This is a genomic window from Mucilaginibacter puniceus, from assembly GCF_054783175.1.
The window spans coordinates 1,093,414-1,461,885 of record NZ_BAAGRB010000002.1 but is presented as its reverse complement, the minus strand read 5'-3'; the positions used below and the strand labels follow the sequence as shown (position 1 = coordinate 1,461,885).

334 protein-coding genes, 1 tRNA gene and 1 rRNA gene (1 of these 336 only partly in view) are annotated in these 368,472 nt (G+C 39.8%); 198 read left to right on the top strand and 138 right to left on the bottom strand.

Translation table 11 applies throughout. The features are described 5' to 3' along the window. The 4 genes from rrf to ACYVJ6_RS13585 all read left to right on the top strand — a co-directional run. Positions 1-75: ribosomal RNA gene (gene rrf, locus ACYVJ6_RS13600) — 5S ribosomal RNA — on the top strand; the annotation flags it as partial. A gap of 135 nt (positions 76-210) precedes the next feature. Next, on the top strand, positions 211-405 hold the full coding sequence (locus ACYVJ6_RS13595) for a hypothetical protein (protein WP_460694618.1): 195 nt from the start codon (positions 211-213) through the stop codon (positions 403-405). A gap of 93 nt (positions 406-498) precedes the next feature. After that, a complete protein-coding gene (locus ACYVJ6_RS13590) occupies positions 499-1,362 on the top strand; it encodes a phosphatidylinositol-specific phospholipase C/glycerophosphodiester phosphodiesterase family protein (protein ID WP_460694617.1) in 864 nt (287 codons plus the stop codon). Positions 1,363-1,456: 94 nt separating this feature from the next. Further along, complete coding sequence (locus ACYVJ6_RS13585) at positions 1,457-3,034, top strand: aldehyde dehydrogenase (NADP(+)) (RefSeq protein ID WP_460694616.1); 1,578 nt, start codon at positions 1,457-1,459, stop codon at positions 3,032-3,034. Here the strand turns inward: ACYVJ6_RS13585 and ACYVJ6_RS13580 are convergent. The 4 genes from ACYVJ6_RS13580 to ACYVJ6_RS13565 form a co-directional block, all read right to left on the bottom strand. Further along, the gene (locus tag ACYVJ6_RS13580; RefSeq protein WP_460694615.1) at positions 3,031-3,801 is read right to left on the bottom strand and encodes a GLPGLI family protein; all 771 of its coding nucleotides are present in this window, start codon (positions 3,799-3,801) and stop codon (positions 3,031-3,033) included. The two genes, ACYVJ6_RS13585 and ACYVJ6_RS13580, sit on opposite strands and share 4 nt — an antisense overlap. 4 nt (positions 3,802-3,805) lie before the next feature. Continuing rightward, positions 3,806-6,568: an outer membrane beta-barrel protein gene (locus ACYVJ6_RS13575; protein WP_460694614.1), complete on the bottom strand. Its 2,763-nt coding sequence runs from the start codon at positions 6,566-6,568 to the stop codon at positions 3,806-3,808. Positions 6,569-6,642: 74 nt separating this feature from the next. Then, complete coding sequence (locus tag ACYVJ6_RS13570; RefSeq protein ID WP_460694613.1) at positions 6,643-7,416, bottom strand: GLPGLI family protein; 774 nt, start codon at positions 7,414-7,416, stop codon at positions 6,643-6,645. Positions 7,417-7,422: 6 nt separating this feature from the next. Then, positions 7,423-10,230, bottom strand: a complete 2,808-nt coding sequence (locus ACYVJ6_RS13565; protein ID WP_460694612.1) for an outer membrane beta-barrel family protein — start codon at positions 10,228-10,230, stop codon at positions 7,423-7,425. A gap of 345 nt (positions 10,231-10,575) precedes the next feature. Here ACYVJ6_RS13565 and ACYVJ6_RS13560 point away from each other — a divergent pair, with 345 nt between their 5' ends. Beyond that, a complete protein-coding gene (locus ACYVJ6_RS13560; RefSeq protein WP_460694611.1) occupies positions 10,576-10,956 on the top strand; it encodes a VOC family protein in 381 nt (126 codons plus the stop codon). On the opposite strand, the gene ACYVJ6_RS13555 is transcribed toward ACYVJ6_RS13560, so the two are convergent. The 7 genes from ACYVJ6_RS13555 to ACYVJ6_RS13525 form a co-directional block, all read right to left on the bottom strand. Continuing rightward, complete coding sequence (locus ACYVJ6_RS13555) at positions 10,953-11,717, bottom strand: diguanylate cyclase (RefSeq protein ID WP_460694610.1); 765 nt, start codon at positions 11,715-11,717, stop codon at positions 10,953-10,955. The genes ACYVJ6_RS13560 and ACYVJ6_RS13555 overlap by 4 nt on opposite strands. Positions 11,718-11,904: 187 nt before the next feature. Beyond that, positions 11,905-13,179 carry an MFS transporter gene (locus tag ACYVJ6_RS13550; RefSeq protein ID WP_460694609.1) on the bottom strand — a complete coding sequence of 425 codons (1,275 nt, stop codon included), beginning with the start codon at positions 13,177-13,179 and terminating at the stop codon, positions 11,905-11,907. Between the two features lie 20 nt (positions 13,180-13,199). Next, positions 13,200-14,204 (bottom strand): AraD1 family protein, encoded by a 1,005-nt coding sequence (araD1, locus tag ACYVJ6_RS13545; RefSeq protein ID WP_460694608.1) that lies wholly within the window; start codon positions 14,202-14,204, stop codon positions 13,200-13,202. 7 nt (positions 14,205-14,211) lie between these two features. Beyond that, complete coding sequence (locus ACYVJ6_RS13540; protein WP_460694607.1) at positions 14,212-14,988, bottom strand: SDR family NAD(P)-dependent oxidoreductase; 777 nt, start codon at positions 14,986-14,988, stop codon at positions 14,212-14,214. A gap of 5 nt (positions 14,989-14,993) precedes the next feature. Then, positions 14,994-16,163, bottom strand: a complete 1,170-nt coding sequence (locus ACYVJ6_RS13535) for an enolase C-terminal domain-like protein (RefSeq protein ID WP_460694606.1) — start codon at positions 16,161-16,163, stop codon at positions 14,994-14,996. 211 nt (positions 16,164-16,374) lie between these two features. Further along, positions 16,375-16,764, bottom strand: a complete 390-nt coding sequence (locus ACYVJ6_RS13530) for a DoxX family protein (protein WP_460694605.1) — start codon at positions 16,762-16,764, stop codon at positions 16,375-16,377. A gap of 164 nt (positions 16,765-16,928) precedes the next feature. Further along, positions 16,929-17,837 carry a hypothetical protein gene (locus ACYVJ6_RS13525; RefSeq protein ID WP_460694604.1) on the bottom strand — a complete coding sequence of 303 codons (909 nt, stop codon included), beginning with the start codon at positions 17,835-17,837 and terminating at the stop codon, positions 16,929-16,931. A 295-nt stretch (positions 17,838-18,132) separates the two neighbouring features. On the opposite strand from ACYVJ6_RS13525, the gene ACYVJ6_RS13520 reads away from it, so the two are divergent. The 5 genes from ACYVJ6_RS13520 (at position 18,133) to ACYVJ6_RS13500 (ending at position 21,889) form a co-directional block, all read left to right on the top strand. Then, positions 18,133-19,680: a glycoside hydrolase family 10 protein gene (locus tag ACYVJ6_RS13520; protein ID WP_460694603.1), complete on the top strand. Its 1,548-nt coding sequence runs from the start codon at positions 18,133-18,135 to the stop codon at positions 19,678-19,680. 29 nt (positions 19,681-19,709) lie between these two features. Next, entirely contained in the window at positions 19,710-20,168 is a 459-nt protein-coding gene (gene dtd, locus ACYVJ6_RS13515; RefSeq protein ID WP_460694602.1) for a D-aminoacyl-tRNA deacylase, read from the top strand. Between the two features lie 4 nt (positions 20,169-20,172). Continuing rightward, positions 20,173-20,499 (top strand): nucleotide pyrophosphohydrolase, encoded by a 327-nt coding sequence (locus ACYVJ6_RS13510; RefSeq protein ID WP_460694601.1) that lies wholly within the window; start codon positions 20,173-20,175, stop codon positions 20,497-20,499. 42 nt (positions 20,500-20,541) lie between these two features. Continuing rightward, on the top strand, positions 20,542-21,426 hold the full coding sequence (locus ACYVJ6_RS13505; RefSeq protein WP_460694600.1) for a DUF4349 domain-containing protein: 885 nt from the start codon (positions 20,542-20,544) through the stop codon (positions 21,424-21,426). Between the two features lie 103 nt (positions 21,427-21,529). After that, entirely contained in the window at positions 21,530-21,889 is a 360-nt protein-coding gene (locus ACYVJ6_RS13500; RefSeq protein WP_460694599.1) for a response regulator, read from the top strand. Positions 21,890-21,896: 7 nt separating this feature from the next. On the opposite strand, the gene ACYVJ6_RS13495 is transcribed toward ACYVJ6_RS13500, so the two are convergent. The 8 genes from ACYVJ6_RS13495 to ACYVJ6_RS13460 form a co-directional block, all read right to left on the bottom strand. Continuing rightward, on the bottom strand, positions 21,897-22,610 hold the full coding sequence (locus ACYVJ6_RS13495; RefSeq protein ID WP_460694598.1) for a 2-phosphosulfolactate phosphatase: 714 nt from the start codon (positions 22,608-22,610) through the stop codon (positions 21,897-21,899). A gap of 38 nt (positions 22,611-22,648) precedes the next feature. Then, positions 22,649-23,845: a glycosyltransferase family 4 protein gene (locus ACYVJ6_RS13490; RefSeq protein ID WP_460694597.1), complete on the bottom strand. Its 1,197-nt coding sequence runs from the start codon at positions 23,843-23,845 to the stop codon at positions 22,649-22,651. Between the two features lie 108 nt (positions 23,846-23,953). After that, on the bottom strand, positions 23,954-24,559 hold the full coding sequence (locus ACYVJ6_RS13485) for a ribonuclease HII (protein WP_460694596.1): 606 nt from the start codon (positions 24,557-24,559) through the stop codon (positions 23,954-23,956). Positions 24,560-24,613: 54 nt separating this feature from the next. Beyond that, positions 24,614-25,855, bottom strand: a complete 1,242-nt coding sequence (locus ACYVJ6_RS13480; RefSeq protein ID WP_460694595.1) for a PP2C family protein-serine/threonine phosphatase — start codon at positions 25,853-25,855, stop codon at positions 24,614-24,616. 39 nt (positions 25,856-25,894) lie between these two features. Continuing rightward, the gene (locus ACYVJ6_RS13475; protein WP_460694594.1) at positions 25,895-27,091 is read right to left on the bottom strand and encodes an ABC transporter permease; all 1,197 of its coding nucleotides are present in this window, start codon (positions 27,089-27,091) and stop codon (positions 25,895-25,897) included. Positions 27,092-27,183: 92 nt separating this feature from the next. Continuing rightward, a complete protein-coding gene (locus ACYVJ6_RS13470; protein WP_460694593.1) occupies positions 27,184-28,257 on the bottom strand; it encodes a glycosyltransferase family 2 protein in 1,074 nt (357 codons plus the stop codon). Positions 28,258-28,297: 40 nt separating this feature from the next. Next, positions 28,298-29,272 (bottom strand): hypothetical protein, encoded by a 975-nt coding sequence (locus ACYVJ6_RS13465; protein ID WP_460694592.1) that lies wholly within the window; start codon positions 29,270-29,272, stop codon positions 28,298-28,300. A 126-nt stretch (positions 29,273-29,398) separates the two neighbouring features. After that, positions 29,399-31,120: a glycoside hydrolase family 3 protein gene (locus ACYVJ6_RS13460; RefSeq protein WP_460694591.1), complete on the bottom strand. Its 1,722-nt coding sequence runs from the start codon at positions 31,118-31,120 to the stop codon at positions 29,399-29,401. 128 nt (positions 31,121-31,248) lie between these two features. On the opposite strand from ACYVJ6_RS13460, the gene ACYVJ6_RS13455 reads away from it, so the two are divergent. Both ACYVJ6_RS13455 and ACYVJ6_RS13450 read left to right on the top strand, forming a co-directional pair. Next, positions 31,249-31,920: a porin family protein gene (locus ACYVJ6_RS13455; protein WP_460694590.1), complete on the top strand. Its 672-nt coding sequence runs from the start codon at positions 31,249-31,251 to the stop codon at positions 31,918-31,920. A 106-nt stretch (positions 31,921-32,026) separates the two neighbouring features. Then, positions 32,027-32,842: a class I SAM-dependent methyltransferase gene (locus ACYVJ6_RS13450; RefSeq protein ID WP_460694589.1), complete on the top strand. Its 816-nt coding sequence runs from the start codon at positions 32,027-32,029 to the stop codon at positions 32,840-32,842. Here the strand turns inward: ACYVJ6_RS13450 and ACYVJ6_RS13445 are convergent. The 7 genes from ACYVJ6_RS13445 to ACYVJ6_RS13415 form a co-directional block, all read right to left on the bottom strand. Beyond that, on the bottom strand, positions 32,839-34,677 hold the full coding sequence (locus ACYVJ6_RS13445; RefSeq protein ID WP_460694588.1) for an ABC transporter ATP-binding protein: 1,839 nt from the start codon (positions 34,675-34,677) through the stop codon (positions 32,839-32,841). The genes ACYVJ6_RS13450 and ACYVJ6_RS13445 overlap by 4 nt on opposite strands. An 87-nt stretch (positions 34,678-34,764) precedes the next feature. After that, on the bottom strand, positions 34,765-35,859 hold the full coding sequence (locus tag ACYVJ6_RS13440) for a glycosyltransferase family 4 protein (protein WP_460694587.1): 1,095 nt from the start codon (positions 35,857-35,859) through the stop codon (positions 34,765-34,767). A gap of 14 nt (positions 35,860-35,873) precedes the next feature. Then, positions 35,874-36,617: a glycosyltransferase family 2 protein gene (locus ACYVJ6_RS13435; protein WP_460694586.1), complete on the bottom strand. Its 744-nt coding sequence runs from the start codon at positions 36,615-36,617 to the stop codon at positions 35,874-35,876. Between the two features lie 38 nt (positions 36,618-36,655). Next, complete coding sequence (locus ACYVJ6_RS13430) at positions 36,656-37,597, bottom strand: glycosyltransferase family 2 protein (RefSeq protein WP_460694585.1); 942 nt, start codon at positions 37,595-37,597, stop codon at positions 36,656-36,658. Positions 37,598-37,710: 113 nt separating this feature from the next. After that, on the bottom strand, positions 37,711-38,706 hold the full coding sequence (locus ACYVJ6_RS13425) for a glycosyltransferase family 2 protein (RefSeq protein ID WP_460694584.1): 996 nt from the start codon (positions 38,704-38,706) through the stop codon (positions 37,711-37,713). After that, entirely contained in the window at positions 38,707-39,591 is an 885-nt protein-coding gene (locus ACYVJ6_RS13420) for a glycosyltransferase family protein (protein WP_460694583.1), read from the bottom strand. A gap of 76 nt (positions 39,592-39,667) precedes the next feature. Further along, positions 39,668-40,957, bottom strand: coding sequence for an aminopeptidase P family protein (locus tag ACYVJ6_RS13415; protein ID WP_460694582.1), 1,290 nt, complete (start codon positions 40,955-40,957; stop codon positions 39,668-39,670). A gap of 133 nt (positions 40,958-41,090) precedes the next feature. Between ACYVJ6_RS13415 and ACYVJ6_RS13410 the strand changes: the two genes are divergently transcribed. From ACYVJ6_RS13410 to ACYVJ6_RS13390, 5 genes are all read left to right on the top strand, one after another. Beyond that, complete coding sequence (locus tag ACYVJ6_RS13410; protein WP_460694581.1) at positions 41,091-42,485, top strand: OmpA family protein; 1,395 nt, start codon at positions 41,091-41,093, stop codon at positions 42,483-42,485. 102 nt (positions 42,486-42,587) lie between these two features. Then, a complete protein-coding gene (locus tag ACYVJ6_RS13405) occupies positions 42,588-42,731 on the top strand; it encodes a DUF6728 family protein (RefSeq protein WP_460694580.1) in 144 nt (47 codons plus the stop codon). 19 nt (positions 42,732-42,750) lie between these two features. Continuing rightward, complete coding sequence (locus ACYVJ6_RS13400; protein WP_460694579.1) at positions 42,751-43,131, top strand: RidA family protein; 381 nt, start codon at positions 42,751-42,753, stop codon at positions 43,129-43,131. A gap of 9 nt (positions 43,132-43,140) precedes the next feature. Further along, positions 43,141-45,249, top strand: a complete 2,109-nt coding sequence (gene recG / locus ACYVJ6_RS13395; protein WP_460694578.1) for an ATP-dependent DNA helicase RecG — start codon at positions 43,141-43,143, stop codon at positions 45,247-45,249. 176 nt (positions 45,250-45,425) lie between these two features. Beyond that, a complete protein-coding gene (locus ACYVJ6_RS13390; protein WP_460694577.1) occupies positions 45,426-46,724 on the top strand; it encodes an MFS transporter in 1,299 nt (432 codons plus the stop codon). Positions 46,725-46,860: 136 nt separating this feature from the next. Here ACYVJ6_RS13390 and ACYVJ6_RS13385 read toward each other — a convergent pair whose 3' ends face one another. The 7 genes from ACYVJ6_RS13385 to rplM form a co-directional block, all read right to left on the bottom strand. Next, the gene (locus ACYVJ6_RS13385; protein WP_460694576.1) at positions 46,861-48,624 is read right to left on the bottom strand and encodes an ABC transporter ATP-binding protein; all 1,764 of its coding nucleotides are present in this window, start codon (positions 48,622-48,624) and stop codon (positions 46,861-46,863) included. Between the two features lie 70 nt (positions 48,625-48,694). After that, positions 48,695-49,258, bottom strand: coding sequence for a ribosome recycling factor (gene frr / locus ACYVJ6_RS13380; RefSeq protein ID WP_460694575.1), 564 nt, complete (start codon positions 49,256-49,258; stop codon positions 48,695-48,697). A 49-nt stretch (positions 49,259-49,307) separates the two neighbouring features. After that, the gene (gene pyrH / locus ACYVJ6_RS13375; protein WP_460694574.1) at positions 49,308-50,012 is read right to left on the bottom strand and encodes a UMP kinase; all 705 of its coding nucleotides are present in this window, start codon (positions 50,010-50,012) and stop codon (positions 49,308-49,310) included. A 215-nt stretch (positions 50,013-50,227) separates the two neighbouring features. After that, on the bottom strand, positions 50,228-51,082 hold the full coding sequence (gene tsf, locus ACYVJ6_RS13370; protein ID WP_460694573.1) for a translation elongation factor Ts: 855 nt from the start codon (positions 51,080-51,082) through the stop codon (positions 50,228-50,230). A gap of 100 nt (positions 51,083-51,182) precedes the next feature. Further along, on the bottom strand, positions 51,183-52,049 hold the full coding sequence (gene rpsB / locus ACYVJ6_RS13365) for a 30S ribosomal protein S2 (RefSeq protein ID WP_460694572.1): 867 nt from the start codon (positions 52,047-52,049) through the stop codon (positions 51,183-51,185). A gap of 21 nt (positions 52,050-52,070) precedes the next feature. Further along, positions 52,071-52,457, bottom strand: a complete 387-nt coding sequence (rpsI, locus tag ACYVJ6_RS13360; RefSeq protein WP_460694571.1) for a 30S ribosomal protein S9 — start codon at positions 52,455-52,457, stop codon at positions 52,071-52,073. A 25-nt stretch (positions 52,458-52,482) separates the two neighbouring features. Further along, the gene (rplM, locus tag ACYVJ6_RS13355; RefSeq protein WP_460694570.1) at positions 52,483-52,920 is read right to left on the bottom strand and encodes a 50S ribosomal protein L13; all 438 of its coding nucleotides are present in this window, start codon (positions 52,918-52,920) and stop codon (positions 52,483-52,485) included. Between the two features lie 210 nt (positions 52,921-53,130). Between rplM and ACYVJ6_RS13350 the strand changes: the two genes are divergently transcribed. The 3 genes from ACYVJ6_RS13350 (at position 53,131) to ACYVJ6_RS13340 (ending at position 56,206) form a co-directional block, all read left to right on the top strand. Further along, positions 53,131-54,987, top strand: coding sequence for a M1 family metallopeptidase (locus tag ACYVJ6_RS13350; RefSeq protein ID WP_460694569.1), 1,857 nt, complete (start codon positions 53,131-53,133; stop codon positions 54,985-54,987). 91 nt (positions 54,988-55,078) lie between these two features. Then, positions 55,079-55,441: an iron chaperone gene (locus ACYVJ6_RS13345; RefSeq protein WP_460694568.1), complete on the top strand. Its 363-nt coding sequence runs from the start codon at positions 55,079-55,081 to the stop codon at positions 55,439-55,441. Between the two features lie 303 nt (positions 55,442-55,744). Next, positions 55,745-56,206 carry a MaoC family dehydratase gene (locus ACYVJ6_RS13340; RefSeq protein ID WP_460694567.1) on the top strand — a complete coding sequence of 154 codons (462 nt, stop codon included), beginning with the start codon at positions 55,745-55,747 and terminating at the stop codon, positions 56,204-56,206. 127 nt (positions 56,207-56,333) lie between these two features. On the opposite strand, the gene ACYVJ6_RS13335 is transcribed toward ACYVJ6_RS13340, so the two are convergent. Both ACYVJ6_RS13335 and ACYVJ6_RS13330 read right to left on the bottom strand, forming a co-directional pair. Next, entirely contained in the window at positions 56,334-56,618 is a 285-nt protein-coding gene (locus ACYVJ6_RS13335; protein WP_460694566.1) for a type II toxin-antitoxin system RelE/ParE family toxin, read from the bottom strand. Next, on the bottom strand, positions 56,615-56,875 hold the full coding sequence (locus ACYVJ6_RS13330) for a hypothetical protein (RefSeq protein ID WP_460694565.1): 261 nt from the start codon (positions 56,873-56,875) through the stop codon (positions 56,615-56,617). The genes ACYVJ6_RS13335 and ACYVJ6_RS13330 overlap by 4 nt, the downstream gene beginning before the upstream one ends. A gap of 134 nt (positions 56,876-57,009) precedes the next feature. Between ACYVJ6_RS13330 and ACYVJ6_RS13325 the strand changes: the two genes are divergently transcribed. Next, a complete protein-coding gene (locus ACYVJ6_RS13325; RefSeq protein ID WP_460694564.1) occupies positions 57,010-59,277 on the top strand; it encodes a Tex family protein in 2,268 nt (755 codons plus the stop codon). Between the two features lie 206 nt (positions 59,278-59,483). Then, the gene (locus tag ACYVJ6_RS13320) at positions 59,484-60,833 is read left to right on the top strand and encodes a M20/M25/M40 family metallo-hydrolase (RefSeq protein ID WP_460694563.1); all 1,350 of its coding nucleotides are present in this window, start codon (positions 59,484-59,486) and stop codon (positions 60,831-60,833) included. On the opposite strand, the gene ACYVJ6_RS13315 is transcribed toward ACYVJ6_RS13320, so the two are convergent. Genes ACYVJ6_RS13315 through ACYVJ6_RS13305 form a run of 3 tightly spaced genes read right to left on the bottom strand, consistent with a single transcriptional unit; the run spans position 60,834 to position 62,736 of the window. Then, positions 60,834-61,634: an ABC transporter permease gene (locus tag ACYVJ6_RS13315; RefSeq protein WP_460694562.1), complete on the bottom strand. Its 801-nt coding sequence runs from the start codon at positions 61,632-61,634 to the stop codon at positions 60,834-60,836. Then, positions 61,634-62,536: an ABC transporter ATP-binding protein gene (locus ACYVJ6_RS13310; protein WP_460694561.1), complete on the bottom strand. Its 903-nt coding sequence runs from the start codon at positions 62,534-62,536 to the stop codon at positions 61,634-61,636. The genes ACYVJ6_RS13315 and ACYVJ6_RS13310 overlap by 1 nt, the downstream gene beginning before the upstream one ends. After that, on the bottom strand, positions 62,530-62,736 hold the full coding sequence (locus ACYVJ6_RS13305; protein WP_460694560.1) for a hypothetical protein: 207 nt from the start codon (positions 62,734-62,736) through the stop codon (positions 62,530-62,532). Before ACYVJ6_RS13305 ends, ACYVJ6_RS13310 begins: the two co-directional genes overlap by 7 nt. A gap of 200 nt (positions 62,737-62,936) precedes the next feature. Here ACYVJ6_RS13305 and ACYVJ6_RS13300 point away from each other — a divergent pair, with 200 nt between their 5' ends. After that, positions 62,937-63,959 (top strand): sensor histidine kinase, encoded by a 1,023-nt coding sequence (locus ACYVJ6_RS13300; protein WP_460694559.1) that lies wholly within the window; start codon positions 62,937-62,939, stop codon positions 63,957-63,959. Between the two features lies 1 nt (position 63,960). After that, the gene (locus ACYVJ6_RS13295; RefSeq protein ID WP_460694558.1) at positions 63,961-64,707 is read left to right on the top strand and encodes a LytR/AlgR family response regulator transcription factor; all 747 of its coding nucleotides are present in this window, start codon (positions 63,961-63,963) and stop codon (positions 64,705-64,707) included. 29 nt (positions 64,708-64,736) lie between these two features. Here the strand turns inward: ACYVJ6_RS13295 and ACYVJ6_RS13290 are convergent, their stop codons facing one another. From ACYVJ6_RS13290 to metK, 4 genes are all read right to left on the bottom strand, one after another. Next, positions 64,737-65,474 carry a lysophospholipid acyltransferase family protein gene (locus tag ACYVJ6_RS13290; protein ID WP_460694557.1) on the bottom strand — a complete coding sequence of 246 codons (738 nt, stop codon included), beginning with the start codon at positions 65,472-65,474 and terminating at the stop codon, positions 64,737-64,739. Between the two features lie 38 nt (positions 65,475-65,512). Beyond that, positions 65,513-66,079 (bottom strand): NUDIX domain-containing protein, encoded by a 567-nt coding sequence (locus ACYVJ6_RS13285; RefSeq protein WP_460694556.1) that lies wholly within the window; start codon positions 66,077-66,079, stop codon positions 65,513-65,515. A gap of 1 nt (position 66,080) precedes the next feature. Beyond that, on the bottom strand, positions 66,081-66,593 hold the full coding sequence (locus ACYVJ6_RS13280) for a DUF3347 domain-containing protein (protein ID WP_460694555.1): 513 nt from the start codon (positions 66,591-66,593) through the stop codon (positions 66,081-66,083). A gap of 69 nt (positions 66,594-66,662) precedes the next feature. Further along, positions 66,663-67,913, bottom strand: a complete 1,251-nt coding sequence (gene metK, locus ACYVJ6_RS13275) for a methionine adenosyltransferase (protein WP_460694554.1) — start codon at positions 67,911-67,913, stop codon at positions 66,663-66,665. 205 nt (positions 67,914-68,118) lie between these two features. On the opposite strand from metK, the gene ACYVJ6_RS13270 reads away from it, so the two are divergent. From ACYVJ6_RS13270 to ACYVJ6_RS13135, 28 genes are all read left to right on the top strand, one after another. Further along, positions 68,119-69,009: a diacylglycerol/lipid kinase family protein gene (locus ACYVJ6_RS13270; RefSeq protein WP_460694553.1), complete on the top strand. Its 891-nt coding sequence runs from the start codon at positions 68,119-68,121 to the stop codon at positions 69,007-69,009. A 3-nt stretch (positions 69,010-69,012) separates the two neighbouring features. Further along, positions 69,013-69,357 (top strand): translation initiation factor, encoded by a 345-nt coding sequence (locus tag ACYVJ6_RS13265; RefSeq protein WP_460694552.1) that lies wholly within the window; start codon positions 69,013-69,015, stop codon positions 69,355-69,357. Between the two features lie 424 nt (positions 69,358-69,781). Further along, on the top strand, positions 69,782-70,615 hold the full coding sequence (locus ACYVJ6_RS13260) for a MotA/TolQ/ExbB proton channel family protein (RefSeq protein ID WP_460694551.1): 834 nt from the start codon (positions 69,782-69,784) through the stop codon (positions 70,613-70,615). Positions 70,616-70,700: 85 nt separating this feature from the next. Further along, positions 70,701-71,309, top strand: coding sequence for a biopolymer transporter ExbD (locus ACYVJ6_RS13255; RefSeq protein ID WP_460694550.1), 609 nt, complete (start codon positions 70,701-70,703; stop codon positions 71,307-71,309). Positions 71,310-71,321: 12 nt separating this feature from the next. Further along, complete coding sequence (locus ACYVJ6_RS13250; RefSeq protein ID WP_460694549.1) at positions 71,322-71,852, top strand: ExbD/TolR family protein; 531 nt, start codon at positions 71,322-71,324, stop codon at positions 71,850-71,852. Between the two features lie 33 nt (positions 71,853-71,885). Next, entirely contained in the window at positions 71,886-72,701 is an 816-nt protein-coding gene (locus ACYVJ6_RS13245) for an energy transducer TonB (protein ID WP_460694548.1), read from the top strand. Position 72,702: 1 nt separating this feature from the next. Next, positions 72,703-72,930, top strand: a complete 228-nt coding sequence (locus ACYVJ6_RS13240; RefSeq protein ID WP_460694547.1) for a hypothetical protein — start codon at positions 72,703-72,705, stop codon at positions 72,928-72,930. Beyond that, entirely contained in the window at positions 72,920-73,837 is a 918-nt protein-coding gene (locus tag ACYVJ6_RS13235) for a PstS family phosphate ABC transporter substrate-binding protein (protein WP_460694546.1), read from the top strand. The genes ACYVJ6_RS13240 and ACYVJ6_RS13235 overlap by 11 nt, the downstream gene beginning before the upstream one ends. A gap of 26 nt (positions 73,838-73,863) precedes the next feature. Continuing rightward, positions 73,864-75,576, top strand: a complete 1,713-nt coding sequence (locus tag ACYVJ6_RS13230) for a tetratricopeptide repeat protein (protein ID WP_460694545.1) — start codon at positions 73,864-73,866, stop codon at positions 75,574-75,576. Positions 75,577-75,652: 76 nt separating this feature from the next. Beyond that, a complete protein-coding gene (locus ACYVJ6_RS13225) occupies positions 75,653-76,024 on the top strand; it encodes an NADH-quinone oxidoreductase subunit A (RefSeq protein ID WP_460694544.1) in 372 nt (123 codons plus the stop codon). 215 nt (positions 76,025-76,239) lie between these two features. Then, positions 76,240-76,782: an NADH-quinone oxidoreductase subunit B gene (locus tag ACYVJ6_RS13220; RefSeq protein WP_460694543.1), complete on the top strand. Its 543-nt coding sequence runs from the start codon at positions 76,240-76,242 to the stop codon at positions 76,780-76,782. Next, positions 76,782-77,285, top strand: a complete 504-nt coding sequence (locus ACYVJ6_RS13215; protein ID WP_460694542.1) for an NADH-quinone oxidoreductase subunit C — start codon at positions 76,782-76,784, stop codon at positions 77,283-77,285. The genes ACYVJ6_RS13220 and ACYVJ6_RS13215 overlap by 1 nt, the downstream gene beginning before the upstream one ends. Before the next feature lie 3 nt (positions 77,286-77,288). Next, positions 77,289-78,500, top strand: coding sequence for an NADH-quinone oxidoreductase subunit D (locus ACYVJ6_RS13210; protein WP_460694541.1), 1,212 nt, complete (start codon positions 77,289-77,291; stop codon positions 78,498-78,500). Next, entirely contained in the window at positions 78,493-79,023 is a 531-nt protein-coding gene (locus tag ACYVJ6_RS13205) for an NADH-quinone oxidoreductase subunit NuoE family protein (protein WP_460694540.1), read from the top strand. Before ACYVJ6_RS13210 ends, ACYVJ6_RS13205 begins: the two co-directional genes overlap by 8 nt. Beyond that, on the top strand, positions 79,023-80,384 hold the full coding sequence (nuoF, locus tag ACYVJ6_RS13200; protein WP_460694539.1) for an NADH-quinone oxidoreductase subunit NuoF: 1,362 nt from the start codon (positions 79,023-79,025) through the stop codon (positions 80,382-80,384). Before ACYVJ6_RS13205 ends, nuoF begins: the two co-directional genes overlap by 1 nt. A 29-nt stretch (positions 80,385-80,413) precedes the next feature. Next, a complete protein-coding gene (locus ACYVJ6_RS13195) occupies positions 80,414-81,409 on the top strand; it encodes an NADH-quinone oxidoreductase subunit G (RefSeq protein ID WP_460694538.1) in 996 nt (331 codons plus the stop codon). Continuing rightward, on the top strand, positions 81,409-82,443 hold the full coding sequence (gene nuoH, locus ACYVJ6_RS13190) for an NADH-quinone oxidoreductase subunit NuoH (RefSeq protein WP_460694537.1): 1,035 nt from the start codon (positions 81,409-81,411) through the stop codon (positions 82,441-82,443). The genes ACYVJ6_RS13195 and nuoH overlap by 1 nt, the downstream gene beginning before the upstream one ends. A 1-nt stretch (position 82,444) precedes the next feature. Then, on the top strand, positions 82,445-82,942 hold the full coding sequence (locus tag ACYVJ6_RS13185) for a NuoI/complex I 23 kDa subunit family protein (RefSeq protein WP_460694536.1): 498 nt from the start codon (positions 82,445-82,447) through the stop codon (positions 82,940-82,942). Positions 82,943-83,003: 61 nt separating this feature from the next. Next, complete coding sequence (locus ACYVJ6_RS13180) at positions 83,004-83,504, top strand: NADH-quinone oxidoreductase subunit J family protein (protein ID WP_460694535.1); 501 nt, start codon at positions 83,004-83,006, stop codon at positions 83,502-83,504. Beyond that, positions 83,504-83,833 carry an NADH-quinone oxidoreductase subunit NuoK gene (gene nuoK / locus ACYVJ6_RS13175; protein WP_460694534.1) on the top strand — a complete coding sequence of 110 codons (330 nt, stop codon included), beginning with the start codon at positions 83,504-83,506 and terminating at the stop codon, positions 83,831-83,833. The genes ACYVJ6_RS13180 and nuoK overlap by 1 nt, the downstream gene beginning before the upstream one ends. Before the next feature lie 119 nt (positions 83,834-83,952). After that, positions 83,953-85,860: an NADH-quinone oxidoreductase subunit L gene (gene nuoL, locus ACYVJ6_RS13170; protein ID WP_460694533.1), complete on the top strand. Its 1,908-nt coding sequence runs from the start codon at positions 83,953-83,955 to the stop codon at positions 85,858-85,860. Further along, positions 85,860-87,353, top strand: coding sequence for a complex I subunit 4 family protein (locus ACYVJ6_RS13165; protein WP_460694532.1), 1,494 nt, complete (start codon positions 85,860-85,862; stop codon positions 87,351-87,353). Before nuoL ends, ACYVJ6_RS13165 begins: the two co-directional genes overlap by 1 nt. Positions 87,354-87,408: 55 nt before the next feature. Next, on the top strand, positions 87,409-88,788 hold the full coding sequence (locus ACYVJ6_RS13160) for an NADH-quinone oxidoreductase subunit N (RefSeq protein WP_460694531.1): 1,380 nt from the start codon (positions 87,409-87,411) through the stop codon (positions 88,786-88,788). Positions 88,789-88,846: 58 nt separating this feature from the next. Then, positions 88,847-89,488, top strand: a complete 642-nt coding sequence (locus tag ACYVJ6_RS13155) for a DedA family protein (protein ID WP_460694530.1) — start codon at positions 88,847-88,849, stop codon at positions 89,486-89,488. A 17-nt stretch (positions 89,489-89,505) separates the two neighbouring features. Beyond that, entirely contained in the window at positions 89,506-90,054 is a 549-nt protein-coding gene (locus tag ACYVJ6_RS13150) for an inorganic diphosphatase (RefSeq protein WP_460694529.1), read from the top strand. Between the two features lie 7 nt (positions 90,055-90,061). Continuing rightward, a complete protein-coding gene (locus ACYVJ6_RS13145) occupies positions 90,062-91,402 on the top strand; it encodes a hemolysin family protein (protein WP_460694528.1) in 1,341 nt (446 codons plus the stop codon). 11 nt (positions 91,403-91,413) lie between these two features. Continuing rightward, complete coding sequence (locus ACYVJ6_RS13140; RefSeq protein ID WP_460694634.1) at positions 91,414-92,121, top strand: 16S rRNA (uracil(1498)-N(3))-methyltransferase; 708 nt, start codon at positions 91,414-91,416, stop codon at positions 92,119-92,121. Positions 92,122-92,155: 34 nt separating this feature from the next. After that, positions 92,156-92,788 carry a DUF4159 domain-containing protein gene (locus ACYVJ6_RS13135; RefSeq protein ID WP_460694633.1) on the top strand — a complete coding sequence of 211 codons (633 nt, stop codon included), beginning with the start codon at positions 92,156-92,158 and terminating at the stop codon, positions 92,786-92,788. 225 nt (positions 92,789-93,013) lie between these two features. Here the strand turns inward: ACYVJ6_RS13135 and ACYVJ6_RS13130 are convergent, their stop codons facing one another. Next, on the bottom strand, positions 93,014-94,633 hold the full coding sequence (locus ACYVJ6_RS13130; RefSeq protein WP_460694527.1) for an SUMF1/EgtB/PvdO family nonheme iron enzyme: 1,620 nt from the start codon (positions 94,631-94,633) through the stop codon (positions 93,014-93,016). Positions 94,634-94,846: 213 nt separating this feature from the next. Between ACYVJ6_RS13130 and porV the strand changes: the two genes are divergently transcribed. Continuing rightward, entirely contained in the window at positions 94,847-96,019 is a 1,173-nt protein-coding gene (gene porV, locus ACYVJ6_RS13125; protein ID WP_460694526.1) for a type IX secretion system outer membrane channel protein PorV, read from the top strand. Next, entirely contained in the window at positions 96,019-96,501 is a 483-nt protein-coding gene (gene ispF / locus ACYVJ6_RS13120) for a 2-C-methyl-D-erythritol 2,4-cyclodiphosphate synthase (RefSeq protein ID WP_460694525.1), read from the top strand. The genes porV and ispF overlap by 1 nt, the downstream gene beginning before the upstream one ends. Positions 96,502-96,508: 7 nt before the next feature. Here the strand turns inward: ispF and ACYVJ6_RS13115 are convergent, their stop codons facing one another. After that, complete coding sequence (locus ACYVJ6_RS13115; RefSeq protein ID WP_460694524.1) at positions 96,509-96,676, bottom strand: FeoB-associated Cys-rich membrane protein; 168 nt, start codon at positions 96,674-96,676, stop codon at positions 96,509-96,511. A 158-nt stretch (positions 96,677-96,834) separates the two neighbouring features. On the opposite strand from ACYVJ6_RS13115, the gene typA reads away from it, so the two are divergent. The 12 genes from typA to ACYVJ6_RS13055 all read left to right on the top strand — a co-directional run bounded on the left by typA (position 96,835) and on the right by ACYVJ6_RS13055 (position 107,698). Continuing rightward, positions 96,835-98,643, top strand: a complete 1,809-nt coding sequence (gene typA / locus ACYVJ6_RS13110; protein ID WP_460694523.1) for a translational GTPase TypA — start codon at positions 96,835-96,837, stop codon at positions 98,641-98,643. Between the two features lie 150 nt (positions 98,644-98,793). Then, on the top strand, positions 98,794-99,036 hold the full coding sequence (locus ACYVJ6_RS13105) for an endonuclease domain-containing protein (protein WP_460694522.1): 243 nt from the start codon (positions 98,794-98,796) through the stop codon (positions 99,034-99,036). Then, on the top strand, positions 99,002-99,166 hold the full coding sequence (locus tag ACYVJ6_RS13100) for a DUF559 domain-containing protein (RefSeq protein ID WP_460694521.1): 165 nt from the start codon (positions 99,002-99,004) through the stop codon (positions 99,164-99,166). The genes ACYVJ6_RS13105 and ACYVJ6_RS13100 overlap by 35 nt, the downstream gene beginning before the upstream one ends. A gap of 126 nt (positions 99,167-99,292) precedes the next feature. Beyond that, positions 99,293-99,979, top strand: coding sequence for a class I SAM-dependent methyltransferase (locus tag ACYVJ6_RS13095; RefSeq protein ID WP_460694520.1), 687 nt, complete (start codon positions 99,293-99,295; stop codon positions 99,977-99,979). Between the two features lie 6 nt (positions 99,980-99,985). Next, the gene (locus ACYVJ6_RS13090) at positions 99,986-101,110 is read left to right on the top strand and encodes a glycosyltransferase (protein WP_460694519.1); all 1,125 of its coding nucleotides are present in this window, start codon (positions 99,986-99,988) and stop codon (positions 101,108-101,110) included. Position 101,111: 1 nt separating this feature from the next. Further along, positions 101,112-101,876 (top strand): TylF/MycF/NovP-related O-methyltransferase, encoded by a 765-nt coding sequence (locus ACYVJ6_RS13085; RefSeq protein ID WP_460694518.1) that lies wholly within the window; start codon positions 101,112-101,114, stop codon positions 101,874-101,876. A 6-nt stretch (positions 101,877-101,882) separates the two neighbouring features. Continuing rightward, a complete protein-coding gene (locus tag ACYVJ6_RS13080; protein ID WP_460694517.1) occupies positions 101,883-103,391 on the top strand; it encodes a lipopolysaccharide biosynthesis protein in 1,509 nt (502 codons plus the stop codon). A 32-nt stretch (positions 103,392-103,423) separates the two neighbouring features. Then, positions 103,424-104,230, top strand: coding sequence for a class I SAM-dependent methyltransferase (locus tag ACYVJ6_RS13075; protein ID WP_460694516.1), 807 nt, complete (start codon positions 103,424-103,426; stop codon positions 104,228-104,230). After that, positions 104,230-105,144, top strand: a complete 915-nt coding sequence (locus tag ACYVJ6_RS13070; protein ID WP_460694515.1) for a glycosyltransferase — start codon at positions 104,230-104,232, stop codon at positions 105,142-105,144. The genes ACYVJ6_RS13075 and ACYVJ6_RS13070 overlap by 1 nt, the downstream gene beginning before the upstream one ends. A gap of 48 nt (positions 105,145-105,192) precedes the next feature. After that, a complete protein-coding gene (locus ACYVJ6_RS13065) occupies positions 105,193-106,455 on the top strand; it encodes a glycosyltransferase family 4 protein (RefSeq protein ID WP_460694514.1) in 1,263 nt (420 codons plus the stop codon). Continuing rightward, complete coding sequence (locus ACYVJ6_RS13060; protein ID WP_460694513.1) at positions 106,452-107,210, top strand: glycosyltransferase family 2 protein; 759 nt, start codon at positions 106,452-106,454, stop codon at positions 107,208-107,210. Before ACYVJ6_RS13065 ends, ACYVJ6_RS13060 begins: the two co-directional genes overlap by 4 nt. 185 nt (positions 107,211-107,395) lie before the next feature. After that, positions 107,396-107,698 carry a GIY-YIG nuclease family protein gene (locus tag ACYVJ6_RS13055; RefSeq protein WP_460694512.1) on the top strand — a complete coding sequence of 101 codons (303 nt, stop codon included), beginning with the start codon at positions 107,396-107,398 and terminating at the stop codon, positions 107,696-107,698. 130 nt (positions 107,699-107,828) lie between these two features. On the opposite strand, the gene ACYVJ6_RS13050 is transcribed toward ACYVJ6_RS13055, so the two are convergent. From ACYVJ6_RS13050 to uvrB, 5 genes are all read right to left on the bottom strand, one after another. Next, positions 107,829-110,312 (bottom strand): YfhO family protein, encoded by a 2,484-nt coding sequence (locus ACYVJ6_RS13050; RefSeq protein ID WP_460694511.1) that lies wholly within the window; start codon positions 110,310-110,312, stop codon positions 107,829-107,831. 183 nt (positions 110,313-110,495) lie between these two features. Further along, positions 110,496-110,783 carry a hypothetical protein gene (locus ACYVJ6_RS13045; protein ID WP_460694510.1) on the bottom strand — a complete coding sequence of 96 codons (288 nt, stop codon included), beginning with the start codon at positions 110,781-110,783 and terminating at the stop codon, positions 110,496-110,498. Further along, on the bottom strand, positions 110,783-111,028 hold the full coding sequence (locus tag ACYVJ6_RS13040) for a DUF4834 domain-containing protein (RefSeq protein ID WP_460694509.1): 246 nt from the start codon (positions 111,026-111,028) through the stop codon (positions 110,783-110,785). Before ACYVJ6_RS13040 ends, ACYVJ6_RS13045 begins: the two co-directional genes overlap by 1 nt. Before the next feature lie 386 nt (positions 111,029-111,414). Then, the gene (locus tag ACYVJ6_RS13035; protein WP_460694508.1) at positions 111,415-111,717 is read right to left on the bottom strand and encodes a GIY-YIG nuclease family protein; all 303 of its coding nucleotides are present in this window, start codon (positions 111,715-111,717) and stop codon (positions 111,415-111,417) included. Between the two features lie 563 nt (positions 111,718-112,280). After that, positions 112,281-114,308 carry an excinuclease ABC subunit UvrB gene (gene uvrB, locus ACYVJ6_RS13030; RefSeq protein ID WP_460694507.1) on the bottom strand — a complete coding sequence of 676 codons (2,028 nt, stop codon included), beginning with the start codon at positions 114,306-114,308 and terminating at the stop codon, positions 112,281-112,283. A gap of 499 nt (positions 114,309-114,807) precedes the next feature. Here uvrB and upp point away from each other — a divergent pair, with 499 nt between their 5' ends. From upp to ACYVJ6_RS12940, 18 genes are all read left to right on the top strand, one after another. Then, positions 114,808-115,452 carry a uracil phosphoribosyltransferase gene (gene upp / locus ACYVJ6_RS13025; RefSeq protein WP_460694506.1) on the top strand — a complete coding sequence of 215 codons (645 nt, stop codon included), beginning with the start codon at positions 114,808-114,810 and terminating at the stop codon, positions 115,450-115,452. 90 nt (positions 115,453-115,542) lie between these two features. Further along, positions 115,543-116,268: a YjjG family noncanonical pyrimidine nucleotidase gene (locus ACYVJ6_RS13020; RefSeq protein WP_460694505.1), complete on the top strand. Its 726-nt coding sequence runs from the start codon at positions 115,543-115,545 to the stop codon at positions 116,266-116,268. A gap of 22 nt (positions 116,269-116,290) precedes the next feature. Continuing rightward, a complete protein-coding gene (locus ACYVJ6_RS13015) occupies positions 116,291-117,688 on the top strand; it encodes a hypothetical protein (RefSeq protein WP_460694504.1) in 1,398 nt (465 codons plus the stop codon). Positions 117,689-117,951: 263 nt separating this feature from the next. Then, the gene (locus tag ACYVJ6_RS13010) at positions 117,952-118,803 is read left to right on the top strand and encodes a UDP-2,3-diacylglucosamine diphosphatase (RefSeq protein WP_460694503.1); all 852 of its coding nucleotides are present in this window, start codon (positions 117,952-117,954) and stop codon (positions 118,801-118,803) included. A gap of 111 nt (positions 118,804-118,914) precedes the next feature. Continuing rightward, positions 118,915-119,544 (top strand): porin family protein, encoded by a 630-nt coding sequence (locus ACYVJ6_RS13005; RefSeq protein WP_460694502.1) that lies wholly within the window; start codon positions 118,915-118,917, stop codon positions 119,542-119,544. A gap of 34 nt (positions 119,545-119,578) precedes the next feature. Next, entirely contained in the window at positions 119,579-120,208 is a 630-nt protein-coding gene (locus ACYVJ6_RS13000; RefSeq protein WP_460694501.1) for a porin family protein, read from the top strand. Between the two features lie 58 nt (positions 120,209-120,266). Beyond that, the gene (locus ACYVJ6_RS12995) at positions 120,267-121,271 is read left to right on the top strand and encodes a glycosyltransferase family protein (RefSeq protein WP_460694500.1); all 1,005 of its coding nucleotides are present in this window, start codon (positions 120,267-120,269) and stop codon (positions 121,269-121,271) included. Positions 121,272-121,309: 38 nt separating this feature from the next. Further along, on the top strand, positions 121,310-122,296 hold the full coding sequence (locus tag ACYVJ6_RS12990; protein ID WP_460694499.1) for a DUF6427 family protein: 987 nt from the start codon (positions 121,310-121,312) through the stop codon (positions 122,294-122,296). Positions 122,297-122,341: 45 nt separating this feature from the next. Then, entirely contained in the window at positions 122,342-123,034 is a 693-nt protein-coding gene (gene purQ, locus ACYVJ6_RS12985; RefSeq protein WP_460694498.1) for a phosphoribosylformylglycinamidine synthase subunit PurQ, read from the top strand. Further along, the gene (locus tag ACYVJ6_RS12980) at positions 123,034-123,762 is read left to right on the top strand and encodes a type III pantothenate kinase (RefSeq protein ID WP_460694497.1); all 729 of its coding nucleotides are present in this window, start codon (positions 123,034-123,036) and stop codon (positions 123,760-123,762) included. The genes purQ and ACYVJ6_RS12980 overlap by 1 nt, the downstream gene beginning before the upstream one ends. A 7-nt stretch (positions 123,763-123,769) precedes the next feature. Then, a complete protein-coding gene (locus tag ACYVJ6_RS12975; protein ID WP_460694496.1) occupies positions 123,770-125,110 on the top strand; it encodes a hypothetical protein in 1,341 nt (446 codons plus the stop codon). Positions 125,111-125,117: 7 nt separating this feature from the next. Beyond that, positions 125,118-125,696: an LPS export ABC transporter periplasmic protein LptC gene (gene lptC / locus ACYVJ6_RS12970; RefSeq protein WP_460694495.1), complete on the top strand. Its 579-nt coding sequence runs from the start codon at positions 125,118-125,120 to the stop codon at positions 125,694-125,696. A 101-nt stretch (positions 125,697-125,797) separates the two neighbouring features. Then, positions 125,798-127,906: a SurA N-terminal domain-containing protein gene (locus ACYVJ6_RS12965; protein WP_460694494.1), complete on the top strand. Its 2,109-nt coding sequence runs from the start codon at positions 125,798-125,800 to the stop codon at positions 127,904-127,906. A 72-nt stretch (positions 127,907-127,978) separates the two neighbouring features. Then, positions 127,979-128,494, top strand: a complete 516-nt coding sequence (locus ACYVJ6_RS12960) for a DUF2480 family protein (protein WP_460694493.1) — start codon at positions 127,979-127,981, stop codon at positions 128,492-128,494. 28 nt (positions 128,495-128,522) lie between these two features. Continuing rightward, on the top strand, positions 128,523-129,302 hold the full coding sequence (locus ACYVJ6_RS12955) for a DUF3108 domain-containing protein (RefSeq protein ID WP_460694492.1): 780 nt from the start codon (positions 128,523-128,525) through the stop codon (positions 129,300-129,302). Positions 129,303-129,307: 5 nt separating this feature from the next. Beyond that, the gene (locus tag ACYVJ6_RS12950; protein WP_460694491.1) at positions 129,308-129,871 is read left to right on the top strand and encodes a DUF3109 family protein; all 564 of its coding nucleotides are present in this window, start codon (positions 129,308-129,310) and stop codon (positions 129,869-129,871) included. Positions 129,872-129,959: 88 nt separating this feature from the next. Continuing rightward, positions 129,960-131,096: a GDP-mannose 4,6-dehydratase gene (gene gmd / locus ACYVJ6_RS12945; RefSeq protein ID WP_460694490.1), complete on the top strand. Its 1,137-nt coding sequence runs from the start codon at positions 129,960-129,962 to the stop codon at positions 131,094-131,096. A gap of 21 nt (positions 131,097-131,117) precedes the next feature. Beyond that, entirely contained in the window at positions 131,118-132,743 is a 1,626-nt protein-coding gene (locus ACYVJ6_RS12940) for a gliding motility protein RemB (protein ID WP_460694489.1), read from the top strand. 78 nt (positions 132,744-132,821) lie between these two features. Here ACYVJ6_RS12940 and dxs read toward each other — a convergent pair whose 3' ends face one another. Then, complete coding sequence (dxs, locus tag ACYVJ6_RS12935; protein ID WP_460694488.1) at positions 132,822-134,750, bottom strand: 1-deoxy-D-xylulose-5-phosphate synthase; 1,929 nt, start codon at positions 134,748-134,750, stop codon at positions 132,822-132,824. A gap of 127 nt (positions 134,751-134,877) precedes the next feature. Between dxs and ACYVJ6_RS12930 the strand changes: the two genes are divergently transcribed. The 3 genes from ACYVJ6_RS12930 to ACYVJ6_RS12920 all read left to right on the top strand — a co-directional run bounded on the left by ACYVJ6_RS12930 (position 134,878) and on the right by ACYVJ6_RS12920 (position 137,559). Next, complete coding sequence (locus tag ACYVJ6_RS12930; protein WP_460694487.1) at positions 134,878-135,627, top strand: segregation and condensation protein A; 750 nt, start codon at positions 134,878-134,880, stop codon at positions 135,625-135,627. A 101-nt stretch (positions 135,628-135,728) separates the two neighbouring features. After that, on the top strand, positions 135,729-137,012 hold the full coding sequence (locus ACYVJ6_RS12925) for a serine hydroxymethyltransferase (protein ID WP_460694486.1): 1,284 nt from the start codon (positions 135,729-135,731) through the stop codon (positions 137,010-137,012). Positions 137,013-137,178: 166 nt separating this feature from the next. Next, entirely contained in the window at positions 137,179-137,559 is a 381-nt protein-coding gene (locus ACYVJ6_RS12920) for a response regulator (RefSeq protein WP_460694485.1), read from the top strand. Positions 137,560-137,620: 61 nt separating this feature from the next. Here the strand turns inward: ACYVJ6_RS12920 and ACYVJ6_RS12915 are convergent, their stop codons facing one another. The 8 genes from ACYVJ6_RS12915 to rlmN form a co-directional block, all read right to left on the bottom strand. Next, on the bottom strand, positions 137,621-138,319 hold the full coding sequence (locus tag ACYVJ6_RS12915) for a ComF family protein (protein ID WP_460694484.1): 699 nt from the start codon (positions 138,317-138,319) through the stop codon (positions 137,621-137,623). Between the two features lie 26 nt (positions 138,320-138,345). After that, positions 138,346-138,990, bottom strand: a complete 645-nt coding sequence (locus ACYVJ6_RS12910; RefSeq protein ID WP_460694483.1) for an SCO family protein — start codon at positions 138,988-138,990, stop codon at positions 138,346-138,348. Then, positions 138,977-139,579, bottom strand: a complete 603-nt coding sequence (locus ACYVJ6_RS12905) for a toxin-antitoxin system YwqK family antitoxin (protein ID WP_460694482.1) — start codon at positions 139,577-139,579, stop codon at positions 138,977-138,979. The genes ACYVJ6_RS12910 and ACYVJ6_RS12905 overlap by 14 nt, the downstream gene beginning before the upstream one ends. Continuing rightward, positions 139,542-140,327 carry a YHYH protein gene (locus ACYVJ6_RS12900; protein WP_460694481.1) on the bottom strand — a complete coding sequence of 262 codons (786 nt, stop codon included), beginning with the start codon at positions 140,325-140,327 and terminating at the stop codon, positions 139,542-139,544. Before ACYVJ6_RS12900 ends, ACYVJ6_RS12905 begins: the two co-directional genes overlap by 38 nt. A 61-nt stretch (positions 140,328-140,388) precedes the next feature. Then, positions 140,389-141,168, bottom strand: a complete 780-nt coding sequence (locus ACYVJ6_RS12895) for a Spy/CpxP family protein refolding chaperone (RefSeq protein ID WP_460694480.1) — start codon at positions 141,166-141,168, stop codon at positions 140,389-140,391. A 6-nt stretch (positions 141,169-141,174) separates the two neighbouring features. Beyond that, the gene (locus tag ACYVJ6_RS12890) at positions 141,175-141,489 is read right to left on the bottom strand and encodes a hypothetical protein (protein WP_460694479.1); all 315 of its coding nucleotides are present in this window, start codon (positions 141,487-141,489) and stop codon (positions 141,175-141,177) included. Further along, positions 141,486-142,055: an RNA polymerase sigma factor gene (locus tag ACYVJ6_RS12885; RefSeq protein ID WP_460694478.1), complete on the bottom strand. Its 570-nt coding sequence runs from the start codon at positions 142,053-142,055 to the stop codon at positions 141,486-141,488. The genes ACYVJ6_RS12890 and ACYVJ6_RS12885 overlap by 4 nt, the downstream gene beginning before the upstream one ends. Positions 142,056-142,308: 253 nt before the next feature. Then, entirely contained in the window at positions 142,309-143,361 is a 1,053-nt protein-coding gene (gene rlmN, locus ACYVJ6_RS12880) for a dual-specificity RNA methyltransferase RlmN (RefSeq protein WP_460694477.1), read from the bottom strand. Positions 143,362-143,498: 137 nt separating this feature from the next. Here rlmN and ACYVJ6_RS12875 point away from each other — a divergent pair, with 137 nt between their 5' ends. From ACYVJ6_RS12875 to sov, 13 genes are all read left to right on the top strand, one after another. After that, entirely contained in the window at positions 143,499-144,671 is a 1,173-nt protein-coding gene (locus ACYVJ6_RS12875) for an amidohydrolase family protein (protein ID WP_460694476.1), read from the top strand. A 51-nt stretch (positions 144,672-144,722) separates the two neighbouring features. Then, on the top strand, positions 144,723-145,007 hold the full coding sequence (locus ACYVJ6_RS12870) for an acylphosphatase (RefSeq protein ID WP_460694475.1): 285 nt from the start codon (positions 144,723-144,725) through the stop codon (positions 145,005-145,007). 24 nt (positions 145,008-145,031) lie between these two features. Further along, complete coding sequence (locus ACYVJ6_RS12865; RefSeq protein WP_460694474.1) at positions 145,032-146,534, top strand: oligosaccharide flippase family protein; 1,503 nt, start codon at positions 145,032-145,034, stop codon at positions 146,532-146,534. Between the two features lie 53 nt (positions 146,535-146,587). Next, entirely contained in the window at positions 146,588-148,312 is a 1,725-nt protein-coding gene (locus ACYVJ6_RS12860; protein ID WP_460694473.1) for a tetratricopeptide repeat protein, read from the top strand. Beyond that, positions 148,290-149,090 carry a DUF4292 domain-containing protein gene (locus tag ACYVJ6_RS12855; RefSeq protein WP_460694472.1) on the top strand — a complete coding sequence of 267 codons (801 nt, stop codon included), beginning with the start codon at positions 148,290-148,292 and terminating at the stop codon, positions 149,088-149,090. Before ACYVJ6_RS12860 ends, ACYVJ6_RS12855 begins: the two co-directional genes overlap by 23 nt. 19 nt (positions 149,091-149,109) lie before the next feature. Continuing rightward, positions 149,110-150,384, top strand: a complete 1,275-nt coding sequence (locus ACYVJ6_RS12850) for a murein hydrolase activator EnvC family protein (protein WP_460694471.1) — start codon at positions 149,110-149,112, stop codon at positions 150,382-150,384. A 48-nt stretch (positions 150,385-150,432) separates the two neighbouring features. Continuing rightward, positions 150,433-150,912 (top strand): Sec-independent protein translocase subunit TatA/TatB, encoded by a 480-nt coding sequence (locus ACYVJ6_RS12845; protein WP_460694470.1) that lies wholly within the window; start codon positions 150,433-150,435, stop codon positions 150,910-150,912. A 30-nt stretch (positions 150,913-150,942) separates the two neighbouring features. Further along, positions 150,943-151,128 (top strand): Sec-independent protein translocase subunit TatA/TatB, encoded by a 186-nt coding sequence (locus tag ACYVJ6_RS12840; RefSeq protein WP_460694469.1) that lies wholly within the window; start codon positions 150,943-150,945, stop codon positions 151,126-151,128. A 107-nt stretch (positions 151,129-151,235) separates the two neighbouring features. Next, positions 151,236-152,663: an Asp-tRNA(Asn)/Glu-tRNA(Gln) amidotransferase subunit GatA gene (gene gatA / locus ACYVJ6_RS12835; RefSeq protein WP_460694468.1), complete on the top strand. Its 1,428-nt coding sequence runs from the start codon at positions 151,236-151,238 to the stop codon at positions 152,661-152,663. A 62-nt stretch (positions 152,664-152,725) separates the two neighbouring features. Next, complete coding sequence (locus ACYVJ6_RS12830) at positions 152,726-154,108, top strand: lytic transglycosylase domain-containing protein (protein ID WP_460694467.1); 1,383 nt, start codon at positions 152,726-152,728, stop codon at positions 154,106-154,108. A gap of 97 nt (positions 154,109-154,205) precedes the next feature. Further along, positions 154,206-156,476, top strand: coding sequence for an NADP-dependent malic enzyme (locus ACYVJ6_RS12825; protein ID WP_460694466.1), 2,271 nt, complete (start codon positions 154,206-154,208; stop codon positions 156,474-156,476). Positions 156,477-156,515: 39 nt separating this feature from the next. After that, positions 156,516-157,100 (top strand): Holliday junction branch migration protein RuvA, encoded by a 585-nt coding sequence (gene ruvA, locus ACYVJ6_RS12820; RefSeq protein ID WP_460694465.1) that lies wholly within the window; start codon positions 156,516-156,518, stop codon positions 157,098-157,100. A gap of 29 nt (positions 157,101-157,129) precedes the next feature. Continuing rightward, positions 157,130-164,188, top strand: coding sequence for a T9SS outer membrane translocon Sov/SprA (gene sov, locus ACYVJ6_RS12815; RefSeq protein ID WP_460694464.1), 7,059 nt, complete (start codon positions 157,130-157,132; stop codon positions 164,186-164,188). A gap of 51 nt (positions 164,189-164,239) precedes the next feature. On the opposite strand, the gene ACYVJ6_RS12810 is transcribed toward sov, so the two are convergent. The 3 genes from ACYVJ6_RS12810 to ACYVJ6_RS12800 form a co-directional block, all read right to left on the bottom strand. Beyond that, a complete protein-coding gene (locus ACYVJ6_RS12810) occupies positions 164,240-164,998 on the bottom strand; it encodes a head GIN domain-containing protein (RefSeq protein ID WP_460694463.1) in 759 nt (252 codons plus the stop codon). An 86-nt stretch (positions 164,999-165,084) separates the two neighbouring features. Continuing rightward, positions 165,085-166,914, bottom strand: coding sequence for a hypothetical protein (locus ACYVJ6_RS12805; RefSeq protein ID WP_460694462.1), 1,830 nt, complete (start codon positions 166,912-166,914; stop codon positions 165,085-165,087). A 6-nt stretch (positions 166,915-166,920) separates the two neighbouring features. Then, complete coding sequence (locus tag ACYVJ6_RS12800) at positions 166,921-168,783, bottom strand: hypothetical protein (RefSeq protein WP_460694461.1); 1,863 nt, start codon at positions 168,781-168,783, stop codon at positions 166,921-166,923. Positions 168,784-168,886: 103 nt separating this feature from the next. Here ACYVJ6_RS12800 and miaB point away from each other — a divergent pair, with 103 nt between their 5' ends. The 8 genes from miaB (at position 168,887) to ACYVJ6_RS12760 (ending at position 177,303) form a co-directional block, all read left to right on the top strand. After that, entirely contained in the window at positions 168,887-170,308 is a 1,422-nt protein-coding gene (miaB, locus tag ACYVJ6_RS12795; RefSeq protein ID WP_460694460.1) for a tRNA (N6-isopentenyl adenosine(37)-C2)-methylthiotransferase MiaB, read from the top strand. Positions 170,309-170,385: 77 nt separating this feature from the next. Then, entirely contained in the window at positions 170,386-171,636 is a 1,251-nt protein-coding gene (locus ACYVJ6_RS12790) for a sigma-54 interaction domain-containing protein (RefSeq protein ID WP_460694459.1), read from the top strand. A 1-nt stretch (position 171,637) separates the two neighbouring features. Continuing rightward, positions 171,638-172,150, top strand: a complete 513-nt coding sequence (gene lptE / locus ACYVJ6_RS12785) for an LPS assembly lipoprotein LptE (protein WP_460694458.1) — start codon at positions 171,638-171,640, stop codon at positions 172,148-172,150. A 23-nt stretch (positions 172,151-172,173) separates the two neighbouring features. Then, positions 172,174-173,526 (top strand): hypothetical protein, encoded by a 1,353-nt coding sequence (locus tag ACYVJ6_RS12780; protein ID WP_460694457.1) that lies wholly within the window; start codon positions 172,174-172,176, stop codon positions 173,524-173,526. Between the two features lie 9 nt (positions 173,527-173,535). Continuing rightward, a complete protein-coding gene (gene secG / locus ACYVJ6_RS12775; RefSeq protein WP_460694456.1) occupies positions 173,536-173,904 on the top strand; it encodes a preprotein translocase subunit SecG in 369 nt (122 codons plus the stop codon). Positions 173,905-174,148: 244 nt separating this feature from the next. Further along, the gene (locus ACYVJ6_RS12770; protein ID WP_460694455.1) at positions 174,149-174,442 is read left to right on the top strand and encodes a co-chaperone GroES; all 294 of its coding nucleotides are present in this window, start codon (positions 174,149-174,151) and stop codon (positions 174,440-174,442) included. Positions 174,443-174,539: 97 nt separating this feature from the next. Then, positions 174,540-176,174, top strand: a complete 1,635-nt coding sequence (gene groL, locus ACYVJ6_RS12765; protein ID WP_460694454.1) for a chaperonin GroEL — start codon at positions 174,540-174,542, stop codon at positions 176,172-176,174. Between the two features lie 478 nt (positions 176,175-176,652). Next, positions 176,653-177,303: a mechanosensitive ion channel family protein gene (locus ACYVJ6_RS12760; protein ID WP_460694453.1), complete on the top strand. Its 651-nt coding sequence runs from the start codon at positions 176,653-176,655 to the stop codon at positions 177,301-177,303. 7 nt (positions 177,304-177,310) lie between these two features. Here the strand turns inward: ACYVJ6_RS12760 and lipB are convergent, their stop codons facing one another. Next, positions 177,311-178,027, bottom strand: a complete 717-nt coding sequence (gene lipB / locus ACYVJ6_RS12755) for a lipoyl(octanoyl) transferase LipB (RefSeq protein ID WP_460694452.1) — start codon at positions 178,025-178,027, stop codon at positions 177,311-177,313. Then, positions 178,024-178,668: a 4'-phosphopantetheinyl transferase family protein gene (locus ACYVJ6_RS12750; protein ID WP_460694451.1), complete on the bottom strand. Its 645-nt coding sequence runs from the start codon at positions 178,666-178,668 to the stop codon at positions 178,024-178,026. Before ACYVJ6_RS12750 ends, lipB begins: the two co-directional genes overlap by 4 nt. Before the next feature lie 77 nt (positions 178,669-178,745). Here ACYVJ6_RS12750 and dcd point away from each other — a divergent pair, with 77 nt between their 5' ends. Beyond that, entirely contained in the window at positions 178,746-179,282 is a 537-nt protein-coding gene (gene dcd / locus ACYVJ6_RS12745; protein WP_460694450.1) for a dCTP deaminase, read from the top strand. Positions 179,283-179,285: 3 nt separating this feature from the next. Here dcd and ACYVJ6_RS12740 read toward each other — a convergent pair whose 3' ends face one another. Continuing rightward, positions 179,286-180,131, bottom strand: a complete 846-nt coding sequence (locus ACYVJ6_RS12740) for a hypothetical protein (protein WP_460694449.1) — start codon at positions 180,129-180,131, stop codon at positions 179,286-179,288. Between the two features lie 98 nt (positions 180,132-180,229). Between ACYVJ6_RS12740 and ACYVJ6_RS12735 the strand changes: the two genes are divergently transcribed. Continuing rightward, entirely contained in the window at positions 180,230-180,511 is a 282-nt protein-coding gene (locus ACYVJ6_RS12735; RefSeq protein ID WP_460694448.1) for an ATP-dependent Clp protease adaptor ClpS, read from the top strand. 141 nt (positions 180,512-180,652) lie between these two features. On the opposite strand, the gene ACYVJ6_RS12730 is transcribed toward ACYVJ6_RS12735, so the two are convergent. The 6 genes from ACYVJ6_RS12730 to ACYVJ6_RS12705 form a co-directional block, all read right to left on the bottom strand. After that, entirely contained in the window at positions 180,653-181,717 is a 1,065-nt protein-coding gene (locus tag ACYVJ6_RS12730) for a branched-chain amino acid aminotransferase (protein ID WP_460694447.1), read from the bottom strand. A gap of 174 nt (positions 181,718-181,891) precedes the next feature. Then, on the bottom strand, positions 181,892-182,572 hold the full coding sequence (locus ACYVJ6_RS12725; RefSeq protein ID WP_460694446.1) for a LytR/AlgR family response regulator transcription factor: 681 nt from the start codon (positions 182,570-182,572) through the stop codon (positions 181,892-181,894). A 13-nt stretch (positions 182,573-182,585) separates the two neighbouring features. Next, positions 182,586-184,079, bottom strand: a complete 1,494-nt coding sequence (locus tag ACYVJ6_RS12720) for a TlpA family protein disulfide reductase (protein ID WP_460694445.1) — start codon at positions 184,077-184,079, stop codon at positions 182,586-182,588. 10 nt (positions 184,080-184,089) lie between these two features. Beyond that, positions 184,090-185,622 carry a TlpA family protein disulfide reductase gene (locus tag ACYVJ6_RS12715; protein WP_460694444.1) on the bottom strand — a complete coding sequence of 511 codons (1,533 nt, stop codon included), beginning with the start codon at positions 185,620-185,622 and terminating at the stop codon, positions 184,090-184,092. An 86-nt stretch (positions 185,623-185,708) separates the two neighbouring features. Then, positions 185,709-187,241, bottom strand: a complete 1,533-nt coding sequence (locus tag ACYVJ6_RS12710) for a sensor histidine kinase (RefSeq protein ID WP_460694443.1) — start codon at positions 187,239-187,241, stop codon at positions 185,709-185,711. A 90-nt stretch (positions 187,242-187,331) separates the two neighbouring features. After that, positions 187,332-188,192, bottom strand: coding sequence for a transglutaminase-like domain-containing protein (locus ACYVJ6_RS12705; RefSeq protein ID WP_460694442.1), 861 nt, complete (start codon positions 188,190-188,192; stop codon positions 187,332-187,334). A 43-nt stretch (positions 188,193-188,235) separates the two neighbouring features. Between ACYVJ6_RS12705 and ACYVJ6_RS12700 the strand changes: the two genes are divergently transcribed. Then, positions 188,236-189,021, top strand: a complete 786-nt coding sequence (locus tag ACYVJ6_RS12700) for an O-methyltransferase (protein WP_460694441.1) — start codon at positions 188,236-188,238, stop codon at positions 189,019-189,021. Between the two features lie 39 nt (positions 189,022-189,060). Here the strand turns inward: ACYVJ6_RS12700 and ACYVJ6_RS12695 are convergent, their stop codons facing one another. Next, positions 189,061-190,194, bottom strand: a complete 1,134-nt coding sequence (locus tag ACYVJ6_RS12695; protein ID WP_460694440.1) for a polymerase — start codon at positions 190,192-190,194, stop codon at positions 189,061-189,063. A 405-nt stretch (positions 190,195-190,599) separates the two neighbouring features. On the opposite strand from ACYVJ6_RS12695, the gene ACYVJ6_RS12690 reads away from it, so the two are divergent. Beyond that, complete coding sequence (locus ACYVJ6_RS12690; RefSeq protein ID WP_460694439.1) at positions 190,600-191,580, top strand: deoxyhypusine synthase family protein; 981 nt, start codon at positions 190,600-190,602, stop codon at positions 191,578-191,580. 75 nt (positions 191,581-191,655) lie between these two features. Here ACYVJ6_RS12690 and ACYVJ6_RS12685 read toward each other — a convergent pair whose 3' ends face one another. From ACYVJ6_RS12685 to ACYVJ6_RS12675, 3 genes are all read right to left on the bottom strand, one after another. Then, the gene (locus ACYVJ6_RS12685) at positions 191,656-194,454 is read right to left on the bottom strand and encodes a TonB-dependent receptor (RefSeq protein ID WP_460694438.1); all 2,799 of its coding nucleotides are present in this window, start codon (positions 194,452-194,454) and stop codon (positions 191,656-191,658) included. A 190-nt stretch (positions 194,455-194,644) separates the two neighbouring features. Continuing rightward, on the bottom strand, positions 194,645-195,529 hold the full coding sequence (locus ACYVJ6_RS12680; protein ID WP_460694437.1) for a hypothetical protein: 885 nt from the start codon (positions 195,527-195,529) through the stop codon (positions 194,645-194,647). A gap of 133 nt (positions 195,530-195,662) precedes the next feature. Beyond that, positions 195,663-196,574 carry a hypothetical protein gene (locus tag ACYVJ6_RS12675; RefSeq protein ID WP_460694436.1) on the bottom strand — a complete coding sequence of 304 codons (912 nt, stop codon included), beginning with the start codon at positions 196,572-196,574 and terminating at the stop codon, positions 195,663-195,665. 417 nt (positions 196,575-196,991) lie between these two features. Here ACYVJ6_RS12675 and ACYVJ6_RS12670 point away from each other — a divergent pair, with 417 nt between their 5' ends. From ACYVJ6_RS12670 to ACYVJ6_RS12585, 18 genes are all read left to right on the top strand, one after another. Continuing rightward, positions 196,992-198,260 carry a c-type cytochrome gene (locus tag ACYVJ6_RS12670; RefSeq protein ID WP_460694435.1) on the top strand — a complete coding sequence of 423 codons (1,269 nt, stop codon included), beginning with the start codon at positions 196,992-196,994 and terminating at the stop codon, positions 198,258-198,260. Between the two features lie 43 nt (positions 198,261-198,303). Beyond that, complete coding sequence (locus ACYVJ6_RS12665; protein ID WP_460694434.1) at positions 198,304-201,342, top strand: TAT-variant-translocated molybdopterin oxidoreductase; 3,039 nt, start codon at positions 198,304-198,306, stop codon at positions 201,340-201,342. Positions 201,343-201,370: 28 nt separating this feature from the next. Continuing rightward, the gene (nrfD, locus tag ACYVJ6_RS12660; RefSeq protein ID WP_460694433.1) at positions 201,371-202,843 is read left to right on the top strand and encodes an NrfD/PsrC family molybdoenzyme membrane anchor subunit; all 1,473 of its coding nucleotides are present in this window, start codon (positions 201,371-201,373) and stop codon (positions 202,841-202,843) included. A gap of 6 nt (positions 202,844-202,849) precedes the next feature. Beyond that, a complete protein-coding gene (locus ACYVJ6_RS12655; protein WP_460694432.1) occupies positions 202,850-203,386 on the top strand; it encodes a DUF3341 domain-containing protein in 537 nt (178 codons plus the stop codon). After that, a complete protein-coding gene (locus ACYVJ6_RS12650; protein ID WP_460694431.1) occupies positions 203,379-203,954 on the top strand; it encodes a c-type cytochrome in 576 nt (191 codons plus the stop codon). The genes ACYVJ6_RS12655 and ACYVJ6_RS12650 overlap by 8 nt, the downstream gene beginning before the upstream one ends. A gap of 13 nt (positions 203,955-203,967) precedes the next feature. Beyond that, positions 203,968-205,236, top strand: coding sequence for a quinol:cytochrome C oxidoreductase (locus tag ACYVJ6_RS12645; protein WP_460694430.1), 1,269 nt, complete (start codon positions 203,968-203,970; stop codon positions 205,234-205,236). Between the two features lie 50 nt (positions 205,237-205,286). Next, positions 205,287-206,471, top strand: a complete 1,185-nt coding sequence (locus tag ACYVJ6_RS12640; protein WP_460694429.1) for a cytochrome c oxidase subunit II — start codon at positions 205,287-205,289, stop codon at positions 206,469-206,471. 117 nt (positions 206,472-206,588) lie between these two features. Then, on the top strand, positions 206,589-208,367 hold the full coding sequence (locus ACYVJ6_RS12635; protein ID WP_460694632.1) for a cytochrome c oxidase subunit I: 1,779 nt from the start codon (positions 206,589-206,591) through the stop codon (positions 208,365-208,367). Positions 208,368-208,490: 123 nt separating this feature from the next. Further along, the gene (locus ACYVJ6_RS12630; RefSeq protein WP_460694428.1) at positions 208,491-209,552 is read left to right on the top strand and encodes a COX15/CtaA family protein; all 1,062 of its coding nucleotides are present in this window, start codon (positions 208,491-208,493) and stop codon (positions 209,550-209,552) included. Beyond that, on the top strand, positions 209,549-210,406 hold the full coding sequence (gene cyoE, locus ACYVJ6_RS12625) for a heme o synthase (RefSeq protein ID WP_460694427.1): 858 nt from the start codon (positions 209,549-209,551) through the stop codon (positions 210,404-210,406). The genes ACYVJ6_RS12630 and cyoE overlap by 4 nt, the downstream gene beginning before the upstream one ends. A gap of 4 nt (positions 210,407-210,410) precedes the next feature. Beyond that, positions 210,411-210,989 (top strand): cytochrome c oxidase subunit 3, encoded by a 579-nt coding sequence (locus ACYVJ6_RS12620; protein WP_460694426.1) that lies wholly within the window; start codon positions 210,411-210,413, stop codon positions 210,987-210,989. A gap of 22 nt (positions 210,990-211,011) precedes the next feature. After that, entirely contained in the window at positions 211,012-211,740 is a 729-nt protein-coding gene (locus tag ACYVJ6_RS12615) for a cytochrome c oxidase subunit 3 (protein ID WP_460694425.1), read from the top strand. 32 nt (positions 211,741-211,772) lie between these two features. Further along, the gene (locus ACYVJ6_RS12610) at positions 211,773-212,111 is read left to right on the top strand and encodes a cytochrome C oxidase subunit IV family protein (RefSeq protein ID WP_460694424.1); all 339 of its coding nucleotides are present in this window, start codon (positions 211,773-211,775) and stop codon (positions 212,109-212,111) included. Then, complete coding sequence (locus ACYVJ6_RS12605; RefSeq protein WP_460694423.1) at positions 212,111-212,812, top strand: SCO family protein; 702 nt, start codon at positions 212,111-212,113, stop codon at positions 212,810-212,812. Before ACYVJ6_RS12610 ends, ACYVJ6_RS12605 begins: the two co-directional genes overlap by 1 nt. A 59-nt stretch (positions 212,813-212,871) precedes the next feature. Beyond that, the gene (locus tag ACYVJ6_RS12600) at positions 212,872-213,444 is read left to right on the top strand and encodes a DUF420 domain-containing protein (protein WP_460694422.1); all 573 of its coding nucleotides are present in this window, start codon (positions 212,872-212,874) and stop codon (positions 213,442-213,444) included. A 203-nt stretch (positions 213,445-213,647) separates the two neighbouring features. Next, complete coding sequence (locus tag ACYVJ6_RS12595; RefSeq protein ID WP_460694421.1) at positions 213,648-213,926, top strand: hypothetical protein; 279 nt, start codon at positions 213,648-213,650, stop codon at positions 213,924-213,926. A gap of 44 nt (positions 213,927-213,970) precedes the next feature. Next, positions 213,971-214,633, top strand: a complete 663-nt coding sequence (locus ACYVJ6_RS12590; protein ID WP_460694420.1) for a DUF2461 domain-containing protein — start codon at positions 213,971-213,973, stop codon at positions 214,631-214,633. A 13-nt stretch (positions 214,634-214,646) separates the two neighbouring features. Next, the gene (locus ACYVJ6_RS12585) at positions 214,647-215,495 is read left to right on the top strand and encodes an OmpA/MotB family protein (RefSeq protein WP_460694419.1); all 849 of its coding nucleotides are present in this window, start codon (positions 214,647-214,649) and stop codon (positions 215,493-215,495) included. A gap of 135 nt (positions 215,496-215,630) precedes the next feature. On the opposite strand, the gene rfbC is transcribed toward ACYVJ6_RS12585, so the two are convergent. Genes rfbC through ACYVJ6_RS12570 form a run of 3 tightly spaced genes read right to left on the bottom strand, consistent with a single transcriptional unit; the run spans position 215,631 to position 218,347 of the window. Continuing rightward, positions 215,631-216,179 (bottom strand): dTDP-4-dehydrorhamnose 3,5-epimerase, encoded by a 549-nt coding sequence (rfbC, locus tag ACYVJ6_RS12580; RefSeq protein ID WP_460694418.1) that lies wholly within the window; start codon positions 216,177-216,179, stop codon positions 215,631-215,633. After that, positions 216,179-216,481 (bottom strand): DUF4286 family protein, encoded by a 303-nt coding sequence (locus ACYVJ6_RS12575; RefSeq protein WP_460694417.1) that lies wholly within the window; start codon positions 216,479-216,481, stop codon positions 216,179-216,181. The genes rfbC and ACYVJ6_RS12575 overlap by 1 nt, the downstream gene beginning before the upstream one ends. A gap of 57 nt (positions 216,482-216,538) precedes the next feature. Continuing rightward, positions 216,539-218,347, bottom strand: a complete 1,809-nt coding sequence (locus ACYVJ6_RS12570) for a tetratricopeptide repeat protein (protein WP_460694416.1) — start codon at positions 218,345-218,347, stop codon at positions 216,539-216,541. 144 nt (positions 218,348-218,491) lie between these two features. On the opposite strand from ACYVJ6_RS12570, the gene ACYVJ6_RS12565 reads away from it, so the two are divergent. Genes ACYVJ6_RS12565 through ACYVJ6_RS12555 form a run of 3 tightly spaced genes read left to right on the top strand, consistent with a single transcriptional unit; the run spans position 218,492 to position 222,745 of the window. Then, the gene (locus tag ACYVJ6_RS12565; protein ID WP_460694415.1) at positions 218,492-220,405 is read left to right on the top strand and encodes an alpha/beta hydrolase family protein; all 1,914 of its coding nucleotides are present in this window, start codon (positions 218,492-218,494) and stop codon (positions 220,403-220,405) included. A 9-nt stretch (positions 220,406-220,414) separates the two neighbouring features. Next, complete coding sequence (locus ACYVJ6_RS12560; RefSeq protein WP_460694414.1) at positions 220,415-222,055, top strand: sensor histidine kinase; 1,641 nt, start codon at positions 220,415-220,417, stop codon at positions 222,053-222,055. Positions 222,056-222,058: 3 nt separating this feature from the next. Next, positions 222,059-222,745: a response regulator transcription factor gene (locus ACYVJ6_RS12555; protein WP_460694413.1), complete on the top strand. Its 687-nt coding sequence runs from the start codon at positions 222,059-222,061 to the stop codon at positions 222,743-222,745. 108 nt (positions 222,746-222,853) lie between these two features. Here the strand turns inward: ACYVJ6_RS12555 and ACYVJ6_RS12550 are convergent, their stop codons facing one another. The 5 genes from ACYVJ6_RS12550 to ACYVJ6_RS12530 all read right to left on the bottom strand — a co-directional run bounded on the left by ACYVJ6_RS12550 (position 222,854) and on the right by ACYVJ6_RS12530 (position 228,297). Beyond that, positions 222,854-223,468: a class I SAM-dependent methyltransferase gene (locus ACYVJ6_RS12550; RefSeq protein ID WP_460694412.1), complete on the bottom strand. Its 615-nt coding sequence runs from the start codon at positions 223,466-223,468 to the stop codon at positions 222,854-222,856. Positions 223,469-223,471: 3 nt separating this feature from the next. Further along, positions 223,472-224,347, bottom strand: a complete 876-nt coding sequence (locus tag ACYVJ6_RS12545; protein WP_460694411.1) for a UbiA prenyltransferase family protein — start codon at positions 224,345-224,347, stop codon at positions 223,472-223,474. A gap of 27 nt (positions 224,348-224,374) precedes the next feature. Then, positions 224,375-225,628: a metallophosphoesterase gene (locus ACYVJ6_RS12540; protein ID WP_460694410.1), complete on the bottom strand. Its 1,254-nt coding sequence runs from the start codon at positions 225,626-225,628 to the stop codon at positions 224,375-224,377. A gap of 3 nt (positions 225,629-225,631) precedes the next feature. Continuing rightward, entirely contained in the window at positions 225,632-227,137 is a 1,506-nt protein-coding gene (locus tag ACYVJ6_RS12535) for a sigma 54-interacting transcriptional regulator (protein ID WP_460694409.1), read from the bottom strand. 62 nt (positions 227,138-227,199) lie between these two features. After that, positions 227,200-228,297: a vWA domain-containing protein gene (locus tag ACYVJ6_RS12530; RefSeq protein WP_460694408.1), complete on the bottom strand. Its 1,098-nt coding sequence runs from the start codon at positions 228,295-228,297 to the stop codon at positions 227,200-227,202. A 518-nt stretch (positions 228,298-228,815) separates the two neighbouring features. Here ACYVJ6_RS12530 and ACYVJ6_RS12525 point away from each other — a divergent pair. Next, a complete protein-coding gene (locus ACYVJ6_RS12525) occupies positions 228,816-229,097 on the top strand; it encodes a GNAT family N-acetyltransferase (protein WP_460694407.1) in 282 nt (93 codons plus the stop codon). Between the two features lie 2 nt (positions 229,098-229,099). Here ACYVJ6_RS12525 and ACYVJ6_RS12520 read toward each other — a convergent pair whose 3' ends face one another. Continuing rightward, complete coding sequence (locus tag ACYVJ6_RS12520) at positions 229,100-229,972, bottom strand: carbohydrate kinase family protein (RefSeq protein ID WP_460694406.1); 873 nt, start codon at positions 229,970-229,972, stop codon at positions 229,100-229,102. Between the two features lie 121 nt (positions 229,973-230,093). Here ACYVJ6_RS12520 and ACYVJ6_RS12515 point away from each other — a divergent pair, with 121 nt between their 5' ends. Next, complete coding sequence (locus ACYVJ6_RS12515; RefSeq protein ID WP_460694405.1) at positions 230,094-230,510, top strand: YybH family protein; 417 nt, start codon at positions 230,094-230,096, stop codon at positions 230,508-230,510. A gap of 246 nt (positions 230,511-230,756) precedes the next feature. Here ACYVJ6_RS12515 and ACYVJ6_RS12510 read toward each other — a convergent pair whose 3' ends face one another. Together ACYVJ6_RS12510 and hemW are read right to left on the bottom strand one after the other, a co-directional pair. Then, positions 230,757-231,305 carry a fasciclin domain-containing protein gene (locus tag ACYVJ6_RS12510; RefSeq protein ID WP_460694404.1) on the bottom strand — a complete coding sequence of 183 codons (549 nt, stop codon included), beginning with the start codon at positions 231,303-231,305 and terminating at the stop codon, positions 230,757-230,759. A gap of 121 nt (positions 231,306-231,426) precedes the next feature. After that, positions 231,427-232,560, bottom strand: coding sequence for a radical SAM family heme chaperone HemW (gene hemW / locus ACYVJ6_RS12505; RefSeq protein ID WP_460694403.1), 1,134 nt, complete (start codon positions 232,558-232,560; stop codon positions 231,427-231,429). An 87-nt stretch (positions 232,561-232,647) separates the two neighbouring features. Between hemW and ACYVJ6_RS12500 the strand changes: the two genes are divergently transcribed. From ACYVJ6_RS12500 to porN, 6 genes are all read left to right on the top strand, one after another. Then, positions 232,648-233,625: a DUF4271 domain-containing protein gene (locus ACYVJ6_RS12500; protein ID WP_460694402.1), complete on the top strand. Its 978-nt coding sequence runs from the start codon at positions 232,648-232,650 to the stop codon at positions 233,623-233,625. Positions 233,626-233,651: 26 nt separating this feature from the next. Then, on the top strand, positions 233,652-234,410 hold the full coding sequence (locus tag ACYVJ6_RS12495) for a uroporphyrinogen-III synthase (protein ID WP_460694401.1): 759 nt from the start codon (positions 233,652-233,654) through the stop codon (positions 234,408-234,410). Positions 234,411-234,566: 156 nt separating this feature from the next. Then, positions 234,567-235,883 (top strand): T9SS ring complex lipoprotein PorK/GldK, encoded by a 1,317-nt coding sequence (porK, locus tag ACYVJ6_RS12490; RefSeq protein WP_460694400.1) that lies wholly within the window; start codon positions 234,567-234,569, stop codon positions 235,881-235,883. 40 nt (positions 235,884-235,923) lie between these two features. Continuing rightward, positions 235,924-236,727 (top strand): type IX secretion system motor protein PorL/GldL, encoded by an 804-nt coding sequence (porL, locus tag ACYVJ6_RS12485; RefSeq protein WP_460694399.1) that lies wholly within the window; start codon positions 235,924-235,926, stop codon positions 236,725-236,727. Positions 236,728-236,763: 36 nt separating this feature from the next. Further along, positions 236,764-238,293, top strand: a complete 1,530-nt coding sequence (gene porM / locus ACYVJ6_RS12480; protein ID WP_460694398.1) for a type IX secretion system motor protein PorM/GldM — start codon at positions 236,764-236,766, stop codon at positions 238,291-238,293. A 12-nt stretch (positions 238,294-238,305) separates the two neighbouring features. Beyond that, a complete protein-coding gene (gene porN, locus ACYVJ6_RS12475; RefSeq protein ID WP_460694397.1) occupies positions 238,306-239,172 on the top strand; it encodes a type IX secretion system ring subunit PorN/GldN in 867 nt (288 codons plus the stop codon). A 102-nt stretch (positions 239,173-239,274) separates the two neighbouring features. Here porN and uvrC read toward each other — a convergent pair whose 3' ends face one another. From uvrC to porW, 3 genes are all read right to left on the bottom strand, one after another. Continuing rightward, entirely contained in the window at positions 239,275-241,086 is a 1,812-nt protein-coding gene (gene uvrC, locus ACYVJ6_RS12470; RefSeq protein ID WP_460694396.1) for an excinuclease ABC subunit UvrC, read from the bottom strand. A 97-nt stretch (positions 241,087-241,183) separates the two neighbouring features. Continuing rightward, complete coding sequence (locus ACYVJ6_RS12465; protein ID WP_460694395.1) at positions 241,184-243,439, bottom strand: transglycosylase domain-containing protein; 2,256 nt, start codon at positions 243,437-243,439, stop codon at positions 241,184-241,186. 2 nt (positions 243,440-243,441) lie between these two features. Then, the gene (porW, locus tag ACYVJ6_RS12460) at positions 243,442-246,228 is read right to left on the bottom strand and encodes a type IX secretion system periplasmic lipoprotein PorW/SprE (RefSeq protein ID WP_460694394.1); all 2,787 of its coding nucleotides are present in this window, start codon (positions 246,226-246,228) and stop codon (positions 243,442-243,444) included. 127 nt (positions 246,229-246,355) lie between these two features. On the opposite strand from porW, the gene ACYVJ6_RS12455 reads away from it, so the two are divergent. From ACYVJ6_RS12455 to ACYVJ6_RS12410, 10 genes are all read left to right on the top strand, one after another. Further along, positions 246,356-246,586 (top strand): AtpZ/AtpI family protein, encoded by a 231-nt coding sequence (locus ACYVJ6_RS12455; RefSeq protein ID WP_460694393.1) that lies wholly within the window; start codon positions 246,356-246,358, stop codon positions 246,584-246,586. Then, positions 246,583-246,969, top strand: a complete 387-nt coding sequence (locus tag ACYVJ6_RS12450; protein ID WP_460694392.1) for a hypothetical protein — start codon at positions 246,583-246,585, stop codon at positions 246,967-246,969. The genes ACYVJ6_RS12455 and ACYVJ6_RS12450 overlap by 4 nt, the downstream gene beginning before the upstream one ends. Positions 246,970-246,983: 14 nt before the next feature. Continuing rightward, positions 246,984-248,057: a F0F1 ATP synthase subunit A gene (gene atpB / locus ACYVJ6_RS12445; RefSeq protein ID WP_460694391.1), complete on the top strand. Its 1,074-nt coding sequence runs from the start codon at positions 246,984-246,986 to the stop codon at positions 248,055-248,057. A 49-nt stretch (positions 248,058-248,106) separates the two neighbouring features. Continuing rightward, entirely contained in the window at positions 248,107-248,310 is a 204-nt protein-coding gene (atpE, locus tag ACYVJ6_RS12440) for an ATP synthase F0 subunit C (RefSeq protein ID WP_460694390.1), read from the top strand. A 92-nt stretch (positions 248,311-248,402) separates the two neighbouring features. Beyond that, positions 248,403-248,894 (top strand): F0F1 ATP synthase subunit B, encoded by a 492-nt coding sequence (locus ACYVJ6_RS12435; RefSeq protein ID WP_460694389.1) that lies wholly within the window; start codon positions 248,403-248,405, stop codon positions 248,892-248,894. An 89-nt stretch (positions 248,895-248,983) separates the two neighbouring features. Further along, positions 248,984-249,532, top strand: coding sequence for an ATP synthase F1 subunit delta (gene atpH, locus ACYVJ6_RS12430; RefSeq protein ID WP_460694388.1), 549 nt, complete (start codon positions 248,984-248,986; stop codon positions 249,530-249,532). A 35-nt stretch (positions 249,533-249,567) separates the two neighbouring features. Beyond that, complete coding sequence (gene atpA / locus ACYVJ6_RS12425; protein WP_460694387.1) at positions 249,568-251,145, top strand: F0F1 ATP synthase subunit alpha; 1,578 nt, start codon at positions 249,568-249,570, stop codon at positions 251,143-251,145. A gap of 86 nt (positions 251,146-251,231) precedes the next feature. After that, a complete protein-coding gene (atpG, locus tag ACYVJ6_RS12420; protein WP_460694386.1) occupies positions 251,232-252,116 on the top strand; it encodes an ATP synthase F1 subunit gamma in 885 nt (294 codons plus the stop codon). Positions 252,117-252,448: 332 nt separating this feature from the next. Then, entirely contained in the window at positions 252,449-253,303 is an 855-nt protein-coding gene (locus ACYVJ6_RS12415; protein ID WP_460694385.1) for a DUF4349 domain-containing protein, read from the top strand. 66 nt (positions 253,304-253,369) lie between these two features. Further along, positions 253,370-253,555 (top strand): hypothetical protein, encoded by a 186-nt coding sequence (locus ACYVJ6_RS12410; RefSeq protein WP_460694384.1) that lies wholly within the window; start codon positions 253,370-253,372, stop codon positions 253,553-253,555. A 133-nt stretch (positions 253,556-253,688) separates the two neighbouring features. Here the strand turns inward: ACYVJ6_RS12410 and gldB are convergent, their stop codons facing one another. Continuing rightward, positions 253,689-254,726, bottom strand: coding sequence for a gliding motility lipoprotein GldB (gene gldB / locus ACYVJ6_RS12405; RefSeq protein ID WP_460694383.1), 1,038 nt, complete (start codon positions 254,724-254,726; stop codon positions 253,689-253,691). An 80-nt stretch (positions 254,727-254,806) separates the two neighbouring features. Here gldB and ACYVJ6_RS12400 point away from each other — a divergent pair, with 80 nt between their 5' ends. Further along, positions 254,807-256,456 carry an NAD+ synthase gene (locus ACYVJ6_RS12400; protein ID WP_460694382.1) on the top strand — a complete coding sequence of 550 codons (1,650 nt, stop codon included), beginning with the start codon at positions 254,807-254,809 and terminating at the stop codon, positions 256,454-256,456. 80 nt (positions 256,457-256,536) lie between these two features. On the opposite strand, the gene ACYVJ6_RS12395 is transcribed toward ACYVJ6_RS12400, so the two are convergent. Next, positions 256,537-257,676 (bottom strand): redoxin domain-containing protein, encoded by a 1,140-nt coding sequence (locus ACYVJ6_RS12395; protein WP_460694381.1) that lies wholly within the window; start codon positions 257,674-257,676, stop codon positions 256,537-256,539. A gap of 48 nt (positions 257,677-257,724) precedes the next feature. Continuing rightward, entirely contained in the window at positions 257,725-258,906 is a 1,182-nt protein-coding gene (locus ACYVJ6_RS12390; protein WP_460694380.1) for a formimidoylglutamase, read from the bottom strand. Between the two features lie 438 nt (positions 258,907-259,344). Between ACYVJ6_RS12390 and ACYVJ6_RS12385 the strand changes: the two genes are divergently transcribed. Both ACYVJ6_RS12385 and ACYVJ6_RS12380 read left to right on the top strand, forming a co-directional pair. After that, the gene (locus ACYVJ6_RS12385; RefSeq protein ID WP_460694379.1) at positions 259,345-260,316 is read left to right on the top strand and encodes an NAD-dependent epimerase/dehydratase family protein; all 972 of its coding nucleotides are present in this window, start codon (positions 259,345-259,347) and stop codon (positions 260,314-260,316) included. 90 nt (positions 260,317-260,406) lie between these two features. Beyond that, positions 260,407-261,714 carry an HAD-IB family phosphatase gene (locus tag ACYVJ6_RS12380; RefSeq protein WP_460694378.1) on the top strand — a complete coding sequence of 436 codons (1,308 nt, stop codon included), beginning with the start codon at positions 260,407-260,409 and terminating at the stop codon, positions 261,712-261,714. A gap of 52 nt (positions 261,715-261,766) precedes the next feature. Here ACYVJ6_RS12380 and ACYVJ6_RS12375 read toward each other — a convergent pair whose 3' ends face one another. From ACYVJ6_RS12375 to ACYVJ6_RS12360, 4 genes are all read right to left on the bottom strand, one after another. Further along, on the bottom strand, positions 261,767-262,240 hold the full coding sequence (locus ACYVJ6_RS12375) for a universal stress protein (protein ID WP_460694377.1): 474 nt from the start codon (positions 262,238-262,240) through the stop codon (positions 261,767-261,769). A 165-nt stretch (positions 262,241-262,405) separates the two neighbouring features. Continuing rightward, the gene (locus tag ACYVJ6_RS12370) at positions 262,406-263,332 is read right to left on the bottom strand and encodes an alpha/beta hydrolase (RefSeq protein WP_460694376.1); all 927 of its coding nucleotides are present in this window, start codon (positions 263,330-263,332) and stop codon (positions 262,406-262,408) included. A gap of 115 nt (positions 263,333-263,447) precedes the next feature. Continuing rightward, a protein-coding gene (gene prfB, locus ACYVJ6_RS12365) for a peptide chain release factor 2 (protein ID WP_460694375.1) occupies positions 263,448-264,540 on the bottom strand; the annotation gives its coding sequence in 2 pieces (ribosomal slippage) (positions 263,448-264,479 and positions 264,481-264,540; 1,092 coding nt in all). Between the two features lie 88 nt (positions 264,541-264,628). Next, positions 264,629-265,072 carry a hypothetical protein gene (locus ACYVJ6_RS12360; RefSeq protein WP_460694374.1) on the bottom strand — a complete coding sequence of 148 codons (444 nt, stop codon included), beginning with the start codon at positions 265,070-265,072 and terminating at the stop codon, positions 264,629-264,631. A 242-nt stretch (positions 265,073-265,314) separates the two neighbouring features. Between ACYVJ6_RS12360 and pgi the strand changes: the two genes are divergently transcribed. Continuing rightward, on the top strand, positions 265,315-266,961 hold the full coding sequence (gene pgi / locus ACYVJ6_RS12355; protein WP_460694373.1) for a glucose-6-phosphate isomerase: 1,647 nt from the start codon (positions 265,315-265,317) through the stop codon (positions 266,959-266,961). Between the two features lie 443 nt (positions 266,962-267,404). Further along, complete coding sequence (tnpA, locus tag ACYVJ6_RS12350; RefSeq protein WP_460694372.1) at positions 267,405-267,839, top strand: IS200/IS605 family transposase; 435 nt, start codon at positions 267,405-267,407, stop codon at positions 267,837-267,839. A gap of 4 nt (positions 267,840-267,843) precedes the next feature. Here tnpA and ACYVJ6_RS12345 read toward each other — a convergent pair whose 3' ends face one another. The 4 genes from ACYVJ6_RS12345 to ACYVJ6_RS12330 form a co-directional block, all read right to left on the bottom strand. Then, complete coding sequence (locus tag ACYVJ6_RS12345; protein ID WP_460694371.1) at positions 267,844-268,908, bottom strand: glutaminyl-peptide cyclotransferase; 1,065 nt, start codon at positions 268,906-268,908, stop codon at positions 267,844-267,846. 6 nt (positions 268,909-268,914) lie between these two features. Continuing rightward, positions 268,915-269,283, bottom strand: a complete 369-nt coding sequence (locus ACYVJ6_RS12340; protein WP_460694370.1) for a YraN family protein — start codon at positions 269,281-269,283, stop codon at positions 268,915-268,917. Beyond that, entirely contained in the window at positions 269,283-271,202 is a 1,920-nt protein-coding gene (gene dnaG, locus ACYVJ6_RS12335) for a DNA primase (RefSeq protein WP_460694369.1), read from the bottom strand. Before dnaG ends, ACYVJ6_RS12340 begins: the two co-directional genes overlap by 1 nt. A gap of 62 nt (positions 271,203-271,264) precedes the next feature. Then, positions 271,265-272,125, bottom strand: a complete 861-nt coding sequence (locus ACYVJ6_RS12330) for a DMT family transporter (protein WP_460694368.1) — start codon at positions 272,123-272,125, stop codon at positions 271,265-271,267. Between the two features lie 189 nt (positions 272,126-272,314). Here ACYVJ6_RS12330 and asnS point away from each other — a divergent pair, with 189 nt between their 5' ends. Beyond that, positions 272,315-273,751 (top strand): asparagine--tRNA ligase, encoded by a 1,437-nt coding sequence (gene asnS, locus ACYVJ6_RS12325; protein ID WP_460694367.1) that lies wholly within the window; start codon positions 272,315-272,317, stop codon positions 273,749-273,751. A gap of 64 nt (positions 273,752-273,815) precedes the next feature. Here asnS and ACYVJ6_RS12320 read toward each other — a convergent pair whose 3' ends face one another. The 6 genes from ACYVJ6_RS12320 to ACYVJ6_RS12295 all read right to left on the bottom strand — a co-directional run bounded on the left by ACYVJ6_RS12320 (position 273,816) and on the right by ACYVJ6_RS12295 (position 281,047). Continuing rightward, complete coding sequence (locus ACYVJ6_RS12320; RefSeq protein ID WP_460694366.1) at positions 273,816-274,736, bottom strand: hypothetical protein; 921 nt, start codon at positions 274,734-274,736, stop codon at positions 273,816-273,818. After that, on the bottom strand, positions 274,736-275,317 hold the full coding sequence (locus ACYVJ6_RS12315; RefSeq protein WP_460694365.1) for an O-methyltransferase: 582 nt from the start codon (positions 275,315-275,317) through the stop codon (positions 274,736-274,738). The genes ACYVJ6_RS12320 and ACYVJ6_RS12315 overlap by 1 nt, the downstream gene beginning before the upstream one ends. 11 nt (positions 275,318-275,328) lie before the next feature. Beyond that, a complete protein-coding gene (locus tag ACYVJ6_RS12310; protein ID WP_460694364.1) occupies positions 275,329-276,513 on the bottom strand; it encodes a M20 metallopeptidase family protein in 1,185 nt (394 codons plus the stop codon). After that, the gene (locus tag ACYVJ6_RS12305; protein ID WP_460694363.1) at positions 276,506-276,955 is read right to left on the bottom strand and encodes an SPOR domain-containing protein; all 450 of its coding nucleotides are present in this window, start codon (positions 276,953-276,955) and stop codon (positions 276,506-276,508) included. Before ACYVJ6_RS12305 ends, ACYVJ6_RS12310 begins: the two co-directional genes overlap by 8 nt. A 47-nt stretch (positions 276,956-277,002) precedes the next feature. Continuing rightward, positions 277,003-280,314 carry a preprotein translocase subunit SecA gene (secA, locus tag ACYVJ6_RS12300; protein ID WP_460694362.1) on the bottom strand — a complete coding sequence of 1,104 codons (3,312 nt, stop codon included), beginning with the start codon at positions 280,312-280,314 and terminating at the stop codon, positions 277,003-277,005. A 130-nt stretch (positions 280,315-280,444) separates the two neighbouring features. Then, on the bottom strand, positions 280,445-281,047 hold the full coding sequence (locus ACYVJ6_RS12295; protein ID WP_460694361.1) for a hypothetical protein: 603 nt from the start codon (positions 281,045-281,047) through the stop codon (positions 280,445-280,447). A 41-nt stretch (positions 281,048-281,088) separates the two neighbouring features. Between ACYVJ6_RS12295 and purD the strand changes: the two genes are divergently transcribed. Together purD and ACYVJ6_RS12285 are read left to right on the top strand one after the other, a co-directional pair. Then, complete coding sequence (purD, locus tag ACYVJ6_RS12290) at positions 281,089-282,363, top strand: phosphoribosylamine--glycine ligase (RefSeq protein WP_460694360.1); 1,275 nt, start codon at positions 281,089-281,091, stop codon at positions 282,361-282,363. 137 nt (positions 282,364-282,500) lie between these two features. Further along, on the top strand, positions 282,501-283,196 hold the full coding sequence (locus ACYVJ6_RS12285; RefSeq protein ID WP_460694359.1) for a DUF4136 domain-containing protein: 696 nt from the start codon (positions 282,501-282,503) through the stop codon (positions 283,194-283,196). Positions 283,197-283,256: 60 nt separating this feature from the next. Here the strand turns inward: ACYVJ6_RS12285 and ACYVJ6_RS12280 are convergent, their stop codons facing one another. The 5 genes from ACYVJ6_RS12280 to ACYVJ6_RS12260 form a co-directional block, all read right to left on the bottom strand. After that, positions 283,257-283,487, bottom strand: a complete 231-nt coding sequence (locus ACYVJ6_RS12280; protein WP_460694358.1) for a hypothetical protein — start codon at positions 283,485-283,487, stop codon at positions 283,257-283,259. Positions 283,488-283,505: 18 nt separating this feature from the next. Further along, a complete protein-coding gene (locus ACYVJ6_RS12275; protein ID WP_460694357.1) occupies positions 283,506-287,810 on the bottom strand; it encodes a beta strand repeat-containing protein in 4,305 nt (1,434 codons plus the stop codon). Between the two features lie 226 nt (positions 287,811-288,036). Then, positions 288,037-293,436 carry an NHL domain-containing protein gene (locus ACYVJ6_RS12270; protein WP_460694356.1) on the bottom strand — a complete coding sequence of 1,800 codons (5,400 nt, stop codon included), beginning with the start codon at positions 293,434-293,436 and terminating at the stop codon, positions 288,037-288,039. Positions 293,437-293,674: 238 nt separating this feature from the next. Next, positions 293,675-297,988, bottom strand: a complete 4,314-nt coding sequence (locus tag ACYVJ6_RS12265; protein WP_460694355.1) for a T9SS type A sorting domain-containing protein — start codon at positions 297,986-297,988, stop codon at positions 293,675-293,677. Between the two features lie 219 nt (positions 297,989-298,207). After that, positions 298,208-298,729 carry a hypothetical protein gene (locus tag ACYVJ6_RS12260; protein WP_460694354.1) on the bottom strand — a complete coding sequence of 174 codons (522 nt, stop codon included), beginning with the start codon at positions 298,727-298,729 and terminating at the stop codon, positions 298,208-298,210. A gap of 144 nt (positions 298,730-298,873) precedes the next feature. On the opposite strand from ACYVJ6_RS12260, the gene ACYVJ6_RS12255 reads away from it, so the two are divergent. From ACYVJ6_RS12255 to ACYVJ6_RS12245, 3 genes are all read left to right on the top strand, one after another. Beyond that, complete coding sequence (locus ACYVJ6_RS12255; RefSeq protein WP_460694631.1) at positions 298,874-299,323, top strand: MarR family winged helix-turn-helix transcriptional regulator; 450 nt, start codon at positions 298,874-298,876, stop codon at positions 299,321-299,323. A gap of 102 nt (positions 299,324-299,425) precedes the next feature. Further along, positions 299,426-299,944, top strand: coding sequence for an FKBP-type peptidyl-prolyl cis-trans isomerase (locus ACYVJ6_RS12250; protein WP_460694353.1), 519 nt, complete (start codon positions 299,426-299,428; stop codon positions 299,942-299,944). A 65-nt stretch (positions 299,945-300,009) separates the two neighbouring features. Next, the gene (locus ACYVJ6_RS12245; protein ID WP_460694352.1) at positions 300,010-300,936 is read left to right on the top strand and encodes an FKBP-type peptidyl-prolyl cis-trans isomerase; all 927 of its coding nucleotides are present in this window, start codon (positions 300,010-300,012) and stop codon (positions 300,934-300,936) included. 1 nt (position 300,937) lies between these two features. Here ACYVJ6_RS12245 and ACYVJ6_RS12240 read toward each other — a convergent pair whose 3' ends face one another. Then, positions 300,938-302,245, bottom strand: a complete 1,308-nt coding sequence (locus tag ACYVJ6_RS12240; RefSeq protein WP_460694351.1) for a cryptochrome/photolyase family protein — start codon at positions 302,243-302,245, stop codon at positions 300,938-300,940. 121 nt (positions 302,246-302,366) lie between these two features. Between ACYVJ6_RS12240 and ACYVJ6_RS12235 the strand changes: the two genes are divergently transcribed. Genes ACYVJ6_RS12235 through ACYVJ6_RS12225 form a run of 3 tightly spaced genes read left to right on the top strand, consistent with a single transcriptional unit; the run spans position 302,367 to position 304,664 of the window. Beyond that, complete coding sequence (locus ACYVJ6_RS12235; RefSeq protein ID WP_460694350.1) at positions 302,367-302,921, top strand: RNA polymerase sigma factor; 555 nt, start codon at positions 302,367-302,369, stop codon at positions 302,919-302,921. After that, complete coding sequence (locus ACYVJ6_RS12230) at positions 302,918-303,472, top strand: hypothetical protein (protein ID WP_460694349.1); 555 nt, start codon at positions 302,918-302,920, stop codon at positions 303,470-303,472. Before ACYVJ6_RS12235 ends, ACYVJ6_RS12230 begins: the two co-directional genes overlap by 4 nt. Next, positions 303,453-304,664: a hypothetical protein gene (locus tag ACYVJ6_RS12225; protein ID WP_460694348.1), complete on the top strand. Its 1,212-nt coding sequence runs from the start codon at positions 303,453-303,455 to the stop codon at positions 304,662-304,664. Before ACYVJ6_RS12230 ends, ACYVJ6_RS12225 begins: the two co-directional genes overlap by 20 nt. A gap of 76 nt (positions 304,665-304,740) precedes the next feature. On the opposite strand, the gene ACYVJ6_RS12220 is transcribed toward ACYVJ6_RS12225, so the two are convergent. After that, complete coding sequence (locus tag ACYVJ6_RS12220) at positions 304,741-305,928, bottom strand: class I SAM-dependent rRNA methyltransferase (protein WP_460694347.1); 1,188 nt, start codon at positions 305,926-305,928, stop codon at positions 304,741-304,743. A gap of 97 nt (positions 305,929-306,025) precedes the next feature. After that, positions 306,026-307,582, bottom strand: coding sequence for a Do family serine endopeptidase (locus ACYVJ6_RS12215; RefSeq protein WP_460694346.1), 1,557 nt, complete (start codon positions 307,580-307,582; stop codon positions 306,026-306,028). Positions 307,583-307,769: 187 nt separating this feature from the next. On the opposite strand from ACYVJ6_RS12215, the gene dapF reads away from it, so the two are divergent. From dapF to ACYVJ6_RS12200, 3 genes are all read left to right on the top strand, one after another. Next, the gene (dapF, locus tag ACYVJ6_RS12210; protein WP_460694345.1) at positions 307,770-308,573 is read left to right on the top strand and encodes a diaminopimelate epimerase; all 804 of its coding nucleotides are present in this window, start codon (positions 307,770-307,772) and stop codon (positions 308,571-308,573) included. 158 nt (positions 308,574-308,731) lie between these two features. Continuing rightward, positions 308,732-311,647 (top strand): DEAD/DEAH box helicase, encoded by a 2,916-nt coding sequence (locus ACYVJ6_RS12205; RefSeq protein WP_460694344.1) that lies wholly within the window; start codon positions 308,732-308,734, stop codon positions 311,645-311,647. 108 nt (positions 311,648-311,755) lie between these two features. Then, complete coding sequence (locus tag ACYVJ6_RS12200; protein WP_460694343.1) at positions 311,756-312,661, top strand: TIGR01777 family oxidoreductase; 906 nt, start codon at positions 311,756-311,758, stop codon at positions 312,659-312,661. Here ACYVJ6_RS12200 and ACYVJ6_RS12195 read toward each other — a convergent pair. The 6 genes from ACYVJ6_RS12195 to ACYVJ6_RS12170 form a co-directional block, all read right to left on the bottom strand. Continuing rightward, a complete protein-coding gene (locus ACYVJ6_RS12195) occupies positions 312,630-313,202 on the bottom strand; it encodes an AAA family ATPase (protein ID WP_460694342.1) in 573 nt (190 codons plus the stop codon). The two genes, ACYVJ6_RS12200 and ACYVJ6_RS12195, sit on opposite strands and share 32 nt — an antisense overlap. Positions 313,203-313,254: 52 nt before the next feature. Continuing rightward, complete coding sequence (pnuC, locus tag ACYVJ6_RS12190; RefSeq protein WP_460694341.1) at positions 313,255-313,860, bottom strand: nicotinamide riboside transporter PnuC; 606 nt, start codon at positions 313,858-313,860, stop codon at positions 313,255-313,257. A gap of 221 nt (positions 313,861-314,081) precedes the next feature. Beyond that, positions 314,082-315,629, bottom strand: a complete 1,548-nt coding sequence (locus tag ACYVJ6_RS12185; protein ID WP_460694340.1) for a DHA2 family efflux MFS transporter permease subunit — start codon at positions 315,627-315,629, stop codon at positions 314,082-314,084. Between the two features lie 6 nt (positions 315,630-315,635). Beyond that, positions 315,636-316,691 carry an HlyD family secretion protein gene (locus ACYVJ6_RS12180; protein WP_460694339.1) on the bottom strand — a complete coding sequence of 352 codons (1,056 nt, stop codon included), beginning with the start codon at positions 316,689-316,691 and terminating at the stop codon, positions 315,636-315,638. Positions 316,692-316,703: 12 nt separating this feature from the next. Continuing rightward, the gene (locus tag ACYVJ6_RS12175; RefSeq protein ID WP_460694338.1) at positions 316,704-318,053 is read right to left on the bottom strand and encodes a TolC family protein; all 1,350 of its coding nucleotides are present in this window, start codon (positions 318,051-318,053) and stop codon (positions 316,704-316,706) included. After that, positions 318,037-318,684: a TetR/AcrR family transcriptional regulator gene (locus ACYVJ6_RS12170; RefSeq protein ID WP_460694337.1), complete on the bottom strand. Its 648-nt coding sequence runs from the start codon at positions 318,682-318,684 to the stop codon at positions 318,037-318,039. The genes ACYVJ6_RS12175 and ACYVJ6_RS12170 overlap by 17 nt, the downstream gene beginning before the upstream one ends. A 197-nt stretch (positions 318,685-318,881) precedes the next feature. On the opposite strand from ACYVJ6_RS12170, the gene ACYVJ6_RS12165 reads away from it, so the two are divergent. From ACYVJ6_RS12165 to rodA, 11 genes are all read left to right on the top strand, one after another. After that, positions 318,882-321,329, top strand: a complete 2,448-nt coding sequence (locus tag ACYVJ6_RS12165; RefSeq protein ID WP_460694336.1) for a PIG-L family deacetylase — start codon at positions 318,882-318,884, stop codon at positions 321,327-321,329. A gap of 311 nt (positions 321,330-321,640) precedes the next feature. Further along, positions 321,641-322,135 (top strand): hypothetical protein, encoded by a 495-nt coding sequence (locus ACYVJ6_RS12160; RefSeq protein ID WP_460694335.1) that lies wholly within the window; start codon positions 321,641-321,643, stop codon positions 322,133-322,135. A gap of 59 nt (positions 322,136-322,194) precedes the next feature. Further along, positions 322,195-322,773: a phosphoribosylglycinamide formyltransferase gene (gene purN / locus ACYVJ6_RS12155; RefSeq protein WP_460694334.1), complete on the top strand. Its 579-nt coding sequence runs from the start codon at positions 322,195-322,197 to the stop codon at positions 322,771-322,773. Positions 322,774-322,833: 60 nt separating this feature from the next. Beyond that, positions 322,834-323,193: a four helix bundle protein gene (locus ACYVJ6_RS12150; RefSeq protein WP_460694333.1), complete on the top strand. Its 360-nt coding sequence runs from the start codon at positions 322,834-322,836 to the stop codon at positions 323,191-323,193. Positions 323,194-323,331: 138 nt separating this feature from the next. After that, on the top strand, positions 323,332-324,858 hold the full coding sequence (gene purH / locus ACYVJ6_RS12145) for a bifunctional phosphoribosylaminoimidazolecarboxamide formyltransferase/IMP cyclohydrolase (protein ID WP_460694332.1): 1,527 nt from the start codon (positions 323,332-323,334) through the stop codon (positions 324,856-324,858). Between the two features lie 105 nt (positions 324,859-324,963). After that, positions 324,964-325,986 (top strand): rod shape-determining protein, encoded by a 1,023-nt coding sequence (locus ACYVJ6_RS12140; RefSeq protein ID WP_460694331.1) that lies wholly within the window; start codon positions 324,964-324,966, stop codon positions 325,984-325,986. A 53-nt stretch (positions 325,987-326,039) separates the two neighbouring features. After that, positions 326,040-326,405: a four helix bundle protein gene (locus ACYVJ6_RS12135; protein WP_460694330.1), complete on the top strand. Its 366-nt coding sequence runs from the start codon at positions 326,040-326,042 to the stop codon at positions 326,403-326,405. Between the two features lie 31 nt (positions 326,406-326,436). Then, complete coding sequence (gene mreC, locus ACYVJ6_RS12130; protein WP_460694329.1) at positions 326,437-327,273, top strand: rod shape-determining protein MreC; 837 nt, start codon at positions 326,437-326,439, stop codon at positions 327,271-327,273. A gap of 58 nt (positions 327,274-327,331) precedes the next feature. Further along, on the top strand, positions 327,332-327,784 hold the full coding sequence (locus tag ACYVJ6_RS12125) for a rod shape-determining protein MreD (RefSeq protein WP_460694328.1): 453 nt from the start codon (positions 327,332-327,334) through the stop codon (positions 327,782-327,784). Next, a complete protein-coding gene (mrdA, locus tag ACYVJ6_RS12120; RefSeq protein ID WP_460694327.1) occupies positions 327,781-329,772 on the top strand; it encodes a penicillin-binding protein 2 in 1,992 nt (663 codons plus the stop codon). Before ACYVJ6_RS12125 ends, mrdA begins: the two co-directional genes overlap by 4 nt. Next, a complete protein-coding gene (rodA, locus tag ACYVJ6_RS12115; protein WP_460694326.1) occupies positions 329,762-331,036 on the top strand; it encodes a rod shape-determining protein RodA in 1,275 nt (424 codons plus the stop codon). The genes mrdA and rodA overlap by 11 nt, the downstream gene beginning before the upstream one ends. Position 331,037: 1 nt before the next feature. Here rodA and ACYVJ6_RS12110 read toward each other — a convergent pair whose 3' ends face one another. Beyond that, positions 331,038-331,859: a hypothetical protein gene (locus tag ACYVJ6_RS12110; RefSeq protein WP_460694325.1), complete on the bottom strand. Its 822-nt coding sequence runs from the start codon at positions 331,857-331,859 to the stop codon at positions 331,038-331,040. A gap of 75 nt (positions 331,860-331,934) precedes the next feature. Between ACYVJ6_RS12110 and ACYVJ6_RS12105 the strand changes: the two genes are divergently transcribed. After that, a complete protein-coding gene (locus tag ACYVJ6_RS12105) occupies positions 331,935-332,519 on the top strand; it encodes a thymidine kinase (protein WP_460694324.1) in 585 nt (194 codons plus the stop codon). Positions 332,520-332,622: 103 nt separating this feature from the next. Then, positions 332,623-332,997 (top strand): response regulator, encoded by a 375-nt coding sequence (locus ACYVJ6_RS12100; protein ID WP_460694323.1) that lies wholly within the window; start codon positions 332,623-332,625, stop codon positions 332,995-332,997. A 23-nt stretch (positions 332,998-333,020) separates the two neighbouring features. Here the strand turns inward: ACYVJ6_RS12100 and ACYVJ6_RS12095 are convergent, their stop codons facing one another. The 4 genes from ACYVJ6_RS12095 to ACYVJ6_RS12080 form a co-directional block, all read right to left on the bottom strand. Continuing rightward, the gene (locus ACYVJ6_RS12095) at positions 333,021-334,211 is read right to left on the bottom strand and encodes a Gfo/Idh/MocA family protein (protein ID WP_460694322.1); all 1,191 of its coding nucleotides are present in this window, start codon (positions 334,209-334,211) and stop codon (positions 333,021-333,023) included. Positions 334,212-334,300: 89 nt separating this feature from the next. Then, complete coding sequence (locus tag ACYVJ6_RS12090; protein WP_460694321.1) at positions 334,301-335,587, bottom strand: serine aminopeptidase domain-containing protein; 1,287 nt, start codon at positions 335,585-335,587, stop codon at positions 334,301-334,303. A gap of 95 nt (positions 335,588-335,682) precedes the next feature. Then, positions 335,683-335,898 carry a KTSC domain-containing protein gene (locus tag ACYVJ6_RS12085; RefSeq protein WP_460694320.1) on the bottom strand — a complete coding sequence of 72 codons (216 nt, stop codon included), beginning with the start codon at positions 335,896-335,898 and terminating at the stop codon, positions 335,683-335,685. 40 nt (positions 335,899-335,938) lie between these two features. Then, complete coding sequence (locus ACYVJ6_RS12080; RefSeq protein ID WP_460694319.1) at positions 335,939-336,391, bottom strand: DoxX family protein; 453 nt, start codon at positions 336,389-336,391, stop codon at positions 335,939-335,941. A gap of 56 nt (positions 336,392-336,447) precedes the next feature. Between ACYVJ6_RS12080 and ACYVJ6_RS12075 the strand changes: the two genes are divergently transcribed. Beyond that, a complete protein-coding gene (locus ACYVJ6_RS12075) occupies positions 336,448-338,280 on the top strand; it encodes a UbiD family decarboxylase (protein ID WP_460694318.1) in 1,833 nt (610 codons plus the stop codon). Here the strand turns inward: ACYVJ6_RS12075 and ACYVJ6_RS12070 are convergent. The 3 genes from ACYVJ6_RS12070 to ACYVJ6_RS12060 form a co-directional block, all read right to left on the bottom strand. Further along, a complete protein-coding gene (locus ACYVJ6_RS12070; RefSeq protein WP_460694317.1) occupies positions 338,277-341,027 on the bottom strand; it encodes a PAS domain-containing sensor histidine kinase in 2,751 nt (916 codons plus the stop codon). The genes ACYVJ6_RS12075 and ACYVJ6_RS12070 overlap by 4 nt on opposite strands. A 312-nt stretch (positions 341,028-341,339) precedes the next feature. Continuing rightward, entirely contained in the window at positions 341,340-343,544 is a 2,205-nt protein-coding gene (locus ACYVJ6_RS12065; RefSeq protein WP_460694316.1) for a hypothetical protein, read from the bottom strand. 59 nt (positions 343,545-343,603) lie between these two features. Beyond that, the gene (locus ACYVJ6_RS12060) at positions 343,604-344,659 is read right to left on the bottom strand and encodes a glycoside hydrolase family 130 protein (RefSeq protein WP_460694315.1); all 1,056 of its coding nucleotides are present in this window, start codon (positions 344,657-344,659) and stop codon (positions 343,604-343,606) included. A gap of 89 nt (positions 344,660-344,748) precedes the next feature. Between ACYVJ6_RS12060 and ACYVJ6_RS12055 the strand changes: the two genes are divergently transcribed. Further along, entirely contained in the window at positions 344,749-345,282 is a 534-nt protein-coding gene (locus ACYVJ6_RS12055; protein ID WP_460694314.1) for a lipocalin family protein, read from the top strand. Here the strand turns inward: ACYVJ6_RS12055 and ACYVJ6_RS12050 are convergent. Both ACYVJ6_RS12050 and ACYVJ6_RS12045 read right to left on the bottom strand, forming a co-directional pair. Then, entirely contained in the window at positions 345,279-345,572 is a 294-nt protein-coding gene (locus tag ACYVJ6_RS12050) for a YciI family protein (RefSeq protein ID WP_460694313.1), read from the bottom strand. The genes ACYVJ6_RS12055 and ACYVJ6_RS12050 overlap by 4 nt on opposite strands. A gap of 35 nt (positions 345,573-345,607) precedes the next feature. Continuing rightward, on the bottom strand, positions 345,608-346,087 hold the full coding sequence (locus tag ACYVJ6_RS12045) for an ABC transporter ATPase (RefSeq protein WP_460694312.1): 480 nt from the start codon (positions 346,085-346,087) through the stop codon (positions 345,608-345,610). A gap of 45 nt (positions 346,088-346,132) precedes the next feature. On the opposite strand from ACYVJ6_RS12045, the gene ACYVJ6_RS12040 reads away from it, so the two are divergent. Continuing rightward, on the top strand, positions 346,133-346,618 hold the full coding sequence (locus tag ACYVJ6_RS12040) for a hypothetical protein (RefSeq protein WP_460694311.1): 486 nt from the start codon (positions 346,133-346,135) through the stop codon (positions 346,616-346,618). Here ACYVJ6_RS12040 and ACYVJ6_RS12035 read toward each other — a convergent pair. The 3 genes from ACYVJ6_RS12035 to ACYVJ6_RS12025 form a co-directional block, all read right to left on the bottom strand. Further along, positions 346,613-347,374 carry a (Fe-S)-binding protein gene (locus ACYVJ6_RS12035; RefSeq protein WP_460694630.1) on the bottom strand — a complete coding sequence of 254 codons (762 nt, stop codon included), beginning with the start codon at positions 347,372-347,374 and terminating at the stop codon, positions 346,613-346,615. The two genes, ACYVJ6_RS12040 and ACYVJ6_RS12035, sit on opposite strands and share 6 nt — an antisense overlap. 102 nt (positions 347,375-347,476) lie before the next feature. After that, entirely contained in the window at positions 347,477-347,905 is a 429-nt protein-coding gene (locus ACYVJ6_RS12030; RefSeq protein WP_460694310.1) for a DUF2750 domain-containing protein, read from the bottom strand. A gap of 13 nt (positions 347,906-347,918) precedes the next feature. Continuing rightward, positions 347,919-349,223 carry a 4Fe-4S dicluster domain-containing protein gene (locus tag ACYVJ6_RS12025; protein ID WP_460694309.1) on the bottom strand — a complete coding sequence of 435 codons (1,305 nt, stop codon included), beginning with the start codon at positions 349,221-349,223 and terminating at the stop codon, positions 347,919-347,921. Between the two features lie 192 nt (positions 349,224-349,415). On the opposite strand from ACYVJ6_RS12025, the gene ACYVJ6_RS12020 reads away from it, so the two are divergent. Continuing rightward, positions 349,416-349,488 (top strand) — tRNA-Phe (locus tag ACYVJ6_RS12020). A gap of 61 nt (positions 349,489-349,549) precedes the next feature. On the opposite strand, the gene ACYVJ6_RS12015 is transcribed toward ACYVJ6_RS12020, so the two are convergent. Then, on the bottom strand, positions 349,550-349,888 hold the full coding sequence (locus ACYVJ6_RS12015) for a hypothetical protein (RefSeq protein WP_460694308.1): 339 nt from the start codon (positions 349,886-349,888) through the stop codon (positions 349,550-349,552). A 259-nt stretch (positions 349,889-350,147) separates the two neighbouring features. Next, positions 350,148-350,888 carry a hypothetical protein gene (locus ACYVJ6_RS12010; protein ID WP_460694307.1) on the bottom strand — a complete coding sequence of 247 codons (741 nt, stop codon included), beginning with the start codon at positions 350,886-350,888 and terminating at the stop codon, positions 350,148-350,150. A gap of 560 nt (positions 350,889-351,448) precedes the next feature. Between ACYVJ6_RS12010 and ACYVJ6_RS12005 the strand changes: the two genes are divergently transcribed. Both ACYVJ6_RS12005 and nhaA read left to right on the top strand, forming a co-directional pair. Next, positions 351,449-352,867 carry an ammonium transporter gene (locus ACYVJ6_RS12005; RefSeq protein ID WP_460694306.1) on the top strand — a complete coding sequence of 473 codons (1,419 nt, stop codon included), beginning with the start codon at positions 351,449-351,451 and terminating at the stop codon, positions 352,865-352,867. An 80-nt stretch (positions 352,868-352,947) separates the two neighbouring features. Then, positions 352,948-354,198 carry a Na+/H+ antiporter NhaA gene (nhaA, locus tag ACYVJ6_RS12000; RefSeq protein ID WP_460694305.1) on the top strand — a complete coding sequence of 417 codons (1,251 nt, stop codon included), beginning with the start codon at positions 352,948-352,950 and terminating at the stop codon, positions 354,196-354,198. Between the two features lie 66 nt (positions 354,199-354,264). Here the strand turns inward: nhaA and ACYVJ6_RS11995 are convergent, their stop codons facing one another. Continuing rightward, the gene (locus ACYVJ6_RS11995; RefSeq protein WP_460694304.1) at positions 354,265-355,026 is read right to left on the bottom strand and encodes a DUF6544 family protein; all 762 of its coding nucleotides are present in this window, start codon (positions 355,024-355,026) and stop codon (positions 354,265-354,267) included. Positions 355,027-355,045: 19 nt separating this feature from the next. Continuing rightward, complete coding sequence (locus tag ACYVJ6_RS11990) at positions 355,046-355,291, bottom strand: hypothetical protein (protein ID WP_460694303.1); 246 nt, start codon at positions 355,289-355,291, stop codon at positions 355,046-355,048. Positions 355,292-355,423: 132 nt separating this feature from the next. Here ACYVJ6_RS11990 and ACYVJ6_RS11985 point away from each other — a divergent pair, with 132 nt between their 5' ends. Then, entirely contained in the window at positions 355,424-356,317 is an 894-nt protein-coding gene (locus ACYVJ6_RS11985) for a universal stress protein (protein ID WP_460694302.1), read from the top strand. A gap of 73 nt (positions 356,318-356,390) precedes the next feature. Here ACYVJ6_RS11985 and ACYVJ6_RS11980 read toward each other — a convergent pair whose 3' ends face one another. Next, positions 356,391-358,181 carry a hypothetical protein gene (locus tag ACYVJ6_RS11980; RefSeq protein ID WP_460694301.1) on the bottom strand — a complete coding sequence of 597 codons (1,791 nt, stop codon included), beginning with the start codon at positions 358,179-358,181 and terminating at the stop codon, positions 356,391-356,393. A gap of 146 nt (positions 358,182-358,327) precedes the next feature. Here ACYVJ6_RS11980 and ACYVJ6_RS11975 point away from each other — a divergent pair, with 146 nt between their 5' ends. The 10 genes from ACYVJ6_RS11975 to ACYVJ6_RS11930 all read left to right on the top strand — a co-directional run bounded on the left by ACYVJ6_RS11975 (position 358,328) and on the right by ACYVJ6_RS11930 (position 367,914). After that, a complete protein-coding gene (locus ACYVJ6_RS11975) occupies positions 358,328-360,715 on the top strand; it encodes a heavy metal translocating P-type ATPase (RefSeq protein WP_460694300.1) in 2,388 nt (795 codons plus the stop codon). Beyond that, on the top strand, positions 360,712-360,870 hold the full coding sequence (gene ccoS, locus ACYVJ6_RS11970; protein WP_460694299.1) for a cbb3-type cytochrome oxidase assembly protein CcoS: 159 nt from the start codon (positions 360,712-360,714) through the stop codon (positions 360,868-360,870). The genes ACYVJ6_RS11975 and ccoS overlap by 4 nt, the downstream gene beginning before the upstream one ends. 87 nt (positions 360,871-360,957) lie before the next feature. Continuing rightward, positions 360,958-363,081 (top strand): cytochrome-c oxidase, cbb3-type subunit I, encoded by a 2,124-nt coding sequence (gene ccoN, locus ACYVJ6_RS11965; RefSeq protein WP_460694298.1) that lies wholly within the window; start codon positions 360,958-360,960, stop codon positions 363,079-363,081. An 11-nt stretch (positions 363,082-363,092) separates the two neighbouring features. Next, positions 363,093-363,284 carry a hypothetical protein gene (locus ACYVJ6_RS11960; protein ID WP_460694297.1) on the top strand — a complete coding sequence of 64 codons (192 nt, stop codon included), beginning with the start codon at positions 363,093-363,095 and terminating at the stop codon, positions 363,282-363,284. Further along, positions 363,281-364,177, top strand: coding sequence for a cbb3-type cytochrome c oxidase N-terminal domain-containing protein (locus ACYVJ6_RS11955; protein WP_460694296.1), 897 nt, complete (start codon positions 363,281-363,283; stop codon positions 364,175-364,177). Before ACYVJ6_RS11960 ends, ACYVJ6_RS11955 begins: the two co-directional genes overlap by 4 nt. Before the next feature lie 9 nt (positions 364,178-364,186). Beyond that, a complete protein-coding gene (ccoG, locus tag ACYVJ6_RS11950) occupies positions 364,187-365,560 on the top strand; it encodes a cytochrome c oxidase accessory protein CcoG (protein ID WP_460694295.1) in 1,374 nt (457 codons plus the stop codon). Between the two features lie 6 nt (positions 365,561-365,566). Further along, positions 365,567-365,992 carry a FixH family protein gene (locus ACYVJ6_RS11945; RefSeq protein WP_460694294.1) on the top strand — a complete coding sequence of 142 codons (426 nt, stop codon included), beginning with the start codon at positions 365,567-365,569 and terminating at the stop codon, positions 365,990-365,992. Continuing rightward, on the top strand, positions 365,989-366,678 hold the full coding sequence (locus tag ACYVJ6_RS11940; RefSeq protein WP_460694293.1) for a sulfite exporter TauE/SafE family protein: 690 nt from the start codon (positions 365,989-365,991) through the stop codon (positions 366,676-366,678). The genes ACYVJ6_RS11945 and ACYVJ6_RS11940 overlap by 4 nt, the downstream gene beginning before the upstream one ends. Positions 366,679-366,739: 61 nt before the next feature. After that, positions 366,740-367,471 carry a YoaK family protein gene (locus ACYVJ6_RS11935; protein ID WP_460694292.1) on the top strand — a complete coding sequence of 244 codons (732 nt, stop codon included), beginning with the start codon at positions 366,740-366,742 and terminating at the stop codon, positions 367,469-367,471. A gap of 95 nt (positions 367,472-367,566) precedes the next feature. Further along, positions 367,567-367,914 carry a hypothetical protein gene (locus ACYVJ6_RS11930; RefSeq protein WP_460694291.1) on the top strand — a complete coding sequence of 116 codons (348 nt, stop codon included), beginning with the start codon at positions 367,567-367,569 and terminating at the stop codon, positions 367,912-367,914. A gap of 82 nt (positions 367,915-367,996) precedes the next feature. On the opposite strand, the gene hemN is transcribed toward ACYVJ6_RS11930, so the two are convergent. Further along, positions 367,997-368,472, bottom strand: the final stretch of a protein-coding gene (hemN, locus tag ACYVJ6_RS11925) for an oxygen-independent coproporphyrinogen III oxidase (RefSeq protein ID WP_460694290.1). 892 nt of this gene lie beyond the right edge of the window; the window shows 476 of its 1,368 coding nt (coding positions 893-1,368); the start codon falls outside the window, past its right edge; the stop codon is at positions 367,997-367,999.

Sequence of the window (368,472 nt, the reverse complement as noted above, 5' to 3'; positions counted from 1 at the left end):
TCCGAACAGAGAAGTCAAGCCCGCCAGAGCCGATGGTACTGCGGTAATACGTGGGAGAGTAGGTCGGTGCCAAATCTTATCACCTTTAATGGTGTAACACTAAGCCTTAGTCTAACTGACTAAGGCTTTTTTTTGCCTATTATTTTCTTCCGATGTAAGTTTCCCTTTTATATTACTACTAATACTTAGTAACCATCAAAATTAATTATCATGAAAGTATTAGTATTAATTGCCTTGTTATCCGTTTCACTAATTTCCTGCGGCCCTGAATCATCTCCGGAAGGCAGAATGGGTATAAAAATGGACAAGATTCAACAATCATTTGATAGCCTAAAAGCCCAAAATGCCGCATTAACAGATAGCCTTCATCAAATAAGGTGGGAGTTATCTGCTTTGAAAAAATAGATTTCTTAATATTAACAGTAAGATTAATTGACGCGGACTTTATCTCCCACTAATATTGGTGTGTTATAATTGCAAAAACTAATCTTGCTGATTATGCATAAAATAAGTTTGGTCGCGGCTGTTATTATTGCATACTTAATTTATCACTCATGTGCTTTTGCACAACCTCTTCCTCTGCCTAATGCCTTTGCCCATAACGATTACTGGCACAAACACCCTTTATATGATGCTCTTGATAATGGATATACAAATATAGAAGCAGATGTGTTTTTAAGAGGAAAAGACTTGGTTGTTGCGCATATTAATCCCTATTTTAAAGCCCATCGTAAGCTGGAGAAGCTATATCTGATGCCTTTATTGGAACAGGTAATAAATAACAACGGCCAGGTATATACTAATTATAATGAGCCTATAACTTTGCTAATAGATATAAAGAGCGATGCTAACGAAACCTACAATGCACTTAAACCATTACTTGAAAAATATAAGAGCATACTAACAAGTTACGATAATGGCGCAATTACCGAACGGGCTGTAACCATAGTATTATCCGGTCATAAGCCTTATGATATGCTAAAGAATGAATCTAGTCGATTGGTTTTTATAGACAAAGATCTAAGAAAAATCATGCCCGATGCTACAGCTAATAATATATTTACCATGGCCAGCTGTAAATATTCCAAGCTAATCAAATGGAACGGTTATGGTTCTTTGCCTGAGGACCAAAAGCAAAAATTGGTTAACTACGTAAATGAGGCGCACAGTCGCGGCGAAAGGGTACGACTGTGGGCATCGCCAGAAAATAAAATAGTTTGGAAGGAGTTGTTAAAATGTGGTGTTGATTTAATCAATACCAATCAATTGGTCGCCTTGAAAAAATTCCTTATTTCAATATCCAAGAGTGTACATGAAGATCTGCCTGGTTTGTCACAACTCAGATATGCAGCTATAGATTAAGTAAATTTACTTAACATCAACCTTTAAATGACAGTATAGTTAAACTGTTGGGCCATATATGTTGTTAACTTTGTATAAGTTAATTCAACTAGATATGACTATCACAGGAAAACAACTAATAGGTAATACCCAATCGGGTAATGGTATTGATACTTTTAATGGACCAGTAAAAAATAAAGATGGGGTAGCTTACTCATTTCATGAAGCTACTCTTGAGGAGATTGACCTGGCTATTGAAAAAGCTAATGCTGCCGCACCTATCTATAAAAGATTATCCTACCAACAACGTGCTGATTTTTTAGATAAAATTGCCGATGAGATCATAGCTATTGGCCCGTTATTAATTGAAACTACAGTAGCAGAAACTGCCTTACCAGAGGGACGGTTATTGGCCGAACGTGACAGGACAACAAATCAATTGCGATTCTTCGCTAATATTTTGCGTGAAGGTTCATGGCTCAGGGCTATAATTGATCTGCCAAGCAAAAATAATCCGGCGAAATCTGATCTAAGACAGATGCAAATTCCATTAGGAGTTGCAGGTGTATTTGGTGCCAGTAATTTTCCTTATGCATTTTCTGTTGTAGGTGGCGATACCGCTTCGGCTTTAGCCGCAGGTTGTCCGGTAGTCCATAAGGCCCACCCCGCCCACCCGGTAACTGCCGAATTGGTTGGCCAGGCTGTAATTAAAGCAGCCCAACAAACCGGTATGCCCGAAGGCGTTTTCTCAATGGTGCAAGGCGTTACCTATCAAACAGGCTTACACATTGTGGGCCATCCTTTTGTTAAGGCTGTAGCATTTACAGGCTCGTTTCAGGGTGGTAAAGCGCTGTTTGATGCGGCTAATAAAAGGGATGAGCCGATACCCGTATATTCAGAAATGGGAAGTTTTAACCCGGTATTTATTTTGCCCGGTATTTTAGCCGAGCAGGGTACTGAATTAGCCAAAGCTTTAGCCGAGTCAAATTTATTGGGTACCGGCCAATATTGTACTAATCCGGGCGTAATGGTTTTGCCCGATTCAGAAAAGTCAGGCCAGTTTATGGATGATTTTAAATCAAAAGTAGATAATGCTTCTGGAGGTACCATGCTATCAGATAGTATATATCGCTCTTATGCTAAAGGCACAGAAAAACTGGCCGGGCATGAAGGCGTTGAAGTATATGGTAAAGGAACTGCCGACCATGATACAGCGGCAACACCATATATGTTTAAAGCAGATGCAGATGCTTTTTTTACAAACGAAGCTTTAAGCGAAGAATATTTTGGCCCTGCATCTGTACACGTAGTTACCAAAAATGACGATGAGGTATATAAAATTGCCCGTAACCTTAAAGGACAAATTACCGCTACCATTTGGGGCAACGAGCAGGACCTGAAAGATTATGCAGAGTTACGTTACATATTGGAAGAAAAAGTGGGACGTATTTTAATTAACGGCACACCTACGGGAGTTGAAGTTGCTAACGCGATGGTGCATGGCGGACCTTTCCCGGCTACAACAAACAGCGCAACTACTTCAGTTGGAGGTACGGCTATATACCGTTTTACCAGGCCGGTATGTTACCAAAACTTCCCGGATAGTAGTTTGCCCGAGGCATTGCAAAACAGCAACCCATTGGGCATATTAAGATTGGTTGATAACGATTATAACCGTAACCCTATTAGCTAAAGCGCAAACACTTTGGTTTCATAAGTGTCTACCCCATTTCCAAACTCCATATTTTTTTTAACGAGTTTGAAAAGTTCTGTTCTGCTAATTTTTTTACCCTTCTTTGGAGGTACAATAGCAGTTACCGGTACAGGGTCTATAGCAACCTTTTTGGCTGTCCAGATAACGTTTTCGTGCGGTAGCGCAACTTGTAGTATCATGCCCGGCAATCCCCAAAATGATTCGGGACCACCGCTAACACCTATTTCGTCGGTAAAAAATGCTACTACGTAAACCGAGTCTAAAATTAAACCATTGGCACGTCTGCATTTAAAACCGGCAATATCCTGTGTCTGGTCTGTCAATCGCCAGGTTATTTTACGGGTTGAATCTGTCACTAAAAACAAATCGCCATACATTTCTTTTTGCGATACATTGGTATTAGTAGCAAAATCAGTATAAACAACGTTTAACTGCTTATTCATGGGGTTATTATAAAAATCCATACCTGAAGGCAATAGTTTTTCAACCGGGGTAAACAAGCTTTTATCGGTATTAAAAGTTAAAGTGCTGGTTAACGTACCAAACTGGGCGGTGGTTCTTTTATATTTTTCGTAATCATCAAGGCTTCCCTGCCTGGGTTTATCACCCAATTCATTTTTGGCAATGGCATGTAAATTCAGCCTTTTTTCAAAAGTAATGGTACCGCTGGTAATAACCTTTACCTGGGCCAGTAAACTATTAGTAGCTAATAACAAGCAAATAATAATGATAAATGTGTTTTTCATTCTTTTAATTTGTTGATGTGCCAAACTTGGTAAAATCCCAGGTTATGTTAAGCATAAAATATCTTTGTATAGAATTGTAAGTGTTTTGTGTAAACCCGTTCGCGCTAAAATAACGTGAATTTTGGTTTTGATTAAGCAGGTTATTACCCACTATTGATAGTTTAAGGTTATCACCTTTTAAGAAAGTCTTACTCATCGTAGCCGACCACATTTTGTATATTACCGCTGGGGCACCTCTTACACCTGCCTGGTAATTATAATCAATGGTAGATGATATTTGAAATTTACCCGGTAAATATACCGTTCCACCACCATACATAGTAAAACCCGGTGCATTGTAATTGCCAGAAGTTAATAAAGTTTGTTTAACAAATTGATAACTTGATTGGGCTTGTACATAAACGCTATATTTTTTTTGTACGTTTTTATTTAAGTACAGGCTGATACTAATATCTTTTCTATCCGATCTATTTAATACACCGTTGCTAAAGCTATAATTGGTGTTGCCGCCTGCTGATACGCCAATATCGGCATCTATACCACCCCAAATTTTACGTTGATAGTCGGCATAAATGCTGTAATTGTATGGTTTTTTATCAGCAAGGTTTACATACTGTGTAACTGATTCTCCGGTAGCAGAATTAATAGTTACATTACTTAAAATAACATTTTCTGTAAAACTAAAGTTGGCGCTTATGTATTTGTAGACTGAGGTTATGCGCTGATTGGCGGTAAAACGCGTATTAAAACTATGAGTAAAAGATGGAGAAAGATTTGCGTTACCGGTAATAATATTTAATGGATTTGAGTTATCCCTCACAGGTTGTAACTGATCAATAGTAGGCTGCCTGTTGCTGCCATTATAATTTATGCTATAACTGGTTGAGGGGCTGAAATTATGCTGAAACCTTACCTGTGGCGACCAGTTTATAAAATCTCGATGAAATATATTGCTGGTGTATTGATTGATCTGTTTGTAGCCAACAAAAGATGCTTTTGTGCCAAAATTTAACACACCATCAGCATATTTATAGTTAAATATGGCCCCAACCTGGTTGGTAAGCTGGTTAAATTTATAGTTGTTACTAAACTGAGCATCTAAAGCATCGTAGTTACCGCCGGGCGACTTATTGTATGATTCACGGTTTGATGTGTTATTATTAATACCTAAACCATAGTTAAATGCCAGGGAAAGCTTTTTTGTAAGCGGTTCGGTATACACAATATTACTGTTTAGTACCGAGCTGATAAACTTTGTTGGTTTATATTGGTCGGTATGGTCGGTAGTACCATTTATAGTTTTAAATATATCTGACAGCAGGTAAGCATCAGCATGGGTCTGGTTGAAAGCTTCGCTGGCATTAAATGATATGGTACGGCCCACTTTAGGGAATTTTTTATTATAAATAAGGGTTGCGTTAAAAGTTTTTTGCTCGCCTTTATTTTTATTGTCAATAGTAGTTGTGTTTAATAAAGCCCCGGTACTATCCCTGGTATTGCTTAAACTATTTGATCTGTTCTCGGTGTTTTTTATCGAGCCATCAATACCTAATTTAAAGTTGCTACTTGCATTGGGGATATTTTGATAAACTACATCAGCTTTTTGCCTGAATGTATGCGCATATGAATTTTGATCTCTATCAGTAGTCTGCGAGTTTCCCGGTAAATTTATTTGCGACAATGTATTTTGTGTAGTGTTAAGTGATAAAGCACCTATACGATAATTTGTATTTATGGTAGATTTATCCGAATTAAACTTGGTATCATAATGCGCACCACCGGTACGTGCCGATGGAAAACCAACACGATTATAACTTGATTGATCTAACGCATCTCCACCTGATACTGAATACGAATTTCCATCATCTAAAACAACAGTAGTAAGGCTTGATGTTCCTAAGCGGTCATTGTCGGAGTATCCTAAATTATTTTTCCCATCGTTTGAGGCAGTACCGTAAACCGATAATTTATACTTGCCTTTAAATTTATTAAGCAATGCCTGCCCTTCGTAATAGCCATCTGTACCTTTGCCTACATCAACTTTACCAAACATGCCGTTTTTTTTATCTTCTTTAAGCTTTACATTAAGCGTTTTGGTTCTTACACCGTCATCAACGCCTGTAAAAGTGGCCTGGTCGCTTTTTTTATCATATACCTCCACTTTGTCAACCATGTCGGCGCGTAAGTTTTTAGTAACCAATAAAGGGTCGTCACCAAAAAACTCCTCGCCATCTACCAATACTTTTTTTACCTGTTCGCCTTGTGCCGTTATCTTACCATCTTTATCCACCTTAATACCCGGGAACTGCCTTATCAAATCCTCCACCTTATCATTGGGTTGTATTTTATAAGCTTTGGCATCATAAACCAGGGTATCACCCTTTAACTTAAGGCCTATTGCCGTGCCTTTTACTAATGCCTCTCCCAGCAATCTTGTTTTCAAATCCATATTAATATTACCCATATCGCGGGTAGTATTGGTGCCTTCAAGTGTAATGGTTTCCACGTAATCGGCACATTCAGGATAGGTAACCATAAACAGGTATTTACCGGCAGGAATGCCCGTTATGGTAAAGCTGCCATCGGCAGCACTACGGGTATATTTACGCAAAATAGAATCTTTAGCATTAAGGATGCTGATAGGAGAGTTAAGCAGTTTTACTTTTAAAACGCTATCGCCAACGGCCCCTTTAATGGTATAGGTTTGCGCCAATGAGGTTATAGCGCATAAGCAAAAGGCAAAAATTGCCGCTATTGTTATCTTCATAAAATTTGGTTAAGGCAATGGTTTCCTATTGCCTTGTTGTGATTGGGTAATGTTTAGGTTAAATAGGTTTTTTATTAAAGTAAATATAGTTTTAAATAATAAGGCGCCATGGTTGAACTGCCCAGTGCACTCTTTAACTTATCATATAGTTGTTTTTTGTTTACAACAGTGCCTTTAGCCGGTGGTGTTATAGTGGCTGATGGTACAGGTTCTGTAGTCACTTTTGTGGCTGTCCAGATAACGTTTTCATAGGGCAATGCCAATTTAAGTATCATTCCCGGCAATCCTGAAAATGATTCGGGGCCGCTGCTCATCCAAATTTTATCGGTATAAAAAGCTACTACATAAACCGAATCCTGGATCAATCCGTTAGCACGGCGGCATGTGTAGCCCGCAACATCCTGTGTTTCGTCAGTTAGCCTCCAGGTAATTTTACTTAAGCTATCGCTTATCAAAAATCTATCGCCATATACCTCTTTTAGTGTAACCGTTTTACTGTTAGCCATGTCTGTATAAACGGTATTAAATTGCTTAGCTAATGGCGTTCCTAACATATCCTTTATGGGTTGTGTTGGTGCAATAGGTGTAAACAAGCTTTTGTTATCGTTAAATACTAAGGTGCTGTTTAGTGTAGCAAATTGCGGAGCGGTTCTTTTAAACTCATCATAAGCCGTTGTATAAACTGTAGCCGAAAGCCCGGTGAGGTTACTCATCAAATTTTTTGTTGCAGCATGCATATTGATACGTTTTTCGTACTCAATTTTGCCGCTGGTTACAATTTTATTGTTTTGGGCCTGTAAACTAATGGTTAGCATCAGGCAGGTTATGGTGATTAATATCGCTTTCATAATGGTTTAGTTTTGTGCCGGGGCAGATGTTGTACCAAATTTGGTGAAATCCCAGGTTACGGTTAGCATAAAATATCTTCCTAAGTTATTACTGAATGATTGGGTAGTACCTGTACTGTTTGTATTTCTGTTGGTTTGTTGCTGGTTAAACAGGTTAGTGCCGGTTAATGAAAATTTAAGATTGTCGCCTTTTAAAAAGGTTTTACTAATAGATGCATTCAAAAGTTTATAATCTACTGAAGGTAAGTTTTGTATAGCAGCCTCGTACCTGTAGCTAATGTCTGATGCTAACTGAAATTTACCCGGTAACCATAATACGCCATCTGCAGATATATTGTAAGTAAGTGCATTATTATTTTGGCTTGGAGTAAGTGAATATCTTCTTACCACTAAACCAGGACCGCCTGAAAGATAATAGCTGTATTTTTTAGCCTCATTACCATTTATGCGTAGGCTACTACCGTAAAGATACGTTTCACTAGCGCCTAATTGCCTCACATTACTGGTGCGTTGATAATCGTAGTATTTATCGTATCTGCCGTTTAAGCCTAAGCCAAAAGTAGTATTCTTTAGTATTTTACGGCTAAATGAGCCTGATAAACTGGCACTAACCGGAGTAGCCTCTGTTAAATTTACATACTGGGTAGTGCGTATACCTGTAGTTGGGTCAAAAAATTGATCAGTTACTATAGGATTATTTCTCAAGCTGGCGCTACCGCTAAATGATAAGTATTGGTTGCTTAGGGCTTTACTTGTAGAATAGTTGGCATTGAAACTGTGAGCGAACGATGGTCGCAGATCAGCATTACCAATTGTAATGTTAAGCAGGTCGGCATTTGTCCTGATGGGCTGTATTTGTTCCATGGATGGTTGCCCCGGTTGACCGGAATAAGTTATAGAAAGATTGGATGATGTGGTTGGCCTATACCTGTAGGTTACCTGTGGTACGATATTTAAAAATTTTCGGTTAAATAGATTGCCGTTTTTAAGGTTTGTTTGCTTCAAATCAACATCTGTTGCTTTTACACCAAAGTTAAGGTTGGTTTTTTCTCCGCGATAGCTAAATGCCGCCCCTAATTGATTGATTAGCTGATTGTATTTAAAATTGTTAGCAAAAAGAGGATCTTCTACATCATAATTGCCACTGCCTGGTACCGACTCATTGAGTGCCTGGCGGTCGGATGAGTTGGTGGTCAATCCTAATCCATAGTTTAAGGTAACAGCAAGCTTAGCGGTAATAGGCTCGGTATAGGTAATATTACTGTTTAATACCGAGCTGGTAGTAAATTGTGGTCGAATTTGATTGACTTTGTTATCTTGATATTGAGTAAACGTGCTATCTGTTGGTGTAGTTATGGTTGAAAAAATATCTCTTTTACTATCTACCTTATTAAAGGCCTCGCTTACGTTCCACGATATGGTACGTTGTGGTTTTTTAAATCTTTTATTAAATAAAAAGCTGGCATTTATAATAGTATGGTCTGCACTGGTTTTTTCGCTTCTTACCTCCCTGTTTAATAATGTACCATCTTCTTTCCTGGTGCTTTGTTCCAGGTCAATGGTGTTTTCAGTAGTTTTCATGGAGCCATCCAAAGTAAATTTAAGGGTATGGTTGGCATCAAAATTATTTTGATAGATCATGTCCGCCTTTCTTCGGAAAGAAGAATTGTATGTTTTTTGTGATGATTCCCTATAAGATATATTATTATTAAAATTTAACTGTTGATCAGTGTTATTAATAGTATTAAGGGATAGATCACCAAAGCGCAAATTGGCATTGATGCTTTCCTTTATCCCGTTCCATTTAGTATCAAAATGCGCGCCGGCTGTTACAGCTTTCGGAATACCAACCCCACCATAACTGGCATTATCATAATCTTCGCCTGTGCTAATTCCAATTGCAGTGCCACCATCAAATTCAATCATAGTTGTTGATGCCGAGCCAATTTTAGAGGCATCTTCATACCCTAATCCGTTTTTACCAATGCTTGATGTAGTGCCATATACGGATAGTTTATACTTGCCTTTAAATTTGTTGAACATGGCCTGCGCATCGTACAGATCATTATTGCCAACGCCCACAAATGCTTTTCCAAAAACTCCGTTCTTTTTATCTTCTTTAAGCGTAATGTTAATGGTTTTAGTGGTTTTGCCATCATCAATACCGGTAAATTTAGCTTGGTCGCTTTTTCTATCATATATCTGCACCTTATCCACCATATCTGCGCGTATGTTACGGGTAACCAATAGCGGGTCGTTACTAAAAAACTCCTCGCCATCAACCAATACGTTAGGCACAGATTTGCCCTGGGCTGTAATTTTACCGTCTTTATCTACCTGCACATCCGGCAGTTGTTTTAAAAGGTCCTCAACCTTGTCATTGGGTTGTATTACAAAGGCTTTGGCATTATATTCGGTGGTATCCCCTTTAATTTTAATTGCCGTTACCCCGCCCTTTATTACTACTTCGCTTAATAGCCGGGCTCTATCCTGCAAATTAATATTGCCAAAGTTGTTTTCACGGTTAGTGCCACTTAAAGTAAACCAATCCTCATAAGTTGCATAGTCAGGGTAGGTAACCCATAATACATAATCGCCCGCTGGCAATCCGGATATGGAAAATGAACCATCAGCCGCGCTACGTGTATAGCCCCGCAAAATGGAATCCTTAGCATTTAGTACGGTTACCGTAGCAGTAAGTTTGGTTTTTAAGGCGGTGTCAACCGTTATCCCTTTTATGGAGTACGTGTTTTGCCCAAAAGAAGTTAGCGCGAATAAACAAAGCGCAACTATGGTAGTAATTGTGATCTTCATTATTGTGGTTTAAGTTGAAACTAATGTATAACTAATTAGTTAGTATAGCAAGCGTTTTAACAATAATTAACATAAATGTTACGAATTTATCGTAATGTGTATATAACTCACTGATTGTCTGTAAATTAATTTGAGCCAATTATTGCGATGTGAAGTTAAACTATTACGAAAGCCAATGTTAACGTAAAATAGTATTCAGCCTATATGAGTTAGTATATGGGAAAAACAGGCTTATAAATAAGTTTATGGCTTGTTTGCCCTTATAATAGTCTTGTTTAACCAACCTAATAATAAATGCAAATAACTACCTTAATGGTATGTTAAACTACTTTAATACTTATGGTTATGTTTAAAAACACATCAGCATTTACCAGCTATTCTGTAGATGATATAGCTAAAGCCAGGAAATTTTACAGCGAAATATTGGGGTTTGAAGTTAGCGACCCTATGGATCAGCTTGCCTTTAAACTATCAGGCGGGCATGATGTATTTATATATGGCAAACCCAATCATGAACCTGCAACCTACACGGTTTTAAATTTCAGGGTTGATAATGTGGAGAAGGCGGTTGATGAACTAACCGAACGTGGAGTAGTATTTGAAATTTATAACTATCCCGGGCTGAAAACAGATGGTAAAGGTATATCGCGCGACAACGGCGGCCCTGTAATTGCCTGGTTTAAAGATCCGGCAGGTAATATTTTATCGGTGCTGGAAGAAGGTTAATGGATATTATTTGTTTTTCCCTTTTCTTCAAGGTCGACAATAAATGCGGTTAGTTCTTGCGTAAATACATCCAGGTCAATGGCCGAGGTTTTCATATACCCTGTCATCTTCTTTAAAGTGGCCGGCGATCTTAAATAATGATCCAAAACATTGGCAAGTCCCAGTATATTGCTTATTGGTTGCCTCACTTTATGATGGGTCATAAATATCATTTCTTCCAGCCCCTGTATATATTGTTTTAAATAATCTTCTGCTTTTTTTATTTCGTTGTATGCTAAACTTAATTCGGTAGCCCGTTTTTCTTTTTCTAAATTCTGAAAAATTAGTTCATTGTTGGCTATAACCAGTTCGGCGGCACGTTTTTCTTTTTCTTTATTTTGATAAGCCAGTTCTATATTAGCGATGATGAGTTCTTCGGCCCGCTGACCTTTCTGCTTATTTTGATAGGCTAATTCCTTGTTGGCAATTACTAATTCGGCAGCGCGTTTTTCTTTTTCCGTGTTTTGATAGGCCAGTTCTTTATTAGCGATGATGAGTTCATCTGAGCGTAGTTCTTTCTCTGCGTTTTGGAAGGCTAATTCTTTGTTGGCTATGATCAATTCGGCGGCGCGTTTTTCTTTCTCTTCGTTCTGAAAAGCCAACTCTTTATTGGCAATAACTAATTCGGCCGCGCGCTTTTCTTTTTCAGTGTTTTGATGTGCTAACTCTTTGTTAGCCAGTATCAGCGCATCCGCATTAGTTTCTTTAATTTCTTTTTTCAAATTGGACCAGATTAGTATTCGTGAGCGCCCTTATTTATAATTGGAATTTACAAAATTTTTTGCCGACAAAACTAATTTTTCCGAATGTTTAAGATTAGTATAGCAACATTGTTATTTTCTATTAAAATAAAATTCAACCTGCAAGCAATAGGATAGGAGGGATAAGCGCAATATTTGCATCTCTATATTAGGCATTTACAATGCCATGTAAAGTTTCATCTTTTTGTATGGGCCCCATTAAAAACCATACTACCAGCATCCCCAAAACAGCTATACCGCCATACATTAAAAATAGATAGTTATAAGCGTAGGTAGTATCGTGCCCGGCTATAACACCGGTTAATACAATGCCCGATAAACCCTGGAATAACGCCCCGCCTAAGCCCGTGCCCACACAACCAATTCCCCAAACAGATGCCGAAGCACTTTTAGGCACCACATCGGCGGGGCAGGCTAATGAATTTGCCGTGTAAGAGGTATAGCCAAAACCCGCCATGCCAAAAAGCAGCAAAGCAGATAGCGGCGAGGTAACCAGGAATGGCGCAGCCAAAAACGCTGCTCCCATAATGCCTGCCGACAGGCATATAGATAATTTACGTGCCTGCGGTATGGGCATACCGCGTTTAATAATTACCTGTGTAAAATACCCGCCTATTAAATTTCCAACATCGGCTATAATGAAAGGGATCATGGCCAGCCAACCTATTTCTTTCAAAGTAAGGTGATGCACATCAACCAGGTAACGGCCAACCCAAAAGGTTACAAAGTACCACACCGGGTCAAGGAAAAATTTAGATAAGATAAACGTACGTACAAAGCGGGTTTTTAAAAGGTCCTTAACCGGTATTTGCCGGGCCTTAGTTTCTTGTACTACTTGTTTGGGTGTATAATAAACAAACCAAAACACCACAAGCCATATATAACCCAGTGCTGCCAATAAAATAAAGGTAGTTTGCCAGTTATAATTTATAGCCAGGTAAGCTACCAACGGCGGCACTATAATAGCACCTAAAGCCGACCCGCTATTAAATATACCAGACGCGGTTGAGCGTTCATGTGGCGGAAACCATTCGCCGGTAAGTTTAAGTGCCGCCGGCCAGTTCCCGGCTTCGCCAATGCCTAAAAAAAAACGTACTATTCCAAATTGTATCGGGGTTATCACAAAGGCATGAAAAAGTCCGGCGGTTGTCCAAAAAGCCATGCATAAAGCATACCCCAGGCGTGTACCCAGCCTATCAATAACAAAGCCCGAAAAAGCGTTAGATATCATATAAGCCACAAAAAATGCAGTGCCTATATAGCCAAAAGCTTCGTTAGGTATCAGTTCCCGCAGTTCTCCATCGGCGCTTAAATAGTTAAATGATAAGCGGTGAATGTAATTAAGCACGGTAGCCAAAAATGCCAGGCCAACCATTACCCATCGCATACGTGACGCTTTTATACTATCTACTATTGCTTCCATGGGTGCTTAATTAGGACAATCTAAATGGATCTGATCTCTACCGGTTTTTCTTCTTCCTGACTTATTTTTATTGGGTTTTTCAGCGCCCTGCCCATGCCATCCCATTGTACTGTCATTACGTCGTTATGCTGTAACAGCAATTTGATGCTATAGCTAAAAGCATTGGTGCCTAAATAATGCACATGTGCCTGGAAAGGCATGCGGTGACCTTCGTATTTAAATTGATGATATTCAAGATTGGCCAAACTATGAGCCATATTACTTTCGCCGGTAGTTGCTACTGATTCCCATAGCGTTTCGGTACCACGGCTAACGCTAACTTTTCCTTCCAGTGCTGTAAAATCAGCATCAATCACCAGTTCCGGGCCAATAGAACATTGCCTTAATTTGGATGGCGCCAGGTACAGGTAGTTTTTCTTTTCCATAACATGGTCAGAAAACTCGTTGCCGGTACTAAAGCCCACGCGATAAGGCTGGCCATTTTTATCAATCACATACAGCGCGGCTATTTCGGGTTCTTCACCGCCATCATTACCATAGGGTGGTACCTCAAGCGGTTCGCCATGTGCCTTAAGCATATACCCTGTACCTTTGTAAAACCACTCGGGTTGTATACCAATTTTTCCGGGTGCAGGGTTACCACCTTCTACGCCCCATTGGTATACAATAAGGCTATCAGTAGGCTTAACATCACCATCCTGGTGCATTGCCTGCCTGCTCATCGCACTGCTTTTGTGTGTAAGACCCGTACCCGAAACTATGCAATTCATTGGGTTTTCGGGGTGATCAAAAGCGGGCAGTAATTGCCATTCGCTTTGGCCGTTATATATTTTATCGTAATTCAGTTTATTGGTTGATAGATTTTGTTCTATTAACTTTTTTAAAGAGATGCCTGTATCAATAGCACTAAGCGCCATTTCATATACCGACGAAAAATTATTGATCAATACCAACTCCGGCTCGTTAACTAAAGCTACTGCCCTTTTGGTTTTATTTTTTAATTGTACTAAACGTGTGTTTGTCATTTTTATATTATTGAGTTATCCATCCTCCATCAATTGAAATACTACTGCCGGTTACAAACGCCGATGCAGGGCTTGCAAGGTATAATGCCAACCCGCCAATTTCATGTGGTTGGGCCCAGCGCCCCATAGGTATCTTATTCATAAACGCCTGGTATTTTTCAGGGTCATTTAATAAAGGTAAATTCAATTCTGTTGCAAATGGACCTGGTAGTAAGCAGTTAACGGTTATGCCATCCTTTGCTAATTCCATAGCCAGCGCACGGGTTAACTGCAAAACAGCACCTTTGCTGGTAGCATAGGCAGTACGCTCGGGTATCGCAGTTACTGATAGCATGGAACCCAGGTTAATAATGCGGCCATAACCATTTTTACGCATAACCGGAATAATGGCACGGCTTACCAGCCATGAACCGGTTACATTTACCTGCTGTACTTTATTAAAATCCTCAGGCGAAAGGTCTTCAATTTTACCGCGGATGTTTATACCTGCCGAATTAATAAGGATATCGATTTTGCCAAACTCGGCTACGGTGGTGTCCACGGCCTTTTTAACGCTTTCTTCAGATGTAATATCACAGCAATAGCTGATACAGCCAACGCCATAGGCTGAGTTAATTAACTGTGCTGCTTGTTTGTTGGCACTCTCATCTCGCGCAATGATGGCTATGTTAGCCCCAGCCTCGGCCAAAGCTTTGGCCATTGCCAAGCCAAGCCCGCGATTACCCCCGGTAATAAACGCGGTTTTGCCATTCAGTTTAAACTGATCTAAAATGCTGTTCTCCATTTAGGTTATTCTGTAATTTTAAAATGTTCCAGTCCTTCGGTTTTTAAGGTAAGACCCATGCCCGGCTTATTATCATCCAGCTGTAATTTGCCGTTTTCGGCGATAGCCTCGCCATCAAATATATACCAAAACATTTCATTCCCAACCTCAATTTCTGTTTGCGGAAAATATTCTGCCATCGGCGAAGCAAACGAACTCATTACCACGTGCAGGTTGTGCATTTGTCCGCCATGTGGTATAACTTCAACCCCATGCTGATAGGCCAGCGTACATATTTTTTGCGCCTCGGTAAAACCGCCTACGCGGTTAGTATCAAATTGAAAAATATCCAACGCATCTGCCTTTAACAGATCATAAAAACCAAAGCGGGTATATTCATGCTCGCCGCCTGATAATGGGATGTCAGTATATTGTTTCAATTTTGCAAAATTGTGTATTTCGTCAGGTAGTAAAAGTTCTTCGGCCCAGCGCAGGTTGTAAGGTTCCAGTTCCTTTAAAAACTGTTTGGCATAAGCAAAATTAAAACCCATATAGGCTTCCAGCATTATTTCTACATCATCGCCAACGGTATCGCGCACTACTTTTACCATCTCTACATTTTTACGCATTCCGGCAATGCCCTCGGTAAGAGGGTAACCGCAACGCAGTTTCATCCCGGTAAAACCTTCGGCTTTATAATGTGCGGCTTCCTGTTGCAGGCTATCCAGGTTGCGCGTGTATAAACGGCTGTAATAAGTAGGGATATACTCCTTAGTTCGTCCCCCCAATAACATAAAAACCGGCTGGTTAGTGGCTTGTCCCTTAATATCCCACAAAGCAATATCTAAGGCACTTATTGCTGCAATTACCGCCCCTTTACGTCCATAGGCAACAGATGACCGGTACATTTTTTCGTACAAATACTCAGTATTCATCGGGTTCTCCCCAATAAGTAGTGATTTAAGTTTAGAATCGATAATGAGTTTGGTAACATCAGGGCATAAGCCAGCATTGCCATAACCTATATGGCCCTCATCGGTTTCAACCTCAACCACCAACCAGCTAAAAAAGCGGTAGGCAGCTTGTGCGTCAACCTGGAAAGGCAGCAGGCTTACGGGTGTAGCAAATACGGTATCGGTAGTTTTTACCGGGCCGTTCCATTGATATAATTTTGTACGGATAGCAGTGATTTTCATTTTAGTTTTTTGTGGATAGTAACAGCAGGACAATTTTACTGGTGCTTATCATATTCAGGAGGTTAGTTTATTATAGATATTGTTAGGGTTTATAATCAAAGCTAACAAATTAATTAAATTGTTTTTTGCCCTAATAACAATGTGACAATTGTTATTAAACAAAAAAAGTTGGCTGTTTTAACAGCCAACTTTCATTATAACTAAAAGGTAGTTAAGTAATCTTTTCGCTGGTAGTTATTTTAACCATTTTATGGTAATAAACATACGCTGCAGCATCCAACGCCAGGAAGATCAGCATACTCCACCACGGCCCTTCAGGATTGGGTGTATGGTACAAAGAATAAGTAGCGCCAATCAAATCAAATGTTATACCTGCATACGCCCATTCTTTTAAGCGAGGATAGCCGGGGACTAAAATAGCTACCGAACCTAATATTTTTGCAAACCCAATAAAGGGAATAAAATACAAAGGATAACCCATAATGGTGTGCATTCCGCGAACAGCATCTTCCATTGACAAAAGATCAGGAATAGCTGAGCCAAATATTACAATGGATAATAAACCATTAAATATCCAGTACAAAGTTTTTGTGGTTTTCATGTTGTTGTAGGTTATGTGATTGATTATGACAAATATAACTTACAAAAATGATATTTGTTAAAGTGTAAAAGCAGACTTATTGGCCACTAATTTATCCATCAGCATATAGCAAAAAAATCCCGACTTATTTTATTAAGCCGGGATTTTAAATTATTATGAAGTTATTATTTTAAAGTTATACCTGTTTTGCCCATGGTATATCCGTCGGCATATAAAACAATGATATAGGAGCCTTTTTTAAACTCATTGGGGTTTACCCAATCAATAGTATAGCCGCTGCCATCATCTTTATAATCAATTGATGTTTTGTAAGTATATTGAAGTTCCTGGCCATCTACAGTAAAAGTAGTACCGTTTGCGGGGGTTATCAGGTTACCGGTAGGGTCAATAACACGTATAAAAATATCATGGCTGCTTTTTGCAGCAATAGGGTTACTGGCAATTGTAAAGTTAATTTTTAGTTTTTTTGCCGATCCTGCGCGGTTAACATCCGTCTCTTTGCCGTTATTTCTAATTCTATAAGCAACTACATTTGCCGCACCTATTTTTAATGCTGATGCTAAGGTTACTTTATTACTTAAATCCTGGTTTTGTTGTTCAAGAGTATTAGCTTTTTCGCTAACTGCTGATAGGTTAGTTTTTAAAGTATCCCTTTCTGAAGCAAGCGTAGTATTCTCTTTTTTTAGTTCTTCAATATCAGCGGTATATTTAGTAACAAAATACCTTAGCTGTTTAATATCCTCTTGCGCTTTGCTCAACTCGGCATAAGTTAGTTTACCTTTTGCCAATTCGCTTCTTAATACTTTTATTTTAGCTACAAGCGAATCGTTTTTTGCCTGCATCTCGGCAGATAATCTCGCCCTGCCGGCATTTACCTGTTCTATTTGTGCCTCTAAGCTATCCAACTCGGTTTGCAGGCGGGTTTTTTCATCATTTTGATAAACAATTTTTACGTCAGAGTCAGTCTTTTTTATGTATAAATATACATCGGTACCTAATAGCGCTATTATTACTACAATAAGGAAGTAAATAACATTTGAGTTTTTTTTAGGTTGTTCTGCTTGATTTTCCATAGACTTTGCACTTTAATTTAAAGATAATTACTACATCCGTTTGTAGATTAGATCTATAATAACTGATGGACTGTTTCAATAAGCCTACTTATGTTTTAGTAACGGCATTAATTTGCTATTTGTTAACGTAAATAAATAGAGTTTATGATAAATTGTTTGCGTAAAGTAAATTTATTATACCCTTATTATGTGCTAAAGTATATACATTATGCCGAAAACGCAATTTTTATGCACCAATAATAAACAGCAATGTATGGAGTTTATATCTTTACAAAGAAAAAATACACCAGGCTTAATGTATAAATTATACCTTTTATTACTTACCATTTTATTGCCGGTTTTAACAAAAGCGCAAGTGCCCGAAGGACAAATACCGCCTTATAAAACTGACCCTAAACGCGAATTTAGAGGCGTTTGGATGGCCACAGTTGAGAACCTGGATTGGCCAACAAACCCTACGATGCCGGCCGAAAAGCAAAAACAACAATTAGTAAGGATGTTGGACGCGCACCAACTAACTAATATAAACGCCATAATTTTCCAGGTTAGGCCCGCTGCAGACGCGTTTTACGCCAAAAGCCGCGAACCTTGGTCGAAGTGGTTAACCGGTAAACAGGGACAGGCGCCAAACCCGGTATATGATCCGTTAGAATTTGCATTGACCGAGGCGCATAAACGTGGCATGGAACTGCATGCCTGGTTTAACCCATACCGTGCCACTAAGGATAATAAGTATAGTTTATTAAGCCCAAACCATATTACTAATACTAAACCCGAGTGGTTTTTTATATATGGAGGAATGAAATTATTTAATCCGGGTTTGCCAGAGGTACGCGAGTATATTATAAGTGTGATATTGGATGTAGTTGATAATTATGATATAGACGGTGTACATATGGACGATTATTTTTATCCGTATGCTATTGCCGGGCAAAAAATTAATGATGCTGCTGCCTACCAAAAGTACGGGGGAGATTTTGACAATATTAATGACTGGCGCCGTAACAATGTTGATTTACTGATAAAGCAGCTAAGTGATAGTATACATGTGCATAAGCCACGTATGAAATTTGGTATAAGCCCGTTTGGTATATGGGCCAATAAATCGCAGAATGCCGAGGGTTCAGATACCAAAGGAGGCGATTCTTATTATGGCCAATTTGCTGATTCGCGTAAGTGGATTAAGGAAGGTTGGATAGACTATATCAACCCGCAACTATACTGGCCACGGGGCTATAATTTAGCGGCCTTTGAGAAACTGCTGGACTGGTGGAGCAATAATACTTATAATCACCATTTATACGTAGGACAAGCTCCTTATCGTATAGAAGAGAAAAAGGTAAGCAACTTTAAAAATCCTGAGGAGTTGCCTGAGCAGATCAAGCTTTTGCGCAGTAACCCGCGTGTGCAGGGTAGTGTGTATTTTAAGTCAACATCATTATTGAATAATTTAGGTGGATTTACGGATTCATTGAAAAACAACTATTATAAATACCCTTCATTGCCACCTGTTATGCTGTGGCTGGATTCGGTTGCGCCAAATGTGCCCCGTAATTTTACTGCAAAGACAATTAATGGCGAGGTGCATTTAAACTGGGAAACACCCCTTATTGCTGCAGATAAAGAACCGGTATATGGTTATGTGATATATCGTTATGAAGGTACAGAAAACATAGATACGGAAGACGCTAAAAACATATTGCACATACAATATGATACCATTACCAACTATATTGATACTACCACTATAAAAGGAAAAACCTACTCGTACCTGGTAACTGCGCTTGATAGGCTTAAAAACGAAAGTAGACGAACGCCGGCTATTGCGGTGACCGGGCCATAATGAGCTGATTTTATTATCTTGCCTTAATTATGAGAGCAGTAATACAGCGTGTAACCGAAGCTAATTGCAAGGTTGATGGAAATATTACCGGGAGTATTGGTAACGGCCTGCTGATACTACTGGGCATAGCTGCTGGCGATACGAGCGAGGACCTGCAATGGCTGGCGCAAAAAATTGCAGCTATGCGTATTTTTAGTGATGATGCCGGGCTAATGAACAAAGGCGTTACTGATATAAACGGACGTATTCTGTTGATATCTCAATTTACCCTATTTGCACAAACTAAAAAAGGTAACCGTCCATCGTTTATCCGCGCAGCCAAACCTGATATGGCCATACCTATGTACGAGCAGATGATCAAAACTTTGGGTGAGCTTACCTCAACCAAAATAGAAACCGGCATATTTGGTGCCGATATGAAAATAAGCCTGGTAAATGATGGTCCGGTTACTATTATATTAGATACTAAGGACCGAGATAATCACTAAACCCATGACCATAGCCGAAGCACAAAAACTGGTAGACGACTGGATAAAAACCACAGGCGTACGTTATTTTAATGAATTGACCAATACTGCCATGTTAATGGAAGAGGTAGGTGAGGTGGCGCGAATTATGGCAAGGCAGTATGGCGAGCAATCCTTCAAAAAATCAGACATCGAAGTAAACCTGGCTGATGAAATGGCCGATGTTTTATTTGTGCTGATATGCCTGGCCAACCAAACCGGTATTGACCTGACTGATGCTCTACAAAAAAACATGGATAAAAAAAATATCCGCGATGCCGACCGACATAAAAATAATGAGAAGTTGAAATGATAAAATAGCTATATTTATAACAACCTATAAACCTAAGCCATTATGAAACAATTCATCACCGCCATTTTATTAGTATGTGTTTTTGCTGCCTGTAGTAATAAAGCAGAGGAAACGCCACAAGTTATGAATGCTCTTTTGGAGGCACCTCCTACTGAATACGATAAATCAGAAAGTAAGGTCGCTGCTGTTAGATTTCCTCCGCCGGTTGTAAAGACTGATGCCGAAATGGCAGCGGAAGAGTCGGTAAATCCAATTAAGCCTGTAGAAAAAAAACTAATACGCGAAGGGAGCATTAGTTTTGAAACAAGCAATATTCTGGAAACTAAGAAAGCCATTAATGCTTCGTTAGCTAAACTTGGTGGTTATGTTGAGACCGAAAGTGAATCGAATGGTAGTGATAGTGAAAGAAAGGAATACAAGGTGTTTGCCCGTGTACCGGCTAAAAACTTTGAAGTCTTTTTAAATGGAGTTTCTACGGGTGCAGATAAGATAGACTCTAAAAACATCAATGTAAGGGATGTAACAGCTAATTTTATTGACATGACTACCAGGTTGGCCAATAAAAAGAAATTGGAACAACGGTATTTAGAGATATTAAAGAAGAGCAACAAAGTATCCGATTTATTAGAGGTAGAGGAGAACCTTAACCAGATACGTGAAGATATTGAATCGACCCAAAACCAGTTAAATTATTTAGTTAAGGATATTGATTACAGCACACTTGATATTACTTTTTACAGCAAGCAAACTGTAAATGATACCGGGGTAAGTTTTGGCTATAAAATTAAATCGGCGTTTGGCAATGGATGGAATACTTTGGAGAGTATATTTTTTGGCATAATTGGGTTATGGCCAATATGGCTGATTTTATTTATGCTGATCTATGCCATTAGAAAATGGAGAAAAAGCCGGAAAGCTAAAATTTGACCCAAAGTATACGTATGCATTAAACAAATGCGAAGCTGATATAATACGTCGTTAAGGCATTATATATAAAAAAGGGTATATTTAAATCTGCTTATAACAAAATATGAAGAAAACAGTGGTGGTGATAGAGAGGGACGGCGACATCCTTAATGTGGTAGAATACCTCCTGAAAGAAAGAGGATACAACGTAATATCCTTTCAGGACGAAAATAATGCATTTGAAAAAATAGTAGAAATTTTACCGGACGGCATATTATTAGATATTGTAAAGCCAAGCGATGCAGGAATAAAATTATGCCTGGCTATCAAAGAAGCCGAAAAAACAAAAAACATACCCGTTATTGCTCTATCTACACATCCAAAAGCCGTAGCTGTAAAAGGGGTATGTGCAGATGAGGTTTTAAGTAAACCTTTTGATATTGATGAACTGGTAGCAGCGGTTGATGAGCAATTTGTTTTTTAATATATCCTTATAGTTTTATCAGCATATCCCCATCCAAAACAGGTATAGCGGTAGTGGTATCCACATTCAGGCAAAAGGCAATATCACGCTCAATGCCCAGTTGTTTTAAACGTTCGCTGTGCGATGTTTTTTTAAGATAGCCGTCAAGGTCGTTTTTGGCTAAGTTATACAGGTCATTAGCCGCAATGGCAGGATCATCGGGCGAGAAGCTGCCGGTTTTTAATTGCTCAACCACCGCACCCGCAAATAGGGTATCTTCCAGGTTAAAGTTGTTTTTCCAGCCAGAGCATACCAGCAAAATATTTTCGCCCTGCTCATTTAGCCAATTGCAAATCGAGGTAAGATTTAAAAACGAACCAATAACTATTTTTTTTGCTTTACGCGATAGGTGCAAAGCGTGCGTGCCATTGGTAGTAGTTAAAACAATAGTTTTGCCTGCTACTTTGTCGGTAGTGTATGAGAATGGCGAATTGCCAAAATCAAATCCGGCAACTATTTCGCCATCACGTTCGGCGGCCAACAGGTAGGTCGGCTCTTTATCCAGATAGGCCGCGCATTCTTCAACCTGCGATACAGGTATAATGGCTTTGGCACCGTTTTCAATACCATAACAAATAGATGTAGTGGCCCTGAAAATATCTATCACTACAACAATATAATCTTCAATTTTATAAAGTGGTATTAAAGCGGGGGTAAGGCAAACCTGTAATTTTTTATTCATAATAGTGTTGGCAAAGTTAGTATTATATTAATACTTGCCTACAGTAATGACTGGTAAAAGCTTACCAAACTACTTACCACTTTATTATTATTATGTTGTTGCTCCACCAGGCTACGGGCATTTTTACCAATAGTACGGCAAAAGGCTTCATCTTTAATACAGCGTTTAATGGCTCTGTAAAATTCATCGCGGGTATTGGCTATTAATACATTTTCGCCGTTGGTAAAGTTTATACCTTCAACACCTAACGAGGTGGATATGATACATTTTTCCATAGCCATGCCCTCCACAATTTTAACCCGCATACCACCGCCCGAAAGCAAAGGCACTATCATAATGGATTTGCTGTTTACAAATTCCAGCGCGTCATCTACCTCGCCCTGTATAAATATTTTACCCATTACTTCATAATCGTCAAAACTTTCGGGGATATCGCTTCCGGCTACGTATAGTTTTACGTTGAGGTCGCCTTCTGTCAATTCAGTTAAAAAATTATCTAAAAACCATTCCATTCCCTCGCGGTTAGGCAACCACTCTAATGATCCTAAGAAAAACAAGCTGGGGAACTCTATTTTGGTAACATCAGGTTGGTAGTTTTCCAGGTCAATCCCCACAGGTAAAACTTCAACGGGTATATTTACACTATAGCTTTCCATTACAGCTTTATCCTGTTGGGTAAATACGGTAATGGCATCAAATTTATTTAATTGTTGCAGCTCGTAATTCTTTATACGTCGGGCATGCATTTGCAGGTAAGTTTTTTTAAACGGATCTGTTTTTTGTTGCGCTAACCTTGCCCATACCAGGTTTTCAATATTATGTGCCCGATAAATTAACTTGGTATTAGTAGCCTTTTGTATAACCGGCAGGTATAATGATACCAGCAACCCCTCAAATTGAATAATGTCGTATTCATTGCTTTTAATTTCCTTAAGCAACAGGGCTTCAAAAGTAGGGTCGTAATAGCGGTCAATATTAAAAGATGTTTTACTAAATAAATTAACCAGCATATCCCATATTGATATGCTGATATCAATATCATGTACTTTGTAGTTTATTTTGTCGTGCAGTTCTTTATCAACGTAGGTTTTACCGAAGCTTCTTTTAGCATTAAGGCTCATTAAAGTAACCTCATGCCCCAAACGCACCAACCCCTTAGCGGTATTACCTACCACTATTTGGTAGCCGCCATTTTGAGGAAATGGGACACGGTGTGTTATTAGCAAAACTTTCAACGGACAGATGGCTTTTTAACAAAAATAAAAAAATACGCCATACAGCAAAGCTTACAACGGCATTTTTGACACCGGCAATTGTAAAAATGACAAAAATCTGAGCGATGGCTACAATTCTTCGGCCATCTCTTCCGTCCCAATAGTTACTTTAAAAGTACGGCGATGGTAGGGCGTATGCCCCAGGCGTAAAACTGTTTTACGGTGGGTAATGGTAGGGTAGCCTTTGTTGCTGTGCCAATTATATTCGGGATGTTCATCAGCAATTTGTTTCATGTAATCGTCGCGGTAGGTTTTGGCCAATATAGATGCTGCCGCGATGCTGAAATATTTACCATCGCCTTTTACTATGCATTGGTGTGGTGTGGTTTTGTATTTATTAAAACGGTTGCCATCAATAATTAAAAACCCCGGAGTTAAATGTAATTGGTCAATGGCCCGGTGCATAGCCAGGAAAGAGGCATTCAAAATGTTGATCTCATCAATCTCTATATTATTAACTGAGGCTACGGCATAAGCAATAGCTTTTTGTTCAATTTCTGTACGCAACTCATAGCGTACATCTTCAGGTATTTGTTTCGAGTCGTTTAGCAGATGATGGTTAAAATCATGCGGTAGTATTACGGCTGCGGCAAACACAGGGCCTGCCAAACACCCCCGTCCGGCTTCGTCACATCCGGCTTCAATAAATTCGTGTTGGTACCTGGCTAATAGCATGTTTTAAATGATATTCAAATATCCGATTTTTTTGAATAATCTATCGGGATCGTTCTAAAAAATTCTCAAAGTAAGCAGTGTAATATCATCAATAGGTTTACCCTTTATGATCAGGTTTAAATAGTCCATTAAAGTTTGATTAAACCTGTCTGGTGTTAAATTGTTATGCTCATGTACAAAATCAAGCAGCATGCTTTCTGTCCAAACCTTTGTGCCAAAAGGTTCAAAATCAAGCAGGCCGTCAGTATAGTTGAATAATAAACTATCAGGCCCCACTTCAATTTCCCCCTCTTTTAAAAAGGGTAACTGTTCAAATACACCAATCATGGTTGTACCCAGTTTCAACTGTGTAGCCTCGCCATTGCTATATAGTATGGTGGGGTTATGGCCGGCATTAATATAATTAAGCTTACGTGTTTTTTGATTATACTTAGCTAAAAAAAGTGTTATAAATCTTTCGCCTTTAGTGTTATCTAAAACCTTTTGATTAAGCCGGTTAAGTATGTTGGTCAAATTATCTTCTACCGTGGCCCATGCGTGCAGGCTGGCTTGAAAATTAGCCATTAACAATGCTGCCGACATGCCCTTACCCGATACATCAGCAATGCACCATAAAAATTCATCATCGTTAAGGCGTATAAAATCGTAATAATCGCCGCCAACGTTTTGGTGCGGAAGGTATTTGGCACCAATTTCAACATGGGTTTCTTTATTATTTAACCCTAAAGGGATAAGCATATTTTGAACCTCAACGGCCAGTTCCATTTCGCGTTTAAAACGCTCTGTATCTAACCGCTCACGAAATAGCTTTTTATTTTCAAGCGCAACAACAATAATATTTATTACAGTTTGAATAAAGTTAAGGTCATTGTTAACCATCTCGGCCGAGGTATTAAAATCACCTATCAGGGCAAAAGCAAGCGGTTTGTTTTTATGGTAAATAGGTATAAAATAATCGTATTCTTTCAAAATATCATCGCTGTGTCCTTTTAACGATGTTGGCACTCTGATCTTGTTTAATTTGTTGCAAGCGTCGTTTAAAACCTCAATTGTTTCAAATTCGCCGCCATATTTTGATATACAGTTATAACTTTTGCCCTTTTCAATCAAAAAGCGAAACTTACCTACCTGTAAATAATTTTGAAGTATAACCTCCAGCATTTGAACCAGTACTGGTGTGGAGATATTCTTGTTAATAGCCCGCGTTACTTCAAGTAAGGAGTTTAATTCCGACTGCCTTTTAAGCAGTAGCCTGATCAATTCATCTTCTTCAGAATTCGGATCTATATTTTGCATCTGGAAAATAGGTAGTGACTAAATTAGAAAAATTAATGGTTAAAACCGAGTGCTTTGCGATTTTATATCAAAGGCATCTCTTAAACCCATAGTTACCAGGTTAAAAGCGTATACCATTAACATGATGGCTAAACCGGGCATAATAGCCAGGTAAGCCGAGTTCATAATGATATAACCATAGTGTTCCTTGATCATGCTGCCCCAGGTGGGCATGGGTGGTTGTGCCCCAAATCCTAAAAAGCTAAGCCCTGCCTCCAATAATATAGCCGATGCAAAATTTGAAGAGGCCAATACTAATATTGGGCCTATAATATTGGGCAGTATGTGGCGCGTTATAATACGGGTATTGTTAAAACCTAATGAACGGGCGGCTTCAATATACTCTACCTGTTTTAGGCTTAGTACCTGGCCGCGCACCAGGCGGCCAACCTCTACCCACATGGATAGGCCAACCGCTATAAATATTTGCCATAAACCCTTCCCTAAAGCAAAGGATAGAGCTATAACTAACAGCAATGCAGGCAATGCCCATAATATATTCATCACCCAACTTAGGCCTGCATCTACCCATCCGCCAAAATACCCGGCTATGGCGCCTATAGTTACACCTAACAGCATACTTATTATAACGGCCATTAAACCCACCGCTAATGATATACGCGCCCCCAATATTAACCGGCTCAGCATATCGCGTCCGTAAATATCAGACCCCAGCAAAAAAACTTTATGCTTAATTTGATGGGTAGTAATATGGTTTTGTAAACGGATGTATGCTGTTGTGGAATTATTTAACGTGGTGTTTTTTAAATAAACTTTATTTCCCCGGTAAACCGGTTTTATACCTGTAACCACCTCAAAAATATTATAGGCTTTACGCTCGGGTTTATCTTCATCGCCGATGTATTCATCTACATAAACAGAATCTTTGATAAAAAAATACCCGGTAATTGGTACATCCCGGTAAAAGGACGGTTGACCGAAAAGCATTTTTTGAATGATATTAACTGTATCAACATGTTCTGCTTTACGTATGCTAAGCATGGTATACTTAGTGCCCGGTTTTTTTATACTAAGCTGTATGGCCATATTATTGGCATGCGGAGTAGAGTCGGGCATTATTAAATACCCTAATAGCGCCAATATTAGGGTAAATGCAATAAATATAAGTCCGGCAACAGCCAATTTATTGCGTTTAAATATGCTCCAGGTACGTTGCGTAGTAGTCAGATCAGCCAAGTGATAGCGCGTTTGCTTTGGCTAAATATCGTTGTTTTGTATAGTAATAGCAAGTTGTGTGTAGTAATGGTGCTAATAAATTAAATGGGCAATTATTTAACTAGCCGGCCTTTCCACATGTATTTTTTGGTATTACCTAATAACCCAATATATACTACATATATACTGTGTATTGGTGATAGTATCGGTAGCAAAAATATTAAACCCATCCGCTTAAAAAACGAGGTTATCTGCAAAAGAAAAACAGTTTCAAATATGATTTTTAATAAAAATTGGATCAAGAACAGTTGAAGGAATTTTATATTGTAAAAACCCAAAAGTATATTTACAATTATTGACAAATTAAACAGCCATATGCTTACTGCAAGGGCAACTATTTTTTTGTCTTTATATTTGGTTGATTTGGATGCCCAGCGCCTCCGTTGCTGTAAAAACTCTTTTAAATTATGTTTGGCATGTGTATAAACTATAGCTTCACGTAATTTTAAAAAGCCAATACGTCCGGGGTAGCGAACGGCCACTTTTTGCAATAATAATTCATCATCGCCCGATGCCAGTTCATCAATACCGGTAAAGCCGCCTACTTCATAAAATACATCTTTACGATAAGCGAAATTAGCTCCATTGCATGTTGAAGCCCTGCTATGACCGATAAAAGCAGCACCCATTCCAATTAGGTATAAAAACTCAAGCGTTTGCAGCCGTTCAAATAGGGAGGCCTCCTCAAAATAAGTTACCGGCGACGATATCATTACAAGTTGTTCTATTTCGTAAAATCCTACTATAGATGATAGCCATTTGCTACCCATGCGGCAATCGGCATCGGTGGTAACCATTAGGTCGCCTGTAGAAATGCCAATGGCTTTGGCAATAGCTTTTTTCTTGTATGAGTTTAAAGGTTTTGCCTCATTTAATGTCAATAATATAACGCCCTGGGCAGCATATCTGCTAATGATAGCGGATGTGGCGTCGGATGAGTGATCATCAACAATAATGATCTCTGTTAAATGCTTAGGATAATCCTGCGCCAAAATATCCTCAATGGTATAGTGTATACGTTCAGCCTCATTGCGGGCTGCAATTAATACCGTTACTTTAGTAGTAAAGTTGGTAGCACTAATTAAAGGCCGCCTTAAGTTGGTCCATCCTTTTATAAGATAAACCATTAATAACAGGTATAACCCTGTGAGCAATAAGCATATTATATTATAAATTTCGATCAAAGAAGCTAAGTTTAAAAATGGATACCGACCCTAAAATAGCGGGAATAATTAAATTTATGAGCCAAATGGATGTGTATGCTGCAATTACCGCAGCAAGCTGATCGGTTACATAGGCAAATAAAGTAACGGCGGCTGTGCTGCGTATAGCTATATCTACCAAGTCAAGCGATGGCAGGGCCGATTGGATAAAGAATACGATGAACACTAACATCATAATGGTAAAAAAAGGCAGGTCAGGAATAAGTAAATGGATAACCAGGTAGTATTGAAACGAGAATGTACAAAAACGCGCCAGGCAAAAACCTATAACACTCAATAGTTCGGTAAGCTTATATTGGCCCATTACGTCAAAAAAGCGGTGATATTTTTTTAGGAATGAGATACGGTTTAACAACCATACCAGCCATTGAATATTAAAATAGAGTATTAAAAAAAAGGAAATAAATACTACAGCAAAAATTGATAATACAAATAGCAGCCAGGTATCCAGTTGTTTAAAAGTGAAAACAAACAACATTAATGATACGGCTCCAAACACATTGGTAATTACAAGCTGGCCAATGGTACCAACCGCCATAGCAAAAACACCATGTATGCGCTTGCTGGGTGGTAAAAACATTACCCGGCCTCCATATTCGCCTATGCGGTTTGGGGTAAATATAGCCCAGGTAAGGCCGCTAAATACCCCTTCAATTGCTATCCATAATGATATAGGTAGCAACTTCCGGGTTAAATATTGCCATTTTAATGCTTCCAATATCCAATTAACAAACATTAACAGCACAACAACTCCCATTATTATACCTACGTATATATGGTCGAGTTGAATAATAAGGTCTTTTAACTCTTTAAGATTACTGCCTTTTTTTAAATATTGGTGATATATAAATGTAAAAGCTAAAACCAGTAGGATGGCTTTAAATAAAATAGATAGTATTTTTTTTGCAGAGTTTGTCAAACGGTAAATATTTTTGCGCAATGTTACGAAAAAGACGGGCAAGCCGGTAAACCTTAACTTGAACTAATTATAGCGCTTTTTAATAACGACAAGTACAATACAATAATAAAGAATGTTTGTTTCACACTATAAAGCCAGTCCGGCCCCGGTTGTGAAAAATGTATTTATGCTTACGGGTAATTTTCCTGTTGGTTTTAATATTCCGGTTATAACTTTCACGGCCGAACGTTGCATCTCATCGCTCATTTGGTAACACACCATTAACGCATTGCAATTTTCAATGCCGGGCAAACCTGCAAGTGTATATGGGTTAGCAAAAACACTAATTACCGTATTTTTGCGCGAGGCAACAATTGAAATAAAACTTTTTATGGCATTACTATAATCCAACGTACTTTGCGGGCGCGGGCGGGTATCATTAATGCTCACAAATACCTGGTCATATTCCTTTAACATTGCTAATACCTGGTTTAAATAGGTGATGGAAGAATTTTTGTCTACCGTAAACATTTTACTATTGGCATACCATTTATTTAACTCACGTTCAAAAACAGTAAATGTATTTACACCGATACTTATAATAGCTGTTTTTTGCAGCGGATTAAGCCTAAAGGACGATTCGCTGCCTTTTAATACAGTTACCGCGGCATCGCTTAATTGCTGAACTAACTCATTCGCAGTATCCCGGTTCAAATCAGCAACTATATCCTGGGTTTGCGCATCTTTATAGTTATTTAACCCTGCCCAATATTTAGCTGCAAGCACTTTTTTAACGCGTGCATTAAACTCGCCCATGCTTATCTGCCCCTTATGTATAGCCTTTTTGATCTTTAAAATGGCTTTATCTGTATTTTCTGATAATTCAATAATATCATTACCAGCTAAAAATGCTTTTACTTCAGCTTCTCCTGCAGGGTAGTATTTGGTAACCGCTTTCATTTCCATCGCATCAGATACCACCAGGCCTTTAAAACCTAAAGAGTCTTTTAAAATACCGGTTATTATTTTGCGGGACAGCGTAGATGGCAGGTTACTACTATCTAATGCAGGTATATTCATGTGGGCTATCATAACGCCGCTTATGCCTGCATTTATAGCTTCTTTAAAAGGATATATCTCTAACGAGTCTAAGCGATTACGGGTAAATGGCAAAACAGGCAGGTCAAAGTGCGAATCAACATTGGTGTCACCATGGCCTGGGAAGTGTTTGGCTGTGGTTAAAAGGCCTGCATCCTGCATACCTTTCATATAAGCTATTCCCTTTTGTGCTACGTTATACTTATTGTCGCCAAATGAGCGGTAATTAATAACCGGGTTATTTGGGTTGTTATTTACATCCATATCCGGCCCGAAATTCATGTGCACACCCAGCCGCTTAAAATCATAAGCTACCTGTTGCCCCATTTTGTATATCAGGTTATTATCTTGTATGGCACCTAATGTCATTTGATAGGGGTAGGATATGGTCGAATCCAGCCGCATACCTAAGCCCCACTCGCCATCCATGGCTATCAGTAAAGGTACTTTTGATTCTTTTTGATATTGATTGGTCAAACTTACCTGGCGACCCGGCCCTCCCTGGAAAAAAACTAAACCACCGACATGCAGTTTTTTGATAACATTCGCCACCGAATCTTCATATCGTTTGCCTCTGTTGGTATGTGCTCGAACAAAAAATAACTGGGCTATTTTTTCTTTACGGTTTAAATGTTTAAAAACAGAATCGACCCATTGGTTTTGCCGGGATAGTAATTGAATGTAGCTTTCTTGTTGCGCCAGGGCGGGTACAGCAATTATATTCAGCAATAGTAGAGCAGTAATTTTTAAGCGTTTTTTAACGGGTAACATGAATCAAAAGTAGGTTAAAATGAATTAGTGTGTGCATTTTATTAGCGCGTAATAAATAAATGACAAAGTAAATAAACCTTTAAATGGAAATATGTTCTAAAACTTATCAAACACTAAAAATAACGACTATGAAAAAGACTACTTTTTTTATAATGGCTATAGCATTGCTGGCGATAGGTTCAGTACAAGCGCAAAGGCGGTATGGCCCGCAAAGAAATAACCAACGTAGGGTGCAATCATCTTCAACCCGGTATGATTTTTACCAGCCAAGAGTAGGTATAGTAGTAGGTGGCAATATTGCAAATACCGTAAGCGCCTACAATTCTAACTATAGTACAGATCCGCTTTTGGGTTTTAATGGCGGTTTAACTTTTGATATACCCATTATTTACCCGCTATCATTTAACCCCGAAGTTTTGTTTTCGCAAAAAGGGTATACCGCTGCAACTACCAGTGGTAATTTTACGCAGCGCACCAATTACATTGATATACCCTTACTGGCTAAATTTAAGCTGGGCCCTGTAGTTAATTTTTATGTTGGTCCGCAACTGGCGTTTTTGCTATCAACCAAAAACACTTATGATAATAGGTTTACCATTACCAGCCAGCAGTATTATGAAAACACTAATGATAAAAAGGCTATTGTTAACGGCGTACTGGGTGTAGGTTTTGAAGTAAATAAGTATGTAGAACTACGCGGACGTTATGCTATTGATATGGGCCGTACCTATGGCGATGCTTACACCCCCGATTACCGTAACCAGGTTTGGCAATTTGGTTTAGGCATAAAATTTCAATAAGATCCTGATAATTTAAGCTACGAAGGCCCCCGATTTATGGGGGCTTTTTTATTTTTGTGTTCGGATGCCTAATGAATAAAATTCAAAAAAAAATGCATCTTTAAAAATGCAAAGTAAAATAACCGGGGGCGATACTACTTTAATATTTACAGCCAGGCTGCTTAACAAGTATGATGTAAAATATTACCGCTGTAATGAAACCGGTTTTATACAAACAGAAGAACCCTATTGGCTGGATGAAGCTTACTCATCAACCATAACCAAGCTGGATATTGGTTTGCCCTATCGAAATATAAATTTGGCCGATACGCTGAGCAAGGTATTGGTAAAGCATTTTAATTATAAAGGCACTTTTTTAGATTACGCAGGGGGGTATGGGCTGTTTACCCGTTTAATGCGCGACAGGGGCTTTAACTTTTACAATACCGATAAGTATTGCCAAAATATGTTTGCCCAGTATTTTGACTTGACTGACCTGCCACCCGGTACCCAATTTGAAGCAGCAACCGCTTTTGAAGTGTTTGAGCATTTTGCAAATCCATTACCCGAAATTGAGGAGATACTTCAATTTTCTGACAGTCTGATCTTCACCACCGAGTTACAGCCCGATGATAATTTAAAGAATGTAACCGACTGGCATTATTTTTCGCCTGAAATTGGGCAGCATGTTTCTTTTTATAACACCGCATCATTAAAATACATAGCCGAAAAACTGGGGTATAATTTTTATACCGACGGCTCATTTATCCACCTATTCACCAAAAAGGTATTTAATGAAAACCCGCTGGCGGCACCCAAAGAAAGTTTTTGGTTACGCAAGGCCCGGAGGCTGGTAAAAAACCAGGACAGAAAACTAAATGGTAAACTGGAAAGTTTGCTAATGACTGATTGGCAGTATATTAAAGATAAGCTGAACGGTTAATCGGCAAAGGTTTGCATATCAATCAGCCTCTTATATAAACCGTTTTTTTGCAGTAACTCGCTATGTGTGCCCTGCTCAACTATTTTTCCGGTTTCTAACACTACAATCATATCCGCGCTTTGTATGGTACTTAAGCGGTGGGCTATAATTAACGAGGTACGGTCTTTCATCAGGTTATTTAAGGCATCCTGCACTAATTTTTCCGATTCGGTATCCAAAGCGGATGTAGCTTCATCCAGCAGCATAATAGGCGGATTGCTCAACACGGCCCGGGCTATACAAATACGCTGACGCTGCCCGCCTGAAAGTTTAGTGCCCCTGTCGCCAATATTGGTTTGGTAACCTTGCTCGGTTTCGAGGATAAATTTATGCGCGTTGGCAATGCGTGCGGCAGCTTCTACCTGCTCAGGCGTAGCATCTGTTTTACCAAAGGCGATGTTGTTGTAAATAGTATCATTAAACAGAATAGATTCCTGGTTTACCACCCCCATCAACGCCCTTAATGAATGTGTGGTAATATGGTTAATGTCTTTATCGTCAATAAAAATATGGCCCGATTTGGGTACAATAAACCTTGGTATCATATCCATTAAGGTTGATTTACCACCACCTGATGGCCCTACCAGCGCAACAGTTTTACCTTTTTGTACAGTGAAATTTATGTTAGATAAAATAGGCTTCTCATCATAGGCAAATGATACATTTTTAAAATGGATGCCTTCTTCAAAGCCGGAGATAGCAACCGCATCAGGGGCATCTTTAATGGCCGGTTTTTCATCTATTAAGGCCAAAACACGTTCGCCGGCGGCAATACCGGAATGTATTGCACTAAATGAATCGGATATAGCTTTTGCCGGGCGCATCAGTTGCGAGAATATACCGATATAAGCGATGAACTCACCGGCCGTAAATTCTGATTTTCCGTTTAATATCTGGTCGCCACCGTAAAGTACAATGAATGATATCATAGTTACAGACAACGCTTCAGAAACCGGCGAAGCTAATTGCTGCCTGCGTGCCATTGAACGGCTAATTGCCGAATATCTTTTATTTTCGTTACTAAATTTATTTTTAATAAAATCAACCGCGTTAAAAGCTTTAATTATTTTAATGCCTGATAGTGCTTCATCCAAATAGGTGATCATATTACCATATGATTGCTGGCCGGCAGTAGCCTGTGCTTTTAATCGCTTAACTATGCGCGATATAATGAATGCCGAAACCGGGATAATTAATAAGGAGAAAAAAGTAAGCTTTGCCGAGATAGAAAATAGCGCAATCATATAAGCTATCATGGTAAGTGGCTCTTTAAATATAACCTGCAAAGTACCGGTAACTGAGTATTGCACCACCTGCACATCAGAAGCCACTTTTGATAATATGTCTCCTTTGCGCTCATTATTAAAATAGCCCAAATGCAAGTCCATTACGTTGTTAAATACGGTGTTTCTCAAATTAAACAAAGTATGCACCCGTAAATTTTCCATAGTTCGTTGCGATAGGTACCTGAACAGGTTGCCCATAACTACGGCTATTATAACCACCCCGCATATGAATTTTAAAGCTCCCCAGGGTCCGCCATAATTAGCCATGTAGTATTGTATATAATACTGAAACAGATCGCTCAAGTGAAAGATAGACGGTGCAGGGCCGGTAGGGGCAGCGGTAACAGCTGCAGCGCCGCCTTCGCTTGCAAATAATGTATTTAGTAACGGGCCCAATAGCACCAACACCATAGTGCTAAAAAACACATAAAGCAAGGTGAAAAGGATATAAGGTATAGCAAATTTTTCAATTGGCTTGGCAAAAGATAATAGCCGGAAATATGTCTTCATTAAAGAATTTTAAAAAGGCAAATCTAATGGTAATTAATCAATAACGGTAAAAGCCCGTTTTATGTGATATTATGATTATAAAACTGTTTAGCCGTTAACTACTTTACGGTAAAGTGCTAAACTACGCTCGGCAACTTTTTCGCCACTAAATAATTTTACCTGTTGTTTTCCTTTGTTGATCAGGTCGGCGCGCAGGTTGTCATCAGTTAAAACAGATTTTGTGGTATTATACATGCTATCTGCATTATGCGGGTCGAAATAAGCTACCGCGTTACCGCCAATTTCAGGAAAACAGGTTGCATTAGCAGCCGCAACCGGGCAGCCTGCATGAAATGCCTCCAGCAACGGTATGCCAAATCCTTCTAAATACGATGGAAATACAAATACCTGTGCCTGTGCGTATAGTTGTTTTAATTCGTCCTCAACAGCATTTACCTGCATACATTGATTGGCAATATGTAAGGTGGTAAGCAATTGCTCTTCTTCAGCGCTAAACCTGCCGCCCCCGGTGCAAACCAGTTTAAGCTCTTTATCCTCATTTAACAATGGGGCAATGGCTTTTACAAAGGCAATAAAATTTTTATAAACTCGGCGTTCGCCAACGTATAAAATATATTTACCTATGGTATTAGCTACGTTGGCAGGCATTCCTGTAAAATCAGAACTTAAATGTATCACCTCAATTTTATCAGCAAACTGCGGATAGAATTTAATGATATCCTGTTTGGTATAATGCGAAATAGCAACAATGGCATCGGCATGTTCCATCACCGTTTTTTTCTGTGCTACTACTTTATCGTTATCTGCAAATTGGTTAGGCACCAACTCATGTATCATATCCGGAATGGTAATTACATAGGGCTTTTTCAGGCTCTCTAAAAAGTAAGGATCATAATAAGTAGGATGCAGCACATCAAAATTTCCTGAACGGATATTGAAACTGGAATAGCGCCTGTTCCATCGATAGGTTCGGTTAAAATGACCGGTAAATATCTTTTTACCTAACGCGTTATTTAAAGGGATATCTATGGCTTTTATATACTCGTTCTCTGAATATAGCGTAGCAATTTTAGAAGTCACACCCGTTATTTTGTTTAAATCATCATTTAAATTGGCAAAATAGCGCGATAAGCCGCCGTAACGTTGTATAGTAAATGTTTGATGATCAAATAATATTTTCACAATAGCCGTTTAGTTTAAAAATCGTCGTCAGTTGGTATGCGGCGCAAATATCCTTTAGGGTTGATGTTTTCTTTTAATACCCTGAATGCATAACGTAAGCCGGTACCAAAACCATGGTATTTAAATATCAGCCGTAATTTTTCGCGCTCAAAATTGCCATCAATTCTTAATGATGAAACGCCTGTATCATTAAAAAAGGCAATGGTGAGGTCAATATATTCAAACTTAAACTCGCGCCAGCACTCCATATTAAACACATGGTCGGCCGATATTTTATAGCGGGTGTTAAACCGGTGCTTAACAAAAACTTCTTTAGGGTAAATAATAGCCTGGTGGCATATGGCCCCTTTGGCATGCTGATAGGGCGTAACCTTGCCACGGTATTTGCCACGGTTGGTCATCACGTTTGAATAGTATATAACCGAATGATCTTTTAACTGGTGGCACATCGTCGAAAAATCATCCAACAGTGTATCATCCGCACCTAAAAAATAAACCCACTCGCCGGTAATATAGTCAATGCCGTTGTTCATGGCCGCGTAAATGCCGCCATCTTTTTCGCTTTTCCAGGTTATTTTATTATCGTTTGCTTTAAGGATATCGACAGTGCCATCGGTACTGGCACCATCCATTACAATAATTTCAATGTTAGGGTAGGATTGTTTGTAAATACTATCAAGGCAATTTTGCAGTACATCAGCAACATTTAGTGTTACAATAATTATGGAGACTTTAGGATGCGGGTTACTTTTAGCCATGTAATTATAAAGCACAAATATAACAATTAGGGTTATCCTTATGGTTTGCTAAATACTTTCTTGATTTTTTGTCCCCAAATGTTGCTGTAAATATAGTTAAGCATATTGAGTTTGCTTTTTTTGCGGATGTATAGTACCGTTTTACGATGCTTAAATAATAAGGCGCTTAGCCTGGTTGATACGTAGCTATTTACACGTTGGGTATAGGCTTCATAAAACTCATCAACCAAAGATTGATTTTTATTTAGGGAAAAATCTTTGCAATAGCCCAGCCATTGTTGCATACGCTCAATTTTGATAACAGACGATAATCTTTTGCTTTCCTGCTTATCCTTTAGGCGTAAAATATTGGTATCGTTTTTTGGATGTTGACGGTATTTAACCAGGCATAGCGGAATATAACCTATGGTTCCCAAATTGGTAGCTACATAAGCCAGCCACCAATCATGAAAATAATCTTTCTTTAGGGGCAGGGCGTGGTCCAGCAGTTCACGTTTCATTAATATGGCATGACCGGATACGCAGTTAAAAAACAAAAATGTTTCGGGTTGTCCACCACTGTACATATTTACAATGTCTGACATTTTTTTATTCATCGAAGATCCATCCTGTTTAATAAACTCCGAATCATGGTAAATAAAAATATTATCGTTTATAGCTTTAACCTGTAAGGCGATTTTCTCGTGGTCCCAAATATCGTCCTGATCGCACAAGGCTATGAATTGGCCGGTACACAATTTTACAGCACGCTCAAAATTTTGCACAAAACCCAGGTTATTTTCGTTTTGGTGTATCTTAAACTGCGGATATTTGGCAGCATAATTATTTAGTATCGTGTAAGTATCATCAGTTGAGCAATCATCAACCACCACTATCTCGATATTTGGATAGGTTTGGTTTACCAAAGTATCTAATTGCTGCGATAAATACGCAGCACCATTGTAGGTGCATAATGCAATTGATACTAATGGGTTTTCCATTCTTAAATATACAAATTGTCATTTCGAACGAGGAGAAATCTATACACACGCTAATCTGAATATGTATAGATTTCTCGCTATGCTCGAAATGACAAAGGGTTAATTTTTGTTTTTTATAATTTAATTTTCACTAAATTCTTATCCTTAACCGAAGCCTTAATCTTATCCACCACATTAAATATAGTGATCTGGCTATTGTTTTGAGCTAATAACTCTTTTAATCTATTCCTGTATTGATTTATTAACGCGCTGTTTTTAAAAAGCTCGGTATAGCTCTTCCATATCCAAAACTGGCCAACCAGTAGTTTGGGTATCAAGTCTATTAATGTTATTTGTATATACCATCCAAATAAAGCCAATCCATCTAAGTGCAAGGCGTGAAAATAAAAGCGGTTACGGTAATAAATGCTTTTAACCCATTGCGCGGTTTTATAGTTTTTTGTAGTGGCCGATATTTGATGGCGGCATACAGCCTCATGCTCATAGTAGCATTTCCAGTTCAGCTTCCAGGCGCGCATGCTTAGTTCCATATCCTCGCAATAAAATGGCGAAAACAGTTCATAAAATCCGCCTATCTGTTTCAGTTTGGTCGCGTCAATTAATGCATTGGCGCCCGATAGGTAAAGCGTGTATAATTGATCTTGTTTGTTATCGGTATAATAAAAATAAGCTGTTTTTAATTTTAGTCCGTTAAATTTTGGCAGGCGGGCAGCGTCCTGGATGTTGTCGCCCTCCATATCAATAATGCGGCCCATTACGCCAAACGTATCAGGCATAGTAAAATACTTCCACTGGCTGCTGAAATAATCGGGCGTTAATTTAACATCCGAGTTAAGCAGCAATATCAAATCGCAAGTAGCAGCCTCAATACCCCGGTTACAGGTGTATGAAAAACCACTGTTTATTGGATTAATAATTAATTTGACGTTGGGGTATTCGGCCTGTAAAAAAGCAACCGAGTCATCGGTAGAAGCATCATCCACCACAATAATTTCATAAGCAACACCTTGGGTTTCAATAGCCGCCAAAGTATAAGGTAGGTATTGTTTTAACAGGTGTGTGCCGTTATAATTAGGTATAACTATAGATATGCTTTTTTTATCAGCCACTTATTTTACAATTTTATAGTTACGGTACTCGCTTACGCGCCACCCTGTCCAATCCTCAATTTTTTGCAAAATTTTACGGCGCAAAGTCATGTGTTTATCTAACTCGTTTAAATCAATATTTAAATTCCAATTGGTTGAAGCTATGCGCTGCTGCATTACTGCCGGGTGCGTATCAGTAAAATGTATAAGCCTGTCGGGGTTTTTATGGGTATAATCAAATTCAAAGGTTTCGGGCAGGTTTTGCTGCATCCACGCATCATCATGATAAAAGCGGTTAAAGTTGCGCAGTTTATTGGTTAAGCCTTCGGGTGGTTTTACCCAGCCGTAATGATATATATAGGCATCGATCAGCTTAACCTGTATCTTGCGTCCACCCCACCTAAAACCCTGTGCGTCGCGGTAGGAGTGTACGGCTTTATTATTACGCACTATCCTTATCTCGCGCCTGTACCATCTGCGCGAATGGCCATAATAGCTATATGAGCCATAAAAGTGCAGGTACTTAAATAATAGCCCTTCTACTTTACTATCATTCAAATTATCTTCCATTTCTTTTTTTATTAACGGAAGATATTTTTCATGCACACATTCATCGCCCTGTATGTAAAATGCCCAGTCAGCATCCGGTGATATAGCAGCAAAAGCTTTATCGGTTTCGTCGGCAAATACCGTCCCGCCTTCGCGGATGGTTTCGTCCCAGGTAGTATATATGATCTTTATTTTAGGCGAGTTGATATTTTTGATGAGTTGCCCGGTTTCATCATCTGAATTACCCACAGCAACTACAAACTCATCGCAAATGGATAGGATAGAAGTAATTGCCTCAACAATAGGGTAATCGTTTTTTACTGCGTTCCTGATAAAAGTAAACCCGGCAACCTTCATTGAGTAGTATTTGCGTTAGGAGGCAAAGATAGTTTTAATAATAAATTCGAAATTGAAAATCCGAGATTCGAAATCATTAACTATTCATGATAGTTTCTATTTCATCCGCTTCTAACGGTATATCTGCCATCAGGTCAATATTGCCATCAGCAGTTATCAGTATGTTATTTTCTAAACGTATGCCCAGGTTTTCTTCGGGGATGTATATACCGGGCTCGCAGGTTAGCAGGTTGCCCACTTCAAATGGTTTGTATCGGCTGGCATAATCATGCACATCTAACCCTAAATGGTGCGATGTGCCATGCATAAAATACTTTTTATACAACGGCATTTTAGGGTCCTGTTTTTCAACCTCGTGTTTCTTTAATAAACCAAGGTCAATTAACTCGCCCGTCATTATTTTACCAACCTCGTCATGATAATCATTCCATACGGTGCCGGCTACTATCATTTTGGTGGCGGCCTTCATTACCCGTAGAACTGCATCATACACTTCTCGCTGGCGTTTAGTAAAACGGCCATTTACCGGTATGGAGCGGCTCATGTCTGCATTGTAATTGCCATATTCGGCGCCAAAATCAAACAATATCACCTCGCCATCCTTACAAACCTGGTTATTGTCTATATAATGTAACACCACTGCATTTTTGCCCGATGCTATAATAGGGCTATAGGCATGCCCTGTGGCACGCTGACGAATAAACTCATGTATGATCTCGGCTTCTATCTCATATTCGGCTACGCCGGGTTTAACAAATTTTAAAACACGTCTAAACGCATCGTTCGTAATAGCGCATGCTTTTTTGGTCAGTTCTATTTCAATATCAGATTTTACCGGGCGTAGATCGCGCATAATCGGGGCCGACCGTTCATAATGGTGCAACGGGTATTTAACACGAAGTTGCTCCAGCATACGTATATCGCGATAAGGAACCGATTGCGCGTAGCGATCATTTTCGTTTGTATTAATATATATATGGTTTGCATAGTTTACTATACTATGCAGTATGTTGTCAAAATCGCTCAACCAGTACACGTTTTGTATGCCCGATGCTGCTTTTGCCTCCTCTTTGGTATACTTATGCCCTTCCCAAATGGCAATATGTTCGTTGGTTTGTCTTAAAAAAAGTACTTCTCTGTATAGTAGATTAGGACAGTCAGGAAATAAAAGCAGAATACTTTGCTCCTGGTCAATGCCTGTCAGGTAAAAAAAATCAGGATTTTGTTTGAAAATGAAATTTTGATCACCGCTTCTCGGAAATTCATCATTAGCATAAAATAAAGCTATCGATGCCTCTTTTATTCTCGAAACGAAATTTTTTCTATTATTTGTAAATAAATTATTTGCAACTGGTAAATATTTCATAAGTATTATAATAGTTTCTATTTACAAACGGTTTTTTTTATTTATTTGTGAAATAATTATAAAGTTTGGAACAGTATTTGGTAATCCTTTCAAACATAATTACTAATTTTGGAAAAAATCACAATTAAAAAAATTGTTTAATCTTAAAACTATGAACTATTCTACATTAAAAAAAACAGTCGCGTTATCAATAGCCTCTTTCATGGCAGTTGGTGCAGCTAATGCGCAGACAGCGACGACCTCTGGCGCCAAATTATTTGGTGGTAGCGGACAGTACAATACATGGAGCCTTGGCTTCAACGCCGGTGTTACTTCTCCAAAACTTGCAACCGGTGGATCAAACGATTTCAATGGTAACGTTTTGGGACTTGGTGTTGGTGTTTCGTTAAGAAAACAACTGGCCCACTCATTTGGTGTGCAATTAGACGTTAACGCTGGACGTGTTAATGGAAACGCTGGTGCCGGTGTACCGGGACAAATTGCAGGAAACGGTGCTGGATTTGTTGGTGATGGTGTAACCAACCAACGCTTTGTTGCCCACATAACTAATTTTTATCAGGCAAGTTTAAGTGCGGTGGTAAACGTTGCTACAATAGATTTCTTGCGTCGTGAGAATTCGGTTAACGTTTTTTTAAAGGGTGGTCTTGGTTTATCATCTTATCGACCAGATATTAAAGGCTTTGGTACTAACGGTACTGATGGTAACTGGGAACACTACCGTGATGCACAAGGTAATGCAATTAATGAATTAGTAATACCTGTTGGTGTTGGGTTGAAATTTAAAATGACTGATGCGATGGCCTTAAACTTAGGTTATACTCAAAACTTCATTGATGGCGACAATTTTGATGGTGTGCGTAAAAGCTATCCAACTAAAGACCGTTATTCTTATGGTTACGCTGGTTTAGAGTTTACTTTAGGTTCAAAATCAAAACCGAACTTGGATTGGGTTAACCCAGTTGCAATGATGTATGATGAGTTGTATGACGAAGCATTACGTCAAGAGGTTGCTGCTTTAAGAGGCCGTGTTGGTAACGTTGAAAATGCAGTTAACGATCTGAAAAAAGATTCTGACGGTGACGGTGTTTCTGATCAATTTGACAAATGCCCTGGCACTCCGGCTGGTACTGTAGTTGACGGTTCTGGTTGTGCTATTGTATTCCCTAAAGTTGAAGTAGCTCCTGTAGTTTCTCCGGCTGGTCCTGCTGCTTACTCTAACATACAGTTTGAATTTGATAGCTCAGTGTTAAGAACTTCTGCTTACCCTGTATTAGATGCAACTTCTGCTGATCTAAGAACTTCAGGTTCAAGTGTTGTAGTAGCTGGTTATGCTTCATCTGAAGGTACTGCTGCTCACAACTTACAGTTATCAAAAGACCGTGCTAACTCAGTAAAAACTTACTTAGTTAACTCTGGTGTTGCTGCTTCTAAAATAACAACTAAAGGATATGGCGAAACTAATCCTATCGCTGACAACTCAACTGAAGAAGGACGTGTATTAAACCGTCGTGTTTCATTCCAAAGATAATTGGAACTTCAGTTTATAATATTAAGCCCTCCGATTTCGGAGGGCTTTTTTTTTGAATAAATTTCAGGAAGGTTTAAAAATGAAATTTATGTAGCTTTGTATATGTACTTCTTTCGAAAAAAGGATCCAAACAGGCCAACAAGCTTTAATCTTAAGGTGATGCATGCCATAAATGCTATCGCTATAATTATGTTTTTACTGGGCATTATCTGGAAGTTGATAGATATCTTCCTATTAAAAAAATAACCTTCTACACTATACCTAAATGAAAACAGTAATCAATACAACTAATGCACCAGCACCTATAGGCCCATATAACCAATCTGTACTGGCAGGAGGACTTATTTTTGTTTCGGGCCAGATACCGCTGGATCATCATACAGGCCAATTAATTACTGATGATATAACCGCCGCTACCAAACTGGTCCTAAATCATATTAAATCTATTTTAAAAGAAGCAGGAGCTGATTTTAGCCATATTGTAAAAACAAGTATTTTTTTAAAAGATATGAACGACTTTGCACAGGTGAACGAAGTTTACGGCACTTATTTTACTGCTGATTTCCCCGCCAGGGAAACTGTACAAGTAGCCGCCTTGCCTAAAGGCGTACAGGTTGAAATATCAGTAATTGCAGTTAAACCCTGATAACTCAAATTGAACAGCCAGGTATTTCAAACTCCAATTGAATATTTAAAAGGCGTTGGCACCGCACGTGCCGATGTTTTAAAAAAGGAACTTGGGATAAATACTTTTGAAAAACTACTCAATTACTACCCTTATAAACATATTGACCGTACCCGCTTTTATAAAATAAAAGAGATACAACCCGATTTACCCCATGTACAAATACTGGCGCGATTAACCCATAAGGAAGTTTTGGGCGAAAAGCACACCAAACGCCTGGTAGCACAGGTACAGGATGATACCGGCACCATGGAATTGGTTTGGTTTCAAAGCATCAAATGGATCGAGAAAAACCTGGTAGTAGGTAAGGCGTATATATTGTTTGGCAAGCCGGGCTTTTTTAATGGTAAGGCGCAAATGTCGCACCCGGAGATGGAGTTGTATTCGCCCGAGGTGTTAAAGCGCAAGGGGAACATTGCCTTACAGCCCGCTTATAACTCTACAGAAAAATTAAAGCAATTTGCTTTAGACAGCAAGGGTATTGAAAAGCTGACCACCGCGCTACTGGAGCAGCATGTTAAAGATATCCCCGAAAATTTACCCTTATATATTTTAAATAAGTTTAAGCTGATGGGGCGGGCAGAGGCTTATAAAAACATCCATTACCCGGAGGATGCCAATAAACTGAACGAAGCGCAGTTCCGCTTAAAGTTTGAGGAGCTTTTCTTTTTGCAATTGAAATTGTTGAAGAATAAGCTGCTACGCATACAAAAATTTAAAGGTAATGTATTTGAAAAAGTAGGGCATTACTTTAACGAGTTTTATAACAACAAGCTTCCGTTTGAATTGACCAATTCGCAAAAGCGGGTTTTAAAAGAAATACGGCAGGATACACAGCGCCCCGTACAAATGAACCGTTTGTTGCAGGGCGATGTGGGCAGCGGTAAAACGGTGGTAGCTTTAATGGCCATGTTAATTGCTATTGATAATGGTTTTCAAACCTGCATTATGGCGCCTACCGAGATTTTGGCTAATCAGCATTATCAAACTATAAAAAGTTTGGTGGGTGATGATTTTGTAGAAGTAGCACTGCTAACAGGATCCACCTCAAAAAAAGACCGAAAAGTACTTCACGAAAAGCTGGAAAACGGCGAGCTTAAAATACTGATAGGCACGCATGCTTTAATAGAAGATAAAGTACAATACAAAAACCTGGGCTTGGTGGTAATTGATGAACAACATCGTTTTGGTGTTGAACAGCGATCAAAACTATGGCAAAAAAGTGTAGTGCCGCCGCATATATTGGTGATGACGGCCACGCCTATACCACGTACACTGGCCATGACCTTGTATGGCGATCTGGATATATCCATCATAGACGAATTACCTGCCGGGCGCAAACCCATACAAACCGTGCATTATTATGAATCGGCACGTTTGCGGATGTTTGGTTTCATGAAGGATGAGATAGCCAAAGGCAGGCAGATCTATATAGTTTACCCGTTAATTAAAGAAAGCGAAAAACTTGACCTGAAAAACCTGACCGAAGGATTTGAGGTAATATCGCGCGAGTTCCCCTTACCTGAATATAAAATAAGTGTAGTATACGGAAAGATAAAACCTGCCGAAAAGGAATTTGAAATGCAACGCTTTGTAAAAGGCGAAACACAGATCATGGTAGCTACCACGGTTATTGAGGTAGGGGTAAATGTGCCTAACGCATCCGTAATGATCATTGAAAATGCCGAGCGGTTTGGTTTATCGCAATTGCACCAGCTACGGGGGCGTGTGGGGCGCGGTGCCGAACAATCTTATTGTATCCTGATGTCGGGTAACAAATTAAGCAATGATGGCCGTACAAGGCTTAATACTATGGTTAAAACCAATAACGGCTTCGAGATAGCAGAGATAGATATGCAATTACGTGGCCCGGGTAATATTGAAGGCACGCAGCAAAGTGGTTTATTAGACTTGAACATTGCCGATTTGACCACCGACCAGGAACTGCTGCAAACTGTACGTAAACTGGTAGAAAACATTTTTGCCATTGACCCAAACCTAAGCCAGCCCGAAAATCAGGTTTTGAATGAAGCTTTCAGAACCCGTAAAGCAGGATTAAGCTGGGATAAAATATCATAACGTAAACTATAGGATGTCATCCTGAGCCCGTCGAAGGATGCGTGCAAGGCCTTTGCCCGCTATGGTTCGACGGGCTCACCATGACCCGCTTTTCGTTTTGATGATATCTTAGTCATTTTTAACTAAAAAAACTTAAATAATCGTTAATCCTGCATCACGAATGATAAATTTGCACTATGTCCGAAGCAGATAGTAAGCCATTACCCCCAAAAGACCCTTTTATCGCATTGCGTTATAAAGATTTTAGATCTTACCTGGGCATCCGTTTCTTCTTCACTTTTGCTTACCAAATGCAGGCCGTAGTTTTAGGCTTTTATATTTATTACTTAACTAAAAGTGCCTTTGCCTTAGGCCTGATAGGTTTATGCGAAGCCATACCTGCAATTAGTATTGCCCTATATGGCGGTTATATTGCTGATAAATCCGAAAAAAGAAAAATGCTGACAATGATATTCTTTGGGGTGTTTTTTTCTTCGCTGGTAATATTTATAGTGACGCTAAAGAGCATGAGCGGTGTTATACATGCAAGCTGGATAATACCTATTATTTACACTATGGTTTTTTGTAATGGGGTAGCGAGGGCTTTTTATGGCCCGTCTGCTTTTACGGTAATGGCTCATAGTGTACCTAAGGAAGTTTACCCTAATTCAAGCAGCTGGAATAGTTCAAGTTGGCAAATAGCATCCATATTGGGGCCGCTGGTGGGTGGTTTAGTTTATGGATTTTATGGCATTACTGCTGTCTATAGTATCATATTACTATTTTTATTGATCGCCCTGGTATGTGTATTTTTCTTAAAAAAATATCCTCCTGTATTTATTTCTAAAGAAAGTATTTGGCAAAGTTTAAGCGAAGGTATCCACTTCGTGTTCCATAACAAAATGATGATAGGGGCCATGAGCCTGGATCTTTTCTCGGTGTTTTTTGGAGGGGCAGTAGCCTTGCTACCGGTTTTTGCCAATGAAATTTTACATGTTGGCCCTGAAGGTTTGGGTATAATGCGCGCCACCACCTCATTAGGGGCGGTATTGGTTATGCTGGCTATGGCAAGGTTTTCGCCCATGGGTAAGCCCTGGCGCAATTTATTAATAGCGGTAACAGGTTTTGGCTTGTCAATTATCTGTTTTGCCTTGTCACGTAACTTTTATTTATCGTTGCTATTCTTATTTACCGAGGGCGCTTTTGACAGCATCAGCGTACTAATACGCGGTACCATTATGCAGTTGCTTACTCCCGATAATATGCGCGGCAGGGTATCCGCCGTAAATCAAATGTTTATTGGTTCGTCTAACGAGATAGGGGCGTTTGAGTCAGGTACAGCAGCACGGTTAATGGGTACTGTGCCATCCGTATTATTCGGCGGTAGCATGACATTGCTTATTGTAACCATAACCTATCTTAAAACCAAAAAGCTGATACCTCTTTCTTTACATGAGATATCAGCTCCTGAAGTGGCTAAAGTTAATGCCGTTTAAAAAACGATTGTCATTTCGAAACGTAGTGAGAAATCTATACATATGCTCGGATGATTAGCGTGTGTATAGATTTTTTCGCTACGCTCAAGAAAAAGTTCTCCTCGTACCTCGTTCGAAATGACATGGCGGAGGTTGGCTAATACTCCTCTACCGTATCTTTCTCGCCTATCTGTTGTCTCCACATGGCATAGTATAAACCTTTTTGGTTGATCAACTCTAAATGCCCGCCTGCTTCAATGATACGGCCTTTTTCTAACACGTATATCTTATCTGCATGCATTATGGTTGATAAACGGTGAGCGATTAGGATTGTAATATGATCATTCAATACAGATACATCCCTTATAGTTTCGGTGATCTCTTCTTCGGTAATAGAATCCAATGATGAAGTAGCCTCATCAAAAACCAATAAGTCCGGCTGGCGCAATAGCGCACGTGCTATGGATAAACGTTGTTTTTCTCCACCTGAAACTTTTACACCACCCTCACCAATCACCGTATCTAAACCATTGCTGGCCCTTGCCATTAAGGTTTGGCAGGCGGCGCGCTGTAATACATTTAAACATTCCTCATCGGTAGCATTTGGGCGAACAAACAAAAGGTTCTCACGTATAGTGCCCGAGAAGAGTTGCGTGTCTTGTGTTACAAAGCCAATTTTTTCGCGCAATTGGTCCAGGTCAATATCTTTACTTAAAATATTGTTGTACAGAATGTCGCCTTCCAACGGTTGATATAAACCTACCAGTAACTTAACCAGCGTAGTTTTACCTGATCCGGATGGCCCAACAAAAGCGATGGTTTCGCCGGTATGGGTTTCAAAACTGATATGGTTAAGCGCGTTGCGGTTAGCAGTTAAATGTTTAAAAGTAACGTTATCAAAAGTTAGTTTTTTTACTTTTTCAAGCAAAACAGGTTTTTCCGGCTTAACATCTATTGGGGTATTTAATATGCCTTCAAAATTAGCTAATGATACCTGTGCCTCACGCCATGATTGGATAACATTACCTAACTCCTGTAACGGGTTAAACAAGAAGAATGAGTAGAATAAGAACTTAAAATAATCTCCCGCGGTTAACTCATCTTTAAATATCAGTATCAATAAAATTAAAACCATAGCACTACGCACCAGGTTTACCGTGGTGCCTTGTATAAAGCTCATGCTGCGCACAAACTTTACTTTTTTAAGTTCCAGATCGAGGATCTTGTAGGTGGTTTTATTTAAACGCTCAATTTCCTGTTTGGCCAAACCTAAGCTTTTTACCAGTTCAATGTTACGTAATGATTCGGTAGTTGAACCCGCTAAGGCAGTAGTTTCAGATACTATCTTTTTTTGGATGCCTTTAATGCGTTTGCTCAACGCCATGCTTACAAAAGCGATGATAGGGATGGCGCAAAAGTAAACCAGCGTTACCTGGTAGTTTACTTTTAACGAGTAAACAATTACAAATATCATCCCCACCAAACTCACAAACAAAACGCTGATGAACGAGGTGATAAATTTTTCACTATCCGTGCGTACCTTTTGTAATATGCCCAAAGTTTCGCCGCTGCGCTGATCTTCAAAAACCTGGTAAGGCAGTTCCAACGAATGCTTTAAACCATCAGCATACATAGCCGCGCCGGTTTTTTGAGTAATGATATTGGTAAAATAATCCTGGAAGTTTTTTGCTATACGCGATACCATAGCCGCGCCAATTGCCAAACCTATAAGGCCCAAAGCGCCATGGAAGCGGTATTCAAAAGTATGGGCTATGCCATCTGTAGGCACAATATATTTATCCATGATCATACCCGTTATCATAGGGTCGATCAATGAAAAGCCAATATTAAGGCCGGCAAGTACTAATGCCAGTACCACTGTCCAGCGATGTTTTGATAAATAAAATAGAAGTATTTTCATATATGCGGTAAAAATAAAAAAAGGGAATGGCTAAGTAGCTCATTCCCTTTAATTTGACATTAGGGTTAAATTATACCGTCATGATATCTTTTTCTTTGGCTTCTGATAGCTGATCAATCTTTGCAATATTAGCATCAGTCAGTTTCTGAACGTCAGCCTCGCCGGCTTTCATTTCGTCTTCTGATACGCCTTCGGCTTTTAGTTTTCTTATTTTCTCGTTAGCATCTTTACGGATGTTACGGATGGCTACCTTACCCATTTCGGCCTCAGCTTTAGCTTTCTTAACCAAATCACGACGACGCTCTTCTGTTAAAGGCGGTACATTGATGCGGATAATAACACCATCATTTTGCGGGTTAACACCCAGGTTGGCTTCCATTATGGCTTTTTCAATAGCGCCTAATAATGATTTTTCCCAGGGTTGTACCACAATGGTACGGGCATCAGGAGTATTAACACTACCAACCTGGTTTAATGGGGTGGGCGTACCGTAGTAATCAACCATCACATCATCCAGCATAGAAGGGCTTGCCTTGCCTGCGCGTATTTTATTTAATTCGTTATCTGCATGCTCAATGGCTTTGTCCATTGCTGCCTTTGCATCACTAACTTGTTTTTTAATGAGTTCGCTCATCGCTTTAAATTTTTGTCAAAAATATAAATTAGATTCAAGAATTGCCTCTTTATTTAACCAAAGTACCTATAGGGTCACCATTGGTTATTTTCATAAAGTTGCCTTCTTTGTTCATATCAAAAACAATAATAGGCAAATTGTTTTCCTGGCAAAGGGTAATAGCGGTCATATCCATTACATTAAGCCCTTTATCATATACTTCCTGGAAAGATATTTCATCATAACGCGTAGCAGAAGGGTCCTTTTCAGGGTCGGCAGTATAAATACCATCTACACGTGTACCTTTTAGTACCACATCAGCTTTAATTTCAATAGCGCGAAGCGATGCAGCGGTATCTGTAGTAAAATATGGGTTACCCGTACCTGCGCCAAATATTACAATTTTACCAACCTCTAAATGGTGCATAGCGCGGCGGCGTATATATGGCTCGCATATCTGCTCCATTTTTATGGCCGATTGTAAGCGGGTATCAACTCCAATGCTTTCTAACGCATTTTGCAGCGCCATACAGTTAATAACTGTCGCCAGCATCCCCATATAATCGGCCTGTGCACGTTCCATACCCGATTTTTCGGCACTTAACCCCCTGAAAATATTACCACCACCTACAACAATCGCAATCTCGATACCTTTGTCGTAAACGCTTTTAATATCATGTGCATACTGCAATACCTGCTTGTTATCAATGCCATATTGCCTGTCGCCCATTAACGATTCGCCGCTGAGTTTTAATAATATTCTTTTGTATTTCATGAGGTGTGTGGGGTTTACCAAAAATATGTAATTAATGCTATTGTTAAAATTTTATATTGTAAATGTTAATGACCCCCTCTAAATCTCCCCCGGCAGGGGAGACTTTATAACGTACTGCCTAATTATGTTTCATTAAAAAGCCCTCCCCTCTGGGGAGGGTTGGGTGGGGTTTAGACAAAAAAAATCCCCGCTTTTCAGCGAGGATTTAAATATAATTAAGCTCCTAAAGCTACTCGCTTAAACGCGGTAACTGTCAGGCCCTTCTCAACGCTGTCCAAAAACTGGGCAACATTTTTTGAAGAATCCTTAACAAACTCTTGATTTAAAAGAGTAGAGTCTTTGTAGAATTTATTCAATTTCCCTGCAGCAATTTTCTCCACCATTTCTTCCGGTTTGCCTTCTGCACGTATTTGGTCTTTAGCAATTTCAAGTTCGCGCTCAATAATAGTAGCGTCAACGCCATCTTTATCAATAGCAACAGGGCTCATAGCTGCAATTTGCATAGCAACGTCTTTTCCTGCTTCATCAGCACCGTTAGCATTGGCGCTTAACGCAACCAATACACCTAAACGGAAGTTGCCGTGTATGTAAGCAACAACTTTTTCGCCTTCAATTACTTCGTATTTTGATACGCCAATTTTTTCGCCAATTTTACCTGTTTTGTCAACAATAGCATCGCCAATTTTAACGCGTGAACCTTCGCTTAAATCAACTTCCTGGTTGTAAAGTTCTTCAATTGAAGCAGGTTTGGTTTCAACCGCAACACTGGCAATCGCGTTAGCAAATGCAACAAACTCCGCATTTTTAGCTACGAAATCAGTTTCGCAATTTAACTCAATGATAACACCGCGTTTGTAATCTTCAGACGTACGTGCTATAACCACACCTTCGTTTGAATCTCTGTCCTGGCGGCTGGCTGCTACTTTAGCACCTTTTTTTCTTAAAAAATCAACGGCTGCTTCAAAGTCACCGTTAGTTTCGGTTAATGCTTTTTTGCAATCCATCATGCCGGCACCGGTTTGCTGGCGCAGTTTATTTACATCAGCTGCAGATATTTGTACTGTAGACATTGTTTTATGTTTTTTAAATGTTGTTATAATGTTATAAGGGCTGTAAAAGTTATAGTAAGGCCAATGCCAATACAACTCCTACAACCCTTATAAGCTAAAATTATTCTTCTGTGCTTTCAGCAGTCGGAGCAGCAGTATCTTCAACCGCAGCTTCAGCTTCAACAGCTACTTTGCGGGTTCTTTTACCTTCAGCAGCCGGAGCTCTGTCAGCTACTTCAGGAGCGTCAGCTTTTGCTTTTGCCTGTGCAGCTTCTTTTTCTGCTTCGTCATCTTTCTCGCGTTTGCGTTCTTCTAAGCCTTCTTCAATAGCTTTGATTATGATACCGGTTATCAATGAAATTGATTTGGTAGCATCATCATTTGCAGGGATAGGGAAATCAATGTTTGAAGGATCAGAGTTAGTATCAACCATCGCAAAGGTTGGGATATTTAACTTTAATGCTTCTGAAACCGCGATGTGCTCTTTTTTAACGTCAATTAAAAACAAAGCAGCAGGTAAGCGATTTAGATCAGCAATACCACCTAATAATGTTTCTAATTTGATACGCTCGCGCTGTATCATCAGTCTTTCTTTTTTAGAAAGGTTGCTGTAAGTACCGTCTTTGGTCAATTTATCGATGTTTGACATCTTTTTGATCGACTTACGTACAGTAGCAAAGTTAGTTAACATACCACCTAACCAACGCTCGGTTATGAAAGGCATGTTTACGTTTTTTGCATATTCAGCAACAATATCTTTCGCTTGTTTCTTTGTAGCTACGAATAATACTTTACGTCCTGATTTTACAATTTGTTTTATAGCTGCAGCAGCTTCTTCAACCTTAGTTAAGGTTTTGTTTAAGTCGATAATGTGAATACCGTTGCGCTCCATAAAAATGTACTGTGACATTTTCGGATCCCATTTGCGGGTAAGGTGACCAAAGTGTACACCTGCATCCAGTAACTCGTCGTATGTTGTTCTTGCCATTTTGTGTTTCCTCCTTGATGATTAACGTTTACTGAATTGGAATTTCTTACGTGCTTTCTTGCGTCCTGGTTTTTTACGCTCAACCATACGGTCGTCACGTGTCATTAAACCTTTAGCGCGCAATGAAGGCTTCTTATCAGCATCAAGTTCAACAATTGCTTTCGCGATAGCTAAACGAACGGCTTCTGCCTGTCCTTTTACACCACCACCTGCAACATTTGCTTTAACATCATATAATCCGGCCGAACCAGAAACCTCAGTAGACTGAGTAACGATGTATTGCAATGGCAATGTAGGGAAGTATTCTTTGTAATCTTTACCGTTTACGATAATTGCACCACTACCTTCAGTAAGGTAAATGCGGGCAACGGCTGTTTTTCTTCTGCCTGAAGTGTTTGTTGTTGGCATTTCTTTTCTCCTTTAAAATTAAAAGTTAAATGGCTGTTGGGTTTTGTGCTGCATGTGGATGCTCGGCGCCTGCATATACATGCAAATTGCCAAACAATGCTTTGCCCAAACGATTTTTAGGTAACATACCACGCACCGCTTTTTCAATTACGCGTGTTGGATGTTTTGCCATTAACTCCTTAGGAGAAATGAAGCGCTGACCACCAGGATAACCTGTGTAAGAAACATATTGTTTATCGCTAAACTTGTTTCCGGTCAACTTTACCTTGTCTGCGTTGATAACTATTACATTATCACCACAGTCTACGTTTGGGGTAAATTCTGGCTTGTTTTTTCCACGAATGATCATAGCGATCTTTGTAGACAAGCGCCCCAAGATCTCGCCTTCAGCGTCAACAACAACCCATTGTTTGTTAACGGTTTTTTTGTTGGCAGAGACAGTTTTGTAACTTAACGTATTCACTTGCTTTAAATTAAATTAATTAAATGTTTATTATACCCCTCTTTTTAGGGACTGCAAAGATACGCTTATTTGTTTTATTTGCAAGGGGATTTATTCTTATTTATCAAGAATGGTTGAATAAAAATTGCGAAAAGGGATATTGACCTGCATCTTATAGGGTATAACTTATTTCTTTATTATCTTTAAGCATCAACAGCTAATATTTACACCATGTTAAAATCAATCATTTCAATTGTGCTAGCTTACCTGTTTATCGCACAGGGCCATGCCCAAACATTAACCATCCCCGAAGGAATAGCAAAAACATACAGCAACGGTACCCGTAACACTAACGGCAAACCCGGTAAAAGCTACTGGCAAAACCGCGCTCGTTATAATATATCCGTAGCCATGTCGCCGCCGGGCACTACCATAAACGGCGTTGAACAGATAACCTATTTTAATAATAGTCCCGATAAGCTGGATAGCTTAAATATGAAACTAATTATAAATGTTCATCGTGCCGGACGCAGAGGCAACCCCGATGCGGGCATTTTTGTTGATGACTTTAAGATAAACGGCAACAATGCCACCTGGGATAATAGCAAGGCTATTACCACAAATTATATGGTGGGATTGCCCAAGCCATTAATGCCTCATGATTCGGTTAAATTGAATATCACCTGGCATTATCAGTTATCAGATGGTACAACCGGCGGCCGCGAGGGTGTAATTAATCCTACTACATTTTACCTGGCTTATTTTTATCCGCGTGTAGCAGTTTATGACGATTATAAAGGGTGGGATACTCAGCCGCATACCGGCAGCCTGGAGTTTTACAATGATTTTAATGACTATACGCTTAACGTAACCGTGCCTAAAAATTACATTGTTTGGGCCACCGGCGATCTGCGTAACCCAAACCAGGTATTGCAACCCGAGTTTGCCAAACGGTTAACACAATCATTCACCAGCGATAGTACTGTACACGTTGCCACCGCGCAGGATATGGCCAATAAAAATGTAACCACGCAAAATGAAATGAATACCTGGACATTTACGTCAAGCAATATAACTGACGTAGCATTGGGTGTAAGTAATACTTATGTTTGGGATGCAGCAAGTGTGGTGGTTGATGATAAAACAAAACGTCGGGCCAGCGTACAGGCGGCTTTTCCTGACGCGTCTGAAGATTTTCACCATTCTGTACAGTTTAGTAGATATGCCTTAGGATGGTTTTCGCGTAACATACCCGGTGTGCCTTATCCTTTTTCCAAAAGCACAGCCTTCCAGGGCACCGCCGATATGGAATATCCCATGATGGTGAATGACAGCCCGCAAGAGGACCTTGCGTTTGCACAATTGGTGCAGGATCATGAGCAGGCACACACCTATTTCCCGTTTTATATGGGCATAAATGAAAGTTACTATGCTTTTATGGATGAAGGCTGGGCAACCACATTGGAGTACCTGATAGGCATCGACTCAAAGGGCAAAAAAGCCGCTGATGATTTTTATAAAAAGTTCAGGATAAACGGTTGGGCAAAAGGCAGGCACACCAATGAAATACCGGTTATTACGCCGTCGCCCGAAGTAAGGTCGGGCGCAGGTAATAACGCTTATAACAAGCCATCATTAAGCTATTTGGCGCTGAAAGATTATTTGGGTGATGCTTTATTTAAAAAAGGACTGCATACTTTTATGGCTAACTGGAACGGTAAACACCCTATTCCATGGGATTATTTTAATTCGATGAGCACGGGCTCGGGCAAAAACCTCAACTGGTTTTTTTACAACTGGTTTTATACCAATGGCTACATTGACCTGGCTTTAGAAAACGTAGAGCAAAAAGGCGCAGGTTATACACTTACGGTAAAAAATATTGGTGGGTTTGCTGCCCCATTTGATGTGATATTAACTTATAGCGACGGCACCACCGGCACCATTCATCAAACCCCGGCTGTATGGGAAGCCAATCAAAAACAAGCCACTATCAACTTAAAAAATAACAAAACAGTTACCGCGGTTGAACTGGACGGCGGCATATTTATGGATGCTGATGTAAGTAATAATAAATGGAGCAAATAATTTGTCGTTTTCAACCCCCAAGTATGTCGTTTTAGCAACCTTTTAGGTAATAGGCTATATGGTAAGTTTGTATGGATAAATTACTCAATAAATGAAAGACTACGCTTCCATAGATGCATATATAGCCGATTTCCCTGAAAAGGTACAGGAACTATTGCAAACCATGCGCGCCACTATAAAAGCAGCCGCGCCCGAAGCAACAGAAGCTATTAAGTACGGTATACCCACTTTTATATTAAATGGTAACCTGGTGCATTTTGGCGGTTACAAAAGCCATATAGGTTTTTACCCGGCACCACGGGGAATTGAAGCCTTTAAAGAAGAAACCGCACAATACGAAGGGGGTAAAGGCACTTTACAGTTTCCTTTTGCGCAACCACTGCCGCTTGACCTGGTGACAAAAATTGTAAAATTTAGGGTGCAGGATAATTTGGAGCGGAAGAAGAAGAAATAGGCTTATTTTACCGCCGGGATTACTCACCACCGCCCTTCTCTATGCTCAATGTCCTTAAGTAAGAAACTCCGAAGGAGTTAAAGGTCGGTAGAAAAGGATATAAAGCGTATAATCGTGCCGTAGGTACGATACTAAAGTAGCATACCTACGGCATGCGGCCATTTTTAACATATTTATGCTACCGACCTTTTGTGCCTACGACACATTTTACTTTAATAATTCCCACAGCAAAGTCCGGGTGAGTAAAACAATAGGAAATATCATAGTGTTTATTATTTTTACCGCACTTAATAAACATTTGCTATGATAACTATAAAAAACTACGCTGAATTTGAAACTCATTTGGGTAATGTGATCGGTACCTCCGGCTGGCATTTAATTACCCAGGACCAGATCAACAAATTTGCGGAAGCTACTATAGATCACCAGTGGATACATACCGATCCTGAAAGGGCGGCAACTGAAAGTCCGTTTAAGGCCACCATAGCACATGGTTATTTAACCGTATCATTACTGCCCTACTTTTGGCACCAGATAGCTGATGTGCAGAACCTAAAAATGCAGATCAATTACAGTATCGAAAATATCCGCTTTGCGCAACCTGTATTGGTGAATACCAATGTTAGGCTAATTGCCAAACTAAACGCCATTGTAAATCTTCGCGGTATCACCAAAGCCACCATCGGCGTAACCATGGAAATTGAAAATGAGAAAAAACCTGCCTATACCGGTGAGGTGGTTTTTCTTTATCATTTTAATGATTAGGACTAAGATTTATAAGATTACAGGATTTTACTATTGTCGCATTATGCCATCAATTCTGTCTGTTTCTCCCTTGTTAAGATAGTTCAATTTAGGGTAGAGGAGATTTGGCTAAGGGAGAAAAGTGATTTTAATGCTTTTTCTTAGGATGTCTGCTCGTGTGGAAAACTGACACTATTACAATTCTGTATTTGATTATTTTATAAACCACTACAAAAGGAAAAGCAATGATTAAAGCTTCGTGAAATCTTTTTTTAATAGGATAATGCAGTGGATTAGCCTGTATCAGATTGAATTTTTTTAAAACCTCTTCTTCAAATTGCTCACCTAAAGAAGGTTGTTGTTCATCATACCATTTAGAAGCTTCTACCAACTCCTGGCGTGCCCTGACAGACACGTCAATGATATATTTCATTTGGTTGAATTTTGTTGTCGGTCTTGTCGAGCTTGCTGTAAAAATTCTTTAACCTCTTCGATACTATAGGCAGGATCGATGCCAGCTTCATACCTCCTTACCCGCTCATTCAATTCAGCTACAAATTCCTCATCTTCTGACCATTCCCAGGCGGGGACTATTTGGTCTTCCAATAAAGTATACATCGCCTCTATCTTTTTATCATCAGCTGTCCTGATATAATCATATAATCTTTCTCTTATTGCTGCAACAGTCATAATGAAAATCTTTAAACAAATTTAACGATAAATAAGAATATAGCGTATATCTAATATTTCAGACAAACTTATTTCCCAACACCTCTTTGATATCTCCTGTCATAAACCCATTTTAGCCCTTCAATTTATAATACATGATATCCCACTATAAAAAAATAGCTGCCGAACTTTCTGTTGCCGAAAAACAGGTAGCCGCTACTGCTGAGTTGTTAGATGAAGGTGCTACCATCCCTTTTATATCGCGTTACCGTAAAGAGGTTACCGGTAGTTTGGATGAGGTGCAGGTTGCCGCTATACGCGACAGGGTACAGCAGTTACGTGAGCTGGATAAACGCCGCGAAGCGATATTAAACTCGTTGACTGAAATGGGCAAACTAACTCCCGAATTGGAAAAAAAGATAAACGAGGCGGAGACTATGGTGGCGTTAGAGGATATCTATCTACCATATCGCCCTAAAAGAAAAACCCGCGCCAGCATTGCCCGCGAAAAAGGTTTACAGCCATTGGCCGATGCTTTATTGGCTCAAAATAAATTTGACGTAACTGCCGAAGCTGAAAAATATATCGACGAAGAAAAAGGCGTGAAAGATGCCGAAGAAGCATTAGGTGGTGCCAGGGATATTATTGCCGAGTTCATAGGTGAAAATGCCGAGGTGCGCACCAAACTGCGCGAGCTGTTTATGGAGAAAGGCAGCTTTAAAGCTAAAGTAGTACCCGGTAAGGAAGAAGCAGGGCAAAAATATAAGGACTATTTTGATTGGGAAGAGCCGGTAAAATCGGCACCATCACATAGAATACTGGCTATGCGCCGTGGCGAGAAGGAAGAGATATTATACCTGGATGTTTTACCACCCGAAGAAGAGGCAATTGAGCTGTTACAAAAAGCATTTATAACCGGCAATAACGATGCCGCCAACCAGGTGCAACAAGCGTTGACGGACGGCTATAAACGCCTGCTGCGCCCGTCCATGGAGACAGAGGTGCGTTTACTAACCAAGAAAAAAGCCGACGAGGAAGCCATCCGTGTGTTTGCCGAGAATGCCCGCCAGTTGTTATTGGCCGCGCCGCTTGGGCAAAAACGTACCATGGCAATTGACCCGGGTTTCCGCACGGGTTGTAAAGTGGTTTGTTTGGATGAGCAGGGCAAGCTATTAGAGTACACAGCCATATTCCCGCATAATGGGCAAGGACAGGCTACCGAAGCAGATAAAACTGTAAGACATCTTTTTGAAAAATATAAAGTAGAGGCCATAGCCATTGGTAACGGCACCGCGGGGCGAGAAACCGAAGAATTTGTGCGTAAACTGAAACTGCCGGGTGTGGATGTGGTAATGGTAAACGAAAGTGGAGCATCTATCTATTCCGCATCAGAAGTTGCGCGCGAGGAGTTTCCGGATAAGGATGTGACCGTGAGGGGATCAGTTTCTATTGGTCGCAGATTGATGGACCCGTTGGCGGAATTAGTGAAGATAGACCCAAAATCCATTGGCGTAGGGCAATACCAGCACGATGTTGATCAGAATAAATTGCAGGCATCGTTAGATGATACGGTGATCAGTTGCGTAAACGCGGTAGGTGTGGAGCTAAATACCGCATCAAAACAAATACTGGCTTATGTATCAGGCCTTGGTCCGCAACTGGCGCAAAACATTGTGGAGTACCGCGACGCCAATGGGGCGTTTACCAAACGTGATCAATTGAAAAAGGTCCCTCGTTTGGGCGATAAAGCCTATGAGCAAGCCGCAGGTTTCCTGCGCATCCGCAACGCGCAAAATCCTTTAGATACCAGCGGTGTTCACCCCGAAAGATATGATTTGGTGGCCCAAATGGCCAAGGATAGCAATACGACTGTAACTGCTTTAATGAGCGATGAGAAGCTACGCAAAAGTATACCGCTACAAAAATACATTACCGATACGGTGGGCTTGCCTACGCTAAATGATATTATGGCCGAACTTGCCAAACCCGGCCGCGACCCGCGCGAAAAGTTTGAAGCATTTAGCTTTACCGAAGGGGTAAATGCTATTACTGATTTAAAAGTTGGGATGAAACTACCGGGTATAGTAACCAACATTACCAACTTTGGTGCCTTTGTAGATATTGGCGTACACCAGGATGGATTGGTGCATTTGAGCCAGATAGCTAACCGTTTTATAAAAGATCCTAACGAGGTACTTAAAGTGCATCAGCAGGTGGAGGTAACGGTTACCGAGGTAGATGTAAACCGCAAACGCATAGCCTTATCCATGAAAACTGATGAGCCTAAAAAAGCCGAGCAGCGCCCCGCTAAGACGCATCAACCGCAAAAGCCTGTGCATAATAACCAACCAAAAAGAAAAGAGCCGGAAGCCGAAACGGATATGGCGGTAAAATTGGCAGCGTTAAAGAATTTATTTAAGTAAAAAAATGCAAAAATAAAGAAATTTCTTTAATATAACTAATCTGGCCTGGTAAATCATGGTTTACACTTTTTGGAGTGAATTTTTATTAACTGTCTTATTATCAATAAAATAAAAAAAATATTAACGAAAATGTGTTAACCTTTGTTAACCCAAATTGATTAAAAAAAGTCGTTATTTATTAATGCTTTTATGCCTATCTTAAAGGCATGAAAACTGGTCTTATTATTTTATGGGGAATGTGCGCCCTGCCCGCACTGGCGCAAACAATTGTTAAAAAGGATGCCGCCATCGAGCAAATGGTTAACGAGGTGTCCGCCTCCAATATTGAAGCTAACGTGCGCAAGTTGGTGAGTTTCCGTACCCGCCATAGTTTGAGCGATACGCTAAGCAAAACCGAGGGCATTGGAGCGGCCCGTAACTGGATAAAAGCCGAGTACGAAAAGTACGCCAAAGAATCGGGCGGAAGGATGACCGTACAGTTTGATGCTTTTGTACAGCCCAAAAGCGACCGCATTAATCAACCTACAGTACTTAAAAATATATTAGCCATACTAAAGGGTACCGACCCAACTGATACCCGTGTATATATCGTATCGGGCCACTATGATTCTATGCCCACCAATGTAATGGACTCGGTGACTACCGCGCCGGGTGCTAATGACGATGCATCAGGCACAGCAGTATCTATGGAGCTGGCCAGGGTAATGGCTAAGCGCAGCTTTCCATCTACGATAATTTTTATGGCGGTAGCAGCCGAGGAGCAGGGTTTATATGGATCGGCAAATGTGGCTAAACGTGCCAAAGCCGAGAAGTGGAATGTAGATGCCATGCTGAATAATGATATTGTAGGCAACAGTCACGGGCAGGATAATGACCTGAAAAATAATAGCCAGGTAAGGGTGTTTAGCGATGGTATACCTACCATTGCCGATGCAGCCCAAATACGCAGCCTGATAGGTAATGGCGGTGAAAATGATAGTCCGTCAAGACAATTGGCGCGTTATGTTAAAGAAATTGGCGAGCGTTATGTTGACCAGTTGGATGTTAAACTCATATACCGCCGCGACCGTTTTTTGCGCAGCGGCGACCATGTGCCGTTTTTACAGCAAGGGTTTACGGCGGTAAGGTTTACCGAAATGAATGAGGATTTTACCCGCGAACATCAAAACGTGCGTACCGAAAATGGCGTAGCCTACGGCGATGTGCCCGAGCATGTGGACTATAATTATGTACAAAAGGTGGCTAGAATGAATCTATCGGTTTTGGCTAATTTGGCAATGGCTCCGGCGCAGCCGCAAAATGTAAGTATGTTAACCCGGGGATTAACAAACAATACAGATTTAAAATGGGATGCCCCCGCAGCCGGTAAAAAGCCTGTAGGCTATTATGTGCTGATGCGCGAAACGATTAGTCCATATTGGGAGAAGAAAATATTTACCACTGCAACGCAGATCACGCTCAATTATTCAAAAGATAATTACTTTTTTGCGGTACAGGCTGTAGATGCGGATGGGCATGAAAGCTTGCCAGTTTTCCCGAAACCGGTGAGGCAATAGTTACTTTACGCTTTTCCTCTGCACAATATAAAAGCCTGCTATAAAAATGGCTATACTAACTATCAGGCTTACATATACATGATTGGTGAATATCTCGATCTTTAGTTCGGGTACGGCCATGATACGTGGGCGAGGCATGATGCTTTTAACGGTTAATGACGGATGTGCGTAAGGTATAAGATAGGCGTATTTCCAATCAAAACCGCTTAATATTAACCCGGATATAGTTGCTACAAAACCAATACCCATCGGCTTTAAAAAATCGGCCCATAAAAGGCTCAACAAAAACTGAATAGATAATATGCCTAACGCAGATAGGAATAATTTAAAGTATACCTGGAATAATACACCCTCCATGTGGTAATCAGCAAAGTGTAGCTGGGGCTTTAAATTACCCAGTAAATTACCCGTTGTGATAGTAAGTATATAAAATAGCGCCAGGCATAAAGCTATCATCAATAAAGCATATAAATATTTGGCAGAGTAAATTGCCCATTTAGAAACTGGCAGGCTAAACAAAGTTTTCCAGGTATCGGCTTTATGTTCAATACTATTTACCGAGTAGCAAATAAAAATGACCAGCATAGGCAACAACAAAGCCCCCATCACATTCAATATAGCCCCTGCAAAACGTAACCATAACATCATTCCCGGCAAGGCAGACATTTTACCGCTATTACTATAAAAATGCCAAAACACCAATAAGGATATTAATACAGGTAATAATATGGCAGACCAAAAGCCCAGTGTTTTACGGCTTTTATAAAATTCAGACTGAAGTGATAATAAAAGATCTTTCATCAGGCAGGAGTTTGGGTTATATCTAAAAACAGGGCTTCCAGGTCCTTTTGTGTTTTATGGATACTGTACACCACATACCCGTTTTGATTCAACAGGGTATTTATCTGCCCTGTTTTCTGTTTGGATTGATAAGCAACAGAAAGGTGGTTGTCATCAACCTCAACAACGGTGAAACCATTTTTTGTAAGCAGGTTTGCCGCATCGACGGCATTTTCAGCTTCTATATAGACCAACGGCTGGCTAATTTCCTGTAAGTCTTTTATACTGCCCTGAAAAAGCAATTGGCCATTATTAATAATACCCACATGTGTAGCCATACGCTCTATCTCGGCTAATAAATGGCTTGATATAAAAACAGTTTTTTTATGCTCCAAAACCAACCTGATCAGCAATTCGCGAATCTCAATTATGCCATTAGGGTCAAGTCCGTTAGTAGGTTCGTCAAGTATAAGCAGTTTGGGGTCTGATAGTAGGGCCAGGGCAATACCTAAGCGTTGTTTCATCCCTAAAGAATAATTGCCGGCTTTTTTGTGGGCCGCGTGGGTTAAATGCACCAAATCAAGCATTTCATCAACACGGTTTTCAGCAATTTGTAATAAGATGGCCCGGTTATATAAGTTTTCTTTACCGGTTAAGTGGGCGTATATAGCAGGCTGTTCAACTAACGAGCCTATTTGTGATAGTATTTGTTTGCGGTGAGTATCAAACTGCTGTCCGAAGATCTCGATATTTCCTTCCTGCGTTTTTAACAGGTTAAGCAGTAATTTAATAGTAGTGGTTTTCCCGGCGCCGTTTGGGCCAAGAAAACCATATATGCTCCCTTCAGGAACTTGTAATGATAAATTTTTTACTACGGTTTGGTTACCAAAATTGAAGGTTAACCCTTCAGTTTTGATTACCATATGTTATTGTTGGCTATTGAGCAAACTGTTTTAACTAAGGTAACGCCCTTAACAAAAAGCGAAGTAGCCTGCATTGGTGCAGAGTTTTCTAAACTTTGTTTTTTCTGTTCAAACTGGTATATGCCGCCCATAATTACAGCAAATACTACCGGAGCTAACAATAATATAAATGGGTTTGAATTTGTAAACAGCTTTTTCATTTTGTTTTTGATTTGATATAACAAAGAAATAATTAAAAATCAGGCTATTAAAATGTATTATACCAAGGGCACTTATTTATAGATGAACGCCAATTAAGCTCAAAATGCCGGTTGGTCGAACTTTTTTGCCAGTTCATCGGTAAATAAGGGTGGTATATATAAATATTAGTCTGTAGGGAAGTACATATATTACATTTGGTATGATGAAAAAAAACAGGGCAGTATTTTGGCACGTAGGTATATGGACAGTATTGATACTGTTATATGTTTTCGTGATTCCCAGTTTTGGCGAAATGAGCCTACGCCGTATTCTATTAGATTATGTGCTTTACGGTTTGATTAACATCAGCCTGTTTTACTTGAATTACCTTGTTCTGATCCCTAAACTTTTAAATAAAAAAAAGTATGGTTTATACTTTTTAACCATAGTTGGAGCTATTATTGCCTATTTACTACTTAAGTATGGTTTAAACGAGTTTATAAAAGAGTTTATACCTGCACGCCCCCGTAGAAATGGTCCGCCAAGGGATATGAGTTTTTATATTTTTACCAATGTATTTGTAAATATACTTTTCGTCTTTTTCAGCATTGTACTTAAATTAAGTGTTGACTGGTTTGTAAATGAGCGGGTACACCGCGACCTGGAGAACCAACGCTTAAGTGCCGAACTGGCCTTTTTAAAATCGCAGATCAATCCGCATTTTTTATTCAACTCGTTAAATAGTATTTATTCATTAGCCTACCAAAAATCAGATACCACGCCTGATGCTATATTAAAGCTATCAGAAATAATGCGCTATATGCTTTATGAGTGTAATGACCAAAAAGTTGACCTGGCCAAAGAACTGCAATACCTTCAAAACTTTATCGATCTGCAGAAACTACGATTTGGCGATAAGGCTTATATCGATTTCAGAGTGGAAGGTAATGTGACCAATCAAAAAATTGTACCCCTGTTATTGATAGCCTTTATTGAAAATGCCTTTAAACATGGCATAGCCAACGATGAGGCATCGCCTATAAAAATACTGATCAGTGTAAATAAAGAGCATTTGCAATTTATCATCCAAAACAAAAAACATAAAAATAACATGGATGCCATAGGCGGTATTGGTTTAAGTAATGTACGCCGCCGCCTGGATTTGCTTTACCCCGGTAATTATAATTTAGAGATACGTGACGAAAAGGATACGTATACCAGCGAATTATCATTAGTTTTATAGTATGATAAGATGCCTTGTAGTTGATGATGAGCCTTTAGCCCTGCATATACTGGAGGATTATATTGCTAAAGTGCCTTTTTTACAGTTGGTAAAAGCTACCACTAATCCCATTGAAGCATTAACCATGGTGCAGGAGGGTAATATTGACCTGGTGTTTTTGGACGTGCAAATGCCCGAATTGACCGGCATCCAATTTTTAAAAATAGCCAATGGTAAAACCAAGGTGATATTAACTACAGCTTACTCGCAATATGCTTTAGAGGGTTATGAATTAGATGTGGTTGATTACCTGCTTAAGCCCATAGCATTCGACCGTTTTTTTAAAGCCGCGCAAAAAGCACAGGGAATTATACAACCAGCAATTGTGCCTCAGGCTATTGAGCAACAGGTGCAGCAAATACAGCCGCAACAACCCCAGCAAGATTTTATGAACGATTTTATATTCGTAAAAAGTGAATACAAAATACAGAAAGTATACCTGCATCAAATTTTATATATAGAAGGCTTAAAAGATTATATCTCCATATTTACCCCAACCGAACGTATCATCACCCTGCAAAACATGAAAAAGATGGAAGAAACTCTTCCTGACAGATATTTTATGCGGGTACATAAATCATATATCGTAGCGCTGAATAAGATTGATAGCATTGAGCGTAGCCGTATTTTTATTGGCGATAAGGTTATTCCCGTAGGCGATACCTACCGCGATCAGTTTTTTAAAGTGATTGAGGGGAAGAATATTTAATATCGAATTTCGAATTTTCGATTTCGGATTTAAGCCTGACCCAACTTTTCCTTAATCCTGTTTTCAGCCATCAAGACTATTTCATCTGCATTTCCTGTTGTGGGTTCAATAGGTTCTAAAACCTCCCAGGTCATGGGGGTAAAGGTATTTAAAGGATAAAAGCCGTATTGCACCATGCGCCAGGAGTTTTTTATGGCGATGGGTACGATAAGCGCATCGGGACATTTTTTTAATATCGTAGCAATGCCGGCTGATTGGAACGGTTTTACCGTTCCGTTTTTAGACCGTGTACCTTCCGGAAAAATAACTGTCGACCAGTTGTTATTTTTCATTCTTTCACCAAATTTTATTAGTTCGGTTATGGATTGACGCGGATCCTTGCGATTAATATTGGCGCCACCACCATATTTCAAGTTGAACGATATAGATGGGATGCCTTTGGTTAGTTCAACCTTTGATATAAATTTAGCATGGTATTTACGCAAATACCAAATCAACGGTGGTATATCAAACAGGCTTTGATGGTTAGCCACAAATATGATGGAACGACCAACAGGCAGGTTTTGATTATTAATAAACGTGATATTATTAAACAGGATGTAGCTGGTGCTGGTTAAAAAGAAATTAAGTACATCCACCACCTTTTTATGTGCGGAGTAGCCACCCAATTTATAGCTTAACCATTGCATGGGATGAAAAATGCATAGCACCAAAAAAAAGTACAGTATAGCTACGGGTGATAGTAAATAGCCGAGGAGCTTCTTCATAGTAATATCGGCTAAAATAAAAATTATTTGATATTAAATTAAACTAAGGCGTTTTCCGCGAGTAATAGTTTTACCCTTAGTATAGCCGCTATGGTAATGGCATCCGTTATTTCGTTAGCGCATATCATACGATAAACTTCATCTAAAGGTACTTTGCGCACCATTAATTGCTCGGTATCTTCGGGTTCAGCTTCAAATTGCTCCAACTCACGCGCCAGATAAATGATATTCAGTTCATCTGTTACCGAATTGCTTAAGTGCATGCGTTGTAGTTCTATCCAGTTATTGGCTTTTAAACCGGTTTCTTCTAACAATTCGCGTTTAGCAGATTCTAATGGATCGGTGCCTATTGGTCCACCACCTTCGGGTAGTTCCCAGCTATATTGATTTAAAGCAAAACGATATTGGCCCACCAAATAGGTGTTCAACTCTTCATCCAACGGCACTATTCCTATAGCCAGGTTTTTATAATGCAATTTACCGTATATGCCCGGATTGCCCGATGGATTGATGACCTGGTATTCCGTTAAGTTTATCCATGGGTTATCATATATCTCTTTTTCAGAGGTTATTTTCCACGGGTTTTGCTCGTCGGCGGTGGGCATATTATTTTACGGCTTCAAATGTTTCTTGAGTAGTACCGCAGGTAAGCATGGTATTGCCGTAATAAGGGTTTTTAATAGCACTGGTTTCGCTTAACCAATAGAATTTTTTCATTGGGCAATACTGTTGGTATAAGGTGGCTTTGTTCATTTTAAAAACTTTCATAACTGCCATAAAGTTGTTTGACAGGGTTGCAAAGTGTTCGCGTTTAGCATCAATGTTGTTTTGAGCTCCAATTTGCTGTGCATCTGATGATATCTTATTTGAATATGCTGTCCATGCCTTGCGTTGAGCCGCATCCAGGTCTTTTTGTGGGATCGCGTTTATAAGTGTAACCATACCTTTAGCTTTAGCTTGCGCAGCTGTGACATCGCCTGCTACCAAAGCATTTTTAATATCCAGGTAGGTATTAATAAACTTGTTGAAAGCAACATTTAACGCAGGCTGATCAGCTTTGGCATTATTTAATCCTGCAAATGTTAAGGTGAGCAGTAATAGAACTTTTATAGTTTTCATGGCTAATTATTTAAATAAAAAGAGCGATGAAGTAATTCATCGCTCTCAAAGTTAAATATTATTGGGTTATTATAAACCGAAAGCTTGTTTTACTTTATCAACGTAATCCAGTTTCTCCCAGGTAAATAATTCTACTTCTCTTTCCAATATGCTGCCGTCATGCGCTGTAAACTGTTTTTTTACAGTGATGCTTGGTTTGCCAAAGTGGCCATAAGCTGCAGTTTCGCTGTAAATAGGGTTGCGCAGTTTAAAGCGGGTTTCAATAGCATAAGGGGTCATATCAAATATGGCCTCTACTTTTTTAGCAATCTCACCATCGGTTAAACCAACTTTACCGGTACCATAAGTATTAACATAAATACCCATAGGCTGTGCAACGCCAATTGCGTATGATACCTGTACCAACACTTCGCTGCATACACCGGCAGCAACAAGATTTTTAGCAACGTGGCGGGTAGCGTACGCTGCAGAACGGTCAACTTTTGATGGGTCTTTGCCAGAAAATGCACCACCACCGTGCGCACCTTTACCGCCATAAGTATCAACAATAATTTTACGGCCTGTTAACCCTGTATCGCCATGCGGGCCACCAATAACAAATTTACCGGTTGGGTTAATGTGGTATTTAATATCGTCATTAAAAAAGTGAGCGTATTTAGCATATTTAGCTTTTACTCGAGGTATCAACACACTAATGATATCTTTGCTGATCTTAGCCAGCATCGCTTTTTCTTCATCAAAGTCATCATGCTGGGTTGATATCACAATAGCATCAATACGCACAGGTTGGTTGTTATCATCGTACTCTAACGTCACTTGCGATTTTGCATCAGGGCGAAGATATTTAATGTCCGTATTTTCACGGCGGATAGCAGCCAATTCTAATAATAATGCATGTGCAATATCCAATGCCAATGGCATATAGTTATCAGTTTCTTTGGTGGCATAACCAAACATCATACCCTGGTCGCCCGCACCCTGCTCCTCTTTAGCCTGGCGTTCAACACCCTGGTTAATATCAGGCGATTGCTCATGTATAGCAGATAAAACGCTGCATGAGTGGCAATCAAACATGTACTCGCCTTTGGTGTAACCAATTTTCTTGATCACATCACGGGCTATTTTTTGCACATCTAAATAAGCTTTTGATTTTACCTCGCCGGCTAAAAACACCTGCCCAGTCGTAACTAAGGTTTCGCAAGCCACTTTCGAGTCGGGATCAAAAGCTAAAAAATTATCAATTAATGCATCCGATATTTGGTCGGAAACTTTGTCCGGGTGCCCTTCTGACACAGACTCTGAAGTAAATAGATAAGACATATATTTTTTATACTGTTAGTGTAATTATTGCGCGGAAGACTTACGGAACGTATTAAAGAAGCATGGTTTTAGCACTTTTTTACGTGGTTGCAATCCGATCCGGCGTAGCCGGATAACTAAATCAGTCCACATTATGGCGCCAAAAATAAAACAATTTTTACAAAACCGAAAATACATTTACTTTTGGCACCTATATATATGATAATTGAAACGTAGCGCATTATTTATAATAAACCCGGTATCTGGCGGAAAGAGGAAGGATGATATACCACGACTGATACAAAAGTATTTAAATGCAGATATTTTTAATGCTGTTATAGTTTTTAGCACCGGCGTAGCTCATGCCAGGCAGGTTGCTAAAGAAGCTATTGATCAATATGATTTAGTAGTAGCAGTTGGGGGGGACGGCACTGTAAATGAAATTGCCTCGGCCCTGGTTGGCAGCAATACGCTATTAGGTATTATTCCATGTGGCTCAGGTAATGGTTTATCACGCTTTTTAAATATCCCCATGGATATAAAAGATGCTATTGAAAATTTAAATGCCGGGCATGCCGAAACTATTGACTCGGCAGAAGCAAACGGACAACCCTTTTTTAACATGGCAGGCATGGGGTTTGATGCGCATATCAGCGAGGTGTTTTCGCACAACAAAAAACGAGGCTTTATTAGTTATATCAAATCATCCATAACAGAAATAGTTAATTATAAATCTCAGTATTATCATATTGAAATTGATGGAGTGGCTTATGAACGCACTGCTTTTATGATTAGTTTAGCCAATTCATCACAATACGGCAATAATATGCACATAGCACCATATGCGTCTGTACAGGATGGATTGATTGATGTTTGTATTATTAAACCATTTTCTGCCTGGCGATTGCCAGAAATGGGCGTACGTATGCTTTTAAAAACTGCTGATAAATCACCATATTTAGAGATAATAAAAGGAAAGCATATACAAATTAAACGCAATGAAGCTGGCCCTATCCATTTAGATGGCGAGCCTCAAATTATTGGAACCGACGTTAAAATAAATATTGTACCAAGCTCGTTAAAAGTAATTGTTGGCGATGCTTATAAAGCTATTTAGTAAATGTCAAAAAAAAGCAAAAACTTTACAGGTGTTATTTATTCTACTGATCCGGGTTTTAATTACCAGGAAGAAGATAACAATAGTTTAACACAATCATTACCACCACAACAACAAAACCTTAAAATTTATCTCGACCGTAAAGGTGGAGGTAAATTGGTCACTCGTATTACAGGTTTTATTGGCAATAGTACTGAGCTGGATGACCTGGGTAAGAAACTTAAAACAAAGTGTGGTGTTGGAGGTTCTGCTAAGGAAGGAGAGATATTGATACAGGGTGACTTTCGAGATAAGATTTTAACATTGCTAATTGCCGATAACTATAAGGCTAAGAAAGCAGGTGGATAACTAAGGTTTTAGTAAATAAGTAAAATAATCTACTAATAAATATAATTTCAAATCATTTTACTATTTGGGCCATCATTTAAGGGAAGAAAACCTATAATTATGGTATAATGGACTAAAAAAAATCAATATAATTTAAATATAACAGTATAATTACATAAAATTTAAAGGCTGTATTTGCTAATATAAAAAATAATGGGTTTTATTGTAAAAAATTGTTTGGCTAAAAGGCAATTTTTTTGTTTCGTTACGTTATGTAAGGAGTAATGAAACTAAGCTTTTAAAAGCTAAAACCAACTATAAATTAAAAGTGTAACAAAAAGTTTTTTTATTTCATATAAATTCTATTTTTGTTATCCGCAAAAAAAAGCGCAATTAACTAACTAACTAATAAATAAACAAAACTAAAAACTAAAATTTTAAAGTAATGGCAAACGCACCAACAAAACCAACTACTACTACTAAAAAAGAAGGCTCAGGTTCGAGCTTGTTTGCAACACTAACTGTACCTATCTGTATTGCTGTAGCAATTTGTATATACATATTTGTATTAGGTGATGCAAGTCACTTTAAGGGAGGTGATAGCAGCGGCGATCCAAACGAGGGTGATTTATTCGGAACTATGTATAAAGGAGGTAAACTTGTACCTATTGGTATTTCATACTTTTTAATGCTAATTGTATTCTCTATCGAAAGGTTTATCGTTATTGGTAAAGCATCAGGTACTGCAAGTGTTGATGCATTTGTTAGAAAAATTCAAGCTGCGTTAAGTGCCGGTAACATTGATGCAGCTTCTGCAGAGTGCGACAAACAAAAAGGTTCTGTTGCTAACGTTATCAAAGCAGGTTTGAAAAAATACAAAGAGATGGAAGTTGATCAAACTTTAGATGTTGATCAAAAAACTTTGGCTATCCAAAAAGACATTGAAGAAGCAACTGCTTTAGAAATGCCTATGTTAGAGCAAAACTTAACTATCATTGCTACTTTGGTATCTATCGGTACATTAACCGGTCTATTAGGTACGGTAATTGGTATGATCAACGCTTTCGCCGAGTTAGCGGGTGCTGCAACTAATACTTCAAAACTATCAGCAGCTATCTCTGAAGCATTGGTTAACACTGCATTAGGTATCAGTACTTCAACAGTATCAATTATTATGTATAACGTATTTACATCAAAAATTGATGGTTTAACTTACGCTATTGACGAAACCGGATTCAGCATTGTACAAACGTTTGCTGCATCACACAAAAACAAATAAATTTTAGTGTTAATTATACCGGCCCATAATTATTATGGGCCGGTAGTTAATAATGAAGTAACACTATATTTTAAAATAAACAATTATGCCTAGAGTAAAAGTTGGAAGAAAAAGTACAGCAATTGACATGACCGCCATGTGCGATGTTGCGTTCCTGTTACTTACCTTCTTTATATTATCAGCAAAGCCAAAAGTACAGGAAGCGTTACCGGCCGAAGTGCCTGCTTCAATAGCTACGTTTACTATACCTGAAACTGATTTTTCGACCCTTACAGTTGCCCAGGGTAAAGTTTTCTTTAATGTTCAGGGTGTCGATGTCCGTGTAGAGGCATTAAAGCTAATGGGCGAAAAGAACGGAATTACCTTTACCCCAGAGGAGCAGCAACAATTTGCAGCTATAGAAAGCTTTGGTGTACCTATTGCTACATTAAAAGGCTATTTAGCCTTGTCAAGCGATCAAAAATCAGCTTACCAGCAACCAGGTATACCGGTTGATACTACCGGTACTAATGAGTTATCGGAGTGGGTTACATCTTCGCGTAAGGCTAATTTGGGACTTCATGGGGTTGACTTGCAGATTGCTATAAAAGGTGATAGTAAGGAAGAGTATCCTACTATCAAAAAAGTTATTGCCACCTTGCAAAAGCAGGGGCTAAACAAATTTAGTTTAATTACAACCTTAAAAACGTTATAAAATAAAAACATTATGGCAGAATTAGACACCTCCGGCGGGGGTAAAAAGGGCGGCGGTAAGGTTAGGACCAAAAAGAAATCAACCCGTGTGGATTTAACTGCCATGGTTGATTTAGCGTTCTTGCTGATCACCTTTTTTATCCTTACTACCACCCTGCAAAAGCCTAAGGCTATGGATTTGGTAATGCCGGATAAAGATGAGAAGAAACCCGATGCAAATTTAGCGGTAAAAGAATCGTCGACTATGACTATTTTATTGGGTTCAAATAATAAAATGGCATGGTTTGTGGGTATACCCGGAAAGACCCCACCCACAATAGAGGGTTACGGAAATTTACGTAAAAGCTTGAACGATAATGCTAAAGAAATAAAAGCTACCACAGGAGAAGATATGATGGTTATTGTAAAGCCAAGCGACAAGTCAAATTACAATAATTTGGTTACGGTAATGGACGAATTAAATATTACCAAAAATACTAAGCGTGCTATAGTGGATCTTTTACCGGTTGAGCTTCAGTTATTAAAAGACAATAACATTTATTAATGAATATTAACATAAAAATTAAAGCTTAAAATAATGCTCGGATCTAAATTAGATATATTAAAAAAGGAATGGATCGACGTTGTTTTTGCCGGCCGTAATAAAAATTATGGCGCTTATGAATTAAGGAGAAATAACCCTAAGAACACTAACCGTGCTCTTTTATATGGTGTGCTTTTCTTTGTGTTCGTAATGTCGTTAAAAACAATTATCAATAAGATTCAGGGTTTTATTCCTAAAGCCGATGTGAAGCAAGAAATACGCGACATTGTGCTTACGCCTCCACCGGTAGAAAAGAAAAAGGAAATACCACCACCCGAAGAACCACCTAAGCCGAAAGTGGATCAGGTGAAATTCCCTCCGCCGATTGTAAAACCGGATGTAGAGGTTAAAGAAGAACCACCAACTATTACTGAGCTTAAAGTTAAGGACCCAGGACAAGAAAACATAAAGGGTGATCCTAATGCCCAAATTGTAATTGACGAGCCTGTAGGTAATAGTGACCAAAAAGCGGTTACAGAGGATGTTAACCAGGTATACACAGTGCTTGAGGTACAGCCTAAGTATCCGGGCGGTACGGAGAAGTTTTTGAAATATTTGAGTGATAATATCAAATATCCGGCAGTTGACAGAGAAAACAATGTGACAGGTCGTGTTGTACTTCAGTTTGTGGTTGAGAGAGACGGTAGTTTAACTGATATAAAAGCAGTACGCGGACCAAGCCAGGCCATGATGGACGAAGCTATACGTGTATTAAAGCGTTCGCCAAAATGGGATCCGGGTGTGCAAAATGGACGTAAAGTACGTGCACAGTTTACTGTTCCGGTTAACTTTACATTGGGTGACGAGTAAAATGACTCCTGATAGTATTAATGATAAGCAAAAATCGCTCAAAAGGCGGTTTTTGCTTATTTTAGGGATAGTTACCTTTATTGGTTTTGTAGTGCTGGGGTTAATGGTAATATTTTGGCAGGATATGCCCGTTCAGTTAACGGATACGCAGAGAAAATTATTTGGTGGGTTGATCATATTGTATAGTATACTTCGGTTTTCGCGCCTGTTAAAAAGGGATGATGAATAAATTAAAAGTTCTTTTATTTATAGGTGTAGCAACGGTATTGGTGTCATGCAAACAAAAGCCCCAAAAGCAAAATGTGCAGCAGGTAACCAATATTAAAAGGGCTACGTTTGCTGCGGATGAATCATGCCAACCGATAGCTGATGAGCTTAAATATGTTTTTAACGAAACTTATAATAATACGGAAGCGAGTATCATTTATAAGTCAGAAAACGATGTTTTAAGGCTTTTATTGGATGATAAGGTAAGATTGGCTTTACTTTCTCGTGAATTAAGTGTCCAAGAAGTAAATATATTAAAGCAGAAAAACTTAGCACCTGAAACATACCGTTTTGCTATCGATGCTATTGCGCTAATTGTTAATAAGGATTCAAAAGATACCTTGATAACGGTTAAAGAAATAAAAAAAATGCTAAACGGAGAGACTAAAACAGATAAGAATATCGTTTTTGATAACCCGGGTTCTGGTTTAGTAAGGTATTTAAAGGAGTTTTCAGGAAATAATGAACTGAAAGGAAAAAACATTTTTGCACTTAAAAATAACAAGGAGGTAATTAAATATGTCAGTGAGCATGAAGATGCAATTGGCATTACAGGGTTTGGGTGGTTATATGATCCTTATGAGGACAATAAAAACCCGATAAATAATGTAAAGGTATTGGCAGTTAAAGATGAAAACAGTAAACTTGCGCCTAACCGGTATTTTAAACCATCGCAAAGCACACTGGCTACAAAGGAGTATCCATTATCGCGAAACCTGTATATTATTAATTGCACAGGTAAAAAGGATTTGGGTACCAATTTTGCCTACTTTATATTAACTGAAACCGGACAAAGGGTTATTTTGAGATCAAACATTTTGCCTGATCAAATACCCGGAAGAGAGATAAATATTAAACATACATTCTAACATATAATTATAAACACGAGATGAAAATGATCAGAAAAATAGCTATAATAGCTTTAGGCCTGGCATGTATAGGCTCATCGGTTTTTGCCCAAAGCTTAGCTGATGCCAAAAAAGCTATTGATGTCGAACAATACCAAAAAGCTAAAGCAATGCTTAAAAACCTAACGGTTACACAAGCAAAAGACGACGAAACTTTTTTCCAGCTGGGATGGGTATATCTTTTGCAGGATTATATTGATTCTGCTAAAACAGTATTTAACCAGGGCATAGCTGCTCACCCGAAATCGGCCCTTAACTATGTAGGTTTAGGTGTTGCCGCGCGTTTAAGTAAAGATAATGCAGGCATGTTAGCAAACTTTAACAAGGCTATTGAATTTACGGGTAGAAAAGAGTCAGCACCATGGTTGTATATGGGTAAAGGTTATTTACTGCTTTTACCAAATACAAAAGCGGTAACAACTGATGATGCTGACAAGGCAATTGCTGCTTTACTTAAAGGAAAAGAAGCTAATGCTAAAGACGCGGAAGTTGCTTTAGCGTTGGGTAATGCCTATCGCTCTAAAAGAGAGACCGGTCCCGCTTACGAAAATTATACAGCCGCTTTAGCGCTTGATCCTAAAATGCCTGCTGCAAGAGTGGCACAGGGTGTATTATTTAGCAACGCGCATAATTTTGACGGTGCTATTGACGAATACAAGGCAGCATTAGCTATTGACCCTAACTATGGCCCGGCTTACCGCGAATGGGCCGAAACTGACCTTGACTGGTCTTTTGATAACAGGGCACAAGCATCTGATAAAATTAACGAGGGTGTTGAGAAGTACGAAAAATACCTGAGTTTAACTGACCATTCTGACGAGACTTTAATGCGCTACGCCGACTTTTTGATAAATGCAGGAAGGTGGAAAGAATTGCAGGCGGTTGCGGGTCAATTAGCTAGATCATCTGGTACCAATCTACGTGCATTACGCTATTCAGGTTATGCCGGGTATGAAACTAAAGATTATGAGAAAGGCATGAAGGCAATGAGAGAATGGTTTGCTAAAGCCGGTCAAAACCGTATTTTACCACGCGATTATTTTTACAAGGGCCGTTTAGAAGCAGCAGCCGCTAAGGATACAGTTGCCGCTATTCAGTCATTAAAAAAAGCTGCCGACTTAGATAGTACTTTGGTTGAACCTGCGTATGTTGATATTATAGCCTTGCGTAGAAAACAAAATAATTATCTTGAAACAGCAAAAGCCTATGAAGAAAAGATCAATAAAATGGGTGAAAAAGCGCCTATTGCCGATTATATTTACAAGGGTATGTTTTCATATTTTGCTTTTAACCCCAAAAGCCCAGACTCAACCTTATTGATCAAAGGTGATTCATCACTAAGTTTTGCTAATCGTAAGCTTGCCAAGCCGAGCCTGGATGCAGTTATATTCCGCGCCCGTATTGCTGAACTTAAAGAAAACAGGGAAGATCTAAACAAAATGGTAGGATATGCTAAGCCATTTTATGAAAAATTTATAGAACTTATGCTTGCTGGCGAATCTACCGATCCAAGAATGATAAAAAATTGGGCCGAAGCTTATGGTTATATGGGTAATTACTACCTGTATCATGATAAAGATGAAGCTAAGGCTGAGGAGATGTATACCAAAGCTTTGGAAAAGGATCCGACTAATAGGCAAGCTAAATTCTTTTTTGAACAAAAGGCAGCGGCTGCTACCCCTAAAAAGCCAACTAAGTAATATTAGTTGATGATAAATAAAAAAGGCTTCTGAAAAGAAGCCTTTTTTATTTATATACCATTTGTATATTTGCACCATGGAAGTACAAAGTTTGCCCATTAATTATTTACCCATCATTTTCCAGATGCTGGTTGCTTTAGGTTTTGTGTTTACCACCATGTTTGTGACCCATAAAATTGGCCCCAAGCGTGTAACTAAAGATAAGCTGACGCCATTTGAATCAGGTATTGAAGTAATTGGTAACGCACGTACACCTATTTCTATCAAATACTTTTTGGTAGCCATATTATTTGTGCTGTTTGATGTAGAGGTTATATTTATGTACCCCTGGGCTGTAAACTTCCGCGAGATGGGCCTAACCGGGCTGATAGAGATGCTGATATTTATGGCTACCCTATTGGCAGGCTTTATCTACGTCATTAAAAAAGGTGCTTTAAACTGGGATTAGAGCACCTCCAATAACCACGGGTCATTGCGAGGAACGAAGCAATCTCTACAAAGGACATTCAAAACCGAAAAGTTCGCAATTACGCTTTGTGGGTAATTTGTTTAGACTGATTCTAAATACATTTCATATCATCCTTTAAGCTTCATTTCAGGGTAATTTATTATAAATTTGCGCTTTCCAAATACTATTGGAATTGTATTTGTGTTTATATATTCATGAGTGATATTCAAATTGTTGGAGCTCCCGCGGGAGTAGAAGGAGCAGGATTTTTTGCTACATCGTTAGATAAAGCAGTGGGTATGGCCCGTGCAAACTCGTTATGGCCCCTGCCATTTGCTACATCATGCTGCGGGATTGAATTTATGGCTACCATGGCCTCTCATTATGACCTTTCGCGTTTTGGTGCCGAGCGTTTAAGCTTTTCGCCCCGCCAGGCCGATCTGTTGATGGTTATGGGTACCATAGCTAAAAAAATGGGCCCGGTATTGCGCCAGGTTTACCTGCAAATGGCCGAGCCGCGTTGGGTTATGGCTGTTGGTGCATGCGCGTCAAGCGGTGGTATATTTGATACTTACTCGGTACTTCAAGGTATTGATGAGATCATCCCGGTTGACGTTTATGTGCCCGGATGCCCGCCACGGCCCGAAGCTATTATTGATGGCTTTATGCAAATTCAAAACCTGGTAAGAACCGAGTCGACACGCAGGCGTGATACCCCTGAATATCAAAAATTATTAGCTTCATACGGCATACAGTAATGGGTAAAATAACAAACGAAGAACTTTTAAAGAATATTCAAGATCAGTTTGCAGACAAAGTAACCGTAGTTGGCGAGCCTTATGGCTTGCTTACCTTAGAAACTACCCGCGAAAGTATTATCGATATTTTAAGCTTTCTAAAAAGTTCGCCTGTACTGCAGTTTGTTTTTTTAACAGATATAACCGGCATACATTACCCTGAGCAGGAAAAACCAATTGGTGTTATATATCATCTGCACAGCCTGGTAAATAATGTACGCATACGCCTTAAAGTTTTTTTGGCCGATGGCGATGTACACATCCCTACCGCTACCACACTTTGGGAAGGTGCTAACTGGATGGAGCGTGAAACATACGACTTTTTTGGGGTGCTATTTGATGGTCATCCAAATTTAAGCAGAATATTAAATGTTGACGATATGACGGCCTTCCCGATGAGGAGAGAGTTCCCGCTGGAAGACCCGAACCGTGTTGACAAAAAGGATTATTTTTTCGGAAGATAAGAAATGCAGAACCACCCCGTATATACAGATAACGATCCGCAAAGCGAACTTTCAACCCTGAACTTAGGGCCAACACACCCGGCTACGCATGGTGTGTTTCAGAATGTTTTGCAAATGGATGGTGAGCGGATAGTAAGTGGTGTATCAACCATCGGCTACATACATCGTGCTTTTGAAAAAATTGCCGAGCATAGGCCATTTTACCAAATAACCCCATTAACCGATAGGTTGAACTACTGTTCATCACCCATTAATAATATGGGCTGGCACATGACGGTTGAAAAACTGTTAGGCATCCAAACACCTAAGCGTGTAGACTACCTGCGGGTAATTGTAATGGAACTGGCCCGTATATCAGACCACATTGTATGTAATTCTATTTTAGGTGTTGATACCGGTGCTTTAACCGGCTTTACCTACATGATGCAATGGCGCGAGCATATCTATGAGATTTACGAAGAAGTTTGCGGCTCACGTTTAACAACAAATATTGGTCGTATAGGTGGTTTTGAGCGTAATTTTAACGCCATCGCTTTTGCTAAACTGCGCAAGTTTATAGCAGGCTATCCTAAAGTTTTAAAAGAATTTGAATCGCTGTTTAACCGTAACCGCATATTTGTTGACCGTACTAAAGGCGTGGCTCCGGTTACTGCTGAGGATGCGTTAAGCTATAGCTGGAGCGGCCCGATATTGCGTGCTGCCGGCGTTGATTATGATGTAAGGGCCATGAATCCGTATTCATCCTACGAAGATTTTGATTTTGAAGTTCCGGTTGGTGAGGGGGGCGATGTTTACGCCCGTTTCCTGGTACGTAACGAAGAAATGTGGCAAAGCCTGCACATCATAGAGCAAGCCTTGGCTAAGTTAGAGAAAGAGCCTTCAGATATATTCCACGCGGATGTACCTGAGTTTTACCTGCCTCCAAAAGAAGAAGTATATAATAACATGGAAGCCCTGATCTATCACTTTAAAATTGTGATGGGCGAGATACCTACACCGGCTACCGAAGTTTATCACTCGGTAGAAGGCGCTAATGGCGAATTAGGTTTTTACCTGGTAAATGATGGTGGCCGTTCGCCATATCGTTTACACTTCCGCAGGCCAAGTTTTATCAATTACCAGATGTATGCCCCAATGAGTAGGGGTATGTTACTGTCTGACGCGATTATTAACATGAGTAGTTTAAACGTTATAGCGGGAGAGTTAGATGCTTAGAGTTGAAGATACTATACCAGATATGCCGGTAGAGTTTTCGCCGGAGTTGTTAACTCAATTTGCTGATGTAGTTAGCCGTTATCCCGAAGGGAAACAAAAATCGGCTTTACTGCCTATACTACATTTGGTACAGGCCGAGTTTGGTTGGGTGAGCCCGCAGGCAATGGATAAGGTTGCCGAATATTTGAAATTAGAACATATAGAAGTTTACGAAGTAGCTTCATTTTACAGTATGTATTTTTTACGCCCGCAGGGTAAATACGTTTTAGAGGTTTGCCGCACCGGGCCATGCTGCCTGGTAGGTGCCGAAAAGATAATGGATCATATTGAGCAAACTTTAGGTGTAAAAGAAGGCGAAGTAACCCCTGATGGTTTATTTAGCTGGCGCGGAGTAGAGTGTTTGGCCGCCTGCGGTTTTGCACCGGTTTTACAAATAGGCCCTGAATATACTTTCTACGAAAAACTGACCAATGAGTCGGTTGATCAATTGATCACAGATTTAAAAGCTAAGGCGAATAACTAATGGCACGCAAATTACTTTTAGAACATATAAATGTACCCGGCATTAATACTTTTGAAGTGTACCGCTCAAAAGGTGGTTATGCTTCGGTAGAGAAGGCTTTGAAAACCCTTACACCCGAAGAAGTTGTAGAGGAAGTTAAAAAGTCGGGTTTACGTGGCCGTGGTGGTGCGGGTTTCCCTACCGGGATGAAGTGGAGCTTTTTGGCTAAGCCCGAAGGGGTTGCCCGTTACCTGGTATGTAATGCGGACGAATCAGAGCCCGGCACATTTAAAGACAGGTTTTTAATGACCTATATCCCTCACTTATTAATTGAGGGGATGATCGTATCCAGCTTCGCGTTGGGTGCAAAAACATCATATATATACGTTCGCGGCGAAATGATGCCGCAGATACGCATACTTGAAAAAGCCATTGCCGAAGCAAAAAACGCCGGCTTTTTAGGTAAAAACATATTAGGCACAGGTTACGACCTGGAGTTGTATGTGCAGCCGGGTGGCGGTGCCTACATCTGCGGAGAAGAAACCGCGCTGTTAGAATCATTAGAAGGTAAACGTGGTAACCCGCGTATTAAACCACCATTCCCGGCTATTGCGGGTTTGTATGGTTGCCCAACAGTGGTAAACAATGTCGAATCAATTGCCGCAGTAGTTCCTATCGTTAACGAGGGCGGCGATGAATATGCTAAAATTGGTATTGGCCGAAGCACGGGTACTAAATTAATTTCTGCCGGTGGTAACTTAAATAAACCCGGTGTTTATGAAATTGACTTAGGCTTATCATGCGAAGAGTTTTTATACTCTGACGAATATTGCGGTGGCATAGCCAATGGTAAACGCTTAAAAGCGGTTGTTGCAGGTGGTTCATCAGTACCAATTTTACCGGCTAACTTATTTTTAAAGACCGCTAATGGTGAGGCTCGTTTAATGAGTTACGAATCATTATCAGACGGTGGTTTTGCTACCGGTACCATGTTAGGTTCGGGCGGTTTTATCGCCTTTGATGAAGATCAATGTATTGTGCGTAATACCTGGAACTTTGCCCGTTTTTATCATCATGAAAGCTGCGGACAATGTTCGCCTTGCCGTGAAGGTACCGGATGGATGGAAAAAGTATTGCACCGTTTAGAGAACGGTCACGGCAAACAAAGCGACATGGACCTGTTAGTTGATGTTGCTAAAAAAATTGAAGGTAATACTATTTGTCCGCTGGGTGACGCGGCAGCCTGGCCGGTAGCCAGTGCTATTCGTCACTTTAGGGATGAATTTGAGTGGCACGTAACTCACGCAAGTGAGGCGGTAGTAAGAAATTATGGTTTAGCACATTATGCAGATCCTTTACCTGCGCCAGTAGCTAATGCTTAAGTCTTTGACTTTTTAATTTTAACTTAACAATGAAAGTTACAATAGACGGAATATCAGTAGAAGTACCAGATGGAACATCCATCCTTAACGCCGCAAGGGTTATAGGTGGCGATATCGTTCCGCCTGCTATGTGCTATTATTCTAAACTGGAAGGCAGTGGCGGTAAGTGCCGTACTTGTTTGGTAAAGGTGACCAAAGGTTCTGAAAAAGACCCTCGCCCAATGCCTAAACTGGTAGCATCTTGCCGTACAACAGCAATGGATGGTATGGAAGTGCAAAACATTACCTCGCCCGAGGTTTTGGAAGCACGTAAGGGTGTAGTGGAAATGTTGTTGATCAACCACCCCTTAGATTGCCCGGTATGTGACCAGGCAGGTGAGTGCCATTTACAAGACTTAAGCTATGAGCACGGTGTGGCCAATACACGTTATGAATTTGACCGTCGTACATTTAACCGTATAGACATTGGTGATAAGATACAATTGCACATGACGCGTTGTATTTTATGCTACCGTTGCGTATTTGTTGCCGACCAGATAACAGATCATCGTATACATGGTATATTAAACAGGGGCGATCACTCTGAAATATCAACCTACATACATGCAGCGGTTGATAATGATTTTTCAGGAAACGTAATTGATGTTTGCCCGGTAGGTGCCTTAACTGATAAAACTTTCCGTTTTAAAAACCGTGTTTGGTTTACCAAACCTGTAGAGGCACACCGCGATTGCGATCACGAAAAATGCAGCGGTAAGGTAACCTTATGGTACAAAGGCGATGATGTATTAAGGGTAACCGCACGTAAAGATGTATATGGCGAGGTAGAAGATTTTATTTGTAACACCTGCCGTTTTGATAAAAAGAAAACCAGCGATTGGGTAATTGATGGGCCGCGTAAAGTATCCAATCAATCAGTTATCAGCTCTAATCATTATGATTTTACGCCGTTGCCGGTAGTTAAAACTAACCCGGTATTGCAGGAAGCTAACAAAATACAACTAGAAAGAGAAACACGCTTATAATGGAGTTGGCAGATATATTAATAAAGTTTGTACTGATAGTAATTATTTTCGCTATCAGCCTGGTGGTGGCCATGTATTCTACTTATGCAGAACGTAAAATAGCTGCTTTCTTCCAGGATAGGATAGGTCCTAACCGTGCAGGCCCGTGGGGTATTTTACAACCACTGGCCGATGGTGGCAAGATGTTTTTGAAAGAAGAGATCATCCCTACTAATGCCAGTCCGTTTTTATTTATAGTTGGGCCGTCATTGGCTATACTAACGGCTTGTATAGGCTCGGCCGTTATACCATGGGGACAGCAATTAACCATTGGCAGCACCGTAATTGATTTACAGGTTACAGATATTAACGTAGGTATATTATACATATTCGGTGTAGTATCATTAGGTGTGTATGGTGTGATGATTGGCGGATGGGCATCTAACAACAAATACTCGTTATTAGGCGCTATACGTGCTGCATCGCAAAACATAAGCTATGAAATTTCGATGGGTTTATCCATCATCGCGTTACTACTTTTAACAGGCAGTTTAAGCCTGCGCGAAATAGCCGAGCAACAACACGGCTGGCATTGGAACGTTTTATACCAGCCGGTTGGCTTTATATTGTTTTTAATATGTGCATTTGCAGAAACTAACCGCACACCGTTTGACTTACCTGAATGCGAAACCGAGCTGGTAGGTGGTTATCATACCGAATACTCATCCATGAAATTAGGTTTTTACCTGTTTGCCGAATATATTAATATGTTCATTTCATCGGCAGTAATGGTTACCCTGTATTGGGGCGCTTATAATTATCCGTTTATGGATTGGATGGCTGCCCATATTGGTACAAACGGTGCTGTGATATTAGGTGTTGTGTTAATGTTCGTGAAAGTATTTTTATTCATTTTCTTCTTCATGTGGGTGCGCTGGACGATCCCGCGTTTTCGTTATGACCAGTTAATGGATCTGGGCTGGAAAGTATTGATCCCGTTGGCAATAGCTAACATTGTGGTAACCGGTATTGTTATTACTTTATTAAACAGATAAGATGGAACCGTTAAGTAATAAAAGAAAAGTAATTGAATCAAAGCCGCTAAATTTTTTAGAGCGTGCTTACCTTCCGGCTATTATAAACGGTTTGGCTATTACTATAAGGCACTTTTTTAAAAAGCCGGTAACCATTAGTTACCCCGAAGAAAAACGTGAATTTTCTGAAAATTTCCGTGGTATGCACTCGCTTAAGCGCGATGAAAATGGTAAAGAGCGTTGCACAGCCTGTGGTTTATGTGCGTTATCATGCCCTGCAGAAGCAATTACCATGACTGCCGGAGAGCGTCAGCCGGGTGAAGAGCATTTGTATCGCGAAGAAAAGTATGCTGCCGTGTATGAAATAAATATGCTGCGCTGTATTTTTTGCGGCTTGTGCGAAGAGGCTTGCCCTAAAGAAGCTATTTATTTAGATGGTGATATTGTACCTGCAGATTACCTGCGTAAAGATTTTATATACGGTAAGGACAAATTAGTTGAGGCTCCGTTAAATCAATAAAGAAGTTTTATACCTTTGCCCAACCCATTTTTTGGTGGGCAAAGTGTTTTAATAAATAAACATGAATACATTTTACTTCATCGCGTTTTTATCCATATTCTTCGCAATACTGGTAATCTCTGCAAAAAATCCGGTGCACAGTATTCTATATCTGGTACTTACATTTTTTACCTTCACTATACACTATATTTTATTGAACGCCCAGTTTTTGGCGATAGTAAATTTTATAGTTTATATGGGCGCCATACTGGTGTTGTTTTTATACACACTAATGCTCATGAACCTGAATAAAGAGAATGAACCGGTAAAATCTGGCTGGATAAAAATTGCCGGTGTAATAGGCGGTGGTTGCTTTTTGGTAACTATTGTAGCGTCATTAAAAGCGCTGGGCATATCACAACCGGTAGTGTTGAAAGATCCTAACCTGGGCCTGGTTAAAAATTTAGGTAAAGTGTTATTTAACGAATATTTATTGCCGTTTGAAATATCATCTATCCTGCTGCTATCAGCCATGGTGGGTGCTGTATTATTGGCTACTAAAGACCCTAAGCCTACTGCATAATGGAAAATTTAACTACTGCTATACATGCTGTCCCGCTTAATCATTATATATTATTAAGCGCAATTATATTCACCATAGGTGTTATCGGGGTATTAATACGCCGCAACGCTATCGTGATATTTATGTCGGTAGAATTGATGCTGAACGCCGTTAATCTATTGTTGACCGCCTTCTCTGTATATAGAGGTGATGCATCCGGGCAGGTATTTGTGTTTTTTATTATGGCATTAGCCGCCGCCGAAGTTGCAGTTGGGCTGGCTATTATAGTAATGATCTATCGCAATACCAACTCGATAGATATTAAAGTATTGAACAGGTTGAAGTGGTAGGCCCCACCCAACCCTCCCCGGAAGGGAGGGCTTTTGAGAGGCTTATAGAATTATATATTAAAATAAAAATTAAAACAATTTAAGTCTCCCCTACCGGGGGAGATTTAGAGGGGGCATATATGGACAAATACATCTGGCTTATTCCACTACTACCGTTAGCCGGTTTTATTATTAATGGCCTTGGCCGCAATACTTTATCAAAAGGTGTAATTGGCTTTATTGGCAGTTCGCTTATTTTGGCTTCATTTGTTTTAAGTATTCTTACTTTTTTCCAGATCAAATCATCAGGTACATCCATAAATGTTACTGTGTTTGAATGGTTTCAGGTTGGTGCTTTAAAAGTTTCTTTTGCTTTTTTGGTAGATCAGTTAAGCTCTATCATGCTGTTAATTATAACAGGTGTAGGCTTTTTGATCCATTTATACTCAACCGGGTATATGCATGATGATGCAGGCTTTGGTAAGTTCTTCGCTTATTTAAACCTGTTTGTATTCTTCATGCTGCTATTGGTAATGGGCTCAAACTACCTGATCATGTTTATTGGTTGGGAGGGTGTAGGTTTATGTTCATACTTATTGATCGGCTTCTGGTACACTAACCCCGATTATGCCAATGCTGCCAAAAAAGCATTTATCATGAACCGTATTGGTGATCTGGGTTTCCTGATCGCTATATTCCTGATATCCTCCTATTTCGGCAGCATTAATTATGCTGATGTATTTGAAGCGACTAAGACCGCGAAGGATGTTCCATTTGTATTAATAACCATCTTATTATTTGTAGGCGCGGTTGGTAAATCGGCTCAGTTACCATTATTTACCTGGTTGCCCGATGCGATGGCCGGACCAACCCCGGTATCAGCCTTAATACACGCGGCAACCATGGTTACAGCAGGTATATACATGGTAGCACGGTCAAACATTTTATTTGTTATGGCACCGCAAACTATGGAGGTAATAGCCATTATAGGTTTAGCTACAGCACTATTTGCTGCATTGATAGCCTTAACACAAACAGATATTAAAAAGGTATTGGCTTATTCAACAGTATCTCAATTGGGATATATGTTTTTAGGTTTGGGTGTTGGTGCGTTTACGGGGTCATTCTTCCACGTATTAACACATGCTTTCTTTAAAGCATTATTATTCCTGGGTGCAGGTTCTGTTATTCACGCTATGGGTGGCGAGCAGGATATGCGCAAAATGGGGGGCTTAAAAGGTAAGATCAAAATTACTTTTATTACCATGCTGATAGGTACTATTGCTATTGCAGGTATACCTCCATTCTCGGGTTTCTTTTCAAAAGACGAAATATTAGCCGCAGCTTACGCGCATAATCCTATTTATTATGTAATAGGCGTTATCACCGCTATGTTAACATCATTCTATATGTTCCGGATGATGTACCTTACATTTTGGGGTACGTTTCGTGGTACTCATGAGCAGGAACACCATGTGCACGAGTCGCCATTGAGCATGACTTTGCCTTTAATTGTATTAGCCATACTATCTGCCATAGCAGGTATGATAGGCGTACCCGCAGTATTAGGCGGCCACCACGAATTGGGCGCTTACTTGTCGCCGGTATTTGAAGAATCGCACCAAATATTAGGCGAGCATGAACTGAGCCACAGCACCGAATGGTTCCTGATGGGTACATCGGTAGTATTAGCGTTTATTGCTATGGGTTACGCCTGGTCAAAATATGTTAAAGGCGCGCATGTACCGGTTGAAGATAACGAAGAACGCCCTGCATTGGCCAAAGCATCATACAATAAGTTTTATGTAGATGAATTATATGATGCCATCATACGCAAGCCACTGGATCATTTATCGGTATTTTTATACAATGTGAGCGATAAATTAGGTATTGACGGATTGGTGAATAGTATTGGCAAAGCCCCGGTTGAGGCAAGTAAAGGTTTACGCTTATTACAAACAGGTAATGTAGGCTCATACATATTTATGATGGTAGTGGGTATAATTGCCATTTTGATATATAGTTTTATTAGTATTTATAAAATATAATGACGGTTATTATATTACTTCTATTGCCGGTAATTGCGGCACTTGCTGTTTTACTGTTTAAAAACGAAACAGCTAAACACGCCGCCTTATTTTTTTCGGTTGCCGAACTGGCAATGGCTTTGTTTTTCCTGAGCCATTTTACGCCAGACGCGTCAACTCAGTTTATAGTTGATATACCATGGCTACCTAAATTAGGAATTTTCTTTAGTGCAGGTATTGACGGTATAAGTATGCTAATGGTATTGTTAACCACGGTATTGGTACCCCTTATTATACTAAGCACCTATCAGCATCAATATAAAAACGCCGGTGCTTTTTACGCATTAATACTGTTTATGCAGGCCGGTATGCTGCTTGTATTTTCCGCGATTGATGGGTTTTTATTTTATGTAGGGTGGGAAGCAGCATTAATACCTATATATTTTATATGTGCTTTATGGGGCGGCGAAAACCGTATCCGGATTAATATCAAATTCTTCATATATACGTTTGCCGGTTCATTATTTATGTTGGTAGCTATTATATACCTATATATGCAATCTCCCGGAAAAAATTACGGCATAATAGAATTTTACCGTACGGCTTTAAATGCACAGCAACAGTCATGGGTGTACCTGGCGTTCTTTATGGCCTTTGCCATCAAAATGCCGGTATTTCCGTTCCATACATGGCAGCCCGATACCTATACTGAAGCACCATCTGCAGGTACCATGATGTTATCGGGTATTATGTTAAAGATGGGTATTTATGGTGCCATCCGCTGGATGATTCCAATTGCTCCGGTTGGGTTTATTGAGTGGAGGTACTTAAGCCTTTTGTTGGCTACAATAGGCATTGTTTATGCCTCAATTATCGCTTTTAAGCAAACAGATGGTAAGCGTTTGGTGGCTTATTCATCAATTGCTCACGTTGGGCTTATTGCAGCAGGTATTTTTGCCTGGAATGGTCGTGGGTTACAAGGTGCCATGATACAAATGGTGAGCCATGGTATTAACGTAGTAGGTATGTTTTTCATATGGGATATTATAAGCCGTCGTTTAAACACCCGGGATATTACCCAACTTGGTGGTATAGCCAAATTAGCACCACAGTTTGCAACCGCGTTTTTAATTATTGTATTAGGTACCGTAGCATTACCGTTAACTAATGGCTTTATAGGGGAGTTCCTGTTACTAAACGGAATTTTTAATGCCAGCATAGCATTTGCAGCCGTTGCCGGATTAACCATCATTTTTGGTGCTGTTTATATGTTGCGTATGTACAAAAACGTAATGCAGGGCCCAACCAATGAACTCACCGCTACTTTTACTGATATACATGGTTCAGAGAAAGTAGTTTTAATTATCATTTGCGTTTTAATAATAGGCATTGGGGTGTATCCGCAGCCTTTATTACATATATCAGAGGCTTCGGTTAACAGTTTAATGCAGGTTGTGCATGCAAAAGCGGAGGCAGTAAAGTCTTTAGCTCCACCGATGCCTCAGCCTAAATAATCATATTATAATTTAAGTTTTTAAAATTTAGATTTTTTAGAATAAATAATATATCATGAATACCATTATACTCATATCTGTATTACCCTTAGTGCTTTTGTACATGGGTTTATATAAGGCTAAAAACGCGTTGCTGCCGGTAACGGTAGTTGGCCTTGTTGCAGCATTAGTTTTAGCTGTAGTGCAGTGGAACGACGGTGCGCAGCCCATATATAGTGGTATGTTATTATTTGATAATTTCTCTATCGCGTTTTCGGTACTAACTATTCTGTCAACCATATTGATCTTATTATTATCTAAAGGATATTTTGAAAGAATAAGCAGCCACGTTGCCGAGTATTATGCTTTGATATTATTTGCCCTTGCGGGTATAATTGTAATGGTTTCGTATAATAACTTAACCATGTTGTTTATCGGTATCGAGATCATGTCAGTAAGTTCATACATCCTGGCGGGTATTAAAAAGAATGATTTTGCATCAAACGAAGCCGCTTTAAAGTACTTTTTAATGGGTGCTTTCTCAACCGGTTTCTTATTATTTGGTATTACCTTAATATATGGTTCATCAGGCTCATTTGGTTTAGAAGCCATACGCGATTATGTGATCACCAATTCACGCAGTATTGATCCTTTATTTTATACAGGTATCATGTTAATGGTTGTGGGACTTTGCTTTAAAGTAGGTGCTGCCCCATTCCATTTCTGGACTCCGGATGTTTACGAAGGTTCACCAACGCTTATTACTACCTTCATGTCAACTGTGGCAAAAACTGCAGGTTTTGCAGCATTTTTGCGTTTGTTTATGGCCAGCTTTGCACCACTATCTGAATTTTGGGTGCCGGTATTGGTGGTTATAGCTATAATTACCCTGGTAATTGGTAATGTTACTGCGTTATACCAGCAAAGCTTTAAACGTATGCTGGCATTTTCCAGTATATCACACGCCGGTTATTTATTATTTGCCATCATCGCCTTAGGTGTAGCATCAGCCAACGCGGTATTTATGTATACTGCCGCATATTCCATTGCCTCAATAATTGCCTTTGGCTCTTTAATATTGGTAAAACAGCAAACAGGCAGCGAAAATTTTGAAAGCTTTAACGGCCTGGCTGCTAAAAACCCTTTTCTGGCAGTTGTATTAACAGTAGCTATGTTGTCATTAGCCGGTATACCACTTACTGCCGGTTTTATAGGCAAGTTTTATATGTTTAATAGTGCGCTATCACAGTACCAGGTATGGCTGGTTATTATAGCTGTTGTAAACGCAATTATTAGCATATTCTACTATTTTAGAGTTATTATAGCCATGTATTTCCGCACTGCTGATCGTGCCGAGGTTGTAGTGCCTGCCTATTATACTTTTGTTTTAGGCTTTTCGGCCATAGCCACTATTGTTATAGGGGTTTGCCCATCACTTATAGCTAACCTTATTTAATATAAAGTATATAGCTGCTTAATTGATTTTATATTTTGTAGCTTTACGGATATAGTGAATGGAAAGTTTTTGGGAACACCTGCAAAATTTAACGGACGCTCAATCCATTTTAAGCAAAGGAGGGTTTTACCTTTTGCTTATTGTTGTTTTTGCTGAAACCGGCCTGTTTTTCGGATTTTTTTTGCCTGGCGATTATTTGTTGTTTTTGGCGGGTCTGTTATGCTCATCCGGTATGATAGATGTATCATTACCTACCTTGCTTTTTTCAGTAATGGCGGCAGGTATTTTGGGTAATTATACGGGTTATTGGTTTGGGTACCGAACGGGGCCGGTACTGTTTAGCCGAGACGATTCATTGTTCTTTAAAAAGCGGTATATTATATTAGCCGAAGAGTTTTACGCTAAGTATGGTGGGATGGCCTTAGTTTTAGGGAGATTTTTCCCAATAATCAGAACTTTTGCCCCTATCTTTGCAGGGGTTGTTAAGGTTGACTTTAAAAAATTTACTATATATAATTTTGTAGGTAGCATTACCTGGGTGTGTACATTTATTTTGGGAGGCTACTTTTTAGGTAGAAGATACCCCCAATTAAAAGATTACCTTGAATATATAGTGCTTGGATTAATAATAATTACAACAATTCCGCTACTTATTGCTTTTTTAAGGAAGCGAAATGCTAAGGCTGAAGAAAAAGAATAAAACACTAATAAATATAAATGAGTACACAACACCCATGGCACCAGGTTTCACCGGGTGATAATATTCCCGAAACAGTGAACGCGATAATTGAGATACCTAAAGGCTCAAAGGCGAAGTATGAAATTGATAAAGATTCGGGCTTGTTAAAATTAGACCGCGTATTATTTTCGTCGGTAATGTATCCCGCCAACTACGGCTTTATTCCAAAAACTTATTGTGATGATAAAGATCCTTTGGATATATTAGTGCTTTGTTCTATTGATGTTTTCCCGATGTCGATAATTGAAGCAAAAGTTATAGGCGTAATGCATATGGTTGACAATGGCGAACAGGACGATAAAATTATAGCGGTTGCTAAAAATGATATGTCTGTAAACTATATTAATGATCTTAACGAACTACCACCACATGCAATGACAGAGATTGTAAGATTTTTTAAAGATTATAAAAAGCTGGAAGATAAAAATGTTACTATTGAACATCTTTTAGGTAAGCGCTATGCGCATAAAGTGATAAACGAAGCTCTGGAACTGTATAAAACAGAGTTTCCATTAGTGTACCAATAAATAGTTAATGGACCCCGAGAGTTACGATATAAACGCATTATCTATAATTGCTACCATATTTTTGGTATTGCTAAACGGTTTTTTTGTGGCGGCAGAGTTTGCCATGGTAAGGGTAAGGGGCTCGCAAATTGAACTCAGGGCCAAAACAGGCAGCGCGGTGGCTAAGGTGGCCCGTGGTATTTTACATAATTTAGATGGCTATTTAGCGGCAACGCAGTTAGGGATAACTATTGCGTCACTGGCGCTGGGTGTTGTAGGTGAGAAAGTAGTTACCAATATAGTTGTACGTGCTTTTTTAGGAGCCGGAATAGAGCTTAGCGCCGGTTTTATTACAGCCAGTCATATCATTTCTTTTGCTGTTATTACTATACTGCATATAGTTTTTGGTGAGTTGGCTCCAAAGTCATTAGCCATACAAAAATCGGTACCCACCACTTTGGCGGTTTCGGTTCCGCTACGGTTCTTCTTTATCTTTTTTAAGCCGCTTATCTGGGTGTTAAACGGCTTTGCTAACTTTATTTTAGGCCTTTTTGGTATTAAAACATTAGAAGGCGGCGAGGCGCACCATAGCTCGGAAGAACTACAATATTTATTGGAGCAGGGTAAAGAAACCGGGGCATTGGATTCAAACGAACATGAGTTGATACAAAACGTGTTTGATTTCAACGAGCGTGTAGTAAAAAATATTATGGTGCCGCGCACTAAGATATCAGGTATAGAAGTAGATACCCCCAGAGAGGTGTTGTTAGAGATACTAATAACCGAAGGGTACTCACGCATGCCGGTATTTGATGATGTAATTGATAAAATTGTAGGTATTGTACACGCAAAAGATATTTTGCCTTTACTGGCGCGTGGCGAAGAGATAGTTTTAAAGGATATTATCCGCAAACCATACTTTATCCCCGAAACCAAAAAAATTAATGATCTGATGGCCGAGTTACAGCAAAAGCGTATACAAATAGCTATTGTGTCTGACGAGTTTGGCGGCACCGCGGGAATGGTTACACTGGAGGATATTGTAGAGGAACTGGTAGGAGAGATACAGGATGAGTATGATGAGGAAAAGCCAATTGTTGAGGTTGTAAACGAACGAGAGTTTATTGTAAATGCCTTAGCACCTATATATGATGTTAACGGCCATTTGCCACATGACCTGCCCGAAGATGGCGACTTTGATACCGTATCCGGGTGGTTGGGCCATATTTTTGGTAAAATACCCGATGTGGGCGAACAAAAGGAGTCCAACGGGTATAACATCACTGTACTAAAAAAATCCGACCAAAATATAGAATCAGTAAAGCTGGAATTATTGATAAACGATGAGGATACGGTAGATCTGCGTTAACCCGCTTCGTGATGCATCTTTTTTATACACCAAATATTGATCCCGCACACCCCCAATTCTTTTTAACGGAAGAAGAAAGTAAACACGCCATAAGAGTTTTACGGTTAGAGGCAGGGTCAATAGTGCAACTAATTGACGGACGAGGCGGATTATATACTGCCGAGATTAGCGACGCGCATCCCAAAAGAACTATCCTGCAAATAAAAAATATCACTACCGGATACGGTAAACGTAACCATTACCTGCATATAGCCATTGCGCCTACCAAGAATATTGAGCGTATCGAGTGGTTTTTAGAAAAAGCTACCGAGATAGGAATTGATGAAATATCATTGATCATTTGTCAGCGATCAGAACGCAAAGAGGCCAAAGCCGAACGTTTAAATAAAATTATTACGGCCGCTATTAAGCAGTCATTAAAAGCCTACCATCCTGTTTTAAACGAACCTAAAACTTTAAACGAGTTATTGTCCGCCCCATTTGACGGGCAAAAATTTATTGCCCATTGTGAGGATACCGATAAAGTTGATTTAAGTGCCGCGCTTGAAAAACAGGGCCGGTATTTAATATTAATAGGTCCCGAAGGCGATTTTACACGTAATGAAATTGATACAGCTTTGCAAAATGGATATAAAGCAATAACTTTAGGTGATAGCCGTTTACGAACAGAAACGGCCGCCCTTGAAGCCTGCTTTGAAGTGAATTTTTTAAACCGATAAAAAAATGAAGTTATCCATCTGCACAGTTTTAATAATGGGGCTGCTAACTTTTAGCAGTTTTAATATTAACCCCACCTATAAAATGGCCAAGCTTAAATATGCCGGTGGCGGCGACTGGTATGGAGACAGGACAGCATTGCCTAACCTGATCAAGTTTTGTAATGAGAATTTAAAAACCAATTTCCAGCCCGAGGATGAGATAGTAGAGGTTGGAAGCGCGGAATTATTTAACTATCCTTTTGTATTTATGACAGGGCACGGTAATGTTGTATTCTCTGACCAGGAAGTACGCAACCTGCGTAAATATTTAACAGGCGGCGGTTTTTTACATATTGACGATAACTATGGCCTGGATAAATTTATCCGCCCGCAAATGAAAAAGGTATTCCCAGAGTTGGAGTTTGTAGAATTACCAACTAATTTCCCGATATATAAGCAAAAGTTTAACTTCCCTACAGGCCTGCCTAAAATACATGAGCATGATGATAAACGCCCGCAGGGATTTGGCTTAATATATAAGGGCAAGTTGGTGTGTTTTTATAGCTATGAGTGCGATTTAGGTAACGGATGGGAAGATTTGGGCACTTATGCCGGCGATACGCCAGAAACGCGCTTAAAAGCTTTAAGAATGGGTGCTAACCTGGTTCAATACGCATTAACGCAATAATTGATAGTTAACGTGGGTTCGATATAAGAAATTAGTATAAAACTGATATGACCCGTTAGGGTCTACCTATTTGTAGCATATAGTTAAAATAATTTGTTATGCCCTGTAAGGGCTACCCCTCTCTCACGTTATTTAAGAATTAAGGAAATTGATTTTTAATAATTCCTAAATAAAAAATGCCCCGATAAAATTTTATCGGGGCATTTTTTATGATGTTTAGTGATCTTAATTTTTAGCCTTTTTAACACTAAAGTGAGGTTTGCCTGCCGGCGATATTTCAGGTGCGCCAACCAAGGTCATCGCGCAACGGAAACCAACTTCGGCACTGGCATCATCCTGGTTCATAAAGCGGCGGGTAGCCGGGTTTAACCAGTAAGCCATATCATTCCATGAACCTCCTTTATACACTTTTGATTTATCGCTCACCAAAGTAGTTACACCATATAATGAGGTATTAACGGTATCGCCAAATCCTCTCATGTCAGGAGTGTAAGGTTTGCCTGCCAGGGCACTTGTGTTTGCTGCAGCCTGGGCTGCTGCCGCTTGAGCGGCTTGTTGTTGCTCCTGCGAAGCAATCAACTCAGCATAGGTCATTTTTTTATTGGCTTTAGCCGGTTCCTTAATAGGGCGGCCATATTTATCTTTTGCGTATTGTCCTTTTGAAGCATCCGCCAATTTTTTATTAGTAAATTCATTACCACGGAACGGGTTAAAATCATCCGTCTCTTCTGATGAAGTCTGACGGTAAGTATCCTGCACCCATTCGTTAACGTTTCCGGCCATATTATACAAGCCAAAATCATTAGGTTGGTAAGCTCTTACGGGCGCAGTAATATCAGCCTTGTCATTTAAATAACCGCCTACACCCGCGTTATCACCCATGCCACGTTTAAAGTTGGCCATTATTAAGCCACGTGTTTTCTTTTTAGCCGAACGAACGCCTAAGCCGTTCCACGGGTAAACTTTACCATCATTAATATTTTCAAATTGGGTATTGCCGGCCAAAGCTAAAGCAGCATATTCCCACTCCGCTTCTGAAGGCAGGCGGTAAGCAGGTTTAAGTATACCATCTTCCATACGCGCGGGCCTAACCGGTTTGGTATTACCTGTTGTTCCGTTTGCGGCGGCAGTGGTATTAATATCCTTGATCATTTTTTTACCATCAATACCCGGGCCGCGTTGTTGGCCGTTTAAATACAAATCAGTATTAAATGGATCAGTTGAGGTAGCATTACCTGCAGGCGTAACTGTACCGGCAGGGGTTTTAGCCTTGTCTTTAGAGGTAGCTAAAATGCCTTTTTGCTGCAAAATGTATTCGTTAACCCTGTCTGTACGCCATGCGCAATACTCTTGTGCCTGGTCCCAGGTAACACCCACAACCGGGTAATCCTGAAAAGCTGGGTGGCGAAGATAATTATCTACATAAGGCTCGTTGTATGATAAGGGCCTGCGCCATACTAAGGTATCAGGTAAGGCATTATAGTATAATTCCCGGTCCTCGGGGAAAGTCATGCTTATCCAATGCAGGTAATCTATCCAATCCTGGTTTGAAACCTCTGTTTCATCCATATAAAATGATGGGATGGTTTTACGTGTACGCACATTATTGTACTCATAGGTAACATCCTGATCGGCACTGCCACCTAATACAAATGTACCACCCTCAATAGCCACAAGGCCCGGGCCCGGTGCAGGATGGGTTTGCCTGAATTTCACATAACCGCCGTTGTTTTTATCATTATACGGAATGCCGGTTTTTTGTGAAGTTTCACGTTTACTACAGCTGCTTAATAGCGTTGCAACACTTAATAGTGCTAAAGCAGTATTAGTAAAAAGTAATTTCATATTTTTACAATTAAAAATTATTAGGGGTAAATTTAATAAAATTTATCAAACACTAATGTTTATTGTTTGTATAGTGAGCAATTTGCTTAAAGTGTTAAACGAAAAAACATTGCTTGTAGTTACAAAAAACATATTTTTTAAAGTAAAACACCGTTATGGTAGTATTTGAGTTTTACTTTTACCCTATATTTATCCGGTCATAACAACAAAACTATGAAGTTTTTAGGTTTTAAAACCACACTGATATTTATCTTTTTGGCTGCTCCCGTATATGTGTTTGCCCAGGTAAATGCAAACGGTAGTTCTGTAAACGCTATAGGTACTGCCGTGCCTTTTTTAAATATAACACCCGACTCACGCTCTGGTGGTATGGGCGATGCCGGTGTAGCGATAAGCCCGGATGCTAATTCAAATTTCTGGAACCCGTCAAAATTGGCTTTTTTAGAAGATGATAACGCGGTTTCGGTATCATACAGCCCATGGCTACGCAATTTTGTTCCGGACATGAATTTATCTTACCTGAGCTTTGCACACCGCATTAATGAGCGTAATTCAATTGGGGCATCTATGCGATACTTTAACCTGGGGGCCATACAATTAATTGATGCTAACCAGGTTGACCAGGGTACTTATAAACCAAGCGAGTTTGCGTTGGATGTTTCGTTTGCGCGAAAATTTAGTAACGATTTTTCATTGGGTTTAACCATGCGATATATACGGTCCGACCTATCAAACCTGGCTTTTTCAACCGGCTCAAGCCAGCAGGCTAAAGCAGCCAATGGTTTAGCGGCCGACGTATCGGCATATTATAAAAATGATAGAGGTTACCAATTTGGCGTGCCGGTGGTGTTTACCATTGGTGCCAATATTTCAAACATAGGTACTAAGTTAAGTTATATTGATAATGGCCCTCAATACTTTTTGCCTACCAATTTTAAAATTGGTGCCGCCAACACCTGGAAATTGGACGAGTTGAATGAGATAACATTAGCATTAGATATTAATAAATTATTGGTACCAACCCCGCCAATACGCGATAATAACGGTGCTATAGTAGCCGGTAAAGACGATAACCGTTCAGTTCCCGGTGGTATTTTCGGGTCATTTACTGATGCGCCGGGTGGATTTAAGGAGGAGATGCAGGAAATTAGTTACTCACCTGGAGTAGAATATAACTACAATAAAACTTTGGCACTACGTGCAGGGTATTTTCATGAGAGCCCTAATAAAGGCAATCGCCAATATTTTACGATGGGGATAGGCTTAAGATATTTGTTCTACAACTTTGATTTTGCTTATTTGGCTGCCCAGCAAAAAAACAGCCCGCTGGCCAATACATTAAGATTTTCGTTAGCAATGAATTTTGGTAGTACCAAGGCGCAATAATGGGAAAAATACGGGTAGGTTTTGGGTTTGATGTTCACCAGTTAAAAGAACAGCATCCGTTTGTTTTAGGGGGAGTTGACCTTGCGCACCACTCGGGCGCGTTTGGACATTCTGATGCCGACGTATTGTTACATGCTATATGCGATGCCTTACTTGGTGCAGCTAATCTGCGCGATATAGGTTTTCATTTTTCAAATACCGACGACCGTTGGAAAGGTATTAGCAGCCTGGTTTTATTGCAGCACGTGGTGGAGTTATTAAAAGAAAAAGGTTGGGGAATTGGCAATATCGACGCTATGGTTTGCCTGGAAGCCCCTAAGATCAATCCGCATATTCCTGCCATGAAAATACATATAGCCAAAGCCGCCGGTATTGACGAAGACGACATCTCCATAAAAGCTACTACCAACGAAAAACTGGGCTTTATTGGCCGCGAAGAAGGTGTTGTAGCCTACGCGGTTTGTTTGATAGAAAAAATTTAAATATTCTTTACTGTTTACCTGATCTGTCAGCATCGATAGCCGAAAAATCAACACCGCATTTACAGTTACTTCCACAGCCTTTTTTTACAAACAGGCTTTTGTAAAGCATACGGCCCACATAAAATATGGCGGCTGCAAAAAGCAGGGCTACTATAACTGTTTGAATATTCATCATACAAATTTAAACGAATTGGCGGGGCTTACAGTATTATCACTATTAAATTTACTTTTATATGAGACAGTTACGGTTGTTAAGCCCATATTAAAAAGCTGCGAATGCTTTAAAATGCCATTATTTAACCTTACCTTTGCGCCAAATTTTAGAGGCATTTCATGCAAAAAATAAGAAACATTGCGATCATCGCACACGTTGACCACGGCAAGACTACGTTGGTTGATAAGATTTTACACAGTTGCTCTATATTCAGAGATAACGAGCAGACCGGTGAATTGATATTAGATAATAATGACCTGGAACGTGAGCGTGGTATTACCATTGTTTCAAAAAACGTTTCGGTAATGTATAAAGATGTTAAGATCAACATTATTGATACCCCTGGTCACGCCGATTTTGGTGGCGAGGTTGAGCGTGTATTAAAAATGGCTGATGGTGTACTTTTACTTTGCGATGCGTTTGAAGGTGCTATGCCTCAAACTCGTTTTGTAACTCAAAAGGCTTTGGCTTTAGGCTTAAAACCAATTGTAGTTGTAAATAAAGTTGATAAAGAAAACTGCCGCCCCGAAGAGGTTTATGAGCAAATATTTGAGTTGTTTTTCAACTTAGATGCTACCGAAGATCAATTGGATTTCCCGGTAATATATGGTTCATCAAAACAAGGTTGGATGAGCACCGATTACAAGCAGCCAACTACTGATATTTTCCCGTTGATGGATGCGATATTGGCAAACATACAACCGCCGCCAATTAGCGAAGGTACATTACAAATGCAGATCACTTCGTTAGATTATTCTTCTTTCGTGGGTCGTATTGCTATTGGCCGTGTGGCACGTGGTGTTATTAAAGAAAACATGCCGGTATCATTGGTAAAACGCGATGGTACTATCCAAAAAACAAGAATAAAAGAACTATACACTTTTGAAGGCTTAGGTAAAGTTAAAACTACCGAAGTTAGCGCGGGTGATATTTGTGCCGTAGTAGGTATTGATGGTTTTGATATTGGCGATACTATTGCTGATTTTGAAAAACCGGAGCAATTGGAAGTTATCCATATTGATGAGCCTACCATGAATATGTTGTTCACCATTAACACTTCACCATTTTTTGGTAAAGAGGGTAAATTTGTAACATCGCGCCACTTACGTGACCGTTTGTACAAAGAGATGGAGAAAAACCTGGCGTTGAAAGTTATTGAAACTGAATCGCCCGATTCATATTTAGTGTATGGTCGTGGTATCCTTCACTTATCCGTATTAATTGAAACCATGCGCCGCGAAGGTTATGAGTTACAAGTAGGCCAGCCGCAGGTTATTGTTAAAGAAATTGACGGTGTTAAATGCGAGCCGGTTGAGGTTTTAACGGTTGACGTACCCGGAGATGTTGCAGGTAAAGTAATTGAATTGGTAACGCAACGTAAAGGCGACCTGTTAATAATGGAGCCTAAAGGCGATTTACAACATTTAGAGTTTGAAATACCTGCACGTGGTATCATAGGTTTACGTAACAACGTATTAACTGCTACCGGTGGCGAGGCTATTATGGCACACCGCTTTAAAGCTTATGAGCCTTGGAAAGGTACTATCCCGGGCCGTTCAAACGGTGTATTGGTATCAATGGATACCGGTAAAACTACTGCTTTTGCTATTGATAAATTACAGGATCGTGGTCGTTTCCATGTTGATCCGGGAGTTGATATTTATGAAGGACAGGTTTTAGGCGAACACATACGCGATAACGACTTGGTTATTAACTTAACCAAAGGCAAGCAGTTAACCAACATGCGTGCATCAGGTAGCGATACCAACGTACGTATAGCGCCTGCTATCAAATTCTCGTTAGAAGAATCAATGGAGTATATACAGGCTGATGAATACATTGAGGTAACCCCACAAAGTATCCGTATGCGTAAAATATATTTGAACGAGAATGAGCGTAAAATTAACGCTAAAAAATTCCAGTCGTAATTAGCTGAAATTTTAAGATATAAAGCGTCCTGAACTATCAGGGCGCTTTTTTTATGCAACAATATTTAACTCACCCGATCCCGATAGCTATCGGGACTTCGCTTGTCACCCTCTCTATTCTAGAGAGGGGATTTTTTATTATCTTTCGACATGCCGACTATAACCGAACTATGCCGTAAACTTCGGCAACTTGAAACACCTGCCGAAAAAGCATTGTGGTATCATTTAAGAAACAGAAGCTTTGGAGGATATAAGTTTTACCGGCAATTTCCTATTTGTGCACAAATTACTTTAGGCAGAAACTATTATTACATACCTGATTTTTATTGCAGTGAAGCTAAATTAGTTATTGAAGCTGATGGTCCAATTCATAATTTTAAAAAAGGATTTTGATAGAAACCGTGACACAGTATTGAGTGCTTTGGGGCTTACTGTTTTAAGATTTAGTAATGATGAGATATTGAAAAATACGCAAATGGTATTAAAAGAAATAAAGCAAGAACTAATAAAACACCCATTATAAGTTCCCTCTCTAGCATAGAGAGGGTGGTCGAGCCTAGCGATGACCGGGTGAGTCACTCGCGGATCGTAAGCGATGTTTCTCCATCAACTATATCATATCACCAATAAAAAAAATTAAATTAGCCCCATGAATGGTAATGACCGGCTAAACCCCACCATATTTCACACCCGCTATGTGCACCTTACACAATTAAGGGATGCCACTATAAAACATATTAAACAGTTAACTGCTACTGATAAAAATTTATTGCTGGTTGATTTTGGCTGCGGCGATATGCCTTACCGATCGGTTATTGAACCCATGGTGGGTAAATACCTGGGCGTTGATCTGGAGATGAACCCCAAAGCCGAGCATCATATCGATTTTGACAGCAAAACCACCCTGCCCGATAATTATGCGGATATCATATTATCCAACCAGGTGTTGGAACACGTAGATACGCCATCGGGTTATTTAAAAGAGGCCCTGCGTATATTAAAACCGGGCGGTACCATTATATTAACTACACACGGCTATTGGTTTTATCATCCCACCCCAAATGATTACTGGCGTTGGACCAGCGCCGGCCTGCGTAAAACAGTAGAAGCCGAAGGATTTAAAATCACTAAATTTCATGGCATAATGGGTCTGGCGGCAAGCGGCATACAGTTATTTCAGGATGCTATTTGCAATAAATTGCCTATGTTTTTGAAGCCGCCTGTTGCCTTTGTAATGCAATTACTGATATTGTTGTTTGATAAATGGAACTCGCAGCCACAGCGCGACAGGGATGCTTCTTTATATATTGTGCTGGCACAAAAACCGATTGAATAGACGGTAATGGAACCCTTTAACCTTTGCATTATTAAACCTAATAAGGATGTTTTTTCGGAAACATTTATACAGGAACATATTGATAGGTTGCCCGGTAATAAAAAGGTGCTGTATGGTGGCAGTTTCCCGGTTTATGATCATGAAGGAAAGTATTTGATCAAGTCAAAACCAGGGTTGTTAAGCTACCTCATCCAAAAAAGAATATTTAAAAAACAGGATATAGGTGTACGCACCAACGCATTAGTTGATTATTTAAAATATCAGCAAATTGATGTGGTTTTTGCCGAGTACGGTACGGTTGGGGCTATGGTTACCCGGGCTTGCCGGTTGGCCAATGTGCCGTTGGTTATCCATTATCATGGTTTTGATGTACATCACCGGGCAACTGTAGCCAAATATTTGCCGTGGTACAAGCAGGCGTTTAGCTACGCCAGTGCTTTTATAGCAGTATCAAAAGATATGGCAACCGAATTAATAAGATTAGGCGCCCCCGCTGATAAAATACATGTAGCGTCATGCGGTGTGGATATTGATAAATTTCCCCTGATAGATATATCCCGATCAAATAGAAATTTTTTATCAGTAGGGAGATTTGTCGAGAAAAAGTCCCCCCAGTCTGTAGTGCGTGCGTTTAAATTGGTGAAAGAAAAATTTGCAGATGCCAGGTTGTGGATGGTAGGACAAGGGCCGTTATTTGCCGTTACCAAAAACTTAATTGCAGAGTTAGGACTGAATGATGCTATAACACTTACAGGTGTATTAAAATCAGATGAGATCAAAGCGTTAATGCAACAGTCGCGTGTATTTGTTCAGCACTCCGTTACCGCTAAAAATGGTGATATGGAAGGCACGCCGGTAACCATATTGGAAGCGGGTTCATCCGGCCTGGCCATAGTGAGTACACAACATGCAGGTATAAAGGAAGCTGTTGTAAATGGAGAGACGGGTTATTTAGTACCGGAACACGATATTACAGCTATGGCTAACTACATGATAAAATTGGCTGAAGATGCGCAACTGGCATCAGAAATAGGGATAAAAGAAGCGGCCCATATTCGTGCGAATTACGATATTAGGGACCGGATAAAAACAATAACTAATTTGCTGCAACAAGCAATAAATAAAAATTAAAATGTTAAGACAAACAATACGTAAGCTGGTAAACAATTTTGGATATGATATAGTAAAACCCGACGAGCGTTTAGTAGTTGATGGCTTGCCTGCTGATTTTGATAAGGATGTGGTAGATACTTACCGTAGGGTAAAACCATATACCATGACCACACCCGAACGTATTGCGTCCTTATGCAATGCGGTGAAGTACCTGGCGGCGAATAATATTGAAGGCGATTTTGTAGAGTGTGGCGTATGGCGCGGTGGCAGTACCATGGCAGCAATTGATACATTATTAAAAGCCGGGAAAACGGACCGCGAAATATATTTGTATGATACGTATGAAGGGATGTCTGAACCTACTGAACATGATAAAGTATTTACCGGTACCGCTGCAGACGAATTGATGAATACTACCGCTAAAGAAGACCCCACTTCGGTTTGGTGCTACTCGGCTATTGACGAAGTGCAAAAAAATGTGGGTAGTTTAAACTATCCTGCAGCTAAGGTGCATTACGTAAAAGGCAAGGTAGAGGATACCATACCGCAAACCATCCCCCAAAAAATAGCTTTGTTAAGATTAGATACCGACTGGTATGAATCTACCGCGCATGAGTTAAAGCACCTGTACCCTTTGCTGGTACCGGGTGGCGTTATTATTATTGATGATTATGGCCATTGGGAAGGCGCGCGAAAAGCGGTTGACGAGTACATTGCCGACAATAAGTTAAAGTTATTACTCAACCGTATTGATTATACGGGGCGCATTGGTATTAAATATTAAGCATACATGGATCTGATAAAAAGGCAAGGGTTTTACAATAGCATTGTGCTATATGCAGGTACTGCGCTTGGTTTTTTTAACCTCATCATCCTTTTTCAGCGCAATTTAACTATTGAAGAAATTGGTTTTTTTTCTTTGATGAACGCTGTTGCGCTATTGTACGCGCAAATAGCATCTATAGGTATTAATAACATTATCTTAAAATACTTTCCCCATTACCGCACTGACGATAAAAAGCATGGCGGCTTTGTATCGTTCATTATTATTTGGTGCACTATTAATTTTCTAATATTTACAATACTCTTTTTTGTATTTAAAGATCAAATTATTACCTATTATAAAGAAGATCCGGGTTCGGCTTTATTGGTCAGATATTTTTATTACATGGCACCTTTAGCCGGGTTAACCATGGTGTTTACGGTTATGGAAAGTATGGCCATTACCATATTTAAAAACATTTTGTCTTCTTTTTTGCGCGAGGTGTTATTGCGTGTATTTACTACCATTAGTGTTTTGCTGATAGCTGCATCACTTATAAACTATCATGATTTTTTAAATATATATGTGTTTGCCAACATCGTAATGGTGCTGGTTTTATTTTATAGTATATATAAAAGCAAGCAGTTTAAAATTGCCCCTGTTTCGCCACAAGTTAAAAACCAAAGAAAAGAAATTGTTAAGTATGGCTTTTTTACGCTTTTAAGCGCTACCTCATTTGTTTTGCTACAAAGCCTGGATACTATCATGTTAAGCACCATGACCAAAGAGTTGGGTGTAATAGGTATTTACAGCACTTTTTTTGCCATAGCTATAGTTATTAGTTTACCGGCAAGGGCGCTTGGCCGTACATCTGTACAGATCATATCACAAGCCTGGGTAGATAATGACCTGCCTAAAATTGATAAGATATATCGTAAAACATCAGTAGTGCAAATGCTGATAGGCTGCCTGTTATTTATAGGCCTGATAGTGAACAAGCAGTTTATTATAGTGTTGCTGCATAAACCGGAGTATGGTGGTTACTTTAATGTATTTATCATAGTTGGTATTGCATTCCTTACCGATATAACCGGGGGGTTAAATGGCCATATTATTAACCTGTCAAAATATTACAGGTATACTACTTATTTTATTGTTGGTACGGTTGGTGTATGTGCATTGGCCAACTGGATATTGATACCCATAATGGGTATGATGGGTGCCGCCATAGCGTATTTAATTGCCATGTTTACTATCAATTTTTTATCATGGTTATATGTTAAGGTTAAATTTGGGTTGCAGCCTTTTAACAAGGCGCATGTGTTAATATTATTGATAAGTATAGTTGCCCTGGCAGCCGGGTTGTTTATGCCGGTAATTAAGTTGGGTATTTTTACTGATATTGCAAATATTTGGGTAGATATGATTATCCGCTCTATATTGGTACTGATCATTTATGGCATATTAGCCTATCTTTTAAAAGTATCAGACGATGTAAATTATACCATCAATAAAATTATATTTAAGGATAAGTAATACTACTTTTAACTTTCGCGTTTTAATTTTTTATGGAAGATAAATACAAGTCGGGTGAGGTTTTATATGGGGATGATTTTGACATCGACCAGATACAAAAATGGTACGATGAGGAAACCGAAGCCTATGCCGACCTGGGCAGTAAGGATGCGGGAGAGTACGTTTACGGTTACGATGCCTTAAATACCCTGCATGGTTTTAGCTATTTAAAAAGCAAAAGGTTTGAAAATACTTTAGGAGTAGGCGCGGCATGGGGCCATGAATTTTACCCGATATTGCCCCAACTTAAAAACATATACATTATTGAACCTTCTGATAATTTACGGTCGGATAAAATAGGCGACATTATACCACACTACGTAAAACCAACTGTATCAGGTAAACTGGAGTTTGAGGATAATTTTTTCGACCTCATTACTTGTTTTGGTACATTGCATCATACACCAAACGTAAGTTATATCATTAGCGAGCTGCATAGGGTAACCAAGCCCGGTGGCTACATTTTACTGCGCGAGCCTATCATCTCCATGGGCGACTGGGAAAAGCCGCGCAAGGGGCTTACAAGGCACGAGCGGGGCATACCGTTGCAAATTTTTAGAAAGATATTTAGCGATCTGAAATTAGAAGTAATAAACGAGGCCCCCTGCTTTTGTATGACACCGTTTTTACAACGCATATGGAACAAAATATCTAAACGTGCCATTTTTAAAAATAAAGCGTATGTGCAATTTGACAAATGGTTATCAAAACTATTTATAGGCAATTTACACTATCACGCCACCAAAAAATTGGAACGTATTGCACCGCAGAGTGTATTTTATGTGTTAAAGAAAAATTAATGCAAAAATTGGCCCCCATAGCCCTATTTGTATATAACCGGCCCGACCATACCCGCCGTACTATAACCTCTTTGCAAAGAAATGTACTGGCTGATGAGTCACGGTTATTTATTTTCTCAGACGCTGCAAAAACCGAGGCGGATATAGCAAAAGTAAACGAGGTGCGCAAGCTGGTTAAGGAAACTACAGGTTTTAAATCGGTTAAAGTAATTGAGCGGACCGAGAATATGGGGCTGGCCAAATCTATCATCAGCGGGGTTACGCAGCTGGTGAATGAATACGGCAATACTATTGTTTTTGAGGATGACCTGCTATCATCACCCTATACCCTGCAATATTTTAACGAGGCGCTTTCCCGCTACGCGGATGAAGAAAAGGTAATGCATATTAGTGCCTATATGTACAACCTTAAAGCTAACAACCTGCCCGAAACATTCTTCTTTCGGGCCATAAGCAGTTGGGGATGGGCCACCTGGGCCAGGGCCTGGAACCATTTTGAACCTGATATTGAAAAATTAACGGCCCAGTTTGATGCAGAAAAAAAACGCCGCTTTACCATTGACCACACCATGAATTTTTGGCGCCAGGTGCGCGAGTTTAAAGCGGGCAAAAATAATTCATGGGCCATACGCTGGTATTTGTCTGTGTTTTTAAATAATGGGTTAAGTTTAAATCCATCGCAATCATTAATAAATAATATAGGGCACGATGGTACGGGTATACACTCCAATATTGAGGATATGTACACCGTTAGGATAGCTCAAAAACCTATAACCAATTTCCCGGGTATGATTGAAGAGCACCCTGCCGGCTATGAAGCAATTAAGTATTTCTTTAAGCACCGCAAAGGTAGCCTATGGCAGCGCGGCATACGCTATCTGGTGAAAATACGCGCTAAGTATGGCAGACAGTAGTGCTTCTGTCCGTCACCTTTCTACATTTTATTATTTATACTTGTGGTAATGAAAATTACGCTCATCAATACTGCTGATGCCGGCGGGGGAGCCCCCGCAGCCTGCCTGCGCCTGTTAAAAGCGCTGGTATCGCAAAAGGCCGATGCGCAGTTATTGGTTCAGTATAAAAAAACAGGTGATAATAACGTTAAAGGTTTAGTAACCGATTTGATCACCCGTTTAAAAGCCAAAGCTAACTTTTTACTGGAGCGTATCCCGTTCATAGCCTTTCAGGAGAGGGATAAGTCGGTAAGGTTTGCTTTTTCAACTGCTAATGCGGGTACCAGTATTGTAAATGAGCCCTGGGTAAAGCAGGCAGATATTTTGCACCTGCACTGGACAAACTCCGGCTTTCTATCCATAAGTGATTTGGCCGAATTGATAAAAACCGGCAAACCCATAGTTTGGACCCTGCATGATATGTGGACCTTCACCGGGGGCTGCCACTACTCCGACACTTGCGATCATTTTATGCGGGAATGCGGTAACTGCCCGTTTTTAAGGCACCCGGATGAAAACGATATATCGCATACCGGCTGGCTGCGTAAAGCGGCCCTATATGCTAACTCACCTAATATAACTTTTGTAACCTGCAGTAATTGGCTGGCAGGGGTGGCTAAGCAAAGTTCGCTCATCAAAAATTTTCGCATCGAATCTATCCCTAACCCCATTGATATTGATATTTTCTCGCCAAAGGATATATCCGCTGCGCGGAAAAAAAGAAACATTGACCCAGCTGCCAAAGTAATATTGTTTGGCGCAGCCAATATCAACGACAGGCGCAAAGGCATAACCTATCTGGTAGAGGCGTTAAATATATTAAAAGCTGAATACCCCGATACCAATAATATTGAGGTAGTAGTATTTGGCAAAAACAAACACTTCGATGTAACCCAGTTACCGTTTAAAGTGCATGAGTTAAGCATCATTACCTCGGCAGAGGAACTGGCAGAGATATATAGTATGGCCGACCTGTTTGTAACGCCATCGCTGGAAGATAATTTACCTAATACCATTATGGAGTCGCTGGCTTGTGGTACGCCGGTGGTAGCATTTGATACAGGTGGAATACCTGAGATGGTTGACCATTTGCAAAACGGTTATCTGGCCGGGTTTAAATCAGCAGCAGATATGGCAAAAGGGTTGTATGAAGTATTGCATAATCTTGATGCAAAAGCATTAGCAACCAGTGCCCGTCAAAAAGTGCTGGATAATTACACCAATGAGAAGGTAGCTAAACAGTACATGGACCTTTACCAATCGATCAAATGAAACAGGTCGCCCCCGTACTTTCTGTAATCACCGTGGTTTACAATAATGTAAGCCATATTGAACGTACTTTGTTGTCGGTGCTCAACCAAACTTACCCGCACATTGAATATATAGTTATAGATGGTGCTTCTACTGACGGCACTGTACAGGTAATAGAAAAGTATAAAGATCGCATCGCCAAACTCATCAGCGAGCCGGATAAAGGCATATACGATGCCATGAACAAGGGGCTGGCTTTGGCAACCGGCGATTACGTTTTATTCATGAACTCGGGTGATGAGATTTATGCACCTAAAACCGTAACTCAAGTTTTCGCATCCGCGGATAATGCCGATATTTATTATGGCGAAACAGAAATGATCAATGATAAAGGCGAAAGCCTGGGTCAGCGCAGGCATAAAGCACCGGCCAATTTTACCTGGCGCAGCTTTAAATACGGTATGAGCGTGAGCCACCAGGCTATCTATATTAAACGTGCCTTAGTTGAGCCTTACGATGCTCAATACCAATTAAGCTCGGATATCGACTGGATAATACGGGCAGCTAAAAAGGCAAAGACCATTGTTAATGTAAATCAATATGTTGCTAAGTACTTGGTAGGAGGGATGTCAAAAGCCAAACACCGCCAAAGCTTGCAGGAACGTTTTGATATTATGAAACGGTATTATGGTTTGCTGCCTACCGTTTTTAACCATTTTATCATCGCTTTTAATTTGGGATGGTATTGGTTAAGGTATAGGAAGACGAATGATTAGTAACTAAAAACCCACCACTACAGCGTCATTGCGAGGAACGAGCAATCTCTGCACATGCAAATCTATGCAACGGAATTTATTGATTATTGATATTATATATCAACCCATCCCCACGCGTCATTGCGAGGAACGAAGCAATCTCTACATAAGCTAATCACCACAACGAAAATTTATTATTTTGCATAATGGTTTTTAAAAGAGGCGGCTGTGTTTACATTCTTACCAATAAGCTGCACAAAGTTTTATATGTTGGTGTCACCTCTGAAATTCTAAGCAGAATATACAACCATAAAAACAAGATCTATCCCGATAGTTTTACAGCCAGGTACAATTGTGATAAGTTAGTTTATTATGCATTCTATCCTCATATTGAAGAAGCAATTGCTGTTGAAAAGGCGATAAAAGGTGGTAACAGAAAATCGAAAATAGCTTTGGTTAATTCTATAAATCCGGATTGGAAGGATCTGTATGATGATCTATTAGAATAAGCTTTCGGTTTTGAATGTCCTATGTAGAGATTGCTTCGTTCCTCGCAATGACGCGCGGATAGAGTAAGTGTGGTGCAAACAAAAAAGGCGATGTAAACTACATCGCCTTTATACTATCTTATAAAGCTACTTACGCTTTCTTACCCGCAGGTTTCTTTTTAGTTTCGGTATAACCCGCAAAGCCTAAAGCTAACACCAACAATACTGATCCGGCTAATGAAATACCCTCGCCGGTGTAGTAGGATGCCGGGTGGAAAATAAATTCGATTTTATGATTACCCAAAGGTATTTGTGCGGCGCGCAATAAATAGTCGGCACGGAAATAAGGTTGTTCCTTGCCGTCTATCAGCATGGTCCAGCCTTTATCATAATATATTTCAGAGAATACGGCTATCTGGTTAGTAACCGAGCCCGATTCATATACCAAATGGTCGGGGTTATAGCTTACCAGTTTTATGCTGGCAGCAGCATCAACCACTAAACTTTTTTGGTCAATTAACTTGCTGTAACGCTTATCAATAACAGCCACATTAGCAGGGTCAAAACTGCTTATGGCCTGCATTTCCTGGTCGGCGTTATCAGCCATTCTTACGCTTTTTACAAACCAGGCATTACCGCAACGTGTACTGTTAACCTGCATGTTGCTGGCATTTGTTTTAGGATCAGTAGTAATAATGTATTTAACATTTAGCATATCCAACACATCCTGGTTAACACTTTTGCTAAACTGTACATCAATCAATTCCTGGAAACGTTTTAACCTTGCTGCCGAGTATCCGCTGAATGATTTATGAAAAAACGGATTAAACATGTCCTGAAGTAAGGGCGCACCGGCATCAAATACCCTGAAGTTGGGATCGGTATCCCTGGCAATAAAGGTATCTACCTCGCGTGGTTGGGGTTTGTTTGATGCTTGTTTTTCTTGAAAGCTGTCATTGTTTAAATAGCGTTGGTCTATCCAGCACATATCTACCAATATCACCGCAAAAAACGCTAATGATAAAGTTTTAACGCTAATTTTTTGCTTGATGAATGCCCATACTAAACCAAAGGCTATCAAAACAAATACTAAAGAGCGGAAAGCATCCCAACGTGCAAAATCAATACGGTCTTTAACGATGGCCTTGGCAACCTCATTAGCAAAATTGCCGTCGCCATTTAATCCTTGTGTAAGCGCAGCTATTCCGTCAGAATGATTATGTGTTTTAAAACTCAAAAACAAATCAGGCAAAGCCAACAGTAGTAAACACAAGCCACCGGTAATGTAAAGGGATAGCTTTAACTTTTTTATCAGGTACGCCTTATCCTTGTTGTCAATAGTTTCTTTAATAGCTAAAAACGCCAGTATAGGGAAACAGATACTGGTTACTGCCAGGATGGATTCAACAGCCCTGAATTTATTGTATAACGGGAAGTAGTTAAAAAACAGGTCAGACACATACGGGAAGTTTCCGCCGAATGATAGCAACATGGTTAACACCACTGTACCTAATACCCACCATTTTAAACGGTTCTTTACGACTAATAAACCAAAAACAAACAAAAAGCATATAGCCGCGCCAAAATACCATGGGCCTTCGGTAAAAGGTTTTGGGCCCCAATAAATGCCTAAGCCGGGAATGCCACCGCTTCCAATTTGGTTGGCGTATTTTGCCGCTTCACTTTCAGGGATTCCTTTTGCTGTAAACACTTTAGCAGTTTCAGATTTTTCGTCTAATTCAGTTCGGCCACCGCCATAAACGTTAGGTACCAAAAAGGTAAGGCATTCGGCTACACCCTGGCTATACTCGTAAGCGTAATCTTTAGATAAACCATTGCCCGCATCCTTAGCAGTAGAGGTTAAATTTGATTGGCCGCGTATGGTTTCTTTACCATATTCATACGTGCTCCAAAGCATTGAAGCATTTACGGCAATAGCTAACACCAATGCAGCACCAAGGTAGGCGAAAGGCTTTAAAAAGCTGGAAGTAGATTTGTTTTTTATAGCATGGTACAACTCAATACCTGCCAAAATTAATATGGCAAACATTAAGTAATAGGTCATTTGTATGTGGTTGGCCCTTATTTCAATAGCCAAAAACAGCGCGGTAAGTGCGCCGCCCAGTAAATACTGTCCACGCAGGGTCATAATTATACTGGCCAATATAGGTGCAAAAAATGCTATGGCAAATGCCTGGTTGGCATGCCCCGCGGCCAGGTAAATTATATTATAGGATGAAAAGGTAAAAGCTATAGCACCTGCGGCAGATAACCATGGGTTCAATTTTAAAACATTAAATAAAAAGTAGGTGCCTACCAATAATATTAAAATCACATCAACGGGATTAGGCAAAGCTGTTTTAAACGCCCGTACTACATAGGTAGTAATGTTATTAGGATAGGGTGCCCATATCTGGAAAACAGGCATGCCACCAAATATCTGGTTGGTCCATAAAATGGTAGTGTCCTTTTCTTTATATTTGTTTATTTCTGTTTGGGTGGATTGCGCCCCTGTTACATCCATTTGGCCCAAAACCTTACCCTGAAAGGCAGGACCGAAATAAAGAATACAGATAGCGAAAAAAATCCCTATAATGGCGAAGTGAATGCCATTTTGCTTGAACCAGTTATTCATTTAAGTTTTTTGATTGGTAATTTATAATCTTACAATCTTCAAAAATATAAAATTGTAGCACAATTTTATGTGATTGGTTGATTAAGTTGATGAAGTGAGTGGTTGGGGGTAAGGTGAATGGTTTATTAGGAGAGTAGTTGCGGGCATTACCTACTCACACAATCAACTCAATCCAACAAAAAATTAACAAATGGTTGTCCAATAAAATAGCACAGCGGCTATAATAACCAGGCTGGCCACATAGGCGATTATTATAGGTTTGATGTATTCCTCGCGGTTGCGGCGGATGCTGAAAAAATTATATACGGCTAAAAAGCCTGCTATAACCCAAAAAAACCAATGAATATGATTGCATGATACTAATAAAGAGGCACCTACAAATAGTACAATATAGTTGGTGATAATAAGCGTTATATAAGTAGGCGTATTATTATGGTTGCGTCTGCGTTTATATAACTCTTCAGGGATCATTATTTTTTAATTTCTTCGTAATCAACAAATTCACCTTCGGTATCGGGTATATTGCTTTTTTTCCCTTCGGGGATATAATCAACTTTAATGCGGCCGGTTGGTTGCTGGGCACGGTTGGCATTTTGCTGATTTTGTTGCGCTTTATTTACTACGCTTTGGAATAAAAAAGGCATCAACAGGCGCATAATGGTGCGCACTACATATAAAATTAAAATGGATATGATTAAAAAACGTAAAAGTACCATCTGATTAAATTAAGCTTACAAATATAATATTATAACGTGTAAAATGTTTGCTTATGATTTTGCACGGTATTTTGACTTGGGAGTGGTGGGGATTGTTACAGGGGATAGTTTCACCCGATTGTCATTTCATATTACCATCCCTGTCATATTACCACCCTGTCATCTCGAACATAGTGAGAGACCTATACACATGCTAATCGGTTACCTGTGTATAGTTTTCTCGTTATCACTCGAAATGACAAGGTAGATGGTTATAGTTCCACATAAAGATGATCTTATTAATAATTGTCATCTCGAACATAGCGAGAGATCTATACACATGCTAATCATCCGATATGCATGTGTATAGTTTTCTCGTTATCACTCGAAATGACAAGGTGGGTGAGTTATTGATTTACTTCCTCATTCAAAAACGTCCATCCCGGATTTAAAGATTCAATCAAAGCGGCCTTCTTTTGCCTGCTCCATTTTTTGATCTCTTTTTCTCTTTGAATTGCATGCTCAATATGAGTAAAGTGTTCATAATAAATTAAGTTGTGGCAATAATATTTTCCCGCGAAAGTGCTTTTGTTGCCTTTGTTTTCCGTGTGTTCATATAACCTTCTCCTTAAATCATTAGTAACCCCAACATATAAAACTGTTTTGATAGGATTAGTAGTGATGTAAACGTAAAAGTTATAGTTCCACATGAGCATTATAATATGGATACAAATTAATAAAAAATGTCATCTCGAACATAGTGAGAGATCTATACACATGCTAATCGGTTATCTGCGTGTGTATAGTTTTCTCGTTATCACTCGAAATGACATAAGGGGGTAAATAATAAATTGTCATCTCGAACATTAGTGAGAGATCTATACACTGCCTTGTGAACTAGCGTGTGCATAGATTTCTCGTTATCACTCGAAATGACATAAGGGGTAAATAATAAATTGTCATCTCGAACATAGTGAGAGATCTATACACATGCTAATCGGTTACCTGCGTGTGTATAGTTTTCTCGTTATCACTCGAAATGACATAAGGGGGTAAATAATAAATTGTCATCTCGAACATTAGTGAGAGATCTATACACTGCCTTGTGAACTAGCGTGTGTATAGATCTCTCGTTATCACTCGAAATGACATAAGGGGTAAATAATAAATTGTCATCTCGAACATAGTGAGAGATCTATACACATGCTAATCGGTTACCTGCGTGTGTATAGTTTTCTCGTTATCACTCGAAATGACAAGGTGGAGAGGATTGCTACGAAAACTTCTCTTCCATCATTTTCTCCAAAGCAAACATTTCGTCTCGTAGTTTGGCAGCGCCAAGGAAGTCCATATCCTTAGCGGCGGCCAACATGTCTTTCTTAGTGTTTTCGATAGATTTTTTCAGGTCGGCTTTGGTCATGTATTGCACAATAGGGTCGGCTGCCAATGTCATTACATCCGTTTCTACGTAAGCCTTTTGTACACCGCCCTTAAAGTCAACCACCGATGTTTGCTCAATAATTTCTTCGCGGCTCTTGCCAACCGTTAGTGGCGTAATGCCATGCTCGGTATTGTATTTGATCTGTATCTCGCGGCGGCGATTGGTTTCGTCAATAGTTATCCGCATAGATTCGGTTATCTTATCGGCATACATGATAACACGGCCCCTGTCATTACGGGCGGCACGGCCAATGGTTTGTATCAATGAACGTTCTGATCTTAAAAAACCCTCTTTATCCGCATCCAAAATGGCTACTAAGGATACTTCAGGCAGATCCAAACCCTCGCGCAGCAAGTTAATACCTATCAGCACATCAAACTCACCTAAACGCAAGCCACGTAATATCTCTACACGTTGCAGGGTTTTTACTTCGCTGTGAATATAACGGCACTTTATGCCTAATCGATCCATGTATTTGGCTAATTCCTCGGCCATACGCTTGGTTAAAGTAGTCACCAATACACGGTCACCCATTTTAATGGTTTTGTCTACTTCATCCAGCAGATCGTCCACCTGGTTTATTACCGGGCGCACATCAATAACCGGATCTAATAATCCAGTAGGTCTAATAACCTGCTCTACCACTACACCGCCCGATTTTTCCAGTTCAAAATCGGCAGGAGTAGCGCTTACATATATAGTTTGCGGTGCCAACCGCTCAAACTCCTGGAAGTTAAGCGGCCGGTTATCCATCGCCGCAGGCAAACGGAAACCATAATCAACCAATGATATTTTACGCGACCTATCGCCACCGTACATAGCGCGTATCTGCGGTACGGTAACGTGGCTCTCGTCAATCACCATCAGGTAATCATCCGGGAAATAATCCAGTAAACAGAAAGGGCGCATACCCGGTGCACGGCCATCAAAAAAGCGCGAGTAATTTTCAATACCGGAGCAATAGCCTAATTCGCGTATCATCTCCAGGTCGTAATTAACCCTTTCCTCTAAACGCTTAGCTTCTAAAAAGCGACCATCATCAATAAATTGTTTTTTGCGGGTTTCCAGTTCCTCCTGTATGGCCCAGATGGATTGGGTAAAACGCTCGCGCGGGGCAACGTATAAGTTGGCCGGATAAAGCACCATGTGCGTCATTTTCTCCAGCGTTTTTCCTGTAGATACATCGAAGCTGCTTAGCTCCTCAATATCATCACCAAAAAAGGAAATACGGTAAGCATGGTCCATATACGCCGGGAAAATATCCACGGTATCACCCTTCACCCTAAAAGTACCACGTTTAAAATCGGCGGTGGTGCGGGCGTATAATATCTCCACTAATCTATGTAAAAAGGCATTACGGCTAATGCGGGTGCCTACGGCGAATTTAAATACCGAGTTGGCAAAATCTTCCGGGTTGCCCATACCATAAATGCAGGAGATGGACGATACCACGATCACATCCCTGCGCCCCGACATTAATGCCGAGGTAGTGCGTAAACGCAGTTTTTCAATCTCCTCGTTTATCTGCAGGTCCTTTTCAATGTAGGTATTGGTGGTAGGTATAAATGCTTCGGGCTGGTAATAATCGTAGTACGACACAAAATAGTTTACCGCGTTCTCCGGAAAAAACTGCTTAAACTCGCCGTAAAGCTGCGCCGCTAAAGTTTTGTTATGGCTCAACACCAGCGTAGGTTTTTGCGTTTGTGCAATAACGTTGGCAATGGTAAATGTTTTACCCGAGCCGGTTACACCCAGCAGGGTTTGAAAAGGGTCCTGGTTATTGACACCCTCAACCAACTGCCTGATGGCTTCGGGCTGGTCGCCGGTGGGTACGTATTGCGAGGTTAATTTAAAATCCATTTGATAGCACAAAGTTAACGATTAGTAATAACGATTTTGTGGTTGTAATGTTACGCTGCTGTAAAGTAAATACTGGGTTGTGACAAGGGTATGTCAGTAGGGTTTTAAAGATTAAAGAAAGAAGATTAAAGATTGGTTATTTTGCATCGGCTATCTTGGCGCGGTTGACTCACCTCAACCGCGCTTTAGGCGCTCGTCGACCCTCTCTTCACCTTCGGTGGAAAGAGGGTTGTGTAGTGGTTAACCCTCTTTGCTGCTTGCAGCAGAGAGGGTGGTCGAGCGGAGCGATGACCGGGTGAGTCAATAGCCGCGCATAGTTAATCAAAATGCGTAAAATCATGGTTTACACTTTTTTGCATCTATTTTTTATAATCATTTGATTTTCAATATATTAATTAAATTTTTTTTCAAAATGTGTTAACCTTTGTTAACCATGATTTTATACTAATTAAAACCCAATCATACTTATTATGTATATTTATTATAAAACCTGATAGCTATGATATTTATCCTCAACAAAACCAATACCATTGGCAACCAGTTCCTGGCCGAGTTGCGGGATATGAATATCCAAAAGGATAAGCCGCGCTTCCGTAGTAACCTGCAAAAGTTGGGCGAAATTATGGCTTATGAGGTCAGCAAAAAACTTAGCTATAAAGAGCAAACCGTGCAAACTCCGTTGGGTGAGGCAGCCGTTAATCTGCTAATAGAGCAGCCTGTCATAGGCACCATTTTACGTGCAGGGCTGCCGTTTCAGCAAGGGTTTTTGAATATTTTTGATCAGGCTGATGCAGCCTTTATAACTGCCTATCGTAAGGTAAAAAAGACAGGTGCGTTTGTAATAAATATTGACCATATATCAACCCCCAACCTTGAGGGCAAAGTTTTTATTTTATGCGATACCATGCTGGCCACCGGGCAAAGTATAGTAGAGGTTTGCAAACAGTTGATCGCTCAATACAAAATAAAGGACATGCACATTGCCGCCGTAATTGCCAGTACTGAGGGTATTGACCACGTGCGCGCCAACCTACCCAAAGCCAAACTATGGGTATGCGCTGTAGATGAGGAAATGACGAGCAAAGCTTACATCGTTCCCGGGTTGGGCGATGCAGGGGATCTGGCGTTTGGAGAGAAAATTTAGAGGGGATTTTAGATTTACGAATTTAGAATTACGATTAAGTAGAGTGGTAATTATGGTTGCTAGTATTACCTTTGTAAGGTGAGGTCAGCCATGGAAAAATCTAAAATCGTAACTTGTAATTCTAAAATATACAAGCACATTTTCTTCGACCTTGACCATACCATTTGGGATTTTGATAAAAATGCCGAGGAGGCTTTGCAGGAGTTGTATGTTATACACCAGTTGGAGCATATCGGGCTTTCGTCATGTGATCTGTTCATTGAAACTTACACCCGCAATAACCACCAGCTTTGGGCCGATTACCATGTAGGTAAAATAACTAAGGATCATCTGCGCGAGGCTCGTTTCCGCCAAACTTTTTTGGATTTGAAGGTTCACCCGGATAACATACCCGCCGGATTTGAAGATGCTTATGTACAACTTTGCCCAACCAAAACCAACCTGTTTCCTCATGCACATGAAACGCTGGAGTATTTGCAAAGTAAATACAAGTTGCATTTAATATCCAATGGGTTTAAAGAATCGCAGGCGGTAAAAATTGGCGGTAGTGGTTTGACTAAATATTTTCAGCACATCATCATATCCGAAGATGTGGGTGCCAACAAACCCGACAAAGCGATATTTGAATACGCTATAAACATAGCCGGGACTACAAAACACGAAAGCATTATGATAGGCGATAGCCTGGAAGCGGATGTACGCGGTGCAATTAATTTTGGTATGGATGCTATTTATTTTAATCCTTTCAATATTCCCAAGCCGGATGATGTGCCCGTTCAAATAACAGGTTTAAAAGAATTGATACATTTACTTTAATTAAGTTCCTATAAAATTAAGTATGGATAGTATATATATATATGAGACTCGTGAGTTGGATTACTTTACATCCTATCTTAATAAAGCAAAAAAAATAGGTTATAACCCAGTTGTATTATCAAATAATGATTTGGCTAATGATAAGAGATTTGCCGAATTTAAATCCACTTACACACATTTAAGCGTTAACGATTACAATTTTGAATTAAACTGTTTTGCGCGATACTTTGCAATTGCCAATATTTTAACTAATAACGATCCTTTTATACTATCAGACTCGGATATATATCTTACAAATAAAAAAATTGTACTGAGCGACACTTCTTTTGAAAATGTTTTTATAGGTAGCGAAGGCTTTATAAATGGTGTTTCTGTAGAGCAAATATCGCCTCATTTTTCTGTATGGAATAGGGATTTGATAATGGATTTTACATGCTATCTTATAAACTCCTATAAAAGAAACCAGCAAGATGATTTTTTAGGTGAATATTATGAGGCTCAAAAAAGTGTTCTGGGATATAATGTCACAGCTATATCTGATATGACTTTGCTGTATATGTGGGTAAAGGAGAATAAAATACCTTACATCAATTCAAATAGCAGTGATAATGATTGGGGTATTGAGCATAATATCTCATCATTAGGGGGTGAAAATGACGAATATCTGTCTGTATATAACCGTAAAAAAATAGAGGTTACTACAGATGGAAAAGTTAATTTAATATTTGAATCGGGCCAAAAACAAGAGATGAGTTGCCTGCATTTTCAAGGCGATTATAAGCGGATATTAAATGATTTCTACCTGGGTAATTATAAAAAGTTTGACCAATTTTCTGCGTCCGAAAGCTACAATAAAAAATTGCATTACCTGGCTGCCGGTAATAAATTAAAAAAGTACAAAATACTCGCAAGTCAATACCAGGAGATTGAAGCCGCTTTAGATGCCTATCGGGATACGATTGAATTGATACCTGACGAAGTTTATAATGAAACGCTCATGGACGGTAAGTGGTCACCTGCGGAATTTTACCGAAGTGTTTTGGAAGACGCGCTTGGTTTTATAACAGCTTTAGAGCAGTGTACACAAGATACGTGCAACCCAACACCTAAGAAAACAACTGTTTTGAGTAATTTGATATTGTTGTTCAATGCTTTTTTACCTGAAAAGATAAAGAAACAGATAATAGCCGGGAATGGGCTCTCGGCGGAGAAAATTTCAAAAACCGAGGCCCGTAATCTTATTGTAAAATGCAATCAACGTATTAAAATAGTAGCCCCATTGACGTATGGCGCCAATAAAAACTGCCGTATAGCGCACCCCCATCTGGGTATGCTTAATGCTAAACAATGGTTTAAGTTTATCAAAATATATTTGCAATATAATTTAATACAATTACAGCGTGTCAAAAATAAATTTTAGTTTTTATGAAACCTTTTACATTTAACATAGTCATAACCTAAAATTAATCTCCGTTTTTAACCTTTGTAAAAAAATAGCATTATGCATTTTGAATATGCTTATTTGGTTGTTGTAGGATTGTTGCTGTTAACCGGCCTGTTCTATTTGAGCCCTTACGAGTTAAGTGTTAATGAGGACGACGAAGACGAATAATCGTTGGCTGAACACTTTATACCTTACTAACCGGTACCAATTACCGGGCGGAACAATTATCCTCCAATTTAATGGCAAAACGCGAAGTTGACCTGGTTATCATATCTGATGTGCATTTAGGTACCTATGGCTGCCACGCTAAGGAATTGCTTAAATATCTCAAAAGCATCAAGCCCAAAATGGTTATCCTCAATGGCGATATTATTGATATCTGGCAGTTCAGCAAAAACTATTGGCCCGAAGCGCATATGAAAGTAGTGCGCCGTATTTTAAAATTTGTTACCGATGGTATCCCGGTATACTACTTAACAGGAAACCACGATGAGATGTTGCGTAAGTTTACCGATTTTAACCTCGGCTCATTTCAACTGTTAAATAAAATTGTACTCAATATCGACGGAAAAAAAGCCTGGATATTTCACGGTGATGTATTTGATGTAACCATGCAACATTCCAAATGGCTGGCTAAACTAGGGGCAATAGGCTACGATACACTAATATGGCTAAACAGTATGACCAATTGGTTTTTAACGCTGTTGGGCAGGCCAAAAATGAGTTTCTCGCAAAAAGTAAAAGCCAGCTTTAAAGAAGCGGTAAAATTCATCAACCAATTTGAACAAACCGCTGCCGACCTGGCCGTAGCTAAAGATTACCAGTATGTAATATGCGGCCACATCCATCATGCCGAGATAAGAGAGATTGCCGCTACTGATAGCCCCGGCAAAGTGCTTTACTTAAATTCGGGCGATTGGGTGGAGAGTTTGACCTCATTAGAATACAACGACGGTAACTGGACTATTTTTAAATACAACCCCAACGATTTTAACACGGATACCGATGAGGACGATACCACAGATGCCGAAGATCTGAATGCTAAAATGAACGTTATGGACCTTTTGGAGCGGTTTAAAAAGGAAGTGTGATCTGCGTTTAAAAGCATTTTGCAACAATTTAAAATACAACTACAACTAGAGTTTTAATTATACCACGGAATATCTACCTTAGCGCCTTCAAACCAAATCACAAAAGAAATAATGAAAAACCCTATCCTTTCAATGGCAATAGCCTGTGTGGCTATAATTTTCGGCGTAAATAACACTTATGCACAAAAGTCAAAAACTCAAATTGGTATTAAAGCGGGCCTTAGTCTAACAACTTTAGGGGCTGCAACAAATAACGGCGTTTCTGTTAACTACGGTTACCGTCCGGGATTTCAAGGGGGAGTTTTTCTGGAAGCACCATTGTCAAGCAGTATTTTATTTAGCCCGCAGGTATTATATACTCAAAAGGGAGGTAACATTAATACAACCATAAGCGGTATCAAGTTTGATGGTTATATTCAGTTAAATTACATAGATGTTCCGTTACTTGTTGGTTTTAAAGCCAGTCCTAACTTATCATTTTATATCGGTCCGCAGGTTGCATTTTTGCTATCTGAAAAAGATGTTATTACTGCAAGTAATGGCTCTGGTAGTACATCTACCAGTACTACAGGAACTACAAAAACTTTGTTTGGCGGTAACTTAGGGGCTGGTTACAAACTAAATAAAAATGTTGGTTTAAATATTAACTACATTTATGATTTTAGCCATGCTGCCGAAGAAGGATATAGTAATGGTGAAAGAAACAGCGGCTTTGTTTTCAGCCTGGGTTATTCATTTTAGTTTCGTTTGCGCATCTATTACTAACCACGGTTAAATGAGAAACCTTATCTTATCTATTGCATTAGCTAGTATGGCTATATTTTTTGGCGCGACTAATATTTACGCGCAAAAGGGTCAAACTCGTATCGGTATTAAAGCCGGGCTTAGCGTAACAACTTTAGGTGCTTTTGATTATCCTGGTCTTTTTTATGATTATAATTTTAGACCAGGTTTTCAAGCAGGTGTATTTCTTGAAACACCAATTTCAAAGTCTGTTTTATTTTCTCCGCAAGTATTATTTACTCAAAAAGGAGGAAACGTAAATACTACTAGTCAAAATGGAATAATTTTAAAAGGAAGTACTCAAGTAAACTACATTGATGTGCCATTATTGGTAGGCTTTAAAGCCTACCCTAAGTTAATATTTTATGGAGGTCCGCAAATGTCATTTTTGGCATCAGAACACTATATATTAACTATAGGTAAGAGTACAGTAACCTCCACAGAAACTACCGGAACAAGGAAAATCGTTTTCGGAGGTAACGTAGGGGCAGGTTATAAAGTTACAAGCAATTTAGGTTTAAACATAAACTGTATTTTTGATGTTACTCCCACATTTGAAGAAGCTTATGATGGAGGCGAAAAAAACAGAGGCTTCGTGTTTACATTAGGTTATTCATTTTAATTTCCCGGTAGTTTAACATAACTGCAAGCAAATAATATCTTTGTTGGTACAAAAACCAATGAAGATATTATTTGCTATACAGGGAACAGGAAACGGCCACATCAGCCGTGCTCGCGAAATTGTTCCGCTATTGCAAAAATATGGCGAAGTTGACCTGCTGGTAAGCGGCACCGAAGCCGAGGTTAGCCTTTCGCAGCCACTCAAATATCGTTTTCATGGCGTTAGTTTTGTATTTGGCAAAAATGGCGACGTGGACAAATGGGCCACTTTTAAGATCATGAATCTTTGGCAATTTGTAAAAGATATTTTGCGCTTGCCCCTTAACCGTTACGACCTGATCATTAATGATTTTGAGCCCGTAAGTGCATGGGCCTGCAAACTCAGGAATATACCGGCCGTGTCCTTGAGCCATCAATGCTCATTTGTATCACCCAAAACACCACGTCCCAAAAAATGGAACTATGGTGCCTGGTTTTTAAAAAATTACTCACCCACTACCTATCATATTGGGTTTCATTTTGAGCGATATGATGATTTTATACATACCCCGGTTATCCGCAGCGAAATACGCAACCTAAAAACCGCTAACCTGGGGCATTACACGGTTTACCTGCCTGCTTATGATGATAAAACACTGATCAAGTATTTAAGTAAAAACCCGGCTATACAATGGCACGTTTTTTCAAAACGCGAAAAAACAGCCTACCAAAGCGGCAATGTGCATATATTCCCGGTAAATAATGAGGCCTTTAACAATAGTTTGGCCACTGGCGAAGGTTTGCTTACGGGCGGTGGTTTTGAGGGTCCTGCCGAAGCGCTTTATCTGAAAAAAAAGGTAATGATGATACCCATGAGGGGCCAATATGAGCAGCAATGCAATGCCATAGCCGCAGCACGGTTAGGTGTAAAAGTGCTTAGCGCTATTGATGAAAATTTTTCGGCACATTTGGAGGATTGGGTTAATGATGATAAAAAAATTGATATTAATTTTCCGGACGAGACCGCGCAAATTGTGGATGATATGATAAAGCGGTATGCAAAGCCCGTAACTATTTTACCTTAAGGTTATTTTCTTTTAATATTGTCTTTCAAACAACCCTCATGATCAATACTTTCAAAAAGTTTAACCCAATTAATATTTTATGGCTGGCCATTTTACTGGTGGTGCTGCGTATAGGGTATGTTTGGCATGCGCCTGATGAAATTGGATTTACTTTAATTGAGCCGTTTGCCCACTTGCTCAACAATGTAGAATACGATTATGTATTGCCTACAGGTTTAAATGTATTTATTGCGGGAATTGTGGTATTAGGGCAAGCTTTAATGTTGAATACCCTGGTTAATTATTATAATTTATTGGGGCGTTCAAGCTTTTTACCGGCGTTAATGTATATAGTTATAACCAGCTTGTTTACCCCGTTTTTGGTATTGAGTTCGCCCTTGTTATGCAATTTCCTGATTATATGGATGCTATATAAACTGCTTAGCCTTTATAAGGGTATCGATGCCAAATCAACTGCTTTTGATTTGGGTATGATAGTAGCATTAGGCTCATTAATATATCTGCCGTTTATTTATTTCTTTTTAGCTATATGGATATCGCTCATCATATTTAAACCGTTCGACTGGCGCGAGTGGGTATCAGGTATAATGGGTTATGCCACTGTTTTTTTCTTTTTGGCCGTGTTTTATTATTTGAACGACAGGCTCTCGCAGTTTTATACCATATGGTTGCCATTAACTACCAAGTTTCCTGATAGTATTAACATCAACTACTACAATTACCTCATATTAATACCGGTTATTGTCATATTTATACTTGGATTTTTCAAAATAAGACAAAACTTTTTTAGAGGATATGTTCAAATACGCAAGTCATTCCAGTTGTTGTTTTGTGTTTTTATAGTTGCCGGTTTATCTTTTTATGTAAAGGCTCATTTTCAAATGAGCCACTTTTTGTTGTGCGCAATACCCGCCGCGGTGTTTTTCTCGTACTATTTTTTATATGCCGGGGTACGGTGGTTTTATGAATCGCTTTTCATTATCCTGCTTGCAGGAATAATTTACTTCCAGTTTAACACTTTTTAACTTTTACATTCGTTCAAATTTCCGCGGTTATATTAGCTTTGTGTCATGAAATTTGGTGTAGTAATATTTCCGGGATCTAATTGCGATGAAGACATCATCCACGTATTAGAAAAAATAATGGGCCAGCAGGTGGTACGCCTGTGGCACAAAGATCATGACCTGCAAGGTGCTGATTTTATTGTGCTGCCCGGGGGCTTTTCATTTGGCGATTATTTGCGTTCAGGTGCTATTGCCCGTTTTTCGCCTATTATGCAGGAGGTTATTCAGTTTGCAGCTAAAGGCGGTAACGTTTTAGGTATATGTAATGGTTTCCAGATATTAACCGAGGCTGGCTTACTGCCCGGTGCGTTATTGCATAATAAGCACCGCAAATTTATTTGCCGCAATACTTTCATGATACCACAAACCAGCAACTCGTTAATAACTGCCCGTTTAGACATCCAAAGAGCATTAAAAATACCTGTAGCGCATGGCGAGGGTAATTACTTTGCCGATACGGATGTTTTGAAAAGCATTAAGGATAACGACCAGGTTTTATTTAGGTATTGTGATGAAAGCGGTAACATTACCGACGAAGCAAACCCTAACGGATCAATAGAAAATATAGCAGGCGTATGTAATGCTGGCCGTAATGTATTTGGGTTTATGCCACACCCTGAGCGTGCAGCCGACCCATTATTAGCTAATGAGGATGGCCTGGCTATTTTTGAATCCATATTATCATTAACTAAAGCCTAATGGCCAATTTGGTTATCGATATTGGCAATACTTATACAAAAGTTGCTGTATTTGATAACAATGTATTGGTATATACAAATCAGCACACAGCGTTTGATACCAATGACCTTTTGGTGTGCCTGGGTAAATATGTTATAAAAAAAGCAATTGTTTCTACAGTAAAAAGCCAGGCGGAGGAGTGGGAAGCTGTATTAAATAGTAAGGCCGATATGGCTTATTTTAATGCAGCTGCCTTTACAGGTATTAACAATAAATATTTAACCCCGCAAACATTAGGGGCCGACAGGTTAGCGGCAGTTACAGGAGCCAACTATTTATACCCTGATGCGAATAACCTGGTAATTGATGGGGGCACTTGTATAACTTATGATTTTATTGATGCCGGTAAAAATTATTTTGGCGGAAGCATATCACCGGGATTAAATATGCGTTACAATGCTTTAAACTATTATACATCAGCGCTGCCTTTGGTTAGTAGGAACGATGAATTTACAGAAAGCTATGGCAATAATACAATTACTGCAATACAATCGGGCGTTCAAAATGGCATAAAACATGAATTAACCGGCTTTATTAAAAGTTATATAAAAAGCCATCAGCAAATAAATATTATACTAACAGGAGGCGACAGTATTTTTTTTGATACTCTATTGAAAAATAGCATCTTTGCCCCCTATATTAAAATTGAGCCGCATTTGGTTCTAATAGGATTAAACGCAGCTATATAAGAGCATAATGATTAAATATACTAAGTTTTTTATAACATTTTTATTTGCTGTTGCAGCATTGGGTGCAAGGTCACAATCAACCGCAACAACCAGCTCACCCTACTCGCGCTATGGTTTAGGCGACCTAAGTCCGGGTGTATTGCCTCAAAATGCTGGTATGGGAGGTATTGCCACAGCAACCAACCGTATAAATGGTTATATGAGTATTAATCCATTAAATCCAGCATCATACTCGCAAATACGCACAATGGCAATTGATGCGGGCTTGTATGGTAACAGGGTATCTTTTAATCAAAACGGACAGGCCAGTAAAACCGATGCTAATTTTTCTATCAGCCATATAACTTTTGCTGTTCCTATCACAAAAAAATCTGCCTTAAGCTTTGGCCTTTTACCTTATAGCCAGTTGGGTTACAACTACAACCAATCAATAAAAGGGTTTGGTACAGGTTCGCCGGTTGATACTAATACGGTAAACTACCGTTATAACGGCGAAGGCGGTTTAACAAAAGCATACTTTGGCTATGGCATAGGTATAGGTAAAAATATAACGGTTGGGGCAAACCTGTCATATATTTGGGGTAATTTAAAACAAACCCAATCTACCGAATTGCCAAAATTACCCGGCGCGTTAAACTCACGAATTGAAGATAATAATAGTATTAGCGGATTAAATTATGATTTTGGCGCCCAGTATATAATAGATTTTTCTTTAACAAAACGTTTAACTTTGGGTTATTCTGCTTCAGCTAATTCTAAACTTAATAACCAAAACACCTATATAGTAAGTCAATATTTTTTAAATTCTGATGGAGTAGCAAGTTTGCCGGTAGATTCAGTTATCAGCAGGCAAGGGGTACAAAATAAAATACAGCTTCCTCAAATTAATCATTTTGGTGTATCGTTCCAGGAGGAGGGTAAGTATTTGGTTGGGGTTGACTATAGCATTGGAAAATGGTCAAATTACTCTGTTGGCGGTGTAAACCAGGGGTTACTGGACAGTAAAACTTTGAATATTGGTGGTCAGTTTACACCTAACAGGGATGCAATAGGTAATTATTGGGCTACTATTGATTACCGTTTAGGTGCAATATTTAATCAAAGCTATTTAAATGTTAGCAACCCGGATAATTCGGGCTTTACCAATATAAAATCAACAGCAATTACCTTAGGGTTAGGGTTGCCACTGCGCCCTTATTATCAAAATACGTTTTATAAGGTGAATATATCGGCAGAGATTGGGCAGCGCGGCACTTTAAAGGGTGGGTTGATTAAAGAGAATTATATTAACCTGCGTATAGGTTTTACTCTTAATGACAGGTGGTTCCAAAAACTAAAGTTTGATTAATTAACAGATGCGTAGTGGTGCAAAACAAACGTTATTGTTATCCGCACTGCTTATAAGCATGCTGCTGGTAAGTGCATGTGAAAACGATATCAATAAGATCAAAGAATTATCTGCCTTAGAATTAGAGAAGCCCCAGCAGGAAACCCGTGGGGTTGATGTGATGTACAGCGACTCGGCAAAAGTTAAAATGCGTTTGGAAGCCCCATTATTAATTGAATATAATGATACCGCAAAAAATGCTACACCCTACAATGTAACCCCAAAAGGTGTAAAAATTACTTTTTATAACCCCGATAGAACCCAGGCGGGGGTTATGGTTGCCGATTCGGCTATACAGTATCCAAAAACAAAAATTACTGAATTTTATAAAAACGTAGTTTGCACATTTTCAACAGGCGAAACTCTTAAAACCGAAGAGTTGATATGGGATCAGGAAAAGAAAATCATCTATTCAAAAAAATATGTAATAATAAACTTTACCGACGGGGGCTACAAAGACGGTGTAGATTTTATGAGTAATGAAAAGCTTACGAACTTTACTTTCAGTCAGTCTACAGCTACATTTTACACAGATGAAACACCCTGATTTGCCATAACTTATAGGGTTAAATTTTGTTTTACATTTTTTTACTAAAAATTGTATCTTGCGCCCTCTTTTAAATGAACAATAACATTATATAAAATTATATGGCTGTAATGGGTTATCTGCGTGAGCGGATGGGTAAAATAGTAGCATTTGTGATCGGTCTTTCACTATTCGCATTTGTTGTAAGTGAAGTAATAAGCAGTGGCGGGTCTTTTTTTAAGGAAGACAGTAATGAGCTTGGACAAGTAGAGGACCAAAAAATCCTTTATGACGAGTTCAGTCAAAGTGTTGAGCAGGGGCTTGAGCAATTTAAACAATCAGGGCAAGGTGCTTCACCTCAAATTACTGCCTATGTGCAGGAAAACACCTGGAACCAAACTGTAAACAGGTTGCTTATAAATAAGCAGGTTGAAAAACTGGGTTTAAAGGTTGGCGTTAACGAAACCCAGGCAATGATAAGCGGAAGCAATCCGAGCCCGCAAATTGTACAAGCGTTTACTGACCCTCAAACCGGTAAATTTGACAGAGCTAACTTGCTTTTAGCTATACAAAATATTAATACGCTTAAGGCAGATGATCCACAGAGAGTACAATGGACCAATTTTATCACTAATTTAATACGCTCAAAGGAAGGTGAAAAATATATAGCGTTGGTAACCAATGGTATATATGTTAACTCATTAGAAGCCAAAGACGATTACGAGGCCAAAAACAAATTGGTTAATTTTAAATATACCTCGCTTGACTATGCGTCAATTCCCGATAGCAAGGTAACCTTAACAGATGCAGATTATAGCAATTATTATGACGAGCATAAAACGCAGTTTAAAAATCAGGAGGAATTAAGAGATATTGAATATGTTACTTTTAACGCTGCACCTTCAAAAGAGGACTCATTGGCGGTAAAAGAGCAGGTTGCTAAATTAATACCGGCATTACAAGCCAGCACCAACGATTCGTTGTTTGTGCAAATAAATGCTGAATCTAAATTACCTGTAGTATTTGTGGGTAAAGGTAAATTGGCTGATCCGAAATTAGATTCGGTGATGTTTAATGTGGCACCCGGTACTATTTACGGCCCTTATCAATCAAATGGAAGGTACAGCATAGCTAAATTGGTTGCGGCCCATATGAGTCCCGACTCAGTAAGTGCAAAACATATATTAATTGATCCAAGCATAGAGGGTGGTGTTGATAAAGCACTTGCCAAAGCCGACTCAATTAAGAAGGTAATTCAAGGGGGTAAATCATTTGCTGATATGGCAAGTATGTACTCTACAGATAGGCAATCGGCATTAAAAGGCGGTGATCTGGGTACTTTTGGGCGTGGTGCAATGATACCTGCTTTTGAAGAGCCTGTATTTAACGGCAAACCAGGCGAGTATAAAATTGTAACTACTCAATATGGTGTACACTTAATTCTAATTGGTTCTCAAAAAGGCTCATCAAAAGTAGTTAAGGTAGCAGTTGTTGATAAATTATTAACCCCAAGCAGTAAAACACAATCTGCGGCTTACAGCAAGGCGCAAGCTTTTTTAGTGTCGTTGGATGATGATAATTTTGATCAGCAGGCAAATAAAGCGGGTTTAAAGAAGGAGATAGCCGAAAATATTACAGGTGTTGCCGCAAGCTTACCCGGCCTTACCGGTGCACGAGACGTGATAAGATGGGCATTTAAAGCAGAAAAAGGCGACGTATCTGAACAGGTATTTACTGTTGACGATCAATATGTAGTTGCGCGTTTAGCAGGAGTTAAACCCAAAGGCATATTAGCGTTGGATGTAATTAAAAAACAAATAGAACCGGAAGTAAGAAATAAAGTGAAAGCTCGTATGCTTACAGAAAAATTTAATGCTGCTTTAAAAGGATCGTCAAGCATTGATCAGGTTGCACAAAAGGCAGGCAGCAAAGTTGTGCCGGTTCAAAATATAGTTTTTGCTAACCCAATTTTACCGGGGGTTTCTGCCGAGTACAAATTGATTGGTACCGTGTTTGGCTCACAACCTAATAAATTATCAAAGGTAGTTGAAGGGCAGCAGGGTGTATATGTATTTGTGGTTGATAGTTTTATAAACCCTGCCCCGCTAAATAATTCGGTTAGAGAACGTCAGCAAATAGCACAATCTTTGTTACAGCGTGCCGAAAGCCAGGTGTTTGAAGCCCTGAAAGATAAGGCTAATGTAAAAGATAACAGAGCGAAGTTCTTATAATAAAAATTAAAGTAATTTTGTATCCGGGAATAGCGTTATAGCTTTATTCCCGGATTTTTTATTTTAAGCACCATGGAGATACAGGAAAATATAATTAATAAGGTAGCACAAAGCGGTTTAGTTACATTAGATCCCGCCCAGTTTTATCCAAAAGGAGAACGGGTGATCTATGATATTAAGGATAACCTGTTCCAGGGGTTAATATTGCGCGAAAAGGATTTTAGAGAATTTGTTAAAGATCATGACTGGGCGCAATACACCGGCAAAAATGTAGGCATAACCTGCAGTGCCGATGCCATTGTACCGGCATGGGCATATATGCTTTTAGCCAACCGTATGGCTCCCTATGCCAATGAAGTTGTTTTTGGTGATGGTGAAGTGCTGGAAACTGTACTGTTCATTAAACTAATAGAAAAATTGGATGTCGAACAATATAGAGATCAGCGTTTGGTAATAAAAGGTTGTGGAGATGTTGATGTACCGGTATCAGCTTATGTTGAACTGGCAAAAAAACTAACCCCGGTTGTTAAAAGCCTGATGTTTGGCGAGCCCTGTTCAACCGTGCCGCTTTATAAGCGTAAGGATTAATGGTTTGCTTTTTGTAGTATATAAAAGTATGAAGAGATTTTTTATTGTTATCATGCTTTTAAGCAGCGGGTTAGCCGGTGCGCTTAGCCAGGACCTCAAAAATGTAAGCGAGCCTGTTTTTAAAGTTGGTGAACAGCTGAGTTATAAATTAAAATACGGCTTTTTTACCGGTGCCGAAGCTACTTTAAGGGTAGAAGATGGCGGAGGCAAAATAAAAGGTCGCCCCACCTTTCATATTATTGCTAACGGAAATACCGCAGGTACTTTTGATATTTTTTATAAAGTACGTAACCAGTATGAAACATATATAGATCAAAAAACGCTGTTACCCTATTTTTATACAGAGAATCGCCACGAAGGCAGTTATCGCCATACAGATAATGTGACCTTTAATCAGGAGAAAAATGAGGTTACAGCCGATAAGGGTGCATTTCCGTTTAACGGTGATGTGTATGATTTTGTATCGGCCTATTATGCTGCCCGCAATATTGACGTTAGCAAGCTTAAAATAGGCGAGAAGTTTGATATGAAATATTTTTTAGAGGATGGTGTGCAAACACTTACCATAACTTACCTGGGCAAAGAAAAAATTAAAACTAATTTGGGCACGTTTAACTGCCTTAAGTTTAACCCAACAATAATACCCGGCCGCATATTTAAAAAGAATAGTAAACTATATTTGTGGATAACAGATGATAACAACAGGATACCTGTTAAGGCCCACGTGGGTTTGATAGTAGGTAGTGTAACCATGGATTTAACGGATGCCAAAGGGCTTAAATACGCGTTAAATCCGATTAGTAAATGAATTAAATGATAGAGGTTGGAAGTGTTTTGGTACATGAGGATGTAGTAAAGCAAAATTTTGTATGTAATTTAAATAAGTGTAAAGGTGCATGCTGCCTCGAAGGTGACTCGGGCGCGCCTTTAAATAACGATGAGTTGCATATCCTGGACGAAATATATCCTAAAGTAAAGCCTTATATAACTGAGAAGGGCATAACAACCATTGAGCGTGAGGGCACCTACGTAAAAGATTTTGAGGGCGATTATACTACCCCATGTGTTGATGTGAACAAGGAATGTGCTTATGTGATATGGGAGGGCGGCATAACCAAGTGTGCTATTGAAAAAGCGTACGAAGAAGGTGTGATTAACTGGAAAAAACCTATATCATGCCATTTATACCCTATCCGGATCACTGCCTATCCAGAATTTGATGTGTTAAATTATGATCGTTGGAGCATTTGCAGCCCGGCCTGTAGTTTTGGCGACGAACTCCAGATACGAGTACATGAATTTTTAAAAGCACCACTGATAAGAAAGTATGGCGAGGAGTGGTATAAGGAGCTGGAAGAGAACGTAGCTTGCATGTAATATTAAGCTTATTAAACGTACAGACATACCAAATAGGGCGGTTGTGCAATTAAATTAATAATATTGCAATATTACCAGTAAATATTTTATGAAAATAGCCTTAATTACAGGTATCACCGGTCAGGATGGTGCTTATTTAGCCGAGTTTTTATTGAAAAAGGGATATGAGGTACATGGTGTTAAACGCCGTTCGTCACTTTTTAATACCGACCGTATTGACCACTTATATAATGATCCGCATGAGCCCAATGTGAAGTTTAAATTGCATTATGGCGATCTTACGGATTCAACTAATTTAATCCGAATAATTCAAGAAGTACAACCCGACGAAATATATAACCTGGCTGCTCAAAGCCATGTTAAAGTAAGCTTTGATACCCCCGAATATACAGCCAATGCCGATGGAATTGGTGCATTAAGGATATTAGAGGCCGTAAGGATTTTGGGATTAACCCATCAGACACGCATATACCAGGCATCAACATCTGAATTGTATGGATTAGTACAAGAGGTTCCGCAAAAGGAAACCACCCCTTTTTATCCACGATCACCTTATGCGGTTGCCAAAATGTATGCTTACTGGATAATGGTTAATTATCGCGAAGCATATAATATGTATGCGTGTAACGGTATTTTATTTAATCATGAAAGCCCTATACGTGGCGAAACCTTTGTAACCCGTAAAATTACCCGTGCAGCGGCCAAAATTGCGTTGGGTTTACAAAACTGCCTATATGTAGGTAATCTGTCGGCTAAACGCGATTGGGGCCACGCTAAAGATTATGTAGAAGCCATGTGGCTAATGCTGCAACAGGATAAACCCGAAGACTTTGTTATTGCTACCGGTGTAACCACAACGGTAAGAGAGTTTATAAAAATGGCTTTTGGCGAATTAGGTATTGAAATTGAGTTTAGCGGCCGGGATGAATATGAAAAAGGCGTTATTATTGATGTTGATCCCGAAAAAGTAAAAGAATTAGGCTTAAATGATGAAATGCTGAAACCAGGTCAGCCTATAGTTAAAGTTGACCCTCGGTATTTTAGGCCTACCGAAGTTGAACTGTTAATAGGGGATGCCACAAAAGCAAAAGAAAAATTAGGGTGGATACCTAAATATGATCTGCAGGCATTGGTTCAGGATATGATACAATCTGACCTGCATTTAGTTAAAAAGGACGATTACCTGCAAAAAGGAGGGTTTAAAACACTAAACTATTTCGAGTAGAAATAGTTACTACATCTACACATGAAAAAAATAATTTACTTAATACTACTATTCCTATTATTATATACAGGTACTGCCAGGGCGCAAGCACAATATCTGCCTTATTCATATCAGTTTTATCAAAAGTTTAATGAGGATGTTTACTCAACTAAAACACGTTTTCATAGCTCATTAAAACCATTTTTTGCTGATGATAGCTTATTGCAGCGCAGATATAATGAGTTAATGAATTTAGGAGTTGATACCGTAAAGTATCGTAGTTGGATTACCCGTAAATTATTTAATGAACATATAATTGAGGTAAACGAGAAGGATTATACCTTTTATGCTGATTTCCTGCTGGATTTGGAAATGGGAAGAGATTTTTCGCAAAATAAATCAACCTGGCTAAATACACGTGGCTACCAAATAGGCGGTACTATCGGTAAAAATTTTTATTTCTATTCACGGGGATTTGAAAATCAGGCAGTTTTTCCGCAATATATGCGTACTTATATCGGGCAGGTAGGCATTGTGCCGGGCCAGGCTTATGATCGTACGTATGGTAAAAACCGTTATGCTGATTGGTCAGATGTTACGGCGTTAGTTTCCTATACTCCGGTGAAATATCTTAATATTACATTAGGGCACGATAAAAATTTTATAGGCGATGGCTACAGGTCGCAATTATTGTCTGATAATGCATCTGCTTATCCTTTTTTAAAGCTGACCGCAGATATTGGTAATGTAAAGTACATGGCCATGTGGAGCTATATGGTCGATCCTGCCGCTCCTTATGAATCTTACACAAACGGGTACAAAAATAAGTGGGGTGTATTTCATTATCTGGATTGGAATATAACCAACAGGCTTTCTGTTGGATTTTTTGATGCTATAATTTGGGGTAACGTTGATAAATATGGCAATTATCGCGGATTTGATTTTGGTTATGCCAACCCTGTTATTTTTTTAAGGCCGGTTGAGGCCTCGGCGGGCTCGCCTGATAACGCGCTGATAGGGTTTACAAGTAAGTATAAGTTAACTGATGGTATTACCGCTTACGGACAGTTTGCGTTAGATGAATTTGAAGGGACAAACTTTTTTGGTGGTAAAGGAAGCTCCAGAAACAAATATGGATTTCAAATTGGGGTACGTGGCGCCAATTTACTTAAAGTAAAAGGTTTGAACTACCTGGTTGAATATAATGGCGCAACCCCCTATGCTTATTCAGAAACCGAAAGGTTGATAAATTACAGTCAACAAGGCGAACCATTAGCCCATCCTTTTGGGGCTAATTATAAAGAGTTAATAGGGCTGTTAAATTACAGCTATAAAAGATTTGATTTTAGCGGACAGCTACAATATGCCTACTATGGTCTTGATATTAATGGACTGAACTATGGCAAAGATATTTTTAGATCGTATGCTACCCCGGCAAGGCTAACAGGCAACTATATTGGGCAAGGATTAACAACAGACCTATATTATGCCCAGGCTAAAGTGGCTTATTTAATTAAACCTAAAGTGAATTTTCGTATAGAATTTGGAGTGTTATTTAGGAATGAGCAAAATGCGCAATTTACCGACCGAACCACCATGTTTAGCTTAGGCTTACGCAGTTCGTTCCGTAACATATATTCAGACCTTGCCAGTTTTAGGGCACATTAGTTTTAAAGATTAGATGATGAAGATTAAAGATTAGTACGGCAAATCAATAACTAATCTTTAATAATCAATCTTTGATCTTTAAGAAGCTATAGTATGTGTATTTGATTTTACGCCAATTTTGCGTACCTGTGCGGCAATACCATTAGCATCGTAGCCACATTCGGACCAAAGTTCCTGCTGCTCCCCATGCTCAACCGGGCGATCGGGTATACCCAGTCGGGTAACGGATGCATGGTAATTATTGTCAACCATAAATTCAAGAATAGCACTACCCATTCCGCCTTCTAAACAGCCATCCTCAACGGTAATTACTTTATTGAATTTTTTAAATACTTCGTGTAATAATGTTTCATCTAATGGCTTTACAAAACGCATATCATAATGTGCCGGATAATAGCCTTCAGCATTTAGCTCAGCAATAGCCTTTACGGCCTCGTTGCCAATATGGCCTATGGTTAATATGGCTACATCTTCACCATCGCATATTTTGCGGCCCTTGCCTACTTTAATGGCTTTAAACGGACGCTGCCAATCTACCATAACACCATTGCCACGGGGGTAACGTATTACAAACGGACCCATATCATCTTGTTGAGCAGTAAACATCAGGTTACGCAGTTCCTCTTCGTTCATGGGTGCGCTTACCGTCATGTTAGGTATGCAGCGCATGTAAGCCAGGTCATAAGCACCATGATGAGTAGCACCATCAGCACCTGCAATGCCCGCCCTATCCAAACAAAAAACCACATTTAGCTTTTGTATCGCCACATCGTGTATTACCTGGTCATAAGCCCGCTGCATAAAGCTCGAATAGATGTTACAAAAAGGTATCAACCCTTGTGTAGCCATTCCGGCCGAAAATGTTACCGCATGCTGCTCAGCAATACCTACATCAAAAGCACGATGGGGCATGGCCTTCATCATCAGGTTTAATGAACAACCCGATGGCATGGCCGGAGTAATGCCCATAATTTTAGGGTTTAGCTCGGCTAACTCAATAATACTATGGCCAAACACATCCTGGTATTTGGGTGGTTGTGGTTTTTCGTGTTTTGTTTTTTTGATCTCGCCGGTAATTTTGTCAAATAAGCCGGGCGCGTGCCACTTGGTTTGGTCTTTTTCGGCCAGGGCATAACCTTTACCTTTTACTGTAATACAATGTAAAAGTTTAGGGCCGGGTATATCGCGCAAGTCATTCAACACTTTGGCCAAATGCTTTACATCGTGCCCGTCAATAGGGCCAAAGTATCTGAATTTTAAGGCTTCAAAAAAGTTGCTTCTTTTTAATAAAGTTCCTTTAATACTTTTCTCTATTTTCTGCGCTATTTTATACGCATCGGGGCCAATGGCTGATAATTTGGCCAGTACTCCCGCAATATCATCCCTAAAACGGTTATAGGGTTTTGAGGTGGTAATATCTGTTAAATATTCTTTTAACGCACCAACATTTGGGTCAATAGCCATATTGTTATCATTCAAGATAACTAACAGGTTACTATTTTCAATACCGGCATGATTAAGGGCTTCAAAGGCCATGCCTGCTGTCATGGCGCCATCGCCAATAACGGCTACGTGCTGCCTGTCGGTCTCGCCTTTGTATTGTGAAGCAACCGCCATACCCAAGGCTGCTGATATAGACGTAGATGAGTGGCCAACGCCAAAAGTGTCATATTCGCTTTCGGCACGTTTTGGAAAACCGCTTAAGCCTTTATATATACGGTTAGTATCAAAAGCTTCGCGGCGGCCGGTTAATATTTTATGACCATAGGCCTGGTGGCCAACATCCCATACTAATTGGTCGTAAGGCGTATTTAATACATAGTGCAAAGCAACGGTTAGCTCAACAACACCCAGGCTGGCACCAAAATGCCCGCCATTTACCGATACTACATCAATAATATACTGGCGCAACTCCTGACATAACTGTTCAAGGTCTTCCTCTTTAAGTTTCTTTAAATCAGACGGATAGTTGATAGTTTGTAATAAGTCGCCGGCCTTAACTTGCATTAATAGTATTTAGAATAATAAACTTACAAATTAACTAAGTTTAATTGGTAAAATTAGGACATTTTAAAGCTATTATTGTTTGATGTTTATAATTTTATTTATTTAAAACTCAACTGTATTTTTACGCATGATGGATGAGGAAAGTTTTGCTGTTAAGCTGCCGCAATTTGAGGGCCCCTTTGATTTGCTGCTGTTTTTTATTGAGCGCGATGAGCTGGACATCCATGATATACCTATTGCCCGCATTACTGATGACTTTTTAAACTACATTCATCAAATGGTTAGCCTTAACATTGAGCTGGCCAGCGAGTTTATTTTTGTGGCTGCAACACTAATGCGCATTAAAGCTAAAATGCTGCTGCCGCGATACGAGGCTGAAAATGGCGAGAATGAAATTGACCATAAAGAAGAACTGATACGTAAGCTGATAGAATACAAAAAGTTTAAAGAAATATGCGAGGAGCTTAAGCCTTTTGAGGACGAACGCTTTAAACAGGAAAAGCGTGGGAATATAGCCTATGATTTGGGGCAAGCCGAAAAAGTGGCTATGCCCGGCGAAGAATTAACTGATGTGAGCTTATATAAACTGATGATGGTTTATGGCCGGTTAATGGAGCGTTACGCCAACCGTGCCGAACAGGTTACACACACCGTTGAACAATATCCCTATACCATTGAAAAGCAAAAAAAAGCTATCGATGACCTGTTGAGAATAAATAAAATGATGGATTTTAAAGCCATCGCCCAAAACTCAGACAATAAAGTGCATTTTGTTTATAATTTTTTGGCTGTTTTAGAAATGCTGCAGCAGGAATTGATTGATATACAGATAGGGTTGGGCTATAATAATTTTTGGATATCGGCAAAAGAGATATAAAATTTGGTGTATAAACCTACACGCCAAAATATCTATCTAATCTAAATTCTTACGGTCAAATCTCTAACCAATTTGTTAACTTAGGCCGTTTTTAAAATCGTATGAAAAGAGACAAACTTATATTTAAGCTGTTAGATGAAGAACAACAGCGCCAGGAAGAAGGACTGGAGTTGATCGCGTCAGAAAACTTTGTAAGCAGGCAGGTTATGGAAGCTGCAGGATCAGTAGCTACCAATAAATATGCCGAAGGTTTACCGGGCAAACGTTATTATGGCGGCTGTCAGATAGTTGATGAGATTGAAACCATTGCTATTGAGCGCGCCAAACAATTGTTTAATGCCGAATGGGTAAACGTGCAGCCACACTCTGGTGCACAAGCCAACGCGGCAGTTATGCTGGCATGTTTACAGCCCGGCGATAAAATATTGGGGTTTGATCTTTCACACGGTGGCCACTTAACACATGGCTCGGGTGTAAATTTTTCAGGTAAATTATATGAGCCGCATTTTTACGGAGTACGTAAAGATACCGGGTATATTGATTATGACCTGCTTAAAAAAGTAGCTTTAAAAGAAAAACCAAAATTGATCATTTGCGGAGCTTCGGCTTACTCACGCGATTGGGATTATGAGTTTATACGTAAAGTGGCTGATCAAATTGGAGCATTGGTGTTAGCTGATATATCGCACCCTGCAGGTTTAATAGCAAGGGGTTTATTAACCGACCCGCTTCCGCATTGCCATATAGTTACAACAACAACCCATAAAACATTACGCGGCCCACGTGGTGGTTTAATTATGATGGGTAAAGATTTTGAGAACCCATGGGGTTTAAAAACACCTAAAGGCGAAGTTAAAATGATGTCGGCTTTATTGGATATGGCTGTTTTCCCGGGAACACAGGGTGGTCCGTTAGAGCATATTATAGCGGCAAAAGCTGTAGCCTTTGGTGAGGCTTTGAGTGAAAGCTATATGAAATATATTTTACAGGTTAAAAAGAATGGTGCGGCTATAGCCAAAGCACTTACCGACCGTGGTTATGAGATCGTTTCAGGCGGTACAGATAACCATTTGGTACTTATAGATCTGCGCAATAAAAATATTACTGGTAAAGCTGCCGAGAACGCTTTGGTAATTGCCGATATCACTGTGAATAAAAACATGGTGCCTTATGATGATAAATCGCCGTTTACAACTTCAGGCATACGTATAGGTACTGCTGCTGTAACCACCCGTGGTATGAAGGAAAAGCAAATGGAGCAGATTGTTGAGTTGATTGATGAGGTTATAAAAGATCCGGAAAACGAACAATCTTTAGCTAAAGTACGTAAGAAAGTGCATAAGCTTACGGAGAAGTTTCCGTTGTATAGCAAAGGCGCTGAGTAATAAAATACTATTAAATTAATTAATACAGGGCTAAGCGTTTTGAACGTTTAGCCCTTTGTTTAATATTATTAAATTAAATGAAAACAGGGTGCAATTTTATTTCGTTAAAACGAAATGTTTTAGCATTTTTATGCGGTTGCGTATTTAGATTAACTATAATTAATAAGTGGATACTACATTAAATATTAAAGTGCTGGTGGTAGATGATAATCAAATTAACCGATTATTGATCAACAAGATTTTAACCAAGTGGGGTGTTAAAACCGAGTTTGCTGAGAATGGTGTTGAAGCTATAGAAAAAATAGAAGCTACCCCCAACTATGATGTGGTATTGATGGATCTGAATATGCCTAAAATGGGCGGTATTGAAGCCGTTGAAATTTTAAGAGCTAAACCGGAATCATACTTTCAAAATTTACACATCATTGCTTTAACCGCCTCAATATTGAACCCCGAACAAGGCGAAATTGGCGGCATGAATGATTATATATTAAAACCTTTTGAGCCCGCCATCCTTTTTGAAAAATTAAGCAAATTGCAGAATTAATGGTTACTAAGATTGAAGAATAGTGATTAATCTAATCTTTAATCTTCAACAACTAATCTTTCTACTCCGCATACGCAATAGTTGCTATGCTTAATTTTAAACCCGGAATTTTAAGTAACTCAATACTGCAAGCCTCCAGTGTTGAACCTGTAGTTACCACATCATCAACCAACAAAACATGTTTGTTAGCTAATTGTTCGGGGTACATTACTTTAAAAACTTCCTGCATATTCTCAAAACGTAAAAAGCGCGATTTATGGGTTTGCGTTTCTGTAGCCCTAATGCGCACCAGGTTATTATCATTTACTTCGGCTTGTAGTTTTTCAGCCAAACCTTCTGCAAAACATTTACTTTGATTATAGCCGCGTTGTTTAAGCCTGCTCTTATGCAGCGGAACGGGTATAATATAATCAACGGTATTGAATTTATCGTTTTGTTTTAATTGCTCACCGGCTATATTGCCTAATATATTTCCAATGCGGTGCATGCCACTGTATTTAAAATGATGCATTAAATTTTGAACCTTACCTCCCTTTGCAAAATAGTATAACGAGTAGGCGGCCTCTACATCAACTTTACCCCAAAATTGGCGCGCTACAATATTATCAGGCTGTAAATGGAAATTGGTAAACGGTAAATTATATCGGCAATCAGTACATATTACATCTTCTGCAGCTACCAGGCTTTCGCCGCAGGCAGGGCAAAGCTGTGGGAATAATAGTGATGTAAAATCGGCCAGGTAACTGCGCAACAGTTTCATGGCATTAAATTAATAAAAGCTATTAACTATATATCCTCAGCTTTCAATAATTTAATATCATCAATTAAGTTATTCACTTCCAATTGTAAAGATCCATTATATACCCCTCTTATCCTTCCTTTGGCATCTATCAATACTAAATTTTCGGTATGTAAAAAATCGTTGCTGCCTTTGGTATATCCGGTGGCATCGTCAGCAAAATAGGCCTGTCGTGCCAGCTTATAAATAGCGGGCTGGTCGCCGGTTAGCAGCCACCATTTGTTGTTGTTGATATGCCGTTTTTGCGCATAACTAAACAAAACAGGTACACTATCCCGGCGTGGAGTAACGCTATGCGATAGGATAAGCACCTGGTTATCTTTTTCAAAAACCTGTGCTACTTTGCTTAAATTCTCCATCATTGGCGGGCAAACACTTTGGCACGAGGCAAAGAAAAAATTTGCCACATATATTTTGCCTTTTGTGTTTTTGCTGCTAATGGTATCGCCTAATTGATTGGTTAAAGTAAATGGGGCTATAGTATGAATTTTGTTATAGGCATCATCCTGTGGGGTAAGCCAAACAGGCGTAAAATCGGGCGTATTATAAAAAGGCAAACGGTTATCGTCTGCCTTTTTATCGCAAGCGGCTATTAATAATATAAACGGAAGTATGAAGCTAAGATTTTTCATTTTTTAAGACATTTTTACAAAGCTTACGGCCAATTAAGCCATATTGCTGCCCATTCTTTACTACATAATTAGCGCGGATGGTGCCGTTATCCCACCACATTTGCTGGCGGCCTTCTTCATGCCCGACCTTATAGTTAAAAATACGATATGGGCTGCCATTGCTAAACCATTCTTTAGCGGTTCCATTATGTTCGTCATTTTCAAAATAATATTCAAACTTAGGTTTACCGCTGGGCCACCAACCACGATGAATACCTTGTTTTTTACCGTTTACAAACAGCCTTTCCTGCTCAGGTTTATGGTTTATATACCAGCTTTTCATAATGCCTTCTTCCTTACCATTGTGATAAGGGATTTCATAGTAGCGATTGCCATTAGGATAATCGCTATATATCCAACCAGAAAAAGCCACATTATTATAATATAGTACTCCGCCAGTATGTGTTAAGGCAGTGTCATGCTCATTTACCCATTTTGATGGGATAATCTTGTATTGGGTACTTAAATAAATAATGCCTATTAAGACTAAAAAACTGGCTAAGCCTAATAGTTTATTGCGATACAGTACCTGCCGTTCCATAAAATCCATTTCCGTTAATGTAAGGGTCAACACTGGTGGTATGATAATGGTAAATGCCGTTAGGATAATCTGCAGTTACCGAAGTGTGTCCATGATAAGCATCCAAATCACTGTTTGATACCGGAGTAGTACCGTGGTTAGGCCCATAAACCGGGAATCCATCTAATAAAAATCCAACCAAAGCATCCTTACCTTTAGTAGTGGTTAAATAATAAGGCTCTGCATGGTAATGATATTGTCCCTGCTGCTGCGGGTGACCATCATATTGATCAAAACTGTTGATCTCGCCGGTTAACGGAACACCACCTGCTGCGTATTGGTTAAATATAGGCACTCCATTTATCGCTACCCCCATTGGACCCATTGGGGTTGCAGCGTGTGTAGTTGCTGCTGTCGGATTTAAAGGTATCCTAAAAGTGAGATTACTTTGTGCTATTTTATTGGGGTTTTGCATCCATTGCGGGTTAGTACCATTATAGGCCTCATATTTGGTAGATGCCCATTGAGTGCCTTGGTAGTAAGGCGATTTATGATCGGGTAAACTGGTAACTTTTATCACCAGGAAATTACCATCCACATACATATCTGATGTGTTGTAAATTTTTTTATAAACATCAGGAACCGGCGAGGTGCCAACGGTTGGTGTTGTTGTGGTAGTAGTGGTGGTTGTGGTAATTGTACTTTCTTTTTTGCAGGCAATTATGGTTATAAATACCAGGCTAATGCCGCATGCTAAGTTTATAGGTTTAATTTTCATAATAAAAGGAATTTATATCATTAGATGTGAGCTGATATAAATTCCTTCGCTTTATTTTTAATTAGTATCCCGGTGGTGGTCCGCCCGGCGGTGGCATCCCTGGTCCGCGTCCCGGTGGTGTTCCCGGCCTTGGCGGCCCCCCCGGTGGCGGCATAAAGTCGCGGTCAGGTGGCCCTCCACCCGGCGGCGGATACATTCCCTCCGGTGGGCCATCAGGACGGCTTCCATCCGGTCGTGGTGGCGGTGGTCCGCCCCCAGGCGGTGGGTGCATGCCCGGCCTATCCCTGCGTGGTGGATGCATTCCGTTTTTACCCGGACGTCCGTCAGTAGGTCGCATTCCATTAGGCGGCGGCCCACCTGGTCCGCCAGGGCCACCACCGCCTTGAGGTGGGCCACCCATCATGTGCAGGGCATTTTGTATAATTTTATCAAACTTTGTTTTTTGCTCATCGGTAAGTATAGTCCTCAATTTGCGGAAGTGGTATAGGGTGGTCGTATCCAATGTAACCGAATTAGCGCTTATCTTTTTTTGTAACGAATCAATATTAGCTTTATTTAAAACAGGGGTTTGTATATTCTTAAAGAATTCATCGCGCAGCAAGCGGTTTTGATCATTCAGTTTTCGGGTAGTTTCAAAATGCTGTTTGCGCATGGTGTCATATTGTTTAACCTGCGCGGGTGTCATTTTTAACTCGCGTATTAAATAATCATTTGCCCTTTCAGGTGGCCCTATTGGTGGTCCTGCCATTTTGTACTTGGTAAACCAAAGCGATCCTAACAGCACGCAATTAATAATTACGAGCAGGATAACTATAATAATTAAAAATTTAAAATTTTTCATAAGCCATTAATAACTGTTCAAATTGTTATTTAATCCGTATGCATCGGCAAAAGCATCTGCTCCGTTTATGTTTTTTGTGGTTGTATTTTTGGGTTGCTTTAATACCAGGTAGGTCGTGATATTAAGGCATATTAGCAAACAAAGTACAGCTGCCAAACGCAGCATTAATTGTTGTGCGCTTACAGCGGGTGGATGATACATAACCTGCATACGGTGTAATATTTTGGCATCTAAAAATTCATTTGCCTCCAATTGCTGCAGGTTATCCAAACTGTTTAAAGTTCGTTCTGCCTGTTTTTCTAAATCCTGTTTGTTTTTCATATCGATGAATAATAATTGATCAATAACTTTTTGAGGTTGCCCTTGGCCCGCATTAATAATGACTCCACCGCACCTTCTTTCAATTCCATTATCTCGGCAATTTTTTGCTGGCTCAAATCCTGCACCTTTTGCAGTAAAAATGCCGTTTTTTGTTTCTCAGGCAGTTGGTTTATCGCTTTAAATAATATTGCCGACTGCTCCTTGTTCTCCGCCAATACGCCCGGGTGCACAAAGTCAACAGGATCATGCAGCAACTCATTATTATTGCCAAACAGGCTGGTTAAAAATCCCGCCCGTTTTTTTCTTTTTTTATGCCTGATAAAGTCAGCAGCCTGTGTTAATGCTATACGATATATCCAGGTGCTTAGCTTGCATTGCTGCTTAAACTTGCCAATTCCCTCATATACCTTTATAAAAACATCCTGCGTAACATCTTCGGCATCCTCCACGTTTTGCACAAACCCCAATACCGTATTATACACCATTTTTTTATAGGTGTTAATTAAGGTTTTAAAAGCGCTTTCATCGCCTTTAAGTAAACAAGCAATTAATTCCTGCTCTGTCAATTCGGGTTGTGATAAAGTATATGACGATGGTTGGTTAAAAATCCTTCGCTGTCAATAAATATATAAAGAAAATGGGAGTTGAATGCGGCGATTTACTCACCCGGTCTTTGCTTCGCTCGACCACCCTCTCTTCGCCTTCGGCGGAAAGAGGTTTTTTTTTTGAATAACCCTCTTTCCCGCTTGCGGAAGAGAGGGTCGACCAGCGTAGCGTAGTCGGGGTGAGTCGACGGAGCGATATAGTATAGTTTTTGTATTACTGCCCCTCTTTAATGGCTAACTGCCCACAAGCAGCATCAATATCTTTACCCCGGCTGCGGCGCAAGTGGGTGTTAACGCCTTGCTTGCGCAGATATTCAGCAAAGGCTTCTACTTTATCCTCGCCGGCATTAAGGAAGGCGGCAAATGATATGGGGTTATATTCAATGATATTTACTTTACAAGGCAGGTGCTTGCAAAATTTGGCTAATTCAGCGGCATCTTCAATATTATCATTAAAGCCATCAAAAATAATATACTCGTAGGTTACCGGGTTTTTGGTTTTGGCGTAGTAATACTTTAGAGCTTCGGCTAATGCTTTTAATGAGTTTTGCTCATTTATAGGCATTATGGTATTACGTTTTTCATCATTCGCAGCGTGTAATGATAGTGCCAAATTAAATTTAACCTGGTCATCACCCAGTTTTTTGATCATTTTGGCAATACCGGCGGTTGATACCGTAATACGTTTGGCCGCCATGTTCAAACCTTCTTCGGATGTTATTTTCTCAACCGAATCAATTACATTTTTGTAATTCAGTAAAGGCTCGCCCATTCCCATGTAAACAATGTTACTTAACGGTATGCCATAGTTTTGGCGCGCTTGCTGGTCAATTAAAACAACCTGGTCATAAATTTCATCAGGATTTAGGTTGCGTTTGCGCTCCATATAACCGGTAGCACAAAATTTGCAGGTTAGGCTACACCCCACTTGCGATGATACGCAGGCGGTCATTCGCCCCGGTGTCGGAATTAAAACACCCTCAATTAGATGAGTATCATGTAAAATAAAAGAATTTTTTATAGTTTTATCAGCACTAACCTGTGAGGTGTGGATTTTTACATTATTAATAATGAAATTTTCATCCAGTTTAGTGCGAAGTTCTTTTGAAATATTGCTCATCTCGTCAAAAGAAAAGCAAGATTTTTTCCATAGCCATTCATAAACCTGTTTAGCCCTAAAGCTTTTTTCGTTCATTGCAACAAAATGCTTTTGCAAACTTTCCAGGCTAAGACTGCGGATATCAATTTTTTCTTTTGCGGTATTCACGCTGCAAAAGTACGAAATTTAAAAATCTATCTTTTTTAAATTATTATTCATTAACTTAAAAACAATAATTATAAGTTAATTGTCTATATTGCTATGGATTGATAATAATCAGGTGAGTAATTGCTAAGTTATACCGAATGAAAATTTTTAGAGCCGATTACGTTTTTCCTGTTTGTGCCGATCCAATTCAAAACGGAGTAGTTACTGTAGATGATTTGGGTAAGATCATTTCTGTAACTGATGACATCCCCCCCGATACCGGCGATACGCCGGTTGAGCAACTGAGCGGTATACTATGCCCCGGCTTTATAAACACCCATTGTCATGTTGAGCTTTCGCACCTCAGTGGTAAAATAGCACCCGGAAGCGGTTTGGTTGATTTTATCAAAGATATATTACAGGTTAGAGATGCAGATAGCAAGATAATTGAAGAAGCCGCTGCTAAAGCAGATAAGGATATGTATGAAAATGGTATTGTTGCCGTTGGTGATATATCCAACAATAGTTCTACCGTTGCACTTAAAGCCAAAAGTAAATTATACTATCATACCTTTGTCGAGGTATTAGGTTTTACACCTGCTAAAGCCGATGAGGTTTTTAACGCCGGCCTTGCAGTTTTGGATAAATTTAAACCACAACCGTCATCTATAACACCACACGCCCCTTATACGGTATCAAAAGAATTATTTAAGCTGATAAAAAAATATAGCGATACAAATAAAAACCTGCTAAGCATTCATAACCAGGAGTGCGAGGACGAGAATAAGTTTTATCGTTATAAACTAGGGCGTTTTAACGAATTATATGAGCATTTAAAAATTGATATAGCTTATTTTAAACCGCAGGCACGTAATTCGTTACAGTCTGTGATACCTTTGCTTACTAACAAACAGGATGTTTTATTAGTGCATAACACTTGTACCAATTTAAAGGATATATACTTTATAAAGCGGTTTGACAGGCATATCCATTGGTGTTTTTGTCCTAATGCTAATTTGTATATTGAAAAGCAACTACCCAAAATTGAGCTGTTTATTGACCAGGGTTTTAACATTACTTTAGGTACCGATAGCCTGGCATCAAATAATAAGCTGTGTATTTTAAGCGAGATGGTAACCCTTCAAAAAAACTTTCCAAGCGTAAGTACCGCTAAACTAATGGAGTGGGCCACTATTAACGGAGCTGCATTTTTAGGGATTGATAAAGATAAAGGCACATTAGAGCCAGGCAAAACTCCCGGCCTTAACCTGATAACTGATATTAAAGATCTGAAGCTTACTGCCCAATCAAAAGTTAAGCGCTTAATTTAAGTTTACAGGTAAACCTATATTTGATTTTTTAATTTTGCCTTTTTAATTAAAATGAAGCATTTAGATATCATTGTTAAAGGAAAAGTACAGGGTGTTTTTTTTCGCGCAAGCGCAAAAGCCGTTGCCGACCAGTTAGGTATAAAAGGAACTGTTAAAAATGACCCTAACGGGGATGTTATCATAGAAGCCGAGGCCGACAACGCCACAATGGACCTTTTTTTAGATTTTTGCCATGAAGGCCCTGAGGATGCTAAAGTTACCTCGGTTGAAACTAATGAGGGCGAATTAAAAAACTATCGTAATTTTGAAGTATTAAAAAGGGGTTTGTTTAAGTAAGCCACATTTAAATTACGCACACTATTGTCAACAGCTAAAAAATTTGCAGGGCAAACGGCTATCTATGGGTTAAGTACTATAATTCGACGATTATTAAGTGCTTTACTTACCCCGCTTTTTACAGGCGCTTACAAACCTAAAGTTTATAGTATTTTTAGTACCATGTTCAGCTATGCCTCCATATTTCAGGCAGTTTTAGCATTTGGAATGGAAACCACTTTTTTCAGGTATCTCAATAAATTTCCTGATAAAAAGCAACAAGTATACAATAATGGTTTTTGGGTAATATTGGCAGTAACAGTAGGATTTTTGTTACTTACTTTACCCTTTACCCATACACTGGCAGGGCTTATAAAAATAGGCAAGGATATACCGCAAACCGAATTTGAGCTTTTTATAAAATACTTTATTGTTATTTTAATACTTGATGCATGGTGTGTAATACCGTTTGCCAAGTTACGTGCAGATGGCAGACCAATTAAATACGGTTTTATTAATGTCATCAATATTTTAATCACCTGTTTTTTCAATATCTTATTCATTGTTATCATTCCGTATTGGATAAAGCAACAATTTGCAGGCTGGCAGTGGTGTATGAGTTGGTATGTGCATGGGTGGGTTGCGTACGCATTTCTATCTAATTTAATAGCAAGCTTTATCACACTTTTAATGCTATTGCCAGAGCTATTGAAACTGGAATTAAAATTTGATAAGGGAATGTCAAAACAAATGTTGGTTTATAGCATTCCAATTTTGATAGCCAATTTATCATATATCGTAAATGAAAATTTGGATAAATTATTATTGGGTAAACTTTTGCCGCAAAATATAAGTGAGTATGAAGTTGGGGTTTATTCGGCTTGCGCAAGGCTATCTATTTTTGCCAGTTTATTTAATCAAGCTTTTAGGATGGGTGCCGAGCCATTCTTTTTTAGCCACGCAAAAAACAAAAATTCCGGAGCTACTTATGCCAAAATAATGGATTACTTTGTAATTACCATGTGCATGATGTTTGTGGGTGTTGTAGCAAATATTGAAATATTAAAGCATTATGTAAATAATAAAGATTACTGGGTAGGTCTGGATGTAGTTCCACCACTATTATTTGGTTATGTTGCTTTAGGTGTTTATATGAATCTTTCGGTATGGTATAAATTATCTGATCAAACTAAATATGGCCTTTACATATCTGGGGTTGGTGCTATAATTACTATAGTTTTTAACGTAATATTTATTCCAAAATATGGCTACATGGCATCAGCGTGGATATCATTTGCAGCCTATGCAACAATGATGATATTATCCTATATCTGGGGGCAAAAAAATTATCCTATCCCATATAATTTAAAAAAGAACCTGGCTTATATAATATCTTCTGCTTTACTCGTTTATATATCATTCTATGTATTTGACCGAAACATTTTTATTGGCAACGCGCTTTTAGTAATGTTTGCATCAGTAGCTTTATATTTTGAGTGGAAAAATTTATCAGCTATCTTTATAAACAAGAACCAGGAGCCTAAATAATAAAAACATTAATGTATTGTACCGTAAAAAATATTGTACCTCCGTTTAAAGTGATGAAGCAAAGTTTCATGCTATTGGGGCTTTGTTTTTTTATGAAAAGCGGCTTTGCACAAGTGCCGGGCGTGATGCGCCCCGTAACCACCCTTGCACCAGGCGAAGTTGATACCGCTATGGTTGAGCAGCTTTTTTTATCGGCTTTGGTGGAGAAAACCCGCGATAAGCCACAGGAAGCATCTGACCTGCTTAGCCGTATTTTGCAGATGGATCCTAAAAACGATGCTTCACTGTATGAATTGGCCAATCTTAGAAAAGAGCAGAAGAAATATGAAGATGCACAGGAGTTATTAGAAAAAGCAGTAACTGTTAAACCCGATAACGAATGGTATTGGCGCTCATTGGCAGATAGCTATGAAAAAACCAATGATGTTGCTAAGCTGGAGAAAGTATTTACCGAATTGATTAGGATAAATCCGGATAAGCCGGACAATTATTTTGATTTAGGCAATGCTTATTACATACAGCAGCGGTATGATGACGCTTTAAAACTTTATGATAGGTTAGAAAAAATTACCGGATCAACGGATGAGTTAACCATAAACAGGCAAAAAATATTTTTAAAACAGGGTAAAGTTAACCTGGCAGGAGACGACCTGGAAAAGAAGATACTGGCCGAACCCAACCAGATACGCTATTATTTACTGCTGGCCGAAATTTATAATTCTACAGGAAAAGCTGACGATGCCTTAAAAGTTTTGGAGCGGGCAAAAAAGGTAGACCCCAATAATGGTATGGTACATTTGGCCCTGGCCGAAATTTACCGGGATAAAAATAATAAGGATGCCAGTTTTAATGAACTGTCACTGGCATTTGCCATACCCGAGTTAGATGTTAACCAAAAAATAAGGATAGTAACCGGCTATTTCCCCAAATTTCCTGACCCTAACGCCAAAGCAAGCGCGCTGGAGTTAAGTAAAATTATTGTAGCTACCCATCCTAAAGATGCGCGTGCAAATGCGCTTTATGGCGATATGCTTTTGCAAAATGGCAAATCAACCGAAGCATTAACTTCTTACCAAAAATCATTGGGTATTGATAACCAGCAATACGAGGTACGCGAGCAAATGGTGAGGCTGCAATTAAGTAATAATGAAATTGATAATGTAATAAGGGATGGTGAAGAGACATTGTCTTTTTTTCCAAACCAGGCAGGGATGAATTATTTGGTTGGTGTTGCCTGGCTGCAAAAAAAGCAATATAGCAAAGCTTTAAGCTATTTAAAAAATGCTACCGCATTGGAGTTTGAGGATAAGGAAATGCTTTCATTAGCCTATTCTTCGCTTGGGGATGTTTATCACGAAATGAAGAACAACAAAAGTTCTGATGAATCTTATGAGAAATCGCTCAGCTATAATCCGGACAACGTATTTACGTTAAACAATTATGCTTATTATTTAAGTGTGCGTAATGAGCTGTTGGATAAGGCAGCAGGTTACGCTAAACGAGCTAATGAATTACAACCTAAAAACGCTTCGTTTGAGGATACTTATGCATGGATATTGTTTAAACAGAAAAAATACGCCGAGGCTAAACAATGGATAGAAAAAGCTTTAGCCGATAATACAGCTAAAAGCGCGGTGCAAACTGAGCATTATGGCGATATTTTGTTTCACACAGGTAATGTGGATGCTGCTGTAAGTAACTGGAAAAAAGCAAAAGAATATGGCAGCACATCACCCGTGCTTGACAGGAAGATAAATGAAAAGAAATATATTGAATAAAATAGCGATAGCCCTGTGCCTTTTGGTAATAGTGAGTTGTAAGGCACGTAAGCAAATTGTAGTAACCCCACCACCTGTAGTAGCACCACCCGTTACCGACAAAACGGTTAACCCCATTGATGTTATAAAAGCCCAGCAGCTTAATTTTAATACCTTTTCGGCAAAAGCAAATGGTACTTTGGATATTGACGGCGATAATAGTGATGTTACTTTGAATATTCGTATTGCCCGCGATAGGAAAATATGGGTATCTGTTGTTAAAACGGTTTTATTCTTAGATGTTGAAGGAGCAAGGGCCTTGATAACGCCTGATAGTATTATATTGCTTAATAAAATTCAGGGATTGTATGTTAAAAAGCCATTTAGCTTTATACATACTTATGGCGGCAAACAGTTTAATTATAAAACGCTTGAATCATTATTAGTAGGTAATGCCCTGCCAGAAATATTAAATGATAAAAGTACTAACCTGCAAACTAATAATGATAACACCACACTCTCGGGTAATTTGCAAGAAGTAATTTATAAATTATTGTTAGGGCCGGGCAAGCGGGTAACACAGCTTAATTTATCAAACCCCGCCGAAGAACAAACCCTACAGGTAACCAATAAAGATTTTACACAATCAGGTAACAAAATTGTTCCATCGCAAATTGATATTCAATCGGCTATAAAAAGTAAAAAAATACAAGTTAATTTGCAGTATACCCGGGTTGATTTTGACCAGCAGTTAGAATATCCTTTCAGTATTCCTGAAAGTTATAAGCCTGCCGATTAAAATTAATACTTTTGAAACAATGAGATTTTTAAAGATAGTATTACTTATTGTATGCGTTTTTACAGCCGTTAATGTACACGCTCAAAGCAGTGCCGAGCTTAAACGCCAGCGCGAACGCATTAATGAGGAGTTACAGAAGCTTAATCGTGAATTACAGGATGTACAAAATAATAAAAATGTTACTCTTAAGCAGTTAAATCTGATAAAACGTAAGATAAGTGCAAGGGAAGAAAAGATAAAAATCATAAATACTGAGGTTAGGAATTTAGATAACCAGATATCTGAAAATACCGGTACCGTACGTAGCCTGCAAAGCCAGCTTGATCAGCTTAAAAAGGAATACGCGGGTATGGTGTTGTTTGCTTACCATAATCAAAGTGCCTACAACAAACTGATGTTTATTTTTGCGGCTGAAGATTTTAACCAGGCCTATAAACGTTTAAAATACTTACAGCAATTTGCCACCTATCGTGAGCGCCAGGCCGGTTATATTGAAAGCACAAAAAAGGAATTAAATGGTAAAATTGTACAACTGGGTAAAACCAAGGAAGAAAAGCATAGCCTGTTAGTTGACCAGCAAAAGGAAAAAGAAAAGCTGGGTAAGGAAAGAAACGGCGAGTTAAAAACAGTTGAAAAGCTAACCAGAGCCGCGGGGTTATTACAAAAACGACAAAAAGAAGCACAGGTGCGTTTATCCAGGGTAAACAAAGCTGTTAACGACGCAATACGGCGTGAGGTTGAAGAAGAAAGGCGTAAAGCTGAAGAGCAGGAGCGATTAGCAGCAGCGGCGAGAGCAAAATCAGGCAGTAAAGAACCCGCAGCTAAGCCTGTATCAAAACGTACCACCAGCGAGATATTAAATGCCACGCCTGAAGCAGCCAAGCTTTCAAGCGATTTTTTAAGTAATAAAGGGCAATTGCCATGGCCCGTTGCCAATGGTGAAGTTTTACATGGATTTGGAGCCTATTTTATCGAAGGGATAAGAATGGACAACAACGGCTTAGAAATAAAAACGAACCCTGGCGCAGCTGTAAGGGCTGTGTTTTCAGGTGAAGTAACGCTGGTGACAGATATGGGTGGAGCCTATGTGGTTGTTATAAAGCATGGAGAATATTTTACTTCTTATTATAACTTAAGATCAACCAGTGTGTCTGTTGGTCAAAAGGTAAGTACCAAGCAAAGTGTAGGTATTGCTGCTGTTGATGAAATATCTGGCGATACCAGCATTATTTTCTCTTTAAGTAAAGGTACCACTGCTGTTAACCCAAGCATATGGTTGGCTCCAGATAAATAAACTTTGTAATATATAATTTGCCTATATTTGTAACCTTAATATTAAAGCATGTTTAGTTCAACTCTTTTATTTTTGGATATTGGCGCGCAGGAAGTTGTAATTATTGTGTTTGTTGCATTGCTGTTATTTGGAGGCGAGAAGCTGCCTGAATTAGCACGTGGGCTGGGTAAAGGAATACGTGATTTTAAAGACGCGTCGGAAGGTGTTAAACGTGAAATTACCAGCCAGATAGATAATTTTGAGGCTAAAAGTAAAACAGAGGAAAAAGCTGCTCCAACAGATGCGCAACAACCCGTGGTAAGTGATTATAATCATCAGGAATATAATTATGAAGACGGTAATTTTGATGATGTACATCAACATACAGGGGTAGCTAATACTATTCCGGCCAGTCAAAGCCACGTCACTGCAACAGACCAGTTAGATGAAGAACAGCCTGTTGACTATTACGCTTTAAGAAGCGGTGAAAACCAGGAAGAAGATACTAACGTATCTACACCAAATGAAAACGAACCAAATAAATCATAATTTATAAAAATTATTTAAAACATAGAAATCATGGGATTAGGTGCACCAGAAATTATTATCATCGCCATAATAATATTGCTTTTATTCGGCGGTAAAAAAATTCCTGAACTGATGAGAGGTTTAGGCAAAGGCGTAAAAGAGTTTAAAGACGGTCAAAACGGCGTCGATCCTTCAAATACGGCAAACACAAATACAGAAGATAAATCAAAAGTTTAATCCTTTTATTGGATTATATTTTATCTTGAATTTATAGCTTGTTTACTTATATACTTATCTGTTGAATTTATTTATAGTTTCAATAGATAAGTTTTTATTTTAGGCCCATGGCTAAATTTTATTCCTCTTTAAATGAAATAAAGAGTGAGTTGCAAAGCGGGAACATTACCGTTGTAGAACTGGTAAAAAACTATCTTGATCAAATTAAGTTAAACGCTCATTTAAATGCTTTTAATGAAGTATTTGCTGATGAAGCATTAACCCGTGCTGCCCAACTGGATAATAGCCTTAAGCAAGGCACTGCTGGTAAACTGGCAGGTATGGTTATCGCAATAAAGGATAATATTTGTTACAAGGGGCATAAAGCAAGCGCATCCTCAAAAATTCTGGATGGTTTCACATCCATCTATTCATCAACCATAGTTGAACGTTTGTTGGCCGAAGATGCCATTATTATAGGCCGTTGCAATTGCGATGAATTTGCTATGGGTGCTACTAATGAGTCATCATACTATGGCCCGGTAAAAAACTATGCCGATACTGATAAAGTTTCAGGTGGTTCATCAGGTGGTTCGGCAGTAGCGGTGCAGGCTAATATGTGTCATGCGGCTATCGGTACAGATACGGGCGGTTCAGTAAGGCAACCCGCATCGTTTTGTGGCTTGCTTGGATTAAAGCCAACTTATGGCCGCATTTCAAGACATGGCATTATTGCCTATGCGTCATCATTTGACCAGGTTGGACCTATTACACGTTCGGTTGAAGATGCGGCTTTGCTACTTGAGGTTATGGCGGGTGCCGATGAGTACGACAGTACCTTATCGCAAAAGCCGGTTGAAAATTATAGCGTTAACTTGCAACAAACCACAGGTAAAAAGAAAATAGCTTATTTGCAGGAAGCTTTAACAAGCCCGGGTGTTGATGCCGAGATAAAAGCTACCCTAACCCAATATATTGAAAAACTACGTGCCGATGGGCATACAGTTACCCCAATTGCATTTGATCATCTGGAGTATTTAGTGCCGGCTTATTATATCTTAGTAACTGCAGAAGCCTCATCAAACCTGGCACGTTATGATGGTGTGCATTATGGTTACCGCAGTGCTGCAGCTACTGACCTGCTAAGTACCTATAAAAAATCACGTTCAGAAGGGTTTGGTAAAGAGGTAAAACGCCGCATCATGCTGGGTACATTTGTATTGAGTGCCGGTTATTACGATGCTTATTATGCAAAGGCACAAAAGGTGCGCAGACTTATCCGAGAAAAAACAGAAAGTATATTAGAGGAGTATGATTTTATACTCGTTCCATCGGCCCCTGAGCCTGCTTCAGAGATCGGTAGAGTTGAAAATGACCCTGTTGTAGGTTATCTGGCCGATATTTTTACCGTACAAGCATCTTTAGCGGGTGTACCTGCAATATCATTACCAGCAGGCAATAATAGTAACGGATTGCCGTTAGGTTTGCAGTTGATGACGAAGCAATTTGGCGAACAGGAATTGTTAAATTTTGCAAAATATTTCCTTCAACTATAAAAAATTAATATTTTAGTAAAACTTCTGACTTTATTATCCGTAATAAGCCCTTAATTAAACGAATGAAGAAACTTTTTACTTTTACTATTTGCATAATATTAATAAACATAGCCCAGGCAGCTTCACCTCTTTCAGCTCCTGTAAATAGAAAAACCACCCCTGCAAAATATGATGATACCCTCCGCCAGGCTGCGGTACCCGGTTATTATCCAAACAATATATTTAAACTTCGTTTAGATTCTATACAAAAAGATGTACAGCTGGATTATAACGAATTTGTACAAACCTATATAGATACTTATAGCCGTCATAAGGATGAAATGGGCCGGGTTTTGGGCCTATCGCAATATTATTTCCCTATATATGAAAAGGCTTTTCGTGAGGCAGGTATCCCCGAGGAAATAAAATATTTATCAATAGTCGAGTCGAAACTCGACCCAACAGCTGTATCACGAGTAGGCGCGACGGGCCCATGGCAATTTATGGCTGCCACTGCCAAATTGTATGGTTTAAACATGGATAGCTATGTTGACGACCGCCGCGATCCGGTACAGGCCAGCTATGCTGCCGCAGCTTATTTAAAAGATGCCTATATGATGTTTGGCGACTGGTTGCTGGCTATAGCATCATACAACTGTGGCAAAAGTAGCGTGGAACGTGCGGTAGCCAAAGCAAATTCACTTGATTTTTGGGATGTGCGTCAATATCTGCCAACAGAAACAAGAAACTATGTGCCTGCATTTATTGGCGTGGCTTATGTGATGAATTATGCTAACAAGCATGATATTATTCAACAGCAACCTGCAAATTTTTATTTGCGTACAGATACTGTTTTAGTAAACAGGCATGTTTCATTAAGTAATGTAGCTAAGGCTATTAATGTTGATCTGCAGCAATTAGCAATTTTAAATCCTGCTTATAAAAAACAGATTGTCAATGGAACCGCTACGGCTCCGCGCAGATTAGTTATACCGGTTACTGCTAATGAAAATTTTGCTGCATTATATGGGGTGTTAAATGGTGAGGAGGTAATTGTTGCAGCACAACCACAACCCGTTCCTGTTGCTTATTCAGCCAGTAAAGAAATAGCAGTAAGACGCATGCCAGATTCGCATATTGTTAAAAAAGGCGAAAGCCTGGCTTATATAGCCGACAAGTATGGGGTTGAACTGCAGGACCTGAAAGATTGGAATAATTTGCGTACCGGTAAAGCTATTGTAGGCAAAAAACTATGGCTAAATGATACTCATCAAATGGTAATGCAACCAACAGATGCACCTAAACAGATCTTAAAAGTTGTGACTTATACTGTTAAAGCCGGCGATACGCTTAATGTAATTGCCAATAAATTTGAAGGTATATCCGTTGAAAATATAAAGGCTTTAAATGGGTTAAAACAGGATCGCATAGAGCCCGGAATGACCCTTAAAATAAGTCGGGGATAAAACTCTCAGTAACCCGGTTCTTAAATTCAAACCGGGTTTTTTTATTTATACCATATAGCGGCTCAAAAAAGTTAACTTTGGGCTTTTATTACAAACCATGAATAAGCCAAATCGTAAGCAGGACGCTTTAAATTATCACTCAAAAGGCCGTCCCGGAAAAATACAAGTAGTACCTACTAAGCCCACTAATTCTCAACGCGACCTAACTATGGCCTACTCGCCTGGTGTTGCCGAACCATGTTTACGTATAGCCGAAAACGTAGACGATGTGTATAAATACACCGCAAAAGGTAACCTGGTGGCCGTTATAAGTAACGGAACAGCCGTATTAGGATTGGGAAATATTGGTCCCGAGGCAAGTAAGCCGGTAATGGAAGGTAAGGGCTTGTTGTTTAAAATTTACGCGGATATTGATGTGTTTGACCTTGAAGTTAATGCACAAACAGTTGACGAGTTTGTAAATATTGTTAAAGCACTGGAGCCAACTTTTGGCGGTATAAACCTGGAAGATATATCTGCACCTACCTGTTTTGAGATAGAACGCCGCTTAAAAGCCGAGATGAAAATACCCGTAATGCACGATGATCAGCATGGTACGGCTATTATATCAGGCGCGGCATTATTAAATGCCTGTGCCATACAAGGTAAAAAGCTGGAGAAAATTAAGGTTGTGGTAAATGGTGCAGGCGCGGCCGCTGTTTCCTGTACAAAAATGTACTTGTCATTAGGGGTTAAAAAGGAGAACCTGGTGATGTTTGATGTTAACGGTCTATTACATACCTCACGTACCGATCTGGACGAAATGCGGCAACAATTTGCTACCACACGTAAAGATATTACCGGCCTTACCAGCGCTTTAAAAAATGCCGATGTTTTAATTGGCCTTTCGGCAGGTAACGTGGTTACGCCCGAAATGTTAAAAGGGATGGCTAAAAACCCAATTGTGTTTGCCATGGCCAACCCTGATCCTGAGATTGCTTATGAGCTGGCTATTGCTGCCCGTAAAGACATTATAATGGCATCAGGAAGGTCTGATTATCCTAACCAGGTAAATAACGTGCTGGGCTTCCCATACATATTCAGAGGTGCGCTTGATGTGCGTGCTACCGCTATTAACGAGGAAATGAAAATAGCGGCTGTACATGCCATTGCCCAGATAGCTAAATTGCCGGTGCCAGAATCAGTTAACCTGGCTTATAATACTAAAAACCTGAAGTTTGGCCGGGAATATATTATCCCGAAGCCGATGGATCAGCGTTTAATTACCGAGGTTTCATTGGCCGTTGCTAAAGCGGCTATAGCATCGGGTGTTGCGCGTAAGATCATAACTGACTGGGACGCTTATGCAGAAGAATTAAGGCTGCGTATTGGGTCAAATGATAAGATGTTGCGTAATATTACCAATAAGGCTAAGCAAAAACCTAAACGCGTGGTTTTTGCCGATGCGGATAACTATAAGATATTACGCTCTGCTCAAATTGTAAAGGACGAATGTATTGCCACCCCAATACTATTGGGCGATGTAGAGAAGATAAAAGAGATCATCAACGAGAATGAATTAGATCTGGATGATGTACAGATAATCGATCCGCATTTAGGTACAGAAAATACAGAGAAGTACGCAAACTATTTGTTTAAAAAGCGACAGCGCAGAGGCATAACTTTATATGAGGCACGTAAGTTAATGAACGATAATAATTATTATGGTTCATGTATGGTGCAGTTTGGTGAAGCTGATGCATTTATATCCGGCTTAAGTAAAAACTATGCGGCTACACTTAAACCGGCATTGCAAATTATTGGTACCGAAGCCGGTGTTAACCGTATAGCAGGTATGTATTTAATGATAACGCCAAAAGGTCCGGTGTTTTTTGGAGATACTACGGTAAACGTTAATCCATGTGTTGATGATTTGGTAGATATTACTGTGCTGATTGAAAAAGCGGTGAAGAAATTTAATATCACTCCGCGTATAGCTATGCTGGCTTATTCCAACTTCGGTTCAAATGAAGGTATTATTCCCGAAAAAACCCGTGAGGCGGTGCGCATACTCCATGAAAAATATCCGGATATGATAGTTGATGGCGAATTGCAGGCAAATTTTGCTTTAAACTCGCGCTTGCTTCAGGATAATTATCCTTTCTCTACATTGAAAGGACAAGCGGCAAATACGTTGATATTCCCAACTTTGGAAGCAGGAAATATTGCTTACAAATTGTTACAGGAAATAGGCGGAGCAGAAGCGGTAGGACCCATTTTGCTGGGACTAAAAAAATCTGTACACGTATTGCAGTTGGGTAGCTCGGTTAGAGAGATAGTAAACATGGTTACCATTGCGGTAGCAGATGCACAGGAAAAAGAAGGATAACACTTAAAACAGCATAATCAATTGATTTGAAGATACTTTATGTACGCGTATATTGATGGTAAATTAGTTTTTAAATGCCCTGCTTATGTGGTAATTGACGCCGGCGGAGTAGGTTATCATATCAATATATCGTTACATACTTATTCTTTTTTGGGCGATGGCGAGCGTTGTAAACTATTTACCTGGTTGCATGTAAAAGAGGATGGCCATACTTTATACGGCTTTGCCGATGAAGGTGAGCGTCGGCTGTTTTTGCACCTGATATCTATATCAGGCATAGGGCCCAATACCGGGCGCATGATGCTATCATCTATTACACCTGATGAAATTCAAAATGCAATTATCAATGGTAATGTGCCTTTAATACAACGTATAAAGGGTATCGGCCCAAAATCTGCACAGCGCATAATATTGGAGTTGCAGGATAAACTACGCAAAGAAGGCCCGGGGGCATTAACGGCTGCACCGTTAAATAAAACGATTAAAGACGAAGCTTTATCTGCATTAATGATGTTGGGTTTTGCCCGTAATGCTGCCGAAAAAGTACTGGAGCAAGAGATTAATAAAAATAGCAGTATATTGACTGTGGAAGAGTTAATTAAGCTGGCATTAAAAAGCTTATAGTTAGTTACATATTTATTAAGATTGACTTTGTGATTGGGATTTTTACCAGTAGATCTCTTATAGCTATTGTAATTATTTCGGCATTATGCGGAGCTGGCAATGTTGTTTTTGCACAGCAACGTCCAACTACCTTAAGAAAGGACTCGGCCAGTGTGCCTGTATTGTTAAATTATAAAGGGTCAAATAACCAACTTTTACGAAAGGGGATCTTATTTCCTGATCCGGTTGATCTGGTACGCACCGTAGAGTATGATCCTATTACCAATAAATATATACTTTATGAGCGTGTGGGTAACTTATTGTACCGCCCACCCCAGTATTTAACATTTGCTGAATATATAAGCCTTAAGCAAAAAGAGGAACAGCGGAATTATTTTAAGCAACTGGCTGATAATTATAGTACTGCTTCACAGCAGCCCGGGTTTATCCCCCAGATAAAAGTTCGGAGCAAAACTTTTGAACGCATTTTTGGCAGCAATACCATTGATATCAGGCCACAAGGATCTGCTGAGGCTATTATATCGGGACAGATAAATAGTAATGAAAACCCCTTATTTAATACACGGCAGCGTAAGCAATTCAACTTTAATTTTGATCAGCGTATACAATTAAATGTTACCGGTATGATTGGCGATAAACTAAAAATTGCCACCAACTATAATACCGATGCCCAGTTTCAGTTTGATAACCAGGTAAAGTTAGATTATACCGGCCATAAGGATGATATCATACAATCTATACAGGCGGGTACAGTAAGTATGCCTTTAAATACTACGTTAATACCAGGTACGGAGGCGCTTTTTGGTATTAAAACTGTATTAAAATTCGGCAAATTAAACGTAACCAGTATTTTAACCCAGCAACGGTCACAATCGCGCACAATTAATATAACCAATGGTGCGCAGCAGCGCGATTTTAACATTACCGCTGCCGATTACGAGGCCAATAAACATTACTTTTTATCACAATTTTTTAGAAACAATTATAACAAAGCTTTAGCGAACAGGCCCCTTAAAAATTCAAATATCAACATTACAAAAATTGAGGTTTGGACAACCAACAGGGCAAACCAAACTGCCGATTCAAGGGATATATTAGGTTTGCTTGACCTGGGCGAGAACGCGCCATATAATACAACGTTGGTGCAAGGTGGTCCGGGATATTCAGCTTTGCCCGCGGGTTTTCAAAGTCCGTTGTTTTCACAGCAATCAAATAGCTTGTTAGCAGGGTTACCAGCATCGGCACGCTTGGCTAATGATCCGGCAAATGCATTAAGCCAATATTTTGCTACTACAGGCGGTACGGATAACTATGCTAAGCTAACCTACGCCCGCAAGTTAAAGTCAACTGAATTTACCCTTAACCCTCAATTGGGTTATATATCACTTAATTATCCTTTAAATAATGATGAGGTATTAGCGGTTGCTTATCAATATACGTATAATGGACAGCAATATCAGGTGGGTGAGTTTTCAACTGATATACCGGCCGATCCTGTTGAATCAAAATTATTGTATGTAAAGCTGTTGAAAAATACACTGCTAAAAACCAGTTTGCCTACCTGGGACCTGATGATGAAAAATATTTACTCCCTGCAGGCATCTCAAATAAGCCCAACAAATTTTAAATTGCGTATAGCCCGTTTGGATGATAAATCAGGTATTGAAAAGCCCTTGATGGAGGAGGGACAGAATACCAAATCAAAACTGTGGTTACAGTTAACAGGCCTGGATAACCTGAACCCGCAAAACGAATTGCAACCTGATGGTTATTTTGACTTTTTAGATGGGATAACCATTGATCCGGAAAACGGGCGTATTACTTTCCCTGTGTTGGAGCCGTTTGGATCAGACCTTGCCCGGCAGTTTGCACCCGGTGAAACCGACCTGAGAAACAGGTACGTGTATCAGCAGCTATATGATTCTACCAAAACAGTCGCACAACAATTTTTCCCTTTATTGAATCGATATTTAATAAAAGGCACATACAATGCGGCAGGTGGGGCATCTTCGTATGATCTTGGGTCGACAAATATTCCGCAAGGATCGGTAATTGTAAACGCCGGGGCGGTAAAATTGCTGGAGGGAACAGATTATACGGTAGATTATAATGGCGGAAAAGTTGATATTATCAACCAATCGCTTCTTTCGTCCCAACAACCTATTAGTATACGCATAGAAAGCAATGAGCTTTTTGGCATACAGCAAAAATCATTATACGGAACGAGGTTTGATTATAGGGCCAATCCTAAACTATCATTAGGTGCAACTTATTTGCACCTTACCGAGCAACCCATTTCGCAAAATGAAATTGCGGGTATGGAGTCTATATCAAATACCATAATTGGTTTTGATGGTAATTATAATTCTACTTCGCGGTTGTTAACGCGCCTTGTGGATAAAATACCATTTATCAATACAAAAGCACCTTCATCAATTAATTTTAATGGCGAGTTTGCCCAGTTGTTGCCAGGTAACCCCTCAGCATTAAATTATGCCGGTTCAAAAAACGGAACATCATACCTGGATGATTTTGAGAACAGTCAATCGTTTATTGACGTTAAGGGGGCCATTGGCTGGCAGCTATCAAGTACACCACAGCTATTTCCCGAATCCAGGTTATTTAATGACCTAAGCTATGGCTATAACCGCGCACGTTTAGCCTTTTATAATATCGACCCTATATTTTATACCAATTCGGGTACTATACCGCTTACACGCAGCCAATTGTCAAACCATTATGTCAGGCAGGTTACCGAAACCGAGGTTTTCCCGTTTAAACAGCCTGTAACCGGCTTGCCGTTAAGTTTGGCCACGCTGGATGTAGCTTTTTATCCTACAGTTCGTGGTCCGTACAACTACACCACTACCGGCGTTGCCAATGACGGGTCGTTATTAAACCCAACTTCGCGCTGGGGGGGTATGTATCGTGGCATTTCAAGTAATGATTTCCAGGCACAAAATGTTCAGTATATTGAGTTTTGGATGATGGATCCTTTTATTAACAAGCCAAACTCACAGGGTGGAGAACTTTTCTTTGACCTGGGTAGTATATCAGAAGATATTTTAAAGGATGGCCGCAAAAGTTTAGAGAATGGCTTACCCGTAAACGGCGATTTTAGCACCATTGATAATACCGCCTGGGGTCGTGTATCAAAAGTACAGCCGGTAGTAAATGCATTTGATAACAACCCTGCGGCACGCCAGTTGCAGGATGTTGGTTTAGATGGGTTAAATAGTGATGAGGAAAGAACTAAGTTTGCCCCGGTAGTGCAACAGGCAAGCGCGCAGTTGAACCCACAGGCAGCTGCAGCTTTAGCAAATGATCCGTCATCAGATGATTACCGGTATTACCGGGGCCCTGACCTTGACCAGCAGGGAGCAGGATTGTTAGAGCGTTACAGCAGGTTTAACGGCCCCGAAAGCAATTCAAAAACCGCCGAGCAATCGCAGGCACTATTGGGGCTACAAACGTCAGCTTCTACATCATTGCCGGATGGAGAAGATGTTGACCGGGATAACACCATGAGCCAGGACGACCAGTATTTTGAATATAAGGTGTCTATACGGCCAAATGACCTGGTTGTCGGCAAAAATTTTGTTAACGATAAAGTAGTAGCACAGGTTAAGCTGCAAAATGGCGAGACTCAACCTGTCACCTGGTATCAATTTCGTATACCAATTACCAGTTATCAATCTGCTGTTGGTGGCATTCGCGATTTTAAGGCCATACGTTATATGCGTATGTTCATGACCAATTTTGCCGATACCGCGGTTTTGCGTTTTGCAACCTTGCAGTTGGTAAGGGGCGATTGGCGAGCGTATAACTCAGAAAATAATCCGCTTAATGTAATTGCCGACCCGGCATTGGTTAACCCGCCGCTGGATAACTCGGCGCTTACTGTAGAGACGGTAAATATTGAAGCCAACGGTAAGCGTACGCCTATACCTTATGTTGTACCCCCGGGCATTGTGCGCCAGCGTAACTATAATAATTTACAAGGGAATAGCCAATTAAATGAGCAATCATTATCATTAAACATTAAAAACTTGAGCGACGGTTACTCAAGGGCCGCGTTTAAAACTTTTACAAATGATATGCGCCAGTATAAGCGCCTGCAAATGTTTATACATGCCGAAGGGGTGGACCTGAAAAATTATGACCTGAACGCTTTTATACGTTTGGGTACCGATTATCAAAATAACTATTACGAGTACGAGGTGCCGTTGCAGATAACACCGGCCACAACCAATCCAAATGAAATATGGCCCGAGGCCAACCAAATGGATATCGAATTAGCCTTATTAACCCAAGCCAAAGTAGCTCGTGATAATGCCACCTACCAGGGCATGCCGTGGCCACTTACCAGGCCATATATTTATACCGATGGCCGAAATAAAATAACCGTTGTAGGTATGCCTGATATGAGCCGCCTGCGTACGGTTATGCTGGGTGTGCGCAACCCCTACAGTGCCACTGCTTTGCCTGGAACGGATGATGGTTTAGCTAAATCGGGTATTGTATGGTTTGATGAGATGCGCCTAACAGATTTTAACAATCAGGGGGGCATTGCTGCCACGGCCACGATGAATGTTAAGTTGGCAGATTTTGCAGATGTAACGGTAGCCGGGCGCAAAAGCACAGCAGGCTTTGGCGCTATCGACTCGAAATTAATAGACAGAAGTTTATATGATAACCAGGCTTATGATATATCGGCCAATATGAATTTAGGCAAGTTTTTTCCTGAAAAAAGCGGGATACAAATACCGGCCTACGTAAACATATCACAGCAGGTTAGTACCCCTAAATACAACCCTGCTCAACCCGATGTTTTATTGAAAGATGCCCTTGCAGGTGCAGCTACGAGCCAGAAGCGCGATTCTATAAAAAATGTATCAGAAGATTTTACCAAGCGCAAAAGCATCAACTTAACCAACATACGTAAAATTAAAACTGATGCTTCTGAGCCCAATCATGTATGGGACATTGAGAACTTTAACGCTACCTACGCCTACAGTGAATATTATCACCGCGATTTTATTACGGAGGGTAATGTGGAGAAAACCTACAATGTAGCATTGGCCTATAACTATGCTAACCAGCCAAGTTATATAAGCCCATTACAAAAAATTGTAAAGAGCAATTCGCTGGCTTTGTTAAGGGATATTAATTTTAGCCTGGCCCCGTCGCGGTTAAACTTCAGTATTAATTTTAATCGTTTTTATTCAGAAAACGTCCTGCGTAATAACGACCCGGATAACCCTGTTTTCGTGCCTACTACCTTTAACAAAATGTTTAACATCACCAGGCTATACGGAGTGGGATGGAATTTAACCAAATCATTGACCGTTGATTTTGATGCATCAAATCTATCGGTGGTAGACGAGCCTTACGGGCGGTTAACCGGGTTAAAAAGGGATACCTTATGGGATAACATCAAAAGATTGGGCCGTACCACCAATTACAACCACACCATTACTTTAAATTATACCTTGCCTTTTGCCAAAGTGCCGGTATTAAACTGGATACAAATGTTGGCAACGTATAAAACATACTTTACCTGGCAGGCCCCGGCTAAATTTGCCATCAATAATCCGGCGTTAAATGTGGGTAACACAATTCAAAATGCGCGTAATATAGAGTTAAGGCCTAATTTAAATATGTCCGGCTTGTATAGCAAGTTTGCCGTGTTTAGAAACCTGGATAAACCAGATGGTGCAAAGGGAATAGGTAAAGCTTTATTAAATGTTGTAACCAGCGTTAAAACGCTAAGGGGAACCTATACTCGTAATGAGAGTACCTTTTTGCCGGGTTATTTGCCTCAGTCAAACTTTTTGGGGCAGGATCTGAGCAATAGCGCACCGGGCTTTGGTTTTTTATTGGGCAGCCAGGCTGATATACGCGGCAAGGCTATTGCCAATAACTGGCTATCAACAGATACACTGCAAAACCAGTTGTACTCAACTTCACTTAAGGAGGCTGTAAATGTTTGGGCCACAATCAAACCGGTTCCTGATTTGACAATTGAATTAACGGCTTCAAAACTCCAGGATAGGACCTACCAAACCAACTTTAAATATTTAAATAGCGCATCAGGTTTTCAAAACCTGGCACCATTAACCTATGGTAACTATAGCGTATCTATTTTGGCTTTAGCTACGGCGTTTTCAAGTGAGAGCGGGGTGGACAATGTATCGGCCCCATACCAGCAATTTTTGGCAAACCGCAAGGCTATCTCGCAAAGGTTGGGGCAACAAAATCCTAATTCAGGTGGTGTGGGGTCAAATGGTTATGCCGATGGATATGGAGAAAATTCGCAGGATGTTGTGGTACCTGCTTTCCTGGCTGCTTATACCGGTAAAGATCCCGCCAGTGCCAGCCTTAACCAGTTCCCGGTTATTCCTATACCAAATTGGTTAATAACTTACAACGGCTTACAGCGTTTGCCTTTATTTGAGGATATTTTCCAATCTGTTACACTAACACATGGTTACAATTCGTCATACATTGTAAGTAACTATAATACCTTATTGCAATATCGCGAAAATGGCGGACAAGTAACCTCAAGAGATGTTTTTGCTAATTTTTTACCCAAATACCAATTCTCTCAAATCACAATTGTTGAGCAGTTTACACCCTTATTAGGGGCGCAAATGAGGTTTAAAAATAATATGACAACAGAGGTGCAATATCGTCCACAGCGCATGATGACCTTGAGTCTGCTTAACAGTCAGCTTACCCAGGAAACTCAAAAAGTGCTGATTTTTTCGTTTGGTTATCAAACCAATAATTTACGCCTTCCGTTTGGTTTGTTTAATAATACCATATTGAAAAATAATATCAACTTTAAAATTGATTTTGCGCTGCGCGATACAAAAACCTTGATCTATCTTCCGGAAGTACGTGCCGCACAGGTATCTTCAGGCGCGCAAAATATTACTTATCGCCCGTCTATTGATTATGCCATAAGCCAGCGGTTCAATTTGAATATATTTTATGATTCAAACCTTACCAAACCCTATACTTCGCAAGCATTTGCTACCGCATTTACCAATTTTGGGGTTAATTTGAAGCTGTTGCTGCAGTAAGAAAAGGAAAAATCATCCTATCTACTATGGGTAAGCAGGAAAAGGCAAGTGCTACTTCCCCTTAACTACCCTGCCCGAACCTGATGTAGTTGAATTTACATTGGTAGGATTACCTGTATAAATCAATCTGCCTGAACCTGAAACACGGGCATTAATGCTTTTATTTGCCAGGATATGAATATTGCCTGAGCCTGAAATTGAAGCATCTACTGCATCAGATTTAAGGTCGTTGGCTCTGATATGTCCTGATCCGCTTACTTTAATATCAGCATTTTTTGCATTACCTGACAAGTTAAGTGCACCCGAACCACTTACCGCAGCAGTCAACCGACCTGTGTTTACGGATGAAGTGATGCTGCCTGACCCGCTTACTGCTATTTGAAGGTCGCTGCCGTTTGCAGCAGCAGTTATATTACCTGAACCACTTGTTTTAAGTTCGGCATTTCCGGTTAAGCTACCCTCTAACTTGATATTACCCGACCCTGAGTTTGAAAGTCCCGATAAAGTTTTAGCGGTGATGTATATATCAATTTTTTTGTTGTTAAATAACTTCCAAGAGTTTTTATTCTTTGTACCGATCTTCAGCTTTCCATCACTCACAGTAGTTTCAATATCATTAATTACGTCTTCGTCGCCGGTAATTTTCAAGCTTTCTGTGCCATCAACTCTAATATGTACATTAAATGAACCTGATGAGGATATGCTGCTAAAACCAGAAACCTGGCGATTTTGAGTAGTTTGTGCTAAGACATTTAAAGTTATAGTGGTTATTAGCAGGCTTGTAAACAATGTAGATAAAGCTTTTTTCATGACATTAATTTTAGGTGTTTGGTATAAGACGCAATTGAATTTCAAAACGTTACACCTAATTTAAATAATTTATAATTAATGTTTATTTATTCTTGTTTTTCTTTAGCCTCTGCAGCGGCCTTTTGTGCACTTTTTAATTCCCTTAATCTTTTACGCTCGGCGCGTTTTTTTAAACGTAGGGCTTTCCTGGCTTTGCGGTCAAGTTTTTCGGATAGCTTTTTCTTAGATAGCTCGGCAGTGGCCTGCTCTGCTTTTTCGGTAAGGCCAACATTGGGTTTTATACCGGCAAGCAAAGTTTTCCAGGCGGTTCCCCAAAAAGGCGAATCAATGGGCCGCTTATAAACCACATTGGCTAATCGCGGTTCATCGCCGGGTTTATCAGGATTATTATCTTTAACTATGAATACGTTAGCAAAAAGACTGGCTATAGTATTTCGTTTTAAGGTTTTTTTAGCCGTATCTGCTTTAAGTAACTTTACTTTAAGGTCATTATATAAAAGTTGTACCCTGCCGCTTGAGCTTTTGCTGTTCCCTTTAATATTAAAAGTAAATTCTTTAAGATTACCCGAAGTAACCTTCACCATAGCCAAAGGCATAATAACAGAATTAATGTCACGCAAATTCATGGTGCCTAATTTGCCTTTGTAACTGTACGAGGCCAATTTATCTGTTAAGTTAAAGCTAAAGTGTACATCCAGTTTGCCACTTTTCAAAAAGTAGGTAGTTAGGTCTGCGGTACTTATATTATTTTTTTGCAGCGCGATCTTGTTGGTGGTTACATTTAACAATTGCCCGCTGGTATTATTAAATGTGATGGCTCCGGTCTTGCCCGACTTTTTGTTCAGTTCGCCATAAATAACATCCACATGTTTTATAAGTATGGTATCAATTTTCAGTTCGACACCGGCATTGTAGAGTGCAACGTGCGGGAAGCTTTTAATTTTGTCTTTATATACCTTTATCTTGTTGGGATTTTTAAACACATTAAGTGATCCATTAGTCAAAATAAGGCTTGAACCACTGAATGTTTTGTACTTATGATAGGCTAAAAAATCAAAATTATTAAGTTGTAATGAATCTAAATGAATATTAAACCTGTCTTTTCTGCTTTTAGCATAATAGTTTTTGTCGGGTATAATATCCATCCCCTCCATATTTAACCTGGAGGTACGGGTTGAGAGATTAAGAGATTTTACCGTGTAGGTGTATGATCCATCAGAAGTTCGGCCTTTGTAATTGCGTAAATTGGTTATAATGTCCCTGCAGTACAACAGCCTGGTTTTATCTGTTTGTGTAGCCGAGTCTATTAACAGGTCATCGGCACGAATGTCCATATCCTTAAGGTTAGATGTGGCCAGCTCTTTTCCCGAATAATCATCATACCTAAATTGAATGTCATTGAATAATATGTGGCCCACATGTGCCGATTTTAATGTTTTGGACATTTTTTGCCAGGGGGTGAGGTTAGTGGTAGTGGTATCTTTAACCTGGTTTAGCTGGTAACTAACGCGTACCTGAGGTGCGCTCAAAATTATCTGGTCAATATCCAACATCCGTTTAAAATATAATTTAAATGGATGTATATGCGATAGCACCAGTCGCTTTACACGCAACTCGGTTAAATTATTGGGTGCCGTTTTTTGTTTTTTCTGACGATTGTAAACCGCGGTATCGGGCCTGAAGTGGATATTATAAACAACAATTTCGCCTTTAAGAATATTCAAGTCTGCATGGTCAAAATCAATTTTATATAAACCGTCTGTGCCTTCGGTTACGGCTTTTTTAGCCTTGCTTTCTAAAATGGGCGACCAATACATATTGATAAAGAAAGCCGCAATTAGTATTAATGCTGCAAGGGATATTAAGGATATAAGCACCACCTTTTGCCAGGTGTGCTTGATGAAATTAAGCGCCATATATTGTTAGTTCCCCTGTTCTTTTTTTGCTTTTTCTTGGGCATCCTTTTTAGCCTGGCGCTCTTTTTGGCGTTGTTCCCTGCGGAGCTTACGATCTTCTTTAAATTTATTGAATTTATCAATAACAGTGCCTACTTTTTCTACAACTTTATTTACTGTATTCTCCGTTTTTGCAGAAAAGCCAACGCTTGGTTTTAAGCCATCCAGTAATCCTTTATATAAAAAGCTAAAGAACGATATAGTTGGCTCGCGTTTTAAATTGATAGGGCCCGGCCTGAAATTTCCTTTATTATCGGGGTTATCATTGGCAATGATCAACGAATTAGCAATTTTTGATATAAAACCCTGGGTTTGCAGTTCGCGCTGGCCCTCTACTTTTTTAAGTAGTTCTACATTCAGGTTTTTATAATAAAATTTAAGGTTACCCTTTCCGCCGTAATTATTGGCATCTACATTAAATGTTAACCTTTCCACATCGGCAGATTTTACATGTACCATGGCCAGCGGCTTAACTAATTTATCCAGCACCTTACCATCAAACCTGCCCAACGTGCCCGAATAATTAAATGCTCCATTTTTATCAGTCAAATTAAATTTAAAATTTACCTGTAGAGGGGCTACATTCATAAAGTGGGTATTGATGCGGGCAACCATAAAATGGTTTTTCTTTTTAGCAGCGGCATCATTAGTTACATTGAGTATATAGCCATCGGTATTACTAAATACTATTACACCGGTATAACCTGTAGTAGCGTCAGTTTCTGAATATTTAATATTGGTGTTTTTAATATTTAACCGGGTTAGTCTCATATCAAGCGCTACCCTTTGCAGAGCCTGGTGTGGATCCTTTCCTATTTTGCTTGTTTTTTTGCCTTTGTAATTACTGTTATTATATATCTGTACATCGGCTTTATTAACATCCATTATACCGGCATATAGTTTCTGATCGCGCAGAAATCGTTGCAGGTCAATATCAGTAATGGATATTTGTTTAAATTTTAAGGTAAATATATCGCCGGGGCCATTTTTTTTGTAAAACTGGGTATAATTGTAGTGTGGAGTTAATGATACATCGTCCAAAATCAGGTTGCGTTGGGCGGTGGAGAAATGGATCTTCTTTAAGCCTACATCATACAAGCCGCTTGGCATGGTTATTTTATAATCATGCAGCGTAACTTCAACACCTTTAGTGTAATAAAAACGGGTAGTATCTATAGCCGATAAGGAATCTATCAGTATATTGGATATACTAATATCTAAATGCTTTAAAGCCGTTTGTTTGGTAACCGCGTTATTTTTATTAATATATTTTACGCTGATATCACTTAATGATATTGAATCGATCTTCAATTGTTTAAACACTTTTTTCATGATCTGGTAGGGCGTTTTGGGCGTACCTACTTTAACAGTATCATTAAAAGCATAGCGTTTATTAATAATAGTTAGGCTTGGTTTATCAATACCAATGTGGCTGATGTTTAATATTTTTTCCTGCCAGGCCTTCTTAGCTCCAACATTTTTAATGGTTAGTTTTTTTACATCCAATTTAAAAAGATTGTCGGGCGCTTTTTTCATAGCAACCAACCGTTCATAAACGGCCGAATCGGGTATCAACTTAAAATCAGATAAAGTAGCGTTGCCGGAGGATAAATTAAGGTCAAAATCAGAATATTCTATACGATACAGGCTATCGCTTGAGTTAAGCACCATATCTTTTAGTTGTTGCTGCAATAAAGGTTTCCACCTGTCATCAGCAATAAACCGGTTGTACAAGTAATAACCTGTGCCTCCGATTATAAAAAAAGCAACTAATAGCATTATGGGCCAAATGCGTATGCTTTTTTTGGGAGAGCCCGGTTCTGTCGTCATATTGTAAGTTATAACAAAAAAACAGAGATTTTGTTGATTTGCTGACAATCTGTCACTCAATATTAAAAGTTTGTGTATTTTTACGGCTCAAATTTTATAAACAATGATTGATTTGGTTATTCCGGATAAGGCACATGATGAGAGCAGGCAGGGCGAGGCTTTATTATTAGATCCAATTGCAGGGAAAAATAATGGCCGTAAATTATATATTGAAAGCTACGGCTGCGCCATGAATTTTTCGGATAGTGAGATAGTAGCTTCTATTTTGGCCGAGCAGGGATTTGAAACCACAAATGATTTTACGAATGCGGATGTTATTTTTATAAACACCTGCTCTATACGTGAAAATGCCGAAACACGCGTACGTAACCGCTTGAAAGAATTTAAGGTAGCCAAGCGTAACAACCCGGGTATGGTGGTTGGTGTGTTGGGCTGTATGGCCGAGCGTTTAAAAGCTAAATTTTTAGAAGAAGAAAAACTGGTTGACGTTGTGGTTGGCCCTGATGCTTACCGCGACCTGCCTAATTTAATTGACCAGGTTGATGGCGGGCAGAAAGCGGTAAACGTATTGCTATCACGCGAGGAAACTTATGCAGATATCAACCCGGTACGTTTAAACAGCAACGGCATAAACGCTTTTGTATCTATTATGCGCGGTTGCGATAATATGTGCTCGTTTTGCGTAGTGCCATTTACACGTGGTCGTGAGCGCAGCCGTGATCCATTCTCCATAGTTAATGAATGTACCGAATTATTTAACAACGGTTACCGCGAGGTTACTTTATTAGGACAAAATGTAGACTCATATAAATGGGCCAGCGAGGATGAATCTCAAAAAGTAAACTTTGCAAATTTATTGGAGATGGTAGCCCTGATCAATCCCGACCTACGGGTTAGGTTTTCAACTTCGCACCCTAAAGATATTACCGATGAGGTTTTATATGCTATTGCCAAACATGATAATGTTTGCAACTATATACATCTGCCGGTACAATCAGGTAACAGTAGGGTATTAGAGCTGATGAACCGTACTTATGATCGCGAATGGTACATTAACCGAATAGATGCTATCCGCAGTATCATTCCGGAATGTGCAATATCAACTGATGTAATCACGGGGTTTTGTACAGAAACAGAGGAAGAGCATAAAGAAACCGTAAGCATGATGGAATATGTAAAATATGATTTTGCCTACATGTTTATGTACTCTGAAAGACCAGGCACATTAGCAGCCAAACGTTACGCGGATGATATACCTGAGCCCGTTAAAGCTGCACGGTTAACAGAGATTGTTGCATTACAGCAACAACACTCGCATAGCCGTATGCTGGCCCAAATAGGCAAAGTTCAAAAAGTATTGATTGAAGGTTTTTCAAAAAAATCAAAAAATGATTATGCGGGCAGAAGTGACCAAAATGCCATGGTTGTTTTTCCTGTGGATGAACGTTACAAGCCTGGTCAATATGTGAATGTTTTAGCGGAGAGATGCACTACGGCTACGTTAATGGGTAGTATAGTTGATTAAGTTAGATTAAGTTGCTTGGTGAGTAGTTTTATTTAAACCACTCACTTAATAAACCCAATCAACCACTCACTACAAATATGGAAATACAAGAAATAAAACAACGCTTCGGTATCATTGGCAACTCACCATTATTAAACCGGGCCATAAATATAGCCAACCAGGTTGCGCCTACCGATATTTCGGTATTAATTACCGGCGAGAGTGGTAGTGGTAAAGAAGTTTTTTCGCACATTATACACCAAATGAGTCCGCGTAAGCATGGGCCATTTATTGCCGTAAACTGCGGTGCTATACCTGAAGGAACTATTGATTCAGAATTATTCGGCCACGAAAAAGGTGCCTATACCGGTGCTGTTGGTGAGCGTAAAGGCTATTTTGAAACTGTAAACGGCGGAACCATATTTTTAGATGAAATTGCCGAGATGCCCCTGGGTACACAAGCCCGTTTATTGCGGGTGCTGGAGTCTGGTCAATACATCAGGGTAGGATCATCAAAAGTTGAAAAAACCAATGTGCGGGTAATAGCGGCAACTAATGTTGATGTTTATGACGCGGTAAGAAATGGCAAATTCAGAGAAGATCTGTATTATCGTTTAAACACCGTGCCGTTACGCATACCACCGCTGCGCGAACGGAAGGAAGATATTTATTTATTGTTCAGGAAATTCACTTCTGATTTTACTGATAAATACCGTACCCCGGCAATTCAATTGGATGAAGAAGCACAGCAAGTGATCATCAACTATTCATGGCCGGGTAATGTTCGCCAGTTAAAAAATATGGCCGAGCAGTTAGCGGTTTTGGAGCGTGACCGTATTATTACTGCCCAGGTACTGCTAAACTACCTGCCGCAGGAAGCTGGGCGTAGCAACTTACCAATGCGTATTGAAAATCAACCTAAGGAAGATTTTTCTGAACGCGATATACTGTACAAGGTTTTATTTGATATGAAACGCGATATGGTAGAGTTGAAAAAATTGGTGGCTGATATTATAGAGCATGGCGGTGTAAGCGTTAACCAGGCCAGCCATTCGCAAACGTTAAAACAACTATATCACGATATTGAACTTCCCGGAAACCCGGAGCCACAATTTACCTTGCAACACCCCGTTAATAATACCGTTATAAGCGGTAATGGTAATAATGATACTTACAGCATATCACATGATGCCGAGGAAGTAGAGGAATCACTATCGTTAATTGAAAAGGAATCTGACCTGATACGCAAAGCACTTAAAAAACACAAAGGCAAACGTAAGCTGGCAGCTAATGAGTTGGGTATATCCGAAAGGACATTGTACAGAAAAATAAAGGAATTAAATTTATAGCATGAAAAGAATTTGGGGATTGGTAATTACGCTGGGGGCTATAATGCTGCTGTTTCAGTCATGCTATACTTTAAAAAGTACGTCCATACCGCCCGAACTAAAAACTATAAGTGTACCGTTTTTTGAAAATAACTCTGCACTGGTAGTGAGTTATTTAAGTCAGGATTTTACTGAAGCGTTAAAAGAAAGGGTACGTACTACCACACGCTTAAGCATTGTAACCGGGCAGGGCGATGCAAGTATGTCTGGTGCTATTACGGATTATAGGTACGCGCCAATATCTATTCAGGCTACCGGCAATAACCAGGCACCTATTGCAGGTGCATCGGTTTTATCAATTAGTGTACATGTTAAATTTGATTATCCAGCCGATAATAAATTGAGTTTTGATCAAACGTTCACTAAAACTCAAAATTATACCGGCGACCTGTCAACCCAGGAGAAAGCTTTGACACAAGTGATCATCAGGCAGCTGATTGACGAAATTTTTAATACCGCCTTTAATAATTGGTAACCATTTTGTAGCTTCAACCTCTCGTGGAAAAACTGAATAACATAAATAGCGAATTGATATTAAAAGCATTGGCCAACCCGGTTGAGGTATTAAGTGCCAATGCTTCGGGTATTGAATCGCTGGTTAACGATTTTCCGCAAAGTGGTTTACTGCGTGCATTGCTGGCAGGTAACGGCCACGATCAAAATGTAAAACATGCCGCTGCTTATATCAATCCAGCAACATTATATAAATTGGTTAATTTCCCTGAGAGTTTACCGGCAGTGGATGCAAGACATATTGCGTTTATTGATAATGGTGAAGCTGCAAGCGCACCAACACCCATTGTAAATGCCACAGTTAAGCCAATACAACCGGTTAAACATATTAGCCATGAAGTAACCAATAACCAATCGGCTGATGAAGTAGTTATTAATGAGCCGGTTGTTGATGAGGAAGAGGTTTTATCGTCTCCGGTAGAGGAAGAAATGCATTTCCATTCGGTAGAAGAGGAAGTAGAAGATGTTGTACAAGCAGAAACTCCGGCTTCGGCTATAAATGATTCTGATGCTGTTGAGGAAGAGGAATATGAGCCGGCTTATACTTTAGATAAAACAGAGTTTTTTCACCAGGACATTGAAGACGAGGTATACGAAGAAATTGTAAGTATTGAAGATATTAACTTAGGACAGTTATCATCCCAAAATTCTGGTGATAACGATACAAAGGTTGATGATGCCAAAAAACCTTTAACCGAAAACCAGATACCTGCTAATGATCATTTTGTAATTGATCATTCGTTTGTACAAGCACAACCAAATAAAACCATAAGCAACGCTGTTGCAACTATACCAAGAGACAGGGCTACTGAGAATCAAAATCTTTCAAGGTATAACGACGAAAAGATGCCGTATAGCTTTATGTGGTGGCTGGATAAAACACGAAAGGAATATGCACAAACTTATCAGCCTTACGTATATAATAACCCGGTTGCTGATAATTTACCTAAACAAAAAAATAATATTGACGAATTACAACAGCAATACGTTGAAAATATTTTCAATTTAAACGCTATTGAAGAATTGGAGCGCAGTACCGCACAAAGAGGTGTTAATTTTAATGCGGATAAAAAAGAGGACCGCATAATTAAACGCTTTATTCAAACCGAGCCTCAAATAAAGCATCCTACAGATATAAAGTTGAATAATGAAAATAAGGCTAAAAAAAGTTCAGAGGATAGTGATGAACTAATAACTGAAACACTGGCCCGTATTTACACCGAGCAAATGCTGTATCCAAAGGCTATAGCAGCCTATAAAAAATTGATGTTGAAATTTCCGGAAAAAAGCCTTTACTTTGCAGGCCAAATTGAACAGTTAGAAAAAAAATCAAATTAATATAAAGAGATGTATATAATTTTAATCGTAATTACCATAATAGTATGTGCCTTGTTAGGACTTATTGTGTTAATACAAAACCCTAAAGGTGGTGGCCTTACTTCAAATTTTTCAAGCCAGTCGCAATTAATGGGCGTGCAAAAAACCGGCGATTTTTTAGAAAAAGGCACCTGGATACTGGTTATCAGTTTAATGGTATTATCGCTGTTAATTAACGTGGCGGTAAAGGGTGGTTACTCAGGTAATAGTAATTCTCCATACGAAGAGCAGATTAAAAAATCAACTACAACTCCGGCAACTTCATCAGCGCCTGCAAATGAACCTTTATTACCAGGTACTGCTGCGCCAGCGCAGCAAACCCCGGCTCCTCAAAAATAAGGAGTAATAAAATATAATAATAAATAAGGCTTCGGTATAATACCGGAGCCTTATTGCTTTTTTATACTGACATGATGACACAGAACATTCATGTAATTAAATGTAAAAAGCCGTAATTGCATAAATCTGACAATACAACAGTCTGTTTTATGCCAAATAAGTCAGTTTAAATTGCTTGGCATAATTGATGATGAAAGGCAATCATAACATTAATTTTTTTATAAACTATAAGAATTATATAACTATGTCATTAAACATTAAACCCAGCGCAGACAGGGTAGTAGTTGAAGCTGCCGCTGCAGAAGAGAAAACCGCTTCAGGTATTATTATTCCTGATACTGCTAAAGAAAAACCACAAAAAGGAACTATCGTAGCCGTTGGCCCAGGTAAATATGCTGATCTTTCAGGTGTTCTTATCCCGATGGCTTATAAAGTTGGCGACGAAGTTTTATATGGTAAATATGCAGGTACAGAAATTACCGTTGATGGTAAAGAATACCTTATCATGCGTGAATCAGATATTTTCGCGGTAATTTAATCACTTATTGAATTATTGAGGGACTGAATTTTTAATTCTTACCCACCAATAAAAATCATTAATTCACTAAATCACTAATTCAAAAATTAAAAATACAATGTCAAAGCAAGTTAAATACAATGTTGAAGCGCGTGACGCCCTTAAAAGAGGTGTTGATATTTTAGCAAACGCGGTAAAGGTAACCTTGGGTCCAAAAGGACGTAATGTTATTATTGATAAAAAATTCGGTTCACCGTCTATCACTAAAGATGGTGTTACAGTAGCTAAAGAGATCGAACTAAGAGATCCCCTGGAAAATATGGGTGCCCAAATGGTTAAAGAAGTAGCTTCAAAAACTGCTGATATTGCCGGCGATGGTACTACCACTGCAACAGTATTAGCACAAGCAATTGTGTCTGCAGGTATTAAAAACGTAGCTGCCGGTGCAAATCCAATGGATTTGAAACGCGGTATTGATAAAGCAGTTGCTGCTGTAGTTGCTGATTTGAAAAAGCAATCACAAACTGTAGGCGAAGACAATAATAAAATTAAACAAGTTGCTTCTATATCAGCCAACAATGATGAGCTTATTGGCTCATTAATAGCCGAAGCAATGGGTAAAGTTGGTAAAGACGGTGTAATAACTGTTGAAGAAGCTAAAGGAACTGAAACTGAAGTTAAAACTGTTGAAGGTATGCAGTTTGACCGTGGTTACCTATCTGCTTACTTTGTTACCAATACAGAGAAAATGGAAGCAGAGTTGGAAAATCCTTATATCCTTATCTGCGATAAAAAAATATCTTCAATGAAGGAATTGCTTCCTATTTTGGAGAAACAAGTACAAACTGGTAAACCGTTATTAATTATTGCTGAAGATTTGGAAGGCGAAGCTTTATCAACTTTAGTAGTAAATAAAATACGTGGTTCGCTGAAAGTTGCTGCTGTTAAAGCACCGGGCTTTGGCGATCGTAGAAAAGCGATGTTAGAAGATATTGCTACACTTACAGGAGGTGTTGTTTTATCTGAAGAACAAGGTTATAAATTAGAAAACGCTGAATTAAGTTACTTAGGTACTGCCGAAAAAGTATTAATAGATAAAGACTATACTACTATTATTAATGGTGGTGGTAACTCAGAAGATATTAAAGGCCGTGTAACCCAAATCAAATCTCAGATGGAAACTACTACATCTGATTATGATAAAGAAAAATTACAAGAGCGTTTAGCTAAATTATCAGGTGGTGTTGCTGTATTGTATGTAGGTGCAGCTACCGAGGTTGAAATGAAAGAGAAAAAAGACCGTGTTGACGATGCTTTACACGCAACCCGTGCCGCTGTTGAAGAAGGTATTGTAGCAGGTGGTGGTGTAGCTTTCATCCGCGCAGTTGCGGCTTTAGCCGACCTAAAAGGTGCTAATGAAGACGAGAATACCGGCATCCAGATCATACGTCGTGCTATCGAAGAGCCATTACGTCAAATTTGTGAAAACGCAGGTATTGAAGGTTCAATCGTAGTGCAAAAAGTAAAAGAAGGTAAAGCTGATTTTGGTTACAATGCGCGTACTGATAAATACGAGAACTTAATTGGTGCAGGTGTTATTGATCCTACCAAAGTAGGCCGTGTAGCTTTAGAGAATGCTGCGTCAATTGCAGCCTTATTGTTAACCACAGAGTGCGTATTAGCTGATGAGCCTGAAGAGGGTAATGCGGGCGGCGCACCAATAGGCGGCGGCGGCATGGGCGGTATGATGTAATCATATATAGCCTAAACTAAATATTAAAAACCCTTGTCTAAAATAACAGACAAGGGTTTTGTTTTTTATACTATTCACAAAGTCATGGTTAGGTAAATACATAGTCATCAATTAATCAAATGATCATAAATGGGGTTTAAGGCATCTATTTCGGCCTAAATTTGTATTTCAGTGCTGATAATCAATAATCAGGCACAGCAATTGAATACATTATCACATGAAACATTTAGCTCAAACAAAAAAACATATTCATGCAACCCTGGTTGACTGGGTGCTGTTTAAAGTACCTGAGCTTTTTATTACTATATACGGAAAGTAATAATTATTAAATTTGTGCTTCGTTATGAAGTTACAAGATCTTTACTACCTAGCCTATCAATGGCTTTTAATAAACGGCTCAAAGTTTCTAATAGGTTTAATTGTACTATTAGTTGGGCTTAGGTCAATCAAATTGCTTGCTGTACGAATCCGGTTACGTATGAGCAAGCGCGAAGTTCATTCGTCATTACAACCTTTCTTTCTTAGTCTTGCAATAGCAGCCTTATATGTACTGCTTATTATATTGGTATTAACGGTTATTGGTTACCCATTAACTGTGTTTAGCACCATATTAGGCGGTTTTACCGTGGCGATAGGTTTTGCCCTGTCTGGTACATTTCAAAACTTTGCGGGTGGGGTATTAATACTGTTATTAAAACCTTTTGAGATAGATGATAATATTAGGGCTCAGGGACAGGAGGGTAGGGTAACATCCATACAAATATTTTATACCGTATTAATAACACCCGATAATAAGACTATTATTATACCCAATGGGAAATTGTTTAACGAGGTTATAGTAAACATTACCAGTGAAGCTAAAAGGCGGTTAGATTTTGAGATAAGGCTGGGTTATTATGTAGATGTTGACCAGGTTAAGCAAATTATGTTGGATACCATTAATTCAACAGATACGGTGCTAAAGCAGCCTGCTGTAAGGGTGGGCCTTATAGGTTTAGATGCAGATTGCATGCGGTTTACTATAAACGTATGGGTTGCACCGGGTGACTTTTTAAACACTAAGATAGCCCTGCAGGAAAACATAATTAAAAACCTTAAAGCAGCGGGGGTAAGGTTGCTGGGAACCTGATAGGTTGTTAAACTATTTCCATTTCAAACAACCCGGCAATATGTTGCTGTAATTTGGTTTGCACTTCGTCAACATCAACAATTTTTCCCAGTTCATTTTGCATGGTAGTTACCGCCTTATCATCAATACCGCAGGGAACAATGTTTTTAAAATAATTCAGGTCGGCATTTACATTAAGCGCCAAACCATGCATGGTAACCCAGCGGCTGCAGCGTACACCCATAGCGCAAATTTTACGGGCACGGGCGTTGTCGGCATCAAACCATACCCCTGTATATCCCTGATAGCGGCCTGCAATTAAGCCATAATCGGCCAGTGTTAATATCACGGCTTCTTCCAGTTTACGCAGATAAAGGTGTATATCTGTAAAGAAATTATCCAGGTCCAATATGGGGTAGCAAACAATTTGGCCCGGCCCGTGATAGGTAATATCGCCCCCGCGGTTAATACGGTAATAAGTAGCGTCTTTTTCTTTCAGGCTTATATCATCCAAAAGCAAATTTTCAGGGTGGCCACTATTACCCAAAGTATACACATGCGGGTGCTGGCAAAACACCAGGTAATTGGAAGTTATATCTTCGTCAAAATCAGTATAAGCTATTGCCTTTTCGCGCAAAGCCATTTTTTGTTTAACCGTATTGTCAAATATAGCTTGCTGTTTATCCCAGGCTTCTTTATAATCAATCAATCCCCAGTTTTGTACAGCTACTTTTTTATTTTTCATCCCTCGTCCTTTACAAAACCTACCATATAATCTTCATACGGCAAATAGCCCACCTGGTATTTAATATCAACATCGCCTTTTTGCAAGCGTGCATTAACTATTCCCTGGCTTACCAACTCAAAAGGTTGCAAGGAAATGTTTTCTAAAAACGATACCGCCTTTTGTCCGTAGCATTTATAAATGGCTTCTTTGGCGCACCAGCAAACATAAAGCTGCTGTATTTTATGTTTATTATTTATAAAAGCCAATTCGCAAGGATTCATAAATTTATGGGCAATACGCTCAACCTTTTCTTTTACATTCTCAATATCAATACCCACCGGATGCTTCTTGCTGATCATTACCGCGGCATAATCAAACGAATGGCTAAATGAAATATGGTAAGGCAACGATACCAGGTATGGTTTGCCATGCTCATCTACTTTACAATCAATATACTCATCAGTAAGCAGCATTTTGCGCAGCAAAACACGTGTTCCTAACCAGTGCAGATGGCGTTTACCATTGCTTATTTGTTCAACAAAAGCTTTTTCGCTTTCGTCTAATTGTAGTTGTTTGTAAAGGTCCTCGGCCTGTTCTTCAATTTTCCACAGCGCAAATTCTGTATCATCATCAACCCGTTGCCGGTAAACTATTGCCATAAAAGTAAAATTGCAAAAAGGATAGCAAACTTAGGTCAATTAATTCTAATTTTAAGGCCCAAAACACCCGTATCGCAATGATTTTATCTGATAAACGTATTCTTGAAGAAATTGACTTAGGACATATAATAATTGAACCGTTTAAAAGGGAGTGTTTGGGCACCAATTCATACGATGTGCATTTGGGTAAATACCTGGCTACTTATCGCGATAGGGTATTAGATGCTAAAAGGCATAATGAGATAGACGGGTTTGAAATACCTAAGGATGGCTTTGTTTTACAACCTAATACATTGTACCTGGGTGTAACGGTTGAATATACTGAAACACATAAACATATCCCTTTTTTAGAAGGCAAATCAAGCACAGGCAGGTTAGGTATTGATATACATGCTACAGCCGGTAAAGGTGACGTAGGTTTTTGTAATACCTGGACGCTGGAGATTTCATGCACACAACCGGTAAGGGTTTATGCAGGTATGCCTATTGGGCAATTAATATATTTTGTTGTAGAGGGCGATATTGAAACGCTATACAATAAAAAGGCGGATGCCAAGTATAATAACCCAACCACCCGCCCTGTTGAAAGTATGATGTGGAAGAATAAGTTTTAGCAATTATTTTGCTAAACTAAATTTGCCCCAAAAATCACTCGCCCTTACTATTTCTACGTCTCGTGCCGGTATATTTATTGCAGCCGAAGAAGCCATACTATTTTGTGTGTAACTATTATTGCGCACAGCTGCTTGAACAGCTGCATTAGATGGCGGACCACTACCGGCCGGTACAGCTACTATTACACTTGATACTGTAGCAGTTCCTACCGTTGTTTGACTATTTGGCTGCAAACGGGCAGTAACCGCATTTAATTTAATATTGTAGGCCCACTCACTGGTAGCTAAGCCTTCTGCCTTAAACAGTGCTAATGGTATGGCTTCTTCATAAACCAAATAGCCATTATCATCAAAATTTAAAGCGGTTTGTATTTTGTATGGGTTTCCATTATACATTCGGTCTTCACTAATATCACTAAAACCTTTAACCTCAATTTTTTTGAGTTGGGTTGACCTAGCCTCATTACGTTTTTGGTCAAGTGTGTTAAATGTGATACTTTCTGTAATTACCATTTCTTGTAAAGGAAAGGTAATTGACTGTGTCTTTTTTTTTCGGCCTTTAGTATCAATAGAAAACGTTACTCCTCCAAATAATATATTATTAAATTGTTTTTCATCATTGGTTTTGATAACCAGGTATAGGTTATTTTTATCATTACTGATGGTGTAATGGATTTTTTTGTCGGCATTGTAATAAGCAAGGTCATTGCCCCATTCTTTATTATTACCATCAATGGTTACAGCAGTAGTTGGTGCTTTTAATGTAGCAGCAGTTTCCTGAGCATAATTGACGCCGGTTGAAATTAGTAGCAAACTGGCAGCACACAGTATAGGTGTCAAAATTTTCATGTAACAAGGGTTTAATTATCGGTTAAATAAAGCTAAAGTTTTTTGGTGATATTTTTAAATTTTCAAGCTCTGTTTTTTTGAGTAAATTTGTAAATCACATGTCAACTCAAACTAAAGAAGAAACCTTTACCCTTGAAGAGTTACTAGCCGGGCTAAAGGAAATGCATCGTTTAATTTTATGGAACGATGATTTTAACACTTTTGATCATGTAATTCATTGCATGATGAAGTACCTTGATTACTCAGAGTCGCAGGCCGAAAAAATTGCCTGGAAAGTACATAACGAAGGTAAATGCGCGGTGCTGGAAGGTTCATTCACCGAGATGGAAATATTCCGTAAAATATTACAGCAAGAAGGCTTAACCGTAAGTGTGGAGTAGGGTTAAAGATTGAAGAACGAAGATTAAAGATTGGTGATTAGCGAGTGATAATCCATTTAATATAAAAGCCCTTTGCCCCTTTGCAAAGGGCTTTATTTTTTATCCGTTGACAGAACTAATCTTATCTTCGTTCTTCAATCTTTAAACAATATAATTCCACCCATGTGTATCGGGTGCATTACCATATTTAATATCATTCATGGTTTTTAATACCTTCTGCGAAAACTCCCTTTCTTTAGGGTCTATCAAAGTATATTCCTCACCATTATTACTTATAGAACCTACCGAAGCAATAGTAGCAGCAGTACCTGCGCCAAAAGCATCAGTAAGTTTGCCATTTTTAGCGCCTTCCATGATTTCGGCTACAGAAACTTTGCGCTCCTCTACCGGGAAACCCCACTCGCGGGCTAAAGTAATAACTGTGTCGCGGGTTACACCATCTAAAATAGTATCTTGAGCAAGCGGGGTTATTAACTTACCATCCAATACAAACATGGCATTGGCTGCACCCATTTCTTCAATATATTTATGCTCTTTGGCATCTGTCCATATCAATTGGTCAAATCCTTCTTCCAAAGCCTTACGTGCCGGAAGCATAGATACACCATAGTTGCCGGATGATTTGGCATAACCCATGCCACCCTCGGCAGCGCGGGTATAATGTGTTTCCATTTTAACCCTTAGTGTTTTTGAAAAATAAGGGCCAACCGGGCAGGTTAACACCATATACTTATAAGTTTTTGAAGGTGTTACTCCTAAAAATTTATCAGTAGCAAACATAAATGGCCTGATGTATAACGAGTGGTTAGCCTTTTTAGGGATCCAATCTCTATCCAAATCAACCAATGCGGCAATGCTTTGCAAAAATACCTCTTCGGGCAGAGTAGGCATACACAAACGCTCGGCAGATTTATTAAACCTCGCGGCATTTTTATCCGGGCGGAAAATAGATACCGTACCGTCATTATGTTTGTATGCTTTTAAACCTTCAAAAAATGATTGTCCGTAATGCAATGCTGAAATACCGGGACCGACCAGAATATCACCATAAGGAACAATTTCAAAATTTTTCCACTCGCCATCAGTATAATCAGCCACAAACATGTGGTCAGAAAATATGTGGCCAAAGGGTAAATTGTTAAAATCCGTTTCTGCTAAACGGGAAATGTTTGTCTTGGTGATCTTGATGTCCATCGTCTCGGTCATGGCTTTTACGTATTAAATTTCGAACTTGCAATTTACCTATTTTTCAATTATTTCGCTAATAAAAATTTACACTAAACACCTTATTTTGAGGTATAAAATATAATCCATATATCATTTGGTGTTATGCATGCATAGTATAATAATAGGAATAAACACCTAATATATATGTGTTTATTATTTGGTGAGGTTAATTGCTGAATAATACGAACTACCGATAGGTAGCACAGAACCATTCACCAATAACTGGTGTCTTTCCAATTTATCAATCTTATTTACGGCGACAATGAACGAGCGATGTATGCGGATAAACTGATTATCGGGTAGTAAAGATTCAATGTCGGTAAGCGTCATGCGGGAAAGAACCGTATTATCTTTCAATACAAAATTGACATAGTTGCCGGTAGCTTCCAGGTAATAAATATCTTCAAATTTCACCCGTATTTGTTCATAACCGGTCTTTAAAAACAGGTAGTCTTTTTTATCGGTGCTGTTGCCTCTTAACGTATAAATTTCATTGGCTTTATTGCAGGCTTTAATAAATCGCGCCAGCGAAAAGGGCTTTAATAAATAATCAACCGCATCCACCTCAAAACTCTGTACCGCATGCTCTGAGTAGGCCGTGGTAAAAATAATCATAGGTTTTTTATTGATACAGCTTAACAGGTCCATGCCCGAGATATCCGGCATTTTAATATCCAGGAATATCAAATCCACATTTTTATGTTGTAAAAACTCAATCGCCTTAAAAGCGTCGGTAAAATCGGCTTTCAGATCAATAAATCCAACTTTAGAAGCATGCGAGCGCACTACATCTAAAGCTATGGGTTCATCATCAATGGCAATGGCTGTTAACATGTAATAAATGTAGTTATTTATTTAAAACCTCATTTATTTGGTCATACAATGCCTTGCCGCTGCTTGGCCTAAGCGCTTTGCTAACCGCCATTTTGCCCTGTTTGTCAAATATGAAATATTGAGGATAGTATGCTTCTTTATCAGCATTGTCAGCTAACAATTCTTTCCAAAACGGTGCAATGGTTGTCCTGTTTTTACGTAGATGGATGCCAGTCATGCCATTCACTTTAATAAATTCTTTCCATAAAGCATCTTTTTCATCTTCATCCATATCAAGATATACAAAAGCAACATCCTTGTTTTTAAACGCTGATTTAAGCGCAGGTACATATTTGTTTTCTTCTTTGCAAGGGCCGCACCATGTTCCCCAAACATCAAGGTAAACTACATTGCCTTCAAGGCCTTTAATTACTTCATAAATGGATTTAACTTCTTTATAATTATTAACTACTACAATGTTTTTATTGGTTTCGTTTTTAATTAACAGGTCTTTTAAAGCAGTTATCTTTTTGTTAATGTCGGCGTTATATGTGCTGGTAGGAAATTTACTTTTAAAGGCGTTAGCCAATATTAGTGTTTTCTCCATGTCCTTATCATAATACAGGTTCGCAATTTCCTGGTAGGTAAGTTGCTCGGTAATAGTGTTGGGCAAATTTTTTGTTGCTAATAAAAAGCGTAAATAAGCGTGTCCGTATTTTTTTTCGATAGTATTTAAAGTATCGAAACTTAAATCAAAATAAGGTAATGGCGCATTTGATGCAATACCTTCTTTTTTCATTTTTGCAACCGCTGTATTTTCAAGATATCTTAAGTAATCTTGCTGCCATGCAAAATAGTGCGGACCTGAAATTTTATCTAGCCCTTTCGTTTCATTTTTGAAGATATCTGTGGTTAAACTATCAATAGTGTTTTTATTTTTTAACCCGAGCGAATTTAGATCATTCAAGTAACTAAGTGCTATAAGACTTACTTCGCTTGCTATAACTTTCTTATCGTTTACTGATAAGGCAGATCGGTTTATAATATCCAGTTTTCTATCACGTTCAGAAAAATAAGGGTTAACTACCTTGCTGTACAATGTTGCCAAATTCATGCCGGCTATAGCATCAGTTTTACTCATAAATGCCGGAAACTCTTCTAAATCAATAGCAGTCATTACTTTGTTTTCTGGTAGGGAAGTGCCTGCCAAAACTTTCATTTTTTTATCACCCTCATTTAACTCAACAACCAAGCTTTTATTGATGTTAAGTAATAGCGAGTGAAATACTTTTTCAAATATCAGGTTGGCAAACTTTTGCTTTTTAACGGGTACAACAATAGAGAATGTGCCATTTGCGGCAACGGGAATATTTATAGAATTCTCATTATAAAAGCCATATACCTGTGGTATATTGATCTTTAGTTGTTCTTTACCAGTGTAATTATTGATTTTACCACTGAGTTTAAATTGTGCCCGGCCGGCCAAAGTGCAGGCCAGCAAGGCACATAAAATAGTGAAATTTTTCATTGTGATTTAGTTAAGGTTTATTTAGTACTGATTCTATTTGGCTATACAAAGCCTGTTTATCACTTGGGCGTTTAGCATTGCTAACAACTATATTGCCGCTTCTATCAACTATCAAATAACGTGGGTAAGCCTGCTCACTATCCTTTACGCCAAGTTCATTCCATAAAGATTCTATTTGATCATCTGTACGGCGTATATGATCCCCTGTTATGTTATTGATGAATATGAAATCGCGCCACTCCTCATCCTGTTTATCATTTTCATGGGCTATATTTAAAAACACTACATCTTTATCCTTAAAGCGGGCTTTTAAGCCAGGTGTATATTCCAGTTCTTCCCGGCATGGAGGGCATTGAATAAACCACATATCAACTAAAACCACTTTGCCTTTGTAAGTAGCCATTATTTCTTTTAATGACGATACAGTTTTATAATCAGGTCTGATTTTGATATTTAAATTATGGGCATAAGTATCTCTTGACTTTTTTAGCGGTGCAAACATTTTCTCCGCGTCGACTATGTACTGGGCGTCGTCGCAATTGGCCCTTATAAAATGCAATAGCTTATCTGCCACTTGCAATTGGCCCGACATGCAGAAATTAAACATCAGGTTAGTTAATTGCTTTTCCCAAGCATATTTAGGGGCTGCCGCTGTAAGGCGCGTAGTAATGGCATAAACTTCGTTATTGTCTTTTTTTACTTCTTTAATCAACTCATCGTAATCAATACCTGTACTGGCTTTAAGTAATGTATTAGCTACTGCCTTATTGGGGTTGGCGCTGAATACATAAAGTCCTTTCCAAGCTTTAAATTGAAAATAGTGATCTAAATAGCTATTAGCATATAAACTGTTATTAAGTTCGTTTTTGGTTGGTAAGCTAAATTTTTTTAATACCGTATCTATATAATGCAGGTTAAAGTTTGCCCTATTCTTACGGTTATTTACCCAGCTACCTATATTGGCAGCCACTGCATCTGCATACTCATATTTTACCTCAGTCGCTATTGCTTTTTTAATAGATGCGGGCAAATTGGCTTTATTTACCAGCCTTTGTGTACTATCCAAACTATGCATAATTGCAGGCAGCTTAAATTGAATAACAGAATCAACCGACCAGGTTGCGTAAGAGTTTTTAATTTTTAACTCCTTAACAAACGGAAGTTCGGTTTTTTCCAGGTTAAGTTTTTGTATAAGGTCATTTTCTGGCTTGGCTATGCCGCTAAATACAAAGGTTGGAGTAACCCGGTTAGTTATGCTCACATGCAATGGCCTTCCGGGGCTAACCAGTAAGTATTGTTTAGCTGTTTTGTATATCAGCATAATAAATTTTTGTATGCGATATGGGTAGGTTATTCGGAAGTTACCCGCGGCATCAGTTTTTAAATACACAGAGTTTTTTGCCCAGTAATTACCATCATAAGATAGGTTAACTTCTACCGAGTCGCGCCTGGCCGCGCCTTTAATGTTGCCGGTAAGTAATAGCTGGCCCATACTCATTTTAGTGCACGCCAGTAGTAATAAGATAAGGTTTAGTTTTTTCATGTTTTTTAATTTTATGCTGCAAAGTAGGCACGCGTCTTTACCTGCTAAAGCAAATGTGATGAAACCGGTAAATGGTGGGATGAATGTTAAAGCCGAACGGTTAGATGTATAAAAAACTCTTTTCCGCTTTCGCGGATAACCAGTTCATGGCGATCAGGGTATTGCAGTTGCAGGCGTTGCTTTACGTTTTCTAAACCTATGCCGCTTTTGTCTTTTTCAGGATCAGAACCTGTTTTGGGGTGTACGGTATTAGTTACATCAAAAAATAATTCATTGTTGCGAGTATGCAAAACTATTTTTATATGCGATGGTTCGCGCAGGCTTATGCCGTGTTTAAAGGCGTTCTCAACAAATGGGATAAGCAGCATAGGGGCTATTTGCAGGCCGTTTATTTGCTCATCAATTTGTACATCTATAACAATGTCAGGCGATGCTTGCGTACGCAGCGTTTGCAGGTCGATGTAATTGTTCAGGTAATCCAGCTCGCGTGCTAATGATATTTTTTCCTGTACATTTTCATGCAGCATAAAACGCATCATATCGCCCAGTTTTTGTATGCCGGTGCCAGTGCGGTCGGCATTTTCTTGCAAGGCAGTGCCGTAAAGGGTATTTAGGGCATTAAATAAAAAGTGCGGGTTTATTTGCGACCGTAAAAAATCAAGGTTGGCGGTTGATTGGCCTAACGCGGTTTTTAGCCCGGTAATTTCCGCAAGCTTTGATTGACGGTAATGGTAAATAAACCACGTCGTGGTACTCAATATAATTAAATGAAAACTTATGATTAAAGCAAAAATCATAAACATCACCCTTACATTGGCTGCACCAAAAACCAACATATAAAGTAGGCTTAGTAAACAAGTGATACCTAGTGCAATGAGGCTTAACCGGTACAGGTAGTACCAAAAGCCTTTATTTTTACTTTTTACTAAAGGGATAAGGCTTGCATACGCGTAAGCATATACAGGTATGCCTGGTAATACCATTACCACCCACATAATGCGGTAATCATCTTTTAGTCCTGGCATATTTAATAAAAACTGTACGGCAGACCAAACCGTAATCAGTGCAATACAATCTTGAATTACAGTAACTGTATGATCACTTAGCTTTAGTTTGTTTATTGATGAGTAAAGCCGGTATTTGATTAAATTATATATCGCGTAAGCAAAGTATATCCAAAATACAGTTCTGAAGTTTTTGCTGAAAATCTCTGAAACTATTGGTGCAGACGGGTTACCTTCGCTAAAACGATAGTTATATATAATAGTATCTGAAAATCCCCAAACAATACTCAATATTAAGTATAAGCCTATACCTAATCCAATATTCCTAACCAATTTTAAATTAGCCGCAAGGTTTTTTACAACCACTAAATGCAGCACTAAGTAACACCCGTAAAGACTCAAAAATTTTAATGAGAAGGGCAAAAAGAAATGTCCAAAGTAAGAATAAGTTAGATGTCGCGATTCAAAGTCATATTTATGAAGATCATCATTATGGTAACTATAAGAATATGGATTGGCTATAGTATTTAGTAAGTAAAATATAGCAATAAGCGTCATGATAGACGCCAGCCATAACTCAACTTTATTAATGAATGAAATTTTTAATTGATTCATATTGCAGGTTTAAATATACCGTAAAGTAAACGGCAAAAAATTACCTGCTCAACAAAATGTGATGAAACTGTAAAATTATGGGATGAAAGTTTATGCTTCTATTATCGCCAGCAATTCATTTACCTCGGCAACCTTTTCGGCAGCGCCTAAATGCTCATAGGCGCTTATTAAATTACGCAGTACACGCTTAATAATATCGGTGTTTGAGCATGGCTCATAAAATTGCTTGTCGGCTTTTAAATTAAGTTGTTTTAAAAACTGGTCCACATCGCGGCGGCCAAAAATGAAGCCCTTGTTAAACGCGTTAATGTAGAATAGTATGCCGCTTTCAAAATCGCTTTGCTGGGTTTCATCTACATAAGCCAAAATAAAATGCTGCGGCAGGTTAACGCCGTAAACGGGTATATCCAGCTTTTGCGCCACTATAGAATATATAATGGCTAATGATATCTGGTTGCCTTTTTTACTTTCAAGCACCTGGCTCAGGTAACTGTTTTGAGGGTCCAAATGGTTGCTGGTATTGCCGCTAAAGCCATATATATGATAAAATACATGGTTTATAAGCTTTACCTGCTCTGCCGCGCTGGCCTCATTCATCATTTGTATCCAAACATCGCGTTTAATGGCTTCAATTTGATTGATGATCTTTTGCTCGTCCAGATCAGGGTACTGGTAGCGGTTTATAACCAATATGCCTTGTAGCAAGTCAAAAGCTCCGCCATGAAGCCAAAGTTTCAAATCGTTTTTTACTATGCCAAACTGGATCTCATGCACCAAATTGGCAATGCGTTCTTGCTGTATAGCATCAAATGCCTGCTCAAAAGCCGACTCCAGATGTTCAATAGCTTCGCTGCCGTACGACAACAATTTATCATGAACGTGGTTATATATTTCCTGGTCGGGGTCGTCCAGCAAGCGAATTAACGAAGTTACTTCTGTTTGATTTATCATTTATTAATGCTAAAATACTAAACCTTTATATAATTTTACAACCATGTTTAATTTAACGGTAGTTAAAGACTACGTACTATACCGCCTAAAAGCCAAAACCAGGCACGGCACACATTCACCGTTTATATATAGGCTGGTTGATAAAGTTATCTACGATTTTAGTGCCAAAAAAGTATATGTTGAAATAGAAAAATTACGCAAAGAACTATTGGCCGATGATAGAAAGATTACTATTACCGACTTGGGCGCAGGCTCGCATGTAAATAATGACCGTCAGAAAAAGATAAGTAGCATTGCCAATAGTTCTTTAAAATCACCTAAGATGGCGCAATTGCTTTATCGTTTGGTTGCCGATTTGCAACCCCAAAATATTATTGAATTAGGCACATGTTTCGGCGTAACCAGCATTTACCTGCAAAAAGCAGCGCCCAATGCCAAAGTTTATACATTAGAGGGTTGCCCGCAAACTGCAGGAGTAGCCAAAGAGAGTTTTAAAAAAGCCGGGCTTAATGGTATTGAACTAACAACAGGTAATTTTGATAATACCCTACCTGGTGTAATTGCAGGTTTGGATAAACTGGATTTTGTTTTTGTAGATGGTAACCACCAAAAGCAAGCTACTTTAAACTATTTTGAATGGTGCCTGCCCAAAGTGTATGATGGTACATTGCTGATTTTTGATGATATATACTGGAGCGAGGGCATGAAAGAAGCCTGGGTACAAATTAAGGCCCACCCAAAAGTAACGGTTACTATTGATCTGTTTTGGATAGGGTTAGTTTACTTTAAAACCGACCAGGCTAAGGAAGATTTTGTGATTAAGATATAAGTTGATGTGCAGATATGCAAATGTGCATATGCACATTTACTAAAACGCCTGTCCCAAGCCAATATAAAATCCGCCCTGGCATTTTTCGCCGGCAACTTGCTGGCCAAAGCCGTAGTCTAATCTTACGCTAAGTCCTTTTTCAATATCAAAAAAGTAGCGAACACCGCCACCATAATTAGGTTTAAACTCGCTAAAGCTAAGGGTAGTATTAAACACCTGCCCTGTACCTACAAAACCAACCAGGCCAAAGCGTTCGCCTATACGGTAACGTAATTCGGTTTGGCCTACTATTAAATTACGGTCGCGGTAGCGGCCGCCGTAATAACCACGCATAATTTCATCATTACCCATTTGTGGTAATAAATAAAAAGGAGAACGCCCGCCTACCAAGCTTTGTTCCTGGATATTAATGCCCAAAACAAAATTGCGGTTGAGGCTAAAAAACTGTGCATATTCTATATTGAAAAATCCTCCCCGGTAACTGTTGTTGCCAAATACACCTTGCATGGCATTAAAATAGGAGGTTATAACCGCGCCTTTAGTGGTATAAGTATTATTATTTCGGCTATCAAAAATCAAGCTGGGGCCAATAAAAACATGTCCGCCGCCGCTGCGGTCTTCAACCAAAGGGCTGGTGATAAATATGCCGTTAGTATTTTGTGATTTAAAATCATAGCTAAGTGCGCCGGATACAAAGCCTACATACAGGTTTTTGGCTATTAGTTTTTCTGCAGCTAGGGTAAACTTATACCGCTTTTCGCTCACATGGTCGGCATCTGCTTTGCGGGTGTTATTACCTATGCCATAAAAATCAGCTGGGAAGTTAATGTAGTTAATCGCTGCGGTGTAGTGGTACTTGTTTTTGGGTGTCCAATAGCTGGTACTTAAATTTAAACGGTTTTGCCCTTTAGCAGTAATAGTAGCGTAAGTATATAAATTGGATACCCGTGTTTCGCGGTTTATTGTATCAGTATAAAAAGAATACAACCCTGCGCCGCCTACTTCAACCCCTGTTTCTGGTGCCGATGTTAGTACAGGTAATACCACAAAGCTGCCGCGTTTGCTGGTATCTTTTTCAAAATACATCTTGCGAATAAATTTGGGGATGATGCTTTGTGCGTGGATAGACTGTAATACACCTGTAAGCAACAACAAGGTCAATAGTTTTTTCATAGATAGTTAACAGCTGCTAAGATAAATTTAAAAGTATAGTTTTGAGAATTTGGCAAATAATACTTTGCAGGAGGGTTTACACAACTTAACACATTTTTGATAAAAATTTTATTAATATATTGATAATCAATTAATTGTAAAATTTTATACACAAATGATGTTAACCATAAATTTGATTGAATTTTTTGATAAAATTATTATTTTGGTAATTAGGACAAGCTATTCAATTATCCCTTTGCTTTTGAGGGTTGTGGGCGGCGAACCCTCTTTCCCGCTTGCGGAAGAGAAGATCGACAAGCATAGTCCCGATAATTATCGGGAGGGTGAGTCAAACATTTCTAAATTTAAAAAATCCTCATTCCATCAAAATACCTACTTTTGCGGTTGATTTAGAATTTAAAAATGATGAGTAACGAAAGAGGCCCTATATCCCGGTTTATTGAAAAAAATTACCTGCACTTTAACGCGGCGGCTTTAATGGATGCCGCCAAAGGCTATGAAACCCATTTGCTGGAAGGTGGCAAAATGATGGTTACTTTGGCCGGTGCCATGAGTACTGCCGAGTTGGGCATATCGCTGGCCGAAATGATACGCCAGGATAAAATTGCTATTATATCATGTACAGGTGCCAACCTGGAAGAAGATATCATGAACCTGGTTGCGCACTCGCACTATAAAAGGGTGCCTAACTATCGTGACCTGAGTCCGCAGGATGAGTGGGACCTGTTAGAGAACCACTATAACCGCGTAACTGATACTTGTATCCCCGAGGAAGAAGCCTTCCGTCGTTTACAAAAACATATCCATAAATTATGGAAGGATGCCGATACTGCGGGCGAGCGTTATTTTCCGCATGAGTACATGTACAAAATGCTGTTAAGCGGTGATCTGGAGCAGTATTATGAGATCGATCCAAAAAATTCATGGATGCTGGCTGCTGCCGAAAAAAACCTGCCTATTGTAGTACCGGGTTGGGAAGATAGTACTATGGGCAACATATTTGCCTCGTACGTTATAAAAAACGAAGTTAAAGCCAGTACCATGAAAAGTGGTATCGAATATATGGCATGGCTGGCAGACTGGTACGTTAAAAACTCATCAGGCAAGGGCATAGGCTTTTTCCAAATAGGTGGTGGTATAGCCGGCGATTTCCCGATATGCGTAGTACCTATGCTTTACCAGGATATGGAAATGCCCGAAATTCCTTTCTGGAGCTATTTCTGCCAGATATCCGATTCAACCACTTCTTATGGTTCATACTCAGGTGCTGTTCCGAATGAAAAAATAACCTGGGGCAAGCTGGATATCCATACCCCTAAGTTTATTGTAGAGAGCGATGCTACTATTGTAGCGCCATTAATATTTGCCTGGTTGTTGAAGCAATAAAAATTTAATTATAAAACCCGTTTGTTCAGCAAGCCTGAACAAACGGGTTTTAATTTTTCTTAGCTTTTATAATAATTAATAAATAAAGCTTCCGTCACCTTTACGTTGTAGGTCCTTTCCGTTACGTTTAGGCCGGCCACCCCAATGTTGGAATTGGGCGCGCAATCCTATCATAAAATAACGGCTTAATGTATTTGACAGGGTGTTAGTTACACGAGTAGGAGTTACTGATTGCTGTACAAAGTTATTTTGCTTTAAAATATCATATACATTGAATGTTAAAAACAGGGCATTTTTCTTGCTCAGTTGCTTTTCTATCCCCGCATTTATTATCAACGGGTTAGTGTTAAGCGGTCCTAAACCTTTAACAAAGTTTTTTGATACGCTGTAATTGGGCCGCCAGTCGCCAAAGAAAAACCTGCCGTCTATTGCTAATGAGGTGGTTTGTAAATTTGTTGTGGCGGAACCTGCCGTTGAAATATAGACGCGTCGAACATTATACGCTATATAGGGGTTCACTTCTATAATTTCGGTGTTTATCCTTGGGCCAAAACGCTGGTTGATCTGCCAGGTGGTGGTATGGTATTGTACATTATTGCCCATAGCCACATCGTAGCCATAATTTACCGACCCGCTAAACAACAGATTATAGCGCTTATCGGCCAATTGCTTGTTAAAGGTATAATTTGCACCAACAGCATGCGATCCGTCAAGATTTACAAAGTTTGTTTCATTAATGTTAATGTCAGCACCACCACTTACTTTTATTCCCGGCCGTAGTATGTTATTGGTTGTTACTTTGTTCTTAATATCCGACGCGTTTACGGTTAAGGTGATGTTTATTTTTGACTCGGGTATGTATTTATCATAGGAGGCACTTACACGATTGGTAAACGTAGGCTTAAGGTTAGGGTTACCAATGATGACATTGAGAGGGTTGGATCTATCAGTAAAAGGTTGTATCTGTTGGAAATCAGGAATAGTATTGTTACCGCTGTAATATAAACCTGCCTTTTCTGTAGCCGAAATATAATAACTAAAGCTCAATACCGGTATCACCCTAAAATTGTTTAAAGAGGATGATACCGTTTGGTTATTATTGTTGTTAACCATGGTGCCGGTTAATGTAGTAGGCAGCATCGATGCCCCTGCAGAAAGCGTTACCCTGTTGGAAGTGTAAGAATAGTTAAGTTGTAAGCGGGTTTCGGTAAACGCGTAGTTGAATATATTGCTTAGCCTGGTAAGCTCCTTTAACTGCCCGTTAGCCTGCACGGTATCTGTTTTGGCTACGTTATCAATTACAGTATGGTTAACAGCGCCTGAAAACTGAATTTGTGATGTTTTTGTAAGCGGCTCTACATAGGTTACCGTTGTATTAAAACGGGTGTTATTGCTTGTTTTGCGGGTTTGCAGGTTGGCTACCGAGTCGGCTCGTAGCTTATTGTTTTGTGTTTCGTCCGCAAAAAAGCTATAGCTGTTATATTGGCGGCCATTCTGTTTAGTGTCATTGCTGTTTATACCCATTTGTACAGATAAATTACGTCTTGGATCCTTAAATATATGCTGATAAAAGCCCGTCATACCGTAAGTAGTATTAAGGGAATTAGTGCTATTAGTACTGTTGGTGGTAAAGTGTTCAAAGGCGGGCCCTAAGTTTCTTATAATGTCATTATATGAGGTATTGTTAACCGTGTTATTGCTGTAATTAAAATTAGGCGTTACCTGGATATTATTGCTTTTATCAAAAGTATGACTATAGTTTAAGGCCGCTCTGTGGCCCTCACTTATTGAATTATTGCTGGTTTCGTTGTTAAAATTACCGGTGTATTTCACATCGGGTGTCGGCCCGGCATAATAGTCTTCGCCAAATTGTTTTTGAATGACCTTGTTATCCGTATAGTTATAGTTATAGCTGGCGGTAAGGTCGGTTTTTGTCCAATGATCGCTATAACTCACGCTTGGGTTGGCACTAAATGTGGTTCCTGCCCCACCGCCGCCGCTTGTGCCTTGTGCTACACCCAATTGCGAATTGCTGATACGCCCGGCTAACCCTATCTGCCGGTTAGCGTTAATGTGGAGTGCGCTAATACTTGCATTGAACCTGTTGTCATTTCCGCCCTGTGCATTTGTGCTGATGGTAGTACCAACAGATCGGTCTGCCTTGGTAGTAACATTCAACATTTTTTCAGGCTCGGTATTTTTTATACCTGTTTTGGCGGCTTGTTCGCCATAGTAATCAACTACCTGGGCCTTTTCAATAATTTCGGCAGGCAACGATTTTGCCATTTGGCTGGCATTGCCACCCAAAAAGTCGCGTCCATTTAGCCGGCCCTTCCCAACAATTTCGCCCTTATAAGTTATGGTTCCAGTATTTGGGTCAATGTAAAAACCGTCCATCTTTTTTAATAATTCATCCAGGGTATCTCCCGGGCGTATCTTATAATCAATGGCTTTATATTCAACAGTATCTTGCTTATACGTTATAGTGGGTTTGCCGTTTATCATCACCTCCCTTAATTCAGTGGCTTTAGGTGTTCCATAATCTATTGGGGTTAAAATAATTTGCTTTTCCAGGTCATTATTGCGCAACAGAACGGTTTGGGCGGGCTGGCCGGGGCGGCTTGTCGTTATGTAAAAGCCTGCCCGTTTCACTTGTTTAAAGGTGAACAAGCCCCGGCTATTGGTAGTGGTAACAAGCGAATCAAGCGGCGACTTAAGGGTCACCGTTACCCCGGCTATCGGGTCTTCATTTTCGTCCCGTACTATACCGGTCACATCCCTAAACTCCAGGGCAGGGGGCGGTTCGGCCGGCTGTTGTGCTGCTAAGTGCAAGCTTATTAAAACTATTGATAGCGTTAAATAAATGGCTTTCATTGGGTTTTGTAATAAAGGTTAGGTTTAGTTTTTGGCTATGCCAGCATGCAACTGACTTGTAGTTGCATATTGGTATGGCCTTTTTTTTAGTTTATAAAAAGCCACAACATATCTCACTCATCTGTGGTGGCTTTAAGCAATTGACCCGTAAAAGCCAAAGTTTTTAATAAATAGATGCTTTAAAGCGCAACTACTTGGCCAATGTATATTCGCCGGTAAAAGATGTTGATGATTGATACTCAAGCACTGTACCCCTAGGATCCCGGCCCGATGGTATATTAGAGGGCGCAGGTGTCGGCGCCGACATATTACCGCCACTATTACCCCTCACAACTGTAACAACGTTGCCACCCATAGGTCTTGCATTTAATGCTTGGCCATTCGCATTCATAGTGATCCCCATTTTAGCTGCGTCGGCTATTGCAGCTTGTCCGTATATTGGTCCCCCTATTACCTGGCCATTTATAGTTATTTTATACGAGAACTTGCCCGCCGCATTGATCTGGCTACGTATCAATTCCAACGGAACGCTCAACTCCACGGTGTAGTTGTCTTTAATGTCAAATTTATGGGATGCCTCAATGCCCAAATCGTTAAACACGGGTATGGTGTCCACATCTTTTACACCACTTACGGTTATAAATCTAAACCGTTTCTCTAAACTGTTATTAGTACCTGCAAGCAGCGTGTCTGAAGAATTCATAGATCCATAACGCCTTACATCCGGAATATTTTTTACAGGCCAGGTAACGCTTATCCCCTTATTATCTTTCACTTTATTATCTACAAAGTTAAAGGTTATCCCCCTTGCAACTATTCTGCTTACCACACCAAAGAATCTGGCGTCATTAGCTTGTACTACTATATATAAATTTTTATCATCGTTAGCCATAGTATATGATAATTCGGTAGTGGGGTTATATGCCTGGAAGCTGTCGCCCCATTCGGTTGGCTTACCATCAATTCTAACATTGGCAGGTGCACGCACACTTTTTTCTTGCACTTTAGGGAGGCTTTGCGCATTTGATTGAAAAAAAGCTAAAGCTGATAATAAAAGAAGAGTTATTTTTTTCATAATAAGGTTATTAGGTTAATGTATCCGGTTTAGAATTGGTATAGAACGAATATATTAGTTTACTATTATATATCAAAGTAATTATTCGGTTACAGTAAATACGGCAAATATTTAGCGCCTTTTTTATGCAAAGCTACTTGGCTAAAGTATATTCGCCGGTAAAAGATGTTGATGATTGATACTCAAGCACACCCGGCTCCGAGGACGGCATTGCCGATGCAACCTGCATATTAGAAGGCGCAGCTATCGGCGCCGACATACTACCGCCACCACCGCCACTCACAACTCTAATTGTTTGGCCATTCATTGTTATAGTTCCCCCTCCGGAAGAAATTATTTTTGCAATTGCAGCTTGACTGGCTAAAGCTCTTTCTCCTAATACTTGCGCCCCTACTGCCGCGCCATTTATTGTCATTTTATAAGTGAAGGTATTTGCCGTATTGATCTGGCTACGTATCAATTCCAATGGAATGCTCAACTCCAGGTTGTAGTTTTCTTTCTGGTCATATTTATGGAATGCTTCAATGCCCAAATCGTTAAATACGGGTATGGTGTCCACATCTTTTACACCACTTACGGTTATAAATTTAAACCGTTTCTCTAAACTGTTATTGACAGCTTTAAGCAGCGAATCGGACACATCAGTTTTTTTGCCGTTAACACGATTCTCCAAAAACATATAACGCCTTACATCCGGAATATTTTTTACCGGCCAGGTAACGCTTATCCCCTTATTATCTTTTACTTTATTATCTACAAAGGTAAAAGTTATCCCCCTTGCAAATATTCTGCTTGTCACGCCGTAGAATCTTGAGTCATTAGCTTGTACGGTTATATACAAATTTTTATCATCGTTGGCCATGGTGTATGATAATTCGGTAGTGGGGTTATAAGCCTGGAAACTGTCGCCCCATTCGGTTGGCTTACCATCAATTCTGACATTGGCAGGTGCGCGCACACTTTTTTCTTGCACTTTTGGCAGGCTTTGCGCATTTGATTGTAAAAAAGCTAAAGCTGATAATAAAAGAAGAGTTATTTTTTTCATAATAAGGTTATTAGGTTAATGTATCCGGTTTACAATTGATATAGAACGAATATATTAGTTTACTATTATATATCAAAGTAGTTATTAAGTTACAGCTTATAGGAGCTAGTATTCAGTATATATGGACTAGTATTTAGCGCTTTTAAAAAATCAAAAGTTCAAATCGGCCAATAGCTAAAAATGCCAATATTCATAATTAACCATTTATTGTATTGCGTATTTTATTGATTTACAACCTCTTTTTTTAGCAACTTTTAATTTATTTAGAACGATTATAAATTATTTATTACTGTCATTTATTTGTCAGCGATACTGTAATAAATTATACTTTTGTGGCTGAAAAAACGGGGGATATTATACGTCTGACTGCACTTTCAAAAACATTTGTACAATAATTATTTAGCACACATACACTTTATGAGGAGTATCTCATTGATTTTTAAACAATTCTCAAGGTCAGTTTTATTGCTCGCCTGTTTTGCTGTTTGGGGATTTTCTGCTCAGGCACAAGGAGACCCTGCGAAAGGCGAGGCTATATTCAAGCAAAATTGTGGGGCTTGTCATAAAATTGACGTCCGCGTAGCGGGTCCGGCATTGGGGCCTATTATGGCATCTGAAACTGATGACCAATGGTTAACCAAATGGATACAGAATAGCCAGGCTTTGGTTCAGGCCGGCGACGCTAAGGCAGTAAAAATTTTCAAGGAGTATAATGAGGCAGTGATGCCGGCACAAGCCGTATCTGATGCAGAGGCAGCAGACGTTATTGCTTATGTACGTGCCGACTGGAAAAAGATGGAGGATGCTAAAGCTGCTGCTCCTGCCGGTGGTGCTGTTGCCGAAGATAAAGGCCCAAGCGAATTGGTTATTTGGGGTTTGATAGCGGTTATAGTTATAGCATTTATAGTTATACTGGTATTAAATAAAGTAATTGCCACTTTAGAGCGTTTATTGTCAAAAAACAAAACCCTTATCATTGAAGAAGAGGTTGTTGATGCAGACGGGGTTGAAGTTGATAAATTTGCAGGATTAAAGAAGCTGGCCAAGAATAAGAAATTTGTATTTTTTGTTTTACTATGTGGTTTTGTAGGTATGGGTAGCTGGACATGGGTTACTTTATGGAACACCAACGTACACCAGGGTTATCAACCGGTACAGCCTATCAAATACTCGCACGAGTTGCACGCGGGTATCATGAAAATTGAGTGCCAGTATTGCCACAGCGGTGCATTTAAATCAAAAAATGCTTCTATACCATCATTAAACGTGTGTATGAACTGCCATAAGGTAGTTAAAACAGAATCGCCTGAAATTCATAAAATATATGACGCTTTAGGATATGATCCTGAAACACAAAAATATGACGAGGCTAAATCAAGGCCAATACAGTGGGTGCGTATACATAACCTGCCCGATTTTGCTTACTTTAATCACTCGCAACACGTAACCGTTGGCGGTATTAAATGCCAAACTTGCCATGGCCCTATTGAAACAATGGCCGAGGTTAAACAATACGCGCCACTTACCATGAAATGGTGTATACAGTGCCACAAACGTACCGAGATCAACATCAAAGGAAACGCTCATTACGAGAACATGATACACGTACATGACCTGATCAAAAAAGGCGGTAAGGTTACTGAAGCCATGATGGGCGGTTTAGAGTGCGGTAAGTGCCATTATTAATTAATAGAGAACAGCATTACGGTTTATATATTATATAGCTTAAATGGATAGCAATAAAAAATACTGGAAAGGTTTAGAAGAACTAAACAAAACACCGGAATTTGTTGAGAACAATAAAAACGAATTCGCTGAACCTATTCCTATCGAAGATGTTTTAAGCGGAGGTGGATTGTTGGGTAAAACCCCGCGTCGCGACTTTTTAAAGGCGGTAGGTTTTGGCGTTGGTGCCGTTACCCTGGCTGCTTGTCAAAAAGTGCCGGTAAACAAATCTATACCATACTTAATTAAACCCGAAGAGGTTACCCCGGGTGTAGCTAACTACTATACTTCAACTTATGAGGGCCATGCCATTTTGGTTAAAACCCGCGAGGGCCGCCCTATTAAGGTTGAAGGTAACCCTAAAGATATTATGGGCCGTGGCGGACTAAGCGCACAGGCACAAGCATCAGTATTGGACCTGTATGACGTTAACCGCTTAAAAGGCCCAATGCGTGATGGCAATAGCCAGGACTGGGGTACTATTGACTCTTTTGTAAAAAGCGAACTTGCTGCAATAGTTGCAAGTGGTAAACAAATACGTATCATTTCATCTACTATTCACAGCCCTTCAACAGTTGCTGTAATTGATGAATTTATAGCCGCATATCCTACTGCAAAACATATTGCTTATGATGCAGTATCCTATACAGGTATTATACAGGCCAACCAAAATAGCTTTGGCAGATCTGTTTTACCTCATTACAATTTTGATAAAGCCGATGTCATTGTAAGCTTTGATGCCGATTTCCTTGGAACATGGATATCTCCAAACGAGTTTACCGCGCAGTACGTACAAAACCGTAACGCGAAATCGCTTGAGGCGAAAAAAATGTCTCGCCATATCCAGTTTGAAACAGGTATGAGTTTGACAGGTACCAACGCGGATGTGCGTATACCAATTAAACCATCAGAACAAGGCATTGCTTTAATTAATTTATACAATGCAATTACAGGCACTACTTTAACCGGAAGTAAAAAACTGGATAACAATGCTGCTAATGCTGCAATTGCGGTTGTAGCTAAAGAGCTACAGGCTGCCAAAGGCAGGGCCTTAGTGGTATGTGGCTCAAATGATGTAGCTACACAAGTTTTAGTTAATGCCATTAACGCGGCATTAGGCAGTTACGGCACTACTATTGATTTGGATAACTATTCAAACCAATATGTAGGTAATGATGCACAGTTTACTGAGTTTTTAGGCGAATTGAAAGCGGGTGTAGTTGGCGCAGTATTGTTTTTAGATGCTAATCCGGTTTATGATTATCATAATGCTCCTGAATTAACCAACGCCTTAGCCAAAGTACGTCTTAAATTATCTTTCTCAGATCATAAAGATGAAACTGCCTCTATATGTAATGTAATTGCTCCAAACCACCACTATTTAGAGTCATGGGGCGATGATAACATTAAAGAAGGCTATTACACCATAATACAACCTACTATTAACCCGGTGTATAACACACGCCAGGCCGAGCAAAGTTTAATGGTATGGTCTGAAAGCGAAATACCTGATTATTACAGTTATGTAAGAAACATTTGGGAGGGTAACTTCCTGGATATGGCTGGCTTAAGCGGTCAGTCTGGTTGGGAAACTGTATTGCAAAATGGTTTTATCAGTGTGCCAACAGCACCTGCTAAAGCTTATGCGTTTACACAAGATGTTAATGCTGTTGCAGGTACCATTATAGCACACAGCGCGCAAATTGCAGCAGGCGACAATAAATTAGAGATACAACTTTATCAAAGCGCAGCCATGCGCGATGGTAAACGTGCCAACAACCCATGGTTGCAGGAATTGCCAGATCCGGTATCAAAAGTAACCTGGGATAACTTTGCAGCTATATCATACACCGACCTGAAGAGATTAAACCTTGCCGAAGGTGATGTAATAAGTATTGATGTTAACAATCAAACTATTGCTTTACCGGTATTATTACAACCCGGCCAGGCAGAAGGTGCAATATCTATCGCATTGGGTTATGGCCGTACAGCGGCAGGCCCGGTAGGCGATAATGTAGGTAAAAACGCATATCCGTTCTGTGCTTTACGTAATGGTACAGTACAAACTACTAACGTTGGTACGGTAACTGCAACCGGCGATAATATTGAGTTGGCTCAAACCCAAACTCACCACTCGTACGAAGGGCGTAACGTTATACGCGAAACTACTTTAAAAGATTATTTAAAAGACCCACATTCAGGCAGCGGCCATGGCGAAGAGCATAAAACTTATAGCTTATGGAACGAGTATGAGCGCCCTGTTTACAATTGGGTAATGGCTATCGATCTTAATGCTTGTACCGGTTGCGGTGCTTGTGTTGTAGCTTGTAATGCCGAAAATAACGTGCCTGTAGTTGGACGTGACGAGGTTCGCCGCCGCCGCGAAATGCACTGGATACGTATTGACCGTTACTACAGCTTTAACGAGGGTGGTAAATCGGTAACCAAAGAAAAAGAAATTGCGCACCTGGATAACATGAATAATGTATCTGTGGTACACCAGCCAATGCTTTGCCAGCACTGTGATCATGCACCTTGCGAAACTGTTTGTCCGGTATTAGCTACCGTTCACTCGTCTGAAGGTTTAAACCACATGGCTTATAACCGTTGCGTAGGTACACGCTATTGCGCTAATAACTGCCCGTACAAAGTACGTCGCTTTAACTGGTTCAACTACTGGAACGATTCTCGTTTTGATAACTACCTGAACAACGAGCATACACAATTAGTATTAAATCCGGATGTTACTACACGTTTCCGTGGGGTAATGGAAAAATGCAGTATGTGTATCCAACGTATACAGTTAGGTAAGCTTAACGCTAAATTAGAGAAACGCCCGGTTGCCGATGGTGATATCAAAATGGCTTGCCAGCAAACTTGCCCAGCCAACGCTATCATATTTGGTAATGCTAATGATCCTGAATCAGAAGTATCAAAAGCATTAAAAAGCGAAAGAACTTATTACGTTCTGGAAGAATTAAATGTACAGCCGGGTATAGGTTACCAGGTTAAGGTTAGAAACGTAGCTGAATTAGGAGCTTAATCATTACACAGAGATTTAGATTTAAAATATGGCATCTCATAATGAATCAATAATAAGGGAACCGTTAATTACGGGTAACGACATCACGTATGCTAAAATTACCAATGATGTACTTTTACCCGTTGAGAACAAACCCAATAAAGCATGGTGGATAGGTTTTATCATATCATCATTAGGCGCATTACTTTGGGTGTTTGCCGTTAGCTACACCTTTTGGTTTGGTATTGGCGCGTGGGGACTAAACAAAACAGTTGGATGGGCCTGGGATATTACCGGTTTCGTATGGTGGGTAGGTATTGGTCACGCCGGTACTTTGATCTCGGCCGTATTGTTACTGTTCCGTCAAAACTGGCGTAACTCCATTAACCGCTCTGCCGAGGCGATGACCATCTTCGCGGTAATTTGCGCGGCTACTTACGTGGTATCGCACATGGGCCGCCCGTGGATGGCGTTATACACTTTACCATTACCTAACCAATATGGTTCGTTATGGGTTAACTTTAACTCGCCGCTGGTTTGGGACGTATTCGCAATATCAACTTACTTCTCGGTATCATTAGTATTCTGGTACACCGGTTTATTGCCTGATATTGCTACCATTCGTGACCGTGCACAAGGCTTACGTCGCCGTATATATTCTGTTCTTTCTTTCGGATGGACAGGTTCAGTAAAAACATGGCAGCGTTTTGAAACCGTATCATTAATATTAGCAGGTATATCTACACCACTGGTACTATCGGTACACACCATTGTATCAATGGACTTTGCAACATCATTAGAGCCGGGATGGCACACTACCATCTTCCCTCCATACTTCGTTGCGGGTGCTATCTTCTCTGGTTTCGCCATGGTGCAAACCTTATTATTGGTAGCCCGTAAAGTATTAGGATTAGAGAACTACATTACCATGTTCCATATTGAATCAATGAATAAGATCATCATCTTAACAGGTTCAATAGTGGGTGTGGCTTATATCACCGAGTTTTTCATCGCCTGGTATTCAGGTGTGGAGTATGAGCAATATGCTTTCATTAACCGTGCTACCGGTCCGTACTGGTGGGCATACTGGAGCATGATGTCATGTAACGTTATCAGCCCGCAGTTATTCTGGTTCAAAAAATTACGTACCAGCATCGCTTTCTCATGGGTACTATCAATAGTAGTAAACATAGGTATGTGGTTTGAGCGTTTTGTGATCATCGTTACTTCATTACACCGCGATTATATTCCATCAAGCTGGGCCATGTTTTATCCAACCTGGGTTGATGTGAGTGTATTTATAGGTTCAATAGGTGTATTCTTTACTTTGTTCCTGTTATTTATAAGAGTATTGCCTTCAATTGCTATGGCCGAAGTGAAATTATTACTGAAAAGCTCAAGCGAGCAGGCTAAGAAGAAAGTATTGGCAGAGGGCCATGTTGACCCAACGCACGCGCAATTCTATAAAGAATCATTAGAGAAATTTGACAGTGTTGATATTAAGGAATACGAAAACGCATAAACGAAAATGAGCAGCACCAAATATATTTTAGGCCTTTTTGATGATCCCGATGATATGATGACCGGGATTGACAAACTACAGAAAAATAGTGTTCCTATTTATGATGTATATACACCAATGCCTATACACGGTATTGAAGCAAAATTAGGTATCAAAGAGTCACGCTTAGGTTACGCAGCTTTTATGTTTGGCTGTTTAGGCGGTACCGTAATATTCAGCCTGGTTTACTATTTTATGGTTCATGACTGGCCGATGAATATAGGCGGCAAACCAAATTTTGCCGTGCCGGATTTTATCCCGGTTACGTTTGAGTGGACCGTGTTATTTACCGCGTTTGGTATGACATTTACCTTCTTTTACGCTACGCACCTTTTTCCTGGACGTGCGCCACGTGTAATGGACTTTAGAGCAACTGATGATCGTTTTGTTATCGCCATTGATGCTAAAGGAAATGTGCCTCATGAAGACATCACCAATTTATTAAAAGAAGCAGGAGCAGTAGAAGTTAAGCATAACGACAGAAAATATGTTAGCTATGAATAAATTTAGAATATTGGGTACAGCGGTTATTACTATTGCAGCATCGATTGTAATTACATCATGCCACGATAAAAGGAGTACCGGATGGGAGTATGCCCCCAATATGTATAGACACCTTGCTTATGATCCGGATCAGAAAAACCCGAATTTTAAGGATGGTAAAACAGCACAGGTACCACCCGCCGGTACTGTACCGGTAGGCTTTGTAAAATTTGATTATCCAAATACTGTAGAAGGTATGGAGCAGGCAAGTGCCGAAGTTACCAACCCGCTTGCATTGACTGCTCAAAACCTGGCTGATGGCGAGGTATTGTATAAAAGTTTTTGCTCGCCGTGTCATGGTGCTACCGGCCAGGGTGATGGTTTAGTAGTCGCGCATGGTTTCCCGGCGCCACCATCATACTCTACCGGTCAATCAACACGTGGTGGTGCTATGAAAGATATAAACGACGGCAGATTATACCATACAATTACTTACGGCTATAACGCTATGGGCTCATACGCTTCACAGTTGTCGCCACAGGAGCGTTGGAAGGTAATTATGTACGTTCACAAATTACAAACTTTATAAGAATTAGAATTTAATGAAGACTCATAATAGTTTTGACGAACAATTTGAATTTACAGGGACTGTTAAAACCTGGAGCTTAATTGCTATTGTTATAGGAGTTGTAGCCATTGCATTCGGATTTCTTACGGGTAGTATTGAACGCACATTTGCCAATTTATTGCTAATGGGCTATTACTTTACTTGCGTATGCTTATGCGGCGTTTTCTTTTGCGCCGTACAGTATGTGGCACAGGCCGGATGGTCGGCTTCAATAATACGTATTCCACAGGCATTTATTAAAGTGTTGCCTATCGCTGCTACTATATTGGTTATTGTAGCTATTGCCGGTTTATCATTTACCCACCACGGTGTAAACGAAGAAGGCAAAGAAGTTGTTGAACCTTATTTATATAAAGTTTGGGGAGCCGCCGGCGTATCAACAGAAGGCAGCGAAAACTATGATCACATCATCGCAGGTAAATCATCATTTTTAAATATCCCTTTCTTCTTTATCCGTTTAATTGGCTTTTTAGCATGTTACACCATATTTGGGTTGCTGTTTGTAAAATACTCTAAAAACGAAGACGAAGTAGGTGGCATGTTCAACTATGAGAAGAGCTTTAAAATGGCTTGTATCTTCCTGGTAATATTTGGTTTTACTACGCCAATATTTGCCTTTGATGTTATTATGTCATTAGATGCGCATTGGTTCTCTACCTTATTTGGGTGGTACAACTTTGCAGCTATGTGGGTAAGCGGCCTTGCAATAATTACGCTGGTAATAATTTACCTCAGAAACCAGGGCTACATACAGTGGGTTACGCAAAACCACTTACATAGTATGGGCCAGTTAATATTTGGTTTCTCAGTATTCTGGACTTATTTATGGTTTGCCCAGTTCTTGCTTATCTATTACGCTAACTTACCTGAAGAGGCGGTGTATTTTTACAAAAGATGGGAGCCTGAATTTAAACCATGGTTTTGGTTTAACATAGTGATTAACTTTTGTGCGCCGTTATTAATATTAATGACACGCGATTCAAAACGTAGCACAAGCGTATTAAAAACAGTATGTATCATACTGGTAATTGGCCACTGGTTAGATTATTTTATGATGATAATGCCAGGTACCGTGGGACCACAAACACACTGGTATACTGAGTTTGGCTTGATAGAGTTAGGTGTATTTTTAGGCTTCGCCGGATTATTTACCTACCTGGTATTAAATGCGGTAAGTAAATTTAAATTGCTTGCGCCGGTAAACCATCCTTTCCTGGAGGAAAGCTTACATCACCACATATAATAATTGTTAAATTTGCAACAAATACAAGAATACCAAACACAAACATTACAATGGGATTCAGAAGACTTATAAATTCTAAAAAATTAATTTCGCTTTTTGCGGTGTTTGCCCTATTTGGAACAAGCCTGCTAATGGCACAGGATGCTGCCGCAACCGCACCAGATGCTGCTGCTAAACCAAGTGTTTGGTTAGGCGTCGGCTACTATACTTTGCTGTTTTTGGTATTATGCTTTGTAGTAGCCATTATAGGTAAAATTTTAAAGGTGTATGACCTTTCGCAACAGATACAAAACAAAAAGCCTTTAAACTGGAACAATGTAATGGCAACTATTTGCATTATATTCCTGGTTGTAGGTTTATATGGTGCTTATTGGTCGCTTACAGAGCAAGGCAGCATGGGTTTGGGCGAATCAGCATCTGCACATGGTGTAAAGATCGATCAGATGTTTAACACAACAACTATCCTTACGCTAATTGTGTTTTTTATTACGCAGATAGCGTTATTTGTATTTCTTTATTTATACAGAGGATCAGATAAGCGCAAAGCATACTTTTTACCGCACAACAATACCATTGAAAAAGTTTGGACAATTGCCCCGGCCATTGTATTAACCATATTAGTAGTATTTGGATTTTTCACCTGGCAGGAAATTACCAACAGTACCGATGGTAAAGGCGAGTCATCAATTAACATTGATGTTACCGGTAAACAGTTTGAGTGGATGTTAAGATATGCAGGTGCCGATGATAAATTAGGAGCTACCAGCTATAAATTGGTAGGTGGTACTAATGCAATGGGTATTGATTACAAAGACAAAAACGCGTTTGATGATTTAAAGGCTGATACATTAGTTATTCCGGTTAACAGATCTATAAGGTTAAATATACACGCACAGGATGTTATACATAGCGTTTACATGCCTCACTTTAGGCTGCAGTTAAATGCGGTACCCGGCTTGCCTACTTATTTTAGGTTTACGCCAACTATTACCACTAACGAAATGCGTAACAAAACTGACAACCCTAAATTTGAATACCTGCTTTATTGCAACAAAATATGCGGAGTAAGCCATTACAATATGCAAAAAGTTGTACGTGTGGTTTCTGAAGCAGAGTACAACCAATGGATCGCAAACCAAAAACCGTATTTAACCGACCAGTTAAAAAGCGAATTAAAACTTGCAGCAGAGAAAAGTAATACATCAACTAACAACAGATTAGCGTTAAACAATTAATTAGCGATTATGTCAACAGCAACAGTTCAGGATCACGGAGTAGCACATCACGAAGATGGTCACGAGCATCATCACGATACCTTCCTGACCAAATATATTTTTAGTCAGGATCACAAAATGATTGCCAAGCAATTCCTGATAACAGGGATAACCATGGCATTTATTGCAATGAGCTTGTCTATTTTATTCAGGATACAATTAGCTTATCCGGATAAAGCATTCCCGTTATTAGAAACATTATTAGGCCGTTTTGCGCCTGAGGGCCGTATGAGTGCTGACTTTTATATGTCATTGGTAACTATACACGGTACCATCATGGTATTCTTTGTATTAACAGCCGGCTTAAGCGGTACGTTTAGTAACCTGTTAATACCATTACAGGTTGGTGCGCGTGATATGGCATCGCCTTTTATGAATATGCTGTCATACTGGTTCTTCTTTATGGCTTGTTGTATCATGCTGGCTTCATTCTTTGTACAAAAGGGCCCTGCAAGCGGTGGCTGGACAGTATATCCGCCATTATCAGCATTGCCAAAAGCTATGCCCGGTTCTGACCAGGGGATGACCCTATGGCTAATAAGTATGGTGCTGTTTGTAGCATCATCACTAATGGGTGGTATCAACTATGTAAGTACGGTACTAAACATGCGTACCAAAGGTATGGACCTTTGGAAAATGCCTTTAACTATCTGGGCGTTCTTTTTAACAGCTATATTAGGTGTTTTGGCTTTCCCGGTTTTAGTTGCAGGTGTGGTATTATTAATATTTGACCGCAGCTTTGGTACCAGCTTCTACCTGTCAGACATTGTACTGGCAGGGCAGGTTATGCCATTTGAGGGCGGTAGTCCAATCTTGTTTCAACACTTGTTCTGGTTCCTGGGTCACCCTGAGGTATATATTGTAATTATGCCGGCAATGGGTATCGCGTCAGAGGTTATGTCAGTAAACTCACGTAAACCAATTTTTGGTTACCATGCCATGGTTTACTCATTAATAGGTATTACCGTACTATCATTTATAGTATGGGGTCACCACATGTTTGTAACGGGTATGAATCCGTTCCTGGGTGGTGTGTTCATGATCACTACATTGATCATTGCGGTACCATCAGCAGTAAAAACATTTAACTGGCTGGCTACCTTATGGCGAGGCAATATCAGGTTTACACCGGCTATGTTATTTGCAATAGGTATGGTGTCTTTCTTTATCTCAGGTGGTTTAACCGGTATATTTTTAGGTAACGCTGCGTTAGATATTAACCTGCATGATACTTACTTTGTGGTAGCTCACTTCCACCTGGTAATGGGTTCGGCTGCTATATTTGGTATGCTTTGCGGTGTTTATCACTGGTTCCCTAAAATGTTTGGCCGTTTAATGGATACCAAATTAGGTTATCTGCATTTTTGGTTAACGTTTATTGGCGCTTACCTGGTATTTTTCCCAATGCACTTTATGGGCTTAGATGGTGTACCACGTAGATATTATGCCTTTACAGAGTTTGCTTCAATGGAGCGTTGGTTATCTGTAAATATGTTTATAACCTGGGCAGCTATTATTTCGGGTTTAGCACAGGTTGCATTTTTATACAACTTTGTAACCTCTATATTTTGGGGTAAAAAGACAACTCAAAACCCTTGGAGTGCAAATACCTTAGAGTGGACCGCACCTATTGAGCATTTCCATGGCAACTGGCCGGGCGAGATCCCAACCGTTTACCGTTGGCCGTATGACTATAGCAAACCGGGTCAGGATGATGGTGATTTTATACCACAAACTACTCCGTTTTCACAAACTATGAACTCAAATGTTCCGAGTGATTTTGAGGACAATATATCAGCCCTTGAAGAACAACAAAAATGGGCAAATGCACAAAAAGCTAACGAGCAAGTAAAGTAATAAAATGTCCATGGTCCATAGCCCATGGTTTATAGTCGGTGATATTTAATCTATTATGTCATCATCGCCCATAGCCAAGTGCCATGGACCATCGACTATAAACTATGGGCTATTTATATTTAGATGAGCAAAGTAACCGCCAAAACAAGGTTTCAAAAATTTAATTTACTAAGTATTGTTGCACTTTTTGCTGTGATATTGGCAGGAGGAATAGTGCGCAGTACAGGCTCGGGTATGGGCTGTCCTGATTGGCCCAAATGCTTTACACGATATATTCCACCAACCGATGTTTCACAATTACCTGCCGACTATAAGCAGAAGTATGTAGATGGACGTATGGCTAAAAACCAAAAGTTTGCCCATACACTTGACCTATTGGGTTATGATGATCTGGCACGCCGCATACGCGAAGACAGGTCAATATTAATACCCGAGGAGTTTAACGCTGCTAAAACCTGGGTTGAATACGGCAACCGTTTGGTAGGTGTTGTGTCAGGGATATTCTTATTGCTTACTGCCGTATATTCTTTTAGTTATTGGGCAACCAATAAATGGATTCCTTTTTTAAGTGTGTTTAATTTAATACTGATAGGTTTCCAGGGATGGCTGGGGTCAATAGTAGTATCAACCAACCTTATAGCCTGGATAATTACCGTCCACTTGTTATTGGCTTTAGCTATTGTAGCTATAGCTATTACCACCTATCATTTAGCAAAAGTGCATGGCAGGCCAAAGCTGCGTGTTAATGTGGTAACACAAATAGCTACTTTATTGGCATTGATACTTAGCATTGCACAAATTACATTCGGCACCGAGGTGCGCGAAAAAATTGACGCGGTATCAAGCCGCCTGCAAGGTGGCTACCGTGAAGATTGGATACGTAATGCCGGCGAAATATTTGTACATCATCGTGATGTAGCTATAATTGTACTGGTTGTTAACATCATATTATATGCTTTGATAAAAAGAGGGTTTGGTAAACACTCTATACAGCAACAATTAATGAGCTTTACTTTTTTAATGCTTATACTGCAAATTGTTACCGGCTTATTATTATCATATATGGCATTACCGCCTTATGCACAGGCGGCGCATATTTTACTGGCAAGCCTTTTATTTGGCGCGCAGTTTTATTTGCTGTTAAATTTATATAGATCAGTTAGTACACAGGAGGCACGAAGATGAGGTGGAGCAATTTTACAAAACTGATCAAACTGCGGTTAACCCTATTAGTGGTTTTTTCGGCGTCAATATCTTACTTAATAGGCTGTAAAGTAAACGGCGTTATTATGTGGGGTAATTGGTCGTTGCTCATACTGGGCGGTTTCCTGGTTACCTCGGCAGCTAATTGCTTTAATGAGATTATTGAGAAGGATCTTGATAAGTTGATGAAACGCACCAAAGACAGGCCCATCCCGGCAGGTAATATGACAACCGGACAGGCATTGGTAATGGGTTTAGGCATGGGCATATCAGGCACCTACGTTTTAGGCAGTTTGAATATTTTAACAGGATTATTATCAGTATTCTCCATATTACTATATGCATTTGCTTATACGCCTTTAAAGCGTAAATCGCCAATAGCGGTTTTTGTGGGTGCTATACCGGGCGCATTGCCACCATTAATTGGGTATGTAGCGGCATATGGTAAAATTGATGTGATCGCGTTAATATTATTCGGGATACAGTTTGTATGGCAGTTTCCGCATTTTTGGGCAATTGCCTGGGTATTGGATGATGATTATAAACTGGCGGGTTTCAGGTTATTGCCCACCGGCGAAAGAGATAAGGTGAGTGCAATAATTACCTTTATATTTACTTTAATATTGCTGCCCGTTAGTTTATTGCCAACTTTATATGGCTTTGGCGGTTACTTTGTAGGTGGTGTATCATTAGTATGCAGTTTGGTGTTTTTATATCAGGCTTTTAATTTGATGCGTACCTTGCAGATCGAGGCAGCACGCAAACTAATGTTCGGTTCGTTTTTATACTTGCCGGTAGTGCAGTTAATGTTTTTATTTGATTTTTTAGGAAAGTGAAGTGATGGCACAAATACAACAAGAAGATAAATTAGCCTTAGGCCCAAAAAAATTCAACATGTGGATATTCATATTCACATCGTTTATGTTTTTTGCGGCACTTACCAGCGGATTTATTGTTTATATCGGCGGCAGATCGCATGCCCTGAACATAACACTACCCGGCGTTTTTGGCTACAGCACCGCTGTTTTAGTAATTAGCAGCATAACCTTATTTATAGCTTCAAGGGCAACCGTGCGTTTACAATTTGACCGACAAAGGCTATTTTTATGGCTTACATTGTGTTTAGGTATTGTTTTCCTGGTGCTTCAGGTATATGGATGGTACTTGTTGGCGTATAAAATGCAAGTGTATTTTACTAACACCAATGCGGCACAATCATTCATTTATGTATTTACTTTAAGCCATTTATTACACATTATAGCCGGATTATTACTGCTGGCAAACACACTTAGAGGAAGCTATAAGAATATCCCGCAGGTTAAAAATCTGTTCGGCATGGAAATGTCAGCTATTTTTTGGCATTTTGTCGATATTATATGGATTTATCTGTATGTTTTTTTACTTTTGAACCAAAATTAACAACCCTATATTCAACTACAAAATGAGTGCAACAGTATCACCAATAGATGAAGTAAAAACCACCCCGTGGGCCGGAGGCAGATCTCCGTTTAATGTGGAGTATGGTAAGATAATGATGTGGTTTTTTCTCCTTTCGGATGCATTTACTTTTTCATCACTATTGATCTCTTACGGCGCCCTGCGTTTTAGCGCGGTTACCTGGCCCGGAGCTGATAAAGTATTCCAATCAGTACCGTTAACAAGTATTGAGCATGGCGCACCGCTTGTATTTGTGGGTATCATGACGTTTATTTTGATCATGAGTTCGGTTACGATGGTGTTGGCTGTTGAGGCCGGTCATCGTAACGCAAAAAAGGAAGTTATAACCTGGATGTTATTGACAGTTGTAGGCGGGTTGATGTTTTTGGGCTGTCAGGCTTTAGAGTGGACACACTTACACCACGAAGGTTTTTGGTGGTCAAAAATTCCAACCAATTTAGAAACCTTACAAGAGTTTTTTAAGGAAGGAACTCCTTTAGTGGCGCAGCAAACATCGGCTCACCAGTTTGCTAATTTATTTTTTACTATTACAGGTTTCCACGGTTTCCACGTATTTACCGGGGTTATTATTAATATTATAATTACCATCAATGTTTTAGTAGGTACTTATGAAAGGCGCGGAAGCTATTTAATGGTAGAGAAAGTAGGCCTTTACTGGCACTTTGTAGATTTAGTGTGGGTATTTGTATTTACCTTCTTTTATTTAGTCTGAGAAATTTAAAATAATATTAAACTGATTTATATATGTCATCAGAAACTACAGAAGTTCATCACGACGAGGAACACGAATCAATGACCAGGGGCGGAATATGGAAGGTGTTTTTCATATTATTAGCCATAACCTGTGTTGAGTTTTTTATAGCGCTTTATTTAGTGCCTAACGGACACATTGCTATTAATATAGCCAACCCGGTATATATTGTTTTAACATTGGCTAAAGCATTTTATATAGTGGCTTATTTTATGCACTTAAAATTTGAGCGAATAGGTTTAATGCTGGCTATTATAGTGCCTATCCTTTTTATAATAGGTTTGATACTGGTACTTACCAATGAAAGTAACTACTGGTTTGGCCTGAGATAATGCACAAATTCAGGTTACTGAAAAAAATAATAATCCTGGGGCTTATACTGGCTTTACCAGGATTTTTATATTATTTACTTACCGAAAAGGGCAAAAACAGATATAAACCACTGCCAATTTACGGCCCCAAGCACTTAGCTAAAACCAGCCATAAATTTCATGGCAAAATTATACCGGATACTATTTTTCATACCATAGCTGATTTTAATTTAATTGATCAGGATGGCAAACCGGTATCGTTTAAAAACTTTGAAAAGAAAATATTGGTGGTGAACTTTTTTTACACCAGTTGCCCAACACTTTGCCACACAGTAAACGCCAATGTGGATAGCTTGTCTGAAAACTATGGCAAAAACAAAATGGTTTATTTTGCTTCGGTAACAGTTGATCCGCAGCGTGACAAAGGGGAGATTTTAAAAGCCTACGCCAATAAAAATACGCCATTGTCGCCCAAGCGATTATTTTTAACAGGCGACACCACCACTATATATAACTTTGCACGTAAAGGGCTATTGGTTGATGCCTTGCAAACAGGCGAGGATGATTTTATATATAGTAACAAACTTATACTTGTGGATAGCGAAAGGCGGATCAGGGGGTATTACTCCGGCGAATTAAGGACCGATGCTGCCCGCCTGAATGATGAGATTAAAGTATTAATTGCAGAAGAATTACGTAAAAACGATAAACCCCTTTATTAGCATTGGAGAATTGGTATCAATCACTAATTCGCTAATTCGCTCATTCAATAATTAAAAAAATGACTGATAAATTTATATTCCGATTTGTTGCTGCCGTATCCATATTTGTATTTGTAGTAGTTTTTATTTTGAGCCTTAAAATAGTACCCAAGCCGGCGGTAATACCATCATTTGTATGGTTTTTGCCAACGCTTAATGCTATTATAAATGGTACGTGTACAGTACTATTGCTTATATCTTTATACTACATCAAAAACCTAAATATTCAAATGCATAAGCGCATCAATATTGTTGCGTTTGTGTTATCATCATTATTCCTGGTTTCGTACATTTTATTTCACTGGTTGGGTCCCGAAACAAAATATGCAGATTTAAACAGAGACGGTATAGCTACTCCTGAAGAAAAAGCACAAGTGGGTAGTATAGTATATGTGTATTACACAATTTTAATAACACACATTATACTTGCAGCGGGTGTTTTACCGTTAATTTTACTAAGCTTTTACCGCGGCCTGCAAATGCAGGTTGAAAAGCATAAAAAACTGGTGAGATGGGCGTTCCCGGTATGGTTGTATGTTACCGTTACCGGGGTGATAGTTTACTTAATGATATCGCCTTATTATAACTTTTAGACTCACCCTCCCGATAATTATCGGGACTACGCTGGTCGACCCTCTCTTCGCCGTTGGCGTAAAGAGGGTAGTTGGGAAATGAAAACCCTCTTTACCGCTTGCGGAAGAGAGGGTGGTTGAGCAAAGCAAAGACCGGGTGAGTCAATCGCAAAGCGATAATTAGATAATAGTAAACTCTAACCATAATTAACTAATTTTGTATCATGGCAAAAGCGTTAAAATTTGTTATCATATTATTTGTTGTTAGCCTGCTGGCGGGCAGTGTGCAAACTATTAGCGCACAATGTGCCATGTGTACAGTATCGGTAGAGTCAAATGCCAAAAGTGGAAGCACGACCACCAAAGGCTTAAACAATGGTATTATGTATTTACTGGCCGCGCCATATTTAGCCATTGGGGTTGTTGGTTTTGTATGGTATAAAAAATACCGTCGTAAAAGTATCCCTATTCAAATGCGGGGCGAAAAGCTGCATTTAAACTAAGCACTTTATTACCTATTTATAATCATTGTTCTATTTAGATATCGATGATACAGCAGCAAACGCTTGAGTTTTTAAAGGAATTAGCAGACAATAACAACCGCGAATGGTTTCAGGTTAATAAGGGCCGCTATGATAAAGCCCGTGAGAATGTTATTGAGTTTGTTGGCGAAATAATCCCGCTGCTACACAAAGTTGATCCAAGCGTAGCTACCGACCTTGACCCTAAAAAATGCGTAATGCGTATTTACCGCGATATCCGCTTCAGTAAAAACAAAACACCCTATAAAAACAACTTTGGGGTAAGCTTTCCTACTTTAAACTCAAAACTTGGTGGCGTAGAATATTATTTGCATATTCAACCGGGCAAGTCATTTATTGCCGGTGGTTACTGGATGCCCGAGGCCCCACATTTAAAAGCGATAAGGCAGGAGATAGATTATAATGCAGCCGAGTTAAAAGCTATAATTGATGATCAGGAATTTGTTAAACTATTTGGCGATTTCAGGAGCCAGGATCAATTAAAAACTGTGCCGCGTGAGTATACTGCAGACAACGAAAATATTGATCTGTTGAAGCTGAAAAGTTTTATAGTATCGCATCAGATAAATGATAAACAACTGTTAAAAGCAGATTGCCCTGCGTATATTGCAAATGTATGCAGTAAGATATACCCCATGAATGTTTTTTTAAAAAATGCGATCAATTAATTAAATCAAGATCATGAAATTAAAATATTTTTTATTTGCCGGTTTAATAGGAGTAATGCTGCAATCATGCGTAGTGCTATCAAGCAAAAAGTATAAAGCCATATTAGCCGCGCAGGATTCATTAACCACCCGTACCGGTACATTGGAAGCAGAAGTAGCTAAACTACAATCAGACACGGCCCGTTTGCACCGTGAAATAGCAGGGTTAAAAGGTAATCTGGCCGATTTGCAAACCCAATACAATACCCTTAATGACAACTACGCTAAGCTGAATGCCAACTTTAACTCATCATCATCAAAAGTTAGCCAGTTATCTGCCGATCTGCAAAAAAGAGAGGCCCGCTTAAAAGAGGTGGAGGATATTTTGCGCAAGCGTGATGAGGCCAGCAATGCCCTTAAAGATAAACTGCAAAAAGCATTGTTAGGCTTTCAGCAAAATGGTTTAACGGTTGATATGCGCAACGGCAAGGTGTATGTATCATTAACCGATAAATTACTTTTCCCATCAGGCAGTATAGTTATTGATGAGCGTGGAAAATCAGCCTTAAAGCAATTAGCAGCCGTGTTAAATAAGGAACCTGATATTAACATAGCTGTTGAGGGCCATACCGATAATAAAAAGATAATTAACCTGGGACAAATAAAAGATAACTGGGACCTAAGTGTATTGCGGGCCACATCCGTAAGCCGTTATTTAACCGAGGTTGAAAATATAGATCCACACCGCTTAACAGCTACAGGTAAAGGCGAGTATCAACCTATTGATAACGGCAATACAGCTGAGGCCCTTTCAAAAAATCGCCGTATCGAGATTGTACTAAGCCCTAAATTAGACGAGTTGTATAATTTGATAAGTAAATAAACAGCTATACTTGTCATCTCGAGCCGCAGTGAGAGATCTATACATATTCGAATTAGCATGTGTATAGATTTTTTCGCTACGCTCAAGAGAATGGTCTTATCGTTCCTTGTTCGAAATGACAGTGGGGAGGAGGTGCTAAAACGGACTATCCCAATCAGCAAACAAAGGCAACACTTCGTCCTTTGGCGATATAATTATATCAGCTTCGTTTAGGCCCCAATTTATTGCCAGGGTAGGGTCATTCCATTTTACGCCAACTTCACATTCTTTGCTGTAATAATTGTTTACCTTATAAGCAAAAATGGTATTATCTTCCAGCGTAGCAAAACCATGTAAAAAGCCCTCGGGAATTAAAAGCTGTAATTGGTTTTCGCCACTTAATTCAATAGCTTCATATTGGCCAAAAGTTGGCGAGTTTTTGCGCACATCCACAACTACATCCAAAACACGACCCTGAATAACTCTAACCAGTTTTGCCTGAGTGTACGGGGATTTTTGAGCATGTAAACCCCTTACCGCACCTTTATGTGAAAACGATTGATTGTCCTGAACAAAATCTATATCAATGCCAGCGTTAGTAAATTTGGCTTTACTATAACTTTCAAAAAAATACCCGCGCCCATCCGGAAAAATTTGAGGTTCAATTATTAATAAACCGGGTAATTTGGTTTTAGTAACTTTCATTAATTTAAAGCTTGCATTATGGTGTTAAATAGCACAAATTTATTTTCAAATTTTTGCTGGTGTATGGCTTGAAAATTTAACTGGTGATTGTTTTTAAACCGATTGTAATTGTCAAGATCGGATGCGTGATACTGTATACAGTACGTAACACCTTCATTAGGCGAATCAATTACCTTTAATATGCGATAAGAGTTGAATAAGCCGGTTTTTAATATCGCAGGGATATGTACCGTTTCCATCCAGTTTAACCACTCTTTGTAAATGCTTTCGTCTACAATTATGGTTTCATTATAAATGATCATGGCGCAAAAATACAAATTGCAGCGCACTCATCTATTAGTAATGGCACAAGAATTTTATCAGGTAGGGCTATCGACAGCATCGCCTCTTAATATCCTAAAGCGTCTTCGCGCCTCGTTTATCCACAAACTACCCGGATAATCGGTTATAATTTTTTGGTAGTAGGATTTGGCTTGTTCTTTATCCTCTAAATTAGTTTCATAAATATCGCCCAGCATAAAAACAGCATCATCGGCCCATAGGTCGGTAGGTTGTTCAAGTATCTTCTTTAAAAGCGGTATAGCAGCGGTATAATCTTTTTGTTGAATAGATATACGTGCCTTAGCCATTAATATATCCGTACCCAGGGCATTACCGGGAAATTTCTTATCAATACTATCCAGTATCACTACAGCTTTTGCGGGTTGTTCGGCCCAAATTTGCATATCAGCCCTGGCATATTCTTTTAAAGCAGTACCGGCACTGTCAATAGCCAAATTGTCTGTAATTAATAATGACAGGTTAAGCGCATCGTTAGCAATAAGCTGTGATGTTGCCGCTTTCAAAACATCCAACTGTCCCTTGGCCCATATAAAATCGCCAATGTAATAGGCTAATTTTGCGTTTCTTAATTTGGCATCCTGTGCTATGGAAGTATTGGGGAAATCTTTTTCAACCTGGCTGTACAGCAATGTTGCTTCCCAAGGCTCACCATTTAATAATTGGGCATCACCCAGGTCTGTTTTGATAGCGGCAAGCGTTTGTGGGTTAACACCTGGTATTTTTGAAGCCTCTTCCAACAACTTTTGTGCTTCTACAGGTTTATGCAATTTAAACATCTGCAGATTAGCTAATTTTTGGATAGCAAATATGGTATTGGGAGTTTTTCCAAATTCACCCAACAGGTCAAAATAATCCTTTTCCAGGCTGAGTAAATCTTCAGGCGAGTACTTGCCTGATGTGATCCTTAAGTTTTTAGTATCTATTAACTGTATTTTGGCAGTTATATAGTAGGGGTGCTGTTTGCCCTTAGCCGTTAAAAATTCATATCCCCTTATGGCGGTATCATAAGCACCATTAACAACCAAAGTACCTGCTATTTCAAAAACGTCCGATCCATCATCATTAGTTCGTCTGCTTAAAGCCAAAACCTGGTTTAGTGCCTGATCATAATCCTTCTGTTGCATATATTGCCAGGTAAGCAGTTTTACAAAAATAGTTTCCTGGGGGGCTTTTTGTATTTTTTGCAGCAAGGCCATACGTAACTTTTCATAATCGGCATCACCATCAAATAAGGTTGCCAACATATTTTCGGCCTGCAATAAATACTCCTGGTTATCTGGCAAAAAGTTTAATAATTCTTCAATTAGGTTAACCTTATCGCGTTTGTTGCGGTAAAGGGTTATTAACTCATTGGCAAATAGCTTTTCGTTTTTTAAATTTTTACGGCCCTGTAAAAATGTTTTAATAGCATAGTTGTTATTGTTGTTTTGATAAAACAACGTAGCTAACATAGCTACTTCGGTTTGCTCATTAGGCATGGCTTTTAATAAACCGTCGTATACGTCATTAGCTTTGGTGGTATCGCCTTTTTGAGCATAAATGCTGCCTAATGAAATGGCATATTTTTGAGCTTTTGGATATTGGCGCATTATTTTTTTAGTAATGCTTTCGGCCTCGTCATATTTTTTGGCGGTTAACAGGCCGGATAGGTAGTATGAGTAGTATGCGTCGTTATTTTGCTTATACAGCCTTTGATAGATTTCAAGAGCTTTGTCATTTTCGCCATTATTGCTATATTGCTTTGCTAATAATAGGTCATTGTTTTGTGCAAAAAGCTTTGCACAGCTAATTATAAACAATAAAATAAGGCAGCCATATCGCTTCATTTGTTAAAAATAATAAATAATATTAATCAAAAAGTTTTAACTAAGGTTTTAACCCATTTAAGCCCGTAAAATTGTAGTGACACTTTTAAATACCTAAGTAATTTACGCTAACTTAACCTAAATTTAAAATCACGAAGTTGATATATGTTGTTGAGGAATTTTAAAATTTTACTGCTTACCATTGTCATAATAACCTTGCATGCCTGCAAGGATGATAAAGCTAATGAAATACCCATTGACGATTTTTTTAAATCAGGCGAAAAGTGGAGTTTTAAACTTTCGCCAAATGGAAAATACCTTTCATATATAAAGCCTGATGATGAGTTTGTAACCAATTTATATATCCAGTCACTTGCCGATGGTAAAGTAAGTGTAGATAAAAACCTTGCAAAATACGATATACGCGATCATTTATGGACATTTGATAACCGTATACTCCTTTTTTCCGGTAGCTTTCGTAGTGAAAAGCAAACCATTTATTTATATGATCTTACTACTTCAAAAGTAAAACGTCTTTTAACCGAAAATAAGGCAAACGTAAGAGTGTTGAATCGTAACAGGATAACGCCTGAAATTATTACTATTTCAATGAACAAACGTGATACTACCTATGCTGATGTTTTTCGTTTGAATATTAATACCGGCGAATTAAAGACCTATTTAATTAATCCGGGCAATATAAGTGATTGGTACATAGATATTAATGGTAAAATACTGTTGGGTAAAGTTACGGATGGGGTTGATGAGACTTTCATGTACCGTGCTAATGAAAGCTCTTCGTTTGACACTATAATTAAAAACAATTTTAGAAACACGGTTAAATGGGTTGCGTTTAAACCCAAAAGCAATAATTTTTACGCGCTATCAAACGTAGGGCGAGACAAGAGCGCATTGGTTGAGATAAATCCAATTACACGTAAAGAAGAAAGAGTTATTTATGCAAGCGATAAGGCTGATATTCAACGTGCAGAGTATTCAAGAAATAAACTCCGGTTGGATTATGCATCATGGGAAGAAGCTAAACCTAAAAAGCATTTTTTAAATGCTGATGCCGAACGTACCTATAACAATTTGCAAAAAAAATTAAGTGGTAATGAAATAAGTATTAATGACAGAGATACAGCTGAAAATAAATTTATAGTATCCACGTATACTGATCGTAACCCGGGCGCTGTTTACTTATATGAATTAAAGAAAGATAAGCTTACCAAACTGGAAGATAACTCATACATCAACCCTGATAAGTTAAGTGAAATGAAGCCGATAAGTTACAAAGCTACTGACGGTACAGAAATTACAGGTTATTTAACCTTACCAAAAGGGAGTAGTCAAACTAATTTACCGGTGGTGGTTATGCCACATAATGGCTATCCTTTTGGCGTAAGAAATTCATGGGGATACAATGCTGAAGTGCAGTTTTTAGCTAATAGAGGCTATGCTGTATTTCAAATTAATTACAGGGGATCCAGCGGTTTTGGTAAGGCATTTTACAACGCCGGTTTTAAAGAAATTGACGGCAAAGTACAACAGGATATTACCGATGGCGTAAATTGGTTGATAAATAAGGGAATAGCCAACCCCCGCAAAATAGCTATTATGGGTCGTGGGTTTGGTGGTTTTTTGGCGTTAAATGCGGTGTCAACTCAACCTAAATTATACAATTGTGCTATTACACGAGACGGTATAATCAATATTTTATCCTATATAAAGGATGTTAACCCATTTTTCAAACCATCGTTAGAACGGATGTACGAAATGATAGGTGACCCTGATAAGGAGGCGTTAAAACTCACTCAAATGTCACCGGTTTTCCATCCAGAAAAAATAAAAGTTCCCTTATTGATATTTCAAAGTGATAAAGACCAATATGCGAACATTAGCGAGATAAATCATTTCGTATCGGCCTTGCAAAAGCGTAAGGTGCCTGTTAGTTATCACTTGCGCAAATCTGATAATAAAAAACCTAATCCGACTAACTTTAAATTTACCAATCCAAACGTAGAAAGGTATACCAAGATTGATAGTTTTTTGAATGCCAACATGGGCCACAAAAAATAATTTAGGCTTATGAAAGTGCCTAACCAAATTTACCGCAAAAATTCATCGTTAATTATAGCTTTCCTGGTGCTGATATCGGCTGTAATGATAGTAGCACTGGTAGTAGCTTATAATTTAACTTCAAAAACCGTTGAAAGCGAATTTTCAACTAAGAAAAGTGAAGTACTTGAGCAGACTATCAATACTTATAAAGATTTTTATGAAAATAAGGTACCACTAATAACTTCTTACCAGGGATTAGCTGATTCTACACTCGCGGGAAACTACGCTACCGAAGTTTTTAATAGCTACAAGTTTGTTAAAAGCATTGTGTTTTATAAAATAATAGTAGGTAACAGGCCAGGTTATACTATACAAAACCGCGTGCCTGTAACTACTGATGGCCTATATGAGTATAAACGCGAAGGAAAGAAAGTTATAGGAGTTAAACCTAACAATGAGATTTATTGGAACGAATTTGATGATATGGCCGATAAGTTTAGACGTTATATTGCCAATTATGACACTTTGCGGGGCCAGGATATTACTGAAGCATTTAGAGTTTTCCAGGATATTAAACCCGGTAAAATAACCTACTTAAATCAGCCCGGTAACGCGGATATGAAGCGCTATCATGATTTGCCAAAAAGTAAATTACCCATAAACTATAGCCACAATATGTTTACATTTTGGCTGGATGTATATGGGTTGGTAATTAAAAACCCTTATCCTGAATTATATCAGCACATATCTATTGAACAGCTAAATTATGAGCCTTTAGATATTGACCGTAGTAAGGTGATAACTGCTGAACTTGAGCTACCCGGTGCTTTTTCTGATTATAAATTATATTTTATTTCTCCGCGAGATTATTTGTTTGATGAGATCAATCGCAGGTTTGTTCCTGTGGGTGGCGTAGTGTTATTAATATATATATTTATTGTAGTTATAGGCTGGCTCATTTACCGTAATGTAGAAACAAACGTAAAGCTGTTTAAACTGCAGTATGATTTTATAAACAATTTTACGCATGAGTTTAAAACCCCGGTAAGTGTAATAAAAATTGCCGGATCAAATTTAAGGGGCGAAGGGGAACTGACCGACAGGCAACGAAAACATTACGGAAAAATATTGGATGAAGAGGCTGATAAGTTGAACGAGTTAATGAATAAGTTGCTATCATTTACCCAGCTTGAAAATAAATCCATCACCATAAAAAAGGATAAAATTGATGTTAGCAAGTTTACACAAGGCTATATTGATACATTTAAAATAAAGTACCCCGATTTTAAACTAAGCTGTCATGTAAAAGGCGTTAAAGAGTTTTATGCCGATCCGGTGCTGTTGGGTAGTATTTTTCAAAATTTATTTGAAAACGCCTATAAGTATTCGCACCATGATAACAAACAATTAGTGGTAAATGTTGCTTTAGATAAGCGCAATATTGTTTTTTCGTTTATTGATAAGGGTATAGGTATACCTAAAGCCGAATTAAATAATATATTCAAAAAATTTTATAGATTAGAAAATCAATATAACCAAAATGGAAGTGTAGGCCTGGGTTTGGCTTTTTGCAAAGAACTGGTTAACTTTATGAATGGCGAATTAACTGTTCAGAGCAAGGTAGACCAAGGTTCGGAATTTAAGGTGACGCTTCCATACGAAAAATAAATTATGAGTAAAGAAATAAAGATAGCGCTGGTTGAAGATGATGAAAACCTGCGTTTTTTGGTTGCCGAACGTTTGCAATCGGAAGGTTATAAAGTGTTAGAAGCCAGTAATGGCGATGATGCCGAAACCATGATACTGGCGGAGCAACCGGATATTGTATTGTTAGACTGGATGCTGCCCGGCAAACAAGGTGCGGAGGTATGCAGCAATATACGCGAAAAGGGTTTTGATAAACTGGTTATCATGACAACTGCAAAACAGCAGGATATTGATAAAATAAGCGCTTATAATTTTGGCGTTTCTGATTACGTTACCAAGCCATTTAATATGGATGTGCTGGTAGCATTGATTGATAACAAGATCAAGTTCCAGTTAAATAACGAAAAATCAGAATCGTACCACTTTGCTAACATGGAGCATTTGCCAAATACGCACCTGCTGATAAAAGACGGCCGTAAAATTGAGTTGACCATATTGGAAAACCGTATATTACTATACTTCCTAAAAAACAAAAATAAGGTAATTAACCGCGAAGAGTTGATGATGGAAGTTTGGGGTTATAATGCTGATGTAAACACCCGCACGCTGGATATGCACATTGTGCGCTTACGTAAAAAAATTGAAACCAACCCCGATTCGCCGCAATACTTACAAACCGTTAGGGGTATTGGATATAAGTTTGCTCATTAGTAATAAAGTATATAACTGTCATTTCGAAACGCAGTGAGAAATCTATACACATGTTATCAATGTATGGATTTCTCTTCGTTCCTCATCGAAATGACAATTGGGGTTATATTACTTTTTATAAGCCCTGCTCGCTATGAACTCTCCAAAAAAGGTTTTGCTATCTAAAATTTCGTAGCCGTACTGCTCAAACAGCTTTTCAAAATCGGGCAGCTGAGTTGATTCAACACCACATAATATTTTAAAGAATAGTAACATACTTTTAAGCAGTATATTTTGCCACCATTTGCCGGTTAACTGAAAATCAGCATTGAGCCATAAGCCCTTATTTTTTAGTGTGGGATGTATATGTGCAAACACAGCTTCCAATTTTGCCGGGGTGAAATTATCAAACAAAAATGGGGTGATAATTACATCAAAATCAGGCAGCCCATTAACATTTTCTATCGCCTCATTAATATAGTTTACCTGATTGTCTCCAATGCTTTTTCTACGTGAAAGAGCCATCATTTGATCAGACATTTCCACATAAGTTATTTGCAAATCTGTGGGTTGAATACGGGCTATCTCTTCCAATATCCAACCAGTACCGCCACCAACAATTAAAATGCTTGAATGGGGTTGAATGTATTGCAGTAAATAAACCTGTGCCTCAATTATCTGTTTACCGTAAACTACCCGCGAAAGACTATCATAAAACCAGGCCGCATTGTTATAATTAGCCATTTGTTAAATGAAATTAAATAATAGCAGGAAAACGTATTGAAGTATCAGCACACCATCCATATAGAAAAAATAATAATATTCGTTCTTTTCCCATTTAGATTTAAAGATGAGCCATCCGGTTAAACCTGCAGTGAGTGTCAGTGCGAAAAAATCGGTGTTAAAGCCATTATTGCGATACAGGAAAAGCATAACTACATAACCCAATAGTAATACGGAGCAAAATAGATAAGCTTTTTTCTCGCCTATTATTACCGGGATGGTTTTTACGCCGAGTTTATTGTCTTCAAATAAATCGCGTATATCAAACGGAACAGTTAAGGCGAATACAAATAAAAAGCGTTTGGCAATAAGCAGGGTAGTATCCTGCATGGATACCGTAGTTAAATGCAGTTCTTTAGCTTCTAAAATGGGTAACAATACGGTACTTAGTACCCATACTAAAGTGATCAGGAAAGGTTTTAATCCGGGGATGTTTCTTAGTCCAAATTTTTGATCGCCCAGGGTAAATATAGGCAGGCCATAACAAACCGATATTATCCCCGAAAAAATAAGCAGCAGCCTTGAAGGCATCGATACTAAAAAGAACAAGGGGATAAGTGATAGCACCGAGATAAGGGTAAAGGTAACCATCAACCTATAATGCGCAAAAAACCAACGGATACGTAAATAAGGAGATTTTTGCGGCTCTTTGGGTTGGGTAATTAATATGCAAAAATTATAAATGCCCAAGGTTGAGGTAAACAGTAAGGCTAAGATGGTTTTGTTTGGTGCCGCGTCAATTAAATGAAAGGTTACCAATGCCTGCGCTACCGCGCATAACGACATAAAAACATTGCTGAACAGCAAAAAATCAAGAATTGATTGAAATGCTTTTTTCATTTATAGGAATTACAACGGGCAAGTGGTTTATGCCGATCGTAATGTAAATATCGTAATCTCGGGTAATATTCCAACCCTGCCCGGAAAGCCTAAAAAGCCGTAGCCTACATTTACATATAGTTGCTGTTTACCCTGTTGATATAGGCCGGCCCATTCTTTGTAGATATATTCTACCGGACTCCATTGAAAATGCTCGGCGCGCACGCCAAACTGCATACCGTGCGTATGGCCCGAAAACATCACATCAATTTGCGGATATTGTGGCACTACCTGTGCCTGCCAATGCGATGGATCATGAGATAGTAACAGTTTTATCGGCAAGTCATAGGTATTTTTTACTGCTTCTTCCATGCGCCCGTATTTTGGGAAACGACTTAATTGCCCCCAGTTTTCAACGCCTAAAATACCTATTTCTTCGCCATTTATTTTTAAGCGTCTATTCTCATTCATTAGCAGGTCCCATCCCATATTTTTATGGGTGACAATCAGGTCCTGTAAATTTTTATGTTTTGCTGCATCTGATGGCCAGTCGTAATAATCGCCATAGTCATGGTTACCCAATGTTGAGAAAACTCCCAGCGGAGCCTTAACTTTGCTGAATATATCCTGGTAACCATACATCTCATCGCTGCGTTTATTAACCAGGTCGCCGGTGAAGAAGATCACATCGGGTTTTTGACCCAGCAGCATTTCAACACCACCAACCACAGCCTTTTTATTATAAAAACTTCCGGAGTGCACATCAGAAATTTGCCCTATAGTAAGCCCGTCAAAAGCTTTGGGCAAATTGGGCAGGTTAAGTGTTTGATAGCGCACTCTGTAATCATAAGCGCCCGATGTTATGCCTATACCTATTGCAGCCAACGGTACGGCACCGGTTATTAAACCTGCCCGCATTAAAAATTCAGAACGGGGAATGGCCTCTTTTTTTGGCCCTGTAGATGGAGCGGGTTGAGGTTTAACGATTTTGTTTTTAAGATAAATGGTCAGTCGTCTTATATCATCTATCAAAACAAAAGGCAAAAATGTAATCTTAACCACCATCATTACAAAAAATACCAGTAAAAAGCCCGCCCGAACGCCAACAGGCAGTTTAAAATAGATGCTTGCCATGGCGCCTAATATTAATAAGGCAGAAAAAGCAATATATAGTTGCCTGAATCTCTTTTTGGTTTTAGGATTATGTTTAGTGAATGCGGCCCTAAACCCATTTGCCAGGTACATGTCCAATCCGAAAAGAATGACACTGATAAAAAGAATGGTAAGAAATTGCCCTTTCATTAATTAGTAACGGTCATCATCTAAATCAATGTCGTCCTCGTCGGGTTCCATATTAAACAGGCTGCTAAACATATCCGCGAAAGCGAAACCATTATCCAGGAAGCCCTTGCTTAGTTGCGAGAACTCTGCTAAGCCATGAAGAATGAATTCCATCAATATTAATTGCTGGCTTTCCATTAAAGTAGGATGGATCTTTTTAACCAGCTCTTTTAAACCAGGAACCGAGTTTAATAGTTCTTTATATTTAGCCAAAGGCAGGTCATCCATTACCGCCAGGTTGTTACCATCGCTAAACCAGTTGATAATTTCGGCATAAGGATTTGGCGCTTTAGCTTTCTTGGCTTTTTCAGGATTAGGGAAGTATTTAAGCAATAAAGTTTTGATGGCCTTGCCGATAAGGATATTAGCCACTTTTGCCGGCCCTTCCAACTCGCCTTCATACACCAACTCTATTTTACCTGTTATGGCAGGTATAACGCCCAAAAAGTCGGATATACGTACAAAGGTCCTTTCCTCGTGATTGATGAGCATACGGCGCTCGGCATTACTTATCAGATTCTCATACGCCGATATGGTTAAACGTGCAGACACTCCCGATTTTTTATCGATAAACTCCGAGCTGCGTGCTTCAAAAGCAATTTGCTCTATTAGGTCTTTTACCAAACCATCAGCCTCAACAGTAGTACGTTGTTCAGGCGTAAGCGATGCTTCCTGCTGGGTAATTTTGCGGGATATCTCAACTGAACGCGGGTAATGCGTTAATATCTGGCTCTCAATCCTGTCCTTTAATGGCGTAACTATCGAACCACGATTGGTGTAATCTTCAGGGTTGGCGGTAAATACAAACTGGATATCCAGCGGTAAACGCAGTTTAAACCCACGTATCTGTATATCCCGTTCCTGCAAAATATTGAATAGCGATACCTGTATACGTGCCTGCAGATCGGGCAACTCGTTAATTACAAAAATTCCACGGTGTGCGCGGGGTATTAAACCAAAGTGTATAACCCGCTCGTCAGAGTAGGTCAATTTTAAAGTCGCTGCTTTTATGGGGTCAACATCACCAATTAAATCGGCTACGGTAACATCGGGGGTAGCCAGTTTTTCGGTGTAACGCTCAGAGCGGTGTATCCAGGCGATAGGCGTGTCATCGCCCTTTTCCTGGATGATGTTATGCCCAAACCAGGATATTGGATTCAGCGGGTCGTCATACAGGTCAGAGCCTACAATGTAGGGCACATACTCGTCCAGTAAATTTACCAGCAAACGTGCAATACGTGTTTTGGCCTGCCCGCGTAAACCCAGCAGCAAAATGTTGTGTCGTGATAAGATAGCCGTTTGCAGGTCGGGAATTACCGTATCCTCAAAACCGATGATACCTTCAAAACCACCTTCGTGCTTTTGTTGTAGCTGGGCAATTAAATTCCTCCTTAATTCATCCTTAACCGATTCGCTTTTGTAATCAGTTTGCTTTAATTGGCCAAGGGTTGTTATATCTGTTTTAGTCATTGTGTCATTTAGTCATTAAGTCATTGTTTTAGTCCATGGACCATGGTCTATCGTCCATAGACTTATCTTACGTTCTTCCTTCTATTCCTGGCGTAATCTTCAAAAATATATTCGCCTAAATTATTTAACGAGCTATAAAATGCTTTGCCTCCGTTGGTTTCGGTAAACTGGCGCACAAACTGCTGCAGATAGGGGTCCTTAGCTATCATAAAGGTAGTGATAGGTATTTTTAACCGCTTACATTGTGCCGCCATATTCAGCGTTTTATTTACCACTTTCCTGTCAAGCCCAATGCTGTTTTTATAATAACGATTGCCTTCTTTTAAGCAAGTTGGCTTACCATCCGTTATCATAAATATTTGCTTGTTATGTGTTTTACGTCGGCGAAGCAGATCGGTAGCCAACTCCAACCCCGCATAAGTATTGGTATGAAAAGGACCAACCTGTAAATAAGGCAGATCTTTCAAAGTAATAGGCCAGGCATCATTACCAAATACTACAATATCCAAAGTGTCTTTAGGGTACTTGGTTTTTATTAACTCTGCTAATGCCATCGCTACTTTTTTGGCGGGAGTAATACGGTCCTCGCCGTATAATATCATGGAGTGCGATATGTCTATCATCAGCACGGTAGAGGTGAGGGTTTTATAATCCATTTCCTCTACTTCGAGGTCGCGCTCGGTCATCATAAAATCGCCAATGCCATGGTTAACCTGCGCGTTGTGGATAGATTGTGTCATGTCTATCTGGTCCAGGCTATCGCCAAACTCAAACTCTCTTCGTTCGGCATTCTTTTCATCTCCCTGCCCGCTTTGTGGCGAACGGTGATTACCCTTACCCGACTTTTTAAGCTTGCCAAAAATATCCTCTAATGCCGACTGCCTGATGCTTTGTTCGGTTTTGCCGGTAATGCTAAACTCGCCGCTTTGGCTATCCTCGTTTAAATAGCCTTTTTGCTTCAACTCGTCAATAAAATCGCCCATGCCATAATCGTCATTGGTGATGTTGTATTTCTTGTCTAACTCGTTAAGCCATTGCAAAGCTTCGCCGGCGTCGCCCGCGGTATAGTTGAGCAACTCCAGGAATAATTTTAATAATTCTTCAAATCCGCCTTTTGGAATTTGGTTCGGTTTAAAGTCCGTAAATCCGTAACCACGCATAGTTTGCCTTTCTGGTTATAAAATAACGGATTATTTTATTTAAAAGTTTTATGTGAGGACGCTTTTAAAGTTTTGTTAATCTGAAATGACAATTGGGGGGTAGTGATCAGTGATTGGAGAGCAGTGATCAGTTTTTTATGGTTTACAAAGGTTTACACATTTTTAAAAAATAATTTCATAAATATTTGATAATCAATATATTAATAAAATTTCGCATCAAAAAGTGTAAACCATGATTTTTTGATGTAGAAGGAGGGACATAAACGCGCTCCGTCGACTCACCCCGACCTCACTAAGTCGTTTGTCGACCCTCTCTTCGCCTTCGGCGGAAAGAGGGTTGGCGCGGTGGAAACCCTCTTTGCTGCTTGCAGCAGAGAGGGTGGTCGAGCGTAGCGATGACCGGTCCATAGGACTCCTTCGGAGGTGAGTCAAATAACCAGGCGGGCGCTTGTAGTTGTAATATTTATTTACCTAACTTTAATTAACCATTATAAACTCACCACTCATAACTCACCACCATGTACGAAGACATCCCATTAATAAACGACCAACCTGTTCATAATTTTGAAATGATGGTTGATGGCCACCGGGCTTTTATTGATTACCAGCAGCGCGGCGATAAAGTATTTTTAATACATACCGAAGTGCCGGTTGAACTGGAAGGTAAAGGCGTTGCCTCGACATTAGTAGAAAGGGTATTTAAACAGCTGGAAGCCGAAGGACTTAAAATAGTACCTTACTGCTCATACATTAAAATGTACATTAAGCGCCACCCGGAGTGGGAGCGATTGGTGGTATAACCTTACTTCATCAAACCCACAATCCCCTCAACATAAGCAGGGTTAGCGCCACGCTGCCCGGTTACAAAGGCGCCTATGGCGCATGCCCGTTCCAGTATTTGCTGCATGGGTAGTTTGTTTAATAAACCCAGGGTAAAGGTGGCCAAAAATGCATCACCGGCACCTACGGTATCAATTACGTTAGCACCAAAACCCGGGTGCTCATAAAATTCATGGTCGTGCCATACTATGGCACCGTTCTCGCCGCGGGTTACGCAAATGGTTTGCACATGGTATTTTGAACGAAACTCGATCATCTTTTCTTTCAGGCTACCTTTATTATGGTGCAAAAGCAGGTTAGCTTCTTCCTCATTCATTTTTACCACATTAGCCCTGGCGGCCAAAGTTTCAATGGTTGATAGGGTATAATGCGGTTCCCGCAAATTCACATCAAATACGGTTAGGGCCTTGGTTTCGCCCAGTAAGTTTAACAAGGTATCGCGGCTGGTACCTTCGCGGCAAACCAAACTGCCAAATACGATAGCATCAGCAGCTTTAGCGGCCTGGGTTAGTACTTTTTTGGTTTTTATATTATCCCATGATACCGGTTTGGGTATGGTATAGGTGGCCTGCTGGTTTTCATCTAAAGTAACTTTAACCTCGCAGGTAGGGCGTTTTTCATCCTCTTGTATCAGGTCGCTATATAAACCGTTGTTTTTTAAAAACTTTACCAGTTTACCGCCCGATGAGTCGTCACCCACACGGCTTGCAAAAGCAACATCGGCACCCTGTTGTTTTAAATGGAAAGCCACATTCATGGTTGCCCCGCCGGGCTGTTTGCCATCTTCAAATGTATCCCATAAAACTTCGCCAAAACATAGTATATTTTTCTTCATAAGGTAATCGCTAAAATAAATGCATACAGGGCTTGCAAAGCTACAAGGTTTTTTGAGTTTAATGTTAATTGAATGTTAACCTTTGCAATTTTCATCAACAGGAAATTAATTATATTTATACATGAAAAAATATCTTTTATTAGCGGGTTTATTATTGAGCACCTGCCTGGTATTTGCGCAGGACAAGCAAGCCATTTTAAAAGTAATGGCCGACCAGCAAACCGCCTGGAACAATGGTAATATCGAAGGGTTTATGCAGGGCTACTGGAAATCAGACTCGTTGCTATTTGTAGGTAAAGCCGCACCCACCAAAGGCTGGCAGGCCACGCTGGATAATTATAAAAGAGGCTACCCTAACAAAGCTGCCATGGGTGCACTCAGCTTCAATATTTTAAAAGTAGATGTACTGGACGCTACCAATGCCTTTGTGTTAGGGGCGTGGAATGTAAAAACCGATAAAGATGCGGGCGGCTATTTTACCCTATGGTTCCGTAAAATTAATGGTGAATGGAAGATAGTGGTTGATCATACGAGTTAGCCACATTGATAGAACCCCTTCCTCCTCCTTCCCCAGGGAAGGAATTGCTCTGCCCCACGCTCATAAAGGCTTGTGCGATTCCCTCCCAACGGGAGGGTGTAGGGAGGGGTTAAAGCAAAAAAGCCCGGCGCTTATAACTGCCGGGCTTTAGTTTTTCATAGGTAGGTGTAGGGTACTTAAGTTTTTGGCTGCGGTTACCCATTAGCAAAACGAACAACCTTGCAATGGCTTACCGCAAAGCCAAAATTATTTAGGCATTAATACAGCATTTACTACGTGTATTACACCATTGCTTTGATTAACATCGGCAATAGTGATCCATGATTTTCCGCCTTTTTCGTCTTGTAAGTAAACTTTACCGCCTTCTTCTTTGGCCCAAAGTTTACCGCCTTGTACAGTGGTTATTTCATAACTGCCTTTACCGGCTTTAATTTTTGCTGCTACATCAGCCGCGCTCCATTTACCGGCAACTACGTGATAAGTTAAAATTTTGGTAAGGGTAGCTTTGTTCTCAGGTTTTACCAAAGAAGCTACAGTGCCTGCAGGCAATTTGTCAAAAGCCTCGTTAGTTGGCGCGAAAACGGTAAATGGTCCTTTTGATGATAGGGTTTCTACCAATCCTGCAGCTTTAACGGCTGCTACCAAAGTAGTATGGTCCTTTGAGTTTACCGCGTTCTCCACAATGTTTTTTGTAGGGTACATAGCAGCACCGCCAACCATTTTAGTTTGAGCATAAGTTTTAGGCGCAATTGCAATAGCTACTAAAGCAAACGCCGCGATCATAATTTTTTTCATTTTTCAGTTGATGTTATTTGTAGGAAGATACGGCAGGGTTTAACCGGCGGTTTTAAACTTGTAATAGCCTGTGGTTTTATAAAGTTTAAAACCGATACAGGTATTAATTACGTAATGCGTGCTATTGTTGGGACTGGAAAAATAGCCCGGCGGCTACCTGGTCGGCATACAATTTACCTGTTGGGGTTAGGTAAATAGTGTTCTCTTTTTGGGTGATCCATCCCCGGTCAAAATATTCCTCGGCAGCGATTAATAATTGATTAGCAGATGCTGCCGCGATGGCGTTTAACTTATTTATATCCAAACCCCAAATGGTGCGTAACGAGGTCATGATATATTCATTCAAACGGTCCGTTTCGGTCAGTATTTCTGTTTCCGCAGGAATGTTATTTTTGATGATGCTTTGAATATACTTCGCATTATTGGCTACGTTCCATTGCCTTTCCTCGCCGTTGTAGGAGTGTGCCGATGGGCCAACGCCCAGGTATTTGGCACCTTTCCAGTAATTGGAGTTATGGCGCGAATAATGCCCCGGTTTGCAAAAGTTGGATATCTCGTAATGCTCAAAACCATTAGTCTGCATGGCTTCCATCAATACATTAAACTGCTCGGCACTTTGCTGCTCATTCATGGGCGGCTGCTTTTTTTTGCTGATAAAGGAGGCCAGCGCGGTATTAGGCTCCACCGTCATGCTGTAGGACGAAACATGGGGCACGCCAAGTTCAAAAACCGTATTCAAATTATGCTTCCATTTTTGGTCGGTGAGTAATGGATAACCATATATCAGGTCTACGGTGATATTTTCAAATCCCGTATCCTGCGCCCGTTTTACAGCGGCTTCGGCTTCATTGGCGCGATGTACGCGGTTCATCCAGGCCAGATCCTCATCAAAAAACGACTGTATGCCTATGCTAAACCGGTTAATGGGTGTTTGGCGCAATGCCTGTACTTTAGCTTTATGCAGGTCATCGGGATTGGCTTCTAAAGTTATCTCCGCATCAGATGCTACCGTATGCAAACGCGTAATAGTATCTATCAATAAATTGATCTCGCCGGGTTCTAATACAGATGGTGTACCACCGCCAAAGTATATGGTTTCGATGGTTTCGCCATTCAGGTAATTTTTTTGCAGTTGTATTTCTTTTACCAGGGCTTGCAGCAGGTCGTCTTTATATTGTAACGAGGTGCTAAAATAAAAGTCGCAATAATGGCAAGCCTGCTTGCAAAAGGGGATATGTAGATAGATGCCTGCCATGTCGCAAAAGTAGGATTAATGCCGTAATATAATTAAGCAAATAACCGTATAATAAAACCCGCTTTAATTCAATAAATTTGCACACAGATGCTTTTAACACTAATGCGTTTTATTACCCTGTGCTTTTTGGCCATTGTTTTTTCTTGTTCGGCAGGATATGCTCAACAGGATACCGCCTTTTACAATAGATACAATATAGTGCAGCCCGGCCCCATGACGGTGCTCGACTCGGTAGTTGCGGCCGAGCGCGCGCGCGAAAAATTTGTTGCCGATTCCATAGCCATGCAATACGTTAAAGCACCTGATGCTGCCATACGTAAGCAGTTTGTAGAAAGGGTGCTCAAGGAAAATATTTATACAGGTTTCCAGTTTTTAGATATTCCATCCAAATCAAAAAGTACCGTAAGGGATGGCCGCCACCGTCCAACACGCAATCAATGGGTAATTGTTACTATTATAAGTTTATTAATATACGCGGCATTATTAAATATTACCTTAAATAAGGACGTTAAAACGGTTTTTCAATCTTTTTACAGCAAACGTGTTTTGTCGCAGGCCGGTAAGGAAGAAGGGTATATTAACTTTTGGTCGTTTGTGGGTTTGTTTTTGTTATTTGGCTTAACCTTTGGGCTGCTTTTATACCAACTATCCACCTACAACAATACTTATTACAGCATAGCAGGTTTCAGGCTGTTTATATCGTTTTCAATTATCATACTTGCCCTTTTTGCTATTAAGTTTTTGGTGTTAAAATTTTTAGGGTTCATTTTTGATATCAATAAAGTAGTTGGCGAATATATATCGATACTGTATTTAACCTATTTTAATGTGGCGTTTGTTTTCTTGCCGGTAGCCGTTTGTTTTAGTCTTTTAGATGCAAAATTTATCCCTTATTTAATGGGTGTTGCTATACTTTTAGTTGCGGTAATTTTTGCCTGGTTATACGTGCGGAGCAGTGTAAACATCATTTCAAACGTCAGATTTCATAAATTTTATTTAATTGTGTATCTTTGTGCCCTCGAAATTTGCCCTATTTTAATTTTGATAAAGGCACTAAATATTTGAGGTTTAATTTTTTAAGGAATTTGATTTTGGAAGATAGAAAGAAAAAAGTTAAGAGCATATTGGTTACCCTGCCCAAACCCGAAAGTGATAAAAACCCTTATGCCGAATTGGCCAAAAAGCATAATTTGAAAATCGACTTCAGGTCTTTTATTCATGTAGAAGGGGTGCCGGCCAAAGACTTTCGAAAAGACAAGATAAACCTGGCCGATTTTACAGCTGTTATTTTTACCAGCCGTAACTCTGCCGATCATTTTTTTAGAATATGTGAAGAAATGCGTTATGATGTGCCGGCGGATATGAAATATTTTTGCCTGTCTGAAACCATTGCCCTTTATCTTCAAAAATATATTCAGTATCGCAAAAGGAAGATTTTTTTCGGTAAGCAAAACGCTGCCGACCTTGCGGAAGTATTAAAAAAGCACTCAGCCGAAAAGTTTTTATACCCATGCTCTGATGTGGCTGCCGAAGAAACACAACGGTTTTTGCTGGAAAATGGTTATGACTTTACGCCTGCTGTATTATTTCGTACCGTATGCAGCGACCTGTCTGACCTGGCAGAGGTTTTTTATGATATCATCGCGTTTTTCAGTCCCTCAAGCATACAATCGCTTTATAAAAACTTCCCTGATTTTAAGCAGAATAATACACGCATAGCTGCATTTGGTGCAACAACCCATAAAGCCGTATTAGAGGCGGGATTGATATTAGATATCCCTGCGCCTACACCCGCTGCACCATCCATGACCATGGCCATTGAGCAATATATTAAACAAGCCAATAAATAGTGAGTTCTTGTAACTTTTAATTATTTTTGTCGTAAAATGCTACAAGTGCGCCATAGAATTGTTTTGATAGAAAACATTTTTTTGTGGTGAATAGCAAATTTTATATATTCGGGGGCAATGTTATAGCATACTATAACTGATTTTTGATTGTTAAAGATGAAACAAACATACTTTTTAGTAGTACTTTTTTTAGTTGTCGGTTTAAGCAGTTGTAGTAAAAGAGGGGATAGGGGCGAAATATTAGGGGTATCTGCAAAATCATTCAGATCAGAAGTACCTTACGGCATGGTATATATACCAAGCGGGTCTTTTTTAATGGGCCAAACCGACCAGGACATTACTTTCGCGCAAATTTCACAAACTAAGCAGGTAACCGTACCAGCTTTTTTTATGGACCAAACCGAAATAACCAACAGCCAATACAAACAGTTTGTTGACTGGGTGCGCGACTCGATTGCGATAACCCAATATTTGGACGATCCTAAGTACTATTACACCCCTAAAGGCGTAGCTGCAGAAAATGTTACCGGCCCCAAATACATTAACTGGGATTACGTAAAAAAGAATCCTATATTCCGTACAGCTAAAAAAGGCCAGGAGGGCAATGCAGCAAAATTACAAAGCATGTATTACCAGGGTGATGATCGTATTTTTGACCGTAACGAACTGGATGTACGCCTGTTTAAGTATACCTATGCTCTTAAAGATCAGCGCGCAGCTGCCGATAATAAAAATGATAAAACCAAAAAGCGCTCGGATTTCATATTACGTGATACTATAGCTATTTACCCCGACACTTTGGTTTGGCTAAGTGATTTTTCATACGCGGCCAACGAGCCTATGGTTGAAGCCTATTTTTCGCACCCATCATACCGTAATTACCCGGTTGTAGGTGTAACCTGGCGCCAGGCGCGTGCGTTTAGTGTATGGCGCAGCCGATACAACGATGCCTATAAAGATAAGCGCCGCCAGCCACACCGCTCACAGTACGAACTGCCAACTGAAACGGAATTTGAATATGCTGCCCGTGGCGGAAGGATAGGCAACGACTACCCTTGGGGCGGCCCTTACATCAAAAATGCAAAAGGATGTTTGTTGGCTAACTTTAAGCCGGGCCGTGGTAACTACTCAGATGATGGGGGAACTTATACGGTTAATGTTAGATCGTATTTCCCTAATGACTATGGCCTGTACAATATGGCGGGTAACGTAGCCGAGTGGACACAATCGGCTTACAACCCTTCAGCTTCAACGGTTGTTAATGACCTGGCTCCAACTTTTAATTATGAAGCCAAAGCAGCCGATAGCGAAGTGATGAAACGTAAAGTTGTACGCGGCGGATCATGGAAAGATATTGGCTATTTTCTGCAAAACTCATCACGTACGTTTGAATATCAGGATACGGCAAAATCATACATCGGCTTCCGTAACGTTAGCAGTTTCCAGGGCCGTGACCTTAATGACAAACGTTAATAAAAAACTAATTATATAAAACCATTACTTACTAAAAATTATGGCCGGTAAAAAAAAGCCCTTCGGAATAGGTAATATCATATCTATTGGAGCAACAGTTGTTATCATCGGATTATTATTTAAAATTCAACACTGGAAATTCGCTTCAGAATTTATTACAGTAGGTTTAGGTACCGAAGCTTTATTGTTTTTGATATTAGGATTACAACGCGAAGAAGAAGACGTAGACTGGACCCGTGTATATCCTGAATTAAGTAATGATTTTAAAGGCGAATTGCCAAAAGCATCTGCAAGGCAAGTTGGTGGTGGCGATTTTTCAAATACCGCTGCATTAGATAAAATGTTGGCCGATGCTAAAATTGGCCCCGAATTAATTGGCAGCCTTGGCGAAGGTTTAAGAACCTTTGGAGATAAAGTTAATGCCATATCAAAGGTAACTGATGCCGGCGAAGCTACTATCGCGTTTACGCAAAAAGTAAAAACCGCAACAGCAAGTTATGATACCTTAAGCGCAGCATTTGATAAAGCTTCGGCTAATTTAAGTGAAATGGCTAACTCCAATATTGATTCAAAAGCTTACCATGAGCAGGTAAATAACCTGGCTAAAAACTTAGGCGCGTTAAACGCGGTGTATGAGTTAGAGTTACAGGACTCAAGCGCTCATTTAAAATCAATGAACAAGTTTTATCAAAACCTGTCATTAACCATGAATAACTTTAATGAGTCGTTAGAAGATTCAAAACAGTTTAAAGAAGAAGTTGGCCGTTTAGCTAAAAACTTGTCATCATTAAACGCTATTTATGGTAATATGCTTACCGCTATGAATCAGCCACGTACTTTATAATAATATTTTTAAACTAACCCTATAAGATTATAAGACATGGCAGGAGGTAAAGAAACCCCTAGACAGCGAATGATAGGTATACTATACCTGGTACTTTTGGGCCTTATAGCTTTAAACGTACCTGATAGTCTATTGGATGCATTTAAAAATATTACCAACAGTCTTGATCAGTCAAGAAGCAATGTTACTACCAGCTTAGATAATACTTATACTGCGTTTGAAGCCACCAAATTAAAAGAGCAGCCCGAAAAGGCAGCCAAATTATTAGCAAAAGCAAGGGACGCAAGTAAAATATCAGGAGAATTAAATAATTATATTGAAGCTTTAAAAAAGCAATTAATAGAAGAAGGTGGGGGCATTGATACTGCTATAAATGATGTTAGTGCAAGGGATAACCTGGATATTTCTCCGCGTATCATGATTGCTAACAAAAAAGCCGACGAATTGAGGACCAAAATTGAAAGTACGAGAAAACGTTTATTGGATATTTTAGGGCCAAAAGATAGCCACGGGGTTAACTTTTCTTTAGATGCAATTGATCCGCCTAAGCGTTCGGGCAGTCCACGTAAAACCTGGCAGCAAGCATATTTTGGTGATGGTATACCTTTGGGTGCTACTTTAACCACCTTAGCCAAAATACAGGCTGATAATAAAAATGCCGAGAATGAAGTGGTAAAGAAAATTTTAGGTAAGGTTGACCAGGCTCAAATTACTTTAAATGAGTTTAAGGCTGTAGCTGTTGCACCAAGCAGCTATATTTTAGCCGGACAACAATATACTGCTGAAATTTATTTAACGGCTTATGATGCCAACTCAAACCCACGAATTACCGTGCAGGGGGCACCAGTACTTACTACCAATGGTATAGGTAAATATACGGTTACCGCCAGCGGTGAGGGTGTAAAGACCTGGACAGGCAGTTTATCTGTTAAGTCGGTTGACGGGCCGGATAAAACATACTCGGTTTCGGGCAGCTATATGGTTTCAAAACCATCGGCAGTAGTATCGCCGGATAAAATGAACGTATTATATATTGGTGTACCAAACCCGGTATCTATATCGGCACCTGGTGTACCCACAGAGAGTATAAAAGTTAGTTTTACAGCTGGGTCAATAACCGGTTCAAATGGCCATTATATAGTAAAACCTAATAATGCACCCGGAACTACAGGTAAATTTACCATAACCGGCGAAAAAGGTATGGTATTAGGCTCATCAGAGTTTCGTATTAAACGTATACCTGATCCTCAGCCACGATTTGCAAACAGATCGGGTGGTACAACCAGCGCGGCAAATATAAAAGCACAGGATGTGGTATTTGCTATATTGGAGAATTTTGATTTTGACGCCACTTTTAATGTAACGCGATTTACTTTAATGGTAGCAAATAAGCGCCAGGATGTGCAAATTTTCTCAACTACCGGAAATACCATAAGCCCTCAAATGCGCCAGGCATTAAATACTGTTGTACCTGGTTCAACAGTTATTTTTAAAGATATAAGTGCAGTTGGCCCCGATGGCACCAGACGTGATCTTGATGGTAATATTGTATTAACGGCACAATAAAGAGATAGGGATATGAAAAAGAAATTATTAATTGTTTTGCTTTGTGTAATTAGTGTAAATGTTTTTGCACAAGCACCTACAGAAAAAGCACCGGCTAAACCTTTTGAAAGGCCGGTTGATGGTTATTTTGTAAAGAATAACATTTTAAACGCTAAACCTGTACCATATCCTACTTTACGCGAAGCGGATGTAGTAATGGCTAAACGGATTTGGCGCGAAATTGATGTGCGCGAAAAAATGAATACGTACATGGCATCGCCAAAAGCAAGGTTGATAGATGTATTGATGGATGCTATAGCTAATGAGGAGTTAACCGCATATGACCCTAATCCTAATCCTGCTATGGGTGACCCTAATGGTGATGCTTTTTCAACTCCTTTAACAGCCGCCGGTGCCAAGGCAAAAATGGCCGATAGTAGTGTGGTTGATATTATTGATAGTAAGGGTGACAAAATAGGTACAAAAATGGTTCCAGGCGAATTTAATCCTGATAGCGTGATTAGGTTTCGTATTAAAGAGGACTGGATATTTGATAAACAACGTTCGGTTTATGAGCCACGTATTATTGGTATAGCGCCAATGATTAAACCAACAGCAGCCGGTATTGATTTAGACCTTCAACCTGCATTTTGGGTATATTTCCCGGCGGCACGCCAGGTGTTAGCTACCAAAGAAGTATTTATGGGTAAAAATGACGCGGCAGGTTTAAGCTATGATGATGTGTTTTTAAAGCGTTTGTTTACCAGTTACATTGTTAAAGAGTCGAACGCCGAAGATTTGCGTATAAAAGATTATGCCATTGGTATTGATAAACTATATGAATCTGAACGCGTAAAGAAAGATTTGATGGATTGGGAATTGAACTTGTGGCAATACTAATGTTTAAAGATAAGTTGTAAAAGATTAGTAAAATGCTTTATCATTAGATAAGGCATTTTTTTATTATTTAATAGGTCATAACTAATCTTTAATCTTCAATAGCTAATCTTTATCCCCTCCATTAAAATACCCAATAATAGCCTTTGCCTGTTTTAAATTAACCACTTCCAGCAGGGTTTCTTCATTCGCTTCGCGGATCTTTTTAACAGACTTAAAGTACTTTAGTAGTTTTTCGGCAGTGGTTTTGCCTATGCCTTCAATCAGTTCCAACTCGGTAGCCAAAGTGCCCTTGTCCCGTTTTTTACGGTGAAAGGTGATGCCAAAGCGGTGGGCTTCATCGCGCAGATGTTGTATCACCTTTAATGTTTCTGATCTTTTATCCAGATAAAGCGGGTATTGGTCGCCGGGGTAGTATAATTCTTCCAGTCGTTTAGCTATACCAATTACGGTTACCTGCTTATCAATACCTAATAGCTTCAGGCTTTTCATAGCTGATGATAGCTGCCCCTTACCACCATCAATGATGATGAGTTGGGGTAATCCGGTATCTTCATCCAAAACCCTGCGGTAACGCCTTAAAACGGCTTCTTCCATGGTGGCAAAATCATCGGGCCCTACTACAGTTTTAACATTAAAGTGGCGGTAGTCTTTTTTGGATGGTTTGCCATCCTTAAAAACCACAATAGCCGATACCGGGTATTTACCCTGGAAGTTAGAGTTATCAAAGCACTCAATATGCCGTGGCAACTGGTTCATGCGCAGGTCCTTCATCATTAGCGTAAGCAAACGCTCGGTCCTAACTTCGGGATTTAGTTTTTCGTATTGGTCTATCCGCTCTTTTTTAAAGAACTGCACATTTTTTTGCGATAGGTCCAGCAGTTTGCGTTTTTCGCCCAGTTTGGGCACGGTAAACTTAAATGCCGAATCATCATCCAGGTCAATTTTAAACGGAACAATAATTTCTTTTGAGGTGCTGTTATATCTGGTTCTAAACTCAGATATAGCCAGCGTCAATAACTCTTCATCACTTTCATCCAATCGTTTTTTTAGCTCGATGGTTTGGGTTTGGATGATAGTACCATTCATCACTTTTAAAAAGTTAACAAAGGCATATTTTTCTTCGGATGCTATACTGAAAACATCCACATCCGTAATGGATGAATTGACTACGGTTGATTTGCTTTGGTAATTCTCCAGCAGATCGAACTTGCGTTTTAAACGGTGGGCATGCTCATAGTTCATAGAGGCGATGGCTTGCTCCATTTCAACCTTCATTTTACGCAGTACCGCGCCAATTTTGCCGTTTAAAATGTCCTTTATCTCCTCAATACTATTATCGTAATCTTCTTCGGTTTGGTAGTTTTGACAAGGGCCCTTGCAGTTGCCCAATTGGTACTCCAAACAAACCTTAAACTTGCCGGCATCAATATTGGGTTTAGTTAGGGCGAGGTTACAGGTGCGCAGGGGGTAGGTTTCTTTGATCAGGCCTAAAATAGCGTGCATCATACTTACCGACGCGTATGGCCCTAAATATTTTGAGCCATCCTTTACAATACGGCGTGTCCAGAAAATGCGGGGAAAATGCTCGTTCTTAATAATGATCCAGGGATAAGTTTTATCATCCTTCAGCATCACATTATAACGCGGCTGGTGTTTTTTGATCAGGCTGTTTTCCAGCAGCCAGGCATCAATTTCGGTATCAACAATGGTGAAGGTGATGTTGCGAATTTTTGATACCAGCACCCGCGTTTTGGCATTTACATTAAGGTCCTTATTAAAGTAGGAGTTGACACGATTACGCAGGTCCTTAGCCTTACCAATATATATCAGTTCATTCGCTTCATCCCAATATTGGTAAACCCCCGGTTTATGGGGTATGTTTTTTAACGCAGCTTTGTAATCAAATTTAGTCATGTATCAGCCCCCTCTAAATCTCCCCCGGTTGGGGAGACTTTATATTAAGCCCTCCCTTCCGGGGAGGGTTGGGTGGGGCCGATTTGCTAATGATAATTTAAAATTTTAGTCTATTATCCGGTTCATTTGCCCCGCTTTGCTGTTGATTATACTCGTTGCAATCCAATATAGTACCTAATGGTTTTTTAGGTAATTCAAAATCAATATTTTTTTTGATGCCTAATTTTGGGTTGGCATATACTGCTTTTATGTAATAAGCAAATATAGGTAATGCTACATTTGCACCCTCGCCATCTCCTGTCCTGCTAAAGCTAACATTTCTACTTTTAAAGCCTGTCCAAACACCGGTAACCAATTGCGGTGTCATGCCAATAAACCAACCATCCGAATTGTTATTTGTTGTACCTGTTTTGCCTGCTATTATAGCATTACTTAGCCCATAAGTAGAGCCCAACCTCCTGGCAGTTCCCTCTTTAACTACCGACTTTAACATGTCTGTCATTACATAGGCAGTTTCTTCGGGCATGGCTTGTGTTACCTTTGGTTCGCGGTCGCCCCAAATTACGTTGCCATTTTTATCTTCAATTTTTAATAAATAGGTAGGCTCGGTCAAAATGCCATGGTTTGCAAAGGCGCTATAAGCCGCGGTCATTTCCATTACTGATGCATCAAATGCACCCAAAGCAATTGATGGGTAAGGCCCTAAACTGTTACTCTTAATACCGAGGGTCCTGATCAGTTCTTCAACACGAGGAGGCGTTACTAACCCCATAACTCTTGCAGTTATCCAGTTTTGTGAATTAGCTAACCCTTTGCGCAAAGTTAAATTGCCCTGAATAGTTGAACGTGGGCTGGAATTAGGAGACCAGGGCTCTCCCCACCCTCTAACTGTATCTCGGGTGTTGGGTAAGGTATAGCATGGTGCATAACCATCAGATATAGCAACCGCATAAGTAAATGGTTTAGCGGTTGAGCCTACCTGCCTTTGTCCTACTTTTACCTGGTCGTAATTATCATATTCAAAGTTGATACCACCAACCCATGCTTTAACGTATCCCGTTTTAGGGTCCATACTCATTAAGGCATTACGCATTAAGGTTTGGTTATAAACCACCGAGTCTATAGGGCTTATGACTACCGTAGTATCACCGTTTTCCCAGGTAAATAGCTTCATTTTAATGGGTTTATCAAATTCTCTCCTTATCTCCTCGTCAGACATTCCCGCTTTTTGAAGGTCAGAATAACGACCGGAAGCTTTCATGCCGTTTTCAATTAGACCTTTGTATTGAGTTGATTTTTTCCAATTGTAGCCTTTATGTGTATCCATAAACAACTTTTGTAGTGTACGCATATGCTTACGCTGTGCATCCTCGGCATATTTTTGCATATCTGCATTAATGGTAGTATATATTTTTAAACCGTCGCGGTAAATATCATATTCTGAGCCATCGCCTTTTACTATTCCTTGATCGCGAAGTATATTTTTAATATCATCTTTGATATAGGCTCTAAAATATGGTGCCAACCCTTCATTATGACTGGTAGGATGAAAATTAATACCAATAGGTTTACTTCTAAACTCCTCTACCTGCCCATCTGTTAAATAGCCTTCAGCAGCCATACGGCCTAGAATAAAATTTCGTCGGGTAAGTGCTTTGTCAGGGTGATTAATAGGTGAAAACCGCCCCGGAGCATTTACTAATGCTATCAGCAATGCAGCTTGGTCGGGTGTTAAATTGATAGATTTTGTATTAAAAAAAGTTTGTGAAGCAGATTCAATACCCGCAGTATTATGCCCAAAATCAACCGTGTTTAAATACATGGTAATGATCTCCTGCTTGGTATAATGCTTTTCTATTCGTACCGCTGTGATTTGTTCTCTTAATTTTTGGAAAAACCGAGCTATTGGGTTTGTAGACCTTTCTTCGTCCGAAAATAGGTGTAAAGCCAACTGTTGGGTAAGCGTACTCGCCCCCTGCCTTTTACCAATTAAATTATAAGGTATAATAGAAAACGTTCGCCAAAAGTCTATTCCTGAGTGTGAAAAAAAGTGTTTGTCTTCGGTAGCTACCAGGGCGTTAATGGCATTTTGTGATATTTCATTATAATTTACCCGCGAGCGGTTATTTTCATTAACATAATACTTACCTAAAATTACTTTATCTTCTGAAATTATTTCAGATGCTAAATTACTTTTAGGATTCTCCAGATCGCGAAAAGAAGGTAGTGGTTTAAACAAGCCCAGTATAGTAAGTAAAACCAACAATACCACAAAAGCAAATCCCCCAATAAAAAATCTCCAGATATACCAGTTATATCGTTTTATATCCTGTTGTGAAAGTTTAGTATCCATTTTTAATAGGTTTTTTGGTAATAGTCAATATAACTATCCAATAATTCTTTGCTGGCTAATTTATCCAGATTTTCTTTGGTTATGATAAAAAAACTGTATTTATCCTTAGGTACCTTCATTATCTGTGGCATAAGCGGTACAATATCCCTTGCATAATCTTTAACAGCGTCTAATTTTTTAAATGGCCCTATATACACCAACTGGTTATCGGGTCCTGCATTTTTTAACTGGTGCTTTTGCGATAAAAAGTTGGCCCGGTTAAACTGCCCTATCCCAAAACGTGATGTGGATAGGTCTGTTGTGCCTGTACTCACATTAACTACAAAATAGTAATTGGTATTATCTCTTTCATTAAATATACTTGGCTTTGCAGGCGGCTCAACCACCGATGGAGTAACGGGGGTAGGTTCAGTAGGTGCGGCTAATATAGGCGCATTGGCTACCGGCTGTTGGGTTACCGACGGTTGTTGCGTAACAGGCGGTGCCGCTACAGTTGGCTTGGGCTCAATGCGTTGCTGGGCCATATTTTCTACAGTAATGCCACGCCGGTAAGGCGTTTCTTTTTGATAGGCGATGGGTGGCGTAAATAAAAAGCCGCTGGTATCATTATCTGATAATACGTAAGTTTTTGTCGCCAGTAGTTCGCGGTTGGCATTAATATAATCCAGGTGCTGTTTAACCAATGGGGTTATCAACGCATCGTCCGGGTGTTGTGCCACTATTTGCTGCAGGTCGTATTGAAAAGGCGGTAAAGCTTCCTGGTGCCCTGCCGCAATAGCCCGCAAATAGCTTAGCTGTGATGAAAATTTATTGTTAGGATATTGCCTTAACAAACCATCCACATTGGTAATCACCTGCGCGTATTTTTTTTGCAGGTATAGGTCATATATCTCGTTATAGGACGTGTTAAACAAAGCATCGTTATCATCCAGCCTTCTGCCATACTCCGGGTCAATAATTACCCTGGCAAAAGTGCTTTGCGGAAACTCCTTAAGTAGTTTGTTTTTATACTCGTCGGCCCGGGCTATGTCGGTATCACTATATAATCTATACAAACTATAATATATCGCCGCCCTATTCGGGTCGTTAGGAAATTTATCCAGTATCAGCAGGTAATAGGCAATAGCCTCTTTTTTATCTTCCAGTATATCGCGGTAAAAATTGGCAATGTCTAAATAGGCATTATAAATACGGGTGTTTGATTGTGCCAACAGTTGTGGTGTAACCGGCAGATTTTGCAATAACGATTGACGATAGGTACTCGCGGTAACATCATTAGCCCCTTTGGGGATATTAATAATTGGTGCATCAGGGTCGCCGCTGGCATTGTTCCCCGGTACGGTGGTACTGGTAATATCAGCATTAGGGCGGTTGCTTCTTCGCCAGTTATCTTCCAGTTTACGGTTCCCCCACCTGCGTTTAAACTCGTTAAACCCCTGGCTTACCGCGCTGGCATTATAAAAGTAAAAATTATTGCCATTGGGCACGCTTGCTGTTGCCCCCACGCTGGCGGTGCTTACATTAGGCAATGCCGTAGTAGTAGCGGCCAGCTGCCGTTGTAAAGTTTGCAGCGTCACCATCGAGTCGATCATCTCCAGCCGGGCTTTCTCATCCATCCTGGCCAGCATTTGCAAGGTGTCCTCGCGCGAGATGATATGCAGCCTGTCGGCCAATACCTGCAGGTTGCTGCTCTTTTTTTGTATGGCCAAATAGCCCGGATAATTAGGCGACAAGTTAGTTAGTGTACTATCGTAATACTTTTTAGCGCTCACATAATCAGCTTTGTTTTTAAAGTTGATATCGGCCATACGCAAATAAGCCAGCCCACGCTGGTTTTGATTGTTACTTTGCGCCCTTAATGATAAATTGTAATTTTTTACGGCGTTATCAATATCGTTATTGGCTAAATATATCTCACCTATCTGGTAATATATCTGGTCGGTAAACTCACGGTTATTTTGATTTTTTAATAGGGATAGCAAGCGTTCAATCCGGCTCATACGAATGCCGTTTCGTTCATCGGTAATGCGTATCCGGTTCAGGTCGGCATTAAAAGCCATCTCAAAAGCGGCGTTACTTTTAACAATACTGGTGTAATTATTTACCGCCGCCTCGTTATGGCCGTTTAGTTCCTGCAATTGTGCTAAAATAAATGTCCAGCGCAGCTTTTGTGCTTTATTGTTGCTATACTCAATCGCCTTTTTAGCCATTTCTTCGCCATCGGCGTAGTCCTGCGTGGCAATATCATAAGCCAGCATAGTGGCATATACGTCAGCCGTTATATTCTTTTTAGGGTTGATATTTTTAAAAGCAGAATCTAATGTCACCTTTGCTTCGGGCAGATTGTTCAAATAAATCAAACTGCGTGCTTTCCAAACCCTTGCCTCTTGCACAAGGTCCGTGTTTTTCTTGTCGGTGAATGATTTGGTTACATAACTAAAATATTCGGCGGCGTTAAAATAATTAGCACCTAAATAATTGGCTTTACCCAACACCAGGTAGGCATCGCCTAAATATTTGCTTTGTTCTTTTTCGTTAATGATCAGGTTAGCCCGTTGTATAGCGGCATCCAGGTCCTTATCGGCCGTTTCACTTTGTGCTATGGTATCCTGGTAAACGCTTAATAGGTTGCCGTATGCATCTACAAATGATAGGGCATAATCAGCCTGCTTTTGGCGCAGTATTTCATTAGCATTAAATAGTATATTGTAGTGCGCGGTTAAGTTTTGCATTACCCGGTTAAACCCACTCTTTTTTTCAAGCGAACATCCGGCTATGATCAATACCATAACTGGTACTAAAAATTTTAAGCCTGTTTTAATGGGAGATGTAAAGGAGCGCCTCAAGGTTAATGTATATATAAAAAGCAATGCTAATTTAATAAAGATTATGCCAATAGGTTTAATAAATTTGCAGATGTCTAAAAATGAACCTAATAGTGACCCCGGCAATAACCGGCCAATGAACAATTATGCTAAATTTTCCGGCTTAGCTTTCCAAATGATCGCTATCATCGGTGGTTTGGCCTACGCCGGGTACAAAATTGATGAGTCGGCGGGCCATACTACCAAATGGGTGGCCGCGACATTGGCGTTAATAGGTGTGTTTATTTCATTGTATATTGTTATCAGATCTGTAAAAAGTTGAACATCTTTAAAAACGTATTTTCCTATATATTATTTCTTGCTGTATTAGCAGCACCACCACTTTGGCTAAGTAAAAACGGCCATACCGACCTATTAGTACCACATTTTTGGCTCATCTTCTTTTTTCTTTCCGGGCTAACGCTGATCGTTGTAATTACAGTGATGCTGGGCCAGCAAATTAATGGCGAGCGCGGTGCCCAGTTTTTTTTGGCGGCAACTACTTTTAAAATACTGGCCTGCCTGGTTTTTGCGCTGGTTTTCCTGTTAAAAAACAAGGTAAATAAGTATGTTTTTGTGGCCGATTTTTTTTATATATATTTATTAAATACGGTCTTTGAAATATATACTTTGTTGCGTAACTTGCGCAACCAAAATTTAAAGTAGAAAACTTCATTTTAATGTATAATATCTCGATTTTGAACTCAAAAAATTTTAAGAAATTCTTCATTTTAGGCGTTTTTTTGATGGTAGGCGCATTTTTTGCACCCGCCTTTGCACAGGAAGACCATAAAGAAGCTGAGTCAGAAAAGTTCGATCCAAAGAAGGTGATATTAGAGCACGTAGCCGATTCGCATTCAATGCATGTATTTGGCCATACTCATATTCCGTTGCCGGTTATACTATATACGCCTAAAGGTTTAGAGGTTTTTTCATCGGCTCATTTGGAAGCTCATGAAGAGGGTCATGAACCTGTATATAAAGGCGAGTATTATAACTATAAATTAGAAGGTAATAAAATACATGCTGTTACCGAAGCAGGCCTGGTTGATGAATCCGCTAAAATATTAGATTTTTCCATTACCCGTAACGTTGCCAGTATGTGGTTGGCTATCGCGGTATTATTACTCGTGTTTTTAAGTGTTGCGTCTGCTTACAGGAAACGCGTAGGTAAGGGCCCTAAAGGATTACAATCAGTAATGGAGCCATTGGTCATGTTTGTGCGTGACGATATTGCTATCCCCAACATCGGCGTTAAATACGGTAAGTATATCCCATTATTATTAACCATGTTTTTCTTTATACTGGTAAATAATTTATTGGGCTTGGTTCCTTTCTTTCCGGGTGGTTATAACCTTACCGGTAATATAGCGGTAACGCTGGTGCTATCAACCATTACCTTAATAGTAGTAAACGTTAGCGGTAACAAATATTACTGGAAACACATCTTAATGCCTGATATCCCATGGTGGTTATATCCTATCATGGTACCTGTTGAGATCATTGGTATCATATCAAAGCCATTCGCGTTAATGATACGTTTGTTTGCTAATATTACCGCGGGCCACATTATCGTACTAAGCTTAATATCATTAATATTTATTTTTAAAACCTTATGGGTTTCACCTGCATCAGTATTGTTCGTTGTATTTATGGATTGCATTGAGCTGCTGGTTGCATTTTTACAGGCGTATATCTTTACCTTGCTTACCGCTTTATTTATAGGTATGGCTGTTGAAGAGCATCACCATTAATCAATTTGAATTAATTATCTATTAATATACACGTTTAAATAACAAACACATGATTGGAAGTATTTCTGTAATTGGCGCAGGTTTAGCTGTAATTGGTGCCGGTATCGGTATCGGACAAATTGGCGGTAAAGCCGTTGAAGGTATTGCACGTCAGCCTGAGGCTGCCTCTAAAATCCAAACTAACATGATCATCGCTGCTGCACTTATTGAAGGTGTTGCGCTTTTCGCGGTGGTTATTGCTATGCTTAACTAAAAGAGGAAAAAAGAACGGCCCGGAGCGATTGGCCCCGGGCATGTTTTTTTAACTATTTTTAAAATCTGAAATAACATTATAATAGATATATTATGGAATTAGTTACCCCGGAAATAGGATTGGTTTTTTGGACAACAGTATCGTTTTTGATCTTGTTGTTTTTGTTGGGCAAATTTGCCTGGAAACCAATTTTAGGTGCCATTAATGAGCGTGAAACGTTTATTGAAGATGCTTTGTTAAAAGCCGAAGCGGCTAAAGATGAAATGTCTCGTTTAACTAACGAGAATGAAGCTTTATTAAAGCAAGCCCGTGCAGAGCGCGATGTGATATTAAGCGAAGCTAAAAAAGTAAAGGACCAGATCATTGGCGAAGCTAAGGAAGCTGCCCAAACTGAAGGCGCCCGTATGATTGAGTTGGCCCGTATTGAAATTAACAACCAAAAAGCTATTGCTATGGCGGATGTAAAAAACCAGGTGGCTGCTTTATCGTTAGAGATTGCCGAGAAAGTATTACGCAAACAATTTGAAGACAGCCAAAAGCAAGACGAATTGGTTAGCGAATTGTTAAAAGAAGTTAAGTTATAAGAATTTCGAATTTCGGATGTTCGATTTCGAATTTATTTTGAAGTCACCAAATCCGAAATCGAACATCCGATATCCGAAATAAAAAAAGAATGTCAGAATTAACAGTAGCGTCCAGGTACGCAAAATCATTAATCGATCTGTCTCAAGAGCAAAACAATCTGGAGGCTATCAATAATGATATGAACTTTTTCTTGCATACCTTAAAAGCAAATCCGCAACTAAAAGCGGTTTTAGGTAACCCTATTATATCACAAGCCAAAAAAGTAGCCATCCTTTCGGATCTGTTTTCGGGCAAGGTAGACAAGTTATCTATTAGCTTTTTTAACATCATGGTAAACAAGGGCCGCGGCGAAGTTTTATATGCTACCGCGCAGGAGTTTAATAACCAGTATAATATTATAAAACATATAACCAAAGCTACCGTAGTATCGGCTACCGCTTTATCTGCAGCCAACAAAAGCAAATTGCTGGATGAAGTAAAAGCAGCAGTAGGTGGCGAGGTAATATTAGATACTAAAACAGACCCATCATTAATTGGTGGTTTTGTATTAACAGTTGGCGACAGACAGGTTGATACCAGTATTGCTGCCAGCTTAAAAAAATTAAAAAAGGACTTTGCCACCGGCATAGTTAAATAAATTATTAAAAAACAACCCAAATAAAAAATTAAACTATGGTAGAGGTAAGACCAGATGAAGTATCGGCAATTTTGCGTCAGCAATTGGCGGGTTTCAAGTCAGAATCTGAATTAGAAGAAGTAGGTACCGTATTACAAGTAGGTGACGGTATTGCACGTGTTTACGGATTGACAAAAGTACAATCAGGCGAGCTGGTTGAATTTGATGGTGGATTACAAGGAATTGTACTAAACCTGGAAGAAGACAATGTGGGTGTGGTATTGTTAGGTCAATCTGACGAAGTAAAAGAAGGTGATACGGTAAAACGTACCAACAAAATTGCTTCCATAAAAGTAGGCGAAGGCATGCTTGGCCGTGTTGTGGATACCTTAGGTAACCCAATTGACGGTAAAGGACCAATTGTTGGCCAAACTTATGAAATGCCTTTGGAGCGTAAAGCACCGGGCGTTATCTATCGCCAGCCGGTTACCGAGCCTTTACAAACCGGTATCAAAGCTATCGACGCGATGATCCCTATCGGCCGTGGCCAGCGTGAGTTGGTTATTGGCGACCGTCAAACAGGTAAAACTGCGGTTTGTATCGATACCATCATCAACCAAAAAGAATTTTATGATGCCGGCAAACCGGTTATCTGTATATATGTAGCTTGTGGCCAAAAAGCTTCAACTGTTGCAAACATTGTACGTACGCTTGAAGAGAATGGTGCTATGCCTTACTCTATCATCGTATCTGCATCTGCGGCAGACTCTGCTACCATGCAGTTCTTCTCTCCATTTGCAGGTGCTGCAATTGGCGAATATTTCCGCGATACTGGCCGCCCTGCCTTGATCATCTATGATGACTTGTCAAAACAAGCGGTTGCTTATCGTGAGGTATCTTTATTACTACGTCGTCCACCGGGCCGTGAGGCTTATCCGGGTGACGTGTTTTACCTGCATAGCCGTTTACTGGAGCGTGCCGCTAAGATCAACGCCAATGATTCCATCGCGCAAGCTATGAATGATTTGCCTGAGTCTATCCGTGGTATTGTAAAAGGTGGCGGTTCATTAACTGCATTGCCAATTATCGAGACACAAGCTGGTGACGTATCTGCTTATATCCCAACCAACGTAATTTCAATTACTGATGGCCAGATATTCTTAGAGTCAAACTTATTTAACGCGGGTGTTCGTCCGGCTATTAACGTAGGTATCTCGGTATCACGTGTGGGTGGTAACGCGCAGATCAAATCAATGAAAAAAGTAGCGGGTACGTTAAAATTGGATCAGGCTCAATACCGCGAGTTAGAGGCTTTCTCTAAATTCGGATCTGACTTAGATGCTTCTACCAAAACTGTACTGGACAAAGGTGCACGTAACGTGGAGATATTGAAACAAGGTCAATACTCGCCGGTAACTGTTGAAAAACAAGTAGCTATTATTTACTTAGGTACTAAAAACCTAATGCGTAATGTACCTGTAAACAAGATCCGCGAGTTTGAAAGCGAATACACTACACAGTTAGAACAACGCCATCCGGAAGTGCTTGCCGCTTTAAAAGCAGGTAAACTGGATGACCAGGTAACAGGCGTACTGGAAACAGTGGCTAAAGAATTGTCTGGAAGATATAATTAATTTAGTGGTGAGTAGTGAATGGTGAAAAGTGAGTAGTTAACTCACAATTGCCGCTTACTACTCACCATTAACCACTCACCAAAAGAATGGCTAATTTAAAAGAAGTAAGAAACAGGATAGGGTCGGTAACGTCAACGCAGCAGATCACCAAGGCCATGAAAATGGTTTCGGCGGCTAAGCTAAAACGTGCTACCAACGCTATTGTACAATTGCGCCCGTATGCCAATAAGCTAAAAGAGTTGTTAGCAAACTTATCTGCAAGCTTAGAGGATGGTTCATCGCCATTTTTACAACAGCGCGAGCCTAATAAGGTATTGATCATTACCGTTTCATCAAACCGCGGTTTGGCTGGTGCATTTAACGCCAACGTAATTAAAACGGCTAATACATTAATTGCCGAAAAATACAGCGAGCAGTTAAAAGCGGGCAATGTATCTATCGTAAGCATCGGTAAAAAAACACAGGAGTACTATCAGCGCCGTAAATACAATGTTATTGGCAACAATAATGATGTATATAACAGCCTGAACTTTGCTAACGTGTCTTTAATAACCGAAAACGTTATGCAAGGCTTTTTAAAAGGCGATTATGACCGTGTGGAATTGGTGTACAACCAATTTAAAAATGCGGCTGTACAGTTTTTAGTGGCCGAGCAATTATTGCCTGTGCCAAAAGCGGAAGCTAAAGCCGAAGTTAAAACTAACCAGGTTGATTATATACTGGAACCTTCGCAAGAAGAGATAATAGAGCAGTTGATCCCTAAAAACATCAAGACCCAGGTTTACAAAGCGGTGCTGGATTCAAATGCATCTGAGCATGGCGCACGTATGACCGCTATGGATAAAGCAACTGAAAATGCCGGTGATTTATTGAAACAATTAAAACTTTCATATAACCAGGCACGCCAGGCAGCCATTACTACCGAGCTTACCGAGATTGTAAGTGGTGCCGCAGCATTATCAAGCAACTAAGAACTCATATTTAACAAGTACAATAAAGGGCTTCCCGTAAGGGAGGCCCTTGTTGTTTTACGCTTTCACTCTTCCCCAAGCGTCATTGCGAGCGTAGCGTGGCAATCTCTGCACTCGCAAATCAATGAAAAGGGATCATCTTTTGAATGTCGTATGTAGAGATTATTGATAAGTTGTTTGTTTTTAATGGAATCAATGAACTCGCGTTGCTCGGTTGTCCACGCTACGCTCGCAATGACGTGGTGAGTTAAGCCATGTAACATATTCCGTTACAAGGGTTACCATTCACATCTATTGGGTATCAATTAAAAACCAATTTAAACCCAATAATCATGAAAGCAAAAATTTTGATGATGATGCTAGCCGGTGCATTACTGGCTGCATGTAAAGGCTCAGGTAACTACGAATCTATGGATGGCGTGGCTGACACAGTAGCTACGGCGGATGTTAACCTTACCGGACCCAAACTGGTAAAAACTGCCGGGATTAATTTTAAAGTAAAGAATGTTCAACAAAGCAGCGAAAGGATAACGTCGCTGACCAATCAATATAAAGGGATGGTAATGAGTCATTCTGTTAATTCAAATATTAATAGCACCAGCGATAAGCGCGTTAGCGAAGATTCGGTAATGCGAATATCGGCTTTTTACACTTCAGCACAAATGACGGTAAAAGTGCCATCAGTAAAACTGGATGAATACCTGGATAGCGTGGCAAAATTAGGTGTATATGTAAGTAACCGAAGTATGGACATTGAGGATAAATCTTTAGATTATCTATCAGCAAAGATGAAGCTAAATAGCCGCAAGGATATGGTAGACCAGCAGAAGAAAGGTAAAATAGTAATAAAGGACCCATCAGCTGTTTTAAACCTGCGGGATGATTTGGTGGATGAGCAAATATATAACCGCCAAATTGATGACGCGGTTAAATACAGCGTAGTTAATTTAAGCTTCTATCAAAGCAATACCATCTTTAAAGAGATTATTGCCAATGATGATCCGTCAAGTTATAACTTACCCTTCTTTAAAAGGGTAGGGCTGGCATTAAGTAACGGCTGGTATATATTTAAGGAAGCTATATTGGTACTGGCAAATGTTTGGGTGTTTTTACTTGCCGGAGTGATATTATGGCAGGTAATAGGTTATTACCGCAAAAAGCGCCATACGGCACTAAATAGTATTTAAAACAAAAAACTTATTAGTTTTTCGCTAAACATTTATATTTTTGTGTCCACATAAAAAATACCCATTATGAGCTCAGTAAAAGAAGCAAATGCAGAACGTCATTATATATTATTAACCATAGCTATCGTTATCGGTTTAGTAGGTGTTTACCTTCGCTTTGCCGAATTTCCATACGCATCGGCTATATCAAATATCATTTTGATAATTGGAGTTATAATCTCTTTAAAAGCGGTATTTGCTATAATGAAGTAGTCAAAATATTTTTCAATAAAAAAGGCTCCTGAAGGGGCCTTTTTTATTGAAAAATATTTTAGTGATTGGAGACTGGTGATTAGAGATTAGTTGTATGGTGGGTAACTAATCTCCAGTCACAAATCTCTAATCACTATTTCGGCCTATACTTCGAATCATTCAATATTTTCTGCGCATCCGTCATAGCCATTAATTGCGGTAAGGTAACTTCCGGATGTTTGGTCATATACTCACGTACTATTTGCCAGCCCGTCCAAACGCCCAGTTTTGGTGATGAGTTATTTTTTTCGCCAACGCCGGGTGTAAATGGGGCCTCGTTTAAATAAGTTTGTATTTTTTGGAAATCAGTTTCGTACAATAAGTTCTCCTCCAAAAAATAAGCCCATATGTTTGATCGGTTATCCTCGCACCATTTTAACTGTTCGGTGGTATAGCCAATTTTAATGCTGTCGGCAACATCGGGCAGGGTTTGATCCATAAAGTATAATATCTTGCCATTATAAACCATTTTAGCCAGCAGGGAGCGGTCATTATCATTTTCGGGGAACATTTCCTCACGGGCTATTCCCTCTACCACACGCGGCGCTATATTGGCCGGGTTAAACCTGCGGGATATATATCGGGGGAAACTCTCTACCAATGCCGGGTAAAACCTGGAATTGCCTAAAAAAAGGTCCAGCCCAATGCCCATGTACCCGTCGCCCAACGAAGTTTGCGCCTGGAAACCCGAAAAATAAGCATACACCTTAGGCAGATTTTTTTGCGGATAATAATATTTGATGCGCCTAAAGGCATCAGTCAATTCTTCATTTTGTTGGGCCATATTGCCGGGATATACCTCATCTACATCGTGCTTTAAATCCAGGTAAGCCTGGCTTGCAAAAATTTGTCTTAACGTGGCAAAGTAAGCGGTGTCTCTGATGCTACCGGCACCCAATATGCGCTCTATATAGTCCTGGTAAAATATGCCGTATTTTTTGTACAGGTAAACAGCTTGTTGCGCCATAGGTTGGGTACGCATAGCATCAAAATCATGGTCAAACCGATCAATTTTAACGTCAAGATCAATATGGCTTACATCCACTTTTTTATTGCTGTTACAGGCCGAAATAATGAGGGCTGCAAAAAAAATTAAATAAATTTGTTGAGGTATGCGATGTATAGGGCTCATTTTTTATACTTTGGGCTAAATTAGTTATAATTTGCATTTACCCATAAACATCAGTGCTTGTAATTAGTTATCATTAATACATGAAAATAGCGTTAGCCCAACTTAACTATCATATAGGTAATTTCGAGTCGAACACGGCCAAGATCATTCAACACATACAAAAGGCGCGCGATAACGGTGCCGACCTGGTGGTGTTTTCTGAACTATGTGTTTCCGGCTATCCTGCCCGCGACTTTTTGGAGTTTAATGAATTTATAAGCCAATGCCTGGATTCCGCCAATACTATTGCCGCCGCCTGTAATGATATTGCTTGCATTATAGGCCTGCCTACCCCCAATAATAAGCCCGAAGGAAAGGACCTTAACAACTCTGCTTATTTTATTGAAAACGGTAAAGTAAAAGCGGTCGTAAATAAAGCCCTTTTACCTAACTATGATGTGTTTGACGAGTACCGTTATTTTGAACCATCAACCGAATTTAATTGTATTGAATTTAAAGGCCATAAAATAGCCCTTACCATATGCGAGGACCTGTGGAACACCATAGAAAATCCGCTATATATTACCCGGCCAATGGATACCCTTATTCAACAGGGGCCGGATATGATGATCAATATAGCTGCCTCGCCGTTTTCCTATACACATGATGATGAGCGTATAGATATTTTAAAGGATAACGCCAGCCGTTACAATCTGCCACTGTTTTATGTAAACACCATTGGTGCGCAAACCGAGCTGATATTTGATGGCGGATCATTAGTGTTTGATAATACGGGTAAATTGGTTGACGAGTTACCATACTTTGAAGAAAGCCTGGCGTATTATACTTTAGATGATAACAGCAAAATAACGTTTGATCATCCGGCGACTATACGCAAGGAAGATACAAGCGAAATTGCCCAGATACACCAGGCATTAATACTGGGTATTCAAGATTATTTTTATAAATCAGGGTTTAAGCAGGCTATTTTAGGCTTATCGGGTGGGATTGACTCTGCAGTAGTTTGTGCCTTAGCTGCCGAGGCGTTGGGTGCCGAGAATGTGATGGCGGTATTGCTACCCTCTAAATTTTCAAGCGACCACTCCCTGAAAGATGCTGAAGATTTAGTGAACAATTTAGGCTGTAAGCATGAGATAGTGCCTATTAAAAATATTACCGATGCTTTTGAAACAGCCTTGCATCCGCAGTTTAATAACCTGCCATTTAACATTGCCGAAGAAAACATCCAATCGCGCAGCAGGGCAGTGGTATTAATGGCTATGTGTAATAAGTTTGGTTATATCCTGCTCAATACCTCTAACAAAAGTGAGGCCGCGGTGGGTTATGGTACTTTATATGGCGATATGTGCGGGGGTATATCTGTAATTGGTGATGTATACAAAACACAAGTTTTTGAGCTGGCGCGATATATTAATCGTGATGCGGAGGTCATCCCTATCAATTCCATTACCAAACCACCATCTGCCGAATTAAGGCCGGGGCAAAAGGACACCGATTCATTACCCGAGTACGATATTTTAGACAGGATATTGAAAGAATACGTGGAGCACCGACGAGCATCGGCAGAGATCATTAAAATGGGTTTTGACGAGGCTATCGTACGCAAAGTGATAAGGCTGGTAAACATTGCCGAACATAAACGCTATCAAACGCCACCCATATTAAGGGTATCGCCAAAAGCATTTGGCATGGGCCGCAGGATGCCTATTGTGGGTAAGTATTTGCAGTAGCCCCACCCAACCCTCCCCGGAGGGAGGGCTTTAAATGCTGTTTAAAGTCTCCCGTGCCGGAGGAGATTTAGAGGGGGTTTTTATTTCCCCAACACCTCTGCCAACTTATTCTCTAAATCAACTCCACGCAAGTCTCTGGCTATGATCTTCCCTTCCGGATCCAACAAAAAATTAGACGGAATAGCCGTTACCGAGTAAAGCTGCGCCGCGCTGTTTTCCCAAAACTTCAGATCAGATACTTGCGTCCAAACCAGGCCGTCATTTTTTATAGCCGCTAACCAATCGGCTTTAGCGCCGGGCCTGTCTAATGATACACCAAGGATATTAAAATTGCGGGTTTTATATTTATTAAATAAACGCACCATTGTTGGACTGGCCTGGCGGCAAGGCCCGCACCATGATGCCCAAAAATCTATTAATAAATACTTACCCTTAAACATTGATAATTTAACGGGTAATCCGCGGGTATCATTTTGGGTAAAGTCGGGTGCCATAGCACCTACGGCACTTAATTTAGCGCGGTCTATTGATGCTTTAAGCACTTTGGCAGCTTCCGTAGCTTTAAGGTCAGCCGATAATACGTTATATAAATTATCTGACTCAAACGGGTCGGTTTTGCTATCTAACGTATTTAAGGCTATTATGCTTAAATAACTATTCGGGTGCATTACAATAAAGGTTTGTAAAGCCGACTGGTGTTCATTTTGCAATACCTTAAATTTTGCCTGCATTTCTGTTTGGTATTCATTGCTATTTTGTTTAGCTGCCGGTGCCGCTTGTATTTCGGCATTCAGCTTTTGTGCTTCGGCCTCAATGGCTTTAATTTGGCCAAGTAATTTAGTATTCTCCTCATTAATCAATGAACCGGTAATTTTAGCCTTTGCTATAGAATCGGGAGTAGTTATGGTAATCTCCCCTTTATCTAAAAAGAAAGTAAATACATCGGCAGTAGCCTCCTCTAATTTCGACATGCCTACACCTTTATGATCCATTACTAAAAAAGCATTTACCGGAAATAAAGTATTGCCGGTAAAACTAAAATCGCCATTAACCACGGCAGATGAGTCGGCAATTTTATTGGCACCTAACTGGTATAATAAATAAACCTGTGCCGGGGCATTCAAATTACCTGCCTTGCCTTTAATGGTAAATGTACCGCCCACCTGGGCACCGGCAAATAGTGGCGATAAAATGGCAAACAGAAAAAATAATCTCTTCATTAAAAATGGTTATACCGCTTTAAACGGATAAAATTTAAAAAAGGTATGTTAATTTAATTTTTGATAGGTGCGCCACCAAAGGTCGGGCAAATCGCCGGCAACCGCGGTTTGGTAGTCTTCGTAACGGCAAGGCACTAAATGAAAACGCTCGTTACGTGAGCCGCCCGTAGGATAAGGTACCTGCATCCACCAGCGGTCGCTTTTTTTGCTTTTTACAAACACCAGCTCATGCTCATCATGCTTTAAGCTGGTTTTGTATATAAGATATTGTGATTTGGGCTGAAGCGGGAAATCTTTTTTACGGTTATAAACGCCATCAATAAAATACCATATCATTTGGGATAACAGCATGGCGGTTTGCCCGTTGTTATCATAAGCCGGGTTAAACTCATAAAAACCTATGCTGGTTAGTTTATCGTTAAAACCGGCATAGCGGCATACCTGGCAAGCTTCCTCGCCATATAAGCCGTTGGGGGTAGCATTGGCATTACCCATAGCGTCTGACGAGCGTATGGCACTGATATCAAAGCTGATCATCCCCGCGTTGCGGATGATAGGCTCGGCAACTTCAACCTTGCCGCTAATCTCGCCCAGGCGATGTACATCAAAGTATAGCTTATCCATTACCCGCAGGCTATCCTGGCTGGCAAAAAAGGTTTGGTAGCCCAAATTGCTATAGTTGAACAGGTAATTAGGCTCATGCAAAAATATTTTATTGAGGTATGAATGCGATGTGGTTTCAATGGTTTCGCAATTACGGTCATCATCCAAATCAAAATGTGAATCTACCACTACCAGGTCAACCCTTTTTTCCAAATCCTCATAACCCAGGTATTGCGCATAGGTCAGATCCTGCCCGCCTCCAATGATAACCGGGATGATATTCTTTTTTATCAACTCGTTTACTACCGTTTTAAGCGCGTAGTAGGTATCGGTAACTTTTTCGCCCTGCTTAATATTACCCAGGTCGACAATTTTGGTTTTATAACTGCCTTCGTTTAAAAGGTATAAATGTTCGCGCACATAATCGGGACCCAATGCACAGCCCGAATTATTTATCGAGTTACGGTCTTCCAAAACGCCAATCAAAGCAATGTCTGCGGGCTCGTCTAAATCGGGAAATTTATCCACGTAGTAATTGATCTTACTACCTAAATGACTGGTATAATATCCGTTTTTAGGGGTGATCTTATCAAGGTCAAGCGGTGTAAAGAAATCGGATAAGGACATATATGTGAATGCGTATGTACAAATATGCGTATTTTTTGGATGTGCAGATGTGCGGATATGCAGATGTGCAAATTTTTTGTGTTATTGAAATAAAATGGATGTGCGATTCCCTTCCGCCTGAAGGCGGATGCAGGGCATTGTCATTAATTTAAGCGATCTATTAAAATCAAATGCGTCGTAGACGCAATAGGTCGGTAGTAAAAAGATGTTAAAAGTGACCGCATGCCGTAGGTATGCAACTTTAGTATCGTACCTACGGCACGATTATCCACTTTATACCCTTTTCTACCGACCTTTAACTCCTCCGGAGTTCCTTAACTTAATGACATTGGGTGCAGGGAGGGGTTAACCTACGGATAGGAATAATAAAAAATATATAATAGATTAGGAAAAGCTTCTGCACATCTGCACATTTGCATATCTGCACATCTATATCATATGCACATACTCGTAACAGGCGCAACAGGTTTTTTAGGTTCGGAGGTAGCTTTGCAATTGGTTCAATCGGGCCAAAGTATACGTTGCACTAAACGGGTGTCGTCTAAAATCCCTCAAATATTAAAACCTCATGCTAATTTGATAGAATGGGTGGATGCCGACCTAATGGATATATTTGCTTTGGAAGATGCTTTGCAGGGGATAACGCAGGTTTATCATAGCGCGGCATGGGTGTCATTAAAGCAGGCGGATAAAGAGCCTATGATACGCACCAACGTTACCGGCACCGCCAACCTGGTTAATTTATGTGTGGAGAAGGGGATAAGGTTAGTTCATGTAAGTTCCATAGCCGCTATTGGTACGGCAAAGCCCGGCGAATTGATTACCGAAAATGATCACCTGGATTCATCTGCAGAAAATGATGGCTACGCACTTTCAAAATTGGAGAGTGAGATGGAGGTTTGGCGCGGTATAGCTGAAGGTTTGGATGCGGTGATTGTAAATCCCTCATTAATTATAGGGCCAAACGCCGGCGTATTGGGCAGCGGGCAGCTTTTTGAAACTGTACGTAAAGGACTTAAAGTTTATACTACCGGCAGCGCTGGTTTTGTGGATGTGCAGGATGTAGCCAAATGTATGATAGCCCTGATGAATACCGATATTACTGCCGAGCGATATATCATCAGTGCCGAAAACAGGAACTACCAACAACTAACTGCCGAGATAGCCCAGGGTTTTGGTGTACAGCCCCCAACTATATTAGCCAAGCCGTGGATGATGGAAGTTGCCTGGCGTTTTGCTGCTGTATTATCAGCCATTACCGGTAAACCGCCCATGTTAGATAAGATAGCAGCCAGATCGGCTACGCTCAACAAAAACTTTGATAATACAAAAATTAAAAAGGCCATAGGCATTGATTTTAAGCCGGTAAGCAAAACAATTGTTGAGATCTGCGCGGCATTGGGCAAATAAAAATTTACAAAACACTGTTATTTTGCGCTATTATTCTGTTTAAAAATCCATTCAAAAGTTGCACTTTTGCACCATCGCAATATAAAAGCCATGAGTGACCCGTCCACGACGCAGCAATACTTCATTATAGATTTTGATAGTACCTTTACACAAGTGGAAGCTTTAGATGAGCTTGCACGTATATCATTAAAAGATCGCCCGGATAGGGAAGATATATATAAACAAATAGATGACTTGACCAACGCCTCCATGGAAGGCCGGTTATCATTCACCCAAAGCCTGGAAGCGCGTGTAAAGTTACTGAACGCCAATCGAGACCATTTAAAGCAGCTGATATCCCATTTAAGGAAAAAAGTATCTACCTCGTTTTCTCGTAACACCGTCTTCTTTAAAAACCACCAGAATGAAGTTTTAATTGTTTCCGGCGGGTTTAAAGAGTTTATCACCCCGGTAGTAACCGAGTATCATATCAAAAAAGAAAATATATACGCTAATACCTTTGTGTTTGATGACGAGGGTAACATTATAGGCTATGACCGCGAGAATCCACTATCGCAGGAAGGTGGTAAGGTTAAATTGTTAAAAGAATTAAATCTGCAGGGCGATATTTATGGCATTGGTGATGGTTATTCTGATTTCCAGTTAAAGGAATCAGGCATGATCAAGAAGTTTTTCGCCTTTACCGAGAACATTGAGCGTAAATCGGTAGCCGAGAAAGCCGACCATATTACCCCAAGCTTTGACGAGTTTTTATACATCAATAAATTACCCCGCGCTATATCATACCCTAAAAATCGCATTAAATGTTTGGTAGTAGGTAATATTGAGGCCGATGCTTTAGCACAAATGCGTAAGGAGGGTTATAATATACGCGAGCGCGAAAGTGTGGAGGACGAATATTTGCAGGAAGCCGGTATTTTATTTTGTGATGAAAATAATCAACCAACCGTTGAGCAACTGCAAAAAGCGGGTAGGTTAAAAGCCATTGGTTGTTTTGGTAAGATAAGTCGTAAAGTAGCCGAAGCAGCTTGCAAGTTGGGTATAATTATTTTTGATGACCCTAAACATAATCCGCGTAATGATGACTTTATCCCAAAAAGGGTGATGGGATTTATGAACGAGGGCAGAACGCATACCAGTTGTAATTTCCCTGATCTGCAGCCACCGCGTAACAATAAAGCTCACCGTTTGATACACATCCACGAAAACGTACCGGGTATATTGGCTAAAATAAACGAGGTATTTGCCCGCCATAACATTAATATAGTAGGCGAGTTTTTGGTGACCAACGAACAAATAGGTTATGTTATTACCGACGTTGATGCAGGTTACGATACCGAAGTGCTAAACGAACTGAAAGCTATTGAGCATACAATAAAGTTTAGGTTGCTGTATTAGCATATGGTTAATGGATCATAGTTCATAGTAATAGGCTATGAACCATGAACTATTAACTATGATCTTCCTTCATCGGCACCACCAATACCGGGATTTCTGAATGACGCACCACATGCTCGGCTACGCTGCCCATTAACAGGCGGTCTATCCCGCTGCGGCTATGGGTGCCTACAACTATCAGGTCTGCACCAAAATCTTTACTGCAATCTATAATTCCATCAGCGGTATCGCCAAACTCATTAAAATGGGTAACCTGTAAGTCTTTGCCAAATTTCTTTTCAATTTTTTCTAACAGGTTTTCTGACATATCATTTTGAACATTCATGATCTCTGCCTCACCTATCGCGTTAGGCAGTGAACCCGACAATGGATCCATCCCGGCGGAGGGTGGCATAAAATTTGGCTCAACTATATGTACCAAACCAACCTTAGCTTTAAAGGTACGGGCCATGTCAAACGCGTATTTGGCGGCATGTTCAGCGAAAGAACTATTGTCAATCCCGATAAGTATTTTTTTGATCAGCATGATGTTAGGGTTTGTTAGTTAAACAAAATAAAGATAATATGTTTTGGCTTTTTCTTTAGTTAGTTTATAACACAAAGAACACGGAGTAGGCACAAAGTTCACCGAGGCTGTCTTTGCTTCGATCTGTGTCTACTCTGTGATCTTTGCAGTTAATTTACCCCGTATTTACTTAGTCACACTTGTCAATAACCCGTTAGTATCCATCCAGCTGGTGCACCAATCAAACCAATGGGCTTTGCTTTGGCGGTTGTTTAACCCAAACCCGTGGCCGCCTGTGGCAAATACATGCATTTCGCCTTTAACTTTATTTTTTAGCAACGCATCATAAAACATTAAGGTATTTTCTATAGGTACTACGTTATCATCCGCAGCATGTACAATAAATGTCATAGGCGTATTAGGTGTAACTTGTTTTTCGTTACTATATAGGTCCACTACATTTTGCGAAGCATTAGCACCCACCAAATTATTTTTTGAACCCCGGTGTGTTTTGTCGCCAAAGGTTATTACCGGGTACATGAGTATGGCAAAGTCAGGACGAAGGCTTATATTAGCCTTATTATCAATCACCACTTGCGTAAAATGCGTAGCAAAGGTTGATGCCAAATGCCCACCAGCCGAAAAGCCCATGATGCCAATTTTATTGGGATTAAGTCCCCACTCGGCAGCACGTGTGCGGACTATGAACATAGCCTGTTCTGCATCCTGTAACGGACCAATAGTTTTATCAACCATGATCAGATCGTTTGGCAGGCGGTATTTTAATACAAAAGCGGTAACACCAATTTTTGCAAACTCGCGGGCCACATCATAGCCTTCTGATTTAATAGCCAGGCCGCTATAACCACCGCCCGGGCATATAATAACAGCTGCGCCATTGGCTTTACCTTTTTCAGGGAAGAATGGGGTTATGGTAGGTACGGTTACCTTGCCGGTACTAACTGCTTTATTAGCCGGTTCCACAAAATCTGCCGGGGCAGGTTTGGAGTTAGGGACAGCACCGGTATACAGATCAATTGGGGCTGCTTCTTGCGCAAAGGTTGATAGTGACAATAATAAACACGCCACCAGGTATAAGCTTATCTTTTTCATTGGGTTAGTAATTGGTTAGTACAATATGAAAAAAATAATTGATGTAGAAGAGAGATGTACAAAGTTTTTTAAAACTCTGTACGTCTGCAAGATGTCAGTCTGAGCTTGTCGAAGACTACCCCTTCGGCCCGCCAAATTCCATTAAGTAAGCTTTTAAAAACTCGTCCAGTTCGCCATCTAAAACCGCCTGTGCGTTTGATGTTTCATGGTCTGTACGCAGGTCCTTAACCAGTTTATACGGATGTAATACGTAATTACGTATTTGCGATCCCCATTCTATCTTTTTCTTATTGCCCTCAATTTTGTTGCTGGCTTCCTGCCGCTTACGCATCTCTATCTCATATAGTTGAGATTTTAATAAGCGTATTGCGTTATCCTTATTTTGCAGTTGCGAGCGTGATTCCTGGTTCTTGATAATAATGCCTGATGGTTTGTGATATAAACGTACAGCGGTTTCTACCTTGTTTACGTTCTGTCCGCCTGCACCGCCCGCGCGGAAGGTTTCAAACTCAATATCTGCAGGGTTAACCTCGATCTCGATAGTATCATCAACCAAAGGATAAACATAAACCGACGCAAAGGAAGTATGGCGCTTGGCGTTTGAGTCAAACGGCGAGATACGCACCAAACGGTGTACACCATTTTCGCCCTTTAAATAACCATAGGCAAAATCGCCCTCTAATTGCAGCGTAACGGTTTTCACCCCCGCCGATTCACCTTCCTGGAAATCCTGCTCGGTTACTTTATAGCCGTTTTTCTCGCCCCACATAATGTACATACGCATCAGCATACCCGCCCAGTCGCAGCTTTCGGTACCACCGGCACCCGCCGTAATTTGCAGTACGGCGTTAAACTGATCCTCTTCGGCCGATAGCATATTTTTAAACTCCAGCTCTTCTACTGCTTTTACGGCAGTGTTATATTGCTCCAGCATTTCCGCTTCGGTAGCATCGCCGCTTTTAAAAAAATCAAATAATACGCCGGTATCTTCTACAGTTGAAACTACTTTTTGAAAAGCGTCTGTCCAGATCTTTTTGGTTTTGATAGAAGCCAGTACCTTTTCGGCTTCTTTAGGGTGGTCCCAAAAGTTGGGGCCAATAGTGATGTCTTGTTCTATTTGCAGCGCATCGAGTTTTTTATCGATGTCAAAGATGCCTCCTCAGGGAAGTTACTCTATCCCTTAAATCCTGGACCTGTTCTTTAGTCATAAGGCAAATATAAAAATTTGTATCAGGGTAAATAAAAAAAGGTCCCGATATTTATCGGGACCTTTTATCCGGTAAAACCGGAATATAATTAAGCTATAGCCAGTTGGCTTAGTATGGCATCCATACCGGTAGCGTTATTACCGCTTAAACTTCCCAGCAATTTGTTCAAAGCAAAATCATTGTTTTTTTCGCCTGATTGTTGCATTAATTCTTTCATAACCGGTTTGATAAGTGCTTTGGCTGTAGTTAAAGCAGCTGCGGGCTCAACATCATAATAGTTATTTAGTTTGTTGGCAAACTTATTAACGGTACTATTGATCAATGGATTGTTAGCCGTATACATATCCTGAAACTGGAAATACTTTACCAGGTCCTTTAACTTTCCGTTCTCCATCTGGCCTTTCAAAACCTCAATGATCGAACTCGAAGCTTCATTGATTACCGCGTCATGAAATTTTACCGGAATCACTGGGTTGTCTATTACCGCCATCCCGGCGTTAGTTTTGACAAGCATAAAAAGTTTCTCGAACATAATACAACTGTTTTTAATGTTTATATTATTAATTTGATGATAAAAAATCCATTTCCTTATCAACAGTACAAATATATTGAATAAAAATTTAAATTCTGCAAAAAATTATTTAAAATCTTTGATAAACTGACAATTTGATGAAAAAGCGAATATCATTTTGTGAAATCGGCTAATTGTCGGTATTATAAAATTTAATACGGGGCTAAATATTAAATCCTATTTTTGAGAAAAAAACATCAACTATGCTGCCAAATATTGATTTTACCACCACCCAGGCTTATAAATATTTAACCGACCATTATATTGATGTGGTTAGCGAGAGTCTTAAAGGGTTTTTTGATGCTGATAATGAGCGTTTTAATAAATTTTCAGTTCGGTTTGAAGATATACTGCTTGACTATTCAAAAAACCGCATAATCGACCAAACTATAGCTTTATTACTACAGTTGGCCAAAGAATGTAGGCTAAATGATGCAATTAAGGCCATGTATAGTGGCGATATCATTAATGCTACAGAAGGCAGGCAGGTATTACATATCGCTTTGCGTAACCAAAGCAATACACCAATTTATGTTGATGGAAAGGATGTAATGCCCGATGTAAATAATGTGTTACAGCACATGAAAGAGTTTAGTGACGCGGTTGTTTCAGGTACCTGGAAGGGTTATACCGGCAAAGCTATTACTGATGTGGTGAATATTGGCATTGGCGGATCGGACCTTGGACCGGTAATGGTTACCGAGGGATTGAAAGCTTACAAAAATCATTTGAACCTGCATTTTGTATCCAACGTTGATGGTACCCACATTGCCGAAACCTTAAAAGGATTAAATGCAGAAACTACTTTATTCCTGATAGCGTCAAAAACATTTACTACACAAGAAACTATGGCCAACGCGCATAGTGCCCGCGATTGGTTTATTGAAAGCGGCGGCAAGGATATGGATGTAGCCAAGCACTTCGCCGCTTTATCAACCAATGCGGATGGCGTATCAAAATTTGGTATCGATACCAAAAATATGTTTGAGTTTTGGGATTGGGTTGGCGGCCGTTATTCTTTATGGAGCGCAATTGGTTTGTCAATATCATTAAGCATAGGCCACGAAAGTTTTGTTGAACTATTGCAAGGTGCCCATGCTATGGATAACCACTTTAGGGATGCAGAGCCTGATCAAAACCTGCCAACTATATTAGCCTTATTAGGCATTTGGTACAATAACTTTTTTGAAGCCGAAACCCAGGCCATTTTACCATACGACCAATACATGCACCGCTTTGCTGCTTATTTTCAACAGGGCGATATGGAAAGTAATGGTAAAAGTGTCGACCGTAATGGCAAGCCGGTTGATTACTCAACAGGCCCTATTATTTGGGGCGAGCCGGGTACTAATGGCCAACATGCTTTTTATCAGTTAATACACCAGGGAACAAAATTGATCCCTTGCGATTTTATAGCGCCTGCACAATCACATAATCCGTTGGGCGAACATCATACCATGTTGCTATCTAATTTCTTCGCGCAAACCGAAGCCTTGATGAATGGTAAAAGCCGCGATGAGGTAGTAGCGGAATTAAAAGCAGCGGGCAAATCGGCAGTTGAAATTGAAACTTTAGCACCATTTAAAGAGTTTGGCGGTAATCGCCCTACTAACTCTATCCTGGTTAAAAAAATAACACCACGCAGCTTAGGCTCATTAATAGCCATGTATGAGCATAAAATATTTGTACAGGGTATAATCTGGAACATTTACAGCTTTGACCAATGGGGAGTTGAACTTGGCAAGCAATTAGCAGGCAAAATATTACCTGAGCTTCGTACAAACGACGAGGTAACTTCACATGATTCATCAACCAATGGATTAATCAATCAGTATAAGGCCTGGAGGTAGTATCTTTAGATATCATATAATAAAGCGTCTGAATGTATCGGGCGCTTTTTTTATTTTGGCTAAAGCCGGATCTGTTTGCTATTGTTATCCGTTGGCTGAAGCCAACGGCAATGAATTGACTTGCAATAAAATTCATCGCCGTCCCTTTTAATGTATATCGGATGCTTTTTTTTATTTTGGCTAAAGCCGGATCTATTTGCTATTGTTATCCGTTGGCAGAAGCCAACGGCAATGAATTGACTTGCAATAAAATTCATCGCTGTCCCTTTTAATGTATATCGGATGCTTTTTTTTATTTTGGCTAAAGCCGGATCTGTTTGCTATTGTTATCCGTTGGCTGAAGCCAACGGCAATGAATTGACCTGCAATAAAATTCATTGCCGTCCCTTTTAAGGGACGGATAATAAATAATTACTATATTGGCTTTAGCCAAAACTATCACGATGTCATTTGTAAAGATCTGGGTTCATTTAGTTTTTGCCACTAAAAATCGCGAACCATTATTAAAAAAAGAATTCAGATATGATGTTTATAAACACATCAGCGAAAATTGCCCGGAGAAAGGAATATTTCTTCAAGCCATAAATGGATATACTGATCATCTGCATTGTCTAATATCATTAGGAAAAGATCAGAGCATTGCCAAAATCAGTCAACTCATCAAAGGCGAATCATCATTTTGGATAAACAAAAACAACCTTGTAGAAGGTAAATTTAGCTGGCAGGATGATTACTTTGCTGTTTCAGTTAGCGAATCGCAGTTGGAAGCTGTAACCAATTACATAAAACATCAAGAACAACACCACGCTAAAAAAACATTTGCCGAAGAAGCAGACGAATTTATGTTTAAATATGGTTGGCAGGTGCTGAGTTCTTAAATAACTATTTCTTTTTAAGTTTTATCTGGTACAAATGCGGCCATTTTTTGCCGGTAACAAACAGGCGTTTGCCCTTGGCATCCCAGGCAATGCCGTTTAATACATTTTGTGCATTATCATAACCGGCGGGCCTTTGGTTTAATGGCCATAAACTACTCATGTCAATAGTTTGGAGCACGGCCCCGGTTTTTGGGTCAATCACAATGATATTATCAGACTCATAAATATTGGCGTATAGTTTACCGTTGATATATTCCAATTCATTAACCTGTTGTATAGGTCCTTTGTCATCATACACCTCAATATATCCGGTTTGATTATAATTGTATTTATCTAAAAACCAAATGCGGTTGGTACTATCATCCATATATAGTTTTTTGCCATCATAGGCCATGCCCCAGCCCTCAACGCCAACATTGTTGTTAAATGTTTTAAGTAGTTTAAAGGTGTTTTTATCATAAACAAAGCCAATCTTGCTACGATAGGTTAGAACTACAATTTTGTCGCCCACTATCGCGCTACCTTCACCAAAATAAAGATCATCTATAATTGCTCTTTTTACAACTTTCCCTGTATTTAGTTCTACCTTGCGTAGATCTGATTCGCCTTCAAGACCTGTACTTTCATATAAATAGCCATCCTGGTACAATAAACCTTCGGTATAAGCACTGGTATCATGAGGGAACACTTTCTCTACCTCGTAAGTATATTGCTCAGGTGCTTTTGATGCTAATAAAACAAAATTGGTAGATGCATCTTGAGCCTGCCCGCCTTTAAAAAACTTTGCAGTTACTACTTTAATGCCTAACGGCAAGGTATCTGTTTTAATGCTTATAGCTGATGAATCAGTTTTTGTGGCCAGTTTAGTCGTATCTAATAAGTAAACAATTGAATCGGGCCTGCTATCCGCAGGAAAAGTCAATTTAACGGTTACCTCATCACCGGCTTTATAAGACGTGCCTGCTTCAGGGCTTAAACTTAAATTAGTTTCTGTACTGGTTTCTTTTTTATCGCAGGCGGTAATGATAAGTATCGCTGCCGCTAAAAGTAGGTGTAGTTTATTCTTCATTTTGTATTAGGTTGCCGATGGCCAAAACGCATCTTCAATATGCTTTATTGTATAATTAGTTTGTTTGTCAAATAATATGGCGATGATATCAAACCGTACCTCGCCCTGGTGATCCATCAGGTAAATATATTCATCCGCGGCTTGTACCAGTAGCTTTTGTTTGCGCGCGTCCACAAAATCTTCAGGCTCGCCAAAGGCATTGCCGGTACGCGTTTTTACTTCGGTAAATATAATAACACTATCCTTATAGGCAATCAGGTCAATTTCGGCTTTACCGTGGGTCCAGTTCTCATCCAGTATTTCATAACCTGCATTTTCTAACAATGCTTTGGCCAAACTTTCGCCTTTGCGGCCCAGGTCAAGGTGTAGTGCCATTACTTTAATATTACCGAGCCTAAGTAATCAGATATGGTTTTCTCCACCTTTTTCATCCGCATATATTGGTTTAGCAATATTTCCTGGTCGGCCTCGCCTTCGGTGGTTTGAAGTTCCTTGCGCAGGTTCTCCAATATCTTACCCACTTTTTGTTTTTTAAGGTGGAATATAGCACCCAAAATAGTAGCCTTCATATTGGCCTGCTCGTCGGGCACTAAAATTTTATGCATCTCATACCAGTTATCGCTCAAGGTATATTTTGTGGCGATGAGTGTCACTACCAGATCAACAATATCTTTATCGGGGTGATGAATAAAATGTTGCTCTTCCGGCAATACCCCGTTCTCTACTTCTTTGCTGTAAATGTCGATAAATGACTTACTCGCCGGGTGATCAAAGTCCACATCACCCAACTCCGCTATCATAAACGGGCCGATATAGGTATTGGCAATGCCATCCCAGTCGATCATTTTATTGCCGTATAGTAATAGCAGACGCACTATCTCTTTTTCCTGGGAATCAGTATCGGCATGCTTCTCCTGCGGCTCATCTAACAACGTTTCGTCAACAGGCTCAGGTGTACGCATCGGTTGCTGCTGTCCATCCTTTTTAGCTTTGGCCAGCCGCATTTTATTCAGTTCCGATATCAGAGAGCGTTCATCTATTTGTAAGATGTGGCTGCACTCTTTGATGAAAACTGATGCCTTAATAGAGTCAGGAATTTTGGCGATGCTTTCTACTATCTCGCGGATAACCTCTGATTTTTTTATGGGATCATTGCCTGCCTCGCCCAGCAGCATATCAGTTTTATAAAGAATAAAATCCTTTTTATTTTTCTCGATATGCGATTTAAAAGCAGCGGTGCCTACTTTACGTACGTACGAATCCGGGTCATCACCATCAGGGAAAAGCACCACTTTTACGTTGAGCCCTTCCTCCAATATCATGTCCAACCCGCGCAGCGATGCTTTGATACCTGCCGCGTCGCCATCATATAAAATGGTGATGTTTTTGGTGAAGCGGCTGATCAGCCTGATCTGCTCAACAGTTAATGACGTGCCCGACGACGCTACTACATTTTCTATACCTGCCTGGTGTACGGATAGCACATCGGCATAACCTTCAACCAAATAGCAGTTATCTTCCTCGCGTATTGCTTTTTTGGCAAAATACAAGCCATAAAGCACATTGGACTTATGGTATATCTCCGACTCGGGCGAGTTTACATATTTGGGTACGTTCTTGTCGCTTTTTAGGGTACGGCCACCAAAGGCAATGATGCGCCCGGTAAAGCTATGGATTGGGAACATTACCCTGCCGCGGTAGCGGTCATATAAACTGCCGTTGTCGCGCTTTACGGATAAGCCGCTTTCCACTAAAAATTCTTCCTGGTAGCCTTGTTTAATGGCATCACCTGTAAAAGCCTCCCATTGGTCGGGCGAGTAGCCTAACTCAAATTTTTTAATGGTTTCGTTAGTAAAACCACGTTCTTTAAAATAGCTTAGTCCTATGGCTTTGCCCTCATCAGTATTTAACAGGCTTTCATGAAAAAATTTAGCGGCATACCCGGTAACAATCATCAGGCTTTCGCGGCGATGTTCTTCTTCCTTGTTTTCGGCTGCTTCTACCGTTTCCTCTACCTCAATACCGTATTTTTTGGCCAGCCATTTCAAGGCTTCGGGGTAGGTAAACTTTTCCAGTTCCATTAAAAAGGTAACAGCGCTACCACCTTTACCCGATGAAAAGTCTTTGAAAATACCTTTAGCCGGCGATACGGTGAATGATGGGGTACGCTCGTTAGCAAAAGGGGAGAGGCCCACAAAGTTGGCCCCCCGTTTTTTTAATTGTACAAATTCGCCAATCACCTCCACAATATCTGTGGCTTCCATAATACGGTCGACTGTGGCTTTGGTGATCATGTTTACTATTAAAAATGCAAATGTAGGCAATTACACATCGCCTTTAATTTGGGAAGGTTAATTTACAAAATATTTATTGGCCTCGGCTTTAAAAATGTAATTGCTATGCCGCATAGTACAATTACACTCCCTATTAGCTCTTTTAGCTCCAGGGTTTCGTTTAATATCAGCGCGGCCAACAGGCCTGCTACTACGGTTTGGCTCAATAAGGTGATAGATATGGTGGTAGATTCCAGGCGGTGTATAGCATGGTTGATAGTTATCCACCCGGTTAGCTGGCAAATTAACCCCATGCCTATCAAACTGCCCCAGGTTTTTACGTTAAAATCAAACAGTTCATTGCCCAATAGCAAACATAATGACAGTAAAAAAATGCAGGATGCCAGCATACTGTAAAACATAAACGGAAGGGTACCTACACGCCTTAAAATGTCTTTGGTTACCAGCATATACGTAGCATACAGCATACTCGCAACAATAGCGTATACTATGCCGATATTTAATTTGAGTTGGAGCAAATTGTTTAAGCCAACCAATATTACCATGCCTGCAATGGCTACCCATGTGCCTATCCAAAATAGCCTGCCGGATTTTTTCCGCAAAATAAAATAGCTGATCAATCCCACCCAAACCGGGGCAAGGTTAGCTAATAGGGTTGATACCGTTGCGGTAATCATTTTAAGGGATTGGTTCCATAATGCGATATCCGCAGCAAATATTATACCCCCTAAACACGAAAGCAGGATGTCCTTACGGTCCATTTTCAAATTATTTTTATACAAACAATAAGGCGCTAAAAATATAAACGCGAAAAACAGACGGTAAAATCCGCATACTATAGGCGATGCATCAGCCAGCTTTACAAATATGGGCGAGAAGGAAATGCAGATAATGCCGAAAGCCAGGCTAAGTTTGGGATTCATAGTGTGCAAATTTACTTATTAGTGTTGGTATAACCGGGTGTCATCCTGAGCTTCGTCGAAGGGTGAGCGCAAAGGCCTCGCACGCATGCTTCGAGAGCCTCAACATGACAGCCTTTTTTAAGGAATTAACCCATCAACATAAATCAAATAATCGTAATTTAGCCCCTCGTTAAAATATACTATACAACAATGAGCCAGCGAATAAAGATCAAAGCGTTATTAGAAAGTAAACAAACCGATATTGATGTAACTGTAAAAGGGTGGGTGCGTACCTTCCGTAATAACCAGTTTATCGCTTTGAATGATGGCTCAACCAATAGCAATATACAGGTGGTGGTTGATTTTGAAAATACCGATGCCGCCTTATTAAAACGTATTACCACCGGTGCCGCTTTAAGCGTTAAAGGTTTGCTGGTTGCCTCGTTAGGCAAGGGACAAACTGTTGAAGTTAAAGCTAAGGAAATTGAAATTTTAGGCGATAGTGATCCGGAGAAATATCCATTACAGCCTAAAAAGCATAGCCTGGAGTTTTTACGCGAGATAGCTCACCTGCGTTTCCGGACCAACACTTTTGGAGCCATTTTCAGGGTGCGTAACACCCTGTCATTTGCTATACACCAGTTTTTTCAGGACAAAGGATTTGTTTACCTGCATACGCCTATTATTACCGCCAGCGACGCGGAAGGCGCGGGAGAGACTTTCCATGTAACCAATTTCGATCTGGGAAATCCACCAAAAGGAGAAAACGGCGAAGTTGATTTTAAACAGGACTTTTTTGGTCGCGCCACTAACCTAACCGTTTCCGGCCAACTGGAAGGGGAGTTGGGTGCAATGGCTTTAAGCGATATCTATACTTTTGGCCCGACATTTCGTGCCGAAAACTCAAATACTACCCGCCACCTGGCCGAGTTTTGGATGATAGAGCCGGAGATGGCCTTTGCGGATATTACCGATAACATGGATACTGCCGAGGCTTTACTGAAATATGTTATCAAATATGCCTTAGATAAAAATGCCGAGGACCTGGAGTTTTTAAGTCAGCGTTTGGCAGAAGAGGAAAAACAAAAACCACAGCAAGAGCGCTCAGAAATGACGCTGATAGAAAAGCTGCAGTTTTGTTTAGCTAATGATTTTGAGCGATTGACTTATACCGAGGCGATAGACATTTTAAAAGAATCAACTCCGAATAAAAAGAAGAAGTTTCAATACCCGGTTGAAGGCTGGGGTACCGACCTGCAATCAGAGCACGAGCGTTATTTGGTGGAGAAACATTTTAAAAAACCGGTTATCCTGACGGATTACCCAATGGAGATCAAATCATTCTACATGCGCCAAAACGATGACGGTAAAACCGTTGCCGCAATGGACATTCTTTTCCCGGGTATTGGCGAGATAGTAGGCGGATCGCAACGCGAGGAGCGTTTAGATAAACTGGAGCAACGTATGGACGATTTGGGCATACCAAAAGACGAGCTATGGTGGTATTTAGATACCCGCCGCTTTGGTGCCTGCCCGCATGCCGGTTTTGGTTTAGGCTTTGAGCGTTTGGTGCTGTTTGTTACCGGTATGGGTAACATTAGGGATGTGATACCTTTCCCAAGGTTCCCTAAGAACGCGGAGTTTTAGTGAGATTCCACAGATTTTGATTGATTTCACTGATTATCGGTGTAATCCGAAGTAATCGGTGAAATTATCTTATACTATAATCCCTCTGCTGTATCAAAAAGCTGGCGCGCTCCTCCTTATGAAACGGTACATCCCAGTTGCCCTGGTAGCTTACTTTGGCAGGTAGTAGTTCGCCGTTAAATGGGATGAGTTCAATATTCATCTTTACATCAAAATCAAACAGCAGGTTGCTGTATTTCATATCTACGTAACGGCCCAGTATTTTAAAGTCGCGCATATCAAATATGGTGGTGAGTTCGCGTATCATCACATCGCCCTCGGCTGTGCTTGGTTTTTTAATGACTTTAAATCGGTATACGGGAATCGAATCAAGGTACTTACCACGAGTAAACTCATACTGGTAAAACTGGCGCATATTACGGCCAAAAATTTCGGTTTTGCCGCTTAAAAATGGTATGCCTGTTACTTTACGTCCCGGCGAAAAAATGAGTGTTTTTAGCTTTTGTTTGTACGATTGGTTCTTGCCATCACCTTTAAAAAAACCATCGTTAGCACTAAACTCCGAATTATAGGCATTGGTAAAAATGTAATCAAACATCTCGGCGGTATACAACTGGTACTTGCCATTTTTTTTGTAGATGTTGCCTTTATCCTGTTTAATTAAATACTCGTTTTTAGGTTTGCCATTTACTACAGTGTGTTTAATACGCCTGTAGATCTCGCCATCAACCTTATTCTTTTTATCGTAAGTATAAATGTGGTTGTCGGCAACAAAGGCGTAGCGTTTCATATTACGAAAAGCTTTGTAAAAACCCGTATCGGCCAGTACCGCGTCTATAAAATCCTGCGCGGTTAGCTTATGCGATTTAATGTTTACTGCCGAATCAATTACAACAGTCATTACTGTATCCGGGTTAAAACGTTGGGCGTAACTATAGGTGCTTACAAGAGTTATAGCCAGGAAGAAAAAGATTTTTTTAAACATTATTTTATTCGGGTAAACAACATTAGCCCGGTAGACCAGTTGAAAGGGGTATAAACAAAGTCTGTACGGTTTTGCAGGTCATTTACCAAACGATCAACATTTTGCTGGTGCCCTTCGGGCCAGTTGGGTTGGGGCAGCAAATCGTCAATTAAGTAAAAGCCACCCGGTTTAACTAATTTTAAAGCTGTGTTTAAATTGCCAAATTTTCCCGGCCAGGCATCGGCAAATATCAGGTCAAATTGTTCTCCCTTATAATTTACCAGCCAGTTGTTACCATCTTCGGTATAAAAATTTATTCTTTCGTCGGCAGCAAAAATAGCTTTGGCCACTTTTTGCCAATGCGCGCTATTATCAACCGTATATAGGGATGATTTGCTGTCCGCACCCTCGGCCAGCCAGGCTAATGAAAGCCCGGTACCTGTACCCAGGTCTAAAAAACGGCCACCGGGTTTTGATGCGGCTAACGCCCTCAGCAATGAGCCTGTCTGCAGGTCAGAAGGCATATTAAAACCCAACTTTTCACTTTCACTTTTAAGCTGTTCGTAATATTTAGGAACAATAATATTTTGGTCGTTTAGCATAGCGTGTTTATTTAATTACCCAATTGTTTAATAGCAATATAAGCCATTAGTCCCACACTTGTTTCTAAAGCGGTTTCTTCAATGTCAAAAGTTGGGGTATGTACCGATGAGGTGATACCCCGTGCTTCGTTACGCGTACCTAAACGATAAAAGCAGGCATCGGCAACTTGGGTATAGTAAGCAAAATCCTCGCCGGCCATCCAAATATCCAGGTCCAATACATTCTCGGCACCTAAATAATCCTCCGCAAAACCACGCGCGGCTGCAGTTAGCTTAGGCTCGTTAGTCAAAAACGGATAACCTTTTACGATATTAAAATCGCAGGTGGCACCCATGCTTTCGGCAATACCTTTGGCCATTTTTATCATTTTTTCGTGGGCCTCAGCGCGCCATTTTTCATCCAGTGCCCTAAAGGTGCCTTCCAGTTTCACCTCGTTAGGTATAACATTGGTAGCACCGTTAGCAGTTACCTTACCAAATGATAACACGCATGATGTTTTAGGGTCCGAAAAACGGCTTACAATCTGCTGTAAAGCGGTTAATATATGGGCGGTGATAATTACGGGGTCGACGTTTTGTTGGGGTTGTGCAGCATGGCCGCCTTTACCGATAACGGTTACATATAATTCATCCGTTGATGCCATGTACTGGCCCGAACGGAAACCTACTTTACCCGCTTCAATTAAAGGCATTACGTGCTGCCCTATTACGGCTTGCGGTTTGGGATTTTCCAAAACACCCTCTTTGATCATGATGCTGGCACCACCGGGTAATTTTTCTTCAGCGGGTTGGAATATGAGTTTGATTGTACCGCCAAATTGGCTTTTTAACGAGGTTAATATTTTAGCCACGCCTAGTAATGATGAGGTATGAACATCATGGCCACAGGCGTGCATTACACCGTTATTTTGCGATTTATAAGGCACATCATTAGCCTCGGTAATAGGCAACGCATCCATATCCGCGCGCAAGGCAACCACGTTGGTTGATGGTTTATCACCTTTAATTAACCCAACTAAACCGGTATCGGCCATCTTAACATATTCGATACCCAATTCATCCAGTTTACCGGCAACAAATGCCGAGGTTTCTACCTCATGGAATGAAAGTTCAGGATGGCTATGCAGATGGCGGCGATTGGCCACTACATCATTAAAAATGTTTTTTGCTAACTCCTGTATCTGCTGTTTAATCATTGGATGTATCTGCTTTTGACGGATTTATTTTTTCGGATATGATAAATAAACTGGTAAAGTTACCTTTTAGTTGCTGCATTATTTTTTCAGCTTCTAAACGGGTGCGGTAATCACCTGCCTTTACCTTAAAATAAGGCTCGGTATAACTAATATAGGTACGCTGTTCCGGGTACTTGCTCTGAAACTTTGCCTGCGCTTCATAAGCCGCTTTACGGTTTGAGCCACTATATATTTGCACCCTAAAACCGCGCGACGAATACGGGATAACCTTACTTGCAGCGGGACTTTTTAAACTGAACCGCTTTGCTATTAACGTATCAATCCGCGAATCTTTAATTACCTCAACCTTACCTCGTTCCTGCCCAAAGGTAAATATCGGCATAAAAAAAACACATCCGGCTATGCAGCTAAATATCGCCTTATAAACAGATGTGTTTTTCATGGTATTCCTATTAATTGTCATTCGTCATTATCAGAATGACAAATTATTTATGCCTGGCCTGCACCATGGCAGTTTTTATATTTTTTACCGCTACCGCAAGGGCAGGGGTCATTACGTCCTATCTTTTGCTCCACCCTAACAGGGGTAGCTTTTTGCAATTCGCGTATGTCATCAGGCATATCGCTGTAATTGCCACCTTCGTGTACTAACTCAGGTTTTGAGGTGCGTATCTTCCTATGATCCGTTTTAGGCATTGGCCTTGCTTCCTGTATATCTTCAGGTGCCTGCTGTGTAGCAATACCGCCTCTGAATAAGAAACTCACCAACTCTTTATTCACACTGGCCAATAACTGGCGGAATAAATTGAATGCCTCAAACTTATAAACCAATAACGGGTCCTTTTGTTCGTATACTGCGTTTTGTACGGAGTTTTTCAACTCGTCCATTTCGCGTAAATGCTCTTTCCAGGCATCGTCAATAAGCGATAGGGTAACATTTTTTTCAAACGATTTTACAACCTCTAAACCCTTGTTCTCAATTGATTTTTTAAGCGGCACAGCTATTTGTAAGCCGTGTATACCATCAGTAAACGGAACAATTATGTTCTCTACCAAATTACCACGGGTATCAAAAACATCTTTTAAAACAGGATAAGCCTGCTCTGCAATAGCATTTGATTTACGTTTGTAAAAATCAGTTACCTCCGCAAAAGTTTTGTCAACCAATTTATCTATAGATAAGTTAGCAAACTCATCGTCAGTAATTTCTACATCTACTGAGAATATACGGATGATCTCTAAACGGAAACCTTCAAAGCTGTTTTGTTCTTTATATTCTGTAGCGATATCCTCTACTACATCAAAAAACGTGTTATTTAAATCAACATCCAGCCTGTCGCCAAATAAAGCGTTTTTACGCTTGGTGTAAATAACGGTACGCTGCGAGTTCATCACATCATCATACTCCAGCAAACGTTTACGTATACCAAAGTTATTCTCTTCAACTTTTTTCTGCGCACGCTCAATTGAGTTTGATATCATAGAGTGCTGTATCACCTCGCCTTCTTCAATACCCATTTTTACCATCAGGTTTGATATACGCTCTGATCCGAATAAACGCATCAGATTATCCTCTAACGATACAAAGAATTGTGAAGACCCCGGGTCGCCCTGCCTACCGGCACGACCACGCAACTGGCGGTCAACACGGCGCGACTCATGGCGCTCGGTACCTACAATGGCTAAACCACCTGCTTCTTTAACGCCCTCGCCCAGTTTAATATCCGTACCACGACCAGCCATGTTGGTAGCAATAGTTACGGTACCGGCTTTACCGGCTTCGGCTACTACATCAGCCTCTTTTTGGTGCATTTTGGCATTCAATACGTTGTGTTTAATGCCACGCAGTTTAAGCATACGGCTCAATAACTCTGATATCTCAACCGAAGTAGTACCCACCAATACCGGGCGGCCTGCTTGCGTTAGTTTTACTATCTCATCGGCAACGGCGTTATATTTTTCGCGGATGGTACGGTATACCAGGTCCTGCATATCGCTACGCTTGGTTGGCGTGTTGGTTGGTATTTCTACCACATCCAGTTTATATATTTGCCAAAACTCACCCGCTTCTGTAACCGCAGTACCCGTCATACCACAAAGTTTATGGTACATCCTAAAGTAGTTTTGCAGGGTTATGGTAGCAAATGTTTGCGATGCATCTTCAATTTTTACATTCTCTTTAGCCTCAATTGCCTGGTGCAATCCGTCAGAATAACGGCGGCCATCCAATACACGGCCGGTTTGCTCATCAACAATTTTTACTTTTCCGTCATCTAAAATGTACTCAGTATCTTTTTCAAATAGGGTATAAGCTTTTAATAGCTGGTTAACCGAATGTATACGATCTGATTTAATAGAAAAATCGCGCATCAATTCGTCCTTACGGGCAATTTTATCTTCTGCAGGCAGGTCCGATTTTTCAATATTAGCAATCTCGGTACCTACATCCGGCATCACAAAAAAGTGAGGGTCCTCACCGGCAGCGGTAATCAGCTCGATACCTTTTTCGGCCAGTTCAACCTGGTTTTGTTTTTCATCAATCACAAAAAACAGCTCCGCATCAACCTTAGGCATTTCTTTGCCCTGGTCCTGCATATAGTAGTTCTCTGTTTTTAACAGTACATTTTTGTTTGAGCCTTCACTTAAGTATTTAATTAAGGCTTTGCTTTTTGGTAAACCACGGTAAGCACGTAATAAAGCTAACCCGCCTTCGTCTACACCTGTTTTGCCTTCGGCGATAGCTTTTTTGGCCTCATTTAAAACGCCGTTAACATAATTTTTCTGTGCGTTAACCAAACGCTCAATACGGGGTTTCAGATCATAAAACTCATGCTCGTCGCCGCGTGGTATTGGGCCTGATATAATTAAAGGTGTACGGGCATCATCAATTAAAACCGAGTCAACCTCATCCACCATGGCATAATGCAATTTACGTTGTACCAATTCTTCAGGGCTGCGTGTCATATTGTCACGCAGGTAGTCAAAACCAAACTCATTATTGGTGCCAAAAGTAATATCAGCTAAATATGCCTGGCGGCGTTCTTCTGAATTCGGCTGATGTACATCAATACAATCTACCGACAAGCCATGAAACTCATACAAAGGCCCCATCCACTCCGAGTCACGTCGTGCCAGGTAATCATTCACAGTAACAATATGTACGCCTTGTCCGGCAATTGCATTTAAATAAGCAGGTAGGGTAGCTACCAAAGTTTTACCCTCACCTGTTGCCATTTCAGCTATTTTACCCTGGTGCAATACAATACCGCCAATTAGCTGTACATCATAGTGTACCATGTTCCAGGTAACCTCATTATCTGCTGCCAGCCATTTGTTATGGTGTATAGCCTTGTCGCCTTTTATTACCACATTACCTTTGCGCGCGGCCAGGTTACGGTCAAACTCCGTAGCCGTAACCTCAATGGTAGGATTCTCGGTAAACCTGCGGGCAGTTTCTTTTACCACGGCAAAAGCCTCCGGTAAAATACGTAATAGTATATCTTCCAGCTCTTTATTGCGGTCCTTCTCCAGTTTATCCAGTTGGGTGTATAGGTCTACTTTTTCGCTAACCTCTAAATCGGGATTATCGGTTTGATCCTTAATAGCCTGTATCTGGCTGTCAATATCGGCTAAACCTTGTTTAATGGTTTCTTTAAAATCTATGGTTTTGGCCCTAAGCTCATCATTGGTAATTTGATCCAATTTGGCATATTCCTCTTTAATTTTTTCAACTAAAGGCATTATGCCCTTAACATCTCTATCTGATTTGCTTCCAAAAAGCTTACTAATAAATTCTAACATATTATAATTGATATAACCCGACAATCTCAACAATTGCGCCAGCGCAGTTTTGAGGTCATTATGGCAGGCAAAGGTACGGTTTTATAGGGAAAGGCAAAGATTAGTGATTAGTTAATTAAAGATTAGTAGATTAATTCTTTTCAGTTTCATCATCATCTAAGTCATCGTCATCAATATCATCCAGAAATTTATCCTCATCAAACATTAATTCTTCTAGTTTTTCTTGCTCGGGTGTGCTGGTATCGAAGCGTATGGCCCAATTATCAGGTATATCAAGTGTTTTATCAAAATTTCTTATCCACGTTACAAATTCTATCCTAAATTCTTCAACTTTTTCACGCATTAGATCAACATAATCTTCATCGTGCATTTCCATCATTGCAGATGCAGCAACAGCATTAAACATATCATGTACTGCAAATTTTATTAAAACCGCGTTTTGCATTTTTAAAGAGTACAAACCACTACCTTCTGCACCTGCAATTTTTACTTGTATAAGCATAGCATTTCCAACTATTTCCCCAGCAAAGTGTTCACTTTTGGTGTCATTTTTAAGAGTTTCTGCTATAACTTCGGCAATTTCCAATAGTTCTTCAGCTTTTTTAAAAACAGGTAGTTTGCGGTATTTATCTAATCTTGACATGTTGTAAAAATACTGTTTATAAATACTTTTATAAAAAGTCCCCAACGGGGAGAGATTATTCACTAATAATTCTTTTTTAATAGTGTTCATGAAGGCTTTGCCGTTTAGAGGGGGCTGACTATCTTTGCCGCATGAATATCCTGATCCTTGGTTCGGGCGGAAGGGAAAGTGCCTTCGCCTGGAAATTATCTCAAAGCCCCAAATGCCAGCAGTTGTTTATAGCACCCGGTAATGCGAGTACGGGTCAATATGGTACCAACCTAAATATTGGCGTAAATGATTTTGGCGGGATAAAGGATGCTGTTTTAGCTAATGGCATTAACATGGTGCTTGTTGGCCCCGAGGAACCGTTGGTACGTGGTGTACATGATTTTTTCCTGGCAGATGCGCAATTGAAGCATATCCCGGTTATTGGGCCACAGCAGGAGGGAGCCCAGTTAGAGGGTAGCAAGGATTTCTCTAAACAGTTTATGAACAGGCACAATATTCCTGCTGCCAAATCACAAACATTTACCCGCGATAATTTGCAGGAAGGGTTTGAATACCTGGCTACCATTGGTTTACCCATAGTATTAAAGGCCGATGGTTTGGCTGCCGGTAAAGGGGTGCTGATATGTACAACCGTACAGGAGGCCCAGCAGGAATTAATTGAAATGCTTACCGAAGCTAAGTTTGGCGATGCCAGCTCGAAAGTTGTAGTTGAGCAATTTTTACAGGGTATTGAACTTTCGGTTTTTGTGTTGACCGATGGCAACAATTATAAAATATTACCATCAGCAAAAGATTACAAACGCATAGGCGAGGGCGATACCGGGTTAAATACGGGTGGTATGGGTTCTGTTTCGCCGGTGCCGTTTGCTAATGCCGAGTTTTTGGATAAGGTGGAGCAACGTATTATCATCCCAACTATTGAGGGTTTAAAACAGGAAGGCATACCCTATAAAGGTTTTATTTTTATTGGATTGATGAACTGCGGTGGCGACCCTTACATGATAGAATACAACTGCCGCATGGGCGACCCTGAAACGGAGAGTGTACTGCCAAGGATCCAATCAGACTTTGTTGATCTGCTATTAGGCGTAGCCGAAGGCAATTTGAATGAGAAAGAGTTAATCTTATCTGATAAAGTAGCAGCTACTGTAGTAATGGTTGCAGGCGGATACCCGGGTGAATATTTAAAAAATAAAACGATTACCGGTATTGAAAATGTGCGCGATTCGCAGGTTTTTCATGCCGGTACATCATTGCATAATGGTGAGGTTATAACTACCGGTGGTAGAGTATTAGCAGTAACTTCTTTACAGGATAATATGTTCGACGCCTTGCAGCAAGCCACTGCCGATGCCAGCCGCATTTACTATGATGGTATGTATTTTAGGAAAGATATAGGCTTTGATCTGCTATAGTTTTTTATACCATCATAATAAAACTTTAAAATGTGCGTCTTTATGTAAATTTAGACGCATTTTTTTTGGGTAAAAACTTAATTGAGTGTTAAACCTTTTATAAGGTAATGGTCTAACAGTATATTGAAGGGAAAGCTATGAAAAAAATAATTTATTGGGGTATGATGGTTTTGATCATATCCGGCTTATCATCCTGCACAACCTATAATTATTATGAGGCAGGACTTAACAGAACCAATTTAAGTAATTACCGCACATTTGCATGGATGCCCTCGGGCGGAAGTGCTAATAATGCTAATAACAGCAATAATTTTATTGCCGATGCTAAAATAAAAGACGCGGCTACTGCCGCATTGGTTGAGAAAGGTTTGCGCTTACAACAAGACAATCCTGATCTCATCATCAGCTATTCAAGGCAGGTTGGCCGTGGTACCCGTCAGGTTTACGCCAGTAATTGGGGCTGGGGTGGTTATGGTTATCCCGGATGGGGTATGGGCTTTGGTTGGGGTGGCTTTGGCGGATGGGGCTTAGGCTATCGACCATATTACTATGCATATGGTGCCCCTTTTGCTTATGCCGATGTTAATTTAGGTAAAGAGCATTATAAGGAAGGAACTATTGTTATTGACCTGATAGACCGCCGTTCAAGGCAGGTAGTTTGGCGTGGTTTTGGTGTTGGCGAAGTACACCGCGACCCGCAAAAGGATATTGACGATTTGCCTAAAGTTGTGGATGGCGTTTTAAAACAACTAAGTTTAGCACCATCATCAGCACCACCGGCAGGTGGCAGCGGCGATAGAAGGATAAGGCCAACTAATTTACGATCATCATAATATTTGAAAAAAGGACCAACTAAAAAATAGCTGGTCCTTTTTTTATGCTTATAAAAATACTTAAATCGCTTTTTCTAATTGTTGTTTACGATAGAATTGAAAAGTGGTAAATATAAGTGCCGCCCCAACCAATAATATCACCCAGGTATCAAGCGGGCATTGATTTGTAGCAGCATCAACATCTACCCCAGGTAAACCGGGCCCATCTCCACAATCCTGTCCAAAGGCAGTAATGCTTATGCTTATTAAAAGAAAAGTGAATAATAAACTTAATGCCTTATTATGCTTCATGCCAAAAAATCTTAATCATTATAACTTTACAAATTTACTATTCCCAACGATAGTTTTAGTATTATTATTGTAAACCTTTATTAAATAAACTCCGGGAAAAAAATTACTGATATCGCTTTCCCATATATCTGGTTGCGATGTATTAACAGTTTTGATAGCAGTACCCCGGCTATCAGCTATAGTTACGGTATAGTCCGAATAGTTTTTAGCAGTACTGTTTTTATCTCTTCTCTCGGTTACTTTAAGCTTAATAACTGATGTCGCAGGGTTGGGGTATGTTTTTATCGAATTATTAGTAACAGCATTATATACAGAATAACTAATAGGAACAGTTCCTGAGTAAGCAATAGTTCCTGATATATCCACTTGTTTTAAGCGATACAAGTTTTCTGCAAAAAACAGCGGCGAATTATCAATAAAGCTATATGAGCCCGAACTATTAGATTTAAAACTACCCAAATCAGTATAAGTTAGCCCATCATCATTACTACGTTGTATAGTAAATTGAGTAGTATTGCCTTCATTTCCGGTTTTCCATGTTAAAGTTACCGCGCCACCGTTTCTTTGACCTTTAAAGTCTGTTAGATAATAGGCACTTCCCGGGTCGGTAGTAATAACAATGCTAAACCTTCTTTTAAAGGTAGTACTATCAGTTGCTATTGCATCAAAAGAATAAATAGGGGTGGTTTTAATATTTACCGAATCTTTTTTAAGCCAGTCCTTTATCCATATATCAAATTGAGGTGGCATATCATTAGTTTCCGGAACGCTAATTTGGTAGGTACCATTAACCGGTACAATAACGTTTAGGTTGATGTTTTCTTTATAAGCAGGCAACGGCATTTGATTAATAGCTAAAGCTTCCCGGTTATTAACCCTGGTTGAAATAGCAACTACATTATTCCCTCTTAAATAATCGGCATCTTCATCTACTGTATAGTCAGAACTTGTTCCCGGTTTAAAAAATATTAAAGCATCGTCCTTGTTATCAGCATCCTGGGTAAGTTTTACGCGTATGTATTTCAAATCGGTAGTTGGTGGGGCAGCTGCCAGCATAATATTAGCAGCCGCTACCTGTGTATTAACTTTATGCGATTCTAAAAAAGTTACGGATGGCGATGCTGCTGTAGTTTTAACATAAAACCCCTGTCCGCTTGGTATAATGTCGGCAACGCTACCCCCATTGGTATTAGTTCCCACACCTCCATTACCTCTAATGTAAGTACTAAATACTTTTAACGTTGGGTTATACACCCAAATAGTAGTACCAACATTAGTTGTTCCGGTCATCAAATCCCAGTCAATTGAACTGGCATATGGGTTACCTAAAAGATTAAAGCCGCGCACACTGGTTGGTGAGCCAGCCGTATATAATAAGCCGTTTGTACCCGTGGTCCAATGCTTAACAGTAATGCTGCCCTGGTTTAGATAACCGGTAGCTGTAAAAGTGGTAGGTTTTGCTATTGTTGAAGTATTGGTTGGATTTACAGTAGTGGCCCTGTCGCCCCTAAAAAATAATAATAACCCATTGCCGGCCGGAATGGTAAAAGTACCTGCGTCCCCATCCACATTAAAATTATAGGCTGTACCGTTATTTATTTTGTTAATAGCCCTGTTATTGCCCGAAATAAAACTTGTGTAATTAGGCGCCATATTTTCGCGGTATAAATACATGGTAGGTCCGGTACCTACAGCATCAAAACCGCCACCAGTACCTGTGGTACCTGTAGTGTACATTTGGCTATTTATGTAGGTTAAGTTTGGCCATACCAAATTGTTGCTTGCAGCTGATACAGGCGAAGATATTAACCTGTATCCGCGACTGTAAGACTGATCGCCTGATATATACCTTTCCACATTAACCGTTCCGGTTATACTACCCCCTGATGGTATAGCCGCTACAGTAGCCGAGCCATTAGCGTCCGACTCTAAAGTAAGCAATCCGCTTCCGGCTGCTAATGTAGTATTTGTGCCGGCAATGGTTAATACGCCGGTTGGCAACACATTAAATTTACCACTGGTTATGGTTTTTGTGCTGGTACTTGCACCCGTAAAAGTTACGTTATTAAAATCAACCCCATTACCACCGCCCAGTACTAAGCTTTGTGTGCCACCATTAAACTGAACGGTGGCTGCGGTAAAGTCCAGATAATTGCTGGCATCATTAGCCAGGGAATTGGTAAATGTACCAGCTACATTAAAGTTACCTGATGTGACAGTTTTTATACCCGACCCGCTAAAAGTTAAGTTATTAAAACTAACACCATTACCGCCACCCAACACTAAAGATTGGGCACCCGCCCTGTTAAACTGTACAGTCGATCCTGTAAGGGCAAGGTAATTACTCACATCATTAGCCAAACTATTGGTAAAATCGCCGGCTACATTTAAGGTACCTGATGACGCTGTTTTTATACCCGAGCCGCTAAAATCAACATTTTGGTAACTTATGCCGCTTGGCAAACCCGTAATAGCGGTATTTGTATAAATAGTTTGCGCGCCATTAGCCGTATAGCCAATAGTTGAGCCTGCAGAAAGCGATATAGTATTAGTACCGCTTCCTGATAACCCGGCTAAAGCGGTAGGATCAGTAAAATTTAAAGTACCCCCGGTCATGGCGAGGGTAGATGTGCTTGCCGCATTGGCACCATTGCTGGTTAACAGATCAGTTGCAGTAACGGTGCCGTCAGTAATGGTAAACGTGGCATTGTTAGCGAGGGAACTGGCATAAGTACTTGTAAGCGAAATATCTCCGCTTAGATTTAAATTGGTTACCGATGAGCTTAACTTTGAAGTGTATGTTGAGCCCAGGCCGGTAGTGTTAGCTATAACTTTTAAATTTCTGGCATTAATGGTGCCCGATCCTGAAGTTGTTCGGAGTAAGCCTACAAAAGCATTGTTTGTTACGGAGTTGGCATCGCTTTGATAGGTAATATCTTCGGTTACATTTAAAACACCACCGTCATTTACCGTAATAATTGGAGAGGTTGGGGATGAAGTATCAAACGTTCCCATTATTACTGACCATACATTTATAGTGGTGGTAATAAGGGGTAAATTGGCACTGTATGTAGTAGCCGAGCCACCAATACTTATCTGGTCAAATGTTCCCGGTACACCGGATGGTGTCCAGTTAGCTGATGTTGCCCATGCAGTGCTGCTTGAGCCATCCCAGGCTTTTAGTGCAAAAGTATTAAAGGTTAGTATAGTGGTACTGCCGCCTGTGGCATTATAAGCACTTATAGTGTAATCGGTAACGGCAGTAGATACAGTTGCGGTGCCCGTAACGGCCCCGGTAGTATTGCTCATGCTTAAACCAGTAGGTAACGCCTTGTTTCTGAAATACCTGCCGGTGGGCCTGTACATATTTACCACATTGCCGGTATAATTAGGGGCATAAATATTGCCTTTTCCATCACCAAAAAGGCCCCTGCAATTGCTTACGCTGGTTATGCTGGCTGCAGCCGAAATATTGCTGCCTGTACCAAGTGTGTAAATACCTATAGTGCCGGCTGTGTTGTTGGTTACGTAGGTGTAGCCATTAATATCATCAACAAACAAACCTTCGGGCGTTGTGCCTAAAGTTTGTATATGGCTTGCCCTTACTACCGAACCTGAAGTATTATATATAGTAACATTTGAACCGGCCCTGTTTAATATATATAAATTTACGCCACTATTATCAATGCCAACCGGGTCATTTAAATTACCACCGGTTACTAAAGTGCTTTGTACCAGTGCCGATGTTACCTTAACTATATAATCTGTTGTACCATAGCTGGTGATATACATATTATCTGATGCATCAATGCACATTCCTTTGGTGGTGCCACCCACCGTAAGTGTTGTGGTGGATACAAATGTACCGCCTGAATCATACTTGAGTAATGTAGCGTTAGCATTTAAAACCCACATATTACCCGATGAGTCGAAAGCTATTTTTGACGGGCCCGCCAGCGTGCCGCCGCTGGTATAATTATTAGATATTACTGCACCGGCTGACGTAAACTTTGAAATGGTATTGTTGTTAAAATTACATATATAGATATTACCTGCCGCATCAACAGCCCCGCGGTACGGGTTGTTAAATGAGCCGCCTGTTAAAGGTTGTGATGCTGTACTGCTATAACCTAAAGTTGTAACAACAGCCCCGCCAGAATTAGTTACATTAAGGGAAGGGTTGGGCGCTGTGTTTATTGCAATGGTGGTTCGTATGTTAGCCGGTGAATTGGCATAGCTAATATTAGGCTGTGCTAATAGCTTGCCGTAAATTAATGTAATTAATGCAACGGCAATTAATAGGGGTTTGATCAGTATCTTCAAAATAAGGATAATATAATACAAAAATATTAATTAATAATATTCACAACCAAAAAGTGTAGAAATATTGCCTCAATATTGGGGTGTTGTTAATTAATAAGCAATATTTTAACCATATTGGCTTATTACGTGTATAACAAACCAAAGGTTTTTATAATTAATACAATAGGGAGATGCGTAATTGTAGGTAAGAATACAACTTTAATGCCATTAAATTACTTATAAAAAGTTATAATTTAATAAACCGGGTACTTCCAACTAATTTTTTATTGTATCCATCAGTCACCTGGATATAGTATATACCCTGTAATAATTCGCTGATATCACCCTGCCAGCTTGATTGTGAAATAGATACACTTTTATATACCCTGCCCGCGTTACCAACAATAGTAATAGTGTACAAAGGGATTGTACTGGCGGTTGGTGAAATTTGCGGGATAATTACGTTAATTATTGAACTTGATGGATTGGGATATAGTTTTATAGGAGCATTGGCGGTATTATTACTGCCTAACGAAAAATTGATTGAGATACCTTTAGAATAGGTAATGTTTCCATTAACATCTTCCTGTTTTAAGCGATAAATATTCCTTGCGTTTAATACCGGCGATTGATCAATAAACGTATAATTGCCAACACCGGTAGAGGTTAAATTGCCAATGGGGAAATAAATTACGCCGTTATCAACACTCCTTTCAATAGTAAATTTAGTAACGGTTGACTCGTTTTCCGTTATCCAGTCTACCTGAACAGCATTTGATACTTTTATGGCTTTAAAGCTCAACAAATTGTAAACAGCACCGGGGTCTTGCCTGATAACCACACTAAACCTATGTTTAAAGGTGGTAGTATCGGTTGTAACAGCGTTAAAATTATAAGTTGTATTAGCCCTCAAATCTACCGAGTCTTGCATGTAGGCATCCATTAACCAGATGTCGTATAAAACAGGTATATTTTTAATTTCAGAAGCCGAAATTTGATACGATCCATTAGCTGGAACTATCACATTTATTGGAATATTTTGAGTTTGACCTTTTGCAGGCAATGGTAATTGGTTAATGGCCAATGCAAAATTATTAGCGGCCTGGGTTGAAATAACTACTTGGTTATTACCTCTTAAATATTCGGCATCCTCGTTTACCACAAAATCAGCCGATGTACTATCTTTAAAAAACAACAGGGCTTCATCTTTATTTAAATTGTCTTGCACCAATTGTAAACGCAGATATTGTGGATCTGCTGCTGGGGGTACAGGCGCGGCAGCCAGCAATAAACTGGCCGCAGGCACTTGAGTACTTACTTTATGAGCCTCGGTAAAGGTTAAAGCGGCTAAAGTACTGGTAGCCTTTACATAAAAACCTTGTCCGCTTGGTATAATATTAGCATCAGCACCATTAAAATTGGTACCTATACCACTGGTGCCCGCAATATAGGTGGCATAGGTTTTTAAAGTTGGGTTATATATCCAAACGGTATTAGTTATATCAGTTCCACCGTTAACAGCGTTATCCCAGTCAATTGAACTGGCATAAGGGTTACCCACCAGGTTAAAACCGCGTACACTAACCGGCGTACCTGCTGTATATGACAAGTTGGAGGAGCCGGGGGTAAACCAATTTTTTACGGTAATGTCGCCCTGGTTTAAATATCCGGTTTGTGTAAAGGTAGTAGTGGTAGCAATTGATGAAGTATTGGTTGGGCTGGTAGTAGTAGCCCTATCACCCCTAAAAAACAGCAATAAGCCATTACCTGCACGTATATTAAAAGTGCCGGCATCACCATCAATATTAAAATTGTAAGCCAAAGCATTATTTATTTTAGCCACGCCCCTGCTATTGCCCGAAATAAAACTTGAAAAATCAGGAGCCTTATTTTCGCGATATAAATACATATTTGGATTACCTACCGCATCAAAACCATTGGTTGCGCCACCGGTGCCGGTTGTATAAGTTTTATTATGGATGAAAGTTAAATTGGGCCATATTAAATTACTGCTTGATACTGATACAGGAGATGACAATAACCGGTAACCCCGGCTATATGACTGCCCGCCTGATATATAGCGTTCAACATTAACATTGCCGGTAACGCTTGATCCTGACGGAATAGCAGGTACAGTTGCCGAGCCATTTGCATCTGATTTTAAAGTTAAGAAGCCACCTGCGGCCAGCGTGCTGCTGCCACTAAAGTTTAAAGTACCGGTACTGGCTATATTGATCATGCCCGAGGTTATGGTCTTGGTACCGCCTCCGCTAAACGTTGTATTATACAGCGTTGTTCCATTACCCCCGCCGCCGGCTAAAGTTTGCGTAGTGCCGGTAAATAATACAGGTACTGCAGATACATCTACATAATTGCTCGCATCGTTGGCAAGGGTATTGGTAAAGTTGCCCGCCACATTTAAATTACCTAACAACGCGGTTTTTATACCGGTACCACCAAAGGCAATATTTTGATAACTTATGCCCGATGAAGACAAACCATCAATTGCATTATCTGTATATATAAACTGGTCATTGCTGCCCGTATAGCCTAAGGTTGAGTTTGTATTTAGTGTTAATGTGTTTACACCTGATGATGAAAGGCTTGATAAAGCTTCAGTACCGGTGAAATTTAAAGTAGCCCCGTTATCTATTGTTACTGTTGATGTACTTTCAACATTAGCGTCGTTGGTTGTAGTTATACCACCGGCTGTTATTGTCCCGCCCGTAATATTTAAAGCCGCTTTAGCTATTTTTGAACTTGAAAAATATTTTGACGTTAATGATATGCTACCACTTAAATTAAGATTAGCTACAGATGAGGCCATCGTTTCTGTATATATAACACCAGTTATACTTTTGTTGGCAATAACGTTAAGGTTAGTGGCATTTATGGTACCTGTACCCGTTAAAGTAGCCACACGGCCAAGGTTTGATTCAGCATCACTTTGATCGGTTATATCACCAGACACATTTAAAACACCTGTTCCGTCCACAGTTATAACCGCCGCCGATCCGCCCCTGTTACCTAAAACTATAGAGCCTACATCAATTGTAGTACCGTTAGGTATGATAGGAAGGTTAGTAAAATCAGTTGTAATTACACCAATTTGTGCCCTATCTGTACTCCCAGGTACATTGCTTCCCGCCCAGTTGCTGCCTATTGACCAATCATTAGAGGTTTGGCCACGCCAATTAAAAACATTCCCCACACTAATATTAATTGTGGTTGATGACCCTCCCAAATTGTTAAAACCAAATACCGTATAATCTTTTGCTGTTGATGTTGTAGTGGGTGTGCCCGTTATCTCGCCGGTTGTGCTGTTAAAGCTTAAACCGGTTGGTAATGCCGCGTCAATAAAATAGCCTGTACCAATAATTTTTCTGATACGGTTATTGTTATAGTCTGCTAAAAACAGATTTCCGGTTAATGGGTCTACAGCCAATCCACGGCCGTCAATTGATGCCGCCGTACCAACACCGTCTGTAGCGCCCGCCGACCCTGTGCCTATAATAGTATTTACTGCCGCAGCAGGAGTTATCATTCTTATTTTAAAATTTCCGCTATCATCAACATAAAAGTTACCTGATGCGTCAATAGTAATACTTCTTGGGCCATTAAACCTTGCTGCAGTACCTGTTCCGTCTGTCGAGCCCGATGTTGAACCTGTAGTGCCGGCAAATGTAGTTACCACACCTGCCAATGTTATTTTTTTAATGTTATGGCTGCCTGTGTTTGCCACATATAAAACGCCTGCTGCATCGGCCACAATACCTGACGGACCATTTAATCCCGATGAAACTAATGTTGTTACCACGCCGGCTGTACTTACCTTCCTGATGCGATTGGTATTATAATCACTCACATACAAATAGCCATCGGCCTTATTATATATTATGCCCGTTGGGCCATTAAACCTGGCCGCGGTACCTGTACCGTTTGTAGTATTAGCGCTACCTGCCGTACCTGCTAAAGCAGTAACCGTACCACCGCTAATGGTTACCCGCATAATACGGTGATCGCCAAAATTAGCTACATATAAGTAAGTTCCGGTAGCATCTATAGTTACATCTGCGGGCGATGATAAACCTGTAGCAAGTGTAGTGACCACACCTGCCTGTGTAATTTTACGAATGGAGTTATTGGTAGCATCTGCCACATACATATTTCCTGCAGCATCAAATGTTATGCCCTGTGGTTTATTAAACCTTGCTGCGCTGCCTGTACCGTTTGTAGTACCGGTTGCACTTGATGTACTGCCTGCAAAGTGCGAAACTGTAGCGTATGTAGTTGCGGGTACAGGGCCGCCATTATTTACAGGCGCAACTGTACCCACATTTACATTTACTGCAAATGCCTGCGGTGTATCATAACTAATATCCGGTGGTATTAGGGTTACTGTAATATTAACTACAGTCGATGAACTACCTGCGGTATTCCGTGCTGTAATGGTATAATTAGTTGCGGGCCATTCAACAGTAGGGGTGCCGCTAATAATACCTGTCGCGCTATCAAAACTTAAGCCGTCAGGTAATGTAGTTGGTGTTATGGTATAGCCGGTAATTATAATTTGCCTTATTTTGTTGTTATTATAATCTGCTAAAAAAATATTTCCTGTTGATGCGACAGCTAGCCCACGCCCATCGATAGACGCAGCTGTACCTATACCGTCTGCGGAGCCTGATGACCCTGTACCCACAACAGTAGTTACGTCTGCCGTAGATGTTATTTTACGTATGGTAAAGTTGCCACTGTCATCAACGTATAAATTTCCGGCGGCATCAATGGCAATACCCCTTGGGCCATTAAATCTTGCGGTAGTACCGTTGGCATCAGTTGAACCTGGTGTTGAACTTGAACCACCTGCAAATGTGCTTGCTGCTACAGGGCTAAGGGTTACTTTTCTTATATTATTGTTAAGTGTGTTAGCCACATATAAATTGCCTGTCGCATCTGCCACTATTCCACTGGGGCCATTCATGCCGGATGTAGTAAAAGTAGTTACTACGGCACCCATAGTTACTTTTCTTACCCGGTCGCTATTATAATCACATACGTATAAATTTCCGTCTACATTATTATAAACGATGCCTGATGGCCCATTAAACTTTGCTGATGTACCTGTATTATTTGTTGTACCGGCAGAACCGCTACCTGCAAATATGGTAACTGTACCATCACTAACCTTCACTTTTCTAATACGGTGATCACCAAAACAAGCTACATATAAATAAGTATCGGTAGCATCAATGGTTACGTCTGCAGCACCGGTCAACCCGGTAGCTAAGGTGGTTACCACACCGGCAGGGGTTATTTTACGTATAGCGTTATTTGTTGCATCGGCAACATACATATTGCCCGCAGCGTCAAAAGTCATGCCCTGTGGTTTGTTAAATTTTGCAGCAGTACCGGTTGCATTGGTTGAACCTGCAGTACCACTCCCCGCAAAGGTTGAAACCTCGTAATCAACACTACCAGACATTGCACCGCCTGTGTTTACAGGCGCTAAACTACTACCTATATTTACACCTGTATAAAAAGTTTGCGGTGTAGTGTAACTAATATCGGGTGCCTGTGCAAATAAATTGCCGCCAACTAATAAAATTGCTATAGCTGTAAATACGCAATATCTAAAGGGTCTCTTCACTATAAAATATATAATTCAAAAATACAATTAATAACTATTACAGCACAAAAGCGTGTAAAAATTACCTCAGTTAAAGGGTGTTATTAATTAATATTCAACAAATTAGCTTTGTGATATATTAGTTGATAAGCTATCACATAATTTGAAGGAAATATTATAGGAAGATGTTAATGCGCAACCCGTATATATATCTTAGAGCATTAGATGCACTAAGATACTAAATAAGTGAAAAAATTATTTATAATTTAATAAACCTGGTTTTGCCTATTACTTTTTTGTTTGATTCATTAATAACCTGCACATAATAAGTGCCCGGCGATAATTTACTAATATCGCCTTGCCAGCTGTTTTGCGAAATAGATACTTTATTAAGCGTTGTGCCCGAACTTCCTGTAATAGTAATGGTGTATTGTGGCGTTACATCAGGGTCTACCTTGTCAATAGTTATATTAATGGTAGTGCTTGATGGATTTGGGTATAAGCTTATAAGTGCTTCTGTAACATTGCTTCCGCTTAAAAAATTAATTGGTATAGCTGTAGAGTAGGTTATTGTACCCCTAAAATCTTCCTGTCTTAAGCGGTAAAAGCTTTTACTATTTAAAACAGGTGTATTATCAATAAACTCATAATTACTTTGGCTGTTAGATCGTAAAGTACCTATGGTGGTATAATTAATCCCATCAGTACTTCGCTCAACAGTAAAGAAAGTATTGTTTGATTCGTTAGCAGCTACCCAGGCAACCTTAACCGATGTTACCTGTTTCACGGCAGAAAAATCTAACAGCTGATAGGCGTATTTGCCATCTATCCTAATTACCACACTAAACCGGTTTTTAAAGGTGGTGGTGTCATTTAAAACTGCATTAAAACTATAGGTAGGATTAGTACTTTTAATGTTTAGCGAATCCTTACGGAAAGCGTCTAATAACCAAACTTCATATAACTGTGGTATGTTTTGAACTTCGGGCACTTCCAATTTGTAGCTGCCATCAGCCGGAACGGTAACGTTTAAAGGAACAATTTGGCTTTTAACCGGGAAAGGGAGCTGGTTAATAGCCAGGGCAGCCTTATCAGCTGATTGTGTAGAGAGATTAGTTTGACTAACGCCCGATAAATATTCCGCATCTTCATTTGCTGAAAAATTTACAGAGGCAGTATCATTAAATAATATTACTGATTCATCTTGATTTAAACTGTCTTTAAATATTTTCAAACGCATATATTTCAAATCAGTCGGGGCAGCAGTTGCTAATAATAAACCACTTTGCGGTGTTTGTGTATTTACTTTATGCGCTTCGGTAAAAGTTAAAGCCGCATTGGTAGCTGTAGCCCTAACATAAAAACCTTGTCCGCTTGGAATAATATTACCCGGACTGCCATTTAAATTAGTACCTACCCCATTTTTAATATAAGTGGCATAAACTTTTAGTTTGGGATTATATATCCAAATAGTATTACTTATGGAAGTGCCGGTGATAGCATTCCAGTTGATGGCGCTGGCATACGGGTTACCAACCAGGTTAAAACCTCGTACGCTGGTAGGTGTTGCTGTTGTGTATGACAAATTGATTGAACCTGGCGTAAACCAATTACGTACTACAACATTCCCCTGGTTTAAATAACCGGTTTGGGTAAAGGTTGTTGGCTGGGCAATGGTTGAAGTATTAGTTGGGTCGGTAGTTGTGGTCCTGTCGCCCCTAAAAAATAGCAGCAGGCCATTACCGGCACGAATGTTAAAACCGGTACCATCGCCATCAACATTAAAATTGTATGCAGGCGTGTTATTTATCTTAGCTATACCACGGCTATTACCCGAGATAAAGGTTGAAAAATCGGGTGCTTTATTTTCCCGATATAAATACATATTTGGATTACCCACTGCATCAAAGCCGTTGGTAGCACCACCCGTCCCAGTGGTATAGGTTTTGGCGTGTATAAAGGTTAAATTAGGCCATATCAAGTTATTACTTGCTACAGATACCGGCGATGATAATAAGCGATAGCCTCTGCTCCAGGATTGGCCGCCGGTTATGTAACGCTCAACATTATAATTACCTGTAATGGTACCTGTAACGGGGCCAATCGTGGCAGATCCGTTGCCATCAGATTGTAAAGTAAATGTACCTGTATTAGCAACTGTTGCATTACCGGTAACATTTAATATAGATGTGGAAGCCATAGTAAAAGTGCCGCCGTTATTCAGTGTACCTGCACCGTTAACGTTTAATATTGCATTATCGTTAACGTTTGAAATAGCTGTCGCCGCTAAGGTCACTGCTCCGGGACCAGCAATGGTGCCATTAGCATCTGAAAGAACGTTTAAAGCATTATTTAGAGTTAAAGTAAAGCCTGAATTTACTGTTAACGCAGGCGACGCTACCACAGTCCCAAATGTTATCCCACCTATGGTTGTATTTGCAGCTATTACAGGAGCATTAGTGTAGGCCCTGCCGCCAATACGTACTACAGTTGTACTAATAGGCACGGTGCCATTACTATTATTTAATGTTTTAAAATTATTAGCGTCGGTAAAGCTGCTGCTGTTGCCGCCAACCCAATCTAAAGTAGTAGCTATATTAAATGCCTGCCCTGTAACATTATAAGTATTATAGGCAGTTGAATAAGGCGTGGGCGTAAACGCCAATTGTCCCTGCCCGCTTTGGAAACCAAAGGTATATGCTGCGTTTGGGGGCCCGGTATTAACCGTATAGTCGGCAACAAGCCAGTAATAATAGGTGGTACCCGGTGTAAGGGTTTCATTTACGGTACACACTACATATCCGCCCCCACCAATACTAACCGCCGAGCCACTATATAAAGGTGATCCGCCCGGAAATACATTGGTAGTTGAGCGGTAAAGGCGGCCATTTGAAAAATATTGGTTCTCCTGTCCCGAGGTTTTTATATTAAATTGTGTAAAGGTTTGTGTAGACCCAAAGCCTTCTACCCCAAACCCGAATAATACAATATTGGTTTGCCCAAATGCTAAAATACCCTGGGTAATACCGTTAGATACATTATTGGCACCTGTTACAAAAATAGTAGGAGCGGGTAAATTAAACGTATTACCTGATATAGCAAAGGTATTGTATGATGAAGCAAAGGGGGCACTTTGAACAATAGCGTCCTCTGCCTGCCCGCTTATAAAATTAAACGCGATGGTAGCTGACGCGGCCCCGCCAACATTATCAGCCACTAAAAAATAATACCGCGTTTGATTGGCTGTAAATGTATTTTGCGCGGTTAAGGTGACAGTAGCATAGCTGCCATTAAATACTACCGTACCCGCAAGGGTTTCGGCACCGGCGGTGTAAGAATTATTGGTGCTATAATACAATTTACCATTACCAAAATAATCTTCGGCGTTAGCATTACTACTATTGATATTAATTTCACTAATAGTGATAGCGTTAGTTGATTGTATACCGAAGCCAAATAAGGCTACATCAGTTTGATTGGCTGTAATGGTACTACCCGAAACGCCTGTTTGCTGTGAAGTAACTGTTAAGCGCGATGCGTTTAAACTATAAGTATTGCCCAGTACATTAAAATCATTATAATCCTGATTAGGGGTGGTACGTTGTAGAGCAGGTGTTGATTGCCCGTCGGTAAAATTAAACTGTATATTATCAGCATCAGGGAAACTGCTTTTTAACGTAATTACAACAAAATAATACCTGGTGCTACCACTATTTATGGTTTGGTCGCTGAAAGTAAAATTAATGTATTGTGTACCAATGGTATTTGTTGTTGCTATTTGGGTTTCGGCACCTGCTGTGTATGAGTTATTAGTGCTTCGGTATAAAGTAGCACTGGCTATGTAGGACGAAAGTACAGTAGAATTACTATTTATATTAAACTTGTTAAAAGTTCGGTTTACGCCGTTTGTCTGTACGCTAAAACCAAAAACAGCTACACCTGTTTGCCCTGGAATTAGTGTTGAACTGGTAAGTTCAAGTCCGGTTGTTAAATTATTTAAAACAATTGGCGGTGGTGTTCCGGCAGCAACCTGGTAATAATTTTCATAGCCATTATTGTTATTGTTATAGTTGGTGCCACCGCTGCTAATTATTCCAACCGGCGATTGCCCATACTGTACAGCGGGTTGAAATTGGGTATTTGTTGTTGAAATACAATCAACTACCAGGTAATAGTATCTTGTTTCGCCCGCGGCAATACTTTCGTTCATGCTGCTAATGGTTACCAGGCCGGCACTAAAAGTTACCGTGCCTACCGCGGTACCCGGATTGCCCGCGTTATAGCCCGATGTGGATGTACTATACAGCCTGCCGTTATTAAAGATGGTCGAAAGATCTACATTATTTGCGGCATTTTTTATATTAACTGTTCCAATGGTTTCGGGTGCACCGGTTACTGTTAGGCTAAATCCGTATACAGCTACATTATTACTGGAATAACCGGTTATGGTACCCGAATAAAGGTTGGTAGTTTGCGAATTAAAAGTTACGGTTTGCGCAAATGAGTTTTCACTGCCCAGTAAACCGCCTAATAATAAAGTAATGGAAAATATTAATTGTAAAAGATATTTCAAGGTAATATGTGTTTAATTAAAAAATTAATACGCTATAAATATAATCAATCTATATACGTAACAGGCAGTTATATAGTTGTTGCATAAAATTAGGTTAAAATTACTCTTTGTGTAGAAATAATTGCCCATACTTTAGCACTATACTAATTATAGCATACCTAATACAACACAACAAAATGCCGTTTGTTATATGCTTATATAGCAAAAAGCGAGCCGTTATCAAAAAGTATACTTAATACCTAAACCCGGTGCAATATCCATAAAAGGGCCTGTTGCCAATTCAATACGCGGATTCAAATCTAAACTAACGGCGATGGGGGCGTTGGGTATTTTATATTCAAGGCCGATAACGCCATCGGCACCCAGCAATATTTGGTTTTTAGTGTACACCTGGGTATCTCCATTAAATCTGCGGTATGTGCCGCTGCCAACGCCGCCAATATGCGCGCCAAAGCCATAATAAAATTTCAAGGCAGGTACATTAAATGCTTCCTGGTGTATTTCATATAAGCCGGTTAATACCACCCCATGGTTATTGCGGAAACCAATAATTGCTTCAAGAGCAGTATTTTCCTGGAAGAAGTATTTGCCTGATATACCGTTTTCATAGCCTCCAAATTTTAGCCCCACGGCAATTTGATAGGAGTTTGTTGTATTAATTGATGGGTGTGTTTGTGCAGTTGTTGTTTTAGATGCAAAGATAAAAGCAACAAAAATGGTTAGGTATGTAAAGTTTTTCATGCTATTAATAACGGTTTTTTTGGGGTTTTTGTCTGCAACTATGAAAATAAATACAGCAGTAATACAACACGTTTGTTTATGCTATCAAAAGTATGAGATAAATCATATTTGTGTAATCAATAAGTGTTTATTACGTTTGATGCTATGCGCGGCCATGTAAAACACCAGGAAACTATAGATTATTTTTTAAAAATTGTATGGCAAACTATCGCTAACCGTTATAATCAATTGGTTACCGAGTTTGGCATAACCCAATCCATAGGCTATCTGCTCATCAACATTGATGAGCAGGAGGGTACAACAGTTTCGCAGGCGGCAGCATTGCTTGGCTTAAAATCAACCAGCCTGTCGCGTATGCTTAGCCAATTAGAAAAAACAGGCTTAATATACCGGGAACTGAACCAGGGTGATAAAAGATCGGTAAAAATTTATTTAACACCCCTGGGTAAAGAAAAGCGGCAAATGGCCCGGGCCGTGGTGAAGGAGTTTAACAACTATCTGAACGATCATATTAAAGAAGCGGACAAGGAATATCTGATCAACCTGCTTAAAAAGATAAACCAGTTAACGGTTAATTTTAAACCCAATAATTAATTGTTGGGTTATTTCTCATTAGTATATAGCTTATTAAATGTTAAAATATGTTAACCTGCTGTTTTTGACATATAAAAGAATAAATTTGCCTTTTGGAAACAAATGAGCAGGGCACTATACATATTGTTATTTTGTTGTTGTATAATATCCGCTTGTAAAAAGGATACGACTACCGGTGTAGAAGCTGAAAGGGCCCAGGCTATTATTGATGATAAAATAATAAGCGATTATTTGGCAGCAAACCCTGGTTTAAATGCACAGCGTATTGATACTACCGGGGTGTATTATATTGTAATACAGCCAGGCAGCGGAACGGCCCTGTTTACAAATTCAACGCAGGTAACAGTTGGGTATAAAGGCCGACTGTTAACAACGGGGCAGGTATTTATAAGTACGGATAATATTCATCCATCATTTGTATTAAGTACGGTGATAAAGGGTTGGCGATTAGGTATACCTCAAATAAAAAAAGGTGGTATAGTACGTTTATTAATACCATCACGTTATGCTTACGGCCCTTATCCGCAACCTGAAGTTGGCAAATCTTACGGTTTAACCGATGGGTTGCCCGGAAGTGCAGTGTTAGATTTTGATATAGAGTTATTCGATATAATAAATTAAAAAAAGAAATACTAAGGCCGAAAGCCTTAATAAGATGGTGCCATAGCACAAACAAACAATTAAAAATGAAACAAACAATTTTTTCTCTTTTATTACTTTCTACAATTGGCTTAATGTCTTGCCGTAAAACGCAGGTTGATATAGACATTAAACAATATGATCAGCAACAAATTGAAAACTATATAAGTACAAATGGACTAACCGGTATGCAGCGCGATCTTTCGGGCGGCGATACCACAGGCATTTATTATAAAACTATTTTGCCCGGCAATGGTGTAGGCTATGAGTACACAGATAGTATATCATTAGTTTATACCATAAGATCATTTGACGGATTGTACAATTCTGTTGATACCATTTTAAACCATTACAGTAGTTATGTAGGGCACATAACAAAAACAGGATTGCCTTTAGGATTGCAGTTAATGGTGAAAAATGTTTTAAAAAAGGGCGGTAGTATGCGCCTGTTAATTCCTTCGCGCCTGGCTTATGGAGTAAAAGGAGCCGGATCAGGCAGTAGCAGTACGGTTAATAATAGAATAGCGGGTAACCAATGTTTAGATTATTATATACATGCCATTAATGATCAAAACACTTATGACGATGATGTAATAGCTAAATATATAACCGCTAATAATCTTACGGGTTACCAAAAAGTGCCGTCGGGTTTATATTATAAAATAAATAAAGCAGGTACAGGAACCACCCCCATAACAGATAATACTATTGTAAACATTAACTATGTAGGATCGTTATTGAACGGAACTGTGTTTGACTCGTATACAACTGCTGATAATGCTACAGGTGTTTCATTTGAAATTCCGGATATGATTGCAGGTGTGCAGCAAGGCGCAAAAAATTATTGCACTACGGGTTCAAACGTTTCATTTATTATGCCTTCGCGGCTTGGATACGCCACAGCCGATAAAGGCACTATAGTTCCGAATAGCTGTATACGTTTTGATATGGTGATAGTTAGTACAACCCCATAAACTATTTACTCAACGCGGTTTTAAATACTTTCAGGCATCGTTCACGCGCTAATGCATGATCAACAATGGGTTTTGGATATTTGCTGAAGTCGGCATATTCCGGGACCCATTTTTTGATGTATTTAAATTCGGGATCAAACTTTTTAAGTTGGGCGTCAGGACTAAAAATGCGAAAGTAGGGAGCCGCATCCGTCCCCGAACCTGCCGCCCATTGCCAGCCACCTACATTGCTGGCCATCTCATAATCCAACAATTTTTGCGCAAAATAATGTTCGCCCCAGCGCCAGTCTATCAATAAGTGTTTTGAAAGAAAACTTGCGGTTAACATACGCACCCGGTTGTGCATAAAGCCGGTTGCATTTAACTCGCGCATGCCTGCATCAACTAATGGATAACCGGTATTGCCCTCGCACCAGGCTTTAAATTGCTGTTCATCATTTATCCATTGTATTCGGTCATACTCGGGTTTAAAAGCATGGTTCATAGTTGCGGGGAAATGATATAATATCATCATATAAAATTCGCGCCAAATAAGCTCGCTCAGCCATGTTTTGTCTTGGGCATTATTGGCGTCAGTAGCCAATTGCCTTATGCTAACCGTGCCAAAGCGTAAATGTATGCCAATATGTGATGTGCCTTTTTTAGCCGGATAATTGCGTTTATCGGCATAGTCATCAATTACACTTTTATAGCTTTTAGGTGGTATGTCCAAATTGCTCTTTTCAAAACCCATCTCCTTTAAAGTAGGGATTGGCAACTGCTGGATTTGATATAAGTTTTTTAAATATTTTTTGGTTGGGTAGGACTTTAAATAAAAGGGATCAAGCTTTTCAAGCCACTTACGTTTATATGGGGTAAAAACTGTATAGCATTTGCCATCATCTTTGGTTACTTCATCTTTTTCAAATATTACCTGGTCCTTATAAGTTTTAAAGCTGATGTTGTGCCGGTTTAACAATCCGCCTATTTTGTTATCGCGCAGTTTGGCATAAGGCTCATAATCATGGTTAGTATAAACCGTTTTTATGTTATAATTTTTAATTATGCCTTTCCAGCCATTAACGGCCTCATCATATACCACCAACACACTGCTTCCGTTTTGCTGCAACTCGCTCCTCAATGCTTCAATAGTTTGATAAATGAAAGTAACACGGGCATCGTGCTTATCTTCCAACTCATCTAAAATTGCACGGTCAAAAATAAATATACATAATACAGGATAGTTGCTTTTTAAAGCATGATATAGCCCTGCATTGTCATCCAATCGCAAATCGCGCCTAAACCAGAAAATATTTATGGGCTCTTTCATTTATTCTAATATCCAAAAAAGGTCAAAGTATTTAGTAATTGAAAATAACATACGTAAATAAATGTGTTTTGGTGCAACGTTTACTAACTTTCTGCGTCATATAACTTGAAAGCTGAAAAATTTGGACGCCGTATTTATCGACAAGCATTACAACCTGGTTGTTGAATGTAAGCAAGGCAGCAAAAAAGCCTGCTATGAATTGTATCGATTGTATTCTAAAGCGATGTTAAACGTTGCCTTTCGCATCGTGGGCAATATCGCCGATGCGGAAGATGTATTACAGGAGTCGTTTTTGGATGCTTTTAATAAAATAAAAGATTTTAGACAAGAGACTACGTTTGGCCTTTGGCTAAAGCAAATTGTGGTACACCGGTCTGTTAATTTATTAAGGAAAAGAAAAGTTGAGTGGATAGAATTAGGCGAAAATGAATTGGATGGCATAGCCGACGAGGTAGTAGATAATGACGATGACATACAATACCAGGTAGCTGTAGTAAAACAAGCTATGAATAAATTACCCGAAGGTTACCGGGTGGTATTATCATTATACTTGTTAGAAGGGTATGATCATGAAGAAATAGGCCAGATACTAAACATTGCTGAGAATACATCACGAACACAATTTTTACGCGCTAAACGAAAGTTGCAAGCGCTTTTAAATAATAATAATAAATGAATATGCGATTAGAAGAGTTTGTAAAAGCAAACCGGGAAGAATTTAATGACATAGTGCCATCACCCGATTTATGGAGCCGGATTGAAAGGGAATTACCCCTACAGTTTGAGCATCAAAAAAAAAATGAAAGATCATTTTCATTAGGCTTTGTGCTGCGTGTTGCTGCAACGGTAATTGTGATAATGGGCGTTAGCTTTGCTATATATTTGCGCGGTAATAGTAAAAAGGAAGTTAATTATGCCAGTATTAACCCTGTTTACGCCCAACAGCAAACGCGTTATGTAGCATTAATTGCCGATAAACGCACCGAATTAAAAACTATATCAAAATCAGACCCCGAGTTATATAAAGAATTTGCTGCCGAAACTGCTAAAATGGATTCGGTTTACAAAAAGTTAAGGAGCGATTTAGTAACCAGCCCTAATCCTGAATTAGTATTACGTGCCATGATCAGGAATTTAGAGATACAAACCGAAGTACTTAATCAGCAATTAAATGTAATTGAGCAATACAATCAAATTAAGAAGCAAAATGAGAGCAAAAATATATAATCTTAGCCTGGCAATATTGTTATTTATTGCGCCAGGCATTAGTCTTGCAAAAAGCATCGATACAAAATATGTGGCCTCTGCTATACTGGACCCGACCGACGTTAAATTGGTAAAGTCTGAATGTGGTAATTATTTATTGCTTGATGCTAAAAATAAACATTTGCATTTAAGCAGTAAGGATATTGATATGCTGGGTATTGATCCGGTTGCGCCTGATAATTCAGCATGTTACCTAAGTTCATCGGCAAGTAAGCAAAACATGCCGTTGCAGGATGATAATGATGCTGATAAACAAGTTAAAACCTACAGTAAAAGTTACGCGATAGACGCGGGTACCCGATTAGATATTGATAACCGTTATGGTAAAGTTACCGTAAACACCTGGAGTAAAAATGAGTTTAAAGTAGATGTACAAATACAGGTTACTGCAAATAAAGCCGATGATACCCGGAAGTTTATAGACAGGATATCAATAAACGACAGCAGGCAGGGCCAAACCGTATTTTTTAAAACCAATATTGATAAAGAAAGTCAGCCTGGTTTATTTGGCAGCAAAAACTCATCCCGCAAAATTGAGATCAATTATGTGATATATATGCCTGCACAAAACGCTTTAAACATCACTAACAAATATGGCAATGTTGAGTTGCCCGAGCTAAACGGTAAACTGGTAATTAATTGTGCTTATGGGAATTTGCAGGCCAAGTCTTTATCCAACCCCGCCAACCAGATAAAAGTAAGTTATGGCGATGCGCGTATAGGTAGTTTGAAGGCAACCGATCTGGATATATCGTATGGTAGCCTGGTACTGGGATCTGTTGATAAATTAAATGCCGATGTAAAATATAGTTCTGCAAAAATTGGCACTATTTCTACTTCGGGCATTATTAATGTAAAGTATGGATCGGGTATCCAAATAAGCAATCTGGACGAAAATATGCGAAACTTAATGGTTGACGCGAAGTACTCAAATATAAAACTTGGCCTAAGTAATGAAGATGCCGATTTTGATGTGACCGTACATTACGGAAGTTTTAATTATGGAAACCACCTGGTTAATATATTAAAAACCGAAAATGAAGAAAAAAAAGGCTTTAATCCTACCAAAACCTTTAAAGGACACGTAGGCAAAGGTAATATTGCAAGAGTGATCAATATTAATTCGAGTTATTCAAGCGTTAAATTTGAATAGTTAGTGAAGCAGGAATCAAGAACCAGGAGTCAAGAATAGAAGTGAGGTCTTGACTCTTAACTCCTGATTCTTATCTCTAATAAACCCTGCACAACAACCCCTTCAAATACTCGCCTTCCGGGAAAGATGAACGTACCGGATGGTCTTCGGGCTGGCAAAACTGATAAATAAATTGCACTTGCTTACCGGCATCTAACGCGGCCCAGGCCAAAACCTGTTTAAAAGTTTCCATATCCATGGCACCCGAGCAGGAATAGGTAGCTAATAAACCGCCGTCATTTAATAACAGCATGGCTAAACGATTAAGGTCCTTATAAGCACGTGATGCCCTGTCTAACGCAGATCGTGATGGTGCGTATTTAGGTGGGTCTAATATGATGACATCAAATTTTTCTCCATCTTCCTTAAATACCCTTAACTGTTTATTTACGTCTGATTGAATGGCCTTGTGCTTGTTAGCATCCAGTTTATTCAATAAAATATTCTCTTTTAAAGTTTCAATAGCCAATGCCGAGCTATCAACACTGGTAACAGAAGATGCGCCATTGTGCAAACTGTTTAGTGTAAAACCACCGGTGTAGCTAAAGCAATCCAACACTTTTTTGCCTTTGCTATAAGATGCAACAATGCGGCGGTTATCGCGCTGATCGCAGTAGAAGCCTGATTTTTGGCCCTCGGCGATGTTTACATTATATATAATGCCATTCTCCAATACCTCAACAGCATCAGGTGGGGCCTGTCCTGTTAATGAAATATTTGAGGTCTCTAATCCCTCATGCTGGCGCGACGCGGCATCGCTTTTATCAAAAATACTTATTGGGTTAAGTAATTGTTTTAACTCGTCAATAATAACAGCTATTACATTTTGAATGCCTGATGTAAGCACCTGTACCGCTAAATGATCGGCATATTTATCCACTATCAATCCCGGCAGGTAATCAGCTTCGCTAAAAATTAAACGGCAGGTATTGGTTTGGCCGCTGCTTAAAATATCGTTGCGACTACCCACTGCCACCCTCACTTTATTACGGAACCAATCATCATCAATAGTAACCGCTTCGTCCCACTCCAATAAACGTAAAGCAACTCTTGATTGATCATTAAAAAAGCCGTAAGCCATAAAATCGCCTTTGGCGTTTAACAGGCGCACAATATCACCATTGGCTGCTTTGCCTTTAATAGGGTCAATAGCACCCGAAAACACCCAGGGGTGGCGATGCAAAACTGCTTTTTCTTTTCCCTTTTTTAATATAACATCAATCATGGCGCAAAGGTATCAAATTACCATAATGGGTAATTAAAAATGATCACAAACAAAAAGCCCGGCTTTCGGCCGGGCTTTGTTAACTATATACTATAAATTATTCTAAATTATAGGTACTGTTAAATTTCTCTCCATCAGGGTCATAGCCACTAATTGTTAAGGATTTGCCATTTTTTAAGTTGGTTATAGCCTTATCAATATCAGCTGTGCTATTAATGGGTTGCCTGTTAATGCTGGTGATGATTGTTCCTCTTTCAATATAAAGTTCATCAAATATACCACCCGGACGTACTTGTGATACTACAACACCACCTCTTACACGTAACCTGGATTTTTGTGTCTGGGTTAATGGTGCAAAACTTGCACCTAATTTATTATATAATTCAGCAGCTGATCTTGACACTGCGGCTGTACGGTTAGTAGGCACGCCACTATCAGCTTTTAGTGTTACGCTAAAGTTTTTCTCGGCACCATCGCGTAATACGGTTAAATGTATTTTATCGCCTGGTTGTAAACGGCCCACACGCTCTTGCAGGTCTGATGACTCATATACGGTATTACCTTCAACTTTAGTAATGATATCACCTTTCTTCAAACCTGCCTGCTCGGCACCTGTACCTGCGTATACATCTGCAATATATAAACCTACGTTTCTATCAATATTCAGGTCTTTAGCAGCATCGCCGTTCAATTCTCTGAAGCTAACACCTATAAAGCCACGTTTTACGGTACCAAACTCTTTAATATCATTTAATACTTTTTTAGCCAGGTTAATAGGTACCGCAAAACCATAACCTTCATATGATCCGGTATGTGAAGCAATAGCCGAGTTAATACCAATCAGTTCGCCTTTGGTATTAACCAAAGCGCCACCGCTGTTGCCAGGGTTAATGGCAGCATCAGTTTGAATAAATGATTCGATAGGCGCGCCTTTAGGTGCAGAAGATGATTGTTGCCTTCTCATGCCGCCAAACGGGCTCATTTGCTGTTCATCATTATCAGTGCCAATAATACCAATACCACGGCCTTTGGCGCTCACAATACCTGCTGTTACGGTAGAGGCTAAATTAAATGGATTACCCACGGCTAATACCCATTCGCCTACTCTGGCATCGTCAGAGTTGCCTAATTTTACAATAGGTAAGTTAGTAGCTTTTACTTTAATTAAAGCCAGATCAGTATTAGGGTCGGTACCTATAACTTTTGCATTAAAAGTACGGTGGTCATTCATCGTAACTTCAATTTTATCTGCTTTACTTACTACGTGGTTATTGGTTACTATATAACCATCTGCAGATATAATTACACCCGAACCTGAAGCCCGTTGAGGTGTATTGCTGCGTGGTATACGCTGACCAAAGAAATCGCCAAACAATTGAGACATTTGATCCTGCTCTTCATCGCTTTGTGTATTAGTGTAAGTTGTGCGGATATAAACTACCGCAGGTGTTACTGCCGCTGCAGCTTGTGTAAAATCAACTTCGCCTGCCGACGAAGTAATATTTGATGCCATGGGGTTGTTTGCAAAATAAACTTTTTGCTTATCCTCAAAGCTCATATTGTCGGCATACTTGCTTTCAAATACCTTGTAGGTACCTAACGCCATAGCACCACCAACAAAAGCTGTTAATAATGTTAAACCAATCTTTTTCATATATCTGTCCTTTTAATTTTATAACGTTAATTTTAACAATTCAAATTTAATACCATATAGACGTCATAAACAAGAATAAGGTATTAATTTGAATGTTAAAAAATGTTAAATTTATGCTCCACTGCCTTCAAAAATTGTTGCCGGCAGTACTTTAATGCTAAGTTGCTAATAATTAATTTATTATACGGTGAAATTACATTTTTATAAATACCAGGGCGCGGGGAACGATTTTATTTTGGTGGATAACAGACAAAATGCTGTAAATCATCAAAATACAAAGTTGATTGCTTATTTATGCAACCGTCGTTTTGGCATTGGGGGCGACGGTATGATGTTTCTGCAAAACCACGAAGGCTATGATTTTGAAATGGTGTATTATAATGCCGATGGCCAGCCCAGCAGCATGTGCGGCAATGGCGGGCGCTGCATTGTAGCCTTTGCCAAATTTTTGGGTGTTATAAAAAATGAGACAAATTTTCTGGCAGTTGATGGTCCGCATTATGCCAAAATTTCAGATAGCGGCGATTGGGTGAGCCTGCAAATGATTGATGTAGATACCATTAAGAAAGATGCCGAGGCTTATGTTTTAAATACCGGCTCACCACATTATGTAAAATTGGTGGACGACCTGCAGCATAAAAATGTTTACCAGGAGGGCCATACCATCCGCAATAATGCTACTTACCGTGCCAACGGCATCAACGTAAACTTTGTGGAGCCTACTGATAACGGCTACTTTGTACGCACCTTTGAGCGCGGCGTTGAAGATGAAACTTACGCCTGCGGTACAGGCGTTACAGCCGTAGCCTTAGCCATGGCACAGCACCATAACCAAACCGGCCATATTGCTACCCCTATAAAAGTTTTAGGCGGCGATCTGAATATCCATTTTAACTATGATGGAAAGTTATTTAGTGATATCTTTTTAGAGGGCCCGGCAGTGCAGGTTTTTGAGGGGGATATTGAAATCATTGAGTCATTAAGTCATTAAGTCATTGGCATTTGTTCAATGACCTGATGACTCAATGACCTAATGACCAGCGATCTGTTAATAACTTTCCCTTAAAACATTTTTTCTTCCTGTAAATTCTAACTACGTTTGAATTTTTTGTTGATGTAGCTTCTCTTAAATTTTTTACCTAAGAGAACATGTTACGCGTAGACAGTACTAAACCTTGCCAAATTATATATGCCATTGCCCGGCACGAGTACCTGTCGTACGTTATTGAACCACATATTGTACAGCTTAACCCAAACGGCGAATTTTCATTAACACACCAACGCTTATTTAGTAATACGGCCAGCGAGTTTGGCCATTGCCTTGACGAAACGGACCTGAAACTGATCAAAATACTGGAAGAGATAGAGCAGGGTAACGTGATCAAACGTTATTATAAAAAGCCCATCCGCCCGTCTGAGTTTTTTTCTAAAATATTTAACGAAACTCTTTTTGAAACCATCCGCCCCAAATTGGAAAAGCGCATGGCAGAAGCTTTGAACTTATTAAGCAACAAAAAGGTGTACCTGATGAGTAAGGAGGGTTACCCCGCCGAGCGTAAATTGCATATAGCTGAAGAAGCTGCGTCGGTACTGTTCCACTTTAGGCGAAATGAGGAGGAGATACGTTACTTCCCAACCATCAAGTACCAGGGGATGCGCATCGAGTTTATGTTTAAAAACGCCGAGATCATTTGCAACCACCCTGCCTGGATGTTGTTGGATGATACCCTATATTATTTTGATAAAGAGATAGAAGGCAAAAAGCTATTGCCATTTTTAAATAAACGATTTATCGCCGTTCCGCGGGCATCAGAGCAACCCTACTTTGAAAAGTTTGTAGCACCACTTATAGAAAAGCATAATGTATATGCCGAGGGCTTTACCATTGATACCGAAAAGCATGAAGCCATCCCGGTATTAAAACCTATTTATGTGGATGGCGGCACCTCGCAATTACAACTCTACTTTAAGTATGCAGGCTATATTTTCCCTTACGGGGATGGTAAACCTATCTCGGTGCGTATGGAGCGTAAAGGAGATGATTATACCTTTCACCGCATTAAACGCTCCGTAACCTGGGAGAAGAACAAATTGCAGTTATTAGAAAGCCTGGGATTGAAGATCACCTCATCGCTTTTCCAAAATTTGGAGGTAGATCATAAAGATGATGATGCCGATCAATCTTTCTCGGTATTTGAATGGTTAAATCAGCATCATGACCAATTAATATCCGAGGGCTTCGAGATTGAACAACCCGAGGGACAAAAACGCTACGTATTTGGCACCAGTAAAATAGACCTGGAAGTAAAAGAAGATAACGATTGGTTTGATATTCATGCGGTAGTTTATTTCGGGCCGTATAGTATCCCGTTTATTCAGTTAAAAAACCATATCCTTAACCATAAAAAGGAGTTTACACTGCCATCCGGCGAGATAGCGGTGATACCCGAAAAATGGTTCTCGCAATATGGCAACCTGCTTCATTTTAGCGAGGCAGGCGATGGGCTTAAATTACGTCGTCACCATATAGGTTTGGTAAATGACCTGGCCGATGGTGAACTGGCCGCAGTTACCATGACCCGCAAACTGCAAAAACTAACCGACTTTGAGCAACTGGAAGAAATACCCATGCCACAAAACTTTGCTGGCAGTTTAAGGCATTACCAACAGGCGGGTTATAATTGGTTCCATTTTTTAAAGGAGTACCATTTTGGCGGTTGCCTGGCTGATGATATGGGTTTGGGTAAAACCATACAAACATTGGCGCTGCTACAAAAACACAAGGAGGATACTGAAGCCGCAGGTCCGAAGGACTCCTTACGGAGCGGTAAAAGCACCTCGTTGGTTATTATGCCAACCTCGCTGATATATAACTGGCTCAACGAGGCCAAAAAGTTTACGCCAAAGCTAAAACTAATGGTGCATACGGGCACGTTCCGCCATAAATCGGTGGAGACATTTGCCAAGTATGATGTGGTAATAACCACCTACGGCATCAGCCGTATTGATATTGACCTGCTGGAGAAGTACTTTTTTGAGTATGTGATTTTAGATGAGAGCCAGAACATTAAAAACCCTTCATCTAAATCCTACCATTCAGTTAAGCAACTCAAATCTCGCTATAAATTGATATTAAGCGGAACGCCGGTAGAGAATTCCGTTAATGACCTGTGGACACAGATGTCGTTCATTAATCCGGGTTTATTAGGTAGCCAGCAGTATTTTCAAAACGAGTTTGTAACGCCTATTGAAAAGAAAAAGGATGAGGATAAAGCACGCAAACTACAGGCTTTGATAAAACCGTTTGTGCTGCGCCGTACCAAAGAGCAGGTAGCCACCGAATTACCGCCAAAAACCGAAAACTTGTTTTATTGTAAGATGAGCGAAGAGCAGGCGGCTGTATATGAAGAAGTAAAATCAGAATACCGTAACGAGTTATTAAAAAGCCTGGAGGACGGTACATTTGCCAAAACACAAATACAGGTTTTACAAGGCTTAACTAAACTGCGCCAAATAGCCAACCACCCTTATATGATAGACCAGGAATATGAGGGCGATTCGGGTAAGTTTGAGAATGTGACGCATACGCTAAACACCGTTTTAGATGGCGGGCACAAGGTGCTGATATTCTCCCAATTTGTAAAACAGCTAAGCATTTACCGCAATCATTTTGATCAACAGGGTATACCTTATGTTTACCTGGATGGCAGCACCCAAAACCGGGGTGATGTGGTTGCACAATTTCAAGAGGATAAAAGTAAAAGGGTGTTCCTGATATCGTTAAAAGCAGGTGGCGTAGGGTTGAACCTTACCGAAGCAGATTATGTATTCATCCTCGACCCATGGTGGAACCCGGCGGTGGAGCAGCAGGCAATTGACCGTACGCACCGCATCGGCCAAACCAAAAATGTATTCATCTATAAATTCATCACCAAAGATACCGTTGAAGAAAAAATACTGGCCCTGCAGCAACGCAAACTAAGCGTGGCCCGCTCATTGATTACTACTGAAGAGAGCTTTATCAAATCGCTATCGGCAGATGATATTAAGGAGATATTGGGGTAGTGGCCCCACCCAACCCTCCCCGGAAGGGAGGGCATTAAAAGTCTCCCCAACCGGGGGAGATTTAGAGGGGGCTCAAACACCCACCCCAAATTCTTGTTACCTTTATGCATGAGTAAACATATTTTATTAACCGGCGGTACAGGCTTATTAGGTAAAAAGTTAACTAATGCGCTTTTTGAAAAAGGGTACACGGTAAGTCACCTAAGCCGTAAGCAAGGCGACGACGACAGGGTGAAAACCTATTTATGGGATATCCATAAAGGCACCATTGATGAGAATTGCGTAGATGGAGTTGATACTATAATTCATTTAGCAGGGTCGGGCATTGCTGATGGACGCTGGACAGAAGAAAGGAAAAAAGAAATAGTGGAAAGTCGTACCAAATCAATCGGGTTGATATACGGGCTTTTAAAAAGTAAGCCTCACCAGGTTAATAGTGTTATTTCTGCATCAGCTACAGGTTACTATAGTGACCGTGGCGATGAATTAATGTATGAAGACAGCACACCCGCACATGACTTTTTAGGCACCTGCTGTATTGAATGGGAACAAGCGGTTGATGAGGGCGAACAATTAGGTTTGCGCATAGTAAAATTCCGTACCGGGGTAGTGTTGGATAAAGATGGAGGGGCATTACCACAATTAGCATTCCCTATAAAATTTGCTGCGGGCTCTCCGCTCGGTAACGGTAAACAATGGATACCCTGGATACACCACCAAGATGTGGTAGCTATGTACCTGTACGGTATTGAGCACCCGGATTTAAAAGGCGCCTATAATATGGTCGCTCCCAATCCGGTTACTAACAAGCAATTGACAAAAGCGGTAGCTAAACAATTAAGCAGGCCGTTATGGTTACCTAATGTTCCGACGTTTGCGTTGAAACTGTTGTTTGGCGAAATGAGCATCGTAGTATTGGGCAGTACTAAAGTATCGGCACAAAAAATTGAGGATGCAGGCTTTAAATTTAAATACCCGGACGTTACAGCTGCGTTAAAAGAAATCTATCAATAACCTCAACGGCGCGCTCATATCTATCCGGCCCGGTGCCTGATATAACTACGTAGTCGGCATTAAGGTCATTTAACTCTTTATGCCAAACTTCCATAAAATGCTCGCGCAGGTCGGGGAAGTCGCGCAATGGGTCATCCTGCCAGGGCAGGTCGATATCTAACAACAAATACATATCATAATGATATAGTGGCAAAGCATCCAATACCTGTTGCGGTGCTTTACCAAAAATATGGTCGCTCCAAATTTTTACGGTGATGAAGGTGGTATCGCAAATGAGCAGCTTATTGGCTTTGGGCAGATATTCTTTTTCCAGCATTACCTGTCCCTCAAACATATTGATCTCGTCCTGCCAGGTAGGGGGCTCAGTTAGGTTTTCGCAATAACCACGTGCATATTCGGGCACCCAAACCGTATGGTAATGCTCCGCTAAATAAGCAGACATGGTTGATTTGCCGGTTGATTCAGGACCAACAATAGCTATTTTAATGATTTCGGATTTCGTCCCGATAGCTATCGGGATTTCGATTTCGGATTTTTTCATTTGTAATATTATCAACTATTTAAATTCGAAATTGAACATCCGAAATTCGAAATTAATTAACTTGTTTTTGATATTCCTTTTTCCAATCCAAATAGCCTATCAAAGCTATAACAATATAAATGGCATACATCACGGCGGTTAAATGTAGCCCTTTAAACAGGTAAATACCTACATATATCATATCAACAAATACCCATAGCAACCAGTTTTGCAAAATCTTGCGGGCCATAAAAAATTGGGCTACTATGCTGCAGGCGGTGCAAAAGCTATCCAGATATGGATAGGAAGCTGTGGTATGATTAAACAATAACCATCCTAATAAAATAGTGAAGATCACTATAGCTATTGCTGATAATAAAACTTCGGGTGGTGTAATTGAGGCAACCGGGGTTTTTGCTGCAGCCGATGATTTTCTGCTCCAAAAATACCAGCCGTAAATATTAACCGCTAAAAAGTAAACCTGCAGGCCCATATCGGCAAACAGGTGGCTATCGTAAAAAATAAAGATGTAAATAACTACGCTGATAATAGCCAGGGGCCAGTTCCAGATAATGTTTTTAGCTGCCAGGTACACACATAACAAACCGCTTATAACACCGGCTACTTCAAGCAATGATTGCTGCTGCCACCAGGTTTGTAAGGTTTGTATAGCTGTCATCGCCCAAATATAAACAGGCTTTTGCCGGTTGTTTTACGATAAATGAAATTTAGATGAATTAAAAGAAACAAAATTGTTATTTTAAAATTAAAATTCTAATTTTATGGCTAAGATTTAAACCATTCCGAACACATATATATGATACCGTGGGGGGAATAAAATTTAATTGTTATTTTTTTGGATAAAGCCGTTCTTTTTCATAGGGGAACGGCTTTTATTTTTTAATGTACGTCTGTTGGTGCTTTTGCGTTTTTCTTGAAAGGCTGTAAGTATAGTAATGGTATGGAAAGCAGCATAACTATACCTGTTATATAATAAGCATCTGTATAAGTTAACAAATAGGTTTGTTTAATTACCGCCCCCTCTATAGCCTTGTAAGCCATTTGTGTCGCATCCAGCGTTGATTTGCCCTTGGCTACAAAGCCATTCACTAACATATTAAATCGATCCACATACGCAGGATTATACGGGTTAATATGCTCGATCAAGTTGCTACGGTGAAAACCCTGACGCAGGTGAATTAGCGTAGTTAAGGTGGCAATACCAAATGCCCCGCCTAACTGGCGCATCATGTTATTTAATCCGGTTCCCTGGCCAATTTCGGGCCCCTTTAAATCGGCAATGGCTAAGGTGGTTAACGGAATAAATAGCAATGCCATACCCACACCACGTATCGCCAACGGCCAAAAGAAATCGCCCGTGCCCGAATTCAAAGTCGAATTACTTAACATGGTAGTAAACACAAAGAACAGTACCAACCCACCGGTGGCCATCAATTGTGCAGGTACACCTTTGTTCAGCATCTTGCCAATAAAGGGCATCATTACAATGGTACATAATCCGCCCGGAAACAATATCTCACCCGTTTGCTGTGCCGTAAAGCCAAGCAGGTTTTGGCAGAATATGGGGAACACAAATACTGAACCGTATAAACCAAATCCTAATACAAATGAGGTAAACATGCCAATGGCAAAACTGCGGTGCCGTAATATGGCAAAGTTTACTATCGGGTGGTCGGTACTCAATTCGCGCCATATAAATAATAAGGTACCTATTACTGCCGTGGCAGTTAATACTATTATATAATTGGTAGCAAACCAATCTTTCGATTCGCCTTTTTCCAGTATAGTTTGTAAACTGCCAACCGCAACAGCCAATAATGCAATTCCCCACCAATCAATAGGTTTACCTTTGCCGTCTTTGGGGGTTTCTTTTATATAAGTATAAGCCAGGAATGCGGAAATAGCACCCATCGGAATATTAACATAAAATATCCATCGCCATGAAGCATGGTCGGTTATGTAACCACCAATAGTAGGACCAATTGTTGGACCCACTACCGCGCCTAAACCAAATAGGGCAGTGGCGGTACCCACTTCTTCGCGGGGCCAGGTTTCTAATAATATGGCTTGCCCGGTTGATATCAATCCACCGCCTGCTAGTCCCTGCAATATCCTGAACAGAGTTAACTCCTCCAGGCTGGTAGCATTACCGCATAAAAATGACGCGATGGTAAATAAGATAATAGACGCGAGAAAATAGTTCTTCCGTCCAAAGCGGCTTCCCAGCCACCCGGACATAGGTAATATAATTACGTTTGCCACCGCATAACCGGTAACTACCCAGGCAATGTCTTCTAACGTTGCACCCAGGTTACCTTGTATATCCGGCAGGGATACGTTTACTATGGTAGTATCTATCAGTTCCAGTAAAGCAGCTGTAATAACCGTAATAGTAATTATCCATTTTTTAAAGCCTTTTTCAGCCATGTTTATTTAGTCTTTTACTACAACAGATACACTAACACTCATTCCCGGACGCAGCTTGGCCATGTCCTCTTTACTGCCTTCTATTTTGATCTTTACAGGTACGCGTTGTACCACTTTTACATAGTTACCGGTGGCGTTATCCGGCGGCAGGAGCGAAAACTTAGCACCTGTTGCAGGCGAGAAGTTGTATACTGAACCTTTCAATTCCATTTCAGGATAGGCATCAACATCTATATTAACCTTTTGGCCGTTGCGTATTTTATCCAGTTGTGTCTCTTTAAAGTTGGCAGTTATAAATAAACTATTATCGTTAACTATCGCAAATAAGGTTTGTCCCGGTTGTACCAGTTGGCCCAATTGGACATTCTTTTTAGAGGCAATTCCGCTTGCCGGTGCTTTAACATTGGTATAGCTTAGTTGCAGTTTGGCAAAATCAACATCCACCTGCTTTTGGTCTACACCGGTATTGGTAACGGCTAACTGGCTGCGGGTAGTGCTAACCTGTTCAACCGCGGCTTTGTATTGGTCTTTTGCTGCGCGAAGGTTGGCTTGTGCAACTTCCAGATCAGATTTGGCCTGGTCAAATTGTTGCTGTGTTATAGCCCCATCTTTGATCAGGTTGGCATAACGGTCATAATCTTTATTTACTTTATCCAAACGTGCCTGTGCCGACTCCACCTGTGCCTTAGCAACCGCCGAATTGGTAGCTGTAGTATATATCTGTGATTGGCCCACATCTACACCAGCACTTGCTCCTACTTGTGCCGCGCGCGCCTGTTCTAATTTTATCTTAAAGTCGCGGTCGTCAATTTTAACCAGCACCTGTCCCTGGCTCACGTGCGTATTTTCTTCAAAAAATATACTGTCCACGTATCCGCCAACGCGAGTTACTACCGGGCTTATGTCGCCGTCAATTTGTGCGTCTTCGGTATCAACATGTTTGCCGTAGTATATATATTGTTTTACCCCGAAGATGGCACCACCTAAAAGTATAATGCCTAATATGATTGGGATAACCCTGTTGGGTTTTTTTGTTGCTTGAGTTGTAGCTTCTGTTGCCATTATGTGTAATAATTATTTATTAAGTTTTCCGGTTGATTTAAGTAAGGTATAGTAAGCTAAACCAGCATCTGCTTTAGCTAATTCTAAATTGATTTGCGCCTGGTATAACAGGGTTTCGGCATCGGCCTTATCAGTAGCCGAAGCAATATTGCTTTTATATTTCGAGCCCAGTATATTGTTGTTTTCGCCAGCCTGCTCAATGGATACCTGCAGTAATTTGATCTTGTTTAATGCGGTAAGGTAATTTTGGTAGTTTTGATTAACCTCATTTTTAACACGATCAATAGTAATATCTTTATTAATGCTTACCTCGTTTTGCTGGATTTTGGCTGCGGCTATTTTGTTTTTATTATGCCATAACGAGCTAAAGTTCCATGAAGCGGTTAGCCCCACTGTAATAGGCGTTATAAAGTTGCCGCTTTTTGGTAAGGGGTTAGCTGATGCATCTATATAGTAAGCACCTGCCGAAGCTGCCAGGGTAGGCTTGGTATTGGCCTCTATATCTTTAATATTTGTTTCAGCCACTTTACTGCGCAGGTCCAATTGTGCAATTTCCTGGCGGCTTGATAGGGCCGATTCAATATAATTTTCTAATGTAGCCAGTTCCTTATCACCTTCCTCTATCCGGTTTATGTTTAAGCGGGTAGTTTCAGGCAAGCCTAACAGGATATTCAGGTTATAGTTAATGATCTTACGGTTGCTTTCCAGATCGATGCCGGTTAACTCAACATTTGAGCGCTGCAGCTGGAAACGCAATACGTCATTTTTAGTAACTATTCCCTGCTCAAAAAAGCGCTGCGCCTGGTGTATTTGCGCATCAAGCGTAACCAGGTTTTGATCAACTATTTTTTGACTTTGCAATACTTTATACAGATTATAATAAGCGCTTATAATATCATAAGTTATTTGTGTCCTGTCTTTTACAGCATCCAGCCGGGCTATCTGCGTAAGCAAATTGGTCGATTCTAACGCGTATTTGTATTTATGCGCCCCAAAAATGGTTTCGCTTAATGATGCAATACCTAAATAAGCGTTTGCGCTGGTAGGCAACATTATAGTCTCGGTACCAAAATTCAATTTGTTGGCAGGAATTTGCGCACGGTTATAGGCAAAGCTTACGCCACCTGTAGGCAGGTTATGGTCCTTTGCCTGGTTATATTCTGCAACGGCCTGGTCTATTTTTGATTGCGATAGTTTTAAGATCTTACTGTTTTCTAAACCCAATTGTATGGCTTCATTAATAGTAATAGTTCTGTCCTGTGCACTAATTGTAGTAAAGGCAGTTACGGTTAAAAGCAATGCAAATAGCAACGCTTTTTTTAACGGGTAACTTGTGGTGTTCATATTAATTATTCTGTTCATTGTTTGTTAGCAGGTAGCATTTTAGCAGGTTTTTCATGTAGCTTTTTAATTGCGGCTTAAGCCTGGTCTCAATCATCTTTTCATCCTGGATATCATATCCTAATAGTGATGATGATATAAGGGGGGTATTAAGCATATAGTTTTTAGTGCCGTATAGGGTGGCTACAACCATAGGGATATCTATATCTTTCTTAAACTCCCCGTTAGCTATGCCTTCGCGCAGTATTTTATCCAGTTCGGCTACGTTTTTCATCAGCATGGCACGTAGCTTATCTGACAGGTCGTTACCCCGGTTCATACTTAATTCGCGATAGATCAATTTCTGGAAGCAATTGCTGTTCACTACCTTTTCGCCATACATCTCCACATATTTTTCCATTTTTTGCCAGGCACTTAGGCTGCTATCATTGCCCAGGTTTTGCATGATATTTTGAAAGCCGGATATCTTACGCTCAAATATGGCCAGGAACAAGCCTTCTTTTGAGCCGAAGTAGTAGTTCAGCATAGCCATATTAACACCGGCCTCGCCGGATATTAGGCGGGTAGATGCCCCGTCAAAACCTTTCTCTGAAAATATGCGCTCGGCAACATCCAGTATGTAGTCTTTTTTGTCTATTTTATCTTTGTCCATATCTATTTCGTTGCGCAAAATTAATCAAACGATTGATTAATAAAAGAGATTTTATATCGATATATTATAACTATCTGATTTACAGATATAAAAAATTAATCAAACGATTGATTATTTATAATGTAGCTATAATAGTTACATTGATTTTTAAATAATTTGTTTTATTATTGATTATTAAACCATCCTAATTACCCGCTATGAAGCGTATCGCATTAAATGTTCTGTTACTATTTGCTGTTGCAACGGCTTTTTCACAATCGGCACCTCCTTCAGACAGGATAGCCATTGAGCAAAACTTTCAAAATTTAAATGTATTAGGCAGTGTGCTGTATGTTGCCGCGCACCCTGATGATGAAAATACAAGGTTGCTGGCTTACCTGGCACAGGAAAAGCATTACCGTACCGCTTATTTAGCTTTAACGCGTGGCGATGGCGGGCAAAACCTGATAGGTAATGAGCAAAGCGAATTGTTAGGATTGATACGCACGCAGGAGCTTTTGGCCGCACGCCGCGTAGATGGTGCCGAGCAGTTTTTTACCCGTGCCAATGACTTCGGCTTTTCAAAAGGGCCGGAAGAAACTTTGAAGATATGGGATAGAGAGAAGGTATTAGGCGATGTGGTATGGGCCATCCGTAAATTCAGGCCGGATGTAATTATATGCCGTTTTAATGTAGACGGTAGCGGTGGGCATGGGCACCATACTTCGTCAGGCATTTTGGCGCGTGAGGCTTTCTCATTAGCTGCCGACCCAACCAAATATCCCGAGCAACTAAAATATGTACAGGTATGGCAAGCTAAACGCATACTATTAAATGGCGGCGGCCCGGGTGGTGGGGGCAATGGACAGTTGAGAATAAATGTGGGTGTATACAATCCGTTGATTGGTAAAGGTTATGGCGAGGTAGCTGCCGATAGCCGTTCGAACCATAAAACACAGGGCTTTGGTACGGCCAGGCAACGAGGCGAAAGTTTTGAAAGTTTCAATAATATTTTTGGCGATCCCGCAACTACCGACTTAATGGACGGTGTAAACACCACCTGGACAAGAGTTAACGGGGGAGCGGCGATTGCTGATAAACTGGCTGCTATAAAAAAGAACTACGATGCCGATGATCCCAGCAAATCGGTACCTGCATTAGTGCAGTTATTAAGTGATGTAGAGAAAGTATCTGACACTTACTGGCGCGAACAAAAAAGTAAGCAATTAAAAGATTTGATTGCCGCCTGCGCGGGATTATGGTTTGAGAGTTATGCGGCACAGCCGACATATGCCATAGGCGATCCGATAGAAGTACGCTCGCAGGTGATAAACCGGTTTAATGACCAGATAAAATTAAATAGTATTGATGACCATCATGCCATACAGCGTTTTGAGGGCGGTAAAGTTATTCCTGCAAATGCAGTTCAAACCTTTAACACTACAGCAGTAGCTGATAAATATACCCAACCCTATTGGCTGGAGTCGCCGCACCCTATTGGCACCTATACTATTAATGACCCGACAAAGGTAGGTAACCCCGAAAATCCTGATCTGCCGGTTATAACATACGAGTTTACTATTGCGGGTAAACCTATCTCGTTTGACAGGCGTTTGTATTATAAATACGTTGACCAGGTTAGGGGCGAGGTTTACCAGCCTTTAGAGATTGGTCCGCCGGTGGCGGCTGATATTGCCAATAAAGGATATATTTTTAGCAACCAACAGGCACAAACTGTACAGGTAAAATTGGAAGCTTTTACAAAAGCAGATGGCAGCGTTAGCATTAAACCGGTGGCGGGATGGAAAATCACTCCCGAAAAAATTGACTTCACAGGCAAAAGCCGTGGGGATGAGTGGGTGGCCACTTTCCAACTAACACCTACCAATACACAGCCACGTACTGGTGTTTTAGAGGCAGTGGTGGCCGTGGGTGGTAAAAATTATTCTATGGGTGTACAGCGTATACGTTATGAGCACGTGCCTGCTATTACCTTGTTCCCGCCATCACAAGCTAAGTTAGTTTATGTAGACTTGAAAACTGCCGGTAAAAAAATTGGCTACATAGCAGGCGCGGGCGATTTTGTACCCGAAGCCTTAACCCAGGTGGGTTATGAGGTACACCAGTTAACCGAAAATGATATCGTAAACGGAGACCTGTCAGTTTACGATGCAATTATTACGGGGGTACGTGCCTATAACGTTAATAGTCGTTTGGCGGTTGAGCAGCCTAAGTTAATGGACTATGTAAAAAATGGCGGCAACCTGGTAGTGCAATACAACAATAATAATCGTTTAGTGGTACCACAAATTGGCCCTTATCCTTTCCGCCCGTTAAACCAAAGGGTTACTGATGAATTTGCGGCAGTAACATTTTTAGACCCGCAAAACCCGGTATTAAACTACCCTAATAAAATAACCCAGGCCGATTTTGATGGCTGGATACAGGAACGCGGGCTGTATTTTGTAGGCAATATTGATCCTCAATATAAAACACCGTTGCAAATGAATGATCCCGGCGAGACCCCTAACAATGGCTCATTAATAGTAGGCGATTATGGTAAGGGTAGGTTTATTTATACTTCACTGGCTTTCTTTAGGGAACTGCCGGCCGGTGTACCGGGAGCGTATAGGTTGTTTGTCAATTTATTGAGTAAGCCTAAATAATCTCCTCCATTGTCTTTTGAACCGAGGAACCGAGGGAGAAATCTATACACATGCAAAGTACGCTACCTGCTTGTGTATAGATTTCTCACTATGTTCGAAATGACATTAAAAAACATGGTTAACATATTTTTGTGTTGTTTTTTTATAATTAACTTATAATCACTGTTTTAAGGTGTAAAACAGGCAAAAATGTGTTAACCTATGTAAACCATGTTTTGAAGATTTAATAACAAGGATAATAAAATAATAATCATTTAAAAGTGTTTATAATTAGTTGCTTTACTTGGCAATCTTTATTTTTGTGAACACTAATGAAAAATATAACGCGGTTTTTTTTATTGGGATTGATTTGCCTGGCACTGGTTGTAAACTCGTGCAAAAAGATTGCGCAGGGTACCATTGAATCTGCTTTAACTTCAAGCCCCTGGCAATTGGCATCGGTAACACAAACCACGTATTTAGGCGAGGCCATAACATCAACCGAAACATTAAACACTAATTGTTCATTAACTCAGATATTTTCATTCAAAACAGACAATAGTTGTACCTATACTAATTTTGAATGTTTGCAGCAAAATGCTTCAGGTAAGTGGTCGCTATCGCCCGATAAGCTTATTTTATATGTTGATATGACCAGCCAGGATACTACTGCTGTAGGTAATTCAAAACCTTTTGCCACTTCGCGTATTATTAATTTGGGGCTATACTCTATGGTTGTTGAAACCGGCCCGGTTTCAAATTATTCTACCACGGTGCCGCGAAAAATAAGGCGGTATGGCTTTGTACGGCAAAAAACCACAAATTAGTAGTAATTAGGGCCTAATATTTTATATTTGAAAATACCTTAGTAGAAACATACTATTTAATGAAAAAACGAATAGCCATTTTTGCTTCAGGTTCCGGATCAAATGCTCAAAAAATAATGGAGCATTTTAAACGCCACACCGAAGCCGAAGTTGTATTGATATTAACTAATAATCCATCGGCCTATGTATTGCAGCGTGCCGATAATTTTGAAATACCATCGCATATATTTACTCGCCAGGAGTTTTATGAAACAGACGATGTAATAAGGATGTTAAAAAACTTACAGGTTGACCTTATTGTACTTGCCGGATTTTTATGGCTGGTTCCGCCTGAGTTGCTGCAAGCTTTCCCTAATAAAATAATTAACCTGCACCCGGCATTATTGCCTAAGTATGGTGGTAAAGGCATGTATGGCGACCATGTGCACAAAGCCATATTGGCTGCTAACGAAGAAGAATCGGGCATTACCATCCATTTTGCCAGCGAGCAGTTTGACGAGGGTGAGATCATCCACCAATCAAAATTTAAAATTGAACCCGGCGATAACCTGGAAATGGTAAAGTTTAAGGGCCAGCAGTTGGAGCATCAATACTTCCCTAAGGTTATTGAGAACCTGCTGAAAAAAATGAAAAGCTAAGCTCGGAGATTAGAGGTTGGAGGTTAGAGATTAGTTGTTTATACAATTATCATAATAATTATGGGAGCATTTACTGATCTTGAAGTTTGGAAAAAAGCCAGGTTGCTCAGGAATAATATATCCGAACTAGTTAAACCCTTCCCTGCCGAAGAAAAATATCGGTTAACAGATCAAATAATACGTTCTTCAAGGTCAATAGGTAATAATATTGCAGAAGGTCATGGTAGATTTCATTATCTTGATGCTTCCAAATTTCTAATTAATGCGCGTGGGTCTGCCGCCGAAACCATAGATCATCTTATTGTGGCATTTGATAATAACTTTATTGATGATCAAACTTTGGAGTCTCTTAGAAAAGATTGTGAAGAATGTATGAGAATGATAAATGGATATATTGCTTATCTAAAAAAGCAAGTATAAAAAAGAAAGGTATACCAGTTATTTTCAGTTTTTTAAAGCATTAAAGCCCAAGATCAAAAAAAATGAAAAAAACCAACCTCTAACCTCCAACCTCTAATCTCTAATCACTACCTTTGCGGCTCAAAATTCTCCCAGTAAATGAGTCAGTCAGTAAAAATTAAAAATGCCCTTATTTCAGTTTATTACAAAGATAACCTGGAGCCTATTATTCACGAATTGAACCGTTTAGGTGTAAAAATTTACTCTACCGGTGGTACCGAAACTTTTATCCGCGATCTTGGTGTTGATGTAATAGCAGTTGAAGATTTAACTTCGTACCCATCTATTTTAGGCGGCCGTGTTAAAACTTTGCATCCAAAAGTGTTTGGCGGTATATTATCACGCCGTAGTTTACCTGCAGATAAGCAACAATTAGAGCAGTACGAGATACCGGAAATTGATTTGGTGATAGTTGATCTTTATCCTTTTGAAGAAACGGTTGAATCAGGTGCAGGGCATGATGATGTAATTGAGAAGATTGACATTGGCGGAATATCGCTTATCCGCGCAGCGGCAAAAAACTACAAAGACGTAGTAATACTTGCCTCAAAAAATGACTACATAGAACTTGGTGAGATTTTAAAAGCGCAAAACGGCGAAACTACTATTGATCAGCGTAAACGTTTTGCACAAAAAGCGTTTAATATCAGCTCAAATTACGATACCGCTATATTCCAATATTTTAACTCACAGGAACCAATGCCTGTGTTTAAGCAAAGCATTCAAACCAGCTACAGCTTACGTTATGGCGAAAACCCTCATCAGCAAGGTACATTCTATGGTAACCTGGATGCGATGTTTACCAAATTGCATGGTAAAGAATTATCATACAATAACCTGGTAGATGTTGATGCTGCCGTTGCTTTAATTGACGAGTTTACCGAGCCAACCATAGCCATTTTAAAGCATACCAATGCTTGTGGTGTAGCCAGCCGTTCTTTTATTAAAGAAGCCTGGATAGATGCTTTAGCTTGCGACCCGGTATCAGCCTTTGGTGGTGTAATAATTGCCAATGACGAGATTAACGCCGAAACAGCTACCGAAATAAGCAAGATATTTTACGAAGTATTAATTGCACCTGCTTATACCAACGAAGCTGTACAAATATTACAGGAGAAAAAGAACCGCATCATATTGGTGCGCCAACCGGTTGAACTGCCGGCTAAGCAATTTAAAACTTTGCTGAATGGTGTTATTGAACAGGATAAAGACTTAGTGGTTGAAGGTCCTGAATTAATGACTACCGTTACTAACAGGCAACCTACAGAGCAAGAATTGCGCGACTTATATTTTGCCAACAAAATTGTAAAGCACACCAAATCAAACACTATAGTATTTGCTAAGAACAGCCAGTTGTTGTCCAGCGGTGTGGGCCAAACTTCAAGGGTTGATGCTTTAAAGCAAGCGGTTATTAAAGCAAATAGCTTTGGTTTTGACCTAAATGGTGCGGTAATGGCATCAGATGCATTTTTCCCTTTTAATGATTGTGTTGAACTTGCTGCCGAAGCCGGAGTACTGGCCGTTTTACAACCTGGAGGGTCTATAAAAGATCAGGATTCTGTTGCCATGTGTAATGAAAAAAACATATCAATGGTTACAACCGGGGTACGTCATTTTAAACATTAATAATAATATAAATACCAGAATATTTTAACTGTTTAAATAGCAATTATTTAATGTTTTTAAAGTTATATTTATAAACTTTGCAAATATTCTAGAAGCAAACTACAAATGGGCTTATTTAATTTTTTTACGCAAGAAATTGCCATTGACCTGGGAACCGCAAATACCCTCATTATACATAATGACAAAGTTGTTGTTGACGAACCGTCAATAGTAGCTTTTGACCGGGTAACCAATAAGGTTATTGCCATTGGTAAGCAAGCCATGCAAATGGAAGGCAAAACCCACGATAATATACGTACCGTACGCCCGCTAAAGGATGGTGTAATTGCCGACTTTAACGCTGCCGAGCACATGATACGCGGTATGATCAAAATGATCAACCAGGGTAAGGGATGGTTTTTTCCGTCATTACGTATGGTTATTTGTATACCATCTGGTATTACCGAGGTAGAGAAACGTGCCGTGCGCGACTCAGCCGAGATTGCCGGAGCTAAAGAGGTTTACCTGATACATGAGCCAATGGCTGCCGCCGTAGGTATTGGTATTGATGTGGAGGAACCAATGGGTAACATGATCATCGATATTGGTGGTGGTACTACCGAGATAGCCGTTATTGCCCTATCAGGTATTGTTTGCGATCAGTCTATCCGCGTAGCGGGAGATAACTTTGACTCTGATATTGTTCAGTACATCCGCCGCCAACATAACATTATGATAGGCGACCGTACGGCAGAAAAGATAAAAATTGAAGTTGGTGCCGCATTGCCTGAACTGGTTGATCCACCTGCTGATTTTGCAGTACAGGGTCGTGACCTAATGACAGGCGTACCTAAACAAATTATGGTATCTTATACCGAGATAGCACACTGCCTGGATAAATCCATATCAAAAATTGAAGAAGCGATATTAAAAGCCCTGGAGATAACTCCGCCGGAGCTTTCGGCTGATATTTATCAAACAGGTATATATTTAACCGGTGGCGGCGCGTTATTACGCGGACTGGATAAAAGAGTAGCAGCTAAAACCAAGCTACCGGTTCACGTTGCAGAAGACCCGCTACGTGCCGTAGTGCGTGGTACAGGTACAGCACTTAAAAATATTGGTAATTTTAAATTTTTAATGCAATAGGTTAGAGATTAGTGATTTGTTAATTAGTGATTAGTTGAACAAAGCAATAAGTCATGAAGGGTTTTACTGAACTTGATGCATGGAAAAAATCTCGAATTCTAAGAAATGAGATTTTTGAGTTAGTTAAGAGTTTCCCTAATGAAGAAAAATATAGATTAGCAGATCAAGTAATTCGTTCGTCAAGATCTATTGGAAATAATATAGCTGAAGGACATGGAAGATATCATTATGCCGATTCTTCAAAATTTTTGATCAATGCCAGAGGTTCAGCTGCTGAAACAATTGATCATCTTATTATAGCTTTAGACGAAAAATATATTAGCGGGGAAATTTTTGAGAAATTCAAAATTCAATCCGAAGAATGTATGAAGTTAATAAACGGATATATAAATTATTTTAGACAGCAGGCAAGTAACTAATCTCTAATCTCCAATTAACTAATCACTATCAATGCGTAACCTCCTGATATTTATCACTAAGTACAACGCATTTTTTTTGTTCCTGATATTTGAGATCAGCGCGCTGGTTATTTACATTAAATACAACTCTTTTCAAAAAGCTACTTTTATTAACAGTACCAACCAGGTATCTGCTACCTTGTATGCACAGGTTAGTGAGTTAGACAGTTATTTATCATTACGCCAGGTTAACGATAGCCTTGTGGTGGAAAATGCCCGTTTAAGAACCCAGCTTAAATCATCGTTTTTAGTTGATACGGTAACTAAAATCCCGGTAATTGATTCTACCTATAAACAGCAATATACTTACATACCCGCTAAGGTTATCAGCAATTCGGTTAATATGCGTAATAATTACTTAACCATTAATATGGGCAGCAAAGCCGGTATTAAAAAGGGCATGGGCGTTATATCCAGAACGGGAGTGGTGGGTAAAGTGCTTGTGGTAAGCGAGCATTTTTCTTTAGTACAATCGTTATTACATAAAGAAACCATTATCAGTGCTATGATTGCACGAACTAAAGACCAGGGCTCATTTAAATGGGGAGATGATCTCGATCCACATACCGGCCTATTATATGATGTGTCAAACAGTGCCCAACCCAAATTAGGCGATTTGGTGGTTACGTCAGAGGCGTCATTATTTCCGGCAGGACAAGCGATAGGCAGAATAAGTAACCTGCACTCAAAAAAGGGCGGTGGTTTCTTTTTAAATATGGATGTAACATTAGCGGTTGATTTTAGCAAATTACAGTATGTAAATGTTATTTACAATAAACTGGCATTAGAGCAATTGGAGTTGGAGGCCCAGGGAAAGAAAGATGAGTAGGGCTATTATTATAAATATTATAAGATTTGTGCTGTTGGTTTTTATACAGGTTTTTTTATTGAAAAATATAACCCTGTATGATTTGTCTACGCCTTATTTATATATCTTGTTTATCCTCTTGCTGCCTTTTGAAACACCCAATATTTTATTGTTCCCGCTGGCATTTATATTGGGATTAACCATTGATGCTTTTTATAATACGCCGGGTTTGCACGCGGCTACTTGTGTTATATTGGCACTGGTACGAGTGCTGTTTATTAGTATTACCGTACAAAAGGACGGCTTTGATAATGAGCCTGAACCAACCCTAAGCATAATGGGTTTCAGATGGTTTTTTACCTATGCATTGGTGTTAACTTTATTCCACCATTTCTTTCTCTTTAACCTGGAGGTTTTCCGTTTAGATGAAATACAATATACGTTGAGCAGGGTTGTTTTTAGCTCGATATTTACTGTATTTTTGATGTTGATAACCGGACTGCTATTTTACAGGAGCAAAGAGCGTAAATGAACAATTTTTTCGAGAGGCGATACATCATTGCGGGTATATTTATAACGGTAGTATTAATTTTACTGGCCAGGTTATATTATATCCAGATAGTTGACGACCGGTATTTGACTATAGCCAACGGAAATGTTATAAAACGTTTTATACAATACCCAGCACGTGGGGTAATATTGGATAGGAAAGGAAGAACACTGGTTACTAACGAACTGGTTTATGACATATCAGTTATTCCTAAAGAAGTAAAGCCTTTTGATACCCTTGAATTTTGCAGGCTTATAGATATTACTAAAGAGGAATTTGATAAAAGATTAGAAAAGGCCAGACGTCATTCCCCCAATTTGGAATCGGATTTTGAAAAGCAATTATCGCCAAGGTTATATGCTTCTTTACAGGAACGCATGTCAGAATTTCCCGGCTTTATTGTTCAACCCCATCCTATACGTACCTATCCCGACTCTACCGCTGCTCAGTTCTTGGGGTATATCGGCGAGGTGAATGATAAGAGAATTGACGAGTCGGGAGGATATTACCGCCGCGGAGATTACATTGGCATTACTGGTGTTGAAAGTGCATACGAAGATGTATTACGTGGACAGCGGGGTGTAAAAAACGTGTTGGTTAACTCAAGGGGCGTGCCACAGGGTTCATTTGATAATGGTGCCCGGGATACCGTTCCTGTACCCGGCGAACGCCTTACTTCGTCGTTAGATGCCGAATTGCAAAAATTGGGTGAAAAATTAATGAGTAATAAGGTGGGCAGTATAGTGGCTATCGAACCGTCAACAGGAGAGATACTTGCCTTTGTAAGCAGTCCAACTTTCGACCCCAACTTAATGGCGCGCGAACGTAATAAAAATTATGGTGCCCTGTACAATGATCCTTATAAACCATTTTTAATAAGGCCTATACAGGCTAACTATCAACCCGGCTCGTCATTTAAACCGCTTAGTGCCTTGATCGCTTTGCAGGAAGGTATAATTACACCTTCAACTATTTATTTTTGTCCGGGCTATTATCAGGCTGGTAATCGCAAAATTAGGTGCTTTAATGGTGAGCAGCATGGAGCGGTTAATTTGAGCAGTGCAGTGGCCCATTCATGTAATGGGTATTTTGATATGGTATTTGAAAAACTGATCAATCGTAACGGTCCAAAACAAACCGATGCCAGCTTCACCGTGTGGCGAAACAATGTCGCTAAATTTGGCTTAGGTTCAAGACTTGACCTTGATCTGCCAGCTGAAGGGCGGGGTTACTTGCCAGAAGCGTCGTTGTACGACAAGAAGTACCGGAAAGGTGGCTGGCGGTCAAGCACAGTTATTTCATTGGGCATAGGGCAAGGAGAGTTAGATGCTACCCCTTTACAATTGGCCAACATTGAAGCTACAATTGCTAATCGTGGTTTTTATTACAAGCCCCATTTGATTAAAGCAATAGGCGATAAGCAGATAATAAAACAGGAATACCTGGTGAAAAATTCTGTTGGCATAGATCCGCAATTTTTTGAACCTGTTATTGATGGCATGCAATCCGTGGTCGAACAAGGTACTGCCGCAGGGTCAAGAATACCCGGCATAGTGATGTGCGGAAAAACAGGTACTGTACAAAACAATCGTGGCAAGGACCATTCTGTATTTGTTGCCTTTGCACCGCGCGACAATCCTAAAATTGCCATAGCCGTTGTGATTGAAAATGCCGGCCAGGGTGCCAGGTGGGCGGCGCCTATTGCCAGCTTTATGGTTGAGAAATATTTAAAGGATAGTATAACCAACAGGCCTTCAGGTATTGAGCCCAATTATTACATGGAAGCCAATTTGTTACCTGAATTAAAGCAAAAATCGCCTGCTAAAAAAATATCTGTTGATAGTTTAAAAAAGGATGTGGTTAAAGTAAGTGCCGCACCTAAATTAAAAACTGCTTCGGCCCCGGTACGGAAAAAACCTGTCCCTATAAAATTAACCGCAATGCTCACTAAATTTAAAGATGATGAGTAGCCAGCAGCGCAGTTTTTTTTATAATGTTGATTGGGTATCCATATTAATTTACCTGGCACTATGTACCATTGGTTTGTTAAATATTCATTCGGCAGTTTATGATCCTAATAACAAAAGCCTGCTCGACCTTGATGCTAATTACGGTAAGCAATTCATATTTATTATATCATCCATAATAATTGCTATAGTTATTTTATTGCTCGAAAGCCGGTTTTTAACCGCGCTGTCGCCTGCTATTTATGTTATTACTATCGTATTATTAATACTGGTACTGCTAATAGGGCGTAATGTGGGCGGTAATCAATCATGGATACCAGTAGGCGGCGGGTTTAGGCTGCAACCATCTGAGTTTGCCAAATTTGCTACCTGCCTGCTATTGGCCAGATACTTAAGCGCGGCTAATGTAAAGGTTACAGATATTAAGTCGTTTTTAATTGCTGGGGGTATAATTGGCCTGCCATTGGGGTTAATACTTTTACAGCATGATGCGGGCTCTGCACTGGTGTTTTGCGCGTTAATTTTTGTATTGTACCGCGAGGGGTTATCCTCATTGTTTTTAATTGGGACAGCGCTGGCCATATTTTTATTTGTAACTGCTATATTGTATGATACGTTGTATATAATAGGTGGTTTAGTAGCTTTTACTGCCCTGGTTATTTATTTGTTTAAAAAAAGCAAACGAATAATCATTACTATGTTAATTGGTCTGGCAGCTTCTATCGCATTTGTTTTTAGTGTGCAGTTTCTATACAATAAAGTTCTGCAACCGCACCAAAAATCACGTATTGATATTATATTGGGCATAACCAAAGATTATAGGGGCAAGGGGTATAACCTGCGTCAATCCATGATAGCCATAGGTTCGGGTAAAATGTGGGGTAAGGGTTATATGCATGGCACACAAACCAAATACTCATTTGTGCCTGAGCAAAGCACCGATTTTATTTTTTGTACCGTGGGCGAAGAGTGGGGGTTTGCAGGGTCGGTAGTGGTTTTAAGCCTTTATTTATTTTTGATGTTACGATTGATCGTAATCGCCGAGCGGCAACGATCGCCATTTTCAAGAATATATGGTTATGGGGTGGCCTCTATCATCTTTTTCCACGTAATGATAAATATAGGTATGACCATAGGTTTAGTACCGGTAATAGGCATTCCATTGCCTTTTGTAAGCTACGGAGGGTCATCTTTGTGGAGTTTTACTATCCTGTTGTTTATTATGATCAAACTGGATAGTAACCGGATGGGGATGATCTACGCTTAATTTACAAGTATCTTCTCTTTAACAATTCGTAAAATTTATCGGTAGTTTGTGGCTTGCTTTCCCAATTGTTTTTGGTGGCGTAATTCTTTTTCAAAAAGGTGTCAGCCTCTTCTAAACCTGTAAAGCGGTTTAGTATTTCAATAGCTTCGCTATAAGCCAAACTGTACCCGTTAAACAGATCTTTTACAAACAACAGTTTATCGTTTAAAGTTATAGCCGATTTTAAATCAGTAATTGGCAGTAGGGCAGGCTCGGTTTTGCCCATTTGTGCCGATATTTTTTGATTGATAGTATACACTTCGTCAACTTCGGCTTTAGCCAGTGTAACAGGTGTGTCTATTTTAGGCTCTTCAACAGGTTCGGGCGGTACAACTTCAGGAATCTCAGCGGTTTCCGCTGCATTGGTGTCTGCAATATCTTCCGGCGCTGTATCTATATGTTCTTCTTCAATTAATTCATCATCTTCCCAACTTTCCTCAACCTCCAATTCGTGTCTTATTATTTCAGGCTTAGGCTCGTCTCTTGGTATTGAATTACCCGTTTGTATCACAGGCTCAAAAAATACTTCTTCATGGCTGGGCGGTATTTCGGGGGTCGGTTTTTCTTCAACGGGTTTTTCTTCGACGAGTTTAGCCGGAGTGTTTTGTGCATTTATTTTACGCAGCACCTCAGCATGATCGGTCAAAAAATGGGTATTGGCAACAAATAGTTCCAGTTCAAGATCATTTAACTGGCCCTTTATAGTCTCAAGGTATTGATACTGATCGTTAATTTCCTTTATGATCCCGCCTATTTTGTTAAATACTTCCTGTTGTTTCATCATAGTTGGTACTGTATAAAAATGCTTTTCAAAAATAAGCATTAAAATGCTGATATTAGAGGTTGGTAAAAATTTAGGATGCAGATCACCGAGGATATATTTAAACGGAAGAATGAAAGTGGCGGGAGTATTGAGGTGGTATGCGGTTCTATGTTTTCGGGCAAAACCGAAGAACTGTTAAGGCGCATCAACCGGGTACGGATAGCTAAGCTAAGTTACAAGGTATTTAAGCCAAAGCAAGATACCCGTTATGATGAAACTGATGTGGTATCGCATAACTCCAACTCTATTATTTCTACTCCCGTAAAAAAATCAGCAGATATATTGTTATTAGCCGGGCATGCCCAGGTAATAGGTATTGATGAGGCCCAGTTTTTTGATGATAAGCTGCCCGAGGTTTGTACTGCGTTAGCCAATAAAGGTGTAAGAGTTATCATTGCCGGCCTGGATATGGATTTTAAGGGTAGGCCATTTGGACCCATGCCTGCGTTAATGGCCATTGCCGAATCAGTTACCAAAGTACATGCGGTATGTGTCAGGTGTGGCAATCCTGCTTTATATTCCTACCGATTAGTGCCTGGCAAAAATCGCATCTTATTAGGCGAAAAAGAAAGTTACGAGCCTCGTTGCCGAATCTGTTATAACCTTGTGTTCCCTCAATAAAACGTCTGTTAACTGTAAAGTTGCGGAATTAGACATAAAAAGCGGCCATAGGTAAAACAAAATAGTACCTATGATTTGTTATAAGTAATATATGCTACCAATTATGGCCAAAAAGATATTAGTTATTGAAGATGACAAGGATATTAGGGATACCCTTGTTTATGTGTTAGAAGAGCAGGGGTATGAGGTTGTATCTTCAGAAGAAGCTAAAATTTTAAAATCTTTAGATACCATAAGGCCCGATCTGATATTATTAGATAATTGGCTTACCGAGTGGAAAAGTGATGCCAATGGTCAGCAAATAAGTAAACAACTCAAATCAAACCCTGCTACAAGCCATATACCTATTGTCATCATTTCGGCAGTAAGTAATATTCAGGAAATTGCCCAAGCCGGCATGGCCGATGATTACCTGCGCAAACCATTTAATTTGACTGAAATTATTGAAATAGTAAAAAAATATACGGATAAGGTTTAGCTTTAATTCTATTAAACTTCCTGTTACGTGTATTTAAGGGGGATATTTTGCGCGTTTTTTTGTGCTTTTAAAGCCAGCTCGGTGGCTAAAAAGCAGTGAGCCTGGGTCATGGCTGTTTCGGTACGGTTAACCAGGTCGTCAACAAATAGCTTACCAAAAGGCAATTCTAAATTGCTGGCATCAAATACTACTGTTTCTTTTTTATTGGCCATATAAACATGGTTGCCCCCTTTTTGTGGCAGGCCAATATCAATATTTTTGCGCACTTCAATAAAGCCTTCGGTACCTAATATAGTTAAACGGCCATCGCCCCATGAACCTAACCCATCAGGGGTAAACCAATCATTACGTACGTAGCCCATACCACCATTGCCACGTACTACTACGTCTCCAAAATCTTCAAATAATGGGTATTGCGGATGATTTACATTGCCTACTTCAGAAAATAACACGTTGGCCGAAGTGCTGCCGGTAAAGTATAAAAACTGGTCAAACTGGTGCGAACCAATATCGCATATAATACCACCGTAACGTTTTTTGTCCCAAAACCAGTCGGGGCGTGTTCTTGGGTTTATTTGATGCGGGCCAAGGCCGATAGTTTGTATTACTTTCCCAATAGCGCCAGATTGTACTAATTCGCCGGCTTTAACTGTGCCTTTATTTTCAAACCGTTCGCTGTACATAATGGAATATATACGCCTGGTTTCTTTTTGCACTTTGCGTACTTCGGCCAACTGGTCAAGTGTAATAATGCCCGGTTTATCTACCAGGTAATCTTTGCCATGGCGCATTACTTTTACGCCTAATGGTGCACGCTCATCAGGTATGATCGAGCTCATGATCAGTTGTATAGATGGGTCCTCTAAAACCGCGTTTTCATTAGCTACTAATTTCGCTTTAGGGTACCTGCGCGAAAAAGAAGCAGCTAAATCAGGTTCTTTGGCATAAAAAGATACAAACTCGCCACCGCCACGGGTTACCGCATCAACCATGCTATTGATATGCGAATGGTTAATACCAATTACGCCAAATTTTATCCGGGTTTCGGCAGGCGTTATAATAGTTTTTTCTGATTCAATAAAATTGATCTTGTTTGGGCCATCTTCATAGGCGGCAAGCGCATCAGTAGATAAGCCTGATAAAAAGGCTAAACCAGCAGTTGCAGTAGCTGCCTCTTTAATAAATTTGCGGCGGTTAAATTCAGATGCTTTCATAACAATAAGTTTTATATTGGTTATGATAAAGCTAAATAAATTACTTTAAATACGTCATTTGCAAATTTTCACATCCGCATAAATGCACATCATTTCAGGGTATTTATAAAATCAACCATGGCTGTTACCAATTCGGGTTTAAGCGGTAAATCGGGCTGTTTATAGGTAGCCAAATTTTTCTCCCGGTCAATAGGGGCCTCTTTAAGCACATGATTCATTCCATTTATTAATAAAACAGTAGTGGTTTTTGATTTTCTTAATTTTTCGGCGTTGGATACATTTACTTGTAAGTCGGTTGTGCCATGTATAATTAACACAGGAATTTTTAATTTTTTTATTTCTTTTTCAGGTTCAAACCTAAACCAGGTCATCAAATAGGGCTGAACACTTGGGCGGGCAATAGAATATAAACCAGGGTCAATATTTTTATCAATTTTACCCCTGCGCAAACTATCTAACATTTTTTTAACCCCTCTTTCAAAATATTCAGGTTGCGACTTCATTTGTTCAAGCAATATTTGATCGGCACGTACACCGGCACCGGCTATTGATATCAGGCCCTTTACATTTTCATTAGTTCCTGCCAATATGCCAATTAATGAGCCTTCACTATGCCCTGCTAAAATTATTTTCGAGAAACGTTTGTCTTCACTCAATAAGTTTATCAGCGTATAGGCATCATCAATCCCATCATCAAAGTGCATGTTCTCCTCTTTTTCGGTACTTATGCTTTCGCCCACACCGCGTTTATCGTAACGTATCGATGCAATACCGTTTTTGCCTAATCCTTCAGCAATAAGTTTGTAGGTGTTAGTAGCAATGCCGGTTTTTTCACTGTTGCCATCACGGTCAAGAGGCCCCGAGCCGGGTATAATTATCACTACCGGAATTTTCCCTGTAGCATTTTTTGGCATAGCTAAAGTGCCAGAAATGGATCCTGATAATATTTTAACAGATACCGGTGTTTCAATTATGTTAGGGTCGGTAATGGCTACACGTGCCATTGGGTCCTGATAGGGGCTTAAAACCAAGCCGGTAAACTGATTGTTATTGTTTAATGATATGTTTAATAAAAAAGTGCTGTTTTGAAACCTGGCTTTATAAACGGCCAGTGGTTCATCATAACTCACAAAATCTGCATACAACAAGTTGCCCAATTGCGATTTCAATTGTACTGTTGTAGCCTTAAATCTTTCAAGAGGTAAAGCAGTTTTCATTTCGGCGCTAAACAAGCCAAAAATATCGTCTATTTTATTTTCATTATATAAGTCTTTAAATTGATTGGCAGCAGTTTTATACTTTGCGGGCTCGGCCGCCTGCGCAAAAGTTTTGCAGGTGAATAGTACCGCTATTATTAATAAAGTAATCTTATTCATTTTAGTAAATATCAAATACATATTAAAAAACCGAAATTAAGAAAAATACGGTTGATTGTTACCAATAATAAGGTTAAAATGGAACGTTGAAGATGTTATTTTATTTGAACCTCTTCGTATTTATTTTTTATGAGGGTGGTAAAAAAATGTCCTAACGAATCGGAGTTAACAAATTTTCGATAAGCCATTCTAGGAAAATTATGGTATTGCCAAACCTCACCGGTCTCCCTGAATTCAACCTCCAAAATTTTTTCATCCATATAATAACCTACGCTTTTAAAAACCGAAGATGTTACGTTATGTCTTCTCATACCCACTTTATACTTAATCTGTTGCAAATTAGTTTTGTTTTTAATTCAAAATTGCAAAATACCATACCCATGCAATAAACAAAGCCTGCAAAGGTACCCTAAACCATAAATAACTTAACCCATTGCCACGGTAGTCGGCTTTTTCCAGGTCGACCTTTTTATAGGCGGCTATAATATTAGCTGGTAATAGTAAGATGAAAAAACCAAAAAGTGAAATTGCTGCAATATATTGGGTTGCAGGTATAAGTAAAAATATTCCGGCCAGTATTTCCATAATTCCGGTTAAGTAAACTACGATTTTTTTAAAAGGAATAAACTGTGGTAACATCATCATCATCCCCTTATAAAAAACAAAATGAGCAATTGATGTAAATATCAGCATTATACACATGGCAATTCGCCCACTTAAAAATAAATGAATATCGTGTGTTATGGTGTAAAACAAAAGACAGCTTAATATAAACGTACCCGCTAAAACAAAAAGTGGTTTCATATTTTAAAGTTAATACACTTTTTCAATTTGTACATTTGCCCTGTTAATAAGCATATATGGGATACCCCAATTTACAAGCCTGCATAGCCGACCTTGAAAAACACGGTCACCTAATACGTATAAAAGAGGAAGTTGACCCTCATTTACAAATGGCGGCCATACATTTGCGTGTATTTGAGCATGGCGGCCCGGCTATATTGTTTGAAAATGTAAAGGGCAGTAAATTCCCGGCGGTATCAAACCTGTTTGGTACACTGGAGCGTTCTAAATTTATTTTCAGAGACACACTGGATAAAGTTAAAACCCTGGTTGATATAAAAAGCGATCCGCTGAAAGCCATCAAACAGCCTTTTAAATACGCTAATGTTGCACTCACCGCTTTATCGGCCCTGCCTATGAAAAGTGGTAGTATTTCTAATTTTAAGCGCTGTCACATTAGCGATATCCCCCAAATAGTAAACTGGCCCAATGATGGTGGCCCGTTTGTTACCATGCCACAGGTTTATACCGAGGATAGCGACAAACCCGGTATTATGAATGCCAACCTGGGCATGTACCGCATACAACTGGCCGGCAACGATTATGTTTTGAACGAGGAAATAGGCCTGCATTATCAATTGCACCGTGGCATAGGTGTACACCAAACCAAAGCAAACGCTAAGGGGCAACCATTAAAGGTGAGCATTTTTGTAGGCGGCCCGCCGTCGCACCCGGTGGCCGCGGTAATGCCCCTGCCTGAGGGTTTGTCAGAGATGACTTTTGCCGGGGCATTGGGTAACCGTAGGTTTAGATATTTTTATGATGATGAAGGTTTTTGTATATCTGCCGATGCTGATTTTGTGATAACCGGAACTGTTATGCCGCATGATAATAAACCCGAAGGCCCGTTTGGTGATCATTTAGGCTATTATAGCTTAAAACATCCTTTCCCGCTATTAAAAGTGCATAACGTATATCATCGTAAGGATGCGGTTTGGTCGTTTACCGTAGTGGGCCGCCCACCGCAGGAAGATACCAGTTTTGGAGCCTTGATACATGAAATAACAGGCTCTGCTTTACCGCAGGAGATACCGGGGCTAAAGGCAGTAAACGCGGTTGATGCCGCAGGAGTACACCCTTTATTATTTGCTATTGGAAGCGAACGTTATACCCCGTATATAAAAGAGCGTAAACCGCAGGAAATATTAACCATAGCCAACCATATATTAGGCAAAAACCAATTGAGCCTGGCCAAGTATTTATTTATTGCCGCACAAGAGGATGATCCTGATTTAAGCGTAAACGATATTGAGGGCTTTTTAAAGCATATCCTGCAAAGGATAGACCTAACCCGCGATCTGCATTTTTATACCAAAACCACTATTGATACTTTAGATTATAGCGGCGATGGGTTAAACGCCGGAAGCAAATTGGCAGTTACCATTGCCGGAGATATTAAGCGCGAATTATGGACCGAATTGCCATCAGGATTTAACCTGCCAAGGCCATTTGTAAATTTTAAAATGGTAATGCCGGGGGTATTAGCGGTTGAAGTTCCTGCCAACATACGCACCAGTGATATGCCGCTAATGCTGGATATTTTGCAGGAGGAATTAGCAGAGGTAGAGTTAGGGGGCTTACCATTAATGGTGTTGTGCGACAATGCCGGGTTTACCGCGCAAAACATTAATAATTTTGTTTGGGTAACTTTTACCCGCAGCAACCCATCGCATGATATTTATGGCATAAATGAATTTACCGAGCATAAGCATTGGGGCTGCCACGGCCCGCTTATTATTGATGCTCGTATAAAATCACACCACGCACCTGTTTTGGAAAAAGACCCGGAAGTTGAAAAGTTGGTAGATAAAATGGGCGAAACAGGTGGTGCTTTATACGGTATTATTTAAAGCTTAGCATCGGGTATTATTTTATTCTTTTTAAGCTTTAACGGAAATTCCAGTATAAACTCTGTTCCGTTATTTACCTCACTATTTACATTTACCGTACCCCCCAGGCTTTCGGTTTGCAGCTTTACCATAAACAGGCCCATGCCTTTACCTTCAACGTCAGTGTCGAACCTTTTATATAAGCCAAAAAGGTGTGGGGTGTTTTTAGCCAGATCAATGCCTCTGCCGTTATCTTTAAAGTATAAAAGGATGCTTTTGCCCACCATGTTGCTGCTTATTTCAATTTGTGGGGGAACACCGGGCCGTTTGAATTTTATACTGTTTATTACTAAATTTTGAAATATACTATATAGGTAACCCTTTAAAGTATATAGCTCATCCACTGCATCAAAATCATAGGTTATATGTGCCTTATTTTTACGTATCATTTCATGTATACCTGATTTTATTTCTTCAACCAAATCAGGCAAGGATATGGTTTCAATTTGCTCGTTAACCTGCTTACCTATCTGTAAAATGTTGTTCAAGTCAATAATTACCTTATCTAAATTATTTACCGAATAGGATAGTGCCTGTAATGCTGCCGCAGCATCTGCTTCATCGCCTGCGCCAAAACCATTCAATAAATTTGAAAGTCCCCGTATGTTGGCAACCGGAGCCCTTAAATTATGAGATACGATATAGGTAAACTGTTCCAGGTCCTTATTGCGTTGTACCAGATCGGCAGTCATTTTATCACGTTCCAGTTCAGCATGCTTCTTCCCGGTAATATCATCTAAAGTTAAAATCACACCCAGGCTCTCGTTATCCTTATTAACTACACATATCCATTTAACTTCATACCATATAAGGCTATTATTAATAACATAGGTTGTTTCGTAACAAACAGTTTCATGAAGGGTGTTAACCCTATGTACAATTTGTTGAATTAGCGCTTTGCGCTCTTTAGGAAAGTATTTATAAGCGGACTCGCCAATTTTTAATTTTTTACCAAAGTTTATCCTCCCTTTTTCTTTTGCATTGGTATTAAATGAAACTATATTCAAATCATTGTCAAACAATACAATGATCAAATCGGTATTTTCAAATACCGACCGAAGGTTAGCTTCTGATTGTATCAGCGCTTCTTCGGCCAATTTTCTATCGGTGATATCGATATGTAAGATTACCGCCCCTTTTTGCGTATGATCTGTCAACGGAGCAATTATAACCTGGTACCACGCCCTTTTATTTGATTTATTGGTGACATACTCCAACTTAAATTCTTTTTTGTTGCCAACAATAACATCTTTTAAACCCCGAGCTATTTTATTGTTTGTGGTTTTATTAACCCCTGTGGCTGTTTCGGCTATGGCTAAATAGTTGTAGCCAATTCCAAATTGAGGTACGCCTAAATTATTAGCCAGCGTAAATTTTTTCCACGACTCATTTACCGCTATGATCTTACCTTTTTCATTTACCAAAACAATATTAGGGGGCAGGGCATCTAATATTGCCGCTTGTGTAGCCGATGCTTCTAATAATTTGATATGGTTTTTTTGTATCTCCGCCTCGGCCTTTTTACGCTCGGTAATATCACGGGTAAAAACAGATATACCGTTTTCTGACGGATAGATATCGTTTTCATGCCATAGATCTAACGGTTCATAATAATCCTCAAAATGAACATATTTACGTTCTTTTAGCGCCTTATCATAGGCCTTAAAGGTAGGGGTGTTAATTGCTTCAGGAAATATGCTCCATATATATTGTCCAAGTAGCGAATCCGGATCACGATTGACCATTTCACCAACCTTTTTATTGGCATAGGTATAACATAGGTTTTTATCTAAAGCAATAAAGCCTTCGTTTATACTCTCCAGTATATTTTCTACTTGTGCTGTTTTCTTTTTGATCTCTTCATCAGCGGCTTTTTTTTCACCAATATCTCTGAAATTAGATACAATAGCATTAATATTTACATCATTAAGCATATTGGTGTAAACACATTCTATCCATATATAGTGCCCTTGTTTATGCCTGCTGCGGTAGGTTATAATAACCGGCACGCCTGGGTTATTAAGTATTTCTTTAACGGTGTTTTTTAGTAATTCTTTGTCCTCGGGGTGAGCGAGATCAATAATACTTAGGGAATCTCTTTCTAAGTTCGTCCAGCCATTTATTCGTTGGGATGATTTACTCCTGAAGATCACTTTCAGGTTTTCATCCATTAATGATATGCCATCATAACTATTTTCAATTAGCTGCCTAAAACGCTGCTCGTTAGCTACAATTTTTTCTGTATTTTCTATTACTTGTTGTTCAAGCTGGGCATTTAACCTGGTTTTACGATCACTGATCTTTTTCTCTTCTGTAATATCTCTTGTTACTGTTGCAAAGCCGGTTAAGATCCCTTCGTCATTGTATAAAGTAGTTAAAACAACATTGGCCCAAAACACCGATCCATCTTTTCGCATCCGCCAGCCTTCAACTTCGCTAATCCCGTTTTTTAGTGCATCGTTTAAATTTTTACGCGGTTCATTTTTTTGTATATCCTCGGGGGTATAAAAACCAGAGATATGCTTGCCTATAATTTCGTCTTCGGTATAACCTATAATATGCTCGGCACCCTGGTTCCAGCTTAAAATGTACCCATTAGGGTCTATCATAAATATAGCATTGTCTTTAACCTGGGCCACAAGCAGGCGAAAAAGCTTTTCATCGAAACTTTTATCAAAAATAGATTTAGGAGAAGTTTTTTTGATCACTAAAAATTAAGTTTTAATTAATTGCGCCATTTTAATAACTATTATGTTATTTTATCATTCGGATAATGTTAAATAAGTATAAATTAACATTAGGTAAGTTAATTAAGGTCATTAAAGATAGGTAATACAATGCTAAATAGGAAGCGGTTTTACTCTTTTTTGCTATAATTGTTGAGAATATTTTCATTATAATTAATTAATTATTTGTTTTATAGGTAAATGCCTCCAATTATTTTGAGGGGTTAATTGGGTTACAGACAATAAAAAATCCGGCTTAAAGCCGGATTTTTTATGACAAATAGTGTTTTTAACTTACCAAACGATATGTATATTTTGAGCACCCGTTATGGGATATTCGATACTACCGTCTTTGGTTTTAACTCCTTTTATTTCATACTTTTGATCTATTGCAGTTACAATGAACCTTGGCAGGTTTTTCTTGTCCCTATTCATTATAACCATACGACAAGTTAACCTTGGGTCACCCTTTACAATAAAAGAGATTCCTGCCCCTTTTTTATATTTATAATTGATGGTGGGATAGTCTATAAACACCATAAAATTTTCGTCGGGTATTTGCCGGTAATGACGGGGCAAAATTCCAAATGCATTGCCTGCGCCGTACACTTCCTGACCCACCTGCCCGCATTTTTCCCAGCCATCCTGCATATCTTCCAATGCTATCCATAAGTTAGCATCCAGTTCGCCAATTTTAGGTTTTTCAGCTAACATATCTTTCGGTAGCATTGGCGGATAATAATATATGCCTCTAAAAACAAGATATCGTATATATTCAGCAACCAGTAAATTAACTGATGGTAATATATCTATATCTTTAGCATGCTGCACATAGTCATGCAAAGCACAAAATACCTCCTGCTCCTCATATGCCGCTGTATATGGTGCATTGCTTAACGGGAAGACAGCAAAAAATGAAGGAAAATTTTTTCCATATCCGTAGTTGCAATCCCAAAGCTGTGCATTTTTAAAAACATTTGCCAGGCATAAATAACTTAGCTCAATATAAAGTTGCTTTTTAGTGATCTTATACAAACGTAATAAGGCGCCAGCAGCAAAAGCGGTATTATTAGCTTGGTAAAACAAATCAAATCCTAAACCTTTTAAAGTTTTAGCTGCCTTTTCGGCTTCATTTAAATAACGTTTTTCGCCGGTAAGTTCATAAGCTTGCAGCATTACATGGGCATAAATCCCGGCTACATCTTTTTCGCCCCCCTTACCCGGCTCAGTTTCTTTTTTAATAATCTCCAACGTTTCCATATGATAAAATACCGGCCATGTATATTTAAAATGGTGCGCCACTTTGATAGTATAATCTAATGAATCTACAAAAAGTTGGTGGGCTACCTTATCGCCCTTTAGAGCCAATCTTGACAAATTAAGCAAGGGATGATGCAGATACCATGAATCCATCACCATTGGTTTTTTCTGTTCTTCTTCTCCTTTTAATTGAGCTTCTGCTTTTGGATGCCAACGCATAATAACGCCCAAATCTTTATTATAAAATGATGGCAGTCCCTCTTTTATCTTCCGCATTACTTCTAAGTCGACTTTACTCCATTCTACATAATCAAGTAAGGGTAACAGTACAGCAAGTTGTACCATGATTTCAGGTGGGGTTTCGTAATCAGACACATAGGCGTTAAAATATTGGTGGCCATCAACTTGCGACCAACATCCCGGGCTATCAATAAGGTCTTTTAACCCGGCATCTAATGTTTTCGGCCAGTCATGATAAAAAGTTTCTTGTAATGGCAGCTGCAAATAAATATTTGCCATCATGTCTAAGTACTGTCTAACCATTGCTGCTTCATCATTTGGTACTTCCTGGCTAAAGTGTATAAAAGCATCAGCAATGATTACTTTTCTACCTGCCACCAATGGCTTTTTAATGCAAGGGGGTAAGGCAAAACCCAATTCGGGCCATTCGCCGCGTACCGTTTCTGCACCTGATGTTTCGGTTTGCTCAAAATAAGCATTTAATGCACTAAGGTTTTGCAGGTACATAACCGAACCTGCTTTAGGGCGGGTCATATTAAAATACACCAAACCCGAACGCGTACCTACCTGGCTTGCCCTAATATTGCCTGCAGTATTATCTGGTTTCCCGTCTTTACCGGGGATGATGATATCGCGCGGCCAAAACGGGATCAATAGATCAGTAGCGGGGTTTAAAGTAGTGGTGTAACGCAGTACAGCATCATTGCCTAATGGGAAAGTTATTTTTACCTTATAAGTGCCAATTACGGAGTTTAATAAAACATCAACTTCGTTATCTTTTTCTTTGATTTTTTTTAGTTGTATTTCTGCATCAGGGGAATAGGCCATTCTAAAAGCTACTTTGCCCCCTTTGGGCCAAAGTGCCAATAACCATAATGAATTGTGATCGGCATAAATGTTTAAGGTAAAATTGCCGCATTTTTTAGTGTGAATGTAATCAAGATCGCTACCTGCAAATGTATTGCTGGTGGCTGCGGCCCATGGTGATATTCCGGTCATGTTAGTATAGTTTTAGAAATTATTAAATAACTAGTCTCTTATCTAAAATGTATCTGCTGCTATACGCCTAAGGCGGTAAAAATTTGTTTCAAAGAAAATTTGGCACCGCAAACAAACTCGTCTGCCGCGCCATAGTAAAAGGTAATGGTATCGCCATCATCCTCAACAATATGCCCGTTAGTAAATACTACATGTCCAAAAAAACCGCTTACTTCATAAGGCTCTAAAGGTTCCATAATTGGGTCAAGCGTGCGGGCAATAACTATTGAGGGATCATCCAAATCCATCAAAAAAGCCCCTAAGCAATACCGATGCTCGGCAGTGGCGCCATGATAAATTTCCAGCCAGCCTTTTTCTGTTTTTATGGGGGCCGCACCGGCACCAACACGTGCACTGTCCCAGTTGCCCGGCCTGGTTTTTATAATACATTTATGGTTACCCCAATGTTTACCATCAGGCGATTGCGCCAGCCAGATGTAATTACCGCCAATATCAACACTGCTGGGGCGGTGCAACATATAGTAAAGACCGTTTATTTTTTCTTCAAACAGGGCGCAGTCTTTATTATGGGGTGGCAATATCATGCCGAGCGACTCAAATGTTTTCCAATCGGTAGTAGTGCGCATACCTACGCCAACTCCGCTATCGGATACTGCGGTGAAGGTTAACCAATATTTATTTTCAAGCCAGGTAACACGGCAATCCTCAATACCAAAAGTTTGTAGTATGCCTTGTCCAAATAGTTTAGGATAATCTTTCGGCTCTTCAAAATTTATCCCATCAGTGCTGCAAAATAAACGTAAATGCGATAGTGTGGTCAGGTAATCAACCCCTTTATATCTTACCACGCGTGCATCTGTAGCAATCAGTTCAGGATCGCTAAGTTCAATCTCCATGATCTCTGTCTCGCCGGTTGCTGTTAATATAGGGAAGGACACTACTACCTCATTTTGCTGCGGGCGCTCGGCTACACGTACTAAAAGCCATATTTTATCGTCAAACCTGAATACGCCAGGGTTTAACAGACACGCTACGTGAATACCGTCCATGCTGGGTGTAATATCTTTAGGGGATAAAAGAGGATTTTCAGGAAATCTTTTGGCAATATCAGTCATGATATTTTAACACCTTGATTTTAATATTGTTTAAGCGTATTGATGTGATGGGTCTAAACTTTTACAGGCTTAAATGGTTATATTTATATATGAAGAAGCAAGTTTTAGCCTCGGCGGCATTATTGGGTATTGCCGGTATCGCTGCCCTTACATTAAATGCAAAAGATAAACCATTAGAAACGGTAGACCATGTTGATCTGGAAAAATATCTGGGTAAATGGTATGAGATAGCTGCCTTTCCGCAAAGCTTTCAAAAAGGCTGTAGCTGTACCTCTGCCGTATACGGTTTAAGGCCCGACGGTAATATTGAAGTAACCAATACCTGTATTAAAGAAGGTAAAATAAAAAAAGCCATAGGTAAGGCGGTAGTAAAAGATAAAAAAACCAATGCCAAATTAAGTGTGCAATTTTTTTGGCCCTTTAGCGGAAAATATTGGATCATAGCGTTGGCACCTGATTATTCATACGCAGTAGTGGGGCACCCAAATCGCGATTATTTATGGATATTATCTCGCAAACCAGTTATGGATGAACAAACTTATCGTATGTTATTGGTACAGGTAGCCGACAAGGGATTTGATATCCGTAAGCTGGTTAAAACCAACCAATCATGCAATAACTAGGGTTTACTAAAAAACTCTTTTAGTTCGGGGTGATATTGTGATGTTAAAAATTCAGTGATAGTAAACTTGGCCAGTTCATGTTGGTAGAAAGGGTCTTCTTTGATGATCTTTTCTACTGCTTCTTTTGATTCTGCCAGAGCTAAAATTATACCGCCGGTGCGCGGCACTTTACGGCCCGATGCTACAAATATGTTTTTTTTATAATACTTGCGCAGGTATTTCACATGGTCGGCCATGTGCTGGTCCAGTTCTTCTAAGGGGACGATATAGGTCAGATCGATAATGAACATTTAGTTGTCAATTAAGTCATTGGTTTTATCAAAGTTTAAACCAGATCCCTAAACAATTGAATATGCCAGCTATCTTTAAAAGGTACTTCCCATTTGGTGTTTAGTTCTGCCAGGTTTTGTACCAGGTTGTTGTAAACGATGGATTCTTTATGGAGTTTACCCTGTTTCAGCAGTTCTTCAAATTGTTGCCGTGGTAATGAAAGTACTTCTTCACCATCACGGTACGCCAGGTTAAAACGGTCAAACAGATTAATATTAAAATCTTCTTCCAATTGCTTCATAAAATGAACCGATTTATCAATTGAGCATCCGCTGGCACCTGCCTGGCTCTCGTCAACAATTAATATCAGGAAACGGTTGTAGCGTACTTCGGCTTTTGCCTTAAGCTGGTTGTTATGGGCGGTCCATTGGGTAGTAAAGGTATTTAGGTGTTGCTGTACCTGCTGCACCTCGGTGTCGGTTAGCTTTCTGTCCGACTGGTATATCCACACTCTTGAATTTTCAGAAAATTGCATACACAAAGCTATCAATTTATTAACTTCGGTGTAAGTTTTGTTGTCATGTACAGATCAATTTTACCCCGAATCAAAAAAATAACTGTTGTATTGGTGCTAATTATAGCCGGTTTGGCCAATTTTGGTTTTGTAACTGCTATTGATGAGCAGGATATGGTGGAGTGGACCAATAAATGTTTTGCCCAGTCATTTGATGCATCCGTTGGCGATAAAATAAAAAAGTTTGAACTGCTGTTAACCAATGACGCCTTCATCCGCTTGCGTAAAACTTACCAAAATAATAAGCAGGAATATTTTTCTTTCCATTTATACCGTTTGAATGATATGAGCTATTTGGGCGATGCAGCCAGCGGCACCTTGCAATTTAAAACTATTGATGACGATATTATTGTACAAACGTATAACGACCGTAAAGGCAATGTAGATTCAATGGCGAATATATTGAGCATTCCTGTAAAAAATATGGGAGCCGAGCGCCTGGATAGCCTGCACAACGTAATAGAATATTTTAAATCCAAAAAGGGTTTATAAACCGTTTGCCCGTACAGTTATCTCGGCAATATCCAATACTTCAATTTTCTGCTCCGTATGTTTTACGCCATCGGTTAGCATGGTCATACAAAAAGGGCAGCCCGCGGCAACTATATTGGCTTTGCTCGCTGCAATTTCTTCAACACGTTCAATATAGATGTCTTTTGTACCGGGTTCAGGCTCTTTAAACATTTGTGCGCCGCCCGCGCCACAGCATAGGCCGTTGCTTTTGCAGCGTTTCAGTTCAACCAGCTCGGTATCTAAGACCTCTAACACTTTGCGCGGTGCTTCATAAACGTTATTGCCACGGCCCAAATAGCAGGGATCATGGTAGGTAATGCGTTTGCCTTTAAAGCTTTCGCCGCCTTCGGCTTTTAGCTTGCCGTCGTCAATTAATTGTTGTATCAGTTGGGTGTGGTGTATTACGTCGTAATTGCCGCCCAGGCCAGGGTACTCATTTTTTATAGTGTTAAAGCAATGCGGGCAACCGGTTACTATTTTTTTGATCTCATAACCATTTAGCACCCCAATATTCACCATAGCCTGCATCTGAAACAAAAACTCGTTACCCGCACGTTTGGCTGGGTCGCCGGTGCAGCTTTCTTCCGTACCCAAAACTGCAAAGCTGATGCCGACATGTTGTAATATCTTGCAGATGTCGCGGGTTATTTTTTGTGCCCGTTGGTCAAAACTGCCTGCGCAACCTACCCAAAACAATATCTCTGGTTGTTTGCCTTGTGAGGCCATTTGGGCCATGGTGGGTACCTGAAGTATTTCGGATTCGTCCCGATAGCTATCGGGATCGATTTCGGATTTATTCTGATTTTCCATTAAATTTTTATTAAGGCAAACTCAAAATCATTCTTTAATTTTTGCTGTTAATTCTTCAATACTATCATATTCAAAAAACTCAATGGCCGAATCAATAGCTTTTAGCCTATCCAAAATATCTATTGCCAATTTTGAGGCAGCAACTTCATTGCCATTCATTTTGGGATCCCAATTGATGCCTGCCAATATGTTTTCCTCGATCATGCCTACGCACCAATTCTCTAAAAAATCTGATAATGGTATTGATGCCGCAGCATAACCCTTCCAACCGTCAACCGCACAGCTTTTAGCATAAAAACGGTCTTCCCAAAACGGAATTACATCAACTTCTTCACTATCGTTTGAGTATGAATTGGCCCAGCCGTTTTTATTTTGCAGCCCCCAAACTAATTTTGATGCTGCTATCTTTTCAATAAAAATATTGTATTTGCTTTCTGTTGTTATGTCTTTTGACATTGTTTTTAATTTACTATGATTTATTGTCTACCCAATTTAACCTGTCCGCATTGCTGTATTTCCATGGTGCGCCGTTATTTTCTACGTTGCCAAACATATTATTCAGGCTGACCGGTGCCTGCGATTCTTCCATCACAATATAGCGGCGCATTTCGGTTATGATCTCTAATGGATTGATGTTTACCGGGCAGGCCTCTACGCAAGCATTACAGGTGGTACAGGCCCATAATTCTTCCCGGGTAATGTAGTTATCTAATAATGCTTTGCCATCGTTATGGTCCTTGCCGTGCTTGTCTATATTATTACCTACTTCGGTTATCCTATCGCGGGTATCCATCATTATTTTGCGTGGCGATAAAAGCTTGCCGGTAATATTTGCCGGGCAAACCGAAGTACACCGGCCGCACTCGGTACAGGTATAAGCATCCATCAGGTTTTTCCAGGTCAGGTCGGTTACATCTTTAGCGCCAAAGCGGGCAATCTCGCCAGTGGTTTCAGGTATGAATGATGGATCCAACATTGCCTTAACTTCATTAGTTACCGATGCCATATTGGTAAACTCGCCTTGTGGTTCCAATTTAGAATAATAGGTATTGGGAAAAGCCAGCAGGATATGAAAATGCTTGGAGTAGGGTAAGTAATTTAAAAACGCCAGTATGCCTACAATATGTATCCACCAGCATACCCGCTCGGTTATAACCAGTGTATCGGCGTTATTGGATAATAGGGGGGCTATAAACGAACTAACCGGGAAACTGCCCGCCTTAATATAATGCCCAAACTGCAATAGTTGTAGTTTATAATCAGCCGCGTTCATGGTTAAAAAAGCCGTCATCAGGCATATCTCTACCAATAAAATATAGTTAGCGTCGCTTTTTGGCCATTCGGTCATTTCCACACCGCTAAAGCGTTTTAATTTGAGGATGTTCCGTCGCGCTAAAAAAACTACGCAAGCTACTAATACCAAAATAGCCAGTACCTCAAACCCGCCAATTAAAAAGCTATATAAACCACCTAAAGGATTTGCAAATATGCGGTGCGAGCCGAAAATGCCGTCGATCATGATCTCCAGCACCTCCAGGTTAATGATCACAAAGCCCACGTAAATGAAAAAGTGTAGTATAGCGGCAACCGGGCGTTTGGTCATTTTGGTTTGCCCCAAAGCTACTTTTGCCATTACTTTCCAGCGACGGGCAGGTTGGTCGGATCGGTTAGTGTCTCTGCCTAATAAAATATTTCGCCTTACTTTGCCCACGTTTTTGGCAAACAGGTAAGTGGCAGCAGCCAGCAGAATAATAAAGATGATTTGTGCTATCATTAAACGTGCAAAGTACCATTCAAAGTTAACCGAATTGTTGTGATTAGCTAAAAGCAGAATAAATATTAGTTGAATACTTAATTGGCTGATTTAAAGAGTAAATTAAAAATCGGTCAAATTAAATTGCATTTTTTTCAAAAAAAAAATGCCCCGAAATAAAAAAAAAGCTACATTTGCACTCCTCAAAAGGTCGGTATCATAGCTCAGTCGGTAGAGCAAAGGACTGAAAATCCTTGTGTCGCTGGTTCGATCCCAGCTGATACCACAAAAAAGCCCTTAGTATTACTAAGGGCTTTTTTTATGTCTCTAATCTACATTAAATCCTATCACTTCATAAAAAGGTATAGCATAGTAATTGTTAATATTTGAATAACAATTACCGCTGAAATCCGCTTAACACTTTTTATTTGAGAAGGGGCAAACAAATAAATGCCAACAGAAAACAAATAAATTGCTAATGCGAAAATGCTAACTATAAGAAGATTTGGACCTTCGGGGTCATCAAATAAAAAGAATAATATTCTGCTAAAAGCAAGAGCGGTTGCACCGAGTATAATTAACGAGATCTTTTTCGTTTTGAAATACATTTCTGTGAGTTGATGATTCATATTTGCTATTTTAAAAGATTTACAAACAAATATAACTAAAAGTACTTTGTATTTCAAAGTATAATTTGTTATATTTATTTATGCTTGTCAAAAACAAAAGAACTTCTCAGTCATATTAAGATCTTTTTTTACCTCGTTGGGGGCAGAGGCTTTTGTTTAGGTAAAATTTTATTTCCATTGCTTGAGTCTGCAAATGGCATAAAAAGCCCCCAGAGATTCGATCCTGGCTGATACCAAAAAAACCTCTTAGTATTTACTAAGAGGTTTTTTTTGTGGTTAACAATGAAACTTGTTAACCAATGCTATAGTGTTTATACTATTTAACGGTAGTTGTAATTGTTGAACCACCGCTCAGTGTTAAATCAGTTTTAATTTTATTATAAACCGTTGGATTGATAGTGCTGGTTATCAGAATAGTGCTAACGCCATTGACTACCGTCCTTGTGGTTTGGTCAATTTCTTGTGCAGTAACATTAGCCAATAGTTTGTTCAAATGCAAACTTACTTTTGCCAGTAAATTGGTTTTTCCATCAATGGTCAGATCATTAGCTGTAGCTACAATCTCAACATCGTCGTTAAAATCAAATTCAACAGGTACAGTATTACCGGCTTTGGTTGTATATACTCCTTTTAACACAAATGGTAATGTTGTTGTAGTCGACTTAGCCAAAACAACATGCAGTTCCACGTTAGTATAAACGCCATTAGCTATTGTAGTGTTAATGGTAGAGGGTAAGGTTGCGAATAGGTCAACATTTACCAGGCCGCTTGAAACGACCTCAAATGCCACCCCGCCTTTTTTTGCATTCAACTTGAATTTATTAATGTTAGCGGTTGCTGTTGTCCAGGAAACCGATGCTGTAGATGTTGCCGCAAAAATAGTTAATCCGCTACCTGCGTTGCCTGAAGAAGCCAATGTTGTTAATGGATTGTCAGACTGCATAGCAAAAGACATTTGCGTATCAGTTGTGGTTAGGGATGAATCTTTTTTACATCCGGTAAATAGCATTGTTAATGCTGCCGCGAGGGCAAGGCCGGCTAAATAGTTTTTTTTCATGAGATGGGTTTAATACTTGTTTAGTTGATTGGGTTAACAAATATAATCATTATTACCAAACATCCTATCTATCAATTAATTAGGTAATATACCGGCATTTAGTAGCACAGGATGGACTAAAGTAACCTATGTTTTTCTGTATTGAATTTACCTATTTGGTACATCAATGTAATATTCGCCTCTCTTAAAAATTCTTATCGGTAAGATACTATAAAAGCCCACCATATTGGTGGGCTTTTTGAAATTGTATTATTATAGTTTGGAAATCGTACCAGGAAAACCAAATTCTATTCAACAATTTGACTAAAATTAATAATTTTTATTAAAATATACTTTTTAAATGTTTTTATTTTAACAAATAATGCTTTTTTATGTTAAAATTCAGTATAAATGATATTTATTTTTAATAATTTTTGTTTTTTATTGAAAAAAAAATGTAAAATTGTTTTATAAAATGAATTTGTTTAGATTTTTTAATGAAAAAACGTTAATAAACTAATTTATATTATTGATTATCGAAAAAACAACCATATTTATTAATAATTCTTAAACTAAATGTCATGATTTTAAAAAAAGTACCAAAAAAACTTCTCCATTTCAGAGTGATCGGCGTTTTGGCAGCCGCAGTAGGCCTGCTATTTAATCCTTTTGAGGTTTTGGCTCAGGCCGCGGCCGGGCCGGAGCCGGCATTGCCACAAAGTGTAGCCAATATTATGTGGCTTTGCCTTTGTGCTTTTCTTGTATTTTTTATGCAGGCAGGTTTTGCCTTAGTTGAGTCGGGTATGACCCGGTCAAAAAATGCCGTAAACATTATGATGAAAAATCTACTTGATTTTTGTTTCGGCGCTTTATTATTCTGGGGTATTGGCTATGCCATCATGTATTCAAGTGGCGATGCTAACTACTTTGGGTTTGACAGTTCAATGTCGTTCTTAAGTGCGGCAAACGCACCTACAGATGGTGGTGGTTATGCTACCAGCGCAGCATGGTTGTTCCAGGTGGTTTTTGCGGCTACTGCTGCTACTATTGTATCTGGTGCAATGGCCGAGCGTACTAAATTGTCGTCTTACATTATTTATTCATGTGTTATTTCGGCAGTTATTTACCCTATAAGCGGTCACTGGATATGGGGTGGCGGCTGGTTAAGCGATATGGGTATGCGCGATTTTGCCGGCTCTACAGTTGTACACTCATTGGGTGGCTGGGCTGCATTAGCAGGTGCTATTATTGTTGGTCCGCGTTTAGGTAAATACAATAAAGATGGCAGTGTGAATGAAATAAAAATGCACAACTTCCCTATGGCAGCGCTTGGTGTATTTATTCTTTGGTTTGGCTGGTACGGTTTTAACCCTGGGTCAACCCTTACCGCAATTGCCGGTATATCGCACGTTGCGGTAACAACTACCTTAGGTGGTGCTGCCGGTGCTGTTGGTGCTTTATTAACATCATGGATCGTATTTAAAAAACCTGATGGCCCAATGACCTTAAATGGTGTATTGGCCGGTTTAGTAGCTATTACCGCTCCTTGTGCTTCGGTAAGCACTACAAGTGCGGTTATAATTGGCCTTATTGCAGGTATCCTGGTATTCTTTAGCTGCCTGTTTTTTGAGCGTACTTTAAAAATTGATGATCCGGTTGGTGCAGTAAGTGTACACGGTGTATGCGGTGCATGGGGTACATTGGCAGTTGGCTTATTCGGTCAGCATGCAATTGACGCAGCCTATTGGACAGAAGAAACAGCAATCAAAGACGGCTTGTTCTTTGGCGGCGGTTTCTCACAATTAGGCGTACAGGCAATAGGTGTATTTGCTGTATTTGTATTTGGCTTTGTTGCGATGCTTGCTATATTCTTCCTTATCAAAAAGATCTTCGGCTTACGTGTTAGCGATGCTGAGCAAATTGAAGGTTTGGATTTAGGAGAGCATGGTAACATTGCTTACGGTGGTTTCATTATAGAAGACACCACTAAAACAGAATAATTATTAAGTTCCCAAGGTCGCCTCTTTTTAATTGAGGCGACCTTGTTATTTACCGGTTTTGTATATAAAGAGCAGAGAACATGGGAGAAATATTTAAAAAGGCAATTAATCCGCTTAAAATACTGATAAATGATGCAAGGTTTACCGGCCTTATGCTTATCATCAATACTTTAATATCGTTATACCTGGCCAATTCGCCTCATTTTAAAATTCCTTACAGCCAAATTTGGGCACACTCCTGGCTTCCAGACTCTCTACCTGTTCATTTACCTGAAAATGCGCATAGCTTTATTAATGACTTCCTGATGTCCTTTTTTTTCCTGATGGCAGGTATGGAGATAAAGCGCGAAATGGTAAGTGGGCAATTATCTACATTTAAAAAAGCGGTACTACCCTTTGGAGCCGCAATGGGTGGCATGATTGTTCCGGCTCTTATTTTTGTTGCTTTTAACTTACACACACAATATATAAGTGGTTGGGGGATACCTACAGCTACTGATATTGCTTTTTCAATAGGCATTGCTTCTTTATTAGGCAGCAGGGTGCCTGTGAATGTTAAAATATTACTGATGGCCTTAGCCATTATTGATGATCTTGGCGCAATATTGGTTATTGCGGTGTTTTATGGCGGGCATATCAATTTTGTTTATTTAGCTATCAGCGCTATCATATATCTTGCTCTGTTAGGCTGTGGCAAATACAAAGTAAAATTTGGCCCTATACAAATTTTGTTGTCGTTAGTTTTATGGTTTTGTATCCTTAATTCAGGTATCGAAGCAAGTATAACAGGTGTGCTGGTTGCATTTGCAACACCTATTAAAGATTTGCCTCGCATTGAAAAGGCAATACACGGATATGTGAATTTTTTAGTACTTCCATTATTTGCATTGGCTAATACGGCTGTTTCGTTACCCGGCGGCTCTACGAGTGCATTAAACAGTACATTAAGCCTTGGTATAATGGCCGGGCTGGTTATAGGCAAGCCTGTTGGTATTTTTCTGGTTAGCCGTTTACTCGTTTTATTCAAAGTGGCAAGCCTTCCTAAAAAAGTAGACTGGAACCAAATATTTGGTATGGGGATTTTGGCCGGAATAGGATTTACCATGTCTATTTTCACCTCAATGCTGGCTTTTAAAGATCCCGCTTTTCAAAACATCGCCAAAGTAGCTGTATTGCTTAGTGTAGTATTATCGCTTGCATTTAGCATGTTATATTTTCTAGTCACTAATGCCTTTGCTGAGGCTAAAGGGAGGGCTTCAATAAAAGTAACTTCTGATGATATCGATGAGGAATTAGAAAATACGGAGCTATTAGTTGCAGAGGCAAGTTAGCATCCTTTTACCTATAGTGTATGAAGTGTTTTTGGGAAGCGATTTTTGTGCCGACAGCTATTCGGGCTAAGCGTAAGTGATTTTATCTATCCTGCCTTTAAAATAAGTATAATCCATAGTTGGCATATTCCATACCGCCATAAAGTTTAGTGGATGGCTAACTCCATTTAGTTTTTTGTAGTTCCAGGCGTATGTGGTCCATTTGTATTTTTCAAATTTGCCCTTATTGTCATAATACCTGTCTTCGGTTTCGAAGCGTAAAAATTCATGATGCTCATTAAAGTAAAAAATACCGCTTGCCGAAGTATTACCGTGAGATATAGTGCCTTTAACCGTATATGGATCAATTTCTTCCCATTGTATATATGGCTGTAAAAAGTAAGCCGGTATTAATATGGCTTCTGCCAGGATGGTTACTAATTCGGCAATATCCATTTCTTGCCCACGGTTATTGGCAACGGTAAAATAGTTTAATAGCTTAATCAACATATTGCCTTTCCCCTCCTGAAACCTATCTATCGCTCCAAAAGGAAACAGGCCAAACAGTTTGGTTTGAAACAAAACTATCCTTGCCGGATCGGGAAAAAAGTTTACCTGGTTGCATTTCAGTAATGACCATTTTTTGCCAGGGGCCATTTTCAAATAGGCGTATTTCCATTTGATATGGCAATAATTTGACCTGTTATCGGCAACGTATCCACAATGCTTTAAATAATTTTTTAGGACAGTAGGTAAAGCTTCAACACTAATTTGTTTATGTGGTTTGTCAGTAACATATTTTAGTTTTTCACGAGCAATGGCTTGTTGAAATATTTTTTGGATTGACAAAAATTTAAATAACCCCATATTATACTTCGTCTCCTTGTTTTTTGATCTCAAATTCTTTTTGATGGGTAAACACCTGGCCATCATATTCCCAGTCGAGCATAACTTTCCATTTACCTTCACTGTAGCCGGTTAGCGGTATTTCAACCAGGTGATTATCATTACTGTCAATGGTGAAGCTATGACATTCGGGTTTGGGCAATAACAGTTGCACCATGTTGGCGTGTACTTTTACGGGGTGACAAAAATTAAATCTTAAGTACTTCATAACCATTTAATTGCTTCACAAAGCTAATAGCCGTTATAGTTGCCATCAGGTAGTAAAATCACATTAACGGGTGATTAAGATCATTATTTACCCAAATGGTATTATCCACTTTTGTAGTGTAAATATCAGATCATGAAAAAATTACTTTTTTTAACAGACTTCTCGGCCCATGCAAAACATGCTGCTGAATATGGCTACTACCTGGCAAAGCAGATCAAAGCAAACGTGATTTTGTGTAATGTATTTACTATACCGGCCGAAACACCCCATAGTACCATGCTGGTATGGCCAATGGACGATGCCGATACGTTGGAAGAGAGTAGTATGGATGAGCTTAAAAAGCTTAAGAACCACTTACTTAGAAATCATAGTGAAGAATTTGAACCTATTGTTCATATCATGAACGAAGACGGGCTATTAACCGACAGAGTTAATGATATTGTTGATGGTAACCATATTGATATGGTAGTAATGGGTACACACGGCAGCAGTGGCTTAAGTACCTTATTATTGGGTAACCACGCCCGCAACATGATTGATAATACAACCAGGCCCTTATTATTAGTTCCGCACACGGCTAAACAAAAGCCTGTTAAAAAAATAGCCTATGCTTCTGATTTTACCAACAAAAAAGAGGACCTGGCAGCTATTTATAATTTGGTAGATTTTGCCAAAGGGTTAAATGCAGAAATATTGATCATTCATATCCAGGATGAGGAGAAGCCTTCAGCCTCATTTAAAAAATGGCTGGATGAGTTCTTGGTTGAATTATCTAACAAAGCTAATTACCATAATATTTACTACAGGATAGAAAAGCAACCTAATGCCGAATACGGCCTTGATTGGTTGTGCCAGCACGGGCAAATAGATATGCTGGCCATGCTGCACCGCCCTAAAGATTTTTTATCAGGCCTTATAAGTGCCAGCCATACGCAAAAAATGGCAAAGCATATTCAAATACCCCTTTTAGTTATTCCTGCTAATGTGGTTTATACCATTGATGATAAATACAATGCTTTAGTATAAACAACGCTTTAGTATAAAACAACAATGGCCCGGTAATTTACCGGGCCATTGTTGTTTTTTGTGGTGACTAAATCTAATCACCAATAAGCATTGCATTCAGTTTGTTTTCTGATATGGATAGCTCCTGGTATGCAGCTTGGATAAGATCAGTTGTCTGTCCGGGTAATTGCGAAAACAGCGTCTTGTAATAGTTTATACCATCCTGCAACTGCAGTTTAAATTTATTTAACTGTTTGCTTTTTTTGTCGCTTATGGTTTTAATATGTGCCTGCAGGTCGGTTTGCAAATAATCTATATACAGGTTTAATTCTTTAATAAACACATGCGGCCTTTTAATATTCCCCAGTAGATCCAATTTGCCATAAATATGTTTAACCATATCCTCTAACGAATAAACACCATTAAAATAGGCCAGGTTGGGACCCGGGCATATAGCCACCGCGGTGTTTTCTTTTGGTTTATTAATATGGTTTTTTAGATAGGTAGAAGAGCATAAACCTTCGCACAAGCATACTTTTTCTACCACTTCATTATATTGTTGCTGGTACTCCTCTTGGGGTAAGGGCAAAGCCTGTAGTTGCTGTATTTTTAAATGCTGATATTCCCTTGATGCCGTACAAATGGGCTGTTCGGTAAACTCGGTATTGGTACACAGGTATTTTTTGGTACAAGGGCTGCCGGGGCGGCCTTTTGCTAAACGTTCTACACGTTGCGTATTGGAACTGCTGGGTTTAAAATTATTAAACAATATGCCCAACGGCGATGCATCGCTTATGTAATAATCATCTTCGTTTGCATGGGTTAACAGGCTTAACGTATTTTCATCCACATTGGTTACTTCGGGCACCAGTAAAAAGGGGCTGCCCCAACCCGTTCCGTCCAGCTGATAATGCTTAATTAAAAACTCATTTTCTTCGCTGGTGCCAATACCGCCCTGTACGCTGTAGCGCTGGGGTGGGGTTGTAGCAAGTGCAATGTTTTTAGCCGTTAATGCAGCGCTGTAAAGTTGGTATAACTCGTCTTGCATCAGGCTTCGTTTTTCTTTAAACTCTTCCAATATCGGCCCTAATAAAAAGCCTTCGGTGGCAAAAGCATGGCCGCCACAGTTTAAGCCCGATTCAACCCTGAACTCAGATACCCATAAGCCCTTTTTGGCTAAAAATTTGGCCTGGATAAAAGCCGACCGGAAATCACTCACTTTTAATACGATCTTCTTGCGTATTTCGCCATCCTCGTTAGGGAAGAAATCGCTGAAATTTTCAATATAGCTATATAACCGCGGGTTCATGCCGGCAGATAAAACTACCGATGATTGCAGGTTGCTTTGGGCAAATCCACGCAGAGAGGCTAACGCGTCGGTATTTTCATCGCCCATATATTCGCCATCAGCAGTAAAGTTCATTTTATCAACCTTTGCCATGATATTCACATCAATATTGCCCTTTACCATATAACTGCGCAGTATGTTTTGAAAAATAGTTTTGCGCTCGCCTTCGGGATATTCCATCATCAATTCATAGCCCTGCCTTAGCTGCGATGTTTCGGGCAGCAATTCAAAGTATCGGCATAGATCATTTCCCGGTTCAAAAGGTTGATTTTTTAACTGTTCGAACTGATCATTGACCAGGTCATTAACCAGGTTCAAATAAGCGGTAATGCGTTTTGCCCTGCTATCGGGCGATGATTTAGGGATGGGGGTATAGGGTTTATGCTTTAGCTTTTCTGCGTGGTATTCGCGCATGCGTTCAACCAACTCGTCATCAACAATTGATATGGCTGATGATATGCCATATTGCGCTACTTTAAGTGGAGTGTCAACAGAATAACCTAATCCTAACACCGGGATGTGAAATGTATGGCTCATAGTAATTATAATGAATGCTTAAGTTTCATGGCCAAAACTAACTATCATCCCAAACACAAAAATTGACGAAGGTCACATTTTTACCACCCGTTTATCACGCTTTTATATTTAGCAAGCAGGCAACTTTGGCACAAACTAATTTTTGTATGATCAAAAGCCAAACTCTTGAAAAAACTACTTGCTACCATTGCGGGGATGACTGCACGACGGTAGAGTATGTTGTTGATGATAAAAGCTTTTGCTGCCACGGATGCAAAAGCGTTTATGAAGTTTTATCAGCAGGCGATCTATGCAATTATTATAGCTATAATGAGCACCCCGGCGTAACACGGTTACGTACGGACAAGCGCTTTGACTACCTAAGCGAGCCCACCATAATTGATGAATTAATAGACTATAAGGATAAATATATTACCATAGTAACCTTTTACATTCCGCATATACATTGCAGTTCATGTTTGTGGTTGTTAGAGAAGTTAAACAAAATTAATCCTGCTATTCATTATTGCCGGGTAGATTTTTTAAAGAAGCAGCTTAACATACGCTTTGACCATGAAAAAATTAGCCTGCAGCAAGTGGTTGAGCTTTTATTTGATATTGGCTACGAGCCATTGATAAACCTGCAGGATGTGGTTAAAAAACAAAACGCGGTTGATAAAGATAACCTGGTATCAAAAATTGCAGTTGCCGGGTTTTGCTTTGGCAACGTAATGCTGCTAAGCTTTCCGGAGTATTTTGGTTTATCAGTTTTTGAAGATTCGTTTAAAAACTTCTTTGGCTGGGCAAATATCTTGTTTTCGTTACCTATTGTATTATATAGTGGCAGGGGGTATTTTGTTTCGGCCTGGCAAAATGTGCGTAATGGTGTTTTAAATATTGATTTTCCGCTCGCTTTAGGTATAGCGGTATTATTTATACGTACCGTTACCGAGATACTTACTAATACGGGTGCAGGTTTTGCAGATACGCTTTGCGGCCTGGTATTCTTTTTATTGGTGGGTAAGTTTGTTCAGAAAAAAACCTATCATCATTTATCATTTGAGCGGGATTACCGTTCGTTTTTCCCGGTTGCGGTACATATTGTTGATGAAGGAAGAGAAAAACCCATTCCGCTTGCAAAATTGAATATTGGCCACCGTATAGTGATACGTAATAACGAGATCATTCCGGCTGATGCTATTTTGTTAAAAGGGGAAGCATTGGTAGATTTTAGCTTTGTAACAGGCGAAGCTGTACCGGTAAATAAAACCCTTGGCGAGATCATATATGCGGGCGGGCGCCAAACCGGCGAGGCTATTGAGATGGAGGTAGTAAAACCGGTATCGCAAAGCTACCTTACCCAGTTATGGAACAACGAGGTGTTTACCCGCAAGCAAGATAAGCGGATGCAAACTTTTAATGAAAAGGTAAGCAAGTATTTTACTATTGTATTATTAGCCATCGCCTTTGCATCCTTAATTTTTTGGTTGCCTACTGATTTTAAACGGGGATTAGCCGCATTTACGGCGGTGCTGATTGTGGCTTGCCCCTGCGCGCTGGCATTAAGCACCCCCTTTACCATGGCCGCGGCCTTAAGCATTTTTGACCGCAATCGTTTTTATTTAAAAAGCATAGCAGTTGTAGAGCAACTGGCCGATATTGATACTATTGTGATGGATAAAACCGGTACCATTACAACCGGCACTATTCATAACATTAAGCAGGAAGCCAAACTATCTGAAAAACAAAAACAGTTAGTTTACAGTGTTTGCACTAATTCCACACATCCCCTTAGCCGCATGATATGCCAATACCTGGGTAGCATGGAGCCCCTTGCCGTAAGTGAGTATAGCGAAGTTGCCGGTAAAGGAATACAAGCGTTTGTTAACGGGCATTTACTGCGCTTAGGCAGCGCCAAATTTGTGCTAAGCTGTACCGAACCGGCTTCGCCTAATACCAAAGTTCATATCGTTATTGAAGATAAATACCTGGGCTATTTTTCGTTTTCGCACCAGTACCGCGAGGGATTGAAAAGCATATCGGCATTAAAAGAAAACTATGACCAGTTTTTGCTATCAGGCGACCAGGACTATGAGAAGGCTGAGCTGAAACAATTCTTTTCAGAAAGAAATATGCAGTTTGACCAATCGCCGCAATCCAAACTTGATTTTATACAATCATTGCAACAACGTGGTGCCAAAGTAATGATGATCGGTGATGGCCTAAATGATTCGGGCGCTTTGAAACAAAGTGACCTGGGTATAGCCATTACCGATAACGTAAATAACTTTTCGCCCGGCAGCGATGCCATTTTGGATGGAAGGTCGTTTGATAAGCTTCCCTCTTTTTTAAGGTTTTCAAAAGATACGGTAGTTATTATCCATCTCTCGTTTTTAATATCGCTTACGTATAACCTGGTGGGCTTAAGCTACGCGGTAACGGGTAATTTATCGCCATTAACCGCGGCTATTTTAATGCCCTTAAGTACCGCTACCATCATATCGTTCACCAGTTTGGCCACACACTTTACAGCAAAAAGGAGGAGGTTGATATGAGTATTATTTACTTCCTGTTTGGCTGTAGTGTGGTGCTTGCCCTGGGTTTTTTAGCTGCTTTTTTTTGGGCACAAGGCGATGGCCAGAACGACGATCTATACACACCCTCTATCCGTATACTTGTGGATGATGAGGAAGAGAAAAAAATATCCTAAAAGTGACCAGCGTCACATAATTCACTAATTGTCATCATCCTGTCAAGCATCTATTAGCAATAGTTTTGCAGCAATAAAAATCATCATATGCAGCCCGAAAAATTTTACTATGACAACAAGATCGTCCGCAACTTTGGTATAGCAACCGTTGTTTGGGGAATAATTGGAATGTTAGTTGGCCTTATTGCGGCCCTACAATTGTTTAAGCCCGAAATGAATATGGGCAATCAATACACCACTTTTGGGCGTATACGCCCATTGCATACCAACGCGGTAATATTTGCCTTTGTAGGCAACGCCATATTTATGGGTGTATATTATTCGCTTCAGCGCCTGCTTAAGGCACGTATGTTTAGCGATGCATTAAGCAAAATTCATTTTTGGGGATGGCAGTTGATCATCGTTTCGGCGGTAATAACCCTCCCATTAGGATTAACCACCTCGCATGAATATGCCGAGCTGGAATGGCCCATTGATATTGCCATAACCCTTATCTGGGTGGTGTTTGGTATCAACATGTTTGGTACCATCATTAAACGCCGCGAAAGGCATTTGTATGTGGCTATTTGGTTTTACATAGCCACATTTGTAACTATAGCGGTATTGCACATTGTTAACTCGTTTGAGTTGCCAATATCAATGTTTAAAAGCTATATGCTTTATGCAGGTGTGCAGGATGCACTGGTACAATGGTGGTATGGGCACAACGCGGTAGCCTTTTTCCTAACCACGCCATATTTGGGTATGATGTATTACTTCCTGCCTAAAATGGCTAACCGCCCTATTTACTCTTATAAATTAAGTATACTGCACTTTTGGTCGTTGATATTTATTTATATATGGGCAGGGCCTCACCATTTACTATATACCCCGCTGCCTGGTTGGGCACAATCATTAGGTGTGGCATTTTCTATTATGCTGATAGCACCAAGCTGGGGCGGTATGATCAATGGTTTATTAACCCTGCGTGGTGCCTGGGATAAGGTACGTGAGGATGTTATCCTGAAATTTATGGTGGTTGGTTTAACCGCCTACGGTATGGCCACTTTTGAAGGGCCTATGCTATCATTAAAACAAATAAACAGCATAGCCCACTTTAGCGATTGGATAGTAGCACACGTACACGTTGGCGCGTTAGGCTGGAACGGGTTTTTAACCTTCGCTATTTTATATTGGCTGATACCGCGTATTTATAAAACAGAACTGTACTCCAAAAAAATGGCTTCGTTCCATTTTTGGGTAGGTACACTGGGTATATTGTTTTACGCCATCCCTATGTATTGGGCCGGCTTTACGCAGGGCTTAATGTTAAAAGAGTTTACTGCCGAGGGTATGTTAAAGTATCCTAACTTTTTAGAAACTACTTTGCGTATTCTCCCTATGCACGTAATGCGGTCAATTGGCGGTACATTATACCTGTCAGGTGTAATTGTGATGGCCTATAACCTGTTCCGTACAGCAAAACAAGGCACCTTAGTTGCTGATGAAGCAGCACAGGCCATGCCGCTTGAACCCGCACATACTATAACAAAAGAGGTTGCCTGGCACCGCAGATTGGAGCGCAGGCCCATACAGTTTATGGTATTGGCATTGGTTGTAATATTAGTAGGCAGTGTTATTGAACTGATGCCTACCCTAACCATCTCATCAAACATACCTACTATAGCCAGTGTAAAGCCTTATTCTCCTTTGGAGTTACAAGGGCGCGACCTGTATATACGCGAAGGCTGTGTAAACTGTCACTCGCAAACAGTAAGGCCATTCCGATCAGAAACTGAGCGATATGGCGAATACAGTAAAGCCGGAGAGTTTGTATATGATCACCCTTTTCTTTGGGGATCAAAAAGGACCGGGCCTGATTTGGCACGTGAGGGGGGCAAATACGGCAATGCATGGCATTATAACCACTTGATGGATCCACGGCTAATGTCGCCGGGTAGTATCATGCCCGAGTATGGCTGGTTGCTTACCCAAACGTTAGATACCACAACCACCGCTGCTAAAATTAATGCCATGCGCACTTTAGGGGTTCCGTATGCCCCGGGTTATGAAAAAATAGCTAACCGGGAGTTGAACAAGCAAGCACAGGGCATAGCTGATGATCTGGCAACCAACCATATCAAGGTAAAAAGCGATAAAGAGATCATTGCCATTATTGCCTACCTGCAACGCATGGGGGTTGATATCAAAGCAAATAAAAACGCCAATTAATAAGTATCATCATGTTTAAACAATTTACAGCAGACATAGCAGGAAACCAGGTTTACCTGATATCATCACTGGGCATATTTTTAATATTTTTTATTGTAGTTACCATTATGTTAATGCGGTTGCGTAAACCATACGTAGATGAGATGAGCAACCTGCCATTAAATGACGGACAAACTGATACAGCTAATAATTTACTACCATGAGGCATCTGATCAACCTAATTTCATTGGCGTTAATATTTATAATAACACCTGCACACGCGGCTGATGATAGCCTATTATCTGCCGACACACAGAACTATATTGGCTTTGGCGTTATTGTGTTTGCCTTGCTACTGCTACTGGTTGTAATGCTGGTGCTGTTGCGCACCTTTAAAATATTAACCAGGATCATACTAAAATCAAACGGATATACTGATGCAGAGGTTGTCGTTGAAATGACCCCGGATAAGGCATTGAAGGCAGAGAAACCCAAAAAGGAATTTTGGAATAAAGTACTTTCCTTACGCCCCTTGGCCGAAGAAAAAGATATGCTGATTGAGCACGAGTATGATGGCATACAGGAGTTGGATAACCCTACCCCCGCATGGTTTATGGTGTTGTTTTACAGTACAATAGTTTTTGCTGTAGCTTACTTATTAATATACCATGTATTTGGTATTGGCCAATTACAATATGATGAATATAAAACCGAAGTAGCACAGGCCGAAATTGTTAAAAAGGAATACCTAAGCAAAGCGGCCAACCTGATTGATGAAAATACAGTAAAGCTGGTTAACGAGCCGGAAGCAATTAAAGCGGGAGAAGCCATATTTAAACAAAATTGTGCCGCCTGCCATGGCGATAAAGGACAAGGTGTAGTAGGGCCAAACCTAACGGATGATTATTGGCTGCATGGCGGCAACATCAAAGCGGTGTTTAAAACCATTAAATATGGTGTAGCTGCCAAAGGTATGCCAAATTGGGAAAAGCAGTTATCGCCTAAACAAATATCAGATGTGGCCAACTACATCATGTCAATACATGATACTAACCCACCTAACGGTAAAGAACCGCAGGGTGAAAAGGAAGAAGAAGAAAAATTAGCTTCAAATTAAAAGATAAACATGGACGGATTATTGGCGGGACAGGAAAACAATAAACGTAAGTGGATATACCCGCTTATACGTAAAGGAATGTATTACAAATGGCGCTCCTGGATAAGTTATGCCTATTTGATATTCTTTTTTGCCGGGCCTTTTATACGTATTAATGGACAGCCATTATTACTGTTAAATGTTATTGAGCGCCACTTTGTAATACTGGGGCAGGTTTTTTGGCCGCAGGATATTTTCCTGTTCGTGCTGGCATCCTTAGTATTTATCGTGTGCGTGGTGCTATTTACCATTGCGTTTGGCCGCATATTTTGTGGCTGGATTTGCCCGCAAACCATATTTATGGAAATGGTTTTCCGTAAGGTTGAGGAATGGATAGAGGGCGATGCCAATAAACGTAAAAAACTGGATGCCGGGCCGTGGACTAATGAAAAGCGATTTAAAAAAATAGTGAAACATATCCTGTTTTTTGCTATCTCGTTTTTAATCGCTAATACTTTCCTGGCTTACATCATAGGCAGCGAAAACCTGCTTAAAATAGTTACCGAACCTATTACCCTGCATATAGTAGGGTTTGCCAGTATTATCTTGTTTACCATAGTTTTTTACCTGGTATATAGCCAGGTGCGCGAGTTGGTTTGTACGGTAATTTGCCCGTATGGCCGCCTGCAGGAAGTAATGCTGGATAAGAATACACTGGTAGTTGCTTATAACGATGTACGCGGCGAACCACGCGCCAAGCTTTCCAGAAATGAGGATGACCTGCTCAATTTAAAAGGTGATTGTATTGATTGTGGCTTATGTGTATCTGTATGCCCTACAGGTATTGATATACGTAAAGGCACGCAAATGGAGTGTATAAACTGCACCGCCTGTATTGATGTATGCGACGAGGTGATGGATAAGATACATAGGCCGAAAAGGTTGATAGGTTTTTACTCAGAAAATGGCATCCGCAATAATAAAAAGTTAACCTTTAATGGCAGGATGAAGGGCTACAGCGCGGTGATCACTATAATGATGAGCGTACTGTGCTATTTTATCTTCAGCCGCAGCGATATGGATATGACGGTGATGCGCGGGGCGGGCATGCTTTACCAGGAACAACCGGGTGGCTATATCAGCAATATTTACAATGCCGAGGTGATCAATAAATCAAACCTTAATAAAACGATAACCATACAGGCCGAAGACCCGGAGATAAAAATAAAATATATACAGGCACCCGGAATTATTAATAAAGGCAGCGAAGTAAAAACCATATTTTTTGTGATGGTGCCCGCATCAAAAATATTGCAGCCTAAAACAGCTATCAGGTTACAGCTAATAAGTGATAAACAAGTGGTGCAAACCGTAAGTACAAATTTTGTAGGGCCAATAAATTAAATAGATATGAACTGGGGAAAAGGAATTATTGGAGGTATGATATTATTCATGCTATTTATAATAGCTATGTGCGCGTATATGTTTACCGTACCGGCTGATGATTTTGACGAAAAATATTATGAAAAGGGACTAAATTATAACGTGGATTATAAAAGGTTACAGCAGGTTGTTAATGATAAAGCTCAGCCCACCATTGTAACCGACAGCTGCTGTATAGAAGTTAGCTTTCCGCAAACAATTTTAGGGCAGGTTAAAGTAACCAGGCCATCAAGCAGCGTAGTTGATAAGGTTATTCCTATCAATAATAAAAATGGCCAGCCCGTGCAAATACTAACTGCAGGTATGCCCAAAGGTAACTGGCAATTAAGGTTTGAATGGACCAGCAATAACAAAGACTACCTGTACCAGAAAGAAGTATATCTTGACAAATGAGCGATTACCAGATAGCATTTTTTATTGGCCTGTTTGGCAGTGTGCATTGTGTGGGCATGTGCGGGCCATTGGCATTGGCTATTCCCTCATATCAAAACAGTGGGTGGCTAATTGCTTTTGAGAAACTGCTATACAACTTTGGCCGCATCATAACCTATACCTTACTGGGCTTACTTATTGGCCTTATAGGTAAACAATTGTGGGTATATGGCTTGCAGCAGGGGGTTAGTTTATTAAGCGGTGTATTAATTATTATGGCAGGCTTGTCCCGCATATTTAAAGTGTATTTGCCGCGCACCCGATTTTTTTCAAAACCGGTGGCATTGTTTAACCAACTACTAACCTACGCTTTAAAGCAACGCGCCGGGCATTTATTTATTGGTATGCTTAACGGGTTATTGCCTTGCGGTTTTGTGTACCTGGCCATGGTAGGCGCGCTTAATACAACATCATCATTAACGGCGGCGCAGTATATGTTTTGGTTCGGGCTGGGTACCTTACCTTTAATGCTGCTGGCCACTATAGGATCAGGTTTTATGGGTTATGCCATGCGCCGGCGAATAAACAAGGCCATACCCTATGTTATGGTATGTTTGGGCTGCTGGTTTATACTACGTGGTTTAAGTTTAAATATCCCTTATTTAAGCCCGGCAAAGCCATCAGCAGATAGTGCCATTTGCCGTTAGCAATCGTGAGCAATAATGCCGATATTTGTCATATCTGCATTACTCAATTTAATACCAAATTATGTTAAGACATCTGGGTGCTAAAAGAACCTACTTGCATAATGTAAAATTAGCCTCGTTACTGGGTATAACAGCCGGGTTTGTAAATGCTGCCGGATTTTTAGCTTTTGCCGTTTTAACTACTAATGTAACCGGGCACGCCGCCTTATTTGCCGAAGGTATTGCCCTGCAGCAATGGCAAACTGCACGTGTTATTGCACTTTGGATGTTTCTTTTTTTGGCGGGCGCATTTATATCCAGCCTCATTATATCCCGTGTAGGAAAAAACCAGCAATACTCCTATGTAATTCCTATTTTGATCGAGATCATCATATTGCTTAGTGTTGCGCTGCTGGGTTATAAATATGATAATAGTTTGGTAGCACGTGAAGTTTTTGCAGGTAGTTTACTCTTCGCCATGGGCCTGCAAAACTCGCTCGTATCCATGGTGTCAGGTTCAGTTGTACGTACTACCCACCTTACCGGTACGTTTACCGATCTGGGTATTGAGCTGGCACAGTATATCCAAAAAAAACGCGAAGATCGTCCGGCATTATCAACCCGCATAAAGCTTCATTCGACTATTATATTGTCCTTTTTATTTGGCGCGTTATGCGGTGCTTATTTATTCAGGCTGTATCGTTTTTACGCGTTTTTTATACCCGTTGCGGTATTATGTTATACCTTAATGTATGATGTATTTAGGATAAAGCTAAAGCAATATTACAGGCATCTGAAATCTTCAGATAAGTAGCCGTAAAAAATGCTTTAGATCACATTTTTTTGAAATCACGGTCATGGTGCAGCACCATAATAACTGCCATTTTTGTTATATAAAATTTATCAATCATGGCAACAACATTAACCGCCCGCAACCAATGGGAAGGGCAATCAGAAACTCAAAAATCAACCGATAACATTTGGAGCAAATTGGTAGCTTTTACTGACAGCCAAGCTAAGGTAAAAACACAATGGTTCATGATATCGCTAATAGTGCAGGGCGTATTCTTTTTACCCATACCTGCAGCATTAAGTTTTTATTACGGTGCGCCGGTTTATACACTATTTATAACACTTGGGTTGTTTTTCGCTAATATAATAAGTGGCATGGGTGGCGCAGGCATACGGTTGATCATGGGGTTACTTGCTACAAGCATATTGGTGCACTTGCTAATGCTGGCCATATACATACTATAAAAATATTAACCCTGATTAATAACTAGCTGTTAGTTGCATTTGCGCTAACAGCTTTTTTATGTTCATGGATTTTTAAATGGAATTATACCGCCATACTAAATAGCTGGCTTTCGGGTTTGTTGGCCCATAACCTGGCATCAATTGCCATGCAAATATTGCGCAGGTAACGCTGGCCTAAAGCGGTTACTTTTAACCCTAAGGAGTTAATGTCTATCAGGCCATCATCAGCCAATGGCTGCAGGCGTTCAATACCATCCATAACGGCGGCACATGGTTCGGTATGGTGGTTCCAGGTGGTTGCACCCTTACACATGATGTTTAATATATGCTTACGTATTACCAGGTCATCGCCGGTTAATATATGCCCTTTAAATACAGGGAGTTGGTTTTCCTTAATTAATTTTAAATACTCTTCAACTGTTTTTACGTTTTGTGCAAACGCGTACGTGGCATCGCTAATGGATGATACACCCAGCCCGATAAGTAACTGGGTTTGAAAAGTGGTATAACCCATAAAGTTACGATGTAGTTTACCGGCATTTTGTGCCTTAAACAGTT

Excerpts from the sequence above, each read along its gene's own strand:
- ACYVJ6_RS13595 (WP_460694618.1), top strand. The coding sequence starts at position 211 with ATGAAAGTATTAGTATTAATTGCCTTGTTATCCGTTTCACTAATTTCC.
- ACYVJ6_RS13590 (WP_460694617.1), top strand. The coding sequence starts at position 499 with ATGCATAAAATAAGTTTGGTCGCGGCTGTTATTATTGCATACTTAATT.
- ACYVJ6_RS13585 (WP_460694616.1), top strand. The coding sequence starts at position 1,457 with ATGACTATCACAGGAAAACAACTAATAGGTAATACCCAATCGGGTAAT.
- ACYVJ6_RS13580 (WP_460694615.1), bottom strand. The coding sequence starts at position 3,801 with ATGAAAAACACATTTATCATTATTATTTGCTTGTTATTAGCTACTAAT.
- ACYVJ6_RS13575 (WP_460694614.1), bottom strand. The coding sequence starts at position 6,568 with ATGAAGATAACAATAGCGGCAATTTTTGCCTTTTGCTTATGCGCTATA.
- ACYVJ6_RS13570 (WP_460694613.1), bottom strand. The coding sequence starts at position 7,416 with ATGAAAGCGATATTAATCACCATAACCTGCCTGATGCTAACCATTAGT.
- ACYVJ6_RS13565 (WP_460694612.1), bottom strand. The coding sequence starts at position 10,230 with ATGAAGATCACAATTACTACCATAGTTGCGCTTTGTTTATTCGCGCTA.
- ACYVJ6_RS13560 (WP_460694611.1), top strand. The coding sequence starts at position 10,576 with ATGTTTAAAAACACATCAGCATTTACCAGCTATTCTGTAGATGATATA.
- ACYVJ6_RS13550 (WP_460694609.1), bottom strand. The coding sequence starts at position 13,179 with ATGGAAGCAATAGTAGATAGTATAAAAGCGTCACGTATGCGATGGGTA.
- araD1 (WP_460694608.1), bottom strand. The coding sequence starts at position 14,204 with ATGACAAACACACGTTTAGTACAATTAAAAAATAAAACCAAAAGGGCA.
- ACYVJ6_RS13540 (WP_460694607.1), bottom strand. The coding sequence starts at position 14,988 with ATGGAGAACAGCATTTTAGATCAGTTTAAACTGAATGGCAAAACCGCG.
- ACYVJ6_RS13535 (WP_460694606.1), bottom strand. The coding sequence starts at position 16,163 with ATGAAAATCACTGCTATCCGTACAAAATTATATCAATGGAACGGCCCG.
- ACYVJ6_RS13530 (WP_460694605.1), bottom strand. The coding sequence starts at position 16,764 with ATGAAAACCACAAAAACTTTGTACTGGATATTTAATGGTTTATTATCC.
- ACYVJ6_RS13525 (WP_460694604.1), bottom strand. The coding sequence starts at position 17,837 with ATGGAAAATCAAGCAGAACAACCTAAAAAAAACTCAAATGTTATTTAC.
- ACYVJ6_RS13520 (WP_460694603.1), top strand. The coding sequence starts at position 18,133 with ATGTATAAATTATACCTTTTATTACTTACCATTTTATTGCCGGTTTTA.
- dtd (WP_460694602.1), top strand. The coding sequence starts at position 19,710 with ATGAGAGCAGTAATACAGCGTGTAACCGAAGCTAATTGCAAGGTTGAT.
- ACYVJ6_RS13510 (WP_460694601.1), top strand. The coding sequence starts at position 20,173 with ATGACCATAGCCGAAGCACAAAAACTGGTAGACGACTGGATAAAAACC.
- ACYVJ6_RS13505 (WP_460694600.1), top strand. The coding sequence starts at position 20,542 with ATGAAACAATTCATCACCGCCATTTTATTAGTATGTGTTTTTGCTGCC.
- ACYVJ6_RS13500 (WP_460694599.1), top strand. The coding sequence starts at position 21,530 with ATGAAGAAAACAGTGGTGGTGATAGAGAGGGACGGCGACATCCTTAAT.
- ACYVJ6_RS13495 (WP_460694598.1), bottom strand. The coding sequence starts at position 22,610 with ATGAATAAAAAATTACAGGTTTGCCTTACCCCCGCTTTAATACCACTT.
- ACYVJ6_RS13485 (WP_460694596.1), bottom strand. The coding sequence starts at position 24,559 with ATGCTATTAGCCAGGTACCAACACGAATTTATTGAAGCCGGATGTGAC.
- ACYVJ6_RS13480 (WP_460694595.1), bottom strand. The coding sequence starts at position 25,855 with ATGCAAAATATAGATCCGAATTCTGAAGAAGATGAATTGATCAGGCTA.
- ACYVJ6_RS13470 (WP_460694593.1), bottom strand. The coding sequence starts at position 28,257 with ATGGTTTATCTTATAAAAGGATGGACCAACTTAAGGCGGCCTTTAATT.
- ACYVJ6_RS13460 (WP_460694591.1), bottom strand. The coding sequence starts at position 31,120 with ATGTTACCCGTTAAAAAACGCTTAAAAATTACTGCTCTACTATTGCTG.
- ACYVJ6_RS13455 (WP_460694590.1), top strand. The coding sequence starts at position 31,249 with ATGAAAAAGACTACTTTTTTTATAATGGCTATAGCATTGCTGGCGATA.
- ACYVJ6_RS13450 (WP_460694589.1), top strand. The coding sequence starts at position 32,027 with ATGCAAAGTAAAATAACCGGGGGCGATACTACTTTAATATTTACAGCC.
- ACYVJ6_RS13445 (WP_460694588.1), bottom strand. The coding sequence starts at position 34,677 with ATGAAGACATATTTCCGGCTATTATCTTTTGCCAAGCCAATTGAAAAA.
- ACYVJ6_RS13435 (WP_460694586.1), bottom strand. The coding sequence starts at position 36,617 with ATGGCTAAAAGTAACCCGCATCCTAAAGTCTCCATAATTATTGTAACA.
- ACYVJ6_RS13430 (WP_460694585.1), bottom strand. The coding sequence starts at position 37,597 with ATGGAAAACCCATTAGTATCAATTGCATTATGCACCTACAATGGTGCT.
- ACYVJ6_RS13420 (WP_460694583.1), bottom strand. The coding sequence starts at position 39,591 with ATGAAGGTTGCCGGGTTTACTTTTATCAGGAACGCAGTAAAAAACGAT.
- ACYVJ6_RS13415 (WP_460694582.1), bottom strand. The coding sequence starts at position 40,957 with ATGAAATATTTACCAGTTGCAAATAATTTATTTACAAATAATAGAAAA.
- ACYVJ6_RS13405 (WP_460694580.1), top strand. The coding sequence starts at position 42,588 with ATGTACTTCTTTCGAAAAAAGGATCCAAACAGGCCAACAAGCTTTAAT.
- ACYVJ6_RS13400 (WP_460694579.1), top strand. The coding sequence starts at position 42,751 with ATGAAAACAGTAATCAATACAACTAATGCACCAGCACCTATAGGCCCA.
- ACYVJ6_RS13390 (WP_460694577.1), top strand. The coding sequence starts at position 45,426 with ATGTCCGAAGCAGATAGTAAGCCATTACCCCCAAAAGACCCTTTTATC.
- ACYVJ6_RS13385 (WP_460694576.1), bottom strand. The coding sequence starts at position 48,624 with ATGAAAATACTTCTATTTTATTTATCAAAACATCGCTGGACAGTGGTA.
- frr (WP_460694575.1), bottom strand. The coding sequence starts at position 49,258 with ATGAGCGAACTCATTAAAAAACAAGTTAGTGATGCAAAGGCAGCAATG.
- pyrH (WP_460694574.1), bottom strand. The coding sequence starts at position 50,012 with ATGAAATACAAAAGAATATTATTAAAACTCAGCGGCGAATCGTTAATG.
- tsf (WP_460694573.1), bottom strand. The coding sequence starts at position 51,082 with ATGTCTACAGTACAAATATCTGCAGCTGATGTAAATAAACTGCGCCAG.
- rpsB (WP_460694572.1), bottom strand. The coding sequence starts at position 52,049 with ATGGCAAGAACAACATACGACGAGTTACTGGATGCAGGTGTACACTTT.
- rpsI (WP_460694571.1), bottom strand. The coding sequence starts at position 52,457 with ATGCCAACAACAAACACTTCAGGCAGAAGAAAAACAGCCGTTGCCCGC.
- ACYVJ6_RS13350 (WP_460694569.1), top strand. The coding sequence starts at position 53,131 with ATGTTAAAATCAATCATTTCAATTGTGCTAGCTTACCTGTTTATCGCA.
- ACYVJ6_RS13345 (WP_460694568.1), top strand. The coding sequence starts at position 55,079 with ATGAAAGACTACGCTTCCATAGATGCATATATAGCCGATTTCCCTGAA.
- ACYVJ6_RS13340 (WP_460694567.1), top strand. The coding sequence starts at position 55,745 with ATGATAACTATAAAAAACTACGCTGAATTTGAAACTCATTTGGGTAAT.
- ACYVJ6_RS13335 (WP_460694566.1), bottom strand. The coding sequence starts at position 56,618 with ATGAAATATATCATTGACGTGTCTGTCAGGGCACGCCAGGAGTTGGTA.
- ACYVJ6_RS13330 (WP_460694565.1), bottom strand. The coding sequence starts at position 56,875 with ATGACTGTTGCAGCAATAAGAGAAAGATTATATGATTATATCAGGACA.
- ACYVJ6_RS13325 (WP_460694564.1), top strand. The coding sequence starts at position 57,010 with ATGATATCCCACTATAAAAAAATAGCTGCCGAACTTTCTGTTGCCGAA.
- ACYVJ6_RS13320 (WP_460694563.1), top strand. The coding sequence starts at position 59,484 with ATGAAAACTGGTCTTATTATTTTATGGGGAATGTGCGCCCTGCCCGCA.
- ACYVJ6_RS13315 (WP_460694562.1), bottom strand. The coding sequence starts at position 61,634 with ATGAAAGATCTTTTATTATCACTTCAGTCTGAATTTTATAAAAGCCGT.
- ACYVJ6_RS13310 (WP_460694561.1), bottom strand. The coding sequence starts at position 62,536 with ATGGTAATCAAAACTGAAGGGTTAACCTTCAATTTTGGTAACCAAACC.
- ACYVJ6_RS13305 (WP_460694560.1), bottom strand. The coding sequence starts at position 62,736 with ATGAAAAAGCTGTTTACAAATTCAAACCCATTTATATTATTGTTAGCT.
- ACYVJ6_RS13300 (WP_460694559.1), top strand. The coding sequence starts at position 62,937 with ATGATGAAAAAAAACAGGGCAGTATTTTGGCACGTAGGTATATGGACA.
- ACYVJ6_RS13295 (WP_460694558.1), top strand. The coding sequence starts at position 63,961 with ATGATAAGATGCCTTGTAGTTGATGATGAGCCTTTAGCCCTGCATATA.
- ACYVJ6_RS13290 (WP_460694557.1), bottom strand. The coding sequence starts at position 65,474 with ATGAAGAAGCTCCTCGGCTATTTACTATCACCCGTAGCTATACTGTAC.
- ACYVJ6_RS13285 (WP_460694556.1), bottom strand. The coding sequence starts at position 66,079 with ATGCCCACCGCCGACGAGCAAAACCCGTGGAAAATAACCTCTGAAAAA.
- ACYVJ6_RS13280 (WP_460694555.1), bottom strand. The coding sequence starts at position 66,593 with ATGAAAACTATAAAAGTTCTATTACTGCTCACCTTAACATTTGCAGGA.
- metK (WP_460694554.1), bottom strand. The coding sequence starts at position 67,913 with ATGTCTTATCTATTTACTTCAGAGTCTGTGTCAGAAGGGCACCCGGAC.
- ACYVJ6_RS13265 (WP_460694552.1), top strand. The coding sequence starts at position 69,013 with ATGTCAAAAAAAAGCAAAAACTTTACAGGTGTTATTTATTCTACTGAT.
- ACYVJ6_RS13260 (WP_460694551.1), top strand. The coding sequence starts at position 69,782 with ATGGCAAACGCACCAACAAAACCAACTACTACTACTAAAAAAGAAGGC.
- ACYVJ6_RS13255 (WP_460694550.1), top strand. The coding sequence starts at position 70,701 with ATGCCTAGAGTAAAAGTTGGAAGAAAAAGTACAGCAATTGACATGACC.
- ACYVJ6_RS13250 (WP_460694549.1), top strand. The coding sequence starts at position 71,322 with ATGGCAGAATTAGACACCTCCGGCGGGGGTAAAAAGGGCGGCGGTAAG.
- ACYVJ6_RS13245 (WP_460694548.1), top strand. The coding sequence starts at position 71,886 with ATGCTCGGATCTAAATTAGATATATTAAAAAAGGAATGGATCGACGTT.
- ACYVJ6_RS13240 (WP_460694547.1), top strand. The coding sequence starts at position 72,703 with ATGACTCCTGATAGTATTAATGATAAGCAAAAATCGCTCAAAAGGCGG.
- ACYVJ6_RS13235 (WP_460694546.1), top strand. The coding sequence starts at position 72,920 with ATGATGAATAAATTAAAAGTTCTTTTATTTATAGGTGTAGCAACGGTA.
- ACYVJ6_RS13230 (WP_460694545.1), top strand. The coding sequence starts at position 73,864 with ATGATCAGAAAAATAGCTATAATAGCTTTAGGCCTGGCATGTATAGGC.
- ACYVJ6_RS13225 (WP_460694544.1), top strand. The coding sequence starts at position 75,653 with ATGGAAGTACAAAGTTTGCCCATTAATTATTTACCCATCATTTTCCAG.
- ACYVJ6_RS13220 (WP_460694543.1), top strand. The coding sequence starts at position 76,240 with ATGAGTGATATTCAAATTGTTGGAGCTCCCGCGGGAGTAGAAGGAGCA.
- ACYVJ6_RS13215 (WP_460694542.1), top strand. The coding sequence starts at position 76,782 with ATGGGTAAAATAACAAACGAAGAACTTTTAAAGAATATTCAAGATCAG.
- ACYVJ6_RS13210 (WP_460694541.1), top strand. The coding sequence starts at position 77,289 with ATGCAGAACCACCCCGTATATACAGATAACGATCCGCAAAGCGAACTT.
- ACYVJ6_RS13205 (WP_460694540.1), top strand. The coding sequence starts at position 78,493 with ATGCTTAGAGTTGAAGATACTATACCAGATATGCCGGTAGAGTTTTCG.
- nuoF (WP_460694539.1), top strand. The coding sequence starts at position 79,023 with ATGGCACGCAAATTACTTTTAGAACATATAAATGTACCCGGCATTAAT.
- ACYVJ6_RS13195 (WP_460694538.1), top strand. The coding sequence starts at position 80,414 with ATGAAAGTTACAATAGACGGAATATCAGTAGAAGTACCAGATGGAACA.
- nuoH (WP_460694537.1), top strand. The coding sequence starts at position 81,409 with ATGGAGTTGGCAGATATATTAATAAAGTTTGTACTGATAGTAATTATT.
- ACYVJ6_RS13185 (WP_460694536.1), top strand. The coding sequence starts at position 82,445 with ATGGAACCGTTAAGTAATAAAAGAAAAGTAATTGAATCAAAGCCGCTA.
- ACYVJ6_RS13180 (WP_460694535.1), top strand. The coding sequence starts at position 83,004 with ATGAATACATTTTACTTCATCGCGTTTTTATCCATATTCTTCGCAATA.
- nuoK (WP_460694534.1), top strand. The coding sequence starts at position 83,504 with ATGGAAAATTTAACTACTGCTATACATGCTGTCCCGCTTAATCATTAT.
- nuoL (WP_460694533.1), top strand. The coding sequence starts at position 83,953 with ATGGACAAATACATCTGGCTTATTCCACTACTACCGTTAGCCGGTTTT.
- ACYVJ6_RS13165 (WP_460694532.1), top strand. The coding sequence starts at position 85,860 with ATGACGGTTATTATATTACTTCTATTGCCGGTAATTGCGGCACTTGCT.
- ACYVJ6_RS13160 (WP_460694531.1), top strand. The coding sequence starts at position 87,409 with ATGAATACCATTATACTCATATCTGTATTACCCTTAGTGCTTTTGTAC.
- ACYVJ6_RS13155 (WP_460694530.1), top strand. The coding sequence starts at position 88,847 with ATGGAAAGTTTTTGGGAACACCTGCAAAATTTAACGGACGCTCAATCC.
- ACYVJ6_RS13150 (WP_460694529.1), top strand. The coding sequence starts at position 89,506 with ATGAGTACACAACACCCATGGCACCAGGTTTCACCGGGTGATAATATT.
- ACYVJ6_RS13145 (WP_460694528.1), top strand. The coding sequence starts at position 90,062 with ATGGACCCCGAGAGTTACGATATAAACGCATTATCTATAATTGCTACC.
- ACYVJ6_RS13140 (WP_460694634.1), top strand. The coding sequence starts at position 91,414 with ATGCATCTTTTTTATACACCAAATATTGATCCCGCACACCCCCAATTC.
- ACYVJ6_RS13135 (WP_460694633.1), top strand. The coding sequence starts at position 92,156 with ATGGGGCTGCTAACTTTTAGCAGTTTTAATATTAACCCCACCTATAAA.
- ACYVJ6_RS13130 (WP_460694527.1), bottom strand. The coding sequence starts at position 94,633 with ATGAAATTACTTTTTACTAATACTGCTTTAGCACTATTAAGTGTTGCA.
- porV (WP_460694526.1), top strand. The coding sequence starts at position 94,847 with ATGAAGTTTTTAGGTTTTAAAACCACACTGATATTTATCTTTTTGGCT.
- ispF (WP_460694525.1), top strand. The coding sequence starts at position 96,019 with ATGGGAAAAATACGGGTAGGTTTTGGGTTTGATGTTCACCAGTTAAAA.
- ACYVJ6_RS13115 (WP_460694524.1), bottom strand. The coding sequence starts at position 96,676 with ATGATGAATATTCAAACAGTTATAGTAGCCCTGCTTTTTGCAGCCGCC.
- typA (WP_460694523.1), top strand. The coding sequence starts at position 96,835 with ATGCAAAAAATAAGAAACATTGCGATCATCGCACACGTTGACCACGGC.
- ACYVJ6_RS13105 (WP_460694522.1), top strand. The coding sequence starts at position 98,794 with ATGCCGACTATAACCGAACTATGCCGTAAACTTCGGCAACTTGAAACA.
- ACYVJ6_RS13100 (WP_460694521.1), top strand. The coding sequence starts at position 99,002 with ATGGTCCAATTCATAATTTTAAAAAAGGATTTTGATAGAAACCGTGAC.
- ACYVJ6_RS13095 (WP_460694520.1), top strand. The coding sequence starts at position 99,293 with ATGAATGGTAATGACCGGCTAAACCCCACCATATTTCACACCCGCTAT.
- ACYVJ6_RS13090 (WP_460694519.1), top strand. The coding sequence starts at position 99,986 with ATGGAACCCTTTAACCTTTGCATTATTAAACCTAATAAGGATGTTTTT.
- ACYVJ6_RS13085 (WP_460694518.1), top strand. The coding sequence starts at position 101,112 with ATGTTAAGACAAACAATACGTAAGCTGGTAAACAATTTTGGATATGAT.
- ACYVJ6_RS13080 (WP_460694517.1), top strand. The coding sequence starts at position 101,883 with ATGGATCTGATAAAAAGGCAAGGGTTTTACAATAGCATTGTGCTATAT.
- ACYVJ6_RS13075 (WP_460694516.1), top strand. The coding sequence starts at position 103,424 with ATGGAAGATAAATACAAGTCGGGTGAGGTTTTATATGGGGATGATTTT.
- ACYVJ6_RS13070 (WP_460694515.1), top strand. The coding sequence starts at position 104,230 with ATGCAAAAATTGGCCCCCATAGCCCTATTTGTATATAACCGGCCCGAC.
- ACYVJ6_RS13065 (WP_460694514.1), top strand. The coding sequence starts at position 105,193 with ATGAAAATTACGCTCATCAATACTGCTGATGCCGGCGGGGGAGCCCCC.
- ACYVJ6_RS13060 (WP_460694513.1), top strand. The coding sequence starts at position 106,452 with ATGAAACAGGTCGCCCCCGTACTTTCTGTAATCACCGTGGTTTACAAT.
- ACYVJ6_RS13055 (WP_460694512.1), top strand. The coding sequence starts at position 107,396 with ATGGTTTTTAAAAGAGGCGGCTGTGTTTACATTCTTACCAATAAGCTG.
- ACYVJ6_RS13050 (WP_460694511.1), bottom strand. The coding sequence starts at position 110,312 with ATGAATAACTGGTTCAAGCAAAATGGCATTCACTTCGCCATTATAGGG.
- ACYVJ6_RS13045 (WP_460694510.1), bottom strand. The coding sequence starts at position 110,783 with ATGATCCCTGAAGAGTTATATAAACGCAGACGCAACCATAATAATACG.
- ACYVJ6_RS13040 (WP_460694509.1), bottom strand. The coding sequence starts at position 111,028 with ATGGTACTTTTACGTTTTTTAATCATATCCATTTTAATTTTATATGTA.
- ACYVJ6_RS13035 (WP_460694508.1), bottom strand. The coding sequence starts at position 111,717 with ATGTGGAACTATAACTTTTACGTTTACATCACTACTAATCCTATCAAA.
- uvrB (WP_460694507.1), bottom strand. The coding sequence starts at position 114,308 with ATGGATTTTAAATTAACCTCGCAATACGTACCCACCGGCGACCAGCCC.
- upp (WP_460694506.1), top strand. The coding sequence starts at position 114,808 with ATGATATTTATCCTCAACAAAACCAATACCATTGGCAACCAGTTCCTG.
- ACYVJ6_RS13020 (WP_460694505.1), top strand. The coding sequence starts at position 115,543 with ATGGAAAAATCTAAAATCGTAACTTGTAATTCTAAAATATACAAGCAC.
- ACYVJ6_RS13015 (WP_460694504.1), top strand. The coding sequence starts at position 116,291 with ATGGATAGTATATATATATATGAGACTCGTGAGTTGGATTACTTTACA.
- ACYVJ6_RS13010 (WP_460694503.1), top strand. The coding sequence starts at position 117,952 with ATGGCAAAACGCGAAGTTGACCTGGTTATCATATCTGATGTGCATTTA.
- ACYVJ6_RS13005 (WP_460694502.1), top strand. The coding sequence starts at position 118,915 with ATGAAAAACCCTATCCTTTCAATGGCAATAGCCTGTGTGGCTATAATT.
- ACYVJ6_RS13000 (WP_460694501.1), top strand. The coding sequence starts at position 119,579 with ATGAGAAACCTTATCTTATCTATTGCATTAGCTAGTATGGCTATATTT.
- ACYVJ6_RS12995 (WP_460694500.1), top strand. The coding sequence starts at position 120,267 with ATGAAGATATTATTTGCTATACAGGGAACAGGAAACGGCCACATCAGC.
- ACYVJ6_RS12990 (WP_460694499.1), top strand. The coding sequence starts at position 121,310 with ATGATCAATACTTTCAAAAAGTTTAACCCAATTAATATTTTATGGCTG.
- purQ (WP_460694498.1), top strand. The coding sequence starts at position 122,342 with ATGAAATTTGGTGTAGTAATATTTCCGGGATCTAATTGCGATGAAGAC.
- ACYVJ6_RS12980 (WP_460694497.1), top strand. The coding sequence starts at position 123,034 with ATGGCCAATTTGGTTATCGATATTGGCAATACTTATACAAAAGTTGCT.
- ACYVJ6_RS12975 (WP_460694496.1), top strand. The coding sequence starts at position 123,770 with ATGATTAAATATACTAAGTTTTTTATAACATTTTTATTTGCTGTTGCA.
- lptC (WP_460694495.1), top strand. The coding sequence starts at position 125,118 with ATGCGTAGTGGTGCAAAACAAACGTTATTGTTATCCGCACTGCTTATA.
- ACYVJ6_RS12965 (WP_460694494.1), top strand. The coding sequence starts at position 125,798 with ATGGCTGTAATGGGTTATCTGCGTGAGCGGATGGGTAAAATAGTAGCA.
- ACYVJ6_RS12960 (WP_460694493.1), top strand. The coding sequence starts at position 127,979 with ATGGAGATACAGGAAAATATAATTAATAAGGTAGCACAAAGCGGTTTA.
- ACYVJ6_RS12955 (WP_460694492.1), top strand. The coding sequence starts at position 128,523 with ATGAAGAGATTTTTTATTGTTATCATGCTTTTAAGCAGCGGGTTAGCC.
- ACYVJ6_RS12950 (WP_460694491.1), top strand. The coding sequence starts at position 129,308 with ATGATAGAGGTTGGAAGTGTTTTGGTACATGAGGATGTAGTAAAGCAA.
- gmd (WP_460694490.1), top strand. The coding sequence starts at position 129,960 with ATGAAAATAGCCTTAATTACAGGTATCACCGGTCAGGATGGTGCTTAT.
- ACYVJ6_RS12940 (WP_460694489.1), top strand. The coding sequence starts at position 131,118 with ATGAAAAAAATAATTTACTTAATACTACTATTCCTATTATTATATACA.
- dxs (WP_460694488.1), bottom strand. The coding sequence starts at position 134,750 with ATGCAAGTTAAGGCCGGCGACTTATTACAAACTATCAACTATCCGTCT.
- ACYVJ6_RS12930 (WP_460694487.1), top strand. The coding sequence starts at position 134,878 with ATGATGGATGAGGAAAGTTTTGCTGTTAAGCTGCCGCAATTTGAGGGC.
- ACYVJ6_RS12925 (WP_460694486.1), top strand. The coding sequence starts at position 135,729 with ATGAAAAGAGACAAACTTATATTTAAGCTGTTAGATGAAGAACAACAG.
- ACYVJ6_RS12915 (WP_460694484.1), bottom strand. The coding sequence starts at position 138,319 with ATGAAACTGTTGCGCAGTTACCTGGCCGATTTTACATCACTATTATTC.
- ACYVJ6_RS12910 (WP_460694483.1), bottom strand. The coding sequence starts at position 138,990 with ATGAAAAATCTTAGCTTCATACTTCCGTTTATATTATTAATAGCCGCT.
- ACYVJ6_RS12905 (WP_460694482.1), bottom strand. The coding sequence starts at position 139,579 with ATGGATTTTATGGAACGGCAGGTACTGTATCGCAATAAACTATTAGGC.
- ACYVJ6_RS12900 (WP_460694481.1), bottom strand. The coding sequence starts at position 140,327 with ATGAAAATTAAACCTATAAACTTAGCATGCGGCATTAGCCTGGTATTT.
- ACYVJ6_RS12895 (WP_460694480.1), bottom strand. The coding sequence starts at position 141,168 with ATGAAAAATTTTAAATTTTTAATTATTATAGTTATCCTGCTCGTAATT.
- ACYVJ6_RS12890 (WP_460694479.1), bottom strand. The coding sequence starts at position 141,489 with ATGAAAAACAAACAGGATTTAGAAAAACAGGCAGAACGAACTTTAAAC.
- ACYVJ6_RS12875 (WP_460694476.1), top strand. The coding sequence starts at position 143,499 with ATGAAAATTTTTAGAGCCGATTACGTTTTTCCTGTTTGTGCCGATCCA.
- ACYVJ6_RS12870 (WP_460694475.1), top strand. The coding sequence starts at position 144,723 with ATGAAGCATTTAGATATCATTGTTAAAGGAAAAGTACAGGGTGTTTTT.
- ACYVJ6_RS12860 (WP_460694473.1), top strand. The coding sequence starts at position 146,588 with ATGAAGCAAAGTTTCATGCTATTGGGGCTTTGTTTTTTTATGAAAAGC.
- ACYVJ6_RS12855 (WP_460694472.1), top strand. The coding sequence starts at position 148,290 with ATGAAAAGAAATATATTGAATAAAATAGCGATAGCCCTGTGCCTTTTG.
- ACYVJ6_RS12850 (WP_460694471.1), top strand. The coding sequence starts at position 149,110 with ATGAGATTTTTAAAGATAGTATTACTTATTGTATGCGTTTTTACAGCC.
- ACYVJ6_RS12845 (WP_460694470.1), top strand. The coding sequence starts at position 150,433 with ATGTTTAGTTCAACTCTTTTATTTTTGGATATTGGCGCGCAGGAAGTT.
- ACYVJ6_RS12840 (WP_460694469.1), top strand. The coding sequence starts at position 150,943 with ATGGGATTAGGTGCACCAGAAATTATTATCATCGCCATAATAATATTG.
- gatA (WP_460694468.1), top strand. The coding sequence starts at position 151,236 with ATGGCTAAATTTTATTCCTCTTTAAATGAAATAAAGAGTGAGTTGCAA.
- ACYVJ6_RS12830 (WP_460694467.1), top strand. The coding sequence starts at position 152,726 with ATGAAGAAACTTTTTACTTTTACTATTTGCATAATATTAATAAACATA.
- ACYVJ6_RS12825 (WP_460694466.1), top strand. The coding sequence starts at position 154,206 with ATGAATAAGCCAAATCGTAAGCAGGACGCTTTAAATTATCACTCAAAA.
- ruvA (WP_460694465.1), top strand. The coding sequence starts at position 156,516 with ATGTACGCGTATATTGATGGTAAATTAGTTTTTAAATGCCCTGCTTAT.
- ACYVJ6_RS12810 (WP_460694463.1), bottom strand. The coding sequence starts at position 164,998 with ATGAAAAAAGCTTTATCTACATTGTTTACAAGCCTGCTAATAACCACT.
- ACYVJ6_RS12805 (WP_460694462.1), bottom strand. The coding sequence starts at position 166,914 with ATGGCGCTTAATTTCATCAAGCACACCTGGCAAAAGGTGGTGCTTATA.
- ACYVJ6_RS12800 (WP_460694461.1), bottom strand. The coding sequence starts at position 168,783 with ATGACGACAGAACCGGGCTCTCCCAAAAAAAGCATACGCATTTGGCCC.
- miaB (WP_460694460.1), top strand. The coding sequence starts at position 168,887 with ATGATTGATTTGGTTATTCCGGATAAGGCACATGATGAGAGCAGGCAG.
- ACYVJ6_RS12790 (WP_460694459.1), top strand. The coding sequence starts at position 170,386 with ATGGAAATACAAGAAATAAAACAACGCTTCGGTATCATTGGCAACTCA.
- lptE (WP_460694458.1), top strand. The coding sequence starts at position 171,638 with ATGAAAAGAATTTGGGGATTGGTAATTACGCTGGGGGCTATAATGCTG.
- secG (WP_460694456.1), top strand. The coding sequence starts at position 173,536 with ATGTATATAATTTTAATCGTAATTACCATAATAGTATGTGCCTTGTTA.
- ACYVJ6_RS12770 (WP_460694455.1), top strand. The coding sequence starts at position 174,149 with ATGTCATTAAACATTAAACCCAGCGCAGACAGGGTAGTAGTTGAAGCT.
- groL (WP_460694454.1), top strand. The coding sequence starts at position 174,540 with ATGTCAAAGCAAGTTAAATACAATGTTGAAGCGCGTGACGCCCTTAAA.
- ACYVJ6_RS12760 (WP_460694453.1), top strand. The coding sequence starts at position 176,653 with ATGAGCAAGCGCGAAGTTCATTCGTCATTACAACCTTTCTTTCTTAGT.
- lipB (WP_460694452.1), bottom strand. The coding sequence starts at position 178,027 with ATGAAAAATAAAAAAGTAGCTGTACAAAACTGGGGATTGATTGATTAT.
- ACYVJ6_RS12750 (WP_460694451.1), bottom strand. The coding sequence starts at position 178,668 with ATGGCAATAGTTTACCGGCAACGGGTTGATGATGATACAGAATTTGCG.
- dcd (WP_460694450.1), top strand. The coding sequence starts at position 178,746 with ATGATTTTATCTGATAAACGTATTCTTGAAGAAATTGACTTAGGACAT.
- ACYVJ6_RS12740 (WP_460694449.1), bottom strand. The coding sequence starts at position 180,131 with ATGAAAATTTTGACACCTATACTGTGTGCTGCCAGTTTGCTACTAATT.
- ACYVJ6_RS12735 (WP_460694448.1), top strand. The coding sequence starts at position 180,230 with ATGTCAACTCAAACTAAAGAAGAAACCTTTACCCTTGAAGAGTTACTA.
- ACYVJ6_RS12730 (WP_460694447.1), bottom strand. The coding sequence starts at position 181,717 with ATGACCGAGACGATGGACATCAAGATCACCAAGACAAACATTTCCCGT.
- ACYVJ6_RS12725 (WP_460694446.1), bottom strand. The coding sequence starts at position 182,572 with ATGTTAACAGCCATTGCCATTGATGATGAACCCATAGCTTTAGATGTA.
- ACYVJ6_RS12720 (WP_460694445.1), bottom strand. The coding sequence starts at position 184,079 with ATGAAAAATTTCACTATTTTATGTGCCTTGCTGGCCTGCACTTTGGCC.
- ACYVJ6_RS12715 (WP_460694444.1), bottom strand. The coding sequence starts at position 185,622 with ATGAAAAAACTAAACCTTATCTTATTACTACTGGCGTGCACTAAAATG.
- ACYVJ6_RS12710 (WP_460694443.1), bottom strand. The coding sequence starts at position 187,241 with ATGAATCAATTAAAAATTTCATTCATTAATAAAGTTGAGTTATGGCTG.
- ACYVJ6_RS12705 (WP_460694442.1), bottom strand. The coding sequence starts at position 188,192 with ATGATAAATCAAACAGAAGTAACTTCGTTAATTCGCTTGCTGGACGAC.
- ACYVJ6_RS12700 (WP_460694441.1), top strand. The coding sequence starts at position 188,236 with ATGTTTAATTTAACGGTAGTTAAAGACTACGTACTATACCGCCTAAAA.
- ACYVJ6_RS12695 (WP_460694440.1), bottom strand. The coding sequence starts at position 190,194 with ATGAAAAAACTATTGACCTTGTTGTTGCTTACAGGTGTATTACAGTCT.
- ACYVJ6_RS12690 (WP_460694439.1), top strand. The coding sequence starts at position 190,600 with ATGAGTAACGAAAGAGGCCCTATATCCCGGTTTATTGAAAAAAATTAC.
- ACYVJ6_RS12685 (WP_460694438.1), bottom strand. The coding sequence starts at position 194,454 with ATGAAAGCCATTTATTTAACGCTATCAATAGTTTTAATAAGCTTGCAC.
- ACYVJ6_RS12680 (WP_460694437.1), bottom strand. The coding sequence starts at position 195,529 with ATGAAAAAAATAACTCTTCTTTTATTATCAGCTTTAGCTTTTTTTCAA.
- ACYVJ6_RS12675 (WP_460694436.1), bottom strand. The coding sequence starts at position 196,574 with ATGAAAAAAATAACTCTTCTTTTATTATCAGCTTTAGCTTTTTTACAA.
- ACYVJ6_RS12670 (WP_460694435.1), top strand. The coding sequence starts at position 196,992 with ATGAGGAGTATCTCATTGATTTTTAAACAATTCTCAAGGTCAGTTTTA.
- ACYVJ6_RS12665 (WP_460694434.1), top strand. The coding sequence starts at position 198,304 with ATGGATAGCAATAAAAAATACTGGAAAGGTTTAGAAGAACTAAACAAA.
- nrfD (WP_460694433.1), top strand. The coding sequence starts at position 201,371 with ATGGCATCTCATAATGAATCAATAATAAGGGAACCGTTAATTACGGGT.
- ACYVJ6_RS12655 (WP_460694432.1), top strand. The coding sequence starts at position 202,850 with ATGAGCAGCACCAAATATATTTTAGGCCTTTTTGATGATCCCGATGAT.
- ACYVJ6_RS12650 (WP_460694431.1), top strand. The coding sequence starts at position 203,379 with ATGAATAAATTTAGAATATTGGGTACAGCGGTTATTACTATTGCAGCA.
- ACYVJ6_RS12645 (WP_460694430.1), top strand. The coding sequence starts at position 203,968 with ATGAAGACTCATAATAGTTTTGACGAACAATTTGAATTTACAGGGACT.
- ACYVJ6_RS12640 (WP_460694429.1), top strand. The coding sequence starts at position 205,287 with ATGGGATTCAGAAGACTTATAAATTCTAAAAAATTAATTTCGCTTTTT.
- ACYVJ6_RS12635 (WP_460694632.1), top strand. The coding sequence starts at position 206,589 with ATGATTGCCAAGCAATTCCTGATAACAGGGATAACCATGGCATTTATT.
- ACYVJ6_RS12630 (WP_460694428.1), top strand. The coding sequence starts at position 208,491 with ATGAGCAAAGTAACCGCCAAAACAAGGTTTCAAAAATTTAATTTACTA.
- cyoE (WP_460694427.1), top strand. The coding sequence starts at position 209,549 with ATGAGGTGGAGCAATTTTACAAAACTGATCAAACTGCGGTTAACCCTA.
- ACYVJ6_RS12620 (WP_460694426.1), top strand. The coding sequence starts at position 210,411 with ATGGCACAAATACAACAAGAAGATAAATTAGCCTTAGGCCCAAAAAAA.
- ACYVJ6_RS12615 (WP_460694425.1), top strand. The coding sequence starts at position 211,012 with ATGAGTGCAACAGTATCACCAATAGATGAAGTAAAAACCACCCCGTGG.
- ACYVJ6_RS12610 (WP_460694424.1), top strand. The coding sequence starts at position 211,773 with ATGTCATCAGAAACTACAGAAGTTCATCACGACGAGGAACACGAATCA.
- ACYVJ6_RS12605 (WP_460694423.1), top strand. The coding sequence starts at position 212,111 with ATGCACAAATTCAGGTTACTGAAAAAAATAATAATCCTGGGGCTTATA.
- ACYVJ6_RS12600 (WP_460694422.1), top strand. The coding sequence starts at position 212,872 with ATGACTGATAAATTTATATTCCGATTTGTTGCTGCCGTATCCATATTT.
- ACYVJ6_RS12595 (WP_460694421.1), top strand. The coding sequence starts at position 213,648 with ATGGCAAAAGCGTTAAAATTTGTTATCATATTATTTGTTGTTAGCCTG.
- ACYVJ6_RS12590 (WP_460694420.1), top strand. The coding sequence starts at position 213,971 with ATGATACAGCAGCAAACGCTTGAGTTTTTAAAGGAATTAGCAGACAAT.
- ACYVJ6_RS12585 (WP_460694419.1), top strand. The coding sequence starts at position 214,647 with ATGAAATTAAAATATTTTTTATTTGCCGGTTTAATAGGAGTAATGCTG.
- rfbC (WP_460694418.1), bottom strand. The coding sequence starts at position 216,179 with ATGAAAGTTACTAAAACCAAATTACCCGGTTTATTAATAATTGAACCT.
- ACYVJ6_RS12575 (WP_460694417.1), bottom strand. The coding sequence starts at position 216,481 with ATGATCATTTATAATGAAACCATAATTGTAGACGAAAGCATTTACAAA.
- ACYVJ6_RS12570 (WP_460694416.1), bottom strand. The coding sequence starts at position 218,347 with ATGAAGCGATATGGCTGCCTTATTTTATTGTTTATAATTAGCTGTGCA.
- ACYVJ6_RS12565 (WP_460694415.1), top strand. The coding sequence starts at position 218,492 with ATGTTGTTGAGGAATTTTAAAATTTTACTGCTTACCATTGTCATAATA.
- ACYVJ6_RS12560 (WP_460694414.1), top strand. The coding sequence starts at position 220,415 with ATGAAAGTGCCTAACCAAATTTACCGCAAAAATTCATCGTTAATTATA.
- ACYVJ6_RS12555 (WP_460694413.1), top strand. The coding sequence starts at position 222,059 with ATGAGTAAAGAAATAAAGATAGCGCTGGTTGAAGATGATGAAAACCTG.
- ACYVJ6_RS12550 (WP_460694412.1), bottom strand. The coding sequence starts at position 223,468 with ATGGCTAATTATAACAATGCGGCCTGGTTTTATGATAGTCTTTCGCGG.
- ACYVJ6_RS12545 (WP_460694411.1), bottom strand. The coding sequence starts at position 224,347 with ATGAAAAAAGCATTTCAATCAATTCTTGATTTTTTGCTGTTCAGCAAT.
- ACYVJ6_RS12540 (WP_460694410.1), bottom strand. The coding sequence starts at position 225,628 with ATGAAAGGGCAATTTCTTACCATTCTTTTTATCAGTGTCATTCTTTTC.
- ACYVJ6_RS12535 (WP_460694409.1), bottom strand. The coding sequence starts at position 227,137 with ATGACTAAAACAGATATAACAACCCTTGGCCAATTAAAGCAAACTGAT.
- ACYVJ6_RS12530 (WP_460694408.1), bottom strand. The coding sequence starts at position 228,297 with ATGCGTGGTTACGGATTTACGGACTTTAAACCGAACCAAATTCCAAAA.
- ACYVJ6_RS12525 (WP_460694407.1), top strand. The coding sequence starts at position 228,816 with ATGTACGAAGACATCCCATTAATAAACGACCAACCTGTTCATAATTTT.
- ACYVJ6_RS12520 (WP_460694406.1), bottom strand. The coding sequence starts at position 229,972 with ATGAAGAAAAATATACTATGTTTTGGCGAAGTTTTATGGGATACATTT.
- ACYVJ6_RS12515 (WP_460694405.1), top strand. The coding sequence starts at position 230,094 with ATGAAAAAATATCTTTTATTAGCGGGTTTATTATTGAGCACCTGCCTG.
- ACYVJ6_RS12510 (WP_460694404.1), bottom strand. The coding sequence starts at position 231,305 with ATGAAAAAAATTATGATCGCGGCGTTTGCTTTAGTAGCTATTGCAATT.
- hemW (WP_460694403.1), bottom strand. The coding sequence starts at position 232,560 with ATGGCAGGCATCTATCTACATATCCCCTTTTGCAAGCAGGCTTGCCAT.
- ACYVJ6_RS12500 (WP_460694402.1), top strand. The coding sequence starts at position 232,648 with ATGCTTTTAACACTAATGCGTTTTATTACCCTGTGCTTTTTGGCCATT.
- porK (WP_460694400.1), top strand. The coding sequence starts at position 234,567 with ATGAAACAAACATACTTTTTAGTAGTACTTTTTTTAGTTGTCGGTTTA.
- porL (WP_460694399.1), top strand. The coding sequence starts at position 235,924 with ATGGCCGGTAAAAAAAAGCCCTTCGGAATAGGTAATATCATATCTATT.
- porM (WP_460694398.1), top strand. The coding sequence starts at position 236,764 with ATGGCAGGAGGTAAAGAAACCCCTAGACAGCGAATGATAGGTATACTA.
- porN (WP_460694397.1), top strand. The coding sequence starts at position 238,306 with ATGAAAAAGAAATTATTAATTGTTTTGCTTTGTGTAATTAGTGTAAAT.
- uvrC (WP_460694396.1), bottom strand. The coding sequence starts at position 241,086 with ATGACTAAATTTGATTACAAAGCTGCGTTAAAAAACATACCCCATAAA.
- ACYVJ6_RS12465 (WP_460694395.1), bottom strand. The coding sequence starts at position 243,439 with ATGGATACTAAACTTTCACAACAGGATATAAAACGATATAACTGGTAT.
- porW (WP_460694394.1), bottom strand. The coding sequence starts at position 246,228 with ATGGTATTGATCATAGCCGGATGTTCGCTTGAAAAAAAGAGTGGGTTT.
- ACYVJ6_RS12455 (WP_460694393.1), top strand. The coding sequence starts at position 246,356 with ATGTCTAAAAATGAACCTAATAGTGACCCCGGCAATAACCGGCCAATG.
- atpB (WP_460694391.1), top strand. The coding sequence starts at position 246,984 with ATGTATAATATCTCGATTTTGAACTCAAAAAATTTTAAGAAATTCTTC.
- atpE (WP_460694390.1), top strand. The coding sequence starts at position 248,107 with ATGATTGGAAGTATTTCTGTAATTGGCGCAGGTTTAGCTGTAATTGGT.
- ACYVJ6_RS12435 (WP_460694389.1), top strand. The coding sequence starts at position 248,403 with ATGGAATTAGTTACCCCGGAAATAGGATTGGTTTTTTGGACAACAGTA.
- atpH (WP_460694388.1), top strand. The coding sequence starts at position 248,984 with ATGTCAGAATTAACAGTAGCGTCCAGGTACGCAAAATCATTAATCGAT.
- atpA (WP_460694387.1), top strand. The coding sequence starts at position 249,568 with ATGGTAGAGGTAAGACCAGATGAAGTATCGGCAATTTTGCGTCAGCAA.
- atpG (WP_460694386.1), top strand. The coding sequence starts at position 251,232 with ATGGCTAATTTAAAAGAAGTAAGAAACAGGATAGGGTCGGTAACGTCA.
- ACYVJ6_RS12415 (WP_460694385.1), top strand. The coding sequence starts at position 252,449 with ATGAAAGCAAAAATTTTGATGATGATGCTAGCCGGTGCATTACTGGCT.
- ACYVJ6_RS12410 (WP_460694384.1), top strand. The coding sequence starts at position 253,370 with ATGAGCTCAGTAAAAGAAGCAAATGCAGAACGTCATTATATATTATTA.
- gldB (WP_460694383.1), bottom strand. The coding sequence starts at position 254,726 with ATGAGCCCTATACATCGCATACCTCAACAAATTTATTTAATTTTTTTT.
- ACYVJ6_RS12400 (WP_460694382.1), top strand. The coding sequence starts at position 254,807 with ATGAAAATAGCGTTAGCCCAACTTAACTATCATATAGGTAATTTCGAG.
- ACYVJ6_RS12395 (WP_460694381.1), bottom strand. The coding sequence starts at position 257,676 with ATGAAGAGATTATTTTTTCTGTTTGCCATTTTATCGCCACTATTTGCC.
- ACYVJ6_RS12390 (WP_460694380.1), bottom strand. The coding sequence starts at position 258,906 with ATGTCCTTATCCGATTTCTTTACACCGCTTGACCTTGATAAGATCACC.
- ACYVJ6_RS12385 (WP_460694379.1), top strand. The coding sequence starts at position 259,345 with ATGCACATACTCGTAACAGGCGCAACAGGTTTTTTAGGTTCGGAGGTA.
- ACYVJ6_RS12380 (WP_460694378.1), top strand. The coding sequence starts at position 260,407 with ATGAGTGACCCGTCCACGACGCAGCAATACTTCATTATAGATTTTGAT.
- ACYVJ6_RS12375 (WP_460694377.1), bottom strand. The coding sequence starts at position 262,240 with ATGCTGATCAAAAAAATACTTATCGGGATTGACAATAGTTCTTTCGCT.
- ACYVJ6_RS12370 (WP_460694376.1), bottom strand. The coding sequence starts at position 263,332 with ATGAAAAAGATAAGCTTATACCTGGTGGCGTGTTTATTATTGTCACTA.
- ACYVJ6_RS12360 (WP_460694374.1), bottom strand. The coding sequence starts at position 265,072 with ATGTTCGAGAAACTTTTTATGCTTGTCAAAACTAACGCCGGGATGGCG.
- pgi (WP_460694373.1), top strand. The coding sequence starts at position 265,315 with ATGCTGCCAAATATTGATTTTACCACCACCCAGGCTTATAAATATTTA.
- tnpA (WP_460694372.1), top strand. The coding sequence starts at position 267,405 with ATGTCATTTGTAAAGATCTGGGTTCATTTAGTTTTTGCCACTAAAAAT.
- ACYVJ6_RS12345 (WP_460694371.1), bottom strand. The coding sequence starts at position 268,908 with ATGAAGAATAAACTACACCTACTTTTAGCGGCAGCGATACTTATCATT.
- ACYVJ6_RS12340 (WP_460694370.1), bottom strand. The coding sequence starts at position 269,283 with ATGGCACTACACCTTGACCTGGGCCGCAAAGGCGAAAGTTTGGCCAAA.
- dnaG (WP_460694369.1), bottom strand. The coding sequence starts at position 271,202 with ATGATCACCAAAGCCACAGTCGACCGTATTATGGAAGCCACAGATATT.
- ACYVJ6_RS12330 (WP_460694368.1), bottom strand. The coding sequence starts at position 272,125 with ATGAATCCCAAACTTAGCCTGGCTTTCGGCATTATCTGCATTTCCTTC.
- asnS (WP_460694367.1), top strand. The coding sequence starts at position 272,315 with ATGAGCCAGCGAATAAAGATCAAAGCGTTATTAGAAAGTAAACAAACC.
- ACYVJ6_RS12320 (WP_460694366.1), bottom strand. The coding sequence starts at position 274,736 with ATGTTTAAAAAAATCTTTTTCTTCCTGGCTATAACTCTTGTAAGCACC.
- ACYVJ6_RS12315 (WP_460694365.1), bottom strand. The coding sequence starts at position 275,317 with ATGCTAAACGACCAAAATATTATTGTTCCTAAATATTACGAACAGCTT.
- ACYVJ6_RS12310 (WP_460694364.1), bottom strand. The coding sequence starts at position 276,513 with ATGATTAAACAGCAGATACAGGAGTTAGCAAAAAACATTTTTAATGAT.
- ACYVJ6_RS12305 (WP_460694363.1), bottom strand. The coding sequence starts at position 276,955 with ATGAAAAACACATCTGTTTATAAGGCGATATTTAGCTGCATAGCCGGA.
- secA (WP_460694362.1), bottom strand. The coding sequence starts at position 280,314 with ATGTTAGAATTTATTAGTAAGCTTTTTGGAAGCAAATCAGATAGAGAT.
- ACYVJ6_RS12295 (WP_460694361.1), bottom strand. The coding sequence starts at position 281,047 with ATGAACACTATTAAAAAAGAATTATTAGTGAATAATCTCTCCCCGTTG.
- purD (WP_460694360.1), top strand. The coding sequence starts at position 281,089 with ATGAATATCCTGATCCTTGGTTCGGGCGGAAGGGAAAGTGCCTTCGCC.
- ACYVJ6_RS12285 (WP_460694359.1), top strand. The coding sequence starts at position 282,501 with ATGAAAAAAATAATTTATTGGGGTATGATGGTTTTGATCATATCCGGC.
- ACYVJ6_RS12280 (WP_460694358.1), bottom strand. The coding sequence starts at position 283,487 with ATGAAGCATAATAAGGCATTAAGTTTATTATTCACTTTTCTTTTAATA.
- ACYVJ6_RS12260 (WP_460694354.1), bottom strand. The coding sequence starts at position 298,729 with ATGAAAAACTTTACATACCTAACCATTTTTGTTGCTTTTATCTTTGCA.
- ACYVJ6_RS12255 (WP_460694631.1), top strand. The coding sequence starts at position 298,874 with ATGCGCGGCCATGTAAAACACCAGGAAACTATAGATTATTTTTTAAAA.
- ACYVJ6_RS12250 (WP_460694353.1), top strand. The coding sequence starts at position 299,426 with ATGAGCAGGGCACTATACATATTGTTATTTTGTTGTTGTATAATATCC.
- ACYVJ6_RS12245 (WP_460694352.1), top strand. The coding sequence starts at position 300,010 with ATGAAACAAACAATTTTTTCTCTTTTATTACTTTCTACAATTGGCTTA.
- ACYVJ6_RS12240 (WP_460694351.1), bottom strand. The coding sequence starts at position 302,245 with ATGAAAGAGCCCATAAATATTTTCTGGTTTAGGCGCGATTTGCGATTG.
- ACYVJ6_RS12230 (WP_460694349.1), top strand. The coding sequence starts at position 302,918 with ATGAATATGCGATTAGAAGAGTTTGTAAAAGCAAACCGGGAAGAATTT.
- ACYVJ6_RS12225 (WP_460694348.1), top strand. The coding sequence starts at position 303,453 with ATGAGAGCAAAAATATATAATCTTAGCCTGGCAATATTGTTATTTATT.
- ACYVJ6_RS12220 (WP_460694347.1), bottom strand. The coding sequence starts at position 305,928 with ATGATTGATGTTATATTAAAAAAGGGAAAAGAAAAAGCAGTTTTGCAT.
- ACYVJ6_RS12215 (WP_460694346.1), bottom strand. The coding sequence starts at position 307,582 with ATGAAAAAGATTGGTTTAACATTATTAACAGCTTTTGTTGGTGGTGCT.
- ACYVJ6_RS12205 (WP_460694344.1), top strand. The coding sequence starts at position 308,732 with ATGTTACGCGTAGACAGTACTAAACCTTGCCAAATTATATATGCCATT.
- ACYVJ6_RS12200 (WP_460694343.1), top strand. The coding sequence starts at position 311,756 with ATGAGTAAACATATTTTATTAACCGGCGGTACAGGCTTATTAGGTAAA.
- ACYVJ6_RS12195 (WP_460694342.1), bottom strand. The coding sequence starts at position 313,202 with ATGAAAAAATCCGAAATCGAAATCCCGATAGCTATCGGGACGAAATCC.
- pnuC (WP_460694341.1), bottom strand. The coding sequence starts at position 313,860 with ATGACAGCTATACAAACCTTACAAACCTGGTGGCAGCAGCAATCATTG.
- ACYVJ6_RS12185 (WP_460694340.1), bottom strand. The coding sequence starts at position 315,629 with ATGGCTGAAAAAGGCTTTAAAAAATGGATAATTACTATTACGGTTATT.
- ACYVJ6_RS12180 (WP_460694339.1), bottom strand. The coding sequence starts at position 316,691 with ATGGCAACAGAAGCTACAACTCAAGCAACAAAAAAACCCAACAGGGTT.
- ACYVJ6_RS12175 (WP_460694338.1), bottom strand. The coding sequence starts at position 318,053 with ATGAACAGAATAATTAATATGAACACCACAAGTTACCCGTTAAAAAAA.
- ACYVJ6_RS12170 (WP_460694337.1), bottom strand. The coding sequence starts at position 318,684 with ATGGACAAAGATAAAATAGACAAAAAAGACTACATACTGGATGTTGCC.
- ACYVJ6_RS12165 (WP_460694336.1), top strand. The coding sequence starts at position 318,882 with ATGAAGCGTATCGCATTAAATGTTCTGTTACTATTTGCTGTTGCAACG.
- ACYVJ6_RS12160 (WP_460694335.1), top strand. The coding sequence starts at position 321,641 with ATGAAAAATATAACGCGGTTTTTTTTATTGGGATTGATTTGCCTGGCA.
- purN (WP_460694334.1), top strand. The coding sequence starts at position 322,195 with ATGAAAAAACGAATAGCCATTTTTGCTTCAGGTTCCGGATCAAATGCT.
- ACYVJ6_RS12150 (WP_460694333.1), top strand. The coding sequence starts at position 322,834 with ATGGGAGCATTTACTGATCTTGAAGTTTGGAAAAAAGCCAGGTTGCTC.
- purH (WP_460694332.1), top strand. The coding sequence starts at position 323,332 with ATGAGTCAGTCAGTAAAAATTAAAAATGCCCTTATTTCAGTTTATTAC.
- ACYVJ6_RS12140 (WP_460694331.1), top strand. The coding sequence starts at position 324,964 with ATGGGCTTATTTAATTTTTTTACGCAAGAAATTGCCATTGACCTGGGA.
- ACYVJ6_RS12135 (WP_460694330.1), top strand. The coding sequence starts at position 326,040 with ATGAAGGGTTTTACTGAACTTGATGCATGGAAAAAATCTCGAATTCTA.
- mreC (WP_460694329.1), top strand. The coding sequence starts at position 326,437 with ATGCGTAACCTCCTGATATTTATCACTAAGTACAACGCATTTTTTTTG.
- mrdA (WP_460694327.1), top strand. The coding sequence starts at position 327,781 with ATGAACAATTTTTTCGAGAGGCGATACATCATTGCGGGTATATTTATA.
- rodA (WP_460694326.1), top strand. The coding sequence starts at position 329,762 with ATGATGAGTAGCCAGCAGCGCAGTTTTTTTTATAATGTTGATTGGGTA.
- ACYVJ6_RS12110 (WP_460694325.1), bottom strand. The coding sequence starts at position 331,859 with ATGATGAAACAACAGGAAGTATTTAACAAAATAGGCGGGATCATAAAG.
- ACYVJ6_RS12105 (WP_460694324.1), top strand. The coding sequence starts at position 331,935 with ATGCAGATCACCGAGGATATATTTAAACGGAAGAATGAAAGTGGCGGG.
- ACYVJ6_RS12100 (WP_460694323.1), top strand. The coding sequence starts at position 332,623 with ATGGCCAAAAAGATATTAGTTATTGAAGATGACAAGGATATTAGGGAT.
- ACYVJ6_RS12095 (WP_460694322.1), bottom strand. The coding sequence starts at position 334,211 with ATGAAAGCATCTGAATTTAACCGCCGCAAATTTATTAAAGAGGCAGCT.
- ACYVJ6_RS12090 (WP_460694321.1), bottom strand. The coding sequence starts at position 335,587 with ATGAATAAGATTACTTTATTAATAATAGCGGTACTATTCACCTGCAAA.
- ACYVJ6_RS12085 (WP_460694320.1), bottom strand. The coding sequence starts at position 335,898 with ATGAGAAGACATAACGTAACATCTTCGGTTTTTAAAAGCGTAGGTTAT.
- ACYVJ6_RS12080 (WP_460694319.1), bottom strand. The coding sequence starts at position 336,391 with ATGAAACCACTTTTTGTTTTAGCGGGTACGTTTATATTAAGCTGTCTT.
- ACYVJ6_RS12075 (WP_460694318.1), top strand. The coding sequence starts at position 336,448 with ATGGGATACCCCAATTTACAAGCCTGCATAGCCGACCTTGAAAAACAC.
- ACYVJ6_RS12065 (WP_460694316.1), bottom strand. The coding sequence starts at position 343,544 with ATGACCGGAATATCACCATGGGCCGCAGCCACCAGCAATACATTTGCA.
- ACYVJ6_RS12060 (WP_460694315.1), bottom strand. The coding sequence starts at position 344,659 with ATGACTGATATTGCCAAAAGATTTCCTGAAAATCCTCTTTTATCCCCT.
- ACYVJ6_RS12055 (WP_460694314.1), top strand. The coding sequence starts at position 344,749 with ATGAAGAAGCAAGTTTTAGCCTCGGCGGCATTATTGGGTATTGCCGGT.
- ACYVJ6_RS12050 (WP_460694313.1), bottom strand. The coding sequence starts at position 345,572 with ATGTTCATTATCGATCTGACCTATATCGTCCCCTTAGAAGAACTGGAC.
- ACYVJ6_RS12045 (WP_460694312.1), bottom strand. The coding sequence starts at position 346,087 with ATGCAATTTTCTGAAAATTCAAGAGTGTGGATATACCAGTCGGACAGA.
- ACYVJ6_RS12040 (WP_460694311.1), top strand. The coding sequence starts at position 346,133 with ATGTACAGATCAATTTTACCCCGAATCAAAAAAATAACTGTTGTATTG.
- ACYVJ6_RS12035 (WP_460694630.1), bottom strand. The coding sequence starts at position 347,374 with ATGGCCCAAATGGCCTCACAAGGCAAACAACCAGAGATATTGTTTTGG.
- ACYVJ6_RS12030 (WP_460694310.1), bottom strand. The coding sequence starts at position 347,905 with ATGTCAAAAGACATAACAACAGAAAGCAAATACAATATTTTTATTGAA.
- ACYVJ6_RS12025 (WP_460694309.1), bottom strand. The coding sequence starts at position 349,223 with ATGATAGCACAAATCATCTTTATTATTCTGCTGGCTGCTGCCACTTAC.
- ACYVJ6_RS12010 (WP_460694307.1), bottom strand. The coding sequence starts at position 350,888 with ATGAAAAAAAACTATTTAGCCGGCCTTGCCCTCGCGGCAGCATTAACA.
- ACYVJ6_RS12005 (WP_460694306.1), top strand. The coding sequence starts at position 351,449 with ATGATTTTAAAAAAAGTACCAAAAAAACTTCTCCATTTCAGAGTGATC.
- nhaA (WP_460694305.1), top strand. The coding sequence starts at position 352,948 with ATGGGAGAAATATTTAAAAAGGCAATTAATCCGCTTAAAATACTGATA.
- ACYVJ6_RS11990 (WP_460694303.1), bottom strand. The coding sequence starts at position 355,291 with ATGAAGTACTTAAGATTTAATTTTTGTCACCCCGTAAAAGTACACGCC.
- ACYVJ6_RS11985 (WP_460694302.1), top strand. The coding sequence starts at position 355,424 with ATGAAAAAATTACTTTTTTTAACAGACTTCTCGGCCCATGCAAAACAT.
- ACYVJ6_RS11980 (WP_460694301.1), bottom strand. The coding sequence starts at position 358,181 with ATGAGCCATACATTTCACATCCCGGTGTTAGGATTAGGTTATTCTGTT.
- ACYVJ6_RS11975 (WP_460694300.1), top strand. The coding sequence starts at position 358,328 with ATGATCAAAAGCCAAACTCTTGAAAAAACTACTTGCTACCATTGCGGG.
- ccoS (WP_460694299.1), top strand. The coding sequence starts at position 360,712 with ATGAGTATTATTTACTTCCTGTTTGGCTGTAGTGTGGTGCTTGCCCTG.
- ccoN (WP_460694298.1), top strand. The coding sequence starts at position 360,958 with ATGCAGCCCGAAAAATTTTACTATGACAACAAGATCGTCCGCAACTTT.
- ACYVJ6_RS11960 (WP_460694297.1), top strand. The coding sequence starts at position 363,093 with ATGTTTAAACAATTTACAGCAGACATAGCAGGAAACCAGGTTTACCTG.
- ACYVJ6_RS11955 (WP_460694296.1), top strand. The coding sequence starts at position 363,281 with ATGAGGCATCTGATCAACCTAATTTCATTGGCGTTAATATTTATAATA.
- ccoG (WP_460694295.1), top strand. The coding sequence starts at position 364,187 with ATGGACGGATTATTGGCGGGACAGGAAAACAATAAACGTAAGTGGATA.
- ACYVJ6_RS11945 (WP_460694294.1), top strand. The coding sequence starts at position 365,567 with ATGAACTGGGGAAAAGGAATTATTGGAGGTATGATATTATTCATGCTA.
- ACYVJ6_RS11940 (WP_460694293.1), top strand. The coding sequence starts at position 365,989 with ATGAGCGATTACCAGATAGCATTTTTTATTGGCCTGTTTGGCAGTGTG.
- ACYVJ6_RS11935 (WP_460694292.1), top strand. The coding sequence starts at position 366,740 with ATGTTAAGACATCTGGGTGCTAAAAGAACCTACTTGCATAATGTAAAA.
- ACYVJ6_RS11930 (WP_460694291.1), top strand. The coding sequence starts at position 367,567 with ATGGCAACAACATTAACCGCCCGCAACCAATGGGAAGGGCAATCAGAA.